The sequence below is a fragment of the Tenacibaculum sp. IMCC1 genome (assembly GCF_054906355.1).
In genome coordinates, this window is record NZ_CM142818.1 from 317,844 (window position 1) to 779,216 (window position 461,373).

The following is a 461,373-nucleotide window of genomic DNA, read 5'->3' on the forward strand; positions in this document are numbered from 1 at the left end:
AACGATATTTTTGTTGAGAAAGGAGCTAAACTAACTTTTGCAACGTTAAACGCTTCAACTGGACCAATTTATATTGGTAAAAAAGCTGAAATAATGGAAGGAGTAGTTGTACGAGGTGCTTTAGCTATGTGTGAAAACTCAGTATTAAAATTGGGAGCTAAAATATACGGAGCTACTACTTTAGGACCTTATTGTAAAGTAGGAGGAGAGGTGAACAACTCAGTATTATTTGGGTATTCAAATAAAGGACACGATGGGTTTTTAGGAAATTCAGTATTAGGCGAATGGTGTAATATTGGAGCTGATAGTAATAATTCTAACCTTAAAAATAATTATGCAGAAGTTAAGTTGTGGAATTATGAAACAGGACGTTTCGCTAAAACTGGATTACAATTCTGTGGTTTGATGATGGGAGATCATTCAAAATGTGGAATTAACACAATGTTTAATACAGGAACAGTTGTTGGTGTTTCTGCGAATATTTTTGGAAGTGGATTTCCAAGAAATTTTGTTCCTTCATTTAGTTGGGGAGGAGCATCAGGGTTTACAGAATACAAAACAAATAAAGTTTTTGAAGTAGTTGATGTAGTAATGAAAAGACGAGGTATTGAATTTGATGAAAGAGAAAAACAAATTCTAGATCACGTTTTTGAAGAAACAAAACAATACAGAAATTATTAAACCAAAAGGAAGGACTTTACAAAATGTAAAGTCTTTTTTTATTAAAAATTAACTCTAAAAACAAAGTTAGGTGTAATTCCTAGAGATATTTTGTTAACCTCTTTTAACTTATATTCAATTTCATTATCAGAATTTCTAATTGGAATAGCATTATAAGTTCTACTTAAAATATTTTTGTTATTAAAAAGATTAAGTAAAGAGAAGCCCAATTTACCTTTCCAGTTTTTAGAAAAATTAAAAGAATACGTCATAGATGCATCCAATCTACTATAATTAGGAAGTCGAAGCCCATTTATATTGTCTGAATCTATAATAATACGAGGAATTCCTTCATCATCTGTATAAAATCTTTTAACGGCAGTATAGGGATTTCCTGTTCTAAATATCCACCCAAGAGAGAACTCATAGCTGTTTAATTTGTAAGCATGAGACCAAGAAAGATAATTAGTTATATCATGATTTGCAGGAAAAAACTTATTTTCTAAGTCTAAAAATTTAAATTTATTTTTTGTGTATGAATAATTAACCCAAGTTCTATAATTATTAAATTTTTTATTTATAAGTATATCAATACCATGTATTTTACCTTTACCATTAGAAAAGTCATTGGTTTGGTCGTTATAACCACTTGTTTGAGACGTCATACCACTAACTTTTTTATAGTAAGGTTCAATATCAATTTTCCAATTATTTTTATTAAAAAGTATTCCCGCTGAAACCTGTAAGCTTTTTTGTAGAGGAATATTATCATCATTTACTTGAGCCCATATCTGATTTTCTAAATCAAAACCTAATCTGGAAGTTTGAAACTCTATAATTTGACTCAATGTTTGGTGTTTTTGTTCAAAAGAAGCTTTAAAACTTAAGCTTGATGTAAGTTTTTTCTCCAAATATAATCTAGGTTCAAAAACAAATTTATCGATTTTTGAAAAGTAATTCAATCGTATGCCAGAATTTATATTCCAGTTATTGTTATCATATATATATTCCGTAAAAATTGAATGTGTATTGTTTGTAACTTTATCTTTTTGTATCGAAGAGTTCCTATTTCCTTCTAAGTCTATGAGATATTTTAATTCGTAAGCAGCTTTCGTAGATGTAAAATCATAACCCCAAAATAAATCTGTTTTATCGTTAAAAGAATAATTCATATTGTAGGAAAGCCCAAAATCGGTTAAAGAATTATTTTTAGTTGATAATAAAATTAAATAATCATCTATATAGTTATAGTTTCCTTTATATTTTAATTTAAAGTTAGAAAAATAACTTTTTATATTATGAGTCTTTTTTTCCGAAGATTGTTTATTCCAATTTACACTTACACCGGTATTATGGATTTCTAACTCATCATTATATTTGTCTTTATACCTAGGAATTACAAAATTGTTAAGCATTTGATTATTTGTGTATAAGAAACTAATGTTTAAAGATTCGTCTTTACTAGGGGTGTATATAAATTTTGTGGTATAATCTGAAAAATTAAATTTATTATCTCTACTAAATTTAATGTTTTTATCTATTATTTGACTTTCTTGATTATCATCAAATGTTTGAAAAACACGCATAGACAATTTATCAAAGGTGAAAGTTTTTAAAACATCAGAAAAAGACCTTCTTGCAGAAATAGAAAAAGCAGTTTTTTTTGAAAAAGGAATAGTAAGAAGTGCATCAGCATGCGTCATGTTCAATCCGAAACTTCCAGTTATTTTCTTCGGTATTTTATTTGTAGTTTTAATATCTATTACACCAGATACTCTATTACCATACCTAGCTCCTGTACCGCTTTTAGAAAGGTTAATCTCTTTAGTGGTATAAGGGTTAAATGCTGAAATCATTCCAAAGAAATGACCAGAATAGTACATTTTTATACCGTCCCATAAAACTAAGTTTTGATTGGGAGTTCCACCCCTTATATATATTCCTGCAGCTGTTTCATTAGGACTTTGAACACCAGGAATAATTTTTAAACTTTCTAGTATATCTGGTTCAGTTAAACCAGGTAAAACACCTAATTGTTTTGGAATAATAGATATAGTTCCATTTCTTTTTTTATTAATACCAGAAGTAATATAATTAGTTACAAGAACTTCTTTTAAAAGATTATATTCATTTGATTTAAATGTTGAATTTATTGTTATATAATAATACCGCTCATTAATTTTATTAAAAATTAATGATGTTTGACGTTGAATTTCATTGATAAGATAAACAAGTTCACATTTCTTTTTTTTAAAAGAAATATTTTTATCATTAATGACTTCTGTACTAAAAGAAAATTTTACTTTAAAAAGAGCTTCTGTTTCTTTTAAAACGTTTAATAAAGGAGCATCAATAAAAGAAATGTCTACCTTTTCCTGAGAAAAAATAGACATAGTTAAGCATAAAAAAAGTATACTTAATTTTATCTTCATTTATTAATACGTCAATATAACTGAACTATTTTCTGCTAATTTATAAGAAATTTTCATAGGAGCAAAAACAGTTTGTAACGCTACATCAACATTTTTATGTGTAAAAGTACCTGTAAAACGTTTAGAAGTGTCAACGTTAGAAGTATCGAACTTTAACTTAAATTGATTTTCTAAAGCTTTTATAACTTGATGTAAAGGAGTATTATTAAAAGAGCTTTCTCCTTCTATCCAAGAGGGAACAGAGCCTACAAATTCCCAATTTTCACCAGAGTTATTATAATTCCTATAAGCTTTCCCTTTAGTTAGTATAATTTCTTCTTTACTTTTTGACGTAACTTTAACTTTACCTTCGTAACATTCAATTTCAAAATAATTTTTTGATGTATTTACTGTAAACTTTGTTCCTAGTACAGTTACATTACCTTCATTAGATTTTACAGTAAAAGACTTTCCTTTTTCGACTTCAAAATAAGCTTTTCCTGTCAAAAAAAGCTCTCTTTTATTATTCCAGTTTTGTTTATCATAGCTAATTTCAGACTTAGGTGATAAATATACTATAGAATTATCAGGTAATGTAATAGTTAATTGCTCTCCGTATTTTGTAGAAAAATCAACAGTATTATTATTAAAGTACAAGAAGCTAATTAATAATATAACAGAAGCAACCGCCCCATACATCCATTTAGGAACTAATTGCACTACTTTTTTATTAGCTTTAGATTGTTTGATGTCTGTTTTGAGTTTATTAAAAGCCTCTTCCTTATCATAAAAAGGTGTTTTTAAATTTAGAGAAGCATCATCAATAGCTTTAAATTGATGATAAACATCTGTTTTTTGAAACTCTTTTAATTCTTCCGCTGTTAGCTCATTGGCTATCCATCTTGCTAAAAAGGTTTCTTCTTTATAATTTATATTCATTTTCTAATCTATTCGTGCTATTTGTATTAAAAACAAGTAAAAGATTAATTACCCTACCTAATTAACACAAATATTACTTTTGTTATACTTTACCTATCTGTTCTTTTAAAGTAAGTAATGCTTTACTCATTCTTTTTTCTACAGCTTTTACAGAAACTCCAACAATATCTGCAATTTCAATATACTTTTTCTTATCTATTCTACTAAGCAAAAAAACTTCTCGTTGTTTTTCAGGCAAGTTGGCTATTGCTTTTTTAAGCTTAGTATGAAATTCTTCTTCTTCTAAAATAAAATGAGGAGTTTCATTAGTTTTACCAGAAGAAACATTTTTCTTTTGATGTTCCAAAACAACTTTTTTGTGAGCAACATCGTTTAAAAAATGATTGTTGGCTACTGTATATAGATAAGATTTAGCTTTTTCGAAAACAACTTTAGCACAATTATTCCATAGTTTTATATACGCTTCTTGTACGATATCTTCAGCTTGCTGGAGATCGCCGCATTTGTAATATATATAATTTCTCAATGTTTGTGAATGTTGGTTAAAAACTTCTTCAAAATTTTTTTGCTCACAAACAGATTTTAATGGGTCTTTATTCATTTAAATCAAGTTCCTAATCGGTGACAAATGTATGAAAATGTAACTAAGAGGTTAAAAAATTATCAATATAACTTATAAATTGGTAATTTCTTATGAGCTTTTTCATAATGAGGTGTTTTTTTATAAACCCAATATAATTGTGTTTGCGCATTTTTTGCAAAATCTTCTTCTGTTTTTACTTTTTGAAGAAACTCTTGTTTTAATGAGGGATTGTTATTTAAAAACTCTTCAGCAATATCTTCAAAAACGTAAGAAGAGTATCCCTCTTTTTGTTGCAAAATAGTATCAAAGAAATTCCAGTTGAAGAAAGAATCAATAGCTTCAGCTTCCAAGGTCTCTATTATATAACGTATTCCTGTTTGGTTTGTAGGAATATAAATATCTCCATTATTAAATTTAACTTGCAGACCTCTTGTTTGGGTAACTTCAGTATTGTAGTGTAAATAATGACCTTCGTATGCCGTTTTTCGAGTTTCAAATTCTTTGATGTGCTGAACTTCTACAGTTAATAAGGTGTCTTTTTCAAAACGAGTAAATTCAATTTTATTATTTTCTAATCGTTCTACAACGTCATGCCAACCTTGTTCTAATATATAGGCCTTGGGTATGGCGATTTCTTTGGTAGGAACAAAGTAGTTATAATAAGAAACTTTTTTATTGTAAGGTTTTGTTCTATCATAAAACAAACGTTTTCCATTGGTAACTTTACTGTCTATAAAAGTTCCTTCGTATCCTTTAAAATGAAGAGCAGTAGGATTATTCTTATCAACTGTAAATAGAATAGGATATGTTTTTTTGTTTATTATTTCTTCAACAGCATTTTTTCGTAAATCTTTTATTTTGTTACTGTTTTCTTTGGAAAAGTCTAAAGCAGAAAACAACAATTCATAGGTTTGTTCTACTCTAATTTTATACGGTTTCAACATATGAGTTTCAACCATTAATCCTAAGGTATTGAAGAGGGTAGTGTACCCAGTAGAATATCTAGGTGAATCGAAAAACTGTGACCAACCACTTTCTGGAGTTGTTCCCCAAACATTTACATAAGGAGTAATAATAATTCCTTTCTCAGCCAAAGAATGTTCTATTTCAGGACGCATTTTTGTTTCAATAAACTCACCTAAATTTCCTCCCAATTTATTGTGTTGTGTAAATAGATGTGTAATTGCGTACTGATAATCTGCTCCATTGCTTACATGATTATCTATAAAAACATCTGGATTTACAGTGTGAAAAATCTCAGCAAATGTAGCGGCATTTTTAGTATCTTGTTTAATAAAATCACGATTTAAGTCGTAGTTACGAGCATTTCCTCTAAAACCGTATTCTTTTGGACCATTTTGATTGGCTCTTGTGTGTGAGTTTCTGTTTAGGGAGCCACCAATATTGTATAAGGGAATAACACAAATTAAAGAATTTTTGTACTTGTTTTTTAAAGAATCATTTTGAACGATGTCTCGTAATAATAGCATCGAAGCATCTATTCCGTCAGATTCCCCCGGATGAATACCGTTATTGATTAAAATTCTATTTTTTGAAGAATTTTTAAGTTCTTCAATATTGGTTTTTCCATCAGTATTAAAAACAACTAAATGTAAAGGTTTTCCAATATCTGTAGTGCCTATTTCAAACAATGAAATTTCAGGGTAAGTGTTAGCCAACTCTTCATAAAAAGAAATAACCTCTTTATAAGTAGGAGTCTCCGTTCCGTTTGATGTTTCAAACAGGGTGGTGAATTCGATGTTTTTTTTTGTAGGTTTTTGTTTACAAGCAGTAACTAATATTAGGAGTAATACAAATAGTTTTTTCAAAAGAATAGTTTTAAAAAGTTTAAATTCTAACTGCATCTGGAACCAAGCCTGTGTAGTCTCCATCGTTTCTGATAACATCTCTTACAATAGATGAAGAAATATAGCTTTTACCTGAAGAGGTTAGTAAAAACACAGTTTCAATTTCAGAAAGTTTTCTATTAGTATGTGCGATGGCTTTTTCAAACTCAAAATCGGCAGGATTACGTAAACCTCTTAAAATAAATTGAGCGTCTTGTTCTTTACAAAAGTTTACAGTAAGTCCACTATAAGTAAGTACTTTTATTTTTGGCTCATGCTTAAAAGTTTCTTCAATAAAACGTTGACGCTCCTCTAGAGAAAACATATATTTTTTATCGGCATTCACCCCAATTGCAATAATTAATTCATCAAAAAGGGTAACACCACGTTCAATAATATCTAAGTGTCCTAAAGTAATTGGATCGAAAGATCCAGGAAAAATTGCTCTTTTCATTATATCTTGTCATTTAAAGCCATTTCAATAGCGTTTCCAAATAATTCAGTTAAAGAAATACCCGCATGATTGGCTTGCTGTGGTAAAATACTTGCTTCTGTTAATCCAGGAACAGTATTCATTTCTATAAAATGTGGTTCATCGTTAACTAAAATATATTCAGAGCGAGAAAAACCACGCATATTTAAAATTTCATATACACGTTTGGCTACTTCTTTAACTCTCTTTCTTTGAGAATCAATTAAACGTGCAGGAGTGATTTCTTGAGATTGACCTTCATATTTAGCTTTATAATCGAAGAAATCATTTTCAGAAACAATTTCTGTTATTGGAAGTACTTTTGTTTCTCCTTTGTATTGAATTACTCCAACAGAAACCTCAGTTCCATCTAAAAAGCTTTCAATTAATATTTCAGTATCTTCTTCGTATGCTTTTTCTATAGCAGGTATTAACTCTTCTTTAGTATATACTTTAGATATACCAAAACTAGAACCTGCTCCGTTTGGTTTTACAAAGCAAGGAAGTCCTACTTTTTTAATAAAAGCATCACAATCAATCTCATCACCTTTGTTTAGATATATAGAAACAGCTGTTGCTATTCCGTATTGTTTCACTACACTTAAGGTATCACGCTTATTAAAGGTTAAAGCCATTTGGTAGAATGGGGCAGAGGTGTGTTTTAAACCAATAAGATCAAAGTAAGCTAAGATAATACCGTTTTCGCCTGGTGTACCATGAATAGCATTAAAAACACAATCGAATGTAATTTTTTGCCCACCTATTACAATTGAAAAATCTTCTTTGTTTATTGGATATTCTTCTTCGTTGTCATCAACATGCACCCATTTATTTTCTAAAATATGAACTTTATACGCGTTATATTTTTCTGTATCAATATGTTTGTAAACTACATTACCACTTTTTAGAGAAATTCCTACTTCAGAGGAATAACCTCCCATAATAATAGCGATGTTTTTTTTCACTTCAAATGTATTTCAATTACTGTTTTTATCATTGTTTGTCTAAAATCCAATCGTTGGATTATACAAACTTACCAAAAAAACTCGTTTAAGACTTGTTGAATTTAAAATAGTAATATTTTTACTGTAAATTTGTGCGATCTTACAAAAAAATGATATGAGTAATTTTACAGAAAGTTTTAAAGGTTTATTTCAGTTTATTAAAAGTAAATCTTTTTTAAAAAACGTAATTATAGCAGTTGTTTCAATACTAGTTTTTGTATTTGTTTTACAATGGTGGTTAGGAGTTACAACAAATCACAATCAAAAAATACAAGTACCTGACTTACATAAAATGTCGTTAGCTGATGTTGAGCAAAAATTAAGTGAATTAAATTTAGATTTTGTGGTAATTGACAGTGCAAGTTATAATCCAGATTATCCTAAGAAGTCAATTATTGAGCAAGATCCGGAAGCAGGTGATTTTGTAAAAGAAAAGCGTAAAATATACTTAACCTTAAATCCGTCAAAGTATAGAGATGTAGAAGTGCCTAATTTAAATGGACGTACCAGACGTCAGGCAACAACACACCTACGTTCAATAGGGTTTAAAGTAGGAACTAAGGTTACTTGGGTACACGATATAGGAAAAGATGTGGTTCGTGGATTAAAGTATAACGGACAAAAAATTGAACCGGGAACTAAATTACCAAAACAAACAACCATCGACTTGATTTTAGGGGATGGTAACGGATACTAATTTTTATAAATTGATTGATGCAGGAAGATAATACTCCAGAGATAGAAAATGATGATTTATACGAGCACCATAGGTTTGTAGCAACAGATGGTCAAGTACCATTGCGAGTAGATAAGTTTTTAATGAATTTTATTGAAAATGCTACTCGAAATAAAATACAGCAAGCAGCTAAAGCAGGTAATGTTTTAGTTAATGATGTGGTAGTAAAGTCTAACTATAAGGTAAAACCAAAAGATGTAGTTAGAGTGGTGTTAACATATCCTCCTCACGAAAACTTATTAGTAGCAGAAGATATTCCTATTGATATAGTGTATGAAGATGATGAAGTGATAGTGGTAAACAAGCCAGCAGGAATGGTAGTTCACCCAGGTCATGGAAATTACTCTGGAACATTAGTGAACGGACTAATTCATCACATAGAAAACCTGCCCAAAAATTCAAATGAACGTCCTGGTTTAGTACATCGTATTGATAAAGATACAAGTGGATTATTGGTAGTTGCAAAAACAGAATACGCAATGGCACATTTGTCAAAGCAGTTTTTTGATCGTACTACTGAACGGTTGTATTATGCTTTAGTTTGGGGAAATATTGAAGAGGATGAAGGAACTATTGAAGGAAATATAGGACGTAGTTTTAAAAATCGCTTACAAATGGATGTCTTTCCTGATGGTGAGCATGGTAAGCATGCTGTTACTCATTATAAAGTACTTGAAAGACTTACGTATGTAACCTTGGTACAATGTAAGTTAGAAACGGGTAGAACGCATCAAATTAGAGCTCACTTTAAACATATTGGACATACACTTTTTAACGATGAACGTTATGGTGGGAATGCTATTTTAAAGGGAACTACGTTTACTAAATACAAACAATTTGTAGATAATTGCTTTAAAGTGTTGCCAAGACAAGCTTTGCATGCAAAAACTCTAGGTTTTACACATCCAACAACAGGAGAGTTTTTACAATTTAACTCTGAAGTACCAGAAGATATTACCGCTTGTTTAGAAAAATGGCGAACTTATTCAGAAAATTCAAAATTAGAAGAATAAAGAGGAGTGTAGTTAAAAACTTTATAATCAACTCTATTATAATTTGTTTCTTTTGAAAACTTAAAAGCCTATTTAAATTACTAAAACAAGTTCATACAAAAAGGAAGTAACCTTACATTACCAAGTATAAATAAATGTATTGGTTTATAAAGAGTATAAAACTTACTTGTTTTTTACCTCAGAACTTCTTTAAACAAGAAATACCACACCTAAAGTTAAACGGTGTGGTTCTATTTTTTACTAAAAAAATTAACTGTAGTATAATTAATTACTCTTAGCCTTAATAAAATCAGAAATTAAGTAGCTAATGTATTTTCCTACTTGCCCGTTAGCTATTTTATCTTTAACAACTGCAGGGGCTCCCTCACAAATATGTAAATAAGAAGCATTTTGTAGCGTTCCAAAATAATGTATAAATCTACGAGCTTGTTGTGGAGTAAATCCGCTAGGTGTCATAGCACTACTTGGAAAATGCTGCACACAATCCAAATCAATTTCAATTCCGAAAGGAGCATTTTTTATAAAACTTTCAGCACGTTGTAATTCGCCTTTAAAAGAAGTAGTGTGATACACTTCTAACTCTTCAAACGTATTATACTCTAAGTTTAAACTATCATGAATCATTTCAAACACATATTGAGGCGTGTAGTTTTCATGCAACCCAAACATAAAATAATTTTGAATAAAGCCTTCTTGTAAGGCGTACGAAAATCCGTTACCACTATGACGCTCTTCCAAACGACGTAAATCGGTATGCGCATCTAAGTTAATCACATTTACAGGTTGATTTTTCCCTTCAGAAAGCCCTTTAATATTTCCGTAAGCATTGTTGTGTCCACCACCAATGATAATAGGAGTTTTACCACTCTCAACAATTATTTTAATAAGCTTAGAAAGCTCTTTATCTATTGCTTTTACTAATAAATCACCTTTTTCTCTGTCAGAAACATCAAAACTATATACATCGTCCAAACAATCTAAATATCCTAACACTAGGATGTCGTTTCCATTAATAAATTGATTTTGCTGGGTGTTTAAAAACGACTTTAAAGCAGGAATAAAAGCAGTGTGTGCACCACCATTTCCACCATTCATACGAACACCAATATCTTCTGGAACTCCTAAAATAACAAAAGAAGCAGAGGAATTTTTAAGTTCTGATTGTAGTTCTTTTTTGGAGTCGATAACCGCAACGCACTCACCTAATTTTGTTTCGCCTTCACGTGGGGCAACAAACTCTTGTATGTCTTTTTCGTTGAATATTGTTAGCATATTGTATTGTCTTTTTAGAAAACGTCATTTCGAACTAAAGTGTAACGAAAGGAGAAATCTAACGGCTTCTTATTACTATTCGGAATGACAGTTTACACATAGTTTAGCTTACTGAACCTCTTTTCCGTTGATAAACACTGAATCAATTAAGTTACTTCCGAAGGAATACGGTAAAAATCCGTACGAAGGAATTTCTTTTGTAAGGATTAAATTCGCCTTTTTTCCCTTGGTAATACTTCCAACCTCGTTTGATAAATTCATCGCATACGCTCCGTTAATAGTTGCTGCATTAATAGCCTCTTCTGGTGTCATTTTCATTTTAATACAAGCTGTTGCTACCACAAAATTCATATTTCCTGATGGTGTAGACCCTGGGTTGTAATCGGTAGCTAAGGCTAACGGCAATCCTGCATTTATAATATCATGAGCAGGGGTGTATGGAATACTTAAAAAGTACGAACAAGAAGGTAAGGCAACAGGCATGGTTTGCGTTCCTTTCAAGGCTTCAATGTCTTCTGTGTTCATTACTTCTAAATGATCTACTGACAAGGCATTGTGTTTTATGCTCACTTGAACCCCGCCAATAGTTGTAAACTGGTTTACGTGTACTTTGGGTGTTAATCCGTATTGTTGCGCAGCAGTTAAAATTCTGTCGGTATCTTCTACTGAGAAGTATCCCGTTTCGCAGAAAGCATCTACAAAATCCGCTAGATTTTCCTCAGCAACTTTAGGTAACATTTCTTCAATAATTACATTGATATATCCTTCTCTGTTGTTTTTGTATTCAGTAGGGAAGGCGTGTGCCCCTAAAAAAGTAGCTTTTACAGGAATGTTATAATTCTCTCGTAGCTTTTTTATAACACGTAGCATTTTTAACTCAGCATCTACGGTTAAACCATAACCAGATTTTATTTCAACAGCACCAGTACCTAAAGCAATTACTTCTTCTAAGCGTTTTGCTGATTGTTGGTATAGCTCTTCTTCTGAAGTTTCTTGTAATTTCTTAGCCGAATTTACAATACCACCACCACGATTGGCAATTTCTTCATAACTCAAACCATTAATTCTATCTACAAACTCTTGTTCACGATTGCCTGCATATACAATGTGTGTATGAGAATCGCACCAAGTAGGCAACATCATTTTACCAGTACAATCCACCGTTTTATCAGCAGAAATAGGAGCTTTTTTCATACTACCATAGTCGGTAATAATACCATTTTCAACCAATAAAAAAGCATTTTTTATGGTAGGTAAAATGTTCATCGCAGCTCCTGATACTTTTTTAGTACTTGTTTCTCTAATTTGTATTAATTCTTTAATGTTTATGAATAAAGTTGTCATGTTGAATACTTAAATTTGTTAGACAAACTTACGGTAAAAACTACAATGTATGGTATGTTTTTAGGGCTGATATGTGTTTTACTTCTTTTTTTAAGTTGTTAATTTGTATTTATGAGTAAATGATAAGTAAGTGCTTCGTTTAGAGTGTTCTTTAAAAAGTATTTTTAGTAAACGCATTAGTTTTTACCTTAATTCTTTGTTGTACGTTCGTATTTTTTCTTCATTCTGTTTTTTCCACTTTCGAACTCTGCTTCTTGCGTTTTTGTATGGTGATGAAGTGTTTAATTGTATCATTTTTCCTTTAGTCCACTTTTCGTACCAAGGTTTTTCATACAAATCTGCGTTGTCATTCGTTTTAATTAACTCTAATATTTTTCCTACATTTCTGTCCAATTCGGTTAGAAGTGTTTTGTAATCAAAATTTTCGTAATCAGAATAAAATTTTTGAGCAAGTTTCCCTAATTCATTCCACTTAAATCCTGTTTCTGGAAATTCCACAATTTGTCCTTTATCTTGTCGGTGATTCCATTTCAGGACGAGTTCAGACCAACCAACAAGATAAGCAACCAAATCTGACACACTCATTTTAGTTTCTTTTGCATGTCCTTCGAGTTCTTTTTCTTTGGTCAGTTCCGTTGGAATACTTTCTAAGTCCTTTTTCAGTTTGGAATAGTTATTCTCAATTTCAAAAATCAATTCTTCTTTATTTTTTGGAACTGCCATTTCTTTGTTTTTTGTTCATATGAAGCATAACGAACTCTGATATGAATAACATGGTTTAATACTTAACTTTTCAGTTTTTGCATCCACCTTTTTTTATACGTTTTCAAATGTATTAAAACTAATACGTTATTTAAAGTAAAGTTATTAATGAGTAATCGGTATTTGTTAATTAATTATGTAACTCCAATAAACTTACTACAATATGTATATAAAATATTACGGAGTTTTATAAATCTATCAATTTTATTATTTATGACACACCTTATTGGATAGTCACCATAAGTGAGCTTCGCTGAGTTTTCCTCAACGCAACGAAACCATAAGCGAGCTTCGCTGAGCTTTTCTCAACACAACGGAACAATCAGCGACCCATGCCGTGGAGTTAACGGAGCATGCCGTAGTATCAGCGACCCGTGCCGTGGAGTTAACGGAGCATGCCGTGATATCAGCGACCCATGCCGTGGTGTCAACGGAGCACGCCGTAGTATCAGCGACCCGTGCCGTGGTGTTAACGGAGGATGCCGTGATATCAGCGACCCATGCCGTGATGTTAACGGAGCATGCCGTGATATCAGCGACCCGTGCCGTGGTGTTAACGGAGCATGCCGTGATATCAGCGACCCATGCCGTGTTGTTAACGGAGCATGCCTTAGTATCAGCGACCCATGCCGTGATGTTAACGGAGCATGCCGTGATATCAGCGACCCGTGCCGTAGTATTAGCGACCCATGCCGTGATGTTAACGGAGCATGCCGTAGTATCAGCGACCCATGCCGTGGTGTCAACGGAGCGTGCCGTAGTATCAGCGACCCGTGCCGTGGTGTTAACGGAGCGTGCCGTGATATCAGCGACCCATGCCGTGGTGTTAACGGAGCGTGCCGTAGTATCAGCGACCCGTGCCGTGGTGTTAACGGAGCATGCTGTAGTATCAGCGACCCATGCCGTGGTATCAACGGAGCATGCTGTAGTATCAGCGACCCGTGCCGTAATATCAATAAGATTCGCTGGGAGAGTATTTAGGAAGTATTTAATAAGACGTGGTTTGTCGTATGATATGAACGATAAAAGTATTTTGAGATAAATTTTTGTAAAATTTTCTTGTTTTACCTTAGTTCTTTATTTGCTACAGTAATTTACCCAGTTAATGCAATCCAATCTCCGATATTGTCAAGAACAAACTTTATTCCTCTTTTAAAAACTTCTTTACGACCTAATTCTAAAACTTCTTTCAATAGAGGCAGGCTTTTCTTTCTAACATTTGCAAAAAACTTACTAATCTTTTTGACAGTAGCCTTTTTGGTCATTTTGGGAATGTTGTCTTTAATTTCTTCCGCTTCTTTTATTAATTCAGCGTTATCTTCTTCATTGTCTTTTAATACTTTTATAACTTTTACAAAGTAATTGTGTATAATTATTTGCTTCTCTAATTTGTAAGGATTTTTGTCAGCGTCTTCATCCAAAATTTCAAAATTCTCATAAAATTCACGTTCATATTCATTAAGAATATTTTCTTCAGGTGTCCAACTGGCTTTATTGTAAGAACGAATTATGTTAGTCCATTGTTCTAAAATAACCAGAATCGATTTTTCTTCGGCAACTGTTTTTTTAGTACCGATTGCTATATTATTTGCTGGATTGTAATCCGCTTTGAAAAGTATTTTGTTCCTGTTATCTTGATTTGGACTATGAATGAGAAATTGAAAGTCAGATATTTTGGATTTATCTTTTATTAAAAGTTCCATTGGGTCGTCAGTTGTCAACTCTAAAATGTCACTATTTTTTTCCACAAATTGTCTTACCCTATTATTTAGTCGTTCGACAGTTTGTACAAAAAGTAAAGAATATTGTTTTTTGTTTGTCATTTTCTCTTATTGTAGCCAACGTCTCCGGCTATGAGTAGTTGCTCGGTTTAGCACTTAAATTTGCAAGTACACACCATACTGAAAATCCGCGAGAATTTTCAGAAGTAGGCGAGACCATTGTTATAACCAGTTATTTTTTGAGTTTATGTGTTTCTAATAAATATATTGCTAAAGTCGATGCAGCACCAACAGCTAGTTTAGCGTGCCTTGGCTGTAAACCTTTAAACTTTCCATCTTTGCCGTGTCCACTTCCATATTCGTTTCTCACTTCTCCAATTCCTTGAACTACTGATGATAAACTACCTAAAATTTGCTTAATCGAACTTGCAGCTCTTGCTTCATTCGGAATATCATCAGGGGTTAATTTTAACAGTTTGGTAGTTTCTTTCATTAACTTGGGCAAATCCCAATTCTTGTCATAAACCTCGTTTCTTTCATCAAATATTGATTTACATGATGTTTCTATTAACTCTTTAGCTAGTCCAATTGAAATATGAGGTGAATTCTCAATTGAAGACTCCATCAGATTAATCTGTTGAGATACATAATCAGCTGTCAGGATTTTTTTGATGTTTTGTCCTTTTTTTTGAATAGAATCTTTACCTGTTATTTTAAGTCTACCAACAAATATTGGTTTGTTTGAAATTCTTGTTTTTTCTACGAGCTCAAAATTGTCATCTTTTAGACTATCATTAAATATTTGAAGCATTTTATTTACATCTGAAGATTCATTCCTAACCAAAGGATGAATCATCTCACACAGAAAGTCTAAAAAGATAGAATCGTCACAGTTTAGTAAATTGAACCTATCATCATAAAATATCCAATTATCCTCCCAATCATCTGGATTATTTACTCTATGTTGCCAAATATCTCCAGATGCATTTTCAAATCTTCCGTCATATGATGGCATATTCTCTAAATCGAACATTCTGGATAAAAAGTCCACTTCTTCTAATCGACCAGACCACCAAAATCCTTCAACTTGTATAAAGTCAAAAATATTTCTTCTAGTTATTGTTGAGATTTTCTTCAAATTTTTGAGATATGTTTTAATTGGTTACAACTTGTTTATACGCTATCAAATATAGTATAATCAATACATTACCTAAAATAAAGTTATGAACGAGTTATTGGTATTTATTAACTAATTATACAATCCCAGCGAACTTACGACAAGGGGTGTACAAATTCTTACGGAATCCCATAAACCTATTAATTTTTATGGTTAGTAACACATTTTATCAAATGGTCTCTTTAGGCAAGCTTTAACGATATACCTTTCGTTTGCTAATTTTTAGGTCTCCCTTTTTTTCTAAAGATTTTATGACCCGAATAACCGTTTCTACGCGTAAACCTAAAATATCGGCTATTTGTTGTCGAGTATAGGCTACTTTAAATGAATATTTTCCTTCAACTTTATATACATCGTCTTTTAAATAATCAATAAAGCGGAGAACTCTATGGGCAGGTTCTTGGCTAGATATTTCGGAAGCGATAATAGCTTTGTAGTACAAACGTTTTGCTAAACTCTGGGTGATTTTTAAATGAATTTCAGGATTATCTTGCAGTAATTTAAACAGGTTGCTTTTAGACAAGGCTAGAATAGTACTATCAGAAATTGCCACCGCATTAGCAGGGTATTTTACATCGATAAATAAAGGTGGTTCACCAAAACTTTGGTTTTTATAAAACACTCCCTGAATAAACTCTTTACCATCATCATTAAAATTATTCATTTTAACCACTCCGCTTATTATTTGATAGTAATAATGTGCAGTTTGTTTTTCAGAAAAAATAATTTCGTCTTTTTGAAAACGTTTCGTTTCAGCGGTATATTTTAATAAGAGTTCTTCTGGAATCATTATGATTTAAGTCATAAATTGCAATTGCATAAAGATATACTTTTGTAGCGTATTTCAACAACGATTTGTAAATGGATAAAAGAGACATAGAAAATAGGGAAGATGTGTATAAGTTAGTATCAACCTTTTATAATGATAAAATTAGAAAGGATGATTTTATAGGGCCTATATTTTTGAAAACAATTCCAGAAGAAACTTGGGAACCTCATTTACAAAAGCTCACCGATTTTTGGGAAACGAATTTGTTTTTTGTTAGAAAGTTTAAAGGAAATCCGATGAAAGCACACAAAGATGTAGATAGAGATTTTGAGTATGCTATCTATCAGGAACACTTTGGACGCTGGTTGCAATTGTGGTTTGAAACGGTTGATGAACTTTTTGACGGAACCAAAGCACATGAAGCTAAAGAAAGAGCAAGAAACATAGCTTCTATGCTCTTTTTTAGAATGTTTGAAGCTAAGCCGAAGCCTACAACTACGTAGCAAGTAGGTAAAAAATCAACGAAATATTACCAAGTATATTAATAATAAATGCCCATGCAATTATTTTAAAAGGTTGTTGGCTTATGGCGGTAGCATTAGCGCCCATAGCCGTTACACAAGCAAAAATTAGGGCAAATAAATTAACCTCGCCATTTACGGCTAAAGCAGCTGTAATGGAAGAAATCATAGAGCCTACAGTAATTAATATAATAGATACACCAATGCTATTTCGTTCTCCTTCAGCAATTTTTTTATTGATGTAAGCCGTAATTCCCATACTATTTGTTTTTTGAAGTGTTTTTTGAAGTGTTTTTTCAGTGGTTACGTTTTCAGTAGTTACCATACATATTAGTTTATGATAAAAATATATAACTGATAACTAGTTTTTTATGATTCAGATCATAAATGAAAAAGAAGAAAAGGTCTTTTTATTTGTTAGATATTTTTATCTTCACATACTAAAATAAGCTGAGTGGAGTCAATAACTATAATTTACATTGTATTAGCCGTATTAATAAGCGTAGCCATTGCTTTTTTTCAATATTTCTATAAGGTAAATAGAACTCCGAAAGTACATATCTTACTTTTTAGCTTAAAAGCACTAAGTCTTTTTTTAATTGGGTTACTACTCATTAATCCGAAGATAACAACTCTTGAAACAGAGAACATAAAACCTGTGTTATCTGTATTGGTAGATAATTCACTATCTACTCAGTTTTTTAAAGAAGAAAAAAAGGTTCAAGAAGTAATATCAAAAGTAGAAAGTAACGAAGAACTTCAAGATAAATTTGACGTACAGTATTTTTCGTTCGGGAATGATATTAAGGTGTTGGATAGTTTATCGTTTGCTGAAACACAAACCAATATTTCAAAAGCAATTGATGCTGTTAATGAGTTGAATAAAGATAAAAATGCAGCTACCATTTTAATAACTGATGGAAATCAAACCCAAGGGAATGATTACGAGTTTTCATCAACAAAGCATAAAGTATTTCCTGTAGTTATAGGGGATACTATTCAATATCAAGACATTCAAATTTCACAGTTAAATGTGAATAAGTACAGCTATGTAAAGAACAAGTTTCCTGTAGAGGCGTTGTTGTATTATGAAGGAAAAGAAACGGTAAACACTACTTTTTCAATCGTAAAAAACGGGAGCAGGGTTTTCTCTAAAAGAGTACGTTTTTCACCAGAAAATCCTGTACAAACTGTTACAGCCAACTTAGTGTCTGCTACCAAAGGAGTACACTATTATACAGCATCGATAAGTAGTATAGCGAATGAAAAAAACACGAAAAACAATTATAAAAGCTTTTCAGTAGAAGTTTTAGATGAGCAAACCAAGGTTTTACTATTAAGTTCTTTTTTACACCCAGATTTAGGAGCGCTTAAAAAAGCGATTGAGAGCAATAAACAACGCAAAGTAGACATTGCTTTGATACAAGATAGAAATATAGATTTAGATGCATATCAGTTTTTTGTTTTGTATCAGCCTAACAGTTATTTTAAAGCAACTTTAGAAAAAATACAATCTAATTTTTTACTGGTATCAGGAACTAAAACAGATTGGAACTTTTTGAATAGTCAAGGTTTGGGAGTTCAAAAAAGAGCCATTAATCAAAAAGAAGAATACACTGCTATTTACAATCCAGACTTTTTAACTTTTTATCAAGAGGATATAGGTTTTGGTCAATTTCCACCACTAAAAGACAAGTTTGGAGAGGTACAGCTTAAAAAAGAATCTCAAAGCTTGTTGTATCAGAAGTATGCAGGCGTAGAAACCACTCAACCGTTATTGTCAACCTTTGAAGAGAATGATAAAAAGTATGCAGTACTATTTGGTGAGGGTATTTGGAAATGGAGAGCAGCCAGTTATTTAAAAGAGAAAAACTTTGAAAGCTTTGATACGTTTGTAGGAAATTTAGTTCAGTATTTAGCATCCACCAAAAAGAGAAAACGTTTAGATGTAAAAGCGCAACGTTTGTATGCAGCTAATGAACCTATAACTATAAGTGCATTTTATGTTGATAAAAACTACCAATTTGATAGCAGAGCATCTTTAGAGCTGACAGTAACTAACTTAGAAACAAAAGCTAGAAAGAGCATTCCGTTTTCGTTATTTAATAACTCATATCAAGTTGCTGTTGAAGGATTAGCCTCAGGAGAATATTCATATACTGTAACTGTAAAGAATCAAAATATAAGAAGTTCAGGGAGGTTTAAGATTGAAGATTATCAGATAGAAGAGCAATTTACCAATGCTAATTTTAAAAAATTGGAACAATTGGCATCAAAAACAGATGGAGCAATTGCTTATGTAGATAAAGTTGACGAATTATTAAAAAAGATACAAGAAGATGCATCTTTTTATACCACTCAAAAGTCTATTACCAAAAAACAAAGTTTAGTTGATTGGAAATGGTTGTTATTGCTGATTATAGTTTTACTATCTATAGAGTGGTTTGTTAGAAAATATTATGGTAAAATATGATGTATGAGCACTTTTTTCAATGTCCGCATTGTTGGGAAGAAATTTCCATGTTGTTGGATGCTAGTACATCTGAAACCTATGTAGAAGATTGTGAGGTTTGTTGCAATCCTATACAAATAACGTTTACCTTTGTAAATAACGATTTAGTAGCTTTTGAAGCTAAAAATATAGAACAATAAATACGATGAGATTTCACACACGTAAATGGGTAAAACCAGAAGATTTAAATCCTAACGGAACACTTTTCGGAGGACGATTATTACAATGGATTGATGAAGAAGTAGCGTTATATGCTATTATTCAGCTAGAAATTCCTAAAACAGTAACCAAGTTTATGTCTGAAATAAATTTTGTTAGTTCAGCAAAACAAGGAGATATTGTTGAAATAGGAATTGATGTAGTAAAGTTTGGAACAACATCTATTACCTTAAGCTGTGAGGTTCGTAACAAAATAACTCGAAAAACAATTATCGCAATTGATAAAATTGTTATGGTAAGTTTAGATGAAGAAGGAAGCCCTTTTGCGCATGGTAAAACAAAAATTGAATACGTTAAAGACAGATTGGACAAAGAAGGTTCATAAAATTTTATAATTTTGTAACTCTAAACTAGATTAGTGAAAAAAAGCATCATCATATTATTAACTTTACTGTTAATTGTGCCTCCTTTAGAAGCACATGTAGATGCTATTGTTTTTGAAAGCGAAACTGAGGTTCATGTTGAAAGTTTTAATACTTTGCATCAAGATGAACATCATGAAAATGATACAGAAGAAGAAAAAAACAAAGAACACCACCATCATTGTAACGTAATTACAATTACAGCAGATTTTATTCCGACTGACTATAGTTATAATATTCCTATTTTCTTAGAAGTAAGAAACCGTATTAACTTCTATAGAAACACCTATTATAATTCATACTTATCGGCTATTTTCCAGCCACCAAAGTTTTAATTCTATTTTCCTATTACTAACAGCAGTAGCTCTTGTGTAAACAAGAACTACAAACTGTTGTGCCGATTATTTAATAATAACCGGTAGAAATTATGTTACACTAGAATTAAATCAATACAAAATGTTAGATAACATTATCAAATTTTCAATTAAAAATAAATTGATTATTGGAGCATTGGTTGTGGCATTAATAGGCTGGGGAATTTACTCTCTAAAACAATTACCTATTGATGCTGTACCAGATATTACCAATAATCAGGTGCAAATAATAACATCAGCACCTTCACAATCAGCCCAAGATATAGAACGTTTAGTGACGTTTCCTATAGAAATTACCATGTCAAACATTCCAGATATCGAAGAAATTCGTTCTTTCTCTCGATTTGGATTAAGTGTCGTTACAATCGTTTTTAAAGAAAGTACCGATATTTATTGGGCGCGTCAACAAATTAGTGAACGGTTGATAGAAGCCAAAAATCAAATTCCTGATGGAGTAGGAACACCAGAAATGGCACCAGTGACCACAGGATTGGGTGAAATTTATCAATATACGTTATATACCAAAGAAGGATACGAAAAACAATACGATGCAATGGAGTTACGCTCTATTCAAGATTGGATTGTTCGTCGCCAACTCTTAGGAATTGAAGGAGTAGCTGATGTAAGTAGCTTTGGAGGCTTTTTAAAGCAATATGAAGTAGCTATTGAACCAGAACGCTTGCAATCGTTAAATGTTAGTATAAACGAGGTTTTTGAGGCATTATCTAAGAACAATCAAAATACAGGAGGAGCATATATTGATAAAAACCCGAAAGCGTACTTTATTCGAAGTGAAGGGTTGATAAAAACTCCAGAAGACATTCAGAATATTGTCATAAAAAACAATATAAACGGAACACCTATACTGATGAAAGATATAGGGAAAGTTCAGTTAGGGCATGCGGTACGATATGGCGCAATGACAAGAAATACTGACGGAGAAGTGGTAGGTGCTATTGTTATGATGTTAAAAGGAGCCAATTCTTCAAAAGTGATTGAGAATGTAAAAGAAAGAATAGCACAAATAGAAAAAAGTTTGCCAGAAGGAGTTGCCATAAAACCCTTTTTAGATAGAACTAAATTGGTAGACAAAGCCATAAAAACGGTATCAACCAACCTTATTGAAGGGGCTTTAATTGTCATTTTTATTTTGGTGTTGCTGTTAGGAAACTTACGAGCGGGGTTAATTGTAGCGTCGGTTATCCCGTTAGCAATGCTGTTTGCTATTAGTTTAATGAACGTGTTTGGCGTTTCTGGAAACTTAATGAGTTTAGGAGCAATTGACTTTGGTATTATTGTAGACGGTTCTGTAATTATTGTAGAAGCAACACTACATCACTTAGGGTTAAAAAAATCAGGAACGCAATTAACCCAAAATCAAATGGATGATGAAGTGTATGAGTCGGCTTCAAAAATAAGAACAAGTGCGGCTTTTGGAGAAATCATTATCCTTATTGTGTACTTACCAATTCTTGCCTTGGTAGGTATTGAAGGAAAAATGTTTAAACCAATGGCATTAACCGTAAGTTTTGCAATTTTAGGAGCCTTTTTACTATCGCTTACTTATGTACCTATGATGAGTTCGTTGTTTTTAAAGAAAACAATCAATAACAAGAAGAATATTTCAGATAAAATCATCACAGCATTACAAAATGTATACACTCCAATACTCAACTTTGTGTTAACTCATAAAATAAAAGTAGTGATAGGTTCAGTAGCTATTTTTATACTCAGTTTAGTCACTTTTTCTAAAATGGGATCAGAGTTTATTCCTTCTTTAGATGAAGGAGATTTGGCAGTACAAACTACTGTATCAACAGGAAGTTCGCTGTCGTATACTATTGATGTTTCCAACCAAGCATCAGCGCTGTTAATAAAGGAGTTTCCAGACGAAATAGAGCAAATAGTTAGTAGAATAGGTTCTTCTGAAATTCCTACAGACCCTATGCCAATAGAGGCTTCAGACATCATTATTATTTTAAAAGAAAAAGATGATTGGACAAAAGCTAGCACAAAGAATGAACTGACAGAAAAAATGCAGCAATTGTTAGATGAAAACATGTTAGGTGTTTCTTTCGGCTTTCAACAACCTATTCAAATGCGATTTAATGAGTTGATGACAGGTGCTAGGCAAGATGTAGTACTTAAGATTTATGGAGAAGATTTAGACAGATTGGTAAAATATGCCAATCAGTTAAGTAGAATTATTCCAGATGTAGCAGGAGCAGAAGATGTGTATGTTGAAAAAATGACGGGACTACAACAAATTGTAATTGAGTATAACAGAAGTCAGTTAGCCTATTATGGACTCAACATTGAAGACGTAAACACTACCGTAAATGCAGCTTTTGCAGGTCAAAGTGCAGGATCAGTATATGAAGGTGAAAAACGTTACGATTTGGTAGTACGTTTAGCAAAAAATAGAAGAGCTAGTATTGAAGATATTCGTAAACTATACATTACAACTGCAACCGGGGCACAAATTCCGTTAACTGCAGTAGCTTCTGTAGATTTTAAAACAGGGCCTAACCAAATTCAAAGAGATGATGCTAAGCGTAGAATAACAGTTGGTTTTAATGTAAGAGGACGTGATGTAGCTAGTATTGTAAACGAATTAAAAAGCAAAGTTTCAGATAAAATAACATTCGATCCGGGATATTATATTACGTATGGAGGAACTTTTAAAAATTTAGAAGAGGCTCGTGCCAGATTAGGCGTTGCAGTACCAGTAGCGTTATTACTCATCTTTTTGTTACTATATTTTACATTTAAATCTATTAAACAAAGTGTATTAATATTTACAGCAATACCTATGTCTGCTATTGGTGGAATTTTCGCGTTGTGGTTACGAGGGATGCCTTTCTCAATTTCAGCAGGAGTAGGTTTTATAGCCTTATTTGGTGTAGCGGTGTTAAATGGAATCGTTTTAATTGCTGAGTTTAATCGTTTAAAGACCATTGGAATATCAGACCTTACAGAAATTGTGAAAAGAGGAACTTCGGTGCGTTTGCGTCCTGTTATTATGACCGCAGCTGTAGCTTCATTAGGGTTTTTACCTATGGCATTATCATCCTCAGCAGGAGCAGAGGTACAAAAGCCTTTAGCTACCGTAGTAATTGGAGGATTGGTGTCTGCAACTTTATTAACCTTACTTATTTTACCTGTGTTGTATATGCTTTTTGAAAAGAAAGTAAACTTAAAAGCGAAAAAGAGTATAGTAACTGTAGTAGTATTTGCAATTGGAGTTTTTGGAGTTCAAGCACAAGAAGTGCCTCAAAAGTTAACAGAACAACAAGTTATTGATTTGGCGTTGCAAAAATCGGTATTGATGAAAAAATCAACCTTAGCTATTGAAAAATCCAAAGCAGGAATTGGTAAAGCAATAGAATTGAATCCGACAACAGTTCAATACCAAGATGTTGGTGTAGCCAATGGCATAGCGGAAAAAGAATGGTCTGTAAATCAGAATTTCGGTTCTATTTTAACGCATATTCAAAAAAAGAAGTTGGCTAAAGAGAAAAATACTTTAGCAACGATTAATAATAATATAACAAAGAAAGAAACAGTAAGAAAGGCTAGAAGTTTATACCAACAGTGGAATTACTTATATGGATTGTTATCGATAATGGAAGAGCAACAGCTTAGTACCAATCAAATAAAAGAAATAGCTGATAAGTTGCATGCATCTGGAGAAATAGGAGGCTTAGAAAACGATTTAACCTCTTTACAATCGTTAGGAGTACAGTCACAAAAGAATAAAGTATACAAAGATTTCATTCAAGTAGAAAATGAATTAAAGCAATTATTACAAATTGATTATTTGATACAACCGCTTGAAAAACTACCTCAAAAAAAGGACTTTTTAATTCAAAAAGATTCGTTGTCAAAAGACTTTATCAAAAGTTTAGAGCAACAAAATAAGGTAGCGGCTAAAGGTGTGTCTGTAGCAAAATCAACTTATTTTCCAGCATTAACAGCTGGTGTAATTAATAGAAAAACAGGAAATGAGAACAGTTATACAGGTTTTAATGTAGGAGTAAATATTCCACTTTCTTTTTGGTCTAATAATGCAAAAATTAAAGAGCAAAAAATTATACAAGAAGAAATAGCTTATGAGAATAATAACAAAGCTATGGTAATTCAGAATAATTATAAAAGCTTACAAGAACAGCTTACGTATTTAAATGAAGAGTTAGTAAGTATTCATTCAACAGTTACACAAGCACAAAAGTTTATAAAAAAACTAGCATTAGCTTATAAGGTAGGAGAGATTGACGCCTACCAATATAATCAGAGCTTTACCGCTTATTTTCAGGTAATGCAAAACTATTTATCACTGGTTAATAGTTTTAACCAAACAGTAATAGCCTACGAGTTTTATATAAAAGAATAAAAATATACACATGAAAAAAATAGTAATAATATTAGTAACTATCATTATCGTTGTTAGTTGTAACTCAACAAAAGAAGACCATTCAGACCACGATCATGCAACAGCAGAAAAAACAACACAAAATGTAACGAACGATGAAGATCATAATGAAAATGGAATTCATTTAACCCAACAACAAATTGTAACAGCTAAAATAGAGACAGCTACAATCGAAAAGAGAAAGATTAGAGAAAAAGTAGCAGTAACCGGAACAATAGAGGTGCCACCACAAAGTAAAGCCACTATATATGCCCCTTTGGAAGCGTTTGTTTATAAAACAGATTTGTTACCTGGTGATAAGGTGAAAAAAGGACAAACAGTAGCGGTATTACAGCATCCTAACTTTATAGAGTTACAATATGCTTACCTTGAAGCAGTGAATAAATTAAAAGTAACTAAGGCAGATTATGAAAGAAAGAAAATGTTGTTAGAAAACGATATTACCTCCAAAAAATCATTTCAAATAGCTGAAGGAAGTTATCAATCGGCAAAAAGTTTAGCGAATAGCTATGCAGCACAGTTAAAAATGGCAGGATTATCACCTACTACAGTTGCAGCTAATGGGATTCAACAATATGTGTATGTAAAGGCTCCGATTTCTGGTTATGTTGTGGAGAATAATTTAAACAAAGGAATGTTTTTAGCAGCTAATTCAGAGATGATGGAAATAATAGATAATGATCATATGCATGCGGAGTTAAATGTTTTTGGAACAGACATAACTAAAATAAAGAAGGGAGATGAGTTCGAATTTCAACCTTCCGGAATAAATCTTACTTATGAAGGATATATAAAATTAATAAGCCAAAAAGTAGATGAACAAACGAAGACGGTAAATGTGCATGGGCATTTTGAAGATGAGCAAAATCGATTAAAAGCAGGAATGTTTATCAATGCTCAGATTTTGTTAGGAGGAGATGAAGTATACGCTGTTCCTGAAGAAGCAGTCATAGAAAATGAAGGAGAACATTTTGTTTTTGTTAAAAAGTCAGCAGGTGAATTTATACCTGTTGAGGTAACTGTTGGAGGTTCGGATAATGGATTTGTAGCAATAAAAACAATTCAAGAAGATAATTATAATGTAACTATTGTAACTAAAGGAGCACACTTTTTAAAAGGAAAGTTATTACAAATGGCAGGCGGAATGGAAGGTCATGCCCATTAACAAAACAACAAGCGATTATTTAATCCATAATCGCTTGTTTAGTTGTAATGCATCTTTTTTATACATTTAAAGTCAATTTATAAAAACATGGGACACAACCATAATCATTCACATGGAAACTCTACAGGGAATATAGCTGTAGCTTTTTTTCTTAATCTCGCTTTTACAATTATTGAATTTATTGGAGGCTTTTATACCAATAGTTTGGCTATTATGTCTGATGCACTGCATGATTTAGGCGATAGCTTAAGTTTAGGACTATCCTGGTATTTTCAAAAAAAATCGACAAAAAAGGCAACCAAGAAGTATTCTTACGGGTATAAACGATTTTCTCTTTTAGGTGCTATTATTAATTCGATAGTATTAGTGATAGGTTCAGTATTTATTATTAAAGAAGCAATTCCTCGAATTATCAATCCAGAAAACGCAGATGCCAAAGGTATGATGTGGTTAGCTGTTTTAGGAATTATAGTTAATGGAGCAGCTGTATTAAAATTAAAAAAAGGAACTTCAATTAACGAACGAGTAGTTTCATTACATTTATTAGAAGATGTGTTAGGCTGGGGAGTAGTATTGATTGCAAGTATTGTAATGCAGTTTTGGGATGTACCAGTATTAGATCCTGTTTTATCTATCGCTATTGCTGGTTTTGTACTGTATAATGTGTATAAAAACATAAAAGAGAGTCTTAGAGTTATATTACAAGGAACTCCTGAAAATATTTCTGTAGAAGAAATTCAACAAAGAATAGTTTCTATGAAAGGTGTAAAGAGCATTCATGATTGTCATTTATGGACTATGGATGGGGAATACAACGTGTTTACAGCCCATTTAGTACTAGAAGAAAAAGAAATGTCTTGGGAAAAAAGCCATGAAATAAAACAAGAAATTAAACAGGTTTTGCATGATGATTTTCATTTGGAACATATTACTCTTGAACTTGAATTTACATCACAAGAATGCGATTATGAAAACTGTGGTTCATAAATTTAATTGTACATTTGAGTAAAACATATAAAAAATGACAAGAAATCAAGTAGAGTTAAAGTTTCCGAAATTTGGATTGTTAATTCCTGTAGCCATAGTTTTAATAGTTTTCATAGCAAAATCTACGGTAACAATCAATTCAGGAGAAGCAGGAGTGTTGTATAAAACGTTTGGAGGAGGAGTTGTAACAGATGAGCCACCATTAGGAGAAGGTTTTCATGTAGTTGCTCCTTGGAATAAAGTACATGTATATGAAGTAAGACAGCAAGAGCTTTTTGAAAAAATGAAAGTGTTGTCATCTAACGGATTAGAAATTCAAATAGATGCCTCAGCTTGGTATCAACCAGTTTATAAAGATTTAGGAAACTTACATCAAACGCTAGGTGAAAATTATTTACAACGTGTAATTCAGCCAGCAATTCGTTCAGCAGCGCGTAGTGTAGTTGGTCGTTATACACCAGAACAGTTATATTCTAGTAAAAGAGATGCTATTCAAGATGAAATATTTATAGAGACAAAAAAAATATTAGAAAAACAGTATGTTCAGTTAAATGAAATCTTAGTTAGAGATGTAACCTTGCCATCAACTATTAAAGAAGCAATTGAACGAAAATTAAAACAAGAGCAAGAGTCTTTAGAATATGAGTTTAGATTAGTAACAGCTCAAAAAGAAGCAGAAAAGCAAATTATTGAAGCAAAAGGTAAAGCTGACGCCAATAGAATTTTAAGTGCATCGTTAACTGATAAAATTTTACAAGATAAAGGTATTGAAGCTACAAACAGGTTAGCTAATTCTACTAACAGCAAAGTTGTTATTATTGGTTCTGGTAAAAGTGGAATGCCAATTATTTTAGGGAATCAATAAATTTTATTTTGAATCTCATAATAAAAAAAGCAACTCATTTGAGTTGCTTTTTTATTTGATTGCTTTTAAATTAATCTCTTCTACGTTTTCTACCAAATCCTGCAGCAGGCTTGTTATCACTTCTTCTTGAAGAACTGTTTTCGTTACGTCTTCTACCAAAATTTTTTCTGCTATCAGTAGGCTTATCACTTCTACGTTTTTTACCATTGAATCCGCCACCACTTCTACGTGATTTTCTTCCACCACCACTACGGTCGTTTTTAGTAATTTCGATATTCACTGATCGTCCATTAAAATCTGGATCATTTGCTGCAAAGGCATCTAAAGTTTCTTTTTCGAAGTTTTTATCGATTTCAAAGAAAGAAAAAGTATCTAATATATCTATAGCTCCAATTTCAATTTTATCACCAATGTTCTGATCGTTGATTAAACCAATTAACTTGGCTGGGTTTAAACGATCTTTTCTTCCTAAATTGATGAAGAAACGGGTCATGTTTTCACTAGAAGAGCGTCCCCTTGAATTTTCTCTTGAAGATAAGTTGTTTAAATCAGGAGCATTTTCGTAGTAAGATAAGAAGGTGTTAAACTCTAAAGAAACAAACTTTTGAATTAACTCTTCACGACTTAAATCTTCTAATTTTTCGTAAATACTTGGTAAAAAACCTTCAATTTGTTCTGTGTTTACCTCAGTATTATGAACTTTATCAATTAAATGAAATAATTGGTTTTGACATATTTCCTTGCCAGATGGAATAGGAGTGTGAACGAATTGTTTTTTTATAATACGTTCAATAGGACGTAACCTGCCTTGTTCTTTTTTGCTTACTAAAGCAATAGAAACTCCCTTGTTACCGGCTCTACCAGTTCTACCACTACGGTGATTGTAGTTTTCAATTTGATCTGGTAATTTATGATTAATAACGTGTGTTAAGTTGTTAACATCCAATCCACGAGCAGCAACATCAGTAGCTACTAATATTTGAATGTTCTTTTTACGAAACTTCTCCATTACAGAGTCACGTTGAGCTTGTGATAAATCACCATGTAAAGAATCAGCATTATAACCATCTCTAATAAGATTATTAGCTACTTCTTGTGTTTCTCTACGTGTTCTACAGAAAACAATTCCGTAAATATCAGGGTTTAAATCAGCTACTCTTTTTAAAGCAGGATAACGAGTTTTTTCGTTTACTAAGTAATACTCATGACTTACATTATCTGAGCCTTGGTTTTTTTGTCCAGATGTAACTTCTACAGGGTTAGTCATGTAGTTTTTTGCAATATCTTCTACTTCTCTAGGAAAAGTTGCAGAAAACAATAATGTTTGTTTGGTGTTTGGTGTAGCTTCTAAAACTTGGTCTAGTTCATCTTTAAAGCCCATGTTAAGCATTTCATCAGCTTCGTCAAGTACTAACCATTGTACATTACCAAGCTTTAAAGCTCTTCTTTTAATTAAGTCTACAGTTCTACCAGGAGTACCTACAACTATTTGAACACCTTTTTTAAGTTTTCTTATTTGCTCTTCAATATTAGCTCCACCATAAACAGTAGCTACTTTTAAGTTAGGTAAATACTTTGAAAAGTCTTCAATGTTTTTTCCTATTTGTACTGCTAGTTCACGAGTAGGAGATAAGATGATTGCTTGTGTGTGTGTGCTTGTTTGATCAGCAAGTTCAATAATAGGTAAACTAAAGGCAGCAGTTTTACCTGTACCTGTTTGTGCAAATGCTTTTAAATCTTCTGTAGAAGAAATTATTTGTGGAATTGCTTTTTCTTGAATTACTGTTGGCTTTTCATAACCTAAATCGGTTAATGCCTTATTGATAGGTTCTTGCAAACCTAAATCTAAAAATGTTGACATACTGTGTTTTTAGAGAACCCACAGATGCCCCTCCGCGAATTCTATAATTAATATTAATTAAATCGTTTTAGCACGATTTTTTTTGGACGGTGCAAAAGTACACTAAATAAAATGAATAGAGGTTAACTATTTTGTTTTTTGTAAGTTGCTTATTTCTAGATTTATATCTTTAGCAGATAAGCTAGTATAACCATTTTGAATAATTCCGTTTTTATCAACTAAAATCATACGAGGAAATTTACTGGTGGTAAAATCACATACGGCACTTTCGCTAGGTATGGTGTATTGATATTTTACATCTACGTTTTTTGTAAATCTTTTAGAAGAGTCGCACAAATTAACAAGAACAAAATTAATATCAGGATTTTTTTTAACTAAATAATTGAAACGAGAAGAAACCCAATCATCTGATGCATACTCGTAGTTTTTTAATAAAACAACAGTGTTTTTATTTTTAGAAATGTTAGAAAACTCTTTTAACTCTCCGTCTGCTGCAATTAGTTTGAAAGGAGGTAATTTCTCTCCTTTATTTAGAACTTTTAAATCATTAATCAAACGCTGAACATTTTTTTTATGCTCGTTGTTGGTGTTTAACTTAAAAAAAGTAAAAAATGCTTCACTTTTAACTTCGCTACTAGGCTCTTCGTAAAAATTACGAATAACAGCATTGTACAACATTTTATTTTTAACAGTCTCGAGAGTTACATTTTCGTTAATGGCATGCAAAAGATTTTGTGTGAATTTATCAGTTTTCACTCCATTACTTTTCTGATAAGCATCATTATTAATTTTTTCCATCACGAATCTGTAGTAAGGTCCATAAAACATCAAAGAGTCTTTATTAGGAGCCTTTTCGCGGTAACTGTAATAAGAACTACTAAAATTTTGAATGTTATTATTTAAATTTTTAATAGCATATTGTTCTAATCTAGTATATAAAGGGAAGTTTAAAGATATATCAAAAACATCTAAAAAACCAGAAACATCATTACTGTTAGTTTTATAGTTTTCAAGAATAATCTTTTTATCTGATTTCATTGAATCTATCTTAGCCAAAAATTCATTTTTAGGTAAAGAAAGATATGCGAAGGTATTTTTAAAATCTTGCTCATATTGTAAAAAGGACTCTAACAAGAGATTATTACGTTCAGCATTTATACCGCTAAAAACTAATGATTCATCAAAGTCCCATGTATTCAGTCTAATTAACAAACTATCAGAAGGTTGCATGTATACATATTGAAGCTCATTACCATGATGAAAGATGTATAAACCTTCTTTAAATTTCTTATAGCTACCTAGGAACGTATTGTTTTTGCTAAGAGGTATAGTGTCGTTAAAATCGTAATTGTCTGATAATACAACAAAATCACATTTAGGATTGATGATTTTACCTCCAAAATAGGTAGGCTTATCCTTATCAGACTTATTACATCCAATAAACACAATTAATATGAGAGGTATAAAATACTTAATCATAATTCAAATTATCCTAAATATTAAAGTTCAAAAATAGATAACTCTTTAATATTAGGCTGTTAATTCGTTGTTAAAAACGAATTAAAACGAGCCAAAAGTAAGATGTTAAAAACTTTAATGCAAATTCTTTTATAGTCTTTAGTTTTTATATTTTTGCACGGAATTTAAAAAAATATACATGTTATCAGTTTCTAATTTATCAGTTCAGTTTGGAAAACGTGTTTTGTTTGATGAAGTAAACACAAAGTTTACTCAAGGAAATTGCTACGGAATTATCGGAGCAAATGGAGCGGGAAAATCTACATTTTTAAAGATTTTATCAGGAAAACAAGAACCAACTTCAGGGCAAGTTCATTTAGAACCAGGAAAGAGAATGTCTGTATTAACACAAGATCATTATGCTTTTGATGAGTATACTGCCTTAGAAGCTGTGTTAATGGGAAACAAAGAACTGCACAAAATAAAATCAGAAATAGATGCATTATATGCTGATTATTCTGACGAAAATGCAGAAAAAATTGGTGAGTTGCAAGTTCGTTTTGAAGAAATGGACGGTTGGAATGCCGATGCTTCTGCTGCAAGTTTACTGTCAAATTTGGGTATTAAAGAAGAAGATCATTACACATTATTATCAGAATTAGACTCTAAGAAAAAAGTACGTGTATTATTGGCACAAGCGTTATTTGGGAATCCTGATGTATTAATCATGGATGAGCCTACAAACGATTTGGATTTTGAAACTATTTCTTGGTTAGAAAATTTCTTAGCAAATTATGATAACACAGTAATTGTAGTATCTCATGACCGTCACTTTTTAGATGCTGTTTGTACGCATATTTCTGATATAGACTTTGGAAAAATTAATCATTATTCAGGAAATTATACTTTCTGGTATGAGTCTTCTCAATTAGCAGCTAAACAAAGAGCTCAACAAAATAAAAAGGCAGAAGATAAAAAGAAAGAATTAGAAGAGTTTATTCGTCGTTTTTCTGCAAACGTGGCTAAATCTAAACAAGCAACTTCACGTAAGAAAATGATTGAGAAACTAAATGTTGATGAAATTAAACCTTCTTCACGTCGTTATCCTGCAATTATTTTTGAAAGAGATAGAGAAGCGGGAGACCAGATTTTAAATATTGAAGGTTTATCAAAAAAGGATGCAGAAGGAGAGTTATTGTTTTCAAATGTTGATATTAATTTGAATAGAGGAGATAAAGTTGCTGTTATTTCTAAAAACTCTAAAGCAACTACAGCTTTTTATCAAGTAATTTCAGGTAATGAAGAAGCAGATTCAGGTAAATATAGTTGGGGTGTAACAACTACTCAATCGTATTTACCAGCAGATAACTCTGCTTATTTTCAAAATGGAGAGTTAAATTTAGTAGATTGGCTACGTCAATACGCACAAACTGAAGAGGAGAGAGAGGAAGTATTTTTAAGAGGTTTCTTAGGAAAAATGATTTTCTCAGGAGAAGAGGCTTTAAAGAAAAGTAATGTATTATCTGGAGGAGAGAAAGTACGTTGTATGCTATCTCGTATGATGATGACAAGAGCTAATATTTTAATGCTAGATGAACCAACAAATCACCTAGATTTAGAGTCTATTCAAGCGTTGAATAATTCATTAATAAACTTCAAGGGAACTGTATTGTTTACTACACATGACCATGAGTTTGCACAAACAGTAGCTAATAGAATAATAGAGATTACACCTAAAGGGATTATTGATAAGTATGCTACTTTCGATGAATATTTAGAGGACTCTAAAGTAAAAGAATTAAGAGAGAAAATGTATTCTTAAATTATTAATTAAAAAAACAGCCATAATATCATATAAAATTATGGCTGTTTTTTTATGCCACATTTCTGTAATATAATTCATCCATAATATCTTTTGAGCCTTTGCCACAAAAAAGCAAATTCTTTTTATTTTTTAAAGAAAACTGATAAGCTTCTACAATTGAGTTAACCCCTAGAGTATCAATATTAGTAACATTACTAATATCTATGCTAATGTCTTTATATTTTTTTATAAAAGAATAAATCATTACTTCAAAAAGCTGAACGTTGGTAAGAGTTAAGTCACCTGATATCTTTAAATAATTTTTAGAGCTTTTAATTTTAAATTCCATAATACATAGTTTTAAATTTATATTATAAAATTATAACTTGCTTTTAAAATAAATAGCTTATTTCGTTGGAATTCAGTTTTCTATAGTTGATTAGGTTGTTTTAATAGATAAATTAGTTATAAGTATTACTCTTGGTTATCATTAACTATTTCAAAGAAGCTAAAAACGTTACCACCATAGCGTTTTTCATAGTTATAATAGGGATGTTGAGATAAATCTGTATGTTTTGAGTGCTCAATTATCAAAAGCCCATCATTATTTAACAAGTTGCGATCAAAAACTATGTCAGCTATTTTTAAAAATTGTTTTTCTTCAAAGTCATATGGAGGGTCAGCAAAAATTACATCTACTTTAAGGGGCGTTTTTTCTAAAAACTTATATACATCACTTTTATAGCTGTTAATAGACATGTTTAAATCCTTAGCTGTCTGATTAATGAATCTTATACAAGCATAATGAGCGTCAACAGCATTAATGGTTTCAGTACCTCGAGAAGCAAATTCGTAACTTATGTTTCCTGTTCCAGCAAATAAATCTAGTACAGAAATGTTTTCAAAATAATAGAAGTTATTTAAAATATTAAATAAAGACTCTTTTGCCATATCTGTTGTGGGTCTTACAGGCAGGTTTTTAGGAGCTGTAATTCTTTTACTTTTATATTTTCCAGAAATAATTCGCATTAGGCTATAAGTATAAAATTAGAATGATTCGAAAAGTCTTCACTATCAGTAAAAAAACTATTTATAGGGTTCATAAAGTGAATATTTCGAATGTACGTGTAAGTAATAGAGTATATATCAGATTCTTTCTCAATATCACCGATAAATGTCAATTGGAAAGAATTTGGATCCATTTGCAATTGTTCAGCAGTGAAAAGAATATAATATATAAAATCTTCTTTTGTATTATATGAAAATGAGTTATAAAATAATAGTTTTCCTTCCTTACAAACAACAATATCTAAATGAGAAGGAGAAACATGTGCAAAAAATTGCTCCTCAGAGTCATTTTCAGAGTAATTGAGTAGTTTATCAATTAAAACCGTTGAATGATGCTTGTATTCAAATTCTCCAAAGTTTTGAAAAAGATAGTTGTTAATGTTTACATAAGGTATGTAAACTGTATTAGCAGTTATTATAGTATGTAAATCGTAAGTTATAAAGTCTGTTTTTAATGTTTTTACATCATACTTTAAATAAGGAGCTAAGTTGTTTCTATCAAAAAGCTTGTTAGGAACTAACGTAGCCAAATTGTTTTGGTGGATAGCAAAAACGGATGTAAAATCTTGTTGTAAGTCTTTGTCAGTATCAAAAACACGGATGATTTTATCTAGTAATAGTTCTGGAGAAGCGATAGAACTAGAGAATGTATACTCAGTAAAAAGAAGAATTTCTTTTGTTTCTGAGTTTGATATACAAAAAGAAAATCCATCCAAACTAAATTGGATGGATAGACTTTTATGCTGCGCAAAAGCGCTATTTTTTTTACTCTTTTTTTGCAATTGCTTCACCTTTATCGTAATAAGGAGGCCAGTTACCACCTACAGTTACTTCAGTTAAAGAACCAACAGAAACAAATTCACCTTTAATTTGATCTGTTTCAATAGCTTCTAATTCTTGTTTTATTAAAGAAGGGTTCATTCCTTTTAAGATAGGCTTCTTAGAAACTTTAGCTTCAAAAACAGGAACTTCTAAACCAGCAACTTTTTCAACTCTACCTGTAGCTAATTCAAATTTTTCTTCTGTACCAGGAACATCAAACATAGTAGCATACTCTTTACCTTCAAAATATTTTAAAACAGGCTCGTACCCTACAGTATCAATAACTTTAACAGATATATCTTTAGTAATACCACCACCTAATTCAACAGTTTTTTCAACGTTTTTAGTTTCTGTAATAGCTAATTTACCATTTTTAATAAAGGCAAGCAAAGTATCTTTATTGTTAGTATATGTTCCGTAAACTTCTTTATATTTTACTTCAGCGTCTCGAATCAACTTTAAATTCTTAATAACCTTAGCATAACGTACTCTCTTGTCTTTGTTAAAATTAATAGGTTCCATAACACCATTATAAATTTTATATACTAAAAAGACAGTTGCTCCTAATAATAATATAGAGACTAACCATCTCATTTTTAGAGGAACAAACTTAACAACAAGTAATGCTAAAAGAACTGCAACTACAACAGCTGCTAAAATCATTAATAATAAATTCATTTTTTTAATTTTTAATGTATGATATTCGCAAATCTACAATTTTTTTTCAATGATGAAAATAATTATTTAGAAATAGACTTATCTTTGAATATTATTTGATATATGATGCAAACTGCTCCGAAATTTTATAAAGAAATACTACAAAAATTCCCGTATTCGCCTACAGAAAAACAAAATGAGTTACTAGATGTCTTAACAGATTTTATTTTTTCAGATGATAATCGCGCTTTATTTTTATTAAAAGGGTATGCAGGAACAGGTAAAACAACAATAATAAGTACCGTTGTACATAATTTATGGAAAATAGGACAAAAAGCAGTTTTACTAGCGCCAACAGGTCGTGCAGCGAAAGTAATTTCAGGATATTCTAACCGACAGGCATTTACGATTCATAAAAAAATTTACTTTCCTAAAAAGCAAAGTAGTGGAGCTGTAAATTTTGTAATGCAACCTAATAAGCATACTGATACTCTTTTCATTGTAGATGAAGCTTCTATGATTTCTGATGAAAAGCAGAACGCGAAATTATTTGAAAATGGTTCTTTATTGGATGATTTAATCTCATATGTATACTCAGGAAAAAATTGTAAAATTATTTTTATTGGAGATACGGCACAGTTACCACCTGTAAAGTTAACTATGAGTCCAGCTTTAGAAGCTGACAAACTTTCGTTTGAGTTTAATAAAGAAGTTACAGAAATTGAGTTAGACGAAGTGGTTAGACAAGAAGAAGGCTCAGGGATTTTGGCTAATGCAACCGATTTACGTTTGTTAATTCAGAATGATTCAATACATTTTCAATTTGATTTAAATTATCCCGACATTATTCGTCTACAAGATGGTTATGATATTCAAGATGCTATAACAATGGCTTATGATGGAGATATAGGAGTGGAAGATACTGCTATTATTGTACGTTCAAATAAGAGAGCTAATCAATACAATCAACAGATTAGAACTAAAATTCGTGGACAAGAAAATGAAATTTCTACAGGAGATTACGTGATGGTAGTGAAAAATAATTACTACTGGTTAAAAGACTCTTCTTCGGCAGGATTTATAGCAAATGGAGATATTTGTGAAGTTATGCGTATCAATTCAATTAAAGAATTATACGGCTTTAAGTTTGCAGAAGTTGAAGTTCGCATGATTGATTATCCTGATATGAAACCTTTTGAAACAGTGTTGTTGTTAGATACTCTTACAAGTGAAAGTCCGTCATTAACGTATGAAGAATCTAACCGATTATATGAAGCTGTAAAAGAAGATTTTGTACATGAAAAATCAAAGTACAAGCAATTTATGGGTGTTAAGAAAAATAAGTATTTCAATGCGCTTCAGGTAAAGTTCTCTTACGCAATGACCTGTCATAAATCTCAAGGAGGTCAATGGAAAACAGTTTTTATAGAACAACCATACTTGCCAGATGGAGCTTCGGTTGAATATTTACGTTGGTTATATACGGCTGTTACCCGTGCACAAGAAAAATTGTATTTAATAGGTTTTAAAGATGAGTATTTTTTAGATTAAAAAACTATATTCGCGTCAAATTAAAATTTAAAACTATGAAAATGTATTTTACAAAAACAAAAATTGCATTAATTTTTTCCTTAGTACTACTATCGTCATTTTCTTCATGCAGTAATAGTGATGATTTAGCGTCTAGTAATCCGTTTATAGAAATAAACTGGAGTAATGTAGGAAGCTCGTTAAGTATTCGGTCAGATGAGTTTGAAGAAGGAGGGAAATTAACTTTTGAGTTATACATGAATGGGCAATTAAAAGACTCAGAGACAATAACTACGGGATATGAAGGAGGAAATAACTATAATGGAAGTTTATACTTAGATAATACTGTGAGTTTTCCTGTTACTATATATCTAGTTGTTAAAGGTGGAGGAAGCAAAACTAAAAGTAATGAAGTTGTTATTGAGGATCCTATTTTAGGAAAAAGATTTTTAAGAGAAGCAGAAGTATTTGATAAGTTAGAGGAGACAGATATTCCGATGACTCTTACAAGTTGCGAAAAATTAAGTACTATTGAATTTTTCAGTAATAACAAGGTTAAAAGAGACTGGTTTAGTTCTAATAGTTCAACAGGCGAATGTATAGAAGAGTTAGAAGAATTTCAATGGGAAAGAGTAGGGGTTAATAAGTATAAGTTTATTTTTGATAAAAATTTTTACTTAGTAGATATGAATTTTGGGTATAAGGGTGAATCCATAGAATTTGAAGTTATCGGAAATAGATATGACAGAAAATATTACTATATACAATAAAACATATTTTTAAAAGGCAAAAAAAAACTCAAACTTCAAGTGAAGTTTGAGTTTTTTTATTGCTTAACATATAGATGTTACTTTCCAATATGTTAGCATTTTGTTAATGTACTTCATACTTTAGTTAAAAAAGTTACATTTGTGTAGTATTCAAACTATTAAAAATGCACAAAAAAGTACTTTTATTACTATCTTTTTTATTGATTTCACTAACAATAAGCGCACAAAAACCACAAAAACTTACTTCAAATCAGATTTACGAGAAAGTTCAAAAATTAAACTTTTTAGGCTCTGCATTATACATCGCTGCGCATCCTGATGATGAAAATACTCGTTTGATCGCATATTTATCTAATCATGAAAAGGCAAGAACAGGATATTTGTCGTTAACCCGTGGAGATGGAGGGCAAAATTTAATAGGTCCTGAAATGCGTGAACTTTTGGGAGTTATTCGTACTCAAGAGCTGTTAGCTGCAAGAAATGTAGATGGAGGAGAACAACGTTTTTCTAGAGCTAATGATTTTGGATATTCAAAACACCCTGATGAAACGTTAAAAATTTGGGATAAAGATAAAGTTTTAGCCGATGTAGTTTGGGCAATTCGTACTTTCAAACCCGATGTGATTATCAATCGTTTTAATCATAGAACACCAGGAACAACGCATGGTCACCATACTTCATCAGCGATGTTAAGTGTTGAAGCTTTTGATTTAGCTAATGATAAATCAAAATACCCTGAGCAATTAAAGTATACAGATACATGGAGGCCTAATAGGTTGTTTTTTAATACTTCTTGGTGGTTTTACGGAAGTGAAGAAGCTTTTGAAAAAGCAGACAAAAGTAATATGTTAAGCTTTGATATGGGAACGTACTACCCTTTAAAAGGATTGTCTAATAATGAAGTAGCAGCAATAGCAAGCAGTCAACATTTATGCCAAGGGTTTGGAAGGTTAACCACTAGAGGAAGTCAAACAGAATATGTAGAGTTTTTAAAAGGAGAATTTCCTAAAGACAAAAAAGATATTTTTTCAGGAATAAATACAACATGGAATAGAGTAGATGGTGGAGGAGAAATAGGAGATATTTTATATGATGTTGAACAAAATTTTGATTTTGTAAATCCATCAAAGCACCTGCCAGACTTGTTAAAGGCATACAAAAAAGTTAGGCAATTAAAAAATACTCATTGGAGAACTATTAAGACAAAAGAATTGAATGAAATTATCAAAGCTTGTGCAGGTTTATATTTAGAAGCATCGGCAGAAAGTTCTAGTTCAATTCCAAGTAGTACAATTAATGTAAATTTTGAAGCACTAAATAGAAGCTTTATTTCTATGGAGTTGTCGTCAATTACCATTCTTCCTGAAGGGAAAAACATCAAAAAAGAATTGGATTTAGCACCCAATAGAAAACAAAACTTTAAAAGTAAAATCAATATCGCTAAAGATGTTTCTTACTCTTCGCCATATTGGTTAGCTACTCAGTGGGATTTGGGAATGTACAAAGTAAACGATCAAAAATTAATAGGTAATCCAGAGTCTTTAAGGCCAATTCAAATTCAATACAATATTATAATTGAAGACCAACCAATTGCATTTACAATTCCAGTGGTACATAGATACGCTAAAAGAGATAAAGGAGAAATTTATGAACCTTTTGAGGTGTTACCGAAAGTAACAACAAAGCTATTGAATAAGGTACTTGTTTTTTCTTCAGAAAAATCTCAAAAAGTAACTGTAGAAGTTCGTTCTGGAGCGAAAAATACAAATGGAATAGTTACTCTAAAAGCACCAAAAGGGTGGAAAGTTACTCCAAACGAAGCAAAATTTTCTATAGACCAAAAGGGAGATATTCAGTTGATTGACTTTATGGTTACTCCAACACAAAATGAATCAGAAGGAGTTTTAAAAGCTATAGCAAAAGTTGAAGGTAAAAGTTATGATAAAGAATTGATAGAAATTAATTATAGTCATATTCCTAAACAGTCAGTATTATTACCATCACAAGCAAAAGTTGTACGTATGGATATAAAAAAGAACGGTACAAGAATAGGGTATATACAAGGTTCAGGAGATGCTATTCCAGAAAGTTTACAACAAATTGGCTACGAGGTAACAGAATTGAATGTAAATGAGATTAATGGAAATTTAGAGCAATTTGACGCAATTGTTGTTGGTATTAGGGCATATAACACTATAAAAGAATTGCAGTTTAAGCAAAAATACTTGTTAGAATATGTAAAAAATGGTGGAAATTTAATAGTGCAATACAACACGAATAGAGGGGTAGATGTACAAGCGCCGTATGAATTACAATTATCACGTGATAGAGTAACAGACGAACATTCTAAAGTAACCTTGTTAGCTAAAGAACATTCTATTTTAAATTACCCAAACAAAATTACTGAAGCTGATTTTGATGGTTGGGTACAAGAACGAGGCTTATATTTTCCTAACAAATGGAGTAAAGAATACACTTCGATATTATCTATGCATGATAAAGGAGAGTCAGCAAAAGATGGAAGTTTGTTAGTTGCTAAATATGGTAAAGGAAACTATATCTATACAGGGTTAAGCTTCTTTAGAGAGCTTCCAGCAGGAGTTTCAGGTGCTTATAAGTTATTTGCAAACTTATTATCGGTAAAAGAAAATACCGTGGAGAAATAGAATATTGAAAAGAGTCATATAAATTATAGAAAAGCGAGGTTTAAACCCCGCTTTTCTATTTAAAAAGATTTATAGAAACCGTTGCTAATTCCGAGTTTGGAAATTTTCTAAACGTGTTTTTATCATAAGTCAACCCAATAGCTTCCATAGTATTCATGTATTCATCAAGCTCAATAATGTATTGATCAGAATAACCATGTGTAGCATCGTAGGCAGTAGCCGCTGTTTTTCCTAAGTTTTTAGCAACCAATTCAGGTTTTGATGTGTGTAATTCAATTAGCAATAAGCCAAATTTACTAATAAACGGTTTCCACTTGGTAAAATGCTGTTTTAAAGATTCTACTACCAAGTTGTTATTCAAACGTTTTCCTCTGTAAGCATAAGCTCCAGTTGAATTGGTAATAGTTGAATTATCATTAGGAGCAGGCTCTTGCCAAATTCTGTTGTGATCTAAAAAGGTACGAACGTTTAATAAATCAGAAAGGTTAATTCCGTATTTATCTTGTAAATCTTCTGATAACGCTTTCGGATTTCCAATATCTCCCCAAATCACTTTAGCCCAAATATCTGCTTGTACTAGGTTTTTTCGAGTGATTTTTAATGCAGCTTCGTTATAATCGACATCAATAAGTAATAGAGGATAATCCTCTAACATAGTACCTCTTTTAGTCTGATGTTCAATTACATTAAATAAATGTTTTAAAAATGCACCATTACCACAGCCAACATCTAAAATACCTTTAGGTTGTTCGTTGATAGGTTTATTAAATAGGTTAATAATAATCTCATCGATTACTTTAAAGTAGGTAGAATGCGCGCCACCACTTCCCCAAACATTCATTTCTCTATCTACATGAATTTCGTCATTTCCAATTTCTGAAGTTCTAAAAATGTCTGGGTCTCCAAATATAAGTTTGTCTAATTTTCTAAGAGTAGGGATGTAGGAAACTGTAACTCCGTAAGCACTTGCTCTTCGAGCAAAAAACAAGCCTTCATCAGTAAACTCATAAGAGTCTTTAGTCTTGAAAAACCAACCTAGATTGGTTAATAAATCAAGTAGCCGACTAAAATTATCAGCGTCTTTATGAAACTCATCAGCACTGAATTTTGTTTGCATAAAGTATTTATGAAACATACCGCTCATACCTAATAAAACTGTTGTTGGACCAACAATAATACCTTCGATATGTGTAAGGATCTGAGCTAGAGCTTCTTTTTCTTCAGAAGTTGATGGAGTTTTAATTCCGAAGTTGTTTGTAAAGTTTTTATAAAGCTTTTCAAGCTTCTCATAAGGTTCAATTTCAAATTTTCGAGCGCTATAATTTTCTGAAAATTTCAACAATAAAAAAGCTTCTTTATATAAGTGAAAATAAGAAAAAGCTATAGCTGAAGCTTCATTGATTTCGAACTGAACAGTGTTATGTGTATTATCTACATGTTGTGTTAACCAGCCTTGAGAACACAATGTTCTTAAAGCCACATTTAAATAACCGTCATTAGCGTTAAATTCGGAAGTAATTTCATTTAAACTAACAGATTTCTTCTTTAATAAGTAGTTAGTAATTCCTTTTTCATGTAAAGTGTAAGCTGCTGGACAAGTAACAATTCCGTCTAAGTGACGAAACAACCTACTCCTTAACGCAGACTTTTCTTGTTTTGATAGCATAGTTTGATAGTTTTCATTCTAAATATAACTAATTGATTTTAAAATTAAAACTAAATTATTAAAGCTAAAAAATTAAGTTAAAATATTTAAAATATGTTTATGAACAAAAGAATAATAGTCTTGATATTGAGGAAGTAATAAGTTTTCGTAGTTTTTTGTATGCAGTATTGTTTCTAAGCTAAATAGCTTTAAGTCTGCTACTTCCTCTTCTTGAAGTTTTAATTCTTGGACAGAAACTGTTAATTCAGCAATAAATACATGATGAAACTCATTATCGATAATTCCATTCGGGTGATTTACCATGTGTTTTCGAGTACCTATTTTATGTAAGTTTTCAGGAAGAATATCAAAACCTATTTCTTCTTTAACCTCTCTAACAGCAGCAATTTTAATGTTTTCACCGGCAGCTATGTGACCAGCAACTGAAATATCCCATAAACCAGGAAAAACTTTTTTAGTTAGTGCTCTTTTTTGAAGTAGTATTTGTTTATTAGAAGTGTACAACCAAACATGGATAGTAGGGTGAAAGTAGCCATGTTTATGAGCCTCAGATTTTAAACAAGTTTTTCCTGTATAGTTTCCATTTTCATCGACAATATCTATAAGTTCATCCATAAAAAGCTGGTAAAAAAAACGTCATTACAAATAAGTAATGACGTTTGATTATTTATATTATTTAAAGTAAGAGAAATCTTCTCCGTCTTCAATTTTTAATAAACTTTCGTAAATCATTTTAATTACATTTTCAACATCTTCACGGTGTACCATTTCAACGGTAGTGTGCATGTAACGTAATGGTAAAGAGATTAAAGCAGAAGCAACTCCACCATTGCTGTATGCAAATGCATCAGTGTCAGTTCCTGTAGCTCTTGATAGGGCAGAGCGTTGGAAAGGAATTTTGTTAGCTTCGGCAGTATCAATAATTAAATCTCGTAATTTTTGTTGTACCGCAGGAGCATAAGCTACTACAGGACCTTTACCTAACTCTAAATGACCTTCTTTTTTCTTATCAATCATTGGTGTGGTAGTGTCATGTGTTACATCAGTAACAATAGCTACGTTAGGCTTAATGGTTTCGGTAATCATTTCCGCACCACGCAAACCAATTTCTTCTTGAACAGAGTTTGTAATATATAAACCGAAAGGTAATTTTTTCTTGTTTTCGTGTAGTAAACGTGCTACTTCAGCAATCATAAAACCTCCCATACGGTTATCTAAAGCACGACATACAAACTTGTTCTCGTTTAGAATGTGAAACTCATCTGGGTAGGTAATAACACAACCAACATGCACACCTAATTTTTCAACTTCTTCTTTAGTGCTGCAACCACAATCAATAAAAATATTGTCTGGTTTTGGAGCTTCTTCTTTCGCTTTATTACGTGTATGAATTGCTGGCCATCCGAAAACACCTTTTACAATTCCGTTTTTAGTGTGAATGTTTACAATTTTACTAGGAGCAATTTGGTGGTCGCTACCTCCGTTACGGATTACATAAATTAATCCGTCATCAGAAATATAGTTTACATACCAAGAAATTTCATCAGCATGTCCTTCAATAACTACTTTATATTTAGCATCAGGGTTTATAATTCCTACAGCAGAACCATAAGTGTCGGTAATAAACTCGTCAACATAAGGTTTTAAATAGTCCATCCATATTTTTTGCCCTTCCCACTCGTATCCTGTAGGAGCAGCATTATTCAAGTATTTTTCTAAAAAGTCAATAGACTTTTCATTTAAAATAGATTTATCAGCCATAACTTAAACGTTAATTTTAATGTTATTAATCTTTCTTTTCTTTTTCTTTAGGTTTATCAGCTCCCCAAAAACGTCTCTTTTCAATAAACTCTTCTTGTTCCTGAAGTTGTTTTGGTGTTAACACCTTTAAAAAAGATGGGTGTTGCTCTATTGCATACTCAATTTTTTCAACAATGCTAGCCACATCTTCATTTTCGTAATCAATTTCTAAAGGTTCTTTAATAACCATAGATTGTAGTACGTTACGTTTTTTTATCATCAACCCTTTTTTGTCAAAAGAACGTCTAAACCCGTCAATTACTATAGGAACTACAATAGGCTTGTAGGTTTTAATGATATGGGCTGTACCACGACGAATAGGCTTAAAAGGGGTAGTTGTACCTTGTGGAAAGGTAATTACCCAGCCATCGTCTAAAGCTTTTCCTATATTAGAAATGTCAGACATTTTTACTTGTCTGTTTACATCTTTTCCTGCGCTTCTCCAAGTTCTTTCAACAGAGACAGAACCTACATAAGCAAAAATTTTAGGAAGCAAACCAGAACGCATGGTTTCACCTGCAGCAACATAATAAATATTTAGTTTAGGTTTCCATAAATACCCTACGTTTCTAATATTGTCATCTCTACCTTTTAAAGCGGCATTAAATACGTGAAACATGGCTGCTACATCGGCAAAATAGGTTTGGTGATTGGAGATAAATAGTACTTTTTGGTCGGGGAGACTTCTTAAAACATCCATTCCCTCTATTTGCAGGTCATTAAACTTACGGTAACGTCCGTGAGAAATAACTCCGAGAACTTGTATTAAAAATCTTTTAACGAACAATATATGTCCAAAAGGATTCCTTTTAAATAAAGGCATTTTTATAATCTGGTTTTATTAGTGTAAATGCTAAATTACAAAAGAAAACCATAAAAAAACTATTTAAATAAATCTTTAATTTCTGAAAGCATCATGGCAGTTGCACCCCATACAATGTAATCGTTTAATTTAAAGCATGGTACCTCAATATTTTTCATGTATGAGGTTTCCATTTCTACTGAAGTCAAGTTTGAATCGTCTAATAAATCAGCTAATAAAACTTCAATAATTTCTGCAACTTCTTCGTTTGGAGTGAAATGAGGTGTTTTTTCTGAAACACCTATAAATGGAGCTACTAAAAAGTTACTAGGAGGAATATAGGCGTCTGAAGTTTGTCGTATTATTTCAATAGATTTATAGTGTATACCAACTTCTTCAAAAGTTTCACGTAAAGCAGTTGTTTTTAAGTTATTATCCTCTTTATCGAATTTACCTCCAGGAAAACTTATTTGTGATGAATGTGCTCCGTTATAACTGGCTCTTTCAGTAAGTAAAAAACGTGTTTGGTTATTATTGTCAGGGTAAAATAATGCTAAGACAGCTGCTTTTCTAGGATTTTTACTTTGTATTAATTCTTCTGAAAAACGTGTTCTTAACTTTGGAGCTAATTTAAATTGAGATGTTAAACCACCCAGTTGCTTTTGCTGCAATCTTTCTATTTGATTGATGAAATCAGAAAAAGTCATTCGTTTTTAATCTTTTTTATTTTTTTATTTACATAATAAGCTGCTATCCAGCCCGCAATAAAAAATATGTATCCGAGAACGGCATAAATAACCTGTCTTATATATTTGTCTTTTGGGAACTCATGTTCATCGTCATATCTATAATCTGTGAAGTTATTATCTCCTGGTACATTCCATATTTTTATTGAATCTTTTATTCCTTTTATTCTTTCTTTACCTTCAGGTAGAACTAAATCTTTTGATATGTTCTTATTCGTTTTGAAATATACACATACTAACTGTCCCCCATGTGCAGTTTGAATTGATTCCATAGAGTCAATTACCACAATCTCTTTTTTGAACAAATGTGACTTTTTGATCATTCCATATCCTCCTCTGAATACTAGAGCTAATAGAAAAAAGCCTGCTATAGAGCCAAACTGTATAAAAATTAATGTTGCTTTTGCCCATACTAATCTTTTCATTTTTTGATTCATTGGCGATTTTAGCGTGTTTACTTAGTTTTTAGTATTTTAGGACAAACTTATCAATTTACAAGATAAAAGTTATAAATTTTGGCTTGAATTTTGATTTGTTGAGTGTAGAATTAATTTAATACTAAATGAATAAAGAAAAAAAGTACCAAAAACTAGCATTAAGTTTGTTGTTTGACGCGATAGGATATGTATCGTATTTAATTCCTGGAGTGGGAGAGTTGTCTGATATTGTTTGGGCACCAGCATCAGCGTACATAATGACAAAAATGTATAAAGGAAATAAAGGTAAAGTAGCAGGAGCGATTGCTTTTATTGAAGAAGCGATGCCTGGGTTAGATGTTGTGCCAACATTTACTCTTATGTGGTTATATACTTATGTTTTTTCTTCAAAGGAAACAAAAACTACGATTGAAGTTTAGCCTTTTAAGTCGAATAAAAGAATAAAGAGCTTCCAATTTAGGAAGCTCTTTTTAGTATTCTATAACTTATAAACTATTTCTTGATGATTTTTTTTGTAAATGATTTCTGACCATCGTTTACTTCAAGAATATATATGCCGTTATGTAGGTTTGAAACATCAAGATTATTATGAGTAACTTTTCCTGTTAAAACTTGTTGTCCTGTTAAGGTTGTAACTTTAAAAGTAGCATTTCTGTCATCAGCTAATTTAATTCTTACGAAGTCTATACTAGGGTTTGGTGAAACACTAGCATCAAAAATGGAAGTTTCATTGCCCAACTTTCCATCAATAGTGATGTTGTTGTACCCTAAACCTTTAGAGCTACTACCTATGTTAACAGTATAATCTTCAACTTCACCATAAGAAAAAGTCTCACAAGCAGATGGAGCTGCATTCCATTTCATTGATACACGCATTCTTGTAGTACCTGCTAAAGCAGAGGTAGGAACAGAAAAATTATAGGATAAATTACCAGAGCTAGATGAAGAACCACTAACAACTTCTTCAGAAGATTCAAAAGTTCCATTTTTATTAAAATCAATCCAAACTTTCCAGTATTCTGTGTATGAAGAACTAGCAAATCCAGCGCTTACTACAATAGTATTACTTCCAAAAGCTAAGTTTCCAGTTAAAGAAGTAAAGTCTGCATATCCATCGTTAGCACCAGTAGCATTGGAAATCCCTCCAATAACAACATTATCAATCCATTCATAATTAGCATTATTACCCTTAGTGTTACAGTAAGAAATTGTGTTTGCTAAAGTTGTTACATTTACGGTATTACTTGAAGAAGAAACATTATTGGCAGCATCTTTAGCTTTTACTGAAAAAGTATAGTTTGTAGAAGCCGTTAATCCACTTACAGAATAGCTTGTAGTAGTAACAGTAGCTATTTTAGAACTACCTTGATAAACATCGTATCCTGTAACACCAATATTGTCAGTTGAAGTAGTCCAGCTTAAATTAACAGAAGTTTGTGTAATATTTGAAGCAACAACATTAGTTGGCGTAGATGGAGCAGTTGTGTCTGGGGTAGAAGTTCCTCCATCAATATTGTGGTTTCCCAAGCCGCTAAATGTATCTTTTGCTAATATATTCCATTCAGAAGTTGTATATGTACTGTTAGGAGATGTAACAGAAGATTTTCTTTGCATTGTTTTGTCTTGTGCAAAAGTTGAAGAGCTATTAGGATTTCCAATCAAATCGATAAGAGTACTTCCTTTGAATAAACCAACAGCATCGTTTCCATTAAAAGAAATTACACCAGTATCTGTCCTGTCAGCTTTATTTAATATTGTGCTAGAAGCACTGCTATTAGCTATGACATACACATCACCATTTGTTAATTGACCACTTAAAGTTAACGTATTGGTCCACCCACCACCGTTGGCAGCTTTCTTTAATGAATACCCTGATAAGTTTACACTGGCTCCAGTGAAATTAGCAATTTCAATAGCTTTATTATTTGAAGAACCCTCTACATACTCAGAAATTAATAAATCCGCAGCTGTTCCATTTCCTCCACCTGAACTTGTGTTAGTTGTAATAGAAACAGAATTACTAGAAGTAGATTGATTACCTGCAGCATCTTTAGCTTTTACAGAAAAAGTATAATTAGTTGCTGCTGTTAAACCTGTAACGTTATACGAAGTTGTTGTAACGGTAGCAATTTTCGTAGTTCCATTGTATACATCATATCCTGAAACACCAACATTATCAGTAGAAGCTGACCAAGTTAAATCAACTGTAGTTTCTGTAATATTTGAAGCAGCTAAATTAGATGGAGTAGTAGGAGCTTGTGTGTCTGATACACTACCACCTCCAAATAAATCTTCAGCTTGAGGTCCTCCCCAAATTTTAGTAGCAAATGCAGGGTTGTCAATAAACGGATTACGATTTCCTTGAATTCCTTCTAAAATAGGATTACGTTGCTTTTCAAAGTCTGATACTGGATCGTCTACATTCCATTGAATAAATAAAGCAAGCATGTTAGAGTCAGAAGCCATCGTAGCTCCTGTACCAACACCCGTAGGTAAACATTGGTTACCGTAACGTAAATACATATACATCATCATACGAGCAACATCACCTTTCCATTCGTCTCCAGGATACCAACCTCCAGAAACACTACCAGCATTACCAGAACCATTTACAAATTTTTTACTACCTCTTTGAGAGTTGAAAGAAATATCAGAAGGTCTTAAATGATGTGCATCTGCACCAGGACCAGAAGTTCCTAAATTAGGACTTCCTAATGATTTAGGGTATACATGTTCTCTGTTCCATTGTGTACCAGCACTACCACCATTAGCATCTTTACTTCTAGTTCTATCGGTTACATAATTACCGTCAGTATCACTATACCCATAAATTAATAAAACCTTACTAGCGTCGTTAGGATCTAAATCAGTTTGTTTAAGTGCATTCCACACACCAGGTGTGTATGACAGGTTTGTTGTATGTGTATTAATAATTTTAGTAGCGAGCTCATTTTTTAATGCTGAACCAGATAAATTCAAATTAACATCGTTGTAATATGAAGGAATTTGTGAAAAAACAGCTAATGAAGCTATTAAAAAGAAGAAGAGTAGTTTGTGTTTCATAATATTTTATTGAAAAAGTTAAATTTTTGTTAACCTCCTGCAAATCAATAAAAAATATAATTTTTTGATGTTATCAAAAGGTTAATAATCAATAGTATATCTTTTGTAGATAACTAGTTTATAGTTTTTCCTTTATTTTGCGTAAATTTGCACGCTAAAATTAGAGATTGATTATGAAGATATCATACAATTGGTTACAACAATTTTTACAGACAGACTGGGAGGCAGAGAAAACAGGTGAGTTATTAACTGATTTAGGTCTTGAAGTTGAAGGAATAGAAACTGTAGAGAGTATTAAAGGAAGCCTAAAAGGGGTAGTTGTAGGAGAAGTTTTAACTTGTGAAAAGCACGCTAATGCAGATAAGTTAAAGGTTACTACTGTTGATTTAGGAAATGGTACCCCTGTACAAATTGTATGTGGAGCACCAAATGTCGCGGCAGGACAAAAAGTTCCTGTGGCTACTGTTGGTACCATGTTGTATGATGAAAAAGGAGAAGGTTTTAAAATTAAAAAAGGAAAGATAAGAGGAGAAGAGAGTCATGGAATGATTTGTGCCGAAGACGAATTAGGTTTAGGACAAAGTCATGATGGTATTATGATCTTAGATGAGAATTTAGTTCCAGGTACTCCTTGTTCAGAAGTTTTTAATATTGAAACAGACTATGTTTTTGAAATTGGGTTAACACCAAACCGAGCAGATGCCATGAGTCATTACGGTGTTGCACGCGATTTAAGAGCTGGATTAATTCAGCAAGGAACTAATATTGAGTTAATATCTCCTTCTGTTTCTGATTTTCATGTTGATGAGCGTACTCATAAAATTGATATTGAAATTGAAGATAAAGATTTAGCACCTCGCTATTGTGGTATAACCATTACTGATGTTGAAGTAAAAGAATCACCAGAATGGATTCAAAACAGATTAAAAGCAATTGGGTTAACTCCAAAAAATAATATTGTAGATATTACTAACTATGTATTGCATGAGTTAGGACAACCACTACACGCTTTTGATGCTTCTAAAATTAGAGGAGGCAAAGTAGTAGTGAAAACTTTAGAAGAAGGTACTAAGTTTACTACGTTAGATGATGTAGAAAGAGAGTTATCATCTGAGGATATTATGATTTGTGATGCAGATGATAATCCATTATGTATTGGAGGTGTATTTGGAGGAGCACAATCAGGAGTTACAGAGCATACAACATCTATTTTCTTAGAGAGTGCTTATTTTAATCCTGTATCTGTTCGAAAAACAGCAAAACGTCATGGGTTAAATACAGATGCTTCTTTCCGTTTTGAGAGAGGTATTGACATCAACACAACAAAATATGCTTTAAAACGTGCTGCTTTATTAATTGAAGAATATGCAGGAGGAAAAATGTCTTCTGATATTTTAGATTTTTATCCTGTAAAGGTGGAAGATTTTGAAGTGTTTTTATCGTTTGAAAATGCGTATAAATTAATAGGTCAAGAAATACCTAAGGAAACGATTAAAAAGATTTTAGCTTCATTAGATATTAAAATTAATAGTGTTACTGAAGCTGGTTTAGGATTGGTAGTACCATCGTATCGTGTAGATGTACAACGTGAAGCAGATATTATAGAGGAAATCTTACGTGTTTACGGATATAATAATGTAGAGTTTTCTCATAAATTAAATACGTCTATTTCTTTTGATAGTGATAAAGAAGTTAAAATAGAGAATATTGTTGCTGACCAGTTAACATCGTTAGGGTTTAATGAAACCATGGCAAATTCGTTAACAAAGGCAGACTATATTGAGTTATCTGAGAACTTAAACGCTGATTTTAACGTTGAAATGTTGAATCCGTTAAGTAACGACTTAAAAGTAATGCGTCAATCGTTACTATTTAGTGGTTTAGAATCTGTAGCGTACAATATTAACAGAAAGAACAATTCATTAAAGTTTTACGAGTTTGGTAAGACGTATCATAAATATGAAAGCGGATACCAAGAAGACAAGCATTTAACATTATTTGTTACTGGTAATAGAACACAAGATAGCTGGAAGGTAGCTACACAGACATCAGATTTCTTTTATGTTAAAGGGATTGTAACAGCTTTATTAAGTCGTTTAGGAATTGATAAATTAAAAACCACTCCAACAAAATCAGATGTGTTTTCTGAAGGAATTACGTTAAGTTTAGGAAAAACTAAGTTAGTAGAGTTAGGAGTTGTTAAAAGAGCGATTTTAAAAGAGTTTTCAATAAAACAAGAGGTTTTATTTGCAGACTTTAACTGGCAGAATATTTTAGATTTAGTAGGCAAGAAAAAAATAAAAGTAGCCGATTTACCTAAGTTTCCAGCTGTAAAGCGTGATTTAGCCTTGTTATTGGATAATAAAGTTGAATTCAAAGAAATTTATAACTTAGCATTCCAATCAGAAAGAAAGCTTTTAAAAGAAGTAGATTTGTTTGATGTGTATGAAGGAGACAAATTACCAGAAGGTAAAAAGTCGTATGCAGTAAGTTTTGTATTACAAGATGAAAACAAAACGTTGGCAGATAGACAAATAGATAAAATAATGCAGAAACTACAGCAAACATTCGAAAAGAATTTAGATGCTGTATTACGATAATTCAGAAGCTCCATTTTTGGAGCTTTTTTTATATTTAACAAAGAACAATACTTAAAATAAACTAATGTATAAATTACTGATTCGCCCAATTTTTTTCCTTTTTGATCCTGAAAAGATTCACCACTTTACATTTTCACTCGTAAAGTTTCTATCTAAAATACCAGGAATGTCTTCTATTTTTAGAGGAATGTATCAAGTAAACGATAAAAAGTTAGAACGTAATTTATTCGGATTAACGTTTAAAAATCCTGTAGGGTTAGCAGCAGGATTTGATAAAAATGCAGTACTGTATAATGAGTTGGCTAATTTTGGTTTTGGTTTTGTTGAAATTGGTACGGTTACACCAAAAGGTCAAGAAGGAAACCCGAAAAAACGTTTATTCCGTTTAAAAGATGATAAAGGAATTATCAACCGAATGGGTTTTAATAATGAAGGTTTAGAAGCAGCGATTGAGCAATTAAAAAAGAACAAAGGAAAAATAATTATTGGAGGAAACATTGGTAAGAACACGAATACAGCCCCTGAAAATTATACGGAAGACTATGTAGCGTGTTTTAAAGGGTTACACCCGTATGTAGATTATTTTGTATTGAATGTAAGCTGCCCGAATGTATCTAGCCATGCAAAATTAGAAGATGCTGATTATTTAAAAGAACTCATTACTGAAGTTCAAAAATTGAATAATGCAGAAGCACAACAAAAACCAATCTTATTAAAAATAGCTCCAGACTTAAACAATCAACAATTAGATGAAATTATTGAGTTAGTTGCTGAAACTAAAATTGATGGAGTTATAGCATCAAATACATCGGTAAATAGAGATAATTTAAAAGCTTCTAAAGAACGTTTACAAGAAATAGGTAATGGAGGTGTAAGCGGACAACCAGTTAAAGATAGAAGTACCAAAGTAATTCAATACTTAACGGATAACTCTAATAGAGCGTTTCCAATTATAGGAGTAGGAGGTATCCATTCTGAAAAAGATGCTTTAGAAAAGCTAAAAGCAGGAGCAGACTTAGTGCAGATTTATACAGGTTTTATTTACGAAGGACCAAGCTTGGTAAAAAGAATCAATAAGGCTATTTTAGCTGAAAGTTAATAGAAATAAATAAAGCTGAATGGGGTTTCTAAACAAAATATTTGGTTCAAATAAAAAAGAAAATATAAATAGAGTACAAGAAATTGAGCATGCTGTGATAATTCATTTTGACTATGGAATTCAAGGAATGGACGAATTATATAAATTAAAAAATAAACTGGAGTTAGTTATAAATAAAAACCAATTAGGTGAATATGATGGACATGAAATGGCAACTGATTTTAGTGATGGTTTTCTTTATATGTACGGTTCTAATGCTGAATCTCTTTTTAAAGGAATCAAAGAAACATTAGAGGAAACTCATTTTATGAAAGGAGCAAAAGCAAAGTTGAGATTTGGTCCTCCTGAAGATGGAGTTAAGGAGATAATAGTAGAGATAGGCTCGTGAATTCTATTAAAAATATAAGTACATATCTTTCTTTAAAATAATTTATGCTAGAAACCCTCATATCTTTTGTATTTGCTACGGCTACTTTAGCTATTTCACCAGGTCCTGATAATATTTTTGTCTTAACACAAAGTATTGTTAATGGTAAAAAATATGGATTAGCTACGGTTACTGGTTTAATGACAGGATGTATAATTCATACAACTTTGGTGGCTTTTGGCGTATCGGAAATCATCAAACAGAATCCGAATTTTTTTTTTATCATCAAGCTGTTTGGAGCAGGATATTTACTGTATTTAGCCTATCAGGTGTATAAAAGTGATGCTGAAATTGCCTTTTCTACAGAGAATGTTCAGAAAAAATCAACAATGCAGTTATTCAAAACAGGTTTTTGGATGAATGTATTAAACCCGAAGGTTACAATCTTCTTTTTGGCATTCTTCCCGCAGTTTTTGTTTTCTGACAGCTTGTCAAACGTACTCCAGTTTTATGTATTAGGAGGATTATTCATTTTAACATCTTTTTTAATATTTTCTTCCATTGCTATTTTGGCAGGAAAAATTTCTAATTACATTAAACGGCACAAAAAGTTGGGAATATATTTAAAATGGGCGCAAATTGTAGTTTTTATAGGTATAGCGATGTTAATTTTACTTTAAAAAACTTTCAAGATTATTTATTCCTCTTTCTTTAAAGTAAGTTTTTCTAAAGCACGTTTAGAACTTCTATTTTCAGGATTAATGGTTAAAGCTTTTTTATAGTATTCAATAGCCTTCGCTGTATCTTTCATTCTGGTATAAGCATCAGCGGTACTATCATAAGTATTTGAGCTGTTAGGATACAATTCAATATTAATTTTAAAAACATTAAGGGCATTTTCAAACTCATCTTTTCTAAGATATTGATATCCTAACCTATTTATATTTCGTTCTCTGATTACAGGATTTAAACTGTCTTTTTCTTTTATAGCTTTGTAACCTTTTAAAGCAGCTTCAAAGTTACCTTCTGCTAAATGTTCGCTGGGAGTTTTTTCTCCTTTTTTTAGTTTTTTAAAGACATACTTTTCACCTTCATGCTCACGCTTTTCAGCTAACCCTATCATATTCTTAGAAGTATTAAAAATTAGTTTTTCATTTAACTCTCTAACGTAAAAAGAAGAATCATTCACTTTTAAAGGTTCTAAGTTTTGATTACGCCATTTTATAAGTAATTTATTGTCATTATTAAAAGTAACTTCTATAATTTCATCAGCATTAAAATAATAGCGTCCTGCTGCTTTTTCAATAAACTCAGAAGAGTTTGTTTTTGAGGTACAGTTAATTAGTAATAAAAGTAATGATAGAGTTAAAATGTTAAATTTCATTTTTGGTTAGTTTTATGTTGAAATAAGATGTTAGTAAGACGATTTAGAACCAAATAAGTTACAAATTAAATTATTTATAGCTTTCGTTGGCATAAGAATTGAAATATAGATAACGAGATAGATAAGAGTTTTAGTTTATTCTTTTGTTTATCAGTAGATTAAGGTTTTTAAAAAGTGGTTTTTTTTCAATAAAAGAGTGATAAGTGCCACTATGACAGAATAAATAAGATATGAGTAAATCAAAAATATTACATTTAGACAATTTGTCGCTTCAAGATGTTTTTAATGAGGATTCAGAGTTAATTCCATTATTAACACCAGAAGATGAAGAGTTAATAAATCAAGAAAGTATTCCTGAAGAATTACCAATTCTTCCTCTACGTAATACAGTGTTATTTCCAGGAGTTGTAATTCCAATTACGGCAGGTAGAGATAAGTCTATTCAGTTAATTAAAGATGCCAACAAGGGAGATAAAGTTGTAGGTGTTGTAGCACAAAAAGATAGTGAAGTTGAAGATCCAGGAATTGATGATATTTATCAAACAGGTGTAGTGGCACAAATTTTACGTGTATTAAAAATGCCTGATGGTAATACAACTGTAATTATCCAAGGTAAAAAGCGTTTTGAAATAGAGGAAATTACGCAAGAAGTTCCTTATTTAAAAGCAAAAGTAAAAGAAGCTGTAGATGAGCGAGAAATTGATGATCAAAAAGAGTTTGATGCAATTATCGATTCGATTAAAGACTTAGCATTAGAGGTAATTAAAGAAAATCCTATGCTACCTTCTGAAGCATCTTTTGCGATAAAAAATATTCAATCCAATTCATTTTTGGTGAATTTTATTTCGTCAAACATGGAATTAAGTGTATCACAAAAGCAGGTATTACTTGAGAAAGACAATTTAAAAGAACGTGCATTATTAACGTTAAAGAATTTAGATAAAGAGCTTCAAAAGTTACAATTACGTAACGATATTCAATCTAAAACACGTTCTGACTTAGATAAACAACAACGTGAATACTATTTAAATCAACAATTAAAAACCATTCAAGATGAATTAGGAGGTGTTTCTCACGAGCAAGAGCTAGATGAAATGCGTACTAAGGCTAAGTCTAAAAAATGGAATAAAGAGGTTGGAGAAACTTTTGAGAAAGAGTTAGGGCGTTTAAGACGTATGAACCCTCAAATGGCAGAATATGGTGTACAGCGTAACTACTTAGAGTTAATGTTAGAGTTACCTTGGGGAGAGTATTCAAAAGATAAATTTGATTTAAAAAGAGCTCAAAAAATTTTAGATAGAGATCATTTTGGGTTAGAGAAAGTTAAAGAGCGTATTTTAGAGCATTTAGCGGTTTTAAAATTACGTGGTGATATGAAATCGCCAATTATTTGTTTATACGGACCTCCAGGAGTAGGTAAAACATCGTTAGGTAAATCGGTAGCTGAAGCATTAGGACGCAAGTACGTACGTATGTCTTTAGGAGGTTTACGTGATGAAGCTGAAATTAGAGGACACCGTAAAACCTATATTGGAGCAATGCCTGGTCGTTTAATCCAAAATATTAAAAAGGCAGGAACTTCAAATCCTGTATTTGTGTTAGATGAAATAGATAAGTTAAGTCAAAGTCATCAAGGAGATCCTTCTTCAGCAATGTTAGAAGTATTAGACCCAGAACAAAACACAGCTTTTTATGATAATTATTTAGAAGTAGGATATGATCTTTCTAAAGTATTATTTATAGCAACAGCTAATAACATTAATCAAATTCCATGGGCATTACGTGATCGTATGGAAATTATTAACGTAACAGGGTATACTATTGAAGAGAAGGTAGAAATAGCTAAAAAATACTTGTTCCCAAAGCAATTAAAAGAGCACGGATTATCAAAAGAACATTTAACAGTAGGTAAAAAGCAGATAGAGAAAATAGTTGAAGGATATACTAGAGAGTCTGGAGTCCGTGGTTTAGAAAAACAAGTAGCAAAAGTAGTTCGCTTTGCCGCTAAGTCTATTGCGATGGAAGAGGAGTATAATGTTGTTTTGACAAATGAAGATATAGAAACTATTTTAGGACCTGCACGTTTAGAACGTGATAAGTACGAGAATAACGATGTTGCAGGTGTTGTTACTGGGTTAGCTTGGACAAGCGTTGGAGGAGATATTTTATTTATAGAATCTATTATTTCTAAAGGAAAAGGAAATCTTTCAATAACAGGTAACTTAGGTACTGTAATGAAAGAGTCTTCAACAATAGCAATGAAATATATAAAATCTAATGCTGAGGAATTTGGAATTAATCCTGAAGTATTAGATAAGTATGATGTACACATTCACGTGCCTGAAGGAGCTACCCCTAAAGACGGTCCAAGTGCAGGTATCACGATGTTAACTTCTTTAGTTTCTGTATTTACACAGCGTAAGGTGAAAAATAAATTAGCCATGACTGGAGAGATTACGCTACGCGGAAAGGTACTTCCAGTTGGTGGAATTAAAGAAAAAATATTAGCAGCAAAACGAGCAAATATTAAAGAAATTATTTTGTGTGCTGATAATAAAAAGGATATAGAAGAAATAAAAGAGAGCTACTTAAAAGGGTTAACATTTCATTATGTAACCGACATGAGTGAGGTAATTGATATAGCACTTACCAAGCAAAAAGTAAAAAAAGCTAAGAAACTTTTATAATATTAGAAAAACTAAACAAACAGCCAATATAGTTCTATTGGCTGTTTTTTAAGTAGAGTTTTACTTAAGAAACTTCATGAATATACATTGCTTTGTTACTTAAAAGTTAGGTTCACGGTCATAGTGTTTATCATATACACACCAACATATAATATAAGGCTCTTTTCCTCTACATGTCCATACTCCATCTCCAGGACATTTTATAGGTGTACCTCCTAAAATTTGTTTTTGCGCTGTTTTATTGATAACAGTACCTAAGTTTGAAATTTTTGTTTTCATAATTATATTTTTAATTAATTACTAATAGTTAGGTTCAAGAAAATTCTTCTTATCATATTCACACCAACACATAATATAAGGCTCTTTTCCTCTACATTTCAATACTCCATCTCCAGGACATTTTGCAGGTGTACCTCCTAAAATTTGTTTTTGCGCTGCTTTATTAATAACAGTACCTAAATTTAAAATTTTTGTTTTCATAATTATTAATTTGTTATTGAGTTAAGTACTTGTTTTAAATTGTAAAACATAAGTAATTGTTGTAAAGTTTTTAACTTTATTAAATTGTTTACAACGGTTATATTATCTCCATCAGCTCTTTTGAATTATCTACAAATTCTAGCTTACAATAACAATGAGTTTTTCTTGGAGTACAATAATAAAAATAACCTATAGGACACCTCATAGGAGATTCACCTCCTAAAATTTGTTTTTGCGCTGTTTTATTAATAACAGTACCTAAATTTAAAATTTTTGTTTTCATAATTATTAATTTGTTACTCAGGTCTAAGTACTTCGTGTGCTTTATAATAACACTTACAATCAATATAAGGCTCTTTTCCTCTACATCCCCATACTCCATCTCCAGGGCATTTTTTAGGTGTACCTCCTAAAATTTGTTTTTGTGCTGTTTTATTAATAACAGTACCTAAGTTTAAAACTTTTGTTTTCATAATTAATTAGTTTTGGTTATTGATAATTTTTAGTGGTCAAAGTCTACAGGTAATTCTTCAACATATTCTGGTTCACACCAACATCTTATCCAATTACATTTTAAATAAGTTCCTCTAGGGCAAACAATTTGTCCACCATTAATAGTTCTTTGTTCTGATTTATTCAGAACGTTTCCTAATTTAGAAATTGATTTTAACATGATTAATTAATTCGAGTTATCCCTACTCTATTAAATGCTTTTCGGGGGACGCATTAAAACAAGCTTGATTTTTAACAAATATTAAACATTGTTAGCTACAAAAGAAGTGAAAACAGGTACTATTTATGAAAACAGGAGGTACTATTTAAAAATAATGACATTGTTATTGTTGATTTAAGTTGTTGTTTTGTAGTGTTTTGTGTGTTTTGTTTTTTGGTGAGTTTGATAAAAACAAAAACAATAGATTAAAAAATTAACTTTACATATAACTTAAAAATTAAAACTTATGAAATGTTTATCTATTGAGATGTTAGCAAAGTATAAATTAACACTAGAGGAAAAAACAAAGATTTTAGCAGGAGATCCAGTTAAGGCGAATTATGAAAAAATAGATTTTGGCGGACCAGATACAGATGGAGAAGAAGACTGTTTTGTTTTACCACCAAGTGCAGAAAAAGATAAATGCTACGATCGTAAAAATAATTTTAAGGTTTAAAATAATTACAAAAAACATTATAACTCCTTATTAATTTTCTCTATAAATTGATAAGGAGTTATACCTATATATTTTTTAAAAATTCGAGTAAAAGACTTCGCATTTTTATATCCAGCAATTTCTCCAATAGCTTGTGTTGTATAAGACCTCACTTTCTTATCATTACTCAATATTCCAATAATGTAATTAATACGTAACTCATTCGTATAATCATTAAAGCTCATTTTTTTATAATCTTTAATGATTTTTGATAGGTAAGTAGTATTGGTTCCTATTTTTTTAGCTGCATTATATAAATTATACTCTTCTTTTAAAAAGTACTTTTTTTCCTCTATTTTTAATAAGCCACTAATAATTTGTTGATGTTGTTCGTCTTTTATTTTTAATGGATTAGGTAAAGAAAAGGGTTTTTCAGTTAGGTCTTCTTTTTTTGAAATTTTATTTAATAGTTCACTTAACTTTTTCTTTGCTTTCTTTTTTTCTTTAGCGTTTTTAAATACTAAAAAAGAGATAACTATTACTGTAGATATTAATCCTATAACTATAATTTCATAATAAAAATTCTTTTTGTTACTATCCTCTTTTAACTTTTTAATTTTTTTATCAAAATCAACTTTAATTGCTTCTTTAAACTGTTTTTTATCTCTTAATGAAACTTTTGAATGATTATTTACATATGTGTTTAAATAATAATTGGCAGAGTCTACTTTATTTTGATAAGTATAAATTTGTGAAAGGTATCCATTCATTTTTATATAATTATCATCTAAAATGGTGTCTTTTTTTATTTTAAGAGCAGTTAAAAAGTTATGTTTAGCCTTTTCGAATTTATTTAAATTATAATAGTTTAGACCATTGTTGTAGTATCCTTTGTATAAATAAGACTGTGACTTGCTTTTTTCGAATAACGCTAAACTTTTTTCAAGAAAAGAACTAGCTTTAGAGTATTCTTCTTTTAAAGTATAAATAGTCCCTTTTCCATAATAAACTTTGCCGGTATAATAGCTATTAAGATTAAACTCTTTTGTTTTTAGTATCAAATTATAGTAATGTAAAGAAGAGTCTGCATACTGCTGTTTTTCTCTATTTTTTTTATATAAAGTAGCGTAAATAGCAGCAACATTAAACATTCTTTTATATTTGCTACTATAATACTTGTTTGAAAGGGATTCTTTATTAGCTTCTATAAGGTCAAGAGTTTCTTTTGCTTTATTAAGAGCTTTATCAAGCTCTCCCATGTCTTGATAAATAAGTGCGATGTTCCCTTTTATTTTAATAATTCGCTCAATATCTTTGGCTAACAAAGCGTAATTTTCGGCTGTAATATAATTTTGTAAAGCTGGTTTAATTAACTTTCTTCTTTTATTAGAGTTGCCTAAGAGAATATGAATATCAAACAGTAAAGGAAAATTTTTATTTACTCTTACTATTTTAGGAAGATATTTATTAATACTATCTTTAAAAGAAGTGTTTATAGATTGTTTTTCTCTTACTTTTAAATATTCTATAGCAGCATATCCAAAAGTTTTATAAGCAGTATTATTACTTAGTAGAAGCTTGTTCATATAGTATAAAGAACTATCAACACCAATTTCTTTATTTAAATAGAACTTTTTTTTAATTTTTATCAAGTCACTTTCGTTATACTTCTCTATTTCTTGAGAAAAAGAAAGAGTACAATTAAAAATTACTAAGAAGAGAAATAAAATTTGCTTTAACATAATTTTTTTGAAGGGTTAGAGGAAAATTAATAGTAGTTGCAAAATAAAAATAATTTAACAAGAAAGCTATTTCTTCTATTCTATTTTTGATTTACAGTAAGTTAGTTTATTTCTAAAAAAATGTTATGAGAACATAATAAGATAATATGTAAATAAAAAGAGAAAATACTTTTTATAAATAAAAAGCGTTGTTGTTTTAGTTATATTTAAAAAATTTTTAAAAAGTAATATAAAACTTAAACCCTTAAATTTCATGAAAAAACTTTTTTTATTAGCAGGTCTTTTATTTTCTGTAGCCTCGTATTCTCAGATTGAATTTATTGAAACTACTAAAACAGAAATAGTAGGAAAAATAGAGTACGTTTATTTAGAGAAAATAGGAGATAAAGCTTACAACTTTTACTATAAGAATATAAATGATCCTATTCATGAATATGTTCATTTTTCATTTAAAAACTTAGATAATGATGTAGAAAAATTACATCAAATAATTGTAAAAGGCTTTGAAGAAAACCCTAGAGATCCTTATAAAATTAAAGCAAATGGAGATGTAATCTGGTTAAAATATACTAAAGTTGATGGAGTAGTAATGTTACAAATTCAACAGTATGTAAGTAGAGATCCAGATATTATGACAGTTTCTAAGTTACTTACATATGAAGAAGTAAATAAGTTATTTAGCAAATAGTTAAAATAACAGCAATAAAAAAGCAGCCCATAGGCTGCTTTTTTGTTAGGTTTAAATAAAACTATATTAGTTTTTAGCTTTCTTTTTAAAAGCATCAAACTTATTTGTTGTTTGTTTAGGCCAACTGTTATTTGAAGTATCAATATCGGCAGTTTCTAAATCAGGATCTACAACAATACTTTTAATTTCTTGAGTAGATGTAAATACTCTTTTTACTTTATGCTCATTTTTTTTCCAAATTTGAGCAGGGAAAGTTTGGCGTTTTTTAGAACCATCTGCATACGTTAATTCCACAATAATAGGCATTACTAAACCACCTGGTTTTTCAAACTCAACTTGATAAATATAATTAGGTATACTTTTTAAATTAGCTTTCTTGTCTGAAGGTAAGCTATTAATATATGCTTCTATTTCAGATTTATCAGCATCTTCTTTTTTAGTAGTTAAGTAAACTAACTTACCTAATTGCGCAAAATAAGAAGGATATTGCTGTTGTAACTTCTTACTTTCTTCATTTGGCTTATTGGTTAAATATAAAGGCTTAACCTCTTTAATTCCAATATCAGTATAATCAGTGGTGTAGAACCAACCTCTCCAAAACCAGTCTAAGTCCATACCAGAAGCATCTTCCATTGTTCTAAAGAAATCGGCAGGGGTAGGGTGCTTAAACATCCATCTTTTAGAGTATGTTCTAAAAGCATAGTCAAATAACTCAGGTCCCATAATTGTTTGACGCAACATGTATAAACCAGCAGCTGGTTTTGTGTAAGCATTAGGTCCGAAATTATGTACATAATCACCTTGAGACATGATAGGGCTTAACCTATCTTGATCTAAACTCATGTAACGAACAATATCTTTAGGTAAGTTACCAGTGTTAAAGTTTGGATCGTAGTCTAATTCAGCTAAAATTTCAACAAATGAATTTAAGCCTTCATCCATCCAAGTCCACTGACGTTCGTCAGAGTTCACAATCATAGGGAAGAAGTTATGACCAACTTCATGAGTAATTACTCCAATCATTCCGTTTTTAACTCTATCAGAATAGGTTCCATCAGGATTTGGGCGTCCGTAGTTAAAACAAATCATAGGATACTCCATTCCTTGACGCTTAGCGTGTACTGATACAGCTTTAGAATATGGATAGTCAAAAGTCATTTTAGAATACTCTTCTAATGTATTAGCAACAACACGAGTAGAGTGCTCTTCCCATAGCGGGTTTCCTTCTTTTGGGTATAAAGATAATGCCATAACGGTTTTACCATTAATATCTACAGCCATAGCATCCCAAATATATTTTCTTGATGAAGCAAAAGCAAAATCACGTACTTTATTTGCCTTAAAGTGCCAAGTTTTAGTTTTAGTAGTTCCTTGCTTTTCGTTTTCTTCAGCTTCTTTTTGAGTAACAATAAACACTGGGTCTTTAAAAGACTTTCTAGCTTTTTCAAGACGTTTACGTTGTTCTCTACTTAATACCTCTTTTTCGTTTTGTAGTTCACCTGTAGCCTCTAAAATATGATCGGCAGGAACAGTAATTTTTACATCGTAATCACCAAATTCTAAAGCCCATTCACTACGCCCCCAAAATTGCATGTTTTGCCATCCTTCAACATTGTTGTACACACATAATCTTGGGAAAAATTGAGCAATAGTATAGTTTTTATTTCCGTCAGGAAAAGATTCAAAACCAGAACGACCACCGTCTTCAACAGAGTTGTTAATTAAGTAGTTCCACTTAATTTTGAATTTAAAAATCTCACCAGGAGCCAATGGCTTAGGCAAGTTAATACGCATCATTGTGCGATTAATAGTATGAGATAAATCTCTACCATCAGCATATTTTACGGCTTCAATATTAAAACCAAATGCTTTTGGTTTATCCATATTGTCACTCACAAATTTATCAGGAGTTTGAAAACTTCTTGCTGCATTAGATTCTGCCAAGGGAGATTTAGAATCTGGAGCTCGCATATTTTGATCTAACTGTAACCATAAATACTCTAAATGATCTTTAGAGTTGTTGTGGTAAGTAATATCTTCATCTCCGTACAATCTATCTGTAACTTCATCTAAGCGTAAGTTCATTACATAATCAACTTTTTGTTGTGTGTATGCATGACCAGGTGCTCCTGATGCTGTACGTTGATCGTTAGGAGTAGCTAATACATCTTTTAATTGTCGAAATTTGTTTTGGTCGGTATGACCTTGTTGACGTTCTTTTTTAGGTGCTTCTTGGGCAAATAAAGAAGCTGATACAAAGAGCGCTGAAAATAATAGCGTAGAATATTTTCTCATTATATGCTTGTTAGTTTTTGAATAAATAAGCGGAAAGTTAATGAAATCTTATTACTAAAAAAGAAGCTTTATTAAAAATTTAACAAACCTTTATCATTATTGCTTGATAAAAACAAACTTTTGCGCTCCTTTTTAACAGTTGCTTTAATAAGGTTTTGTTGATCAGGGAAATGCTCAACTAAAACATTGTTTTCTATTTTTATTGATTTTGGCAATGAAACATTTTCTATCTCTAAATAAAAGTAAACAATATTACCATCGTATTCCTTACCTATAAACTTGTAGTTTTTTTCTTCATTGTTAATAATAACTTTAAAATGAGTTTTTAAGTATTTGTAATAGTATTCATTAATAGATGTTAATTCGTTTTTAGTGGCAATTTGTAGGTTGGTATTGTAATCTTTATTTATGGCGAGCTCAATATCATCCATAAAAACATTCATAATCATTTGTACGCTTTGAGTATCTTCTCTGTATTCAATTTCAGTTAACGCAACATAGTATTTATGCAGAGTGAATGATAGTAAGGGAAGGACTAATAAGAGAACAAAAAGTTTTTTCATGGTTAATAAAGGTCAATTATTGCGCCAAATTAATCTTTTCCAATAAGTTTGAGGTATCCTGTATGTTCTTTTCTAAATATTTTAATAACTTTTAACACTTCACGGTTTTGATATAGTTTTTCTATTCCTAACGGATTACAATATTCTAAAAAGTGATAATATTTATCAACCGGAATTTTAAGTTCAACAAAAAAGAAGTCTTCTCCTAATTCATTAAGTAATTTAGCAGGCATATTTTCTTTAAAAGCTAATTCTTTACGAAGTTTTATTAGTTTTTCTGAGTTTTTTACAGGAAACGTGTTGGTAGTACCCATTCCTTCAAAAGCTTTTGTAGGGTCAATATTTACCACATTAGGTTTTACGTGTTTACTTATATAATCGTCTGAATGGTAATTACTGTAATTAACATTTGAAAAGTCGGTAGCTTTACTTGCTATTTCTAAGTTTTTATCACGCTTTACCTTTCTAAGGTCTTTGGCAAGTTCACCTGATAATTCGTTGTTTCTTAGTAAAACTTCATCTAGTTCATAATCTTGTTTTTCAAGAGTAGTTCTTTTTCTGTAGGTATTAAAGTCGGCTTTAGTTAGTTTTTCATAAATGGTTTTATAACCTATACTACTATATCTAATAGAATCTGTAGGTCTAGCAAAAAGTCTGTATTCTCCATTTTCGTTAGAAAACGTGGCTTGGTTTGTTGAAAAGTTAACAATATGAGCATTTTCTAGCACACCATTTTCATCATAAACAATTCCAAAAAGTGTTTTTCGTTCTTCTTGAGAGAATACGAATTGTGATAAAAATAATAAGGCTATTAGAACTTTCTTCATGGTACTTTATTAGGTTAGATTAGTATACACCTAAAGGTACGAAATATTTTAAGAAAGCGTAACCAATAACAACGAAATAGGGAAGAGGTTTTAATTGTATTTTTTAGGGTTAAGTTTTTTAAATTCGTCTGATTTCTTTTGCAAAAATGTAATCATTGCTACTTCATTATTTAAATAAAGAGTATTGAAGTCATCGGAAGATTCAGTAAAATAAATAAACCTGTCAATATCTTCTTTTAGTATGTTTAGTTCGTGTTGAATGAGTATGTAGTAATTACTACGTATGTTTTCTATTCTTTTTTCTTTGTCTTCAATAGCCTTAAGTTTTTTTAATTTTTTTAATCTTCCAGACATCCAATTTAACAATAGGTCTACAGGTATTATTCCTCCATAACTTGTTGTAGCAGTATGTAGCCTTCTTTCAGCAGGGGTAAGTATTCTAGAACCGGCAAAGGGTAGGTTTAATGTTTCAGCATTTATTACTTTTTCAGATTTTATATGTTTTGAATCAGAAGAAATATGCCCGAGTAAATTATGTTTTTTTATCGCTACTTCATCCAGTTCAATAGGTACTTTTTTTAGTAGGATATTATTTTCTTGCATTCCGAAGTGATTAACATCTACCACAATTTTTTTAGTTTCATAACCTACGAACGTAATTTGTATAGTATCATTTGCTTTGGCAAAAATTCTAAACTCACCATTATCGTTAGTAAAAGTTCCTTGTTTAGTGTTAAGGTTTATAACATGTGCGTTAGGAACAGTACTTACTTCATCTTGTATGATAGCGTAAAAGAATTTTCTACTTTCTTGTGCTGTAGCTTTTATTATAAAAAACAGACAAATAATTGAAGGGAGTATATTTTTCATGTGTTTAGTTATTAATTACTTTTAAATAGCTCTTACTTTCTTGTTGTAAGATAGCAATGACTTTTAAAAGCTGTTGTTCTTTATATAGTTTTTCTATATCTAGTGGATTGCAATACTCTAAAAAATGAAGATACTTGTCTTTAGGTATGTTAAGCTCTTTAAAAAAGAAAGACTCTCCAAATGCTGAGAGGAGCATTTTAGGAAAACTTTCCTTAAACTGTATTGTTTTTCGGGTTCTTTTTAGTTGTTCAGAATAATTATCTTTCCCTAAACTAATTGCGCCTCCAACACCAGCAAATTTAGCAGTAGGGTCAGTTACTTTTCTCATATTAGGAACCCCCATTTTATCAATCTCATCAATAGGCATAATAATAGGATCTTGAAAATTAATCATAGAAAAATCAATAGCTTTTTTAGCTTTTTCCATACCAATATCTTTAGGTGTTTGTTTAGTATCTATAGCAAGTGAACCTATTAAGTTGTGTTTTTTTACTTCCACTTCATCCAATTCAAAAGGAACTTTAACTAGGGTAATTTTATTTTCTTGTATTCCAAAATGAATATGGGTAAGCTTAATTTTTTGGGTTTCGTATCCTACAAAAGATATTTGTAAAGTATCGTTAGGTTTTGCTAAAATTCTAAATTTACCAAAGTCGGTACTAAATGTACCTTGTTGGGTATTTAGGTTGATAATATGAGCGTTGGGTATAGCACCAAGTTCATCATTTAAAGTTCCGTAAACGAATTTTCGTTTTTGTTGAGCCGTAGCTCCTAAAGTAATTAGTAGTAAAAGTGTTATGGGTAGTTGTTTAATCATGCAATTATTTTTTGGTAACTCTTATATTTTCATTTTCTAGTAGGTAAGGGGATGATTTACTATTTTCAATTAAAACAGCCGTAAGTTCTAAAACCTTGTCTTTATTATATAGGTTTATAATTCCTTTAGAAATACAGGCTTGTAAAAACTGATTGATGTTTTCTTTCTTTATTTTTAGTTGACGTATAAAAAAGCCATCTGTAAAGTGTTTTCTAATTTTTTCAATATTTCTATCTTCAACAGTAATCTTTTTTAATTGTTTTTTTCGTTTGTTTGTTCCGTTAAGTGCATTTATAAGTCCCGTTACACTAATAGCTAAGCCCGATTCTACCTTTACTGTTTTTTCATCTTTTGGTTGTATAACATTGGCATAAGGTAGTTTTAAGGTTTTAGCATTTACAACAGGGGCGTTGTTAAGAATGTCGGGATCAATTTCTAAAATACTTCTTTGCTTTTCAAGCACAACCTCATCTAACATGTGCGTTTTACTATCAACAAAAATTACAATGTTTTTAGCTTTAATATGCTCTTTGGTAAGGGTAACCTCTTTATACTCTAAGTTAAGATGAGAAATAAGTAAAACGTTGTTTTCAGAAGCTAAAATTTCAAAACGTCCGTTTTCATTAGAAACAGCACCAAGCGTTAGTTTTTTATTAATAATATGTACATCTTGGGTAGCAATACTATCTATAAACACAGTACCCGTAATAATTTTAGGAGTGTTTTGAGCAGTTATAGCACAGGTAGTTATGGTAAAAAGAACAAGTAACAATTTTCTCATATCACAAATAAACTACCTACTTGTCTTAAAAATGTTTTAAGGACATGGTAAATTTTTGTTAATTTGAAGTATATAAAGCATAATTAAAGATTGATTTTGAGGAGTTAAAACTCATACTAATTAAACTTAAATAGATAGTAAACAAATGAAAAAACTACTTATAGCAAGCACATCTACCGTTCATGGTAGTGGATACCTAGCATATATTTTACCAACCTTAACTAACTTTTTTAAAGAAGCCTCTACCATATTATTTATACCGTATGCACGTGCAAGCGGAAAAACCTACGATGAATATACCTCTGTAGCTCGTAAGGCTTTTGCTACTATTGATAAAAAAGTTGTAGGTATCCATGAGTTTGATAATCCGAAGGAAGCTGTTCAGCAAGCGGAGGCTATTTTTACAGGAGGAGGTAATACGTTTGAATTGGTAAATCAACTATATAAAAACGATATACTTTCTGATTTAACTACAGCGGTTGAAAACGGAACTCCGTATTTAGGTACCAGTGCAGGAAGTAATATTTGTGGAGTAACGATGATGAATACGAACGATATGCCTATTGTGTATCCACCAAGTTTTAAAACCTTAGGGTTTATTCCGTTTAATATCAACGCACATTATTTAGACCCAAATCCAGATTCTACGCACATGGGTGAAACGCGTGAAACACGCATTAAAGAATATCATGTATTTAATGAAACACCAGTGCTAGGGTTACGTGAAGGTAGCTGGCTAGAGGTTAACGGAGATTCAATTATATTAAGAGGAACTTACACCGCACGTTTATTTAAACAAGGAAAGGAAGCTGAGGAGTTAGCCACAAATACAGAGGTTAGCCAGTATTTTTAACCTCTTAAAAGAAATACTTTATAGTTAAAAAGATTTTTTATAAGCTATTTTTATTGTTACTGTGGCATACTATAAGAAAACAACCATTTAAAGCCTGATAAGTTAAGAAACGAACTTGTTGGGCTTATTTATTATCAAGACTTTTCCATTAGGCACCAAATGTCACTTCTACTAAGCACTAAATGTCTTTCGTATTAGGTACGAAAAGACATTTCCATTATACATATCAAGCTTAATAGTACTTTATAAATTGAAATTTAAATAAACAGTGTCTCCTTATAATTCAGGTTTAATAGGTAACAAATGTTGTTTTAAGCTATAAAAAATGAAAGAACAACGTATGCTAAAAAAAACTACTTTCTATAAAAACTATATAAGCTATCTTTGAAAAAATCCTATTTTTACGATATGGACATAAAATTGACAGAACAAGAGAAGATAAAAATCTTAAATTCCGATGATATCTACGGAATAATGCAAAAAATATTACTTCGTGAAAGTAAGATAGACCAAAACCGTGAACACTTTTGGGTAATTGGTTTAGCTAACAACAACCGTATTCTTTTTATTGAGTTAATAAGCTTAGGTACTATTAATGCTACTTTGGTAGAACCCATGGAAGTTTTTAGTCTTGCATTGCAAAAAAGAGCTGTAAAAATAATATTATGTCATAATCACCCAAGTGGTGAGTTAACTCCGTCAGAAAATGACAAAAACCTAACAGATAGGTTAATACAAGTAGGTATTATAGTAAATACACATGTAATAGATCATTTAATTATTTCTGATAAAAGTTATTTGAGTTTTGCTGATGTTGGGCTTTTACAAGAGTTAGCAAAAAGCACCAAATATGTTCCTAAATATGTACTGGAACAGCGTCTTAAAAAAGAGGCTTCAGAAATTGCTGAAAAGAATAAAGCAATTGAAATTGCCAAGTCCTTAAAGAGAAAAGGTGTTGATACTGATACCATAGCAGACTCCACAGGTCTTACCATTGAAGAGGTAAAGAAGTTGCGTGTTAGGAGGGGGAAGTAGTGTGAAGTGTGTTGTATAAGAATAGTAGCAGATTTAAAGTACTAACTTTTCGGTTTTTATTATAATTAACCTTTACCTCATTATTCTTTTTTAAGTACTTAAACTGCTATTTTCTGTATACGTTATTACAGTTGTATGTAGTTTTTATTCTATTTTATTTAAAAAGTCAACTACACTTAATCCTAATGCATAAGCAAGATTTACAGGAACAGCATTTCCAATCTGTTTATATTGTTGTCCTTTTGCTCCTTGAAATTTCCAATTATCTGGGAAGGTTTGGATTCTTGCACTTTCTCTAATGGTTAAAGGTCTTGTTTCTATTGGATGACATCTTTCAGTTTGTTTCATTGCTGGTGAACAAACTAATGTTAAGGATGGTTTTTTCATTGATAACCTTCTTGCTAAACCAGTTTTACCACCACCTAAAAAATAGCTTCCTCCCATATATTCCCTTTGAAGTTCATCAGATAAATCTCTCCAATAACCGCCTTCAGGAACCTCTTCCATAATTTCACGTTTTCTTTGAGGATAAACAACACCTTCACTTTTTGGAACTTTTCTATTGTATAGTTCACCTTTTTTAAAAGCGTCTGCAACTGTCAAAACTTTAGGGTATTTCTCGGGGAATTTAAACTTTTCAAGATTATGAGCTAAATCATTTCTAACTCCAACAAGTATTAATCTTTCTCTTTTTTGAGGTACTTTATAATACATTGCTTTTAATATTCTTGGTTCAATTAAAGTGTAACCAATATCTTTGATTGATTGTTTTATTACTTCAATCGTTTTTCCTTTGTCATGTTTTAAAAGCCCTTTAACATTTTCTCCTATAAAAATTTTAGGTTGTACTTCATTAATACACCTTGCAAAGTCAAAGAATAAAGTTCCTCTTGTATCTTCAAACCCAAGTTTTTTCCCCGCACTTGAAAATGCTTGACAAGGGAAACCACCTGTAACGATGTCAATTTTACCTTTATATTCTGAAAAATTTAAATTTTGGATATCATCCTCAATTACATTCCATTTTGGACGATTATATCGTAAAGTTTTACAAGCATTTTTTTCAAACTCATTAAGTAAAACATGTTCGATTCCCGCTTTTTCCATTCCTAATGCCATACCGCCAGCACCTGCAAATAATTCAATTGAAGTATAGCTTTTATTAGGTTTTATTTTAATGAAATTATCCCAGTCCGAATTAAAAATCTCATTGGCTATTTCAAATTTATAAAGATTTTTTTTATCGTAATATTTGACACCGTTTAGTTTGGAAGGATATAATTTACCATTATTTGCCCAAGAGTTAAGACGGCTTAATGGAACGTCTAATAAATTACTTACTTCATATTCATCCAATAATTCCATAGTTTAAAATTTAAATTTATTGAACCCTTCATACTTTTTGAATGATAGAAGATAGATACTAGTTAATAAATCAGATGATAAATTCTTTAATTCTTTAAAAACAGTATTTTTCTTATTCCTTGATTTTAAATCATCAACAACATCTTTGATTACTGTTGGTAGAATGTAACAAAGTTTTTGAAAAGCAAATTTATCTTTTGTAACAATCTCATAAAATTTATCAATAGAAACTCTTCTAATACTTTCATTTGTCGGTTGTTTTACCTTGTCTAATGTTACTACCCAAGGAATATTTTGACTGTTTTTAGCAATTATCTCCACTAAAAAACATTTAGCATCTCTGTCTTGTAGTATGGTATTTTGAAAACGCATATAAGTTTTTGCACTTGAGGAAGAATTCATAGTGTTGTGTTTATTCTTCATTTCTACAAAAATTTTTTCTTTTTTGTTTTCTATATCATAACCTTGACTAGGGACATCCCAATCATCTGAAAAATATTCAAATATATTTTGATGAAAATACCCAATAAGATTTGAATTTGTCTTATCTAATTGTCTTAAAACTTCATTTTCAATTGTATCCTCATAACTTTGTTCATAAACAATAGAGTCAAATGTTAGCTTAATTGGGTCTATTAAATTTTTATTGAATTTTTTTAAATCCATTTCAAAACTATATGCTTGGACTGTTTTTGAAACGTGTTTGTATAAATCTTTATCAGATATGAATTGTAAGTTATATTCGCTCATTTCTATTTTCTTCTTGAATACAAATCTACTTATAAAACTCATTAGTTTTTAATACAAATTTGTTTTTTCAAAGGGATGTTACTTATTTATATATATACTTTTAATATTCTAAAACAACCTAAAAGAAGTATGAGTATACTTTTTACATTTTTTGGTGTTTTAGTGTTGGCTAATATAGTAAGAAAGATAATTAACGATGAAGAGTTTGTGTATTAAAATGTTGACCTAAAATAAGAGGTAATTTGGTTATTACTAGTAGTTACATAAGTACACTACCGCGTTTGTGTTCGTATAAGCTTCGTGCAAAACTAATTGATAGTTCTTAGTATACAACAATTTATAGTAAATAACCTAAAAATCACTTCCATTATGTAAATAAATAACATATCTAACAAACATTTATACTATCAAATTTAGGAGTTTTAATATGTATTAAGTACTTGTTATTTTGTAAATCATTTGTCCAATAGATTCTCCAAAGTTATACATAAGTGCAACACCTATTAAAACTATATAAATCCAAATAAAAAGTTTTTTTCTGTTTGTTTTCTTTTCTCCTTTAATAGATAAAAAAGCTGCTATAACTAATAGTAATATGTAATAATAATCCATGTTTAAAATAATTTAGTTTTAATAATTAGTATGGAATAAATTGTTATTATTACAATTATTACTGTTTTTGTTGTTTAACACGAGTTTATATAACAAAAAAGACCGCCCTCAGGCAGTCTTTTCAATTATATATAAAGTTGTTTTATTAAGCTTTTTCTTGTCTACGTTCGCAAGCTAATAAAGTGTTTTTTAATAGCATTGCAATCGTCATAGGACCTACACCACCCGGTACGGGTGTAATGTGCGATGCTTTTTCTGCTACTTCGTTGAAAGCAACATCACCTACTAATCTAAATCCTCTTTTCTTAGAAGGATCAGCAACACGAGTAATTCCTACATCAATAATTACTACATCGTCTTTTACCATGTCACCTTTTAAAAACTCAGGAATACCAATAGCAGCTATAATAATATCTGCTCTTTTAGTAACCTCTTTTAAGTTTTTTGTTCTACTATGTGTTAAAGTAACCGTTGCATTTCCTACTTTTCTTTTTTGAGATAGTAAAATACTCATTGGGCTTCCTACAATATGACTACGACCAATAACTACTACATCTTTACCCGAGGTTTCAATATTATAACGGTCTAACAATTCTAAAATTCCGAAAGGAGTTGCAGAAATATACGTAGGTAAGTTTAGAGCTAACTTACCAACATTCATAGGGTGGAAACCGTCTACATCTTTATCAGGGTTTATAGCCATTAATACCTTTTGTTCGTCAATATGATCGGGTAGGGGTAGTTGTACTATAAAACCATCAATATCATTATCTATATTTAAAATAGCAATTTCGTTTAATAGTTCTTCTTCAGTAGTATCTTCAGGAAGACGAAGTAAAGTAGATTCAAAACCTACACGTTCGCATGCCTTTACTTTTGCATTTACATAGGTTAAACTTGCTCCGTCATTACCTACGATAATCGCTGCTAAATGCGGTGTTTTTTTATCGTTTGCTTTTAATGCTGCTACTTCTAAAGCAATTTCTTCTTTAATGTCTGCTGATGTCTTTTTACCGTCTAGTAAAATCATTTGTGTGTGTTGTTGTGTGTTATTCAGTGTGTTGTTGTTAATCAAAAAAGAAAAAAGAGAAGTCGACAAAACTTCTCTTTTTTTTATATTATCTCATGCCTTTCATCATTTGCATCATTTTTCTTCCGCCACCACCTTGCATCATCTTCATCATTTTGCTCATTTGGTCGAATTGCTTCATCAACTGGTTAACTTCTTGTACCGAAGTTCCGGAACCTTTGGCAATTCGTTTTTTACGACTCGCATTTATAACAGAAGGCGTACTTCTTTCTTCAGGAGTCATAGAGTGTATAATAGCTTCAATTCCTTTAAAAGCATCGTCGTCAATATCAACATCTTTTAAAGCCTTACCAGCACCAGGAATCATACCTACTAAATCTTTCATGCTACCCATCTTTTTGATTTGATTGATTTGATTTAAGAAATCATCAAAACCAAACTGATTTTTAGCAATCTTCTTTTGTAATTTTCTAGCTTCTTCTTCATCGTATTGTTCTTGGGCACGCTCTACTAACGAAACAACGTCTCCCATTCCTAAAATACGATCAGCCATACGACTAGGGTGGAATACATCAATTGCATCCATTTTTTCACCCGTACCTATAAATTTAATAGGCTTGTCTACTACCGATTTAATAGATAAAGCAGCTCCACCACGAGTATCACCATCTAACTTAGTTAAAACAACTCCGTCAAAATTTAATACATCATTAAAGGCTTTGGCAGTATTTACAGCATCTTGCCCTGTCATAGAGTCTACCACAAATAAAGTTTCTTGTGGGCTTACAGCTTTGTGAATGTTAGAAATTTCTGTCATCATTTCTTCATCAACAGCTAAACGACCCGCGGTATCAATAATCACCACGTTTTTACCGTTTGCTTTTGCATGCTTAATAGCATTTTGAGAAATTTCTACAGGATTTTGATTTCCTTCCTCAGCGTATACTTCAACACCTATCTGCTCTCCAACAACACGTAACTGGTTAATTGCGGCAGGACGATATACGTCACATCCTACTAATAAAACTTGTTTAGTTTTCTTAGTTTTAAGATAGTTAGCTAGCTTACCTGAAAAGGTTGTTTTACCCGAACCTTGTAAACCAGACATTAAAATTACAGTAGGTGAACCACCTAAGTTAATACCAACGGTATCACCACCCATTAATTCGGTTAATTCATCCTTAACTAATTTTACCATTAGTTGCCCAGGGTTTAACGTTGTTAATACGTCTTGACCTAAGGCTTTTTCTTTTACTGTTTTGGTAAAATTCTTAGCTATTTTAAAGTTAACATCGGCATCTAATAAAGCTCTACGAACTTCTTTTAAAGTTTCTGCAACGTTAACTTCGGTAATTTTTCCGTGTCCTTTCAGCGTATGTAACGCCTTATCTAACTTTTCGCTTAAATTATTAAACATGTATCGGCTTCATTTTTTAGAGGCACAAATTTAGTTATTAGTTGTTAGTTTTTAGCAATTTGTTAGTAGATTTTTTCTGCATTATTGTATAAAAGTGTCCGATTTTTAATAATTAGTAAGAGTAGTAGTCACTTTTTTTAGTTTTTGTATTGGTAACAAGAGGAGTAAATACTATAAATCATCCGTAAAATGTTTGCGACTTTTCTCTTGACTGAATTTTTCTTGATTGAAGTTTTTAGAGGCATTTTTAGGAATGGATAGCGATACCCATTTTTCGTTTTGTAGCATTTTGCCTAAAAATACAATTTGCCCAATGTGATACGGATAATGGCAAATTTGACGGTTTATTGCTTCGGTTACTGTATGCCCTTGGTTTCTTATGTAGATGATTTTTTCTAAATCAGTTTCTTCTAAAGAGTTAATAGTGTTTAAAAAACAATCCCAACCTTTTTCCCAATAGGCAATCATTTCTTCTTTGGTTGTAAAAGTATTTATAAACTCATCATCTCTATTTCTCCACGATTTTTCTCCATCTTCAGTAAAAAAGTTAGTCCAACGAGATAACATATTACCCGCAATATGCTTTGCAATTACCGCAATAGAGTTGCTTTCTTGATTGTATTGGTAAAATAGCGCTTCTTGGGTAAGTTGATTAAAAGTTTTATCGCCTAAACTTTTATAGTAGGTTATTTGTTTTTTTACACTTTCTAAATAAGAGTTTTGCATGGTATAATTTTTTAGTAAACTACCTCGGGGCAAGCTCACGAGGCATTTACGGGAAAAAAGTTCTTGATTTTTGAGGCAAGCCTCTGGTATTAAATTCTTTGATGGTGCTAATAAAAAAGACTGGTTAAAACCAGCCTTAATTTACAATTTTATTTATTAGGAATGAACTCTAAAGCAACTCCATTAATGCAGTGACGTTTACCAGTAGTTTTTTTAGGTCCATCATTAAAAGAGTGTCCTAAATGTCCGCCACAAGTATTACATTTTAATTCTGTTCGAGCATATCCTAGTTTATAATCTGTATCAAGCTCTACATTTCCTTTAATGGCTCTATCAAAAGAAGGCCATCCACTACCTGAATCGTATTTGTTTTCAGATTTATATAATGGGGTTTTACAGGCTGCACATACATAAGTTCCTTCTTTTTTGTTAAAGTTTAAAGGACTTGAGTTAGGTCGTTCTGTACCCGCTTCTCTAAGTACATAGTACTGTTTTGGAGTTAATAACTTTTTCCACTCACTGTTGGTTTTGTTTACCGCGTACTTTTTCTTGTTTTGAGCATTTACAGTAGTACTAACTGTTATTGCTAAAAGGAATAAAACAACTAATTTTCTCATGGTTCTTTACTTATAAAATCAACAATTTTGGAAGCAACTTTTGAGTTACGAAGAATTCTGGTGTGTCCTAAGCCTTTCGTAATTAAAAGTTTTCCATTCTGTAAGTTTTGACGTATTGCTATTGCACAACTTACATCAACATCGCCATCAAATGAATCATGAACAACTAAAGTAGGTATTTTTACATCTTTAGCTTTTACGCTAGAGGAGTGTATATCAATATCTCGTTGCCATTTTTTATCAAATAAGCGTTTCATTTTATGAGCTATAACTGGTTTTACTTGTAAGTTTTTAGTAAAGTTTAAAATAACATCTGATATTTTATCAGCAGCACCAACAGTAACCAATTTGTTTACAGCAAAATTTTCTGAAAGAGCGTTATACAAGCATACACCGCCAAACGAGTGTCCTATAGCAGCATCAAAAGGTCCAAATTGTTTGTTGAGTTCAGTAATGGTTTCTAAGAACTCTGGCATTTCGGTAGTTTTTCCTGTAGACTTTCCATGCGCAGGTCCGTCAAAAGAAATAACCATGTAGCCTTTTTCCAAGAGTTTGTCAGCAATCATATATAATTGAGTACTTCTTCCTGCCCAACCATGTACCCATAATACTTTTTTAGTTGAATAACCATATGATAATACTTGAATGTCTTTTGAGATGGATGGCACATTTATTGTTTTCTTTTGAGCACTCTCTAACATTACTTTTTCTCTCTTAGGAATAGGAAAGTTAACAGGAGTTGTAAAAAGCCTTGTACCAAACTTAGCTGCTTTGTTAGTAGATATAAACTGTAAAGTCTTAGCTGAAAGGATGACAGGTTTAGGTATTTTAATACTTGGTAAAGCTGTTTTTGAATGCGTAAAATTCATGAATTAGTTTTTAAGATAAAGATAGAATTTGTAGCTTTAAAGACATAATATATTATCAAGTTTGTGACAAATAAGTTAATTTCGTGTCATAAAAGATACAACCAAGAACATAGAATTTTAAACTATTAAACAATGAAAAAAATTATAGCCCTAACATTTTTAGCTGCTTTTTTAGTAGCGTGTAGTACTGTGCCAATTACGGGAAGAAAAAGATTAAACTTTGTAAACGATGCTCAAATCTTACCTGCAAGTTTTGCACAATACAAAGGGTTTTTAGAAGAGAATAAACTATCTACTAATACTGCTAAAACAAATCAAATAAAACGAGTAGGAAAAAATATTTCAGCAGCAGTAGATCGTTTTATGCGTGCTAATGGAATGACTGCCGAAGCAAATGCTTATGAATGGGAGTTTAATTTAGTAGAAGATAAAACAGTTAACGCTTGGTGTTTACCTGGTGGAAAAGTGGTGTTTTATACAGGAATTATGCCTATTTGTGCTAACGAAGATGGAGTAGCTGCAGTAATGGGGCACGAGGTTGCTCATGCATTTGCAAAACACGGACAAGAACGTATGTCTACAGGTCAATTACAACAATTAGGAGGAGTTGCTCTAGCCTTAGGTACTCAAAATAGCAAAAATGCTGAAATGTGGAATATGGCGTATGGTTTAGGAACTCAAGTAGGAGTAATGTTACCATTTAGTAGGGAACATGAAACCGAAGCAGATAAGTTAGGGTTAGTTTTTATGATTATGGCAGGATATGAAGGAGAAGAAGCTGCTGAAGTATGGGTACGAATGAGTGAACGCTCAGGCGGAGGAGCTCCTCCAGAGTTTATGAGTACACACCCATCTAATCAAACTCGTATTCAGACGTTAAGAAACTTTTTACCAGAAGCTAAAAAGTTAGCAGCAAAATACAACGTGCCTACGAGTAAATAAGATTGATAAATTATAGTATATTGCAAACCGTTCATGTTATATGAGCGGTTTTTTTTATTAGAATTTATATGTATAAAATAGGAGATAAGAAGCTAATTAACGGATGGGCATTTTACGATTGGGCCAACTCAGTATATTCATTGGTAATTAGCACAGCTGTTTTTCCGTTGTATTACAGCGGAGTAACAGAAGGTAAAATTGTAAGCTTTTTAGGAATGGACTGGGAGCATCCAGATAGTTTATATAGTTATGCATTGTCTTTTTCGTTTTTAGTAGTGGCTTTTATTTCTCCAATATTATCGGGTATTGCAGATTATACAGGAAGTAAGAAAAAGTTTATGAAGTTTTTCTGTACCCTAGGAGCATTATCGGTAATGAGTTTGTACTTTTTTGATGGAATTGATACTGTATGGATAGGTATTTTATTTACTGTTTTAGCAAGTATTGGCTTTTGGGCAAGTTTGGTGTTTTATAATGCTTATTTACCCGAAGTAGCCCATCCTGAACAACAAGATAGAGCCAGTGCCAAAGGTTTTGTATATGGTTATGTAGGTTCTGTAATTTTATTACTCATCAATTTGGCGATGATTATGTTCCCAGAAACTCTAGAAATTAGTGCAGGAATGGCATCTAGAATTTCTTTTGTCATGGTAGGTTTATGGTGGTTAGGCTTTGCTCAAATAACCTTTAAACGATTACCTGGTAATGTGTATAATAAAAAGCCTGAAAAAGATTATATATGGAAAGGGTACAAAGAGTTACAAATAGTGATAAAAGAAGTATTAAACTATCCAACTTTAAAACGTTTTTTAATTTCTTTCTTTTTGTTAAGTATTAGTGTACAAACTATTATTTTAATGGCTGCTATTTTTGGTTCTTCAGAATTAGGTTTGTCGTCTACAAGTTTAATAATTACCATTTTATTAGTACAAATAGTAGCAATTTTAGGAGCGATTTTATTTTCAAGGTTTTCAGAAAAATGGGGGAATATAACAGCTTTAAAAGTAACTATTGTAGTATGGATGTTAGTTTGTTTTTGTGCTTTCATGTTAGATAAATCTCAAGAAAATGTAGCTATTTACTTTTATGGACTAGGTGGTTTACTGGGGTTGGTACAAGGGGCTATTCAAACCTTAACACGTTCTACCTATTCTAAATTATTGCCAGAAACAGAAGATCATGCTACGTATTTTAGTTTTTATGATGTTACTGAAAAAATAGCCATTGTTTTAGGAACTGCTGTATATGGAACACTAAATTGGATTACAGGTTCTATGCAATGGAGTGTGTTGTGTTTAGCTATTTTCTTTTTAGCCTCGTTTGTTATTTTAAGTACACTTAAAAAGACAAAATATGTAGTATAAAATTGAGTACAATATTAACTACACAAATACTACTTCAAAACTATTTTAATAAGTTTAAGGAATTTTTTGGCATCACCCTGCGATTAAAAAGGTGCGGGAGCAGTAAAGCTTACTTGTTTTTTTGAAGTAGGATGTACAAATGTGATTTTTTCAGCATGTAAATACAATCTATCTGCTTTGTTTCCGTATAAATCATCACCTACAATAGGAGTGTTTAGTCCCAAATTATGTGCAGCATGCACACGTAATTGATGCGTGCGTCCAGTTATAGGATAAAAGTATACTTTTGTTTTGTTGTTTAGAACTTCAACTTTTTCCCAAGTAGTTAATGCTTCTTTTCCGTGTTGGTAACACACAAGTTGTTTAGGGCGATCGTTTAAGTCTACTCTAAGTGGTAAATCGATTTTTCCTTTATCTTCTTTTAAAACACTATCTAATAAAGCCACATAGCGTTTTTGTATAGTTTTATGAACAAATTGTGCTTGCAAAGCTTTATAAGTTTCTTCATTTTTAGCAACTAAGAGAATTCCAGAAGTTGACATGTCTAACCTATGTACTACTAACGGACCTGTTGCTTTTGGATATAATTTTTGAATACGACTAAATACAGAGTCTTTTATTTCTTTTCCAGCTACTGATAATAATTCATGTGGTTTGTTGATGACTAACAAATCTGAATCTTCATAAATAATTGTAATTTCTTTTTCTTCCTTTAATAGAGTAACTAACGGATTTTCTTCTACAGTCATTCCTCGTAACATATGCGTTAGAATAGGCTTGCATTTACCAGTACACGCAGGATAAAAATATTGATGTTTTCTTATGGAAGTTTTTAAAGGTTTTCCCCACCAAAATTCAGCCATACAAATAGGTTTTAATTGATGATTGTATGCATATTGAAGTAATTTAGGAGCGCAACAATCACCAGCACCAGCAGGAATGTTTTGAGTGGAGTCTGTAAAAATATCTAATAAGTTTTTAGTTTCTCCTTGATAGTTAAGAAACGCATACTTTTTAAATATTTCTTGTTGTGTCCAAGCTGAAAGGTTTGTGCGCTGTTGTTTTAACTCCTGAGCTTGATGTTGCTTTTCTTGATACGTTTTTTTTGATGCCGCTATTTTATCGTTTAAATACACTTCATATTCACGCAAGTAAAACTCTTCATTTATATTTAACTGATTGTTTTGTTGCCCTAGTTTTTTTCTAAGTTTTCTTCGTTGTTTAATTTTTGATTGCTCATCAGCTAAAAGCTTTTTGTGCAGTTGTTGTGTTTTTTGATATGCTTTTTTTGCATCAATAAAACCAGAGGAACTTTCTAGACTTGCTATTTTATGGGTTAACTCATTAAGTCGTTCTTCTGTTGTAAGATAGAATTCGTTTTTATTTAAAACATCAAATACAGGGGGCACAAAATGTTTGTGTTGTGTGCTTTCAGCTAGTTTACCAGAAAATGCAGCTAAATAACCTAAGGTTCCATTTTGATCTTGCACAACTAAGACTCCAAACATTTTTCCTAGTGAGTTAGTATCCTTAGGGTTTTTAATTCCAAAGTTGTGCGAAAAATCAGTTTGATTTGTTAAATATTCTTGTAGTTCTTTAGCAGCTATTTTTGCTAGAGTATGAGGTGAATAATTATAAGGATAATCGAATTTTTTAGGTATTTCAATAGTAGAAACATCCGAAGAAAAAGAAATAATTTTGGTCATAATAAAAAGAAAAAGTGTTGCTTTCACAACACTTTAAACGATTAATCTCTATAAATTTTATCGTATAAGTCTTTATACATTTCTTTAATAATGTTTCGTTTCATTTTCATGGTAGGAGTAAGCTGTCCTCCGTCAATAGACCATTCTTCTTCGGTTAACTCAAACTTTTTAATAGTTTCCCATTTACCAAACTTAGTATTGGCGTAATCTACTTCTTCTTGAATACGCTCTATTACTTTAGGGTTATTTACCAAGTCTTTATTATCTCCAACAGTTATATTGTGCCTAATTGCCCATTCACGAACAAATTCAAAATTTGGTTGAATAAATGCAGCAGCCATTTTTTCACCTTCACCAATAACCATTACTTGCTCAATAAAGCGAGATTGTTTTAATTGACCTTCTAGTAATGGTGGAATAATGTATTTACCACCTGAGGTTTTAAACATTTCTTTGGTACGTCCAGTTATTTTTAAGAAACCATCTTCACATAATTCACCTTTATCACCTGTATGGAAGTATCCGTTTTGTAAAGCTTCAGCAGTTTTTTCAGGATCTTTATAATATCCTTGCATTACATTTGGTCCTTTTACTAAAATTTCTCCATTATCGGCTATTTTAACCTCAACACCATCAATTAATCGACCTACAGTTCCTAATTTAAAACCTCCATTACGCATATCGTTTACAGCAATTACAGGTGAAGTTTCGGTAAGACCATAACCTTCCATTACCGGCATTCCAGCAGCTGTAAATACTCTAGTTAAACGTGGTTGTAACGCGGCAGAACCCGAAACCATTATTTTTAATTCTCCACCTAAAGCAGCTTGCCATTTAGAGAAAATAAGTTTTCTAGCAATATTTAGTTTCTTTTCATACCACCATCCGTTAGCTCCATAAGGTTCGTATTGTAAACCTAACTCAATAGCCCAAAAGAACAATTTCTTTTTAATTCCTGTTAAGTCGGCTCCTTTGGCATAAATTTTATCATAAATTTTTTCATACAATCTAGGAACCGCGGTCATTACATGCGGTTTAACCTCTTGAGCATTTTCACTCAATTTATCAATAGCTTCAGCAAAATAAATAGAGATACCACAGTATTGATATAGGTATAGAAGCATACGTTCAAAAATATGGCACACAGGTAAGAAACTCAATGCACGACCTTGTCCATATACTAATGGTACTCTTTTCTCACTACTTAAAACATTTGACACAATGTTCTTATGACTAAGCATAACGCCTTTAGGGCGTCCAGTAGTACCAGAAGTATAAATTAGGGTTGCTAAATTGTTAGTTGTAATAACATTTTTACGTTCTTCAACTTCATTTTGATTACTTTCGTCTTCTCCTAATTTTAAAACCTCTTTCCAGCTTTTTTCGTCAGTTATATCGTCAAAAGTAAATATTTCTTTAAGTTGAGTATTTGCTTTTATTTGGTTTAGTTTTTCTAGAATAGTTTCATCAGAAACGAAGCAATAAGTAGCTTCTGAGTGATTTAAAATATATTCGTAGTCTTCTTTAGAGATAGTTGGATAGATAGGAACGTTTTGAGCTCCTGTTTGTAATATTCCAATATCACAAACATTCCATTCAGTTCTATTATTTGTTGAAATTACAGCAATTTTATCATTAGGTTGTACTCCTAATCGTAACAAACCTCTACTTATAGCATTGGCTTGTTTAATATATTCATTGGTTGAAATAGATTGCCATTTACCGTTGTATTTTGTGGTAAATGTGTTATCTAAATTATAGTTTTCTTGTTGATAATAAGGAAAATCAAAAAGACGTGTAATTTCAATCGACATATGTTCAAATTTTTGGGCTCTGCAAAGTATGAAAAATACCCCGATTGCACAAGTTGTAGTTTACTGGTTGATTTATTGAGGATTATATATTTTTTGATACAAACTATTGTATTTTTCTAAGATTATTTTTCGTCTCATTTTTAATGTCGGAGTTAAATGACCCGAATTGATAGACCATTCATCAGGAGTAATTTCAAAGCGTTTTATTTGTTCCCACTTCCCAAATTTTTCATTGCAAATATCAATCTCTTTTTGAATTCGTTTGAGTAGTTTCTCATCTGTAGTAATATTTGTAATTGTATGGTGGTGTCTTTTTGACCATTCTTGAACAAATTCAGTAGCAATTTGAATTAATGCAGCCGGCATTTTTTCACCTTCACCAATTACCATAACTTGCTCTATAAAACGTGACTTCTTCAACTCACTTTCTAAGATAGCAGGAGCGATGTATTTACCACCTGAAGTTTTGAAGATTTCTTTTTTTCGATCTGTAATTTTTAAAAATCCGTCATTGTCTAGTTCTCCAATGTCTCCTGTATGGAAATAGCCATTTATAATTGATTCGTTAGTTTTTTCTGAATCTTTATAGTAGCCCATCATCACATTAGGTCCCTTCACTAAGATTTCCCCATCCTCAGCTATTTTTACAGTTACATTTTCAATTACCTTCCCAACAGTTCCTATTTTAAACCCGTTGTTTCGCATATCGGTAACAGAAATTGCAGGAGAGGTTTCGGTAAGTCCGTAGCCTTCAAAAACAGGAATGCCTGCCGCAGTAAAGATTCTTACAAGCCTAGCTTGGGTTGGAGCGCTACCTGCTAGCATAAATTCTAACTGTCCTCCTAAAGCTTCTTTCCATTTAGAAAAAATAAGTTTTCGTGCTATAGAAAGCTTGAATTCGTACCACCAACCGTTTGCTTTATAGGGTTGATATTGTTCACCTAATTGTAATGCCCAAAAGAACAATCTTTTTTTTAGACCAGATAAGTTACTGCCTTTATCTACAATTTTATCGAAAACTTTTTCTAATAAACGAGGTACTACAGCCATAAAATGAGGTTGAATTTCCCGTAAATTATCTCCAACTTTATCAATACTCTCAGCAAAATGAATTTCAAAGCCCATATATTGACAGTAATAAGAGGCTGCACGCTCAAAAATGTGACAAATGGGAAGGTAACTTATCACTTTTTTTTGATTGTCTTGTAGATTAAGTCTTTTTCCAACAGCAAAAACGTTGCTAAGAATGTTATTATGTGAGAGCATAACCCCTTTTGGAGTTCCAGTAGTACCTGAAGTATAGATAATAGTAGCTAAATCAGATGGGTTTATAGACTCTTTTAATTCGTTTACTTTTGTTTGAAGAGCTGTTTCGTTACCAAGACTTAAGAAAGAACTCCACCCATAATCTACATCTAATTCTTCAAAAGTGAATACTTTTTTGAGCTGTGTTTGTTCTTGAATTTTGATTACTTTTTGATAGAGTTCATCATCAGAAACAAAACAGTAAACACTATCAGAATGGTTTAAGATATAAGCGTAATCTTTTTCTGAAAAAGTAGGATATAAGGGAACATTTACTGCACCAATTTGCATAACTCCAATATCTAACAAATGCCATTTTGGTTGATTTACAGAAGTAATTACAGCAATTTTATCTCCTGGTTTCACTCCAAGATTTAATAAAGCTTTACTTATGATGTTAGTATCTTCAATATATTTTTTAGTAGAAATACTTTTCCATTCATTATTCTCTTTAGAAACTAAGCAATCTTGTTGTGGGTAGTTTTCTAGTTGGTGATATGGGAAATCAAAAAGACGTGTAACTTTTGAAGATATATGCATGTAAATGATTTTGTTGATGCATAAATCTATGAAAATAAAAGAGATAAAAGAAAAATAAAATAGATGTTAGTTGTAAAGTTTACTAACTAGGCTTTTATAGGTTTGACCAATAGGAACCTTATGCTCATGAATTATAATACGATTCCCTTCTATAAACTTTATTTTATCTACAGCAACAATAAATGATTTATGTACTCTTAGGAAATTGTTTTCATCTAAGATAGTTTCATAATGAGAAATCTTTTCGTGGCTTACAATCATTTCATCTATTAAAAATAGTTTAGTATAATTTCCGTAAGCCTCTATAAATAACAAATCATTTAAATCAACTTGATGGTGTTTTTTATCTCCTTTGATAAAAATACGAGTATTGATTTGACTTGTCTGTATACTTTCTTTGTTGATTGTTTTGATAGGTAAAGTGTCTGATACTTTATTAACAGCTTTTACCAAACGATCAAAACTAAAAGGTTTTAAAAGATAGTCTACAACATTGAGTTCAAATCCCTCAAGAGCATATTCTTTGTAGGCAGTAGTGATAATGGTTTTAGGTGGATTAGACAGCGTCTTTAAAAAATCCAAGCCTTTTAACTTGGGCATGTTTATATCTAAAAACATAAAATCAACAGTATGCTCATTTAAAAATTGCATAGCCTCCATAGCATTATAGCAGCTTTTTACTAATTGAACATGAGGTAGCATGCTACAAAATTCTGTTATAATTTCATGAGCTAAAGGCTCATCATCAATAATTATATAGTTAAGCATGCTTTGGTGTTTTTAACTGTGTTTTATAGATATTATTTGTGGAACTAATACTTAGTTCATGTTGTTGTTTGTATAGCAAAGATAATCTTCGTTTTAGGTTTTGTAATCCAATACCTTTAGAATTATTGAGTTCACTAGGATCAAAATTGTTTTCTATGTCAAAGTAAATAAAATGAGCCTCTTCGTATAAATTTATATGAATAAAAGCTTTTTCTGCTAGTGTTTCTATACCGTGTTTAAAGGCATTTTCAAGTAAAATAATATATAATAAGGGAGGAATGTTTAAAGAGGTATCGATGTCGTGATTAAAAGTAATTTCTACAGACTTTTTATATCGGATTTTATGTAGTTCGATGTAATTATTTAGGTATTCTATTTCTTCTGAAATTTTTACTGTTTCTTTTTCTCCATCGTAAATGGTATAGCGCATCATGTCAGATAATTTTAAAATAACTTCTGGTGCTTGAGGAGAATTTTTTACTGTAAGTGCGTACAAGTTATTTAATGTGTTGAAGAAAAAATGCGGGTTTATTTGGGTTTTTAATAGTGATAATTCAGTTTTAGATTTTTCTTTTTTTAACTCTTGTACCCATTTCCATTGTTCAAAAATCCAAAGAAAAAAGAAAATAGGAATAGGCAAAAAGAATATATAAAAAGGGGTTTCTTGTTTTACCTTTAAATAAGCTTCTAAATCACCAGAAAACAATCTGAGATAAAAAAAGTATAAGAGCAATGGAGTGTATAGAAGGGCTATGAATTTCCAATATTTTTTAATGAAGTTAGGTACTAAAAAATAAGCTAATCCGCACCAAAATATTATTAATAAAATGAATGTGATTGGATTATCTGGGAGCTTCATAAAAGAATCAATAACTATTGTAATAAAAAATAGGATAAAAAGAACAGTAATACCAATTACGGCTTTCTTTTTCCTTTTTAAATATTGATAATTATGTATGGGTAATCCTACAACTAACGCCCAAAAAATAATGATTACAATAACCTCAACTGGCTGGTCATTGGGGATATTTAGAACATTTATGTAATCCAATAAAATGAACAACGGAATTATAATTAAAAAGCCAATAAGAAAAGCTTTGTATTTCTTTAAAAAATCAATCATACTTCAAAATTACTCATGTAAAACTGTTTTCACAATTATATTGACAAACACTATTGTTTTTTATACGAACAAGTAGCTTTTTTAGTTGAGTTTTAGTTAGTACTTAAATAAATATTATGTGTGTTAAAAATAAGCTGATATATCATTTTTAATTTATCAGAAAGGTAAGGTATTGGAGATTTGTAGAAAACAAATACCTAACCACATATGAATACATTAACAATTAGAAATCTTACAAAAACATATCCTAACGGAGTTAAAGCATTAAACGGAATTAACTTAAAAATTTCGAATGGAATGTTTGGCTTGTTAGGTGCCAATGGAGCTGGTAAATCTTCTTTAATGCGTACGATCGCTTCTTTACAAGAGCCTTCTTCTGGAGAGCTTGTGTTTAACGACTGTAATATTATTAATAAGCCAGAAGAAATACGAAAATACTTAGGGTATTTACCTCAGGAATTTGGAGTATATCCTAAAATATCAGCCGAAAGATTGTTAGATCATTTAGCCATTCTGAAAGGTATTACTAATAACTCAGCGCGAAAAGAGCAAGTAACTTCTTTATTACAGCAAGTAAACCTCTATCAACACAGAAAAAAAGCGGTACATACATTTTCAGGAGGAATGCGGCAACGTTTTGGAATTGCGCAAGCTTTGTTGGCAAACCCTCAAATAATTATTGTAGATGAGCCTACGGCAGGTTTAGATCCAGAAGAAAGCAATCGTTTTTTAAATCTTTTAAGTGAAATAGGAGAGAATGTGATAGTCATCTTATCTACTCACATAGTAGAAGATGTTAGAAACCTATGCACTAAAATGGCAATATTATCTGAAGGACAAATTATATCTCAAGGAAACCCAAAAGAGCTGGTAGAGAGTATTCAAAACAATATTTGGACAAAAATTATAGCTAAAAGTGATATTGAACACTATAGAAAGACATATGATATAATTTCAACCAAATTAGTATCAGGCGAAACACAAATAAGGGTTTTCTCTGAAGCTACTTTATCAAATGGATTTGAAAGAATTACTCCAAACTTAGAGGATTACTATTTCACTACGTTGTTTCACCATAAAAAAGCCTAGTCTATGTTTAAGAAATTATTACAATTTGAAACGTATTATCAATTAAAACAACGAGCCTTTCCAATATTTTCAATATTATTTTTAGGATTAGGCTATTTTACAGGAAGTCAAGGTTATGCGCCTACTGGAGTAAACTTTAATGCTGTTTATCAAGTTTATTTTCATACAGGTCTTTTTACTTTAGGAAGTGTTTTTATTATTATGTTTTTTACGGTAACTGCTACCATAAGAGACAAACAGCATCATATGGAGGGCTTAATTTATAGCTCTTCAATAACAAAACAGCATTATTTTTGGAGTCGATTTTTAGGAGCATTTATATTTAGTGTTTTGGCTTTTTCTCCTTTTATAGTCGGCTATATATTAGGAAACTACTTTTCTGGTTTAGATGTAGAAAGGTTAGGAACTTTTAGTTTACTTAATTATATACAGCCTTGGTTTTATATAGTACTACCTAATATTTTTATATGTACTTCTTTAATATTCTCTGTGAGTATATTTACTAAAAATAGCATTGCAACTTACGCAAGTGCAGTATGCATTTATATGTTATATTTTGTAAGTTCTATTTTTTTAAATTCACCCTTATTAGCCCAATCTGTTCCTGCATCACCAGAAATGATGTCGGTAGCCGCAATAGCAGATTCTTTTGGAATAGCAGCTTTTTTTGAGCAAACTCAGTATTGGACAGCTCATCAGAAAAATACGCAGTTACTTTCTTTTTCAGGATTGTTTTTCTGGAATAGAATACTTTGGATAGCTTTTTCTCTTGGAATTTTGTTCCTTACCTATAAAAGGTTTTCTTTTAGAAAAATTACGAAGAAAGTAAAGAAACAAAAAACATTAAAAAACAATATAAAACAGCTAACTCCCTATAAAGCAATAGAAGGAACATATAATTTTACAGCACAAATAAAAGGGCTTTTGTCATTAGTCCGTTTAGAGTTAAATAGTGTGTTTAAAAGCTTACCTTTTTTAGTAATTGTAGCTATGTGGTTACTAATTGTTTTTTCTGAGTTGTATGCAAATTTTGTTGAAGGGCGTGAATACGGAGTAAGTGTATATCCATTTACAAATCAACTAATAGAACTTATTACAAATCCGTTAACCCTTTTCGGTCTTTTATTACTAATTTTTTATGGTTCAGAAATAGTATGGAGAGAACATAGCGTAAATTTTAATTTAATTATTGGGGCAACTCCAACTAAAAATTGGGTGTTTTTTGCGGCTAAGTTTATCAGTTTATCATTATTACCCATATTATTAATTGCTTTAGGAATATTTATGTGTATTACTTTTCAAGTTAGTTTAGGTTTTGAAAGTATAAACATTGGTATGTATGCTTCTGTATTTTATTATTATGGTTTACAGCTTATCATATACGCTATGCTAGCCGTGTTTATAAATAGTATAGCTAAAAGTAAGTATGTAGGAATGGGAGCTTTTGGTTTGTTAGTTATAATAAGTATGAAAGCTAACCTTTTAGGTTTAGAACACCCTTTAACAAGTATTGGTTTTATGCCTAGAGTAGCCTTGGGAGATATGGCTATGTATAATAGCAATACTACACAGTTTAATCATTTAGGGTTGTATTGGCTAGGAATAGGAGTCTTATTTGTTTTAATAGCTTTTAAAGTTTGGAATAGAGGAATGGTAAAAGGGTTTTCGTATAAAATAAAGCAACTAAAGCAAGGTTATAACTTAACAGAGAGGATATTACTTTTAAGCTTTTCTTTGTTAGTTATTGGAGCAGGAAGCTTAGTGTTTTACAATACCAATTTTCTTTCAGATTACCATACGAATGATGATAACTTAAATCTTAGTGAAGATTACGAACGTAAGTATAAACATTATCAAACGTTAGAAAAGCTATATCCAGTTTCTCAAAAAACAGAAGTAGCTATTTTTCCGAAGAAAAGAAAGTATACTGTCAAGGCAAATTATGTGTTAAAAAACAAGAGTAATGAAGCAGTATCCAAATTATTAATAACTGAACGAATACCTATAAAACAAATTCATTTAGAAAGAGCTCGTTTATCAACAAAAGATACTACACATGGAGCCTATGTGTTTGAATTTAAAGAGAAACTACAACCCAACGATTCTGTAGCTTATACTTTTGTTATAGAAAAAGAACTAAAAGGATATGAAGAAGACAAAAGTATTGTTAACAATGGTACCTATATAACTTTTAGAAACTTTGAGCCTATTATAGGGTATGCTTCTGGATTTGAAATTTTGGATAAAACAGAACGTAAAAAAAGAGGATTACCAGAAAGAGATGAGGATGATAACTCAGATGTGCATATAGCCTTAGAAGATATTAAAATTGAAAAAGTACGTTTTGAAACAGTTGTTTCTACAAATAAAGACCAAATAGCCATAAGCTCAGGAGATTTAATTAAAACTTGGTCAGAAAACGATAGAAACTATTACCACTACAAATCAAAAGGAAAAATATTACCTATGGTAGCCTATTTTTCTGCAAATTATACAACTAAAAAAGCAATATATAATAGAATCTCTATAGAACAATATTACAACGCTAGTCACGATTTTAATATTGATGAAATAGAGAAAAGTACAAAAGAAACCTTAGCATATTGTCAAGAAAATTTTGGAACGTATAATTTTAAACATGTTCGAATCGCAGAAGTTCCTTCACATTGGGGATTTGGTGGATTTGCACATCCAGGGGTTATTAGTATGACAGAAGATCGTTTATACTTGTCAGATGTTCGTGATGAAAACACCTTTAATTTAGTCGCTAAAAGAACAATTCATGAAGTAGCACATCAATGGTGGGGGCATACGTTAATAGCTAAGCCAGTAGCGGGTGGTTCTTTATTAGTAGAAGGATTAGCGAAATATACAGAAGCAGTAGTGTTAGAAAAGATGTACGGAAAAGGTGTTTTATATGAGTTAGCTGAAGATGCACGCAGGAGATATTTTTTAGGAAGAGCGTTTGGTGAAAACATTGAACCTCCAATTTATAAAGTACAAGAAGAAGGTTATATTTCTTATGGTAAAGCTTATACCGTATTAATGGCATTAAGAGATTTGATAGGAGAGAAGCAAGTTAATGACATAGTAAAAACCATTACACACCGACATCGATTTGAAAGTTCTCCTAAAGCACATACTATAGAATTACTTGAAGAAATATATAAGATTACTCCCAAAGAATATCACCTATTGGTAAAAGATTGGTTTAAAAAGGTAATAACTTACGATATAGCTGTAGAAAAAAGTTCGTATGAGGAGTTGCCGGATGGAGCCTATGAAGTTAAAGCAACAATAAAAGCGAAACGATTTGAAACACTATCAAACGGAGATATTAAAGAAATAGGGATTAACGAGCCTATTAAAATAGGAATCTTTACAACCCATCCTTTACAAGTAAAAGATAATAGTACTGTGTTGTATTATGAGTCTAAACAAATCAACCGAGAACTCATAGAAGTTTCGTTCATAGTAAATGAAAAGCCTAATTATATTGTGATAGACCCTTATGGAACTAGAAATGATGAAAATTTAGTAGATAATATAGTTAGATTGTAAGAATTAAAAATGCCTCACTTTTGAGGCATTTTTTGTGTTAAGCATTTAAAAAATCTTTCAATTCTTGATAGGAACTAATTTGTATAGCTTCTTTTTGTTTGTCTATTACAGATGCTATTTGTGGTGGAATTTCAACAGTTACATTTAAAACTTCTTCCACAACATCTAAAAATTTTACGGGATGTGCTGTTTCTAAGAAAATTCCATACTCGTTTTGTAATCCGTATTTTTTCAAACCTAAATACCCAACAGCTCCGTGTGGATCTGTAATATAGGTTGAGGTTTTATAGATGTTCTTCATAGTGTCACGAGTTTCGTCATCAGAAAAAGAAAAAGAAGAAAATGCAGCTTTTAAAAGCGCTAAATCGTTATTGAATAATTCTTGAATTCTGATAAAATTACTTGGATTTCCAACATCCATGGCATTAGAAATGGTCGCTTTAGATGGTTTAGGGTGATATTCACCACTAGCCAAATAATTAGGAACCGTATCATTTACATTGGTCGAAGCCACAAAATGTTTGATAGGTAACCCTAGTTTTTGCGCCATAATCCCTGCGCAAATATTCCCGAAATTTCCACTAGGCACTGAAAAAACTACTTCTTTATGTTGCTTATAAACTTGTTTATAGGCAAAGAAAAAGTAAAACATTTGGGGTAACCAACGAGCAATATTAATAGAGTTTGCTGAGGTTAACGTACGGTTGATTTCAGCATCTAAAAAAGCAGTTTTAACCATATCTTGACAATCGTCAAAAACACCATCAACCTCTAAAGCAGTAATGTTTTGTCCTAAAGTAGTCAATTGCTTCTCTTGAATATCACTTACTTTTCCGCTAGGGTAGAGGATGACCACATCTACACCTTTCACTCCTAAAAATCCATTAGCAACAGCACCTCCAGTATCGCCTGAAGTAGCTACCAATACGGTTACTTGTTGATTTTTATCGCGATTAAAGTACCCCAAGCAACGAGCCATAAAACGAGCTCCCACATCCTTAAAAGCCATGGTAGGTCCGTGAAATAATTCTAGTGTACCGATATTTTCTTCAATAGATACCACAGGAAACTCAAAATTGATGGTTTCTTTGATGATTTCTTGTAAAACGTCTTTCGGAATTTCATCACCCACAAATTGCTTGATGGCTTCATACGCAATTTCTTCATTAGAATATTCACCAATGTTATCAATGAACTCTTTTGGTAATGGAGTAACGTTTTCAGGAAAATATAATCCTCTATCTGGAGCTAATCCGTTTACAACAGCTTCTTCAAAGCTAACATTAGGTGATGTATGATTGAGACTATAATAGTTCATAATTTCGTGTTTAGTGTTGTTCTAAAATTTTAATTCCTTCTGTATTTATTTTAGAAAGAATCATGTTAAAATCAATTTGTTTGTCTTGATACGTGTTTTGAATGGTTTTATAAACGTTTTCGGCAGTTGCATCCCCTTTACATAAAGTGAAAATTGTAGGGCCTGAACCTGAAATTCCTGCTCCTAAAGCTCCTGCTTTAATTGCTTGTTGCTTCACTTCATCAAAATGAGGAATCAGATGTTTACGAGCAGGTTCAACAATAATATCGGTTAAGGAATCGGCGATTAATTGATAATCGTTGGTATGCAATCCACTAATCAATCCGCCAACATTCGCCCATTGTGTAACCGCATCTTTTAAAGGAACTTCTTTCGGTAATACCTCTCTAGCGTCTTTGGTTTTTACTTCAACTTGAGGATGGATAGCCACCACTCTTAAATCAGCAGGTACAGGAATTTTTACAATGCTCAAAGGTTTGTAACTACGTACCAATGTAAAACCACCATAAATAGCGGCAGAAACATTATCAGCTATCGGAGTTCCGCAAGTAGCTTCTTCTCCTAGCATAGCAAACTGAGTCAATTCAAGAGGAGAGAAGCTATTTCCTAATAACTGATTTACACCAAATGCAGCTCCCGCAGCACTGGCAGCACTACTTCCTAAACCACTTCCAGGAGTATATCCTTTGTGAATGGTAATATCGATACCAAAATCAACTGGATGCTTTTCTAACATCGCTAGCGCAACCACTCCCGCAGCATTTATTTGTGGGTTAGATGGTAAATCAGCTCCAGTTATTTTTGTGATTTTAACACCTTTTGTAATTGTTTTGGTAAAAGTCATCGTATCACCAACCGTTTCGAGCGCTAAGCCTAAAGCATCAAATCCGCAGGAAACATTGGCAACGGTTGCTGGTGAAAATATTTTTAAATAGTTCATTTTTATATATTATTTCCAATTCGTATCACATCAGCAAAAATTCCAGAAGCAGTTACTTCAGCACCTGCACCGGCTCCTTTTATTTGTAAGGGATTTACAGGATATCTATCTGTAAAAAACAATACGATATTGTCGCTACCTTCTAAATTGTAAAAAGGATGATCAAACGGAATGTGTTGTAAGCCAACACTTGCTTTTCCATCATTGAATTCAGCAACATATTTTAAACGACAATTTTTATCGGCAGCTTCTTTATATACTTGTTGAAAATGGCTTTCAAACTCGGTTAAAGAAGCATAAAAATCATCATTATTAGTAGTTTTTAAACTCTTTTCAGGTAAAAAAGCATTGTTTTCAATATCTGAAAGTTCTAGTTCATAACCACTTTCACGTGCAAGAATTAATATTTTTCGAGCTACATCAACACCACTCAAATCAATTTTAGGATCTGGTTCCGTGTATCCTTGTTCTTGTGCTTGTTGTACCACATCGTGAAAAGAAACATTCTCATTAAAATTATTGAAAACAAAGTTTAAAGAACCCGATAAGACCGCTTGTATTTTATGCACTCGATCACCAGAAGCAATTAAGTTTTTAAGCGTATCAATAATAGGTAAACCAGCACCCACATTGGTTTCAAATAAAAATGGTGCACTGTATTTTCGTGAAATGTGTTTTAACTTTTTGTAATTGTTGAGTTCAGAAGCACAGGCTATTTTATTGCACGTAACTACCCCTATATTGTTGGCTAAATAGTGTTCATATACTTCAGAAACTTTTTGATTAGCCGTATTGTCAATAAAAACTGAATTACGAAGGTTTAACGCTTTTGTTCTTTCAAAAAAACGTTCTAAAGAACTCGCTTCTCCGTTTTGTAATTGCTCTTTCCATGATTTTAAGCTGATACCACCTTCATCAAAAACCATTTGTTTAGAATTGGAAATCCCTACAACACGTACATTCAGTTTTAACTGTTCTTTTAAGTATTTTTTCTGCTGGTGGATTTGTGCTAAAAAGCGTTCCCCAACATTTCCTACACCCGTAACAAACAAGTTTAATTGCTTTATATTCTCTTCAAAGAACTGTTCGTGTAGCGTATTTAATGCTTTTTTGGCATCAGAACTATTGATAACAGCAGAAATGTTTTTTTCTGAAGCACCTTGGGCAATAGCACGAATATTCACGTTGTTTTTGCCTAAAGAACTGAACATTTGTCCGCTTAACCCTTGGTGATTTCTCATTTTATCACCTACCAAAGCGATAATTACCAGTCCTTGTTCTACAATAATCGGATCTATTTTATGACGCTCTATTTCAAAGGCAAAAGCTTCGTTAATTTTTAAGGCTGCTTTTTCAGCATCTTCATCATAAACCCCTACACAAATAGAGTGTTCAGAAGAAGCTTGCGTAATTAATACCACATTGATATTATGTGTCGATAATGTTTCGAATAAGCGTTTAGAAATGCCAGAAACACCTACCATGCCACTTCCTTCTAAGGTTAATAGCGTAATATTTTCGATATGAGAAATTCCTTTTACAGGTTTTCCGTTTTCGGTAATTTTAGAAATGAGTGTTCCTACATTTTCAGGTTCAAAAGTGTTTTTTATACGGATAGGAATTTCCTTTTCCAACACCGGTTGAATGGTAGGAGGGTAGATAACCTTTGCCCCGAAATGTGACAATTCCATGGCTTCTTGATACGAAATATGTGGAATAGGAAATGCCTGCTTTACCATATGCGGGTTTGCAGTGTACATTCCACTAACATCTGTCCATATTTGCAATTCATTAGCATTTACAGCAGCCGCATAAATAGCTGCAGAATAATCGGAACCTCCACGTCCTAAAGTAGTCGATTTCCCTTCTTTTGTACGAGCTATAAATCCAGGTAACAAAGTTACTCGGTGCTTATTATTGCCAAAATACTCCTTACAATTCACGTTAGTCACTTGAAAATCAACTTGTGCTTTATCAAAGGCGTTGGAAGTGATGATTAACTCTCTACTGTCTTTATATACCACATCTAGTTGCTTACTAGCTATGCTTGCAATAATGTATGAAGATAATAACTCACCAAAACCACTAATGGTAGCTAAAGTCTTGGGTGTAATTTCGTTTAGTAACAAACAACCTTCTAACAAGGTTTTTAACTGCTTAAAAAGCGATGTTATGTATGTTTTGACTTCTTCTTGTTGATTTTTAGGTACTAATTTTTCAATTACGTCAAAATGCAATTGCTCAACTTCTTGGTAGTTGTCAAGATAATTAGCATTGTTTTGAGCAGCTTGTTCTGCCGATGCAATGAGTTTATTTGTTGTTTTACCAAAGGCAGAAACCACCACAATAAGTTGGTTGTTTACAGAAGCATTGGCAATGACTTGTACTACTTTTTCTATATTTTGAGGGTTGGCTACTGAAGAACCACCAAATTTTAAAATGTTCATTTTAAAATGAATAATAAATTAAAAATAAGATTTTTTAAGCTATTTATCTGTTTTCAAGTCTTTTGAAAAAATAAATATATACGGAAATGATATGTATAGAAAATAACCCCTAAAGGGTTGTAGTGATAATTGTAGTTGTAGTGCCAACAAAAGAAGCCGTAATACTTACAGCTGGAATAGAGATAATATGTCTTTTGTTGCTTAACATTGAGTCAAATGTATAAATTATGTTCTAAAAAACAAGAAAAGTTGTTCTTTTTTGTAAAAAAATATTTGGATAGTACATATAACATAATCTTTTTGCTAAAAAAATAAGAAGAATAATATCAGCGACCCGTGCCGTGGTGTCTTCGGAGCGTGCCGTAATATCAGCGACTCGTGCCGTGATGTTAACGGAGCATGCCGTGATATCAGCGACCCAATAACGGGGAGTATTCAATAAAGTGTGTCAACTTATTTAAAGTTCCTCCTATTACTGAAGAGACAAGACAACCCTATTAGACTTCGTTTGCAATCCCGATAAAAAAGGGCAACTTTTTTATCTTATTTCTTTATATTTGAAGGTGTTAATAAAATTGCTAAAAGTTCCGCATACCCTACCGTAAAAGGAATATATAAGTAATTTTATTACGTATATAAACTAGTTGGCAAACATTAAAAGACCGATAAGACATTAAAAATTTCCAGATGAATTTTGAAGAGTTTAAGAAAGTAGTAAATAAAGACATAGAAGCTGACAAAACAGAACTGAACGAATTCCTCACTGAATGGCTCAAGAAACTACCGATTCCGACAGTGACTGTAAATCAGAATACATTTATTGAAAGAGCGGTAATTATATCTAAAAACGGTGAAGAATTCAATCTTGATAGATTATCATACATTCCTGAAAAATTAAAACATATAGCAAAGGAAGGTCGGTTTAACAATGCTAAAGAACCAATGTTTTACGCAGCATTTACCGATTTGGAGAAACCTGAAACCACAAGATATTTTTTAGCCACGGAATTAGACCACTCTCTGAAAGAAAAGCAAGACAAAGAATTCAACATTACAGTTACCAAATGGCTATCGATTGAAAGTTTTGAAGCAATATTTCTATTATTTAAAAATGACTATTGCACAAACACCTTAACGTCTAAGGCTCTAGAACAGATTAGAAACTCAAACGAATTCAAAAAACTAAAAAGTGAAGAAATAGAGTTTTTTGAATTAATCACTGACGAAATTGCAAAACCACATTCCGCGAATAATTACTCAATTACGAATATCGTTTTCGAATTTTATAAAAAGAAAGGATATAAAGCGATAGTTTATCCAGGAGTTAGAAGCAAGTACAGGGGAAATAACATTGCCATGTTACCTGAAATAACTGACAACAATTGGATTTGTTGTTTTGGCGCAGAATTCAAGCTAACTCAGACAGGAGATGATATAAAGATGCAAGCTGTCTACAAAATAAATTTGAAGCAAGACAAATTAGTTTACAGCAAATTCGGGAAAAGCGAATTTGGAAATGAAACCAGAATTGATAAATAAAAAACGTTTGCCAACACAGCATATAGCTTATGGCGGGTGAACGACTGCCATCAAGGTTTCTGCTCCTTAGCCAGCTTTGGTTACGGGGGGACGGGAAAGTGCTTCGAAACCGCCACAAGCCATATGCAAACCGTTGTGTATCATTAAAAAAATGAAATAGTTGACAAAGAATTAATCTAACTTGAATAAAAAAACATGAAATTAGCAATTGTAATAGAAGGACATCAAAACTCAGGAAAAACTTCAACCATTAAAGAATTGATTAACTCCTATGGAAATAAATCTATTTCACAAATGAAAAGAGGATGGCAAAAACTGTTTTTAAACTCAATATTTAAGTATTTAAAATTAGACATTTACTGTGTTCCTGCATCACCTTCTGAAACAAATATTGAATTAATTAAAAGGTTTCCTAATTGGGTACCTGAAGTTTTAATTGTTGCCGTACAACCTAATGGACAACACTATTCCAGTAGTATGTCATTTTTGACTAATAATAATTACCAAATTTTGAAATATAGTTTAACCAATAATAACGGAAATTTAGATTGGGATAGATTTGATTCATCTACTAAACAAAATAAACTGAGCAATAGAGCGGATGAAATTATTTTCGATATTAGAAGTTTCATAAACAACAACAATCTAATATAAAAAATGCTACACAACAATGCCTCCTATGAAAAGCACTAGTTTAGTTATATCTATTTTAGGGTGTTGAATTATTGATAAACTACAATTTGTCTAACTCACTTATAATAAGATTACACCCTTTTTCTATTTCCTCATCAGAAATAGTTAGTGGAGGGGTGATACGAATGGCTCTTCCTTCAAAAAGTAACCAGAATAAAATTAGCTCTTTATCTAAACAGTTTAAAATAACTTGTGAGGCTTCTTCAGGAGTATCTACTAATAAAGCAAGCATTAATCCTTTTCCTCTAATTTCTTTAACCGCAGGGTGATTCTTAAAGGCATCGCGAATAATTTTTTCTTTTCGTAAGGCTTCTTCCATTAAGTTAGAGGAAGTGATTTCTTGTACCGTAGCTAAACCAGCACTCGCAATTAAAGGATGTCCGCCAAACGTAGTAATATGTCCTAATTTCGGGTGTTCTTTTAAACAGTTCATTATCTCAAAAGAAGTAATAAAAGCGCCAATTGGCATTCCGCCACCTAAACCTTTACCCGTAATAATAATATCTGGAGTAACATTGTAATTTTCAAATCCCCAAAATTTTCCTGTACGTCCAACTCCAGATTGGATTTCATCCAAAATTAACAAGGCGCCAACTTCATCACAACGTTGTTTTACTTTTACTAAGTAATCATTTTTAGGTTCGATAAATCCTGCACCTCCTTGGATGGTTTCTAGGATAACACCAGCTGTTTTAGATGTTATTTTTTCTAAATCTACTTCGTTGTTGTATTCAATAAACTTACTTCCTGGAATTAACGGACGAAATGCTCGGTTTTGTTGTTCAGCACCGCAAACACTCATAGCACCTTGTGTATTTCCATGATACGCATTTTTAGCGGCAACAATTTCACTTCTACCCGTAAAACGTTTGGCTAACTTTAAAGCACCTTCGGTAGCTTCGGTACCAGAATTTACCAAATAAACAGACGAAAGACTAGGAGGTAAGGTAGCAGCCAAAGCTTTGCACAATTCTAATTGTGGTTTTTGAATAAATTCTCCATACACCATTACATGCGTATACTGCTCTAATTGATTTTTTATAGCTTCATTTACTTTAGGGTGGTTATGTCCTAAACTATTTGCAGAAACTCCTGCAACAAAATCTAACATCGCTTTTCCGTTGCTATCATAAATATAACTTCCTTTGGCATGTGAAATTTCAATAGCTAAAGGATGTGGGGTTGTTTGTCCTTGGTATTTAAAAAAATCGTCTTTCACAGAAATTATTTTAATTTTTTAAGATTAAGCTTTTTTTGTTCTTTCTTATTTTTTGAAGTTTCTTCGATAAACATTTCCTTAGCTTCTTTTACAACATCAGGTTGTTTTTTTCTTTTTGATGGAACGGTAGAAGTAGCGTCTTTTATAAAAATATCTTCCACAGTTAAGGGTTGTTCATCTCCTCGCCATAAAAAGCCTTTGAATTTTTTTTCGTCAGAAGGGAATTCAGAAGGAGGAAAAGTTTTTCCTTCAGATTTTTTAAAGTATTTAGTTTGTATTATTTCTCCTTCTTCTAAAATAAATTCAATATCACTAGCTATTTCTTTGGTAATTGTTTCTAATTCTTGTGTTTTTTCGTTGTTACTGTAGTATAAAGATTCTGCATTACCCTTAACTAACATTGTTCTTAATTCTTCTTTTTCAAACTTTCCATAAATATTTCTTCCTTTAATTTGATTAAAGTTTTCTGTATGAACGGAGTCTTGTTGAATCATAAAACCATTTTGTAATACTTTTAAAGAGTCAAGTTTATTTGTTTCTTTATTAGATACTAACTGAATGCTGTCTCCTGTAATTTGACTTTTATTAGACCATAATATGGGATTTTTAAACATTCTGGTTAATCCCGTTTCTTGACTGCTGTGAATAGAGTCGCATTTTCCTTGTAAATCGGACTTGAATATTTTTACATTGTTAAAAATTCTAGCAATACGTTTTTCTGGTTTACCAGTAAGTAAAATTTTATCGCCCGCAACATGCATAGAGTCTTTTTCAAATACAGAAATAGCAACAGCTCTATCAATTATAAATAAAGAATCTTTGAGTTCGTATAATTCAGCATAATTTCCTTTTGCTACCATATTTTGAACGGTATCAACTACTTTTATATTGTTGGTTGCAGAAGCAAAACCGTTACGTTTATCATAGTACAAACTATCGGCAGAAACGGTTCGTTCTTTTAAAAATAATTTTGCACGTTTTACAAAGTATGAAACATCGGTATTTGTATCGTAAAAACCTCTTTCAGAATATACTTTAGTGCTATCTTTTAAATTAGTAATGGTACTTGGCCCGTATAAATAAGCTAAGTTAGTATTGGTATAATAATCTAAATGGTTAGACTCTAAATGATTTTCAGAGTTTACAACTGTTACTTTTGTTTTAGCAGTAAACTTTTTTTCTCTTAATAGATAAGTTCCTTTTACACTTTTTAGAGTGTTTTTTGTATCACGGATAGTTCCTCCGTTTGGGTAGTATAATACTTGGTTGATTCTGTCAAAATGAAGCGTATCAGTTTTTAGCGTCATTTCTTTATCATTAATTTCTACGTTCCCCCAAGATTTTGCCTTTTTTGTATTTCCATTATAAGTAGCAAAATCACTGTATTGAATAATACTATCTCCTTGTTCAATAATTACTTCACCAATGGCCTTAAATAAGTTTTTGTCTTTGTAAAGTAGAGCTCTTTTACAATCTAAAGTAGCACCTTCGTGTGACATTTTAACTTTTCCTATAAGTATAGTAGCTCCAGGGTACTTGCTTTCATCGGCAGTACTTAGTTCGGTAGAAAGGATTTTGATTTTTTTTGTTTGAGAAAAACTTACAACAGAAAATAATATAAAAGTTAGTAGAAATAGTTTTTTCAAAATAATACGATTTAATGCACAAAAATAATGAAAAGAATATGCCAAAATCTTAATAAAGAAATAAAATTATCAAGATAAATAAAAGGCTGTCATTTAGTAAATGGTTAATTTTGTAGCAAATTAAAAAATTATAAAGATATGAGCGCTCATTTTGATTTATCAAAAGAAGAGATGAAGTCTTACGGATATAAAATTGTAGATATAATTGCAGAACATTGGGCTACTTTAGAGCAAAAAAAGCCTGTTGCTAGTGCTTCTAGAAAAGAAATGGATAGTATTTTCTTACAAGAAGCACCAAACGAAGGAATGTCTGCTGAAAAGGTACTAGATTTTGTGATGGATAATGTAATACCAAACAGTACAGTTATTTCTCACCCTAAAGCATATTCATTTGTACCTGGACCTAGTAACTTTATTAGTACTATGGCTGATAGTTTAGCTACTGGATTCAATATTTTTTCTGGTGGATGGATGGTTTCTCCAGCAGCAGCTGAGTTAGAAATTGTAACAATGAACTGGTTACTAAAAATGTATAATTTCCCTGTTGAAAAAGGAGGAGGAATTTTTACCAGTGGTGGTTCTATGGCAAACTTAACAGCTTTGGTTACCGCGAGACGTTTGAAATGTGGAGATGATTTTTCTAAAGCGGTGATTTATTTGTCTGATCAGGCACACTCTTCAAATATTAAAGCAATTCGTGTTTTAGGGTTCAAAAAGGAACAAATTCGAATTTTACCAACAGATTTAGAGTTTAGAATTAGTATTAACAAATTAAAAAATGCTATAGCAAAAGACCGACTAGAAGGGTTGCAACCATTTTGTTACATCGCTTCTGCGGGAACCACCAACACAGGTACTGTAGATCCTTTAAATGAAATAGCTGACATTTGTGAAGAGGAAGATTTATGGTTCCATATTGATGGAGCTTATGGTGGAGCCGCTATTTTAGCTGAAAAAGGAGCCAAAGCTTTACGAGGAATTGAAAGAGCTGACTCTCTTACTGTAGATCCGCATAAATGGTTTTACCAACCTTATGAAATTGGTTGCTTATTAGTAAAAGATGCTTCTTGGTTAAGTGGTACTTTTAGTGAAAAACCAGAATATTTACGCGATATTGAAGGAAATGAATCTGAGATTAACTTTTACGATTACGGAATTCAGTTAACAAGACGTTTTAGAGCTTTAAAATTTTATATGTCTATTAAAACATATGGATTAGATGCTTTTAAAGAAGCTGTTACTTACAACATCCAATTAGCTGATGATGTAGAAAAGATGCTGCGTAAAAGTAGAAATTGGGAAATTATTTCACCAGCTACCTTGGCAGTAATTAATTTTAGATATAATCCTATTGGATTAAACTTATCAGAAAAAGAAATTGATGAATTAAATCAGAAAATTTCTCAAAAGATAATGGAATCAAGAGAAGCGTTTTTAGTAACTACAATATTAAATAAGCAAGTAGTGCTTAGAATGTGTCTGATAAACCCAAAAACAACTATGGATGATGTGAAAGAAACCTTGGAGTTGTGTCATCAATTTGGTAAAGAAATTTTAAAAGAAAAATAGATTAAAAGGAGCTCTAAGCTCCTTTTTTTGTTTTTATGATAAAAATCATATTTCAAAAGCTTTTCTCTTAGTAGCTTTGTTTGTATAAAAGATAAAAAAGTCTTTTATAAGATTATTAATAACTACATCAATAGAAGAGATGAAACAAGTGAAAACAATTTCAATGGTTTTAGCAGCTATGTTTTTAATGGCAAGTTGTAAAAATGAAAAATCTGAAAGTATTGTAATGCAAAGTGCTTCAGATATAGCAGTTAAAGGAACGATAGAAGCAGAATTAACAGCTCCGCCTTATGTTCCGGCACCTGTTGGTAATAGATCAGCTAAAAAGTTACTGGTAAATATGGAAATTCTTGAAAAAGAAGGAACTATGACAGATGGTGTAGAATATGTGTACTGGACGTTTGGTGGTTCTGTTCCAGGTAGCTTTATAAGAACTAGAGTAGGAGATGAAGTAGAATTTACCTTATCTAATCACCCAGATAATAGATTACCTCATAATATCGATTTGCATGCCGTAACTGGACCTGGAGGAGGTGCTACTTCTTCATTTGTAGCGCCTGGTCATGAAAAAACATTCTCATTTAAAACATTAAATCCTGGATTATATGTATATCACTGTGCTACTGCACCTGTAGGAATGCATATTGCAAACGGAATGTATGGATTAATTTTAGTAGAGCCTGAAGGAGGTTTACCAAAAGTAGATAAGGAATACTACATTATGCAAGGAGATTTCTATACAAAAGGGGAAAACGGAGAACCTGGTTTACAACCTTTTGATATGAGAAAAGCAGTAGACGAAGATGCAGATTATGTAGTGTTTAACGGAAGTGTAGGAGCTTTAACAGGAGATAATGCAATTACCGCTAATGTTGGTGAAACAGTACGTTTATTCGTAGGTAACGGAGGTCCTAACTTAACATCATCTTTCCATGTTATTGGTGAAATTTTTGACAATGTTCATGTTGAAGGCGGTTCTGTGATTAATAAAGATGTACAAACAACTTCTATTCCGGCAGGAGGAGCAGCAATAGTTGACTTCAAAGTAGATGTTCCGGGTACTTTTATTTTAGTAGATCATGCTATTTTTAGAGCGTTTAACAAAGGTGCTTTAGGAATGTTAAAGGTAAAGGGAGAAGAAAGCAAAAAGATTTATTCAGGAGTAAAACAAGAAGGTATTTATAACCCTGAAGGAGGTACTATTCAAGAAATGCCAAATGGTAAAGAAGATAAAGCTGTAGCTTCCAAGCAAGAAAAATCATTAGCACAAAAAATAGCAGATGGTAAACAGATTTATACGAAAACGTGTTTTGCTTGTCACCAAGCTAATGGTGAAGGAATTCCAAATGCATTTCCTCCTTTAGCCAAATCAGATTATTTAAATGCTGATGTAAAGAGAGCTATAGATATTATTTTACATGGTAAAACAGGAGAAATTACAGTAAACGGTCAAAAATATAATAGTGTAATGACCAAGCAAGCGTTGAACGATCAAGAAGTAGCAGATGTACTAACCTATGTTTACAATTCTTGGGGAAATAATAAAACCAACGTTAGTGTAAATACTGTAATGGAAGTAAAAAGTACTCACTAAAATTGTAGTTAAACTCTAAATTATAAGAAATGAAAACTATTTTAAGATTGACAATTTGTATATTTTTCTTAGGCATTTCCAATATGAATTGTCAATCTAAAATGGTTCCTATTAAAGGTGGTAGTTATATTCCTTTGTATGGAAGAGATTCAGCAAGAGTAACGATTCAAGATTTTTTAATGGATGTATATCCTGTAACTAATGAAGATTTTTTACAATTTGTGAAAGAAAATCCAAAGTGGAGAAAATCTAAAGTAATTAAACTTTTTACAGATAAAAGTTACCTGATTAATTGGAAAAATGATACAGAAATAGGGGAGAAGGTTAACTTAAAATCACCAGTAACCAATGTTTCATGGTTTGCAGCAAAATGTTACTGTGAACAGCAAGGAAAACGATTACCAACAGTAGATGAATGGGAATATGTAGGAATGGCAAATCAAAAACTAGCAGATGCAAGAACCTTAGAAACGTATAATGAATACATTTTAAGTTGGTATGAAAAGCCAAGAACATTTAATAATATTATAGGGTCAACATTTAAAAACTATTGGGGAGTGTATGATATGCACGGATTGGTTTGGGAATGGACCTCTGATTTTAATTCAGTATTAGTATCAGGAGAATCTAGAAAAGACGTTGACAATGATAGTAATTTGTTTTGTGGTAGTGCAGCAGTAGGATCAACAGATTTAATGAATTATGCAGCTTTTATGCGTTATGCTACCCGTGGAAGTTTAAAAGCTAAACACACAATGAGAAACTTAGGTTTTAGATGTGTAAAAGATAAAAATATAGCACAATGAAAGTAGTAAAATATATAATGATACTTCTTTTTTCAATTACGTTAGTAAGTTCTTGTAAAAGAGAAAAAAGCAACACAAATTTAGCAACTGTATATGAATGTCCGATGTTTTGTGAGGGAGATAAAACATATACAGAAGAAGGAAGTTGTCCGGTTTGTAAAATGGATTTAACACAGAAAGATAAAAAAGAAACTAAAGAGTTAGCTTTAGCTACTGATATTTCTGAAAGTTCTATATTTAATTTAACATCAGAATGGAAAACCGAAGAGAATAAAACGATTCATTTAGAAGATTTAAGAGGAAAAACTTTGGTAATGGTCATGATTTATACTACGTGTAAAGCTGCTTGCCCCAGATTGGTTGCTGATATGCGTAATATTGAGGCTAAAATACCTAAAGAATATAACGAAGACTTACAATACGTTTTAATTAGTATTGACCCTAAAAATGATACTCCAGAACGATTAAAGGCTTTTGCGAAAGAGAACTTTATGGATGATGAACATTGGACTTTTTTACAAGGTACAGAAGAATCTGTTAGAGAATTTGCCAATGTACTAGCTGTGAAATACAAACAAATTTCTCCATTAGATTTTTCACACTCAAATATCATCAGTGTATTTAATCCGGAAGGGGAGTTAGTGCACCAACAAGAAGGTTTAGGTGTAGATAATAAAGAAACTATAGCGAGTATTTTGGAAACAGTAAAAAATTAGTTGCCATAAACATGTTTCCTATTAAAAACGTCTTTTAAAAATTTAAAAGACGTTTTTTTATGAGTTGTTTTTTTCAAACTGAGCTTGTATAAACTCTTTAGATTTTCCTTTGGCAATAGAAGCTGTTTGCCATTTATCATTTAAAATCATTTTACCTACATAAGCTATTTGACCAATGTGATATGGAAAATGAGCTATTTGCCTCGTAATACTTTCAATTAACTTAACTTGTTTATTTCTGATAAGAATAGGTTGATTGAAGTTTTCCTCATTTAATGAATCTAAAGCAGCAAAAAGACAGTTCCAACCCTTTTCCCATTGAGAAATCAATTCTTTTTTTGATAAATCATGAGTTTCAAACTCAGCATCTCTATCTCTCCATTCTTTTTCTCCATCAGAAGTAAAAAAGTCTGTCCAACGCGACAACATGTTTTCAGATACATGAACAATAATAGCAGCTATACTGTTACTTTCTTCATTGTATTTCCAGTGTAAGCCTTTTTCTTCTAATTGAGCAATCGTTTTATCAGCTACTTCTTTGTACGATTTAAACTGGGTAGTGATATTCTCTAAGTACTCTTTTACCATCATAAAAAAGGAGCTCAATTGAGCTCCTCTAAATTTTTATCTATTAATTGTTTGTTTCCTATCAGGTCCTACTGAAACTATTTTTACAGGTACACCCGTTTCTTTTTCAATAAACGCGATGTAGTCTAATAAGTTTTGAGGTAAATCATCGGCAGAAGTCATTTTTGTTAAATCATCTTCCCAACCTTTGAATTCTGTATAGTTAACACTTACATTTTCTGGTTCAATATTATAAGGTAAGTGAGAAATTTCTTCTCCTTTATAGTTGTATGAAGTACAAACTTTTAAGGTATCGAAACCAGATAATACATCACCTTTCATCATCATTAATTGCGTAACACCGTTTACATCAACAGCATACTTTAAAGCAACTAGATCTAACCATCCACAACGACGAGCACGTCCAGTTGTAGCTCCAAATTCATGACCAACTTTCGCCATAGTAGCTCCGTCTTCATCAAATAATTCAGTAGGGAAAGGTCCAGAGCCTACACGAGTAGTGTATGCTTTAAAAATCCCGAAAACCTCACCAATTCTATTAGGAGCAACCCCTAAACCAGTACAAGCCCCAGCAGCGGTAGTATTGGATGAAGTTACAAAAGGGTATGTTCCAAAATCAATATCTAATAATGATCCTTGAGCTCCTTCAGCTAAAATAGTTTTACCTTCTTTAATAGCATTGTTTAAAAACTCTTCAGAATCAATAAACTGTAATGTTTTTAATTTTTCAATTCCTCTAGAAAATTCAGCTTCTAACTCGTCTAAATCATAATCGATTTGAACATCAAAGTATGCTAACATACTTAAATGCTTTTCAGTTAAAGCTCTATATTTCTCTTTCCAGTTATCTAATTCTAAATCACCAACACGCATTCCGTTTCTACCAGTTTTGTCCATATAAGTAGGGCCAATTCCTTTTAAAGTAGAACCGATTTTTGCTTTTCCTTTTGAAGTTTCAGAAGCTGCGTCTAATAATCGGTGAGTAGGTAAAATTAAATGTGCTTTACGAGAAATTAATAATTTAGAAGTATAATCAATATTATGCTTATCTAAGTTTTCTAATTCTTTTTTAAAGATAACAGGGTCAATAACCACTCCGTTACCTACTACATTTAAAGCTGTTTTATGAAAAATTCCTGAAGGAATGGTGTGTAATACATGTTTGTTTCCATCAAAAATTAGTGTGTGACCAGCATTTGGACCTCCTTGAAAACGCGCGATTATATCGTAGTTTTTTGTTAAAACGTCTACAATCTTACCTTTTCCTTCATCTCCCCATTGTAGTCCGAGTAATAAATCTACTGCCATTTAGTGTGTTGTTAAGTGTTGTGTTTTATTTGTTGTTTCTTTTTGTTCCGTAGAAATAAAGTGAATGGTTGTGAATGTCTATATCGAAAACATCTTCAATTGTTTTTTTAATGATTTGAATTCTTGGGTCACAAAACTCTTTTACTTCACCACTATCTGTAAGTATTACGTGGTCGTGATTTTTATCGAAGTAACTTTTTTCGTAACGAGCCATTGATTGACCTTCAAACTGATGTTTACGAACCAAACCACAGTCTAGCAACAAATCCATCGTATTATAAAGAGTAGCTCTACTAACACGATAGTTTTTGTTTTTCATTTTAATGTATAGAGATTCAATATCAAAATGTTCTTCAGCGTCATAAATTTCTTGCAAAATAGCATAGCGTTCTGGTGTTTTACGATGCTTGTTCTCTTCTAAAAAAGAAGTGAATACTTTTTTTACAATTTCTTGATTTTCGGCTGAATTACTCATTTATTTTTTAAATTTTACGAAAGGACAAATTTACGTTTATTTCTTGATAAAAAACAAGGATGTTAAAAACGAAATTTACAAAGTATTAACACGTTCAACTTTTTGAACGCCTTCTACTTGTTTCATGTTGTTAATTAATTTATCGAGTTGTGTCTTATTTTTTACACTTAATGATAGTTTTCCGTCAAATACACCATTATCTCCAGATATATTAATACTATGTATAAATACATCCATGCTATTGGAAATAATTTTAGTAATATTATTTACTATTCCTTTATTGTCAATTCCAGAAAGGTGTAAAATGGCTGTAAATTCTTGCTTGGTGGAATCAATCCACTTTGCAGGCATAATTCTGTAAGCATAGTTTGATTGTAATGAAATAGCATTTGGGCAATCGTTTTTGTGCACTTTAATACCTTCATTAATAGTTACAAAACCAAAAACTTTATCACCAGGAATTGGAGAGCAGCATTTAGCCAAAGTATAATCTAATGTTTGTTCTTCTTTACCAAAAACAAGTGCATCGTATTTGTTTGTAACTTCTTCTTTTTCGGATATTTCTTTTGATGGAGAACGCCTAAATGTACTTTTAATAAAGCCCATGAAGCGATTACTTCTCTGAGCAACAAAGTCTTTAAGTTGTGTGTTATCTATGGCTCCATTACCAACTCGATAGAATAAATCGAAGCTAGTTTTTAGCCCAAAATAACTTGCTAATTCATGAATAACCTTTTCACTGGAGTTGATTTTTAAATGACGCAGTTTTCGTTGTAAAATAGCTTTTCCTTCTTCTGCTATTTTCTTTTCTTCTGCTTTTAAAGCTGATTTAATTTTAGCTCGTGCTCTTGCAGTAATAACAAAATCTAACCAGCGTACATTGGGTTTATTGTTAGAAGCGGTGAGTACTTCTACTTGATCTCCACTTTTTAATTCGTGACTTAACGGAACTAATTTTCCATTTACTTTAGCTCCACGACATTTTAATCCAACATCGGTATGTACAGAAAAGGCAAAATCTAATGCTGAGGCTCCTTTTGGAAGTGATTTTAAATCTCCTTTAGGAGTAAATACATAAATTTCTTTAGCATAAAGATTAAGTTTAAAATCTTCGACAAAATCTACAGCATCTAAACTTTGATTTTCTAAACTTTCTTTTAAACGATTTAACCATCCTTCTAAACCATTTTCTTTAACAGCTCCTTGTTTATATTTAAAGTGGGCTGCATAACCTTTTTCGGCTATTTCATCCATTCTTTCAGAACGGATTTGAACTTCTACCCATTTAGCTTGGGGACCAATTACAGTTATATGTAATGCTTCGTATCCAGTTGATTTTGGCTGAGAAATCCAATCTCTTAATCTGGCAGGATTTGGTTTAAAAAAGTCTGTAACGATAGAGTATATTTTCCAAGCATCAAACTTTTCATCGTCAGAAGTTGGTTTGTATATAATACGAATAGCAAATTTGTCGTACACTTCATCAAAAGTTACGTTTTGTTTACGCATTTTTCTACGGATAGAAAAAATAGATTTAAAACGTCCCTTTATTTCATAAGTAAATCCTTCTTTGTTTAAAGCTTCTTTTAAAACACTAGTAAAACTATCAATATATCTCTGTTGATCTTCTTTACTTTCTTTTATCTTGTTAGCAATATCTCTATATACATCAGGCTCTGTGTACTTTAAGCCAAGGTCTTCAAGTTCAGTTTTAATATTATAAAGTCCTAAACGATGTGCAAGAGGAGCATAAATATACAAGGTTTCAGAGGCTATCTTTACCTGTTTATGAGGCGGCATAGAATCCATAGTTTGCATATTATGTAACCTATCAGCAATTTTAATAAGTATTACCCTAACGTCATCATGTAATGTGAGTAACATTTTTCTAAAATTCTCTGCTTGGATAGAGTAGTCTTGCTCTTGTTTTAAGTTTGATATTTTAGTTAATCCGCTTACAATACGAGCAATGTTTTCTCCAAATAAGCGCTCCATATCATCCAAAGTATAATGCGTGTCCTCAACAACATCATGTAGTAGAGCAGCAGCAATAGATGTTGCACCTAAACCAATTTCATCTGCAACTATTTTTGCTACAGCTATAGGGTGATAAATATAAGGTTCTCCTGATTTTCTACGTTGTTCAGAATGTGCTTCTACAGCAATATCAAAAGCTTTGCGTATCAGTTTTTTATCGTCTTCTGATAATGTTTGATATGTACCTTTTAACAAATTTTTATATCTACTGGCTATTTCTTTATTTTCTTCTTCTATCGTCACATTATAACTCATACAATAAAACTCTTTTACTTAACTGGATTAAAATAAAAATAATATAAAGAATTATATTGAGCAAGTTTTATATACAAATGTTTTATATAAGCTCGTTACTTTTATATAAATTATAAAAACGAAAGAAATAGTGATAATTCACTGGTTAAAAAAATAACGACTAACCAAGTAGTCATAGAGGTGTCTGATGGTTTTTCTAATAGCTTTCTTTTTCAAACCCTTATGATAATAATCTGGAAAGAGACGGAGCAGATGTTAACATATAATAGACAGACATGACCTAAAAATATTTAGGGTTTTTCCTGTAAAAACATATAGATTTATAACATAACTTTATACTTTATTTAAAATTAAGTAACTACATAACAAGTCCCCCCGAAATATCATTATAAGATGATATTTGACCTCCGGTTAATAAAGTTCGGAGGTTTTTTTATTCTTCGGGCAACCTTTTTTCAAATCAGGTAGTCTTTATATTTGTAAGGCTACAAAAAAGTAACTATTGATTTGAAAATTATTTCATTACATAACAAAGAAGCTTCGCTTATAAAACAAGCAAAAAAACAAAGCAGAGAAGCTCAACAACAAATATTTGAGCAGTATTCTCCAAAAATGTTAGGAGTTTGTAGACAGTATGTTAAAGATTTACATCATGCGGAAGATTTAATGCTACAAGGTTTTTTTAAAGTTTTTACAAATATTGAAAAATTTAAAGGAGAGGGAAGTTTTGAAGGTTGGATTCGTAGAATTATGGTAAATACTAGTATTAGTTATTTACGAAAAAAGAATCCAGTTCAAGTATCAGATGAAGACTTTGTTTTTAATGATGCTGCAACAGAAAGCCTTGAAAACACATCGGCAGAAGATATACAAAAGTTAATAGATGAGTTACCTGAAGGGTATAAGTTAGTTTTTAACTTATATGCTATTGAAGGATATAAGCATTCAGAAATAGCAGAAAAATTACAAATTTCTGAAAGTACCTCTAAGTCACAATTATTTAAAGCTCGTAAATATTTACAAGCTAGTTACGAGAAAATTAATCAAGTAAGAAATGTCAAGCAATAATATTGATAAACATATAGCAGAAAAGCTAAAGAACAGAGAGCTTAAGCCATCCAACTCAGCATGGGAAAGGTTAGAGACTCGTTTAGATAATCAGGAGGCAACAAAGAAAAGAAACTGGTTTTTATATATAGGTTATGCAGCTGGTTTAGCTTTATTAATAAGCTTTGTAGCTCTCTACTTTACAGGTTCAGATTCAAAAACGCTAATAGAAGAAGTTATAGTTAATACTTCAATAGATACACTAAAAATTAATAATAAAGGTATAGAGAAATTTATTAAGAACACAGATGAAGCTGTGGTGGAGTTAGAAGAAAAGAAGCAAGAGAAACAGATAAGAAAGAAGAAAAAGATTACAGTAATTAGGAGTTCTACCTTAAGAGAAGAAGAAAAAGTCTTTAAAAACATCCAAAATCAAGAATTACCAAGAGAAGAGGAGGTAGTAGCAAAGATGGATAAACCAATAGTAACAAAAAAGAAAGAATTTAATTCAAGAGTTAAAGTAAATAGTGATGATTTATTATTTTCAGTAACACATACTCCAAATGAAGTTAAAGAATATTATGCAAAGCATAAGTTGAAAAGAGAAGATGTGTTAAAAGCTATTGAAGATGAATTAAAAGAATCAAACTTAAAAATAGATCCTAGCATCATTTTAGCAGAAGTTGAAAGAACGATTGATGATGAAGAGTTTAAGGGAGACTTTATGCAAAAACTAAAATCAAGAATATCCGACATTGCGGTAGCGATTGTTGATAGAAATAAATAAAGCGCTTATTAATTATCGATAATTAACCATTCAAAATTATTATCAGTTTAATTTAAAATTACAGAAATGAAAAGAATACTATTATTAGTGTTGTTTGTAACGACTATTGCCCAATCTCAAGAAAAAGTATTTGAAAAAGAAGTAAAGAAAATATCAATGAGCATTGATAGTATTACTAAGCAGCAAAAAGACTCTTTAAAGATGAGAGTAAAAGAGATTAACACAAAATTAGAAAAGAATACAATATCGTTTGATGAAGCAACAGCATTAAAAAAAGAAGCAGCGGCTTATCACGCAGCTCAAATAGAGAAAAAAGTTAGTTTTGAAGAACAAAAACTACAACAACTTGTCCAAGACAAAATTGATGGTAAAATATTTAGTAGTGAAGAAAATTCAACCGAAAGTACTTTTAGTATAGCAGGAACTAAGTTTAAATTAGATTTTTCTAAAGAAGACATAGAAAAAGAAAAGAAAAGAAGAAAAAAAAGAACTACAACACAGTTTGTTTTTGCCTTAGGTGTAAATAATGCATTAACAAATAACAAGTTAAGTTCCTTAGACGATTCAGACTATAAATTTTGGCAATCACATTTTTACGAGTTAGGTTTTACTTGGAAAACACGTTTGTCAAAAGAACCTTCAAAAGCATATTTTAAATATGGTTTCTCTTTTCTATGGAATAATTTAAGAGCTAAAAACAATCAATATCATATTGTAAATGGAAATGAAACAAACTTAAGTATTCATCCAGAGCAACTTTCAGAAAGTAGGTTACGACATGTACAAATGACATTTCCAATGCACTTAGAGTTTGATTTTTCAAAAAACAAAAAATATTCTGATGGAGAAATTGTAGATAGAACACATCAAAGCTTTCAGATAGGAGTAGGTGGTTTCTTGGGTTTTAAACTAGGAACTCGTCAATATTTAGAGTATAAAAATGCACAAGGAGTTACAGTTGAAGAAGTTCAGAAGAATAATTTTAATATGAATAAATATAACTATGGGTTAAGTGCTTATGTTGCTTACCAAGGAATTGGATTATATGCTAAATATGACTTAAATCCACTATTTAAAAATACTGACACTAGGAATATCTCATTAGGTCTTCGATTTGATATTAATTAATTTGATTAATAAAAAAGGAGAAGTTTAAACTTCTCTTTTTTTATTTTCTTCCCATTCTTTACGTAAATCCATTGAAAGTTTTCCAGTACCATCATGTTTCCAACCAGGAGGTTTAAAAAGATATAGAAACCTTTTACCAAATGTAGTTTTACTGGTAAAAACATCGGTAAACATATTATACCATTCAATAAAAGCTACTTTAATAGGATTGTAAGTGTTTATATTGCTAACCAAACCATATACTGGTTTTTCAACTTCAGGTTCAAAAGTGCCAAAAAGCTTATCCCAAATAATAAAAATCCCAGCATGGTTTCTATCTAGATATTGAGGGTTGGTTGCATGATGAACTCTATGATGACTTGGAGTGTTAAAAACAGCTTCAAACCACTTAGGCATTTTGTTAATAAGTTCGGTATGAATCCAGTATTGATACAACAAACTAATACTCATTTGGGTCACGATCATTAGTGGATGAAAACCTATAATTGCTAACGGTGCCCAAAATATAAACGTATAAAAGCTTCCTGACCAAGTTTGACGTAAAGCAGTACTTAAATTGTATTTTGTAGAAGAATGATGCACCACATGGCTAGCCCAAAATAATCTACTTTCGTGTGCAATCCTATGATTCCAGTAATAGGCAAAATCTTCAGCAAATAACAAAATCAACCAGGCCCACCAAGTAAAAGGAATAGTAAACAGGCGATATTGATATAGAAATAAAAAAACTCCGAATATTAACCCTTTTGTAAACAGCCCTATAAAAACATTACCTAATCCCATAGTAATAGATGTAGCTGCGTCTTTAAATTCATAGTCTTCTAATTTTACTTTAACAGTTAATATTACCTCTATAAAAACTGTTAAAACAAAAAAAGGAATAGCGTAATGGACTAGATTAGGTATTTCAGGGGTTTGCATAAAAAAGAGTGTTTAGTTACAAACTTACACAAAATCATTAAATTATTTAAGTAGTAAAATTTGTTTATGGCTTAAAAAGCAGTATATTTGCAGGCTTAAAAATAAATTTTAAACAATTTAATTATGAATCATTACGAAACTGTTTTCATTTTGAATCCCGTTTTATCTGAAACTCAGATAAAGGAAACAGTAAAGAAGTTTGAGGACTATTTACTTTCTAAAGGTGCAGAAATGATTTCTAAAGAAGATTGGGGCTTAAAAAAATTAGCGTATCCAATCGAAAAGAAAAAAAGTGGATTTTACCACTTATTTGAGTACAAGGTAGCAGGTGAAGCAATTGCTCCGTTTGAATTAGAGTTTAGACGTGACGATAGCGTTATGCGTTATTTAACTGTAAAGTTAGACAAGCATGCTGCAGCTTGGGCTGAAAAGAGAAGAAACCGTGTTAAATCTGCAAAAAAGTAAGAAATGGCATCTATAGAACAACAAGCAAAAGGAAATAAGCAAGGGGAAGTACGTTATTTAACTCCGCTTGATATTGAAACTAAAAAAGAAGCTAAATACTGTCGTTTCAAGAAAAACGGTATCAAGTACATCGATTACAAAGATGCAGACTTCTTAATGTATTTAGTAAACGAGCAAGGTAAAATCTTACCAAGACGTTTAACAGGAACATCATTAAAATATCAACGTAAAGTGGCTCAAGCTATTAAAAGAGCTCGTCACTTAGCTTTAATGCCTTACGTTGGAGATATGTTAAAATAATAAAGAAGTAGAAACATGGAATTGATATTAAAACAAGACGTAGAAAACTTAGGTTTTAAAGACGATGTTGTAACCGTTAAGAATGGTTACGGACGTAACTACCTAATACCTCAAGGATATGCAATTTTAGCTACTTCTTCAGCTAAAAAAGTATTAGCAGAAAACTTAAAGCAACGTGCTTTTAAAGAAGCTAAATTAATAGAAGATGCTAACAAAGTAGCAGAAACTATTAAAGGTTATGAAATTAAAATAGCTTCTAAAGTAGGTTCGGGAGATAAATTATTTGGTTCGGTAAATAACATTGATGTTGCTGCAGCTTTAGCTAAGGCTGGTACTGAAGTAGATAAGAAATTTATCAAAGTTACTGGAGGTAACGTAAAAAGATTAGGAAAATACAACGCTGCTGTACGTTTACACAGAACTGTTGTAGCTGACATCGTATTTGAAGTAGTTGCTGAATAGTAACTAAATTGTTAAATACATGTTAATAAAGTATAAATCCGCTCTGTCGAGCGGATTTTTTTTATGCTTAAATTTGGGTTATAACATAAACAAAATCAGAACTATTATGAAGAAATTAATAATTTTTTCTTTTGTTTTTTTGAGTTTATCCATCTATTCCCAGGTAACCACATCAAAAATAAAAGGAACTGTAACAGACAATCAGGGTGAACCTTTGTTTGGTGCTAATATTGTTGTTTTACACGAGCCAACAGGTACCATATCTGGAGCCGTAGCTCAAGACAACGGAAGATATACCATACCTAACTTAAGAGTAGGAGGACCTTATAAAGTAACATTTAGTTATATTGGGTTTCAATCACAAGAAGTAACCAATATCTACTTAACTTTAGGAAAGACAACCAATATTGATGGTGTTTTGTCTGAGGATGGTGAACAATTAGAAGAAGTAGTTATATCAACAACCAGAAGTAAAGTTTTTAATAATGACAGAACAGGAGCACAAACTAGTGTAAGTGCTGTTCAGCTAAAAACCTTACCAACCATTTCACGCTCCGCTGCAGATTTTACTCGTTTAGAACCAACTGCAAGTGGAAACTCTTTTGGAGGGAGAAATGACCAGTTCAACAACTTTTCTTTAGACGGATCTATTTTCAATAACCCTTTCGGTTTAGATTCACCAACACCAGGAGGTCAAACAGGTTCACAACCAATTTCGTTAGATGCAATTGAACAAATTTCGGTTTCTACTGCACCATACGATGTTACTTTGTCTGGGTTTACAGGAGCTTCGGTAGATGCCGTAACCAAAAGTGGTACAAATGAATTTACAGGTACAGTTTATGGGTTTTACAGAAACCAAGATATGACTGGAGGCAAAATTAAAGGTCAAGAAGTTGTAAAACCTAAGTTAAGTCAAAGCCAATACGGAGCGAGCTTAGGAGGTCCAATTATTAAGGATAAATTATTCTTTTTTGCAAATTTTGAAAAAGATGATAGAGAAGATTTAGGAACAGCGGGTTGGATACCAAATACTGGTAGTGGAGCTGTTAATGAATCAAGAGTACTAGAATCGGATATGATAGCTGTTCGTGATGCTTTAGCAGCCTTAGGATATGATACAGGAGCTTATAAGGGGTTCACTTATGGTTCGGAATCTACTAAAGGAATTTTTAAATTAGATTGGAATATTAATGATAAAAATAGATTAGCATTAATTTATAATTTCCTAAGAGCTTCAAAAGAAACACCAGCACATCCAACAGCTCTAGGTATTAGAGGACCAAGTTTTTCTACATTACAATTTGAAAATTCTGGGTATGAAATTAATAATAACTTAAATTCATTTCAGTTAGAATTAAACTCTAATTTATCAGAAACAACTACTAACAAGTTACAAATAGGTTATACACATTTTGATGACTTTAGAAATCCGTTATCTGCACCAGCACCGGTAATTACAATTCAAGATGGTAATGGTAGTAATTATATTATAGCAGGTCATGAGCCGTTTTCTATCAATAACAAGTTAGACCAACGAGTTTTTCAGTTAACAAATAATATGAACTTTTATAAGGGAGATCATACGTATACCGTTGGTTTTTCATTTGAACAATTTGAGTTTGAAAACTCATTTAATTTAACAAATTATGAATCTTTCAATTTTGGAATTTTCCCATATTATGGATTATTTAACCCATACCCAGATGTAGCAACTTTTTTATCAGCTGCACAACCAGGTGGAGTAGTGGAGCAGTATTTAGCAGCTACTCAAAATGCTTACAATTCATTTAATGCTAATGGAGATGGTAATGATGGTGGTTGGAAACTATCTGAGTTAAATGTAGGTCAGCTGGCTTTTTATGTCCAAGATGAGTGGGAAATGAATGACAATTTTAAGTTAACTTATGGAGTTCGTTTTGATAAGCCGCTGTATTTCAATACATCCAGTTTAATTCAGAAGTTTATAGATACTGATAATGGAGCAACCAGAGATAACTCAGTACTGTACTACAACCCAAATACAGGAGAAGAACAACAGTTACTTTCAACTAAAATGCCTACAAACCAATGGTTAATTTCACCAAGAGTAGGTTTTAACTGGGATGTAAAAGGAAATAATACAATGCAACTTCGTGGAGGTTCAGGGGTTTTTACTGGACGTTTACCTTTTGTATGGATTGGAAACCAAGTAAGTGGAGCTGATGATGGTTTCTTCCAATTAGTTGATCCAGATTTTAAATTTCCTCAAGTATGGAGAACAAACTTAGGTTTAGACTGGAAATTTGAAAATGGAATTATAGCAACTACAGATATCTCTTATACAAAAGACATTAATGGTGCCCATGTACAAAACTGGGGGCTTAGAGAACCTAGTGCTACTTTAAATACACCATTTGATAATAGAGATATATATAATGGAAGTAATAAAGGAAATAATGCTTATGTGTTTACGAATTCAGACAAGGGTCGTGTATGGAATGCTTCTTTAAAACTTCAAAAAACTTTTGATAACGGATTATATACAAGTGTTGCCTATAACTATTTAAATGCTAAAGATGTAAACTCTATTGAGGCAGAAATTACTGGAGATGCTTTTGCTTTTAATCCAGTGGTAGGAAATGCTAATAATGATGTTTTATCATATTCAAAATATGGAGATACACATAGAATTATTGGTGTAGCGTCTAAGAAGTTTACTTATGGAGGAGATAAGTTTGCTACTACTATTTCTACATTTTTTGAGTATGCCCAAGGAGGAAGGTTTAATTATACTTATGGAGGAGACATTAATAATGATGGGTCTGCTGTAAATGATTTATTATATGTTCCGACTAGTTCAGAGCTTAATCAAATGCAATTTAGTGATCCAGCTCATGCAACAGCCTTTGAAAGTTATATACAACAAGATGATTATTTAAATGAAAGAAGAGGGCAGTATGTAGAGCGTTATGGAGCTTTAGCACCATGGAGAGGCAAATGGGATTTAAAAATATTACAAGATTTTAATTTTAACGTTTCTGAAGAAAAACAAAATACAATACAATTAAGTCTTGATATCTTAAATGTAGGAAATTTACTAAATTCTGACTGGGGAGTAGTGCAACAACCAAATAACGTACAACCTTTAGGTGTAAGGTTTCCTGATGTAAATCCAGCTAACACCAATCCTTCTAATTATGTGCCAGATTATTCTAAAGAACCTACTTATACATTTAGTACCAATCAGGAACAGACATTTGGATTCGATTCTAGTTTACTTTCTCGTTGGCAAATGCAAATAGGTTTACGTTATATATTTTAATAAAAAAATAACATAAAAAAATAATAATACCACTCATTTTTTGAGTGGTATTTGTTTTTGAGTTAAAATTATTTGTAATAAAGGGTGCTTTTCCTGTGAAAAATTTGAAATAAATAAGTGATATTTGTAGATGTAAATAAAGATAGGGGACTTTAATTACAACGTTTTAAAATATAGTCTTTGAGGGGTTGATTATATTTTAAAAAAACTCTGGCCTTATTAAGACCAGAGTTTTTAAGTGTTTATTATAATGTAATGTTTTCTTGATTTTTAATAATATCTTCCATAGTTTCCCGCTTCCTAATCAAATAATCTTTTCCTTTATAAATCATAACTTCTGCAGGTCTAAATCTTGAATTATAATTAGAAGCCATAGAGAAACAATAAGCACCTGCATTATGGAAACATAATATATCGTCTTCAGATATTTCATTGATTCTTCTATTAGATCCAAAGGTGTCATTTTCACAAATATATCCAACAATACTATAAAAACGCTCTCTTCCTTTAGGATTAGATAAGTTTTCTATATAGTGATAAGAGTTGTAAAACATAGGACGAATTAAGTGATTTAAACCACTATCAATACCTGCAAAAACAGTTGAAGTTGTTTGTTTAATAACATTTACTTTTGCTAAAAAATATCCAGCTTCACTAACTAAAAACTTTCCAGGCTCAAACATTAAGGTAACTTCCTTTCCGTAGTTTTTACAAAATTCATTAAATCGGTTAGATAGCTTTTTACCTAGTTCATTTATATCAGTTGAAATATCGTCTTTTTTGTAAGGAACCTTAAATCCACTACCAAAATCAATAAAATCAATATCTTTAAATTGTTTTGCCGTATCAAATAAAATTTCGGTAGCTCTTAAAAAAGTATCAATATCTAAAATATCAGAACCAGTATGCATATGTATTCCATTAATGTGCATTCCAGTATTTTCAACAACTCTTTTTATATGAGGTACTTGATGAATTGAAATTCCAAACTTAGAATCAATATGTCCTACTGATATTTTGCTATTACCACCAGCCATTACATGCGGATTGATACGAATACAAACGGGGATTTTAGGATGCTTTTGCCCAAATAATTCTAAAATTGATAAGTTATCAATATTAATTTGAACACCTAATTTAGCAACTTCTTCTATTTCTTGTAGAGAAACTCCGTTAGGCGTATATATAATTTCATGAGGCTCAAACCCTGCTAATAAACCAAGTTTAACCTCTTGAATAGAAACCGTATCTAAACCACTGTTAAGCTTATTAAAAACCTTTAAAATATTAATGTTTGATAATGCTTTAACAGCGTAATTAATTTTTACATTTTTAACTTTAGAAAAAGCAGATGTTATTTTTTTATACTGAGATATAATTTTTTCAGTGTCGTAAACATACAAAGGTGACTGATATTTGTCAGCCAGCTTTAAAAGGTCTTGTCTATTCATTTACTTTAATATTTGCAGGCAAAAGTATAGAGGTGAATGATTACAAAAAATAAAATGAAAGAAATTCACAAATTTGTGTTTTTTTGTGAAATTAGGGGTTTTACGTCTAGGCAAAAGGGTGTTTTCCTATAATATAATCTTTTAAAAAGAATCATATTTGCCATGAAATAAAATTAAGGGGATTTATTTCAAACAGAATGATATTTTTTAAGGGGTAAAAATATCATAAAAAAACTCTAGCGAAAGCTAGAGTTTTTGATTTTATAAAAGGTAGTATAAGATTACTTAAATTTTACCGCAACTTTTTGTGCAATTCCAACAATTACTTCACTAGCCTTTATTATACTTTCAGCAGGAACATATTCATAACGTCCATGGAAGTTATGTCCGCCAGCAAAAATGTTAGGACAAGGTAAACCTTTATATGATAATTGAGAACCATCAGTACCACCACGAATAGGCTTAATTAATGGAGTAATTCCCATATCTTTCATCACCTCTTCAGCAATATCAACAATGTGCATTACAGGAGTAACTTTTTCTTTCATGTTAAAATATTGATCTTTAATTTCAACAGAAACTAATTTTTGTCCACGCTTAGCGTTTAAAACTTCAGCTAAATCAAGCATTGCTTTTTTACGGTTGTTGAATTGATCCATATCATGATCTCTAATAATATAGCTCAATGTTGTTTGCTCAACTTTACCCTCCATATGATGTAAGTGGAAGAAACCTTCATAACCTGTTGTTTTTTCAGGAACTTCATCTTCAGGCAATGCATTGATAAATTCACTAGCAATAAGCATTGAGTTAATCATTTTACCTTTTGCATACCCAGGATGTACAATTTTACCTTGAATAGTAACTGTAGCGCTAGCAGCATTAAAGTTTTCGTATTCTAACTCACCAATTTGACTTCCATCCATGGTGTAAGCCCACTCAGCTCCAAATTTCTCAACATCAAACATATGAGCACCTTTACCAACCTCTTCATCAGGAGTAAAGCAAATACGAATTTTACCATGTTTAATTTCTGGGTGTTGAATTAAGTATTCCATTGCAGAAACAATTTCAGTAACCCCAGCTTTATCATCAGCACCTAATAATGTAGTACCGTCAGTAGTAATAATAGTTTGACCTTTATATTGTAATAAATCTTCAAAATAATCAGGAGATAAAACGATATTCTCTTCTTTGTTTAATAAGATATCTTTTCCGTCGTAATTCTCATGAATTTGAGGTTTTACATTAGCTCCAGTAAAATCTGGACTTGTATCAATATGAGCAACAAAACCAATAGTAGGTACTTCATAATCTAAATTACTAGGTAAAGTTGCCATTAAATAACAGTTCTCATCTAATTCAACATCTACCATTCCTATTTCCTTTAGTTCTTTTTCAAGAACTTTAGCTAAATTCCATTGTTTTTCAGTACTAGGAAATGCTGGGTTATTAGGATCGCTTTCAGTATCAATAGTTACATATTTTACAAATCGGTCGATTATATGTTGTTTGTTCATCGTAGTATTTTTAAAGCATCAAAAATAGCCATTTCAAATGTATTTTGTCAATTGAAATACGATGAAATTTTTAAGAACTTTTCTTTTTAAAATAGGCAATCAATAAATCGACAACATAACTATATGATTGAATCCCTTTTGATTGATTATTAGCTTTGAGGTAAGAGTTGTATCCCTTCTTTAAATAAGGTTCAATAGGGTTTTTAAACTGTTTCCAATGTAAATAAGTAGCCTTGTAGTCTTTATAAACACCTTTGTTTACTGTCTTAGCAATTTCTTTACCTAATGCTTTATCTCTTTTGTAAACTTGACCAATACAATAGTTATAAGCCATACGGTATCCAGAGTACTTAAAATACAAGTCTTTATTAGCTATGGAGGCTAAAAAACTCACAAAATTGGCATCATTTTCAGCTGCCCAACCAATTTGATGTGCCATTTCATGACAGGTAGTTGCTGGATAACCCGTTTTAGGAATCATATTATTTACTTGTGCTTCTCCTGTTATTGGATTTAAGTACCCTGATGTTCCATTGTATGATTGAAATAAACTAACTAATGAGCTTTTAATTGAGGAAGTTTGATAAGTAAGTTGGGGATATGTTTTCGAAAGTTCCTGAAACCCGTTAGGAGCTAACTTATAAATTTCTCTTTGAGAATATGGAACTATTACAGGGACTGAATCATTTTTTGTTATTTGTAAATGGACTTTGTTTAGTTCTACTACAATCTGTTTAGTTGTTGAAATTAGTTCTTCAGTAGTGTAGGAGGATTGTTTTAGCTCAAGATTTTTAGCTAACGGCTCTCTAAAATAATTTAATCCCCAAAAAGCATAAAAACAAAAATAAATAATAGATAAAATTGCAATAAATTTTACTAACTTAGGAAGGAAGTTTTGAAACCTTTTTTTAATTAAAAAATAGATAGATTTTAATAAAAGATACAATAAAACAAAACCAATTATATCCCCAACAGAAAAAGGAATCCAACCTAGAATAATTCGAAAGAATTGTGAAATATACGGGTAAATTCCATTACTATAATAAAATTCAATCCATTGTGGTTTTTGGCTTATAAAAAGCACAAAAATTACTTGAATAGGCAGAAATAAAGCAACAAAAAAATATTTTTTTAGGTTATGCATGCCACCAAAAATAAGAAAGTTGTAACGTTATCAACAAGTTAATAACAGTTTATTTACAAAAAATGTGCATAAAGAAAATTGAATAATGTCTCTACTAATATCATCTTAAAAATTTACTTTTGCTATTATGGAAAGAACCCAATCTCTCAAAGGAACAAAAATAGATAAAGCTAGAATTATAAGCTTAGAAAAAGGAAAGTTACCACCGCAGGCTTTAGAGTTAGAAGAGGCTGTTTTGGGGGCTATGATGATTGATAAAAAAGGGATTGATGAAGTAATTGATATTTTACATCCTGATGCTTTTTATGATAAAAGGCACCAAGAAATTTATGCTGCTATTTACGAGCTTTTCCAAAATTCAGAACCAATTGATTTACTTTCTGTATCAAATCAATTAAAGAAAAATGGAAAGTTAGATTTAGCAGGGGGAGATTTTTACTTAATTGGGTTAACTCAAAAAGTAGCCTCATCTGCACATATTGAATTTCACTCTAGAATTATTCTAGAAAAATTCATTCAACGTAAACTAATTACCATTTCTTCTGAAATTATTGAAAACGCATACGATGAAACTGTTGATGTTTTTGATTTACTAGATGATGCCGAAGGAAAATTATTTGAAGTAACACAAGGAAACCTTAAAAAGGGAGCGGAAAGAGCTGACTCTTTAGTTCAGCAATCGATTAATAAGATTCAAGAAATTTCAACCAAAGAAGGGATGAGTGGTTTGGCAACCGGATTTACCAAACTAGATGCATTAACCTCAGGTTGGCAACCTACCGATTTAATCATTATTGCAGCACGTCCTGGTATGGGTAAAACGGCTTTCGTAATATCGATGGCGAAAAATATGGCAATCGATTTCGGACACCCAGTAGCATTATTTTCACTAGAGATGTCCTCGGTACAGTTAATTACTCGTATGATTTCTTCAGAAACAGGGTTGACTTCTGAAAAATTACGTAAAGGAAACTTAGAACCTCATGAATGGGAGCAATTGAATGTAAAAGTAAAAAAGCTTTCGGATGCCCCTATTTTTATAGATGATACACCAGCACTATCTATTTTCGATTTACGTGCAAAAGCACGTCGTTTAGTGTCACAACACGGAGTTAAAATCTTAATTATTGATTACTTACAGCTAATGACAGCAGGAGGAGCAGGAGGTAACCGTGAACAAGAAATTTCGACGATTTCGCGTAACTTAAAAGCACTAGGTAAAGAATTAAATGTACCTGTAATTGCCCTTTCTCAGTTATCACGTGCGGTTGAAACCCGTGGAGGAAGTAAACGTCCGTTACTATCCGATCTTCGTGAATCTGGAGCGATTGAGCAGGATGCCGATATTGTATCATTTATTTATCGTCCTGAATATTATGGTATGACAGAATGGGATGACGACGATCATTCGCCATGTGAAGGACAAGGAGAGTTTATTGTAGCAAAACACCGTAATGGTGGATTAGATAATATTCGTTTGAAGTTTACAGGACACTTAGCAAAGTTCTCGGATTTAGAAGAAGGGTTTAGTAGTGAATTCCAATCGAGTATGAATTCAGGATTTAACGATGAAGTAGCATCAAGTAATTTTGCTTCACCAGAAGATGCTTTTGGACCGAGTGATGATGATGTTCCGTTTTAATCTTTAAATAAAACTTAAAATATTATAGAATACACAATTGCTAAAAAGTAATTGTGTATTTTAGTTTAAAATATAGTTTATGAGAAGATTTTTGTTTTTAGGAATATTATTATACTCAAGTTATTTATACCCCTGTGATTGTGGAATCGAAACAATAGTGAACAAATTTGCCCACTCCAGTTTTGTTGCAAAAGGAAAAATAATTAAGAATTATAAAAACTTGAAGGGAGAAAATGTCTATAGAGCAGATATTAAAATAGACAAACTGTATAAAGGGGAGAAGGTTGAGTCAATTTTTGTTTATGGTAGAAGTGATGAGAAGATGGGAACCTCATGCGATATTTTTATACCTGAGGAAACAGAGTTAATTTTTTATGCTCATAAAGATAAATCTGGTAGACTTATAATTGGAATGTGTTCTGGGCTACTTTATTTAAATAAGGAATCTTCAAGAGAAAAAGAAAAGGAAATAAGAGAATTAAAAATACTTAAGTCTTTATCCAAGCTAAATGATAGAGATATAAATAAAGTAAAATTATATTCTTCCGAAATAGGTGATTTATTGGATGATTTAAAAGGTTATGATTCAAAAAAGAAATATGGAATTTATAAGTTGATTTTTTCCAAAAAATTAAGGTTAAAAAGAATAAAAGTTGTTGATGGTTTCACAGATAAGAATGTAGATAAAAAAATAAAAAGAATTTTAAAAAATGTTAAATGGGAACCTCTTAGATATAGGGATTCAATAAAACTAAAAAACAATTACATTTATTTTTTAGATATTTATCATTATTCTAGAGAAAAAAATAATAAAAGTTTTTATACTATATTTAATTTATAAATGAAACAATTTCTCTACATACTAACATTTTTCCTTTTTTCAAACTCACTATGGGCATCCTTTATTTATGTACCTATGAGTAACGAAAATCAAAAGAATCATTTAAAAGCATATGGTATTGTGTATTATGCTTTGCAAAATGGTTTGAAAGCTAAATGGTTATTAAATTATGATGGAGGTGCTTTTTTAATTGAAAATAATGAAGCGGTAGAAAAAGAATGTAAAATACGAGGTGTTTCCTATCAAATAATTTCAGATGCTAAATCAGCATTAATCTTAAAAGAAATTTCTTCGCCTTCTAAAAATCAAGAAGCAGTTACGTTGGAAAAAGCACCTAAAATAGCAGTATATTCTCCAAAAGATAAAATGCCTTGGGATGATGCAGTAACCATGGTACTGACATATGCTGAAATTCCGTTTGATGTAGTATATGATGAAGAAGTATTAAATGATAAACTATTGTTGTACGAATGGTTACACTTGCATCATGAGGATTTTACAGGTCAGTACGGACGTTTTTATGGAGCTTTTAGAACAGCGCCTTGGTACATTCAACAAAAAAAAGATGCGGAAGCCTTAGCCAAGAAACTAGGATACAATAAAGTGTCAGAAGAAAAAGGAGCTGTAGCGAAAAAAATTCGTGATTATGTAGTAGGTGGTGGATTTATGTTTGCGATGTGTTCTGCAACCGATAGTTTTGATATTGCTTTAGCAGCTGATGGTGTAGACATTTGTGAAGGAATGTTTGATGGAGATGCCTCAGAACCTAATTATCAATCAAAAATAAACTTCAATAAAACTTTTGCCTTTAAAGATTTCGAATTGATTCGTAATCCTACTACATATGAGTTTTCTTCAATAGATATGACTCGTAAACGAAGAATAAGAAAAGAAGTAGATTACTTTGTGCTAAAAGAGTTTTCTGCAAAATGGGATCAGGTACCGACTATGTTAACCCAAAATCACACCATGTTAGTGAAAGGTTTTATGGGACAAACAACATCGTTTGATCCTAATACTATAAAATCTACAGTTATTGTTTTAGGAGGAAATAAAACCAATGGAGAAGGACGCTATATTCACGGAACTAAAGGAAAAGGAATGTTTACCTTTTACGGAGGCCACGATCCTGAAGATTATCAGCATAGAGTAGGAGATCCTAAAACAGAATTAGATTTACACCCAACCTCACCAGGATATCGTTTAATATTAAACAATGTATTATTTCCTGCCGCTAAAAAGAAAAAACAGAAAACATAACCGATATATGTAATTACTTGTTTTTTTAGTGTGTTATGTTGTTTTTTTTAGTTAAGCCTTGTACCTGTTTAATACTACTTAATGTATTGATAAACAACGTTTAAGGTTTTTTTTAAAGTGATTCGTTTGTTATTTATATAATTTAGTAAGAGTAAAATCAAAACTCGTTTTGTAATGTATTGAATGGTTTGTGATTAGCGCGCAACTTCATGTTTCATTCTTTAGTTTAATAGTTTGATCACCTGTTAAATAGTTTTGGTTTTTAGGCGTATACTGAAAAGCCTAAATAGAGTAGGTAAAAACTAAACTTAAAACTAAATTATCATGGCAACAAAACTTACAGAACCATCTAATGGTGTCGTAAAAGAACAAGTTGGAGCAAATATGGAAACTCCAACTAATGGAATGTATAATACCCTTTGTCAATCATTAAACTTAAGTGACAAAAGCTTTCAAATGATACAAGGTGTATTACCAGTTCAAAGTTCAGCGTCAGAACTATATAATTATTTTGATGGTGTTCCCCCAAAATCTGTAGGAGTATTGTATGAAGGTAACCCTTTAAATACTTTAAGCGGTAATTACGCTACAATGCTAAGTAAAACAGAAGATACAGGTACATTCTTGTATAAAATAGCAATGAGTAATTATACAAACTCTAACAATTGGATTGGAGGCAACATGGGAACTAACCCTATATACATTCCAGCCTTTGAAGAGTTAAAATTACAAGTTGAAAAAGGTTCTTCAGCAACAATTCATTTTGATTCTCAAACGTCTAATGATGATATTCAAAACTCATGGGCACAAAGCAACGGTTCTTCAGGAGTTGGTTTCTGGGGAAAGAAGTCTAATAGTGTTTCAAAGTCATTAAATGAAAAAGCTTCTGCAAGTAGAATTACTGTAGATATGGATTTTAATAAGTATGCTTTTCTAGCTGTTAGAGCAGGAGGATGGTTTTTCTCTGGTTATTTTACAGATATGTACCAAAATCCTGATCAATTTCAAAATCAAGATGATTGGAATAATTTATTTGGTCCATCTGGTTCTTTACAAAGAGTAACCAACCAAGCTTTACTTGTTTCTGGTTACACAATTACTGTAAAATCTTGGGCAACTTATAGTCAATCTGATTTTGAAGAAATTCAAAAAAGTACAGAGACCAATGTATGGCCATTCTATACATCAGGATCATCATCAAAAGCTACATCTAGCTATAAATTTAATGATGATAAAACGATTTCTGTAACAATCACATCTGCACCAGGAGATTTACAAATTTTTGGTATGGGAGTAATTCCAACAGATAGAGCTGTAACAGGTGGTAGTACAAACCATGTTTTAAAAGCACCTTCAAGATTAATTTAATCTTATAGTTAAGAGAGCACATGAAAACCATGTGCTCTACTTAACTTTTTATATAAATTTATTATGGTTAATTTAAAATGATGAATAATGAAGTCCCCCGAGAGTTTTAATTATTTAGTGCTAAATGAATTGGCAGAATTATTTAATGCACAATTAAGTAATTTTACATTCTATGCATTTTTACCAAATTTACCCACAAACGAAGCTGATTTTTCAGTTTTAATAGATACTATTCCAGTAGGAACAGAGTTTTTTGATAGCACCCTTCCACTAAATTATTTTAGTAAGGTGTATGGGAGAATTTTAAATGCTCAAATAAACCAACCTTTAGCGATTCAAATAGGATTGAATGATTATAATAACGCAACAAACTGGATAGTCCCATATACAATACCAAAGTATACACCTAGTTTAAATACTTTTAAAGGAGCAATAGGAAACTCTTCACAGTCAAAAATTATTGTAAAATCAAACGAACAAGTTATACGCATTCCTGTTTACCCAGAATTTCCTGTTTTAGTTGTAAATACCTCGTTAGATAATTTTACCAATGAAGTGGCAAAATCAGTTGTAACTGTAACCATAGCTTTTAGTGAATCTACTACACAGAAAATTAACTTTGGAAATTGGTTTTCATCTGCTGCTTTTTTATACGCATATCAGACTCCAAGCAATTGGGATGACTCTGTAATATCTTGGGATGAAGTTTTTAATCCCAAAACAGGAATATTAAAAAACATTAACTCATATATATCTGCTGTTTCAGATATGACAATAAAAATTCATATTTCTGGAACATATACAGAAGAAACAGTAAGCTTATTAACATCTATTCCAGAACAAGTAATATTCCCTTTTTATCAGCAAATAAATGGAGCTATAATAGAGTACACTTTAGAAACTGACAAAAGCTTAACAATAACGTTAAAAGTTCCTAAAAATAACCAATATTATCTTTTTGGAGTTCAGTATCAAAATGTAGAAGAATTGTTAACCTAATACTTAAAGATTAAGAAGGACTTATGGTCTTTTACCGTTACTAGAATCTAAAAGTATCAAAAAAACATGGTTTTCTTGTTTTTTTGTAATTGTTAGTTTATCAAATAAATAAGTTTTTTAAATCACGTAAATAAAGAGTTCAATAACGATTCATTTAGAACGGGAAAATTAAACGAAAAAGAAAACTTAATTTAGATGAACCCTTTTTCTTTTTACTTAAATAAAAAAGTAATTGCTCATTTTTACATAATCAATTACATTTGTGGGTATAAAACAAAACAATAATGCCAACAACACAACAATTACAAGATTTTACACAACAAGTTCGTAGAGATATTGTACGAATGGTACATGCTGTAAATTCAGGTCATCCAGGAGGTTCTTTAGGGTGTGCTGAATTTTTAACCTGTTTGTATCAGGAAATTATGGATTATTCTACCGATTTTTCTATGGACGGTAAAAATGAAGATTTATTTTTCTTGTCAAACGGACATATTTCACCAGTATATTACAGTGTACTAGCTCACAGTGGGTTTTTCCCTGTAGCTGAGTTGGCAACCTTTAGAAAGTTAGACTCTCGTTTGCAAGGTCACCCAACTACGCACGAAAATTTACCAGGTATTCGTATTGCTTCAGGTTCTTTAGGACAAGGTATGAGTGTTGCTATTGGTACTGCTGAAGCAAAAAAGTTAAATGGAGATGATAAAATTGTATATTCATTACATGGTGATGGAGAGTTACAAGAAGGTCAGATTTGGGAAGCAGCTATGTATGCTTCTGCTAAAAAGGTTGATAACTTAATTTCTACCGTAGATGTAAATGAAAAGCAAATTGATGGATCTACTGATGAAGTTTTAGCCATGGGAAGCTTAAAAGCTAAATTTGAAGCTTTTGGTTGGGATGTTGTAGAAATTGCAGAAGGAAATAATGTAGAAGCTATTTTAGCAGGAATGGCAGAAGCAAAATCACGTACAGGAAACGGAAAGCCAGTTTGTGTATTATTACGTACTGAAATGGGGAATGGAGTTGATTTTATGATGCATACCCACGCGTGGCATGGTAAAGCACCTAATGATGAACAGTTAGAGGTTGCTTTAGCTCAAAACCCAGAAACTTTAGGAGATTACTAAAATAAAGAGTAGTTAAATATTTTAAGCGCCATTACAACTTTGTAATGGCGTTTTTATTTTATGAAAAACTTTACAAAAAGAAGTAAGTAAAACCGTAAATTTACGTCTGTAATCATATAAAATAACCAAATAGATACAGATGAAAATAGGAATTGTATGTTATCCTACCTTTGGAGGAAGTGGAGTAGTAGCAACCGAATTAGGAATGGCATTAGCAGATAAGGGTCACGAGGTACATTTTATAACGTACAATCAGCCTGTTCGATTAGATTTCTTTTCTCATCGTTTGCATTTCCACGAAGTTGTTTTAGAAGAGTACCCTTTATTTCAATATCAACCTTATGAATTAGCTTTATCAAGTAAAATGGTGGAAGTAGTTCAAAAATATGAACTTGAAGTGTTACACGTACATTATGCTATTCCGCATGCCTATGCTGCTTACATGGCAAAAAAAATGCTTGAAGATAAAGGAATTGACATAAAAGTAGTAACAACATTGCATGGTACAGATATTACTTTGGTAGGAAGCCATCCAACCTACAAAACCGCAGTAGAATTTAGTATAAATAAATCAGATGAAGTTACCGCAGTGTCTAAAAGTTTAAAGGAAGATACTCTTAGGTTATTTAATATTGATAAAGATATTAAAGTGGTGTACAATTTTATTGATGGAGAAAAATATGATAGAGCTCATGAGGGAGAGTGTAAAAGAGAAGCGCTAGCTAAACCGGAGGAAAAAATCCTAACACATATAAGTAACTTTAGGCCTGTAAAGCGTACTGATGATGTAATTCGAATTTTTAATAGGGTTCAAGAAGAAGTTCCATCAAAATTATTAATGGTTGGTGATGGCCCTGAGCGTTTAAAAGCTGAGAACTTAGCTAAAGAGTTAGAAATCGAAGACAAAGTGCTTTTTATGGGGAATAGTACAGAAGTAGCAAAAATATTATGTTATACCGATGTGTTTTTATTACCATCTGAAACAGAAAGCTTCGGGTTAGCAGCTTTAGAAGCCATGGCTGCAAGCACAGTAGTCATATCCACAAATACAGGAGGTTTGCCAGAAGTTAATATTCATGGTGTAACAGGCTTTTTAAGTAAATTAGGTGATATTGAAGGTATGGCTAATAATGCTATTAATATTTTAAAAGATGATAAAGTTTTGAATGAGTTTAAGGAAAATGCAAAAGAACATATTAAGCTATTTTCACTAAATAATATTCTCCCAGCTTATGAGAGACTTTATAAAAAATGTTCAGTAGAAGCATAAAAAAAGGAGAGTTATCAACTCTCCTTTTTTTAATTAAAAACTATCACTATTTAATTTTTTCTAGTTCTTTTACTAATATAGCATCATTTAATATAATGTCTCTTTGAGATTTTAATAAATTAGTTGTAGAGTTTGGTAAATGTTCTTCAGAGTTAATTACTTCATTATATTCTTCAAGTGAAGCTTTTTCACCTCTTAAAGCCTCTTCTAATATAGCTTCTTCACTTTCATTTGAGAAAAAAGCTTTGGTATTCATCCAAGCCCTGTGTGCTGTTCCCTTTAAACTACCTCCTTTTTCAGGAGATTGACCAAAAGATTTTATTTCTGATTTTAACTGTTTACCAAACATTTCACGTTCATTGGCTTTACGAACAAAAAGATTTGTTAATGTTTCACTATTTACATTTTCTGCAGCTGTTTTATACCCTTTTGCAGCATCATAATTTTTTTCTAATAATCCGTTTAACTTATTTGATACTTCTTCTGTGTAACTATACATATATTTTAAGTTTTTAAATTAATGAGTAATTTTTTATTGATGTTTACCCAAATACCATCAAGTTAGAACACCGCCCTCTTTTTTGAGAAAAAGAACCAATTAAAATAATGGTACTAATTCCTAAGCTTACATAAGTATTGTTATTATTTTGAGAGTTAAACTCAAAAATGTTAAATAATATGTAATCTAAAATGTTATGATTTTTATAAAAATCCTAGTTTATTAATATGATATCAGTAAGAATAAACAGTGTTTATCATTATTCTATTCATAATATTTTAAGTCATAAATGTGTAAATAAAAACGCTTAATATTTTTATGACTAATTAATTACATTACAAAATTAATATTTACTTGAAATGCTGTTTAGCTCATATCTTTTCTTTTTTTGCTCATATACAAAACTCTTGTTAAAATCAAATGTTTGTAGAAAAGATAGAATACATTAAGCAAAAAAATGTAATTTTATATCATTAAAAGAATGTGTTATTGGTATAGCGTCTTAAACATATTAGAAATAGTTTAGCAAGAACAAAAAGATTATAGATATTATGATTAACTCGATGAAAAGAAGTAAAAAATAAGTTTTAAGTATTGATAGCAGTTTTGTAGAAAAAATTAAAATTATCTAAAATAAAATTTTAAAAAAATAGATAAGTAAAACTAAAAAAGAGCTAAAAAAATGATTAAAGAAAAATATAAATGTTCTTTTGAAAAAATAAAGAACCTGGACACAAAAGTGCCTATAAATTTAGTATTAAGTGGAGGAGCCGAAAAAGGTGTAGCTCATATTGCTTTATTAGAAAAGTTAGAAGAGTTAAATATTAAAATTAATTCAATTTCAGCTTGTAGCGCTGGTTCATTGGTAGGAGCAATGTATGCTTCTGGAATGAAACCAAAAGAAATATTAAACTTTTTTAAAAATACTGAAATATTTCAGTTTTCTTGGATAACAATTGCTAAACCAGGAATTTTTAATTCATCCAATTATGCAAGATTGATTGACGATAAAATAAAACCAACCTTTGAAGATCTAGAAATACCTTTAATAGTTTCTACAACTAATTTAAATAAAGGAACTACAGAGTACTTTAATGAAGGAAGTTTACTAAAACCTGTTTTAGCATCATGTGCATTACCAGGTTTATTCAATCCTGTAAAAATTGGAGATGCACTTTATTCTGATGGTGGAATTATAGATAACTTTCCTACAACTCCCTTTAAACAGTCAGAATATCCAATAGTGGGAAGTTATGTAGTATATCCTTCTGAAAAAACAAGTGAGGAACTAAATACCACTTTGAAAGTTTTAGCACATACATCTAAACTTTTAATGCTATCATCTGAAGAATATAAGTTTTTTGAAACATATGCTACTATTTGTTTTCCTTTAGGTGAGTTTAGCGGTTTTAGCACTAAAGAAGTAGATTCAATATATGAAACAGCAAAAAAGTACATAGATAAAAAACTAGAAGAAAGAATAAATTAATTTCAAACATTTTCTTTTTTAGAAGCTATTCTCTGTACCTTTAAATTTGTAATGTAAGGTGTACTCATAAGGTAATTTATATCTATAATTTCTGATTTTTTATTTAACCACATATTTTTAAAAATTTCAGGAATTTGTATGGGCATTACCTGATAAAGATTATTAAAGTCATTAAGTTTTCCAATTAGTTTGGTGTTAATAACTGAACATGTATAAAAGCCATCGTTGGTAATGTTATATAAACCCGCTAAATAAAAGGGTTTTTGATTGTCTTTTTCTACTAAATAATTCTCTACAACTCCATTAATAACTTTATGAATATAAAAACCAGTTACGATAAATAAACACCTTCGTAAATAAAGAGCTTCTTTAAAAAGTATATTATTTTTAATCTCTTCCTTATTTATATGTAGTGTTTGTTTTATATGTTGAAACTTATTCCAATTATCTCCATAATTTTGAGGAAGTAGCCCCCAAATGGCTTGCATAATTTGATTAGGATTTTCCATATTAATTATACAAACTGTTTGTTCTTTTAAACCATTAATTTTTCTTTTAGGTTTATGTAAATAAGGATACTTAAAAGGGAGTTTTGTAAAGGTTTCAATACGTTCTATACTTGCTATGTTTGATAGCTTATAAATCATAAAGCTACTGTTGATTATTAAAAATAAAAATGAGAGTAATACCTATTAATAAACAAGAAAGTATAATATAAAAGGCTATTCTAGTTATTTTATTGTTTTGAAAAATATAATTTTTATGCTTAGAGTCAGGATTCTCTTTAATTATTTTAAAATCTTCATTACTTTTTTTCATACTTATTAATTATTTATATTTTGTTTGTTGCAAAACTATATTGTTAAAAGAGTCAATCTTTGTTCTTTAGAAATAGATATTGACTCATTTCATATTAAGTTAAGTGTAACAATTAACAAGAGATTATATTTTAGTTTGTTAACTAATAAAGTTAGTTTGAAGTCTGTTAAATTTAATGAGTATATTTTTATATGAGTTAAGAACAAAACTAAATGAGTAAATATAAAACAAGCTATCTAGTTAATTTTGTAACTGTACAAAAGATGTACTTTATAAACACTAATTTAAAATTTTAATAATATGTTACGTTGGACAGTCACTTTTATAATAATAGCAATCATAGCCGGTATTTTAGGATTTGGAGGAATAGCAGGAGCAGCCGCAGGGTTTGCTAAAATAGCATTCTTTATTTTTATAATTTTATTTATTATATCCTTATTTACAGGTAAAAGAAAAGTTTAAAAAAATAAAGAATAGAGTATTAAAAAGCGTGAGTTTTCACGCTTTTTTTTATTTATGAATAAGTTTTATTTATTAAGTGAGCAAAAAACAAAATTAAATGAGCAAAACACATAAATAAACCTGCGTTAATTTTGTAACAGACATTACAAATCGTTGTTTCATAGCGAAAATGTATAGGAATATATAAAATATATTTCAGGTGTTAAAAAGTACACATCTCAAATAAAGTTACTTGTAATTTTAAAATAGATTAAAATGAAAAAAATAATAATGGGATTATTACTTACAGGAAGTATTACCTCTTTAAACGCGCAAACGGAAGTAATAAAAACGACTGAAGTAAAAAAAGCAAAAAAGATTAATGAAAAAGGTTTAATTTATGATACAAAAGTAAAAGTAGTAACAAAAAAAGAAAAACAAACTAAGTTTAATCCCAATCAAAAGAATAAACTTAATCAAGATGTAGTAGAGTCTCCAATCACAGTAGATAAAACCATTATGGTAGATAATGATTCTGATATTTTTTATGACTCAAAAGCAAAAGTAAAATATTTTAAGTATAAAGGTAATAAGTATGACTTTTTAATTGATCAAAATAATTTACTAATCACATATAAGCTTAATAATGAAGATATAACATCAGCAAGAGCTATAAAATCTATTAATAATAACTTTTATGTAGTAGAAGGTAAGGATTTTAATGGCGTAGGTTATTTTAATAAATATGGTGATTTTATTATTGAATATAAAAATCAAGAATCTAATAACTTGGAACAAGCCATTTTTGAAACCTTTAAAATGTAATTTATAAAACTAATAAGTTATAATTTCATCCTTTTTTTATCACTAAAAGGTTAAAATGAAATGAGCAAAGATTCGTATTAAATAAGCAAACTTAGGCTTAAGTTCTTAAGTAGTTTTGTAACATAATTAATTATTAACAAAAAACACACACAGTAAAATGAATTATTTAAACATACAAACAGAAAAAGTATTACCAGTAGCAAAAGAATTAAACCAATTATTGGCTGAATATCACATATACTATCAAAAGTTAAGAAATTTTCATTGGAATATTGTGGGGAAAAACTTTTTTGAACTACATGAAAAATTTGAAGAAATGTATAGTGATGCTAGAGTTAAAATAGATGAGATCGCAGAACGTATTTTAACTTTACAATATCATCCAATTAGTAGATATAGTAAGTATTTAAAAATAGCAAATATATCAGAAGAAAGTCCTTTTCAAACAGATAGTGATATGATTTATATTTTATTAGATGATCATAAAACATTATTAAAGCAAATGGCAAATGTGATAAAAAAAGCGGAAGAAGCAGAAGATGAGGGAACGATAGATTTAATGGGAGGATATATTGCTTCTTTAGAAAAAACAAGTTGGATGTTGAACGCTTGGAGCAAAAGTACCGTAGAGCAATTAAATGAGGATATTGTATTGTCATAAAATTATTGTTGAATTTATCTAATAACTAAAAACAAAAACTACTTTCTCCTACATGAATTTTAGCAGCACCATAGCCAAATTAAAAGAATCTGTTCAATTATACTGGAATGAGTTTATAAACCAAATTCCAAAAATAATTATAGCTATTTTTATAGTGGCTGTAGGTATTATTATTGCTAATCTTATATCAAATTTTTTTAGAAAAACAATTTCTAAGAAAACAAATGATCCTTTAATGACTAATTTTTTAGCCAAAACAATAAAAATTAGTTTTAGTATTTTGGTAATCATGCTTGCTTTAAAGATAGCAGGTTTAGGAGGCATTGCTGCTGGATTGTTAACTGCAGCTGGAGCCTCAGCTATAATTTTTGGATTTGCTTTTAAAGATGTAGGAGAGAATTTTATCTCAGGAGTAATACTATCCTTTAATCGCCCTTTCGATGTTAATGATACAGTAATGATTGGAGATATTTTTGGTAAAGTAAAAATGATGGAATTTAGATTTACCAAATTAAAAACATTCGATGGAAGAGATGTATACATTCCCAATAGTGACATTGTAAAGAAAGCTGTATATAACTATACTGAAGATGGTTTTTACCGTTCAGACTTTGTGGTTGGGATTGATTATGATGATGACATAGATACAGCAAAAAAAGTAATCATAAATGCGGTAGTTAATACTTTAGGAGTTATTGATACAGATGAACATCAATGTTTTGTTACGGTAGACGGTTTAGGAGTAAGTACTGTAAATTTAAAAGTTATTTTTTGGACCAAAACTAAAGAATACAAACGAGGCGCACTCGAAGTTAAAAGCGATGTAATTAAAAACGTAAAAAACGTGATAATAAAAAACGGGCTAAACATGCCTGCAGATATTACAGAGATAAAACTATACGGTTCACAAGACAGTATTCCAATTACAGTAACAAAATAAAAAAAGCAACCCCGTGGGTTGCTTTTTTTTTATGAATTATAATAACTAAGACTCTCCCTAATTAAATCATCAGAAGCTTTACTGTTTATTTTAAAATCTTCATAATCGTTAAGAAGCACAAAGTTAATTTCTCCTCCTATATTCTTTTTATCATGTTTCATCAATTCAAGAATAGGCTGAAAATCTTCTTTTACCAATGCTACTTTACCATAAATTTTAATAATAGCATCTTTTATTTCAGAGACTTTATCTTCAGGAAAATCTAATACTTTTGATGATAAGTAAGCTTCACAAACCATTCCAATGGCAATAGCTTCACCATGTGTTAGAGCTTCCTTTTTCGGGTTCTCTAAAAAATAAGACTCTACACCATGCCCAATAGTATGTCCCCAGTTTAAAACCTTACGAATATCTTGTTCTTTAGGATCTTCCAAAACAACTTCATTCTTAATTTCTATAGAACGATGAATCAAATCAACAATATTAAGTTTATCGTTATCTTTAATTTCGTTAAATAACTTGATATCGTGGGTCATTCCATACTTAATAATTTCCGCAGTACCAGAACGAATTTCTCTGGGAGTTACGGTGTGTAAGTATTCAGGATCAATAATAATTAACTCTGGATTAGCAAATACACCAATCTGGTTTTTTAATACACCTAAATCAACACCTGTTTTTCCGCCAACAGAAGCATCTACCATGCTTAATAAGGTTGTAGGAATATTCACAAAATCAATTCCACGTTTAAATGTAGATGCAACAAAACCACCTAAATCAGTAATCACACCACCACCTAAGGTAATTAATAAGCTTTTTCTATCAGCTCCTAATTCAGTCATTACATTCCAAACTCCCATACAAGTTTCTATGTTTTTATGAACTTCACCAGCATCAATTTGAATGACTTCAATAGGTTTATCTGTAGCAAATAACTGAATGAATCGAGGATAGCAACAATCTAAAGTGTTGTCATCCACTAAAATAAAAACTGAAGAATAGTTTCTTTCAGAAACTAAATAGGTTAATTCATTATAGCCTTTTTCTTCAAAATGAATAGGGTATGTTGCTGCATTAATTGTGGTCATAATAACAAAAAAATATAAGGCGAAATTAAATAGAAAAAATTAAAATATATCAGTCTACTCAATTATATTTGTCTCAATAAATAAAGAAATAATATTACCTCGATAATGAGACTTTTTGATAATACAGAAACTGCTTTTAAATTAAAATCTGACTCAGAGTTAGAACGTGCATATTTTTTGTTTAAAATGATTCAGAGCCAACCAATGGTTCGAATAGGTACAGCGGTAACAAACTTTGCTTTAAAAGCACACTTACCAGTTGAAGGATTAATCCGTTCAACAGTTTTTGATCATTTTTGTGGAGGAGTAAGTGAAGATGATTGCTTACCTAATATCGAAAAAATGTACGAACAAGGTAATGTACACAGTGTTTTAGATTATTCAGTAGAAGGGAAGGAAGATGAAGCCCAGTTTGATGATGCTTTAAAAATGACGTTGAAAACAATCAATTTTGCTGAAGAAAAGCAATCTATTCCTTATGCAGTTTTTAAACCTACAGGTTTCGGACGTTTCGCTTTATATCAAAAATTAACTGAAGGAAAAGAGTTTACTTCAGAAGAAAAAGTAGAGTGGGATAGAGTTGTAGAGCGTTTTCATACCGTGTGTAAGGCTGCAAAAGAAAAAGATGTTCCATTACTAATTGATGCAGAAGAAAGCTGGATGCAAGATGCTGCAGATGATTTAATTGAGGAGTTAATGGAAATTTACAATAAAGAAAAAGCCATTGTTTTCAATACACTACAAATGTATCGTCATGATCGTATGGAATATCTACGAAAGCTACACCAAAGAGCTCACCAAAAGGGATATCATATTGGAATGAAAGTTGTTCGTGGAGCTTATATGGAAAAAGAGCGTGAAAGAGCTAAAGAAAATGGTTACGAGTCTCCTATCTGTGTGGACAAACAAGCAACAGATGACAATTATAATGAAGCAGTTCGTTATATGATGGACCATAAAAATATGGCAATTTTTGCAGGAACTCACAATGAAGAAAGTTCATATTTATTAATGGATTTAGCTAAAGAACATAATATTGCTAAAGATGATAAACGCATGTGGTTTGGTCAATTATATGGTATGAGTGATCATATTAGTTTCAATTTAGCCAAAGAAGGATATAATGTAGCGAAGTATGTTCCATTCGGACCTGTTCGTGATGTGATGCCATACCTAATTCGAAGAGCAGAAGAAAACACTTCAGTAGCTGGGCAAACTTCCAGAGAATTGAATTTACTTAAAACTGAAAAAGCACGTAGAAAGCTTTAATGAATACAGTTGATGAAATAAAAGAAGCTATCTATAAAAATAAAAAAAGATTAGCAAAAGAGCTTCAAGAAAGCAGAGAGCTTATATTTCTTGTTAGAAAATCACTAACAACTTCATTAACAGACGAAGAAAAGGCAAAAGTAAAAGAACAAACACTTGATATTTGTAAAGCAATTCCTGCCTTTACAGTGTTTATGCTACCAGGAGGAGCATTACTTTTGCCTTTACTTATAAAATTAATTCCTGATATTTTACCTAGTGCTTTTAGAGAAGATGATGAAGAGCTAGAAAATAGAAAGTTAAAATAGCACAAAAATTATCTATTACTCCCTTTTTAGGCATTAATTAAAGCTACAAAATTCCTTTAAATGAAAGTAGAAATAGTAGTATATTGTTATAAAAAAGTACTTTTTGTAAAGCTTTAAATAAAATATTACGAATTCATAAATAAAATTTCGTTAATCGTAAACAATAAAACACTACTTTTGCAGCTTCAAAATAAGCACGAATGCAATCAATAAGAAACATTGCTATTATAGCACACGTTGACCACGGTAAGACAACCTTGGTAGACAAAATTATAGATCAAGCCAAAATTTTAGATGAACGTAAAGAGCGTACTGATTTATTATTAGATAATAACGACTTAGAACGTGAACGTGGTATTACCATTTTATCTAAAAATGTATCCGTAAACTACAAAGGGGTGAAGATTAATGTAATTGATACTCCTGGTCACGCCGATTTTGGTGGAGAAGTAGAACGTGTACTAAAAATGGCAGATGGAGTTTTATTATTGGTTGATGCTTTTGAAGGACCAATGCCTCAAACACGTTTCGTATTAGGAAAAGCTATTGAATTAGGGTTAACTCCTATTGTAGTAGTAAACAAAGTAGATAAAGAAAACTGTACACCAGACTTAGTACATGAAAAAGTATTTGATTTAATGTTTGCTTTAGAAGCAAATGAAGATCAATTAGACTTTACAACTATTTACGGTTCAGCCAAAAATGGATGGATGAGTACAGATTGGCAAAAACCAACAGAAGATATTGTTCCTTTGTTAGATGCTGTTTTAGAAACAATTCCAGAAGCACCATATCGTGAAGGATCTCCTCAAATGCAAATTACATCGTTAGATTATTCTTCATTTAAAGGAAGAATAGCTATTGGACGTGTTTACCGTGGAGATTTAGAAAAGAACAAAGACTACATGCTTTGTAAAGCAGATGGAAGTACGAAAAAAGTCCGTATTAAAGAATTACACGTTTTTGAAGGAATGGGTAAGGCTGAAGCAGAAAAAGTTCGTAGTGGAGATATTTGTGCAGTAACAGGTTTAGATGATTTTGAAATTGGTGATACGATTGCCGATGTAGATAATCCAGAAGCTTTACCAAGAATTGAAGTAGATCAACCTACTATGAGTATGTTATTTACTATTAACAACTCTCCATTCTTTGGTAAAGAAGGTAAGTTTGTAACGTCTCGTCACTTACGTGATCGCTTATTTAAAGAGATGGAGAAAAACTTAGCGTTACGTGTTGATGAAACAGATACAGAGGATAAGTTTAACGTTTTCGGACGTGGAGTATTACACTTATCAGTATTAATTGAAACGATGCGTCGTGAAGGATACGAATTACAAGTAGGTCGTCCTCAAGTAATTTTAAAAGAGATTGACGGAGTTAAGTGTGAACCATACGAAACATTATCAATTGATGTTCCTGAAGATGTAGCTTCTAAAGCAATTAACTTAGTTTCTTTACGTAAAGGAGACTTATTAGTAATGGAGCCAAAAGGAGATTTACAACATTTAGAATTTACCATTCCATCAAGAGGATTAATTGGTTTACGTAATAAAATATTAACAGCAACAGCTGGTCAAGCAATTATAAACCACCGATTCAGCGAATATGGACCTTATAAAGGAGAGTTTGCAGAAGAGTTAAAAGGTGCTATTGTTTCTTCTGAAACAGGAAAAGCAACTGCTTATGCAATTGACCGTTTACAAGATAGAGGACGTTTCTTTATTGATCCAAACCAAGAGATTTACAAAGGTCAGGTGGTAGGTGAAAATGCCAAGGCAGATGATATGGCAGTTAACTTAATTAAAGGAAAGAAGTTAACTAACGTACGTGCTTCAGGTTCAGATGACGGCGTGAAAATTGCTCCAAAAATTGATTTCTCATTAGAAGAATGTATGGAGTATATTAGACCAGATGAGTATTTAGAAGTTACCCCAGAAAGTTTACGTATGCGTAAAATTAACTTTGTTAAATAATACAACCTACTTTAGGTAAAAACATAAAAACCACCTGAAATTCAGGTGGTTTTGTTTTTTTTGAAAAAAAACTTGCACAATTCAATTTTTATTTCAAATCTTTGTAACAACAAAACACAAGACATGAGTTTTATTCAATTACATCATCATCATTTTCATACTTGCACTCAGGCGAGCTGAAAATGTATTGAATAAAATCAAGATATATTTTAAACCCGTTTGAGTAAATCAAACGGGTTTTTATTTTCAACAAGGCGCCACGAAAATACTTCCCAAAAGATTTGCTCAAACCCATTCAAAACTAAAATGAGTAAATTAAAAATAGCCATACAAAAATCAGGAAGACTCAACCAAGATTCCTTACAAATTTTAAAAGATTGTGGAGTTTCTATTGATAACGGTAAAGATCAATTAAAAGCTTCTGCAAACAATTTTCCTTTAGAGGTTTTTTATCTAAGAAATGGTGATATTCCGCAATATTTAAAAGATGGAGTTGTAGATATAGCCATCATTGGCGAGAATTTATTAATAGAAAAAGGAGAGGAGATTCAATTTATAGAAAAATTAGGTTTTTCAAAATGTAAAGTATCCTTAGCAATTCCTAAAAATGAGAAATATACAGGAATAAACTATTTTCAGAATAAAAAAATAGCAACCTCATACCCAAATACAGTTTTAAAATTTCTAGAAAAAGAGAACATAAAAGCACAATTACATATTATTAATGGTTCAGTAGAAATAGCTCCAAATATTGGATTAGCCGATGGTATTTGTGATATTGTTTCTAGTGGTTCAACTTTATTTAAAAACAATTTAAAGGAGGTAGAAGTTTTATTAAAATCAGAAGCAGTATTAGCGGTTTCTCCTCAAATAAAAGAGCAACAACAAGTAATACTTAACAAGTTACAGTTTAGAATTCAATCAGTATTAAAAGCAAGACAATCAAGGTATGTGCTATTAAACGCTCCGAATGAAAAATTAGAAACAATTATTAATATTTTACCAGGAATGCGTAGTCCAACGGTACTTCCTTTAGCTGAAGAAGGGTGGAGTTCTGTGCATTCTGTATTGAATAAAAATCAATTTTGGGAAATTATAGACGAATTAAAAAGTAATGGAGCAGAAGGTATTTTGGTGTGTCCAATAGAAAAAATGGTTGTTTAATAACAGAAAAGTAGCCAATAATTATAGCTAAAAACAATAAAAATAAACAGATGAAAATTATAAAAAATCCAGGGGAAAAAACTTGGGAGTTACTGTGTAAAAGAGTTACTTTAAGTGAAAACAGTTTACAGGAAACAGTACAAACAATATTAAATGATGTAAAGCTTAATAAAGATAGAGCTTTAAAAAAATATACACAGTTATTTGATGGAGTGTTATTAACCGAGTTAGAAGTTTCTAAAAAAGAGTTAGAAGAAGCACAAAACTTAGTTTCAGAAGAATTAAAATTAGCTATACAATTAGCAAAAAATAATATTGAAGCTTTTCACAACAGCCAAAAAGAAACACCTAAAAAAATAACAACAACAAAAGGAGTAACTTGTTGGAGAAAAAGTGTAGCAGTAGAAAAAGTAGGCTTGTATATTCCTGGAGGTTCTGCTCCATTATTTTCTACTATTTTAATGTTAGGAGTTCCAGCAAAAATAGCGGGTTGTAAAGAAATAGTATTGTGTACTCCAACGAATAAAGAAGGTAAGATTAACCCAGCTATTCTATATACTGCTTCTATGGTAGGAGTAACTAAAATTTTTAAAGTTGGAGGAGCTCAGGCTATTGGAGCGATGGCGTACGGAACAGAAACCGTTCCTCAAGTATATAAAATATTAGGGCCAGGGAATCAGTTTGTGACTAAAGCCAAAGAATTGGTACAACAACAAGGGGTAGCTATTGATATGCCTGCAGGCCCTAGTGAAGTACTTGTAATTGCAGATGAAACATCAAACCCTGTTTTTGTAGCTTCCGATTTATTATCACAAGCAGAACATGGAGCAGATAGTCAAGCTATTTTAGCCACTACTTCTGAAAAAATTGCTCAAAATGTTATAACAGAACTAAACAAACAAGTAGAAGAATTACCTAGAAAAGAATTAGCTAAAAAAGCAATAGGGAATAGTTTTGCAGTTGTTTTAAATTCTTCTGAAGAATGTATCCAGTTTAGTAATGAATATGCTCCAGAGCACTTAATTATAGCATCAGAAAAAGCTTCTGAATATATCGAAGGAATTGTAAATGCTGGTTCAGTATTCTTAGGAAATTACAGTTGTGAAAGTGCAGGTGATTATGCTAGTGGCACCAATCACACCTTGCCAACTAACGGTTATGCAAAAAACTATAGCGGAGTTTCGTTAGACAGTTTTGTAAAGAAAATTACTTTTCAAGAAGTAACTAAAGAAGGAATTGAAAATATAGGTGAAGCCATAGAATTAATGGCAGAAGCAGAAGGCTTACAAGCGCACAAAAATGCCATTACAGTTAGATTAAAAGAGTTAAATGGCTAAGCGTCATTTCGAATGAATATGAGAAATCTTAACCTTATTGAGTAACACCTCAAAATAGTTAACAATGAAAAAAATAAACTTAAACAAGATAGTACGCACAAACATTCAGCAATTAAAAGCTTATTCTTCTGCTAGAGATGAATTTAAAGGTGTTGCTGAAGTGTATTTAGACGCTAATGAGAATCCGTTTGGTGTTTTGAATCGCTATCCAGATCCGCAACAAATAGCAATTAAAAAACGATTGTCTGAGATTAAAGATGTAAATGAGAATCAAATTTTTATAGGAAATGGAAGTGATGAAGTAATCGATTTAGCATTTAGAATATTTTGTAATCCGGGGAAAGACAAAGCCTTAACTTTTACACCCTCTTATGGAATGTATAATGTTTCCGCAGCTATTAATGATGTTGAATTGATTGAATTAGCTTTAAATCAAGAATTTCAGATAAATACAGATGTTTTAGAATGTTATTTAGAAGATGAAAATTTAAAAATAATATTCATTTGTTCACCAAATAACCCAACAGGTAACTGTTTTGAAGATGAAACAATTGAGTTTATTCTTAGTAAATTTAAAGGAATTGTAATTATTGATGAAGCTTATATTGATTTTAGTTCTAAAGAATCTTTTATAAATCAATTAAAAAATTACCCTAATTTAATTATAAGTCAAACCTTTAGTAAAGCATGGGGATTGGCAGGTGTTAGAGTAGGAGCAGCCTATGCTAGTAAAGAAATCATTGATATATACAACAAGGTGAAGCCTCCTTATAATATCAGTGCTTTAAATCAAGAAGCTGTACTTAATAAGTTAGATAACTTAGCACAGTTTGAAATTGAGAAAAATATCATTCTCAATGAAAAGGAAAAACTAGAAAAACAGCTACAAGAAATTGAATTGGTAAAAAAGATATATCCTTCTGAAGCTAATTTTATACTAATTGAAGTTACAAACGCTAATGAATTGTATAACTCATTAGTAGCTCAAAAAATTATAACTAGAAACAGGAATAGTTTAGTAAATAATTGCATACGAATTACGGTAGGAAGCGAGAAAGAAAACAAGAAATTAATGACTGCATTAAAGGAATTGAGTGTTACACCTGATGAAGTTGAAAATTCATTTTAAATTTTAAAAAAACGATGAAAAAAATATTATTTATAGATAGAGATGGTACCTTAATTAAAGAACCAGCAGATGAACAAACAGATTCGTTTGAGAAATTACAATTCTATCCAAAGGTTTTTCAAGGATTGAGTAAAATAGCCAAAGAGCTTGACTTTGAATTAGTGTTAGTTACTAATCAAGACGGATTAGGAACAGAAGCATATCCAGAAAATACGTTTTGGCCAGTACATAACTTTGTGATGAACACCTTAAAAGAAGAAGGTATTGAGTTCGTAGAAGAAATCATTGACAGAACCTTTGCTAAAGACAACCAACCTACAAGAAAACCAAACACAGGCTTATTAACAAAATATTTCTCTAAAGAATATGATTTGAAAAACTCTTTTGTGATTGGTGACCGTTTAACCGATATAGAACTTGCTAAAAACTTGGGAGCTCAAGGAATTTACATAAATGATGAAACAAATTTAGGAACTGATGAAATTACTGTAAAAAGAGAGGAACTAGATGATTTTATAGCTTTAGAGAGTAACGATTGGAACACTATTTATGAGTTTTTAAAATTAGAAGAACGTTCAGCAACTATTGAACGTAATACAAATGAAACTCAAATTAAAATTGATTTGAATTTAGATGGAACGGGAAAAAGTACAATAAATACTGGTATTGCTTTTTTCGATCATATGTTAGATCAAATAGCGCGTCACGGTCAAATGGATTTAAACATCCAAGTAACAGGTGATTTAGACGTAGATGAACACCACACCATTGAAGATACTGCAATTGCTTTAGGAGAAGTATTTTATAAAGCATTGGGAAATAAACTAGGGATTGAACGTTACGGATTTTGTTTACCAATGGATGATTGCTTAGCTCAAGTAGCCATTGACTTTGGTGGAAGAAACTGGTTGGTTTGGGAAGCAGACTTTAAACGAGAAATGATAGGAAAAATGCCTACGGAAATGTTTTATCACTTCTTTAAGTCGTTTACCGATGGTGCTAAGTGTAATTTGAATATCAAAGCAAAAGGAACAAACGAACATCATAAAATAGAAGCCATTTTTAAAGCTTTTGCTAAGGCTATAAAAGTAGCAGTAAAAAGAGATGTAGATAAGATGATTTTACCATCAACAAAAGGAGTTTTATAACAATGAACAATAATCAATTATCGGTAGACAATGGTTAAAGAGAATAATAGGTAACTGATGATTGATAAATGATAATTGAAAAATATGATAGCTATTATAAAATATAATGCTGGAAATATACGATCGGTACAAAATGCACTAACTCGCTTGGGGTACGAAAGTATTATAACTGATAATCCAGAAGAAATACAATTGGCAGATAAAGTAATATTTCCTGGGGTTGGAGAAGCAAGTTCAGCAATGCAATACTTAAAAGAAAGAAATCTTGATGAGTTAATTGTTTCCCTAAAACAACCTGTACTAGGAATTTGTCTAGGATTACAGTTAATGTGCACATACTCAGAAGAAGGAGATACCGAATGTTTGGGCATTTTTGATGCGTGCACAAAACAATTTCCACCAAAAGAAAAAGTCCCACATATGGGATGGAATAACTTTTTTGAATTAAAATCATCTAAACTGTTTACAAACATAGCTTTAGAAGACGATGTATACTATGTTCACGGATATTATGCAGAAGTATCTAAAAACACACTGGCAATCTGCGATTATATTCTTCCGTTTAGTACCGTTATGCAGCAAGATAATTTTTATGCGATGCAATTTCATCCAGAAAAATCAGCTGATGTTGGAGAGCAGTTATTGAAGAATTTTTTAGAGTTATAAAAAGAAATTAAAATGAGAATTATACCCGCAATAGATATTATAGAAGGAAAATGCGTCCGCTTGACTAAGGGCGATTATGATACCAAAAAAATATATAATGAAAGTCCGTTAGAAGTAGCAAAAGAATTTGAGGCAAACGGAATAGAATACTTACATGTTGTTGATTTAGATGGCGCAAAATCTAGTCGAATTATAAACCACAAAGTATTAGAGCAAATAGCAACGAAAACGAATTTAAAAATTGATTTTGGAGGAGGTCTAAAGTCAGATGAAGATGCTCGAACTGCATTTGAAAGTGGTGCAAACCAAATAACAGGAGGAAGCATAGCGGTAAAAAATCCAGATACATTTATTGGATGGCTTACTAAATACGGAAAGGATAAAATAATTTTGGGAGCTGATTGTAAAGATAGAAAAATAGCGACTAATGGTTGGTTACAAACCTCAGAAGTTGATGTTGTTGAATTTATAAGTGAATATCAAGAAATAGGTATTTTAAACACAATTTGTACCGATGTAGCTAAAGACGGGATGTTACAAGGAGCTTCTTTAGATTTATATTTAGAAATTTTGAGTAAAACTTCAGTCAACTTAATAGCGAGTGGAGGAGTAGCCTGTATCAATGACTTACATCGATTAAAAGAAATTGGTTGTGAAGGAGCCATTGTAGGAAAAGCCATTTATGAAGGAAATATAAGTTTGAAAGAATTACAAGAATTTATAAGTTAAAACATGTTAAAGAAAAGAATTATTCCATGTTTGGATATAAAAAATGGAAGAACGGTTAAAGGGGTCAATTTTATAGATATTAAAGATGCTGGAGATCCAGTAGAATTAGCAAAACAATATGTAAAACAAGGAGCGGATGAATTAGTATTTTTAGATATTACAGCTACTTTAGAAAATAGAAAAACCTTAGTTACATTAGTAAAAACAATTGCACGAGAGATTAATATTCCTTTTACTGTTGGTGGAGGTATTAGTACTGTTGAAGATGCAGTGGCGTTAATACAAGCTGGAGCAGATAAAGTAAGCATCAATTCTTCCGCAGTAAAAAACCCACAATTAATTACGGATTTAAAAAATCGGTTTGGGAGTCAGTTTGTAGTTGTAGCTATTGATACGAAAAATGTAAATGGGGAATGGAAAGTGTTCACCAAAGGAGGTACTTTTGAAACCGAATTAGAAACTTTGAGTTGGGCTACAAGGGTTGAAAAATTAGGCGCTGGTGAAATTCTATTAACTTCTATGAATAGTGATGGTACTAAAAACGGATTTGACATTGAAGTAACCAATGCAGTGAGTAAAGCTGTTAATATTCCTGTGATTGCTTCTGGTGGTGCTGGAAAAGTAGAGCACTTTACTGAAGTCTTTACCAAAACCCAAGCTAGTGCAGGATTAGCTGCTAGTATCTTTCACTTTGGTGAAATACCAGTACCCGTACTAAAAAACGAATTAAAAACACAAAATATTCCTATACGATGAATATAGATTTTACAAAAGGAAACGGGTTAGTTCCTGTCGTTATTCAAAATAATACCACTTTACAGGTGTTAATGCTAGGTTATATGAATAAGGAAGCATTCACTAAAACGCAAGAGGAAGGAAAAGTAACTTTCTATAGCCGTACTAAAAAGAGGTTATGGACAAAAGGAGAAGAGTCAGGGAATTTTTTATGGGTTAATGACATTCAAATAGATTGTGATAATGATACCTTATTGATTAAGGCAACTCCTGAAGGACCAACTTGTCATAAAGGAACCACTTCTTGTTTTGCTGAAGAGACATCTAAAGGTTTTTTGTATTCATTGGAAAGTATTATTTCTGACAGAATAGATAATGATGTAGAAACCTCTTACACTAATAAACTTTTTAAAAGAGGTATTAATAAAGTAGCTCAAAAAGTAGGAGAGGAGGCTGTAGAAGTAGTCATCGAAGCAAAAGATAATAACGATGAACTATTTAAAAATGAGGCTGCTGATTTACTATACCACTATTTAATTTTATTAAAGGCTAAAGGTTTTAAGCTAACAGATATTGAAAGTGTTTTGAAAAATAGAAATTAATAAAGTTAGTTAACATGTTACAACCTCCTTTATAGAAAGTTTATAAAGTCAACTATTAGGGAAGGCTATGTGCTAATATTAATTATAAAACTATAATTATTCTTTTTAAAGTTAAGTAAGAAGAAAGATGTAGATAATAAATTATTAACTTTTAGATATTTAATACAGTTTAGTTTTTTTAAAGACGATTTTGAATAAAAAATGTTAAGGATGATAAGAAATATGAGAAATATTAATAATCGATTGTCTATTTTTACGGTATGAAAGAAGATTTACACCAACTATTTACTGAGTTCCAAAATAGCATACAAAAAAACGATTTTGTAAAATTGACTTTAAGTAAACCAATTCGTAAAAGTGATGACTTGTCGAATGTATACGTTCGTCAAATAACGCTAAAAGGAGACGTGTGTTTTCAGTTTTTATATCGATATAAAACAAACGACCAAGCAAAAAATTATTCATTTGAAGAGAGTATAGAAGAATTAACTCTTTTACTTTCAGAAAAGTTTAGAGCGGCGACATTATTTACGTTGGAAAATGATTTATTAGTGTTTCTTTCTAAGAAGAAGAAAGTAAGCTATAAAACCACACAACCTAGTTTTAAAAATAAGTTACCAGAAACCCATGACAAACCCAAAGAGAAAAGAGCCAAAAACAGCGAGTATTTATATCATTTGGGAATAACTGATAAAGAGGGAAAGGTAATCCCCAAAATGGCGGATAAATACCGTCAAATTAATAAGTATTTAGAAATTATAGAAGCGCAAATACAATCGGTTAAGTTACCTAATCATATCAATATTGTTGACATGGGGTCAGGAAAGGGGTATTTAACCTTTGCTTTATATGATTATTTGGTAAATCAAAAAGGGTATACAGCTAGTGTTACAGGTATTGAATTGCGTGAAAGTTTGGTAAATTATTGTAATAATATTGCTAAAAAATGTGGGTTCAAAGGTTTATTATTTGTAGCACAACCTATTCAGGAGTATGACAATGATAAAATAGATATTTTAATAGCTTTACATGCTTGTGATACAGCTACAGATGATGCTATATACAAAGGGTTGATTTCTAAAGCAGAGTTAATCATTTGTGCACCGTGTTGTCATAAACAAATCCGTCAGCAAGTAAAAGGAAAAGAGCAGGAGAGTCCTTTGTTAAAATATGGTATTTTTAAAGAACGTCAGTTTGAAATGGTTACTGACACCATACGCGCTTTAATTTTAGAGAAGAATAATTATACTACGAAAGTTTTTGAATTTATAAGCAACGAACATACACGTAAAAATGTAATGCTGATAGGTGCTAAATCATCTAAAAAGGTAGATGAAAAACGTATTGAAGCTAAAATTTCAGAATTAAAAGGAGCTTATCAAATAGAACAACACTATTTAGAGGGCTTACTATAACTTTTTATAATGAGTACATCTGTTAGTAATGTGTTTAAAGATCTTCAGTTAGAAAGTGAAGAATTAAAGGTAGTTGAGGATATTTTTTCAGAAGTAACTTATAAAAAAGGTGATACGATATTACATGCTAACGAGAAAGTATACTATCAATATTATGTAATAAAAGGTTGTTTACGAACTTTTTTCATGGATGCTAAAGGAAAAGAGCATACCATACAATTTGCAATTCACGATTGGTGGATTAGTGATTATATAGGTTACTTTTCTGAATCAGAATCGATACTTGCCATTGAATGTATTACTGATGCTATTGTATTAAAAGTAGCCAAGAATGATTTAGATAATATTTATGAAAAAGTTCCTAAAATAGAACATTTTTTTAGAAAAAAGTTAGAGCGTTCAACAGTGCGATTTCAAAAAAGAATCTTAAATAATTTGGTGTTATCTGCTAAAGAGAGGTATCATTTGTTTTTACAAACCTATCCAAACATAGAGCAACAAATTAAAAACTATCATTTAGCATCTTATTTAGGAATAACAACCGAAAGTTTAAGTAGAATACGAAAAGATACATTATAAGCCTCTTTATTACCATACATCAATTTTTTTTTAACTTTCATGTTCTAATTTTGGAGTAACTTAAAAATATAAATAACATGAAAAAAGTAGTATTTGTACTAACTAGTCATGAAGAGCTAGGAAATACAGGAGAAAAAACAGGTTTTTGGATTGAAGAATTTGCAGCACCTTATTATCTATTAAAAGACAAAGGAGTAGAAGTAACTCTAGCATCTCCAAAAGGAGGACAACCACCAATTGACCCTAAAAGTAATGAACCAGATTTTCAAACACCAGCAACACTTCGTTTTAATAAAGATGAAGAACTTCAAAATGTCATGGCGAACACTGCAAAGTTAAGTGATATTAGTGAGGCTGATTATGATGCTATTTTTTATCCAGGAGGACATGGACCTTTATGGGATTTAGCTGAAGATAAACATTCTATAGCTTTAATAGAAGCTTTTTATACAAACGATAAGCCAGTTGGTGCTGTTTGTCATGCGCCTATAGTATTAAAAGATGCACAAGTAAATGGAGAGCCTTTAGTTAAAAATAAAAAAGTAACTGGTTTTTCTAATACAGAAGAAGAGATAATGCAATTAACTTCAATTGTGCCATTTTTAGTGGAAGATGAGCTAAAAAACAAAGGCGGAATTTATAGTAAAGCAGGAGATTGGCAAGAATATGTTATTGAAGACGGAAATTTAATTACAGGACAAAACCCAGCTTCATCAGAGTTAGTAGCTGAAAAATTACTGGCAAAATTATAGTTATTCTAAGGGAGAATATTAAAATAAAAATCGGTTAAAAATATTTTTAGCCGATTTTTATTTTTTAGGTATAAGTAAAAAGGTTTTATTGTACATTTAACGCCTAAGAATAAAAAAATGAAAGAATCTAAACCACTAATTATAGCGGCTTTTATTGCTATTTATGTTATTTGGGGATCCACTTATTTATTGAATAAAATTGTTGTTACAGAAGTATCTCCGTTATTATTAGCGGCCATTCGTTTTTCTATATCGGGAGCATTAATTATGTTAATAGCTAAGTTTTTAAAAGTACCTATTACAGTAACCAAAAAGCAACTTTTAAACTCTGCGATAGCAGGCTTCCTTTTTTTAGTATATGGAAATGGAATGTTTGTTTGGGCATTAAAGTTTGTTGATAGCGGTTTTGGAGCTTTATTAGCGGCAACACAGCCATTATTTGTATTATTACTACTACGTTTAATTGATGGAAAAAAGATGCAACGACAATCAATTATAGGAGTAGTTTTAGGGATTATAGGAATGTATTTATTGGTTAGTCAAAATGAAATAACAACTTCAAAAGATATGCTAATAGGAATTTTTATGATTTTTTCTTGTGTTTTAAGTTGGAGTTATGGTAGTGTATTTGTTTCTAAAGCCAAACTTCCTAAAAACTTTTTTGTAAGTACAGGTTACCAAATGCTTTTTGCAGGTGGCTTACTTTTTACTGCATCTTTATTATTAGGTGAAAACTGGTCTTCTCCCTTGGATTGGTCTTTTAAAGCGCAAGGAGCTATGTTTTTATTAATAGTTTTTGGAAGTATTGTAGCTTTTACATCTTTTAACTACTTGTTAAAAATTGTTCCTACAGAAAAAGTATCAACATCAGCGTATGTAAATCCTGTCGTAGCCTTGTTTTTAGGATGGTATTTTTTAGATGAAACCTTAACAACACAATCGGTAATAGCGTCTATTGTATTATTATCAGGAGTTTATTTTATTACATCAAGAAAACGAATATCAAAACTTAAAGTAACTTCTAAACCACAAAAAGTATAAACTTCCATTAACAGGAGTATTTTAGTAGTGTTTTAAGCATAGTAATTATATTCCTTTACCTGATAAATACATAACTAGTTCTCCTGTATCATGTCTTATTATTACGATAGTTTTTCTTGTGCCAACTTTAGTTGGTGTAAATACTAGATTGAAATAAGTACCTTTTCTGCTAATACTTGTTCCTATGGACAATCCTTCAACCCTAAAATCTTTAGGATTATCTCCTTTAAGAAGTATTTCAGTTATCCTTGTATCTACATCACATACATTTGAAAGTTTAAATTCTGACTTTTTACTTGTGTGTATTTTAGATTCTAGTTGAAAATAGTCGAGAGAAACTTCATTAGCTTCAACACAAGTAATGGGCTCATCACCCTTAAAACAAGAAGAAAAAAAAGTTATGATGAAAAGTAGTAAGAGAAATATATTTGAATTTTTCATGATTTTTTAGCAGCAAATTTAATAAGTAATTTGAAATACACTAATTATTCCACCAAACTATAAAAAACTTAAAAAGTTCGCCGTTTGGTTTCTTTAGCCAACAAAGAGGAGTATTTTCTTCATTTAAAAATTGTTGAAGTTTATTTTGAAAGGTTTCAAAAGTTAACCAGTCAATATTTGAATGTGGATTTACTAACCAGTTATGTTTATTAGGAATATAGAATTTACAATCTGAGAATTGTGGTAATTCTTTCGGGTAAATATAAAAACCATAGATACACTCATTATTTAGCTGTTTGATTTTTTTTCCGAAATCCTTTAGAGGAACAAACAATTGTGCTTTAAAATATACTTGTTGTATTATTTCATCTATAACCAACTTTAATTTATCTAAATAAGTTTTAGTATGATTAGAATAGAGTAGTGGTAATTGTTTTTCTTGAAGTTTTGTTAGCTTTTGAATAAGAGAATCGCGTCGATTTGGGCCAATCCAATGTTCAATTTCAGAGTTTCCAACAGAAACATCATATAAGTAGAACTTATATATAATTTCTAAATGAATTGATTCTTTACCCTTTAACAATAAACAATCTAACTCTCCTACAGTAATTTTTTTATTTTGAATTTGAATGTTCTCAGCAAGGATTGATACAGAACTATTTTGATTTAATTCAAATGAAACAAAACGTTCAACCAATTTACCCAAACGTAGTTTTTGTTTGATTTCTTCATTAAACGAGATTGTTTTAATTTTTAATATGGAGAATTGTTCTAAATTAAAAACACCTTTTCCATGCCATAGAAAAGGTGTTTTTAAAAATCCTTCATATTGTAATTGTAAGTCTTTTTGTTTTAGGGACATAAAAGATTTACTCTTTAATTCCTAGTTTATCTAATACCAATTTAGTGATATCAAAACGTTCATCGATATAACCAAATTCGTTTCCAGTAGTAGTTAAAATTTGTGTATAACCATTAGCTTTTGCTACTTCAGCTATTACTTCGCTTAGTTTTTTATATAGTGGTCTTAAACTCTGCTCTCTTTGCACTTGCATCATAGCTGATCCATTCTGACGAAATTTACCCATTTCTTGTTCAAGAGTTCTTAATTCTTGAATTCTAGTTTTCTTATCATCATCGGTCATTAGTTTTTCTTCTGCTTTAAAAGAATCAACTTTTGTCTTATATTCTGTAGCTTTTATTTGAAAACTAGAATCTAGTTTTTTACCATAATTTTCTACTCGTTGTAAGACCCCTTTCATTTGAGGCATTTTACTAATGACTAATTCGCTATCTACCGTTCCTACTTTGGTTTGCGCATTTGAAAATCCTATAAAAAATAAAGTTAGTATAAAAGTGATTTTTAGTTTCATGTATTTCTGTTTTTTGACAAATATAAAAAAGTGATTTTTTTAGTGCTCTTAAAAAGCGTTAAAGTTTATTTTCAATAGTTTTTATGATATTTTGAAGATCTTCTTGGAAATCAAACCATAAAATGTTTGAATCTTTACGAAACCATGTTCCTTGTCGTTTGGCAAACCTTCTTGAGTTCTTCTTAATTTCCTCAATAGCAAATTCTTTAGTAAAGTTACCTTCAAAATATTCGAATAACTCTCTGTACCCTACTGTTTGCAATGCGTTTAGGTTTTTATAAGGATGTAGTTTTTTAGCTTCTTCTATCAAACCTTTTTCAATCATAATAGCTACACGACGATTAATACGATCATACATAATTTCTCTATCGGCTGTCAATCCAATTTTTATAGATTGAAAATTACGAGGTGCTTTAGGTTTATTTTTAAAAGAACTGTATGTTTCTCCAGTTCCTATACAAATCTCTAAAGAACGGATTAATCGATGTGGATTGTCAATAGCAATCGTATTGTAAGCTTCAATATCAAGTTTTTTTAATCTTTTTTGAAGATGTTCTATACCTTTGTTTTCTAACTCAGTAGTTAAATCTATTCTTATTTGTGAGTCTACATCAGGAAAATAATCTAATCCTTTTAAAACAGCATCTACATACAAACCACTTCCACCTACCATTATTTGAATAGGGTTTTTAGTAAATAGTTCGTTTAGAGTTTTTAATGCATCTTTTTCAAACTGTCCTACTGAATAATTTTCAAAAACACTTCTGTTTTGAATAAAATGATGTGGAGCAGCATCCAGTTCTTCGGGGTCAGGAACCGCTGTTCCTATAGTCATTTCTTTATAAAACTGACGAGAGTCACACGAAATAATTTCACAATTAAAGTGCTGAGCTAGTTTAATGCTTAGTGCTGTTTTACCAATAGCAGTTGCACCAACAATCGTAATTAATGTGTTTTTTTGAGACATTTAGTTCAGTTTTGTTCCGCAATGATAACAAAATTCTGCATCATCTTTATGTCCTTCATAGGAGCAATTTGGGCAAGATTGAGTGTTTAGGTGTACCTTTTTTTTAGTCATTTCGGAACTTACAATTCCTGTAGGTATCGCAATAATAGCATAACCAATAATTACTGTAATACTTGCAATAAATTGTCCTAAAGCGGTTTGCGGAGCAATATCTCCATAACCAACGGTTGTAAGTGTTACTATTGACCAATAAATGCTTCTAGGAATACTTGTAAAGCCGTTTTCAGCCCCTTCAATAAAATACATTACGGAACCTAAAATGATACAGATAATCAACACAAAATAAAGAAAGACTCCAATTTTAGCTTTACTAGCATTTAAAGCTTTTATTAATTGATTTGACTCTCCAATATACCTAGAGACTTTTAAAATCCTAAAAACTCTTAATAGGCGTAATGCTCTCAAGGCTATTAAACTACTATGTGTACCTACAAAAAAGAACGTTAGGTACATAGGAATAGTAGAAAGTAAATCTATAATACCATAAAAGCTAAAAATGTATTTTGTTGGCTTGTTTATTGAAATAATTCTTAGGATATACTCAATGGAAAAAAAAATAGTAATAATCCATTCTGAAATATATAGGAAATTATGATGTTTGTTATCAAAACTTTCAATACTTTCAAGCATAACCAGTACAATACTTGCTAAGATTGCAAATAACAAGATGATGTCAAATAATCGTCCTGCAGGAGTATCTGCTTCGTAGATTACTTCATGTAATTTTTCTCTCCAATTAAGTTTTTTACTATCCAAAAGATTAGGTTTTTGAATGCTTTATAGCATATTATAAATTATTTTCAACTTGTAATCGTACTATTTTAGAGACTTTATTTTTTAGTAAGTAGTTTTTAATGATAGTTTTTGCTAACTCTTTGTATTCAATAGGAGTAAGCATTGATTTTAGAATAGATAACTGGTTTTCCTGAAAAGCAAGATTGGTATACGTATATCCTATAACTTCGTTTTTTTCGATTAAAATTACGGCGTGTTCTTCAGGAATTCTACCTTTATCAACAATAAGCATATTATCGTGATTAAAGTTTTTATCTGTAATTTTTCTTTTTCTAATGATATTGTACTTAGGTTTTAGCTTTTCAAGTTCTAAATGATATTTTAAACGGGTAAAAAGCATATTCCCAGTTTCTTCATAAGAAACTTTACTAACTCTTTTTATTACTTTTAATGCTTTTCTAGTTTCTTTTAAAAAGAGTTTATTAGTTTCTTGCTTTATATTTTTACCTCTCCCTACAAAAATGATTGTTCCTTCGTGGTTATGAACATAAAAAAGACCTTCTTTTTCAGGTAAACTATCTAATATTCTTTGAATACGAAACTTTTCATGTCTGTTGTCAAAATACTTTATAGATTGTTGAATAATACCTTTCTCAACATCTTTATCTATTAATAGTTTAAATAATTGTACCGTAGCTAATGCGTCACCTGTTGCTCTGTGACGATCAGACATAGGAATTCCTAAAAACTTACAGAGTTTTCCTAGACTATGAGATGGTGACTCTGGAATTAGTTTTTTGCTTAAACTAACTGTACATAGTGTATTTCGTTTGTATTTATAACCTAATCTGTCAAATTCGGTACGAAGAATACGATAATCAAAATTAGCATTATGAGCCACAATAAAACAATCTTGAGTTATTTCAACAATTCTTTTCGCTATTTCATAAAACTTGGGCGCATTTCGTAGCATTTTATTATTAATACCAGTAAGTTTTACAACAAATTCCTGAATTTCCCTTTCTGGATTAACTAAACTAATGAATTGATCTACAATTTGATGTCCATCATATTTATAGATGGCAATTTCTGTAATCCCTTCTTCGTTATATTTCCCTCCAGTAGTTTCAATGTCTAAAATAGCGTACAAATCTCTCCCTTTTTTAAGCTAGTTTATGTAAATCTAAGCAATATAATTTCTAACTCCAAAAATTGAGCTTCCTATTCGTACCATTGTACTACCATTTTTTATGGCTAATTCATAATCTCCACTCATTCCCATAGATAATGTTTGTAAATTAGGATAGTTTTCTTTATTTCCATTAAAGAAATTAGCTAATGAAGAAAATTCTTCTTGTAATTGTTTTTGGTTATCTGTAAACGTAGCCATTCCCATTAAACCAACAATTTTTATATTTTCAAGTTCTTCTAACTCATCTGACGCTAAAATAGCTTCAATATCTTCAAAAGGTAACCCAAATTTAGTATCTTCTTTAGCAATTCGTGCTTGTAACAAACAATTAATAACTCTATTATGTTTTTTAGCCTGTTTGTTTATTTCTTTCAGTGTTTTAAAACTATCTACACCATGAATTAAATCAACAAAATGAGCCATATACTTTACCTTATTACGTTGTAAATGACCAATCATATGCCATTTTATGTCCTTAGGCAATTCATCATACTTAGCTACCATTTCTTGTATTTTATTCTCACCAAATATTCGCTGACCAGCATCGTAAGCTTCTTTTAAATCTGCAATAGGTTTGGTTTTAGAAACAGCAACTAACGTTACATTTTCTGGTAGTGTTGATTTTATTTTTTGAAGATTTTCTTTAATTCCTGTAATCATAATAATTGTTTATCAGACTTTATACTAAAACTCGTAAATAGTTAAAGCACTTCTTAACTTAGGTTCTATGTAGGTTGTTTTCGGCGGCATCATTAAGCCAGCATCAACAATAGTTTTTAGTTCTTGAATATTGGTAGGTAGCATTCCAAAAGAAACTTTAAACTCACCACTGTCAACCTTTGTTTTTAATTCTAACCCGTCAGATTTGTCTTGAGAATATACAATTTTAGAAGCGTTTCTAATATCCTCAATTCCTAAAATAGGTTCTAATACGGTTGTATATAAAATATAAGCATCTAATTCACTTAAACAGTCAGTAAATTCATAAGCTGATTTACGTAAATACAAAGCATAAAATTCACCATTTAAATACATGCTAAAATGGTGTTTTTCTTTAGGTTTATATAATTCCTGTCCACGATTCTCAATTCTAAAATGAGTATCTAATTCTATTAAAAGCTCCTCTGGAGTTAACCCGTTTAAATCTCTTATAAATCTATTGAATTCATAAATTTTTACCTGACTTTCAGGTAATAGGTAACTCATGAAAAAATTATAGTCTTCTTTACCTGTATGTTTTGGATTATTCTCTGCTAAATTTTGTGCCAATAAACATGAAGATGTTGAACGATGATGTCCATCAGCAATATATAGGGTGTTAACTTCTTTAAAAGCTTTGGCTATTTGCTCTACATCTTTCTCTTCGTTTATTACCCATAAAAAATGTAAATCCCTATCAGATGTAGAAAACTCGTATTCGGCTCTTTCTTCCTGATATTTTTTTATAATAACATTAATTACATCATTGTCAGGGTAGGTGAGTAGTACTGGTTCTGCATTAAAACCTGTATTTTTTAAGTAGTTTTCAAATAGTAACTCACGTTCTTTTAAAGTGTCTTCGTGCTTTTTTATTACTTCATTATGATAATCTTCTACAGAGGTTGCTGCGATTATTCCACAGAAATTATCATTTGGAGTTATTTTTTGATATATGTAATAAGCAGGAGTTTCATCTTGCTTAAAAACTTCATTTTCTTTGAATTCTAAGTAACGATTGTGTACCAATTTAAAGCGTTGTTCTCCAGTTACATCTTGTTTATGGTATTTATATCCAGGATTAATTACATGCAAAAAAGTGTATGGATTAAAATCGAGTTTTGCTCCAATTTCCGCAGGAGTATAAATTTCATACGATTTAGAAGATACTAAAGCAACTTTATCTCTGGTAGCTCTAACAGCTTTAAAAGGTTTTACAATTGCCATAGATTATTCGCTTAGTAATTCGATGATTTTGTTAGCAAGTTCAATTCCAGCTCTATCTTGTGCTTCAACAGTTGAAGCACCAATATGAGGTGTCATCGATATTTCAGGGTTCATTAATAGTTGAATTTCAGGTCTTGGTTGGCTTTCAAAAACGTCTAATCCTGCATATTTAACCTTTCCACTATCAATAGCATTAACTAAATCAACTTCATTTAGAATACCTCCATGAGAAGTGTTTATAATTCCTACACCATTTTTCATCTTGTCAAACAAAGATGTTTCTATAACATATCCCTCTTGAGCAGGAAGATGTAGTGTAATAAAGTCTGATTTTGATAATAGGTTATCTATACTTTCCGTTTCAATAAAGAAGTCTACTGATTGACCATCGAAAAAAGGAATTGTGATAGTTGCATTATCTATTTCTACATCAGTTGCTATCACTTCCATACCTAAAGCTAGTGCAGTTTTAGCCACTTCTTGTCCTACAGTATCAAACCCAATAATACCTAATGTTTTACCTCTTAACTCAGTTCCTTGCGAGTATTGCTTTTTTAAAGCATTAAAACGCATGTCTCCTTCTAAAGGCATTTCACGGTTCGACTGGTGTAAAAAACGAACCATTCCAAATAAATGCGCAAATACTAGTTCTGCAATTGAAGTGGCAGAAGCATCTTCGCTATTCACAATATGAACTCCATTATCAATAGCATAATCAACATCAATGTTGTCCATTTCGATTCCTAAACAAGCAATAAGTTTAATGCTTGGGCAAGCATCAATTAACTCTTGTCGCACTTGTGTAGTATTACTTACTGTAATAGCATCAATAGCATGATCGTTTATGTAATTTTCTAATTGCTCTTGTGCAACTTTCGTATTTATAACTTCAAAGCCTTTGTCTTCTAAAGCTTGTATTCCGCTAGTGGAAATTCCATCGGTCACTAATATCTTCATCGTTCTTTATATTAAAATGTCATTGTAAAAAATGACGTTGTGTCTAACTTATTCTTTCTAATTCTTGCATTACATCTACTAAAGCCTGTACACTGTATAAAGGCAAAGCGTTGTACATACTTGCACGATAACCTCCAACACTTCTATGACCACTTAATCCATTGATGTTGGCTTCTTGCCACATTTTATCAAACTTAGCTTGTAAATTTTGATCAACTAGGTTAAAAGTTGCATTCATATGGCTACGATCTTCTATGGCAGCGACTCCTTTAAATAAAGGATTTCTATCTATTTCATTATATAGCAGTGTTGATTTTTTCTCATTCACTTTTTCAATGAATTCAATTCCTCCTAAATCTTTTAACCATTCCAAAGTTAACATGGAAGTATATACTGCAAATACAGGAGGTGTATTAAACATACTTTCTTTATCAATAATTATTTGATAATTTAACATTGAAGGAATTTGACGTTCAACTTTACCTAATATATCTTCTTTTACAACCACTAAAGTTGTACCTGCTGGTCCCATATTTTTTTGAGCTCCTGCGTAAATCAAATCAAATTTTGAAAAATCCAGTTGACGAGAAAAAATATCAGAACTCATGTCACATATCATTGGAACAGAAGTCTTAGGAAAACTCTTCATTTGTGTTCCATAAATGGTATTATTACTTGTGCAATGAAAATAGTCTACATCTGTAGGAATTTCATATGTTTTGGGAATATAACTGAAGTTCTTATCTTTTGAGGAAGCTACTTCTACTAATTCGCCAAATAATTTAGCTTCTTTAATTGCTTTATCACTCCAAGTCCCTGTATTTAAGTAAGCTGCTTTTTTATTTAGTAAGTTATAAGCAACCATTAAAAACTGCATACTGGCTCCACCTTGCAAAAACAATGCTTTGTAGCCTTTATTTTCAAGACCTAATAATTCTAGTGCTAAGCTTCTTGCTTTTTCAATTACATCTACAAAGGGTTGACTTCTGTGTGAAATTTCGATTAAAGATAAATTGTCATTATTAAAGTCAATGACTGCTTCTGATGCTTTTTTTAGCACTTCTTCAGGTAAAATACAAGGCCCTGCACTAAAGTTATGTTTTTTCATTTGTGTTGTTGTGTTTTGCTACACAAAGGTGCAAATTTATATAGAGACTCTTTTAAATTTTAGCTAAAAATTCTAGTGTGTTTACACCGTCAGCATAGTCCCATAACTTTGGGTGTTGTGTCTGTCCGAATGCTATTTCATTTTCAATAAAATTATTAGCTACAACACATTGAATTTGCTCTCTGTCTTCCCACAGTTTAATCTTTAAATCATCAGTATTGTTATAATATTCATAAAAAACAGAAGCGATAGGTGAGGCGTAGCTTTCATCTTCTTTAATCATTAAAAAACCATTTTCTAAAATATCAAACTCACTCATTAAATACACTGCCTTATTGTAATCGTAATTATTAGCGTATTTAACATTGTTAATGATTTCATGTTGTTGATACATTCCATTGAAAAAAGCGTCGAAATTATAGTCTTTAGGAACAAATACTTTTGAAACAGAACGACAACCTAATCCGAAATAACGAAAAACATCTTCGCTTAAATTTTGCAGTTGTTCTTCCGATTCATTTCCTGTTAAAACCGCAACAGAGTTTCTGTTTTTTCTTATAATGCTAGGTTTATCTTTAAAGTAATATTCAAAATAACGTGCTGTATTATTACTACCAGTAGCTATTACCGCATCAAACCCTGTTAGTTTTTCTTCAGTAAACGTGATTTTTCCTTTTAATTCAGGATCAATATATTCTAAATATTTTGCTAAAAAAGGCAATAAATGTTTATCGTTAGAAGATTGTTTAACTAATACCGAGTGCCCAGAAATTAGAACTGATAAAAAGTCATGAAAGCCTACTAACGGAATGTTTCCAGCCATGATAACAGCGACTAATTTAGGTTCGTTGTTACCTAAGTTTTCGTTAGCAATCCACTGAGTTAAGTTTTCTGAAGTAAGTGCTTTTGCCCAATTTTCTATAGAGAATAATATGTTTTCTCTGGTAAACCAGGTGTTATTTTCTCCTGCTATTTTTAATTGATGCTTAAATCCATCAAAAAACAATTCGTTATGTTCTATATGTTCTTTTTTCTCTATTTTTTCTTGAGAAAATTGACTTAAAAATTCTCCTAGTTTATGAAAAGCGTTAATTCTACTTTTTATACTATCCATTTATTTTGGTTCTAAATTAAATTGGAACTATTTTTGCAAATGCAAAGTTACAAAACTGAAAGAGATTAATTATGGCAATTATAATAACTGATGAATGTATAAACTGTGGGGCTTGCGAACCTGAATGTCCTAATACAGCAATTTACGAAGGTGCAGATGACTGGAAATATGCTGACGGTACTGATTTAACAGGAAATATTGTTTTACCAAACGGTAAATCTGCCAATGCGGATGAAGATCAAGAGCCAATTTCGGATGAAATTTATTACATCGTTGTAGATAAATGTACAGAATGTAAAGGTTTTCATGAAGAGCCACAATGTGCTGCTGTTTGCCCTGTTGATTGTTGTGTTCCTGATGAAGATAATGTAGAAACAGAAGAAGAGTTATTAGCTAAACAACGTTTTATGCATAACGATTAATAAACTCCAAATTTTTGGAGATATGAAATAAAAAAATCCTGAGAATATTCTCAGGATTTTTTGTTTTTATGAAAACTTATTAAAGTTTAAATCCTAGTCTAGTAAAAAAGTAAGCACCGTCTGATCCCATTTGTACAGAATCGGCTAATCCTCCTTGATCAGTCCATCCATCAAATTGTGGAGTAGGGTACACGTTAAAAATGTTATTCCCTCCAATTGTGAACGTTATTTTATCGGTAAAAGCATAGCTTAGACTTAAATCAGTTGTAATAGCTGATTTATACACATCATTTCCTGCTTTATATAAATTAGTATCTCCAATACCATCCTCATCAGTATCAAAATTTAAAGCTTCACTTTCATTGGCAGGAGAGTACTGTACCCATTGAAAATCAAACAACTCAACATCACTGAATTTAGTTAGATTTAGAGACACATCAAACTTCTTATATCCATACCTTAGGTTTAAACCGAATTTGTGATCTGGAGCTGCTGCTTTTAAATAAGCTTCAGAAAAAGGACTAAAGAAAGTAAATCTGTTTAAGTTTCCGTTCTTTATCTTTTCAATTTTAGTATCGTTAAAGTTTCCTACCAATCCTACATCTATTCTATGATCTTCAAAAGACTTTTTATAGTTTAAAACAATATCTAATCCTTGCGTTTTTGTATCAACACCGTTAGCAAAGAACTGTGCTGCATCAACGCCTAAATTCAATCCAGAAGCATCAAAGTTATCTGTTAAAATAATGCGATCATCAACAGTAATAGAATATGCATCAATGGTAGCTGTAAATCCACCAATTTTATAAGTAAACCCTAAACTAGCATTGAATGCTGTCTCTTCTTTTAATTGTTCTATTCCGAAAGCTCTAGTTACAGTACTGTTATTTGCAGATAATAATGATGGTAAAGATTCCCCATTAACAATATTGGTAAATTTTAAATTATAATATAATTGAGCTAAAGATGGTGCTCTGAAACCTGAGGAAATAGAGCCTCTCAAGGTTAAGTTATCACTTGCTTTAAATCTTGAAGCTAACTTAAAGTTAAATGTACTACCAAAATCACTGTAATCTTCATAACGAACAGCTGCGCCTACTAAGAATTTTTCTGTAAAGTTAAATTCAGAATCAAAATAGATACCTACATTACTTCTTGAACGATTTACTTCATTATCAGGTCCATAGCCTGGAAAACCTTGAGAACCACCAGGTAGTTCATCTCCATTACTGTCAACAGCTACTGGTTGAACAGCAGGATTTGTCATTAATACTCCGTTATCATCATATAATCCATAAGAAGCTTCTTCACCAGCAAAAATGATAAAGTTTTCTGTTCTATATTCTAAACCGAAAGCAAGGTTAACTCCACTCATTAAATCTTCTAAGTACTTACTAAAATTTAATCCAGTAGTATTTTGTGATAAACTATGACCTCCTGCATTAAAATCGGTAGGTGAAGCATCTTTTAAAGAAGCGTTGTTTGAGTCTTTGATGAAATAATGGAATTTATTTTCTCCATACGTATTATTGAAGTCAATCTCCCAACCATTATCTAATTTATGTTTAATTCCTGCCGATACAGATATATCAGTGATGTTTGAAGTAATTCTAGGAGTAAAGCCATTCGGATGTATGCTAGGAACACTTCTATTGTCGCCTTCATCAAAACTATCTCTTGAAAAAGCATACGCATCAGTATCTCTATAATTTCTGCCTCCAAAAGCATATACTTCGGTATTGTCATTTACAGGCAAACTAGCATTTACCATAAAATTGAATCCATCTATAGCAGCGCTACCATATCCTTTTCGCCAAGAAAAACCAGGTCTCAACGTTCTTTCTTTTGACAACAATTCGGTAGTAAAGTTTACAAAACCTCCTTTATCATTCAATTTAGCTCCGTAGTTTAAATCTAGTTTAAAAGTTCCACCATCAAAACTTTTGTCTTCTCCATCTAATCTGTTTTTTCCTTCAACATTGTATAAAGTTTCTCCTGTAGCTTCAGCCCATCCACTTCCTATTGCTGTGCTATAAACTCCATAACCAATACTTCCTGAAACACCGTCGGTATTATCTTTTAAAACAATATTAATAACTCCTGCAATAGCGTCAGAACCATACTGAGCAGACGCTCCATCTCTTAGAACTTCAATTCTTTTAATAGCAGCAGCAGGAATTGCATTTAAATCGGTTCCTGAATTTCCGCGTCCACGTGTTCCAAAAATATTAACTAATGATGATTGATGGCGTCTTTTACCGTTGATAAGTACCAAAGTTTGGTCTGGACCTAAACCTCTTAAGGAAGCAGGTACGATATGGTCGGCACCATCTGATCCTGATTGCTTAGTAGCATTAAATGACGGAGCTGCATACTGTAATATATCATTTACTTCTACTTTACCATTTTTAGTTGCTAAATCTCCTACATCAATTATATCAACAGGTACAGGTGTGTCAATAGCAGTTCTTTTAGGGTTTCTAGACCCTACGATAACAACTTCATCTAATTCTAAACCTTCTTTTAAAACAATATTAAAATTAGTTTTTCCATTAATAGGAACTTCTTGTGTTTCAAAACCTGAAAAACTAACTATTAAAGTTCCATCTATATTAACATTAAGTGAAAACTCGCCGTTAAAATCTGTAGATGTGCCATTAGAGGTTCCTTTTTCTACAATGTTAGCTCCTGGCAAAGGTTCGTTATTTATATCTTTTACTGTTCCTCTAATTAATGTTTGAGCATTTAACAAGTAAAGTCCACCAAAAAATAGGTAAATAATAAGAAGGGTACGTTTTTTCATGTGAAAGTATTTTTTAAGTTAATTTCTTAAAAATAGTAAAAAATCAACCTAAGTCTTAAAAAAATGTTAAAACCATAAATTAAAGAGCTATAAACTAACTTAAATGAATCATAAATAATTAGAAAATTTAGAAAGCAAAGCACTATATTTGCACTCGCAAAATTTCAATAAAACAATAGAATGAAAGCTGGAATTGTAGGATTACCAAACGTAGGGAAATCAACCTTATTTAACTGTTTATCTAACGCAAAAGCGCAGAGTGCAAACTTTCCGTTTTGTACCATTGAACCTAATTTAGGAGTAGTAAACGTGCCAGATACTCGTTTAGAAAAGCTAGAAGAGCTAGTAAATCCTGAAAGAGTTTTACCTGCAACTGTAGAAATTGTAGATATTGCTGGTTTGGTAAAAGGAGCTAGTAAAGGAGAAGGTTTAGGTAACCAGTTCTTAGCTAATATTCGTGAAACAGATGCTATTTTACATGTATTGCGTTGTTTTGATAACGATAATATAGTACACGTAGATGGTTCTGTTGACCCTATAAGAGATAAGGAAACTATCGATATTGAACTTCAGTTAAAAGATTTAGAGACCGTTCAAAAACGTTTGGAGCGTGTAAAAAGAACAGCTAAAACAGGTAATAAGGAGGCACAAGTAGAATTAGAAATTCTATTAAAGGTTGAAGAAACATTATTAGAAGGAAAATCTGTTCGCTCTATTGAATTTACAGAAAAAGAAGAGGAATTTGTAAAACCATTACAGTTCATTACTGCAAAACCAGTTTTATATGTGTGTAATGTTGATGAAGGTTCTGCTGTTTCAGGAAATGCTTATGTTGATAAGGTAAAAGAAGCTGTAGCACACGAAAATGCTGAAGTTATTGTATTGGCTGTAGGTACGGAAGCAGATATTACAGAGTTGGATGATTACGAAGAGCGTCAGATGTTCTTAGCTGATATAGGATTAGAAGAAGCAGGAGTTTCTCGCTTAGTTCGTTCGGCTTATAAGTTATTAAACTTACAAACTTATTTCACTGCAGGTGTAAAAGAGGTAAGAGCTTGGACAATTCCTGTAGGTGCTACTGCACCTCAAGCGGCAGGAGTTATTCACACTGATTTTGAAAAGGGGTTTATCCGCGCTGAGACTATTAGTTATGATGATTATGTATCATTTGGTAGTGAAGCTAAAGTGAAAGAAGCAGGTAAAATGAGAGTAGAAGGAAAGGAGTATATCGTTAAAGATGGTGATATTATGCACTTTAGATTTAACGTATAATCTTTTTGAAGAATAAAGTCTAAACTCCACTAAAATCTAGTGGAGTTTTTTTGTACCTTAGAAATTCTAAATCGCTTATTTACTATGCAAATAGAAAAACAAACATTTCAATTTTTAAAAGACTTAAAAGAAAACAACAATCGCGAATGGTTTACAGAACACAAACCTCGATTCACAGAAGCTCAAAATAACGCAAAAGCTGTATACAAAACCATTCAAGATAATTTAAACAAGCATGATGAGATAGATAAGTTTAAGTTATTTAGAATTTACAGAGATGTGCGTTTTTCAAAAGATAAAACACCGTATAAAACACATTTTGGAGGTTCTTTTCATAGAAAGAAACCAGCATTAAGGGGAGGGTATTATTTACATATTTCCCCAGGCGATAGTTTTGTTGCTGGCGGATTCTGGGAGCCTAATAAAGAAGATCTTTTACGTATTCGAAAGGAATTTGAAGTAGATGCTTCTGAAATTAGAGAAATTTTAAAAGAAAAGAATTACGTACAACATTTTGGAGGTAAATTAGAAGGAGATGAGCTTAAAACAGCTCCTAAAGGATTTGATAAGCAACATCCAGATATCGATTTGATTCGCAAAAAAGGATATATAGCTATTCAACGTTTTACAGACAAAGAAGTATTAGCTCCCGATTTTCTAACAAAAGTAGATGACTCTTTTAAAGCACTTCGTCCTTTTTTTAATTATATGAGTGATGTGCTAACTACAAATTTAAACGGAGAGAGTATTTTAGATTAATTTAGGTGTAATCTCACTTCTCTTTTCAAATAAGCATAAGTAAGCACAGTGGATAAAACATCTGCAATAGGAAAAGACATCCATACACCATTTACGCCATAAAATTTAGGAAGTAAATACACTAAAGGAATTAAAAAGAACCCTTGTTTTAAAAGTGTTAATAATAGTGCAGGCAACGCTTTACCTGCTGCTTGAAAGTATGCTGATCCAATTAGTTGAGTGGTTATTACAGGTGTTGCCAAAAAAGCTACTATTAATGCATCTGGAGTAAGTTTTAATAGTTTTTCGTCTTCTGTAAAAACACCAACTAATTCAGTTGGAAATAGCATTATCAGAATAAAAATTAAAACAGCTATTCCCGTACCAAAAAGGATAGATTTATTTATAGTTTCCTTTACTCTTTCTGTATTATTGGCTCCATAATTATATCCTGCAATAGGTAAAAAACCTTGCGTAACTCCTAAAACAGGAAATAAAGCAAATAACATAACTCTATTAATAATACCATAGACTGCAATTGAAATTTCACCTCCATACTTAAAAAGAGAATAGTTTAAGACTATAGTTAATATACTTATTGTTCCTTGCCTTACTATAGTTACTCCTCCTAAAGACACAATCTCTTTTACAATAGAAAAATTCAATTTAAAATACTTCGGAATAATTTTTAAATCAGTCTTTTTTGAAATAAAAAACCAAAGAATAAATACTCCACTAACAGCATACGAAATAGAGGTAGCCAAACCTGCGCCGTACATTCCTAAATTCATAAACTTAATGAAAATAATATCTAAAAAAATATTAGCAATTGCAGGGAAGAGCATGGTAAGCATCGCATAATTAGGTTTCCCTACAGCTCTAACAACGGGGTTTCCCATCATAGCAAAAGCCAAAAACGGAACACCCCAAACAATTACATCGAAATATTCAGTAGCAGGAGTTATAATATCTCCATTAGCCCCAAAAAGTTGTAAAATAGGAATACTAAAAAATGTTCCTAAAAGCACAAATAAAACAGATAATACAATAGTTAATGAAATTTGATTTCCAAAAACTTCAAAGGCTTTATTTTCTTTATTAGCTCCTAAGGCTCTAGAAATTATAGAACTTCCTCCAATTCCAACTCCCATACCAATAGAAGAAATTAAAAAAGCAATAGGTAATACCACGGTAATTGCAGCAATAGCGAGTACGCCAATCCATCTTCCTACAAAAATGGTATCAACAATCATATTAATCGACATTACTAAAATTCCAATAGAAGCAGGGATAGCTTGTTTTAAAATGAGTTGACTAATACTTTTTGTACCTAGGTCGTTGGCGATTGTATTCATGCTGACTAAATTAACGCGAATTATCCATCAAAAATAAAAACAAGGTTAGATTTAAGTAATAATTAACATCAATCCTGTAAGTTTGTCTTATGAATTTATTTGAACAAAAGCATATCGTAACTTCAGAAGAAATAGACGAATACAACCATGTAAACAATGTAGTGTATGTACAATGGATGCAAAACATTTCAGATGCTCATTGGAAAGAACTTTCTAAAAACGTTCAAAACATCGATTATGTGTGGTTTGTTATTAGACATGAAGTTGATTATAAAAATCAAGCCGTATTAGGAGATGAAGTTACGCTTAGAACATGGGTTGGAAAAACAGAAGGGATAAGATCCATACGTCATTTTGAAATGTATAAGGGAGAAACTTTATTAGTAAAATCTCAAACTACATTTTGTTTGTTAGACGCTAAGACAAAAAAGCCTAAAAGAATTACGAAAGAAGTAACAAATTTATTGTTACCGTAAAAGAAACAATATCTTTGCACTTATAAATTTATAGAATGACAACATTTACCGCATTAGGAGTACGAAAAGAATATGTTAAGGGATTGAAAGAGTTAGGAATAACAACTCCTACTGAAGTACAACAAGAAACTATACCTTATTTACTTGAAAATAATTCAGATTTTATAGGATTAGCACAAACAGGTACAGGGAAAACTGCTGCTTATGGTCTACCTATTTTACATAAAATAGATGCTTCAAAAGACAATGTACAAGCATTAATTTTATCGCCAACAAGAGAATTGGTACAACAGATAAAGAAACAACTATTTAAGTTTACAAAATATGTTGATGATAAAATTTTTGTAGAAGCAGTGTATGGTGGAGAAAAAATAGAGCGCCAAATCAACAATTTAAAAAGAACCACGCATATTATTGTAGCAACTCCAGGACGTTTGATTGATTTAATAGAAAGGGGTGATGTAGATTTAAAAAATATCAAAACCTTAGTACTTGATGAGGCAGATGAAATGCTTAGTATGGGGTTTAAATTAGAGTTAAATCGTATTTTAAAATATACTTCTGGTACTCGTAAAACATGGTTGTTTTCGGCAACAATGCCAGATGAAATTAGAAGTATTATAAAAAAATACATGAATGCTTCAGCAAAACAAGTTGAAGTAAACAAAAATGTATTGGTGAATTCCAACATTACGCATCAGTTTGTAACAACTACGATCCCTGAAAAAACCGATGTTATTGTTAAGTTTTTAGAAAAAAGACATACTGAAAGAGGAATCATTTTCTCAAGAACCAAAGCAGGAGCTCAAAAACTAACGAAAGAATTACAAGAAGATGGGTTTTCGGTAGAAGCTCTTGAAGGGGACATGCAACAAAAAGAACGTGATAAGGTAATGCGTGCTTTTAAAAATGGAAACCTACAAGTATTGGTGTCAACAGATGTTTCAGCCAGAGGAATTGATGTTCAAAACTTAGCTTTTGTTATTCATCACCAATTACCAGAACAACTAGAGTATTATACACACCGAAGTGGTAGAACTGCTAGAGCAGGGAAAAGAGGAATTTCTTTAGCATTGATTCTTCAAAATGAAAGAAGTCGTTTAGCTGAAGTAGAAAGAACATTACAAATACAATTTTCTGAAATATCAATATAAATGGATGTAATTTACGCCATAGACATTGCTGGAACTTTTGCCTTTGCTATTAGTGGAGCATTAGTTGCTATTAGAAAAAAGTTTGATGTTTTTGGAGTCATTATCATAGCTTTTGTGACTGCCGTTGGAGGTGGAATGACTAGAGATGTACTTATTAATGCACATCCTATAAACTGGATTGGAGATATTAACTATATCTGGACAATATTAATAGCTGTTGCAGCAACTTTTTTATTTCGAAGTAAAATAGCACCGTTAAGAAGAACAATGTTTTTGTTTGATACTATTGGTATAAGTGTGTTTACGTTATTAGGTGTTCAAAAAGGAATAAATTTTAATTTACATCCATTTGTAGCCTTAGTTATGGGAATGTCTTCCGCAGTAATGGGAGGTGTAATTAGGGATGTGCTAACAAATGAAATTCCGTTAATTTTTCATAGAGAAATATATGCGTCAGCCTGTTTAGCAGGAGGAATTGTATACCTACTTTTATATCCTTTAAACATCAATGAAGATGTACTTTTTGTTATTTCTGCAGGAATAATTATTCTTGTAAGAACAATTGCTGTACAGTATAAATTGGAGCTTCCTCGAATAAAAAAAGATGTATTTGGTAAATAAAGGATATGAAAAAATTAGTTTTTGAAAATTTAAAAGAACTTTCTAATATAGAAGGAAAACAGTTACCGGTAGGAGAGTGGTATACTGTAACTCAACAAATGATTAATGATTTTGCCAATGCTACATTAGATAAACAGTGGATTCACATCGATGAAGAAAAAGCTGCTAAATATTCTCCAACAAAAACAACGATAGCGCACGGATTCATGTCTGTTTCTATGTTGTCGGAACTAATTTCTAAACAATTTGAAGTAAAAAGTGTAATTATGGGGTTAAACTACGGATTAAATAAAGTTCGTTTTCCAAACCCTGTGCCTGTAAATAGTGAATTACGTTTAATTAGTTCCGTTAAACTAATAGAAGACTTTCAAAACGGTAAAAAGTTAACTTTTGATTGTACGATAGAAATAAAGGGACAGGAAAAACCAGCCTGTGTTGCCGAATTTATTTTTGTTCTATTTGAATAAAAAAAGCTGCCTTAAGAAAGACAGCATTTAAAGTTTTATATTTCTTAGTATTATGACAACCAGCCTTTCGCGATTGTCTTTTTTGAATACATTAATAAAAACACACCTATAACAATTACCATTATAGGCATTATAATACTTCCAGGTCCGTATACTTCAGATGCTCTACTCATAAATAAGTTATACGACATTTGAACTATAATAGCTATTAGCGAAATTAAAAACATAGGTCTTGCTAACTTTTTTCTCATTAATAAAAAAGCACTACCAAGTAATCCTCCAAAAACGGCTATAGCAAAAGCAGCGGTAACCCAAGTAGGAACATTTTCATATAAAGCCCTTTCTGCTTCAGGTAAAGCAGCTCTGACTTCATCTGTCATGTAAGCTTGACCAATATAAGACATAACACCTAGTCCATTCCAAACTAAGGCTGCAATACCAATAATCCAAAAAAGTGTGGCGGGTTTGTTTGAATCTGTCATAAAACATAGTTTTTTAGTTAGTTATTGTTAAATGTAGTTATAAATAACTCAAAATCCAAAACAGACTGTAAATCAAAAAGTAGTGCACAAGTAAAAAAAGAAAGTGATTAGCTTGTAAATAGAAGGCTTTCATAAAATAATGTTAAAGACTAGTAATTAGTGTAACAACACTAGAAAATAGTCGTCACATAAACATATAATTACTTAACAAGTAATGTTTAGTGATTAGTTAGTTTTTAATAGTTGATTGAAAGGAAAGGCTCGAGATATTATCCCGAGCCTTTTTTAATATATTTATATTTTTACAGTTTACTTTCTTTCTAGTAAGGCCATATAAAATCCGTCGTAACCAGATTTATGCGATAGTACTTTTTCGTCTTTTATAAATTTAAAATCTTTTCCTGCATCAGAAGCTAAAAAGAACTCAACTTGTTGTTGATTTTCTGAAGGTAATACTGAGCAAGTGGCATATACCATTTTCCCACCTGGCTTTACCATTTTAGAGTATTGTTGTAATACTTCTTGTTGTGTACCACGAATTTTATCTAAAAACTCAGGTTGTAATTTCCACTTACTATCAGGGTTTCTTCTAATTACTCCCAAACCAGAACATGGAGCATCAATTAATACCCTATCAGCTTTTCCTTGTAATTTTTTAATTACTTTGGTTGAATCAATAACACGAGTATCAATATTGTGAACCCCGTTTCTTCTAGCACGTACTTTTAGTTTTTTCAATTTACTCTCGTAAATATCCATTGCTATAACTTGTCCTTTATTTTTCATTAAAGAAGCTAAGTGTAACGTTTTACCACCAGCACCAGCACAAGTATCTACGACCTTCATGCCAGGTTCTACATCTAAATAAGCAGCTACTAATTGTGACGAAGCATCTTGAACTTCAAAAAAACCTTTTTTAAAGGCCTCTGTTTTAAAAACATTAGCTCTTTCTACTAATTTTAAAGCATCATCATATCCTTTGATAAATTCAGTGTCAATTCCTTCAGAAGCTAACTGTTTTTGTAAATGAGCTTTGGTTGTATTTAAAGTGTTTGTACGTAAGATAACTTCTGCTTGTTTGTTTAATGCAGCTATTTCTTTGGTCCAAACCTCTTCACCTAATTCTTGTACACCTACTTCATCAATCCAGTCAGGAATAGACTCTCTAAATTTTCTTGTTTTTAATAGCTCATCAAACTTACCTTTAATTCTTCTAGTAGGGGTAGGTTCAATTTGATTCCAATCAGGTAACTGAATTCCTTTTAGTACACACCAAACAGCAAATAATCGCCATAAATCAGGACGAGAATACGGAGCTTTTACATTTGCTATTTCTGCATATAATCGTTTCCAACGAACCACATCATAAATAGTTTCTGCAACAAACTTTCTATCACGTGCTCCCCAGCGTTTATCTCTCTTCAATGCTTTCTCTACAGCTTTATCTGCATATACATCTTCATTAAAAATATCGCGTAAGCTATCAATAACCGCGAAAACTAAATTTCTATGTAATCTCATTTGATGAATTTAAGAGTGCAAAGATAGTTGATTTTAATGGCTTTTTGTATTTTCGTTCTTAATGAATTTAAACCACCCCGTAACATATATAAAAGGAATTAGTGTTGCCAGAGCAGAGTTACTATTTACCGAGTTAGGTATTAAAACTTGTAATGATTTATTACATCTTTTTCCGTTTAGATATATTGATAAAACACAGTTTTATACGATTAATCAGTTGCAACAAAACTCTGCTGAAGTACAAATAGTAGGTAAGATTACGGGCGTAAAAACCGTAAAGCAAAAAAGAGGAAGTAGGTTAGTGGCTACTTTTTCAGATGCTACAGGTACTATGGAGTTAGTTTGGTTTAAAGGGGCTAAATGGATTAAAGACAGTTTAAAAGTAAATGTTCCATACGTTATTTATGGAAAACTAAATTGGTATAATGGAACTCCTAATATGCCACATCCAGAAATGGAAACAGTAAAAGAATACAAAAGCAAGCTACAAATGGCTATGCAACCGGTATATCCTTCTACTGAAAAATTAAGTACGAAAGGAATAAGTAATAAGGTCATGCGTACGATGATTCAAAACTTGTTTCAGCAAGCTTATAATGATATTGAAGAAACTTTTCCTGCTTATTTTATTGAAGAACATCAATTTTTAGGTAAAAAAGAATCACTTTTGAATATTCACTTTCCTAAGAATCAAGAACTACTAGCAAAGGCTCAATATCGATTAAAGTTTGAAGAGTTATTCTTTATTCAATTACAATTATTACAGAAAAAACTTATCCGCAAATCAAAATTAAAAGGATTCGTTTTTGAACAGGTAGGAGAGGAGTTTACCAATTTTTATAATAATCATTTGCCTTTTGACTTAACAGGAGCTCAAAAACGAGTATTAAAAGAGATTCGTAAAGATGTTGGTTCTGGAGCGCACATGAATCGATTATTACAAGGTGATGTGGGCTCTGGAAAAACGATTGTAGCGTTATTAACTATGTTGTTAGCCATTGATAATGGCTACCAAGCCACAATTATGGCACCGACAGAGATACTTGCAACACAGCACTATAATGGGATTATAGAGTTATTAGAGAAAACCGATATTAAAGTTGAATTATTAACAGGATCTACCAAAACAAAAAAACGTAGAGAAATTCATGAAAGCTTACTAGATGGTTCTTTGCATATTTTGATTGGCACTCACGCTATTTTAGAAGAAAAAGTACAGTTTACAAATCTAGGGATTGCTATTATTGATGAGCAACATCGTTTTGGAGTAGCACAGAGAAGAAAGTTGTGGGAAAAAAGTTCATCTGATGGAAGAGCTATTCCTCCTCATATTTTGGTGATGACTGCGACACCTATACCAAGAACATTAGCAATGTCGGTTTATGGTGATTTGGATATTTCTGTGATTGATGAATTGCCTCCTGGTCGTAAAGAAATTAAAACTGTACATCGCTATGATAGTAATCGTTTAGGTGTTTTTAAGTTTTTGAAAGATGAAATTGCTAAAGGGAGACAAGCTTATGTGGTATATCCTTTAATCCAAGAATCTGAAGCGATGGATTACAAAGACTTAATGGATGGATATGAAAGTATTTCTAGAGAATTTCCTTCTCCTAAATATCAAATTAGTATTGTTCATGGTCAAATGAAACCTGCTGATAAAGACTATGAAATGGAACGTTTCGCAAAAGGAGATACGCAAATTATGGTAGCAACTACGGTTATTGAAGTAGGAGTGAACGTACCAAATGCTTCAGTAATGGTTATAGAGAGTGCTGAACGTTTTGGATTAAGTCAGTTACATCAATTGCGAGGTAGAGTAGGACGTGGAGCTGAACAGAGTTACTGTATTTTATTATCGAGTTACAAATTATCTTCTGATGGAAAAACTCGATTACAAACTATGGTAGAAACTACAGATGGGTTTAAAATTGCTGAAGTAGATTTAAAACTTCGTGGTCCGGGAAATATTATGGGAACACAACAAAGTGGAGTGTTAAATCTTAAAATAGCAGATGTTGTTAAAGATAGTCCAATATTACATGTAGCACGTAAAGCTGCCATAAATTTACTTCATGAAGATCCTAATTTATCAGAAATAAAAAATTCCAGCTTGCTGAAAGCTTATGAAAAGCTTAGAAAAACAAGTGGAATTTGGAGTAATATAAGTTAGAATTAAGCACTATTAACTAGTACTTAATTCTTCTTTTTTGTTTTGATCGTTTTTATCAACATCACTTTCACTTTTATTGTATCTTAATATTAGGTATCCTATTATAGCAGATACAAGAGAACCTAGTAATACACCAATTTTAGCAGACCCTAGGAACTCTGGACTTTTAGCAAAAGCCAAACTAGCAATAAATATAGCCATAGTGAACCCAATTCCTGCTAAAAACGATACACCTATAATATGTCTATTATTTATATCTTTAGGAACCTCTATTATTTTAAGTTTTTTAACGGTAGTAATTATTGTAGTAATTCCAATACTATTTCCAAGAACTAAACATAGAGCGATGTTTATTATTAAGGAGGTGTCTAAGTTAGCGTCACCATCTATTAAAACTCCTGCATTAGCTAAAGCAAAAATAGGGATAATTGCATATGCAACGATATCATGTAGTTTATGCTCTAACAATTGTAAAGGTGACTGATAATCTTCTATCCAATGATCTAAACTATCTATTTCTGCAACTTGTTCTTTCGATAATATAGGTTTAGAAGAAACTTTAGCCCCTTTGATATTATCCATTATTTGTGATAAGTGTGCTATAAACTCAGGAGTATGTACTTTTTGTCTAATAGGCACAGCAAAAGCCATTAATATACCTGCAACTGTTGGGTGTATACCTGCTTTAAGGAATAAAACCCAAATTACAGTACCAAACAAGAAAGTTATATATTTTGAGTAAAAACCTCTGTAAGCTATAAAATATAAAAAGGCTAACAAAGCTAACGCTATAGATATTAAAGTTATATTTATACTAGCACTATAAAATAAGGCAATAACTAAAACAGCTCCTATATCATCTACAATGGCAAAAGCTGTTAGGAATACTTTTAAACTAAGAGGTACTCTTTTACCTAGAGTATTTAATACCGCTAAAGAAAAAGCTATGTCTGTTGCCATAGGTACCCCCCAACCATGTGCTGTATCAGCACTTTTATTTAAGAAAACAAAAAATAAAATAGGAAACAACATTCCACCAAGAGCACCGAAGAGAGGAAAAGCTAATTTTTTGGTAGAATTTAACTCTCCAATTAAAAATTCTCGTTTAATTTCTAACCCTATTAAAAAGAAAAATACAGCCATTAATCCGTCATTAATCCAAAGAATTAAAGGTTTATACAATTCAAAATGTTCTGATTTAAAACCAATTTTGTATTCCCATAAAGCATTGTAACTATCTTTAAAAGGAGAATTTGCTAAAATAAGAGCAAGTAAAGTAGCTCCTAAGAGTAAAATACCACTTGCACTTTCAGTTTTCATGAAATTTTGGAGTGGAGATATAATTCTTTTTTTTATCATGTTTATGTATATAGATTGTTACTTACTTTTTTAGTAAAAAGTAAGGTTATTAATTTTTTTGTTTCAGAAAGCGAAGATAATTCATCAAACTTTAACGAAAAGTTAAATTTTAAAACTTTTTAACACTTAAGAAGGAGAAATTATATGAAATACCTAAATTTAGTTGGGTGCTACTTAAACTTCCACCTTTAGCTTTTACATAACCTGCTCCTAATCTTAAATTTAACTTATTGGTAAGTTTTTGATTAACTCCAATACTAGGTTTAATAATTAACCCTTGTCCTGTGCTTATACCACCACCACCAGCTGCACCTCCTAGAATCTGTGCAAAAAATGTTGTTCTTTCTTTAAAAAAGCTATTAGTTTGCACTCCTAACCCTACTATACCTTCTGCATAAGCGCCAGCATTACCAAAATTAGCAAAAGAAGTTTGACCAGCAGCATATAAATATTTATTTAAGAAAAAATTTAACTGTAATGATATTTGATGCATATTTTCATTATGTCCTTCATCTCTTGCTGCATTAACATATAAGTCTTGTTTAATAATAGCATCAAAACCTTTAAATTTTCCTCTTGAAAATTCTCTTTCGTCTGATAAAATTCCATCTCTATCTACATAGTATTTTAATCCTAGACCAAAAGTAGAAGAAACAAAATGAGAGTCGGGACTCATCATATATCCTTTATTGATTGAGGCATATACATTATCGAATAGTTTTTGTTCTAAAGAGATATCTGGATAAATTAAAAAACCGCCTTTAGTATCTACTCCACCACCACCACCGGCTCCTAATCCTAATTTAGCTAAAATATTTGTACGGTTTCTATTCATTGATAAATGATATCCGCCACCCAAAAATACATCCATATACCCAGCTTTTATTCCATGATATGCGCCATCAGCTTTAACAAAAAAGAAAAAATTATCTGTAAAATAAGAGTTTAATTCAAATCCTGCTAAACGTATTGTATTTCCTTCATAAGAACCTTTGGTTACCTTAGCGTTATTTAGGTGAACTAATAATGAAATTCGATTACTAAAGATATTCCAAGAACTTTGTCTTAAATTTTCTATAGAAAAATTACTTTCTCTATTTTTAAAACTTGTTGTTTCAAAAGAAAGAGGTACTTGTATTGCTACATTAAACTGGCTACTATTTATGGTGCCACCATCAAAAAAGTCAACATAACTGTATCCTGCAGCTGCAGAAAAGTGTTTAAAATCATATCCTAAATTAAGATGAGGAAGTATAAAAGCTCCTCCACCATCAGGGGCAGATGCACCACCACCACCACCAAAATGAATTCCAGCATCAATAAAAAAGTTATCGGTTATTTTTTGTTGGATTCCAGCATTTACACCTAAAGTAAAAAAGCCTCCTCTAATACCTCCAATAGCACCATATAAACCAACTCCAGCATAACTCCAATCATTTAGTTTTAGATTGTAGTGAAGCCCTGTATAGTCCATATTTTGTTCTCCTTCAGGCATTTTAATTGATAAGAAATCAATTTGACCAAAACCAAACTGTGTTTTTCTTTCAGGAATGGTATTTGTTTGCGCGTAAAAAAAATGAACACTCATTAGTAAACTTACTACGAGTGCTCTTTTAAAAATAATGTTAAGCATTAAATTTTATTTAATTATGTATTTTTTGACGTTCACCGTTTATGTATGAAGCTACAAAAGCATCATTAAATCCTATTTTAATTAATTCTTTTTGTAAATCTTTAGCTTCATCTAAGGTAGTATATAAACCTAAAGAGTATTTAAAATAGCCATCATTAGTTGTAACTGTTGAAGGAATAACTTCTGAAGACAATAAAGGGTATTTGTTTTTAGAAAGTACTCCTATTTGTACAGAATAAATAGTTTTTCCATTTATGTTTTCTGTCACTTCGTTTGTAATAGTTTCAGTGTTTATATTTGATGATATGTCATTAATGTTATCTGAAGACTCTTCATTATTTCTAGCAGCTCTAGCTTGCGCTCTATTTATGCTGTCTAAAACTCTGTAAGCTTCTTTCTTTTTTATAGACTCAACGTCTAAGTTGTTAATAGCGCTATCACCACCATTTACATAAAAATAATATGCTGCCCCTAAAGCAAGACCTAAAAGCAAACCTAAAAAAATAGGCAGAGTTTTAGAACTCTTTTTTAAAGCAGCCAATTCTTCTTGTGTACTGCTTAATTCACTTTCTGCTTCTTCTCTTTTTAATTTAGCATTATCTAAGTCTTCTTGTATTAACTTAAACTTTTCTTCTTCTATAAAAGGCATAATATGGGTTGATTAATAATTATTAAAAGCACTAAAATACAAATCTTTTTTCATTCATAAGTTTTAAAGAGTATAATAGAGCTTCTAATTGATAATTTCTATAACTCGTGAGGGGTAGAATAAACAGTCATTTTATTATTTCTACTAAAACCAATAAGGAAAATTCCAAATTCTTTTGCAAAATCTACAGCTAAAGAAGAACAAGCAGAAACTGCTATTATTATTGGTATTTTAGCTAAAAAAGCTTTAGAAACTATTTCATAAGAAACTCTTCCGCTAACTAACATATAATTAGCTTCTTTTAGCTTGTTTTTATTGATTAAATCACCAACACATTTATCTACGGTATTATGGCGACCAATATCTTCTTTTATAGTTAATAATTTTTTATTGGTGTTAAAAATAGCACAAGCATGACTACCTCCTGTAGACCTGAATAAAAATTGCTTCTTGTTCATTTCCAGAAACATAAAATTCATTTCTTCAATTAAATCTTTAACATTATTGGTAGAGTTTCTTTTTAAAGACTTTCCTTTAATTTTTAAATCTTTTAATTCCTTTTTTCCACAAATTCCGCATGAAGAAACTGATAAAAGAGTACGTTTATTTAAATATCCTTTTCCTAATTTATTTTTTAAAATTTCCAAGTTTATAACTGTAGAAAAGTCCTTCTCTGTTTTTATTATGTTTATTTTAACTCCATCTTTATTTTTGTAGATGTCTTCAGCATATAATAAGCCTCTTACTAATTCTTCATCGTTTCCAGGAGTTCTCATCACTACTGTGTATGGCTCTTTGTTAATGTTTATTTGTAATGGAGCTTCTATTACAAGAGTGTCATCAAATTTTTCTAAAGAATCAATAGAAAGTTTAATAGATTGGTAGCTTTGTGTCTGTTTCATGATGATAGCAAATGTATGTAAAAAAGTAAGTAAAAAGAAAAGCCCTGACATTTAAGAATCAAGGCTTTTGGTATGTTTTATCGCCCCTAAACAATAAAACATACCTTTTGATAGGGGCTTTCTATCAATTAAATAAACGATAAATTACGAATAATAGTATTGGATACTAACCATTTTTCGTGCAGTCAATAACTATAAGTTCATTGTTTAGGTTTGTGGTAAAAAATAAATAAGTATTTCCACCGTCTTTTAATTTTGTTTCTTTTCTAATTTGAGCTACAGTTTTTGGGAAATTACGTGTTGTAATGTTTGCCTTAGATTCTGTTATTTGTTTCTTTATTCTTTTTTTATTGTAAGTAAATACATTGTTGATGTTAAAGATTCTTCCGGGGAAATCTTCAACTAAATTTTCTGAAGTATAAAGATGAGAATGTTGATGTAGTTTACCTATTTTTTGTTGATTTGCTACTTCGTTAAATCCTCCTGATTTTAAAATAGCGGCATTAGGTTCATAAAGATATTTTAACGGTAGAGAATATTCAGGTTTTATTTTGTTTTTTAAACTGAAATTAAAAAATTGATAATTGTTTTTCAGTATGTTACATGTTTTTATTTCAATAGGTACTTTAATGTCTTTTTTTAATAAAAAAAGTAACTCTTTTACCTCATTATTAACTGCTATAACATGAATTTCTTTTACAAATTTCAATTCATTTATAGTTGATGTAATGTCTAAAATTGGTGAGTTTTTAATAAGAATTGTGTTCGACTTTTCAAATAAAAAATCTAAATTTTCAGGTATATTTGGTATACAATCACTCAATAAAAAAACTTTTCCTTTTTTTTCGTTTCTTCGAGAAGGATCAATGTAAATACAATCGAATTTTTCAGAAGTATTTTCTAGATATTTTAATCCGTTTGTAGCTATAGTTTCAATGTTAGACACTTTCATTTGCTTATAATTGTATGAAACAATTTTTGAAAGTTTTTCATTTAGCTCACAATGCATAACATTTTTAAATTGTTTTGAAAAAGCATAACAATCAACACCAAAGCCTCCAGTAATATCTATTATTGACTCTCCGTTAATTAATTTAGACTTGTACTCAGCTGTTATTTCAGAAGAAGTTTGTTCAATACTTAGTTTAGGAGGATAATAGATGTTTTTTGTTTGAAACCAAGTAGGTAGTTTTTTTTCAGATTTTTGTTTCGCAATGATTTGGTTGGCTAATTCTTGAATAGAGATTTTTTCAAAAGGGCTTCCTTTAAAAATTAATTGCTCTATATTGGATGTTAGGTTATGGTTAATATAATCCTGAACCTCAGTGTTTAAAATGTTTTTATTCAAAAAAGAAGTGTTTTTTTAAATGCTTTTTACTACAATAATACTAATAATTTAACAGTTATAAAGTTTTGTTAATCCTATATTTTCATTAGGTTTGTTTACTTAATTATCAATTTAAAGTTAACAAATAATTTATTATGAAAAAAAGTATTTTAATGCTTGCTATGATTTTAGCAACAATGAGTGTAAGTGCTCAGTTTTATGTTTCTGCAGCAGGAGGGTATTCAATTTCTAGTGCTGGTGTACGTTTTGGTACTGAAACTACTGCAGCTGGAGTAGAGAACACTTACGGTAGTTATGGTGAAGGACTACATACTCAATTAAGAGGAGGGTATTTTTTTAACGACACTTTTGGTGTTGAAGTTGGTGTTGGATACTTAAATGGAGCAGATCAAACTTCTCTTTTAGTTGATTTACCTACACAAGCTCAATATATAAACATTGAAGCTAGAGGTAAAGCTTATGGGGCATCTGCTTCGTTAGTTTATAAATTTACTAATAATATCTATGGACGTTTTGGAGCCTTGATTAAGGTAGGAGGAAAAACTGAATCTGATGGGAAAATAAGAATGGCATTGTCTCAAACAGAAATGCTTAATGTAGATTATACTCAAGATTACAAGGGCCGTTTGCCATTAGGTTTTATAGGTGCTGTTGGATATAAGTATGACTTAAGTGATAAAGTATCTCTTTTTGCAGAATTAGAATACATGGGAATTAGTGTTACTAGAGATACTTCAGAAATTACTGAATTTTCAGCAAATGTTAATGGAGAAGCAAGATCTATAGAGCAAGTAAAAGCTATTTTTGCTAATCACCCTAATGCTCAATATAATCCTTTAGCTGCTGTATTTAACAAAAATATAGAGTATGTTGATGAGTTACCTTTTGGTGCAAATCCAGCTGGAGAAAAGCAATTATCTCAAAAAGTTCCTTATTCTTCTTTTGGGATTAATATTGGTGCTACTTTCTATTTCGGAAAATAATTCCTGTATTATATAAAATAAAAAGAGCAGCAATTTTGCTGCTCTTTTTATTGTTTGTAAGTTTCAATAATGTTAATTATATGCTTTTACATCTCCCATATCTAGAGTACCAACTGGCATTTCATGTTTTGTTGGTAGTATTGCTCCAGATTCAGTTGTGACCCAATCACTCCATGTGGCTTCCATTCCGCCTGTTGGGATTATAGAAACCCACATTTTATAACTGGTAGGCCTGCCGTTTTCGTCTAAAATCCATAGATAAGAATCTCCCGGAGTTGATCCTCCCGTGGTATAAGTAATCAATAAAGCGTCTTTACCTTCATATTGTACAATTCTTCGCTCAATTCCGTTTTCAAATACTTTATAAGGAGCTACTAACCAAAAACTATCATTGTTAAAGTAGTCTATTGCTTTTTGAAGTATTTCATTGTTCTTAACTTCTTTTTCATTTACTAAAACAACACTTTTTTCGGGGCTTTTTGTATGCAAGATTACTTTATTGGTATCCCACGATACTTCGACAATATTTTTTTGTTTGTCCCATTTATAAAAATGCTTTCCTCTAAAACTCCATTCAATAAAACGAGTATCTTTATAAGCTTCATAATTCAATGCTTCAAGCATTTTAGTGGCTAAAGCATTTGCTTTAGGTCCTTGTTTGCCTGTAGGAAGGCTTTCGTTGTTTTTAAAGTAAAAAACAGCTAATATAATAGCTCCAATTGGCAATAATATACCTAATGTTTTAAATAACTTCTTCATTTCTGTTTGTTAATGTTAATTGTTTAATTCCTTTGGCTAATTCATCTGCTGCTGCAGGGTTATTTCTAAACCAAAGTTCAGGCTCAATTAGCTCTAATTCAGCAATAGCTAATTTACCATTATTATCAGTAAAAACATCAACACGTGCATAAATAGGAGGTTCTATACAAGCTTTAACAGCATTTTCAGCAAATATAATTTCTTCTTTAGTAGGAGTGTAGTTATGAACTGAACCTCCGAAATCGTCTTGTACCCTGAAATCTCCTGGTTTTGCTATTTTTAAAATAGCATGTGTAAATTTACCGTTCATGACCATTAATGAAATTTCTCCTTTTTCAATTATGTTATACTGAAAAGGCTGAATAATCATAGCTTCTTCTGTAATTAATGAAGAAAAAGTCTCTTCATATTCGTTTATATTTTCTGAATTGATTTTGTAAGTGTGTCTCGCAGCACCAGAAATACAAGGTTTTAAAACAAAATCTTTTAAATCATACTTTAGAGAAAGTTTTTTTAATGTAGATTGTGTTCCTTTTTCAATGAAATAGGACTCACAAATATGAACTCCGTTTTGTTGTAAGTCTTGTAAATAATGTTTATCAATATTCCAACGAATAATTTTCTCTGAGTTTAACAATGTTGTTTGTTTACTTACAGTATTTAACCATTTTGAAAATTCAGAAAATCTATCAAAGTAATCCCAAGTGGTTCTAAATAAAACATATTTTGTTGTAGACCAATCAAAAGTAGTGTCATCCCATGAGAGACGAGCTACTTTTAAACCTTGATTTTCAAGGGCTATTTTGACATAATTGTCTTCGTCTAATACATTTTGTGTATAGCTGTCAATATTTTGGGGGTTTACATATCTCTTATCAGTGAGAATAATAACATCGTATTTTTTCATAGATGCAATGTAGTGGTATTTTTAAAGTTGTAAAATGCTTATTTATACATTTTATAATATTTTATTACGTTATTTGGTGCTTTTACATCTTAATTCATAAGATAAAAAAGTTGTTTTTTTGTAGAGATACTTATAGAGAGTAGCCTTAGAAGAGAGGGGATGTAGTATTTACTATACTTATTAAATCTAGGTACCTGGTGAGTATATTAACAGAGGTAAATAGTTTAGAAGTTATAATAATAGAGATAATCTTGTTATTATTAATGTTTAAAAACAAAAAAAGCGCTTTAAGCGCTTTTTAAAACATATCTTTTACTAAATCGTTCATACTATCATATTCTTTGAATAAAAATCCAAAAAAGTCACTGCCTTTTTTCTTGTCAGATTTTAACTCTCCTTCAGAAAACCTATATTTTCTAAATTCTTTTATTTTTTTGTTAAGCTGTTTTTTTAAAGACTTATCAATAAGTAAATGATTTACGTTTTTCATAACTTTTTATAAAGCGTTATTTAGGTCTACTTTGTATTTATTTAATAAAGCTTTAGTTATTCCTAAGTTAGCGTCTTTAGAATCTACAGCCAAATAAACAAAATAAGCACCACTAGGAGCAATGTTAATAATATGTATTTGACTAGATAAGGTTATGGTAATATCTTGAATTTCTTCATTTAAACCTAAAGCTTCAATAGCTTTTAATTTAGCTTTTACTACTTCTAAATTATAAGCTGAAGCTAAATTTGGGTCAAAGCTCTCATCTTTTGTAAATGAATCATAAGCTTCACCAGAACTAACATCGGTAACAGATACAGCAACAAACCCAGGAACATTACTTTTTAGGTTTTCGATAAAATCATTTAAAATTTCTTTCATTGTAAAAATGGTTGTTATAATAATTAATTAAAAAGTATTTATTGAAGGGCTATTTTTTTTAAGGTCAATTTAATCATAGCTAGTTTAGAAACATCATTAGTCAAAAGGCAAATAGTATGATTATCATATTTATTGATAATAATAAGTCCGTCGTTTGATGTTAAAACTAATTGATTGAGACTTTTAGAGTTAAGAGTGTCTTGGAAAAATTCATCAGCCATGGTAAGAATAACATTAGCCATAGCTGCAATATTGTTTTCTTTAGAGATATTATAAAAATCAACCACGTGTCCTTCAGAGTCAAAAACAATTCCTTTATCTGCCTCTGATTCTTTTATTAACGTTTGTAAGTTTGCTTTCCCCATTTAAGTTTTTATAACTATTTTTTTGTTTTCCGTGTCTCTTCACTATACCTAAGACACTAATATTTTAAAAGGGTCACAAAAATAACATGTTATTTTCTTTTTTTTTTTTATAAATTTTTTTTATGATTTTTTTAACAATTTTATAAGCGTAGAAAACAATTAGTTAACCCAAAACAAGTGTTAAGAGATGAATTGCTTTTTTTTAATAAAAAAATAATAAAATAATAACACTATAAAATAATAACACTTTTTAAAGTATGATATTTATCATATTTATAAAAAAAGATGCTTTTTATGTTTGTATCAAGCTGTGTTAAGGTTATCTGTGAAATTATTAAGATTACTTCTTTTCATAGTTGTGTATTTTTTTGATGCTCCCCCGCAATCTGTATAGTATTAAAACTTAAAAACAACGATTTATACCTTACAAACTCAAAAATCAATTAATAATATGACAACTAATAATTATCAAAAAAAATGGGATTCTCAAACAGGGGAGGGTCAAAAAAGAAAACCAAAATTACCAAAACCAGTACCTATTGATACTGAAATTAAATTAAATGATAATGCTATACTTTTAAGTATAACTGATACTAGAGGTGTTATTGAATATTGTAATGAAGATTTTGTAAATTCATGCGGATACGAAGTTCATGAGTTAGCAGGATCGGGACATAACATTGTTAGACACCCAGATATGCCAAAAATTATATTTAAGCTAATGTGGCAAAGGCTAAAAGAAAAAAAGAATATGGTAGCCTTTGTTAAGAATTTAGCTAAATCAGGAAGGTATTATTGGGTTATGACAGACTTTATTGTTAAAGAAAATGAAAAAGGAGAAGTAACTCATTATAAAGGTATAAGAAAGGCTGCACCTAAAAAGGCTATAAATGAAATAACCCCCTTATACAAAAAGCTTTTAGAAATAGAAGGATTGAAAGATGTTGAGGCTTCTGAAAAGTTCTTAACTGGTTTTTTGGATGCAAAAAATACAGATTATGATACGTATGTAGAATATTTAATATCTGATTATAACGATTTAAATATGTTTATAAAAGATAATACAAAAAAAGGTTCGTTTTTTAAAAGATTTTTTGGTGTAAGTTAAACTCAATGAATAAGGGAAGTTATAAACTAGCTTTAATCATTCTATTATTACCAAATAAATCTTTTCTAAGTTCAACTTTAGTAAAACCTTTATCTTTTAACATTTCAACAGTCTCTTTACTTAGATATTGATTAATTTCAAAAAAAAGTAGTCCGGTTTTAGTTAAATTATTTTTAGCTAAATCGGCTATTTTTTTATAGAAAAGCAATGGATTGTCATTTTCTACAAACAAGGCTAAGTGTGGTTCGTTTTCTAGTACATTTTTTTTTATTTCATTTTTTTCTAATTCACGTACATAAGGAGGATTAGAAATAATAATATCAAACTTATTACTCAATTTCTTAGTTTTTAGAATATCTTGATGTATGAATGATACTTCAACTTTATTTAAGATTGCATTTTTCTCTGCTACTTTTAAAGCTTCTTCAGAAATATCAATAGCGCTTACACTTGTTTTAGACACGTGCTTTTTTAAACTGATAGGAATACAGCCTGTTCCTGTTCCAATATCAAGAATAGACAAGAGTTCTTGTTTTTTATTTATTTCTTGAATAACCCATTCAACTAACTCTTCGGTTTCAGGACGTGGAATTAACGTGTTTTCATTTACCATAAAAGGAAATCCATAAAACTCTGTTTTACCTAATATATATTGAATAGGTTCTTCTTTTTTTAGTCGAAGTAGGGCTTCATTTAATAATGTTTTCTTGTTTGAAGGAATTTCAAAATTAGGTCGTAACGTGAGATCTATACGTTGTAAGTTTAAATATTCATCTATTAAAAAAAAGAAAAAAGTATCAATCTCCGTTTGTGGATAAACTGAAATCAATTGCTCAGAAAAGTATGTTTTATATTGTTTTAGTAGCATTTTATAAATCTTTTAGCATCCAAATATTACAAGAATAATGGCCTGTTTTTCCTAGTGGTTCTTCTAAATCTATAAAGCCATTTTTTCTATATAGTAATGTTGCAGTTTTCATATATGGCAAAGTTTCTAAATAACACTGTTTAAAACCTGCTTTTTTAGCTTTATTCAAACAGAAACCTATTAATTTTCTACCAATACCTTTTCCTCTCGCTATTGGTAAGAAATACATTTTTTGAAACTCACAAATACTCCCCTCAAAATTATCTAATTGAGCAAAACCAGCTCCTCCTACAACAACACCATTATGTTCTACAACAAAATATCCAGCCTTTTCTTTTTGGTAGGTCTCATACATTTCATCAGTAGCCTTATCTTCATAAGCGGTTCCTGCTTTTGGAGCTCCAAGCTCGATTAATACATCTCTGATAACCTTAGCTATTTGGGCATTATCTTGTGGTTTAATTTCTCTAATAATAAAATCAGATGGTGTCATAGGAATATAGTACTTTTGCAAGAGCAAAGTACCCAAAAAAACACGAGTTTTCATGAAGAAATTCATTTATTTTTTACCTTTTTTATTGCTAATTATTAGTTGTTCGGTAAAACAAAAACCGATTTTTTTAAAAGTTGATGATATAAAACTTTTATCCGTTTCTACAGACACGATTAGAGTTGGTGCCAATGCTTATTTTGAAAACCCTAACGATATAGGTGGTAAAATAGCTACTGATGAAATTAAAGTATTAATTGATGAAGTAGAAGTAGCACAGGTTTCTTCTGAAGAGTTTAAAGTTCCAGCTCGTAAAGAATTTTATATTCCATTAAAAGTGGTAATTCCTTCAAAACGAGTGTTTGAAAATAATAAAAACGGAATTTTAGGAGGTGTTTTAAACTCTTTAATAAACCAGCGTTTGAAAATTCATTTTAAAGGAGATTTAAAATATAAAGTTTTAGGTTTTTCACATGTATACCCTATTGATAAAGTAGAAAATATAGAAATTAAGTTCTAGTATTATGAATCATGAAGTCTACATATTACGCTGCTTAGAATTAGCTAAAAAAGGGATAGGAACTACAAGACCAAATCCATCCGTTGGAGCTGTAATCGTGCATAATAACAAAATAATAGGAGAGGGGTTTACATCTCCTTATGGAGGTCCTCATGCAGAAGTAAATGCTATAAACGCTGTTCAAAATCAAGAGTTACTCAAAGAAGCCACCATTTATGTTACGTTAGAACCATGTTCTCATCATGGAAAAACACCTCCTTGTGCAGATTTAATAATAGAGAAAGGAATACCTGACATTGTTATAGGGTGTGTAGATACAAATAGTTTAGTAGCGGGTAAAGGCATAGAAAGACTTAAAAAAGCTGGTAGAAATGTAATTGTAGGTGTTTGTCAGAAAGATTGCATAGAGCATCACAGACGTTTTTTTACCGTTCAAAATAAAAAACGTCCTTACATTATTTTAAAATGGGCTGAAACGAAAGACGGATTCATAGCTCCTTTGACCAAAGATGAGCAAAAACCAGTATGGATTTCTAACCAATATTCTCAACAGTTAGTCCATAAATGGCGTAGTGAAGAGCATGCTATTTTAGTTGGAACGAATACGGTAGTTGCAGACAATCCGTCACTGACAGCTCGTAATTGGAAAGGAAATAACCCTATAAGAATTGTTATTGATAAAAACTTACGAATTCCGTCAGAAGTAACTGTTTTTGATGGAAATGTAAAAACAATAATTGTAACAGAAGAAAAGAAAGAGGAAAATCAACATGTCATTTACGAACAAATCGATTTTTCTTTTCAAGTGGCGGAACAAATTTGTGAAGTATTGTATAAACACCAAATACAGTCAGTGATAATTGAAGGTGGTGCTAAAACATTACAAACATTTATCGATGCAAATTTATGGGATGAAGCTAGAGTTTTTATTGGAGATGTAGTTTTTGGAGAAGGAGTAAAGCATCCAATTTTTAACGCTAAGCTATCTTCTGAAGAAAAAATAGATAACGATACTTTAAGAATATATAGGAATGATTAAAAACATCATTTTTGATTTTGGTGATGTATTCATCAATTTAGACAAAGAAGCAACATATAAAGAATTAGCAAAATTAGGAGTTACTGAAATTTCTGACGAAATGATGCAACAATATTATCAGTATGAAATGGGATTGATATCCACTGATGAATTTGTGTCCTTTTTTCATGATAAATTCAATATTTCAAAAGAAGACTTAATTCGCTCGTGGAATGCTATTTTACTAGACTTCCCCAAACATCGATTGAGCTTTTTGAAAAAATTAGCAGCTAGTAATCAATATCGACTGTTTTTACTAAGCAACACCAACGATTTACATATTTCTTGGATTCAAAAAGATTGGGGCGAAGAGTTGTATAACGAGTTTAAAAGTTGTTTTGAACAGTTTTATTTATCACACGAAGTTAATTTCAGAAAACCAAATATTGATATTTTTGAGTTTGTGTTACAAGAGAATAGTCTACAAGCTTCTGAAACCTTTTTTATAGATGATACCAAAGAGAACACTAACACTGCGCAACAATTAGGGATTCATGTATGGAATAATTGTCCAAAAACAGAAGATGTGATTGATTTATTAAAAAGAAAAGAATTTATAGCGTGATATACTTAATTTTTAGCATTCTTATCTCTAGTTTATTATTTGTAATTTTTAAACTCTTTGATGTTTATAAAATAAATACATTACAAGCTATTGTTTTAAATTATGCTGTAGCACTATCTTTTGGTTTTATACATACAAAAGTTTCCATACCTATTATGGATATACCAAATCAACCCTGGTTTTTTGGTGCTTTTATTTTAGGTTTTTTATTTATAGCTGTATTTAATGTAATGGGAGTTACGGCACAGAAAAATGGACTCTCAGTAGCTTCAGTTGCAGGTAAAATGTCGGTAGTAATCCCTGTAATAATTGGAATCTTTTTATACAATGAGAGTATCGGATTAGTTAAAGCTATAGGGATAGTTTTGGCATTGATAGCAGTATATTTATCTTCGGCAAAAAGTGATACTTCTTCAGTAAAATTTAAAAACTTGTTATTTCCTTTATTACTTTTTTTAGGGTCAGGGAGTATTGATACATTATTAAAGTATACTGAAACTACTTACGTACCTAAAGAAGCATTACCAATGTTCTTATCAACTATTTTTGGATGCGCTTTATTTTTTGGTTTTTTTATTTTAACAGCTCAGTTACTAAATAAAAAAGGAGTATTTGAATGGAAAACGTTCCTTGGAGGGATTGCTTTAGGAGTCCCCAACTATTATTCTATGGAATTTTTATTAAAAGCATTACAAACAAAGGGGCTTGAAAGTTCTACAGTTTTTACCATAAATAATGTGTCTATAGTTATATTAACCACCGTATTTGCTCTTACATTTTTTAAAGAAAAATTGATTAAAAAAAATTGGCTTGGTATTGGGCTTGCCATAATTAGTATTTTATTAGTAGTTTCGGCATAATGAATGAAGAAATAAAAGACACTTACAAAACAATTACAAAACCCTCTGAGGAAACCTTATTTAAAGACCGAAACAGTAAGTTTTTTGGGTATGCTTTTCCTGTTTTTACTGAGGAAGATATTAAAGAACGTTTAGAAGAACTCCGTAAACAACATCATACTGCACGTCATCATTGTTATGCGTGGCAATTGGGAACAGAAAAGATTCGTTTTCGTGCTAATGATGATGGGGAGCCGAGTAATTCAGCAGGGCAACCAATTTATGGACAAATACAATCTTTTGATGTAACCAATATTTTAATTGTTTCTGTACGTTATTTTGGAGGAACCAAACTTGGAGTAGGAGGATTAATTAACGCCTATCGAACTTCAGCGCAATTAGCTTTAGAAGCCTCTGAAATTATTGAGAAAACCATAGATATTCATTATAAGTTAAAGTTCGGGTACGATATGATGAATAAAGTACAACGTATTATCAAAGAACGAAACCTAGATATTATTAATCAAAAATTAGAATTAGACTGCGAGTATACCATTTCAGTACGTAAAAAAGAAGCTGAAAGTATTTTTGAAGTTTTTAATAATTTATTTAAGGTGGAGATTAAATTAGTAGATTAAACACTAATAGAGGCTTTGAAAAAAATGAAGTTAATGAGAAAAAATATTATCATCCTCTTTTTAATGGTTTTACCCATTAAGAGCATAAAAGCTCAAAACTTTTTGTATAATACTGAACAGTTTGGTATACGAGGATCTATGTTAGGAGGTGCTATAGCTGCTGGAGCAGATGATGAAAGTATGACTTTTTATAACCCTGCAGGAATACACAAAGTTCCTTCTCAAGTAAGTATATCTCTATTTCAGCCTGTAATTCGTAGCTTTGGTTTTAATAGCTTTTGGGGAGCAAGGGAAAGCAGCGAAATAAATACTAATTATGGGCTAAAACCTTCTCTTATATCTTTTAAATTTAATTTAAAAAATATTGAATTAGCATTTATTAAAATAAGTAAAAGCGAGTTAACAGATTTTTTTAATGCAAAAAGAGAAACCACAAACAGTAACCTTTTAAATACACAGTACTTTGAATATGAATATAAAGGCGAAGATGATTGGTTTGGAGTTGGAACAAGTTTTAAATTAACATCAAATATTTACCTAGGTATTAGTCAGTTTCTAAGTATTTCTAACTTTGAATATAGAAATAAAGTATTTTTAGAAGAACTAAATACAGCTAATAACACTTCTAATAGCTACTTTAACTCTGAACAAACTAGCAGTTATGATAACACAGGTTTTATAACTAAAATAGGTTTTTTATACGATACTAATAAACACGACTTTGGTTTTACAATAACTACTCCAAAGTATTTGAGAATTTTAAAAGATGGATATTATACAGGAGAATTAACCAGAATAGATAGTGACCATAGTTTAGGCAGGCAAATTGTAGATAATGATATATCTCCAGAGATACGAACTCCTTGGGAGTTTTCTATCGGATATAGTTTTCTAGTAAATAAAAATAGTAAATTATGGTTAAGTACCAGTTATCACACTGGAATATCTGATTATAAAGTCGCAAATATAAAATCCGGAAACTCTGCTTTTTCCTGGGTCAATGGTAATAAATCAGTTATTAACTTTGGAGTAGGGTATTCACATCAAATAAGTCCAACATTAGAATTATCAGGAGGTTTTAGAACAAATAATTTAGCCTACGAAAACAAAAAGGTTTCATTAACAAAATTGAGAAACACTATTTTAGATGGAAATCAGATACACTTTGTAATTGGAACTAAATTTAAATTCAAAAGACACGACGTGCTTTTAGGGTTAGACTGGGGAACTATTTATGATACTCCAAACAAAACTAGCTTTGAATATTTACAAGATATTGCTGAATTATCTCCAAACTTGAATGGGCTGACCAAACAAAATATAACTATTCTATTAACATATAGGTTTATTATAGATGAACTAATAAAGCTATAATATATCTTAACTTACTTAAGCTCAAAACATTTTAGGTTACTTCAATAATTATTCGTAAATTTGCAGGCCTTTTTACGAGTACAGATTTAAAAAGGATAGAAAATAACATTTATTAAGTTTAATTTCTCTTGGCGTTAGTATCGTTAAAAATCTGGTTAACAAAAAGATACAAATATTTATTTCAGACATGTCTGAAGAAACAAAAAACACAGCAGAAGCTGTAAATCCAGCAGAATTTTTAGCAACCTTTAACTGGCACAAATACGAAGAAGGTATTGATGAAGTTGATGAGTCTAAATTAAAAGAATTTGAAAAAGCCTTAGAAGGTACTGTAGGGTTCGTAAACGAGCGCGATGTTATCGAAGGTGAAGTAGTACGTATTACTGATCGTGATGCTATTATCGACATTAACTCTAAATCTGAAGGTGTAATTTCGTTAAACGAATTCCGTTACAACCCAAATTTAGCTGTTGGAGACAAAGTAGAAGTATTAGTTGACAAAAGAGAAGACTCTTCAGGTCAATTAGTATTATCTCACAAAAAAGCACGTGTAATCAAAGCTTGGGATCGTGTTAACAATGCACACGAAACTGGTGAAATCGTTAATGGTTTTGTTAAGTGTAGAACTCGTGGAGGTATGATCGTTGATGTATTTGGTATTGAAGCATTCTTACCAGGTTCTCAAATAGATGTGAAGCCTATCCGTGACTACGATCAATATGTAGAAAAAACTATGGAATTCAAAGTTGTGAAAATCAACCACGAATTTAAAAACGTAGTAGTATCTCATAAAGCATTAATCGAAGCTGATTTAGAAGATCAAAAACGTGAAATTATCGGTCAATTAGAAAAAGGACAAGTACTAGAAGGTGTTGTTAAAAACATTACTTCTTATGGTGTATTTGTTGACTTAGGAGGTGTTGACGGATTAATTCATATTACTGATTTATCTTGGTCTCGTATCAACCACCCGAACGAAGTTGTTGAGTTAGATCAAAAATTAAACGTTGTAATCTTAGACTTTGATGATAACAAGTCAAGAATCCAATTAGGATTAAAACAATTATCTGCTCACCCATGGGAAGCTTTAAATGCTGACTTAAAAGTTGGTGATAAAGTAAAAGGTAAAGTAGTTGTTTTAGCTGATTATGGTGCATTTGTAGAGGTTGAAGAAGGAGTAGAAGGATTAATCCACGTATCTGAAATGTCATGGTCAACTCACTTACGTTCTGCACAAGATTTCGTAAAAGTTGGTGATGAAGTAGAAGCTCAAATCTTAACATTAGACCGCGAAGAGCGTAAAATGTCTTTAGGTATGAAGCAATTACACCCAGATCCATGGACAGATATTACTACTAAATACCCAGTAGGTTCTAAACACACTGGTACTGTACGTAACTACACTAACTTTGGTGTATTCGTAGAGTTAGAAGAAGGTATTGATGGATTAGTATATATCTCTGATTTATCTTGGACTAAGAAAATTAAGCACCCATCAGATTTCGTAACTGTAGGTGATCAATTAGAAGTTCAAGTATTAGAATTAGACGTAGAGAACCGTAAATTAAACTTAGGTCACAAGCAAACTCAAGATAACCCTTGGGATGCTCATGAATCTACTTATACAATCGGATCTATCCACGAAGGTACTATCAAAGAGAAAAATGATAAAGGTGCAACTGTAGTATTTGCTGATGGTGTTGAAGCTTTCGCTCCAACTCGTTTCTTAGAAAAAGAAGACGGAGGTAAATTAGCTAAAGGTGATGAAACTAAGTTCCAAGTAACTGAGTTTAGTAAAGAATACCGTAGAATTGTTGTTTCTCATACTTCTATCTTTAGAGAAGAAGAACAAAAGAACATCAAAGCTGCTGCTGCAAAAGCTCAAGAAGTAGAAAAAACTACTTTAGGAGATATCGGTGGATTAGCTGAATTAAAGAAGAAAATGGAAGGAAAATAATCCGAACAATTTCTTAAAATGTATAAACCGTTAAGCTTGTAAAGCTTAGCGGTTTTTTTAATTCCTTATGTAACAAATGTTACAGTTAAAGCTCTCCCTTTTTAAAGGATACTTTCTTAAATAGCTTTATATTTGCTCACCAATTAAAAATTAATATGACACTTATTAAATCTATATCAGGTATTAGAGGTACCATAGGCGGAAATACAGGTGACAATTTAACACCTATAGATGCTGTAAAATTTGCAGCAGCTTACGGTACGTTTATAAAAAAGAAAAACTCCGAAAAAGAAAAAATTACCATTGTAATAGGTAGAGATGCCCGTATTTCGGGTAAAATGATAAGTAACTTAGTCGCAAATACCTTAGTAGGTTTAGGTATTAATGTAATCGATTTAGGTTTATCTACAACACCAACGGTTGAAGTTGCTGTCCCTTTAGAAAAAGCGGATGGAGGTATTATTTTAACTGCTTCACACAATCCAAAACAGTGGAATGCTTTAAAATTATTGAATGAAAAAGGAGAGTTTTTAAATGGTGAAGATGGAGCAGACATTTTAAAGATTGCTGAAAATGATGCCACAATTGAGTTTGCTGAAGTTGACGATTTAGGAGCGTATAGAAAAAAGAAGAACTATATAAAGAAGCATATCAAAGAAGTTTTAAAACTAGATTTAGTAGATAAGAAAGCCATCAAAAAAGCGAAATTTAAAGTAGTTGTTGATGGTGTAAACTCTACTGGAGGTATTGCTATTCCTGCTTTACTAAAAGAATTAGGAGTAAAATGTGTAGAATTATATTGTGAACCAAACGGACACTTTCCACACAATCCAGAACCTTTGAAAGAACACTTAACGGATATTTCTGAATTAGTAGTGAAGGAAAAAGCAGATTTAGGTATTGTAGTAGATCCTGATGTAGACCGTTTAGCGCTAATTTCTGAAGATGGTTCTATGTTTGGAGAAGAATACACTTTAGTAGCTTGTGCCGATTATGTTTTAGGTCAATTAGGAGGTGGTAACACTGTTTCTAACCTATCATCCTCAAGAGCTTTACGAGATGTTACTGAAAAACATGGAGGAACATACACAGCAAGCGCAGTAGGAGAGGTGAACGTAGTACAAATGATGAAGGATACCAATACTGTAATTGGAGGAGAAGGTAACGGAGGAATTATCTATCCAGAATCTCATTATGGACGTGATTCGTTGGTAGGAGTTGCGTTATTCTTATCACATTTGGCTCATAAAAAAATATCTTGTAAAGCCTTAAGAGATTCATATCCTAGCTACTTTATGAGCAAAAATAAAATCCAGTTAACACCACAAATTGATGTTGATAAGATTTTAGAAACAATGGCTAATAACTATAAAAATGAAGATGTAAACACTATTGATGGTGTAAAAATTGATTTTGCTAACGAGTGGGTACATCTACGTAAATCGAATACTGAGCCAATCATCAGAATTTATACAGAAAGTACTAGCCAAGACAATGCAGATGCTTTAGCTAAAAGATTTATAACTGAAATACAACAAATAATACAATAGTTCTTTGAAATTAAAAATAGTAAGTTTATTAATGCTGATGGTTTCAGCATCAATAATAGCGCAGAAGAAAAACGAAGAAATCATTCAAAAGAAAAAAGTAACTAACAAAGGAAAATTCTTTGTTTATTGGGGATGGAACTGGGCTAGTTATTCTAATTCAGATATTCGTTTTAAAGGAGCAAATTACGATTTTACGTTACAAAATGTAAAAGCTCAAGACAGACAAACAAAATTTTCTTTTAATGATTATTTTAATCCAGGGAGAGTAACTATCCCTCAAACAAATTATAGAATAGGATATTTCTTTAAAGAAAACTATACTATTTCTATTGGAGTAGATCATATGAAATATGTAATGATAGCTGATCAAGATGTAAAAATTAATGGAAATATTAATATAGGAAACGCGAAGTATGATGGAACATATAATAACGAAACTATCAATTTAGCAGCAGATTTTTTACGTTTTGAACACACTGACGGTTTAAATTATGTAAATGTAGAAGTAAAACGTTTTGATGATGTGAGTCACTGGTTTGGTTTAAACTTAGAAAACTTACAAATTAATTTAACAGAAGGAGTGGGGCTTGGTATTTTATACCCAAGAACCAACACAACCCTTTTAGGCATGGAGCGTCACGATGATTTTCATTTATCAGGATACGGAGCTTCTATTGGAGGTGGTTTAAATATAACATTCTTAAAACACTTTTTTGTACAAGCGGATTTAAAAGGAGGTTATATTTATATGCCAGATGTTAGAACAACTAAAAGCCCTATAGATACAGCATCACAAAGTTTTTACTTTTTTGAAAATACCATTTTAATAGGAGGTAAATTTAGACTTTAATAACAAAGTATTATAAATACGTTAATATTATAACTATTTTAGGCAAACAAATAATATACTGCTAATTTTACGCTACCTAACAAACAACTAGAGATTTCAACTATGGATTTAGAACAGTATTTTGATAAGTTTAGAAAAAATATTGTAGGTATAGATCAGACTTTTCAAACACCTTACGGTGAAAAGAAAATGATTTATACAGATTGGACTGCAAGTGGAAGATTATATCGACCTATAGAAGAACAACTTTTAAATAAATTTGGACCTTTTGTAGCCAATACTCATACAGAAACTTCTACATCAGGAGCTGCTATGACTTTAGCCTATCACGAAGCACGAAATATTATTAAATGCCACGTAAACGCTTCTTCCAATGATGTTTTAATTACGGAAGGTTCTGGTATGACGGGAGTAGTGAATAAATTTCAACGTATTTTAGGACTAAAAATAAATGAAAATTTAAAAGAAAACACACAGGTTCCAGATGAAAAAAGACCTATTGTCTTTGTAAGTCATATGGAGCATCACTCGAACCAAACATCTTGGATTGAAACTATAGCAGATGTAGAGGTTGTTCCTTGTAATGATGAAGGTTTAGTGTGTTTAGATAAGTTTGAAGAAACTATAAAAAAATACTTAGATAGACCTATTAAAATAGCTTCTATAGTAGCAGGATCAAATGTAACAGGAATAAAGACAGACTACCATAAAGTAGCCTCTTTAATTCATCGTTACGGTGGTTTATGCTTTGTCGATTTTGCCTGTTCTGCACCTTATGTAGATATAAATATGCATCCAGAAAAAGAAGATGAATATTTAGATGCTATTTTCTTTTCTCCACATAAGTTTTTAGGAGGTCCAGGAAGTTCTGGGGTGTTGATTTTTAATAAAAAACTGTATAAAAATATGGTTCCTGATAATCCTGGAGGAGGAACGGTTAGTTATACAAATCCTTGGGGACAACATGATTATTTTGATGATGTAGAAACGCGTGAAGATGGAGGGACACCAGCTTTTTTACAAACTATAAAAATAGCTTTATGTATTCAAGTAAAAGATCAAATGGGTACTGATAAAATAAAGGAACGTGAAGATGAAATCAACCCAATTATCTTTAACTGTTTAGAAAATTTGGAAGGAGTTAAAATATTAGCTCCAGATCATAAAGATCGTTTGAGTATTTTTTCTTTCTACTTTGAAAAATATCACTTTAACCTTGTTGTAAAATTATTAAACGACCGATTTGGAATTCAAACTAGAGGTGGATGTTCATGTGCAGGAACTTATGGACACTTCTTATTAAATGTAGATCAAATAAGATCAAATGAAATAAAAGGTCAAATATTAGAAGGTTGTAATACAGAAAAACCAGGTTGGGTACGTTTATCAGTACATCCAACAATTACAAATGAAGAAGTACAATTTATTTGTGAATCGTTACAAACATTAGCTGAAAATATTGGAGAATGGTCTAAGGACTATGAATACGACATTGCTAAAAATGATTATGTACATAAAACCATTGAACCAATTGAAAAACAACTGGTAACTGATTGGTTTTCGTTATAATTATGATATGACACACTTAAAAAGCTCTTTTTTAGAAGATAATTATTCAAAAATTAAAGAAGACTCTATATCTGGAAGGTGGATAACACTAACAGATATAGAGCCTTTATATTTAGGCTTACAAAACTCAGAAATTCAAACAAAAATTATTGGAGAGTCTGAAGAAGGAAGGGCCATTTATAAATTAAAATTGGGAAAAGGCAAAAAAAGAATTCTTATTTGGAGTCAAATGCACGGTAACGAAAGTACTGGAACCAAAGCTGTATTCGATTTTTTAAACTTCTTACAACGCTTTCCTACTCACCAAATAACAAAATCTATTATAGATAATTGTAGTATTACCATTGTTCCTATGCTAAATCCAGATGGAGCACAAGCATATACACGTGTTAATGCTAACAATGTAGACTTAAACAGAGATGCTGTTGAGTTAGAAGCCAAAGAAAGTAAACTTTTACGTAGTGTTTTAGAAGAGGTAAATCCTCAATTTTGCTTCAATTTACATGATCAAAGAACTATTTTTGGTGTTGAAGGAACTAAAAACCCAGCAACAATATCGTTTTTGGCCCCTTCAGAAGAAGAAAAAAGAACAATTACAGAAGGGAGAAAAGAAACAATGAATGTAATTGTTGCTATGAATGATTTGTTACAAGAAATCATACCCAATCATGTTGGTCGTTATACGGATGAATTTTACCCTACAGCAACAGGAGACAATTTTCAAAAGTTAGGACATAATACAATACTAATTGAAGCAGGACATTTTGCAGGTGATTACGAAAGGGAAGAGGTTAGAAAATTCAATTTTTATGCGCTTTTACAGGGGATTTATCATATTTCTTTAACAAATAATTTTAAAGAGTTTAAAAAATATTTAGCTATCCCTAACAATATCAAGAACTTCTACGATGTGATTTATCGATCAAAAAATAATGAAAAAGATGTTGCATATCAGTATGTAGAAACTATAGAAAATGATAAATTTGCACTCGTTTTAACAAAGGAAAAAGAAGGTAACTTATCTATGTGTTTAGCTCACAAAGAATTCATAAAAAACAGTTAAAAATTCTACTTTCTTTAAATAAAACTTATTTTTTTTAGAAAAAAACCATATTTTAGCAATATTACTTGAAGAAAACAAAAAAATGAAGAAGTTCATACTAGATGAAATCGATCATCAAATTTTAGACATTTTAATTGAAAATGCTCGTACACCATTTACAGACATTGCAAAAAAACTGTTAGTATCTGCAGGTACTATACATGTACGCGTAAAAAAAATGGAAGACGAAGGAATTATTCAAGGATCTACTTTAACCTTGAATTATGAAAAAATGGGGTATTCATTTATTGCTCACGTTGGAATTTTTTTAGAGAAGACATCTATGACGCAACATGTTTTAGATAATTTAAGGTTGATTCCTAATGTAACTGTAGCCTATGTAACTGCAGGAAAATATAATATTTTCTGTAAAGTACGTGCTAAAAACACTAACGATGCAAAAGACATTATTTACAGAATAGATGATATTCATGGAGTTAATAGAACAGAAACAATGATTGCTCTTGAAGAAAGCATCAATGATAAAAAGCGTTTAATGCACGCAATTTTTAAAGATATTTAAAAAACTATTTTTAAAAAAGTTAAAAGGGTAGCATAATTATGCTACCCTTTTTTATTGTTTTCAATAAATTAACTGTTTCTATTCAAATAAAAACAGTATTTAATTTATAAAAAAGTGTAGAGTATAAGGAGACTGTTATTATAAACTCCAATTAAACTTTTCATAAACTACATACCAATCCTTAGGAAAATCAGCTTTAATTAATAATTTTTTATTCGAATATGGATGAATGAACTCTAAAGAATAAGCGTGTAAAAAAAGGTTTTCACAATCAAAATTATCAATAAACATTGTATTGTGATTTTTATCACCGTATTTAGGATCTCCAATTAAAGGATGACTAATTTTGTTCATATGGATTCGTAACTGGTGTAATCTACCTGTTTTAGGGGCTAACTTTACCAAACTATACCTAGATGTGTCATAAGGTTTTACAGGAATATTTACTGTAACCGTTTTTATAGTACTTAAATGTGTTTCTGCATCTTTATGCACGTTGGCGTCTCTTCCTTTTACTGGAGAATCTATAATTTTAGTTTCAGGAGCATGACCTCTAACAACTCCATAATACGTTTTTTGTATTTCATTATTAGTAAACAGTTCTTGAAACTTAGCTACAAACTTTGTTTCCTTAGAAAGTAATATAATTCCAGACGTTTTTCTATCAAGACGATGAATTGGATACATTTTTTGATTGAATTGCTGTTGAATTATTTGTAACAAAGAATCTTCATCAGCAACATTTCTAGAATGATGCGCGTGATGTACAACAACATTATTAGGTTTTGATACGCACAACACATATTCATCTTCATAAATAACATCTAGCTTCATTATACTATTCGTTTACTGGTTTTAATTTGGAGAAGTTTAAAAGGAGTAAAGATAACGCACCACATATAAAAAAACCTATAAAAAGTGGGAGAGTAGTGGTTTCAACATATTTTCCTATAAATGTAGCAATTGGTACTGCCATAATGGTAGATACAAATCCGTTAATTGCAGCTCCAATTCCAGCAATATGTCCAACAGGTTGCATTGCTAATGCTCGAAGATTTCCAAATAAAAATCCGATAGAGAAAAACTGTAGTGCAAAGAAGATTAATAATACTACAATACTTGGATTTTCCTTTTGATAAAATAATGTTATATAAATAATGGGAACAATTGAAAACATAATTAAAAAGAATGAAACGAGTTTATGCATTCCAAACTTCATAACAAATGAACCATTTAAAAAGGTAGCAAAACCAACAGAAATGGCTAAACCAGCAAAAATATATGGAAATTCGTCTACCAATAAATATTGCTCTTGAAAAATTTGCTGTGAAGCACTTAAATATACCATAAATGACCCTGTAATAAAACCAGATATAAGTGTAAAAATTACAGCTTGTTTATATTTTATAAATTCTTTAGAACCATCTAAAAATAAACGAAATGCAAACTTAATTCTGTTTTCTTCTTGAAGAGTTTCTGGTTGGCGCTTCCATAACCAAAACATTACTAAAACACCAAATATTAGTTGACTATAAAATATAGATTTCCATCCGTAAGCATCCAACATTAACTTACCAATAGCAGGAGCTACAACAGGAACTAAAATAAAAATCACCACAATAAACGACATAATTTTAGCCATGTAGTTTCCACTAAAACTATCTCTAACCATGGCAATACTAATTGTTCTAGGAGCAGAGAGTCCTATTCCTTGTAAGACTCTTCCTAAAACCATCATTTCTATGTTTGTAGCACTAACACAAATAAAGCTTGCAATAACAAAAAGTATAAAACCACCATAAATAACAGGCTTTCTTCCTAAACTATCAGAAATTGGCCCAGAAATTAATTGCCCAAAGCCTAGTCCTAAAAAAATCATTGTTACTAATAATTGACTATCGTGTGATCCTTGTTGAACTCGAATACTAATACCTATTTGTTCTAAAGCTGGGAGTAATGCATCTATTGATAAAGCTACTAATGACATTAGAGAAGCCATTAAAGCAATGAATTCTAATTTCGATTGATTATTTTTTTGCATTATGCAAAAATACTGCCTTTATTTTAGTTAGAAGTATGGATAAAAGTTAAAAAAAGGCTGCTTTTTTAACAGCCTTAAACAAACAATACTATAAACTATATATGTCTAATAAAAAAGACGCTGCCAAGAATAAAATGTAGTGAAACAAAAAAATGTAATAAAGTGAAGGGGCTTTTTATTCAGAACAGCGTCATATACTATATACATCTTACAATTTATGAAACAGTTATAATTAAAATAACCCTACTTTTTTGTTAAAAAATATTTTAGATATTATTAATAATTAAATAAAAAAATAAAGAGTAAACTAGGGTGAATTATATTTACCCTTGTTTATAAAAAAACTAAGCCATAACATCGAAAGATGCTTATACAGCTTCAGACTTATAATAAAAATCTACATGACTAAATTCATCAAATGCTAATGTTATGTTATTATTGGTAAATTTTGCTATAAATTGGGTAGAGCAAAGGGTAGTAGATGCATTTGTACTATATATTACTAAACTTGGTTGTACAATTTTATCTGCATAAGCCTTTCCAATAATTAAAATCTAATTCAAAGAAGAATACTTTTTTATATATTCTTTTGGGCTCATTCCTACCTTTTTTTTAAAAACTCTAGTGAAATATTGAGGATATTCAAACCCCAGTTTATATGCCGTTTCAGATATTGAAAAATTTGGATTCAACAATAAACTTTTAGCTTCATCAACTAAAAATAAATTGATTTGGTCTACAGCTGTCTTTCCTGTCTCAGCTTTTATAGTGTCACTCATATAACGATGACTTACATTTAATTGTGTAGCCATCCAATCTAAAGTAGGGATTCCCTCTTCAGCAAATAAGTTTTGTTCAAAATAGGTGTTTAATATATCTTTAAATTTGGTAATTAAAATCTTGTTATTATCAGTTCTATTTAAAAACTGTCTTTTGTAAAATCTATCAGCATACTTTAATAAAGTTTCTAATTGAGAAATAATGATTTCTTTGCTAAACTCATCATGATTATTATAATATTCGGCTTTAATACTCTTGAAAATATTTTTTACTATCTCTTCTTCTTTAGGTGATAGATGAAGTGCTTCGTTTACATTGTAATTAAAGAAATTATAGGTCTTGATTTTTTCATAAATATCAAGGCTTTGTATATAATTTTTATGAAATGCTATATGATAACTCTCTGAACTAAACACCAAATCTTTAAATATTAAAGTTTGGTTTGGCGCTGTAAACAACATTGTTCCTTTAGTACAATCATATTTAGTACGTCCATAAGAGAGTTCCCCTGAAATAATGTTCTTTAGGCTGATACCATAAAACTGGCAATTTATTTCTACAGGTTCATCAAAAGCATAAGCTTCACAGCTCTCATATTCATCTTCTTCTAATTCGGTATGGATAATACTAAATAAAGGATTTTCAGGAACTTTTAAACTAAAATGGTCGTGGAATTCTGTTATGGAATTGAAGTTAAGACTTGACATTTTCATGATTTCTGTACTTTGTAAATCTACGATTTATTATCAATATTCATTCCACCAGCTGGAATCACTGTTTTCGATATTATTTATGGTAAATGTTTGGCCAATTCTTGGTGCTACCAAAGGTATGTTTAGTTCATTTGCTTTTTTAGTAACACGTTCAATTGGGTCTGTCCAAGAGTGTAATGCCAGTTTAAAACCGGCCCAATGAATTGGCATTATTTTTTTTGCTTGTAAATCTACGCCTGCTTGCGCAGTTTGCTCTGGAAGCATATGTATGTCTTGCCATTGCTCATCGTACTGTCCGCATTCTAGCATTGCAAAATCGAATGGTCCATATTTGTTGCCGATTTCTGTAAAGTGTTCACCATAACCACTATCTCCACTAAAAAAGATGTTATCAGTTGGTGTTTTGATTATCCATGAACTCCATAAAGTACTCTGATGATTATTCATTTTTCTACCAGAGAAATGTTGAGATGGTGTACAGATAAACTGCAAACCTTTATATGTTGTTTCTCCCCACCAATCAAGTTCCGTAATTTTTTCTTCGGAAATTCCCCAAGCTTTTAAATGCACTCCAACGGCTAGTGGAACAAAATAGTGTTCTACTTTTGATTTTAGCTTTTCAATACTTTCATAATCTAAATGATCGTAATGGTCGTGGGAAATGACTACAGCATCTATTTTAGGTAATTTCTCAATTTCTAGAGGTATCTCTTTATTAAAACGATTTTCACCTAAAAAGTTCATTGGTGCAGCTACTTTACCAAACATTGGGTCAATTAGAATGTTTTTTCCTTGTGTTTGCATTAAGAAAGCCGAATGCCCATACCAAATGAAGCCTGTGTCACCTTTATAATCAGCAACATTTATCGAATCTATTTTTTGAACGTGTAAGTCTTGCTTTGGTCTTCCGTTTTTAACTTTGGTAGTAAAGAATTTCCAGGATAATTTTACCATATCATTAAACCCTAAATTTTGCGGAACGTTTGCATCCTTATTACGGAATTTGCCATTTTCGTATTGTTTAGAACTAGTATAAGATTGGTAATCTTTTTTTGTGACGTCGCCACCGAAAGAAGGATAAAATTTGACAATCAAAACGTAAGCAACTATCAAAATACCAATAAGTGATAAGAGGGTAATCAACATTTTTTTTATAATTTTTTGTATACTATTTTTCATAGACTTTTGGGAATAAGCTCTAAAGTAGACGCTTCATGTTTTTTTGTGTCAAATGTCAATCGCATTACTGGATAAATCAATCCTAATAATTTTAGATATGCTTTATTTACTTTAGGGTTTATTTCTTCTAAATCCGTAGGAATAACACCATCAATATCTACAACTGTGTTACCAGTTTTCATAGTACCTTCAGGATGCTTTAAAAAAGCATGATACCAGCTTCGTTTTCCGAACTTATATTGACGTACAAAAAAACGTCCTTCAATTGCGACGATAGTGATATCAATAAAACGATGATTACCACATTTAATTTGATGTACTTTCTGTCCTTTCACTAGTGTTTCTAGTTCTTGTATTTTCATATTGAAAAGCTTAAGACGTTATTAATCGATTAGGAGTTTAATACTTGTAAAAATTCTATCTAAATTATTTATTAAAAAATTCTGCTACAGCATCTGTTGATGCTTTTACAGCTTCAGGCTTATAATAAAAATCTACATGAGTAAACTCATCAAATGCTAATGTTGTGTTATCATTAGTAAGTTTTGCTATAAATTGGGTAGAGCAGGGGGCAGTAGATGCATTGGTACTATATATTACTAAACTTGGTTGTACAATTTTATCTGCATAAGCCTCTCCAATAGAAATTAAAGACTGCATGGCTTGGTCTGCAATATGTATGTTTGAAGCATTTTTAACAGTTCCAGGGCCTTTTTCACCGTTTTTTCCATAGTAATTATACGTTTCTTCTGCCATTACTGGGTAAGCGGCAGTAGTAACAAACTCTTCTTTAGTCATTTCATCATCTAATCCAAATGGAGCATAATAATCAGGTTCTCCAGTTTCGTACTGTTTTTGCATAGAGTCATTAGCAGCTGCAATCATAGGGTCTGTAACTTCTCTACCTAACCATTGAAAACCATCTGCTGCCATCATACCAGAAACCATTGCTATTTTCTTAATTCTATGGTCTGTAACTGCTGCTGATGCAATGATAGAACCACCCTGACAAACACCTAGTCCTTCAATCTCTTCTATAAAAGGATGTGTACCGAGATAAGATACTGCATCCCAAGTATTTTCTATTAATCTAAACATGTATCTAGATTTTTTATGTTCTCCTGGTAATGCTGGAGAATCTCCCATTCCTAAATAATCAAATCCCAAAAAAACAAACCCTCTTTTTGCCATTTCTGGTCCATAGGTTGCCATAATCTGTCCTTTAACTTGTGGAAACGGACTAGCACTTACTATGGCTTTGTACTTCTTGTTTGAATCAAATCCTTTAGGTAGGTAAAGATCTCCTGCTAATTCTACTCCAAATGACGTGAATGTCACACTATTTTTTCCTGCTTTTAAATTGTTCATCATTTTTCTTTTTTAGTCGATATTGTGTTATCTGTTATACTTTTTTGCTCTTGATTCTGTTTATAGCAACTGTACAGCTATAGAATTAATTACAATGCAAATTTATAGCCGTATTATCCTACAATACTTATACATTTTGGTATCAGACTTACACATTTTGGTTAAAACAATTTATTGCAAGAAGAAATTTCTCAAGGTATTAATGGTTAAATAATTTAGTTTCTATTTTACATAATATTAATTATAGTACATTTTAAATTGTGTAAATAGAATGACGAAGTGTTTTTTATTTAATTGTAGATATGTTTTATGGTATCTACAAATTTGTTACAGTCATTTTACAACACTGTAATTTTATTCATATCCACATGTAGATAACCTGTAACAATCTTTTTTATAAGTGTTTAATATTCGTTGAAGTTTCTGAATTATATTTTTAAATATTATGTTAAATATAATTCTTATATCTCCGTCTGAAAACTATTTAAAAGTAAAAGAATTTAGAAGTTAGGTTTTAGATATAAACAAATTATATATTTTTTATACCTAACTTCTAAACTTCTAAAATTCTAATTTTGCCAATGTAATTATTTATTAGCTACAAATATTTCTTTTAACTGTTTAATTACATTTCCGTTTCCAGTAACTGTAATTTCTCCAATCTTATCAGCAATTTTTTCTACATACTCCATTTCTTTTAACTTAAACAACATTTCGTTGTCTTCCATTAATTTAGCAGTATTTAATAAGCTTCTTGTTGAGGCTGTTTCTTCTCTTCTGGTAATAATATTAGCTTGGGCTTGCTTTTGTGCTACTAATACCTGATTCATGATTTCTTTCATTTCTCCTGGTAAAATAACATCTCTAATTCCGCAACCTTGAATTACTACACCTAATTTTTCAGCATTCGATTTGGTTTCTTCAAAAACAGCTGTAGAAACATCTTCTTTATTTGCTAATAATTCATCTAATGTGTAGTGCCCTACATATTTTCTTAATGCCAATTGCATGTTTACATACAATTGTTTTTCATAGTCTTTGTTAGCCAATAACGCTTTTTCAATAGCAATTACTTTGTATTGCGTATAAAAGTTAACTCTAACATTTGCTTTGTCTTTAGTTAACAATTCCTGACCTGCAATTTCTAATTGTAATTGTCTGGTGTCTACTTTCGCTATTTTAATAGTTGTTTCATTTTTCCAAAACCTATACGTCCCTCCTACCAATGTTTTTTGATAGGTATCATTCACTAACAACACCGCTTTTTCGTAGGCAGCAACTTCAAAAGTTCTAACATATTTGCTTACTTCATAATTACTGAATAAAGAAGCATCAACTTTTTCAGTAATCTCAATCTTGCTTATATCTATTCTTTGAAAGGTTCTAGTAATAAATCCTTTCCAGAAAACGTGTCTTCCTGCATTTAAAACTCTTTTAAAGTTGTTGTTTTCATACATAAAAACTAACTCGTTGTCTTGTACTTCAACAACTTCTAACATTGCTGCTAAAGTTGCGTCTTGCAACAACACCTCTAAAGCTACTGATGCATAAAAATCTTTTGTTAAATCATATACTGCCACTGTTTGATTAAATCCTAACCAATGTGTACCCCCTTTAATTACCTTTATGTAATCTCCTTTTTTAAATACTAATCCTACTTTTCCTTGATTAATTGTTATTCTTTTCATAATCTTTTTGTTTTTAATTGTTTATACGTTGTTTTCTCACCATGGAGAAATTTGTTTGTTTTTGTAAAAAGTACTGAATGTTAATGCTTATAAGCCCACGGAAATAATAAGATTGCATAGCTTTTGTATTGTTGTTTACTACATGGGTTATACTAATTGATACTATAACTGACATACTAAAAATCAATACATTGTTTATGTAATGGTTATTATTTCAAAGTACGTTTATAAGTGTTTATTTAAAAACTCATTAAACATTCAACACTTTTAGTTCATCAGTTTTACAAGGTGATGAGCTTCCTGATGACTTTTCTCAAGTCGTGAAGTCGGACTCGAACCGACATGCCGTTAGGCTTACCATAATTACTAGAACCGAAATCTAGCGCGTCTACCATTCCGCCATATCCTTTCGGATAGTGGGATTCGAACCCACACGAATTTTCTCTATTGCTTTAACCGGACTTAGCTACATAACTTTCGTTATGGCAGGATTCGAACCTGCGTACATAGAGTGCGATTATTTTTTGGTGAATAATCAAAACCTTCAAGACTAGTTGCATATACAATTCTAATACAAATACTGTAAGAGTGTATACAATGGTGCTATACAGAAACACGCAACAAGACTTGCTTGATATTTTTATTTATAATATGTAAATGAACTTTTATAACTACCTCATTATACCCTTTGTTATAATGAGGCTTTTCATAGCAATTTTTATCTCACAGCAAACATCTTTGCAATTTTTATCTCACAGCAAACATCTTTTTCATAATTACACTGCAAATATTACACTATATTGCGCAATGTTTTTGCGTACTAAAAATTATTTTTGATTTTTCTTACTTTTTTTCTTCTTTTTCTTAGGAAGTTTATCCTCTACACGTTCTATATGTTCTCTTACAGTCCGCATATAGTCTCTATTATACGTGTACTTTTTAGCAAGCTTTAAAGTTTGTAATGATTTTTTATACGCTTCTTTCTGTTCATATAATTGGGCTTTACCGGTATATAAAATAGCTTTATCGGAACCTTTTACGGTTAATGCGAAATCAATGAATCGTTCAGCTTCTTCATAGTCTTCATTCCATAATAACACATTAATATAATGCGGATATACGTTAAAAGCATACATGTTTTCTGCTAAAGCCTCTGTATAATACAGTTTTGCTTTTTCAAAATCACCTAAGTGTTCTGCGTAAATGCGTCCCATTAAACACAACGCTACTATATTTTTTTCTTCATACGCCAAAGCATATGTTAATGCCTCCATTGTTTCTTCTAATTCATAAGGAAAAGCATCTAATGCTTTAAATATGTAATTGTTTGCTAATGTTTTCATCTTAATATAATTGTTTACGCAAATCGCTTTTTAATTGATTACGTGTTGTTTTAAATCTTTTTTTGTTGTTTTTTACTTTAAAATCAGTTCCTACAAATACTTTTACTGGATTTCCTCTTTCTAAGTCTAAATGGTTTTCCCACTCTTGTTTTATGGTGTTTTGTAATTGATTTATATTATGATTTGCTATCAAGGTTTTTAAACGTTGTACAGCTATTTTTTTATTCTGATGCTGTGAACGACTTTCCGAAACCAATACTTGAATTTCTGTTGTGCTATGTTTTGCTCGTACAGCAGAACTTACTTTATTTACATGTTGTCCACCAGGTCCAGAGCTTCTAATTGCCTGAAACTCGATGTCTTTTTCTTGTATGGTTAACTCATTATTATATTCCAATTCAAAACAACCAATAAACCAATTTTTACGTTTATGGTATTTTCTAAAGGTTGATTTTCCTATCCATTGAATAGTTCCCAACCAATCTTTTAAAAATAAAGACAGGTTATTTCCTTTTAATTGAACACTTACTGATTGTATGGTTCCATTCTCTATCCCACTTTCTTTATGAAGAATGTCATACGTTATCTTATGTTCTACTACAGCTTTTATAAATGCTTTTAGCACTTTTGCTACTACCCAGCAGCATTCTGAAGGTCCACGACCTGCTGTAAATTGTATTATTTTTATGTCCATTTAATTTTCTATTCATGTCATTACGAGTGAAACGAAGTAATCTGTTAATCAATAAGCAGATTACTTCATTTTGTTTCCTCCATCGTAATGACAATTGTTGTTTTACTTATCCATTCGTACAATTTTAGGTGTAAAGGTTCCTAATACTTCTACTAATTCTTGCTGATTTACCATTACTTTTTTGATATTTTTATACGCCATAGGAGCTTCATCTACTCCACCTCCAATGAGCATAACTTCGTTCATTTTTAATTGATGCTTAATATCACTTTTGGTAAATTTCTCTTTACACTTTCTTCTTGAATGTTTTCTTCCTGCTCCGTGTGATGCCGATTGCAAACTCTCTTGGTTTCCTAGACCTCTAACAATGTATCCTGGTGCAGTCATAGATCCCGGAATTATACCTAATGCTCCTTTATTAGCGGGTGTTGCTCCTTTTCTATGTACAATACGCTCAATTCCGTTTACTTGTTCTTTCCACGCAAAATTGTGATGGTTTTCAATCATAGTTAATGGTTTTACACCTAATAATTTTGCTATTCGTTTATGAATGTTATCATGGCATGCTTTTGCATAATCACCCGCTAAATTCATAGCTAACCAATATTCTTGTCCATCGTGCGTATTTAAATCTAACCATGCTAAATGTTGTACGTTTTTAGGTAACGGACATTGTTTACTCGCTAAATAGGTATAGTGTTTTGCAATGTTTGCTCCCAATCCACGTGATCCACTATGCGTTAATAAGCCCACATATTCCCCTATAGGTACATTAAATTCATTATCTTCATCTGTTATGGTTACCTCTCCGAACTCTACAAAGTGATTTCCACCCCCTGAGGTTCCTAATTGATTATATGCTTTTACTTTTAACCGTTTTAGTAAAGGGATATCTTGAAATTCACTACGTTCAAAAATTTCATGATCTTGCTTTTTATCATGTGTTTCATACATTCCAAACTTGGTATGTTCTTTCAATATATTTTCTAATTGATGTTGCTTACCTTTTAAATAAGAAGCTTTCATCGGAAAAATACTCAATGCCATTCTACAGCCAATATCTACTCCTACACCATACGGAATTACTGCATTTTCTGTAGCAACCACGCCACCTATGGGTAATCCGTACCCTGAATGTGCATCTGGCATTAAAGCTCCTTGTACTGCTATAGGTAATTTTAAAGCATCGTATAACTGAAACTTAGCTTGTTCATCAATTTCATTTTCTCCATAAATAGAAAACGGTGCTCTTGTATTTCTTAACTGATGCATTTTAATTTCAACAGGCTTGGTTAAACCTTCAGCAACTTTACCCCAAATAGCATTTCCTTGATATTTTTCTGGATAAAGCAGTACTTGTTTCGCTTCTTCTAAAATGCGTTCTTTTTTTTCTTTTTTTCTATATCGGTTAATTTGCCCTAAGGCAATATTTATACTATTGTTTTTTGGAAAGCCTAATTTGATTAGATCTTTTCCTTTTAGTTTATTTCCCATGTTGAGACATTATAAGGTTGGGCACCAATTTTCTAATTAGTGCTTTGTATCAATATTTTCTCTTAGCTTCGGAAATTGAAAACTATACGGAAATGTGTAGCATAAAAAATCCGAAACGTTATTGAGGCTTCGGATTTTTCATATATAAGTTGTTGTTATCTCTATGTATGAAGAAAATCGCGAAGCATGTGTACAAAAGAACCTGGTTCTTTTATTGTACTTATGTTTAATTGATATTTGAACATGGTTACTTCGTTTTTAAAAATTATTGTTTTGTTGTTTAGTATGTTTATACTTGAACTGCGCTCTGTATAAAAATTACTGGTGCAAAGATGTGAGCCTTTTTTGAATTACACAAGTTTAAAATGATTTTATTTTACTGAAAATCAATCTCTTATACTAGTTTAGATACATAAGTGTCCTGTCCGAATTTCTTCAGATTAGTAACCTCTTGGTTGTAAGCTATGTAGCATTTTACATGTTGATTTCAAAGACTTGAAATTTTATATAAAAAAAGCGTCCAAATTTTATAATTTGGACGCTTTTAGTGATTTTATACTACCATAACCTTATTGATAACTCCATAAAAATCGCTTTTGAGCGTCCGATATGTGTATAAATTGCATTGGCATAGGTTAAATTTCGTTTTATTAATTTATAAAATATGGAGAACCTTCATTCTCTTTTTTTCTTTCTTAAAATGCCTATGGCATTGGTAATATCTCTACTACTATTCCATATACATTCTTAGTCCATCCGTTTATTCTTCCATGATTATTTCCTATTAACAAACCTCTTTTATTGTTTTTTCCTTTTACAAGGTGCGTAAAACAGTTTCCACGAACTTTGCAATAAACAATATCGCCAACCTTACAATCTTCCCAGTTTATTGGTTTTAGTTTTACAGGTTGTTTAGACTTTAAAATAGGTAACATAGAATTACCTGGCTCTTTTGAAATAATGGTTTCTCCATTATTTAATTTTTGAATTTTCCAATTCATTAGTATTGTATTTTATAAATTATGTAAAACACTATTGCCTTACATATCTCATAAAATTTCTAAGCCATTTCAATGAACTGCTGCAAATATGATATTTTTAGTTGATTTTACCTATTAGATTGATTTTAAATTAATCTAATCATTTTTTATAAAACTTATTTCTTAATTCTACTAATAACTTGTTAACGTCTCTTTTATCTGGTTTGTCAGGTAAATCTGAATTCTCATAAATAACTTCTAATTCTGACTTCTTAAACTCTGCCTTTTCTACCAATTCGTCATACTCGAATTCTGCATTTTTTATAGATAGTAAATAATCTCGATCATTTCTTCTAACATTAATACTTCCTTTTTCTCCTATTTCTTTTGCCATATGTAATAAGCGAAACGTATGCATTAGGTTTTTTGCATCATAGTTTTTATTGTGAGATAGATTACCTTTATAACGTTTTTCATTTCTCTTGGACACCCAATCCCAATACTCTTTGTATTTTCTACAGTACGATGAATATCCTTCTTTATTAAAATATAATAGTGCTATTGGTTGTTCTTCTTTCGGAATTGAACTCAAGCAAACTTCGTTAGCATTATGGTTAGTAATTCCCTTGTAATTTAATTTCTCATTGTAAAAAAGGTTGAAGCAATTCTTAATATTTGGAATTTTTGCTAATCCGCAATGATTCTTTTTAAAATTGAATTTTTCTAAAAAGGTTTTAAGAGGTATAGATTCTTTTTCTTTCCGAACTAAACAAAAATCCTCAACACTTTTTCGTTCTTTTTCCATTGGGTTTACAATCTTTTTATTTAAACCCCTAGCCTTTTTAATCTGAGTGAAAGCATAATTAGCAAATGTATTTTTACATAATTTTGATAGAAATAAACCTGACTTTACTTCATCAAAAATTGGGTGCTTTTTTAGAATACAATGCTCTGGAATATTTAATAATTCTAAAATATTAGGGTTGTTTTTTAAACAAAGCTCTATAAATTTCCTTAACTCATAGTATACAATATCATTCGTCTCATTGTTTACTTGTCCAATATAATCTAATGAATAGAACTTTTCTTTAGGTAACACAAATACTCCTCTGATATCGGTATCTGAAGTTGCTGTGTTTAAACCATAAGCTCTACTTCCTCCAATACATTCAAATATGATATTATCTGATTTTTTTAATTCTTCTAGTGTCATTTTATTTTGAATTTAATAATGAGCTCATATAGAGAATAAATCTTCTCGTTCTCTCTATCGCATTTTTACGAATCTTACTTTACAAAGTCACCTAAGGGAATACTTTACTTACAAGTTTTCCAGAAAGAATTCATTGAACTTTTGATGATTTGCTTTCTTATTAACTAATTGATTTCTCAATATGTTATTTTCCTCTATAATATTCTTAACCAGTTGAATTAACTGATTTGGAACTCTTTCTTCAAATTCCTCTATTCGTTCACTTTTTAACTGAATTAAATCATTAATCATTGTATGATATTTCATTTCAATTAACTCATATAAATCCTTAAAAAGTACTGGTGGAATTGTCCCTTTTTTTATAATCCAATTAGCACAAAATGCCGTACGAATTGTATAAAAGAAACTTTTCAAGGTCATTTTATCAGTAGCTAAAGCTTCTTCAAAACTTTTACTCATAGAATGATAGTGATGAAAACCTGCAATAGGGTTAAAATTATTTTTGGCTAACTTTTTTATTTCTTCTAGAAATATTGAATCAGCTTTGTATACTATTGGTGAAAATAACCACTCTGTTAATGAAGCATTTGATTTAGCTAACAAAAGAAGTGCTTTTTTAATATCCCATCCAGATCCGTCTAAATTGTCTTCAGTAATAAACTCAATAGAATCTCTATGCTCCCACAGACTTAAATACCAATTCTTTTGGTGCTTATACACAAACCGAATATCATAATCTGAATCTGGGGAGGCAAATCCCCAAGCTCTACTACCTGATTCTACTGCAAAAAGTATTTTAATATCCTTTTCGTTTTCTATTTCTTTTAATTTTGCTAATATTTTTCTTTCCATTATTTTTTAATTAATTGTTCTTGATTTTTTAAAAATCACCATAAAACACTTGTAAACAAGGAAGTTTTAATTCCTTTCTCCATAAATCAACCACTTGATTTCTATCATCTAAAACAAACTCAATAAAATACTTATGCTCTATTTTTCTTTTAAATACCTCTTCTTTAATAATCGCATCTTTCCTATTATCTTTTGATTTACGCATCCATAGTGTGTCATAAGCTATTTCATGTTTTTTTAACCAAGACTCTGTTTCTGGTTGATATTTAGCTTCTCTACCTGATAAAAGAAGTATTTTATATCCTAATTGTTGGTAATTCTTTACTAAATTAACGATAGGCACATTAGGTAAATCTTGTTCACACCTACTTCCATCAAAAGGACTTCTGTTATGTATCAAAGATAAAGTTCCGTCTAAATCACAAATAATAGCTTTTGGTAAAGCTTCATCTTGATTTCTATATTCATTTTTTAGTTTTTTCATTTTTCTGCGGTTTAAATATTTTTATGTTCATAGCAATTTTCCCACTTAAACGACTTCTTTTTCTTAATCACACTGCAAATATTTTATTGTATTACGCAATCTTTTTGCGTACCAAAAAAGAATTTATCATTTTTACTAAAAAATTATAAAATGGCTTCTAATAAAAATGCCCTAATTCGATACAAAACAATTGATCAATGCCTTCGAAACACAATGCGTACTTGGACTTTGAATGATTTAATTGATGCTTGTTCTGATGCCTTATACGAATACGAAGGAAAAGATATTTATGTGAGTAAGAGAACGGTTCAGTTAGATATTCAATTGATGCGTAGTGATAAATTAGGGTATAATGCTCCGATTGAAGTCTATCAACGAAAATATTACCGTTATGCTGAAGAAGGGTATTCCATTATGAATATTCCTGTGACTGAAAACGATGTGAAAGTGATGAATGATGCTATTCAAGTATTACGCCAGTTCAAAGACTTTTCTTTATTCAAAGAAATGGATGGAGTGCTACAACGTTTAGAAGATTCGGTATATTCTTCTCAAAAAAACAATAGGGCTATTATTCATTTAGATAAAAACGAACAGCTAAAAGGCTTGTCTTTTATAGATCCTTTATACAATGCTATACAGCAAAAAAAAGTACTAAAGGTAAATTATCAGTCTTTTAAAGCAGAAAAAGCTAGTATAATAACCTTGCATCCACAATTATTAAAAGAGTTTAATAATAGGTGGTTTTTATTGGCACTGGTAAAGGGTAAAGAAACAACTTTAGCTTTAGATCGTATAAATTCTGTAATGGAAGTTGAAAACACAACATATATAGATAAAGCAATTAATGGTGATGTTTATTATAAAGATGTTGTAGGTGTCACAGTTTCAAATACGAGACCACAACGTATTGCTTTTTGGGTAGATAAAGCAAATACTCCTTATGTACTCACGAAACCTTTTCATAAATCTCAACGATTGATAAAATATACAGATGACGGGGCTATCTTTAATATTTTAGTTATTCCTAATTATGAATTGGAACGTTTAATTTTGGGCTTTGGTGATAGTATAGAAGTGTTAAAACCTGAAAAAATTAGAAAAAGAATGATTCAGAAACTAGAAAACTCTCTAAACAGATACGCTATTAAAAAACAGACACAACTGTAGCTTTATTCTTTTGTACAAAAAAGCGAACTTTTAATCCGAATATATTATTTAGTTTTTTAATTGTCAGAAGGACAACCATTTGGCAAATGGAAGTACCAATCGGTAATAGGGTCTGTATTAAATTTAGATTTGGTAAATACATATATTGCCGCAGAGAAAAACTTAACAATTTTATTCCCTTTTCCTGAGGAATTATTACCAACTAAAAAAGTCTAAGTAATACTACGGTTAATTAATAAAAAACTTAAGTGTTAGACCCTATTAAATTAAAGATAAGAACTTATATTTGTGAAAAACAAAATTAATTGCTTATCTATTTTATTCAAATACTTGTTTTTTCTTCATTAATACTACTTTCTTTTATCATGCTTTCAAACCCATTGAGAGTAAATAAAAAAGCTAATATTTGGTTTGGGATAACTTTATTTTTATGGTCTAGTTTTTGGTTAGAAGAAATTGTTTTACTAACAAAGGCAGAACCTTTTGGTCATTTTTTTAACTTAGTAATTTCATTTATACAATTTTTCACCCCTATACTACTATATATCAGTGTTTTGTTTTTTTCTAATCCTAATTATAGTTTTACGTTTAAAGACAGCACTGTATTTATTATACCAATAGTTTATTTAATTGCAATTATTTATGATTACATCTCGATTATTAATTATCAGTTTTTATTAGTAACATTAATACTTGTTAATGCGATTATATTTACTACAAAATCGTTTTTAAGACTTCGTATTCATCAGCGAAAAATAACTTTGTTTTCATCTAATACTGATGAAATTAATTTGAAATGGTTAGAAAATATTATTCTTGTAATTATGGTTCTAGTTTTAATTATAAGTGTTTTTAACCTTGTTTATATTGGACTACCCTTAAACCTATACCTAAACATTATTACGTTAGGTGTTGTCTTGTTTATGACTTACAACTCCTTAAAACAAAAAGAAATTTTTCCGACTAACCAAAAACACCGTGAAGATATTATTGCTATTGAGAATGATGATGATGATGAAATTGATACTAATAAACGAAAAATTATTAAAGACAAAGAGCTTGTTATATTAAAAGCTAAATTAAATGCTTTGATGAAAACTAAACATTTGTATTTAGATAACAACATTAATTTGGCTTCTTTAGCGGAAGAAATGCAAATAACATCGCACCAATTATCATATGTTATTAATAATGGATTTAATCAAAATTTCTATCAGTTTATCAATAGTTATCGTATAGAAAAAGCTAAAAAATTATTAATGGATAAATCTTCTGAAAAACTATCTATATTAGGTATTGCATTTGAGTCTGGTTTTAGTTCTAAAACTGCTTTTAATACTACATTTAAAAAGCTTACAAATCAAACACCTTCGGAATTTAAAAAACAAAGTTCTAGTTTATAATACAGAACAATACGAGTGTTTAAATAATTGATTGACAATAGTTTGAATTCTTGTCCTCATTTATAAACAAGGGCATTTTAAATCATCTCTTGTTCTAATTTTGTTTACATATTTTAAAAAAGACAAATGAAAGAATATACAGATAATACGTTTGCAGTTATTACAGGAGCAAGTCAAGGGTTAGGAAAAGCTTTTGCATTAGAATTGGCCAAAAGAAAACACAATCTCATTTTAATTAGTCTTCCTAAACAAAATTTAAATAAACTGGCTAACCTAATTGAAACATACTACAATGTTAAAGTAGCCTATTATGAAACTGATTTTTCTTCAGATGCTAACCTTAAATCATTAACTAGTTATTTAAAGGAAAAATACGCTATTAATATTCTAATTAATAATGCTGGTACTGGTGGAACAAAAAAAATAGAAGACGTTTCTCTTAATTATATTAATAATATAATTCAAGTCAATATAAAAGCAATAACAATACTTACACATCAATTACTTCCTAATTTAAAAGAGCAAAAAAAATCATATATTTTAAATGTATCAAGCATTGCTGCTTTTTCCCCTCTAGGTTATAAAACAGTTTATCCTGCTTCAAAAGCTTTTGTTCACTCATTTTCATTAGGTCTTTCAGAAGAGCTAAAAAACACTAATATTTCTGTTAGTGTTATAAACCCTGGAGCTATGAAAACAAATCCAGAAATTACTGCAAGAATAAAAAAACAAGGCTTTTTAGGTAAATTAACCTTGTTAGATCCAAAAAAGGTTGCTAAGTATTCAATAAAAAAAATGTTTAAACGAAAAGCTTTTATAGTTATAAACCCAATGAGTTGGTTTATTTCTATTCTTTTACCTAATTGGATAAAAATACCTATGATGACAAGTATAATAAAAAGAGAAGCTTAAAAATGAAACGAATTTTTATTACTGGAGTTAATGGTTTATTAGGTACTAATTTATGTCATGAACTTTTACAACAAGGTTATTTTGTTATTGGTCTTACCAGAAAAAAACAAAACTATAAAGGAAAAGAACATAAACACTTAAAATTAATTGAAGGTGATTTATTTATAGACTTTACTTCTTTATTAAATAAAGTTGACGTAGTAATACATGTTGCTGCAACAACTAGTCAAAATTTATTGAGGTATTCTGATTATAAGAAAATAAACTGTAATACTACTATACAACTATACAATGCTGCTATAATATGTAATGTTAAACGTTTTATTTTTGTTAGTACTGCCAATACTTTAGGGTATGGTTCTTTGCAAAAACCGGGGGCTGAAAATAATAAAATGAGTAAACTTTTTAAACAATCATATTATGCGAAAAGTAAACTTGAAGCTGAGAGGTACTTGTTAAAAAATAACCATAAGATAAAAACAGCTATCGTAAATCCTACTTTTATGTTAGGAGCTTACGATACTAAACCTAGTTCGGGGAAAATAATATACATGGGATGGAAAAAGAAAGTAATATTTTATCCTCCAGGAGGAAAAAACTTTGTACATGTAAAAGATGTTGCTAATGGCATTATAAAAGTACTAACTACAAATTCTTTTGGAGAGAAGTATTTACTAGCAAACGAGAACCTTAGTTATAAAGATTTTTTTAATAAACTTAACAAAGTAACTAATCAATTACCTTTGATGGTTCAAATCCCTAAGTTTATACTTATTATGATAGGTTATTTTAGAGATGTTCTCCGAAGTATGGGTATAAAAACTTCTTTAAGTTTAACGAATATGCGTACTTTATGTATAAACAACTTTTTTTCTAATACTAAGTCAGTAAGAGATTTAAAGATTGAATATCTACCCATTAATAAGGCTATAGATGATGCTATTCTCTATTTTTCCAAAATCAAAAACAATTAAGAAAAAAGGCTTTAGTTTATAAACTAAAGCCTTTTTCTTATATCCTATATTAAACAATTTTTAACAAATATAGTCCATAGTGGTAGGTCTGTAACAACATACCTTTACTCCATCTTGATAAATAAAAGAACCATCTCCTCCACATTCTTTAGGAAAAGGAAAAGGTACTGCATTTCCTCCTTTAATGTTCTTTAAGGTTGTTTTTATTAACTCTTGTGATCCTTTTACGTTTAAAATTACTTTTTTCATTATAAAGTATTTTGGGGGTTATAAATATTATTTTGTTTTCCGAAAATAACCTTTAAAAAAGAGTTTACTATAAAAAAAACCATATTTTTAGTAAGGAAAAACCATATTTTTTTTGAATTACTTTTCCATAAGAACTTCTAACTTATATAAATACGGGAGCTAATAGTCCTTTAAATGTAGTATCTTCTGAGAGCTTTAATTTCTACTGCCATAATGGTAATTAGAATAGCTAAAACACCATCGTTAAATGCTTCTTAATCTGCCTGTTTTCATATGTTTTTTGTTTATTACACTATTAACTCCTCCCAAAACGTCTTTGTTCTGGTAAGAGGATTCGCTCTGTCTCATTTGGTACAGAAGGAAATTTATTATTCTTCCAGTTTTCTTTAGCTTGCTCTATCAATTCTTTATTAGAAGCCACAAAATTCCACTCTATAAAGCGTTCTTCTGGAAATGGCTCTCCTCCAAAAATATAAACAGTAGAATTTGCTGTAATTTCAAAAGAACACAAGGTACTGTCTTTTGCTACTAATAATTTTTTGGACTCATAAGTATGTCCATCACTAATAATATTTCCTTCTAAAATATATAAGGCACTTTCACCAAACAAATGTTCTCCTATAGTAATTGTTTTCTTCTCACTCGATTTAATTTCTATAAAAAACAGTGGACTATATACTGGAACAGGAGATTGCTTTCCAAACGCTTTTCCTGCGATGAGCTTAAACTGAACTCCTTCATCTTCCCAATTAGGAATTTCATTTTCGGAAACATGTGTAAAAGAAGGTTCACATCGCTCTTCACTTAAAGGTAAAGCTACCCATATTTGTAACCCATGAAGCTTCTTAGTTGAATTCCTTAATCTTTTAGGAGTTCTTTCTGTATGTACTACTCCTTTTCCTGCTGTCATCCAATTTACAGCTCCTGGAGTTATTTCTATTTCAGTTCCGATACTATCACGGTGTACTATAGCTCCTTCAAACAAAAAAGTAAGAGTTGATATACCTATGTGAGGATGCATATCAACATCTAAATTATCATTTTCGGTAAGTTTTACTGGTCCCATATGGTCGATAAAAATAAAAGGACCTACCATTCGTTTTTGCCTAAATGGCAACAAGCGACCTACTAGAAAATTACCAATATTTGCTGCTCGCTCTTCAATTATTAGTTTCGTGTTAGACATTTTTATACCTATTAAGGATTTAATCAAAAAAGCAACTCTAAACCGAAGAGTTGCCTTTTAAAGTTATTGTTAATCTTCTAAATAACCAAACTTTCCAGTATTGAAGTCTTGAAATGCTTCTATTAACTCTTGTTTAGTATTCATTACAAACGGACCGTGTGCCGCAATAGGTTCGTTTAAAGGCTCTCCGCTTAATACTAAAATTATAGCATCTTCTAAAGCCTCTAAAGTAAAAGTATCTCCGTCATTTTTGAATAATACAAAGTAATCCTCTAAAATATTGTTTGATTCATTCACTTTAACACTACCTTCAACTGATAAAATAGCAGTAGTGTAGTTTTTAGGAAAGGTTAACTGTGTTTTTACTCCTTTCTTCAACTTTACATTAAACATATTAACTGGCGAAAATGTAAATGCAGGTCCTTTATTTCCTTTATACTCTCCTGCAATTACCTCTATTTCTCCTCCTCCATCTGCTAAAGGTATTTTAGCCATTTCTGCATTAGCAATTGCTTGATATTTTGGCGAACTCATTTTATCCTTAGCCGGTAAATTTACCCATAATTGTACCATTTGAAACTCTCCTCCTGTTTTACTCCATTCGGTTTCATGAAACTCTTTGTGTAAAACTCCTGAAGCCGCTGTCATCCATTGTACGTCTCCTTCACCTATAATTCCACCTCCACCTGCACTATCACCATGCTCAACACGTCCTTTATAGGCAATCGTTACGGTTTCAAAACCTCTGTGCGGATGTACTCCCACTCCTTTTGGTTTATCTGTTGGAGGAAAATTATATTTTGAATTATAATCTAACATAATAAATGGATCCATACGTTGCATCGTTGAGCTTCCTGGAATAAAATTATGAACTCTAAATCCATCTCCAACAAAATGTGGAGTTCCAGGTTTTACTATCTTTTCTATACTTCTTGTTTTCATTTTAACTTCCTTTCTTTAATTAATTTAAACTAGCGGCTAATTCCATTTCAAATGAATTATCCAAATAATTACGTTGTATTTCTGGTTTATTTTTAGACCAATACCCTTGTTTAACGCTTTCTGAAAGCGCTGTTTCATCTTTGTATTCAACAATAATTGCTTCAGGAAATAATACTGTAATAATCTTTTGCAGTTTGGTTTTTTCTATCTCTTTAGTGTCTTTAGAAATAGCTAAAACCTTATATGTTTGTTGGTGTAGTTTTTCAATGGCTGTTTCGACATCAGGAACAGTTGAAACTTGCCAATTCAAAATTTTGGGTTTTGTTGTATTTTTTGTTACAACTAATGTTTTTAAATGTCTCATGATAAATCCTTTTTTACCCATTAAATGGGATTAATTATTCGATGCTTAACATCGAAATTAATTGAGTTTACTTTTTTGAAATATTAAGTGAGTTAATCTCCACTTTTTATTTCACTGTAAAATTACGGCAACAAAAAAAGGTATGCATTGACCTATGGTAAGAACGAATTACGATTATCTAACAACCGTAAATCAACAATCATAACTCGTATCTTAATTATTTGGTTTGAAGTTTTCTTCAGCAAGTGATTTACGAACACGACTCAAGCTTTCTGGAGTTATTCCTAAGTAAGAAGCAATCATCCATTGCGGAACTCGTAACATAATATCTGGATACATCTTTACAAAATCTAAATAACGTCTTTTTGCTGAAGCTCCAAGTAGTTGACTAATACGTTTGTATAATTGACGAATATGTTTTTGTAACAAATGCTCATTTTTTCTTCTAAAATCAGTATTTATTTTTGACACTTTATTAATAAAGTCCTCGTCTAACATTATAACTAATGTATCTTCTACAGCGTCAATATAATATGTTGATGGTTCTTGAAAATATACACTACCTCTATCACTTACAATCCAATTTTCAGTAGCAAACTGTAAAATATTTTCTTTTCCCTCTTCATTTAGGGCATATAAACGTAACAAACCTTTTTCTACAAAAAAGAAATGTGAACACACATCTCCTTCTTTTAATAAAAAATCACTTTTAGAAACGTTTTTTAAAGAAATAAACGATTGTATTTGAAGGTAATCATCTTCTGATAATCCTCCTTTTTCAATAAGATACTTTTTAAAGTTTGGTAGCTCCATACATTGATGTAATGAGCTACTAAAAATACAGTATTATATACAATATTTTACTTTTCTTCTGAAGTTTTAAGTACCTTACCTCTATATCTAATTGAATTTTTCTGCGTACTATTTACATAAATGGTACTCGATAAGCTAGGATATACTCTAACTATAACATTATAGTTTTCAGTTGTTGTATTTTTATCCTTTATTTTAAAACTAATTTTGTAACTATTCTCTTTATCTTCTGATACAACTAAATCTTCAGGAGTTCCTTCAAATTCAATTCCAATATCTGTACTTCCATAAGAACCTCCCATTTGTCGCTCTCCAAAATATGGTAAATAGGCTGCAACAGTATCTTTTTTCATTTTGAAAAAATTACTATTTCCTACTAAATTAATGTTTCCAGCGTTACTTCCTATAGGTAACAAACCTGCATTAGCTATTTGTGCCATTGCATTTGTAACCATTGGTTCAGCCCACTCTGATTCTATTTCAAAAGTTTTACTTTCTATAAGAGCGTTTAAGTTATCTATTTCTGACTGAGTTATGTTTTTAGAAGATGCACAACTAAGTAGTAAAAAAATCATACTAATAAAAAAAACAAATCTTTTCATACTTTACTGTTTTTAAACCTTTTACAAGATACTTAAATATCGTAAAACTTTCAAGAAAACAAGACTATTTAACGTTTGTTTTACTCTTTATTAGGTACAGAGAACAGATCCGGTTTTGCTCCTTTAATATCTCTATAAAAATCATAAAAATGATTCATATCAGCGTTCATATCATCTGTTAAGTAATAAGGAGGAGCTATAATAATTTGCTTATTTTCAAAATCGAAAGCAAACATTACCACAGGAATATTAGCACCTTTAGCAATATAATAAAATCCCGTTTTCCATGAGGTTACTTTAGCACGAGTTCCTTCTGGAGATAACGCTAGACGAAATTCATCATGCTGATTAAATACAGACACAATTGCATCTACTTTATTAGTGCTTTTGCTCCTATCAACAGGAGCCCCTCCTAATGCTCTAAAAATAAAACCAAAAGGGGGTTTAAATAACGAAGCCTTACCTATAAAGTTAATTTTTACGCCAATAGTGTTTCTAGCCAAAATAGCAATCGGAAAGTCTTTCCAACTGGTATGTGGAGCTCCAATAACAACGTATTTTTTTAAATTTCTTGGAAAATCTCCAACTACCTTCCAGCCTAAAACTTTGTGAAATATAAATTTAGATATCATTTACTAGGTATAAAGGTCAATGATACGGTTTTCCCTACAAAAATCAAATAATTTTAACCTATCTTGTCCTATATTTGTTCACTTAATAACCTTTTATTTATTCTAATGAATACCACTCTCTTACTTATTTTAACTACTACTAGCACCTTACTAATTGGGTTTGTTATTGGAAACTTACTCTCTAAATTGAAGTTTAAACAACAAACTTCTGACTTAGAAAAAGAGATTGTAACCCTACAAAATCATCAAGCTAATTTTGATATTCAGAAAAAAGAAAAGGAAGAGTCATTTTCTCAGCAAAAGGAAGACTTTTTAAATAGATTAGACGAAAAAACTAAAGAAAATAGTGAATTACGTCGTGAAAAAGAGTTTACTGCTCTTGAATTGGCTAGAAAAAATGAAGAGTTGAAAAATTTACAATTAAAACTTCAAGAGAATAAAGAAGAAGTAGAAAAGTTACAGGATAAGTTTACCAAAGAGTTTGAAAATTTAGCGAACAAAATTCTAGATGAGAAATCGAATAAATTTACTGAGCAGAATAAGAAAAATATTAAGGATATTTTAAATCCACTTCAAGAAAAAATCCAAACTTTTGAAAAGAAGGTTGAAGACACTCAAAAAGAAAGTATTTCGATGCATTCTGCTTTAAAAGAGCAATTATTAGGGTTAAAAGAGTTAAATGCTCAAATGAGCAAGGAAACATTAAACTTAACTAAAGCTTTAAAAGGTGATAGCAAAACCCAAGGAAATTGGGGAGAATTAGTATTAGAACGTGTTTTAGAAAAATCTGGCTTAGAAAAAGACAGAGAATACTTTGTGCAACAATCTTTTACCAATGATGAGGGTAAACGTATCATGCCCGATGTCGTAATTCACTTACCTGATAACAAAAAAATGGTGGTTGATTCTAAAGTATCTTTAACTGCTTATGAACAGTATGTAAATAGTGAAGACGATATTGTAAAAGAGCGTTTTGCAAAAGAACATGTTAACTCATTAAAGCGACATGTTGAGCAGCTTTCAGAAAAAAAGTATGAGGATATTTATAAAATAGAGTCTCCTGATTTTGTACTACTGTTTGTACCAATAGAACCAGCTTTTGCTGTAGCTTTAAATGAAGACAATACTTTATATAATAAAGCTTTTGAAAGAAATATTGTTATTGTTACTCCAACTACTTTATTAGCTACCTTACGTACTATTGATACCATGTGGAATAATGAAAAGCAACAACGTAATGCTTTAGAGATTGCACGACAAGCAGGTGCTTTATACGATAAATTTCATGGGCTGTTAGCTGATTTGGTTAATATTGGAAAGAAAATAGACGGTACTAAAGCCGATTATGCCGCAGCTATGAATAAGTTGGTAGAAGGTCGTGGAAACTTAATTACAAGTGTAGAAAAATTAAAGAAAATGGGAGCGAAAGCTAAAAAAGCACTTCCTGAAAAAATTCTCGAACGAGCTCAAGATAATGACGAATAAAAAAAATAGGTACTCTGGTAAGAGTACCTATTTTTTTTTACCTTTAATTTTCTACTGTTTTTATTGATTTTTCAAAACACTTATTTCTTGAGGTGTAAGAGCTTTCTTTAATAAGATTAATTCGTCTATTGAGCCTATAAAGTTGTTAAGACCAGAAATAACACATGGTGAGTGTCCTACTTTAAACTTAGCAGTATTATCTATGCTCACAATTCCATCAGGAAGACTCCATGGAGTACTTACTTTTTCTTTTCCATTTATATAAATAGTCGTTTTTCTAGTAGAATTATCTTTCACGATAACTACATGAGTCCATTTAGTTGGGCTCACATTTTCTAAATCAGTTGTTGCAGAACCATTTAAATCTGTCATAACATTGTCTGATCTCATTTCAACAGTTAATTCATTCGAACCTTTTTTATATGCTACTTGAATAAAGTCTCCTTTTCTACAGGCTTCTCTTTTAGATAAAATAGTAAAAGTAGCATCATGTAAGTTTGTAGGAACCTTGAACCAAAAACTCATAGAAAAGGATTCATTTTTAAAAGGAATAGCAGCAGGAAAACTAATTTCAGCTGAAGTTGTTGTGCTTTTATAAGCACTAGAGTTGTTTCCTTTTCTGTCTTGAGTAGCATCAAAGTCTTTTACAATACCATCATACGAGTTTTTGTTATCATTTGCTGAACCATTGAAAGGGTAATAAGCTATTAGATTGTTGTCTTTTAATAAATTTTCAAAAGGAGTAACTTCTTTTACAGGTAAATTTTCTTCATCTTTTGAACAAGCCCCAATAAGTAAGCTTACACACACTAAAACTGTGTAAATTTTTTTCATTTTTTTATTGTTTAAAATTAACTATATCGAATATAGTTTTACGACCTATAAAAAAACGAAATGGCTTTATGAGCAGTATAAAAAACTTTATAAAGAGTAAAAACAAAACCTGGGTTAGGTATATAAAAAAAGGTTGTCTTTCAAGACAACCTTCTTTTTATAAGGATATTGTTATATTACATAATAAACAAGCGTCTGTTATGCATTAAATCATATACCTTCTCTCCTACTGTTTCTAGTACTTCTTCGTTCTCAGCATTCATTAATGCTTCGTCTATTAAATCAACAATTACCTGCATATCTTCTTCTTTCAAACCACGTGTAGTAACTGCAGCAGTACCAACACGAATACCAGAAGTAACAAATGGTGATTCTGTATCAAAAGGAACCATATTTTTGTTTACAGTTATTTCTGCTTTTCCTAAAGCTTCTTCAGCAGCTTTACCTGTAATCTTTTTGTTACGTAAATCAATTAACATACAATGGTTGTCTGTACCTCCAGAAATAATTTCATATCCTTTCTCTACAAAAGCTTTGGCCATTGCTTGTGCGTTTTCTTTTACTTGAATTTGATATTCCAAGAACTCATCTGTTAAAGCTTCACCAAAAGCAACTGCTTTTGCTGCAATAACATGTTCTAATGGTCCACCTTGGTTTCCTGGGAATACCGCAGAGTTAATCAATGTAGACATTTTCTTTAATTTTCCTGATTTTAATTTTAATCCGAACGGATTTTCAAAATCTTTTCCAATCATAATCATTCCTCCACGAGGTCCACGTAATGTTTTATGAGTTGTTGTAGTAACTATATGACAGTGTGGTAGTGGATCAGATAAAATACCCTTTGCTATTAATCCTGCTGGATGTGAAATATCAGCCATTAAAATAGCTCCAACACTATCAGCAACTTCTCTAAACTTTTTAAAATCAATATCACGAGAATACGCTGAAGCTCCAGCAATGATTAACTTAGGTTTGTGCTCTTTTGCTTGTTGTTCTAAATGATCATAATCGATATATCCAGTTTCTTTTACCACTCCGTAGAACACAGGATTGTATAATTTTCCTGAAAAATTAACTGGTGAACCGTGTGTTAAATGACCTCCATGAGATAAGTCAAAACCTAAAATAGTATCTCCTGGTTGTAAACAAGCTGCAAAGACCGCAGTATTTGCCTGACTTCCAGAGTGTGGCTGTACATTTACATACTCAGCTCCAAATAATTCTTTAGCTCTATCAATCGCAATTTGCTCAACGATATCTACTACTTCACACCCTCCGTAATAACGTTTACCTGGGTATCCTTCAGCATATTTATTTGTTAAAACTGATCCTTGAGCTTCCATTACTTGGTCACTCACAAAATTTTCAGAAGCAATCAATTCTAAACCATTTAATTGTCGTTCTTTTTCCTCTTGAATTAAATCAAATATTTGATGATCTTTTTGCATGTTGTTTGTTTTGTTGCGTAAAGTAGCCAAATGTACTAAAATTTATGTATCCTTTTTTAAGGATTTTTAAAGAAGTTTACGCTAAAATACTTTCACATTTTTTTTACTCATCTTTTTGGGGTAAATTGAAAAAAATATGTAGGTTTGATGAAAATATAACAAAAACGATAAATGGAAATAACTGCTAATAACCCGAATAGAAAATCTTGGTTAACTGTAGCTGAAAACTCAGATTTTCCTATTCAAAATATACCTTTTGGGGTTTTTTTAACTAAAGATGATATCATAACAATTGGTACAAGAATTGGTGATTATGCGATTGATTTAGGTGCTTTACATCAATTAGGATATTTTGATGGAATTCCTTTAACAGATGATATCTTCTTACAAGACACCTTAAATGATTTTATTGCAGACGGACGTAAAACATGGCGTTTAGTTCGTAATAGGATTGCTGATATTTTTGATGTAAAAAACAGTAAGCTAAGAGATAATGCTGAGCACAAAGACAAAATAATCTTTAGAATGGATGAAGTAGAAATGCAACTTCCTGTCGCTGTAGGAGATTATACCGATTTTTATGCTAGTAAAGAACATGCAACGAATGTAGGGAGCTTATTTAGAGATCCTGAAAATGCCTTACTTCCAAACTGGTTACAAATTCCTATTGGCTATCACGGAAGAAGTTCTTCTATCGTGCCATCTGGTACTCCAATTCGTCGTCCTATAGGGCAACAGCGTCCTAATGAAGGAGAAACTACACCTAATTTTGGACCTTCGAAATTATTAGATTTTGAATTAGAAATGGCTTTTATTACTACAGTTGCTAACGACTTAGGAGATAGAATACCTATTGAAGAAGCAGAAGATTATATCTTCGGACTGGTATTGTTTAACGACTGGTCTGCTCGTGACATTCAAGCTTGGGAATATGTTCCATTAGGACCTTTCTTAGGAAAGAATTTTGCTTCAACAATTTCTCCTTGGATTGTAACCTTAGATGCACTAGAGCCTTTTAGAGTAGATAATCCTAAACAAGTATATGAACCTTTACCTTATTTAAAGAAAGAAGGAAAAGATAGTTACGATATTAATTTACAAATGGCTATTCAACCAGAAGGTAAAGAAGAAACTGTAGTGTGTAATTCTAACTTTAAATACATGTATTGGACTATGGTACAACAATTAACACATCATACAGTAAATGGGTGTCCTGTAAATGCAGGTGATATGATGGGTAGTGGTACTATTTCTGGTCCTACTCAAGATAGCTTTGGTTCAATGTTAGAATTAACTTGGAGAGGTAAGAACCCTGTTAAATTAAACGACGGTAGCGAACGTAAATTTATAAATGATAACGATACTGTTATTATGCGTGGTTATTGTAAAAATGAAAAAATTCGCATTGGTTTTGGTGAATGCTCAGGTAAAATTTTACCAGCTAAGTAAATACTTATCATTACTGATAATATAAGCATAAAAAAATCCAGTTCAAAAGAACTGGATTTTTTATTTTTATTCATCTTCAGGTGGTGGATGTCCATGAATTTGCTCATATACTTCATCAAAATTATTTCGTAAATAACTATTTAATTTTTTACGATAGTCATCTTGTAACCAATCAATGAAATTATGAGTACTCTTTGAGATACATTTTGAGTATCTAAAAATTCTATCATCAATATCTCCTCCCAACATTTTTGCTAATATCAATGCATCAAAAACATCTTCACTATTTTCAACACACATTTTTGCATGATGTTCTATTGATTTTTCCAGTACTCTTTTTGAAGACTCTCCTCCTTGAATAGTGTCTCTGTATACTTTTTTAACATCAAAATAAAGGTCTTCAGAATTAGCAAACTCTGCTTTAACATCTGCTGGTAACTCATATTTAAAGTCACTTTCTATTTCTTCATCAGATAATAAATTGTCTAGATAGAAATTAGGTGCCCTAAACATTTTTTGCCAATCTAAATCGGCACCCCAAGGTCCAAAACGATGGAAGTTGTTTCCTAAATCAATTACATTAAATTCTGATTTTCCAGGTAAAATACGAGAACCACGACCAATCATTTGGTAATATAATGTTAACGATTTCGTTGCTCTATTAAGAATAATTGATTGTACAGAAGGTTCATCAAACCCTGTTGTTAAGATACTTACCGAAGTAATTATAGCATTAGGTGTTTTATGAAACCATTTTAAGATAAAATCACGTTCCTTCTTAGTGTTAGTGTTGTCTAAATGTGCAATTGGGTACCCAGCTCTTTTAAACGTATCATATACATGCAACGATGTATTAATACCATTGTTAAAAATTAAGGTTTTTGTTCCTTTAGCCCGTTCTTCATAAGCTTGTAAAAGCTTTGAAAGCATATCTGTATTTGTATATAAATCTTCAGATGATTTTACAGTATAATCACCATTAGCCCCTACTTCTAACGAAGTTAAACCTACATTATAAGAATAAATATTGGCTTTTGCCAAATATTCATTTTGAATTAAAGCCCCAATACTCTCCCCATCAATAAGCTCATCATAATTATCCTTCATAGGAAGCTTAATATTTGAACTTAAAGGAGTTGCAGTTACACCCAGTATAAAAGACTTATCAAAGAACTTAAATAGTTTAGTAAAAGAATTGTAATGTGCCTCATCAATAATTACTAAACCTACATCTGAAATATCTAACATATCGTCATTCAAACGATTGTTTAACGTTTCAACCATAGCTACAAAGCAATCAAACTCATTTTGATCGTCTAAACTTGCTTTACTATCTATAATTTTATTTACAACACCAAACTCTTTAAGCATTTTTGCTGTCTGTTTACACAGCTCTATTCGGTGTGTCATAATCAATACTTTCTTTTGATAATGTTTTAAGTATTGACGTGTAATTTCAGAGAAAATAACGGTCTTTCCTCCTCCTGTAGGTAGTTGATAAAGTAAATGGTAATTTTCGGGGGCATTCTCAAAACTTTTGAAAATTTTGTGCAATGCTTCTTTTTGATAATCGTATAGATTTTTTCCTTTCTTTGGTTGTGAAGTTGCTGTTTCGTTACTCAAATCTCTATTAATTTTGAAATACGCAAAAATACGAGGTATTTAAGGAAATCCCATTAAAAATGGCATCTTTTTTAGATTTTTTTCAAATCAATACGAGCAATATCGTAATGAGAAGCATGCGAAATTACTTCTCCATTTTTAACTACCAACAACTGAGGAGATTGATGTAAAACCTGAAATGTATACCCTATTTCATTAGAAACATCTCTATAACTGAGTAAGTCAAGATAATACACTTTAAAATCTTTTAATTCCTCATCAAAACTATTTACAAAACGTTTAATTACCATGCTACTAATTCCACACCTTGTTGAATGTTTAAAAATAGCAATTGGTTGTTTATTCGATAATTCTTTTATTTCCTTTATTTGCTCTACCGATGTTAATGGAGTCCAGTTTATAAATGACTCTTTTCCTTCTTCATTTTTGTCTTTTCTTCCAAAAATAGTGTTTAATACTCCCATTAAGTTCTTATTTTAATAACATTATTGTTCTTAATTATCATACTACCAGTCAAAAAGTCATAAAAAACTTATTTTTAAAGACAAAATGTCTCTTGTTTTTAAAAAAAATCAATTGGTATTGAATTTGACTTTTATAGAGAAAAATAAAAACGATATGAATTTTAACAATTATACAATAAAATCACAAGAAACCATACAACAAGCGCAACAATTAGCGCAAAGTTATGGTAACAACCTTATAGAAAATGAACACATCTTCAAAGCTTTATTTTTAGTCGACGAAAATGTACTTCCTTTCATTTTAAAGAAACTCAATATAAATGTAACTGTTATACAACAAATATTAGATAAGCAATTAGAAAGTTTTTCTAAAGTTACTGGTGCTGACTTAATGCTTTCTCGTGAAGCTAATAAAACATTAAATGAAGCATCTATTATTGCTAAGAAAATGAACGATGAATATGTTTCTATTGAGCATTTAATTTTAGCTATTTTTAAATCTAAAAGTCAAATAGCACAAGTTTTAAAAGATCAAGGTGTTTCAGAAAAAAGTTTAAAAGCAGCAATTGAAGAATTACGTAAAGGAAATCGTGTGACCTCACAAAGTGCCGAAGAAACTTATAATTCTTTGAATAAATATGCTAAAAACTTAAATCAGTTAGCACAAGACGGAAAATTAGATCCTGTAATTGGTCGTGATGAAGAAATTAGACGTTTATTACAAATTTTATCACGTAGAACTAAAAACAACCCGATTCTAGTTGGGGAGCCTGGTACAGGTAAAACTGCAATAGCTGAAGGTTTAGCACACAGAATCATTCGTGGTGACGTTCCTGAAAACCTTAAAGAAAAACAAATTTTTTCTTTAGACATGGGAGCACTAATTGCTGGAGCTAAATATAAAGGTGAATTTGAAGAACGTTTAAAATCTGTAGTAAAAGAAGTAACAAAGTCTGAAGGAGACATCGTATTATTTATTGATGAAATTCACACTTTAGTAGGTGCTGGTGGTGGTCAAGGTGCAATGGATGCTGCTAATATTTTAAAACCTGCTTTAGCACGTGGAGAATTAAGAGCTATTGGAGCTACTACTCTAGATGAATATCAAAAATACTTTGAAAAAGACAAAGCTTTAGAACGTCGTTTTCAAAAAGTGATGGTAGATGAACCAGATACAGAAAGTGCTATTTCTATTTTACGTGGTATTAAAGATAAATATGAAACACACCATAAGGTTCGAATAAAAGACGAAGCCATTATTGGAGCCGTAGAATTATCCCAACGTTATATTACCAATCGTTTTTTACCAGATAAAGCGATTGACTTAATGGATGAAGCTGCTTCTAAATTACGTATGGAAATCAATTCTAAACCAGAAGAATTAGATGTACTAGATCGTAAAATAATGCAGTTAGAAATTGAAATTGAAGCCATTAAACGTGAAAACGATGAAACTAAGTTAAAATCTTTAAATGCCGATTTAGCTAATTTAAAGGAAGAGCGTAATGAAATCAATGCCAAGTGGCAATCTGAAAAAAGTGTTGTAGATACTATTCAGAACTTAAAAACTGATATAGAAAACTATAAACACGAAGCTGAAAAAGCTGAGCGCAATGGTGATTATGGTAAAGTAGCTGAATTACGTTATGGTAAAATTAAAGAAGCACAAGAAGAGCTAGATAAACAACAAGATATTTTAGCAAATCAACAAGGAAACTCTTTAATTAAAGAAGAAGTAACCTATGATGATATTGCTGAAGTTGTAGCTAAATGGACCGGAGTTCCTGTTACTAAAATGTTACAATCTGAGCGTGAGAAGTTGTTAAAACTAGAAGATGAACTACATAAACGTGTTGTTGGTCAAGAAGAAGCTATTGAAGCAGTTTCTGATGCTGTACGCCGTTCTAGGTCAGGATTACAGAACCCTGACAAACCTATTGGTTCTTTCTTGTTCCTGGGAACAACTGGAGTCGGTAAAACTGAGTTAGCCAAAGCTCTTGCTGAATATTTATTTGATGATGAAAATGCCATGACACGTATTGATATGAGTGAATATCAAGAACGACATTCAGTAAGCAGATTGGTTGGTGCACCTCCTGGGTATGTTGGATATGATGAAGGCGGACAACTAACTGAAGCTGTTAGAAGAAAACCGTATTCAGTTGTATTATTAGATGAGATTGAAAAAGCACATCCTGATACTTTTAATATTTTATTACAAGTACTAGATGAAGGTAGGTTAACGGATAATAAAGGACGTATTGCTGATTTTAAAAATACCATAATTATTATGACCTCCAATATGGGCAGCCACATTATTCAAGAGAAATTTGATAATATGAAGGGAGACATTGATACTACTATAGATTTAGCTAAAACAGAAGTTTTAGGTTTATTAAAACAATCTGTAAGACCTGAATTTTTGAATAGAATTGACGATATTATCATGTTCACTCCATTATCAGAGAATAATATTAAAGAAATTGTAAAACTACAATTGAATAATGTTAAAAAGATGATTGCGCAACAAAACATTATTTTTGACGCTACAGATGAGGCTATCAATTACTTAGCTATAAAGGGATACCAACCAGAGTTTGGCGCGCGTCCTGTAAAACGTGTTATTCAAAAAGAAGTTTTAAATAAGTTATCTAAAGAAATTTTATCTGGACAAGTAACTACTGATAGTATTATTTTACTAGATGCTTTTGATGATGAGCTGGTATTTAGAAATCAATCGGATTTAGTTAATAACTAATTTTGAATAAAAAAGGGAGTTAAAAACTCCCTTTTTTTAATTTACTACAATATTATTTAGTACGATTTCAGAAACTTTTTTTAGTTTACCTTCTTCATAAAGTTTATCAATGATATAAAAGTCAATACCATCTTTTAAAGGTTTATAGTTATTATAATCAACAAAACGAATTCCGTTTATTATTTTTTCCTCTTTTATATCTCTAAAACGTACTCCTCCTCCATTTGTATGATATTTATACGCTAAATAATCTAGTTGAAAGTTATCTTTAGCAAACCAATATATAAATACATCATCAAAATCATCTCCTCCACCTTCTTCTAAAAATGTTATTCTAATTTTATAATACTCTTTTCCTTTAACTTTAACTGATTCTAATAGCTTTTTTTGAACAGCTTTATCATTCAATCCAAAAGGTAAAACTGAAAAATAGTGAACTGAGTTTACAGAGTTTCTATAACGATTTTCATCTTTTTCCGTTAGCTCAACTAAGCTATCATTTACAAAACGCTCAAAATTGTCATTTGACAACACATCTTTTATTCTTACCGAGTCATTTTTTATAGTTCTAACTAATTTAAAAGCACCGTTGTTTCTGACTGCTTTATAATTATTTTTTCTGAAATCAAAGGAAATTGTAGCATCTCCAATTTCGTTCAACCTAGAGTATGCTATTGACTTATCAATTATTTCTTGGGCAGTAAATTTTGGTTTACAAGAAACTATTGATAAAAATAATAAAATGTATAAATATCTCATAAAATGTTGTTTATTTTAGTCATTATAATCATAAACAAATTTACAAGTATTCATTAATTTTACTTGTTAAGTTTAACATAAAAAAAGAGCTACAATTAAGTAGCTCTATAAAAGGAATTAAAATTTATTGGTTTAAAACCTCATACCTACTCCAAAACCAATAAGTAACGGGTTTATGTCTACTTCTGCTGGTACTGTCGCTACACCTGCATTTACAGAAACATCTGTACTTAGTCCTATATATTTTGCATCTACGTTTAAAAACCAAGTATCGTCTAAATCGTAATCAAAACCTAACTGAAGTGCATACCCAAAACTATTTTCATAATCTACATCAACCACAGCTCCTGGATTAGCGTCGTAAAAAATAGTATAGTTAACACCTGCCCCAACATAAGGTTTAAAATCACTTATATTAAAATGGTATTGTAGCGTTAATGTTGGAGGTAATAACCAAACATCACCTAAATTAACATTTCCCAAGGCTGTGTTTACTGCTTTTACATCGTGATTAGTTGTTCCTAAAATTAATTCAGCTGCTATATTTTGAGTAAAATAGTAAGTAAAGTCTAATTCTGGAATAAAATTTTTACCTATTTCAACATCTCCTCCAATAGTACCAATTGTTGCAGATTCATTTGGTAAAACACTTACCCATCTAAAACGAGCTTGCCATTTTTTAAAATCATTTGTCTTAGCATTTTCTTGAGCATTTACATTACTAAAAAACAATGTTCCTAATACAATACTTAATATAATTTTTTTCATGATTATAAGTTTTAATTTTGAGCAAAATTACACTCCACACTTCCCTAAAAACATGACTTAAATCATAGCTTAATAATTTTATTTAACAACTTAAAATTATAGTTATATTTGTGTTTTATTTTATGCAAAAAAAAATTAACATACAGAATAAAAAGGCTCGTTTTGAATACGAGATACTTGATAAATACACAGCAGGAATTCAGCTCACAGGTACTGAAATAAAATCAATACGACAAAGCAAAGCTCGAATTACTGAGAGCTTTTGCGAGTTTAACGATAAAGGAGAGCTTTTTGTTGTAAATATGTACATCGAAGAGTATGCCTTTGGGCATCATTACAACCATAATCCCAAAAGTGAGCGCCGTTTACTACTTAATAAACGTGAATTAAAAAAACTTGAAAAGGAAGTTGAAGCTAAAGGTAATACAATTGTTCCTTTGCGTTTATTCATTAACGAAAGTGGTTGGGCTAAATTAGATATTGCTCTAGCTAAAGGAAAGAAAACCCATGATAAAAGACAAAATATTAAAGATCGTGATAATAAACGTGATTTAGCCAGAATAAAAAAGGCTTTTAACTAAATGAATGATACTTTCTTAAATATCATACAATGGAAAAAAATTATATATTTTATTTTTATTTTATTTCTATTTAAGTATTCTTTTTTATATGGTTATGGTTTTGAAACAACTCTCTCTTTTTTTGATCTTGGTTTACTATCTATTTCAAGTGCTTTCTTATTAGCTTCTGGTTACTTAACTAGCTTTTTTTTTAGAAACAAACAAAAAAAAACCAGACTCCCTTTAAATAAGATAAAAAAAGTATCTATTTTATTAATGATATTTGGAATTTTAGTAGGCTTAATTGTATCACTAAAGGTAAATAAAATATGGTATGGTCTTATTTTTATAATTTGTCCAATAGTTGTACACCTATATTCAAAAAACAATATCCAGAAAACCTTTTTTAGTAACATTGTTACTTCTTTTTTAAAACCTTTTGCCTTACTTATGCTTTGGTGGTTTGATTTCCCATTAAACTTATCTATAGAACAATGGGAATTATTTTATAACCTTCAGTTGATAACCATAGGTTACGTAATTATTTCTTTTCTTAGCAATATGGTCATAGAAATAATTATTGATATTATTAACGTAAACCATGACAATATAAATAAACAAAATACCCTACCTGTTTTACTTGGTAGAAAAAGGGCTAAAGATATTGCCTTGATGCTTTCGTTTATAGCTTGTTTATTTGTGTTTTCTGTTGCTGTTGCCTTTTTAAAAAATAAATTTATTTTTTCAACTATTATACTGCTAGGAATACTCCCTGAACTATATTTTATATATAAACTAATGTTAGCTTCAGAAAGCAAAGACTATAATAATTTATTAAAAATAAGCTATATAAGTTTTTTTCTTGCTCTTTTAAGTGTTCCTACTATATCTTATTATATTAAATATGTTATCAACTAAATTATCACAGTATTCTATTATTCTTGCCTCAAGCTCTCCGAGAAGACAAGAACTTATTAAAAGCTTAAATATTCCTTTTACTGTTAAAATCAAAGATATAGAAGAAATTTATCCTGAGGAATTGCAGCAAACAGAAATAACTGACTTTTTGGCTGATTTAAAAGCTATTCCTTTTAAAAAAGATTTAAAAGAAAATGAGTTATTAATAACATCAGACACCATTGTATGGATAAATAATGAAGCCTTAGGAAAACCTAAAAATTACAATGAGGCGTTCCAAATGCTTAAAAAACTATCTAACACTACACATAAAGTTATTACCTCTATATGTATTACTAACAAATCATTTCAAAAAACTGTGAATGACACCACTATAGTCAGTTTTAAAGAACTTTTAGACGATGAAATTGATTACTATATAAAAACGTACCAACCGTTTGATAAAGCGGGAGCCTATGGTATTCAAGAATGGATTGGTAAAATAGGAATAACAAAAATTGAAGGAAGCTATTTTAATGTTATGGGGTTTCCTGTTCATAAACTTTACAAAGAATTATCAAAATTGTAGCTTTACATCTATATAAAAGATTATTTTTGATGCGTATTTACACAACACAAACTGATGAAAAAATATACTTATACTGAAAAAAAAGATACCCGTTCTGGGTTTGGTGATGGTTTAACAGAATTAGGACAGAAAAACCCTAATGTTGTAGCTTTATGTGCTGATTTAACAGGTTCATTAAAAATGAATGAGTTTGCTAAAAATCACCCTGAGCGTTTTTATCAAGTAGGAATTGCCGAGGCTAATATGATTGGAATTGCTGCTGGATTAACTATTGGAGGAAAAATTCCTTTTACAGGTACATTCGCAAACTTTTCAACTGGTAGAGTTTATGATCAAATTCGTCAATCAGTTGCTTATTCTGATAAAAATGTAAAAATTTGTGCTTCTCACGCTGGGTTAACTTTAGGTGAAGACGGAGCGACACACCAAATTTTAGAAGACATTGGATTAATGAAAATGTTACCAGGTATGACTGTTATAAATACTTGTGATTACAGCCAAACTAAAGCTGCGACTTTAGCTATTGCAGAACATGAGGGACCTGTGTATTTACGTTTTGGGCGTCCAAAAGTACCAGTATTTATGACCGATCAACCTTTTGAAATAGGAAAAGCAATTCAACTTACTGAAGGTAATGATGTTACTATTGTTGCTACAGGTCACTTAGTATGGGAAGCTTTACAAGCTGCTGAACAATTAGAAGTTAAAGGTATTTCTGCTGAAGTAATAAACATTCATACTATTAAGCCATTAGATGAAGAAGCTATCTTAAAATCTGTTGCTAAAACAGGCTGTATAGTTACTGCTGAAGAGCATAACAAATATGGAGGCTTAGGAGAAAGTGTAGCACGTTGTTTAGCTACCAACGCCCCTACTCCACAAGTGTTTGTTGCTGTAAACGATAGTTTTGGTGAATCTGCTACTCCAGATCAGTTAATGAAAAAATATGGTTTAAATGACGAAGCTATAGTAAAAGCAGTTGAAAAAGTTATTTCTAGAAAATAAAAAACATAAACAACTAAACAATAAATACATCACTTTTAAGGTTTAAAGTGATGTATTTTTTTATATAAAAGTAAATATTTAACTCAATTATAATAGTGTAAATTAAAAACAAATGAAAAAAGCAATTTTTATCTTATGTCTTCTAATTGGAGGCTCACAGTTAGCACAAAGCCAAATACAAGGAGGTATTAAAGGAGGTATTAACTACAATTCTGACTCTTTTTCTGATGTAAAAAATGATGTCTTTGATGGGGCCAAAAGTAAAACAGGTTTTCATGCTGGTGCTTGGTTACGTATAAAATTACCAGCTACTGGTTTATATATTAGACCTGAATTGGTATATACACAATTGAATAATAATGTTGTTTATTATCCAGAAGGAAAATCAAACAACTCAACAAATAACCAGAATGTCTCTTATGAAATTCAAAAAATAGATATTCCTGTTTTATTAGGTTTAAACTTTTTAAAAGTAGGACATGTTTTTGCTGGACCATCTTTTCAATATATTTTAGACTCTGATTTTAACTTTAAAGATCTTAAACAAGTAAATTCTGACGGTTTTTCAGTTGGTTTACAGTTAGGAGCTGGTGTTGAACTTGGTAAGTTGGGATTAGATGTACGTTGGGAAAGAGCTTTGTCTGATACTGAGTCTAAATTTGTAGATAATAATATTAGTGAAAATGTAAATTTTGATACTCGTATAAACCAAATTATTATAGGTTTATCATATAGGTTCTAACTTTTAAATTTTAAACATAAAAAAAACCGAAGTCTTAGACTTCGGTTTTTTTTATTTTACTTTTTTACCTTAAAAAATATCCCTGTTTAGATAATCTGGTATCGTAGGCTTATTTGGATCACTAAAATCGTTAGCTGGGTTTCCATCTCCATTTTTATCCTCGTCTTTTGATAAAACTCCATCTCCATCATCATCTGTATCTAAGTAATTAGGAATATTATCTCCATCAGTATCATCATTTCTAGGGTTTCCATCTCCATCTAAATCTTCTAATATAGAAGGTACTCCATCTCTATCATGATCTGTATCTTCTACAAAGTCGAATAAATCAATATAAAAGATTAACTGAGAATTGGCAGGTATTCCTCCATTTACCGAATTTCTATAAGCTAAGCCTGAAGGAACAATCAAAATTCCTTTTCCAAATTTATCATAAGAAATAGGCTCTCCTTGGCTAGATGTATTAATACCTGCTTTAAAGTTTGGAATTCCTAAAGTCCACCCTCTAATAGGCGTAGGAGCATCGAACTGACTTCCTGATAATGTCAAATTCCACCAAATTGGAGTAGTTCCTGTTTGACTTAACTCTAGTTGATCTACTTTAGTTGTATACCATACTTGATAGTTAGTTAGAACAGAATCTAACTCTGTAGGGTTACCTTTCGGAGATTGTCCTTCTTCTATGACTAAATGATATAAATCATATTCAATATCGTTTTCTGTATGTGTCTTTTTTATTAACCTACTATCTTCTGACAATGGTGTTTTACCAGCAATTATAGGTTTTATAGAATCTATTGTATCATCAAAATAATAATTCTTTAAAAATTTTGCTATCGAATCTTTATCTTTCAAAGCTTGAGCTTCATGGTCAAAATTGTCAACTAAAGAGTTGCTATCACTTCCACAAGCATACAAAAGAGTACCTATAATGGCTGTATAAAATACATGTTTAAATTTTATCATTTAATTCTGAAATTTTAACGCGCAATTTACCATTTTTATACCTTTGTAAAAAATGAAACGATAAAAATTAACTTTTTATATGAGAATTGACAAATATTTGTGGTGTATTCGCTTGTTTAAAACCCGTAGTATTGCCACAGATGCTTGTAAAAAAGGGCATGTTAAAATAGAAGGCACTAACCTAAAGCCATCAAAAGAAATATTTGGTAACGAAGAAATAACTATTCGAAAAAATCAAATTAATTACAAAATAAAGGTGTTAGATATTCCACCCAATCGAGTTGGAGCTAAATTGGTTGATTTATATAGAAAAGACATAACCCCTAAAGAAGAGTTTGAAAAAACTGAGTTATTAAAATACGCTAAAGATTATTATCGTAAAAAAGGAACAGGGCGCCCTACCAAAAAAGATCGTCGTGATATTGATGATTATTATGAAGATTCTAATAAAAATGATGTTAATTTGTAAACCAAAACTAAGTTAAAGTTAACTAACTATGACAGCCGTAAATAATATCATTTTAAATAATACTCAAGTTGAACAAAAAATTCGTCGAATTGCTTTTCAAATTTACGAAAGCAATAGCGACGAAAAAGAAATTATTATAGCTGGTATTGCTGATAATGGATATTTTTTAGCAGAAAAAATTTCGACTATTTTAAGTGACATCTCTCCTTTATCAATAACTTTATGCAAAGTTTCTATCGATAAAAAAAATCCTATCAGTCCAATTACTACTTCTATTAAGAGTGAAAAATATCAAAATAAAGCATTAGTTTTAGTAGATGATGTTTTAAATTCAGGAACAACTTTAATATATGGTGTAAAGCATTTTTTAGAAGTTCCTTTAAAAAGATTTAAAACAGCTGTATTAGTTAATAGAAATCATAAAAAGTATCCTGTAAAAGCTGATTTTAAAGGAATTTCTTTATCAACTTCTATTAAAGAACATGTAGTTGTAGAGTTTAAGGTTAATGAAACAATTGCTTACTTAACTTAGTAATTTTTCTAACTCCTCTACTGTTTCATGTATGCTTTTATTATCAACTATTAATTTATATGTTGCTTTATTATAAAAGTAGCTTCTTTCAAACAAGTGCTTAGCAACAAACTCTGACAACTCGTCTTTGTTTAGGCGAGCTACCAGTGGGCGTTTACTTTTTTCGTTCGTTAGCCTATCTACAATGGTAGTGATATTTGTTTTTAAATATACAGATTTCACATCATTAACACTTAATAATACATCCATATTCCCTGCATAACAAGGAGTACCGCCTCCTAAAGACAAAATAAATTTGTTTTGTTTCTCTAAAAGTTCTTTTAGGTATACGTGTTCTTGTTTCCTAAAATAGATTTCTCCATTATTTTCAAAAATCTCAGAAACTGTTTTACCTTCCTTTTCCTCTATATATTCATCTAAATCTATAAACGGAATTTGCATTTTTTCGGCTAAAACTCGTCCAACAGTCGATTTTCCGCTCGCCATATACCCTAATAATACAATTTTCATAATCTAGTAATTAAGCAGTTACAAATATGAGTAAAAAATATTACAAAAAAGCTTTTTTGATTCAAAGAACAGTTGTATATTTGCAACCGCTTTCACAAAGAAGCAATGACCGGGTAGCTCAGTTGGTAGAGCATCTCCCTTTTAAGGAGAGGGTCCTGGGTTCGAGCCCCAGCCCGGTCACAAAAAGTTAAGCACATGCTTAACTTTTTTAGTTTATGCACGTATGGCGGAATTGGTAGACGCGCAGGCTTGAGGGGCTTGTTTCCAACGGAAGTGCAGGTTCGACTCCTGTTACGTGCACAATAAAAAAAGCACTATACATTTTGTATAGTGCTTTTTTTATTTTTTCTGTAGAATTTAAAACATCATAAAAACCGAATACAAATTAAAACAAGGAGACTAATCAGCCTCCTTGCACTTAAATCATAGATAAATTATTTAATTTAATATATATGTGTTATAGTCTAAATAACAAGTATCATCTTGAACTATGGTTCTTACACCGTTCCATGTTTGATTATGAAAACCATCTCCTACTGTATAATTATCTACATACGGATTGTATCTTGTATAATCCTCCCATTTCTTTGAACTAAGATTATATTCATACTCATTATAAGCCTTTACTCCATCTCTATAAACATAACATCCAGAGTCACATTCACCTACTACAGAAACTATTCTAAAGCGCTCACCTGCTTTAGCTTTTACCATAAAGTCAATTACTTTTCCATCGGCTACACTTCTTTTTTGTCCAAATTTATAATAGTCTAAACCTACATGTTCTTCAATTCCGTATCCCCAGTAAATTTTCTTTCCTGCTAAATACCAAGATCCTAATTCTTGATCATATTTTTCTACATAAAACCTACCAAAAAGCTCAGCTCCACTAGTTCCATGATCACTTCCATATAATGCTACATTAGTTGGATCTACTCTTATTTTATCATAATACACTAAATCACATTCTTTGATAGTATACTCTAAATTTGAACTTACTTTGAAAGGTCTATTATCATATGTATAATTCACTTTATATGAGATAGGATATCCTGGATTATCAACTGACACCTCTGCTCCTTCTTTTAGAAAATCAACAACTCTATCTAAATTATTAGCCATAGCAGCTAAAGATGATGCTATTCCTGAAGTTGCATTTCCTCCTAACTGCTTTACTTTAACAGTCGATTCACTGAAAATAGATTTATATCTTGCTTCTATTTCTGCATTCACTTTTGTTCCTACTGCTTTATATGCAAAGTTCAATGCTGCTTCTACTTCCTTAGCACTACTACTAGATTCATAAATTAACGTATATAGTTTACCATAAGTTACTGACTCTATATACGAAGACGGATTTTGTTGATCTTCACTTACCTCTAAATAATCAGTAACATAAGGTTTTAACCTATCTGGAGAAACATTACTGTTAAACCAACCATTCTTTCCAATAATTCCTTCTTTAGGAGACACTGAAGCCGTAAAAAAACGTTGCTTTAAAGTAACTGCATATCTTGTTTTTTGGCTAGAAAAGTCAAGCCCAAAACTACCAGATACTTTTACGCTTGGTCCAGAGTACCCTGCATTTAAAGAAAGTTGAAATTGTTTTTCATCATGAATTCTTTGAATACTAATATCAAAGCTAGCAGGAAAATTAGCTTCACTTTTATAGTATGCATTTAAAATAGAATTCAAATTGTCTTGTACTTTTCCTGGTGTTGGCGCTTCAATTATTCTTGAAGTAGAAGCAGATGTTCCCGATAACACGTTAACTCTTACCTCTACTGGATTCCTGTCTTCTCCTGAAATAGGTATAGATACTGGAGCTCCTTCTTGTATAGATCTTGCTGCTACTAAATTACCTGGCCATAATAAAGAACTATTAGCATCTAAAATAAAGAAGTCTGAATCTGTTTGAGTAAACGATATTTCTTTATCAACACAGTTTTCTTCCATAGCCACTCTTTCGGCTTTGGATGACTTATTATCATGTAGTTCTTTAATATTTAAATTATGAATACCATCAGGAATATCTGACGTTATAAATTGAGCTATTTGCTCTGTGCTAGAGTTTATTTCTGAGTTATGTAATAAATCTTCTTTTTGACATGAAATAATTGAAAAAAGGGTTAATCCAAGTATTTTTAGATTTTTCATTTATTTATTTTTTAAATTTAACATTGTACTAATTAAGACCTCGAGGAGTTATTAAACATCTTTAAATATGTTTTCCCTACTTTTTTATCTATTTTTTTTAGTTTTAACTACCAAACAACATCATATACTTATATATTTAACAAACAAACCCCCTGTATTTAAGTAATAATTAATTTCACATATTATTAACGAGTGTAAAGCCTATTATTCTTATTTTCGCCTTATGCAAAAACAATTATTCTTCCTAATAGCAATAGTATTTAGTATATCATCTATTCAGGCACAAGACAAATTAAAAGGGCAAATAATAGATTCAGAATCTAAAAAACCTTTAAGTGCAGCTCATATTTTAAACCTTAATAGCGTAGTAGGTACCATTACTAATGAAAATGGACTCTTTGATCTTGTTGCTCAAGCAAATGATACTGTGTTGGTTTCTTATTTAGGCTATGCTTCTATTAAGCTAAAAGTTACTAATGATCTTTTAAAAGGAAATGAAGTTGTTATATCTTTAGAGGAAAAGCCTGAAGAGGTAAAAGAAGTTGTAATTAAGTCAACTGAACTAATTGGTGTTTTAGAGGTAGATATAAAACAAGTTCCAAAAGATCGTTTTACTAGAATACATATCAATGGATTGCCACAAACGTATGAAGTTGGAAGGCCTCAAAAAATTTCCTCTCCTATTGCTAAACTCTTAAATCCGGTTGATTTGGTATATAACCTATTCGGAAGCAAACCTAAACAGCTTAAAAAATTAAAGAAGCTTAAAAAAGAAGACGATTTGCGTAAAATGTTAGCTGGTAAATTTGATCGTGAAGTTATGATGGAGTATCTTGAAATGGATAGGACTGAGTTAAATAAGCTATTATCTGACTGTAACTATTCTGAATACTTTATAAAAAAAGCCAGTGACCTACAATTAATTGAAGCTGTTTTAAATTGTTACGAAAACTATAAAACAGTAAAAAAAGGTAAAATAGAAAGAAACAGAATACCTGATAAAAATTAATTTTTTTGTAAAAAAAATAGGGTAAGTGATATTTTATATGTTATATTGTTTATAAATTAATATATAATTACTTTAAATAATGAAAAAAATCATATTACTATCCTTTATGTTTACAATTCTTTTAAGTTGTAGTAAAGATGATAAACTAGCTGAACCAGTAGATGAAGTTAAACTAAACAATAAAGTAAATAATTTTGTATGGAAAGCCATGAACTCATGGTACAATTGGCAAGAAGATATTTCTAATTTAGCAGATAGTAAAGATGATAATATAAATGAGTATTATACTTACTTAAACTCATACGGTACTCCAAACGATTTATTTAAAAGCTTACTGTATAAATATCAAAAAGTAGATAAGTTTTCTTGGTTTATTGAAGACTATATTGAACAAGAAAAGGCTTTTCAAGGTACCAGTACTAGTTTTGGCTTTAGACCTACGTCCATAAAAATTAATGATACCAATATTATCTTATTAGTAACTAAAGTATCTGATAATTCACCAGCTTCAGAAAAAGGATTAAAAAGAGGTGATATTATAATTGGTATAGATGGTCAAAAATTTACTACAACCAACTTCGAGGCACTTATAAAAAATTACTATAATGAAACTGCCGAATTTATTTTAGGTGAAAATGATGGAGTTACTGAAAAATCAAAAATAACTTTAACTAAAAGAGAAGTTAATGATAATGCTATACAGCTAGCTAAAGTTTTTAATAATATAAATGGTAAAAAAGTAGGTTACTTAGTTTACAATGGGTTTAGGTCTTCTTACGATAAAGAACTTAATAATGCTTTTGCTAATTTTAAAGCAGAAGGAATACAAGAATTAATATTAGATTTTAGATACAATGGAGGTGGCTCTGTATTAACTTGTGGATACTTAGCCAGTATGATTTACGGTGAAGGAGCTGCTGAGCAAGATGTTTTTGCTAAAACTATTTATAACAAAAAACATACTGACAGAAGCTTTATATTACCTTTTTTAAATGGTATTTTTCAGTATGACTCTGATGGAAGTTATTTAGAAGGTCAAGATATTCCTTTAAATAGACTCACAGGGCTTTCTAAAATTTATGTTATAACTTCAAGTAATACAGCTTCTGCTAGTGAAATGATAATAAATGGCTTAAGACCTTATATTGATGTGGTTACTGTTGGTAAAACTACCTATGGTAAAAATGTTGGATCTATTACGTTATACGATTCTCCAACTACAGATTACACCGATAAAAGCAAAGCTAATACTACTCACAAAATGGCTATGCAGCCTATTACTTTCCAAATATTTAACAAGTTAAATCAAAGTGATTATGTTAACGGTTTTGCTGCAGATATAGATATTAATGAATTTGCCAGTTGGGATAATTTTTTACCATTTGGAAATGAAAACGAAATTTTATTAAAAACTGTTTTAGATAACATAAAAGGTATAGCTTCAAAAGCTCAAAAACCTTCCAATATACAGGTGATAGATAATTTACAAAAAAATCGTTTTGAACAAGAAATGTATTATGAAAGTGATTTTTTAAAAAATATTAATCATCTTAATCTTTAAACGAAAAAAGCAGCAAAATTTTGCTGCTTTTTTTATGCTTTTATTTCATCCAAAAGAATTAAATTTACGCCTTTCAAAAACACACACAAACACAACTAACAATGATTCATTTCTTTGGAAACGTAAACAGCAAGGTTTTTGCTGTTCAAACAACAGAAGAATTAACATCTGAAACAATTTCGAAGTTAACTTGGTTATTTGGCAACCAACCGAAAATAAACGCGGCGTCTCTTGACGCCTTTTTTGTTGGCCCTAGAGCAGCTATGATTACTCCTTGGAGTACCAACGCTGTTGAAATTACTCAAAATATGGGAATTTCTGGAATTATCAGAATTGAAGAATTTGATGCAGTAGCTAATGATTTTTCTGACTTCGACCCAATGATTTCTCAAAAGTTTAACAGCTTAAACCAAGAAACTTTTACCATCAATATTCAACCTGAACCAATTTTAGAAATTGATGATATTGCTACTTATAACGAGCAAGAAGGATTGGCGTTAAGCGATGAAGAAATTGGGTATTTAGAAGAAGTAGCAACTAAAATTGGAAGAAAGTTAACAGATTCTGAAGTATTTGGATTCTCTCAAGTAAACTCAGAGCACTGTCGCCATAAAATTTTCAACGGTACTTTTGTTATTGATGGTGAAGAAATGCCTACTTCCTTATTCAAGTTAATTAAAGAAACGTCTAAACAAAATCCTAACGATATTGTATCTGCTTATAAAGACAATGTTGCTTTTGTTAAAGGTCCAAAAGTAGAGCAATTTGCTCCTAAAAGCGCAGATAAACCAGATTTTTACGAAACAAAAGAATTTGAATCTGTTATTTCATTAAAAGCTGAAACACACAACTTCCCTACTACTGTTGAGCCTTTCAATGGTGCTGCAACAGGTTCAGGAGGTGAAATTCGTGATAGATTAGCTGGAGGAAAAGGATCGTTGCCATTAGCAGGAACAGCTGTTTATATGACTTCTTACTCTCGTTTAGAAGAAAATCGTCCTTGGGAAAAAGGAATGGACGAACGTAAGTGGTTATACCAAACTCCTATGGATATTTTAATCAAAGCTTCTAACGGAGCTTCTGATTTCGGTAATAAATTTGGTCAGCCATTAATCTGTGGTTCTGTTCTTACTTTTGAACATGAAGAAGATGCTCGCAAACTTGGTTTCGATAAAGTAATTATGCAAGCAGGTGGTATCGGATATGGTAAAAAAGAACAAGCATTAAAAGATACGCCACAAGAAGGAGATAAAATAGTAATTTTAGGTGGTGAAAATTACCGTATCGGTATGGGAGGAGCTGCAGTTTCTTCTGCTGATACTGGAGAGTTTTCAACAGGAATTGAGTTAAACGCAATTCAGCGTTCAAATCCTGAAATGCAAAAACGTGCTGCCAATGCGGTTCGTGGTATGGTAGAAAGTGATGAAAATTTTATCGTTTCTATTCACGATCACGGAGCTGGTGGACACTTAAACTGTTTATCAGAATTAGTAGAAGATACTGGAGGAAAAATCGACTTAGATAAACTACCTGTTGGAGACCCTACCCTATCTGATAAAGAGATTATCGGTAACGAATCTCAAGAACGTATGGGGTTAGTAATTGCTAAAAAGCATATCGACACCCTTAATAAGATAGCTGAACGTGAGCGTTCACCAATGTACACTGTTGGTGATGTTACTTGTGACCACCGTTTTACTTTTGAATCTAAAACCAATGGAAACAAACCAATGGATTTAGCTTTAGAAGATATGTTTGGTAGTTCTCCTAAAACGATTATGACTGATAATACAGTTGATCGTAATTATGCTGATGTTGACTATTCTAAAGAAAACTTCGCTAACTACTTAGAACAAGTTTTACAATTAGAAGCTGTTGCCTGTAAAGATTGGTTGACGAATAAGGTTGACCGTTGTGTTGGAGGAAAAGTAGCGAAGCAACAATGTGTTGGTTCTTTACAAATTCCATTGAACAATGTCGGTGTAATGGCGCTAGATTATAAAGGTAAAGAAGGTATTGCTACTACGATTGGGCACTCTCCTATTTCTGGATTGATTGATCCTGTAGCTGGAAGTAAAAACTCAATTGCTGAAGCATTAACGAATATTGTTTGGGCACCTTTAAAAGATGGTTTACAATCGGTTTCATTATCAGCAAACTGGATGTGGCCTTGTAAAAATGAAGGTGAAGATGCTCGCTTATACAAAGCTGTGAAGGCTATTTCGGATTTTTCAATCGATTTAGGAATCAATGTTCCAACAGGAAAAGATTCTTTATCAATGAAACAAAAATATCCTAATGAAGAAGTAATTTCTCCAGGAACTGTTGTTATTTCAGCTGCGGCTAACTGTAATGATATTACTAAAGTAGTAGAACCTGTTTTACAACCAAACAAAGGAGATATCTATTACATCAATTTATCGCAAGATGATTTTAAATTAGGAGGAAGTTCATTTGCACAGATAGTAAATAAGTTAGGAAACTCTGCTCCTACAATTACTAATAATGAGTTCTTTAAATCAGCATTTAATGTTTTACAGAATTTAATTAAAGAAGGAAAAATCGTTGCTGGTCACGATGTTGCATCTGGAGGATTGATTACTACCTTATTAGAATTGTGTTTTGCAGATGTAAATGTAGGTGCAAACTTAGATTTATCTACTTTAAAAGAAGCTGATAGTATCAAGTTGTTATTTGCCGAAAACTCAGGAATTGTTTTGCAAGCAACCGACGCTTCTATAGAACAAACTTTAGCTGATAATAACATTGAATTTTTTAAAATTGGTTCGGTAACTGAGTCTGATCGTTTAAATATTAAGAATGGTTCTGATATTTTTGCTTTATCAATTGCTGAATTAAGAGATACTTGGTATAAGACTTCTTATTTATTAGATCAAAAACAAACAGCTAATGATTTAGCTAAAGATCGTTTTGATAATTATAAGAACCAACCATTAAAATATACATTCCCAACGCATTTTACTGGAAAACTTACTGATACTGTGGGTACTGTAACTAACAGACCTAAAGCTGCTATTATTCGTGAAAAGGGTTCAAACTCGGAACGTGAAATGGCAAATGCTATGTATTTAGCTGGTTTTGATGTGAAGGATGTTCACATGACTGATTTAATTTCTGGTCGTGAAACTTTAGAAGATATTCAATTTATTGGAGCTGTTGGAGGTTTTTCTAATTCAGATGTTTTGGGTTCTGCTAAAGGATGGGCTGGAGCATTTTTATATAATGAAAAAGCGAACACTGCTTTGAAAAACTTCTTTAACAGAGAAGATACACTTTCTGTTGGTATTTGTAACGGGTGTCAATTGTTTATGGAGTTAGAATTAATCAATCCAGAACATAACGAACACGGTAAGATGTTACACAACGATTCTAAAAAGCACGAAAGTTCATTTACATCTGTAAAAGTTCAGGAAAATAATTCAGTAATGTTATCTAGTTTGGCTGGAACAGAATTAGGAGTTTGGATTTCTCACGGAGAAGGAAAATTCAATTTACCTGAAACTGAAGATAATTATAATATTGTTGCTAAGTATGGATATGAAGGATATCCTAACAATCCAAACGGTTCAGATTATAACACAGCAATGCTATGTGATAAGACTGGTCGTCATTTAGTAACTATGCCACATATTGAACGTTCTACTTTCCAATGGAACTGGGCTAACTATCCACAAGACAGAAAAGATGAAGTTTCACCTTGGTTAGAAGCTTTTGTTAATGCAAGAAAATGGATAGAGAATAAAAAATAAGTAGAATACTACATTCTCAACTACAAAAAGCACTCTGTAAACAGGGTGCTTTCTTTTTTTTCACAAAAGTAAACATAAAAACATATGATTTACATTTGTTAATTATTGATTTATGGTAACATTTGTAATATTCTTCTTATTTAACTTCTATTCTAAGTACATAATAAATTTATATAAGCACTTTGAAAGGATATGATTAAACTCATAAGTAATTTAAAGTAATTATTGAAGTATTATAAAGGTTATAGCCTTATTTATATTTATTTAAACTATTACTTCTGAAGAGTCATTATTATTAACCTTAAAGTTGCTTATTTGATGTTTAAGTCAGTTAAATAAGGATAAATGTTTATTTAAGCACATTATATTTATTAAAAAAGAGAGGTTTTTACATTTATAAACTCAATAAAACAAACAATTAGCTTGATTACAAATGTAAATAAAGATATTTAGCAAAAGAATAAATTCTCTCTATACAAAAAACTTAAATACTTGTTTATTAGTGAATTATGTATTATCTATTAAAGTATTTAATCACATTGTTTTGAATTATTTCGAAGAAATTTTAAATTTTTATTGTTTACGGTTATGAAATATTATATATTTACAATCGTAAACAACTCCTAGTGTTTACATTAGTAAACAAATGATTGAAAGATTAAAACAGATATTAGACTATTACAATTTATCAGCGTCAAGCTTTGCTGATAAAATTGATGTTCCAAGATCTAGCATTTCTCACCTATTATCAGGAAGAAATAAACCGAGCTTAGATTTTATTATAAAAGTTGAAACGGCTTTTGATGAAGTTAACCTAAATTGGTTAGTATACGGTAAAGGTAGTTTTCCTCCAAATGTAAAAAATCAAGAGAAAGAGATAAATATAGAGAAAAATGAAGCTCCTTCTCTGTTTACTGAAAATATAGTATTTGACCAAGAATCCGAAAAAAAATCAAATACGCAATTCTCAGAGAGTACTATGAAACCAAAAGAATCAGCCGCTTTTAGAGAAATCAAAAATATTTTAGTTCTATACGATGATGGAACCTTTGAAGATTACAAAAAAAAATGATCGCATAAATGATTCCCTTATAATCCCAAAAGAATTTAATGAGTTGTAAAATTCAAACACTCTTAGTACTTGTTTTCGCTACATACTGTTTCAATTTTATAAATCATTAATAACTAAACTCTCTCTTAAAACTTATTTCTCCTTAAGTTGAGTTTGTTAATTTGTCCCCCAAATGCAATCCCTCTTAAATAAAAAAAGCCTGTATTATTTTTAATACAGGCTTTTTTGAATTTTATAAGTAAGTCAAATTTTATGTTAACATTCCTCCGTCAACTGATAATGTTTGACCAGTAATATATGAACTCATATCTGATGCTAAAAACACACAGGCATTTGCAATATCTTCTGGAGTTCCTCCTCTTTTTAAAGGAATTTCGTTTCTCCAACCTTCAACTACTTTTTCATCTAATTTTGCAGTCATTTCAGTTTCAATAAAACCTGGAGCAACAACATTACTACGAATATTACGAGAACCTAACTCTAAAGCTACTGATTTTGAAAATCCTAAAATTCCTGCTTTTGAAGCTGCATAATTTGCTTGACCTGCATTTCCTTTTAATCCAACTACAGAACTCATATTGATAATTGAGCCTGCACGTTGCTTCATCATCGGACGAATCACTGCTTTGGTTAAATTGAAAACTGATTTTAAATTTACTTCGATTACTTTATCAAAATCTTCTTCAGAAATACGCATTAATAAATTATCTTTTGTAATACCTGCGTTGTTTACTAATACATCAATAGTTCCGAATTCTGCTAAAACATTTTTTGCCAACTCTTGAGCTGCATCAAACTCTGCCGCATTAGATTGATATCCTTTAGCGTTTACCCCTAATTCTTTTAATTCATTTTCTAAAGCAGTTGCTGCTTCCACAGAAGAACTATAAGTAAATGCAACATTACACCCTTGGTTTGCAAACTCTAATGCAATTCCTCTACCAATTCCTCTAGTAGCTCCTGTAATAATTGCTGTTTTATTTTCTAAAAGTTTCATTTATTAGTTGTTTTAATAGGGTCAAATATAAAAATAAATTCCCGTTATAAACGGGAATCTATTCTAATATGTATATGTTTATTAAGCTAAAACCTTAGCTACCATTTCTCCAATTTTAGCAGGAGACTCTACAACGTGTACTCCATTTTCAGCTAAAATCTTCATTTTAGCTTGTGCTGTATCATCTGCACCACCAACAATAGCACCTGCATGTCCCATTGTTCTACCAGCTGGAGCAGTTTGACCTGCGATGAAACCAACAACTGGTTTACGATTTCCATCAGCCTTAATCCATCTAGCAGCTTCCGCTTCTAAATTACCTCCAATCTCACCAATCATTACGATTGCTTCAGTTTCATCATCATTCATTAATAACTCAACAGCTTCTTTAGTAGTAGTTCCAATAATTGGATCTCCACCAATACCAATAGCTGTAGTAATTCCGTAACCTTGTTTTACAACTTGATCAGCAGCTTCATACGTTAAAGTTCCTGATTTAGAAACAATACCTACTTTACCTTTTTTGAAGATAAATCCTGGCATAATTCCTACTTTAGCTTCTTCTGGAGTAATTACTCCTGGACAGTTAGGTCCTACTAAAGTACAATCTAATTGATCAATGTAAGCTTTTACTTTTACCATGTCTGCAGTAGGAATTCCTTCAGTAATACAAATAATTACTTTAATTCCTGCTTCAGCAGCTTCCATAATAGCATCAGCAGCAAATGCTGGTGGTACAAAAATAATAGAGGTATCAGCTCCTGCTTTTTGTACAGCCTCATCAACTGTATTAAAAACTGGCTTTCCTAAATGCTCTTGACCTCCTTTACCTGGTGTTACACCTCCAACTACGTTTGTTCCGTAATCGATCATTTGGCCAGCGTGGAAAGTTCCTTCGCTACCTGTAAAACCTTGAACTATAATTTTTGAATCTTTATTTACTAAAACACTCATTGGTTTGCTTTTTATTATTTTTTTAAGACAGACAAAAATAACTTTTTAATTGTGTTTTCACAATTAATTTTACGTTACTTTTTTTGTTTATTAGTTTCGTTTTTTAAATAAATTACTTCACGCATTTTTTGACGGTATTCTTTTTGAGGTGTACCAAAATAGACTCCCTTTTTTAAAGATTTCATCACACCTGTTTGTGCCATTAAAATGGTTCCTTTTTCTATAGTTAAGCCACTAACAATTCCTACTTGTCCCCAAATAGTTACTTCATCTTCAATAACAGTACATCCTGCAATACCTGTTTGAGCTGCTATTAAACACTTTTTACCTATTACTGTATCATGACCTATATGAACTTGATTATCTATTTTTGATCCAGCACCTATTAAAGTATCTCCGGTTACACCTCTATCAATTGTACAAGAAGCTCCTAAATCTACATTATCTTCAAGTACTACTCTACCTCCAGAAATTAGTTTATCAAAACCTTCTGGTCTGTTTTTATAATAGAATGCATCTGCTCCTAAAACTGTATTGGCATGGATTGTTACATTATCTCCTATTATACAGTTATTGTTAATTGACACATTTGCATGTATTAAACAATTTTTTCCAATTTTTACGTTTTCTCCTATGAAAACGTTTGGTTGTATAACAGTTTTTTCTCCTATAATAGCAGATTCAGCAATACTACTTTTTGAAGCTATAAAAGGGTTGAAATATTTTGTTATTTTATTAAAATCTCTAAAAGGATCTTCAGAGATTAATAATGATTTACCTTCAGGGCAATCTACTTTTTTATTTATTAGTATTGTTGTAGCAGCTGAATTTAATGCTTTATCGTAGTATTTTGGATGATCTACAAAGACTATATCTCCTTTTTCTACTACATGAATTTCATTAATTCCTGTTATAGGAAAACTATTTTTTCCTACAAACTTTACATTTAGTAAAGTAGCAATCTGCTCTAAGGTTTGAGGCTGTTTAAATTTCATCTTTAAAAAGAAATTCCCGCCAAAGCGGGAATAATAATAGTATATTTATTCTTTGATACGCTCTGTGTAAGCTCCTTTTTCTGTATCTATTTTTATTTTGTCTCCTTCATTAATAAATAAAGGAACATTAATTCTTGCTCCCGTTTCAACGGTTGCTGGTTTAGTTGCATTTGTTGCAGTATTACCTTTTACACCTGGTTCAGTATGAGTTACCTCTAAAATAACATGAGAAGGCATTTCTACTGATAACGGCATTCCATCTTCAGTATTAATCAAAACAGTAACAACTTCTCCTTCTTTCATTAAATCTGGAGCATCTAATACTGATTTTTGAAGTGTAATTTGGTTATAATCTTCCGTATTCATGAAGTGATATAAATCTCCTTCAGGGTATAAATACTGAAACTTATGTGTTTCTACACGAACGTCATCAATTTTATGTCCTGCAGAAAAGGTATTATCAATTACTTTTCCGGAGGTAACGCTTTTAAGTTTCGTACGAACAAAAGCAGGTCCTTTTCCTGGCTTTACATGTAAAAACTCAATAATTTTGAATATGTCGTGATTATACTTTATACATAAACCTTTTTTAATATCTGATGTTGATGCCATTTATTTTGATCTTTATAGTATTGCTCTTTTAAGTGCAATTTTAATAATTAATTTGCTTTAAAATATCCTTTCATGATTCCACGATGCGAATCTTTGATAAACTGAATAATCTCATCTCTTTCTGAAGTTGCTTCCATTTCAGCCTCTATAATATCTATAGCCTGAGTATTATTATAATTTTTTTGAAACAATATACGGTAAACGTCTTGAATTTCTCTTATTTTTTCAGTGCTAAATCCTCTTCTTCTTAATCCTACAGAATTGATCCCCACGTATGATAAAGGTTCTCTTGCTGCTTTTACATAAGGAGGAACATCTTTACGTACCAAGGATCCACCTGTTACAAAGGCATGATTACCTACAGAAGCAAATTGATGTACTGCCACCATACCTGCTAACACTACATTATCACCAACAGTTACGTGTCCTGCTAATGTTGAATTATTTGAAAAGATACAATTATCTCCCACTTTACAATCGTGCGCAATATGACAGTAAGCCATTATTAAACAGTTATCACCAATAACTGTTCTCATTCTATCAAGTGTTCCTCTATTAATTGTTACACACTCTCTTATGGTTACATTATCTCCTATTTCTACAGTCGTATCCTCATCATTATACTTTAAATCTTGAGGGATTGCTGAAATTACAGCTCCTGGAAAAATTCGACAATTTTTACCGATGCGTGCACCTTCCATGATAGTTACATTAGAACCTATCCATGTTCCTGATCCAATTTCTACATTTGCATGAATAGTTGTAAAAGGTTCAATAACTACATTCCTAGCTATTTTTGCTTGAGGGTGAACGTACGCAAGTGGTTGATTCATATTATTTTACTTTTGAAATTTGTGCCATAAGCTCTGCTTCACACACCAATTTTCCATTAGCGTATGCATAAGCTTGCATATGAGCAATACCTCTTCTTATTGGAGTTATTAATTCACTTTTAAATATTAATGTATCTCCTGGTAATACTTTTTGCTTGAATTTAACATTATCCATTTTCATGAAGTATGTTAAATAGTTTTCTGGGTCAGGAACTGTATTTAATACTAAAACTCCTCCACATTGTGCCATAGCCTCCACTTGAAGAACTCCTGGCATAACTGGTGCTCCAGGGAAATGTCCAACAAAGAAATTTTCATTCATTGTTACATTTTTCATACCTACCACATGTTTGTCTGATAATTCAATAATTCTATCAATCAATAAAAATGGTGGTCTGTGAGGTAAAATATCCATTATTTTATGGATATCCATTAATGGTGGTTGGTTTAAATCATAGGAAGGAACATTGTTTCTTTTTTCCTTTTTTATGATTTTAGCTAATTTCTTAGCAAAAGCAGTGTTTACAGAATGCCCTGGCTTGTTGGCTATTACTTTTCCTTTAATTCTAACGCCTGCTAAAGCTAAATCACCAATAACGTCTAACAATTTATGACGTGCAGCTTCATTAGCCCAATGTAATGTTAAGTTGTCTAAAACTCCGTTAGGCTTTACTGTTATGTTGTCTTTATTAAAGGCTTTTTTTAACTTTTCCATTGTACTGTCAGACAACTCTTTGTCAACATAGACAATAGCGTTATTCAAATCTCCACCTTTAATTAAATCATTTTCTAACAACATTTCAATTTCGTGTAAGAAACTAAATGTTCTTGCTGCTGAAATTTCTTCTTTAAAGTCTGAAATCGTATTTAATGTTGCATTTTGAGTTCCTAATATTTTAGTCCCAAAATCTACCATAGTAGTTACTTGGTACTCATCTGATGGCATTAAAATAATTTCACTTCCAGTTACTTCATCTTTGTATGAAATAATTTCTTTTACTACATACTCCTCTATTTCAGCTTCTTGTTCAACAATTCCTGCTTTTTCTAGAGCTTCAATAAAGAACTTAGAAGATCCATCCATAATTGGAGGTTCAGAAGCATTAATCTCTATCAATAAATTATCGATATCTAAACCAACAGCAGCAGCTAAAACGTGTTCAGATGTTTGTATTTGAACGCCATTTTTTTCAAGGTTTGTTCCTCTTTGCGTATTTGTTACATAATCAGCTTTTGCTTCTATCACGGGTTCCCCTTCTAAATCTACTCGCTTAAAAGCAAATCCATGATTTTCTGGAGCTGGTTTAAAAACCATTGTAACTTCATTACCAGTGTGCAATCCAACACCTGATAACGTAACTTCGTTTTGTATTGTTTTTTGTTTCTTACTCATTTTTTATTTTTTGAGCATTCAACTCTTTTTCTATTTTATGTATTGTAGTTGCTAATTTTGGTAAGTTTTTAAAGTGTACATATGACTTACTGTAGTCTGAATATCCAAATGCTGGAGAACCTTGTACTACTTCTTCATCTTTTAAACTTTTTCCTATCCCTGATTGGGCTTGGATCTTCACATTGTTTCCAATAGTGATATGACCAACAATACCTACTTGACCTCCAATCATACAGTTTTCTCCTATTTTAGTTGATCCTGCAATCCCTGTTTGAGAAGCTATCACGGTATTTTTACCAATCTCTACATTATGAGCTATCTGAATTTGGTTATCTAATTTTACTCCTTTTCTAATTATTGTAGATCCAAGAGTAGCTCTATCAATAGTTGAATTGGACCCCACGTCTACATTATCTTCTATAATAACGTTTCCTATTTGTGGAATTGCTTTATATTCTCCATTTTCATCTGGTACAAATCCAAAACCATCTGCTCCAATAACTGTTCCTGAATGTATCTTACAATTATCACCTACAACGGTTTCAGAGTAAATTTTTACTCCTGCAAAAACAACTGTATTATCGCCAATAGTAACATTATCGCCTATATAAGAATTAGGATAAATTTTAACATTATTACCTAAAACCACATTTTCTCCAACATAAGCATAAGCTCCAATGTACTCGTTATCTCCAATAGTAGCTGATTCAGCAATAAAATGAGGATTTTCTCTTCCTTGCTTATTATTCTTTACCTCATTGTAAAACTCCAAAAGTTTTGAAAATGCTTTATACGCATCTTCTACTTTAATCAAAGTAGTTTCTATTTCCTTTTCAGGAATAAAACTTTTATTTACAATAGCTACCGATGCTTTGGTTGTATATATGTATGAGTTATATTTTGGGTTTGATAAAAAGGTCAAAGAACCTTGTTTGCCTTCTTCTATCTTAGAAAGTGTGGATACTTCAGCTCCTGGATTTCCATCAATCTCTCCTTCTAAAATATCGGCTATTTGTTTTGCTGTAAATTTCATTATCTGCAAAAGTAATTATTTTTGTTCAAATACTTCTTGATTAGAGTTTGTTTCTAAGTATTCACCTACTTTATTTTCTTAGGATAGCACAGGTAATATTTTACTACAGGTTTTGTTAATGCTTTAAGATTTAGCTGATCAGAAGCTTTTGCTATGTCTTTTAACTTCCCTTTTTTTGTATAAATTTTAATTGGTTTCTTTGTATTGTATGCTTGATGTTTTATTTCATTTGAAAAAACAAAATATTCGAGCTCTTGTTCACTTAAGTCTACAAGTTTTCTGAGCTTTCTACGCCTCTTTTCAATATACTCCTCAGTAAATGGTTTTTCCTGAATTTCAATCTTTAACAAACTTCTGTCTATAATTTTTGTTGCTAATGTAGATAATATAAAGTCTTCATGATTCTTCCATTCTTTTATTGCTGATAAAACATCATAATCGTCTAACTCTGAAAATATTTCTAATGTTGCATTTGAGAAATTTTCTTTATTTATCGGATTATACAAGAAGTACTTGAGTGCTCTACTAGAAGGTAACTCTACTCCTTTTGTTGCTAACTCCTTTGCTCTCTTTAATATGCTTACCAAAAGGTTTTCAGCTACTAAACCTGTTTTATGTAAATAAACTTGCCAATACATTAGGCGTCGCGCAATAACAAATTTTTCTACCGAATAAATTCCTTTTTGCTCAATAACCAATTCGTTATCTACCACATTCATCATTGCTATTAAACGATCTGATGAAATGTTTCCTTCTGCTACTCCGGTAAAAAAACTATCTCTTTTTAAATAATCCAATCTGTCAATATCTAATTGACTTGATATTAATTGGTATAAAAACTTACGTGGGTGTTTCCCTTCAAATACTTGAATAGCTAAACTTAACTTCCCATCAAACTCATCATTCAAGACTTTCATAAATTTTAATGAAATTTCTTCGTGAGTTATTCCATTCACAATGCTATGCTCTAAGGCATGTGAGTATGCTCCATGACCTATATCATGTAACAAAATAGCTATATATAAAGCATTTGCTTCTTCTTCTGAAATTTCAACGTTCTTCATTCGCAATACATGTACCGCTTTTTGCATTAAATGCATGCAGCCTATTGCGTGATGAAAACGTGTGTGGTTAGCTCCAGGATAAACCAAGTTTGACAAGCCCATTTGTGTAACTCTACGTAGCCTTTGAAAATATTTGTGCTCGATAATATCAAATATTAGAGAATTTGGTATGGAGATAAATCCATAAATAGGATCGTTAATTATCTTTAGTTTGTTGGTTTTTGATTTCTTCAAAATGTATAAATCCTTGAATTTTAAACAAAAAAATCATAATTTATCTACAAAACCAAATTAACCAGCGTTTAATTAACGTATTTTTAGCTTTTAAAAACACAACAAAACAGCTTTTAGGCGTTATTTAGGTAGTAAATAAATTGAAAATTATGATGAGAAACATACATATTCTTTGGGTAGATGATGAAATAGATTTATTAAAACCACATATACTTTTTTTAGAAAAAAAAGATTACAAAGTTACAACCTGCACCAATGGTACAGACGCTATTGACTTGGTTAGTGAAAATAATTTTGATATTGTTTTTTTAGATGAAAACATGCCAGGTATTACTGGATTAGAAGCACTTTCAGAGATCAAACAGAAGAATACAAACCTTCCTATTGTTATGATTACTAAAAGTGAAGAAGAGTATCTTATGGAAGAAGCTATTGGTTCAAAAATTGCTGATTATTTAATCAAGCCAGTAAACCCAAATCAAATACTATTGAGTTTAAAAAAGAATTTAGACCACTCTCGCTTAGTTTCAGAAAAAACAACATCTAGTTACCAACAAGAGTTTAGAAAAATTTCGATGGATTTAGCTATGGTTAATTCTTATGAGGAATGGGCTGAACTTTATAAAAAATTAGTTCATTGGGAACTTGAGCTGGAAAACATCAACGACACGGGGATGTTAGAAATTTTAGAATCTCAGAAATCTGAAGCTAACTCACAATTTTTTAAGTTCATTAAAAAGCATTACCAACATTGGTTAACAGGAGATGATAAACCCACATTTTCGCACACTTTATTTAAAGATTATATAGTTCCTAATTTATCCAAAAGCCAGGGAGTTTTATGGGTAGTGATTGATAACCTCCGTTATGACCAATACAGAGTTTTAGAACCTTTTATTAATAATTATTTCAAGAAAGAAGAAGAATACTCTTATTATAGTATATTACCTACTGCCACACAGTATGCTCGTAATGCGATATTTTCTGGGCTCATGCCTTCTGAAATGGAAAAAAGACATCCAAATTATTGGAAAAATGATACTGATGAAGGAGGGAAAAACTTATTTGAAGCTGATTTTTTAAATGAACAGATAAAACGTTTGGGGCTAAATATTACTCACGAATATTACAAGATAGTTTCTTTAAAAAGTGGAAAAGATTTAGCTGATAACTACAACGGAACACGACAAAATGACCTTACTGCTGTAGTTTACAACTTTGTTGATATGCTTTCGCATGCCAAAACTGAAATGGAAGTTATTAAAGAACTTGCTGGTGACGATAAAGCCTATCGTTCTTTAACAGTAAGTTGGTTTAAAAACTCACCTCTTTACGAGATTATTCAAAAAGCACAAAAATTAGGGCAAAAACTAATAATTACAACCGATCACGGTACCATAAACTGTAAGCACCCTACTAAAGTTATTGGTGATAAAAACATTAGTTCCAACTTACGATATAAAACTGGTAGAAGTTTGAGCTACGAAGATAAAGATGTATACGCAGTTAAAAATCCAAAAGATATTTTCTTACCCGCAGTAGCTATTAATAGCCCTTTTATATTTACAAAAGAAGATTTGTTTTTTGCTTATCCAAACAATTATAATCACTTTGTAAAGTATTATAAAAATACTTATCAACATGGAGGAGTTTCACTCGAAGAAATGATTATTCCTTGTGCTGTTTATAATCCAAAATAGTGAAAAAGTAAATTTTATTAACAAACATTACTTCATTATTTTTGCTACTTATGAACAGAAATTATTCACTTAGCGAGTTGACAGCTGTAGCTAAAGAAATCATTGCTACTTCCCAACATAAAATATTACTTTTTTATGGAGAAATGGGAGTTGGTAAAACGACATTAATTAAAGAAATATGTAAAGTTTTGGGTGTAGAAGACATTGCCCATTCTCCTACTTTTTCTTTGGTAAACGAGTATAAAACAAACTCAAACGAAACAGTATATCATTTTGATTTTTACCGTATTGAATACGAAGAAGAAGCTTATGATATGGGGGTTGAAGACTATTTATACAGCAATAACTGGTGTTTAGTTGAATGGCCTGAAAATGTTAAAAATTTACTACCTTTAGATACTGTTTCAATATCAATTAGCTTGCTAGAAAACGGGCAACGAAACATTCAATTAAAAACTAACTAAATTTAGATGGGTTCTATTTCACCTTTTACCAAAGAGCAGTTAATGCCACAAACCGAAATGCTTGAAATTAAAAAGCAGAAAGGAGATTTATTTATAGGGTTACCAAAAGAAACTCATTTTGAAGAAAAAAGAATTAGTTTATCTCCTGATGCTGTTGCTGCATTAGTAGCTCACGGACATAGAATTGTAATTGAAACTGGTGCTGGTGAAGGAGCTAATTATAGTGACCAAGAATATTCTGATGCTGGTGCAAAAATATCGTACGATGTAAAAGAAGCTTTTGCTTGTAATATTGTACTAAAAGTAGAACCACCGTCTTTAGAAGAAATTCAGATGTTAAACCCTCAAACGGTTTTAATTTCTGCTCTACAATTAAAAACACAAAACAAAAAATACTTTGAAGCTCTTGCTAAAAAAAGAGTAACAGCAATTGCTTTTGACTATATTAAAGATGAACACGGTGTATTTCCTATAGTAAAATCACTAAGTGAAATTGCCGGAATTGCCTCTATGCACATTGCAGCTGAGCTTATGACTGCTTCTAATGGAGGAAATGGTTTATTACTAGGAAATATAGGAGGAGTTCCTCCAACTGATGTAGTTATTTTAGGTGCAGGAACTGTTGGAGAATTTGCAGCCAAAACAGCAATTGGACTGGGTGCAAGAGTTAAAGTTTTTGACAACTCAATAACAAAACTTCGCAATTTACAATCATGTGTACAAGCACCTATTTATACGTCAACAATTCAGCCTAAAACCCTACAAAAAGCTTTAATGCGCTGTGATGTAGCTATAGGAGCTATTAGAGGAAAAGACCGCTCTCCTGTGGTTGTTACTGAAGAAATGATTGAACAAATGAAAGATGGTGCTGTTATTGTTGATGTTAGCATTGATAGAGGTGGCTGTTTTGAAACTTCTCAAGTTACCACACATAGTAAACCTACTTTTTCTAACCATGGGGTAATACATTATTGTGTGCCTAATATTCCTTCTAGATATTCTAGAACAGCTTCTGTATCTATTAGTAATATTTTCACTCCTTACCTCCTAGAAATAGCTGAAGAAGGAGGTTTTGAAAATGCGGCTCGCTTTGATAAAAGTTTACGTAATGGCATGTATTTTTACCATGGAATCTTAACTAATAAAACTGTAGCGGACTGGTTTGACCTTCCTTATAGAGATATTAATTTATTGATTTTATAGTTCAATTTTACTTACTTTTGCACTTCAATTTTTAAATTATGCAGTGGTTAAAACGTGTTGGTTATTATTTAATAGGGATTGCCTTAGGTAGTTTAGTCGTTCTTTTTATTTGGAAAGGTAAAGATGTTTCTTTCGATTATGGAATGGATGCTCGTACTTTAAAGACTATTAGAATAAAAAAGCGTTTGTTTTCTGATAACGCTCAGCAAATATTAGCTACTTCAAAGATTGATACTACTACCATTTCTACTATTTTAAATAATGGAGATGTAGATTTTGGAAAAAGCAAACCTCGTTTAAAACCTTGTGCAGAGTACTTTATAACTGGAAAAGATAGCTTAAGTCACATTGACTTATATGTTATACGTTGTGACTCAACTGCTACAATTGATAAGATTACAATTAACTAACAATTTTTATACTTATCATACAGTCCTATACCGTTTAGTATCATCGGAATTATTTTTTCAAGTCGTTTTTCTTTGGTCGCTACTCTTTTTGCTTCAGAAATATAATTGATAAACTCTCTTTGCTTACTCAAAGTAAACTCGTTAAAAGTTTCCTTTAACCTATCGTTTTTATCCAATTCTAACTGTAATTCTTTAGGGATAATTATGGGTTTAGTATTCTTTTTAGCTTTTAATTCTCTTCCTTCTTCAGAGTTTTTAATAGCTTCTAATACATATTGTTTAATAAGTATGGTATCAATCTCACCCAATTCATTAAATCGCCATTGACGCATTGCTTGTGTTTTTCCTTCTTGAGCATTTACCAATACTTTTTCTTTATCAACTAAAAAACTCCCCTGAAAAAACCATAAACCACAATAGTTTTTAAAAGCAGATAATCCTACTATATTTTTTCCTTTATGTACATAAACAGGTGCTCCCCATTTAATAGTTTCTTCAACAGGAAGATCCATAAAAACAGAACGCAAGAGATTTAACTCTTGCGTCCAATTATTTTTATCTAATATATATTGTGTTACTTTAGGGTTCATTACGCTATTTGTTCTTCTAAAGACACCATCCAATTTACACCATACTTATCTTTTAACATTCCAAACTTACCTCCCCAAAAAGCTTCTTCAAAAGGCATCATAACAAAAGCCCCGTCAGAAGAAAGTCCATTAAAAATAGCAACTGCTTCATCTTCGTCTTCAGTATTTATACTTACTGCAAAGTTATTTCCTTTTGTAAACGCTTCTTTTTCATTTAAAAAATCAGACCCCATAATAGAGAAACCTCCTGCTTCTACAGTACAATGCATTGTTAATTCCATTACTTCTTCAGGAATGTTTTTACAAACTTCTTCTGGAGCATCTTTAAATTGCATCAACATTGTCATTTCACCACCTAAAACATCCGCATAAAAAGTCATTGCTTCTTTGCAGTTTCCGTTAAAATGTAAGTAAGTACTTGCTTGCATATTGTTAAGTTTTTTAGTTAGCTATTTCACTGGTAAATTTAATACGCATTAATCGTAATTCATCATCATCATAATCTCCATCAAACTCATCCAAGGCTTCTTGAATTTTATCTGTCTCAGCTTCCATAAAATAATCATGAATTTCTTCCTGCTGATCCTCATCAAGTAAGTCATCTACTGCATAATCAATATTAAGTTTAGTTCCCGAAAACACAATAGCTTCCATCTCCTTTATTAATTCAGACATTTCTAAACCTTTAGACTTAGCAATATCTTCTAAAGGCAATTTTCTATCTGTATTTTGAATGATGTATAACTTTAATCCAGAATTAACTCCAGTACTTTTAACTATTAAATCATCAGGACGCATAATATCGTTGTCTTCCACATATTTTGAAATAAGCGCAACGAAATCTTTACCATATTTTTTAGCTTTCCCCTCACCAACACCATGAACCTTTGCAAGTTCATCTAATGTTACAGGGTATTTTAATGCCATATCATCTAAAGATGGGTCTTGAAAAACCGCAAAAGGAGGAACTCCTAAACGTTTTCCTACTTTCTTTCTTAAATCTTTTAGCATTACTACCAATTTATCATCTACTCCTCCTGCTGATTTTTCATTGGTAATAATAGTACCATCATCTGCTGTTTTATAAACGTGATTTTCTGTCATCATAAATGATGATGGATTTTTTATAAACTCTTTACCTTCTTTTGTTAATTTTAGAACTCCATACTGTTCTATTTCTTTCTTGATTAAATCTGCAACTAGAACTTGACGAATTAAAGCCATCCAGTAATGATTATCTTTAGCTTTACCAATACCAAAAAAAGATTGATCGTTTGTTTTATGAGATTTTAACAATGCATTTTCTTTACCAATAATTGTGTTTACAATTTCTTTTGGTTTATACATTTCACTAGTATCTCTAATAACAGATAATAAAGTTACTACTTCATCTTTAGCTTCGTGCTTCTTCTTAGGATTTCGCATATTATCATCCATATCAGCGCCTTCTCCATTTACTTCATCAAATTCTTCTCCAAAATAATGTAGTAAATACTTACGTCTGTTCATTGATGTTTCAGCGTACCCTACAACTTCTTGTAATAGAGCATGTCCAACTTCTTGTTCGGCAACAGGCTTGTTCGCCATAAACTTCTCAAGCTTTTCGATATCCTTGTACGAATAAAAAGTTAAACAATAACCTTCTCCTCCATCACGTCCTGCTCTACCAGTTTCTTGATAATAACTCTCTAAACTTTTAGGAATGTCGTGGTGTATTACAAAACGAACATCTGGCTTATCAATTCCCATACCAAAAGCAATCGTAGCTACTACAACATCACAATCTTCCATTAAGAACATGTCTTGATGTTTTACACGTGTTTTTGCGTCTAAACCTGCATGGTAAGGAACAGCATTAATTCCGTTAACTTGTAAAATTTGCGCTATTTCTTCCACTTTTTTACGACTCAAACAGTAAATAATTCCTGATTTTCCTAGTCGTTGTTTTATAAAGCGAATAATGTCCTTTTCTACATCTTTAGTCTTAGGTCTAACTTCGTAGAATAAATTTGATCTGTTGAAAGATGCTTTAAACACATTTGCATCTGACATTCCAAGAGTTTTAAGAATGTCTTCTTGTACTTTCTCTGTTGCAGTTGCAGTTAAACCAATAATTGGTACATTATCAATCTGTTTAATAATATTTCTCAGATTTCTATACTCAGGTCTAAAGTCATGTCCCCATTCAGATATACAGTGTGCTTCATCAATAGCTACAAATGATATTTTTTGTCTTCTTAAAAACTCAGCGTACTCTTCTTTAATTAAAGATTCAGGAGCTACGTACAATAACTTGGTAATTCCCGATTCAATATCTGATTTTACTTGTGCAATCTCCGATTTGTTCAACGAAGAATTTAACACATGGGCTATTCCATGATTTTCAGAAATACCCCTAATGGCATCTACTTGGTTTTTCATTAAAGCAATTAATGGCGATACCACAATTGCTGTACCTTCCTTCATTAAGGCAGGTAATTGATAACATAGCGACTTACCACCCCCAGTTGGCATAATGACAAATGTGTTTTTATTCTCTAACACACTGTTAACTACATCTTCTTGTAGCCCTTTAAACTGGTTAAATCCGAAGATTTTTTTTAATGATCCATATAAATCCGTCTGCTCTTTATTCATCTTCTAATATCAAAAATTAAAAACGAGAACTAATTTACAAAAATTCCCAACAATACATAACGTAAACTTTCTTTTTATTAAAAAAGATTTTCTTCTCAAATTATTCCTATTTTTACACTTTAAAATATATTTAAAACTTTTTTAACTTGAAAGACGCAAACGCTATTCTCTCAACCGCAAAAGAAACTATCCTTTTAGAAAGTAATGCTATTGCTAATTTAGCAAATTTATTAAATAGCTCGTTTACGGACGCTGTTAATTTTATATTTAATTCAAAAGGTCGTGTTATTGTAACTGGTATTGGAAAAAGTGCCAATATTGCAACTAAAATGGTCGCTACTTTTAACTCAACAGGTACACCTGCTGTTTTTATGCACGCTGCTGATGCTATACATGGTGATTTAGGTAACGTACAGGATAACGATGTAGTTATTTGTATTTCTAAAAGTGGAAATACTCCTGAGATAAAAGTCTTAGTACCTTTAATTAAAAACTATAACAACAAAATTATCGCTATAACAGGGAATCCTGACTCTTTCTTAGGAAAAAATGCTGACTTCCTTTTAAATTCTTTTGTTGAAAAAGAAGCTTGTCCTAATAACTTAGCTCCAACAACTAGCACAACAGCTCAGTTAGTTTTAGGAGATGCTTTAGCTGTATGCTTATTAGAATTAAGAGGTTTTTCAAGTAGTGATTTTGCAAAATATCATCCTGGAGGTGCTTTAGGCAAGCGGTTATACTTAAGAGTTTCTGACCTTATTAAAAATAACGAATTACCTAAGGTGAAAAGTGTCGATAAAGTTACTCAGGTAATTGTTGAAATCTCAGAAAAACGCTTAGGTGTAACTGCTGTTGTTGATGATAATGATATAATTACGGGAATTATTACCGATGGGGATATTCGTAGAATGCTAAGTAAAACAACTAAAATAGATGAGCTTACTGCTGCTGATATTATGAGTACATCACCAAAAACAATTGATGCAAATGCTATGGCTGTTGAAGCTCTAGACACGTTAGAAAACAATAATATCACTCAAATTTTAGTTACTGACATTAATAACAATTATGTAGGTGTAGTTCACTTACACGATTTAATTAAAGAAGGAATATTTTAAGATGGCAGAAAAAGAAATGTCTTTTTTAGACCATCTTGAAGAGCTAAGATGGCATTTAGTAAGAAGTTTTGTAGCTATTTTTATTGTTGCAATTGTAATTTTTGCAAACATTAATTTTGTTTTTAACGAGATACTTTTAGCTCATCTAAAACCCGATTTTGCAACCTATCAATTCTTTTGTAAAGTATTTTCTTCTATTGGAATTGACAGTAGCTTTTGTACAATAAAATTCAAACAAACACTACAAGCTTTAAACCCTACTCAACAATTAATGACAGGGATTTGGTCTTCTCTAATTTTAGGCTTTGTAGTTGCTTTTCCTTATATTTTATGGGAATTTTGGCGATTTATAGCTCCTGGTTTACACGAAAGTGAAAAGAAAAAATCAAAAGGATTTATTTTTACTTCTTCTTTTCTATTCTTTCTAGGTATTTTGTTTAGCTATTATGTTATTTTACCTATGTCTGTATACTTCTTTTATAATTTTGAAATATCAGACGCCATACAAAATAATTTTAAATTAGAAGCCTATATTGGTCTTATTACTAACACATTATTAGGCGTAGCTATATTTTTTGAACTTCCTGTAGTTATTTTCTTTCTTTCTAAGATAGGATTGATTACACCAGATTTTTTAAAAAAATATCGTAAGCACGCCTTAGTAGTGGTGTTGGTATTATCTGCAATTATTACACCTCCAGATGTGGCTAGCCAAATAATAGTATCAGTTCCTATTATGATCTTATATGAGATGAGTATATATGTATCAAAATTTGTCATAAAAAAACAACAAAAAAATGTCACAAAAAATCCAAGAGTTTAACGACTATCGTGCTAAAATGAACGAAAAGATTTTAGCTTCAGACAATAAAGTAATCAAACGTATTTTTAATTTAGATACTAACGCATACACAGAAGGACATCTTCCCGTAAAAACAAAAGAACTTTTAGGCTTAGTAGCTTCTGCTGTATTACGTTGTGATGACTGTATTGCTTACCATTTAGAAACAGCATATAAAAATGGTGTAACAAAAGAGGAAATGATGGAAACCATGAGCATTGCTACATTAGTAGGCGGTACTATTGTTATTCCTCATTTAAGAAGAGCTGTAGAGTTTTGGGAAGCTTTAGAAAACGAAGCTTAATTTATGTATAAATTGATTTAAGAAGTTTTTTAGAAACAGTTTTGTTACTTTTATTCTTTAATCAATTCTATTTTCAACAAAAATAAATGAAGTTAAGAGCAGACAACATACAAAAGGTATACGGTAGTAGAAAAGTAGTTAAAGGAATTTCTTTAGAGGTTGAGCAAGGTGAAATTATTGGATTATTAGGTCCTAACGGAGCTGGTAAAACAACCTCTTTTTATATGATAGTAGGAATGATTAAACCTAATGATGGTCATATTTTTTTAGATGATGAAGAAATTACTACCGATGCTATGTACAAACGTTCTCAAAAAGGAATTGGTTATTTAGCACAAGAAGCTTCTGTTTTTAGAAAACTTTCAGTAGAAGATAATATTATGTCAGTTCTTGAATTTACTGACAGAACTAAAGCTGAAAGAAAACAACGCTTAGAAGAGCTAATTGATGAATTTAGTTTAGGACATGTACGTAAAAACCGTGGTGATTTGTTATCTGGTGGCGAGCGTCGTAGAACAGAAATAGCACGTTGTTTAGCTTCTGACCCTAAATTCATTTTATTAGATGAGCCTTTTGCTGGTGTAGATCCTATTGCGGTGGAAGATATTCAAGGAATTGTAGCACAGCTGAAAAATAAAAATATTGGTATTTTAATTACCGATCATGATGTACAAGCAACATTGGCAATCACAGATAGAACTTACTTAATGTATAATGGAGGTATTTTAAAAGAAGGAACTCCTGAAGAACTGGCTGAAGACGAAACTGTTCGTAGAGTATATCTTGGAAAGGATTTTGAGCTTAAAAAGAAGAAGTTTGATAATCAAGCTGTAACACAAAATCATTTTATAATTAAAAACGCAAAAGAAGAAGATATCTTCTCTTCTTTCTCAGAAGCATACCGCACTCATAATTTAAAAGAAGGTTTTAAACTATATAGAAAAAAAGGAAATGTTAATTCATTTCTTGTAGTACTTGCCGATAACATGAGCTTTGTTGATTTCTGTAATCTTTCTATTGATATAAAAGGCTTAGAGATGAAAGGAAACATTAAAGTTTCTGATCATGGCTATAAAAAAATAGCTAATTATAATGATTGGTGCAACTTTGAAATAAACGCTGATAAAATTATATTAACCAATAGAAATAACGAAAGTTGGGATGTGTATAAAAAAGGAGAGTTTTCAAAAAACAAACTTATAAGTAAAGTCTTTGTTGAAGATAAAATATCTTTAGACAATTACCATTTTATAAGTAATATTTTTAAAACTTAAAAAGACACCTAAAACAACTTTCAAAAACAAAAAAGCACGTTGATTTATAACGTGCTTTTTGTTTTATTTAAAAGGGTAACTAATTCTATTTTAAAGAAAGCTTTTTGTCTGAATTATTTACTATAGATAGTATTACATAAGAAAGAATAATCATTGGAATTGCTACTATTTTTAGCGTTACAATTAATATAACTGACAAAGCTAAAAACACATACTTAATCACATTATCTTTAAAATAAAAGTTCTTAAATTTCAGAGAAAATAAAGGAATTTCAGCATTCATTAGATACGTAAATAATATTGTAATTAACATCAAAAAATATTGATTTTCAATAAAACCTATTAAAAACGATTCTTTATCAAATTGAGCTATTAATGGCAATGAAATCACAAATAAACTCATTGCTGGTGTCGGCACACCTATAAAACTATCAGATTGACGCTCATCAATATTAAACTTCGCTAAACGATATCCAGCTCCCAGTGTTAACAATAATCCTAAATATGGTAAGTTACTACCTGTTGCTCCGTATTCATCAACTCCAAAATATCCAACAGCATCTATGTCTAAAGCATTCACCAACATTTGCATCATTACAATTCCCGGTACTACCCCACTCGTTACCATATCTGCTAAACTATCTAACTGCTTTCCTAATTCACCCTGTACCTTTAACATACGAGCAGCAAATCCATCAAAAAAATCAAAAAGTATCCCTAGCATAACTAAAATTGCTGTAGCAAAAAAATCACCTTTTATAGCAAAAATAGTAGCAATAGTACCACATAACAGGTTTCCTAAAGTTAATAAATTAGGGATATATTTTTTAATATTCATAGTATTCATAATTTACAGCTAAAATAAGAAATCATTCAATGGTTTTTACATTTTAGCTATTTTTTGTCATCTTTGTTTAAAAAGCTATAAAATAGTATTATGCCAATCATTTCAGATACATTTTCTCCTAGTTTACCTTTTAAAAGTGCTCATTTCAACACTGTTTACCGACCTTTATTCATGAAAGACACTATTGAATATAACCGAAAAAGAGTCACAACCTGGGATGCTGATTTTATTGATTTAGATTTTTCCATAGTAGAATCTAAATCACTTGTGTTATTAATTCACGGACTAGAAGGAAGTTCTCAATCAAACTATATGATCAGAACATCTAATCATTTAAACAATATTGGTTTCGATACAGTTTGCATGAACTTAAGAGGTTGCAGCGGAGAAGATAATTTACTTTTAGAAACTTACCATAGTGGAAAAACTGATGATGTTGAGTTTATTATTAAACATTTAAACAGCAATTATAATTACGAAAATATTATAATTATTGGTTTTAGCTTAGGAGGTAACCTAACACTGAAGTTTTTAGGAGAGTATAACAATATTCCTTCCGAAATAAAAGGAGGAATAGCTGTATCTGTCCCTGTGGATTTAACATCATCTCAAGCCGAATTAAACAAACTAAAAAACAAAATTTACCTAAATGAGTTTTTACGTACCATGAAGTTGAAACTGTTACAAAAAGCCGAAAAGTTTCCTGATTTTCTACTAGACAAAGAACTTTTATTCAAAGCAAATAAATTTAGACATTTAGAAAAACAATATACAGTTCCTGTTTTTGGATTTAAAAGTTCAGAGGATTATTGGGAAAAAGCAAGCGCAAAACCTTTCATACCAGAAATAAAAGTACCTACATTACTCATAAATGCTTTAGATGATAGTTTTTTATCAAAAGAATGTTATCCAATAAAAGAAGCTAAAAACATGAAAAACTTTTATTTATCCACTCCAAATTATGGAGGTCATGTTGGTTTTATATCTTCTTTTTCTAATACAGAAAACAGGTGGTTAGAACAACGGATTTCAAAATTTATTCATGAAACTCTTGGAATTAAACCTTAAACAATAACCTAAAAAATCCCAGTTATATTAATCAGATTTATGATATTTGTATAAACACCAACAATAACCCTCTCAGGTCCTTATGATGATAAAAAAACATGTATTTCTTTTACTTTGTTTAGTAGTTATTAATCTAGGTTTTTCTCAAAGAGTTAATACTTTAGGTTTATCTAAGTTTTCTCAAATCAGTATCATTACTTCTGGTCCTGGAGAAGCTTTATACGAGAAATTTGGACACACAGCTATTCGTGTAAAAGATCCTGTTTTACAGTTAGATTTACTCTACAACTATGGTATTTTTGATTTTGACGACCCTAACTTTTATGTAAACTTTACTAAAGGTTATATGAAGTATAAATTAGCTCGTTATCCGTTTCATTTATCTTTAAAAAGTGCTCAACAAGACAATCGTTGGGTTAAAGAGCAAATTTTAAATTTAACACAGCAACAAAGAAATGAGTTCTTTCATTTATTAGAAACAAATGTTCTACCTGAAAATGCAAGCTATTTTTACGATCCTTTTTTCGATAACTGTGCTACAAGACCGCGTGATATAATTCAAAAAGTTACAGGGAATAACTTAGTTATTAATGATGATTTTGTTACTAAAAAACAATCTCTAAGACAATTAATGAACAAAGAAATCAATCCGAACACTTGGGGTAGTTTAGGAATTAATATTGCACTGGGAAGTAAATTAGATAAAATTGCAACATCTTTAGAATATTTATATCTGCCCGATTATGTTTTTGAAGCTTTAAAAGCATCTAGGGTAATTAAAGGTGAAAAAGAAGAAAACTTAGTACAAAAAACTAATATTTTGCTCGATTTTAAAGAGAAAGAATCAAAAAGTGATGCTCTTAGTCCGTTTTTAATTATTTTATTATTCTCTCTACTGGGATTATTTATTACTTATAAAGACATTAAAAACTCTAAAAGAAGTAAATGGCTTGATTTTGTTTTATTTTTCACCACAGGAACTTTAGGATTGTTAATTGTGTTCTTATGGTTCTTTACCAATCACTCCACAGCTCCAAATAACTTTAACTTTTTATGGGCGTTTGCTCCAAATCTTATCATAGCTTTTTTCTTGTTAAAAAAAGAACCTCCTATTTGGGTTTATAAATACTGTCTAGTTCTATTATTTTTTTTAATAATTATACCATTTGTATGGTTAACTAAAGTACAGTTATATACCTACCCTATGATTCCTTTATTTGTATTTTTAGGAATACGTTATTGGTATTTACAAAAAACTTTGAAGCGCTAATTCATACCCTTTCAAGCCAAAACCAAAAATAACTCCTTTTGCATTTGGAGCTATATAACTTACATGACGAAACTCTTCACGAGCATGTATATTAGATATATGTACTTCAACCACAGGAGTTTCTATACCTTTTACAGCGTCGCCAATACCAACAGAAGTATGGGTATAAGCTGCTGCATTTAGAATAATACCATTATAATCAAAACCAACTTCATGCAGTTTATCTATTATTTCTCCTTCAATATTCGACTGAAAATATTCTAACTGAATATCTACATATTTATTTTTTAATTCTTTCAAATAGTCCTCAAAAGTGCTTGCTCCATAAATAGTTGGTTCACGCTTCCCTAATAAATTCAAATTAGGCCCATTAATTATGATTACTTTTTTCATTCTTAATATTTTCTAAAGTAAAAATACTCTTTTTAACTTTTAAGCATAAAAAAAGGAAGCAAATTTGCTTCCTTTTTTCTTATTGTAAAGTTTATTACTATAAAGAGAAAGAATAAGTTCCTCCAATACCTACAGTAGAAGCAGTACCTCCATCTAAAGAAACACCAGTGTAATCTACATGTAAATTAATTTTTTCAGTTACTTGGTAACCTACCATTGGTCTGTAGTAAAAACCACTTTCCGTATTTCCTGAAGGTCTTACACCAATACCATACCCTAAATCAGCTCCTACTGAAAATTTATCAGCAAAGCTATAACGAGCTGCAGCAGCTACTGGTAAAAAAGCATAATCAGCTCCTTCTTGTTGAAAATGTAAATAAGACACAGATGGACCTACCTTAAATTTCTCATCAACTTTAAATAGATAATTAGCTTCAATTGCTCCAGTAACGTTAGCATTTTCAGAGTCACCTACAGGTAAACCGATAGTACCACCAACGTTTAATTCTGTTTCTTGTGCATTAACAGCTAAACCGAAAGCCATCATAGCAACTACTAAAAATTTTTTCATAATTTTTGTTTTATAAGTTTTGTTTTGAGCCGGCAAATATACATTTAATTAAGAATCTAGTTGCTCTTTTTTTTAATAAAAAAGAGGCTAAAATAGCCCCTCTTACTTAAAGCACTAAAAACAAAAAAGTTAACTAAAAAAAATATTCTTTTAGCATAAAAAAAGGGAGTACAATTACCCCCTTTTCATTAATATATTCTATAAGTTTTATTTAGAAATGTAAAGCAAACCCTACATTAAATTGGAATGTGTTAATATCTTCTGTATCACCTAAACCTAAGTTATATCTTAAACCTGGTTCTATACTTACCATATCTCCTAAGAAAATAGCATAACCTGCTTGAAATCCTAAATATGATGCATCATAAGTATCATAAGAAGCTCCTGAATAATCAATTTGTACTGGAATCATACTAGAAATGTAATATTTTGCTCCGATTTTGTAAGAAAAAGCATCGTCATTACCTCTATCATTGTACCCTAATCCTAATTTAATTGCTAAATCATCCATAATGAAATAACCTGCTTCAGCTCCAATTCCCCAAGTTGTAGTTGATCCAGATGGTGTATCTCTATTAGATAATTGGAATCCTGTAGCAGCTTCATGAGCAGCTCCAAATCCTGTGTTACCTTCTACTAACCACTTCCCTTTTGCTGTTTGTCCATTAGCTTCTTGTGCATTAGCTGTAAAACTAGCAGCTACCATAGCAATTACTACTAATAATTTTTTCATAATTTTTAAATTTATAATTTTAAGTTTGTGCTGCAAAAATAATTTTATTTTTATTTTTAACAATGTCTTTTTCTAAAAAAAAAAACCTCTTTTTATAATGAACTGGAAACAAGCTATATCTGATTATACTAACTTTTTAAAAATCGAAAGAGGGCTTTCAAAAAACTCTATAGATAGTTATAAAAGAGATGTAAATAAGCTTTTTTTATTTGTTGATAATCTAGAAAACTCCCCTTCTCCAATTCATATAACTGCAGAAACTATTCAGCAATTCATCTATGAAACTAGCAAAAGTATCAATGCTCGTAGTCAAGCTAGATTAATTTCAGGTTTACGTAGCTTTTTTGATTTTTTGATATTTGAAGATTATCGAGAAGACAACCCTACTGATTTAGTAGAAAGCCCTAACATTATTAAAAAATTACCTGATACTTTAGAAAAAGAAGATATAGATAAATTAATAGCTGCTATCGATTTAAGTCATCCACAAGGAGAACGCAACAAGACTATTATTGAAACTATTTATAGTTGTGGTCTTCGTGTGAGTGAATTGATTAATTTACAATTATCCGATTTATTCTTCGACGAAGGATATATACGCATACTAGGAAAAGGAAATAAATATCGTTTTGTTCCAATTCACATTACAACAATTCATAGACTTAGCTTTTATATTAATGAAATCAGGTCTCAAATTACTCCAAAAAAAGAAGATGAAGACACTGTTTTCTTAAATAGAAGAGGAAAACGTTTAACTAGACAAATGATTTTTATAATTCTAAAAGAGTTAGCCCAAAAAATCAATCTTCAAAAAAGTATTGGTCCACATACATTAAGGCATTCTTTTGCCACCTATTTACTTAAGAATGGAGCTGATTTACGTGTTATTCAACAATTATTAGGACATGAAAGCATTACAACTACAGAGATTTATGTGCATTTAGACACTAGTTTTCTCAAAAAAGTAGTAGAAGATCATCACCCTAGAAGTGATAAGAAAATGAAAAACGAAGAAGAGGAGGAATAAACGAAACTATTGGATACAAAAAAAGGCAAGCTACCTACATCACACCGCTACGACCTAATACCCTTGCTGCGTTCCCGCCCTGGGGGATTCAAAGGGAGCTGGTTGTGTAGGACTTGCCGATGCAAATTTACAACCATTTTTTCGTAAAAAACAACAAAATTTCAATAAAAAAACTGTAACATTTCTAAGTTTTTGAATACTAATAGTTTGTTGTTTTTATTTTTTGCTTTTACCAGTATTAAATAAACGTAATATTAAAAAAGAATATATTTGTATCACTAACTAAATTCACACAATGGAAAATCAAACAAACAGCAAAAACATTATTTTAAACTATGGTTTATATTTAGGAATTATCGGAGTTTTTATTCATTTAGTATTTTATGCTACTGGAACCTTAATTAAATTTGGATGGTTAAATGGAATAATCAGTTTTTTAGCAATGATTGCTCTTATCATTTTAGGCATCAAAAAGTTTAAAACTGATAACAATGGTTTTTTAACTTTTGGTCAAGCTTTAAAAGTTGGTGTTGGTATAGCAGTAATTAGTGCTGTAATTTCAACTATCTATACATTAATATTCACCAATATTATAGAACCTGACTTTCAAGCACAAATGATGGAAATCCAAAAACAAGGTTGGATAGATGCTGGTATGACAGACGAACAAGTAGAAGCCTCTGAAGCCATGGCTGAAAAGTTTAATAGCCCTGTAATCACAGCACCTTTAGCTTTAGTTATTTCAGCTTTTTTTGGATTTATTATTTCTGCCATCGGAGGAGCTATCATGAAAAAAACAGAAGAAAATCAATATTAAAATAGTTTAAAGTAGTAAAAGTTTTACATAAAAGTAATACTTCGTAACTTTACCTTTTTTTTAACATCGAATAAAATATATGGATATATCGGTAGTAATACCACTTCTTAACGAAGAAGAATCTTTACCAGAATTATATGATTGGATTGCAAAAGTTATGCAATCCAATCAATTTTTATATGAACTTATCTTTATTGACGATGGTAGTACTGATAATTCATGGAAAATAATACATGAGTTATCGCAACAACACCAAGAAGTAAAAGGCTTACGATTCCAGAAAAATTATGGAAAATCCCAAGCCTTAGACGCTGGTTTTGGCTTAGTACAAGGGCGCGTTGTAATTACCATGGATGCCGATTTACAAGACAGTCCGGATGAAATTCCTGAACTATACCGTTTAATCACTGAAGATAATTTTGATTTAATTTCTGGATGGAAGAGAAAACGCTATGACAATGTAGTCACTAAAAATATTCCATCTAAGCTATTCAATTGGGCAGCACGTAAAACATCAGGGTTAAAATTACATGATTTTAACTGCGGACTAAAAGCTTATAAAAATGAAGTAGTGAAAGCTGTAAAAGTAAGTGGTGAAATGCACAGATACATTCCTGTGCTAGCTAAAAATGAAGGATTCAACCGTATTGATGAAAAGATAGTACAGCATCAAGCTAGAAAATATGGAGAGACAAAATTTGGTATGGATCGCTTTGTAAATGGATTTTTAGACTTAATTACCATTTCATTTTTATCTAAATTTGGAAAACGTCCTATGCACTTTTTTGGCTTGTGGGGAACGTTAATGTTCATCTTTGGTTTCCTTTCAGCCTTTTATATTGGAGCGATGAAAATTTACCATCTCTCTACAGGTACCAAAACAATACTTGTTACCAGTAACCCTTGGTTTTACATTGCCTTAACCTCTATGGTTTTAGGTACACTTTTATTTTTAGCAGGCTTTTTAGGTGAGCTGATTATTAAGAGTAATCCGCAACAAAAACATTATACAATCAAAGAAAAACTGAACTTTTAAACCCGTATCTTTGTATGTTTTTAAATTTTACACATGAAAGAGATTTTAAACAACGCTAAACAATGGCTTTCTGACACTTTCGATTCAGAAACACAACAAGAAATTCAGCAATTAATCAGCTCTAGTGCTGAGGATTTAGTTGATCGTTTTTATAAAAACCTAGAATTCGGAACGGGTGGAATGCGTGGAGTTGTAGGTGCAGGTACTAACCGAATTAATAAATATACCTTAGGAAAGGCTACCCAAGGGTTAAGTAATTACTTACATAAAACATACCCTAATAAAGCGTTAAAAGTAGCTATCGGTTATGATTGCCGTCATGATAGTGAATGGTTAGCAAAGGTGGTTACCGATGTATTATCAGCAAATAACATTCAAGTATTTTTATTTGAAGATATGCGTCCAACTCCAGAATTGTCTTTCGCTGTAAATTACTTAGGGTGTGATGCTGGAATTGTTTTAACAGCTTCTCATAACCCACCAGAATATAACGGATATAAAGTATATTGGAATGATGGCGGACAAATAGTACCTCCACAAGATACAGAAATCATTAATGAAGTAAATTCGTTAGCTTTTTCTGAAATCAATTTCAATACGAAAGAAGAATTAATTACTTCTATAGGAAGTGAAATAGATGAAGCTTTTTGGAAAGCTTCCTTAGCCAATGGTACTTTTGATATAAAAGGACGTGAAGATTTAAAAATTGTATTTACTTCATTACACGGAACTTCAATCAAATTAATTCCTGAAGTTTTAAAACGTGCGGGATATACACAGGTTCATATTGTTGAAGAACAAGCCATTCCTGATGGTGATTTTTCTACGGTTGAATCTCCAAATCCTGAAGAACCAGCAGCTCTTAAAATGGCCGTAGATTTGGCTAATAAAATTGACGCCGATATTGTTTTAGGAACTGATCCAGATTCAGATAGAATTGGAATAGCAGTAAGAGATATAGATGGAAACATGACCTTGTTAAACGGAAATCAAACCATGAGTATGATGACCGATTTCTTAATCAACGATTGGAAAAAACGAGGAAAACTAAACGGAAAGCAATTCGTAGGTTCTACGATAGTTTCTACTAATTTGGTCAATGAAATCGCCGATTCTTATGGAGTTGAAACTAAAGTTGGTTTAACAGGTTTCAAATGGATTGCTAAAATGATCAAAGATCACCCAGATCTTAATTTTATTGGTGGTGGCGAAGAGAGTTTTGGCTATATGGTAGGTGACTTTGTTCGCGATAAAGATGCAGTTACCTCTGCCCTACTTGCTTGTGAAATTGCAGCTAATGCAAAAGCTAATAATAGTTCTTTTTATAAAGAATTATTAAACTTATACACACGTCATCATTTATACAAAGAACATTTGATTTCTTTAGTAAAAAAGGGAATGGATGGTGCGCAACAAATCAAACAAATGATGATTGATTTACGCAACAATCCATTAATTGAAATAGATGGTACTAAAGTTGAATATTTGTATGATTATCAATCTTCAATAAGAAAAAACTTACTAACTGGTGAAGAAACTGTAATTGATATTCCTAAATCAAATGTATTAATCTATCAAACCCAAGACGGAACAAAAATTGCCGCTCGCCCAAGTGGTACTGAACCAAAGATTAAATTCTACTTTAGCGTTAACAGTAAATTAAATGATATTTCCAATGCTAAGGCAGTAGAAGAAGAGCTAAACACCAAAATACAACGAATTATTAAACAACTAAATTTCTAGTGAGTAGTTTTAAAAAAATAGTAAACTTTGCCAAACCGTATAAAAAATATGCTTTTTTAAACATATTTTTTAATGTACTATATGCTATATTTAATGTCCTATCAGTATTAGCTTTTATTCCTGTTTTAGGAATTTTATTTGGTAAAGAAGAAATCGTAACAAGCCAACCTAGTTATAGTGGAATAACCTCTATATATGATTATGTGCAAGGTAGCCTTAATTATAAAATATCTCAAATGATTGAGAGTGGCGGTTCAGAAAAGGCATTGCTTTTTGTTAGTTTAACAACTTTATTCTTGTTTTTCTTTAAAAACCTTTTTAGATATCTTGCTTCTTATACGTTGGTTTTTTTACAAACAAATACGATAAAAGATATTCAATCTTCTATGTTTGCTAAGTATATTTCACTACCAATTTCATTTTTTTCAGAAAAAAGAAAAGGAGATGCTATAGCAAGAATTACATCAGATGTTCACACAATACAATTTACCTATCTTTCTTCTTTTGAAACTATTGTTAGAGAGCCATTAACTATTGTTTTTACTTTAATTTCCATGTTTGCTATTAGTGTTAAGCTTACACTTTTTGTATTTCTACTATTACCAATTTCTGGTTTTATTATTTCTACAGCTAGTAAAAAACTAAAAGCATCATCTTCTAATTTTCAGAAGGAAAACGGGTATTTTTTATCCATTGTTGACGAAGCCTTAGGAGGATTAAAAATAATAAAAAGTTTTACTGCTGAAAGAGCTATTAATTCTAAAGTAGGAAAATCTATTAATAATCTTTTTGGCTTAATGACAAGCCTGAAACACCGACAAATGATAGCTTCACCTTTAAGTGAATTTCTAGGTACAGTAACTATTGTTGCTATTCTTTGGTTTGGAGGAAAACTTGTTCTTGCAAACAATAGCACTTTACAGCCTCAAGAATTTTTTGGTTATATAGGTTTATTTTATTTAATTCTAAACCCTGCTAAAGCTATTTCAACAGCTATGTATGGAATTCAGCAAGGAAGTGCTTCTGCTGATAGAATTTTTGAGATTTTAGAAACCAAAAACCCTATTGAGGATACAGTTAATGCTATTGATAAAACATCTTTTGATACTGAAATAGAGTTTAAAAATATTTCTTTTAAATATCAAGATGATTACGTTTTACAAAACTTCTCCTTGAAAATTCCTAAGGGAAAAACCGTTGCACTTGTTGGCCAATCAGGAAGTGGAAAATCGACATTAGCTAATTTAATCACTCGCTTTTACGACGTTGATTCTGGAGAAATTCTTATTGACGGAATTAACATAAAAAATATAAAAAAAGAATCTCTACGTGATTTAATGGGAATGGTAACACAAGACTCAATCCTTTTTAATGACTCCGTTAAAAATAATATTCTTTTAGGCAAAGAAAACACTACTGAAGAGGAAGTGATTAAAGCTTCAAACGTAGCGAATGCTCATGAGTTTATAAAAAATTTACCGAGCAAGTATGATACTAATATTGGTGATGGAGGAAACATGCTTTCTGGTGGACAAAAACAACGTTTAAGTATTGCTAGAGCTGTATTAAAAAACCCTCCAATTATGATTTTAGATGAAGCCACCTCTGCTTTAGATACTGAAAGCGAACAGTTAGTTCAACAAGCCTTGGATAAAATGATGGAACACCGTACCTCTTTAGTTATTGCTCATAGACTATCAACCATTCAAAAGGCTGACAATATCGTTGTTCTTAGAAAAGGAAAAATAGTAGAGCAAGGAAAACACGAAGAATTACTCGATAGAAATGGAGAATATTTCAAACTCGTATCCATGCAATCGTTAGGATAATAAAAAAAAGAGAAGCAAAATTGCTTCTCTTTTTTTTATTATTGATTTGTTTTTAATCCTAACTGTACTCCTTTTTCCAACATAAACTGGTAAGAAGCCTCGTGTTCATTAGGTATTTTGCCATCTAAAATGGCTTCTTTAATCGCTTCTTTTATCTGACCTATTTCTCTACAAGGCTGCAAATTGAAAGCTTCCATTATTTCTTCTCCTGTAATTGGAGGTTGAAAATTACGCACTCTATCACGTTCTTCTACTTCTTTAATTTTTTGACGAACAATCTCAAAATTCTTGTGATAACGCTTAAACTTCTTTGGGTTTTTCGTTGTAATATCTGCTTCGCATAATGTCATTAAAGACTCTACATCATCTCCTGCATCGAAAATTAAACGACGTACAGCAGAGTCTGTCACTTCACTCGCTAAAACAATCGGACGAGAGCTCAACATCACCATTTTTTGAACAAATTTCATCTTATTGTTCAATGGCATTTTTAAACGTTTAAATAACTTATATACCATCTTCGATCCCACAAATTCATGAGAATGGAACGTCCAACCTATTTTTTTGTGATAACGTTTCGTTGGCGCTTTACCTATGTCGTGCAACAATGCTGCCCAACGAAGCCAAACATCCTCCGTATTCTCAGCAATATTATCAACCACTTCTAAGGTATGGTAAAAATTATCTTTGTGCTTTTGTCCCTCTACCTCTTCTACCCCTTTTAAAGCAGTTAATTCAGGAATAATTCGATCTAATAAGCCTGTTTTTTCAAGTAACAAGAATCCAGTTGATGGCACCGGAGCTTCCAAAATTTTATTCAGTTCAACCACAATGCGCTCACGAGTAATAATTTCAATTCTCGAAGCATTTTTTGTTATTGCATTTAATGATTGTTCTTCTATTTCAAAATTTAATTGGGTAGCAAAACGAATGGCACGCATCATTCGTAGCGGATCGTCAGAATAGGTAATATCTGGATCTAAGGGAGTTCTAATTATTTTAGCTTCCAGATCAGCCATTCCTCCGAAAGGATCAAGTAACAATCCGAAATCATCTTCATTTAAACTTAATGCTAAAGCATTAATTGTAAAATCTCTCCTATTTTGATCGTCTTCTAAGGTTCCTTCAGAAACTTTAGGGTTTCTACTTTCTTCCGAATATGATTCTTTTCTAGCCCCAACAAATTCTATTTCAATATCTTGAAAACGCAACATAGCTGTTCCGTAAGTCTTAAATACCTGGACTTTTGGCTTATTGGGTAGTAATTCAGCTACTTTTTGTGCTAAATCTATTCCACTTCCAACTGCAACCACATCAACATCTTTGGCTGTACCACGTTGTAAGATAAAGTCACGTACAAAGCCACCGATTACATAACTCTCTAGTTGTAATTCTTTAGCGGCTTGGGATATATATTGAAATATTTCTGCAGAAATTGCTTCCTTAAAATATTGTTTTTGCATACAAACTATTCTCTAATCACAATAACATCGTCACCTTCAATTTTTAAAATAGTTGAAGACTTCTCTGCTACTTTCTCTTGATGCAAATCTACCACATAATCTACATTCTTTAAAATTGCTTCGCTTATTTCTGAAAATGATTTTGGCGTAGGCTCTCCACTTACATTTGCAGAAGTAGAAACAATAGGTTTTCCAAACTCTTTAATTAGCTGAATACAGAACTCATCCTTTGGAATACGAATAGCAACTGTATTGTCTACGGCAATGGTGTTAGCTGCTAATCCTTTTGGGTTATTGTAAATAATAGTAGTAGGTTTTACTGATGTCTTTAAAATTTCCAAAGCTTTTTCAGGAATATTACCTACATGGTTTTGCAACATTTCAATAGAGTCTACCAAAATAATTAGACTCTTCGATTCTTCTCTATTTTTTAATTGATAGATTTTCTTAACAGCTTCTTGGTTAGTTGCATCACAACCCAATCCCCAAACTGTATCAGTTGGATAAAGAATCGTTTTTCCATTAAGTAAGTGGTTCTTTATTTCTATAATCATCATACAAATTTATACTTTAAACTATTACACTACATCAATAAAAAAAGATATTTTTGCTTTATGAGTAAAAATGCACTTTTAGATTATAAAGCCACAGGAGGTTATTTTAATATTGGAGATTATGTTCAAAGTATCGCTGCCAAGCAATACTTTTCGAATATTGACTTACTTCTGAATAGAGAATATTTGAACGATAAAAATATTGAACCTTGTAAATTAATTATGAATGGCTGGTTTATGTATAAAACCAAAAATTGGCCTATATCTCCTAATATTGATCCCTTATTTGTTTCTTTTCATTTAAATGCACATATAGCAGATACTTTATTAAGTAGACAAGAAAACATCACTTATTTAAAACAGTATGAACCTATTGGATGTAGAGACTTTTATACTGTAAATATTTTAAAAAAATATGGTGTTGACTCGTATTATTCTTCTTGTTTAACTACGACTCTTCCTAAGATTGAGGCTCCTAAAACAGATGATATTGTATTTTTCGATGTCCTTTTTAACTTAGATAAAAAATCTTATTATGAGAGAATTCCTAGACACTATTACCGTGATTTAATTAAGTTTAAATTACCTAAGCTTCAAGATCATAAAGAGTATTTAAAATCTATATTTCCTGAAGAAATAGTTAACAATGCTAAGTTTGAAACTGCATTTTATAAAGAAAAAGGAACTACTTCTGAAGATAGGTTTAAAGAAGCGGAGCGCTTGTTAAAAACATTTGCCTCAGCAAAGCTGGTAATAACCTCTAGAATTCACTGTGCGCTGCCTTGTTTAGCAATGGGAACTCCTGTTATTTTTATCATGGGAGGGTTAAATAATTCTTCTGACTTGTCAAGATTGGATGGAATTGTACAGCACTTTAACATGGTTAATCTAGACTCTGAGCTTGATTTAAGTTCGTTAAAAAACTTAAACTTAATTAAACTTGATGAAATAAATTGGGAAAATCCAATTCCTAACCCTACAAATCATCTACAATACACTCAGCACCTAATTGATCGTTGTACTGATTTTACAAAGAATTAATATGATAAAAATTATTCTTATTGATTAAGAATTTAATTCTATTCTTAATTAATAAGGGTAATTTAACTGCTTTTCTTTTAAGGCTATCAACTAAATATGAAAAGCCTTTTTGTTTATTTCCCCAAGAATCTTCCCACCAGTGAATACATACTGTTTCTGGTTTAATACATTCTTGTGTAAACTTTTCATTCCAAGCAAAAGGGAAAAAATACTCCGTTGGCAGCAATAAAACGTCATTTAAATGCTGCTTTTTATACTCTTTCAATCCATAATTCAACAATACTTTCGATACTATTGGTGGACCGCCCATTGCATTAAAATATAAGCGTTGTTTTTCTTCTGTTGCTTTAATACAATCTAAAATGAAACCATTGCCTTTTTCTCCTCCAATAACGGCAGAATTTAATGGATACTTTTCAGACTCTATTGTTCCTTGAAAACCAACAAACGCTTTTTCATTTAATAAATGGTCAAAAGTAGTAACCATTTCTATATCTGTGTCTACATAAATCCCTCCTTCTTTATATATAGAATACAACCGAACATAATCCGTAATAAACGACCATTTTTTTTGTTTATACAATAGTTTTAAAAAAGGTAACTTATCAAAAGGTGTATTGGTTTCATCCCACTTCTTTATGGTATAATCAGGTAGTTTTTCCTCCCAAGAAGCAATACATTTTTTTATTGTTTCATTATACTCACCTTTACCGTACCAACAGAAATGTATAATTTTTGGAATCATTTAATAATTGTATTTTTGACCACACAAATCTACAATAATATTTACACATGAATATAAGTGGTCTCGTAATTACTTTTAATGAAGAAGCAAACATTAAAGATTGTATTATATCTTTAAATAGCGTATGTGACGAAGTAATTATAATTGATTCTTTTAGTTCTGACAAGACTGTTGAAATAGCAGAATCTATGGGAGCTAAAGTTTATTTACAAAAATTCTTAGGAGATGGTCCTCAAAGAGTACATGGGCTTCAATTTTGTAAGAATGATTGGATTCTAAACTTAGATGCTGATGAACGCCTAGATAAAGATAGTTTTGAATTTATTAAGAGTGGAGAGTATTTAAATGAACCTTACGATGCTTATAATTTTAGACGTAAAAACTTTTTAAAAGATCAACCTATTGATTTTGCAGGATGGTATCCATCGTATACTTGTAGGTTTTTTAACAAGCAAACCGCTAAACCTGCAACCACCAAAGTTCATCAAAGCATACAAGCCACCAATTTAAAAACAACCAAACTTCATTTATTACACTATGGTTGGAAGGATTTTCATCAAATTATAGGAAAATATAACTTATATACTACTTGGCAATCGGAAGAATATTTTGAACAAAACAAAAAAGTAAACTTCTTTACCCCTATAGGGCATGGACTGTGGTCTTTTTTACGTTGTTATATTCTTAAGAAAGGTATTTTTCATGGATTAGACGGAATTACATTTTCTATGATGCAAGCCTTTTTTTCTTATATGAAATATGCAAAACTTAGAAAATTATATGAAAACAATAAAAAAGGGAAAATTTAAAATCTTCCCTTTTTTATACTATTTATACGTTCTTAAACCGCTACATCATACTCTCTAAGAGCATCATTTAACGAAGTTTTCTTGTTTGTACTCTCTTTACGTTTACCAATGATTAAAGCACAAGGAACTTGATATTCACCGGCAGCAAACTTCTTCGTGTAACTTCCAGGAATTACTACAGAACGTGCAGGTACTACTCCTTTCATTTCAACTGGCTCATCACCTGTTACATCAATAATTTTAGTACTCATTGTTAATACTACATTCGCACCTAAAACAGCCTCCTTCTCTACTCTAACCCCCTCAACAACAATACAACGAGAACCGATAAAAGCTCCATCTTCAATAATTACTGGTGCTGCTTGTAAAGGCTCTAAAACCCCTCCAATTCCTACTCCACCAGATAAGTGTACGTTTTTACCAATTTGTGCACAAGAACCTACAGTCGCCCAAGTATCGACCATCGTACCTTCATCAACATACGCTCCTATATTCACATAACTAGGCATTAAAATAGTTCCTGCTGAAATATAGGCTCCGTGACGAGCTACAGCATTTGGTACTACACGAATTCCTTTTGCTTCATAACCTCTTTTTAATGGAATTTTATCGTGATACTCAAAAATACCTGCCTCAAACGTTTCCATTTTTTGAATTGGGAAGTATAATACTACTGCTTTCTTTACCCATTCATTTACCTGCCATCCATTGTCCGTTGGTTCCGCAACGCGTAAATCTCCTGCATCTAATAAATCTACTACTTTTCTAATAGCATTAATCGTAGTTTCTTCTTGTAATAACTCGCGGTTATCCCACGCTTTTTCTATAATTGATTGTAATTCTGTCATTTTTCTAAAATATTTTCAGCAAAAATAAAATTGCTTTCCATAATATACTGCGAAGATACATTTTTTAAACAGATATTTCTTCCTTGTTTAATTTAGCTACCTTTGCAAAAACTTATAGAATGGGCAGAATAGTAGCCATAGATTTTGGAAAAAAAAGAACAGGAATTGCGGTAACCGATGAGCTTCAAATTATTGCTTCGGGTTTAACAACTGTAAACACCTCTGAACTTATCACATTTTTAAAAGAGTATACTCAAAAAGAAAATGTTGAACTTTTTTTAGTAGGAAAACCAAAGCAAATGGATAATTCTGATAGTGAAAGTGAAGTTCTTATTCTTCCTTTTCTCGAAAAACTTGAAAAAGCTATTCCTTCTATACCTATAAAACGTGTAGACGAGCGTTTTACCTCTAAAATGGCTTTTCAAACTATGATTGATAGCGGTTTGAAGAAAAAACAACGTCAAAACAAAGCTTTGGTAGACGAAATAAGTGCGACAATCATCTTACAATCGTATTTATATAACAAATAATTTTCTACCCAAAGCATTCTTTGTATTTTTGCGTTCCTAAAAATTAAAAAGTAAATGATTTTACCCATTGTAGCATACGGAGATCCCGTTTTACGTAAAGTAGGAAAAGAAATCGATAAAGACTATCCGCAGTTAGACAAATTAATTGCCGATATGAGAGAAACTATGTACAATGCTAACGGACTTGGTTTAGCAGCTCCTCAAATAGGAAAAGACATCCGTTTGTTTGTTATTGATGCCTCTCCTTTTGCAGAAGATGACGATTTAAGTGAAGAGGAAAAAGAAGTTTTCAAAAACTTTAATCGCGTATTTATCAATGCTAAAATCATTAAAGAAGAAGGTGAGGAATGGGCTTTTAACGAAGGATGTTTAAGTATACCTACTGTTAATGAAGATGTTTTTCGCCAAGAAAAAGTTACTATTGAATACCAAGATGAAAATTTTGAAAAACACACAGAAACGTTAAGCGGATTACCTGCACGTGTTTTTCAACATGAATACGATCATATTGAAGGAGTTTTGTTTACCGACAAACTTTCTTCACTAAAGAAACGATTAATTAAAAAGAAATTAGACAATATTTCTAAGGGGAAAGTAAACGCTGGATATCGCATGCGTTTTCCTAATGCTAAGAGATAATAGTTATACACTAAAAACATTAAGACATGGAATTTAACAAAATTATAGCTGTAACAGGTAAGCCAGGTTTGTATGAGATTTTATCACAAACTAAAACAGGAGTTATCGTAAAATCTATTGTTGACGGTAAACGTTTTCCTATTACTGCAACTCATAACGTAAGCTTATTAGAAAACATTGCTATTTATACGTACGAAGAAGAAGTGCCTTTAGCGCAAGTATTTAAAAATATTGCTGATAAAGAAGATGGTAAAGATGCAATTTCTCACAAAGAAAGTGCTAATAAATTAACGGAGTACTTCGGAGAAGTTTTACCTGGGTTTGATGAAGAACGTGTATACGCTTCAAACATTAAAAAAGTAATTCAGTGGTACAACATTTTAGCGAAAGCTGAATTTGATTTTAGTACGTTAACTGAAGCTGAAGAAACAACTACAGAAGAAGCTTAAATCGTGAATACTCGTAAGCAACAGTTAGCAGCCTTTAATCGATTGTTAGACATCATGGACGATCTTCGTGAGAAGTGCCCATGGGATAAAAAACAAACCTTACAAAGTCTGCGTCATTTAACTATTGAAGAAACTTACGAATTAGCAGATGCTATTTTAGACAACGATTTACAAGAAATAAAAAAAGAATTAGGCGATGTGCTTTTGCACATCGTCTTTTATGCTAAAATAGGTAGCGAAAAACAAGCTTTCGATATTGCTGATGTTGCCAACGCCATCTCAGACAAACTTATCGACCGTCATCCACATATTTATGGTGATGTAGTTGTTGAAAACGAAGAAGACGTTAAGAAAAACTGGGAAAAGCTCAAACTAAAAGAAGGTAATAAATCGGTTTTAGAAGGTGTTCCTAAAAGTTTACCTGCAGTAGTAAAAGCCAATCGTATTCAAGATAAAGTTGCAGGTGTTGGTTTTGATTGGGAAGAACCACATCAAGTGTGGGAAAAGGTTCAAGAAGAGCTTTCTGAATTGAACGACGAAATTAAAAACAACAATCAAGAGAAAATAGAAAAAGAGTTTGGAGACGTGTTGTTCTCCATGATTAACTACGCGCGTTTTATTGGGGTAAACCCCGAAAATGCACTGGAAAAAACCAATAAAAAATTCATCAATCGCTTTCAGTTTTTAGAAGAAGCTGCCAAAAAAGAAGGCAAGCAACTTTCTGACATGACCCTCGCTGAAATGGATGTGCATTGGGAGAATTCGAAAGAATTATTCAAATAGTCATAATTGAAAAAATTCGAAAGAATTCTTCAAATAGTCATAATTAGGAATAAAAACATTTTTAGTAGGCACTAAATACCACTTCTATTAGGCACTAAATATCTTTTCCACTATGCACGAAAAGGCTTTTCCACTATACATATCAAGTTTAATAGTACTTTAGCTCGTTTCGAGTTAAGTTTAGGTTCAATGACCTCCCTACTATGATATTTCCTGTCATTCCGACCGAAGAGAGGAATCTCACACAATGAAGTTCCAAGTACTCTTTAGAGTCACAAACACTCTATTATAAAATTTATCAGTCGTACCTCCTTCGAAATGACAACTAAGAACCCAACCGTCATTGCGAGTGAGAACGAAGCAATCTTTGTATCCTCTAAAAGATAGCCACGTCGTTATCACTCCTCGCTATGACGTTACTCGTCATTCCGAACGCGAGAGAGGAATCTCATCCAATAAAATCCCAAATACTCTTTAGAGTCACAAACAATCAACTATAAGACTTCTCAGTTGTACCTCCTTCGAAAGGACAACTAACAACCCAACCGTCATTGCGAGTGAGAACGAAGCAATCTTTGTATCCACTAAAAGATAGCCACGTCGTTATCACTCCTCGCTATAACGTTACTCGTCATTGCGACCGAAGGGAGAAATCTCAGCCAATAAAGTCACAGATACATTTAGAGTTACAAATATTCGATTATAAGATTTCTCACACTTCGCTATCGCTTGGTTCGAAATGACAACTCTCGAACGTCATTATAAGTACCATAACACACGACACTGTTGTCCGTTGGCACCAGACAGTACTATCCTATGACTTTAGACACTACTGTCTGAAGGTTAAGACAACATCTACATAATATAAAAAGAATAGTAACATCCGCTACCAATTCCTTTAATTGTTACTACTCTCTGCTATGATGTTCCCTGTCATTCCGAACGCGAGAGAGGAATCTCAGCCAATGAAGTTCCAAGTACTCTTTGGAGTCACAAACAATCAACTATAAGATTTCGCAGTTGTACCTCCTTCGAAATGACAACTAACAACCCAACCGTCATTGCGAGTGAGAACGAAGCAATCTTTGTATCCACTAAAAGATAGCCACGTCGTTATTACTCCTCGCTATGACGTTACTCGTCATTGCGACCGAAGGGAGAAATCTCACAATTTAGAGTACAACTACTAATATTTCCTTATTTTTACTCTATGAACATTATCATCATCACCGGAGGAAGTAAAGGAATCGGTAAAGCCTTAGCCGAAAAATACGCACAAGAAAATTACAGAGTATACTCACTATCCAGAAGCATTGTCGATTTGGAAAATGTGGTACAGCTTTCTGTGGATTTATCTGATACCAAAGCCACGCATAACACATTTAAAATGTTATTAGATGAAATTCAGAAATTGGAGGTTTCATCGATTACCTTAGTGAATAATGCAGGAAGACTCGGTACCATAGCGAACTTAGAAAATATTCCTTCGGAAGATATTGCTCAAAGTATTCAACTCAACACCACTACTCCACTTATTTTATCGAGTTTGTTTATCAAAGCTACACAACAGTTAACCTGTAAAAAACAAATAATTAGTATCTCATCTGGAGCAGCCGTAAAACCGTATGAAGGTTGGAGTATTTACTGTACGTCTAAAGCTGCGATTGATATGATGACCAAAACCATTGCTGCAGAACAAAACGAGCTTGAAAATGGCGTAAAATGCAATGCGATTTACCCTGGTGTGGTAGATACCAATATGCAAACTGATATTAGAAGTACCAATGAAAAAGATTTTAAAAACGTACAACGTTTTATCGATTTAAAAGAAAACGACCAGTTGTACACTCCTGAGTACGTTGCTGAAACCATTTTTACCATAGACACCCAAAACAAACTACAAAATGGGGATATTGTGGATATTAGAGAGTTTTAAAAAATAACTTGACTTGATTTTTAACCTAAATTCTACTACTATTCTCTAAAATTTAATGTAAATCACTAAAATGGACTCATATTCTCATAACGAGTTAGCCAAAATATAAACTGTATATGAAAGAATCAATAAAATTATGTTTAGTTTTTTTAGCTTTCATTTCCCTATTTTTTATTCCTTTGGGATATCAAAAAGCTTTATCAGACTATAAATCTTATAAAAACATTGAAGAATATCATAAAATTAAGGTTAAATTAGATTCTTTCCATTTTGGCAGATATAATATTAGAGACAAAGGTTATTATAATTTATTCTATTCAAATGGAAATAAGTTAAAACTACAAAATATAGAAAACCACCTATTGGTTATATCTGAAAACCAACAAAGATTTACTGAATTTGAAAAAATACAAAGAGACTCAATTTACTTATGGGTAAATAAAAAAGCAAAAACAATCTATGCATTAAACAACGAAAAAGCATTAAATAAAAATCTTTTGAAAAAACAATTTCACATTAGTTTATCAGCATTCGTTTTTTCATTATTACTTATTTCTCCTGTAATAATTATGTATATAAAAAATCGTAAAAAAAAATATAAAAACGAATAATATCTAATAGATAAGTATTGAATTAAAACAAACATATTAGCGAAACTTCTAATAAGCATCCACATCCACAATAAAACGGATGGGTCTAAAATCTTTGACGGCTTCAAAGGTATTTTTAATTTTTTGTAGTTGTTCTTTGGTTTTTCCTAAGGATTGCTTTGGTGGAATTTTAATCACCAAATTTTTAATATACTGGTTTCTGATACGAGAAACCGCAGGCGCTGTGGGGCCTAATACATTTTCATGAAACACATTCTGTAAAGCTTTGGCTAACCAGTTAATACCGTTATCAACACGTGTGTAATCTTTGTGTTTTAAGGTAATTTTTATCAAACGATAGTACGGCGGATAATGAAACTGCCAACGATCTTGCAACTGCTCTTTATACATTTCTGTATAATTGTTGGTAGATACCTGCTGTAAAATTTGATGATACGGATTGTAGGTTTGTATCGCTACATTTCCTTGTTTTTTGGTACGTCCTGCCCTACCCGATACTTGCACCATCAACTGAAAAGCACGTTCATGCGCTCTAAAATCAGGAAAGTTGAGCATAGCATCTGCATTTAAGATTCCTACCAACGATACGTTTTCAAAATCTAATCCTTTAGAAAGCATTTGCGTTCCTACCAAAATATCAATTTCTTGCGCTTCAAAAGCCCCAATAATCTTTTGATACCCATATTTACCGCGCGTGGTATCCAAGTCCATTCGTCCAATGTTATGATTCGGAAATAGCTCTTTTAACTCGAGTTCTATTTGCTCCGTTCCAAAACCTTTGGTGTCTAAGGTAGCACTTCCACAAGCGCCACAACTATTCGGCATTGCGCGTTGGTAATGACAATAATGACATTTTAACTCCTTACGGAATTTATGATAGGTTAAACTCACATCACAATTCGGACATTGAGGAGACACCCCACAAGTAGTACACTCAACCACAGGCGAAAATCCACGTCGGTTTTGAAATAAAATAACCTGCTCTTTTTCGTCTAAGGCTTCGGTAATCATTTTTAGTAAACGATCCGAAAAATGACCATTCATTTCCTTTTTTCGATGCTTTTCTTTAATATCTATCAGCTCAATTTTAGGCAATTGAATGTTTCCAAAACGACGGGTTAATTCTATAAATCCGTATTTATTTTGCTCAGCATTAAAATAACTCTCTATTGATGGTGTTGCAGAACCTAACAATACTTTAGCTTGGTGTAAATGACCTAATACTACCGAAGCATCACGAGCATTGTAACGGGGTGACGGTTCAAATTGTTTGTACGACGTTTCGTGCTCTTCATCCACAACAATCAACCCTAAATTTGAAAACGGTAAAAACAACGAAGAACGCGCTCCTAAAATAACCTGCGCTTTCGGTTTGTTTTCTAACACGTTATTCCACACCTCTACCCGTTCGTTCATCGAGTATTTTGAATGGAATACCGAAATAAAGTTTCCAAAATAATTTTGTAAACGGGTAATGATTTGGGTTGTTAAGGCGATTTCTGGTAGTAAAAACAATACCTGTTTTCCTTCAGCAATCACTTCTTTAATTAGTTTTACATAAATTTCTGTCTTACCTGAGCCTGTAACCCCGTGTAATAAACTTACCTGTTGTGTTTCAAAAGAAGTTTTTATTTGATTGAAGGCTTCTTGTTGAAACTTATTCAATTCTTTTATCTGATTCGTTTCTCCTTGATAGTTAATTCGATCGGTTTGAATATGATAAAATTCAAAAATATCTTTCTCTACCAAGGCTTTTAAAACTGCGGAAGAAGCTCCCGACTGTTCTTCTAAATCTTTTGCTTTTATTGGCTTTTTAGCCGCCGCTAATTGAAAATACGTCAATACAGCTTCTCGTTGCCTTTTCGCTCTTGAAAGTTCCTCTAAAAGCGTTTGTAAGCCTTCATTTGAGTTGTAGTTGTTATGTAACCGAACATACTTAACCAGTTTAGGTTTGTATGTTTCGTAAATTTCTTCTTTAATGTAAATTGCGCTCTTCTCTATTAATCCATTAATGATAGGAAGCACGGTTTTCTTTCCTAAAATATCAGCAACTTGATGAATGGTTAACTGTGAATGATGTTGTAAAGCTTCAAAAATTAAAAACTCCTCATCGGTTAGTATTGCTTCCTCTTCAAAGTTTTCATTTTTATAGATGATGGTTTCACTTTCTAACAGAAAAGCGGATGGTAAAGCTGCTCTATACACATCTCCTAACGAACACATATAATAGCTCGAAATCCACTGCCAATGTTTTAACTGTTGTTCCGTTATAATAGGCGTATCATCTAATATTTGATGAATGTCTTTGGCTTCGTATACTTCGGGTGCATTTTGGTGAATGTTAAACACCAATGCGGTATATATCTTACTTTTTCCGAAAGAAACCGCTACACGCATTCCTTTTTTTAAAAAAGAAGCTTCTGCTTCGGTTACCGTATAGGTAAACGTTTTTTGCAACGGAATGGGTAATATGACGTCGATGAAATATGGCATTATTCTACTATTTCTAATGGAGCTGGTGGTGGGGGTGGCGGAAACTCTATTAAATTACCCTTCTTATCAAACAATCTGAAGTCTTTTTCCAATAATATTTGAAGAGGATATACTCTCTTTAAAGAATCTATATTTTTCTTTTGAAAACTATTAATAAAATTAAAATATGATACTGATATAGTATTCAATGCTTTATATACTCTTTCTTTAGATTTTTTAGTTAAATCGCGATACCTAAATAGTATTATACTTCTATCTGGACTATCAGAATATCCATAATCTTTTCCCCAATTTAACAACTGTTTATTTAAATACTCTTCAAAATTTTTAACACTAAGAACTTTTTCATCTTCATGAAAAAAAAGTGTTTTTTCTTCTTTAAAGTCGCCTTCCAATACAATTATATTTTTTTCTTTAATACAAAAAGTTGGCAAATGACACTTTATAAAAAAATTAATATTTAGGGGTATATCATTATTTTGTGTTCTTACATACTGTTTCTTGTGAGTAATCTCCTCATAATACTCGCATTTTTCTATATAGTTTTTGAAACTAATAATTGTATCTAAATCAAAAACAAAAGTTGAGTCTGTATTTTTCTGTGTAGGAAAAACATCTTTCATAGTTAAGGCTTGTTCCTTTACTGTTTTGGAACAAGAAATAATTAGCAGAAATAAAACAGGAAGTATGTAAAAAGTGGGTTTCTTCATCTAACATCAAAACTACACAAAAATGAGTAGACTATAAATACTAAGTTTGTGTATTTAACCTTTAGCTTGTACGGTATTTTATACTAAACTCTAAAGGGTTGTTTGATTTAATTACTTATCATTTCTAAGTACAACCTTTCTACTTTAGCTCTCGCCCAAGGTGTTGTTCTTAAAAATTTTAAACTAGAGGTATAGGTTGGATTCTTTTTAAAGGCATTTATATTCAACATCTCTCCCATTTCTTCCCAACCATATTCCAAGTATAATTCTTCTAACATGGTGGCTAGTTTTATTCCGTGAAGCGGATTGTTTGGTTGTTCTTGACTCATGCTACAAAGGTAAATATTCTATTGTAGTAATTCGTCTAACAAAATTCTAAATTTATCACTATTCCAATCGGCAGGTCCTTTTTTATCTACGACAATAGTTCCGTTTTTATCAATTATAAACGTCGCAGGAATTGAATTGCTTACTAGTTGATCTGGTACTTTTGATAAAATGTTATACGTTGGTAAATCATACCCTTTGTCTTTATAAAAAGCCTCAATAGTCGTCCAGTCTTCGTTACTCACAAATACAAATTCAACCTTGTCTTTATAATCGTCATATAACTTTTGAATACTTGGCATTTCGGCAATACAAGGTGGACACCAAGTTGCCCAAAAATTTACAAAAACTACTTTATTCTTAGTTTCATTAAAATCTATATTCGAAGTATTTAAGCCTTTAAGATTCCAATTGTAGTCGTTTAACATTTCTCTTTTTTCTTCAGTAATAGTTGAAGGAGAAAACGAAACTAACCTAATAAAATAAATTTTAGTTGGTGGGTATAATAATAGGCCAATTATTATAACAAATGCAATGTTTAAGATTGTTTTTTTGTTCAGCTTCATTAAGTTTATCCTTTGATTCAGGTTGTCGTTTCAAACGTTAAGAAATTACAACAACTTTTTCTTTTAATTTTTCATCAAATCTACTATTCTTAGCTAAAACAAAGAAAATATTAACAAACATTTGGGTAATATACTCTTACATATTACTCAGATTCAACTGTATTGTTTGCTAATTTTTCAATACTTTAGCATCACTTTTTTAAACAAACAATACACAATAATAAAACCAACATGAATAAAATAATGTTTACTTATTATTTTATTCGTTAAAAGGTTACAAAAACAATAAAAAACAAACACATGAAAAATACAGCTTTATCACATGTACATGAGGCTTTGGGAGCAAAAATGGTTCCTTTTGCAGGTTATAATATGCCTGTACAATACGAAGGAGTAACTGCTGAACACGAAACTGTTAGAAAAGGAGTTGGTGTTTTTGATGTAAGCCATATGGGAGAGTTCTTTTTAAAAGGAGAAAACGCTTTGGCTTTAATTCAAAAAATATCTTCTAACGACGCTTCTAAATTAGTTCCTGGAAAAGCACAGTACAGCTGTATGCCGAATGCTGATGGAGGAATTGTAGATGATTTAATTATTTACATGATTGCTGAAAATGAGTATATGTTGGTAGTAAACGCTTCTAATATTGAAAAAGATTGGAACTGGATTTCTCAACACAACGATTTGAATGTTGAAATGGAAAATCGTTCTGAAGATTGGTCGTTATTGGCTATTCAAGGTCCTAAAGCTGCAGAAGCAATGCAATCGTTAACTTCAGTTGATTTATCGAATATTAAATTCTATACTTTTGAAATCACTGATTTTGCTGGAATTCCGAATGTAGTAGTTTCTGCTACTGGATATACTGGTTCTGGTGGATTTGAAGTATATGTAAAAAATGAAGATGTTGAACAACTTTGGAACAAGGTTTTTGAAGCTGGTAAAGATTGGGGAATTAAGCCTATTGGTTTGGCTGCTCGTGATACTTTACGTTTAGAAATGGGATATTGCTTATATGGTAACGATATTGACGATACGACCTCTCCTTTAGAAGCTGGCTTAGGATGGATTACTAAGTTTACGAAAGACTTTGTAAATGCTGAAGCTTTAAAAGCTCAAAAAGAAGCGGGTGTTACTCGTAAATTAGTTGCATTTGAATTAACTGAGCGTGGTGTTCCTCGTCATGATTACGAAATTGTTGATACCGATGGAAACAATATTGGTCGTGTTACTTCAGGAACGATGAGTCCATCATTAGGAAAAGGAATTGGATTAGGATATGTTACTATTGAAAACTCTAAAGTTGATAGTGATATTTTTATCCAAGTTCGTAAAAAACAAATTCCTGCTAAAGTAGTGAAGTTACCTTTTTATAAAGGTTAATAATATTTCTTAAAAAAAAGCAGCTTTTAAAAGCTGCTTTTACCCCTTAAAGAATAATTTAATTTTCCCCAAAAAATTAAATTAAATGCTCATTTTTACTTTGAGCACTTCAAATATCTAGAACAAAAAAGCCTTTTTAGTTTTAACTTCCTTAAATGACACCTTTTTAGATATGAGTGTGTTATTTTATTCCTTAAAAGTAAAAAAGCAGCTCCTAAAAGAACTGCTTTAATACTGTAAATCAATAATTTAAATATGATTAATCTTTTTTCTCATCGTCTTTTGATGCTTTGTTCCAGATTTTAATTTCATCAGAAGCAGTAACTCCTTCTAAAACTTCAATATTTACTCCGTCTGAAACTCCTAGTTTTAACTCACGCTTTTCAAACTCCTCATCTCCCTTTTTTATTTCTACATAAGGCTCTTCTGTTTTCTTATCAAAACGTAATAACGATTCTTTAATAGATAAAACACTATCTTTTTTCTCTAATACTATATCTGCATTCGCACTGTATCCTGCTCTTACAAAATAATTATCATCAAGTTTTACATCTGCTTTAATTTTAAACTGTACAGCACCATTTTCTTCTGTTCCTTTTGGTGCTATAAAGTTTAATATTGCTGGGAATTTTTTATTTTCAATGGCTCCTAATGAAACTTCAATGTTTGATCCTTTTACTAATTTTCCTACTTCTGATTCATCTACTTTACCTTCAAAAATCATTTTCTCCATATCAGCTATTGTTGCTATGGTTGTACCTTCATTAAAGTTATTTGATTGAATAACTTGATATCCTTTTTTTACAGGAATTTCTACAACCATACCAGAGGTTGTCGCTCTAATATTTGTATTAGCTCCGGCAGAACCTACAGATCCTTTCTTAATTATTTGATAATCGTTTTGAGCATTTCTTAAGTCATTTTTTGCTTGATTGTATGATAATTGCGATGCTTCAAAATCTTGACTAGAAATTACGCCTTTGTCGAATAAGTTTTTATTTCTATCATATTGCGTTTTTGCATTGTTTAGTCTAATTTGTATAGAGTTAATCATTCCTCTGGCACTTTGTAACGATTGTTCGTTAGGTACTACTCTTACCGTTGCTAACAAATCACCTGCTTTCACTATTGCTCCTTCTTCAACAACTATTTTATCTATAATTCCTGCTATTTGAGGTTTTATTTCAACTTCTTCTAAAGGAACAACTTTTCCTGTAGCTACTGCTTTTTTAACAATTGTAGTTCTGAATGGTTTCTCTGTTTCATAGGTTACCACACTTTTTTGATTTTTCTTTCCTAACCAAATTAGGATGACTACAAATAATAGTGCTACTATTCCTAAGATAATTTTTGCTCTTTTGCTCATGATTAATTGATTATTTCTTTTTTTATTCTTCTCTTAATGCTTCGATTGGTTTTACTACTGTTGCCATATATGCTGGTATTAATCCTATTAAAGTTCCTAAAATTACTAGGATTGAAAAGGCTAGCATTACTATGGGTATATTTACGGTTGGATTTACTAATGTTGGATCGTCTCCTCCTCCTACTAAAAGATCTAATAGGAATAGAACAAGTCCTCCAAAAATAATTCCTAGCATTCCTGCCACAGTGGTTAAAAACACTGACTCTAATACTATTTGTCTTTTAATACTTATTGGAGTTGCTCCTAAAGCTCGTCTAATTCCAATTTCTTTCGTACGCTCTTTTACGGTAATTAATAAAATGTTACCAATGGCAAAAACTCCTGCTATTAAGGTTGCAATCCCAACAAACCATGTTAAAAACTGCATTCCTGTTAAAAAGCCCATTAATTTATCTATTTGGTCTCCTAAATTTACACTTCCAAAAGCTCTTTTATCTTCTGGGTGTACTTTATGCAAGTTTTTTAAGGTTAACAAAATATCTTTTTCCATCTGCTTGATATCTACTCCTTCATTAGCTGTAATCATCATCCAATCTACTTTATTAGATGTGTTGTATACTTTTTGAAAGGTTGTAAATGGAATGTAAGCTGTATCTCCATCAATATCTATAGTATTTGAAGGTTTATATACACCTACAACTTTGTAATTAACGTTACTAATTTTTACATACTGCCCAATAGGTACTTCTTTTTTATCAAAGAGTTGTTTGTACATATCTTCCGAAATAACACAAACTTTAGAGTTGTTCTTTATATCATTCTGATTGAGAAATCTTCCATAGATCAAATCTTTCTTTTGTACACGATCTAAAACGGGATAATCTCCACTAACCTGAAAATCACCTGATTTAAAATCTTTAACAACAGTACCATTAGTTTGATTTCTAGGCGCCAATAACTTTATTTCATTACTATATTCTTTTTCAAGAACTTCAATATCTTTAAATGTTAAATCAAATCTTCTTCCTTTTTGAAACCCTTTAAAAGGCATGTCTGTTCTCTGTGTCCATAAAAAAACACTGTTGGTAGCAAAATCTCCAAAAATTCTTTTAAAGTTATTTTCCATACCACGAGCAGCTCCTAATAAGACTACTAATATGAAAATTCCCCATAGTACCCCTACAATGGTAATACCTGTTCTTAATTTATTTTTACGAATACTTCCGTAAATTTCTTGCCAAGTGTCTGAATCAAATAAAAACTTCATAATTAGTCTGCTCTTAGTGCTACAATTGGTTTAATTTGTGCTGCCTTTTTTGCTGGTAAATACCCTGCTATTAATCCTGATAAGATTAAAATAATAGTAGCTCCTATTACAATTCCCGGACTTACACTTGGGTCTTTTATAAAGTATTTTTCTAAACTATCTCCAATAGCACTTAAAATATAGGTTCCTAAACTTAAACCTAAGTACCCTGCTATGGTTGTTATTAAAATAGACTCTTGAATTACCATACCAATAATTGATGCAGGTTTTGCTCCTAAAGCCTTACGAATTCCGAATTCTTTTGTACGCTCTTTAATAACAAAAATCATAATATTACTAATACCAATAATTCCTGCTATTAAAGTTCCAGAGCCTACAAATATGACAATAAAGTACAACGCAAACATAAATTGGTTGATTCCTTTGTTTGCTTCTGCCATATTTCTTACGGATAAAGCACTTTGGTCATCAGGGTGAATGTCTAACTTTTTACGTAAATCTCTTTCTAGTCGATTACCAAACGTAATAGCCTGATCTAAATTTAAATCTGGATTATACCCTATATTAATTTGACTGATATAATCGTTATTTCCGTATAGTTTTTGTGCTGTTGTTACAGGCATGTAGGTTAATCGTTCTTCATTATCTCCTCCTTTATCTGAAAATATTCCGACTACTTTATATGAAATACCATCAACATTTACTCTTTTTCCTAAAGCTGGTTTTTCTCCAAATAAATCTTGTTTAACAAGACGACCAATAATAATAACCTTTGCATTATTTTTTAAATCTAACTCGTTAATATACCTTCCTTCATCAATAATTGTTTTTTCTAAAAATTGATGATCTGGGTGTACAGCTCGTAATTGATAATTATTTTGATTGTTCTTATAAGTTATATTTACACTCTTGTATATTCTTGCTGTTAAATGTTGAATCTTGTTTTCATATTCATCTTTAACATAATCAAAATCCTTATTTTTTAACTGAATTCTTCTTCCTGTTTGTAACCCTTTGTAAGGCTTAGAGGTTTTCCACACTCTTACAAACATAGCATTGGTTGCATCGTCTACAAAAGCTGTTTTAAACTGATTTTGTAATCCAGATACAATTCCAAATAATAGTGTAAACAATAAAATTGCAAAAGCTACCGTAAATCCTGATAAAACCGAACGCAGCTTATTTTTACCAATACTTTGAAATATTTCTCTCCAGCGATCTAAATCAAACATAATTAAATTGCTTTTGCTTTATTCGTTGCTGTTTTTGTTAACTCATCGCTAATAATAACACCATCTTTTAACCGAACAACTCTATTAGTTTGTTCTGCTACTTCTTCTTCGTGTGTAATTACAAAAACAGTCATACCTTCATCGTTAATTTCTTTTAATAAATCCATTACCGAATCGGTTGTTGTAGAATCTAACGCTCCTGTTGGTTCATCTGCTAATACAACTTTTGGCTTGGTAGCTAAAGCTCTTGCAATTGCTACACGTTGCTTTTGACCTCCAGAAAGTTCATTTGGTAAGTGATTAGCCCATTCTTTTAACCCTACTTTTTCAAGATATTCTAAGGCTATTTCTAATCGTTCTTTTCTGCCAACTCCTTTATAGTATAATGGTAATGCTACATTTTCTAAAGCTGTTTTATAAGAAATCAAATTGAATGACTGAAAAACGAATCCTAAAAACTTATTACGTAATACTGCAGCTTTCTTTTCATTTAAGTTTTCTATCAACTGTCCGTTTAAGTAATAGTTTCCTTCATCATGTGTATCTAATAAACCTACAATATTTAATAAGGTAGATTTTCCTGATCCTGAAGACCCCATAATTGATACAAATTCGCCTTCTTTTATATGTAAATCTAATCCTTTTAAAACATGAAGTGAGTCTTTTCCTATAGGATAAGATTTGTGAAGATTTTCTATTCGAATCATAGTGTTAGTTAATTTTTAAGTAAAAAATAAATACTAATTCTTCTAATCTACTAATAAATTATTGTTAAATCATTATTTACTTTCTTACAAGACGCTTAATTTTGATTTATGTTACAAGTTAACACTTAATTTTTTGAAAAAAATTAAATATGAACAATTTACCTAGTAATAAAAAAGTGATTTTATTTGATGGTGTCTGTAATTTTTGCAACGATAGTGTGCTAAAAGTTATAAAATATGATGTTAAAAATCAGTTTGTTTTTACTTCTCTTCAATCGGATATAGGAAAAAAAATAACACAATATTTAGGGATAGACACTTCCAAGGTTGATTCTATTATTTTATACGAGCCAAATGTTGCTTATGATATTAAATCTACAGCTGCGCTAAAAATTATGAATGCTTTTGGTGGAGTTTGGAAATTAACGCAATTTTTTTTGATATTTCCAGAGAGTTTTAGAAACTTAGTATACGATTACATTGCTAAAAATCGCTATAAATGGTTTGGTAAAAAAGATGCCTGTATGGTTCCTTCTAAAGAAATACAAGAAAAGTTTTTATAAAAAACAAGCTCACCAAATTGGTGAGCTTATTCATAGCAATATTTCCCTTTTCTAGGGGACGACTTAATTAAAATAAATTTTTGAAGCTCCTACTCCTACTTTAGTTTTGTATACTTTAGCTTCTGTGTTTAAATCATAAACAGTTAAGTTAGATAGCTCAGAATTTGGAAATTCATAGCTAACAGTGTAAAGGTTATTATCCTTAACGTTCATTCCATATATTCCTCCTACTTCAACTCCTTCTGTTGCTAAAGCTGTATCTTCTTCATTTATTGAGTATACTTTTTCATCTTTTCCTTTATAATAATGTATTTTTCCATTTTCATATGCCATTAAACTTGCATTCTCTTTTGCTGGAAAATCAATACTCTTTATAACCTCATTGTTAGATAAATTAATAAAGGAAATAGAAGACGTAGTTCTGTCAATAACCTCCCAGCTTGAGTTATAAACTGGTTTACCTTCAGATAAAACAATTAAATTTCCTGCAGTATCAAAAGCCATTTCATCAGGATGATCATCCACTGTTATGGTTGAAATAGTATTGTTATTATTTAAATCTATTACAGAAACAATATTATTTGAACCATAGGCTCCTTTATGTGAAATATACAGCTTATTGTCTTTATTTAGTATTTGTTCTGGACCTATTTCAACATCAATTTTAGAATCAACCTCTAACGTATTTAAGTTAATAACTGTTACATAATCATCATCAATATCATTTCCCCACTGTGTTTCACCCCAATTTGTTACATATCCTTTTCCATTTACAATAGTCATATATCTTGGGTTTTTTAAATCTGTAGTAATTTGCCCCTTTTTTTCAAAAGTATATCGATCAACAACTACAATTGTATTCACATCATTTAAAATAATATAAGCTTCTGTCTCAGAAAAAGCTATTGATTGAATTAACCCTCCTAACAAAGCTCCATTCTTACCTGCGTAGATAAAGTTTTGAGATTCAGTCAACTCTTTATTCACATAAGAAATAGATCCATCTTTGTTTTTAAATACACCTTCCGCACTTACAATAACACCATTATCGTACTTGTCTCTAATTACTTCAACTATTTTGTCCTCACTAGAACAAGAAGTAAGAACTATACTTACTAAAAAAAGCTGTAAAAGTAGTTTTGTTATTTTCATTGGTTTAAAATTTATAATTTAAATTGATATTAAAATTTGTTCCTGGCATAGGACGTAAATTTGAGAAATAATACACTTTATTAAATATATTATTTAGCGTAAACCCTATGGTTGGAAGCTTTGTTTGTTTTGTGGATAAGTTAAAATTTACTCCTGCATTTTGAACATTCACAGGATCTAATGAGTAAAAATCTAAGTTTGTTTCATTAGTATATACCTTACTTTGATGTAAGCTCTGTATAAAAAAGTTAAACCTTTTATAATTATAATTGATGTTAAAATTTAACAAATGCCCAGGTGCATAAGGAAGTGTTTTTTTTGTTTCTGTGTTTTCTGCCAAAGTAAATGTATAGTTAGAAGAAAAATCAATAATATGCTCCCCTATCTCTTTCTTATAACTTACAAAAGTTTCTACACCCTTATTTATTACATCGTTTACGTTTCTTGGTCTCCATAAATTACTACCTCCTGTTGGCAACCAAAGAATTTTATCATTAATATAGATATAAAATAATGTAGATGTTATGTTTAAGTTTTTCTTTTTAAAAGAAACTCCTAACTCCCCTTGTTTTGAGCTTTCAGGTATTAAATTTAGGTTTCCTACTATAGGCCAATACATTTCATTATAAGTAGGAACTCGATAATTTGTTGAAAAATTGGCTAGAATGTTTAATTGATTAGCTAATCTATATTCTCCTCCTACGAATAAAGACAGAGGCACATTAAAATCTGAATTAATTTCTTTTCTAACTTGTAAATTCGTTATTAATTTTTCAATAGGCTGATATTTAACACTACCTACAAACGCTACAGAATTTCTTTTTTTGGTATTAATATCTGTATTCTCACCATTAATGTTTTCATACATAGTTTTGTAATTAAACGATAAAACATTAGATGGTTTATAAGTTAAAGAGTGATTTAATAAAGCAGTTTTAGATTTACCAAATCTATAATTTTCAGCGTCTTTATTTCCGTAATACCTATATTCCTGCGTTAGGTAAGCTAAGTTTAGTTCTTGTTTAAACTGAGAAGAAAATGCATATTTCCACTGTAGTAAGTTTCTTTGATTAAAATCTTCATTTCGTTCACTTCCAGCAGACGGGTTCGGCAATCCATCAGAAAACAAACGATTTCCGTAGTAAGCAGTCGAATAAAATGTTAAAGAGTTTACAGGACTAAACTTATAACCTATGACAAAATTAATTCCGTAGTTTTTGTAATTACCATTTTCATTAGTTAGTAGGTTTCCATAATCATCTTTATACCGCTCATCAATATATGTGTAATCATTATCGGAATAATTAAACGTAGAAGCTAATTTTATACTCCACTTATCTGTTCCTACTGAGCTTTTAAAAAAATTAGACGTTGTATTGTAACTTCCGTAAGAAGTAAATAATTGAAATTTTTGATGCTCTTTAAACAACAATTCATCTTTCAAGTGTACCGTACCACCAATGGCACCAGAACCATATTCAGCACTATTTCCTCCACTTTGAACAATGATATTATCATTCAAGCTTGCAGATAATGAATTAAAATCTGTTTGTCCGCTTCCTACAGCATTAATGGGAATACCATTCCATAAAACCAACGTATTTGAAGCCGATGTTCCTCTAAAACGAGCGGTACTCACACCTCCATTTCCATAATCTCTAAAAGCTATTGGACTATTATATCGTAGAAGGTTTGTTAAGTTGATAGGGTTTTTTGTTTGTTCTTTAACTCCAATCTTTAATTCTTTTGTAGCAATGCGTTTTTTTTCTACATTTCTCTTCCCGTTAACTATTACCTCTTTTAATTTATTTACAGTTATAGTATCTTTTTGAGAAAAAAGATTAGTTGTAAAAAACAGTATAAATATTATTGTTATTTTCTTCATTATACATTAAACTTTTATCCCGAAAGTTTTAATTAAATTATAATAATTGGCAGGTCTCCTGGCTTGCGTCTTGTAACATACCTTCCCATTAAAAAAACAGTGGTTTGAGTATTTGTTACAAGCTTAATAGCTTACAGTTGCGGGAACAGCTTCGGTTTTGCACCGAATTCCCTTTTAATTCTCTTTAACAGATGATTAAAGAAAAACCAAAAATCACGGCAAATGTATAGTATTCTTATAAATTAGCAACCATCAAATCATGATAATTTGCGAATTTTGTTTGTAAGTTTTCTGGAAGGGTATAATAAGCTGGATGAATCATTTTTGCCAAACATTCAATTCCTTCCACCAAAGTACCAGCAGAAGATTGTGTAAACATGGCAAAGTCGGCAATATATACTTGTTTATTTTTTACCGCTCTTAAAGACGTCCATTCTTCTCTCTCTTCTAAAAACTTCATGTCTTCAAGTGTTCTATCAATTCCGTATCCGCAAGGAGCAATAATCAATACCTCTGGATCGTATTTTACTATTTTATCCCAAGAAATTACAATACTATCTCCTGATGGATGCGATAACAAATCAATTCCTCCAGCAAAACCTATTTGATGAGGAATCCAGTGCCCACAGTTAAACAACGGATCAACCCACTCTAACAACATCACACTTTTCGACTGGATTCTGTGTTCACGTTGTACATCCACAATATCATAAATACGTTTTTTCAATCCACTCACATACGCCTCTCCTACCGCTTCCTGCTTCATAGCTTTTGCAATAGTTAACGCATTCTCAAAAACGTCTTCTAAGGAATTGGGAGTAATAGATATTAATTCTGGAACCTTAGGCAATTTATACGCCGATTTTGCCACAGATTCTGTATCTATCTGGCAAACATCACATACATCTTGTGTAAAAACAATGTCGGGTGCGATACTTTCCAAAACAGGTTCATCCACATAATACAAGGTCTTTCCTTCTGCCTTGGTTTTAGAAAAAATAGCCGTTATTTCTTTACTCGTTAACACTTTTCCTTCCAACTTATATCGAACAGCTACTTCTTTTTCTTGTAAAGCTACTTCTGGACACTCAAAAGTAATTCCGTTTAAATAGTTCTGTAAGCCCATGTCATAAATCATTTGGGTTACTGCTGGCATAAAAGAAGATACTGTCATAATTCGTGGTTTTAGTTCAGCAAAAATAAACAGTTCTCTATTTTAATTTGTTTTTTATTAAAAATCTTTCCAATCTTTGTGTCAATATAAAATACGATTTCATGATATATTATATCTCAGGAGGTGAACGCTCAGGTAAAAGTAGCTATGCTCAAAAGCTAGCCGAATCTTTATCTGACACCCCTATTTACCTAGCCACTTCTCGTATTTGGGATGACAATTTTCAGCAACGAGTTGACAGACATGTTGCTGATAGAGATGAACGCTGGACCACTGTTGAAGAGGAAAAATGGTTAAGCAACGTGATTGCTGAAAAACAAACGGTGGTTATCGATTGTGTAACGCTGTGGCTAACGAACTTCTTTGTAGACACAAAATATGATATTGAAAAAGCATTAGAAATCGCCAAAGAAGAAATCAATAAACTGGTAGAAATTGATGCCAATATTATCATCATTTCCAATGAAATTGGTATGGGATTACATGCCAACTCCGAATCTGGTAGAAAATTTACACAACTACAAGGCTGGACGAACCAACACATAGCTAAACTAGCTGATAAAGCTACTTTTATGGTATCTGGACTTCCTTTAACTTTAAAATAACACATGACAACAACAATAACTCCCCTATCAAAAGATTTACAGAACGAACTTCAAGAAGAAATCAACTTCAAAACCAAGCCAATTGGTGCTTTAGGGAGTTTAGAAAAAATCGCCATGCAAATTGGTTTAATTCAAAATACCACTACACCTGTACTCTCAAAACCTACTATTATGGTTTTTGCAGGAGATCATGGAATTGCTACCACAGGAAAAGTGAGTCCGTACCCACAAGAGGTTACGCAACAAATGGTGTTTAACTTTTTGCAAGGAGGTGCTGCTATTAATGTGTTTTGTAAACAGAATAACATTCATTTAAACATTATAGATGCTGGTGTAAATGCTGATTTTGAAGAGCATCCACAACTTACCAATGCCAAAATAGCAAAAGGGACACAAGATTATAGCACTACCAAAGCCATGACGCTAGAACAATGCCAAGAAGCTTTAGAAAAAGGAAGACAATTGGTAAGAAAGGTGTATAGCGAAGGTTGCAATGTTATTGGTTTTGGTGAAATGGGGATTAGCAACACATCATCTGCGGCTTTGTTAATGAGTTATTTTACCAATACACCTATTGAAAACTGTGTGGGTAGAGGTACTGGAGTGGATGACAAAGGACTACAAACAAAAGTCGACACATTATGTGAAGTTTATAAGTTACACGCCGATTCTATTTCAACTCCTATAGAAGCCTTAACTGCTTTTGGCGGATTTGAAATTGTAATGATGTGTGGAGCCATGTTAGAAGCTGCTTCTTTAAAAATGACTTTACTTATTGATGGTTTTATTGTGACTGCTGCCCTATTAGCGGGGCATGCCATGGAATCTGATATTCTGGACTATTGTATTTTTTGTCATAATTCAGGAGAACAAGGGCATCAAAAAATGTTAGCCTTCTTAAATGCTGAACCGCTTTTAAATTTAGGCTTACGTTTAGGGGAAGGAACAGGTTGTGCAGTTGCCTTTCCTATTATTCAATCGAGTGTAAACTTTTTAAACGAAATGGCGACTTTTAAAAGTGCCAATGTTAGCGAAGCTTAGTTATGATAAAAAGACAAATCCATTATTTTTTAACTGCTGTATTGTTTTTCACACGCATTCCGTGTCCTAAATGGGTAAATCATTCTCCTGAAATACTCAACAAAAGCAGTCGTTATTTTTCTTTAGTAGGTATTGTAGTGGGAAGCATTTCGGCACTAACCTATTTTGCTTCTTCTTATATTTTTCCTACGGATATTGCGATTGTAATTAGTATGATTAGTTCTATTTGGATTACAGGAGCTTTTCATGAAGATGGATTTGCCGATGTTTGTGATGGTTTTGGCGGCGGATGGACCAAAGAAAAGATTTTAACCATTATGAAAGATTCCAGACTCGGAACTTTCGGAGTAAGCGGTTTGGTCTTTATCCTAGCTATAAAGTTTTTAGCTCTATATCATTTACAAAACCTATCCATTGATTTAATTTTAGTAATTATCTCAGGACATAGTATTAGCCGATTTATCGCTACGGTTTTATTATATACACATGACTATGTAAGAGATATTGACAGTTCTAAAATAAAACCAACCACCAAACAAATGAGTAGTAAATCGCTACTCATATCAGCTATTTTCGGAGTAGTTCCCTTATTTTTCTTTCAAAAACCAACGGTATTTTTAGTATTACTTCCATTATTGCTCACCTATTTTTATATGGGGCACTTTTTTAAAAAATGGATTGGTGGTCAAACAGGAGATTGCGCTGGTGCTTTGCAACAAGTATCTGAAATTGTTTTTTATCTAAGCCTGCTCGCCTTATGGAAGTTATTTTAGTACGACACACAACGCCTGATATTTCCAAAGGTATATGTTATGGTCAGGCAGATATTAACGTTACCACAACTTTTGAAGAAGAAGTGAGCAGTATTCTAAAAAAAGTTCCTGTTAACGATGCTGATGTAACGTATTACAGCAGTCCCCTAAAACGCTGTAAACTTTTAGCTAAAAAACTTTCAGCTAACGTAATTTTTGACAACCGATTGAAAGAACTCAATTTTGGTGATTGGGAGCTACAAAAATGGAACGATATTGATAAAAAAGAACTCGATATTTGGATGAATGATTTTGTAAAAACTCCTGCTAAAAACGGAGAATCTTATATCGATTTACACAAGAGAACTACCAATTTTTTAACCGAATTAACAACCAAAAATCATCAAAAAGTTGTGCTTGTTACCCATGCTGGTGTAATGAGAAGCCTTTGGGCGTATATGAATGAAATTCCGTTGGAAAAATCATTTGAATTAAAACTAAATTACGGAGATACTCTAACCTTCCACTTATAAAAACATCTTACTATGAAACGTTATTTACTTATTTTTTCTTTATTCCTTCTGTTGGCACAGTGCAAGCAAGAAACTAAAAAAACTACCGAAAAGAAACCTGCTAAAAGCACTGTAAAATATGCCAAAGGGTTTGATATTATCTTAGAAAACGAAGTGAAAAAATTAGTGATTAAAAAAGCTTTTCAAAGCTCTCACGACCTATATTCTTATACGCTTACCGATAAAACCGACCTTTCTAAAAATGAAATTAAAGTTCCTATCGAAAAAATGGTGGTTACCAGTACTACACATATTCCGATGTTAGAACTTTTGAATGCTGAAAATACTATTGTTGGTTTTCCGCATACCAAATATGTTTCTTCAAAAAGAACAAGAAATAGAATTGACGAAGGTAAGATTGTTGAATTAGGCTTGGAACAAGATATGAATACAGAAAAGTTGATTGATATTGAGCCTGAATTGGTTGTTGGTTTTGCACTTCATCCAAATACGAAACTATACCAAAACATCAAAAAAACAGGGATTCCTGTGATTTTTAATGGAGATTGGCTGGAAGAAACTCCGTTAGGAAGAGCAGAATGGATTAAGTTTTTTGGGGCTTTATACGGAAAAGAAAAGGAAGCAAACAGTATTTTCAACAACATAGAAAAGGAATACCTTAAAGCGAAAGAAATTGCTAAAAACAGCGATAAACAGCCAACCATTTTATCTGGAAGTATGTTTAAAGATGTTTGGAATGTTCCTGCGGGTGAAAGCTTTATTGCCACGTTTTACAACGATGCAAACTTAAATTACTTATGGAAAGACACGAAAGGAACAGGTAGCTTACCTCTAAGTTTTGAAAGTGTATTGGAAAAAGCACAACACGCTGATTTTTGGTTTAACTGTGGCTTGTATGCTACCAAAGAACAGTTAACTACCGCAAACATTCATTACAAAGAATTTGATGCCTTTACCAATAACAAGATTTTTTCTATTGGACACAACAAAGGAGAAACAGGTGGTTTAATTTACTTTGAACTCTCTCCTGTACGACCAGATTTGGTATTAAAAGATTTGATAAAAATTACGCACCCTAATTTGTTACCAGAATACGAATTGACTTTTTATAAGGAAGTGGAGTAGTTTTTCGAATTATGATTAATGAATTACAAAAACAGACTTATACACTTGAACAAGTTAATTATTATTAATATTGAAGTAAAAATTACTCTATGAATATTTTAAAAACAAAAGATAAGATATTAGCCGCTCTTGGTAATATGAGAGCTATGCGAAGGTTGCATGTTGATACCTACACTGAAGAAAAGATTAAAAACATTTCTGGTGTTAAAATTGCTGAGTCAAAAGAAGGGCAATTTTGGATAAGTTTTCAGGAGTTAAATGGTTATTTATTCATGAATTCAACTTTATTAAGTAGAATAGACTTAAAAACTTCTAAAGGAGCAAAAATAATTCTATTAACAGAAAACTATGAAATTGAAATTGAATCAGATGAAAAAATGATTGAATCTGATTTTTCTAATATTTCTAATACTTGGATAACCAAGGTGAGTTTTGAAATAGAAGAAAAAGAAAAACAACTAATAGAAAATATAAACTTTGAAGAATTAATATATGAATTTAAAAATGGTGTTTTAAAATTACATGGAATAACAACAACTAAAAACACTTAATTTAATTATTCTTTTTATTTTATATTCTACCAATATTTGAATTAGTTTTCAATATAAAACTTTCGAACTTAAATTATCTAAATGAAAAAATTAACAGTAAGTGCTTGGAATGATGGTAAACATAACCAACAAGGAAACGGATATGGAATTAGAGTTGGTGTAAAAGGACGTGATTTTTTTGAAGAAAACATCTCTGAAATTAATTTATCTATCGAAAACTCCAGCTTCTTTAAGGTAAAAATAACAAGTGGTTTTTGGAAAGATTGTCCGGAATTTAGAGATAAATGAATCGGAAAGTGGCTTATTGAAAATAATTTTGCTTTTTGGAAAAAGGGAATGCCTCCTAAGTTCTACTTAACCGTTTTAGGTAATAATCAATTCCTTTTGGAAAAAATTGACTAAATATTAAAGAAAATAAAAGTAAACTATTTACTATTATATACCCCTACCTCACAATCGTTCTAAACGTTAAGTTTACTCGTGGTCGGTGGACTTTTTTTGTAGGTGGTAACCGGTGTAACCAATGGGTTTGGGTTTCGTCCTTCATGACCAATAACGAACCATGTTCTAATACTTTGTACACCGTTTCTTTCGTCTGTTTGTGTTTAAAACCAAAACGTCTTTCTGCTCCAAAACTCAACGACGCAATCGCTCCGTTCTTTTTTAAATCTTTTTCTCCGTCACTATGCCATGCCATTCCTTCAGAACCATCGTGGTATAAATTCAATAAGCAAGAGTTATAGGTTTCTCCAGTTTCCTTTTCCACTAATTCTTTTAACGCTAATAGTTTTTTCGTAAACGGTAAGGCTGTTTTGGTAATGTTTGAGTAGGAATATTCAAAAGGCTGTTCGGCATACCAAGCTACTTTTCGTTTGGTTACCATGCGTTTTCCAAAAATAATAGCTTCGTCGTTACGCCATTCAATGGAATTTAATAAAGCTTCGTAATAATGATCTGCTTCCTCTTTTGGTAGAACAATACCGTAGTAATTTACTGTTCCATCTTTTGGAAGTAAGTTTTTAGGAGCATCGTCAAATTGTGAGAATAAGTCCATCGTTGTAAAAATACGACTAAATAATGAACGTCATAGCGAGGAGGTTATTGAGTCTTTCGACTTCGCTCAAGATAAACTGAAAGATCGAAATAAGCGACGTGGCTATCTCATCATTTCAAAAAGATTCCTTCATCCCGTTCCGAAGTTTCGGAAACGGGATTTGGAATGACGATGTCTTAATTTCTAAACTTATTTCGTGTGATAATATGTTTGAGTTTCTGTTTTAAGTCGGTTCCTGTATCGTATACCATTTGTTCGTTAGAAGGAAACGCTACCGAAGTTTCATCGAGTAAATCTATAAACGATTTATCCAAAGCTCTTCTGTCTCCATCATAATCAGCATAAATATGTTCAAAAATAAACTCACTTTGTATAGGAAAACGATGTAATAACTGATTTGTTCTATTGTCAATATATTTTACAACACCTGTAACTTTACTACTCTTAAATTGTGTAAACTTATAAAAGTTACAACGTATTCTTTTAAACTTATCTACTTTTATTTTGTTTCCTAAACTGTCTTTTACATAGTTTCCGTTATTATCTCTTAAATACTTAAAACCATCTTTTATACGTCGTTCTTTAATAACTTCTTTTTCGTGTACTTGTTCAGGAGAAATTAAAATATCTGTAAAATCTAACTCTAAATCAAAATCATAACGAATATTTCTATCCTTTTTAGCGTGATATTGTGTCCATAAATCATTCAATCCATACGTATCAATCGCTAATAAATCTCTTTCTAATCTTTTTGGAATTATTTGATCTGTTCTATTTCTAACAGAAACATGTACATAATCAATTCCTTTAGCATGTGCTTCTTCTATTAAGTTTCTTGTATCTCTATAATTAGGACTAATATTGTCCAAGTGTCTTAATTCATCAAAAGCTCTTCTATAGTTAATTTTATTTCTATATCCTTCATTTAGCAAGGCTACACCATTTTCGTACAAGTAACCAGCATAGTTTTCTTTTGCCGCAAGAATTTCATCAGTATAATTAACAAGTTTAAACTTGGCATTTCTACCAGAAGATAAAATTCGTAATGGCAATAATGGTTTTATTCGCTCTTGTCTGTTGTTAAGACGTTGATACAATGTATAAATTGTTTCAAAGTTTTCAGGGTTTTGCTCTTTTTCTAAAAAAGAAATTCTATCTAAATCTCTATCTGTTGCTTTTCTAAAAGCTTCCTGAAGCATTAGCACATGAGGTTGATTCTTTTCTTTGGTTTTATTCTTAGCTAATTTTTCAATAGATAATGAAATTGCCTTCTCATAGTTACCAGAATTAAGTGCCTTTTCAGTAGTTTTTACACTACTACAAGATGCTAGTACTAGCACTGATAAAACAAGTAGTAAAGTAGTTTTTCTCATAAAGTTTAAGTTTCGCAAGAAAATTCAATTATTGTGCCAAAACTAAGTATTCTTTTTAACTTAAACTTTATGAAACTATACTATTTATTCAAGTAGCTTCGCCATAGCTATTTGAATAACTTTAAGATGCTTTTCTTTATTTGATGGCTTGTTAGTTTTTTGCATTTGAGCCATTTGACGTAACAAGTTAACTCCTACCTGATCAAAGTTATATTGTTTGTATTGAAGTCCTTTTGCTACAATATCGTCTGATAGGTTTTGAATAGCCTCTGTATTATTACTTTTTCCAATCTTATCAAATGCTTTTTTATACAATGATTGAATTTTCTTGTTTGGACTTAAAAACATTCCAGACATTACATTACTTGCTATGAAACTTAACTCTTCATCATCGTTTTCTTCTAAATAAATACGCGTTAATGGTGTTGCAATAATCTTTTTAACTGCTAAAGGCAAGGTTTTTGATTTTTGAATGGCTAACTGCTTATCGATATAATACATTCCTACCAACGACTTTCCTAACACAGAATATGATTTACTTTCTAAACCTTTTTCAAATACCGGTTTTAATGCTGGATCTGTTAACTTTCCTAACGTTTCAATTGCCGCAGCTTGTACCAACGTTTTTGGATCGTTTTGAGCTATTTTCATAATTTGATCAATCACATTCTTTTTTGAATATTTATTGATTAAATTAATGTTCTCCAAGGCTAAAATTCTGATCTTATAAAAGTCATTATTCAGAGCATCTGCAACAGCATTAAACGCTTTTTTATCATCTTGGAGTTTTACTACTTCTAACAAAGCTTCTCTTTTATGTACGTAGTTTTGAGCATATTTTAATTGATGTATATAATCACTCAATACTTTATTTTCGTTAATATCGCACAACAATACCCCGTCTGCATTTACCTGAATTAAATCTGGATGCTTGGTAAAAGGAAAAGTAAAAGAGGCATCTCTACCCTCAACAAATACATTATGTCGTGTCCTTTTACTTCCTTCGAAAACATCAATTGTAAACGGGAACTTAAATTCATTCATTTGAGATTGAATAATATTTACGGTTACTGTTTTTCTTAGTTTATTAAAGTCATAAGAAATAGATAACTTCGGGTGTCCGCTGTTAAAATACCACTGATTGAAAAACCAGTTTAAGTCTTTTCCACTTACTTTTTCAAATGCTAAACGTAATTGATGTGCTTCTCCTGTTCCGTACTTATTATCTGTTAAATACGTATTCAATCCTTCGTAAAAAGCTTCGTCTCCTAAATAATTACGCAACATATGTAAAATAGCGCCTCCTTTGTTATAACTAACCGCATCAAACATATCTTCTTTATCATCGTAATAAAAACGAACTAAATGCTTATCAAAGTTTTGTCCGTTTTTATAACCTTCAATATCTTCAAACAAATGCGCGTCAGCTTCATCTTTTCCATATTTATGCTCTAACCATAAATACTCGCTGTAATTAGCAAAACTCTCGTTTACAGTTAAGTTACTCCAACTTTCGGTAGTTACTAAATCACCAAACCAATGATGAAAAACTTCATGTGCAATTGTGTTTTCTTGTACGTTTTCATCAATTAATTGTCCTGGTGTTTGATACGCTCTTTCCCCATGAATTACAGCCGTAGTATTCTCCATTGCTCCACTTACATAATCACGTCCTACAATTTGTGCATATTTATTCCATGGATATTCTATTCCTGTAATTTTTGAGAAGAAAGCCAACATTTCTGGTGTATTTCCAAAAATATCTTTTGCATACGGAGCATATTCCTTCTCTACATAATAATCTACAGGAATTTCTTTGTATTTATCTTTAATAATCTCATACTCTCCTACTCCCATAAAAAACAGATATGGTGCATGTTTTTGAGTAAAATTCCAATAATCGGTACGAGTTCCATCAGCATTGGTAGTTTGCTTTTCTAATTTCCCGTTAGAAAGCGTTACATACTTTTTCGGAACAGTCATATAAATTTCTTGTGATGTCTTTTGGTTTGGAGCATCAATTGTTGGAAACCAACAACTACTTGCTTCGGTTTCACCTTGCGTCCAAATTTGAGTTGGTTTGTTTTTATCAAAGCCTGTTGGATTGATAAAGTACAATCCTTTTGCAGATGTAATAGCAGCACTTCCTTTTTGTTTTACCCTTTCTGGTCGTGCCGTATATTTAATATATAGTGTAAACTCTTCGTTTCGCTTATAGGTACGAGGTAAGTTGATAATTAACTCATAGTCGTCATAATTATACTCTAGTGGTTGATTATTCATTGTTACTTTATGAATAACCATTGCTTTAGCATCTAACGTAACTTTATCTGTTTCATAAAAATGAGGTGTTAAGGTTACCCATTCTTCCCCATTCATTTCTTTTTCTTGAAAGTTAAAATCTACTTTTAACTTCGTATGAACTAAATTATGAACTTTATCCCTTTCAGCTCTATATACTTTAGTTGATTGGGAAAATAAGCTTACTGTAAAGAAAACAGCGATAAAAACAAGGAGTTTGTTAAATTTCATATGTTTTTGTTTAGAGTTCAAAAATATGAAATTCTATTGGGAGGCTTGTTAATGAGCCGTTAAAAAGAAAAAGCCACCAGATGATCTGATGGCTTCTCTATATTTTCAATACTAATTTTTATTCTGTTTCTTCAGATGAACGATGTTTATCATCGAAAATCATTTTAAATTGCTTTAAATCTAAATTCCCTGCATCCATCTTAGCTTTTTGCATCATTTCCATAATCTTTCCAACATTCATGTTTTCTCCTAAAATTCGTGCAACTCCCACTCCCATTTCTTTTCCGTAACCAAAAGCTACGATTTCGTCAATAGCATCAGCATCTCCTGTGTAGTAAATTGCTGCATTCGCTCCATCTTTTTTAAACTTCATTAACTGTTTATAGCTAGATTTTTTTAAGATTGATTTTAACTTCTCTTTCTCTGCTTCATAACTAGCTTCGTCTAAGTTCTTATAAGGAACTCCTGTTATGTTTATTTTTTTAATACTTTCATAAGCTTGCTTATCTTCTTCTGATGCCTTATCCATACTTAACTGTAATACACTAGCGGGTACATCAAACGTAATAAAGCCTTCCTTTTCTTGGCTTTCTACCAAATAGCTTTGTAAAGATTCTGTTTTACAAGAAACTGTTACAAACGCTACTAGTAACATTGAGTATATAAATAGTTTTTTCATTGTTGTTAGTTTTTGATTAAAAGCAGCGTTAATTTGTTAACGCTGCCTTATTTGTTTTTATTTGTTCTTCTTTCCGTCTTTAGAAAACGTCTCTGCTAATTTTGACATTTTGTTGATGTCGATATTACCAGTTAACGAAACTATTACAGATTCTGGTGAGTTACCATTAGAGTTTTTGTCTTTTACAAACATTAATACTTCGCTTACAAAGTCTTTGTTTTTTGTAGACTTTACATAGATTTTAACACGAGAATCTTTGTCTTTTACACGCATTAACTCTATTAAATTACTTTTTTTAATGGCAGACTTTACCATGCTTTCCATTTCAGCAGACACTTTTGCGCTTTCAGTTGAAAATACTTTTAATTCTTGTAAGTCTTGAATCATTTTAAAAACCTCCATTGCTTCGTTATCTTCTGACTCTACTTTGAATTTAGATAAAATCTCAAAAGCATCTTTATTTACTACCACTGATGATACCTCATCTAGGTCTTCTAATTTATCGAACATTGATTGCCCGAAACTAACATTAGCTATAAATACGAATGCGAATAATAATATTACTTTTTTCATGATTTTCTTGGTTTATAAGTACTTGGTTTTACTTTCTTAATTAATTTACTGTGTTTATTACTTTGTTTACTGTTTCTTCATAGGCTCCTAATTGTTCAATAGCATCATTTCCTTTTTTTAGGTTGTTTGAAACTGCATATAATGCATCGTTTCCTTTGTTTAAATTGACTGAAACTAGCTGCAACGCTTCTTTAATTTGTGCAAACTGTTTACGTTGTTGATACTTTTTGTACTCTTCATTGCCCATGAATACACTAAATAGTAAGACTACTGACGCTGCTACTGATAACCATTTCCAGTTCTTCTTAGTTTTCTCAGGTTTTAACTGAATGGTTTTCGTAAAGGTTTCGTCTTTACTTTGTTTAAAATAGCCAAACATCATACTATATTCTTGCAAATGCGGTGCCACGTTGTTTGAGGTAAAATACTCTTGTAACGTTTGCTCTTCTTGCAATGTTGTTTCTGCGTCTAGGTATTTATCTAATAACTTTTCTATGTTAGCTAACTCCATAGTTGTGTTGTTTTATTAATTCTTGTCTTATTGCTTTTCTAGCTCTTGATAATGCTACTCTTACAGCTGTCGGTTTCATATCAACCATTTTACATATTTCATCAAAATCATATTGTTCAATATCTCTTAATTGTATGATTATTTTTTGCTGCTCTGGTAACTTCTCTATAAGCTCATGTACTCGGTTTACACTGTCGTTATGTTCTACTCTCTTTTCTAAAGGAGTATCTTTCTCTTTATAATTACTATGAACCAATGTTAAATTACTTGCTTGTTTAGACTTTAATCTGTCATAACAGTAGTTCTTTGTCATTGTCATTGCAAATGCCTCTACATTTTTATAATTAGAGAGCTTCTCTTTATTTCTCCACAATTTAAAGTACAGCTCTTGTGTAGCGTCCTCAGCTTCTTCAGTAGAAACCAATAATCTCTTCGCTAAACGAAAGACTTTGTCTTTAAATGGTAATACAACTTTTAAAAAGTCCGATTGGTTCATGGTTTGGTTAATTAGTTTTGTAAGCCTATTAAAACAATTGCGTCTTATTTAACAGGTTTACATATCTACGACGACGCAGTTTCAAGTTTGTTACATCAATAATAAAAAAAATAATATTATTCAGTAAATTGCGTTGTTGTTACAACTAATATACTCTTATGAAATTACTTAAAGCATCCCTTATCGTCTTATTTTCAATACTACTTGTTTCATGTAGTGAAAAAGACGATGCACCTAAAAATATAGAGGTTCAAAATTTTGTTTGGAAAGGCTTAAACGCTTACTACTTATGGCAAGACTTAGTCCCTGATTTAGCTGACAGACGTTTTAATAACGATAATGAACTGTATAGTTATTTATCAGGATATGACGATCCTACTAATTTATTTTACAGTTTATTGTACATGCCTAATGAATACCCTAAAGATCCTAACAGAACCTATTCATGGATTGTAGACGATTATATTGCATTAGAAGAATCTTTTGCGGGAATACGTCTTACAAGTGGGATGAAATTAGAAGGAGCTGACTATGCTGATGGTTCAGGAGGCTATTATATATATGTATACGATGTTGTTACTGGTTCTAATGCCGATGCACAAGGAGTTACTCGTGGTATGATTATTACTGAGATTAACGGAACAACTATAACCAGAAGCAACGTAAATGATTTATTAGATAATGATACATTCACTATTCATTTAGCTGATTATAACGGAGGAAAGCCTGTTAGTAACGGAACAACTATTACAGTTACCAAATCTCAAGTAACAGAAAACCCTGTAAAAGTTACCAATGTAATTACTAATGGTAGCCATACCATTGGGTATTTAATGTACAATCAATTCTCTAGAAACTTTGATGGAGAGTTAAATGCTGAATTTGCTAAGTTTCAATCAGCAGGTCTTACCGACTTAATCATCGACTTACGTTATAACGGTGGTGGTTCTGTACAAACAGCTACTTATTTAGGAAGTATGATTACCGGACAGTTTAACAATGAGTTATTTGCGAAACAAGTATGGAATCATAAAGTAATGGAGGTAACAAACCTAGATTTATTAATCAATAACTTTACTAATCAGATTTTAAATAAGGACCAACAAGGTAATGTGGTGTTAGATGAAGCTATTAATAGCTTAAACCTAAATACTATTTACTTTATAGTTTCTGATGATTCTGCCTCTGCATCCGAATTAGTTATCAATGCACTAAAGCCTTATATTGATGTAAAGTTAGTAGGAACTCAAACTTACGGAAAGCATGTTGGTTCTATTACCTTATACGATTCTGACGATTATACTCGTAATGGCGATAACTTAAAGAGTCATACTTGGGCAATGCAACCTATTGTATTAGAAATTCAAAATAAAGATGGTGAAAATGCTCCTGAAGGGTTTATTCCTGAGGTTATCATTGATGAAGATCCAGGTAACTTAGGTATTTTAGGAGACCCTAACGAACCTTTATTACAAAGAACCATTCAATACATTACTACAGGAGCAAAAGGAGTACCTACCATGAAAAAAGGAGTTCAATTTTCTCCATCATGGAATTCAAATATGATGCGCCCTGATTATAACAATATGTATGTGGAGTTGAAATAAAGAACAAAACGATATAAAATAAAATCCAGCTTACTCAGCTGGATTTTTTAATACTATTTATTCAATAACCTACCATCTTATTACACACGACACTAGCATACGGTACCATTAGACACCATTGTCTTGTGATTAAAGACAGTACTGTCTGAAGTTTAAGACAAATTACAACAAACTCATTTGTTGGTTATTCTCTTCATTAGGAATCTTTAAGTCTACTCCTAACTCCTTATTTAGCTTTTTTATAAAGTAGGCTGCCAACAATGGTGATTCTACTTCTAAGTTTTGATGGATAAAAAAGTGAATATTCTCTAATCCTAAATCATTCCATTCTTTTAAACGAACCACCCAATCATCCAAACGTGTATAATCTGACGGATGATTTGCGCCAACATAACGAACAAAAGCTTCGTTATTCGTTAAGCGCATATGCATCATATCTCTTCTACCTGCTGTATCAACTAACACATTAGCTATGTTATGTTCTTCAAACAGCTTTGTAAACTCTTCAAACACCGTTGTGTCTTCAAACCAATCCGGATGTCGAACCTCTATAGCTAATGGTATACCTTTAGGCCAACTTACTACAAAGTTTTGTAGTCTTTCAAAGTTTTTATTTCCAAAATTAGCATGTAACTGTAAAAAGATGGTACCTAACTTTTCTTGTAAATGCGAGGCATTATCTAAATAAACATTCACCGCATCTTGTACGCCCTGTAAACGCTTCCAATGGCTTATCTCCTGCCCTAGCTTGGGAAAGAATTTAAAGTTTTTAGGAGTTTTAGCCTTCCACTTTTCAAACTGTTCTGCAGGAAACTGTCGGTAAAAAGTAGCATTAAGTTCTATAGAGTTAAATTGTTTCGAATAATACTCCAATTCATCTTTAGTTCCTCTCGGATAAAATCCTTTCAAATCTGCTTTATTCCATTTTGCACAGCCCACATACACATTAGGTTTACCACTCTTTTCATAAGAGTTTAATAGCTCTATTGTTTTAGGGTGTGTTTCAGGTAATGTAAAATCTATTAACTCTGGTTGTGCTACTTTTCCAAACTTCATACTTCACTATTTTCTATTCCTTCCTCTATTTCTTGATTATCTACCATCTCTGGTCTAAACTCTGTCATTCTATCATCATTCAGCTTTTTCGCATACTTATAGCCTGACTTCCACCATTTCTTCATTTTCTCTTTATCAAAAACTAACGAATTGGTTGTTAATACCGTTGGCGTATAGTATAAATTCAGCTTTACATTATGTTGTTTCGCAGAAAGCTTTCCTATCGTAATATTATGTCGCTCAACATTCTCCAACATAAAATCAAACGTATCCATCATCAGCGAAAAAGGGTTCTTAGCAGGCAATCTATTCATTTGTGTTACCTCCGTTGCTAAAATAATAGCATCCACCTCCGTCGCACCTCTTGCTATAGCTTCTCTTATAGGTATTAAACTTCCAAAACCACCATCAGCATACTGACAATGATCTTTTTCCAGTAAACTCATAAAAGGCACATAATTGCACGAACCCCAAATCCAATCGCAAAAATCTTCATATTCACATTCTAAGATAGATTTGTACTCAATTTGATTCGCGGTTAAATTGGATACTGTTACTACAACCTCTTTATTCAGCCTTCTAATTTCGTCGTACATTTCTTTAGTAACACTTTTACTTATAAGCTTTCGTAAGTTTTTACTCTCACCAAAAGTTTTACGACCATTTAAAAAGTTCCAAATCGTGTTTCTATGTCGTATAGAAACCACTTTTTCTCCATGTACCGATTTTACTCTGAACGGGCTGTTACTAAAAATAGCTTTTTGATCTACCGATGTATATATTTCTTTTAATTCATCAATCATACCCAAAGCCAAATGCGAAACCATCAAACTACCTGTTGATGTTCCTAAAAGCATGTCGTAATCTTTATTTTTATTTTTCATCAGGTATTGTGCAACACCGCCTGCAAAGGCTCCTTTACTTCCTCCTCCTGAAATTACTAAGGCTTTTTTCATTGATTTAAGTTTGGTTTTCCTATTTTTAGTTCTGTAAAAATATCAAAAATATGGAACCAACATAGGTAAAGTAAACTTTCTCTACATATTTACTAATTAATTTAAATTTCTAAGGTTACTTGCTCCATTTAAAACAACTAAAACAAACACATGAAACGATTATCATTCCTTTTCTTATTCTCTTTAACAATACTATCTTGTAAGCAAGAAAAGAAAACCCCAAGAACTTTTGAAACTATTAAAATTACCGAGTTTAAACAAGATAGTACCAGTATTAGAGCTATACTAGCTATTAGTAACGATGAGTTAATTTTTGCAGGCTCTAAAGGAGATATTACAACAACAAAAAATGGTGGTAGAACATGGCAAACACAAAGTTTAAAGTATAACGATACTATTATACCGCACTTTAGAAGCATTGCTAAAAATGGTGAAAATATATTTGCCTTATCGGTAGCAAACCCAGCCTTACTATATAAAGGATATGAAAACAAATATGAATTGGTATATAAGGAAGAACACGAAAAGGTTTTTTACGACTGTATACAATTCTTTGCCGATGGAAAACATGGTATTGCCGTTGGTGATCCTACAGAAGATTGTCCGTCTATTATTCTTACCTCAGACGGAGGAAATACGTGGACAAAACTACCTTGCTCACAGCTGCCTACTTTTGAAGAAGGAGAAGCCTTCTTTGCTGCTAGTAACACCAATATTGCTATTGTAAACAATACTGTTTGGATAGGTTCTGGAGGAACCAAAACACGTATTTTAAAATCTACCGATTTTGGAAACACTTGGGAGATTTTTGACACCCCAATTGTACAAGGTAACGGACCACAAGGAATTTACTCTATTGATTTTTATGATGAAAACCATGGAATTGCTATTGGAGGAAACTACTCAAAACCGGAAGACAATAACGCTAATAAAGCAATTACTACCGATGGTGGTAAAACATGGACACTCGTAGCTAATAATACCAATCCTAATTACAAAAGCTGCGTACAGTATGTACCTAACACGAACGGAGAAGAAGTTTTTGCTGTTGGAAAAACCGGAATATCATTTTCTAACGATGGCGGGCACACTTGGAAACAAATAAGTAAGGAAAGCTACTATGCTATTCAGTTTATTGACAGTAATACAGCCTGGTTATCTGGTCATGAAAAGATTGGAAAACTAGTTCTTAACTAAACTATCTTAGGGCAAGTAAACAAAGAACTATAAGAAAACCCATTTTAAGTCTATTAGGTAAGCCTTGGTGGATTAAATTCTTGGCTATCACCCTGTGATTAATTCTTAATGTTTTGTTAAAAGGAATTGTTTTCCTCTTTAACTATCTATTTTTATGAGCTAATCAACTCAATTTTAAATGAAAAAAATACTATTCTTACTCTTATCCCTGTGTATTAGTACCTCTTTTGCACAAGAGTACTTTCCTACCAACACAGGAGTAAAGTCATCCAAAAACAACGTGTATGCATTTACCAATGCTACTATTTATGTTACCCCTACCCAAGTAGTAAAAAAAGGAACACTACTTATTAAAGACGGTAAAGTTGTTGCTGTAGGTAAATCCGTTAACATACCTAACGAAGCACAAGTAATTAATCTAGATGGGAAATCTATGTATCCTTCTTTTGTTGATGCTTATTCAACCTTTGGCATTGCAAAACCTAAACGTGAGAGTGGTCGTGGTAAAAGACCACAATACGATGCTGGTAGAAAAGGATATTACTGGAACGACCATATTCGTCCTGATGTAGACGCTGCTGCTGAGTTTAACTTTGATGCTAAAAAAGCTAAAGAATTATTGTCTTTAGGTTTCGGTGCTGTTAATACACACCTAGAAGACGGTATTATGCAAGGTAACGGAGTTTTAGTTGCTTTAAACCCTAATAGTTCTGATGCTTACAGAATATTAGACAAACAATCAGGAAACTACTTATCGTTTTCTAAAAGTGCTAAATCACGTCAAAGCTACCCTACTTCACGTATGGGAGCCATGGCACTATTACGTCAAACATATTTAGACGCTGATTGGTATGCTAAAGGAAATGCAAAAAATACCGATTTAGCTTTAGAAGCTCTAAACAATAAAAAAGAGTTACCTCAAATATTTAATGCAGGTGGATATTTAGATAATATTCGTGCTGATAAAATTGGTGACGAATTTGGAATTCAATATACCATTGTAGGTGGAGGTAACGAATATGAAAGAATCAATGATATTAAAGCAACTAATGCTACTTACATTCTTCCTATTAACTTTAGAAATGCTTACGATGTATCAAATCCATTTTTAGCAAATAAAATTGCGCTAAGCGATATGCGCTCTTGGAATCAAGAACCAGCAAACCCTTCAATTTTAGCAAAAAACAAGGTTCCTTTTGCGTTAACTACCTATAAATTAAAGAAAGTAAAAGAGTTTAATAGCAATCTTCAAAAAGCTATTACTTACGGATTAGATAAAACTACAGCTTTAGAAGCGTTAACTACAGTACCTGCCAAGATTTTAAAGAATGATAAAATAGGAAATTTGAAAGCTGGTAGTTATGCTAACTTCTTAATTACTTCTGGTGATATTTTTGACAAACAAACTACTTTATATGAGAACTGGGTACAGGGTGATAAAAACACCATTAACTCAATGGATATTAAAGATATTACAGGTAAGTACACGTTAACAGTTAACGGAAAATCGTATGATATGACCATTACTGGTAAAGGAGCTAAACAAACAGCTGCTTTAAAAAGTGGAGATAAAAAAGTAAACAGTAAATCGTCTTTTAGCAACGACTGGTTACATATAACTCTTAAAGATGGTGACAACTACACTCGCTTAACAGCATTAGTACAAAACAAGCAACAAATTACGGGTACAGCTACCGACAACGATGGAAATGAAAGTACTTGGAATGCTACTTATACTGGAAAAGCTGACGCTAAAAAGAAAGGCGACAAGAAAAAAGAGACTACTCCTGAAATAGTAGCTGTTACCTATCCAAACATCGGATTAGGAAACCCTACAGCTCCGCAAAAAGAGACTATTTTAATTAAAAATGCTACGGTTTGGACTTCTGAAAACAACGAAGTACTAAACAATACCGATGTATTAATTAAAGATGGTAAAATAGCTAAAATAGGTACTAACTTATCTTCAATAGGTGCAAAAGTTATTGACGGAACTGGTAAGTATGTAACCGCAGGTATTATTGATGAGCATTCACATATTGCTACTTCCGCAGTAAACGAATCGGGACATAACTCAACAGCTGAGGTTACTATTGAAGACGTTATCAACCCTAACGATGTAAATATTTACAGAAACATTGCGGGTGGGGTTACTTCTATTCAAGTATTACACGGTTCTGCCAATCCAATTGGTGGACGTTCAGCAATTATCAAACTAAAATGGGGAGAGAATGCTGACGGAATGTTATACAACAACACACCTAAATTTATCAAGTTCGCTTTAGGTGAAAACGTAAAACAATCTAACTGGGGAGATTTAAATACCATTCGTTTCCCTCAAACACGTATGGGAGTTGAACAAGTATATATTGACTACTTCCAAAGAGCCAAAGAATACGATGCTAAAAAGAAAAGCGGACAGCCATATCGTAAGGATATTGAGTTAGAAACCTTAGCAGAAATTATTAATAAAGAACGTTTTATTTCTTGCCACTCTTACGTACAATCAGAAATTAATATGTTGATGAAAGTTGCAGAACAATTCAACTTTAACATTAATACGTTTACCCACATTTTAGAAGGATACAAACTAGCAGATAAAATGAAAGAACACGGAGTTGGTGGTTCTACTTTTGCTGACTGGTGGGCATATAAATATGAGGTTAACGACGCTATACCATACAACGCAGCTATTATGCACAATCAAGGAGTTACCGTTGCTATTAATTCTGATGATGCAGAAATGTCTCGTAGATTGAATCAAGAAGCCGCTAAACTAATTAAATATGGAGGTTTAAGCGAACAAGAAGCTTGGGCTACAGTTACTATCAATCCTGCTAAATTATTACACTTAAACGACCGTACAGGTAGTATCAAAGAAGGTAAAGATGCAGATGTTGTAGTATGGAGCGGAAATCCACTTTCAGTATATTCTAAAGCAGAGAAAACAATTATTGACGGAGCTGTTTATTTTGATATTGAAAAAGACTTAGAAAAGCGTAAAGCTATTAAAGCAGAGCGTGCTAAGTTAATTAACATGATGTTACAAGAGAAGATTAAAGGAGGTAAAACACAAGCTCCTAAAAAGAAAACTCAGAAATTATTTCACTGTGATACAGAATAAGAACTTAAAAACACACAACATGAAAATTAAATTAATATATAGTTTATTATGTTTCTTATTCTTAGGAAATATAATAGCGCAACAAACACCAGCACCCAAGCAAACTGAAGCTTATAGTATTGAAGGTGCTACAGCACATTTAGGAAACGGAGAAGTAATTGAAAACTCTTTAATTATGTTTTCTAACGGTAAAATAGCCCATGTAGGAAATGCTAATAGCAGAATTGCCCGTATGGGAACTGTTATTAATGCCAAAGGAAAACACATATATCCAGGATTCATTGCAGCAAACACCTCTTTAGGTTTAGCTGAAATTGATGCTGTACGTGCAACGAGAGACTTTGATGAGGTAGGTTCAATGTTACCACATATTCGTAGTATTATTGCCTATAATGCAGAAAGTAAAGTAGTAGAAACTATGCGTCCTAACGGCGTATTAATGGCACAAATTGCCCCACGTGGTGGTGTTATTTCAGGAACCTCTTCTGTAGTACAATTAGATGCTTGGAACTGGGAAGATGCTACTATTAAAACCGATGACGGTGTTCACATGAACTGGCCTCAGGTATTCTCGAGAGGTCGTTGGTGGATGGGTGAAGATCCAGGATTAAAGCCTAACAAAAACTATCAAAAAAGTATTGATAAGCTTACAAAATTTTTCGCCAATGCCAAAAGCTACCTAGCAGGTAACAAAACACCTAAAAACTTACCTTATGAAGCTTTACAGGGCGTTTTAAACGGTACACAAAAAATGTTTGTACACGTATCAGGAGAAAAAGGAATTACTGATGCTGTAAATATATGTAAAGAGTTAGGAGTTAAAAACATCGTGATTGTTCGCGGGCAAGAAGCTGAAAAAGTTGCTGACTTATTAAAAGCAAACAATGTACCTGTTATTTTAGAACGTGCTCACCGTTTGCCTAATGGTGAAGATGCAGATTATGACAGACCTTTTAGAGCAGCTAAGATATTAACCGATGCTGGTATTTTAGTAGGTTTAGGTATGGAAGGAGATATGGAACGTATGAGCACACGTAACTTACCTTTTTATGCAGGAACTTATGCTGCTTACGGATTAGGTAAAGAAAAAGCCTTACAATTAATTACTCAAAACAATGCTAAAATTTTAGGTATTGACAACAACGTAGGAACCTTAGAAGTTGGTAAAGACGCTACCCTATTTATTTCTGAAGGTGATGCTTTAGATATGCGTACCAATATTTTAACAGCTGCTTTTATACAAGGTAGAAAAATCAGCCTAGAATCGCATCAAACAAAATTATGGAAGCGTTATGCTAATAAATATAAAAATCAATAAACATCATCCTTAACGAATGAGATAGCAAAATCTCATTACTAGAACTTAAAAACATCATTCCGTAAAAGAATGATGTTTTTTTATGCACGAATAATAGGAATGCGCTACTGTATGATAACTTCATACACCACTGTATTATAACACCATACAGTAGTGTCGGGTGACTTCATACACTACTGTATGAAGCTTAATACAAACTAGTACGTCCCATATTTTGGTTTTGTTTGAAGGTTCAAACAGTAGCATCTAGTGTTAAACAACAGTGGTGTTTGGTGTTGAGCAACAGTACTGTTGTTTGCCTAACAACAGCTATAGCTAGTAATTATTCTTTTAGTAAGATGGTATTTTATTATAAAACAGAATAGTACTTTTGTATTCAGATATAATAGCAGATGAAACAGATTAGTAGTACACAAAACGCCTATATAAAAGAACTTTTAAAGCTTCAAGAGAAACCTAGAGAACGTAAGAAGAAAGGATTGTTTTTAGTAGAAGGACAACGTGAAATTTCGTTAGTTATTAAAGGAGGTTATGAAATAGACACCCTGCTGTTTGTTACTGATATGTTTACCGAAGAAAGTGTAAACAAAATTCTAAATAAGGCTGCTAACTGTATAGAAATAACAAAAGAAGTATACCAAAAGCTTGCCTATCGTGATACTACCGAGGGTATTATTGCTGTAGTAAAAGCTAAAAACTTCGATTTAGACGCTATTGAATTCAACACCACTACCCCACTCGTATTGGTTATGGAAGGTATTGAAAAACCAGGAAATATTGGTGCTATGTTACGTACTGCTGATGCTGCTAATGTGGATGCTGTTTTTATCGCCAACCCTAAAACGGATTTATTCAATCCTAATATCATACGTTCTAGTGTAGGTTGTGTATTTACCAATCAGATAGCTACAGGTACATCTGAAGACATTATAGCGTACTTACAGGAGCATAACATTCATATTTACAGTGCTACCCTACAAAATTCAAACGAGTACCATAAAAACGACTATACTAAGGCTACTGCTTTGGTAGTGGGTACAGAAGCTACAGGATTAACGCAAGTTTGGCGAGACAAAGCTACTCAGAATATCAACATCCCAATGCAAGGAGAAATAGATTCTATGAATGTATCGGTTGCCGCAGCTATCTTAACTTTTGAAGCGAAACGACAACGTAATTTTGTATAATAAGCTATTGAAAACATCATTTTAACCGTACATTTTTGTACGGTTTTTTATTTTGTTTTATCTTGGCTAGCGCTAATAAAAAAGAATAAAATTGCTATAGACTTCCGTTTATCACCTTTAATACTCCGGATAAAAGTAGTTTTAGTTCTTTTATAACGAGTTGTAAATAATACCCAAATGAAAATTAAAGAAATAATTAAAATAAGTCTAACAAAAAGTTTGTTTTTTGTTTTTTTGACCACGTTTCTTAAAAAGCTTTTTTATCTGATTTCTAATGTACAGAGACAAGAAGACACAATAATCATAGATGCAATATTCAATCAAATATATTGCGTGATAATATTCGGATTATTTTTACTGTTAGCTTATAAAAGTTACGAAAAAGACAGAAAAACTTCTTTCAATGATATTCTGACTATAACTTTGTTTTATGTTTTAATATCCTACCTTATCAGTTGGGTAATTGATTTTTCTTTTTATCATTTTCATGAATTTATAAATAACTCAGAAGAGAAAAGTAAAACTGGACTTCTGGGTTTAATGGATTTTAGTCCCTATCACGTGAATAATTTTGATTTGATACAATATTTTTTTATCACACCTTATATTTCAATTTTGGAATTCTTAAAAAGTGGTAATTTCTCATGGCTATTTAATATTTTTTATCCACCTAGCTTTTTGATTGCTACCATTATAATTTACTTCAAAAGTTTATATATTCTCTTTGAAAAAGAAAATAAAACAAAGTTTTACGCTTTGATTCCAATTTTAAATAATATTACACTGTTAAGAATAACGAACAAACCTATTTGGTGGATTGTACCACTACTTATACCTTTTATTCGTTTTATTCCTAAATTTTTCATTAATCAAATTCTTGCAAAAACATATAAAAAAAACAAATCATTTGCTTTTGGAATGACTTTTTTTCCTTGGTTTTTTTATGGAAAACTGACATTAGAAAACAAATCTTATTAAAAAAATACGAACGCACAACAATAGCTATAAGTGATTGCTTGTTCTCGCCTACTTGTGAAAATCCTCGCAGATTTTCAGTTTGGTGTGTGTGTGTGTACTTACTGAGTTAAAAGTAACCCAACACAACTACTTATAGTCAAGATTGTTGTGTACAATTAGAGAAAGTGAAAAATAGGAAACCAGAGATATTATTTAAACTATTATGGATTGGATTGACTTTATTTACAATCTATATTTTTGGTTGGTTAACCTTTATTTATTTGACTTTCGGAAATATTGGAACCGATCAATACAGCTCTTGGAATTTACTTATACCGAATATTTTGACAATTGGGCTGCTTATATTCTACGCAAAAGAAATATTAATTGGATATAAACCAACATCAATAGCTCGGAATCTGAAATCATTACTAATATTCTCAACTCTCATAATAATTCTGGCTATAATTCAAATCCCACAATTCGAATTATTATTTGATTTTCCTAAATCAGAGTCTTGGCAAATAATTTTATCATTGATTATAGTTTTGACCTCTTACGTTGGAATTATAACAAATAGAACATTAAAGATTAAAGAACTAAAAAACAACCACATATAACAAAACACACACAATCACTGAGAGGTTCATCATTACTTATCTTTCAAAGTCAAAAACATCATTTCAACCGTACATTTTTGTATGGTTTTTTATTTTGTTTTATCTTGGCTAACGCTTAATAAAGAGAATAAAAATTGCTACAGACTTCCTTTTTTCATTTACTAAACAAGAAAGCTTAGCAACAAAAATAAAGAACAGTAAAGTACTCTTATATCTCCTTTTTAGTTGTATAACGATGTATTTTATGCTTATATAAACAAGTTGTAAATAATTTAAAACAATGAGTACAAGAAAGAAATTAATTATATTATTATCGTTAACTTTAACATTAACAAGTTGTTCATCTATTAAAAAGACAAGTAGTTCTACCGATAAAGAAAAAATTTCTATAATCATAGAAAAGCCAAATGAAAATTATATTTGGAGGAAAGGACTATTAACATTAAATGTTAAAATTATAAATAACAGCAATTCTAAAATTACCATTGTTAAACCTTCTTCTGACCCTAATTTTCGACCAGGGAAATATTATGCTTCTATTGAGAATGAGTTTGAAGGAACATCTTGTATTTCAGATGTAAGTTTTTATGATGAAGACCCACCGAAACATTATGCCTCTATTTCTGACTTTATAACCATTGAAGCAAACAGTGAAAAGTCTTTTGATTTTTCTAATGAACACTTAAATTATTGTGGTGAAAATTCTCAAAATTCAGATACTGCCTGTGTAAAAATTAAAATGTACGGAAACAAAACTAAATATGATGCGAACAGTGATTTTATATTAAATAATTATGCTGGTTATAGCATAGAAGAGAAGAACAAAATTATTGAGTTATACAACACACTACATACAGTAGATATTGAAAGTAATATTATATGTGTGAAAGTTAAGTAAAACTATTTACAACGATATATAACTGTAATTACGGCGGATTCATAACTTACTTATAAGGACTAAAAAAACAAACTACTTTAAACCGTACATTTTTGTACGGTTTTTTATTTTGTTTTATCTTGGTTGCATTAATAAAAAAAGAATAAAAATTGCTAAAAACTTCCTTTTTTTATTTACTAAACAAGAAAGCTTAGCAACAAAAATAAAGAATAGTAAAGTAGTATTCTTACACCTCCTTTTAAGTTGTATAACGATGTATTTTACATCTATATAAACAAGTTGTAGGTAATGTAAAAAATCAGCCGCACATTAGGCACATTTAGTTTTGCCAACACAAAGCCAACGCTGAAAAAACCAAAAGAGCCTAATTTTTGCCACCGAACGGATAGCAATACAATAAATGAAAGCAGAACTCGAAATAAAAGACAAAACCAGACAAACCGAAGGATTAAAAATTGCTCCGTTCAGACGGCACATTAGAAAAACATCTCCACACAAACACAACAGTTATTTTGAAATTATCTATCTGACTAAAGGAAAAGGTTCCCACACTATTGACACCAAAGAATATGAAATAAAACCACCTGTTATTTTCACAATCCGTAAAAAGCAGGTACATTTTTGGGACATCAAAACAGAACCCAAAGGCTTTGTACTCATCATCAAAAAATCCTTTATCGACAACTGTTTGGACAAAGATATCAAACGCCTGATTTCAGAATTGAGTGCACAAACTTGTCTTTTTCCCAAAGACAATATTGCAATTGACATTTTCAACATTTTACTAAACGAACATCAAGAAAATAAAAAGCTAAATCAACCAATAATAGACGGACTGTTAAAAGCACTTTTGGCAAAATTTCTTGAATCGGCAACACCAAAAACTTTTAAAAACGGTAACAGTACAATCTTTCAAAAATTCACTGCCCTTTTGAGCAAAGAAGATGGACTCAAAAATAAGGTAAACCATTATGCCAAATTGTTAAACACCACTGCGCAAAACCTAAATGCAACTTGCAGAAAAGAAACAGGACAATCTTCTGCTGAGATACTTTCAGAACACATTATCAATGAAGCAAAAAGGCTTTTGCTTTACACAGACATTACCGTAAGCGAGATTGCCCACAGACTTGATTTCAAGGACAATTCCCATTTTTCAAAATACTTCAAACGACACGTTGACCAAACTCCAGTGGGCTTTAGAAACAACAACAGATAAATACCATTCTTTTTTCAAATAGACCACATTATTGGTTATGTGTTGTATAATTTTACAGCATTAAAATCACAAAATATGAAATGGTCAATATCAATTATCGCTTTGCTTTTGCTTAGTTCTTGTGGAAACAATCAAGAGCAAAATGCCCAAGGCAAATGGATAAAAGGAACGGGACAGAAAAAATTAGAAACCATTGAAAACCAATTCAGGGGTTTTGATATGGCAATGGTGGAAACAGGCTACCGCTATCAGGAACTCTATTGGGCAGGACAAGATGAGAATTGGGAATATGCCAACTATCAAATAGAAAAAATCCGTAAAGCGATTGAGCGTGGTTTGGAAAGAAGACCCAAACGTGCAAAATCCGCAGAGCATTTCTTAACCGTAACACTTACAGAAATGCAAAAAGCACTTGAAAAAAGAGATACGGTGGTATTCAACAATAACTTCCAAATGCTGACTAACAGTTGTATCAGTTGCCACGCAATGGAAAAAGCACCTCATTTTACAGTAAAGAAACCTCTTTACAGACAATCACCTATTAGGAAGCAATGATAGAACTTATCAAACAGTTCGATATTGATATTCTGTTATGGTTAAATGGTAATCACAATAAATTTTGGGATGATATAATGTGGTTTGCTACCAGTAAATTTACTTGGTTACCGTTTTATTTTCTACTGATATTACTGCTTATATGGAAGTATAAAAAGAACTCTACCCTAATGATTTTGTTAATTGTCTTGCTCATAACTATTAGCGACCAGTTAGCTTCAGGACTTTTTAAACCACTTTTCGAAAGATTGAGACCAAGTCATAATCCTGATTTAGCAGGACAACTTCATTTTGTAAATGACTATAAAGGAGGAAAGTTTGGCTTTATTTCATCTCACGCAGCTAATGTATTTTCATTAGCGTTCTACTTGACTTTAGTAGCCCAGAACAAGCTAAAATGGTTACCATTTATACTTATTCCTTGGGCAATTTTTGTAAGTGTCAGTAGAGTTTACCTTGGTGTTCATTATCCAATGGATATAATAGTACCAGCTATTTTAAGCCTACCTATCGCTTGGACAGTAGCTCGAATTTACAAAGCATATAATCCTATTTTGATTGAAAAAATAACTTGAAATGTTTCAAAAAATAATTAGTTCAGACCATTCTAAAACCACCATCATCATACGCTTAATGGTCGGTGCAGTTTTCCTTTCAGAAGGCATTCAAAAATTTATGTATCCCGCTACTCGTGGTGCAGGAAGGTTTGTTAAAATGGGTTTTCCAAACCCGGAGTTTTTCGGAAATTTTGTTGGTGTATTTGAAATAGCTTGTGGCATTCTTTTACTGATGGGGCTATTGACACGGGGAGCTTCTTTAGCAATGCTTATCAATATGACGGTTGCCATTGTCGTAACTAAAATTCCCATTGCCTTTGGAGAGAGTTTTGGGCCATTCAACCTTCGGGAACTGAACAGTTATGGATTTTGGAGTATGACTCACGAAATGCGTACCGATTTTGCTATGTGGTTTGGAAGTTTGTTTTTGCTTATCAAAGGGGCAGGAAAATGGTCGTTTGATAATTATTTTCAAAGTAAGAAATGGGCAAACAGATAGAAGCGGATATTTTTTTACTGCGCTTGATTCATAATAATCGAATTGAACTATTCGACTCAACATTACTTTGGATTTCAAAAACGGCCTATCTCATAGCAATCGGTATTATTTTTTGTTTAGGATGGTTTGTCTTTTTCAAGAAATCGGAAAATGCAAAAGACATTTTTTTGAAATTACTCCTTATGCTTTCAACTGCAACGCTAATTGTTATTTCATTAAAATATGCTATACACAGAACAAGACCTTTTGATTTGTATGGTGACATAGTAAATTTATCAATAGCAAATAGTCCATCTTTCCCCTCAGGACATACTGTTATAGCATTTATATTATCTTTCGGCTTGCTATTTTCAAACCTAAAAAGACTTTACTATTTACCTGTTTTAGTTTGGGCGTTATTAGTAGCTTATTCCAGATTGGCTTTAGGAGTTCATTTCCCAACAGATGTTATAATATCAATAATTATAGCATTTGTTGTTACTATAATATTTAAAAATTTTACTATAACAAAATGGAAACAAAAGGTACTTTAATAGAAGTCGCAAAACTCTTTTTCAAATTAGGTAGCATTGCTTTTGGCGGTCCTGCGGCTCATATCGCAATGATGGAAGATGAAGTCGTGAAAAAAAGAAAATGGATGAGCCAACAGCATTTTCTTGATTTGGTGGGTGCGACCAATATTATTCCCGGCCCCAACTCAACCGAAATGACAATGCACTGCGGACACGAAAGAGCAGGTTGGAAAGGATTGATAGTTGCAGGTGTTTGTTTTGTTTTTCCTGCGGTTGTCATCACAATGTTTTTTGCTTGGCTTTATCAACAATACGGACAATTCCCAAAAGTTGAACCTTTCATTTATGGAATAAAGCCAGCAGTAATTGCCATTATTCTCGGGGCAGTTTACCGCCTTGGAAAAAAAGCACTCAAAAATGTGGAACTCGGAATTTTAGGAACATTGACGTTGATTGCCTGTTTGCTTGGAGTACACGAAATTTTGGCGTTGTTTGCTTGCGGATTTCTCGGTTTAGTTTGGCATTTCATCCGCAACTCTAAAAACAATCTGAACAGTTTCACTCCACTTATTTTATTACAGGTAACAGCATCAACGAGTACCTTAAAAATTCTTTGGACTTTTTTTAAAGTCGGTGCACTACTCTATGGAAGCGGATATGTTCTATTTGCTTATTTAGATGCAGAATTGGTCAGTACAGGATTGCTGACACGACAAGAATTAATTGATGCCGTTGCAGTTGGACAATTTACGCCAGGACCTGTTTTATCAACGGCAACATTTATCGGTTGGCAATTAGGTGGATTTTGGGGAGCAATAGCAGCGACTGTTGGGATTTTCCTTCCTTCTTTCATTTTTGTTGCTATTCTGAATCCACTCATTCCAAAAATGCGGAAATCGAAAATTATTGCAGCATTTTTAGACGCTGTTAACATTGCGGCAGTTGCCGTAATTGTAGCCGTTTGTGTAGAAATGGGAAAAGACACTTTGACCGATTGGCGAACAATTTTAATTGCAGTATTGAGCATAATTGCTGTTTTTGTCTTTAAGAAAATGAACAGTGCATTTATTGTTATTGGTGGAGCATTGGTAGGTTACCTATTGACATTGGTATAGAAAAGCCAACTCTAGACAGCCACACACATTTCCAAGCCTCTCATTATCAATCGCACAATCCCAAGCTTGTCAATAAGTGTGTCTGCCCCCAAAACACGGACGAAAAAGAAAGCACTACCTACAACATTGTATAAGCGTAATGCGGGCTGAATGGCTAAAATTGCGTATTTTGGCACCTATCAAAGCCTGGTACAGGCGGACAATAAATCGCTCCAAAGTCCCGCACTATGCTTATACGAAACCGTTTTGCACAATTAAAACCAAATTATGGCAATCACTGACAAATTTAATAACTATGCAATTGCCGAAGTAATAAAAGCTTACTTAATAGATGGACAAAGCCATAGAAATATCCAAAGAGAGATTCTAAGTTTACCTACACCAGCCAGAGGTGGTGGATTTGTAATTATGGAATTATTACATCATTATAATATTCGTGAAGATAAGAAAGATCTTTTGACTAAAAAATCGATTTCCGAATTAAATACAACTAACGGATTTAGAGTTTAAAAAAGCATTACAAATAATTGAGGAACTGAATCTTGTAGAGGATAGAGGAATATTTTATAAAAAACCAGGAAATAAATAAGAAAAATAATCCGACTGAAACGAAGAATAAAGTAAAAGTCAGATTTTATCAAAATAAACTAAGGGAAATTGTTTTGGACAATTACAATTCAACTTGTGCTGTTTGCTAAATAAATACGATTTTCTTTTGTGTTTTGCAAGATAAGATGTTTGACAAAGGTTATTTCTCTTTAGACTCTGAATATAGAATAATATTTGGGCCAAAATCCGACAAACAAATAAAGAAATTTTTGACTGATTTAGAATTTAAAAAACCGAAAATTAATGAACCTGATATATCATTTTTAGAATATCACTATAATGAAATATGTAAATAACTGTGCACAATAATATATAACCACAATTACGGCGAATTCGACTACATCCGAATCCTCTCGCTATTACGAGCGTCAGTTCTAAACCAAAATTTAACGCATATTAACCCGTAACTGACTGTTATACGAAACCGTTGTAGCACATTTAACCAAACTAATGAAAATAGGAATTTTAATCATAATTGTAATCTTAATTTTGGTTATTGGATTTTTAATTTTGAGAAATAAAACAAATAATTCTGAAAATACTATGACTAAATTTGTTCGACTTGATTCTGAATCTGAATCTACTCAACATCTTCCTTTATTGCCTGAAAATTGGATTTCTGAAATTGAGCAAAAATGGAATGATAAAAAATGGGGAGTTTATGACAATGAACATTATGACATTTGTGAGAAAATTTGCAATGACATTTACGCAACAAATAAATATTGGGAAAAGAATCAAACTCACGCTAATTTTCTAAAAGAGCTGACTAAAGAACAGAGAATTTATTTCACTCTAATAAACTTTGAATCTCAAGTCAACAACGGAGGAGTTTACCAATTTCTGTTTAATTACCCAGAATTGTCAACACTCGCATTAGAAGGAATGCAAGCAACTGGAATGGAAAAATTGTCTACGGATTATGAAATAGTTTTGAATGAATACTTTGGCAAGTTCGATACAATCCAAGATTTATATTCAAAGTTTCAGAATAATAAAAGTGATTGGAATAAACGATTTACAGCATTCGAAAAAGGATACAAAGAACTTCCTTCTGCCGAAAAAATTGAAGATTATTTTTACGAGGAAAGTTTTATCAAAACATATCAGCAAGACTTGACGAAATACGTAAAAGCGAATAGAAATAAATTTTATAGAACAAAATAAAAAAACGTATTACAACAATGACTATAAATGATTACTTTTTCTCCCCTATTTCTGAAAATCCATGTGGATTTTTAGTTTTATACGTACTTACAAATTTATCACTATATAAAACTATTAATTATGATAAAAACCTTTATTACTAACTAAAAACATGATTAATTCAAAAGATAACATTTACATTATTAGTTATAAGTACTTCAAAATTAAAAACAAGCTAATGAATATATACTTTCGCCTTACTTTTTTGACATGTTTAATAGTAAATTTAAGTTCATGTGGACATGAGAAAATAGAGGATGATAAATACCCTAACCTTCCTTATTTTCCAAAAACTAATGATACTAAAATTAAATTTCAAAAAATAAATTTTAATCCTACCGGCTTTTATAGACTTGATGACACTTATTTTAAAATAGCTAATAGTGAAAGTTATCCAAAAGACCTTCATATCTTCTATTATAAAAAGGATTTAATAACTAAAACAGATTCTATTTTGTTAAAAGAAGGTTTTAATTTTATTGATGAAAGTGGTTTCTTATATAATTCTGTTTACGAAACAAACATTGATAAATATGATATAAATCATGAAGTTACTAAAATTAATATTAAGACTGGAGAAAGAAAAAAAATTGAGTATCATAAATACAACTACGGTAAAGAATATCAAAATATATTTGATTTAAACAAGGAATATGAAAAACAACTTACACACCTTCCAGATAGTTTAATAAAGCATGTAAGATTTAATAGAATAGACTCTGTAGAAAGTGAAATTAGAAAAAAGTTTAAAACCAATATTATAAAAGGTTTGCAAAAAACAACAAAGATAGGCTTAAACTCAAGAGATAATTCTTATTTGTTACAATATAAAAACAAAGAAGTTATCGTTAAGGAGGTTCCTTATATGAATAATGATACTAAAGATGATGAGGGACTTATCGGTTTATTAGAAAGTTATACTCAATACAATAACTTAAAACCTATTATACTAGAAAAAAACAACAGACTTAAATATTTTTGACCATGCGGTTAGAGGTAATCATTTAGGAGGTGGTAAATTCAACTTTTCTCTTTATCAAAGTGGTATTCAATATTATGAACTTAACTTTAAAAATGAAAAAGCATTATTTAAACTACAAACTAAATATTTACCCAACCATAATCTTTTACAAACCTTTTTAATGCCAGATAAAAAAACTATTATACTCTATTCTTATACCGAACAGTTTAAACTTTCATTATAACAATTATGATATTTTAAACTTGAAATACACGCCTATTATTAATACTTATATATTTGTAGCATAGATAGCTAGTATTCATAACGTAAATAATTAATACAACGGTAAGCTCCTTTAACAACTCAGTATACTCTTTATTTATAAATAAAACTGCTTTCTTATGTCTACTAAAATTCCTTTAATTAAACTCTAAAAAAAGGGAAGTATTTTCTATTTTTGTGCCTTTCAACACAACAACAAAACATGAACTTAACAGAATTAAACGCCATCTCTCCTATTGATGGTAGATACCGTAACAAAGTAGCAAGCCTAGCGAACTATTTTTCAGAAGAAGCTTTAATAAAATATCGTGTAAAAGTAGAAATTGAATATTTCATTGCTTTATGTGAAATTCCATTACCTCAGTTAGCCGATTTCAACAAAAATTTATACGCTGATTTACGTAAAATTTATGAAGACTTTTCTGCTGAAGATGCGCTAAAAATCAAAGAAATTGAAAGCGTTACTAATCACGATGTAAAAGCTGTTGAGTACTTTATTAAAGAAAAGTTTGACAAGCTAAGCTTGAATAAGTATAAGGAGTTTATCCACTTCGGATTAACGTCTCAAGATATTAACAATACCGCTATTCCATTATCTATTAAAGATGCAATGGATGAAGTATACTACCCTACTTTAGATACCTTAGTTTGCAAATTAGCTGATTTATCTCAAGAATGGGAAAACGTACCAATGTTAGCAAGAACTCACGGGCAACCAGCCTCTCCTACCCGTTTAGGAAAAGAGTTTTTTGTGTTTGTAGAGCGTATTAACAATCAGGTTATTCACATACAACATACACCACATGCTGCGAAGTTTGGTGGAGCTACAGGTAATTACAATGCACACAAAGTAGCCTATCCAGATATCGACTGGAAAAACTTCGGAACTCATTTCGTTGAGGAGGTTTTAGGATTGCACCACTCCTTCCCTACTACGCAAATTGAGCACTACGACCACATGGCAGCTTTATACGACGGATTGAAACGTGTAAATACGATTTTAATTGATTTAGATCGTGATGTTTGGACCTACGTTTCTAACGACTACTTCAAACAAAAGATTAAAAAAGGTGAAGTTGGTTCATCGGCAATGCCACATAAAGTAAATCCGATTGATTTTGAAAACTCTGAAGGAAACTTAGGGATTGCAAACGCTATTTTTGAGCATTTATCTGCTAAGTTACCAGTTTCAAGATTACAACGTGATTTAACTGACAGTACGGTATTACGTAACGTTGGAGTTCCTTTTGGGCATACGTTAATCGGTTTTGCTTCTACGTTAAAAGGATTGAACAAGTTATTATTAAACGAGGCTAAGTTTGCAGAAGATTTAGAAAATAACTGGGCAGTAGTTGCTGAGGCTATTCAAACTATTTTACGTCGTGAAGCCTATCCTAATCCATACGAAGCTTTAAAAGGATTAACTCGTACGAACGAAAAAATAAACAAAGATTCTATCGCTAACTTCATTGATACTTTAGAGGTTTCTGATGCGATTAAGAATGAATTAAAACAAATTACACCATCTAATTACACAGGTATATAATGAGATATTTACTTACTTTTTTAGTTTTAGTCTTAGCTATTTCGTGTTCTCCAAAGAAAAAAGGAGATCCAACACGTTTTGTTCATGGAACCTTTGAAATTCCTGCTGGTGACAATTATGGAAAAACAACTATTGTAAGAAAAGATAGTTTGCAAATTGAAGAGTACACCAAAAAAGTAAGTATTTCTACAGATAGTTTGGTTACCGACAAGGAGATAAAACACATAGATACACTCTACATCAAATGGAAAAATAATTTTGCATACACTTTGCGAATGAAAAATCCTAAAACTGATTTAGATAAAGATCCTATATTTGTTCAAATAACTAGAGTAACCGATAGCTCTTATAATTTTACAGCTCGTATTGGCTACTCTAACTTTAAACAAAAAGGAACTGTATATAAAGTGCAATAAACTATGGAAATTTTCTTACAAGCAGATACTTGGATAGCTTTACTAACTCTTACTTTTTTAGAAGTAGTACTAGGAATTGATAACATTATATTTATCTCTATCGCCTCCAACAAACTCCCTGAAAATCAACAAAAAAAAGCTGCTAGAATAGGCCTCCTTTTAGCGATGATTTTTAGAATTCTTCTTTTATTAGGAGTTTCTTATTTAATAAGTATGAAAGACTCTATTTGGAATATTGACTTATCTTGGTTAAAGGTAGGTGTTACAGGGCAAAGTTTAATTTTATTTGCAGGAGGTGTATTTCTCTTATACAAAAGTACTAGCGAGATTCACCATAAAGTGGAAGGAAAAGGAGATGAAGATGCTACAAACACCTCTAAAAAGAAGAAAACATTACTAAATGTTATTACTCAAATAGTGCTAATTGATATTGTTTTTTCTTTTGACTCAGTTTTAACTGCTGTGGGTATGACCAACGGTATTCAAGGAGCGCTAATAATTATGATTATTGCCGTAATTGTCTCAATATTAATCATGCTAATATTCGCTACTCCTATAAGTAATTTTGTAAACAAGCACCCTACTATTCAAATGCTAGCCTTGTCTTTTTTAATTTTAATTGGGTTTATGTTAATCACTGAAGGAGCACACTTATCTAACATGATTGTTTTTGGGCAATCTGTAGGTGCAATTCCAAAAGGATATTTATATTTTGCAATAACATTTTCTTTATTAGTTGAAATGCTTAATATGAAAATGCGAGGTAACTCAAAAAAATAAAAAAAGTTAAAAACCCTGTTTGTACAAAAACAAACAGGGTTTTTTATACATTTGCACTAATGTTAATATTTAAAAAACATATAGTTTCCCTAAGTATAATTGTATTACTTATACCTTCAGTTATACAATTAGTTCATGCTTTTGAAAAACACGAACATACTATATGTATATCTAAAAATGATAAACATTTTCATAAAGGAGAAATAGATTGTTCTACTCTTCATTATCAGTTTCAAGTATTTTCTGAAGAAATACTTCCTATTTTTGATGTAATTCCTAGAACTTTTTTTAAGTTAACATCTTTTCTAGGTGAAATTACATCTTCTTTCTATATTATAAAAAAACTCTCTAGAGCACCTCCTTTTTAAGTTTTATAAAAATTAAAACTTAAATAATAATATAAAATCTTTACATGAAATCAAATTGTATCATTTTGATGCTTATGCTTGTATTTTTTTCAACAGCATATGGTCAAAAATGTGAATATACATTTTCTGGTTTAGTTGAAGACTTTCACGATAAATCTCCTATTGTAGGAGCTACGGTATACATTAAAAATCAAAATAAATATGCTGTTACTAATATTGAAGGAAAGTTTACAATTAAAAATGTATGTTCTGGTAAAATTATAGTTGAAGTATCACATGTAGCTTGTGAGTCACAAACTATTGAACGTAACATTTCTAAAAACACTTATTTAGTTATTGATTTAGAACATCATGAAGAAGAACTAAATGAAGTAAATATAAAAGGTGTTACGGGCTTAAAAACTAAAACAGCACAAGAAACAGTGTTAAAATCAAATGTTTTAGAAAAAAATAGTGACGCTACTTTAGGAGATGCCCTTAAAAATATTTCTGGTGTCTCATCTATTAATACAGGGAATAGCATAGTTAAACCTGTAATTAATGGATTACATGGTAGTAGAGTTTTGGTGTCTTTTAACGATGTTAGATTACAAGATCAAGAATGGGGTGTAGAGCATGCTCCGAATATTGATATTAATGCTGCTAACTCAATTTCTGTAATTAAAGGAGCAAATGCTTTACAATACGGAGGTGACGCTATTGGTGGTGTAGTTATACTTAATCCAAAAAATAATATTCTTAAAGATACTTTATTTGGAAAAACAATTGTGTCACAACAAACCAATGGTCGTTTGTTTTCGGTAGCAACCAATGTAAATAAAAACTACGAAACGGGTTGGTATGTAAACGGACAAGCATCATATAAAAGATCGGGTGATTTTGATGCTGCAAACTATAAACTTACTAATACAGGTATTAACTCAAAAGCATTAACTGTTAATACTGGTTTTCATAAATTTGAAAAAGGTTTTGATTTATTTTATAGTTACTTAGATAATCAAGTTGGTATCTTAAGTGCTTCTCATTTTGGTAATATTACCGATTTAGTAAATGCAATAAACAGTAGACAACCACTTATTATTGATGATTTTAGCTATACTATTAATAATCCAAGACAAGAAGTAACTCATCAAATTTTTAAAACTAAATTTTATAAACGTTTTAAAGCTTTTGGTAAGCTATCGTTGCAATATGATTATCAAGTGAATCATAGATTAGAATTTGATAAACGAATTGGTGATAGAAAAAACTTACAAGCAGTAGACTTAAAACTTAAAACTCATAGTTTTAAATCTGATTTGTATTTAGATTCAAATACAAACCAAATTTATAAATTTGGTATAAGTGGTTTGTATCAATCAAATTTTTCAGATCCAATAACTAAAGTTAGACGATTAATACCCGATTATGATAAATATGCTTTTGGAGCCTATGTTATTTCTAATTTAACGTTTGACAAACTGTATATAACAACAGGTGTTAGATATGATTTTAACCATATTGATGCTAAAAAATTCTATCAACAATCTAGATGGGATAATTTAAATTATCAAAATGATTTTGGTTATATAGTAATCAACCCAAATGTATCTGGTTCTCAACTACTAACAAATCCAACATTTACTTATCATAATATATCAGCTTCTGCAGGTATTACCTATAATGCAAATGATCGTAATTCTTTTATATTTAACTATGGTTTAGCAAACAGAGCTCCAAATCCATCAGAACTATTTAGCGATGGATTACACCACTCTGCTGCTAGAATAGAATTAGGAGATTTACGCATTAAAACAGAAACTTCTAATAGGTTATCTGCCTCTTACAAGTACACTAATAAAAAGGTTAACCTAAATTTAGAAGCTTTTTACAATCATATTAAAGATTTTATTTACATAGAACCAAGTGGGCAAGAAACTACTAATAGAGGTACTTTTCCTGTTTGGTCTTATAAACAAGTTAACGCACAGTTATTTGGTATTGATGCCAGCACTCAATACAACATTAATAATAATTTTGTGTTAACAAACAAAAGTTCATTTTTAAGAGGTACTGATGTATCTAACGACAGACCGTTAATAGATATTCCTCCTTTTAAAACAGTAACTTCGCTAGCTTTTAAAAAAGAAAACTGGCAAAATTTTTATGCTTCTATCGAAAGCGAATACAACGCAAAACAAAACAAGTATCCTAATAATAACTTTAATGCCTTTATTCCTACATTAAATCAAAATGTACTTGTTGATATTAGCACACCTCCAGCAGCATATCATTTATTAAACTTTTCTTCAGGATTTGATTTTAAATTAAATAAAACAAAAGTTAACATTAATTTATATGTAGACAATATTTTAAACAAATCTTATCGAAATTATTTAAATAGATTACGATATTTTGCTGATGACTTAGGAAGAAATTTTAAAGTTCAACTAAAAATTAATTATTAAAAAACATTTAAAAATGAAAAATATTAAATTATTAGCCATATTATTTACTTCTGCATTAGCAATTACTTCTTGTTCTAGTGACGATGAACCTGTGCCAGTTAATGAAGAAGAAGTTATTACTACAGTAACTGTTAAATTAACCCCACAAGGAGGTGGTGATACCGTTACATTACAAAGTAGAGATTTAGATGGTGATGGTCCTAACGATCCAGTAGTTACACGAGGTACTTTAGCTGCTAACACAACATATAATGGAGAAATTACCTTATTAAATGAATTAGAAGACCCAGCTGAAAATATTACTGAAGAAGTTGCTGAAGAAGCAGATGAACACCAGTTCTTTTATAATGTAACAGGTGGTATTGCTAGTACTTTCTCTTATGCTGGTGATAATGATGCCAATGGAAATCCTGTAGGTATTAATTTTACGGTTGCAACTGGTGCAGCTGGAAGTGGAAATTATGTTTTTATCTTAAGACACGAGCCAAATAAAGGAGCTTCTGGAGTAAAAGAAGGAGATATTACCAACGCTGGTGGAGAAACAGATGTACAAGTTTCTTTTAAAGTAGAAATACAATAATTATAACAATCCATATTATAAAAGCCTCTTAGTAACTATGCTGCTAAGAGGCTTTATATTTAAACCAACTTTTACTTGATAAAGTTTTTAATACTTTTCTTTTTTAGCAAACTTGGATATTTGCAATTGAACTAGTTTAGTTGAGAAATTGAAAACTACTTTTTCTGTATTGGAATATACTACTACCTATTCTATATGTTCTACACAACCCAGTTACATTTACCAGAAAATTTACTCCTAAAAATATTTTTAGAGAAATAAACAAACTTTACTTTATAAAAAAATAACTCCCCAGCATTACTAGGGAGTCTTTATATAAACAAACTTTAACTTAATAAAGTTTTTAATGCTTTTCTTTTTTAAGCAATTCCGGAAACTTACGTTTAAATCGGTTTAGTCGAGGAATTGATACTTTTTGCACATACGGATTCTCTGGGTGCAAACGCTCATAGTTTTGATGATACTCTTCCGCAGGATAAAACTTCTCCATCTTTTTAACCTCAGTAACTATTTTCCCATGATACACATTTTCATTTAACTTTTTAATAGTATTTTCTATGAGCTGCCTCTCTTCTTGTGTTTTATAAAACGCTATTGAACGATACTGTGAACCATAATCAGGATGTTGCCCGTTTTTAGTGGTTGGATCGTGTGAACCAAAAAACACCGTTACTAATGTTTGAAAACTAACTTTTTTCGGATTATAATATACAGCTACAGATTCAGCATGTCCTGTTCTACCTGTTCCTATTGTTTTATAGGTTGGATTTTTAGTATGTCCTCCTGCATATCCTGATACAGCTTCCTCTACTCCATTTACACTTTCAAAAATTGCTTCTACACACCAAAAACAACCACTTGCAAAGTAAGCTACTTGTGTTTCTGAGCTTGTTTCTACTGACACCTCTTTTAGTTTTTCTTCTTTTTTTTGTGAGAAACTTAATAACGTTACCGCTAAAACAACAACAGTAAATACTGTTACTCCCTTGAATATCTTCATATAATTCTTATTATTTATATGTTAGTTGGTCGTACAAAGAATACAATTTTTACAATTGTTTACAACTTTAATATTTCCTTAAGAATTTTGTTTGCGTGTTGCCACTGTGTTTTCTATTTTTGTTCAAGTAAACAGTATATTTTAATGGAACATTTTATAGTATCGGCACGTAAATATCGTCCTCAAAATTTTGAAGATGTGGTAGGGCAACAAGCTATTACCAATACGTTAGAAAATGCTATACAAAACAACCATTTAGCTCAAGCTTTATTGTTTACAGGACCTCGTGGAGTTGGTAAAACATCGTGTGCTCGTATCTTGGCTAAACGTATTAACCAAGAAGATGCAACTACAGATGATGAAGATTTTGCTTTTAATATTTTTGAATTAGATGCAGCTTCTAACAACTCGGTTGATGATATTCGTAATTTAACAGATCAAGTTCGTATTCCGCCTCAAACAGGAAAGTACAAGGTTTATATTATTGATGAGGTTCACATGCTTTCTCAAGCCGCTTTTAATGCTTTTTTAAAAACGTTAGAAGAACCGCCTGCACATGCTATTTTTATTTTAGCAACTACTGAAAAACATAAAATTATACCAACGATATTATCTCGTTGTCAAATTTTTGATTTTAAACGCATTGGTGTTTTAGATGCTAAAGAGTATTTAAAAACGATTTGTGCTAAAGAAAACATTACTGCGGAAGATGATGCGTTACATGTAATTGCTCAAAAAGCTGACGGTGCAATGCGTGACGCCCTTTCTATTTTTGATAGAGTTGTAAGCTTCTCTGGAAACAATTTAACTCGCGAAGCTGTTACTAAAAACTTAAATGTGTTAGACTACGATGTGTATTTTAACATTACCGATTTATTACTTCAGAATAAAATTCCAGAAGTCTTAATGGCATTTAACGATGTATTGGGAAAAGGTTTTGAGGGACATCATTTTATAAACGGTTTGGCTTCTCACTTTAGAGATTTGTTAGTTGCAAAAGACCAAGCTACCATAGCTTTATTAGAGGTTGGTGATAATACTAAGAAAAAATATTTAGAGCAAGCTTCTAAAGCCAGTATGCAATTTTTACTCCCTGCTATAGACAAGGCTAATGATTGCGACTTGAAATATCGAGGAAGTAAAAACCAACGCTTATTGGTAGAACTTACTTTAATGCAAATTGCCTCTATCACTTTTGATGGAGCAAAAAAAAAATCTAGCAACTACATAATTCCTGCTACTTTTTTTACCGCTTTATCTCCTTCTGTCAAAAAAACTGAGGTAAAACCTATTGTTACAAAAACTCCTAAAAAAATGGAATCAGTACAAGTAACTAGTACTGAAACAAAAGAAAAAACTCCCACTAAACCAGTTTTAAAGAACATTAAACGACGTACTTCTGCTTTATCTTTAAAAAGCTTACAGCAAAAGAAAGAAGTAAAAAGTACTATTGATACAGAGGAAAACTTCGATAATCATCCAAGAACTCCTTTTACTCAAGATGAGTTAAAAGATGCTTGGAAAAAATATTATTTCCAATTACAAGGTTTTGGAGAACGAAGTATCGCTGCTATTTTAGCTTCTGGTGAGCCCAAGTTACAAGAAGATTTAACGATTATTTTTTCGTTACCTAATGACTTAATGAAGTCGCAACTTGAAAAAGGAAAACCTAAATTATTACGTTTTTTACGAGAAAAATTAAATAACTACGGTATCCAAATTAATGTTATTGTTAATGAAACTGTAGAAAAAAAGTTTGCCTATACTCCTCAAGAGAAGTACGACAAACTAAAAGAAAAAAATCCATTAATTGAAAAATTAAAGAGTACTTTTGGCTTAGATGTTTAAATTCTTACCTACGTAAACTAACTTCCAATCTTCTATTTTCTTTACTTTTTTCTCAAATTCTGAGATTAATAGAATTTCATTCTTTTGACTCTTAACGAAAATTGGAATCGATTTTTGATCTCTATTAATTTCTTCAATTTTCTTCTTATAATCATCAATAGAATTAACTACTGTTTCGTGAATTTCAGGGAATTCTCTTACAGCTTCCATTAAATTAATATAATCATCTTCTATTGTAAATAAATGATCTTCGTCTTCGTAATCTTTTGTAATAACTTCCTGTGAAGTTGCTAAACGATAAGCTCCTTGCTCTCCAAAAATAGAGGAGAAATTAGAAATTACAAATTTGTTAATTGAATCACTTCCTGTCATTGCTATTAAATATCCTACATCATTAAGTTCAATATTGTCTGTAAGTTGATCATCATAAATATTTACTTCAATTGATTCTAATCCTTCTTCTTTGGCCTTTTCAACATTTTCAATATTAGAATCAATCAACACCACTCTTCTTTGGTTTTGTTTTAAATACTTAGCAATCATTCTAGCTAAATCTGAAGCTCCAACAATCATTATTGCATTTGAACGTTTTAAAAATACACCAACTAATTTAGCAAATAACCTTGCTGTAGTAGCGTTTAACAAAACAGTTCCTAACACCACCATAAATACTAAAGGTGTAATATATTCTGCTCCTTCAATTCCTTGCTTTAACAGCTTGCTTCCAAATAACGAAGCAATACCTGCTGCAACAATACCTCTTGGCCCTACCCAACTAATAAATAGTTTTTCGTTAGTTTTTAAATTAGATTTTGAGGTACTTAAAAATACTGCTAACGGACGTATCACAAACACAATTAAAGCAAATAGAAGCAATGTTTTCCACTCATATAATAGTGTTAGCTCTTTATAATCAATATTTGCTGATAATAAAATAAATAGAATAGAGATTAACAAGACACTTAATGATTCTTTAAAGTACAGTATCTCTTTTAAGTTCTTTAATTTACTATTACCAAGTACCATTCCCATAACCACAACAGCTAATAATCCTGATTCATGAGCAAATAATTCAGATTCTACAAATACTAATAAAACAGTGGATAAGGAAACTACATTTAATAAATAATGTGGCACCCATTTTTTATTAATTACAAAGATTAAAGCATGGGCAAAAGTGAAACCGAAAGTGGTTCCAAAAAGGATAATCTTTAAGAATTCTAATAAGGCTGTTCCAGTAAATCCAGCACCTCCACCTACACTTATAAATTCAAAAACAAGTACAGCTACTAATGCTCCAATAGGGTCTATTAGTATTCCTTCCCATTTTAAAACTGCTGAGACATCTTTTTTAAGCGGTATGTTTCTAAGAATTGGTGTTATTACTGTAGGTCCAGTAACAATTATTAATCCAGAAAATAAGAATGACAACTCCCAACTTAATCCAAATACATAATGAGCAATTATAGCTCCTCCAAAAAAGGTAACTGCAGATCCTAATGTGATTAATTTGGTGATAACAGGACCTATATTTTTTATTTCTCCGCGTCGTAAGGTTAAACCTCCTTCAAAAAGAATAATACTAATTGATAATGACACAAAGTAGTACAGTCCTTCGCCGGGGAATAACCCTTTTTCACCATCCCAAATAGGTTCTATCCATTTACTTCCATCATCATTAAAAAATTCTGCTGCAATAGGTCCAACAAGCAATCCTATTAAAATTAAAGGTAAAATTGCTGGAATTTTAAACCTCCAAGCTACCCATTGAGCTAAAATTCCAAGTATAATTATCCCTGCTAGTTCTAACATATTTTATATTTAAAAAAACTAAAAATACAGCTTTTAATTAAACCGTATTTATATTTATTTAATTTTTTAGTTCAATAATCCTTTTCAGCTCATTCCCAAAATCATCTATAACTGTTATTGTATGAACTCCTTTTTTTGGCATAACAGCTTGTTCATGATACTGTTCTGTTATTCCAATAAATTGTTTATTTAAATACCAATATACTTTTGCCTCTGCATTGGCGTGTGTGAGCTTTAAAATTATAGGATTTAACTTATTATTCTCTCCTCGTGTTAACGATATTTTTGATGTGAGCTTAGCAGGAAAAACAAAATCCATTGTATTACTTTCCAACTGGTTACAATCTGATCTATATTTTGGAAGTGATCTGTAATCTGCGTTATTCTGCTGATAATAATAAGCCATTAGTGGTGGTAATACAAACCATGGTTTTGTTATCATGTTAGAAATTGATTCGCAATTTGAGTTCACTCTATATTTTTCAGATATATCTACCGTTATTTCTTGGTGATACGGGCATGACTTGGCTTTCATAGCACTTTTTTGAACTCTTTTGGTTATTACTGAAGGACAAATTGTCTTAGCTAAGAACCCGCTTTTCTCACAAATAGCAGCTTCTATTAAATCTTCATAGGGTTCTAAAAACCAGTTAGATTTCGGTAACACATCAAAAACATTAAACATTAATGGAGCTGCACTTCCAACTCCTGTTAAGTCTGGACGTCCTTCTCCATCAGAATTTCCTATCCACACCCCTACTACATAATTTGGGGTTACTCCAACTGCCCAAGCATCTTTATTTCCAAAACTGGTTCCTGTTTTCCACGCTATTTTTTGAGACGAATCATAATACTTCCAAGCTTGATCTGTATAAGGTCTATTTACCTCTATTAAAGTGTTTAGTGTTAAAAATGTAGCTCCAGCATCTAAAGTTATATAGTCTTCTTGAACTTTACCAAAATCTGGAGTTCCTTCTGACAAAAAACTAGGTTCTATGAACTCATTTTGGTAATACTTATGTTTTAGTTCTTCATAGTGATTTACAATTCCTGCGTATCCTGCAAAGGTTTTACATAAATCCCATAAGCTAGCTTCTGCACCTCCTAAAATCAAGGATAGTCCATAATAATCTGCTGATTTATTAATATCGCTAATGTGATATGCTTTTAAATCTTCTCTAAATTTTTCCAATCCGTATCGCTGTAACATGCGTACTGAAGGAATGTTCAGTGAACGTGTTAATGCTTCGTTCGCAGGAACTGCTCCATCAAAAGTTAGATTGAAGTTTTTTGGTGAATATCCTGCTATTTCTGTTGGTACATCTGCGACTAATTGACTAGGTAGTAAATCTCCCGATTGTAGCATTTGCGCATATAAAAAAGGCTTTAAAGTACTTCCTGTACTTCTTGGAGCGATGATATTGTTCACATCTTTTTGATGTGCTTTATCGGTTGGAGAATTCCCTACATAAGACAGTACTTTTCTTGTTTTAACATCTAACACCAATACTGCCATATTGTAGACTTCATTTTGTTTTTGACGGAAATAATGCTGCTTTACTAAATTATTTACTTGCCTTTGCAAATGAATATCAATAGAACTTTTTACACGTTGTCCTCTATACTGTTTAGTTACTTCTTGTACAAAATGTGGTGCTACTGTAGGTAACGGATATGGTTTTTGTGGTAACTCTTCTTCAATTGCTAAATCATATGTTATTTGATCTATTATTCCTTCTTCATGTAATTTTTGTAATAACCTATTTCTTTTATTTTTTAGCTTTTGTTGATTTTTTCCCGGATAAATCAATGAAGGAGCATTGGGTAATACAGCTAAAGTTGCTGTTTCAGCCCATGACAATTGATGTGGTTTTAAACCAAAATAACGCCACGAAGCCATTTCTAATCCAACAACATTTCCTCCATAAGGAGCATGAGATGCATAGAGGTTTAGAATTTCTTTTTTTGAGTGACGAAATTCTAATCGAGTGGCTAGTATTAATTCTTGTAGCTTTTCAAAATATGAGCGTTCTTTATTCTTTCTTGATAAGCGAATTACTTGCTGTGTCAATGTGCTTCCTCCTCGTACAACTCTTTTCGCTTTGATGTTTTCTACCATTGCTTTTCCTATTGAAATAGGATTAAACCCGAAATGCTTATAGAAGTAAGCATCTTCAAATTGTAAAATACAATGTTCAAATTTTCTAGGCACAGAGTCTAACTCAGGAAATCTCCACTGACCATCGCTGGCTATTACAGCTCCTAATAATTCGTTGTTTTTTGCAGTAACAACTGTTGATGTAGGTGTCTCAAATAATTTTTTAGGTAAACAAAAATAATAAACAATCACCACGAACGCTGTGATGATTGTTTTGATTTTATTTTGTTGTATCCATTTGAAAATTGTTTGCATAAATTATTTTATGTGTCAAATTTCTCCTAAAAAATATCCCTCGTACCCTCTTTTAAAATTTAACAAATAACAAACAATCACTACAAAAACCGTAATGATTGTTTAGAAACTATTTACTTAATTACCTTAATCCACTGTCCCTTAGTACGAGCTATATAATCGTTGTCATACATTGCTTCTACTTGTACTCCTGGTAAATAATATTCACCTAAATACGAAGCATTCACTAATACTCTAAATGTTTTGGTTTCGTACTTCTTCAAGGTAAAGTAGTTACTGATACTTGCATCTCGTATATCGGTATAATCTACTTTTGAAGATGTTGTATTGTTTCCAAAATCAGTAAAACGTGTATTTACAATTTCCCATCCTGAAGGAATGTATTGCGTTAATGCTACATTTTCAATGGTTTCACTTGTTGGATTTTTCACTGTAACTTCTGCTACAAAATTGGTTCCTTGTGACAAGTTATCTGGAGTAATACGAGCTCCATCTTTTGTTTTGTATGTAATAGTGGTTTCTAAATTCTTTTGGAATACTTTTTCTTCACCTACTGGTAAAATTCCTTTGTTTAGTATACGTACATATAAAACTCCGTCATTTTTATTTGTTATTTTTAATGAATTCTCCTTTTGAATAGCTATTAAATCTTTTGCTAACAGCGATTTTGAAGTACTTGCTTCTCCTGAAGCCTTATTTAAAATATAACTTGTATTAATTCCGTCACTACCGCCATTTTTTAGAGCATATTGGCTCATTGCCAACAAACTATAGGCTGTAGTTTGTGTGCTCATCCAACGCTCGCTTGATAGATTTTCAGCAATTTCTTTTGCTAATTTTATTGATTTAGTTTCGTCGTCTAACAACATATAGGTTTCTAACGACATTGCTTTGTTTCTAGTTTCAGAACCATAGTTTGAATAATATCGTTTTGTATAGGTATAACCGGTTATTCCTTTTAAAATAGATTTTGCAATAGCCTTTTTACCTATTAAAGCATACGCACTTGCTAATCTCATTTTTGCTTCATCTGAAACTCCCATTGATTCTCGTAAACGGTTCATTGATGCTAAATCAGGACTATTTGCTAAACTCAACGTATATAATCTATATGCTTGTGATAATGAGTTGTTATAGTAACGTGAGTTATTTCTCCAATTACGTGCTTGTTGCTTTTGATATCCTATCCATTTTGATTTGAAACCAATAGGTAGTACATACCCTTTCTTCTCAGCCGCTATCATAAAATGACCTGCATAAGACGTTCCCCAACTATCTGCGGTACTATTTCCTTGCCAGTATGACAATCCTCCATTAGATAATTGGAAATCTGATAAACGTTGAATTGCTGCTTTTATATTTCTTTCTGTTGAAGCTATCTTTTCTTTTGATAACTCAAATAATTCTGGTAAAAACAACTGTGGAAAAGCACCTGAAGTTGTTTGTTCTACACATCCATGCGGATAACGAATTAAGTATCCCAAACGCTTGGTAAAGTTCATTGGTGGTAAGGTTGATAACTCTAACGTAGCTCCGTTCGTTCCTTTAGTACCAAAACTTGTAAAGTTAATCTCCCCTACTTCATTAGATTTCAATACGACATCTTTTACTTCAGTAGTTACTGGATTTGGGTTTAACACATCTATTTCTACTTCGTAAGATGCTTTTTCTCTTCCTGAACTTGCGTCTATTTTTACTTTACCAATTCCTTTAAAATCATTTACTTTTAGGGTAAAATACGCCATTTTTTCATCTGGCTGACTAAATGAAACGGTTTGTGTTTTATCTCCTACAATAGTATATGCTTCGTTTGGTTGTACTGTAACTTTTACATTTTTAATGTTTGGTTTCATTGCAAAAACAGTAACTGGTAAGGTAACGGTTTCTTGTGGTGTTATTTTACGAGGCAATGATGCTAAAATCATTACTGGTTTTCGTACAAAAGCTGTTTTTTCATCGCTACCGTACGCATCTTTTTTAGTATCAGTAGCCACCACCATAGCTCGAACAGATCCTACATATTTAGGTATTTTTATTTTATGTTCCTTACTGTCTCCTTTTTCTAAATCGAAAGGGCCTAAATACGTAACCATTGGTTTGAATCGATTCGCTTTTCGGTTTTTACTTCCTGCCTCTGCTTCATCTCCTCCAATACTTAATATTTGATTTACTTTTCCACCGTAAGCACCAATAACGTCATCAAAAATATCCCAAGTTTTTACACCAAGAGATTGGCGTGCATAGAACACTCCCCATGGATTTGGTGTTTTAAAACGTGTTAAATCCAACAAACCTTCATCTACCAATGCAATGGTATAAGTCATCGCCCTACCTTTTTCTTCTTTTACTTGAATAGTAGCCGTAGACTCTGGTCTTAACTCGTCCGCTAACTGGATTTTTGGTTCTAATTTCGTTGCAGGATTATGTACCAACATTGGTATTGAACCGTACATACGAATTGGTAAATCGTTTACTGTTTGACTATGTTTTTGTAACAATGAAATGTTTACAAATACATTTGGTGTATAACTCGCTTTTACTGGGAAACTAAACGATGTTTGTTGTGCTTGTGTTGGTACCCAGAAATGATCTAATACTTCTGTTCCATTCTCAATAGTAATAAATGCTTTTCCTCCTTCTGAAGACGGAAACTTCACTGTTGCTTTTTCATCTACTTCATACGATTCTTTATCGGTTGTAAATACCAACATCGTAGCGTTACTTTTATCTTGATTTCCTTTTTTCTTAGCATACCAAGAAGGCCAATCAAAATAAACCACATTTGAGGTAACATGCTTACTTTTTGAGTCTTTTACTTTTATTAAATAACGTCCCCAATCATTTTCGTCAACCTTTAATTTAAAAGTCCCTTTACCGCTTGCATTTGTTGTTACTTTTAATTTCTTATAAGGTTCATGATAACGTGTACCATCATAACTAGACAATCCATTATCAGAAGTACTCCACCACCAACGCCATGATAATTTATATACATTTACTTCTAAAGTATTTGCTATTCCTACTCCTTCTTCGTTTACTGAAGCTACATTAAATGTATAGTTTTCATCTGTAAATAAATAGTTTTTAGATTGTGGTTCTTCAGCATCTTGTAATCCAGCATACGAAGTATACGGTGACACTTTATTAGAAAATACATCGGTACTAAAGTCTCCTCCATTTTCATATACTTTTGTAATAAAACTCGCTCTTAACATTCCTGGAGCTTTACTATCTAATTTAGGTTTTACCGAGAATTTAGTAGTTCCATCATTACTCAAACTTCCTTTTAGCACTTTAAACTCTTCTGTTCCAAATCGACGAGTTACATCATCAAAATTATAGTTTTTGAATTTTGAAAATTCCGTATTAGTTTGTGAGAATTTCCCGTTGATATCTAACTTTAATCCTCTTGCTATTGCTCCATGTAACCATTTTACTTCTACATTTCCTGTAATAGTTGAATTTGCTTTGATGAACTCTGCATCTGTAGCTAGTTTTATCTTTAATCGATTCGGTTTTATGGTTTCAATCTTTAATGTTTTATTGAAAACAGCTCCGCCAACACTTACACGTAACTTCCAATTACCAGTAATAGCTTCTGGGTTTGTTATAGGAGCGTATGTGTATACATTGTTTGATTTTTTTGAAAGTACTTTTCTATCGATTATTTTTCCTTGCGGATTTATTAATTCAAATTTTATTGGGTGTTCCTCTGGAATTGGATTCGCATTATCGTTTAAAACAAAAGTTAAAAACAATTGATCTCCTGGTCTCCAAACTCCTCGTTCTCCATAAATATACCCTTTGATTCCTTCTTGTAATTTCACTCCAGAAACATCAAACTTACTCATTGAAAGTGCATCACCGTCTTTCAACTTCACATAAGTTGTATTGTTGTTTTTAGTAACTACTGCAAAAAAGGCATTAGTAACATCAGAAAAAGAAACTACTCCTTCTTTATTAGTTGTTGCTGAAGTTACTTCTTGCTTTTGTAAATTATATAAAGTTACTTTTGCTCCTTCTATAGCACCTGTAGTAAGTATATCTGTTACTGCTACTAACGTTTTATTATTATTTCCTTTTTTAATTATAACTCCAATATTGGTAGCTAAAATATTTGTACTAATATCTTTGTTATAATAGTATGACGTTGTGCAAGGATCCTCTCTATCTCTCCAATTATAATCGTAGTAATAATCGTCATAGTAATTAGGGTTGTCATAGCTTTTGGTATCTATCTCCTTTTTTCCGAAAACGATGGTTTTCGTTGAAACACCTTCTGCACATTTATAATTTGAATAGTCTTTATTAAATGAAAACTCGACTCTATACATCGCTCCGTTTTCCACTTTTATTATTTCTGCTAAATCAATAGCAAAAGCATTTTCTTTACTTAGATCTAATCCTTGATTACCAAGGTTTACTGTGTATTTAGCTACAGGACGCCCTACATAACGTAAATTTCCTTGATTACTTAAACTATTATTTTGTAAAAACTGTAATACATTTTCCTTATATACTTTGTAAATTGTAGCATCAACCGCTTTTAAGTTAACTGCACTAAAATTTATTTTTAGGTTATTAGAGTTTGGAAGTATTGATCCACTCTTTATAAACTTTACCGCAGGCTTTAATTCTTCAAAATAAACCGTTTTAATTGTGTTTTCTTTTAAAGTATAACCATCAACACTCTTAATTCCTTTGAAAATCTCTAAATCAACTTTTTGTGTAAATGATGATTTTGGATATACTGTTACTTTGTTACTATTTATCTTGTATGTAAAAGCTCTTTTTTGAGTATTTAAAAACTGAATAAGTCCTTTTAAATTTTGTGATTTTTGTAATGGGTCTGAGAAGCTTATTTCAATATGTTGTTTATCTATATCAATAACTTCAACATTTAATATCTTAAAGTTGTTTTTTCCTGTTATGGTAACTTCTCTACTTCCTTTGGACTCTGACTGAATTGGTGTTCCAGTCCACTCTACCTTTAATTGTTTGTCTTCCTCATAGCGCTCTATACTGTCTATCTTAAAGTAAACTTTAGAACTTACTTTACCTACAGTACTAAACTTTATAGCTTTTTCTTTCCCATTATATGTAGCTCTAATTAAAGAAGGAATTTTTTCCGTTTCTATAATATCACTAGCAATTAACTCTCCTTCTACTGCATATAGTTTTTTATTATGAACACTTGGAGCTTGTAAAGAAACGTTGAATAATAATTCTTTAGTTTTTACTTTAACAGTAAAGTTCTCTAAATCTTCCTCTATATCTTCATATAATTTAGATAAATGAAGTGTTATTAAATATTCTTGATTGCTTTTTAGTTTTTCAGCTGGAACAAAAACTAACTCATTATCATTTAAAACTACTTCTCCTTTTATAGCTGGTTTTGTAGTAATAACTTCAGTGGCATCAAAGTTTGTCGTGACTTTATTTTTTAATACAAATTTTAAGTTAGGGTTTACCGATATTAGCTTATCTGGAAAAACACTAATATATTCACCAAATTCATTTACATTACTTTCTGTAGTAACTGTTTTTTTACACGAATTAGCTGTAATCATTAAAAAGACTAATGCTAAAGCGCCAATAATTTTTCCCATTTTTTTTTGTAACTGTAATTTCATTTCCTTAGAAGTTTTCTGTCTTTCTCTATTTTATCTAAAACTACTGAAAAATATTTTTAAAATATTACCCTATTTAGAATTTGTAGCAATCTATTTAGTATTCGTAATTCGGATCAATATTTTTTAAAGCAATTTTCTTAAGAGATTTTTTCAGCAACAAATTTACCATTTTTAGAGTATTTATAATACAATTAGCACTTATATTTTTTACTTTTACAACCTCAATTACACATTATGCTTGGATTACAATTTGACACAGAAACTTCATGGGTTGAAGTTGCTAAAAACGGATTAGAACAACTATTAACAGATCATGCTTTTGCTGAACAAAAAGCTGCTTCAAATGCTGTGTCAATTATTATCAATTACTCTGAAGAAACTGAACTTGTTAAAGATATGAGTGATATTGCTATTGAAGAAATGGAACATTTTAGGATGGTACATAACATAATGATAGAGCGAGATATGGTTTTAGGACAGGCTACTAAAAACGATTATGCTTTAAAATTGCAAAAATTTTTCCCTCATACAGGTAATAGAACTGAAGCGCTAATTCACAGACTTTTAGTTGCTGCTCTAATAGAAGCACGTAGCTGTGAACGTTTTAAGGTTTTTGCTGATAATATGGAAGATGAACAATTATCTAAATTTTATTTGGATTTAATGGTTTCTGAAGCAAATCATTACACCTTATTTTTAGGGTATGCTCGTAAGTATATGGATCGTGAAATCGTTGATAAAAAATGGGAAGATTTATTGGCTTTCGAAGCCGAAATGATGCGAGAAAGAGGTAAAACTGCAAAAGTTCACGGATAGTGTTTAGTAAAGAAGAATCTGCCCGATTGCGTAAAGAATTTTGGACTAGTTTTGGAAAATCTTTTCCAAGAAAATGGTTGTTATACAATACCAAAATAAAGGGATTTGCTTTTAAATTTCAAGCGGATAGAAAAAACGCTTCAGTTTGTTTAGATTTCGAACATCCAGAAGATGTAGCCAATGAATTACTTTACGATCAACTTCTTTCTTTGAAGAAAATATTGGAAACAGAATATTTACCTGAAGTTATATTTGATGATAATTTTGAGTTAAACAATCACAAAATTATTCGTAGAATTTATATCCCTTTTGATAAAAAATTTAGTGTTCACAATAAAGATACTTGGAGAGATTGTTATGAGTTTTTTGTAGAGACTATGACACAGTTTGAACTGTTTTTTTATGAATATGAAGACTTTATAAAACAGGCTATCTAATCATACAAAAATACGTTTAAGCATAAAAAGAAACTTGTTTTAAATTGTATTTTGTACTATTTTTGGACTTTTAAAATAATTTAACCCCTAACCCCTATTAAAAATGAATAACTTCCCCTTTAAGTTATTGGTACTATGTTGTGCCTTAGTTTTCTTTTCTTGTTCTTCAAATGAAAATGAATTAATTGACTCTCCTTCTGATTCTACCGTTAGCATAGAAGAAAAATCAATAGAAAATGAAATTCTTGATCTTATTAATGATTATAGGTTAAGCAAAGGCTTGTCTACTTTAAAAAAACTTGAAGCTATAAAATCTCAAACATATAATCATACTATGTATATGATAAAGAAAAAAGAGCTTTCTCACGATTTTTTTCATGATCGTAAAGATTATTTAGTTGAAAATACAAATGCTATTAAGGTTGCTGAAAATGTAGCTTATGGATATTCTACTGCTGAATCTGTTGTTAATGGATGGATTAAAAGCGAGGGACATCGAAAAAATATTGAAGGTGATTTTACCCATTTTGAAGTGACTGCCGAAAAAAACACTGGTGGTACATGGTACTATACCAATATTTTTGTAAAAAAATAACAACAATACTTGATAAGACCTCTATTTTTAAAATAAATAGAGGTCTTAGATATTATTATTTTTTATAATCATTAACAATTATAAATTTTGAGCGTCTGTTTTCTTGATGCTCTTCATCTGAACAAGGTACACCATTAGAACATTTGTTCACCAACTGCTTTTCTCCATAACCAATAGCACTTTCTATCCTGTTGGTAGCTATACCTCTTGAAAAAATATAATCTCTGGTAGATTTAGCTCTTCTATCTGATAAAATCTCATTGTATTTATCACTACCCCTACTATCTGTATGAGCTTCAATTTTAATAATCATTTTTGGATGATTCTTCATTACTCGTACAATATGCTCTAGTTCATAAGCTGCATCTGGTCGTATATTCCATTTATCAAAATCGAAAAATATAGGATCTATCACTATTTCGTTTCCTATAATTAATGGTGTTAAATATAAATCACGCTCTATTTCTATACCTCTTACATCTGTCGTTTCAATATTATTAATGAAGTCATCTTTATAATCTAGTTTTGTTCCTCTTAAAGAAAATTTCTTCTCACATTCAACTTCAAAAACGTAAGTGGCATCTTCTTGAGTTACGAACCTTTTTACAACTTTTCCTTTAAAGTCTATAAGCTCTACTAAAGTGTTAGGTAAAATTTCTTTTGTTCTTTTATCAAAAGTTCTCCCTTTAATATATTGTTTACACTTTAAGGTTCTAAACTTATATAAATCATCCTGTCCTTTTCCTCCTGGTCGGTTAGAAGAAAAGTACCCTGTTTTTGCATCTTCATTATAAAAGAAAGCAAAATCATCATATCCACTATTAAATGGAGCTCCTATATTTATAACTTCTGACGAGTTATTTTTTAGTAAATCAGATTTAAAAATATCTAATAATCCTAAATTTGCATAACCATCCGAAGAGAAATATAAGGTATAATCTTTAGCTACAAAAGGAAACATTTCTCTTCCTTTTGTATTTATTTTATCTCCTAAGTTTATTGGTGCTCCATACTCTCCATTAGCTAAAATAGCTACTTTATAAATATCCGTTAACCCATAACTATCTGGTCTATCAGATACAAAATATAATGTTTTATCATCCGGACTCAATGCTGGATGTCCACTAGAATACATTTTATCATTAAACGGTAACTCTTCAATATTATCCCATTGCCCATTAACCAACGTAGCTTTGAATATTTTTAAATGTGATGTACCTTTTTTACTATACTCTAGTTTTTTCTTTTCGTTTAAATTATTTCTTGTAAAATATAACGTTTTCCCGTCTTTAGTTATTGCTACACTCGATTCATGAAAACCCGTATTAATTTTAGAAGATACAATAGGAATAACACTTGCTATACTATTTTCATCTTTTTTATTTTTAATAATTTTGGCTTGATATAAGTCTAAATACGGTTGGTTATTCCATTCATAAATTTCACCATCTTTTTTTCTTGTCGAAGCAAAATATAGTTTTTGTCCATGTACATACGTTCCAAACTCTGAGTTTTTAGTATTAATTTCTAAGTTTGCTACTACTACAGAGTCTTTATTAAGTGTTTTTAATTTATTATAGTCAACATTTTTTACTTTTAACGCTTTGTCAGATAGCTTTTGAAGCCATTTATCTGCTTTGTCATACTCTCCTATACTTCTAAGTGACTGTACATACTTATATATAGCATCATCAGTTAAGTTTTCTTTTCTATTTGAAGCAACTCCATACCAATAAGCAGCTTGTTTAGAGTTTGAGTTATTATAATAACAATCTGCCAACCTTGTTATCATATCCACCCCATCATCTCCTTCGTTTATGGCTTTTTTATAAAATTCAGCTGCTTTTACATACGCATATTCTTTATAAAATTTATTTGCTATTTTTCTTTGAGAAAATGCAAAGCTTGATAAAAAAAGTAGTATCAGTGTAATTTTTGTCTTCATAACTATCCTTTTTAAAAATATCTAGGAGATTTCGTTCTATATGACTTAGGAAATAACTCAAACATTAATAATATTTCATGTGTACCATTTGAGTATTGATTAATGTCTGATAATGGATGCTCGTACGCGTAACCTATTCGGAACTGACGAGAAACTTGAAAATCTACTAAAGCCCCTAAAGCTCCTGTGTTTTCATTGATTCTATAAGAACCTCCTAACCAAAATTTTTCATTGAATAAGAAGTTTGCTGTTATGTCATATGATACTGGTGCTCCATTCGTTGCTTTAATTAACGTCGCTGGCTTAAACTTTACATTATCACTCAAATCAAAAACATATCCTCCTGTTAAATAATAACTTACTCTGTCTATAATTCCGTAATTAATTCCATTAACAACCAAATCATTATGATCTATATTTAATAATCTTGGAGCTGAAAACCCCACATACCATTTATTTGTATGTAATAATAAACCGCTCCCAAAATTAGGTTCCCATCTATTTTGAATCCCTGAAATTCCTGGGTCTGATCCTTCAGTTGCTATTAAGGCATCATCTATATTGTATTGAGTAAATCCTGCTTTAAGTCCAAAGGCTAATTTTATATCCTCATTAAGCTGAATCGTATATGAGAAATCTCCATATAAATAGGTGAAATTTTCATAACCTAATTGATCATTTATAAATGATAATCCTAATCCTATTTTATCATTTCTAAGAGGTGTGTGAATAGATAGGGTTTGTGTTTCTGGTGCTCTATCTAATCCTGCCCACTGACTTCTATGCAGTCCAACAATACTCAGTACTTCTCTACTTCCTGCATATGCAGGGTTGATAGAAATTGTATTATACATATATTGAGTAAACTGTGGTAGCTGTTGTGATTGAACTGTTAAAACTGTTGCAAAAAACAGTACAATAGTTGCTTTTAATAGCTTGTAATTTTGGTTCATAGCTATAATATTATTTAGTTCCTAAGTAAATTGCTCCTGTAAATGGTTTTAACCCACTATTTTCTAATATTACAATGTAGTAATATGTACCAGCCGGTAATCTTTCTGCTGATCCAAACGTTGCTCCATCTGAAGTTCCGTTCCAATTATTTGCATAATTTTTAGATTCAAAAACTCTAGCCCCCCAACGGTTAAATATTTTTACATTGGCTATAAATCCACAGGATTCAGCTCCTGTAACTTCGAAAAACTCATTCCATGAATCTCCATTAGGAGTTACTACTTTTGAAATTACCACATCTTCTTGCCCACATGGTAATACTAAACAGTCATCGTTTATATTAATCGTAACTTCTGTTACTGTTAAACAACTACTATTTGATGATGTATATGTAAACACATAATCTCCTAAATTTACTCCTGACGGATCAAAACTTCCATCATTAGATATTGTAACGCTTCCTTGAGTCACTTCCCAAGTTCCGTTTTCACTTTGATTTGCCAAATAATCATTTAAGTTAATTTCGCCATCGTCAATACACCTTGAATCCGCTATTTCTGTTACAGATGTTTTTACAGTTACTGTAATATACTGTATAAAGTCTGCTACATTTCCACAGTCATCTGTAACTGTCCATTTTCTTGTAATTGTATAATCGCTATCACTTCCATCAAACGTACTTGTTTCCTCAAAGTTAGTTTGTGTTACATTTGAAGAACAATTGTCTGTAAATTCTAAAGTTGGAACATCAGGAACAGTATCACATTCTACTATAATGTCTTCTAATGTTGATACCAATTGTGGTGCTTCATTATCTTCAATAGTTATTACTTGAGTATGAGAAGCTTCATTACCCGCACAATCTTCTACTGCCCATGTTCTTGTAACTGTATACTCTGATGCACATATATTGTCTTGTCCTGAAAATTCTTCTGAGTAATTCACAGTTACAGAAGTGTCACAATTATCGGTTGCTGTTAAAATTACTGCAGTTGGAATTGTATCACAACTTACTGTTACATCTGCTGGTAATTCCTCTACAAATTCGGGTGCTTGTGTATCTTCAACAGTTACTACTTGAGTATGCGAAGTTTCATTACCCGCACAATCTTCTACTGTCCATGTTCTTGTAACTGTATATTCTGATGCACATGCATCATCTTGTCCTGAAAATTCTTCTGAGTAATTCACAGTTACAGAAGCATCACAATTATCGGTTGCTGTTAAAATTACTGCAGTTGGAATTGTATCACAACTTACTATTGCATCTGCTGGTAATTCCTCTACAAACTCTGGAGCCGTAGTATCTTCAACTGTTACTACTTGAGTGTGTGATGTACTATTACCTGCACAATCTTGAACTGCCCAAGTTCTTGTAATCGTATATTCTGATGCACATATATAGTCTTGTCCTGAAAATTCTTCTGAGTAATTCACAGTTACAGAAGTATCACAGTTATCTGTTGCGGTTAATACCGCTGCTGCTGGAATTGTATCACAACTTACTGTTGCATCTGCTGGTAATTCCTCTACAAATTCGGGTGCTACTGTGTCTTCTACTGCGATTACTTGGATATGAGTAGTCGTGTTTCCTGAACAATCTGATACTGTCCATTTTCTTGTAATCAAGTATTCTGATCCACAAGCATCGTCATCTCCACTGGTTACTTCACTTGGAATTACCATTACTGATGCATCACAATTATCTGTCGCTGTTAAAGTTTCCATCACTGGAATGTTATCACAACTTACAGTGATTTCCGCTGCTGGTAAAGTCTCTACAAACTCTGGCGCTGTAGTATCTTCTACTGTAATTACCTGAATGTGGGTAGTCGTGTTTCCTGAACAATCTGATACTGTCCATTTTCTTGTAATCAAGTATTCTGATCCACAAGCATCGTCATCTCCACTGGTTACTTCACTTGGAATTACCGTTACTGATGCATCACAATTATCTGTCGCTGCTAAAGTTTCCATCACTGGAATGTTATCACAACTTACCGTAATTTCTGCCGCTGGTAAAGTCTCTACAAATTCTGGTGCTACTGTATCTTCTACAGTAATTACCTGAATATGTGTTGTTGTATTTCCTGAACAATCTGATACTGTCCATTTTCTTGTAATCAAGTATTCTGATCCACAAGCATCGTCATCTCCACTGGTTACTTCACTTGGAATTACTGCCACAGAAGCATCACAATTATCGGTTGCTGTTAAGGTTTCCATTACTGGAATGTTATCACAACTTACAGTAATTTCTGCCGCTGGTAAAGTCTCTACAAACTCTGGTGCTACTGTGTCTTCTACTGTGATTACTTGGATATGTGTTGTTGTGTTTCCTGAACAATCTGATACTGTCCATTTTCTTGTAATCAAGTATTCTGATCCACAAGCATCGTCATCTCCACTGGTTACTTCACTTGGAATTACCGTTACTGATGCATCACAATTATCTGTCGCTGTTAAAGTTTCCATCACTGGAATGTTATCACAACTTACCGTAATTTCTGCCGCTGGTAAAGTCTCTACAAATTCTGGTGCTACTGTATCTTCTACAGTAATTACCTGAATGTGGGTAGTCGTGTTTCCTGAACAATCTGATACGGTCCATTTTCTTGTAATCAAATATTCTGATCCACAAGCATCATCATCACCACTGGTTACTTCGCTTGGAATTACCGTTACTGATGCATCACAATTATCGGTTGCTGTTAAGGTTTCCATTACTGGAATGTTATCGCAACTTACCGTAATTTCTGCCGCTGGTAAAGTCTCTACAAATTCTGATGCTACTGTGTCTTCTATGGTGAACTTAGCACTAGTTGTATTTACAGTGTTTCCACAAGCATCTTTTGCTGTAAAAACCACCTCTACTTCTCCTGTAAAACTACAGGTATATGTTAAAGCTGTATAATTATTACTCCATGTTACAATACTACAATTATCCGTCGCTGTCGCTCCTCCATTAGTTGCTAACCAATTATTTAACTCTGCTATGTTTCCTGCTCCATCACATTCTACAATTTTATCTGATGGTTGCTGAGTTATTGTGGGTGCTGTTTCATCTTTAATTAAATATCCTGCTGTTGTAGTACTAAAGTTTCCACAAGCATCTGTTGCTGTAAAAGTTACTGTGATATAACTTCCATCACATTTTACAGAGGTATCATTCCCATAATTATTGGTCCATGTTACAGTACTACAGTTATCGGTTGCTGTAGCTCCTGCATTACTATTCAACCAATCTTGTAACGTAGTTTCTGTATCTCCTACTCCGCATTCTATATCTATATTATTTTTGTTTGTTTCGTCTATAATTGGTGCTGTATTATCTTTTACTGTTATTGTTTGAACTTTTTCAGTTGTGTTGCCACAGTTATCAGTAAGACTCCATGTACGAGTAACTATTACTTCTCCTTCACAGGTTCCTGCCGATTCTACATCATTATAACTAGCATCTAAAGTTGTATCACAATTATCAGATTCATTGGTAACATCACCAGTAATTCCAATACTAGCATCATAAGTACAATTATCATCTTTATAAATTGTAATATCTACTGGTACTGTAAAATCTGGGTTAGTAATATCCGTTACCGTAATGGTTTGGGTATGACTTACCGTGTTACCACAGTTGTCGGTTGATTCCCATTGACGTACGATTTCTCCACAGCCGTCTACTACCGTATTGCTTACTTCGGTAAAGATTACATCTACTACACTATCACAATTATCGGTTGCAGTGATGGTTGGTACTGCTGGTATAGCTTCACAGTCGACACTTACATCGGCTGGTGTTGCTGATAATACGGGTGCTGTAGTATCGGTTACTGTAATGGTTTGTGTATGACTTACCGTGTTGCCACAGTTGTCGGTTGATTCCCATTGACGTACAATCTCTCCACAGCCGTCTACTACCGTATTGCTTACTTCAGTGAATACTACATCTACTACGCTATCACAGTTATCGGTTGCGGTAATAGTTGGTACTGCTGGTATGGCTTCACAGTCGACACTTACATCAGCTGGTTCTGCTGATAATACAGGCGCAGTGGTATCGGTTACTGTAATGGTTTGGGTATGACTTACCGTGTTACCACAGTTGTCGGTTGATTCCCATTGGCGTACAATCTCTCCACAGCCGTCTACTACGGTATTGCTTACTTCAGTAAAGACTACATCTACTACGCTATCGCAATTATCGGTTGCTGTGATGGTTGGTACTGATGGGATGGCTTCACAGTCGACACTTACATCAGCTGGTTCTGCTGATAATACAGGCGCAGTGGTATCGGTTACTGTAATGGTTTGGGTATGACTTACCGTGTTACCACAGTTGTCGGTTGATTCCCATTGGCGTACAATCTCTCCACAACCGTCTACTACTGTATTGCTTACTTCAGTGAATACTACATCTACTACGCTATCACAATTATCGGTTGCTGTGATGGTTGGTACTGCTGGGATGGCTTCACAGTCGACACTTACATCGGCTGGTGTTGCTGATAATACGGGTGAAGTGGTATCGGTTACTGTGATGGTTTGGATATGACTTACGGTGTTACCACAGTTGTCGGTTGATTCCCATTGGCGTACAATCTCTCCACAACCGTCTACTACTGTATTGCTTACTTCAGTGAATACTACATCTACTACGCTATCACAATTATCGGTTGCTGTGATGGTTGGTACTGCTGGGATGGCTTCACAGTCGACACTTACATCAGCTGGTGTTGCTGATAATACGGGCGCAGTGGTATCGGTTACTGTAATGGTTTGGGTGTGGCTTACCGTGTTACCACAGTTATCGGTTGATTCCCATTGGCGTACAATTTCTCCACAGCCGTCTACTACCGTATTGCTTACTTCAGTGAATACTACGTCAACTACGCTATCACAGTTATCGGTTGCTGTGATGGTTGGTACTGATGGGATAGCTTCACAGTCGACACTTACATCGGCTGGTGTTGCTGATAATACGGGTTCAGTGGTATCGGTTACTGTAATGGTTTGGGTATGACTTACGGTGTTACCACAGTTGTCGGTTGATTCCCATTGACGTACAATCTCTCCACAGCCGTCTACTACTGTATTGTTTACTTCGGTAAAGACTACGTCTACTACGCTATCGCAATTATCGGTTGCTGTGATGGTTGGTACTGATGGGATGGCTTCACAGTCGACACTTACATCGGCTGGTGTTGCTGATAAAACGGGTGCAGTGGTATCGGTTACTGTAATGGTTTGGGTATGACTTACGGTGTTGCCACAGTTATCGGTTGATTCCCATTGACGTACAATTTCTCCACAGCCGTCTACTACCGTATTGCTTACTTCAGTGAATACTACGTCAACTACGCTATCACAGTTATCGGTTGCTGTGATGGTTGGTACTGATGGGATGGCTTCACAGTCGACACTTACATCGGCTGGTGTTGCTGATAATACGGGTGCTGTAGTATCGGTTACCGTGATGGTTTGTGTATGACTTACCGTGTTGCCACAATTGTCGGTTGATTCCCATTGACGTACGATTTCTCCACAGCCGTCTACTACTGTATTGCTTACTTCGGTAAAGATTACATCTACTACACTATCACAATTATCGGTTGCGGTAATGGTTGGTACTGCTGGTATAGCTTCACAATCGACACTTACATCGGCTGGTGTTGCTGATAATACGGGTGCTGAAGTATCAGTTACCGTAATGGTTTGGGTATGACTTACGGTGTTACCACAGTTGTCGGTTGATTCCCATTGACGTACAATCTCTCCACAACCGTCTACTACTGTATTGCTTACTTCGGTAAAGACTACGTCTACTACGCTATCGCAATTATCGGTTGCTGTGATGGTTGGTACTGATGGGATGGCTTCACAGTCGACACTTACATCGGCTGGTGTTGCTGATAAAACGGGTGCTGAAGTATCAGTTACCGTAATGGTTTGGGTAAATTGTCCACTTGTTCTTCCACAACTATCTGTAAATGTCCAAATATTAGTATATGTTCCTATAACAGGACAATTAGTTGTTGAAGCCTCAAAACTTCCAGGTATTTTGGTTATTGTTAAATCACAACTTGCTTCTGGGGTAAGTAATTGCGCCGTAGCTAGGGCAGCACTATCTTCACAAGACACTGTTCTATCTAATAAATCGACTGTAGTTGTCCAATTAGCCTCGTCAGGTTGGTTAATACTTATCTCATTAGGTAAATTATCTCCTATACCACAAGAATCAACTGATTTAGAACTTAAAGTTGTTTGTGTACTATTATTTTCTTCTCCTGCATAAGTTGCTATTAATTGCATTTGAAATTTATCGGAACACATTTCTTCTAGAAAATAACACTGTTCTTTTACTTTCACCTGAAAACTTAAACTATATGGTGTACCTCCAACATCTGTAATTCCATCAATAGCATCAAAGGTTAATAATCTAGTTGTTGTATTATAGCTATAAGTAACCCCAAAAGGTAACCCTATTATTGGTTCTATTAAATCTACTTCTTGAGGTATTGTTGTTTCTATTGTTAAGTCTTTTACATTGTCATTACCATTGTTTTCTATATTGACTGAAAAACTAACAGTGTCTTCTACACTACTAGTATTTGTTGAGCTTGATAATATTAATGGCGCTAAATCTGGTTTCCAAACATCTACAGACAATCCTATTAAAAAGAGTCCGTATGTTTCTTGGTTTGATGTTAATCTTATTGTCGCAGAAGTTTGATTGTTAGCTATTATACTATTTCCTGGATTACTAAGAGCAAATACATCTGCATCAAATCCTAAAGTATTAGTACTAGCTGGATTTCTATCTATAAAGTTACTTCCATTTTTAGCTATTCTACTATTAAAAAAATTACTTGAACTCCTTAAACTATATGATAAATCTACCCAATTGTTACTAGTATTTTTTATTTGCAACCTGTCTCCTGATAAATCTCTATCTCCTTCTAAGGCACCTATTACTACATCTACATCTACATCTCCTGTTGGTACTGTTTGAAAACCACTAAATCCAATTTCAAAATTATTAACACTACTTGTAACATGTGCGTAACCATCAAAAAGCGATATATTTTTTGCTGGTAAAGTAGGGCTTTCATATACAAATACTATTTGCCAACCTCCAGAAGTTCCTGTATTTCCTCCACCATGTGAAGTCAAACTTCCTTCCTTTGCCCTAACATTAGCTACTTGATAAGTTCCATAGGGTGTTGCCAAAGCTTTTACTTCACTTGTGATATCCTTAAAACAAATGTATGGATCATTAACAAAGTGACCTATCTCGTCTCTTCCTCTATAAATAACATCATCAGCAGTTATAGTTGTATAACCTAAACTTCCTGGTAATTGCAATTTTACTTTATTATAATCCCAATTGGGTTCATCTGAAGAATTGTCTTCCTCTTTATCAGCTGCTGCCCAGTATAAATATGCTTTCTTTATACTTAAACAACTAACTGTTGGCTCTGGGTTAGATAAGTTTGCGCTACTTGAATTGAATGTACTTGCATCACTATCTATATCAACAAAAACGTTATTACTAAAGTCATGGTTTCCGTCGCTTCCTATATAGCTCGTTGTTTTATTTCTTGATAAAACATTATTTGCTATTAATGTTACATTTCCTTTAACTGCTTCTGAAAATCTAGGTTGGAATCCTTTTTTTATTTGGGCTTCTAATTTTCCGCCAGCAACGAGAAAAACCACTATAAAAAATAAAGTAAAACTAGTAATTTTTTTCATGTCCTCTAAGTTTTTCTAATAACAACAATCTTATGCTAATCGTCTAATTGTCATTACTCTGATTTGGTATATCTGTTTTTATATTAATCTTGCTAGAGGGAGCTTTTTTCTGTAATGACACTTGCTCTTGAAGGTCATTTACCAGGAGTTCTATACAATTCCAACTTCCTAATTTGATATTGTATGGTTTAGTTATTTTTAAATAAAGTATTTTACTTCTTTTAGATAGTACTTTTAATGCTTTTATAAGAGGTTTCTTTTTTTCATCTAATAATGAATACTCTAATATCGTTTCTATTTTTTCTTGATTTTTGCACGGTACATTGTTTATGGAAAAACGATATTCTTTTTCTACTATGCTATTATTGCTAATCTTTAGTTTATGCACATGCACTCTTTCATAATCTGGTTTATCACTATAGGAAACTACCGATAACTCTGTTAAATTTTGTGAACAAAGACTTAAACCGCTACCTAAAAAGAATAAATACAGTAGTTTTTGAATAATATTTTTTCTCATATTATTTGTTTTTATAATTATTATACTACATATACAAGCAATAAAAGTTGTATATCTAACTTTAAAAGTGGGGGTAACTGTAATTTTGGGGGCAGGGTAATTAAGAGGTACGCATTTCAGAGTATTATATAAGTATAACACATAAAGAATGTACAATAAGATTTTTCGAGGAAGCCAATACTAAATGGAATAGTATTATTTTTGAGGGATTAACGTTTTTTAAGTTCTAAAAAACAGTTATACCAAAAGTAGCATTTATTTTCAGGTTTAAAAAATGAAAAGTTAAAAAAGGGGTTTTTCCCCATACTTGTTTAGTAAAAATATGTTGTTGATATTTTATAATACTTCTTACTAAATTAGGTAATTTTGCGATATGATACAAAACGATACAATTATTGCTTTAGCAACACCAGCAGGGGTTGGTGCTATTGCTATTATTAGACTTTCTGGAGAAAATTCTATAAAAATTGTGGATTCATTTTTCTCTTCTGTAAAGAAAAATAAATCATTATTAAATCAAAAATCTCATACCTTACATTTAGGTCATATTGTGAATAATGGAGTTGTTATTGATCATGTTTTAGTATCTATTTTTAAAAATCCGCACTCATATACAGGTGAAGATGTAGTAGAAATTTCGTGTCATGGTTCTAGTTTTATTCAACAAGAAATCATTCAACTTTTCTTACAAAATGGTTGTAGAATGGCTGATAACGGTGAGTTTACAATGCGTGCCTTTTTAAATGGTAAAATGGATTTATCGCAAGCGGAAGCTGTGGCTGATGTGATTGCTTCAAACTCTGCTGCTTCTCATCAAATGGCAATTCAGCAAATGCGTGGAGGAATTACCAATGAACTAAAAGAATTAAGAGGACAACTACTTGATTTTGCAGCTTTAATTGAGTTAGAACTCGATTTTTCTGGTGAAGACGTAGAGTTTGCTGATAGAACCAAGTTTAAAGAATTAGTAGCTAAAATATCGGCAGTTTTAAAACGTTTAATAGATTCTTTTGCCTTTGGGAATGCTATGAAAAATGGAATACCTGTAGCTATTATTGGTGAACCAAATGTTGGAAAGTCTACTCTATTAAATGCTTTGCTTAATGAAGAAAAGGCTATCGTATCTGATATTGCTGGTACAACTCGTGATGCTATTGAAGATGAATTAATTATTGATGGTGTTGTTTTTCGTTTTATCGATACCGCTGGAATTAGAGAAACTGAAGATGTTGTTGAAAACATCGGTATCAAAAAAGCATATGAAAAAGCAGAAAACGCACAATTAATTATATTTTTAATTGACTCCAATAAGTATATACATTCTAAAGACTTATTCTTAGAGGAAATTGAGACTATAAAGCAACGTTTTCCTAACAAACGTTTATTGGTAATCGCCAATAAAATAGACACCTTGTCATGCCACGATTCATCTATTTTACAATCAGAAATTGAAAATTTAATTTTACTTTCTGCAAAACAAAATATTGGAGTTGACGAGTTAAAACAAGAACTTATTTCATTAGTCAATACTGGAGCTTTGAGTAATAATGAAACAATTGTTACTAACTCTCGTCATTTTGAAGCGTTGACTTTAGCTTTGGAAAGTATCAATTCTGTTAAAAATGGTATTGAGTTAGATATTTCTTCTGATTTATTTGCCATAGATATTCGTGAGTGCTTACGTCATTTAGGAAATATTACTGGTGAATATGATGTAGATAAGGATATTTTAGGTCACATTTTCGGAAACTTCTGTATTGGGAAGTAAGAAACGAAACTCTTCAACAAAATATTGAATTTAAATATATTCGCTCGGATTTTTACCCGTGTACTTTTTAAATGTTTTATTAAAATGACTTGAGTCTGTAAAACCTGTTTTCTCAGCAATTTCACCTATGCTTAAACTACTTTGTTTTAACAAGCTTTCTGCCATTTTTATTTTGGTTTCCATTATATAACGCTGTAAGGATATACCTGTATGTTTCTTTACAAAAATACCAACATAGTTTGGTGACAAATGAAACGTTTCTGCAATAACATCAACCTTTATAAGTTCTTTATTTTGTACATTTTGTCGTATATACGTCAATATTAAATCTGCCTTATTCTTATCGTAAACATGTCCACTATTTTTTAATGTAGACTTTAAGTTTCTCGACAATATAATTAACAAAGCTCCAAACAATTCAGATAATACATTACGACTGTAAGTTAACGGACTATGCAATTCACTTTTTATCAAATGATAAAGTCTAAAAAGTTGCTCTTTATCTGTTTCGCAACTAATTACACTTTTAGCTACAATGTTTCGATGAAAAATTACTGCCTCTAAATTCTTTCTCCAATAAGTACTTGTAGAAAATGTAGCCTTTTCTAAAAACATCTGTTCTGTAAATTTTAGCACTCCAAATTTTGTTGGCTCACCAATAATAAACTCATGTTCATCCTTTGGAGTTAAAAAAAATAAATCTCCCTCTTTATAATCAATAACACTTTCGTTTAAAACATGTTTTCCGCTTCCTTTTAAAACAAAAGTCAACTCAAAAAAATGGTGCTTATGTCTTGGGTAGCCCCACTCCTTCTCTGCATCAAACTCAAATACATCTAAGTTCTTGGTAATATAAAAACGTTGTGTCATTAGAATGTTTTTATACAAATATACAATGTATTCATACAACAGCATAACTTAAAATAGCTGCTAATTTTGCAGTCACAACAGTTAATTAAACAATATAAAATGAAAAATAATAGCATTATAGCATTGGTTATCATAGCGGTAAGCTTAACATTAAATGCTTGTAAAAAAGAGCAAAAGAATACACGTAAAATAAGTTCTACTTCAACAAAAACTGTAGCAAAAAAAAGCTATTGGCCTAACGGAGCACAATTAGTCATTTCTTTTTCAATGCAGTTTGAAACAGGAGGACAACCTGAAGGAGCTGAAAGTCCTTTTTCAGGAAACTCATTACCTAAAGAAAATCCTGATTTGCCTGCTGAAAGCTGGTTTCGCTATGGAGCAAGAGAAGGAATGTGGCGAATGATGGATTTATGGGATAAACACAATATAAAAGTAACCTCTCATGTTGTAGGCGAAGCTGCAATAAAATACCCTGAAATAGCTAAGGCTATGGCTAGTAAAGGACATGAAATAGCTGCTCACGGAATTGCTTGGGACGATCAGTGGAATTTAAGTTACGAAGAAGAACTTGCCTTTGTTAAAAAAGGAATTGACACAGTAGAAGCAATTACAGGAAAAAGAGGTCGTGGATACAATGCTAACTGGTTACGCCGAAGCCCCAACACTCTTAAGATTTTACAAGAACTTGACTTTTTATATCATATTGATGATATAAGTCGTGATGAGCCTTTCATTACTAAAGTAAGAGGTAAAAACTTTGTTGTAATGCCTTATACGTTGCGTAACAACGACATTGTAAATATTGCTGGTAAAAACTGGTCGCCAGATCAATTCTTATTCCAACTAAAAACAGAATTCAATCAACTTTATAAAGAAGGAGTCTCTAAAAGAAGAATGATGAGTGTGAGTTTACACGATAGAATTGGAGGTGCTCCAGCAGTAGTTAATGTTGTAAATCAATTCATTGAATATGCAAAACAACATGAAGGTGTAGTGTTTATGCGTAAAGATGATATTGCTAAAATGGTAATAAACGATCCTAATACACCAATTGATAACGCCGAATTAAAATTTAACAAATAAGAATACCAACATGAAACATGCAATCTATTTATACCTTCTACTTAGTACACTAACAATTATTAATGCGCAAAACAAATTACCTTTCCAGTTAGAAAAAGATTGGGAATTAAAAGGCTTCAAGAATACTGAAAGTGCAGTTTTTGATAAAACAAACCAAGTAACATTCCGTAAATAATCAAAATAAATGAGTTCACAATATCAAACTGAGAGGTTAATCATACGACCGACAAATACTGAAGATACCGACTTTATTTTCAACTTATTTAATACTCCAAAATGGATTGAAAACATTGGAGATAGAAACATAACTTCTACTACTCATGCAAAGCAATATATTGAAACAGTTATGCTTAAACAACTCAAGCAATTAGGATACTCTAGCTATACTGTAATTAGACAATCTGATAATGAAAAAATAGGAACTGTGGGACTTTATGATCGTGAAGGAGTTGATGGAATTGATTTTGGCTTTGCTTTTTTACCCCAATTTGAAGGTAAAGGATATGCCTTTGAAAGTGCTTCAAAAATAAAAGAAGTAGCTATAAATGAATTCAGAATTCAAAACCTAGTGGCTATTACACGTCCTAGTAATACTGGCTCTCAAAAGTTACTCAATAAATTAGGTTTCATCTTTAAAAAAGACATCATTCTTCCTAAGCATGAGTTTAAAGAATGGTTATTATATGCTATAAACTAATACCTTCCTTATGAAAGTAGAAACAATAAACACAGCTGGTAATTGATCTGTACATTGGACAGAATCCTTAAAAAAGTCTATTCAATTAGGAGCTAATAGTCATAAAATTGGACAACAATTATTATTAGAAAATAAACATGTTAAAATATGGCATATTGAATTGGAACCCGGAAAAAGTCTTCCGTTTCATAAACATGATAAACCTTATTTTTATGTTTGTCATACAAGGGGTAACTCTCGTTCTTATTTTTCTAATGGTTCTATAATTGAAACATCCTATAAACCTAATGATATTAAGTACTTTAATAACTTAAGCACTAAAAACTACTTTATACATAATCTAGAAAACATAGGTACTACCACCCTACATTTTACAACTGTAGATTTTGTGGAATAAGACAATGTATTTTCACAAGTAAAACATGAAATTATACAACAAAAACATCTTCAAACCGTAGTAAATTTATACTATTAAACAATTAAAAACTTTGTAAATCATGGCTTTTAAAAAGTTATATCAACCCTATAATAAAAATGGCTTGACATTAAAAAATAGATTTTTAATGGCTCCCATGACACGTTCTAGAAGCTCACAGCCTGGTGATATTCCTAATGAACTAATGGCTGAATATTACGGACAGAGAACTTCAGCAGGAATAATTATATCTGAAGCTACTCAAGTTTCATTGCAAGGAAAAGGCTACGCTAAAACACCCGGAATTTACACACAAGAACAAGTTGAAGGTTGGAAATTAATTACTGATGAAGTCCATAAAAAAGGAAGTAAAATATTTTTACAATTATGGCATGTTGGTCGCGTATCTAGTTCTAAAGTAAACGGATTACAACCTATTGCTCCTTCTAAAAAAATTGCCAAAGACACCAATGTTTATATTTTTGATGGAGCTCCCAATGGTGATGCTACTTTTGTACCTGTAGAAGAACCTAGAGCAATGACAAAAGCAGACATTAATCAAGTAATTGAAGAATTTAAAACGGGGGCAAAAAATGCTATTGAAGCAGGTTTTGATGGTGTTGAAATTCACGGAGCCAATGGATATTTGATAGATCAGTTTTTGAGAAGTAATTCTAACCAACGAACTGACGAATATGGGGGTACTAAAAATAATAGAGTTCGATTACTAACCGAAATCACTCAAGCAGTTGCTCTGGAAATTGGTCATGAAAAAACTGGGGTTCGCCTATCCCCATTCATTAGTTTTAAAGACATGAACGATCCTGAAATATTAGACACTATAATGATTGCAACCAAAGAGCTTGAAAAAATCGGAGTTACTTACTTGCATCTATGCGAAGCAGATTGGGATGATGCCCCTGAAATTCCTAATAAATTTAGAGAGAACCTACGTAAAACATTTAGTAAAACTATTATTGCTACAGGGAACAAAACACCAGAGCAAGGAGAAGATTTACTAGAAAAAGAGCTGGTTGATTTAATTGGGTTTGGACGCAATTTTTTAACGAACCCCGATTATCCGATAAGAGTAAAACTAAATGCTCCATTAAACAAAATTACTAATGCTCATACGTTATTTGGTGGTGGGGATGCTAGAGGATATACAGATTATCCTTTTTTGAAACAAGGAAGCATGGATACTATTGAAGAAAAATAAAGCCTGAAGCTACCGACTCCCTAGCCTGGAGTTGGGGCTTACCCAAAACTTTATAAGTAGTAATTATACACAATACTTTGTTTTCTATTTGTTCGAAACTATTGTATAAAATTATTCAAAAACAATTTCTATATCTTGTGTTAAGGGAAGACTTTGACAACTTAAAATATATCCTTCTTTAACATCTTCTTCAGATAAAGTAAGATTCTTTTTCATAAAAACTTCTCCTTTATTCAATTTACACATACAGCTAGAACATACTCCTCCTTCACATGAATATGGAGGATTATAATTATTATCTAACATAGCGCGTAATATAGTTTTACCCTTTGGAATATGTATGTTTATTTCTTCTCCATCTAAACTAGCAGTTAAATGAGCATTATCGATGACTTCTGTAGTTTCTTCTAATCTTCCTCCTCCAAAGCTTTCAATAAGAATTCGAGTATCTGGAACATCCATACTCTGTAATACTTTTTGAGTATTTTCTATCATAGTACCAGATCCACAGATAAAATATTCTGCATTCTGCGCATAGGGAGAAATTATATTACTTTCTGTATCTGGAAGTAGATTCATTTTTTTTCAAATTTACAACGGTTAACTACGCTTATAAAACAGATTACTTTCTACTTACACTTGTTTATACTTTTACAAGCAATTAAATTAAAAAACAAAAGATGGGATTATACATTACTAGCGGAGCACTTGCTAGCTTTAAAGAAATGGATGAAGAAGCTTTTAAACATTATTCTTCAGTATTTAAAGATGTTAACAAACTACTAGAATTAAATGGGCTTACACCTTACGAAGAACCAGCTGAATTAGAAGGTGGTTCTTTAGAACTTGGTGGGTTTTCTTACGATTTTATTCATCACTTAAGGCGTTTTTATGCTTATTGTGCCGAATATGAAGATTGGACTCCTATTCCATTTAGCCCTAACAGTAAGCCTAGTGAAGATTCTATTATAGATGATCATGCATCAGACCTTACTTGTCATCTTATATGTCATTCAGATTGTACAGGTTTTTATGTTCCTGTAGATTTTATCGATATTGTTTTTGATAATGATGAAATTCCTATTGATGGTGCAATGATTGGTTCGTCATACGCTCTATTTAAGGAATTAAAATTTATAGCAAATAAGCTTAATATTCAACTAGATGAAGACGATACTATTGTAAATATTGAAGCTGTAAATAAATCAATAAACGCAGAAGAAGATTTTTGGAAAGAAAAACTAGTTTGGTGTGAGTTGTTCAAAGCTGCAAAACATAGTATTCACAACAAAGCAGCTATAGTTTTTCATTAAAAACATCAACAATTAATAAAACACATCTCATAAATGGAAAGAGAGATAATAATACAGTTACAAGAAAAAAAATATCAATCTTTAGGTAAACTTACCACAAGTAAAATTATTGATCTTTTTATTGAAAGCGAAAACGAAGCTTTACTCCATAAATTTCAAGGTCAATTTTACCCATATCGTCATTATGATATCAATGCAACACTAACAAAAGCTTTAAAAGGAATAGACAAGCAAAAAATTATTGATGCTTATTTTCACGCCTCTAGATTAGGTATTATTACAAAAGTAAAAGAAAACAATTACCCTCTTTTCTTAAAAGGAATTGAAAAAACACTATCGTCTCTTGGTGAGGGATATAATATTAATGTTTTAAGACCTAGTACGGTATATGTACTCTTTGGAGTGAACTCACTAAATGATATAGAAAACCTATACAATACAAAGTATAGCGAGTTTTTAGAAAACTTAAAATTTGTTATCAAGGTGAACTCATATACTAGCTATCCTAGTTTACGAAAAAAACTAAAAGCATCTCTTTTTTTAGAGAATGAAATACTCTTAAAAAGAGCTCAAAAAATAACGCCTTTCTTTAATGAGTTCAATTTTGAAACAGCGGGAGCTTTAGTATTACTATTAACAGACTCTTCAATAAAATCGAAGCAAGTTCTTTTAGAGTGTCATAAAAGAGAGTTATCTAGAGAAACTGTTTGGGTTCTTGGTAGTTTTTATAAAGATTTTAAAACTTCCGAAGCAAACAAGTTACTTCTTAACGATTTATATAATAAATATCCTACAAAATGGATTAACGAATACTATAACACTATTTACTAACCGTTTTATAAGTATTTTTGCCTAATGGATTCACTCACACAAATTGTTCTTGGGGCAGCTGTTGGAGAAGCTGTATTAGGTAAAAAAGAAGGAAACAAAGCAATGCTTTATGGTGCCATCGCTGGTACTATTCCAGACTTAGATGTTTATGTTGGTAAGCTTTTTGACACTGTTACTGCTCTAGAAATACACAGAGGTTTTACACATTCTGTATTTTTTGCAATTGTTTTCGGGTGGATTTTTGGTTGGCTTATCTCTTTATATGAAAAAAATGCCTCCACTAAAGAATGGGCTCTACTTATGTTTTGGGGATTTATAACACATCCAATTCTAGACGCACATACCACTTGGGGAACTCAACTTTTTTGGCCACTCGATTTGCGGTTAGCTTTTAAAAATATATTTGTTATTGACCCTTTATACACATTACCTTTCTTAGTATTTCTACTAATGGCAATGTTCCAACGTAAAGGGACAGCTAAAAGAACAAAGTATAACAATTTAGGACTAATTATTAGTAGTTCTTACATGGCAATTACCCTTGTTATTAAAGGAATCACTTACTCTAAATTTTCACATGCTTTAAAAGAACAAGGGATTTCTTATAAAGAAATAGAAACCAAACCTACGCCTTTTAACACCATTTTATGGTCTGCAAATGTTGAAACAAATGATGCTTATCTAATAGGTTATTATTCTTTTTTTGATACTAAACCAATTGAATTTTATTCCTACCCTAAAAATCATCATTTATTAGACGATTATAAAAATAATGTTTCAATAAAACGACTTATTAAAATTACCAAAGGTTGGTATACAATTTCAGAAAAGAATAATTTAATTTATTTAAATGATTTACGCTTTGGGTTATTAAGCGTAGCTCCTAATTTTCAGCAGTTTGCTTTTAGTTTTCAAATAACAAAAAAGCAAAATAAAATAGTTATAAACGAAGTGCCTAGAAATCGTGAAAAAGCTAAACAATTATTAACAGATCTTTGGGTTAGAATTCAAGGAAATTAATTGATAAATCATAGTTTATACCGTAAATTTGCCATTATATTATAATTGCAGAATAACTCTGGTTTGAGACAAAAATATTTTCACTTTTTTTCTATCATTTTTTTAGTTCTTACTCAATTTGCATTTATTACTGCATTATTGTTTGAGCATAAAAATACTTTTACAATACTATCGTTAACAACACTTATTACTACACTTATAATTTATAGTTACATAAAGTTTTTTAAAATTAAAAGAGTAGATTTTGAGCCATTCTATGTAATAATTTTTGTTATAATTGGAGCTATACTTACAAGTTACTTACATCTTTTTACTAAATTAAATTCTGTTTTTGCAGCAACACTTATTGGTACAGTTGCTTCTTTTTTACCTGATTTAAATAAAAAGTCGAAGGTTTTACAAAATATTCCCAATGCTATGTATTGTGGTTGTTTTGTAGGAATGTCACAAAAAAACGTTGCTATTGATTATAGCCTTATAATTATTGCAGGTATCATAGCGGGTATTTTTTTTATACTCTCTAAAAACCTTTTTAATGGAGTTGGTGGTAAACTGGGTACTCTTGCCTTTGGTAGTGTAGTTATTTCATCGTTATTTCTTTTAATTCTTTCATAGTGCTTACCACCATATCAATATATTTAACAAGCATACTTGGGGCTTTTTTAACGTTTTTAGTAAGTACAAAATACAAACAGGGTCCTGTAAGAGCTTCTGCTCTACTCACTCTTTTTGTTGCTAGTACATGTTCTCTTTTTTCTGAGTTATTTTCTGAAGATATAGCCAATCAAATTCCTTGGGTATTTTTTGGTGCTTCTTTTGTTGGTATGACCTCTAGTAAACTTACTCGTAACTATACTTCAATTATTTTTGCAGGAATTGTTTTTGGATTTATCTATACGGTTAGTCCTACTTTTTTTAATGGTTATGGAGGCGCATTAGGTACAGCCGCTTGTATTTCCATCTTAGTTGTTATTGGAATAAACAACCTTATCCGACTTTTAAAAGCTTTAAAAAAGAAAAAGAATCTACTTAAAAAACTCTGAAGAGTAGTTAATTAGCTCTTTTTATTCACTTAATGTGTGAAACATTTTGGCAAAAGCTATTTCAATGAAAATAGAAACTTCCATTTTAGTCCTACCTTCTTCTAACATGTTTAAGATAGTATTTAGGTGTCTATGCTTGAAATTATAAAACTCACCGCCTTTTTCATATAAATCACTCTTCTTTAAGTTTTCTAACTGCTCTAACATATTTTTATTTGCCTTGTAGGCAGATGTTCTTTTCTTTAAAAACAATTGCATCTTTTTACTCTCTTTTCTACTTGAACTATTATACATAGATACCGCTGTCTTATATTTTTGCTCTACTGACCATTCCGCCCTTTTAGCGTCTCTAAATAATTTCTTAAGCCCATTAAACACTAAATCATCATATATATTTACATAATCTTGATTCTTATACAAATGGTTTAAATACTCAATTGCCTTTTTCTTATACTTATTTTTAGATTTTAGTTCAGCATCTTTTAACTCTTGCTCTAAAACTAAAAGTTTATCTGCTATTTTATTTATTTTTTTTATCTCTTCAAATCTCTTTGCTTTCCCAACTATTAATACCTCTGGAGTTATTTCATTGGGCTCTCCTGTAAATGTATGCTCCTTATAAGAAAAACTAAACTCCCCTCGAACTCTCTCTACTTTTGCTTTCTTTTTTGCAGATAAGTCAAAGGCATAATTGTAGCCGAAAGTAACTGTTAAGTCTTGGGTATTCTTTAAAGAAGTATTTCTAAATAATTGAATAGCACTTAAATTAAAATTATGCTTTTCTCTATATACATAATTTGCATTCAATCTAAAGTTTGTTGCACTTGCCTTATTTGTTTTGTTATTATTTTGATTATAAGAAGTACTCAGTGTTGTGTTTAATTTATCTTTTAGAAATTTTTTGTTAACTGCTACTGTTGGTCCCCATGTATAGGATTCATCTCTTCCTATAGTATTATACGTAGTGTTTAAAGCAGAGGTTATATTCATTTTTCTTTGTGGTAACCCTATGGTATAAGAAGTATTAAAATTATGAAATGTAGAACCGTTTCCTAAACGCACAATTCCATTTTCAGCATTTGCAACCGTTGCTAATGAATAATTTGTATTTAGGTTTTGTCTTCTTGTTTTACTATTTTCTAAAATATAACTTATATTAACGTTAGCATTTTGAGATAACTGCTTATAATTTAAGCGTTCTTCTTGATTATCTAACAAATTATCATCATTTATAATCTCAAACTGATCTAGTTTATTATTAGTGTAAGTAGAAAAGTTAGAATAGCTTCCTGTTATATTTACTTTTTTACTCATTGCGTAAGTAGCATTTACACTTCCTACAGTTCTATTAGTATTGGTTTCTTTTTGGTTTGCTAAATCATCTCGTTGGTACCCTATATTAAATCCTAAACTTATTTTATTATTAAATAAAGAAGTATTTCCGTTTAAGGTAATGTTTTCAAAATCATTGTTAAAATAATAAGCTCCTAATGTTTGATAGCCAGGATCTATACGTTCATACCCAACTCCAAATCTATATTTATCAAAGCTATATTCCATTTCTGTTTTAAATGCTTTGTAATGTTCTGTTGAAGCTCTATTGTTGAATAATAAACCTGCTACCCCGTTACTATGACTTACTTTTTCTGCTCTAAGATCTTGTGTTATAGCCGTTGAAGCGTATTCTCCTTTAAATCTAAGTCCATCAGTTACAGTTACAGCTCCTGACATACTTAGCACCAAATTTTCTTTGGGTAACACCTTTTTTTCTTCTGGTACTGCACTTATTGAGTTTATCTTGTCTTTTGCATAAAAACCAATTAATTCTAAACTATATTTTTCTTTTTTAAACCCTACTTTAGCTCCATATCCCATTCGTTTAAAAGCTGGTTGTGTTCTATTGTCTTCTGAATCTTCTGTAGCTTTTAATAATCGACCATACATTGCTGAAAAAGTAAAACTTCCTTTAGGAGTTAAATCAACTCCACCACCAGTAAATTGGTGTCCTGCTAATGTATATGGAGAAAAACTCATACTCACATCTCCAATATGGGCTTGTATCCATCTATATTTAGGGTGCAGGCTCAAACGATTAAAACTAAATGGTAATTGATATTCTAAATCGCCTCCTTGATTAGAAAAGCTATAGCTTACAGGAATTGAAAATTCATAAATATTAAAGTTTAAGCTTCCTTGTAGAAAATAGGTAAATGGTGCTCTTGCACTATTTTGATTGGATGAATAAAACACAGAGTTAGCAGCGATGTTTCCGCTAACTTTAAAAGGTTTTCCTCTTCCTATATTCTCAAAATCTAATTGTTGTCCTACTATACTTTCAGCAAAAAATATGCTTAAAATAAACACTACTACTTTTAGTGTTTGCCCCCTCATTGTAATCATTAAAATATTCTTTTCTTTTTTATAACTGTTTTGCTAAACACTTTTTTGAGGCTCTAACTTTTACGCTGTATGCCCCTTTATTTAACTTATTTATTCTTGTTGTCTGTGCGTTGGTAAACGGAAACCATGTTTCATTATCAATATCCCCTCCTTCATATTTTACCCAACTAGTACCATAAAAAAACTGTATGACCCCATCCTTTGTTAATTGATATAAAAATGTTCTACCACCTTCTCCTATAGCACTAATATCTATATACCCATCATTTATCTTAAAACAATTTTGATCTGCTGAACCTATTACTTCGAAATCAACTTTTGCTGTTTCTTCAATGGTAAGCTCTACAGGAACTAAACTAGACCATGAGATATCGCTAGGATTAATTGCAACTCCTTTTTCACCTGTTTGATATTTAAGTTTGTATGTTCCGTGAGGCAAATTGTTTGCCCATTGATACCTATAGGTAGTTTCGTTTATTTTCTCTAGAGATCCTATTTTAAGTTCTTGATCTAAAATAATATCGTACTCTCCAGATTCTGTGTTCTGTTGATATATAATAACTGCCAACTTTTCTGTTGTGTATAAATCTCTTTTAAAGTCCAATGTTAGGCTTCCGTCTGCTTTATAATTACAACTTGTTATTTGGGTTACTATGGGATCTTGTAATTGAGGAGATTCAGAAATAAATACATAAGTATAAGGTTCTTTTGGGCTCCACCCATTACACAACTCTAACTTATATTGAATACTTTTACTCGTATACAAATGAGCTTCACTACCAAATAAGTCTTTAGCCGTAAACGTAATTGAACTTTTTCCCAAGTACTCTTGAGGAAGCTTCTCCCAACCATTGGTTATTGGATCATAATACATCCAATTATATACTAATTCATGATAACCTGAAGAAGCCTCTAAGGTTATTGATGTAGTTGTATTATTTACTCCTGGGTCAGGTGTCAGAATTTTAAAATCATTATCTGGTATTATTCTAAAACTCCCTAGTTCTTTTGTACAACAACCTTTTAAAGAGTAATTGAACACATTACAAAGGGCATCTTCTGGAGTTAATGAAGTATCATATTGATTACTTACCTGACAAAGTGTTGTTCCTGGATCTCTTCCTTCAATATAACCATCTTCATAAAGTCTATACCCTATTGGTATATTACCATTTGTAAGTACTCTTGCCCAAAAAGCATCTCCGTCATTCTCACAACTGCGATAATTACTTTGACTTTTAGTAACATAATCGACAATATAACCTTGCCCAAACCCCAAAAAACTATAAAATAATAGTAGTATAAATAATCTCTTTTTCATTTTTCTCTCCTTACTGTTTTGCTAAACACTTTTGTGAGTCTCTAACTTTTACACTATACGCTCCTTTATTTAACTTACTTATTCTTGTACTATTTGCATTAGTATACGGGAACCAAGTATCATTATCAATATTACTCCCGATATAGTTTACCCAATTGGTGCCATTAAAAACTTGTATTGTTCCATTTTTAGTCAATTGGTATAAAAATGTTCTATTCCCTTCTCCTGTTGCACTGATGTCTATATACCCATCATTCACCTCAAAACAATTTTGATTTGCTGAACCTATTACTTGGAAATCAACCGCTGTTGCTGGAGCAATAGTGAATGGATCAGAAAACTCAAGGCTTTTCCATGTATCATCTGCTTCATCTATTCCTCCTGAACCTGTGTGTGTTTGAAACTTTATTCTATAACTTCCTGCATCTAAAGGTTCTGCCCAGGTATAACTATAAACTCCAGAATTATTGGTTAAGGTTGATGTATATTCTTGTCCAAACAATACACTGTCATCTGTACCATCATATAAAGTCATTACCAACTCTTCTTCTGAGTTTAAATTTCTATTAAAATTTAAAGTAAAACCTCCATCATTTTTATAGCTACAGCTTGTTTTTTGAGTTACTACTGGTTTTTGTAGTTGTGGAGAACACCCTACTACTTTATAACTTAAAGTGCCTGAGTATGCATTGGTGTTTGTTTCGCCTTTTAATGAAGTGTATCGAACTCTTATTTGAAGGTTTTCTCCTACTTTTAACCCCGCAAAGTCTGATTGCAATATTTCAACTATACTTGGATTATTTCCATAGGGTAATAATTCTTCCCAATTTGGATTACTTGGTATTTTATACTCTAAAGCATAATACGAGCAATGTGTAGAAATATTTAAGCTTTTGGGTTCGCAAGATTTTAATTCATTTCCTGTAGCTCCGTAATCATTTATCTTCTTAAAATCTTCTATTTTAATTAATTTAAACTCCTCAATACTTTTATTCAAACAACCTATTGGTGAAAATGTTGCTGTAATTAGTTGTGCTCCCAGCATACAACCATCAAAACTCATTGAATCTGAATTATTAGTTACATTATTACAACCAACTACATAACCAGGAGAAAACCTTCCTTTTGAAGTTATCGTAGTTATTTCTTCTGTAAACGTTACTATCTTAAACTCATCGATGTTTACAACTGATGGCCTTGTTAAGTTTACACTAAACAACTCTCCTGCATTAGTAGTTATGGTATTTTCAAAATATAAGGCATTACTAGTTACGGCAGATGAAAAAGAAGCCTTATACTTAAACAAATAAGTATGTTGACCATAACTATAAAAGCTATATAAAATTAAAATTATATGTGGTAGTTTCTTTTTCATTACACCTCTTCTTTACTAAACACCTTTCGGAGTCTTTAACGTTTATACTCTATGTTCCTTTGCTTAAATTATTTACTTGTATTCTTAGTTTTTATCAACGAAAACCACCTTACCTAACTTTATAATTTTGTTGACATATTTTTTATTATTTTCTTAATTTATACTCGTACGACAGATTAACAAATCTATGCTATTGGGTTTAAGACCATAATTTTTTTAGTTTAGACCAAATGCTATTAGTGTTACTATTTTGTGTTTTAGCAATATTCCAACCATTATTTTTATAGGTTGTTTGCATCTTTTTTAAAGCTTCTTGTGATTCTAAAGAATACTCTATATACTCTTGCTCTTTACCCAAAGGGATAACTAATTCAGGAGCGGTTACAATAATCTTATTCCATGGCTTCCAATATTCTTTTAACTCGCCATGTGTTAGTGCATAATGTGTTAAGATTGCTTCAATAAAATACTCTTGTAGCTCTAATGGAAGAATACGTTTTTCTCCTTGTAATGATAGCTCTATTTTATAATATACTTCTTTGGCTTCTATATTTATTATAAAAGTAAACAAACCACTATCCCAAGATTTTTCATGGTCACAAACCGCTCCTTCTTCATCATATATAGGTGTACGTAAATTATTGGCTATTTCATAATCATAAATCTGCGTACGTATATCCTCATAAACATAATTTGAAAAAATTAGGGCGCTTTCTTGTTTACTCTTTTTTATCCTTTCTTCATTCATGCTATATTCAACAGAAAAATCATCTTTAACAATGCGAATAAGAACTTCGTTAAAATCTCTTTCTTTTTTTCCTTGCAAATAATCATCGAAAACTTCATCTAAAACAGGTCCAATCTCAAAAACGTCTGTAACAAATACAAACTCTTGTTGATCAAAATAGTATCTAACAGAATCACCACATCCCCCATCATCAAATAAAACTATTTTCCAAACTATAACATCCCATAGTCTATCTTTCAATTGATTTTTAATATAGTCTATTAAAATCGTGTAATCATCTTTCTTTAAATTCATATTAATATGGATTTGGTATTTTTCTAAATTTTTCCGGTATTTCAACAGGTGTTCCATTTTGAGATATTTTAACACGAAATATCGTTGGTCTACTGGGTCTGTTAGCGTCTCCGAAAACGGGGAGTACTTCAAATTTAAATGTATCTCCTGGATTCGCATCTTTTAAACTTTTTAAATATATCTCCATTTTTCTCCAAGTTCCAGGGTCTAAGTTTTGGTTATAATTTTTATTTTGTGGAAAATAATTTATCTGCTCTACAGGTCCTCCACTTTCAGCACTTGCCATATGCCCTCCATCATCTGGTGGTGAACCAATATTCCCGTCTTTTATGTTTTTGGCCTTTTGTTGAGAATTTTCATAACGTCTGGTTGGAACATCATATCTAACATTATTATCGGTTATTTTACGAACTCTTCCTAAGGCATCTGTTTCAAAAATAAAACGACCATTATCTACCTCATATCTAAAATCTTTCATTAAAGGAGGATCTACATCTAGTAAATAATTAATTTTTCTTGTATTTGCAACATCTCCAGGACCACCAGTGGCTTTCATAAATAATTTACCATCTTGTTTTTTTGCAAATTCTGCCCATACTTTAGGGTTTCCATCAATATCTTCTACAAACATAATGGTCTCTCCTACTTTTTTAATCTTCCAATTAGCTGGCACTCTACTTTTCTCTAACATTATAATAAACTCATCAAATCTAGATTGCCCCAATACAGCTAATAAATCTGCTTTAGTTGCTTTAGACAGCGCTTTTACATAGTTTTTAAATAGTGTTACAGACTCACCTGAACCTGTTGCTGTAGCTATGTTTAAATCATCTACTACACCATCTGTTTTTGCTACTTTCCAGTTATTTGTCTCTATCACTCCATTTTCATAAATTTTAACATCGCCTGTAGAGTGTATAATTTCTCTACCTAAAGATTGGCTAATTTCAATTGCAGAATTACTATCATTACATGACAATAAACGAATTGTTTTCGTTGGATCTGCGTCTTTTAATTTGTCTGCTAATTGAACCGCATCAATAGTTTCCTCTACACCATTTAAAATTATTGTAAATTTTCCTGGTTCTTTAACAGAAGCGTGTATAACTATATCTAAATATTTACCTGACTTGTTAGTTATAAGTGATTTATTTAAAATTTTAATTTCTGACTCTACTAAGTTTACAACATCATCAGATATTCTATTAAAATCTAATATTTCTCCGTTAGAAGAAACACTAAACAGCATTCTTCTTAAGCTTGAGTATATCTTTTTTACCTTATCTGAAGGTACACCGCTTTCAACAAGGTTATCATATTTAATAGCGATATCTGCTATTTTATTTCTTAATGTCTTTATATATGCTACTCTATCGGTCTCCTTTAGTGCTTTAAAAGCTGCAGCTATTTTGGTAAGGTCGAACTCTACCTTAACGTTATCTAAGTTTTTTGCATTTTTAACAAAAGATCTAAAAGCATCTGTCCCAGATTCTAAAGTCTTAGTTGCACTTATTCTTAATTTTGCTAGTCCTTTTGGTATAGTTGCTACGGCAGCCGGTAGATTTGCTAATCCCCAAGCCATGTTAGCTATCTCGAGACCATCTACAAAGTCATCCCCAAAAATTTTCTTCATTTCATCTCCTTGAATGGCGATTAATGCATCTGTTGATGCGAAGAAAATTTCGGCTCCAAGAACCGCTAAAGAAGCTCCTCCCGTTCCTACCGCTGCTGCAGCTGATGTTACCACTACTACTACATCTCCTCCTACACGTAGTACAGTACTTAACTGCTGTGAATCGATATAACCATCCATCCATGCTAAATAGAATGCTGGAATAGCTAATATATCTCCTTTATTATATGTTAGTGTTTCACTTACTTTTACATCTTCTAAAAGCTCAATAAAAACATAATCAAAAGGTTTGAAAGTCCTTGCTAAAATATCCTTATTCTTACCGTCTGAATCCTTTATATTAATAGTAACACTAATTAATTTGTTGTCTATTATCGCTTCAGCTTCTAATTTGTAATCATTTAATCCATCAGTTCCATTAAAAAATGAAGCTCTTGTCATTGGCACATAATTCCCCTTTATTATATCAATACCATCTACTTTAGAACTCAGATACTTCTGCTTTTCGTCTTTATAGTCAATTAAATCATCAGGGAACACACTTTCTGCCAATTCTCCTGCGATAATAAAGTTTTTTCCTAATGAAGTAACAAAATTCTCAAATCGTTCATTATCTCCATCGATTGCTGCCCACCAATCACGACTTTTAAGTACATTCCAAATTTTGAAAAATAACTCATATTCATCCTTCTTAAATTCTTCAACAAATTCTCTCGCTTGACTACTAGACATATCACTAAACATAGCCGAAATTATATCTTCTTTATCTGAAGAGAACCAGAACCAGTTCCATGTTTTACCTTTAGAAATAGCATGATTAATTATGTCTATTCTATCTTGAACTGTACCTTCAGTCGCTTCTGAAATTAATTTTGAATATGTTTCTGATAATTTAAATAGATAATTTATTGAACCACTAAGTGCTTCAGCACATTTAATAAATAATTCATGCTTATTATTGGATAACTTACCATAAATAAAGTCTTTATCCTCTTGAGTACTTATACCATTTAAAATCCCCACTAAAAGTTCTTCAAATGAGTTTTCTTCACTTGAAAAAGCATCTGGATTATCAAGTAGCCAGTTAACTAGAACTATTTTATCTGTTATATTACCCTCTTCATCAATAAGTTTAGAAAAGCCTTCAATAGTTCTTTTTAAAAGTTCTTCTGCCTTACTATGGGGAGGATGTTCTCCTATAGATTTTACAAATTGTAAAAATTTCTCAAAATTATTCTCTGATAAATAGGTGTAAAATTTCTGTTTGTCACTTGGAAATTTAGTGAACAAGAATGATTTAAAAATCTTATTCCAATATCCATTACCTACAAATTCAGTATTACTTAAGTTAATGTCTTCAAATAAGTATATAAGATCCTGTGAGGCTCCTTTTTCTGCTATTAACGTTATTAAAGTTTGATAAGTGTCATTCCAAATTTTACTACTATACCTTTGCTTACGTAGACTATTATGGTAATCTTTAAATAGCTTGAAGTTATTCTCTTGAAGAGATTTAAAATAATACTCTCTTTCTACTACTTTAATATCCTTATTAAAAATTTGGTTGATGTTATCTTCTGATACTAAATGAGCTGATTTAGGATCATTCATTATAGGGTCATCACCTTGAAATTGGATTAATAACTTTATTAAATCAACTCTTACATCTACTGTACTACTATTATTATGCATGAATAGTAGAACTTCTAAGAAGTTTTTAAGACTATCTTTTCCAAACCAATAGAAAGAAGAATCTTCTATTCTATATAGTAAATTTATATAAATTTTATTATCATTTTCTTTAAGTACATCAAAGAATTCTTCATAATTAGATGACTCAATTACAGTCATTAATCTTAAAATAGCTATTTCTTTTTCCTCTTTTATCTCCTCTGAAACAGCTAATTTTTTGAATATTTTGATAATTTCATCATCTTCAAATAATCTTAAAGAACTTAAACAATTATTATTTATAATATCAACTATTTCATTTTCAGTTGCTGAATCGTTTGAAAAAAAAATTTTTATCTTATCAAATCCTTCCTGCACTGTTTTTGAATTGGCACAAGGAGAGCTTGAATCTTTTTCTAATATGTCAGCTAATAAATTCGCCGAATTACATGAAGAATCAGGTTTATTATAAGAATATAGTTTCCATTTAGGGTTTTGTTTCTTAACTTCTTCTTTTACTTTATCTACAACATCTGCAATAGAATTAAATGACTCTTTTTCCCATTGAATTTCAGTTACATTATATGTACAATTATCACGAGAAACTTTGATTCTTGCTAAACCTTTATTTGTTGTTTTTATATTATAAGGGATTGTTTTTCCTTCATTAGTAACATAACTGACTTTATTACCTTCAATTTTTGCGTAATAAGTATCAAATATTTCATCATTATCTTTATTAAGATATACTTTATACCCATACCTTAAATAAGGATACTTCTTATCAATTATTCCTACTACTTTTATTTTACTCTCATCATATTCCACAAGAGTGATAATATTCCCCATTAAATCTATACCGTCATTAGCTCTGTTTTCCCCTGCTTCATCTCCTTGGAACCAATATAACTGAATACCCGGAGCATGTAGTTTTTGCCAATCCATATGGCTAAAGGCAGTACCTGTACCATAACTCATTAAGTAATGGTTTTCATTACGAGTTTCTTCAGCATCGTACTGATCAAACGGGTGCTTTAACCCAAAAATACCATGTCCTAATTCGTGTGCCGCGATACGCCCTGCATCTTGTTGAGTAAATACAAAACCAAACTGACGCTTTAATGGCATAAAGCCATCTAAATCTTTAGATAAAGTTATTTTCTCTTTATCTAAAAAGAACATATAGTATTGGTTCTTGGCTATGGTTCTTCCATTTTTAAAAGTGCTTATAATATTTTTTTCTCCTTCAGTATAGTTAGATAACATATCGCTATCACCAACATCCAAATTAACTAGACCAAGATTGATACTTTCTGTTTTAATATTGAAATGTATACCTGCTTTATTGTATATTTCGTTAATTCTATCTCCTACATTACTAACTGAAGCGCCATCTACAGAAACTAAGGTTAAATTAATTGTTTGTTGTTGGGCATGCCATACATTTAGTTTTCCTGCAACCGTAAATTTCCCTGTAGAGTCTTTAGGTTTTACCGTAGCTAAAATTTCTTCTTTCGCAAACTCAAACTTTCTTTGTAATTCTAAAGTAGCTTCACTATTAGATGACCATTTGGCTTCTATTTTAGAGCCTTCTTTAGTTTTAAAAACAATATCATCTTTAGTCTTTCCATTACTAAAGTTTACAGTAGCTTTTATAATATCTGTTTTATGCTCTGGTAAGTCGCTCAACAACTTATATAAAACTGAATAGTCTTCATTATCATGTGTCTTAATAAATTTATATTCACTCTTATATTTATCTGACTTAATATGGTCTTGATAAGTATCCGTTCCGTAATATCCTGATGGAGTAAATGTTACTCGAACATCTTTAGAAGAAATTTGCTTTACATTTCCAGCATTTGAAATTCCTTCTGTATTATCAGCTGATGGAGCGCCTCCTTCAGCAGCTTTACCCTCGGTTACTTTACCATCTTCGTGTACTGTCCATTGATCTCCATTTTTATCTGTGATTGTAACAGGTTTTCCTGTTTCAATTGGTATTGCATCTCCTACTTCAGGTATAATTACTACGTTTCCCTTTTCATCAACTTTTACATCCTTTATATCTGTATTGGTTGCATCAAAATTTTCTATATTTCCTCTATCTCCACCAATGTCATCTATAATTTCATCAGTATCTATAATCCCTCCCCATTCAGGATCATAATCAGTTTCTACAACCCCTTCTATAAGCTCATAACTACTATTTACTTGAACGTTGTCAAATACGACCTTTATACGTGTATACTTACCGATATTAACTTCACCTCCTGTGGCTATGTTTGCCGCATCAATCATTTCTTTCAGGTTCTCCAAAAAAGGTAGCGTAATATACCCCCAACCGCTAAACGTTCCATTACTTCCACTTACCTCACGAGTGGTTACTGGAAAATCTCCTGCTGTAAAGGTTTCATTAAGTCCTAGTTTTGGTAACGGTTCTTTGTTTGTTATATTAATTTGAGGCATTAAACCACAGTTGTAATAAGCAGCTTCATCATTACTTGGTGTCGTAAACTCTTGAATGTTAGAATAGGCAAACCCTGATAACTGGGTACATTCTCCTCCTACACGAAACTCATATACGGTAGCGGGTTCTAAATTGCGTATTTTACCTTCATTAGTATAGCTATTTACTTCAAACCAATCATCATCTCCAAACCCCTTTTTACGATATTGAATTCTATAACGTAAATGTTCAGAACTTTGCCAGTTTATTTGCACTGACTCTGCTGTTAACGCTTGTGAAATAACAAAGCTTGGTGGTTGACAATCTTCTAAGTATTTAAACCAAAAAATTTCACTTTTTCCGTCATTTTTAAACACTGAGGTTTCATTAATTCCGTCACTTACAAAAGCACGAACTTGCCATCCGTAAATTTTCCCCGATAGTAATTGAGGAGCTTCGGACCCTACCAGTAATGTTGTACTATAGGTAGTTGTTTGATAAAAAGGAACTGATGCTAAAAAGTTAGCTTGTGGATTTTGTACATCCCACAATTCTTTTAATGTAAATTCATATTGTACGTTACTAGCATTACTATGGCGAGGAGTCCAAGTAAATAATACATTTTGAGGATTCGTTGCATTTACAATATTATCTTTAAACGGTAAGTTTAAGATTGGTGGATCGTTTTGTAATAAGTATACGGTAGTACAACTTTTTGATGATAGTTTTCTGTTCGTAAAATAGTCGTACACTTCAAAACAAAAATCATATCCTCCATTTGGCAACGGTGCATTATACTGCCCTGGTGTGATTCCTACTAAATTATTTAATTGAAAATAGGCTTGTAAGTCTAAATTCGATAACCTTAAATTTATTCCTCCATCTAAATATATAGGAGTTTCTCCTGCAATTACATCTTGTGTAGTTATAGAAAGCCCCTGTCCTTCTATATACATTTTTAAACGTATCCTACGCCCTACTTCATTTACATCGGTTAATAAAATGTTTGTGTATAATTTTTCACTCGTTGTTGTAGCATAGTCTGACATTTTTAAACTATACGGAGGTATCAACTGTGGAGTAACTTGTACTGGATAGGTTTGAGAATATAGTACTGTACTTATTAATACAGTAAACAACAACATTACCTTTTTGAATATATTACTATCGTTTAAATTGATTTTCATCTACTTTTTCTTATTTAGCTTCTTTCTGAACTTTTATATCAACTATTATGTATGAGTTTGTACCGTCTTTTACAAACTGCTTTATTTTTATCGCTCCTTTTCGGTTATCTGAAGTTTTAAAAGGAATGATTCTTGGCACTATCGTATTATCAAACTCTTTTAGTCCTTCATCTGTTTCATCTACTGTTAAGGTTACTAATAGTTGATCATTTACCATAGAGTCAAATTCAGATACAGATAAATGAGTGCTACAATTACACGATTCTTGCTTGTTTATTAATTGAGTATTTTGAGCATTAGGTATTAATGAAAAAGCAACCGTTGATGCTTGATCTGGACTCACAAATTTGTTATATGAAAAGGTTTCGCTTAAACCGAAGAAAACAAGATCTATATCCTTTCCTGTCTCATTAGTAACTTCACTCTTCGTATATACTTTTCTTGTTTTGGTTGAAAAAAAAGCTCCAATAGCATTCTCTTTATGAGCTGTGTTAATTCCTAATTTTACATTTTCTAAACTTCTTAAATTGGTGTTTTCATATACAGTTATTGTTTTTGAAAACACTTTCTCTTGTTTTCCATTACTTGCTTTTAGCTGTAATGTATGAGTTCCTGGTGTTTGAATTTCTATTTCTGGATTTTCTTCTAAGCTACTTGTTATATTGGCGCCTTCAAACGTCCAATTGTAATTAGTTGCACTGATACTTTTATTAGTTAATGTAACTTTTACTGGAACTTGATAATCATCGTCTTCAAAAGCAACTGAATATTCAAAATTGGCTGTTAGATAAGGTGCAACTTCTATTGTTTTTTCTTGAGTATAACTTTCCTCTCCATTACTTACTTTTAAAATTATCGTATGCTCTCCCGGAGTTGTAAAAGTTATGTTTTCTGGGTATTCTTTTGATGATGTCTCAGGTGTTCCTCCTTGAAAAAACCAGTCAAAAGAAGTAGCTCCTTTTGTTTTATTGGTTAGTTTTACTTCAACTGGTGAGTAATTATTTTCTAACACTTCTACATCAAAATCAATAAGAACTGTTGGTTTTACTGTTACTTTTTGAGTTTTCACATCTATACTACTATCTCTATTAGAAGCTTCTAAGGTGATAAGATATTCTCCTTCTGTATTGTAGGTTATAATACCAGGATTTTTACTTGACGAACTACTAGGATCACCTCCTTCAAATGTCCATTTATAGGTATCAGCTCCTTCTGTATCATTGAGGATTTTTACTTTTACAGGCACAGTATAATCTTGATTAACTATTTCTGTATTAAAGTCAACAATTACAGGTAAGGCTACTTCATTTACACAAGCACATATACCTAATAGCGTTATTATAAAAAATAAACTCTTTCTCATTACTCAACAATTACTTTTTGTATTCTTTTTGCTTTTGGAGTTTCTAATAGTAATACATATACCCCTGCTGATACATTCATATCATACAATACTTCATATTTTTTTTGTCCTTTTAGCAATTTGTCGGCTACTACAGAGTTTGCTCCTAAACTAAAAAGACGTAAAGAAATTTCTGATTCCTTTTCTAGTTCTACATCAACAGTAAACTTTCCTTTATTAGGGTTTGAATAGACTACAAACTCTTTTACAAATGGATTCTTCGTTTCTTCAATATCTGTAAGATCTATTGCCTTTAAAACATTCACTGTTTTGGTTGCTACTTTTTTACAATTTCCTTCATTTGAAATTAGAGATATATCGTAATTTCCTGGAGCAGGAAAACGTAAAACTAGACCTTCATCCGTTTTTTGGACTATTGTTACATTTGAAGGTATATTCCACTCTACCTTTTCACTTATTGGATTAGACACGTTAATTAGTACTATATCTTCTCCTACAAATGCTTGAGAGGTTAAAATTAATTGTGCATCTATCTCTACATTTGACTTATGTATTATAATTTCTTTTGAGACTTTACAACCATCTTTAGTAGTAATTGTTAATGTATAAATCCCTTCTTCTGACAATAACACTACACTTTCATTGCTTGTAAAACCATTTGTTGAAGTCCATTCATATTTAGATGTTCCAACCATAGTTACATCATACTCTATAGTTTCACCATAACAAAGGGTTACTTCACTTGGAACAACATCAAGCATTAACTCTTCTGCATTTTTAACTAAAATTTCTTTTGTTGCTTGACAACCCTTTTGGTCAGTAACTGTAACTATGTACGTTCCTGCGCATAATCCAGTTACATTACTTCCTTTTTGTCCAGTATTCCATGTCACACTATATGGAGCAATACCTCCTTCAATATTTAAGTCTATTTCTCCTGTACAACTGTTATAACAAATAACATCTTTTACAGTTTCTGTAATTGTTAATGAGCTTGCTTTTTCTACTGTAAAACTGCCTGTAGTTTGACAATCATTTGCATCTGTAACTAAAACGAAATAACTTCCTGCTGCTACATCAGTAATTTCTGCTGTTGTTTGTCCAGAACTCCATGAATAAGAATATGGTGATGTTCCTCCTTCAACATTTAAACTTATTACTCCGTCATTATTACCAAAACAAGTTACGTTTGACACATCACCTGCAACTTCTAGTACCTCAGGCTGTACTACTGTGAAAACTTCACTAGTATCTTCAATTCCTTTTAAATCGGTTACTTTTACAAAATATCTTCCTGTAGGTAAATTATAAATAACTTGAGAGTTTCCGACACTATTTCCTGTTACAGCATTAAACCATACATAACTATTTCCTCCAACACCACCTGTTGCTACCGCTTTTAATACTGCCGATATGTCTCCATTACATTTTATCGTTTCTACTTGTTCAATTGCAACTATTAATGGATCTGGTTCATCTAAATTATAAACTTCATTTAACTCACAGCCCTTGGCATCTACTACTGTTAAATAATACTTTCCTGTAGGTACATTATTTATTGATGTAGTATTACTTATACTATTAGTTGCTTGATCTTTCCATTCATATGTAAACGGTGCTACCCCACCTTCAATATCTACTGATATACTCCCATCTGATAACCCTGCTCCTCTAGGTTCTTCAAAAGTTGTTACTAATACTCTGTATACACTCGGTTGCGTTATGGTAATTACTTCTTGTAATTCACATCCATTTTCATCTTTTACAGTTACAGTATAAACCCCTGCTGATAAAGTAGTAACATCTTCAATTATTTCACCATTACTCCATTCATAATTATACACTCCTGTACCTCCAGTAACAGAAATATCAATGCTTCCATCATTACCATTGTAACAGGTTACTTCTGTTTTTGTGAAAGTGATTGCAAGAGGTGGATTTTCTGTTAACTCTTGCTCTTTGTAAGTTGTATTTCCATTAGAGTCGGTAACTACCAATCTATATGTTCCCACTAAAGCTGTTAAAGAAGCTTCTGTAGCTATAACTTTGGTTAAATCACTACTATTATACCATTGATAATTATAGTCTTCACCTGATAATACATATCCTCCAATTACTGTTGAACCAATCGTTCCTGTTTCTCCATTACAAGCTATTGGTTTTGTAACTGCTAAGTTTAGTTCTAATTTGTCAGGTTGAATAAGTGTAAATTCTTTTTCTACTGAACAGTTGTTAGCATCAAGAATGGTCATGACATAAATAGCTGCGTCCAATCCTGTTGGATTGCTTAGATTACTGATAACTGTTGTATTTCCTTTTACTCTTAATTCATAGATATAAGGAGCAGTTCCTCCTGATACTTCTTCAATATTAATTTCTCCGTTTGCCGTTTCAAAACCAGTTAAGTTTTTTTGAGAATCTGTAACTATCGTTAAAGGTGCAGCTGGTTGATTTATTGTAATTGTTCTTTCTATTGGTGGATTTGGACAGTTATTGGTATCTGTAATTACCACTTTATACTCTCCGGTACTAAGATTTAATATGTTTTTTTCTGTTCCTATTACAGTACTATTTCCAACTTTATACCATTTATAAATGTAAGTATCTGTACCTCCAATTACATCTACATCTATACTTCCTGTTGAATCTCCATAACAAGCAACATGATTTACAGTAACATTACTAATTTCAACTTTAGTTGGATTTACTACCGTTCCTTCACTATACGACTTTATACCATTACTATCTGTTATTTCTACACCATAATCTCCTGCAGGTAAACTTCCAATAGTATTATTAGTAGCCCCGGAAATAAATACTTTTTCTCCACTACTACCTACTTCATACCAATGATATGTATAAGGAGAAACTCCTCCCGTAGCAGCAACTTCCAATTTACCATCAGTATCTCCATTACAATACAACTCTCCATCATCTGGAATGAATATAGTTCCTACAATTTTATCAGGCTGAGTGAGTGTTTGATATAACTCATCCGTACATCCTTTGGCATCTTTTACCAATACTCTGTATGTACCATCTCCAATATTTGAAATGTTTAGAGAAGTTCCTACAACGCTTCCTGCTTCATTAAACCATTGATAAGAGTATGGCAAAGTTCCTCCAGATGTAGAAATATTGATACTTCCATCCTCACTTCTAAAAGCTAATGGCTCTTGGTGACTTACATAAGAAACACTTAAACTTTCCGAAGGTTCAGTTACAGCATATGTTTTTTCTAAAGTACAGTCATTTGCATCCGTTATAGTTACCGTATATGAACCAATTGATAATCCTGATAAATCTCTTGTTGTTTCTCCGTTTGACCATTGATATCTGTAAGGTGAAGTTCCTCCTTCAACTGCTAAAGTTATTACCCCATCGTTACCTCCTTTACAAGATACGTCTTGTATTGTTTCTGTAACTGATAAAGCTGCCATAGGCTGTGAAATGATTATGCTTTTTGAATACCCATCTTCCACAACATTACCATTATAAACTACTGTTACATATACTCTGTATTCTCCTGCTGGTAAATTATCTATTATAGAAGCTGCTCCTGATATTGAACCCCATGAAGTGCCGGCTTTTTTTTCCCATTCATACGTATAAGTTGAACTAGCTCCTCCCGAAACATTAGCGTCAACGCTTCCTGTAGTATCTCCAAAACATTTTACATGTGTTATAATAGGATCAATTTTTAATTGGTCAGGTTCTGTTAGTGTGATATCAAGATCATTTGAACATCCATTAGAATCAGTTACAATTACATTATAAGTTCCTGCTCTTAATTTTGAAATATTTTGAGAAGTTCCTACCTTAACTCCCCCTTCATTATACCATTCGTAAGATGTGTATGGTAAAGTTCCTCCTGAAACTAAAACATTGATAAAACCATTGCTTGCTCCATAAGAGGTCGGATTACCATCACTTTCTTTTTGTATGTTAATTCCTGTTGCTGGTTGTATAACTTTTTGGGTAGTTACTGGCGTTTTACATCCATTTTTATCTTCTATTTGAATTGTATACGTTTTTGCTGATAAGTTGGCTATTGTTTTAGTTACATTAAACTCACTTGTTAATAAATTACCATCTAAGCGTACCTTGTATGGTGGTGTACCTCCAACTGGAATAACGCTGATTGTACCTTCGTTTTTACCAAAACATTTTACAGGTGTTGATGAAATATTAGCTGAAGGTAATTGTAACGTTTCTGGTTGGTTTAATGTTACTTCAGACTTTTTACTGATATAAGCATCGCTAACTTTTACAATATATTTTTGAGATAGTGTACTAATCCTTAAGCCTGAAAATGTTACCGTTTGGTTTGTTGTACTTGAATATGTTATCTTTTTGGATGCTAAAACTGTGTTACTTCCCTTTTTAAATAACTCAACAGTATACATCCCATTCGTAGGAGATACTCCTCCTTTTATAAAAGCAGAAACCATTCCTTCTTCCCCATTACATTTTATATGGTTAGCCGATGTATTTATAGTTAAAGCTTTAGGGTTTCTTAGTGTAACCGTTTTTATAACCCTATTACAATCATTACCTGTATCCTTATATTTATCGTCTCTTAATTCAACTTTATAAACACCGAAACTCAATTTATCTACAAGTTCCTGACCTTCTGATATAGTTATTATTCCATCTGCTGATTTTGAAGTTAAATCTATTAACGTCCCATTTTTATACACTAAATAAGTATAATTTTTATTAGACCACCCTCCAGAAGGTATAATTTGAATTTCTCCTATACTAGTATTGTGTTCCTTGATTTCTTGTACTATTTTTAAGGTTAAATTTAAACCTGCTTCAGGACCTTCGATAGTTATTGGAATAACTTTATCTTCAGGTTCTTCCTGTGCCCATAAATTAATACCTAATAACAAAAAAAGAACTAGAAGCACTTTTTTTTCCAACTTAGTTACATTTAATAAACTATTTTTTTTCATACAACTTTATTTTGCTAAACAATCTTCACTGTCTTTTACTTTTATTTTATACTTTCCTTTTCCTAACCCACTTATTATTGTAGTGGTTCCTGATAAACTTGTCCAACCTCTTTCTACAATCTCTGTGGTTCCTTCTATTTTATATAGTATGTAGAAATATAATCTTCCTGTTTCTCCACTAGTAACTTCTACTTGGATTTTACCATCACCTGCCTCAAAACAACTTTCATCATTTACCCTTTTAGCTGTAAAATCAACATTTGTTGCTTTTTCAATCGTAAAGTTTGGTGTTTTTACCAACGTATACCAAAATGGATCTGTTGCTTTTGGCTTAGGTGGTGTAGTTGCTTTACTCAATACTTGATACCTAAAATAATAACTACCTGCATCAATATCTTTTGGCCAGTTAAATCCAAAAAAGCCTCCTCCTAAATCTTTTAATACTAAAACTGTTGTATCTGTTAAACTAAGTTGCTTTGTACTATATTGGTCTATTAATATATCTCCATTAACGGTACCTTTCTTAAATAAGGCTACTGCTAGTTGTTCTGTAGAGTTTATATTGTTGCTTAGTTTCACACTTACTTTTCCATCTGATTTATAAGAACATGTGGTATTACTTAAGTTATAATATGACTCAAAGTCTGGAGAGCATTCTGTTAATGTTATTGTGTATTTTTGAATAGAATAAACAACATCACTGGTAAAAGGTGCCGTAAATTTAAATTGTAACTGTAAGTTTCCTGTGAATTTGTCTCTCCAATTAGTTCCAAAAATATCTAATAAGCTTACATTTAACGGGTATCTACTTTTATAGTTTGGTAACTCTTTCCAATTACCATTTTTATCTACATATTCCCATACCAAACCTGTTACATTATGATTTTGTTCGTCAGAATATTGCTCAAATAAAACATCTCGTTCACATCTTACATCTCCTTTAACTTCATCCAATGTACTTATTTTTGGTAATAAAATAGCATGATAATTAATAGGTAAACAAGTTCTCGCTATACATTCAATGGGATCAGGTCCTGTATAATTCACATCCACTCTGTCGAAATGGTTTAGTGTTTTTTCAACTTCCTTTCCATCACAATAGGTTTGATATTGACCACAAGGCCCACTACAATGATCTCCTGGATCATCGTTATAAGCTTCTCCATAATCAACAACAACATTTAATATATCTCCACCAATATTATGGTTACCTGTATTATGAGAAATTATATACCAAGGTCTATAATCTCCAATTCTACATGTTGAAATACCGTATTTACTACTTGGAGTGTTATTAACAGGCTTTTTTAACAACACATATAACTCAGATTGAGAAAAGCCCCAATTACTCATTAATGAAAAAGCTAATAATATTATTATTCTTTTGCTAAGCATTTTTTACTATCTCTTATTTTTATTTTATATATTCCTTTTCCTAGTCCTCCTATAACTACTTCTTTTACATTTTTATTAGAAGGATTAAAAGGAATCCAATCAGTACTTTCATTCAATTCATATTCATACCCTTCTCCTGTTCCTCCACTTACATTATAAACTCTTATTTTACCATCTCCTGAGTTAAAACAGTTTTCATCGTTAAGTTTTTTAGCATCGAACTGTACATTGGTTGCTGTTGGAATTAGAAATAAACTTTCATTCTCTTCTGCTCTATTCCAACTGGGATCTTTATCATCTAATTCACTATCTATACTTAAGGTTTGATACTTAATTTTATATTCATTACCTGGCTCTAAATATAGATATGTACCTTTCCATGTATAACTATAAGTTCCGTTTAAATTATCTTGTAATGTAGTTGTATCTTCTTGACTGTATAAGTGGTATGTAGTTGTACCTATTTCTCTAAAACGAACTGATAAAAATAGTTTTTCGTTATTCAATTGCCTATTAAAAGTAACCTTAACTCTACCATCTTTACTATAACTACAAGTAGTTTTTATAGGAGTAGGTTCTTGCGTTAGTTTTGGTGAACAACCAAATATTGTAAAATTCACTAAATCAGAATACAAATAAGGGTTACTCGAATAATCACCTGAATTGTAGTATTTAATCCTCAAACTTACTCCACCCCCTATTTCAACTCCTTCTAATTTACTATAGTCTAAATCAAAATAACTCTCTCTCCTTGCATAAGGTAAATAAGTTTTAAAATTACCTCCTTTTGAATATTCAACAGCATAACTAGATTCTTCATTACAATCGTTTACATAAACTCTAAAAGGTTCGCAGTCTTTCAATTCTGGGCTCTTCCCATCTGAACCAAAGTTTGGTTTGTTAAGTTCTATATCTCCCAACTTAGCATAAATTCTATAAAAGTTAAAATAATTTATCTTTGTTGTACCGCACCAAGGGAACAAATATTTATGACTCAAACACCCATTTTCTCTATTTATGGTTGTGTTTTGCTCTGTATCTATACTATAGAAATCTCCAAATTCATTCACTTGACCTTCACACATTAGCATTGAACTAGTCCTGAAATATATATTCATCTTACCATTTAATGTAGTTAAAGGTTCCATGAAACGAACAATACTGTCATACTTTGTATTTGTTAAGGGGTCAGGAGTAAACTCCATAACTCTTCCTGTATAAACTCTCTTACTCTCTTTATCTCCCTTTAAATAAAGAGAATATGTACCAGAATAATTATCGTACTCCATATGAGTATTCAAAGACTCATTATACAAATCTATATCATACTCAATTTTGTAGTTGTAGTTTTTTTCTACTTTTAAAACTTCGTAATTAAATTTAACTCTTGTCTTTGCATCACCTCCATTATGAGTCCCTTCAATTAAATCTGAATTTTTATAACTTAGAGATGTTAAGTTAAGTTTAGATGTATCACCATTACACCCTACATCTCCCCATTTTTTTTCATGAATAAATGTATAAAAGTGAATGTTTTTAATTTTTTTTACAAAAAAATGCTCTAATAGAACATCTGCTTTAAATGATTTTGGATAAGCCGTATATATTTTTCTTTTTGTACCATCCTCAAATATAACTTCTATATACAATTCGTTTGTTCCACATCTACTATCACTCGACCAAGCATAAAAATCATAGTTGGTGATTCTCAATTGATAATTATACTGTTGAGAATAACTAAAAAGACTAATTAGTAAGCATGTAACACTTAATAGTAATTTTCTTTTCATAGGCAATTAATACTTTACTTCTATTTTTTTTATTTGTCCCATGCTACCATCTATAAATACTGGACGCAATATATAAGTGTATATATTATTGGGCTTTACATTTTCATCTACTATTCTATTTGTGCTAGGTAAAACATTTTTTAGTAAAGAAACTTTTTCATCTTTTTTCCCTTTGTAAATCATTATTTCAACAATAGCTTCTTTATTTACAGTTTTCCAAAATAATTCAATAAAATTGTTACCTCTATCTACATAACTTCCTAAGTTTTTCAATCCTTTTAGTAAAGTAAACCTTGGTACCTCAATAGTGGTATGTTTTGTATTAATAGACTGTAAATCACTTTCATCAACAGCTTTAATTAAATACTGGTAAGCTGTATTTCCTTCTACATTAGTATCCTTCCAATCTGTATATTCTATATGTAAGGTATCCTTGGGTAGTGTAGCTATTAAATTCCATTTTATACTATCTCTAACTCGTCTATACACCTCATGCTTTGCTATATCATTACTCTGACTATTGGCCCAAGTTAAATTTACCGTCTCTTTTTCAACATTGTATGATGTTATTACTGGTGGTGCTGGCGGAATAAAGTCTGGTTTTTTTAATATTAAAACATCTGAATATTCAGACATATTATATCTCTTATCTACCGCTACAATTTTATAATATACTTTATTGTTCAAACTTTTTACTGAAACACTATCGTAAAAAGTTGTAGCATGATGCGGACTAACTGTAATCTGTGAAAACTCTTCTTTAACATTATTTCCTTTGAAAACTCGATACCCCAACATATCTGGTTCTATATTTTTTTTCCATTTTAGGGTAACCACTCCTAAACTATCTACCTCTCCCTCTAAACCTACTGGTTTTACTGGAGGAATAGAATCTACTGGTTGTACTAGCACAGGATACGATGTCCTACTATTTCCTTGCTTACCTATAGCGGTAATCGTAAAGTAATTTGTTGCATCTAGCTTATCATATTTAACTTTTCTTATTTTTCTGGAAATATTTCTTACGACAGTTTCGTATTGTCCATTCGCTTTATTACTTTTATTTAATTCAAAGCCTTTTATAAAATCAACACCTTCTTCTAAAAACTTCCATTCTAAAACAACACTTTTATTGTTATTTACAATTTTTTTACTTGAAATTTTTGGTACATAAGGCAATACCTTTACTCCTTTACCTGAAATAACTTCTGAAGGAGGGCTTAGTTCTCCAAACGGAGTTCTTCCCTTTACTCTGTAATAATATGTTTTATTATTTTGAATAGAATCTGTATAGTAAATTCTCTTAGTATCTACTCTACCACCACTATTTAATGTTGTGTAGGGTAGCTTATTAAGTTCATTAAAGTTTATACCATCTTCTGAACGTTCTATAAAATAACTGTTAAACTCATTTTTATGAATTGCATAATTCCAATTTAGCATTACTTTTTGATCATCAAAAATAGCTGCTAAATCTAGCGGTTTTGGCAGATTTTGGTAATCTTGAAGTCCAACGAATACACCTCCATCTTTAATCTTCATTTCTTCTTTCGGTACTAAAGAAAAAACTTTATAAACATATTTTTCTGTAGATTTTACCTTTAAATCTTCAAATCCTAGTCCTGCTAATTTTGCCACTTCAAAATCCTGATCAGCCACATACAATGCCCAAGTAAATCGTTGTTCTTGTTCTTGAGACATGTTTATAATTCCTTGTAAAGAACCAACTCCTTCTACATCAAAACTTTCTCCAAATAATGATTGAGCCATAATAGCTGCGTTGTTATTCTTCTCTATAATGTCAATCCATTTCTGTAGTTCTGCAGGTTTAAAAACTCCTAAATCTTTCTCTATAGGTTTAGATAATGTCTGTCCACTAATACTAATAGTATACCTTTTTAACCTATAACCATACTTTGCCAACTTTCTAAAGGATATTGGGGTTGTAGCTCCCCAACGCAACATAATTTTATGACTACTATGTGGTCTTGCTAATACTTTTATTACATTCTTATTTGTTTTTATTTCTTGTGAAAAAACAACTAATGTTGAGAGTATAAAAATTAGCGAGAATATTATATTTATTTTCTTGTTAAATAGCATTAAAAAGGGTTTTTATATTTAAATACTGTACTTGTTCCTAATACTCCTCCAGGCATAACATATTGCATTTTAACTTTATATTTTCCTGACCATATTGCAGGGAACACTCCATTAATTATATAATTGTACTTCTGTATTTGTGATGCATATTCAGTAGGATCGTTTAAATACTTATTAACCACTTTATACTGTATATCCATAAAGTCTCTCTTATAGTGGTAAGGTAAATTATATCGATAAGGAATTCGTTTGCTTAATAATGAGAATGTTGGGTTATTTCTTAAATATGGTACATACCAAGTTAAGATATCAATTCCTTTTTTAGGGGGTATCCCTAAATCTTTTACATCTCTATTAACAGTAAATTCAGGTTCTAGAGGATATTTTTCATAAATTAACTGATAAATTCTGTCTTCATAATAATTATCATCTAAAATTGCTTCTGCTTCAATTAAAGGTTGCTTTCCTGAATACTTACCTCCTTCTAACTCAATCCTATCAAATCTTTCTGATTCTCTTACATCTGTTTGAATAGCATGTACATCTGAATAAATAGGCTCTAGATAATGTTTCACTACTCTCTTATCATCTACTTTCTTAGCAAACGTATTATATTCACTTGTAGTAAACTCATAGGTCAATAATTCAGTTACTGCTTCGTTATTAACAACACTTTGTACCTCTTTGTTTTTAATCTCTACCATATTACCTTCATAACCGGTATCTTGTTTCATATAAGAAGTCTCGTTTACAGAACCTTCTCCTGCATCTGGTGAACTAATCAATTTCAACGTATATTTCTTTTGATTATTAAACTCTCCGAGCTTAAAACTCACCTGTCTATCTCCTTTACTATAAGAAACTGAATTCACAAAATTATGCCCCTCTTCGTTACTATATACCACTTTTTGTTTCCAATTAGTTTCTGGAGTAAATAGGTAAGGTTGACCTCTTTTTAATTTTACATAACCCATTGTACTTTCATTTTGATAAAAGTACTTCTGATCTATTACGGGATATGTATATACTATATTTTCAACTGGAATATAGTCTGGTGCTACTCCAGTAGTAAAAGTTCTTTCTTCTATTTCTTGGGCTTTTTTGCCATTATGCATCAATGTAATCCAACTTCCAGATTTAAATTCCTGAAAACTAACTGCTACTTTTACTTGTATAGTTTTTTGTGGTGGTAAAACATTAAAAGAAACAAAATTCACTACATCGTGTGACTCATTCCATTCTAATTCACCTTCAATTATTTTTCCATTACTTTTTACAATAAACTCATCTAGTAAAATTCTATAAGTCTTTACTCCTTTATCATCTTCGAGTTCAAAAGGTTTATTTATCTTCATATTAAATGCAGATTGTGGTGCCGTAAAGACATCTACCTCTGTAGCATCATTATCAGGTGTTACTCCTGAAATTATTTTCATCCCTCCTAATGGAGCTCCTCCAATTATTTCACATTCATCTCCAATTTCAATTTTAAATCTAAATCGACCTCTTATCAGCCCACCTAACACATTAAAATGACCTCCAACATATCCTCTAAACCAACTAGGATTTGGTAATTTTGCCTGTAGTAATACTGCTGCTCCAGCTTTTATTATTGGTATTCTTGCCTTGTAAAACCATAAATTAACTCGTATTCCTAACTCTCCTTCTAAATAGGCGTAAGCCTGTCCGTTTGCGTACCAACCATCTATACCAATCTGTCCACTTCCTTTACAAGCAGTTTCTCCATAATCTTTAATCATGATATCAAATCCTAATCCTGCTCTAAATCGGGCATAAAACATTAAGAAATTCATGTTTCCTGTATCTAGACTAAAGTCCATACCAATTGCAAAACCTCTACCATCTCCTAACGCATTCAAATCTCTCATATAGTCCAGACTATTTAAGTCTACTCCTAAAATATCAGCTACGGCTTGTGGTGGTGGTGGACTCCCTGGTATTTTATCTCCAATCATTAAATAGGTTGTTGCACTTACACTAAAACCTCCTACCCCTACTCTAAGTCCTATACGATCTTTTGGGGTTCCCATGTGTAAATACCAACCATCTGGACCTGTATGAAAAACTGCCCAACCAGCCCTACCTCTATCTCCAACACCACTAAAAAAGTTACCTGGAGTATTTACATATACTTCCATTTCGCTATGAAAAGAATTATTCACAAAATCCATTTCCATAGAAAAATGAGCATCAATCCCTACATCAAAAGTTAATCCGTCCTGAGGAAACGAGACTTTACTATACTCTACTAAGTTTGTTTCTTTTAAACCTTTTACTATCTTATTATCTGCTAAATCATTTATTTTATTTTCAAGGTTGTTTAGTTTTTCTTTGAATTTATCTGCAAACTCCAATTTATAACCTTTCATGATATGTGCTTCTCCAAAGAAAAATATCCTATTTAAACCTCCATGAATATTGAATGCCATTTCAAAACCTACTTTTCCATTAAAGGCTCCTTCATTAGCCAATGCGAATCCTAACATTGCTCTAAATCCTAAACCTGAGTTAGCATCTGGAGCATAATCCATCCCCGAAGGAGGTTTTGGAGTCTTAACTGGTACAGGGTTTCCTTTATGATCCAGTTCTCCTTGGTATACTAATTTAGGCGGGTTAGATGTCTTTTTCATATGGTAATAAGCTCCACCACCAAAGCCATTAATTTCAACAGGTCCAATCATAGGTTTAGTCTTCAACGAAGATAAATCAGCATAAGCATCAACATACCAATACCTTACATCTGTTTTCCCAAACCAAGCTGTCGCTTTTACATTGATGCTGTTAAAATCAGCCTCTAACTCCCCGTAAAAACCATTACCGTAAATTGGGTCATTATCTTTAATATCAACTAACCCTTTAAACTTAACACTTCCTAAATCGGCTTCAACATTTATTCTTTGAATATCTATTCCATCGTACTTCCATCTATGCGTATTACTCCTATCTTCAAATTTTCCTTTAATTTTTAGTTTTGTACTTCCAGCAAACCCTTTATTCATTAAGTTTACATCCAACGCAAAACCTAATCCTATTCTATTATCATTGGCTGTTAGTCCTATTTCTGATATTGTTACTGGAAAGTTTCCAAATTTCACATCATCTTTATACCCCATGTAATCAACAGAAAAATATGGAGACTCCGTTTGCAATTGGAGATTTTCAAATGTGATACCTTTAAAATCAACCAACTTGCTTCCATTACTGTTTTTCCCTCCAATAGTTAAACTACCATATAAATTAGCCTTGGGTCTAAATTTACCATCTTTAACTTTGAGTGTTAAACTAGAATTTGACTTTAAATGTGCTTCTGCCATCAAAACAGGAAAATGCAACCCTTCTTTTGCGATAGGCTCTAAAGCCAAACTATAATCATCATTTCCAACATCTATTATAGCGGTATATTTAATAGCTTTTCTTATTCCTTTTACATGTTCTGTTTCATTAATTATATCTTCTTTTGTAACTTTTCCTGAAGTAGGCAATGCTACATGCCCTCCAAAACCACCTCCTGTTATCTTGTTTGCTATAAAAGATGCATGCAAATCAGATACGGAAATTTGCCAACCTGAGGCTATTCCCTCTTCGATAGAAAAAAGATTTTTTACTGAGAATTGCCCTGTTATTCCTTCGCCATCAATTAGAAATTCTTTTGCTGAAAAGCTAAGCCTATTTTGTTCATTTCTTTTCATAAACTCCTTAGGCGCAATAATTTTTATTTCTTCTATAGATACTCCTCTCCACAATTCTTCATTCCCAGGAACTAGGTACTTTTCTTTATATCCTTTTGGAAAATTAACATTATCAGAATTTCTAAGATCACTAAAGTCAAAAACAGCATTTTTAACTTCAAAGATTAAGCCTCCTTTACCTCTACCTGTTGTAGAATTTTTATCCTTAATTTGAAATGGATGACTGAAGTTTATCTCAGCAATGATATCGTTCCAGTCTGACACTACTGTTTTAAAAGAGCCTTTTACTCGTGTTCTTGTATCTTGAATAACAGTATTATTAGAATCTAAAGGTTCTAATAAATCCCTAGAAAATAAAACATCAGCTGCTACTCCTATCTCTTTAATTCCAGAACAATCTATGGTAACATAGGTCTTGTTTTCTACAATACCTGTCTTCATATTAAAGCCTCCCTTTAACTCTAATAATCCTTTGTTACCTTGTATTGGAATTGCTACATCTCCAAATAACGATATGTTAGTATCGCCATAAATTCCCCCATTATGAGATATTTTTATGTTATCAGCCCCAAAGAAAAGTTCTTGCTGCTTCCCATTAACTCCTAGTTGCCCAATTGTTAGTTTTGCAAAAAGTGTTACTTCTGTATAATCCGGAAAAAATTTAGCTTTGCTAACTCCTAATATCGCTGTGTTTTTCCCTATTCTCTTTTTAACACCAACAGGCAAGCTAATCATATCATCAGAACCTAAAACATCTACATAGCTTCCAGTCTTATGTATAGCTTCAAAAACAGAAGCAGCTCTTGCTATAAGCGTATCCACCTTAGGGTCTGAGTAATTATTTTTAACATAATCGAAATCAAACTCTCCTTTTACTTTAGAAGAAAACTCAATCAATTTAGGAAGTGCTTTTTCTGACCTAGAAATACTATCTAAGGGATTATCGGTTGAAGAAAAAACTAATTGAGAAAATACAACAAAAAAGAAAAAAGTAATTTTTTTCATAAGCAATAAGGAGTTAACAATTTCATTTTAGCCGTGCAAACATATGCAGTAATTTGCTGTTTTCCAAAGTTGAAGAATAAAAAAATTCACATTTTTTTAACATCTTGACTCTTACTACAATTTCTCTTAACTTTTTATTGTTACTTAATTTTAAAAAATTAACTCACCTAACCTGTAAAAATAGTTACAAGCTAAATGAGTATTATTTGTGTATTATTAACTTTATGACTTAAAATTAACAATCAACTTTTAAATATTAAACTAATTTTAATAAGGTACTTTTGCCTTGTAAATTGTTGCTTTCTTTTTAGAAGTTATTTTATAAATACTTCCTGCTTTTAAGAGGGCTGATTGTCCCTTTTTTAAATTTAAAACAGATTTTGTTTCTACTATTTCTATCTCTCCATCAATGACTATTAAAATTTCTACTGATCTAGATTTTGCCTTGTATACTTGACTTTCTGCAATATTAATTTTACTCAATTCAAAATCTTTTGCTTCTGTCTCATACACTCTTTCTAAATTATCTTTTTTCAAACAACCATACAAAACTTCTGGATTTGTTTCTTCAAAAACAATATTCTTTAATAGCTCAGCAACATCTACATGTTTTTTTGTTAAACCTCCTCTTAAAACATTATCTGAATTAGCCATTAATTCTATATTTTGACCTTCTAAATAAGCATGGGGTACTCCCTCTTTTTGGAAAACAGCTTCTCCTTTATTTAATTTCATTATGTTAAAAAAGTATATAGAAAAAATTCCTCTATCTAGTTTTTTATTATTTGTAGATTCATCAACAACTTTTGCTGCCCAAAAGTCAGGACTATTTTTATCTAATTTTTTGTTCTTATATAATGGAGTAATTCTATCTATTAAAGGTTTTAATATTTCATATACTTCTTCATTTGATTTTTCCATCACATTTTTATATAATCCAAAATATCCTTCTTCTTTAAATATATTAACTAACTTTTTAAATTCTGGTGTTTCTTCTAATCTTGCTATTAATTTACTTTTGGGTAAGAAACCGTGTAATAACCAAAATTCACTCAAAGCAACCATAATTTCCGGCTTGTGATTATCATCTTTATAGTTTCTGTAAGGTGCTGTTAATGGGATTCCTAAAATATTTTCTTCCTTAAATCCTTTTTCTGCATTTTTTTTTGAAGGATGAACCTGAACTGACAATGTCTTTTTTACATCTAACACTTTAAATAAAAAAGGTAATCTTCCGTATTTTCTTGCTACTCTTTTACCTAAACATTTTTTTAAGTTTCTTTTTAAAAAATTATCTAAAGTTTGATTTCCAACAGATGTTTTTATTATAGATGGGGCTTTTCTGTGTGCTCCTAACCAGTACTCTGCTATTTTTTTTCCGTCGTTTTTTCTTTTTAACAACTTTGTGATATAATTATCACCTCCCCAATCATAATTTTGAATCTGCCCTGTAAGCGCTAATAAATTAAATGTTTGTGTAGCTTCATTAATCATATCTTAATATTTTAATAGTTACTTGCTAAATCTTTTTATTTATACTTGCTTAGTTATTCAAGGTTATTGAAAATTCTTCCATTTTCATTTTACCAATTAGCGTTGAGTCTTTCTTTTTTTTTACTCTGTAATTCCATGCTATTTGACCTAATTGACCTATTATTTTTATAGAATCTTTCATAGAAAGCTTAGACCCGTCTGCATGTATCCATCTTTTTAAAGGTTTTTCACACATCATTTCTCTTGCTTTTTCAATTTTAAAATGCTTTTTAATTCTTAAAAAAATCTCTACATCAAATAACCATTTTGTAATAAACTTTTCTTTAAATGCGATATCAATTACATCTCTATGAAAAATTTTAGCTCCACATTGTGTATCTTTAAAATCCATTGATAATATTTTTCTTATAATAAAATTAATGGTAAGACTAATTATTTTTCTAGCAGATTCTTTTGTTATATTAGCCCCCATTCTAGTAATTCTTGATCCGCTAACTATTTTAAAGTTAGATTTTTCAATTGTAGAAACTAAGTCATCAAAATCTAACAAGTCTGTAGATAAGTCTGCATCTAAAAAACCTATATAATCTAAATCTTTAAAGTTTGCCATGTGTAGCATTCCTTGTCTAACAGCCTCTGCTTTACCTCCATTTTTTTCGCAATTGTATATTGTTATAAAATCTTCTCTTCCATTTCTCAAATTATTTAGCACGTCTAAAGTTTTATCTGTACTTCCATCATTTACAAAACATAAGTGATACCCTGAATTCTCGTCAATAAAACTGGTAAACTCTTTACTTAGTAATCTTTTCTCCTCATTATAACAAGGTATTACTACCCCAACACATCTTTCTTTAATGATAAGATTATTTTGTTTTTCTATACTTACTATATTTTCAGGAGCCCCTATTAGCCTTTTCACTCTAACACAAATTTCATTTAAGCTTAATGGCTTTTTCATGTAATCATCAATTCCTAAATCAAAACCTTTAGTTATCATTTTATCATCTGTATTTCCTGATAATACAATTACTGATGTAGACGGTTTTTTAGAGTTTCTTATATAATCTATAACCTCCATACCCGATATTGTTGGCATATTCATGTCTACTATAACTAAGTCTGGTTGAAATGAATCATACAATTTCATACCTTCAAAAGCATTCGTTTCAGTTTTTACATCATAACCTAACTCTAACAATCTCTTCTTTAGGGGGATTAATATTAGCTTTTGATCATCTATAGCTAGTATTTTCATAATTAAATTTTTAACAGTTATTTGATCCAAAAATAGCTATGTATCTTTTTTTTAATGACTTACAACACTTAAAGGGATGTTTTCTTTAGACGAATGGTAGTTTACTTTAGTTAAACAAAAAATATTATATCTTTAAATCGTTTATATTTACAATAACAAAAGCTAACTATATAAATTTCAATGAGAAAGGAATCAAACAAACTTTTAATATTAGCGCTTCTTTTGGGTATAGCTTTTCATGGTTCTTTTATCTTTTTTACCTTAGAAAACACATATGATGCTCTAATACATTTGTTTTTTGCAGAGCATTATGCAAGTAATTGGTTTGAGCCTTGGAACTACAAATGGTATACTGGATTTACTGTAATGAGCTACCCACCTCTGGTACATCAATCAATTGCTGCTTTGTCGTATATAGGAGGGTTAAAATTTGGGCTTTTTACTGTAGCTATAATAGGCGTTATACTTTTTATTTCTGGTGCATATCGTTTTTCTCTACTTATAACTGCTAATAAAAAAATAGCTGGTTATGCAGCAATTACAGCTGCTCTTTCTTCTTCTTTTTTAGAAACACTACATATTTTTGGACAATTACCCAGTATTATTGGTGTTTCTGTTTTAATGCATGCTTTACCCGAGATTTATTTGTGGTTAAAAACAAAAAAATATAAATATTTACTTACATCTCTTTCTTTAATTTCAGTTACTGTAACCTCGCATCATGTTACTCCTATTTTTGGAATGGTATTTTTTATTTTACCTTTAATAGGAATGGTTATTATGGATGTTTGTTTTGATGAAGTTAAATCGTATAAGAAAATTACATTTAAATTATTCTTAGTTAAATTTAAATCTCAGTTTAAGTATAATATCCTTTTTATAATTTTAGCTCTAGTAATCATAGTAGGGTGCTTACTACCTTACTGGATTAACTCTAAAAAAAATCCTATTACACAAATTCCAATACCACATGGTTCTAGAGATAATTTTCTAGAAGTTACATCTTCTGGTTTGGTTTTTTTTATGATTCCTTGGGGAATACTTTTAGTTTTTCTTCCTTATTTTTTTTATAGATATTTTAGTAAGCGTTTTTTATTTATTGGTATTTCTTTTACTATGCTTTTTATTTTAGGAACAGGAGGTACTACCCCAGTTCCTTTAAAACTTTTGGGCGAAAATGCTTTTAATATTTTAACCTTAGATAGGTTTACCCTATGGGCTTCTATTATGGCAATACCACTTTTTGGAGAAATAACCTATCACTTTATACATGGTGATTTAAAAAACGTTATTCATAAAAAATTAGGAAGAATTTACCACCGTTTACTTGCAGGATTAATAGCCTCTTTATTTTTATTTACCATTATTTTCACAATGAGTCTTGGCTATTTTAGACCATCACAGCCTCAAAAAATAAAAATGTTGCCTATTATTAACTTTCTAAACCAAGATCAACACGACCAATGGCGTTATCTTACACTTGGTTTTGGAGATCAAATGGCATGGTTATCTGCTCAAACAAACGCTATGACTGTAGATGGAAATTATCATTCTGCAAGACGTTTACCAGAACTTACAACAAGGCCTATAGAACGACTTGAAAATTCAAAATTCAAAGGTATTGCCGGTATTGGATCGCTTCAACAATTTTTAACAACTCCAGAAAAGTATAATTTAAAATATATTTTTTCTAATGATAAATTTTATGATCCCATCTTATATTTCTGTGGTTGGCAAAGATTATCTCCTTTAGAAAACGGTATAATAGTTTGGGAAAAATTAAACATTCCACCTCTCTCTTCTATTTTACCAAAAGAAGATGTAGCTATATGGCAAAAATTACTTTGGGGAACAGTTCCTTTTCTAACTGTTATTTTCGCTTTACTTTTAAATGTCAAGAGTTTATTTAACAAGCACATAAAAATGAGAAAGAATACTTACGTGCTATGTATTGAAGCCTATAAAAATTACTCTGGATTTACAAAAAAAGTATTACCCTTTGCTCATATATGGTTACTGTTTTTAACTGTTATTTCTTTTTTTGGTATGTATAAATTTTATCTTGAAAACAATACACAGCAATCGCCCGAAAACCTTGTAATATCTTATTATGATGCTTTAGATTTTAAACAATTTGAAAAAGCTTACAACCTTATTAATCCAAAAAGTAATATTTCAATAGCACAATATATGTTAGAAGTCTCTGTTACTGATGGTTTATTAAGCTCTTATGCTAAACTAGACGCTTTAAATACTGTTGTTACTAAAAAAACAGATAGCTTAGCTACTATAACTGTGCATACAAAATGGATTACACCTTTAGAAAAAATTAATAAAACAGATTATAAAACGGCTATTAAACTAAACGGTAAATGGTTTTTACAACCTGATGTAATTGATTTTGATTTACCTCCTGATCAACTTTACTCAAATAATAAAACAGGATATTTTAATCAAGGAAGAAAAAGAATTACAACTGAACAAACTCACCATGAAGATGTTTTAAAACAACCTGTTTTAGAAATCGTTACAGCTAAGCTCGTGAAATTTGATAATCATTATGCTATTATTGGTGAAATACAAAACATAGATAATGTACCTGCAGATGTTGTTATTAAAGGTACTTTATATAATGATTCGAATAAAAAATTAGCTACTTATAATGCAAAGTATCATATAAAACATAAACTAATGCCTAAAGAGATTAGTTCTTTTAGGATTAATTTTGAAGGTATAGCCTGGTCCAAAACACTTGATTCCATACCAAAAACATTTAATCCTGATGAGTTTACACCTATTGAGTTTGAAGAGCAACCTACTAAATTCAATTTACAAGCAGCTGGAAATGTTTCTAATTCTGATTTATATAAAGACCTTGCCTTAAGTGAGCTTATTATAGAAGAAAAAAACATAAAAGGAACATTGTTTAACAGTGGAATTCAAGAGATTACCGTACCTCAATTAATCATTACATACTATAATAAAGATAAAAAAATAGCTTGGGTAGATCATTTATTTATTAAAAGTGGCATTAGACAACAACGCAAAAAACATTTTAATTATAAATTGTTAGAAGATAAAAAAATCATATTTATTAATGATGATATGCAAAATTGTTTTGTTAATGGACTTCCCAACGAAGAAATCTCTAACAAATTGATTCCAAATAGGGTTAAAAATCACGCTTTTTCAGAATTGCAAAAAATTTCACACCCTAAATATAAATATGTAAAAATTGAAATGAATAACTTTATAGGAAATCCAAAGTAACGATGTTTAAAAAGAAGTTTTTTTTTAGTATCACATGCTTATTTATTAGTTGTGTAAACGCACAATACAATGAAAGTAATAATACAACTTTAAAGTTATTATCCACAAAAAAAGAGTTTTTAGCAGGAACTTTAATTCAACTAAAGTTTAATACTCATAAATCTACAAAATACAAACTATATTGCGCTAATAGTTATGGTAGCACTATAATTACCCCCTCTAAAAAAGATTCTTTAATCTTTGATATTCCAATGTTTTTAAGCAAAAAAAAAGGTATCATTAACTGGTCACTCATTAATACTGAAAAAGTACTTTCTGGTAAGATTACTATAATTGCACAAAATAAACCTACATTTATAGAAACCTACTTAGGTCCCCCTAGTATAGAAGCAGGTGGAAAAGATTATGCAATGATTGTTACCATACCAACAGATATATTGGACAATCCTCTAAAAAAAAACACCCCTATTACAATAAATCAACAATTTTTAACAGATACCCAAAAAGAAAAAGTATTTACTAAAAACTTAATCGCATACAAAAACATATACTCTCCTACAAAAAGCGGTAGAGTTTTAATTTCTTCAAACTGTTTTAAATTACACTCTAAGGAATATGATATTAATATAATGCCTGCAATTCCTGTTAATTTTAACGTTTTTGCTAAAAGACATCACAAGTATGCAGATGGAAATCAAATTACAACCTTATATACATCACAATTAAAAGACACTAATGATAATATTATAAGTGATGGTAGTTTTGTAGATTTTTTTATTACTAATAGTAAAGGAAATGTATTGAAAACATCAGGTACTACTATCAACGGTATTGCTACTGCAAAAATAGTTCATCCAGATTATGAAGATCAATGGTCTGTAAAAGCTTATGTTATTGGAATTGCTGAAAGTGATAGGATAATATTAGATTATAAAAAGGCTATTAAAAATTATATAGTTTCTTTTACTGAAAAGAATCGAACTATTAGTATAGGACCATTACAAAGTTTTATGGGGCAAATGATACCTGATGGATTAAAGGTTAAAGTTTCACTATACCAAAACAACATCTTGATACAAGAATTCATCAAAGAAACACAAAATGGTTATGTATATTTTAACTTAAACCCTAATATTTTACCAAAAGGGATATATAAAATAACTACTGACGCTGCTGGTATTTACAAAGAATTTAAAAACATAGAACTATGGTAGGTATAGATAAAAACATAATGCGTTCATCTTTAATAATATTTTACATTATTATTATTTCTATGCTCCTTTTTTTAATTAGCTCTTTATACAGTTACCTTAACACAGGTGCTGATAGAAGTAAAATATTACACACCGAATTAAAAGATATTCGTAATTACATACCTAAAATAACCTGGGTAAAAGATGGAAATGAAGGTAGAATTATGGATACACAAACCTTAACTGAAATTGAAAAAGATTATTTAGATGGTTGGTATGTTAAACATATTGCTTATAAATCTAATCTTACTACAGGTATAAACGATTATTACACTAAAAATGCTCGTAAAAATATACAGAATATCATTAAATATAACGATTCCCTAAACATTACAATAGACGCTACAACTCTAAAACATAATCCTGATATTGTTTTTTTTAGTGAAGACGGACAATTAGCTGTTTTAGAAGATAAAAATGTTTTAGAGTATAAAAGAATAATTAAAAATAAATATAATATTCATGAAACTACAGAGTTTTCAAACTATAAAGCCATTTTGTTACTTGAAGATGGTTTTTGGCGTATAAGACATTTTGTTAAAGAAGGTTCATCTTCTTTTCAAGAAGATTTAAAGAAAACAAATCTAGAATATACTAATATTAAAGGTATTAATTATTACCCTCAAGCTACTCCATGGAGCATGTTTGGTGATAATTTTGAATTAAAAATTATTGAAGAAGACTTTAATATTATAAAAAGAGCAAATTTAAATACTATTAGGATATTTGTTCCTTATGACGATTTCGGGAAGGAAAATGTGGATGAAAACAAATTAAAAAAACTCAATTTACTATTAAATTTAGCTGATAAAAAAGGAATAAAGGTAATTGTTACTCTGTTTGATTTTTATGGAAATTACGATGTGCTAGATTGGACTTTTACCTTCAAACATGCTGAGAAAATTGTTTCAAAATTTAAAAACCATAATGCCGTTTTAGCATGGGATTTAAAAAATGAACCTAATTTAGATTTTAAATCCAGAGGGAAAGAAAACGTTATTCCTTGGTTAGAACATTTATTATACTTGGTTAAATCCATTGATACAAAACACCCTGTAACTATTGGCTGGTCAAACACTGAAAGTGCTCACCTTTTAAGTGATAAATTAGATTTTATTTCTTTCCATTATTATGATAATTTAGAAATGTTTGAGAAAAAGTATAAAAAGTTAAAATCTAATTTGCCTAACAAACCCATTGTTTTAGGAGAGTTTGGTATGTCTTCATATAGTGGTATATGGAATTTTTTTGAGGGGTCTGAAAAAAAACAAGCTGAATATTTTAAAAACATGCAGCATATTTTAACAACAAACAATATTCCTTTTCTTTCTTGGACTTTATACGATTTTAGTAAAATACCAAAGGGCGTTGTAGGTAAACGCCCTTGGAGAGTAAACCCACAAAAAAAATTCGGGTTTATTAAAAATAATGGGGAAAAGAAACCTTCTTTTAAATATATTTCTAAACAGTAGAATTGGTTACTAAGTTTTTTGATGTTATTTTTTTTGTTTCTATAATTTTAGAAAACTCTTCAAGATATAAACTTGCTATTCTTTCCATAGGATATTTTGTTGCCGCCTTATAATTTGTTTTACCTAATTCTACCCTATAATTTTCATCTATTACGATTGCTTCTATTGCTTTAGCTAAACTTGTTACACTTTCTGGTTCGAAGAATTCACCTTTATAACCTTCATCTTTTACAAGCAATGCTAAATCTCCTAAATTAGGCATTACAACTGCTTTTCCATAACTTCCAGCTTGATGTAAAACTCCAGAACTGCCTGTTGTAGAGGTATAAGGAAAAACTACTACAGCACTTTCTTTAAATAAATTTTCTACTTCATTTTCTTCTACATATCCTGTGAAAACAATCTGAGATACATTTTTATATTTTTCCTTTACTCCTTCTAAATACCCTTTTACATTCGGATTATCAGTACCAGCTATAACTATTTCTAAATTCAATCCTGTTGTACTTCTCACTACTTCAACTGCTTCAATCATAGCCTCTACTTTTTTGTAAGTTCCAAATTTTCCAAAAGTCATTATTTTCATGGGACCTTTTGGCAACTCGTAACATGGTTTTTTTGGAATTTCAAATGTACCATGAGGTATTAACTTTACATTCTTAACTTTATATTTTTCTTTTAAAATCACTGCATATTTTTCAATAGTTACAGCTACAGTATCTGATTGTAAAATTAACCTTGTTAAACAAGTACCAATAAAGTTATAAGTTTTTTGTAAAAGCTTATTAGAAGTAAAACCTGCGCTCTTTAAATCTACCTGCTCTAAAATATTATGTAACAAAGTTATTGTTGGTATTTTTTTTAGTTTACAAACCAGTGGTAAAGTTAAGCCTAAAGCTGCAGGAATTTTCTTGTCTCCAAACTTCATAAATTGTAGGTTAAATAATATAGCATCTGGCTTTACTTGATTAATAGCTTTAGTTACTGTTATAATATTAAATAAACTATTAAATTTCCAACATTCTTTTACTGTTACTTTGCAGCCATTTTCAATAAAACTAACATCTTTTATTTCTTTGGTTGTATCTGTTAACAATATAAGCTCCGTTACTTCTTGTTTTTGTCTAAAGTTTTTAACTAAATGATATGCATATTCATTTAACGTTACTTTACTTGGTGGATATGCTGTTACAATTGCTAGTCTCATGGTTAGTATTGTTTAATTTACATTTCAAAGATCCTACAAAACAACAAGTTAAGCCCTTTTTTTAGTTGAAATACAGATATCTGTAGTTTAATGGTATTAATGTTTAGATGTTGTTGGTTTTTTTAGTATCTCTTAAAAGAAAATAACTTAATTGTAAACTTAATAATAGTGTCATTGCTAAAATTTGCATATTTACCACTTGACCTAATGTGTTATGATACAAGACTATAAAGATAATTTGTAGTAACCCAAAAATACCAGATGCTACGACTGGTATGTATTTATCTAAAGATAGATAATAGTATGCAAAAACGTTAGATATTGCAAAAACTCCCGTAGCAAGTGCGTACTTCCATAATAAAGGAGCTATAGCTATATAATCTTTCCCAAATAATATTAATACAACTTCTTTAGGAAAAAGAGAGCATACAGCAACTAATACCACAATTAGCAATGAAATATAACCTACATTTTTTAATAAAATTGAACGTGTGGGTTTGCCTTCCTTTTTTAATTGTACTACTTTTGGTAACAATAACATTACAAACATCCACGTTACAAAATAAACCACCCTACCTATTAAAGCTAGTGAAGCATATAAACCTGCATCATAAGTCTCAAAATAATGTTTTACCAATAAAATATCACTATTGTTAATAATTATTTGAGTAAGCTCATAAAAAACAGTAATTAAAAAAAAGCTACGTATCATTTTTCTTTGAGATACACTTAATTTAATTTCTTTTATTGGTTTTATCTTTTGAATCTTGAAAGGTATTAACCCAAATAAAAAAGAGCAAAAAATACCTATTGCAATAAGTATTGATGAATCTATTTCTAAAAAATATAATAATATTAGTGTAAACACCAGTCTACTTATCATTTCTAATTGATAAGTAACTGCTAAAGCTCCAAATTTTTTTTTACCCTGAAAAAAACCTCTATTAATACTCATTAAAAAGTATAATGGAACCCCTACTCCAAAAATAACGAACATATTAGATGTTGTTGTTTTAAAAAAAAGTTGTAAGTCTTTAGAATAATAAACTATTACTATACCTAAAACAACTCCAGATATGACAGCTATTCTATTCATCTTATAAATAAACGACTTAAGAATTTTTTGCTCAAATATCACAGAAAATTTTGCTGTAACTAATTGAAAAGTCATAGCGACAAAAGAAAACACTAATAAAAAAGTTATCATAATTGCTGCATCAGCAAACTTTTCTGGCCCAAGAATTCTACCTAGTAATAGGTTATAAATATAATTTCCTCCATTTACTAAAAGAGCACTTATCATAAATAAATGCTCTGAGTTAATTCTATAATTATTTTTTGTTATTGCTATCATACTGATTGCTATTTTGTTGTTAAGCTACTTGTGAAGAATAAAAATGATCATAAACTTCTTTGCATCCATACCCTACTACAGAGAACATTTTATGCTGTTTTAATGCAATTGCCATTAATGTTTTAATAGCATTCAAGCCTGTTACTCCAATCTCATTTACGTTATCAATGTTAATTACAACATTTTTACACTTTTCTATACAGTACTCAAAATGAATTATGAAAGATCTAACTGTTGTACTGTTAATTTTTCCGTTTAAATAAAAAGTTCCGTTGTTTTCTGAAATTTGTAAAGCCATGATTTAAAGTTTTTATAGGTTATTAACACTACAAATATCTCCTTAATATCCTCAAAAAAAACAGTTTATCGACGAAAAACAATTTACTTTCGATGAAAGATTAAATACTAATGCTTAACTTGCATTAACAAAAAAATAATATGAAACTTAAATATATTGCCCCTCTAATATTTTTTTTTATTAGTCTACATAGCCTTGCTCAAGACATGCAACAAGGTTACACATATTTAGAGACAGGTAAATACGATAAAGCTCTTGCATTTTTTAAAGAAATTCTTAAAACATACCCAAACAATAAAACTGCAAACTTATGTTATGGAAGAGCCGTTGGATTAAACGGAAATCCAACAAAAGCTGTTTTATTATTTGAAAATTTATTAAAAAAATTTCCTAATGATTTTGAAATTAAGATAAATTATGCAGAATCATTATTATGGGATAACAATTATACCTTTGCTAAAAAATATTATGAACAATTATTAAGAGAAGCTCCAAAAAACTTTACAGTACTTTTAGGTTATGCCAACACCTTATCAAACTTAAAAAAATACAAAGAAGCATTAATATACATTAACAAAGCATTAATCATTTCCCCAAAAAATAATAATGCTTTATTATCTAAAAAATACATTCATTTAGGTTATGCTAATTTCTTAAAAAATAACCATAAATACACTATTGCTGAAAACTACTTGAAGAAAAACTTACATTTTTTTCCTAATGATAAAGAAACATTACTCAATTTAGCAGAACTATATCTTATTTCCAAACAATTAAAAAAAGCTGAAGAAACATACCTCGCTATTGGTAATAATCCCCAAAATTATTTAATTTCTTTAAATGGTTTATCACTCACAAATCATTTAAATTTTAAAGAAAAGGAGTCCTTAAAAATTAGTGAAAAAGCTATTAAAAATATACATATAACTACCGATGCTAAAACTATAAATCAAACAAAAGAAAGATATATACAAGCTTTGATTTGGAATCAAAAGTATAGTTTGGCTGAAAAAGAAATAAATAAACTGTTAGCTACAAAAGAAACTCCAGAAAACTGGATGCTTTCTTTAAGGGCTACCTTAAATATTTATAAGAGTGATTTTAAAAAAAGTCTTACTGACTATAATACTATTTTAAAAAAAGACACTGCTTCTTTTGACGGTAACCTTGGTAAGGCTAACACATTAAAAGCTCTTGGTTATTATAAAAAAGCTTACAATAGTGCATACAGAACTCTACAGATATATAACAACCAAAAAGATGCCTTAAATTTTATAAATAATTTAAATAAAACCTTTACTCCTTTTACAGAAACTAAAGTATTATACTCTTTTGATAATGGTAATAATAACGCTTATTCTTTTTTAACCAACGTTGAGTTTCCAGTAAATACTAAACTTAAATTTTCAGCTAATTATACCTACAGAACAACTAATAATTCTGATACCGAAGATGAGGCTACTTCCAATAACCTTTTACTAGGAGCTTCTTATCAACTTAAAAACAACATTACTCTCAATGGTAGTATTGGAATAACTTCTTCTACCACAAAGGTAAATTCTTACAAACAGTTACTTACAGATGTAAGCTTACACATAAAACCTTTTAAACTTCAAAATTTAAGTTTTGCTTATAAAAGAGAGGTTCAAAATTTTAATGCTGCTTTGATAGCAAGAGAAATTGTTCAAAATAATTTTGTTGTTAATTATAACTTAAATACTAACTTTAATTTGGGATGGTTTACACAATATTATTACACTTCACAAAATGATAATAATAAAAGAGATTTACTTTTTACATCTTTATACTACAATGTATTAAAGAGACCTTCTTTAAAGATAGGTCTTAATTATCAATATATTTCTTTTAAAAATCAAGTTCCAATACTGTATTTTAGTCCAGAAGAGTTTAACGCTTCTGAGCTCTTCTTAAATATAATTAAAAATGAAAATGATACTAAAACACATAAATGGTTTTATGAATTAACAGCAGCTGTAGGTTATCAATTTATTGAAAATAACGAAAAACAAAGTACTTACCGTCTTCAAGGTAAAATAGGTTATAAGTTAAATAGAAGAAGTTTTTTGAACGTTTTTGGAAATCAAAGTAATATTGCATCTACTACAGCTGCTGGTTTTGTTTTTTCTGAGATTGGAATTCGTTTTAAATGGTATTTATTCAAAAAACCTCTTTTTAACAGTCAATTATTTTAATTTTTTATTCTACTAATAATTTAACTGTTTTATACTTTTGTTTTGTTCCTATTATTTTACATAAATATATTCCTGTTTTAAGATCTCCTTTTATAAAAGAAACTATATTCTCTCCTGTTTTTGCCTCAAAAGTTATAGTTTTTACTATCCTACCCATTGAGTTATATATATTAATATTAACCAATTCTTCATACTTTGAGTTAAAATAAATTTTAGATACTGTTTTTACAGGATTAGGTACTACTTTAACTTGATTAGTTTGTAAGTTAAAGTTTGACACCTCTAATTTACTATTTTTAGAAAAATAAACATCTTGTAAATTCATTTCTTTAACTACCATACTGCCATCATCTGAAGTCATTGTAAATGTTATTGTAGTTATATCGTTTAATAATAGTTCTTCTCCATTTTTTGACTTAAATTCTGAAAAAGGAATTTTAAACTCATTTAACTCATCAGTCAATAATATTGTTGTTTTAAATTGATTTTCCCATGATGTTATACTTTTTTTCAATAAAACTATTTCTACATTACCATTACCTCTTGCTTTAAAGTTAAAACTATTGTATTCAGATAAATCTACAGCGCTAAAACGTGGAGTTAATGCTCTATATGCAGCAAAATAACTTTCTGTTGTTGCCTTTAAGTATATATTCCTCTCTATAGGGAAATCATCTTCACTAAATTTATTTTTATTTTGAAATACGTTATAATCTACTATGGTTGTGTTTTCTTGTGAGTCATCAACCCCCCAAGGACCATCAGACATAAATAAATCATCTGGAGTAGCAATACCATCACCTATTCTAAAACCTATATCAAATAAATTTCCTGTTGGTACTTTTATATTTGTAATATAATTTTCTTCTAAATTTAATGGTTGACTTGCTTTATTAAAAACATCTGTTTCCGTTCTTCTAAACCCTGAGTCAAAAGTTACTTTATCACTCTTATTTGTATTAATTATTTCTAGATCAAGTATTCCATTAACATATTTACCTTTTCTAACAAAAACTGTTGGTGCAGACGATAAATAATAAGCTGAAATTGGTTTTACTACTTCTAATAAATTAATTACTTCATCAGCAAGAAGATATAAATCATCTAACGAGTTTGACCATATTTGAAAATTATAAAAAGTAATATCTTTTTCATATTTATCTAAATTCCAATGGCTTTCTATAGAAAAATGGGTTTCATTATTTGTTGCTTTAGCTGATAAGCTTAACACAAACTCAACTGTATTATCAGCATTTCTTATTAGTGATTTTATAAACTGTTTTCCTTTAATTTCAATTGTTGATACTGAAACTAACTCTGCCCCTAGTAAACGATCACAGATATATTTTGAATGTTCATAAACTCCATTTTCGGTTTTCATTGCTAATATAGAAGCTACAGGAACATCGTTTTTCATATAATCTACTGAATAAATTTCTGTAGCATTTGTAATAGCCAACAGGTCTATTGGTGTTGATTCTATTACATTATCTTCCTTTATTACTTCTAAAGGGATGAAACTTTCTAACATAATTTCTCCTTTTGACCTCTTGCTATACTTTGCTGACTTTTTTAATTTTCTTGCACTTGCTCTATTAAATTTATAATTTACCTTGGTTCTATTGTAGTTCCTCTTATTAATTAATTCAGATAATCTTCCATTACTTTCCAATCCTCCTTCATTACCTCCAGATGTAGGAGCTAACATTACTCCACATACTCCAAAACCTGAACATGACGGATCTTGACAATCTACTAATCCATCTCCATCATCATCAATCCCATTATCACATATTTCTTGTGGCACTGGTGCAGTTGGGCATCTAGCACCATCGTTACTAGCACTTGATGGTCCAAAAGCAAATAAATTTGACTCAATATCGGTAGGCAGCTTTATATCTTGTACATTTTGAATTACGTAAATTGTTCCTGTTTGATTTGCTGATACGTAAAAACGCCCTGATAAATCAAAATATACTGCTCCATAAGTGTAATTTAGCCCTGAAAGAATTGGTACTACTCCTAGTGCTTCAACTTCATAAGTTCTTGGATTTATTCTGTATAAAATATTTGTTTTCTTTTCTACTGCGTATAAATTTCCATCTACCGCATTGAAGGCCCAATCGTGAATGTTGATATTTTGAGATAATGTTTCGGTTTCTAGGTGTTTTTCATATGTTGGCGAGTTAGGGTTTAAATCTATTTTGTAAAAAGTAGTCCCTCCTCCTTTTAAAAAATATACTCCCTCTGAGCTAATATCACCCACATACCTATTATTTGTTGGTAATTCATTTATATATAAAGTTGTTGTTGAAAAATCTTTTCCAATACGAACAATAGTTTTTTCTGGACTAGTTAAAGACCCCCAAATATATCCATCAGTTGGATTATAGGCTGCTGCATTTATGTTTCCTTGGGTAATATCTTCTTTAACTAAATAAGAATTTCCTGATGCTAAATCAATAGAATAAACATCGTTATACTGAAATAAATATGCATCGTACACACAATTAAAAGGCTCCTGTGCTATGCTTGAAAAAGAAAGTAATATTATTTTAATGTATAATATTTTTTTTAATAGTATAGTTTTGTTTTTCATAATATTTTGTGTTTGATATATCACAAAACTATGACTATTAACACTTTAAAAAGTTTACAACACGTTGTATTAGTTATTAGTATAGACGAAATGCATTTTTATTTAGATGGAATGCTACAGTAAATCTAAACGCTTCATTAACTCAGGTCTTTTTGATCTACTTACAGGAACAACATCTTTTTTTATTAAAACACTATTATCTTCTATATCTATAATTTTTTTTAAGTTAATTATATAAGAACGATGTACTTTTAAAAACAATGTATCAGGCAACTTTTCTTCTATTTTTTTTAGTGTGGAGTGTACTATATAATTTTTTTCTTCTGTTTTTATATTTATATAATCTCCTTTAGCCTCTACTAAATATATTGAAGGTAAATCTATTTTAATAAGGCGCCTATCTATATTTATATAAAAATCATTTTTTACTTCAGTAGGTGAAGCTATTTTTTCTAATGGTTTTTCTATATTTTTCTTATGAGCTTTTTCTACTGATTTTTTCAAACGGTTAACATCCAATGGTTTCAATAGATAATCAATTATACATTCATACTCAAAAGCTTCAATTGCAAACTTAGGGTCAGATGTTGTAAGAATAACTAGGGGTGGTGATTTTAGGGTTTTTACAAAATCTAAACCAGTAAAATCAGGCATGTGAATATCTAAAAAAACAAGATCTACCTTGTGCCCTTCATTTAGAAATTTAATTGCTTGTAAAGCATTAGAAAACTCTCCTAATACATTTATAGTACTTATATCATCACACAAAGTTTTGATAATAGTTCTTGCTAACTTTTCATCATCAATAATAATACAATTCATAAAATTTAAATGGTTTTCAAATAATTTGTTATTATAACTAATATTTTTTCGAACTCATCAACTTTATCAATCTTATTGTCTCTTAAATTATGTTCAAATTCATTAGCTAATTCATAACTTTTTTCAAGACCTAAAATACTAATTTTATGTTTAATTCTATGAACATTATCTTCTAATTTTTTACAATCTCTCTCCTCTAAGCTCTCGTAATAATCATTTTTTTCTTCTGGAAATTCAGTCTTTATTATATCTATCAATGTATTTTTTATTGACTCATCTCCTCTTGCTAACTCATTAACATAGTTTAAATTCGGGGTTTCCATACTTATTATTTTGGGGGCTTCTACTTTTTATAAAATCTAAAATAATAATTTTATATGAAAACTCATATTAATTTTCGTTTTATCGCAATACAAAAACCTGATTTAAAAACATATACATATATTTAAGTTAGCTACATCAGAGCAAGCTTATGAAGTATTTATAAAAAAAGTTCTTAATTTTCGACGCAAACATCGTAGTATTTATCCTAGTTGCGCTTAATGTAATATTTTATTTTTTTATGGTAAAGTAAAACGTTGTACCGATACCTAATTCACTTTCTAACCACATTGTTCCTCCATACAACTGTACTATTTTCTTTACAATAGAAAGTCCGATACCTGTTGACTCTTTACTTTCTTTTAAAGAATGAAATATTTTAAAAATACGATCATGGTATTTTTTTTCAATTCCAATTCCGTTATCTTGTACTGAAAACTGATAAAATGAAGGTTTTTCTGTAAAGCTTATGTTTATTATTCCTTTTTCTTTATCTGAAAATTTAATTGCATTACTTATTAAATTTTGAAAAAGTTGCTGGTATTTAATAGAGTCTCCTTTTACAGTAGGTAACTCTTCTAGGACATTTATAAAAATATTTTCAGGTATATATAGTGTTTGAATTAAGTTATTTATGATTATATTTAAATTTACTTCTTCTTTTTCTCTTACCTCTGAGCCTGCGCTAGAATACTCTAGAATACTAGAAATTAAATTCTCCATTGTTTCTAAAGTGTCTCCTATCAAATTAAAGTTTTGAAGGGTAGTATCATCTAATTTACCCTCATTATCTGTTTTTATCCAAGAAACTAAAGCATCAATACTTCTTAATGGAGATTTTAAATCATGAGAAACAACATGTGCGTATTCATTTAGCTCATTATTACTTTTCTCTAATTGTTTTAAAAGTTGTAAATTTTCTTTTTCAGCTTTTTCTCTCTCTCTTAAGTTTATAGCACTCTTTAATTGCATAGATACAAGACTTGCTATATTTTCTAATGTATGTAAGTTTTCTTCTCTGTAATAATTTTTTTCTTCGTGTTCAGAATCAATAATACCTATCACCTTACCTTCACTAATTATAGGAACTGCTATCTCAGAATATCTAACCTTTTCACCAACAACGTATCTATCATCTAAAGAAGTATCGTTTATAATTTCGCCTTTTCCTGTTTTTGCAACACTTCCAATAATACCTTCTCCAATTGATAAAACATCCTTAATTATCTCTCCTCTATCTAGTCCAAAACTATATGAAGCAATCTGTTCTAATGTGTTATTATCATTGTTTAACAAATATATTACACAGTCTTGAGAGTCTAAATATTCAGCTATTTTTTCAGTTACTTCCCAGGCTATTTCATAAATATCATCTTTTCCTAAAATAGATTTAGCCAATTCATTAATCATATCAATAATTAATGCTCTTTCTCTTTGTAATGTTATATCCTCTATGATAGCAACTTGAAATTTTGTTTGTCCTAGAGCATCATTTACAGAGTTTACATTAACTCTAGCCCATAAAATAGAACCATCTTTTCTTTTATATCGTTTATCTATCACATAATTATCTATTTCGTTTCTTTCCATCTTACCTAAATGGTTCATAGACAACGAAACATCATCTTTAAAAGATACTTCTTTAATAGTTAATCCTGCAAACTCCTCTTTAGAATACCCTAAAAGTTCTTCTATAACTTTATTTGTTCTTATAACTTTACCGTCTTTGGCTAATGCTATTCCTAAAGATGAATTTTCAACAATTATATCTAACTCTCTCTTCTGCTCTTCAATTAACTCTGTTGCTCTCTTACTTTCTGAAATGTTTCTAATAATTCCTTGTGCAGCTATTTTTTCATTCTTTTTATTATAAATTATACTGGCATTAATTTGAACCCATTTTACCTTTTTATCCTTACTAATAATTCTGGAAGTGTAGTTTGAAAAAGTACCTGTTTCGTACAGTTTACCAAACGACTCAAAAGCATATACTGTGTCTTCAGGATGTAGTAAAGATTTTACATTTAAATCTTCTTTTGATATATCATAGCCAAAAAGTTCTTTAGCAGCATCGTTCATTGTTAAGACATTCCCCTCTAGATCCATAACTAGGTAAGAGTCGTTAATATTTTCAAAAACTCCTTTTAGTTGTGAAGACTTCTCATTTAATAATTCCTCTAACTTTTCGTTTGTTTTTTTTAGTTTTTCAGAAATTAAAAATAATTCTCTAGATTTATCTTCTAATATTTTTTCAGCTATTTTTCTTGCTGCCTTTTCTCTTTTTAAAGCTCTTTTTAATATCTCTATTTCATTTTGACTCATTAATTTTTATTGATAATAAATTTAACTTCTGTTCCGTCTTCTTTAATCTTTTCTAATATTATTGTTGCACTACTATTAAAATGTTCAAATGTTTTATTCATTAAACCTAATCCGAAATGATGCATTGCTCTATTGGACTTATAAATCATTACTAATGATGTGTCTGTTCTACTTTCAACTATAAAAGTGGGTAATTCTGCATCTGGATAAATTTTTCTCACCTCTACATGAATATGATTTTCTATTGAAGAAAGCATTTCTATGGGGTCATTAAAAGACTCTAAAAGTCCAGAATAACTTTCTTTCAAAACACTAAAAAAATGTTCCGCATAAATAAGTAACAAATCATCTATAGAAACACCTGTATTCGAGCTTAGGTTTTCAAGTAATTGTAACATTTCAGAAAAACTATAAGTTCCTATAGAAGTATATATCCCATCAGATTCTAACTCTGATTGGGATATAATTTTATCTACCATTTCTAAACCAAATTTTTCTTCTACTAAATCTAAAAACTCTGTAAAAACAATTCCTTTCATTAATTATTTTTTAATTCATTAATAGCCCAATACGACAATGTTATATCTATTTTTGTAATATAATCTTCATACTTTAAAGGCTTTAAAATGTACCCTGAAATACCTATTTTATAACACTCTACAATGTCTTTTTTATTATTAGACGTTGTTAATACAATAACTGGTATGTGCCTAAAATCTTCATTTTTTTTAATTATTGATAAGAACTCAATACCACTTATTTTCGGCATATTCAAATCAAGCAAAATTATATCAGGATCAAATCCTTCATTTAACTTTTCCAGTGCTACATCGGCTGTCTTAGCCTCTATTATTTTATGCTTTAGCTTAAGTAATGAAACTGTCCTATCCATTTTCATTACTTCAATAGTATTATCTTCTATTAAAAGGACATTAAGATTTTTCTTCATTTTGTTTTCTGATATATTTATTAACTATACCAATATTAATGCAAATTCTTAACACTCCATCTAAAAATAGACTACTTATACCTAACTATCGATGAATGAACAAAAAGTATCGATGAACATTTTGAACAATTTTCATACAATATATAAAAAAAATAATACTGTTACAAATTAAGCATTTCTCTTTAGTCTTTTTTTGTTAGTTTTATAAAGACTTATAATGAAACGCTTTTTATTCATAACAACAGTCTATTTATAATTATGGAAAATCAAAATAAAAAAGACAAAAGCAAACAACCTTCTGCAGAACCTCCTTATAAACTATTAAGTTTAAGAACTGGTGCTCCGAAAGATTGGGCTGCGGGTATTCCTGGAGTTACTAACGCTATAAAAAGTTTAATTAAAGATAAAACTCTAACGCGAGGAGGAAAAGCTTTATTTAAAATGAATCAGTTTAATGGTTTTGACTGTCCTAGTTGTGGCTGGCCTGATCCAGATGATGAACGATCACCTATTGCTGAATATTGCGAAAACGGAGTTAAAGCTTTAGCAGAAGAAGCTACTAATAAAAAAATTACTGCTTCCTTCTTTAAACAAAACTCTATTGAAGAATTAACCAACTTGAGTGACTATGAAATAGGTGGTTTAGGGCGACTTTCTGAACCAATGTACTTGCCTAAAAATGGTACACATTATGAACCTATTAGCTGGGACAATGCTTTTGCTAAAATTGCTGAGCACTTAAATAAATTAGAATCTCCAAATAATGCTGCTTTTTATACTTCTGGAAGAACAAGTAACGAAGCTTCTTTTGTATATCAACTTTTTGTACGTGAATTTGGAACAAATAACTTTCCTGATTGTTCCAATATGTGTCACGAAACCTCTGGTTTCACCCTTGCCTCAGTTACAGGGATAGGAAAAGGAACAGCCACTTTAAAAGACTTCTACGATACTGATATCATTATTATTATTGGTCAAAATCCAGGAACGAATTCTCCACGAATGTTAAGCGCTTTAGAAAAAGGGAAAAAGAATGGAGCTAAAATTATTGCTGTTAATCCTCTTCCCGAAGCTGGTTTAATGGGCTTCCGAGATCCTCAAAAAATAAGTGGTATTTTAGGAAAAGGTATCCAACTTGCCGATTTACACCTTCCCGTTAAAATTAATGGAGATTTAGCACTGCTAAAAGCTATCGAACGCTTACTATTTCATTTTGAAAAAGAAACCCCAGGTAAAGTTTTCGATCAAGAATTTATCAAAAATAAAACAGTTGGTTATAACGATTTAATTAAGCAAATTGAAAATTATGACGTAGATGAATTAGCAAGTATATCTGGTGTTCTAAAAAAAGATATTCAAAAAGCTGCTGAAATGTTAGCTTATAAAAACCGAATTATCATTTGTTGGGGAATGGGGCTTACGCAACAACCTAACGGGGTTGATATTTTAAAAGAAGTTCTGAATCTCTTATTTTTAAAAGGAAGTATTGGTAAACCCGGAGCGGGTTCTTGTCCTGTAAGAGGTCATAGTAATGTACAAGGAAACAGAACAATGTTGATTAATAATCATCCTTCCCAAAAACAATTAGATAAACTTAACGAAGTTTTTGGTTTTAACCCGCCAAGAGAGAACGGTTACGATGTAGTTGATACTATAAAAGCAATGAATGAAGGAAAAGTTAAAGTACACTTTAGTATGGGAGGTAATTTCTTGTCTGCTACTCCTGACACCACCTATACTGCAAACGGATTAAGACAACTAGACTTATCTGTTTCTGTTTCTACTAAACTTAATAGAACGCATTTAATTCATGGAAAAGAAGCTTTAATTTTGCCTACTATTTCTAAAAGTGAAATTGATATGATTAATGGTGAGCATCAGTATACAAGTGCTGAAAATGCCATGGGAATCGTAGAGTGGTCTAAAGGAGTATTAAAACCAATATCTGACAAACTTATCAACGAAACTCATATTGTTTGCCGTATTGCAAAAGCTACTTTAGGAAGTAAAAGTGTGGTTGATTGGAATCGTTATATGAATAGTTATGATGCTGTGAGAGATGATATTGAGAAATGTATTCCAGGTTTTGACAATTATAATGTTCGTGTAAAACAAAAAGGCGGATTTTACTTACCTAATGCGGCTCGTGAAGGACGGTTTAAAACTAAAGAGTTTGGAGATCGTGTTCCATTTTCTATAACCACATTGCCTAAAAACACATTGGCTGATGATGAGTATTTAATGGCTACGGTAAGAACTCATGATCAGTTCAATACTACTATTTATGGATTAGATGATCGTTATCGCGGAGTTTATAATGAGCGTCGTGTAATTTTTATGAATAAAAAAGATATTGAAAAAGCAGGATTTAATGCAGGTGATAAAGTAGACTTGTACAATTATGATGACAATACAGAGCGTATTGCTCCACTATTTATTATAGTTGAATATCCTATTCCTGAAAAAAACACGGTTACTTATTTTCCGGAAACTAATGTTTTAGTGTCAATTCACAATACTGTTAAAGGTAGTAATATGCCTGCCTCAAAGCATGTAAAAATTAAAATAAAAAAACACAATACTGCTCTTATTAACCAAGAAAAGTAGTTACTTATAATAAACTATCTTAATTTTGCTTAATTATTGAACATTAAATGACTGTAGAAGATTTAGTAGGAACTTATGATATTATAGGCAGTAATCAAGACGAAAGCGATAACACCTACAAAGGCACACTCTCTTTAACTCTTGATAAAGACAACAGAATTATTGCCAAATGGCTTATTAACAAGCAACAAGAACAATTTGGTACTGGTTTCTTTAAAAAAAACATTTTAGTTATTAACTTTAATTACAGAGGCGATGATAACACTATATATAAAGGAGTCGCTGTGTACTCTTGCCTTTCTAAAAATATCTTAGATGGATTTTGGTCTGAAAAACACGGAAATCCCTTATTTCTAGGAGAAGAACGCTGTTTTAGAATACAAGAACAGCCCGAGTTAATCAATTAAATAAATATGCAGTGTCCATGTAACCCTAATAAAAAATACAGTGATTGCTGTCAAAAAGCACATCAAAATATTCATTCAGCTACCTCAGCTGAAGCTCTAATGCGTTCAAGATATAGTGCTTTTGTTTTAGCAGATATTAATTACCTACAAAAAAGTCACCACAGCAGCACCAGACCTTCTAAGCGAGAAAAGAAAGATATTTTAGCTTGGACAAAAGCTGTTAATTGGATAAAACTAGAAGTGCTACGTACAACAGAAACTACAGTTGAATTCAAAGCTTTTTTTATGGAAAATAGTAGTATCGATGTGATTCACGAAAACTCTATTTTTTGTAAAGAAAATGACCATTGGGTATATCTTGGTCAAAAATAAGACTGTCAAAAACGTCATTTCAACCAAAGGGAGAAATCTTTTGTTTGTTACTCGTTTTTGAGAGATTCCTCCTCTTCCCTTGTTCGAAATGACACCTTAGACAGTTTTATCTATTTTACACCAAGAACTCAAATAAATTAGGTTTATCATTTAGGTATTCACCATAAAAATTTCGCTGTTTCATCCGATGAATTAACGGTTGTAAATCTTCTTTTTTCTCTAGTTCTATACCAACAACAGCAGGACCGTTTTCTCTGTTCGTTTTTTTAGAATATTCAAAAAAAGTAATATCGTCATTCTCTCCCAATACCTCTGCTACAAATTCTTTTAAAGCTCCTGCACGCTGAGGAAAACGAACAATAAAATAATGCTTCAATTTACCGTACAACAATGCGCGTTCTTTTATTTCGGCAGTACGAGTGATATCATTATTACTTCCACTAATAACACATACTACATTTTTACCTTTCAATTCTTCTTTATAAAAATCAAGTGCACTTATCGTCAAAGCTCCAGCAGGCTCAACTACTATTGCCTCTTTATTATACATTTCTAAGATAGTCTTACATACTTTTCCTTCAGGAACAGTAATCATATTCGATAAGTTGTCTCTACAAATTTTATAGGTCAACGCTCCTACTTGTTGTACTGCTGCACCATCAACAAACTTATCGATGTTTTCTAACACAACATTTTTGTTTGCTTCTAACGATTTTTTCATAGAAGGTGCTCCTGCTGGCTCTACTCCTATAATTTTTGTTTTTGGAGATAATAACTTAAAAACACTTGATAAACCAGAAGCCAATCCACCTCCTCCAACAGGTACAAAAACATAGTCTATTGGTTGTTCAAATTGTTCTAAAACTTCTAAACCAACTGTGGCTTGCCCTTCAATAATTTTTTCATCATCAAATGGATGTACAAATGTCTTTTGCAAACTATCACATAAAAGTTTTGCAGCCTTGTAAGCATCATCAAATGTATCTCCTATCAATCGAATATCCACAAAATCACTACCGAACATTTTTACCTGCTCTACCTTTTGTTTAGGTGTTGGTGCAGGCATATAAATAGTTCCATAGATTTCTTTTTTTCTACATGCTAAGGCTACTCCCTGTGCATGATTTCCTGCACTAGCACACACAATTCCATTAGTTAGTTCCTCTTCTGTTAATGAACTTATCTTATTATAAGCTCCTCTAATTTTATAGGAACGGACCTGTTGTAAATCTTCTCTTTTTAATAAAATAGTAGCATTGAATTGCTGGGATAAATTAAAATTTTCTTGCAAAGGTGTAACTGCTACGACTTCTTGTAAAGTCGTAGCAGCTTGTTGTATTGCAGATAATTTAGGAAAATAGGTTTCTTTTTGAACTTCCATACGATTATGCTAAAACGGGTTCTTCTTTGCTTACATTGGTTTTTATTACCTTCATAGCCGTCATTGCTTCACGCAATTCTGCTCCTACTTTTTCAATAGGATGATTACGAATTGCTCTATTCACTTTAATTAATTCTAGATTATCTACTTCGTTGGTAGCACTGTACTCTTTTCCAATAACATCAGTATTTATCGATTTCATAAAATCAATCAATATTGGTTTTGCTGCATGGTCGAATAAGTAGCATCCGTATTCAGCAGTATCAGAAATAATACGGTTCATTTCAAACAACTTCTTACGTGCTACCGTATTGGCTATTAATGGTAATTCGTGTAACGATTCATAGTATGCTGATGCCGAAATAATTCCTGATTTCACCATCGTTTCAAAAGCTAACTCAACTCCAGCTTTAACAAAAGCAACTAATAAAGTTCCTTTATCAAAATAGGCTTGTTCTGAGATTTCTTCAGAAGTAGCTGCTGTTTTCTCAAATTGCGTTTCTCCTGTAGCTGCTCTCCATGTTAATAGATTTACATCATCTTTTGCCCAATCTTCCATCATGGTTTTTGAAAAATGTCCTGACATGATATCATCCATGTGTTTATTAAACAACGGAGCTAACACTTCTTTCAATTCTTCAGAAAGTTGGTAAGCTTTAATTTTTGCAGGATTTGATAAACGATCCATCATATTGGTAATCCCTCCGTGCTTTAATGCTTCTGTAATCGTTTCCCATCCGTATTGAATTAACTTAGAAGCGTACGCTGGCTCTACTCCTTCTTCAACCATTTTATTAAAAGACAAAATTGATCCTGTTTGTAACACTCCACACAAGATGGTTTGTTCACCCATTAAGTCTGATTTTACCTCAGCAACAAACGACGATTCCAATACTCCTGCTCTGTGTCCGCCTGTAGCATACGCATAAGCTTTTGCTTGGGCCAATCCTTTGTTTTCTGGGTCGTTTTCAGGGTGTACCGCAATTAAAGTTGGTACTCCAAAACCTCTTAAATATTCTTCTCTTACTTCTGTTCCGGGGCACTTTGGCGCCACCATAATTACGGTTAAATCTTTACGCACTTGCATGCCTTCTTCAACAATATTAAATCCGTGAGAATATGATAACGTCGCTCCTGATTTCATCAATGGCATTACCGCATTTACCACTTGTGTATGTTGTTTATCGGGTGTTAAATTACATACTAAATCAGCAATAGGAATTAATTCTTCGTATGTTCCTACTTCAAAACCGTGTTCGGTTGCGTTTTTGAATGACTGACGTTGCTCTTTAATGGCTGCTTCACGTAAAGCATACGAAATATCTAACCCTGAATCACGCATGTTTAATCCTTGATTCAATCCTTGTGCTCCACATCCTACAATTACCACTTTTTTTCCTTCTAATGCTGTGATTCCTTCTGAAAACTCTTCAGCATTCATAAATCTACATTTTCCTAATTGTTCTAACTGCTCTCTTAATGATAATTGGTTGAAATAATTTTTCATTTCTATTGTATTTGTGTTGTTTGTTTATTGCTGTATTAATTGTAATAGTTGCGATACTGGCATTTCTTCTTTAGTAACCGCAATTCTTCCTGAACGAACAAATTGCTTTATACCATGTTTATCTAATATGTGATAGAGTTCTTCTACTTCTTCTTTACGTCCTGATTTTTCCAAAACAAAAAAGCTTTTATTTACATTAATGACTCTTGATTTACTTTGGTTGATAATAGTTTGAATTTCATCATTATCCGTTAACAAATCGGTACTTAGTTTGAATAAACACGATTCTTGATAAATCGTTTCTTCATCGGTATGATAAAAAGCTTTGATTACCTCTACTTGCTTTTCTATTTGACCAATTATTTTTTTCATTTGTTCCTCAGTAATCTTAACCAAAAGTGTAATTCTCGACACACTTTTAATTTCTGAAGAAGAGCTGTTGATACTCTCAATATTGATATGTCTTCGTTGAAATATTGCTGATATTCTATTTAACAACCCTACGTTATTTTCAGTATATATTGAAATTGTATAAGTGTTTTTTGTACTCATATTTTCTTATTTTAATCGAACATCAGATACTGACGCTCCTGTTGGAATCATTGGAAATACATTATCTTCCTTTTCTACACAAACCTCTAAGAAATAAGCCTCTTTACTTGCCATCATTTCTACTACAGCACTTGCTAATTCTTCTCTTTTAATTACTCTGTTAGCTGCTAGATGATAACCTTTTGCAATTGCTACAAAATCTGGATTTGTCATTATGGTAGAAGCGTATCGTTTATCAAAAAACAGCTGTTGCCACTGGCGTACCATACCTAAAAATTCATTATTTAATACTACTATTTTAACAGCTGCTTTAGTTTGTAAAATCGTTCCAAGTTCTTGTATGGTCATCTGGTAACCACCATCGCCAATTACAGCAACTACCTCACGCTCTGGGGTTCCCATTTTAGCTCCAATTGCTGCAGGTAAAGCAAAACCCATAGTTCCTAATCCACCTGATGTAATATTACTTTTCGTTTGATTGAATTCTGCATAACGACTTGCTATCATTTGGTGTTGTCCAACATCAGTAACTACAATGGCTTTTCCTTCTGAGGCTTCATTTATTTGCTTAATAACCTCTCCCATTGTTAACCCTTCTTTCGTTGGAAACAAATCATTTTTTATCACGTTATCAAACTCTATAGCATCAAGGTTTCTAAATTCTTGTAACCATTCTTTGTGTGAATTCTGTTCTAAAAGAGGAAGTGCTTCCGTTAAGGTTTCTTTTACATTTCCTAAAACAGCTACATCTGTCTTTACATTTTTGTCAACTTCCGCAGGATCTATTTCAAAATGCACTACTTTAGCTTGTTTCGCATAACGGCTTAAATCCCCAGTAACGCGATCGTCAAAACGCATTCCAACAGCTATTAATACATCACACTCGTTGGTGAGTTTATTCGGACTATAATTACCATGCATTCCTACCATTCCAACATGTAAAGGGTGTTTGGTTGGTAAAGCCGATAAGCCTAACAACGTACTTGCCGATGGAATTCCTGCTTTCTCTATAAAAGCTTTAAATTCTTCTTCTGCTTCTCCTAGTATTACTCCTTGTCCCCAAACTACAAATGGTCTTTCAGCGTTATTAATCAACTCAACAGCTGATTCAACACTTTGGATGTTCGTATTCGGAACAGGTTGATAACTTCGTACCGATGTGCATTTTTTATATTCAAAATCAAACTCTTCAAACTGTGCATTTTTGGTTATATCAACTAAAACTGGTCCTGGTCTTCCTGAGCGAGCGATGTAAAATGCTTTTGCCATTACTTCGGGGATCTCACTTGCTTTGGTTATCTGATAATTCCACTTCGTTACTGGAGTTGAAATACCTACGATATCTGTTTCTTGAAAAGCATCAGACCCTAATAAGTGTGCTCCTACTTGTCCTGTAATACATACCATTGGCGTAGAATCTATCTGTGCATCGGCAATACCAGTAATTAGGTTAGTTGCTCCTGGACCCGAAGTTGCCATGGCAACTCCTACTTTACCTGTAGCTCGCGCATAGCCTTGTGCTGCATGAGTTGCTCCTTGCTCGTGACGTGTTAATACATGATGTAATTTATCTTGATATTTATACAGCTCATCATATACAGGCATAATAGCTCCTCCTGGATACCCATACAATAAATCGACTCCTTCTGCTAATAAACATCTTACTACAGCTTCTGCACCTGTAATGGTTACTTTTTGTGTGATTTCTTGTTCTGTTTGTTGTTTCGTTTTTGTTTCCATAAACTTAGCTTTATGCTTTTAGCTTTTAGCTATATGCTTAGTTATTTTTATTAAATTTTTAGTGCTACTATATGTAGTCTTGAATCTTAATTCTCTCGTCTTTATCTAAAAATCAAACACCTTTAGGCAAGCCTCAAGAAATTTATCTTCTGGCTATCGCCCTGCGATTAAAATTCGTCGGTTACACATCCGTTAGATGCTGATGCTACTGTTCTTGCATATTTATATAGCACTCCCCTTTTCACTTTTAAAGGTGGAGCTATCCATTCTTGTTTTCTTTTAGTTAACTCTTCTTCTGAAACTTCTAGATTAATCGTATTCGTTTCTGCATTGATAGTTATGGTATCTCCATCTTTTACCAAAGCTATTACACCTCCTTCTTGTGCTTCTGGTGTGATATGCCCTACTACAAATCCGTGCGTTCCTCCCGAGAAACGACCATCTGTAATTAGAGCAACATCTTTACCTAACCCTGCTCCCATAATAGCAGCTGTTGGCTTTAGCATTTCTGGCATTCCTGGTCCTCCTTTAGGTCCTTCATAACGAATTACTACAACATCTCCTTTTTCAACCTTTCCGTCTCGTATTCCATCATTAGCCTCATATTCACCTTCAAAAACTTTTGCTTTTCCTGAAAAATACAACCCTTCCTTTCCTGTTATTTTCGCTACAGAGCCTTCTTTAGCTAAATTTCCATAGAGCATTCGTAAATGTCCCGTAGCTTTGATAGGTTGTTCTGTTGGTTTAATTACTTCTTGCCCTTCCGTTAAACTTGGAACTGTTGCTAAATTTTCTTCTAGTGTTTTTCCTGTTACGGTTAAACAATCTCCATGTAATAACCCTTTTTCTAGTAAATACTTTAAAACTGCCGGTGTACCACCTACTTTATGCACATCCTCCATTAAATATTTTCCGCTAGGTTTTAAATCGGCTAGGAATGGCGTTTCATCAGAAATACGTTGAAAATCTTCCAAAGTAAATTGCACATCTGCTGCTTTTGCTATGGCTAAAAAGTGTAATACTGCATTGGTAGAACCTCCCATAACCGTTACCAACCGCACTGCATTTTCTAACGATTTTTTAGTAACGATGTCTGATGGTTTGATGTCTTTTTCTAGTAATACGCGTAGTGCTTCTCCTGCCTTAATACTTTCTTGCTCTTTGTTATTACTAATGGCAGGATTGGATGAATTGTAAGGCAAACTCATACCCAAGGCTTCAATTGCTGACGCCATCGTATTTGCGGTGTACATTCCTCCACAAGCTCCTGCTCCTGGACATGCTTTTTCTATCACATTTTGATATTCTTTTTGAGTGATTGTTCCAGCAACTTTCTCTCCCCATGCTTCAAAAGCGGATACCACATCTAACTTTTTTCCTTCGTGACACCCTGAGGCAATGGTTCCTCCATATACTAAAACTGATGGACGATTTAAACGCAACATTGCCATTAAGGCTCCTGGCATGTTCTTATCACAACCCACTACGGTTACCAATCCGTCATACGACATCGCTTGCACTACCGTTTCCATAGAGTCAGCAATTACATCACGAGATGGTAGAGAATAGCGCATCCCTGGGGTTCCCATAGAAATTCCATCAGAAACACCTATGGTATTAAATATCAATCCTACTAAATCGGCATTTTCGGTTCCTTCTTTCACCAATTTTGCTAAATCGTTTAGATGCATATTACACGGATTTCCTTCATATCCTGTACTTGCAATTCCTACCAAGGGTTTTTCTAAGTCTGATTTCGACAAACCTATAGCATGCAACATAGCTTGTGCTGCTGGTTGCGTATCGTCTTGCGTTACTTGTTTACTAAATTTGTTTAGTTCCATCTTAGCTTGCTTTGCGTTTTTGACGTAAGCCTAATACTTCGTCTTTATATAATTTCATTAGTTTGTGCCCGTGTGATTTTTCCCACGCTAGTGGAAATTGATAGTCGTCTAGCGATTGTAAGCCAACTACCTCGGCTGCAGTTCCTGTAAAAAAACAAGCATCAGCATTTTTTAATTCTTCTAAAGTGAAATGCTTTTCTTCAACAGAGATTCCTTCTTCTTTACATAAATCGATAACCGTAGCACGAGTAATTCCTGCCATGATATGACCTCTAGGTGGCGTGTATAACTTCCCTTCTTTCTGCATAAAAACATTTGCTCCAGAACATTCAGCTACATTGCCGTTCATATCTAATAACAATGCTTCATCATACCCATTATTCTTTGCTTCGTTAGTTGATAATATTGAGTTTGTATAGTGCCCTGTTACTTTTGCTTCTACAAAACATGACTTCGGATTCGGACGCTGGAACGATGATGTTTTTACTCTAAGTAATTTATCTCCCATGTACTTGCCCCACTCCCAACATTGTATTACTAAATTCGTCTCTTTAGAAGTTAACAAACTCATATCTGATCCTGTAGTGACTAACGGACGGATGTAAGCATCTTTTAGACCATTACGTTCTAACAATTCGTAAGTAATTTGAGTTAGTTGTTCTTCAGAATAATTCAATTGAATATTCATGACTTCTGCTCCATACTTAAGCCTTTTGTAATGCTCATATGGCTTAAAAATTTTAGTTCCTTCGTTGGTATTGTATGCTCTTATACCTTCGAAAACCCCATTTCCATAGTGTAAACTTTGACTATACAAGTTAGCGCTTGCATCTGTGGCTTTGATAAACTCTCCGTTGTAATAGATTACTGTTTCTTCGTTGTAATACATTTTTTCAGTTGTTTTGCTGTTCAAAATTATTTTTCGCTTTTTAATTTACTTTCTTGTTTTGTAAGGCTTTGATGATTTTCACTGACTCCAAAAAACAAGCAAAAAACTCAAAACCAAGTACTTAAAACCAAATCATTATGATATTCACGGAATAAAAAAAGCCTGTATCTAGAGTTAGATACAGGCTTCCTTATAGGCAATAACTATCTGTATCAACTCGGTGGAGAGCTAATAATGACAATAATAATTACCACGATGTTAAAAATTTGATTCATGTTTTTTGCAACTAAAAAAGGCTTCCTAAATTTAGGAAGCCTTCTTGATTAATTTATATGTTAAATATTAAATACCGCTTCCCTATCCTTGTGAAATAATCACAATGACAATAATAATAGAAATGATATTTAATATTTGTTTTTTCATCTGATATCACAAATATTTGAAATTATTTTTTAGTTATCCTAATATTTTTTTGATTTTTTTATTTCTCCCCTTAAAAACACACCTCCTAACCCACTGTTTTACTTAACATTATAAAAGTTTTTATTTTTTATTTAGCATTTATCAAAATTTATTTTATAGATTTGTGCCGTTATGCAAACAAATAAAATATACAACTATATACCCAGTTTTTTAGTGCGGTCTTTCAACCGACGCTAGTCTTCCTTTTGTCCTAAACTGAGTATTGTATAATTTTATTTTCATTCTTTTGATTTCTATAATCTACATTTTTATATCGTTATTAACTCTTGTTATTGTTTTCAATAACATTACTGTTGTACGACCTATTTTTATCCGACGTCGCCCGTAAGGGTGCTACTTCTTTTGGGAACCTAGGTGCGTCCGGTTCTTCTTTTCAAACCACCGATTTTTAACAAAATGTTTATCTAAAATCAATTTCAATGAGAGTTGTTATTGCTGATCAATCGCATAGTAAGTATGCTGAAATTATTTGTCAAACTATTGACGAAGCTGCTCTGGTTAGAGGCACAGGAATTGCCAAAAGAAAACCAGAATACATCATTACAAAGCTAGAAAATGGTAACGCTGTTATTGCCTTAGATGGCGATCAATTTGCTGGCTTTTGTTATATCGAAGCCTGGAGTCATGGCAAATTTGTAGCCAATTCTGGGTTGATTGTTCACCCAAACTATAGAGGTATTGGCTTAGCCAAACAAATTAAGAAAGTAGTTTTTGAGCATTCTAAAGCTAAATTTCCTAATGCTAAGATATTTAGTATTACTACTGGTTTGGCGGTTATGAAACTCAACAGCGAATTAGGCTATCAACCTGTTACTTTTTCTGAACTTACAGAAGATCAGTCTTTTTGGAATGGTTGTCAGACTTGTAAAAATTACGATGTCTTGCAACGTACACAGCAAAAAATGTGTTTGTGTACCGGTATGTTATTCGATCCTAACAAAAAACCTCAAAACATAAAAGTAAAAGCCAAAGTCTTTCAAAGACTCAAAAGAATTAAGGAAACCATCTTCCTAAAAAAGACAAAAAATGAAAAAATTAGTAATTGCTTATAGTGGCGGATTAGATACTTCGTACTGTGCGGTAAGCTTATCAAAACAAGGATATGAAGTTCATGCAATTAGCGTGAATACTGGCGGATTTTCTTCCGAAGAAATTAAAAAGATTGAACACAACGCTTACACAATGGGTGTGACTACCTATAAAAATATCAATGCCGTAACTGATTATTACGATAAAGTAATTAAGTACTTAATTTTTGGTAACGTGTTAAAAAACAATACGTATCCACTTTCGGTAAGTGCTGAAAGAATTATACAAGCTATAGAAATAGTAAACTATGCTAAGAGTATTGGTGCTAGTTATATTGCTCATGGTAGTACAGGTGCTGGAAACGATCAGGTGAGGTTTGATATGATTTTTCAAACTATTGCTCCTGAAATTGAAATCATCACACCTATAAGAGATTTACAACTTTCAAGACAGGAAGAAATTGAGTATTTAAAAAGTAACGGAATCGATTTGTCATGGGAAAAAGCTAAATATTCGGTTAACAAAGGTTTATGGGGAACCAGTGTGGGAGGTGAAGAAACTTTAACTTCAGAACATCCGTTACCAGAACACGCCTACCCTTCTCAAGTAACAAAAATAGTACCTGAACAAGTAAAGCTTTCTTTTGTAAAGGGTGAGTTAGTGGCCATTAATGATGACGAAAAAGCTCCTGTGCAAAATATTGAACAATTGAATGCCTTAGCTTCTAAATTCGGAATTGGTAGAGATATTCACGTGGGCGATACTATTGTAGGAATTAAAGGAAGAGTTGGTTTTGAAGCTGCTGCAGCGTTAATTACTATTAAAGCACATCACTTACTAGAGAAACACACCTTAACCAAGTGGCAATTACAACACAAAGAGTATTTAGCTAGCTTTTACGGGATGCACTTACATGAAGGTCAGTATTTAGATCCTGTAATGAGAGATATGGAAGCTTTTTTTGAGAACAGTCAGTCAAAAGTTACGGGTGATGTTTTTGTGACGCTAAAACCATATCATTTTACCTTAGATGGAATTGATTCTCCACATGATTTAATGAATGCCAAATTTGGTAGTTACGGTGAACTAAACAAAGGATGGACTGCTGAAGATGCGAAAGGTTTTATCAAAATCTTAGGAAATCAGAATAAAATATACCAACAAGTTAATCAGTAGACAGTAAACAGTGAGTGATTAACAATAAACAGATTGCCACGCTTCGCTCGAAATGACAAAAACGTCATCATGAGGAGTGATAACGACGTGATGATCTCATGAATGAAAACTCATTCTACTATTTAAAACAACAAACAATATGATACAAGTAGGAATCATCGGAGGTGCTGGTTATACAGCAGGAGAGTTAATTAGACTTTTATTACAACATCCAAAAGCTGCTATTAATTTTGTATATAGTACATCTAATGCCGGTAATAAAATAGCGAATGTCCATCAGGATTTAGTGGGGAGTACTGATTTAACATTCACCAATAAAATCAATGCTTCAGTAAATGTGCTGTTTTTATGCTTAGGGCATGGAAATTCTAAACAGTTTTTAGAAACACATCCCTTTTCAGAACACACAAAAATTATTGATTTAGGAAATGATTTTAGATTGGAAGCAGATAGTAATTTTCAAGAAAAAGAGTTTGTGTATGGTTTACCTGAGTTTCAAAAAGAAGCAATACAAAACGCTTCTTATATTGCAAATCCAGGGTGTTTTGCTACGGCTATTCAATTAGGATTGCTTCCACTGGCAGATGCAGGTTTATTACAAAATGATGTACATGTCAATGCGGTTACTGGTGCTACTGGAGCAGGTACTTCATTATCAGCAACCACGCATTTTACATGGAGAGATAATAATTTTTCCTATTACAAACCTTTTACCCATCAGCATTTAGGAGAAATCAGTCAGACCTTGCATACGCTTCAATCTAGTTTTGATTCAGAAGTATTATTTCTCCCTAACAGAGGAGATTTTTCCAGAGGTATTTATGCAACATTATACACAGATTTTGAAGGAAGTTTAGAAGAAGCACAACAACTGTATTCAGGCTACTATAAAGAGGCTCTTTTTACACACGTAGCTGATAATGAATTACACTTAAAACAGGTAGTAAACACCAACAAGTGTTTAATTCATTTGCATAAACACGGAGATAAGCTCCTCATAACAAGCATTATTGATAATTTATTAAAAGGAGCTTCTGGGCAAGCAGTCCAGAATATGAACCTAATGTTTCGTTTTCAAGAGAATACAGGATTACAACTAAAAGCAACATATTTTTAAAATAAAAGACATGAAAATAGCAATTATAGGTACAGGTAACTTAGGAAAATCGATCGCTAAAGGATTGATACAAAACAATTCGTTTTCTCAACTTTTCTTAACCAAGAGAAACATTGAAGAACTTGATGAGTTTAAAGAAGTACCCAACGTTTTTATTAGTTCTAATAACGAGGAAGCAATCACTGCATCTGATGTATTAATTTTTGCAGTACAACCAACACATTTAGAAACTATTTTAAAAGAAACTACTCCTCTATTATCAGACAACCATATTGTAATTTCTACAGTTGCTGGTTTTTCTATTGAAAAAATGGAAACTCTCATTGGTTCAGATACTACTATTATCAGAGCCATGCCTAATACTGCTATTGCCGTTGGAAAATCGATGACTTGTCTTAGTGGTAATACTCAAAAGAAGGAAGATTTAAAAATAGCTACAGACATTTTCAATCAGCTAGGAACTTCTATGATTATTCCTGAAGATCAAATGCAAGCAGCCACCGTAATATGTGCTAGTGGAATTGCTTTTTGGATGCGCTTAATACGGGCAACTACACAAGCCGCTATTCAGTTAGGTTTCGATGCAAAAGAAGCACAAGAACTCGCTATGCATACCAGTGAAGGTGCTGCCAACCTACTCATAGCCACAGGAAATCATCCTGAAGAAGAAATCGATAAAGTTACCACTCCAAAAGGCTGTACCATTGAAGGTTTAAATGAAATGGAACACAAAGGATTAAGTGCAGCTTTAATACAAGGAATGGTAGCCTCTTTTAATAAAATTAATATCATAAAAAAACACCATAATGAGTTTATTTAACGTATATCCTCTATTTGATATCACCCCAGTAACCGCCAACGATGTATATGTATACGACGATAAAGGCACAGAGTATCTAGATTTATATGGCGGTCATGCCGTAATCTCTATCGGGCACTCACACCCTACCTATGTAAAAAACATTAGCCAGCAGGTAGCTAAACTAGGTTTTTATAGCAACGCTATTCAGAATCCGTTACAAGTGGAGTTAGCCTCACAACTAGAAGACATATCGGGTTGTAAAGACTATCAACTATTCTTATGTAATTCTGGAGCTGAAGCCAATGAAAATGCTTTAAAACTAGCTTCTTTTCACACTGGTAAGCAGAAAATAATTGCTTTTAAGAATTCATTTCACGGACGTACTTCAGCTGCAGTAGCAGCAACTGACAATCCTAAGATTGTAGCGCCTATCAATGCGCAGCAAGAGGTTATTTTTTTAGAGTTTGAAGACTTGGAAGGTGTTGAAAAAGCTTTACAAGGCAACGATGTTTGTGCTATTATAATAGAAACCATTCAAGGTATTGGAGGATTAGAAGAAGCTTCTACAACTTTTTACCAAGGATTAGAAAACCTATGTAAACAATACAACACCTTACTTATTGCTGATGAAATTCAGTGCGGATTTGGTAGAACGGGTGATTTCTTTGCTTTTCAAAAACACGGCATTACTCCGCATATCATTTCCATGGCAAAGGGAATGGGAAACGGATTTCCTGTTGGCGGAATTTTAATTCATCCAAGTATTGAGGCTTCTTATGGTTTGTTAGGAACTACCTTTGGTGGTAATCACTTAGCCTGTGCTGCTTCCTTAGCAGTTATTGAAACCGTTAAAAAAGAGCAGTTGATGGAAAATGCACAGCAAATTGCTGCGTATTTTATGGAACAAGCAACTTTAATTCCGCAGATAACAACTGTAAAAGGAAGAGGCTTAATGTTAGGGTTAGAATTCGATTTTCCTATTGCTGACCTAAGAAAAAACCTAATATTCAAACATCACATTTTCACTGGAAGCGCTAAGAATCCTAACTTATTAAGAATCCTTCCACCATTAACCATTCAAAAGCAACATATCGATATGTTTTTTGAGTCTTTAAAAAAGGAACTGTCATGAAGAAATACACCAGCCTAAACGATATTGAAAACCTTTCAGGAACCATTCAAAAGGCAATTCAATTAAAAGAAAGTCCCTATCAGTTTGCTGATTTAGGACAACATAAAACCTTAGTCATGCTGTTCTTTAATGCTAGTTTACGTACAAGATTAAGTACCGAAAAAGCAGCTAAAAACTTAGGGATGCAAGTAAGTGTGTTAAACATTACCAACGCTTGGAATATGGAGTTTGAAGACGGTACTGTGATGAATTTAAGTACTTCAGAACATATTAAAGAGGCTGCCATGGTAATTTCTCAGTATGCTGATATCATTGCGGTAAGAGCTTTTCCTACGTTGAAAGATAAAGAAAAAGATACCTCTGAAATTATACTCAACAGTTTTGTAAAATATGCTACGGTGCCTGTTATCAATATGGAAAGTGCTACTGATCATCCGTTACAAGCTTTGGCAGATGCGATTACTATTATGGAAACTAAGAAAGTTGACAAACCTAAAGTTGTGTTGTCTTGGGCTCCACACCCCAAAGCATTACCACACTCAGTTGCCAATGCTTTTATACACCTCATGCACAACATGGATGTAGAGTTTGTTATAACGCATCCCGAAGGGTACGAGCTAGATTCTGAAATTACAAAAGAGTTTCCTATCGAATACAATCAAGAGAAAGCTTTTGAAAATGCCGACTTTATCTATGCCAAAAACTGGAGTTCATTTAATGAATATGGTAAAACACTAAATGAAGACCCTAAGTGGATGATTACTCAGGAAAAACTAGGCGCTGCTAAATTTATGCACTGCTTACCTATTAGAAGAAATGTGGTAGCGGAAGACGCTGTTTTAGATGGTGAAAATTCTCTTGTGATTGAACAAGCCAACAACAGAACCTTTGCTGCACAGATAGTACTAAAAGAGATTTTAATTCATTTAAGCTGAATTTAAATTTTGACTTGTCAGTTCGAGTGTCGACCGCAGGGAAATGTATCGAGAACTACTTGAAAACGTCTCGATACAATTTTTCTTCCTTTCAGTACGAAAAATCACTCGACGTGACATTAAATTAAAAGATAATTGAAATATGAAAACTGTCTGTATAAAGAAATAACGAGTGAAAAAGCGAAAATGCTAAGCGTAACTTTAAGCATGAAGCTTTGAAAATGAGTGGTGCGTAGCAATTTCCTCTTTACTGACTTGATTTTTTGGTTCGTTTTTTATCAAGAAAAAATGAACAATAAATTAAACTTAAAACTAAAAATGAAAACTATAAAGATTGTAAAAATAGGTGGAAACATCATTAATAATGAAAAAACTTTGAACAACTTCTTAGCTAATTTCGCTCAGTTAAAAGAACCTAAAGTATTGGTACATGGTGGAGGTAAACTAGCTTCTGAATTGGCTAAACAGTTGAATATTCCTGTGACGATGATTGATGGCAGACGTGTAACCGATACGCAAACTTTAGATTTGATTACTATGGTATATGCAGGTAAAATCAACAAGCAAATTGTTGCGCAGTTACAAGCGCATAACGCCAACGCTATAGGTTTTACAGGAGCGGATGGAAATACTATTGTATCAACCAAACGTCCTGCTGAACCTATAGATTACGGATTTGCAGGCGACGTTGTTACCGTAAATCCGCAAGTACTAACCGTATTAATTAATAACGAAGTAACGCCTGTGTTTTGTGCCATTACGCACGATGCTAACGGACAGTTATTGAACACAAATGCAGACACCATAGCCTCAGAAATTGCTATAGGTCTCTCTGCTCATTTTAGTACAGAACTATATTACTGTTTTGAAAAATCAGGAGTGCTAAGTGATGTAACCGATGACAACTCTATTATCGAACAAATCACTTCAGAATCCTACACGCAATTAAAAGCTGACGGAGTCATATTTGAAGGAATGCTTCCTAAGTTAGACAATTGCTTTCATGCCCTAAAAAACAATGTTCAAAAAGTACACATAGGCAATACAGCTATGGTATTTAACTCAAAAAACAAACACACCTCATTACAACTATCATGATACAAAGACTTACCACAAAAGCCATCAATCTGTTAAAAAACCTAATAGAAACACCATCTTTTTCTTCGGAAGAAGATGCTACTGCCCTACTGCTAGAAAACTGGTTTAAAGAGTATGATATTCCATACACTAGAACTCAGAACAATGTGTGGTCGGTAAACAAACATTTTGATGCTAACAAACCTACGTTATTACTCAACTCGCACCACGATACCGTAAAACCTAATAACGGCTATACCAAAGATCCTTTTAAAGCGATTGTGGAAGAAGGAAAACTCTATGGTTTGGGAAGTAACGATGCGGGAGGCTGTTTGGTATCATTACTAGCAACCTATACCTATTTCTATCAAAAAGAAAACTTAGCGTATAATTTGGTATTTGCAGGAACTGCCGAAGAAGAAAGCAGCGGTCCTAACGGTTTAAACGGATTACTAAAAACCTTACCAAAGATTGATGTAGCCATCGTAGGAGAGCCTACTTTAATGAATTTAGCTATTGCTGAAAAAGGCTTGGTCGTTTTTGATGCTGAGGTAAAAGGAACCCCAAGTCATGCCGCACATCCGAATCACGACAATGCTATTTACAACACCATTAAAGTATTGCAGTGGTTTAAAGAAGTATCGTTTGAAAAAACTTCGGAAACCTTAGGTAAGGTTAAGTTAACAGTAACACAAATTAATGCAGGGAAACAACACAATGCTGTTCCTTCTGAAGTAAAATTAGTGGTCGATGTTCGTGTAAACGATCAATATACCAATCAGGAAATCAGTGACTTTTTACAAGAACACGCACCTTGTAAGATACAACCACGCAGCTTGAATTTGAACTCGTCATCAATACCAAAAGAACATCCATTAGTACAAGCAGGTATTGCTTTAGGAAGAAAAACCTATGGTTCTCCTACCCTATCTGACCAAGCAGTGTTGAGTTGTCCGTCGTTAAAATTAGGACCTGGTGATAGTACCCGCTCACACACCGCTGATGAGTTTATTTACCTTCAAGAAATTGAGGAAGGGATTGAGTTGTATATAGAATTATTAGAGAAAGTATTAAAAGGAGTTAAGAATTAGCTACTGTACACATGTCAGTTCGAGTGATTTTTATTGAGTATTAGCGAAGTAAAAATTGTATCGAGAACTATTCGAAAACTTCTCGATACAAAATTATTTTTATTTCATTTCAATAATTTTACTCGAAGTGACACTGGATGATAAAAAGAATATAGAAAAAGAGAATAGAACAAAGACCTATAAACAAGTCTCAGCTCTAACAGCAAAGCGGTCTATTCTCTTGGCTCTAAAAACAATCGTCATTCCGAACGATAGAGAGAAACTGTAAGGTTCAGCGTAGCTAAATCTCATTAAAAAGAGTAACTCATAAGTTTGAGACCTCTCACATACGTTCGAGGTGACAAACAAACAATGAGAATTTTGTTAGTTATAGTGTTTAACACTCAATACTAACTTCTCAATACTCAGTACTAATTAAAAAACATAAAAACATGAAACTTTGGGACAAAGGGTTATCCATAGATAAAAAAATAGAACATTTCACTGTTGGAAACGATAGAGAAATAGACATACACATTGCACCGTACGACTTGCAAGCATCATTAGCACATGCAAAAATGCTGGCTTCCATCTATATTATTACTTCGGAAGAATTAGCGCAAGTAACTGCTGGAATTACTACGCTACAACAACAAGTGGCAGAAGGTACTTTTATAATTGATGCTCAATTTGAAGATGTACATTCTAAAATTGAGTTCGAATTAACCAACATGTGCGGTGAAGTTGGTAAGAAAATTCATACCGCACGTTCAAGAAACGATCAGGTTTTAGTAGCGTTACAATTGTATTATAAAGACAATTTACAGTTGATTTCTGATAAAACGAAAACGTTATTCAATACATTATTACAGTTAGCAGAAGAACATAAAACCAAGTTATTACCAGGCTACACCCACTTACAAGTGGCAATGCCTTCTTCTTTCGGATTATGGTTTTCTGCGTATGCTGAATTACTAATTGACGATTTGTACATGGTTAATGCAGCGCTAAAAACGGTAGATCAAAATCCGTTAGGTTCTGCTGCAGGATATGGAAGTTCTTTCCCAATCGATAGAGAATTCACCACTAAAGAACTAGGTTTTGAAACCTTAAAATACAATGTGGTGGCAGCACAAATGAGTAGAGGAAAAAGTGAGCGTACCCTTACCATGGCGTTGGGTAGTGTGAGTAATACACTAGCTCGTTTTGCCATGGATATCTGCCTGTATATGAGTCAGAATTTTGATTTTATCTCTTTTCCTGATGAATTAACTACAGGTAGTAGTATTATGCCGCATAAAAAGAATCCTGATGTATTTGAATTGATTAGAGGAAAGTGTAATAAGATTCAAGCGTTGTATACCGAAACCTTATTAATCACCAACAATTTACCAAGTGGATATCATAGAGATTATCAGTTATTAAAAGAAAATATCATCAATGCCTTTGAAGAGTTAAAAGATGTTCTAGATATTTTTGATTACGCTATTCAGCAAGTTATTGTAAAAGATATTGACTTACAGGATGAGAAATACAAATATCTATTTACAGTAGACAATATGAATACCTTGGTAGAAAATGGTATGAGTTTTAGAGAAGCTTATCAAAAAATTGGTGGCGAAGTTGTTAACGGTACATATACACCCGATACTTCTAAAAAACATACGCATGTGGGTAGTATTGATAATTTGTGTTTGGATAAAATACGTGAGAAGCTTGGTTAGTGGTAAATACTAAAAAAAGTCGTCATTACGAGGAGGATACGACGAAGTAATCTGTAAGTAGTTAACTCAAAACTTAGAGATTGCTTCGTTTTAGCCTGTCTTGAGCAACAGTCGAAAGGCTCGCAATGACGATACTTAATTATAACAATTACACCTCTAATCAGTCTATACTCTAACAGCGAAGCGGTCTTTTATCTTGGTTCTAAGTTATCTGTCATTCCGAACGAGGCACGAGGAGAAACCTTGTTAAAAGGAGTAACTTATAACCTTAAGACCTCTCACATAGGTTCGAGGTGACACCATGAAATTAGAATTTTGTTAGATTTTAATAGAACTCATAAAACTGTTATATAAAAAGAGGTTATTCTTAACAAATAACCTCTTTTTACTTTATTTCTTTACTGTTCTAGAGCCTATGGAGAACTTATATCCAAATTGAAATTGGTAAAAAGCCTCATCACTTTCGTTTCCTTTGTAATTATAGGTTACTAACCTTGCAAAAATAGCTTGATTTGGGTTTTTGTTAGGGTGATAAAACACTTCTGCTTGATTCTTTACTACAGGTACTTTAAAGTCCAAATCTATTGTGCTAGACCCGTTATAGCTTTTATAATCAAACCAGTGAAGTCCTAATTTATAATTGAAACCGAAGTTGTTAAATCGTTTTGATGATAAGCTTATTCCTCCTCCATAACTCAATGCTTTTAGGTTTTCTACTCCTTGGGTGTCGTTTTGAACTCTTGTTAGATTATAGTCTATCGTACCAAAAAAGTTCATTTTCATAGGGTAGTTTTTTTGATATATTTCTAAAAGGTTTACTTCTCCACCTACGGTTAAAAAGCGTTTTTCTACCAAGTCTAACGTATTTCCTATTACACCACCTGTTGCGGTAACTAAACCTTTGTCTTCTTCAAACTTAGCATAGTGTACATAAGGTGTAATTGATTTTAAAAACTCAAACTGCATTGAAGAACTAAAGATTTGCCTTGAAAAAGGAAATACATAAAACTTTGCGCTTCCTTCTAACTGCACCAATCCGTTGTCAGACTCTCCAAAGAGTGCTAAAAAGTCGGTATAAGCACGTAGTTCTACTATTTTATCTAAGTAAGTATCTTGTTTTATTTGATAAGTTGCTGGGGCTGTTAAGTTGGTTTTGTTTCCATCAATATCTTCTTTAGGCAGTTCTAACGTTAAGTCATGAGGGATGTAGTTGTTTCCTATTTTATACTTATACATTAGTACATCACTTAAACGAATACGAAGGTTTTCAAACTCTTTTTCATCAACGTTGGTTGTTGGTTGTTTTTGTGAGTAAAAAAGATAGTTTTTAGATGCCCAATATCCATATCGTAAAAAGCTTACCCCTACATAGTTTTCAAACAATAGTAAACTTCCCTTATATTCTACCAATACCTGAATATCAGCTAAGCTACCATCGCGAATTTCAATATCTATCTTTTTAAACCTATACTTTAATGTATCTTGACGATCTTCATCATTATTATAAAAACAAAATTCTTGTCCTTCTTTAGGTATGGTAATATCTCCAAAATAAGTTTCTTGGTTTACTTGTTTTAATACCTGATTGAATACCTTTTTCTCTCTAGAAGTCTTCTCAGCTCCGTTAATATCTTCACTAATAATTATATTTTCATTAAAATAACTATAGGTTACAGGTTCTTCTACCGTTTCTTCTTGTTCAGCTTCTTTGGCTATGGTTTCTCGTGTAGGTGGTTCTTTATAAGGAAACCAACTAGCTATTGAATCTGCAGGAATGTTGGTACACACGTTTTTATAGCTAGTAAACTTAGCATAGGTAAGGTTTAGTGAATCTATATACGCTTTTCTATCCTTAATTAAAGTACTAAGCTTGTCTAAGCTTTCTTGGGTAATCGACTTTTTGGTTTCTGCTATTTCTTGCTTCTTTTCTTCTAGTGTTTTGTTGTAGTTTTCGTAGGCACTACGCAACTTTTTTATTTCAAGTTCACAGTTAATAGTTTGTGTTTGTCCGTTAATGCATAGCACATAAAAAAAGAGTGCTAAGCAAGTGCTTAGGGTTTTCATAATATTTATAAAGTTTAGTTTGTTGGTTGTTGTTATACGCAACTATACTCGTTTTTATGTTGGTAGTACAACATGTATTAAAACACTATATAACTGCGTGTTAACATTTTAAAAGTAGTAAAATATCATTAGTAATAACAACTATTATGTTATTAAATGGTAATTATATGTGTAATAATGTATGTTTTGCGGATAACCGCAATTTGGGTTGCGGAAAACCGTAGAAATGAGTGAGATAGTTATAATATTTTTACTAATCAACCAAAATAAATTAACAATGAATTATAAATCTCTTTCAAAAAGATACAAAGACCAAAACCCAAGAGAAATCTTTGCCCATTTCCCTTACAATGGACAAGCTGGTGAATCTTGGGAAGAACCTTATAAAAAGTTAGCTAACATAGCTAAAAAAGAAGACTGGTCATATCATAGACCTGAATTTGTCAATCAATACCAGTATCAATCCTATCCTATTCTTACTAATTACTTAAATTATACCTTTCTAAGACTCCAAGAGGAAAGTAAAATAATGTTATCTGGTGATGGTGATAAAGCTTGCTTTAACACAGGTCTACAAACACCAAGAGGGAAAGATATTTTTGCAACTTTTTTTAAAAATAAAGAAGCTGAACAAAGAAATCAACCTGATTGGACATTATACTCATTTGTAGATTCTTACTCAACAAAATTAGAACCTTTTACTCCTCTACCAGATTTAGCTAACTACATCTTTAATGTAAATGACTTAGTCTTTAATACCTCCTATGATATTGAACCTAATTTAGATCATTTTTTAAAACATAATGAGTCTAGACTTCCTGAGGTTTTACAGGGAAATATAAAAATGGCTGAGAATGTAATTAATGGAGAATTGCAAACTTTAAAAGATAAAATAAGAAGAAATTATAAAATAGCTATACCTCACTGGTATGAAGAAAAAATTCAACTATTACTACCTCTAGTTCTTACTAATGATGAAGGCGCAGCTGACTTAGCTTTAGTAGTAGATAGAGATGATAAAAGAAAAATTTATAGAGGCAAGACAATTTTAACAATGGATATGGCTTATGTAGATGCAAGATTAATAACAAAGCCTGCTGATGATTGGTTAAATCCTTAAAAAACCTCAACTAATATAAACACATCTATTTTATATCAACCTATTAATCAGACTTCAACACTGGTTAAAAGTTCGTATCTTTTACACAACTCATAAAATACAAGTATTACTTACAGATTAAAAAGAAAAAGATAATACAATTAATTAAATGAAAAACACATTATCAAAAACACATCTACTAAATCATTCCGAGGCTAAGGTTAAATTATTTGGAAGTTATATTCAAAAGTATTTGAATATTATTTGTAATGATGGTTATACTCAGACCATTCATTTATTTGATTTATTTAGCGGACCAGGAATATATAAAGATGGAGGCGAAGGAAGTCCCATAATTGCTCTACGAAAAGTTAAGAGTACCCATTTCAATTTTATAGCCAATAAACATGAAAAAACTCCAAAGATTAACTGTCATTTCAACGATATCGATAAAGCTAAAATCTCTGACTTACAAAATAATATTTCAAACAAGAAATTATACTACAAAAGTTATGGTAACTTAAAATTGACTTCTAAAGACTATCTTCATTTAGTCGAAGAACTTCCTAAAGAATTAAAGGAGTTTAAAGATGAAAAAGCTTTTATTTTTATTGACCCTTATGGTTACAAAGAAATCAAAGCCAAACATATTTTAAGTCTTTTGGATTGTAATAGAAAATCAGAAGTGCTTTTATGGCTCCCAATACAATTCATGTATAGGTTTTCAAAAAATGGTACTCCTAGTGTTCTTGATTCATTCAACAAACAACTTAAGATTGATAAAAGTAAGTTAAGCAATGAATGGGAATATATAAGAGCTCTTAAAATGGGGTTTCAATCTTTTTTAGGTAAGAATTTTTTTGTTGATAGTTTTTCTCTTAAAAAAGAGGAAAACACGGTCTTTTGTTTATTTTTCTTTAGCTCACATATAAGAGGCTATGAAAAAATGTTGGAAACTAAATGGGAAATAGATACTGAACAGGGTAAAGGATGGGTTTATAATGGAAATCAACCAACATTATTTTCCTCAATGAAAACAAACGATCTTGAAGACTATATTAAATCATACTTAAAAGCTAAGTCTAGAAAAAATGGAGAAATATATGAATATACCCTCCGAAATGGTTTTTTACCCACTCATGCAACACAAATTTTAAAAGAACTTCAAAGGAAAGGTATGATAGAAGTACAAAAAAAAGATAATAAAAAAGCCAGAAAAGGTAGTTTTTATGTTAATTATAAAGATTATAAGAATAACTTTGATAAAATAAAAATTAGCATAAAGTAATGGCTCAATCAACTATAGAATGGACAGAAATGACTTGGAACCCAACAACTGGTTGTACCAAGGTTTCTCAAGGATGTAAATTTTGTTATGCAGAAATTATGTCCAAAAGACTTCAAGCTATGGGAGTTGATAAGTATAAAGATAACTTTGAAGTTAGAACTCATGAAGACTCTTTAAAGACACCATACACTTGGAAAAAATCTAAAGTAGTATTTGTTAACTCTATGAGTGATTTATTTCACGAAAAAATCCCCCTTGAATTCATAAAAAAAGTGTTTAAGGTAATGAATGAAAACCCTCAACACATATTTCAAGTATTAACCAAGAGAGCAGAAAGACTTTTAGAAGTACATAATGAATTAAAATGGTCTCATAATATCTGGATGGGAGTTTCTGTAGAAAACCAAAAAGTAGAAAGTAGAATCGATTATTTAAGAAAAACTAATGCTAGAGTAAAGTTTTTATCTCTTGAACCATTAATTGGAGCCCTGCCTAATATTAACTTAGATAAAATTGATTGGGTTATTGTAGGAGGTGAAAGTGGACATAATCCAAGACCTATGGATGCAGACTGGGTTATTGATATACAAGAACAATGTGAAAAAAAGGATGTTGCTTTCTTCTTCAAACAATGGGGAGGGAAAAATAAAAAGAAAAATGGAAGAGTTCTAAACGGTAGAACTTATGATCAAATGCCCGAATTAGAACTTCAACTCAGCGTTTAAGCACTTTCTTTAATAATTAAAAGAAATAGTATTAATAATATTGATATACGCGGATTCCACATCCGCGTTTTCTTTTTCCATACCTCCCCTACACTTCCTAAAACGTTAAAAAACTCATAAAGTCAGAGAGTTAAAACGAAAAAAAACTATTTTAGTGTCAGCTATAAAAATTGTTTGTAAAAGTAAATTGCTATCTCTTATTACTATTCAATCACATTCAATTTTACAACATCTTTACGAAGTTAATGCTATTAAGGTACACTTGTACCTGACTATTTGGTGATGAATAACACCAAGGTTAGTAATTGTTTTGGCATATATTGGTTATTGCTCCAATATGCTAGCTGTTACTACCCAAAAAAGGATTCAAATGAAAAAGTAAATAATTTAAAAATCAATATGATGAAGTACTATTTAATTGAAAACAAGTTAACCGATGAAACCAACTACTCAGCACGCATATTAACAGAGCGTACTATTAATCAAGACGAGTTGATTGATAAAATGTTGAGCAAACGTAACCTAGTAAGTAAAACCGATATTGTGGCGGTGCTTAATTCTTACTATGAAGAGATTATCGAGTCGATAGAAGACGGCGATAATATTAACCTCCCCTTACTAAATATTGGGTATTCTATTTCTGGGGTTTTTGATACTGAGGAAGATGGTTTTAATCCTGATACTCATAAACTACACGTAAACCTCAACAGCGGAAAGTTAATCAACGAAATTAAGGACGATATTCCGCTACAAAAAGTAACTGCTCCTATTACCAACACAGTTATTAATAATTTAAAAGATATTACCACAGCAACTACGAATACTACCTTATCTGCCAACGGATTGTTTGAGCTGAATGGTTTGCGTTTAAAAGTTGCTGGTGACTTACCTGAGGTTGGCTTGTATTTTGTTGCCGAAGATGGTACCGAAACTAAGGTATCTTATTTAGCTCAAAACAGCTATAAGAAGATTATTGGTCAAGCTCCTGCTCTTGCTGCGGGTAATTACCGTGTTAGAATTAAAACGCAGGCTACTTCTAAATTAGATCGCTTCTTAAAAGAACTTAAGGTATCTGAATCTACATTTAGCCTTACTGTATCGTAACACACGACACTACTGTCCGTTGACATCAGACAGTACTATCCTGTGACTTCAGACACTACTGTCTGAAGGTTAAGACAAAAACTATATTTTATAATCTGTACGAGCTATATGCTCGTACTTTTTTATGTTATATACTCTTTTTGTTATGGTTTTTAATGGGTATGAGGTGTTTACTAGTATAACTAACAAAATTCTCAATGTTTTATAGGGTGTTTTATCGTTCTTCGTTATGATGGTTCTTTTAGAGCCAAGAGAATAGACCGCTTCGCTGTTAGAGTGAAGACTTGTTTATAGGTCTTTGTTCGATATTCTTTTTATCATCTAGTGTCACTTCGAGTAAAATTATTGAAATGAAATAAAAATAATTTTGTATCGAGAAGTTTTCTAATAGTTCTCGATACAATTTTTATTTCGTTATCACTCAATAAAAATCACTCGAACTGACAGTGATTACAATAAAAGAATAAGGGTAACTCTTTTGAGTGAGATTTAGCTACGCTGAACCTTACGGTTTCTCACTACCGTTCGGAATGACGGTTTGCTGTTTGTTAACGTCATTGCGAGCCTTTCGATTTAAGTTTATCTTGAGCGAAGTCGAAAGGCTCAAGACAGGCTAAAACGAAGCAATCTCTAAGTTTTGAGTTCTAAATAAACAGATTACTTCGTCGTATCCTCCTCGTAATGACGAATATAAAAAGAAACTTATTTTAGCTTATTTAAATACACCTTTGTACTTGGCATTTCAGCTACATTTATGGTGTCTGGAATATAGCCTTCTGCCTGAAGTACTACCAAGCCTTCTCTAAACTCATATA

402 protein-coding genes, 2 tRNA genes, 1 other RNA gene, 2 pseudogenes and 1 riboswitch (2 of these 408 running past the window's edge) are annotated in these 461,373 nt (G+C 31.4%); of the genes and pseudogenes, 202 read left to right on the forward strand and 205 right to left on the reverse strand.

Annotated elements, in window-relative coordinates:
- On the forward strand, window positions 1-681 hold the 3' portion of the coding sequence (locus tag ACXIHB_RS01530) for a putative sugar nucleotidyl transferase (RefSeq protein WP_173360772.1). 495 nt of this gene lie to the left of the window's left edge; 681 of the gene's 1,176 nt are visible here — the last part of the coding sequence; its start codon lies off the left edge, out of view; its stop codon occupies window positions 679-681.
- Between the two features lie 41 nt (window positions 682-722).
- On the opposite strand, the gene ACXIHB_RS01535 is transcribed toward ACXIHB_RS01530, so the two are convergent.
- From ACXIHB_RS01535 to ACXIHB_RS01560, 6 genes are all read right to left on the reverse strand, one after another.
- The gene (locus ACXIHB_RS01535) at window positions 723-3,053 is read right to left on the reverse strand and encodes a TonB-dependent receptor plug domain-containing protein (protein WP_462098732.1); all 2,331 of its coding nucleotides are present in this window, start codon (window positions 3,051-3,053) and stop codon (window positions 723-725) included.
- A 42-nt stretch (window positions 3,054-3,095) separates the two neighbouring features.
- Entirely contained in the window at window positions 3,096-4,010 is a 915-nt protein-coding gene (locus ACXIHB_RS01540; RefSeq protein ID WP_047788997.1) for a FecR family protein, read from the reverse strand.
- Between the two features lie 82 nt (window positions 4,011-4,092).
- Window positions 4,093-4,611 (reverse strand): RNA polymerase sigma factor, encoded by a 519-nt coding sequence (locus ACXIHB_RS01545; RefSeq protein WP_462098733.1) that lies wholly within the window; start codon window positions 4,609-4,611, stop codon window positions 4,093-4,095.
- Between the two features lie 62 nt (window positions 4,612-4,673).
- A complete protein-coding gene (locus ACXIHB_RS01550; protein WP_462099326.1) occupies window positions 4,674-6,458 on the reverse strand; it encodes a M14 family metallopeptidase in 1,785 nt (594 codons plus the stop codon).
- Window positions 6,442-6,894, reverse strand: coding sequence for a pantetheine-phosphate adenylyltransferase (gene coaD, locus ACXIHB_RS01555; protein ID WP_047788995.1), 453 nt, complete (start codon window positions 6,892-6,894; stop codon window positions 6,442-6,444). The genes ACXIHB_RS01550 and coaD overlap by 17 nt, the downstream gene beginning before the upstream one ends.
- Window positions 6,894-7,877: a D-alanine--D-alanine ligase gene (locus ACXIHB_RS01560; protein WP_462098734.1), complete on the reverse strand. Its 984-nt coding sequence runs from the start codon at window positions 7,875-7,877 to the stop codon at window positions 6,894-6,896. Before ACXIHB_RS01560 ends, coaD begins: the two co-directional genes overlap by 1 nt.
- Window positions 7,878-8,031: 154 nt before the next feature.
- On the opposite strand from ACXIHB_RS01560, the gene ACXIHB_RS01565 reads away from it, so the two are divergent.
- Window positions 8,032-8,613: a PASTA domain-containing protein gene (locus ACXIHB_RS01565; protein ID WP_462098735.1), complete on the forward strand. Its 582-nt coding sequence runs from the start codon at window positions 8,032-8,034 to the stop codon at window positions 8,611-8,613.
- 17 nt (window positions 8,614-8,630) lie between these two features.
- Window positions 8,631-9,665 carry an RluA family pseudouridine synthase gene (locus ACXIHB_RS01570; RefSeq protein WP_462098736.1) on the forward strand — a complete coding sequence of 345 codons (1,035 nt, stop codon included), beginning with the start codon at window positions 8,631-8,633 and terminating at the stop codon, window positions 9,663-9,665.
- 264 nt (window positions 9,666-9,929) lie between these two features.
- Here the strand turns inward: ACXIHB_RS01570 and ACXIHB_RS01575 are convergent, their stop codons facing one another.
- The 3 genes from ACXIHB_RS01575 to ACXIHB_RS01585 all read right to left on the reverse strand — a co-directional run bounded on the left by ACXIHB_RS01575 (window position 9,930) and on the right by ACXIHB_RS01585 (window position 13,004).
- Window positions 9,930-10,937, reverse strand: a complete 1,008-nt coding sequence (locus ACXIHB_RS01575; RefSeq protein ID WP_159615972.1) for a formimidoylglutamase — start codon at window positions 10,935-10,937, stop codon at window positions 9,930-9,932.
- Window positions 10,938-11,045: 108 nt separating this feature from the next.
- Window positions 11,046-12,281 (reverse strand): imidazolonepropionase, encoded by a 1,236-nt coding sequence (gene hutI / locus ACXIHB_RS01580; protein ID WP_462098737.1) that lies wholly within the window; start codon window positions 12,279-12,281, stop codon window positions 11,046-11,048.
- 183 nt (window positions 12,282-12,464) lie between these two features.
- Window positions 12,465-13,004, reverse strand: coding sequence for a ClbS/DfsB family four-helix bundle protein (locus tag ACXIHB_RS01585; RefSeq protein ID WP_159615968.1), 540 nt, complete (start codon window positions 13,002-13,004; stop codon window positions 12,465-12,467).
- A 376-nt stretch (window positions 13,005-13,380) separates the two neighbouring features.
- Between ACXIHB_RS01585 and ACXIHB_RS01590 the strand changes: the two genes are divergently transcribed.
- Window positions 13,381-14,085, forward strand: a complete 705-nt coding sequence (locus ACXIHB_RS01590; RefSeq protein ID WP_462098738.1) for a hypothetical protein — start codon at window positions 13,381-13,383, stop codon at window positions 14,083-14,085.
- 52 nt (window positions 14,086-14,137) lie between these two features.
- Here ACXIHB_RS01590 and ACXIHB_RS01595 read toward each other — a convergent pair whose 3' ends face one another.
- From ACXIHB_RS01595 to ACXIHB_RS01605, 3 genes are all read right to left on the reverse strand, one after another.
- A complete protein-coding gene (locus ACXIHB_RS01595; protein WP_462098739.1) occupies window positions 14,138-14,866 on the reverse strand; it encodes a hypothetical protein in 729 nt (242 codons plus the stop codon).
- Window positions 14,867-14,996: 130 nt separating this feature from the next.
- Complete coding sequence (locus tag ACXIHB_RS01600) at window positions 14,997-15,902, reverse strand: abortive infection family protein (protein ID WP_462098740.1); 906 nt, start codon at window positions 15,900-15,902, stop codon at window positions 14,997-14,999.
- 232 nt (window positions 15,903-16,134) lie between these two features.
- Window positions 16,135-16,731, reverse strand: a complete 597-nt coding sequence (locus ACXIHB_RS01605) for a Crp/Fnr family transcriptional regulator (RefSeq protein WP_462098741.1) — start codon at window positions 16,729-16,731, stop codon at window positions 16,135-16,137.
- 71 nt (window positions 16,732-16,802) lie between these two features.
- Here ACXIHB_RS01605 and ACXIHB_RS01610 point away from each other — a divergent pair, with 71 nt between their 5' ends.
- Window positions 16,803-17,213: a group III truncated hemoglobin gene (locus ACXIHB_RS01610; RefSeq protein WP_115901518.1), complete on the forward strand. Its 411-nt coding sequence runs from the start codon at window positions 16,803-16,805 to the stop codon at window positions 17,211-17,213.
- Here the strand turns inward: ACXIHB_RS01610 and ACXIHB_RS01615 are convergent.
- Window positions 17,206-17,556 (reverse strand): hypothetical protein, encoded by a 351-nt coding sequence (locus ACXIHB_RS01615; RefSeq protein ID WP_159616762.1) that lies wholly within the window; start codon window positions 17,554-17,556, stop codon window positions 17,206-17,208. The two genes, ACXIHB_RS01610 and ACXIHB_RS01615, sit on opposite strands and share 8 nt — an antisense overlap.
- Before the next feature lie 129 nt (window positions 17,557-17,685).
- Between ACXIHB_RS01615 and ACXIHB_RS01620 the strand changes: the two genes are divergently transcribed.
- The 8 genes from ACXIHB_RS01620 to ACXIHB_RS01655 all read left to right on the forward strand — a co-directional run bounded on the left by ACXIHB_RS01620 (window position 17,686) and on the right by ACXIHB_RS01655 (window position 28,147).
- The gene (locus ACXIHB_RS01620) at window positions 17,686-19,704 is read left to right on the forward strand and encodes a VWA domain-containing protein (protein WP_462098742.1); all 2,019 of its coding nucleotides are present in this window, start codon (window positions 17,686-17,688) and stop codon (window positions 19,702-19,704) included.
- The gene (locus ACXIHB_RS01625) at window positions 19,704-19,883 is read left to right on the forward strand and encodes a CPXCG motif-containing cysteine-rich protein (RefSeq protein ID WP_047790511.1); all 180 of its coding nucleotides are present in this window, start codon (window positions 19,704-19,706) and stop codon (window positions 19,881-19,883) included. The genes ACXIHB_RS01620 and ACXIHB_RS01625 overlap by 1 nt, the downstream gene beginning before the upstream one ends.
- A 5-nt stretch (window positions 19,884-19,888) precedes the next feature.
- Window positions 19,889-20,287, forward strand: coding sequence for an acyl-CoA thioesterase (locus ACXIHB_RS01630; RefSeq protein WP_047790498.1), 399 nt, complete (start codon window positions 19,889-19,891; stop codon window positions 20,285-20,287).
- Window positions 20,288-20,320: 33 nt separating this feature from the next.
- Window positions 20,321-20,659, forward strand: a complete 339-nt coding sequence (locus tag ACXIHB_RS01635) for a hypothetical protein (protein WP_047790497.1) — start codon at window positions 20,321-20,323, stop codon at window positions 20,657-20,659.
- 121 nt (window positions 20,660-20,780) lie between these two features.
- Entirely contained in the window at window positions 20,781-25,091 is a 4,311-nt protein-coding gene (locus ACXIHB_RS01640) for a CusA/CzcA family heavy metal efflux RND transporter (RefSeq protein WP_462098743.1), read from the forward strand.
- Between the two features lie 10 nt (window positions 25,092-25,101).
- Complete coding sequence (locus tag ACXIHB_RS01645; protein ID WP_462098744.1) at window positions 25,102-26,295, forward strand: efflux RND transporter periplasmic adaptor subunit; 1,194 nt, start codon at window positions 25,102-25,104, stop codon at window positions 26,293-26,295.
- Window positions 26,296-26,382: 87 nt separating this feature from the next.
- The gene (locus ACXIHB_RS01650; protein WP_253680686.1) at window positions 26,383-27,282 is read left to right on the forward strand and encodes a cation diffusion facilitator family transporter; all 900 of its coding nucleotides are present in this window, start codon (window positions 26,383-26,385) and stop codon (window positions 27,280-27,282) included.
- Between the two features lie 34 nt (window positions 27,283-27,316).
- Window positions 27,317-28,147: a prohibitin family protein gene (locus tag ACXIHB_RS01655; protein ID WP_462098745.1), complete on the forward strand. Its 831-nt coding sequence runs from the start codon at window positions 27,317-27,319 to the stop codon at window positions 28,145-28,147.
- 70 nt (window positions 28,148-28,217) lie between these two features.
- Here the strand turns inward: ACXIHB_RS01655 and ACXIHB_RS01660 are convergent, their stop codons facing one another.
- Both ACXIHB_RS01660 and ACXIHB_RS01665 read right to left on the reverse strand, forming a co-directional pair.
- A complete protein-coding gene (locus ACXIHB_RS01660; RefSeq protein WP_462098746.1) occupies window positions 28,218-30,008 on the reverse strand; it encodes a DEAD/DEAH box helicase in 1,791 nt (596 codons plus the stop codon).
- Between the two features lie 126 nt (window positions 30,009-30,134).
- Window positions 30,135-31,487 (reverse strand): hypothetical protein, encoded by a 1,353-nt coding sequence (locus ACXIHB_RS01665; protein WP_073182900.1) that lies wholly within the window; start codon window positions 31,485-31,487, stop codon window positions 30,135-30,137.
- A gap of 178 nt (window positions 31,488-31,665) precedes the next feature.
- On the opposite strand from ACXIHB_RS01665, the gene ACXIHB_RS01670 reads away from it, so the two are divergent.
- Window positions 31,666-33,288, forward strand: coding sequence for an ABC-F family ATP-binding cassette domain-containing protein (locus ACXIHB_RS01670; RefSeq protein WP_047789534.1), 1,623 nt, complete (start codon window positions 31,666-31,668; stop codon window positions 33,286-33,288).
- A gap of 52 nt (window positions 33,289-33,340) precedes the next feature.
- On the opposite strand, the gene ACXIHB_RS01675 is transcribed toward ACXIHB_RS01670, so the two are convergent.
- The 4 genes from ACXIHB_RS01675 to ACXIHB_RS01690 all read right to left on the reverse strand — a co-directional run bounded on the left by ACXIHB_RS01675 (window position 33,341) and on the right by ACXIHB_RS01690 (window position 35,838).
- A complete protein-coding gene (locus tag ACXIHB_RS01675) occupies window positions 33,341-33,619 on the reverse strand; it encodes an STAS domain-containing protein (RefSeq protein ID WP_047789535.1) in 279 nt (92 codons plus the stop codon).
- Window positions 33,620-33,744: 125 nt separating this feature from the next.
- Complete coding sequence (locus ACXIHB_RS01680; protein ID WP_159495263.1) at window positions 33,745-34,299, reverse strand: RsmD family RNA methyltransferase; 555 nt, start codon at window positions 34,297-34,299, stop codon at window positions 33,745-33,747.
- On the reverse strand, window positions 34,299-35,129 hold the full coding sequence (locus ACXIHB_RS01685; RefSeq protein WP_462098747.1) for a DUF3822 family protein: 831 nt from the start codon (window positions 35,127-35,129) through the stop codon (window positions 34,299-34,301). The genes ACXIHB_RS01680 and ACXIHB_RS01685 overlap by 1 nt, the downstream gene beginning before the upstream one ends.
- A complete protein-coding gene (locus ACXIHB_RS01690) occupies window positions 35,104-35,838 on the reverse strand; it encodes a hypothetical protein (protein WP_462098748.1) in 735 nt (244 codons plus the stop codon). The genes ACXIHB_RS01685 and ACXIHB_RS01690 overlap by 26 nt, the downstream gene beginning before the upstream one ends.
- A 102-nt stretch (window positions 35,839-35,940) precedes the next feature.
- Here ACXIHB_RS01690 and ACXIHB_RS01695 point away from each other — a divergent pair, with 102 nt between their 5' ends.
- The 3 genes from ACXIHB_RS01695 to ACXIHB_RS01705 all read left to right on the forward strand — a co-directional run bounded on the left by ACXIHB_RS01695 (window position 35,941) and on the right by ACXIHB_RS01705 (window position 40,783).
- A complete protein-coding gene (locus ACXIHB_RS01695; protein ID WP_462098749.1) occupies window positions 35,941-37,368 on the forward strand; it encodes an ATP-dependent DNA helicase in 1,428 nt (475 codons plus the stop codon).
- Between the two features lie 41 nt (window positions 37,369-37,409).
- Window positions 37,410-38,117, forward strand: a complete 708-nt coding sequence (locus ACXIHB_RS01700) for a hypothetical protein (RefSeq protein ID WP_462098750.1) — start codon at window positions 37,410-37,412, stop codon at window positions 38,115-38,117.
- A gap of 164 nt (window positions 38,118-38,281) precedes the next feature.
- The gene (locus tag ACXIHB_RS01705) at window positions 38,282-40,783 is read left to right on the forward strand and encodes a PIG-L family deacetylase (RefSeq protein ID WP_462098751.1); all 2,502 of its coding nucleotides are present in this window, start codon (window positions 38,282-38,284) and stop codon (window positions 40,781-40,783) included.
- Between the two features lie 55 nt (window positions 40,784-40,838).
- On the opposite strand, the gene ACXIHB_RS01710 is transcribed toward ACXIHB_RS01705, so the two are convergent.
- The 6 genes from ACXIHB_RS01710 to ACXIHB_RS01735 form a co-directional block, all read right to left on the reverse strand.
- Window positions 40,839-42,449: a class I SAM-dependent methyltransferase gene (locus ACXIHB_RS01710; RefSeq protein ID WP_462098752.1), complete on the reverse strand. Its 1,611-nt coding sequence runs from the start codon at window positions 42,447-42,449 to the stop codon at window positions 40,839-40,841.
- A gap of 72 nt (window positions 42,450-42,521) precedes the next feature.
- Window positions 42,522-43,064, reverse strand: coding sequence for an NUDIX hydrolase (locus tag ACXIHB_RS01715; protein ID WP_239179522.1), 543 nt, complete (start codon window positions 43,062-43,064; stop codon window positions 42,522-42,524).
- Between the two features lie 57 nt (window positions 43,065-43,121).
- On the reverse strand, window positions 43,122-44,210 hold the full coding sequence (locus tag ACXIHB_RS01720) for a M42 family metallopeptidase (protein ID WP_047789544.1): 1,089 nt from the start codon (window positions 44,208-44,210) through the stop codon (window positions 43,122-43,124).
- A 25-nt stretch (window positions 44,211-44,235) separates the two neighbouring features.
- Entirely contained in the window at window positions 44,236-45,072 is an 837-nt protein-coding gene (locus ACXIHB_RS01725; RefSeq protein ID WP_462098753.1) for a lysophospholipid acyltransferase family protein, read from the reverse strand.
- Between the two features lie 59 nt (window positions 45,073-45,131).
- Window positions 45,132-45,758 carry an NUDIX hydrolase gene (locus ACXIHB_RS01730; protein WP_462098754.1) on the reverse strand — a complete coding sequence of 209 codons (627 nt, stop codon included), beginning with the start codon at window positions 45,756-45,758 and terminating at the stop codon, window positions 45,132-45,134.
- On the reverse strand, window positions 45,755-46,222 hold the full coding sequence (locus ACXIHB_RS01735) for a hypothetical protein (RefSeq protein ID WP_462098755.1): 468 nt from the start codon (window positions 46,220-46,222) through the stop codon (window positions 45,755-45,757). Before ACXIHB_RS01735 ends, ACXIHB_RS01730 begins: the two co-directional genes overlap by 4 nt.
- A gap of 137 nt (window positions 46,223-46,359) precedes the next feature.
- Here ACXIHB_RS01735 and ACXIHB_RS01740 point away from each other — a divergent pair, with 137 nt between their 5' ends.
- Window positions 46,360-46,653 (forward strand): hypothetical protein, encoded by a 294-nt coding sequence (locus ACXIHB_RS01740; RefSeq protein WP_462098756.1) that lies wholly within the window; start codon window positions 46,360-46,362, stop codon window positions 46,651-46,653.
- 73 nt (window positions 46,654-46,726) lie between these two features.
- On the opposite strand, the gene ACXIHB_RS01745 is transcribed toward ACXIHB_RS01740, so the two are convergent.
- On the reverse strand, window positions 46,727-49,297 hold the full coding sequence (locus ACXIHB_RS01745) for an endonuclease (RefSeq protein ID WP_462098757.1): 2,571 nt from the start codon (window positions 49,295-49,297) through the stop codon (window positions 46,727-46,729).
- Window positions 49,298-49,470: 173 nt separating this feature from the next.
- Between ACXIHB_RS01745 and pheT the strand changes: the two genes are divergently transcribed.
- From pheT to ACXIHB_RS01765, 4 genes are all read left to right on the forward strand, one after another.
- A complete protein-coding gene (gene pheT / locus ACXIHB_RS01750) occupies window positions 49,471-51,897 on the forward strand; it encodes a phenylalanine--tRNA ligase subunit beta (RefSeq protein WP_462098758.1) in 2,427 nt (808 codons plus the stop codon).
- A 64-nt stretch (window positions 51,898-51,961) separates the two neighbouring features.
- Window positions 51,962-52,996: a quinone-dependent dihydroorotate dehydrogenase gene (locus tag ACXIHB_RS01755; protein ID WP_167713919.1), complete on the forward strand. Its 1,035-nt coding sequence runs from the start codon at window positions 51,962-51,964 to the stop codon at window positions 52,994-52,996.
- Between the two features lie 19 nt (window positions 52,997-53,015).
- Window positions 53,016-53,384: a hypothetical protein gene (locus ACXIHB_RS01760; protein ID WP_159495255.1), complete on the forward strand. Its 369-nt coding sequence runs from the start codon at window positions 53,016-53,018 to the stop codon at window positions 53,382-53,384.
- A gap of 44 nt (window positions 53,385-53,428) precedes the next feature.
- Window positions 53,429-54,043, forward strand: a complete 615-nt coding sequence (locus ACXIHB_RS01765; RefSeq protein ID WP_462098759.1) for a LysE family translocator — start codon at window positions 53,429-53,431, stop codon at window positions 54,041-54,043.
- Window positions 54,044-54,060: 17 nt separating this feature from the next.
- Here ACXIHB_RS01765 and ACXIHB_RS01770 read toward each other — a convergent pair whose 3' ends face one another.
- Entirely contained in the window at window positions 54,061-54,747 is a 687-nt protein-coding gene (locus ACXIHB_RS01770; RefSeq protein ID WP_462098760.1) for a tetratricopeptide repeat protein, read from the reverse strand.
- Between the two features lie 230 nt (window positions 54,748-54,977).
- On the opposite strand from ACXIHB_RS01770, the gene lon reads away from it, so the two are divergent.
- On the forward strand, window positions 54,978-57,434 hold the full coding sequence (lon, locus tag ACXIHB_RS01775) for an endopeptidase La (RefSeq protein ID WP_462098761.1): 2,457 nt from the start codon (window positions 54,978-54,980) through the stop codon (window positions 57,432-57,434).
- A gap of 99 nt (window positions 57,435-57,533) precedes the next feature.
- On the opposite strand, the gene ACXIHB_RS01780 is transcribed toward lon, so the two are convergent.
- The 4 genes from ACXIHB_RS01780 to ACXIHB_RS01795 all read right to left on the reverse strand — a co-directional run bounded on the left by ACXIHB_RS01780 (window position 57,534) and on the right by ACXIHB_RS01795 (window position 58,387).
- A complete protein-coding gene (locus tag ACXIHB_RS01780) occupies window positions 57,534-57,713 on the reverse strand; it encodes a hypothetical protein (protein WP_047789555.1) in 180 nt (59 codons plus the stop codon).
- Between the two features lie 21 nt (window positions 57,714-57,734).
- Window positions 57,735-57,914 carry a hypothetical protein gene (locus tag ACXIHB_RS01785; RefSeq protein WP_281979351.1) on the reverse strand — a complete coding sequence of 60 codons (180 nt, stop codon included), beginning with the start codon at window positions 57,912-57,914 and terminating at the stop codon, window positions 57,735-57,737.
- A gap of 97 nt (window positions 57,915-58,011) precedes the next feature.
- The gene (locus ACXIHB_RS01790) at window positions 58,012-58,197 is read right to left on the reverse strand and encodes a hypothetical protein (protein ID WP_253680330.1); all 186 of its coding nucleotides are present in this window, start codon (window positions 58,195-58,197) and stop codon (window positions 58,012-58,014) included.
- Between the two features lie 13 nt (window positions 58,198-58,210).
- Window positions 58,211-58,387: a hypothetical protein gene (locus ACXIHB_RS01795; RefSeq protein ID WP_159495252.1), complete on the reverse strand. Its 177-nt coding sequence runs from the start codon at window positions 58,385-58,387 to the stop codon at window positions 58,211-58,213.
- A gap of 486 nt (window positions 58,388-58,873) precedes the next feature.
- Here ACXIHB_RS01795 and ACXIHB_RS01800 point away from each other — a divergent pair, with 486 nt between their 5' ends.
- Entirely contained in the window at window positions 58,874-59,083 is a 210-nt protein-coding gene (locus tag ACXIHB_RS01800) for a hypothetical protein (RefSeq protein WP_073182855.1), read from the forward strand.
- A 17-nt stretch (window positions 59,084-59,100) separates the two neighbouring features.
- Here ACXIHB_RS01800 and ACXIHB_RS01805 read toward each other — a convergent pair whose 3' ends face one another.
- Window positions 59,101-60,804, reverse strand: coding sequence for a helix-turn-helix domain-containing protein (locus ACXIHB_RS01805; protein WP_462098762.1), 1,704 nt, complete (start codon window positions 60,802-60,804; stop codon window positions 59,101-59,103).
- Window positions 60,805-61,057: 253 nt separating this feature from the next.
- Between ACXIHB_RS01805 and ACXIHB_RS01810 the strand changes: the two genes are divergently transcribed.
- The gene (locus ACXIHB_RS01810) at window positions 61,058-61,492 is read left to right on the forward strand and encodes a hypothetical protein (RefSeq protein WP_047789560.1); all 435 of its coding nucleotides are present in this window, start codon (window positions 61,058-61,060) and stop codon (window positions 61,490-61,492) included.
- 66 nt (window positions 61,493-61,558) lie between these two features.
- On the opposite strand, the gene ACXIHB_RS01815 is transcribed toward ACXIHB_RS01810, so the two are convergent.
- The 6 genes from ACXIHB_RS01815 to ACXIHB_RS01840 form a co-directional block, all read right to left on the reverse strand.
- The gene (locus ACXIHB_RS01815) at window positions 61,559-63,787 is read right to left on the reverse strand and encodes a M1 family metallopeptidase (RefSeq protein WP_462098763.1); all 2,229 of its coding nucleotides are present in this window, start codon (window positions 63,785-63,787) and stop codon (window positions 61,559-61,561) included.
- 71 nt (window positions 63,788-63,858) lie between these two features.
- Window positions 63,859-64,350: a DUF6702 family protein gene (locus tag ACXIHB_RS01820; RefSeq protein WP_073182848.1), complete on the reverse strand. Its 492-nt coding sequence runs from the start codon at window positions 64,348-64,350 to the stop codon at window positions 63,859-63,861.
- A 29-nt stretch (window positions 64,351-64,379) separates the two neighbouring features.
- On the reverse strand, window positions 64,380-65,177 hold the full coding sequence (locus ACXIHB_RS01825; RefSeq protein ID WP_239179551.1) for a carboxypeptidase-like regulatory domain-containing protein: 798 nt from the start codon (window positions 65,175-65,177) through the stop codon (window positions 64,380-64,382).
- Window positions 65,178-65,267: 90 nt separating this feature from the next.
- Window positions 65,268-66,047: a carboxypeptidase-like regulatory domain-containing protein gene (locus ACXIHB_RS01830; protein ID WP_462098764.1), complete on the reverse strand. Its 780-nt coding sequence runs from the start codon at window positions 66,045-66,047 to the stop codon at window positions 65,268-65,270.
- 4 nt (window positions 66,048-66,051) lie between these two features.
- Window positions 66,052-66,864: a carboxypeptidase-like regulatory domain-containing protein gene (locus ACXIHB_RS01835; RefSeq protein WP_462098765.1), complete on the reverse strand. Its 813-nt coding sequence runs from the start codon at window positions 66,862-66,864 to the stop codon at window positions 66,052-66,054.
- A gap of 4 nt (window positions 66,865-66,868) precedes the next feature.
- Window positions 66,869-67,645: a carboxypeptidase-like regulatory domain-containing protein gene (locus tag ACXIHB_RS01840; RefSeq protein WP_239179557.1), complete on the reverse strand. Its 777-nt coding sequence runs from the start codon at window positions 67,643-67,645 to the stop codon at window positions 66,869-66,871.
- Window positions 67,646-67,790: 145 nt separating this feature from the next.
- On the opposite strand from ACXIHB_RS01840, the gene pepE reads away from it, so the two are divergent.
- Entirely contained in the window at window positions 67,791-68,498 is a 708-nt protein-coding gene (pepE, locus tag ACXIHB_RS01845) for a dipeptidase PepE (protein WP_047789567.1), read from the forward strand.
- 408 nt (window positions 68,499-68,906) lie between these two features.
- Window positions 68,907-69,533: a JAB domain-containing protein gene (locus ACXIHB_RS01850; protein ID WP_462098766.1), complete on the forward strand. Its 627-nt coding sequence runs from the start codon at window positions 68,907-68,909 to the stop codon at window positions 69,531-69,533.
- 144 nt (window positions 69,534-69,677) lie between these two features.
- Here the strand turns inward: ACXIHB_RS01850 and ACXIHB_RS01855 are convergent, their stop codons facing one another.
- From ACXIHB_RS01855 to ACXIHB_RS01890, 8 genes are all read right to left on the reverse strand, one after another.
- The gene (locus ACXIHB_RS01855) at window positions 69,678-70,898 is read right to left on the reverse strand and encodes a DNA cytosine methyltransferase (protein WP_239179563.1); all 1,221 of its coding nucleotides are present in this window, start codon (window positions 70,896-70,898) and stop codon (window positions 69,678-69,680) included.
- Between the two features lie 3 nt (window positions 70,899-70,901).
- On the reverse strand, window positions 70,902-71,690 hold the full coding sequence (locus tag ACXIHB_RS01860) for an Eco47II family restriction endonuclease (protein WP_239179564.1): 789 nt from the start codon (window positions 71,688-71,690) through the stop codon (window positions 70,902-70,904).
- A 390-nt stretch (window positions 71,691-72,080) separates the two neighbouring features.
- Window positions 72,081-72,260 carry a hypothetical protein gene (locus ACXIHB_RS01865; RefSeq protein WP_047787850.1) on the reverse strand — a complete coding sequence of 60 codons (180 nt, stop codon included), beginning with the start codon at window positions 72,258-72,260 and terminating at the stop codon, window positions 72,081-72,083.
- Between the two features lie 145 nt (window positions 72,261-72,405).
- Window positions 72,406-73,290, reverse strand: coding sequence for a bifunctional methylenetetrahydrofolate dehydrogenase/methenyltetrahydrofolate cyclohydrolase FolD (gene folD, locus ACXIHB_RS01870; RefSeq protein WP_239179565.1), 885 nt, complete (start codon window positions 73,288-73,290; stop codon window positions 72,406-72,408).
- 88 nt (window positions 73,291-73,378) lie between these two features.
- The gene (gene ffh, locus ACXIHB_RS01875) at window positions 73,379-74,707 is read right to left on the reverse strand and encodes a signal recognition particle protein (RefSeq protein ID WP_073182820.1); all 1,329 of its coding nucleotides are present in this window, start codon (window positions 74,705-74,707) and stop codon (window positions 73,379-73,381) included.
- A gap of 171 nt (window positions 74,708-74,878) precedes the next feature.
- Window positions 74,879-75,433, reverse strand: coding sequence for a DUF1572 family protein (locus tag ACXIHB_RS01880; protein WP_159616684.1), 555 nt, complete (start codon window positions 75,431-75,433; stop codon window positions 74,879-74,881).
- Between the two features lie 149 nt (window positions 75,434-75,582).
- Window positions 75,583-76,050 carry a peptide-methionine (R)-S-oxide reductase MsrB gene (msrB, locus tag ACXIHB_RS01885; RefSeq protein WP_349264847.1) on the reverse strand — a complete coding sequence of 156 codons (468 nt, stop codon included), beginning with the start codon at window positions 76,048-76,050 and terminating at the stop codon, window positions 75,583-75,585.
- The gene (locus ACXIHB_RS01890) at window positions 76,047-76,919 is read right to left on the reverse strand and encodes an alpha/beta hydrolase (RefSeq protein WP_462098767.1); all 873 of its coding nucleotides are present in this window, start codon (window positions 76,917-76,919) and stop codon (window positions 76,047-76,049) included. Before ACXIHB_RS01890 ends, msrB begins: the two co-directional genes overlap by 4 nt.
- A gap of 132 nt (window positions 76,920-77,051) precedes the next feature.
- On the opposite strand from ACXIHB_RS01890, the gene ACXIHB_RS01895 reads away from it, so the two are divergent.
- Both ACXIHB_RS01895 and ACXIHB_RS01900 read left to right on the forward strand, forming a co-directional pair.
- The gene (locus tag ACXIHB_RS01895; protein WP_437824540.1) at window positions 77,052-77,861 is read left to right on the forward strand and encodes a M48 family metallopeptidase; all 810 of its coding nucleotides are present in this window, start codon (window positions 77,052-77,054) and stop codon (window positions 77,859-77,861) included.
- Window positions 77,862-77,929: 68 nt separating this feature from the next.
- Window positions 77,930-79,225, forward strand: coding sequence for an MFS transporter (locus ACXIHB_RS01900; protein ID WP_253680307.1), 1,296 nt, complete (start codon window positions 77,930-77,932; stop codon window positions 79,223-79,225).
- An 83-nt stretch (window positions 79,226-79,308) separates the two neighbouring features.
- Here the strand turns inward: ACXIHB_RS01900 and ACXIHB_RS01905 are convergent, their stop codons facing one another.
- The 5 genes from ACXIHB_RS01905 to ACXIHB_RS01925 all read right to left on the reverse strand — a co-directional run bounded on the left by ACXIHB_RS01905 (window position 79,309) and on the right by ACXIHB_RS01925 (window position 86,481).
- Complete coding sequence (locus ACXIHB_RS01905) at window positions 79,309-80,931, reverse strand: RluA family pseudouridine synthase (RefSeq protein WP_462098768.1); 1,623 nt, start codon at window positions 80,929-80,931, stop codon at window positions 79,309-79,311.
- A gap of 41 nt (window positions 80,932-80,972) precedes the next feature.
- Entirely contained in the window at window positions 80,973-82,745 is a 1,773-nt protein-coding gene (locus ACXIHB_RS01910; RefSeq protein ID WP_462098769.1) for an AMP-dependent synthetase/ligase, read from the reverse strand.
- Window positions 82,746-82,817: 72 nt separating this feature from the next.
- Window positions 82,818-84,590: an AMP-dependent synthetase/ligase gene (locus tag ACXIHB_RS01915; RefSeq protein ID WP_462098770.1), complete on the reverse strand. Its 1,773-nt coding sequence runs from the start codon at window positions 84,588-84,590 to the stop codon at window positions 82,818-82,820.
- Between the two features lie 66 nt (window positions 84,591-84,656).
- On the reverse strand, window positions 84,657-85,358 hold the full coding sequence (locus ACXIHB_RS01920; protein ID WP_239179577.1) for a LytR/AlgR family response regulator transcription factor: 702 nt from the start codon (window positions 85,356-85,358) through the stop codon (window positions 84,657-84,659).
- Window positions 85,351-86,481: a sensor histidine kinase gene (locus tag ACXIHB_RS01925; RefSeq protein ID WP_462098771.1), complete on the reverse strand. Its 1,131-nt coding sequence runs from the start codon at window positions 86,479-86,481 to the stop codon at window positions 85,351-85,353. The genes ACXIHB_RS01920 and ACXIHB_RS01925 overlap by 8 nt, the downstream gene beginning before the upstream one ends.
- Before the next feature lie 207 nt (window positions 86,482-86,688).
- Between ACXIHB_RS01925 and ACXIHB_RS01930 the strand changes: the two genes are divergently transcribed.
- The gene (locus ACXIHB_RS01930) at window positions 86,689-87,570 is read left to right on the forward strand and encodes an ABC transporter ATP-binding protein (protein WP_462098772.1); all 882 of its coding nucleotides are present in this window, start codon (window positions 86,689-86,691) and stop codon (window positions 87,568-87,570) included.
- Window positions 87,571-87,573: 3 nt separating this feature from the next.
- Window positions 87,574-91,131, forward strand: a complete 3,558-nt coding sequence (locus ACXIHB_RS01935; RefSeq protein WP_462098773.1) for an ABC transporter permease/M1 family aminopeptidase — start codon at window positions 87,574-87,576, stop codon at window positions 91,129-91,131.
- A gap of 37 nt (window positions 91,132-91,168) precedes the next feature.
- Here ACXIHB_RS01935 and thrC read toward each other — a convergent pair whose 3' ends face one another.
- The 3 genes from thrC to thrA are packed head-to-tail and all read right to left on the reverse strand — an operon-like array spanning window position 91,169 to window position 95,836.
- Window positions 91,169-92,449: a threonine synthase gene (gene thrC / locus ACXIHB_RS01940; RefSeq protein WP_462098774.1), complete on the reverse strand. Its 1,281-nt coding sequence runs from the start codon at window positions 92,447-92,449 to the stop codon at window positions 91,169-91,171.
- A gap of 10 nt (window positions 92,450-92,459) precedes the next feature.
- Window positions 92,460-93,389 carry a homoserine kinase gene (locus ACXIHB_RS01945; protein ID WP_462098775.1) on the reverse strand — a complete coding sequence of 310 codons (930 nt, stop codon included), beginning with the start codon at window positions 93,387-93,389 and terminating at the stop codon, window positions 92,460-92,462.
- 2 nt (window positions 93,390-93,391) lie between these two features.
- Window positions 93,392-95,836 carry a bifunctional aspartate kinase/homoserine dehydrogenase I gene (thrA, locus tag ACXIHB_RS01950; protein ID WP_462098776.1) on the reverse strand — a complete coding sequence of 815 codons (2,445 nt, stop codon included), beginning with the start codon at window positions 95,834-95,836 and terminating at the stop codon, window positions 93,392-93,394.
- A 687-nt stretch (window positions 95,837-96,523) separates the two neighbouring features.
- Here thrA and ACXIHB_RS01955 point away from each other — a divergent pair.
- Both ACXIHB_RS01955 and ACXIHB_RS01960 read left to right on the forward strand, forming a co-directional pair.
- Entirely contained in the window at window positions 96,524-97,375 is an 852-nt protein-coding gene (locus tag ACXIHB_RS01955; RefSeq protein WP_462098777.1) for a hypothetical protein, read from the forward strand.
- A 195-nt stretch (window positions 97,376-97,570) separates the two neighbouring features.
- A complete protein-coding gene (locus ACXIHB_RS01960; RefSeq protein ID WP_462098778.1) occupies window positions 97,571-98,029 on the forward strand; it encodes a hypothetical protein in 459 nt (152 codons plus the stop codon).
- Between the two features lie 79 nt (window positions 98,030-98,108).
- On the opposite strand, the gene ACXIHB_RS01965 is transcribed toward ACXIHB_RS01960, so the two are convergent.
- A complete protein-coding gene (locus ACXIHB_RS01965) occupies window positions 98,109-99,287 on the reverse strand; it encodes an aspartate aminotransferase family protein (protein ID WP_462098779.1) in 1,179 nt (392 codons plus the stop codon).
- Window positions 99,288-99,292: 5 nt separating this feature from the next.
- Entirely contained in the window at window positions 99,293-100,933 is a 1,641-nt protein-coding gene (locus ACXIHB_RS01970) for an OstA-like protein (protein WP_462098780.1), read from the reverse strand.
- A 138-nt stretch (window positions 100,934-101,071) separates the two neighbouring features.
- Between ACXIHB_RS01970 and ACXIHB_RS01975 the strand changes: the two genes are divergently transcribed.
- The 4 genes from ACXIHB_RS01975 to ACXIHB_RS01990 all read left to right on the forward strand — a co-directional run bounded on the left by ACXIHB_RS01975 (window position 101,072) and on the right by ACXIHB_RS01990 (window position 105,618).
- On the forward strand, window positions 101,072-102,502 hold the full coding sequence (locus ACXIHB_RS01975; RefSeq protein WP_159491212.1) for a pyridoxal phosphate-dependent decarboxylase family protein: 1,431 nt from the start codon (window positions 101,072-101,074) through the stop codon (window positions 102,500-102,502).
- Between the two features lie 187 nt (window positions 102,503-102,689).
- Window positions 102,690-104,096, forward strand: a complete 1,407-nt coding sequence (gene nirK, locus ACXIHB_RS01980; RefSeq protein WP_462099327.1) for a copper-containing nitrite reductase — start codon at window positions 102,690-102,692, stop codon at window positions 104,094-104,096.
- A 29-nt stretch (window positions 104,097-104,125) separates the two neighbouring features.
- Window positions 104,126-104,902 (forward strand): formylglycine-generating enzyme family protein, encoded by a 777-nt coding sequence (locus ACXIHB_RS01985; protein ID WP_462098781.1) that lies wholly within the window; start codon window positions 104,126-104,128, stop codon window positions 104,900-104,902.
- The gene (locus tag ACXIHB_RS01990) at window positions 104,899-105,618 is read left to right on the forward strand and encodes an SCO family protein (protein ID WP_462098782.1); all 720 of its coding nucleotides are present in this window, start codon (window positions 104,899-104,901) and stop codon (window positions 105,616-105,618) included. Before ACXIHB_RS01985 ends, ACXIHB_RS01990 begins: the two co-directional genes overlap by 4 nt.
- A 57-nt stretch (window positions 105,619-105,675) precedes the next feature.
- On the opposite strand, the gene ACXIHB_RS01995 is transcribed toward ACXIHB_RS01990, so the two are convergent.
- From ACXIHB_RS01995 to ACXIHB_RS02010, 4 genes are all read right to left on the reverse strand, one after another.
- Window positions 105,676-106,209 carry a DUF1572 family protein gene (locus ACXIHB_RS01995; protein ID WP_462098783.1) on the reverse strand — a complete coding sequence of 178 codons (534 nt, stop codon included), beginning with the start codon at window positions 106,207-106,209 and terminating at the stop codon, window positions 105,676-105,678.
- Window positions 106,210-106,242: 33 nt separating this feature from the next.
- Window positions 106,243-107,514 (reverse strand): adenylosuccinate synthase, encoded by a 1,272-nt coding sequence (locus ACXIHB_RS02000; RefSeq protein WP_047788907.1) that lies wholly within the window; start codon window positions 107,512-107,514, stop codon window positions 106,243-106,245.
- A 25-nt stretch (window positions 107,515-107,539) separates the two neighbouring features.
- A complete protein-coding gene (locus tag ACXIHB_RS02005; RefSeq protein WP_047788906.1) occupies window positions 107,540-107,989 on the reverse strand; it encodes a Fur family transcriptional regulator in 450 nt (149 codons plus the stop codon).
- Window positions 107,990-108,064: 75 nt separating this feature from the next.
- A complete protein-coding gene (locus ACXIHB_RS02010; RefSeq protein ID WP_047788905.1) occupies window positions 108,065-110,281 on the reverse strand; it encodes a RelA/SpoT family protein in 2,217 nt (738 codons plus the stop codon).
- Between the two features lie 507 nt (window positions 110,282-110,788).
- Here ACXIHB_RS02010 and ACXIHB_RS02015 point away from each other — a divergent pair.
- From ACXIHB_RS02015 to ACXIHB_RS02025, 3 genes are all read left to right on the forward strand, one after another.
- Complete coding sequence (locus tag ACXIHB_RS02015) at window positions 110,789-111,349, forward strand: RNA polymerase sigma factor (protein ID WP_047788904.1); 561 nt, start codon at window positions 110,789-110,791, stop codon at window positions 111,347-111,349.
- The gene (locus tag ACXIHB_RS02020; protein WP_173360875.1) at window positions 111,336-112,115 is read left to right on the forward strand and encodes a hypothetical protein; all 780 of its coding nucleotides are present in this window, start codon (window positions 111,336-111,338) and stop codon (window positions 112,113-112,115) included. The genes ACXIHB_RS02015 and ACXIHB_RS02020 overlap by 14 nt, the downstream gene beginning before the upstream one ends.
- Before the next feature lie 66 nt (window positions 112,116-112,181).
- Complete coding sequence (locus ACXIHB_RS02025) at window positions 112,182-113,243, forward strand: hypothetical protein (protein WP_253056680.1); 1,062 nt, start codon at window positions 112,182-112,184, stop codon at window positions 113,241-113,243.
- Window positions 113,244-113,267: 24 nt separating this feature from the next.
- Here the strand turns inward: ACXIHB_RS02025 and ACXIHB_RS02030 are convergent, their stop codons facing one another.
- Complete coding sequence (locus ACXIHB_RS02030; protein ID WP_173360873.1) at window positions 113,268-114,164, reverse strand: sterol desaturase family protein; 897 nt, start codon at window positions 114,162-114,164, stop codon at window positions 113,268-113,270.
- A gap of 123 nt (window positions 114,165-114,287) precedes the next feature.
- Between ACXIHB_RS02030 and rpsF the strand changes: the two genes are divergently transcribed.
- The 4 genes from rpsF to ACXIHB_RS02050 all read left to right on the forward strand — a co-directional run bounded on the left by rpsF (window position 114,288) and on the right by ACXIHB_RS02050 (window position 118,695).
- Window positions 114,288-114,629, forward strand: a complete 342-nt coding sequence (rpsF, locus tag ACXIHB_RS02035; RefSeq protein WP_047788888.1) for a 30S ribosomal protein S6 — start codon at window positions 114,288-114,290, stop codon at window positions 114,627-114,629.
- Window positions 114,630-114,632: 3 nt separating this feature from the next.
- A complete protein-coding gene (gene rpsR, locus ACXIHB_RS02040; RefSeq protein ID WP_028892048.1) occupies window positions 114,633-114,929 on the forward strand; it encodes a 30S ribosomal protein S18 in 297 nt (98 codons plus the stop codon).
- 15 nt (window positions 114,930-114,944) lie between these two features.
- Window positions 114,945-115,391: a 50S ribosomal protein L9 gene (rplI, locus tag ACXIHB_RS02045; RefSeq protein WP_047788887.1), complete on the forward strand. Its 447-nt coding sequence runs from the start codon at window positions 114,945-114,947 to the stop codon at window positions 115,389-115,391.
- A gap of 106 nt (window positions 115,392-115,497) precedes the next feature.
- A complete protein-coding gene (locus tag ACXIHB_RS02050; protein WP_462098784.1) occupies window positions 115,498-118,695 on the forward strand; it encodes a TonB-dependent receptor in 3,198 nt (1,065 codons plus the stop codon).
- A 245-nt stretch (window positions 118,696-118,940) separates the two neighbouring features.
- On the opposite strand, the gene lysA is transcribed toward ACXIHB_RS02050, so the two are convergent.
- From lysA to ACXIHB_RS02065, 3 genes are all read right to left on the reverse strand, one after another.
- Window positions 118,941-120,146: a diaminopimelate decarboxylase gene (gene lysA / locus ACXIHB_RS02055; RefSeq protein WP_047788886.1), complete on the reverse strand. Its 1,206-nt coding sequence runs from the start codon at window positions 120,144-120,146 to the stop codon at window positions 118,941-118,943.
- 281 nt (window positions 120,147-120,427) lie between these two features.
- A complete protein-coding gene (gene pepT, locus ACXIHB_RS02060) occupies window positions 120,428-121,666 on the reverse strand; it encodes a peptidase T (RefSeq protein ID WP_462098785.1) in 1,239 nt (412 codons plus the stop codon).
- 70 nt (window positions 121,667-121,736) lie between these two features.
- Window positions 121,737-122,810 carry a DUF3810 domain-containing protein gene (locus tag ACXIHB_RS02065; protein ID WP_462098786.1) on the reverse strand — a complete coding sequence of 358 codons (1,074 nt, stop codon included), beginning with the start codon at window positions 122,808-122,810 and terminating at the stop codon, window positions 121,737-121,739.
- Between the two features lie 127 nt (window positions 122,811-122,937).
- Between ACXIHB_RS02065 and dnaB the strand changes: the two genes are divergently transcribed.
- From dnaB to bshA, 7 genes are all read left to right on the forward strand, one after another.
- Complete coding sequence (gene dnaB / locus ACXIHB_RS02070) at window positions 122,938-124,452, forward strand: replicative DNA helicase (protein WP_047788883.1); 1,515 nt, start codon at window positions 122,938-122,940, stop codon at window positions 124,450-124,452.
- Window positions 124,453-124,531: 79 nt separating this feature from the next.
- Window positions 124,532-125,293 carry a hypothetical protein gene (locus ACXIHB_RS02075; protein WP_462098787.1) on the forward strand — a complete coding sequence of 254 codons (762 nt, stop codon included), beginning with the start codon at window positions 124,532-124,534 and terminating at the stop codon, window positions 125,291-125,293.
- A 75-nt stretch (window positions 125,294-125,368) separates the two neighbouring features.
- Window positions 125,369-126,553 carry an asparagine synthetase B gene (locus tag ACXIHB_RS02080; RefSeq protein WP_462098788.1) on the forward strand — a complete coding sequence of 395 codons (1,185 nt, stop codon included), beginning with the start codon at window positions 125,369-125,371 and terminating at the stop codon, window positions 126,551-126,553.
- Between the two features lie 324 nt (window positions 126,554-126,877).
- A complete protein-coding gene (locus ACXIHB_RS02085) occupies window positions 126,878-127,921 on the forward strand; it encodes a hypothetical protein (RefSeq protein ID WP_073184125.1) in 1,044 nt (347 codons plus the stop codon).
- A gap of 87 nt (window positions 127,922-128,008) precedes the next feature.
- Window positions 128,009-128,920, forward strand: a complete 912-nt coding sequence (locus ACXIHB_RS02090; protein ID WP_462098789.1) for a hypothetical protein — start codon at window positions 128,009-128,011, stop codon at window positions 128,918-128,920.
- A gap of 284 nt (window positions 128,921-129,204) precedes the next feature.
- A complete protein-coding gene (locus tag ACXIHB_RS02095) occupies window positions 129,205-130,050 on the forward strand; it encodes a transketolase (RefSeq protein ID WP_253056668.1) in 846 nt (281 codons plus the stop codon).
- 139 nt (window positions 130,051-130,189) lie between these two features.
- Entirely contained in the window at window positions 130,190-131,320 is a 1,131-nt protein-coding gene (gene bshA, locus ACXIHB_RS02100) for an N-acetyl-alpha-D-glucosaminyl L-malate synthase BshA (RefSeq protein ID WP_167713864.1), read from the forward strand.
- Between the two features lie 46 nt (window positions 131,321-131,366).
- Here the strand turns inward: bshA and ACXIHB_RS02105 are convergent, their stop codons facing one another.
- A complete protein-coding gene (locus tag ACXIHB_RS02105; protein ID WP_073184115.1) occupies window positions 131,367-131,819 on the reverse strand; it encodes a ferritin-like domain-containing protein in 453 nt (150 codons plus the stop codon).
- 682 nt (window positions 131,820-132,501) lie between these two features.
- Between ACXIHB_RS02105 and ACXIHB_RS02110 the strand changes: the two genes are divergently transcribed.
- On the forward strand, window positions 132,502-133,308 hold the full coding sequence (locus tag ACXIHB_RS02110; protein WP_053056662.1) for a patatin-like phospholipase family protein: 807 nt from the start codon (window positions 132,502-132,504) through the stop codon (window positions 133,306-133,308).
- Window positions 133,309-133,310: 2 nt separating this feature from the next.
- On the opposite strand, the gene ACXIHB_RS02115 is transcribed toward ACXIHB_RS02110, so the two are convergent.
- Window positions 133,311-133,955 (reverse strand): SOS response-associated peptidase family protein, encoded by a 645-nt coding sequence (locus ACXIHB_RS02115; RefSeq protein WP_462098790.1) that lies wholly within the window; start codon window positions 133,953-133,955, stop codon window positions 133,311-133,313.
- 472 nt (window positions 133,956-134,427) lie between these two features.
- On the opposite strand from ACXIHB_RS02115, the gene ACXIHB_RS02120 reads away from it, so the two are divergent.
- The 4 genes from ACXIHB_RS02120 (at window position 134,428) to ACXIHB_RS02135 (ending at window position 136,994) form a co-directional block, all read left to right on the forward strand.
- Window positions 134,428-134,589: a DUF1328 family protein gene (locus tag ACXIHB_RS02120; RefSeq protein ID WP_047788875.1), complete on the forward strand. Its 162-nt coding sequence runs from the start codon at window positions 134,428-134,430 to the stop codon at window positions 134,587-134,589.
- Window positions 134,590-134,844: 255 nt separating this feature from the next.
- The gene (locus ACXIHB_RS02125) at window positions 134,845-135,393 is read left to right on the forward strand and encodes a hypothetical protein (protein WP_125064368.1); all 549 of its coding nucleotides are present in this window, start codon (window positions 134,845-134,847) and stop codon (window positions 135,391-135,393) included.
- Window positions 135,394-135,550: 157 nt separating this feature from the next.
- Window positions 135,551-136,054, forward strand: coding sequence for a Dps family protein (locus tag ACXIHB_RS02130; RefSeq protein ID WP_047788873.1), 504 nt, complete (start codon window positions 135,551-135,553; stop codon window positions 136,052-136,054).
- Between the two features lie 52 nt (window positions 136,055-136,106).
- The gene (locus tag ACXIHB_RS02135; protein ID WP_462098791.1) at window positions 136,107-136,994 is read left to right on the forward strand and encodes a mechanosensitive ion channel family protein; all 888 of its coding nucleotides are present in this window, start codon (window positions 136,107-136,109) and stop codon (window positions 136,992-136,994) included.
- A gap of 29 nt (window positions 136,995-137,023) precedes the next feature.
- Here the strand turns inward: ACXIHB_RS02135 and aroB are convergent, their stop codons facing one another.
- Window positions 137,024-138,082 carry a 3-dehydroquinate synthase gene (gene aroB / locus ACXIHB_RS02140; RefSeq protein WP_462098792.1) on the reverse strand — a complete coding sequence of 353 codons (1,059 nt, stop codon included), beginning with the start codon at window positions 138,080-138,082 and terminating at the stop codon, window positions 137,024-137,026.
- Window positions 138,083-138,184: 102 nt separating this feature from the next.
- Here aroB and ACXIHB_RS02145 point away from each other — a divergent pair, with 102 nt between their 5' ends.
- From ACXIHB_RS02145 to ACXIHB_RS02215, 15 genes are all read left to right on the forward strand, one after another.
- Window positions 138,185-139,351, forward strand: a complete 1,167-nt coding sequence (locus ACXIHB_RS02145; RefSeq protein ID WP_047788870.1) for a proline dehydrogenase family protein — start codon at window positions 138,185-138,187, stop codon at window positions 139,349-139,351.
- Entirely contained in the window at window positions 139,351-139,659 is a 309-nt protein-coding gene (locus ACXIHB_RS02150; RefSeq protein ID WP_047788869.1) for an LETM1 domain-containing protein, read from the forward strand. Before ACXIHB_RS02145 ends, ACXIHB_RS02150 begins: the two co-directional genes overlap by 1 nt.
- Window positions 139,660-139,859: 200 nt before the next feature.
- Window positions 139,860-141,632, forward strand: a complete 1,773-nt coding sequence (typA, locus tag ACXIHB_RS02155; protein ID WP_073184109.1) for a translational GTPase TypA — start codon at window positions 139,860-139,862, stop codon at window positions 141,630-141,632.
- A 306-nt stretch (window positions 141,633-141,938) separates the two neighbouring features.
- A complete protein-coding gene (gene hisG, locus ACXIHB_RS02160) occupies window positions 141,939-142,796 on the forward strand; it encodes an ATP phosphoribosyltransferase (RefSeq protein WP_073184144.1) in 858 nt (285 codons plus the stop codon).
- Window positions 142,797-142,846: 50 nt separating this feature from the next.
- On the forward strand, window positions 142,847-144,133 hold the full coding sequence (hisD, locus tag ACXIHB_RS02165; RefSeq protein WP_462098793.1) for a histidinol dehydrogenase: 1,287 nt from the start codon (window positions 142,847-142,849) through the stop codon (window positions 144,131-144,133).
- A 64-nt stretch (window positions 144,134-144,197) separates the two neighbouring features.
- On the forward strand, window positions 144,198-145,262 hold the full coding sequence (hisC, locus tag ACXIHB_RS02170; RefSeq protein ID WP_462098794.1) for a histidinol-phosphate transaminase: 1,065 nt from the start codon (window positions 144,198-144,200) through the stop codon (window positions 145,260-145,262).
- A gap of 14 nt (window positions 145,263-145,276) precedes the next feature.
- On the forward strand, window positions 145,277-146,410 hold the full coding sequence (gene hisB / locus ACXIHB_RS02175; protein WP_462098795.1) for a bifunctional histidinol-phosphatase/imidazoleglycerol-phosphate dehydratase HisB: 1,134 nt from the start codon (window positions 145,277-145,279) through the stop codon (window positions 146,408-146,410).
- Between the two features lie 84 nt (window positions 146,411-146,494).
- Entirely contained in the window at window positions 146,495-147,076 is a 582-nt protein-coding gene (gene hisH, locus ACXIHB_RS02180) for an imidazole glycerol phosphate synthase subunit HisH (protein ID WP_173360947.1), read from the forward strand.
- Between the two features lie 12 nt (window positions 147,077-147,088).
- Entirely contained in the window at window positions 147,089-147,805 is a 717-nt protein-coding gene (gene hisA, locus ACXIHB_RS02185; RefSeq protein WP_047788896.1) for a 1-(5-phosphoribosyl)-5-[(5-phosphoribosylamino)methylideneamino]imidazole-4-carboxamide isomerase, read from the forward strand.
- A gap of 3 nt (window positions 147,806-147,808) precedes the next feature.
- Window positions 147,809-148,561 carry an imidazole glycerol phosphate synthase subunit HisF gene (gene hisF / locus ACXIHB_RS02190; RefSeq protein ID WP_462098796.1) on the forward strand — a complete coding sequence of 251 codons (753 nt, stop codon included), beginning with the start codon at window positions 147,809-147,811 and terminating at the stop codon, window positions 148,559-148,561.
- Complete coding sequence (gene hisIE, locus ACXIHB_RS02195; RefSeq protein WP_462098797.1) at window positions 148,558-149,142, forward strand: bifunctional phosphoribosyl-AMP cyclohydrolase/phosphoribosyl-ATP diphosphatase HisIE; 585 nt, start codon at window positions 148,558-148,560, stop codon at window positions 149,140-149,142. Before hisF ends, hisIE begins: the two co-directional genes overlap by 4 nt.
- A 260-nt stretch (window positions 149,143-149,402) precedes the next feature.
- Entirely contained in the window at window positions 149,403-150,557 is a 1,155-nt protein-coding gene (locus ACXIHB_RS02200) for a class I SAM-dependent methyltransferase (protein WP_253680246.1), read from the forward strand.
- Window positions 150,558-150,566: 9 nt separating this feature from the next.
- On the forward strand, window positions 150,567-151,136 hold the full coding sequence (locus ACXIHB_RS02205) for a Crp/Fnr family transcriptional regulator (RefSeq protein WP_462098798.1): 570 nt from the start codon (window positions 150,567-150,569) through the stop codon (window positions 151,134-151,136).
- 77 nt (window positions 151,137-151,213) lie between these two features.
- Window positions 151,214-151,888, forward strand: coding sequence for a type 1 glutamine amidotransferase domain-containing protein (locus tag ACXIHB_RS02210; protein WP_047788891.1), 675 nt, complete (start codon window positions 151,214-151,216; stop codon window positions 151,886-151,888).
- A 117-nt stretch (window positions 151,889-152,005) separates the two neighbouring features.
- Entirely contained in the window at window positions 152,006-152,929 is a 924-nt protein-coding gene (locus ACXIHB_RS02215; protein ID WP_047788890.1) for an EamA family transporter, read from the forward strand.
- 45 nt (window positions 152,930-152,974) lie between these two features.
- Here the strand turns inward: ACXIHB_RS02215 and ACXIHB_RS02220 are convergent, their stop codons facing one another.
- Genes ACXIHB_RS02220 through ACXIHB_RS02270 form a run of 11 tightly spaced genes read right to left on the reverse strand, consistent with a single transcriptional unit; the run spans window position 152,975 to window position 162,799 of the window.
- The gene (locus ACXIHB_RS02220) at window positions 152,975-153,370 is read right to left on the reverse strand and encodes a hypothetical protein (RefSeq protein ID WP_159615584.1); all 396 of its coding nucleotides are present in this window, start codon (window positions 153,368-153,370) and stop codon (window positions 152,975-152,977) included.
- Window positions 153,371-153,410: 40 nt separating this feature from the next.
- Complete coding sequence (locus tag ACXIHB_RS02225) at window positions 153,411-154,232, reverse strand: DUF1853 family protein (RefSeq protein WP_394421157.1); 822 nt, start codon at window positions 154,230-154,232, stop codon at window positions 153,411-153,413.
- A gap of 7 nt (window positions 154,233-154,239) precedes the next feature.
- A complete protein-coding gene (locus tag ACXIHB_RS02230; protein WP_047788866.1) occupies window positions 154,240-154,743 on the reverse strand; it encodes an OmpH/Skp family outer membrane protein in 504 nt (167 codons plus the stop codon).
- A 58-nt stretch (window positions 154,744-154,801) separates the two neighbouring features.
- On the reverse strand, window positions 154,802-155,710 hold the full coding sequence (gene miaA / locus ACXIHB_RS02235) for a tRNA (adenosine(37)-N6)-dimethylallyltransferase MiaA (RefSeq protein WP_462098799.1): 909 nt from the start codon (window positions 155,708-155,710) through the stop codon (window positions 154,802-154,804).
- On the reverse strand, window positions 155,711-156,526 hold the full coding sequence (locus ACXIHB_RS02240) for an ion transporter (RefSeq protein WP_082118625.1): 816 nt from the start codon (window positions 156,524-156,526) through the stop codon (window positions 155,711-155,713). It lies immediately after the preceding gene.
- 31 nt (window positions 156,527-156,557) lie between these two features.
- Window positions 156,558-157,655 (reverse strand): exonuclease domain-containing protein, encoded by a 1,098-nt coding sequence (locus ACXIHB_RS02245; protein WP_047788863.1) that lies wholly within the window; start codon window positions 157,653-157,655, stop codon window positions 156,558-156,560.
- 33 nt (window positions 157,656-157,688) lie between these two features.
- A complete protein-coding gene (locus tag ACXIHB_RS02250; RefSeq protein ID WP_159491155.1) occupies window positions 157,689-158,357 on the reverse strand; it encodes a YggS family pyridoxal phosphate-dependent enzyme in 669 nt (222 codons plus the stop codon).
- A 24-nt stretch (window positions 158,358-158,381) separates the two neighbouring features.
- Window positions 158,382-159,620 (reverse strand): DUF1015 domain-containing protein, encoded by a 1,239-nt coding sequence (locus tag ACXIHB_RS02255; RefSeq protein WP_047788861.1) that lies wholly within the window; start codon window positions 159,618-159,620, stop codon window positions 158,382-158,384.
- Between the two features lie 3 nt (window positions 159,621-159,623).
- Window positions 159,624-160,577: a D-2-hydroxyacid dehydrogenase gene (locus ACXIHB_RS02260; protein ID WP_462098800.1), complete on the reverse strand. Its 954-nt coding sequence runs from the start codon at window positions 160,575-160,577 to the stop codon at window positions 159,624-159,626.
- Window positions 160,578-160,620: 43 nt separating this feature from the next.
- On the reverse strand, window positions 160,621-161,685 hold the full coding sequence (gene serC / locus ACXIHB_RS02265; RefSeq protein WP_462098801.1) for a 3-phosphoserine/phosphohydroxythreonine transaminase: 1,065 nt from the start codon (window positions 161,683-161,685) through the stop codon (window positions 160,621-160,623).
- 52 nt (window positions 161,686-161,737) lie between these two features.
- Window positions 161,738-162,799: an acyl-CoA reductase gene (locus ACXIHB_RS02270; RefSeq protein ID WP_047788858.1), complete on the reverse strand. Its 1,062-nt coding sequence runs from the start codon at window positions 162,797-162,799 to the stop codon at window positions 161,738-161,740.
- Between the two features lie 71 nt (window positions 162,800-162,870).
- Between ACXIHB_RS02270 and ACXIHB_RS02275 the strand changes: the two genes are divergently transcribed.
- Entirely contained in the window at window positions 162,871-163,221 is a 351-nt protein-coding gene (locus tag ACXIHB_RS02275; RefSeq protein ID WP_047788857.1) for a 4Fe-4S dicluster domain-containing protein, read from the forward strand.
- A gap of 79 nt (window positions 163,222-163,300) precedes the next feature.
- On the opposite strand, the gene ACXIHB_RS02280 is transcribed toward ACXIHB_RS02275, so the two are convergent.
- A complete protein-coding gene (locus tag ACXIHB_RS02280) occupies window positions 163,301-166,024 on the reverse strand; it encodes a TonB-dependent receptor (protein ID WP_462098802.1) in 2,724 nt (907 codons plus the stop codon).
- Window positions 166,025-166,204: 180 nt separating this feature from the next.
- Here ACXIHB_RS02280 and ychF point away from each other — a divergent pair, with 180 nt between their 5' ends.
- Together ychF and ACXIHB_RS02290 are read left to right on the forward strand one after the other, a co-directional pair.
- Window positions 166,205-167,296 carry a redox-regulated ATPase YchF gene (gene ychF / locus ACXIHB_RS02285; RefSeq protein WP_073184091.1) on the forward strand — a complete coding sequence of 364 codons (1,092 nt, stop codon included), beginning with the start codon at window positions 166,205-166,207 and terminating at the stop codon, window positions 167,294-167,296.
- 84 nt (window positions 167,297-167,380) lie between these two features.
- Window positions 167,381-168,055, forward strand: coding sequence for a DUF2461 domain-containing protein (locus ACXIHB_RS02290; protein ID WP_047788854.1), 675 nt, complete (start codon window positions 167,381-167,383; stop codon window positions 168,053-168,055).
- On the opposite strand, the gene ACXIHB_RS02295 is transcribed toward ACXIHB_RS02290, so the two are convergent.
- Entirely contained in the window at window positions 168,052-169,389 is a 1,338-nt protein-coding gene (locus ACXIHB_RS02295) for an MATE family efflux transporter (RefSeq protein ID WP_462098803.1), read from the reverse strand. The two genes, ACXIHB_RS02290 and ACXIHB_RS02295, sit on opposite strands and share 4 nt — an antisense overlap.
- 89 nt (window positions 169,390-169,478) lie before the next feature.
- On the opposite strand from ACXIHB_RS02295, the gene ACXIHB_RS02300 reads away from it, so the two are divergent.
- From ACXIHB_RS02300 to ACXIHB_RS02315, 4 genes are read left to right on the forward strand one after another with little or no spacing between them, the layout of a single operon-like run.
- Window positions 169,479-169,865: an acyl-CoA thioesterase gene (locus ACXIHB_RS02300; RefSeq protein ID WP_159615568.1), complete on the forward strand. Its 387-nt coding sequence runs from the start codon at window positions 169,479-169,481 to the stop codon at window positions 169,863-169,865.
- Between the two features lie 35 nt (window positions 169,866-169,900).
- Window positions 169,901-171,019 (forward strand): DEAD/DEAH box helicase, encoded by a 1,119-nt coding sequence (locus tag ACXIHB_RS02305; RefSeq protein WP_462098804.1) that lies wholly within the window; start codon window positions 169,901-169,903, stop codon window positions 171,017-171,019.
- Window positions 171,020-171,640: a trimeric intracellular cation channel family protein gene (locus ACXIHB_RS02310; protein WP_047788850.1), complete on the forward strand. Its 621-nt coding sequence runs from the start codon at window positions 171,020-171,022 to the stop codon at window positions 171,638-171,640.
- Between the two features lie 5 nt (window positions 171,641-171,645).
- Complete coding sequence (locus tag ACXIHB_RS02315; RefSeq protein ID WP_253056638.1) at window positions 171,646-172,107, forward strand: MaoC family dehydratase; 462 nt, start codon at window positions 171,646-171,648, stop codon at window positions 172,105-172,107.
- 50 nt (window positions 172,108-172,157) lie between these two features.
- Here ACXIHB_RS02315 and ACXIHB_RS02320 read toward each other — a convergent pair whose 3' ends face one another.
- Window positions 172,158-172,589, reverse strand: coding sequence for a hypothetical protein (locus ACXIHB_RS02320; protein ID WP_159491132.1), 432 nt, complete (start codon window positions 172,587-172,589; stop codon window positions 172,158-172,160).
- Window positions 172,590-172,898: 309 nt separating this feature from the next.
- Entirely contained in the window at window positions 172,899-174,110 is a 1,212-nt protein-coding gene (locus ACXIHB_RS02325; protein ID WP_462098805.1) for an RsmB/NOP family class I SAM-dependent RNA methyltransferase, read from the reverse strand.
- A 61-nt stretch (window positions 174,111-174,171) separates the two neighbouring features.
- Between ACXIHB_RS02325 and recG the strand changes: the two genes are divergently transcribed.
- A complete protein-coding gene (recG, locus tag ACXIHB_RS02330) occupies window positions 174,172-176,283 on the forward strand; it encodes an ATP-dependent DNA helicase RecG (protein ID WP_159615560.1) in 2,112 nt (703 codons plus the stop codon).
- Between the two features lie 12 nt (window positions 176,284-176,295).
- Here the strand turns inward: recG and nhaA are convergent, their stop codons facing one another.
- The 5 genes from nhaA to ACXIHB_RS02355 form a co-directional block, all read right to left on the reverse strand.
- Window positions 176,296-177,603: a Na+/H+ antiporter NhaA gene (gene nhaA, locus ACXIHB_RS02335; protein WP_231128414.1), complete on the reverse strand. Its 1,308-nt coding sequence runs from the start codon at window positions 177,601-177,603 to the stop codon at window positions 176,296-176,298.
- Window positions 177,604-177,751: 148 nt separating this feature from the next.
- The gene (locus ACXIHB_RS02340; RefSeq protein WP_462098806.1) at window positions 177,752-179,275 is read right to left on the reverse strand and encodes a hypothetical protein; all 1,524 of its coding nucleotides are present in this window, start codon (window positions 179,273-179,275) and stop codon (window positions 177,752-177,754) included.
- A gap of 10 nt (window positions 179,276-179,285) precedes the next feature.
- Window positions 179,286-179,924, reverse strand: coding sequence for an SPOR domain-containing protein (locus ACXIHB_RS02345; RefSeq protein ID WP_159615558.1), 639 nt, complete (start codon window positions 179,922-179,924; stop codon window positions 179,286-179,288).
- Between the two features lie 98 nt (window positions 179,925-180,022).
- Window positions 180,023-180,826: a formate dehydrogenase accessory sulfurtransferase FdhD gene (gene fdhD / locus ACXIHB_RS02350; RefSeq protein WP_462098807.1), complete on the reverse strand. Its 804-nt coding sequence runs from the start codon at window positions 180,824-180,826 to the stop codon at window positions 180,023-180,025.
- A gap of 166 nt (window positions 180,827-180,992) precedes the next feature.
- The gene (locus tag ACXIHB_RS02355; protein WP_073184074.1) at window positions 180,993-182,174 is read right to left on the reverse strand and encodes a THUMP-like domain-containing protein; all 1,182 of its coding nucleotides are present in this window, start codon (window positions 182,172-182,174) and stop codon (window positions 180,993-180,995) included.
- Window positions 182,175-182,308: 134 nt separating this feature from the next.
- Here ACXIHB_RS02355 and ACXIHB_RS02360 point away from each other — a divergent pair, with 134 nt between their 5' ends.
- Window positions 182,309-183,157, forward strand: a complete 849-nt coding sequence (locus ACXIHB_RS02360) for an outer membrane beta-barrel protein (RefSeq protein WP_047788841.1) — start codon at window positions 182,309-182,311, stop codon at window positions 183,155-183,157.
- A gap of 72 nt (window positions 183,158-183,229) precedes the next feature.
- Here the strand turns inward: ACXIHB_RS02360 and ACXIHB_RS02365 are convergent, their stop codons facing one another.
- The 5 genes from ACXIHB_RS02365 to ACXIHB_RS02385 all read right to left on the reverse strand — a co-directional run bounded on the left by ACXIHB_RS02365 (window position 183,230) and on the right by ACXIHB_RS02385 (window position 186,059).
- Window positions 183,230-183,916, reverse strand: a complete 687-nt coding sequence (locus tag ACXIHB_RS02365) for a hypothetical protein (protein ID WP_173360924.1) — start codon at window positions 183,914-183,916, stop codon at window positions 183,230-183,232.
- A complete protein-coding gene (locus ACXIHB_RS02370; RefSeq protein WP_173360923.1) occupies window positions 183,900-184,823 on the reverse strand; it encodes an ATP-grasp domain-containing protein in 924 nt (307 codons plus the stop codon). The genes ACXIHB_RS02365 and ACXIHB_RS02370 overlap by 17 nt, the downstream gene beginning before the upstream one ends.
- A 298-nt stretch (window positions 184,824-185,121) precedes the next feature.
- Window positions 185,122-185,313, reverse strand: a complete 192-nt coding sequence (locus ACXIHB_RS02375) for a hypothetical protein (protein WP_047788838.1) — start codon at window positions 185,311-185,313, stop codon at window positions 185,122-185,124.
- A gap of 6 nt (window positions 185,314-185,319) precedes the next feature.
- Window positions 185,320-185,694, reverse strand: a complete 375-nt coding sequence (locus ACXIHB_RS02380) for a hypothetical protein (RefSeq protein WP_047788837.1) — start codon at window positions 185,692-185,694, stop codon at window positions 185,320-185,322.
- 38 nt (window positions 185,695-185,732) lie between these two features.
- Window positions 185,733-186,059, reverse strand: a complete 327-nt coding sequence (locus ACXIHB_RS02385) for a roadblock/LC7 domain-containing protein (RefSeq protein WP_047788836.1) — start codon at window positions 186,057-186,059, stop codon at window positions 185,733-185,735.
- A gap of 451 nt (window positions 186,060-186,510) precedes the next feature.
- Here ACXIHB_RS02385 and ACXIHB_RS02390 point away from each other — a divergent pair, with 451 nt between their 5' ends.
- Window positions 186,511-187,167: a PAS domain-containing protein gene (locus tag ACXIHB_RS02390; RefSeq protein WP_073184064.1), complete on the forward strand. Its 657-nt coding sequence runs from the start codon at window positions 186,511-186,513 to the stop codon at window positions 187,165-187,167.
- A gap of 19 nt (window positions 187,168-187,186) precedes the next feature.
- Here ACXIHB_RS02390 and prmC read toward each other — a convergent pair whose 3' ends face one another.
- Together prmC and ACXIHB_RS02400 are read right to left on the reverse strand one after the other, a co-directional pair.
- Window positions 187,187-188,035: a peptide chain release factor N(5)-glutamine methyltransferase gene (gene prmC / locus ACXIHB_RS02395; RefSeq protein WP_073184062.1), complete on the reverse strand. Its 849-nt coding sequence runs from the start codon at window positions 188,033-188,035 to the stop codon at window positions 187,187-187,189.
- A gap of 1 nt (window position 188,036) precedes the next feature.
- Entirely contained in the window at window positions 188,037-188,528 is a 492-nt protein-coding gene (locus ACXIHB_RS02400; RefSeq protein WP_462099328.1) for a GNAT family N-acetyltransferase, read from the reverse strand.
- A gap of 52 nt (window positions 188,529-188,580) precedes the next feature.
- Between ACXIHB_RS02400 and ACXIHB_RS02405 the strand changes: the two genes are divergently transcribed.
- From ACXIHB_RS02405 to ACXIHB_RS02460, 12 genes are all read left to right on the forward strand, one after another.
- The gene (locus ACXIHB_RS02405; protein WP_159615544.1) at window positions 188,581-189,045 is read left to right on the forward strand and encodes an LEA type 2 family protein; all 465 of its coding nucleotides are present in this window, start codon (window positions 188,581-188,583) and stop codon (window positions 189,043-189,045) included.
- A 1-nt stretch (window position 189,046) separates the two neighbouring features.
- Window positions 189,047-190,084, forward strand: a complete 1,038-nt coding sequence (gene ribD / locus ACXIHB_RS02410) for a bifunctional diaminohydroxyphosphoribosylaminopyrimidine deaminase/5-amino-6-(5-phosphoribosylamino)uracil reductase RibD (RefSeq protein ID WP_462099329.1) — start codon at window positions 189,047-189,049, stop codon at window positions 190,082-190,084.
- Window positions 190,077-190,688, forward strand: a complete 612-nt coding sequence (locus tag ACXIHB_RS02415) for an HAD-IA family hydrolase (RefSeq protein ID WP_462098808.1) — start codon at window positions 190,077-190,079, stop codon at window positions 190,686-190,688. Before ribD ends, ACXIHB_RS02415 begins: the two co-directional genes overlap by 8 nt.
- On the forward strand, window positions 190,685-191,548 hold the full coding sequence (locus ACXIHB_RS02420; protein WP_462098809.1) for an EamA/RhaT family transporter: 864 nt from the start codon (window positions 190,685-190,687) through the stop codon (window positions 191,546-191,548). The genes ACXIHB_RS02415 and ACXIHB_RS02420 overlap by 4 nt, the downstream gene beginning before the upstream one ends.
- Window positions 191,548-192,165, forward strand: coding sequence for an IMPACT family protein (locus tag ACXIHB_RS02425; RefSeq protein ID WP_206337267.1), 618 nt, complete (start codon window positions 191,548-191,550; stop codon window positions 192,163-192,165). The genes ACXIHB_RS02420 and ACXIHB_RS02425 overlap by 1 nt, the downstream gene beginning before the upstream one ends.
- Before the next feature lie 33 nt (window positions 192,166-192,198).
- Window positions 192,199-193,539, forward strand: coding sequence for a hypothetical protein (locus tag ACXIHB_RS02430; protein WP_156167003.1), 1,341 nt, complete (start codon window positions 192,199-192,201; stop codon window positions 193,537-193,539).
- 187 nt (window positions 193,540-193,726) lie between these two features.
- Window positions 193,727-195,496 carry a 30S ribosomal protein S1 gene (gene rpsA, locus ACXIHB_RS02435; protein ID WP_047788829.1) on the forward strand — a complete coding sequence of 590 codons (1,770 nt, stop codon included), beginning with the start codon at window positions 193,727-193,729 and terminating at the stop codon, window positions 195,494-195,496.
- A 155-nt stretch (window positions 195,497-195,651) separates the two neighbouring features.
- Window positions 195,652-197,046: a phosphoglucosamine mutase gene (gene glmM / locus ACXIHB_RS02440; protein WP_462098810.1), complete on the forward strand. Its 1,395-nt coding sequence runs from the start codon at window positions 195,652-195,654 to the stop codon at window positions 197,044-197,046.
- A gap of 31 nt (window positions 197,047-197,077) precedes the next feature.
- Window positions 197,078-197,896, forward strand: a complete 819-nt coding sequence (locus ACXIHB_RS02445; protein WP_389863594.1) for a hypothetical protein — start codon at window positions 197,078-197,080, stop codon at window positions 197,894-197,896.
- Window positions 197,897-197,998: 102 nt separating this feature from the next.
- Complete coding sequence (locus ACXIHB_RS02450) at window positions 197,999-199,465, forward strand: aminotransferase class V-fold PLP-dependent enzyme (protein ID WP_462098811.1); 1,467 nt, start codon at window positions 197,999-198,001, stop codon at window positions 199,463-199,465.
- A gap of 7 nt (window positions 199,466-199,472) precedes the next feature.
- The gene (locus ACXIHB_RS02455) at window positions 199,473-200,528 is read left to right on the forward strand and encodes a M14 family zinc carboxypeptidase (protein ID WP_047788825.1); all 1,056 of its coding nucleotides are present in this window, start codon (window positions 199,473-199,475) and stop codon (window positions 200,526-200,528) included.
- Between the two features lie 82 nt (window positions 200,529-200,610).
- Entirely contained in the window at window positions 200,611-201,090 is a 480-nt protein-coding gene (locus ACXIHB_RS02460; protein ID WP_047788824.1) for an Lrp/AsnC family transcriptional regulator, read from the forward strand.
- A 138-nt stretch (window positions 201,091-201,228) separates the two neighbouring features.
- On the opposite strand, the gene ACXIHB_RS02465 is transcribed toward ACXIHB_RS02460, so the two are convergent.
- From ACXIHB_RS02465 to ACXIHB_RS02530, 14 genes are all read right to left on the reverse strand, one after another.
- Window positions 201,229-201,924, reverse strand: a complete 696-nt coding sequence (locus ACXIHB_RS02465; RefSeq protein WP_173360915.1) for a pseudouridine synthase — start codon at window positions 201,922-201,924, stop codon at window positions 201,229-201,231.
- Between the two features lie 4 nt (window positions 201,925-201,928).
- Window positions 201,929-203,131 (reverse strand): multidrug effflux MFS transporter, encoded by a 1,203-nt coding sequence (locus tag ACXIHB_RS02470; RefSeq protein ID WP_462098812.1) that lies wholly within the window; start codon window positions 203,129-203,131, stop codon window positions 201,929-201,931.
- 554 nt (window positions 203,132-203,685) lie between these two features.
- Window positions 203,686-204,618 (reverse strand): helix-turn-helix domain-containing protein, encoded by a 933-nt coding sequence (locus tag ACXIHB_RS02475; RefSeq protein WP_462098813.1) that lies wholly within the window; start codon window positions 204,616-204,618, stop codon window positions 203,686-203,688.
- A gap of 39 nt (window positions 204,619-204,657) precedes the next feature.
- Complete coding sequence (locus tag ACXIHB_RS02480) at window positions 204,658-205,770, reverse strand: MBL fold metallo-hydrolase (protein WP_462098814.1); 1,113 nt, start codon at window positions 205,768-205,770, stop codon at window positions 204,658-204,660.
- A 29-nt stretch (window positions 205,771-205,799) separates the two neighbouring features.
- Window positions 205,800-206,165 carry a hypothetical protein gene (locus ACXIHB_RS02485; protein ID WP_462098815.1) on the reverse strand — a complete coding sequence of 122 codons (366 nt, stop codon included), beginning with the start codon at window positions 206,163-206,165 and terminating at the stop codon, window positions 205,800-205,802.
- Window positions 206,166-206,229: 64 nt separating this feature from the next.
- Entirely contained in the window at window positions 206,230-207,174 is a 945-nt protein-coding gene (locus tag ACXIHB_RS02490; RefSeq protein ID WP_462098816.1) for an alpha/beta hydrolase, read from the reverse strand.
- 584 nt (window positions 207,175-207,758) lie between these two features.
- Window positions 207,759-208,859 (reverse strand): slipin family protein, encoded by a 1,101-nt coding sequence (locus tag ACXIHB_RS02495; RefSeq protein ID WP_047788784.1) that lies wholly within the window; start codon window positions 208,857-208,859, stop codon window positions 207,759-207,761.
- An 827-nt stretch (window positions 208,860-209,686) separates the two neighbouring features.
- On the reverse strand, window positions 209,687-210,202 hold the full coding sequence (locus ACXIHB_RS02500) for a tetratricopeptide repeat protein (RefSeq protein ID WP_462098817.1): 516 nt from the start codon (window positions 210,200-210,202) through the stop codon (window positions 209,687-209,689).
- A gap of 1 nt (window position 210,203) precedes the next feature.
- Window positions 210,204-210,896: a peptide chain release factor H gene (gene prfH / locus ACXIHB_RS02505; protein ID WP_462098818.1), complete on the reverse strand. Its 693-nt coding sequence runs from the start codon at window positions 210,894-210,896 to the stop codon at window positions 210,204-210,206.
- 102 nt (window positions 210,897-210,998) lie between these two features.
- Window positions 210,999-212,390, reverse strand: a complete 1,392-nt coding sequence (locus ACXIHB_RS02510; protein ID WP_462098819.1) for an RtcB family protein — start codon at window positions 212,388-212,390, stop codon at window positions 210,999-211,001.
- A 704-nt stretch (window positions 212,391-213,094) separates the two neighbouring features.
- Window positions 213,095-213,391 (reverse strand): phage repressor protein, encoded by a 297-nt coding sequence (locus ACXIHB_RS02515; protein ID WP_099214383.1) that lies wholly within the window; start codon window positions 213,389-213,391, stop codon window positions 213,095-213,097.
- Between the two features lie 139 nt (window positions 213,392-213,530).
- Window positions 213,531-214,583, reverse strand: coding sequence for a nucleotidyltransferase domain-containing protein (locus ACXIHB_RS02520; protein ID WP_462098820.1), 1,053 nt, complete (start codon window positions 214,581-214,583; stop codon window positions 213,531-213,533).
- Window positions 214,584-214,691: 108 nt separating this feature from the next.
- Window positions 214,692-215,435 (reverse strand): nucleotidyltransferase domain-containing protein, encoded by a 744-nt coding sequence (locus ACXIHB_RS02525; RefSeq protein WP_159491067.1) that lies wholly within the window; start codon window positions 215,433-215,435, stop codon window positions 214,692-214,694.
- 28 nt (window positions 215,436-215,463) lie between these two features.
- Window positions 215,464-215,919: a phosphatase domain-containing protein gene (locus ACXIHB_RS02530; RefSeq protein ID WP_125064364.1), complete on the reverse strand. Its 456-nt coding sequence runs from the start codon at window positions 215,917-215,919 to the stop codon at window positions 215,464-215,466.
- A gap of 150 nt (window positions 215,920-216,069) precedes the next feature.
- Here ACXIHB_RS02530 and ACXIHB_RS02535 point away from each other — a divergent pair, with 150 nt between their 5' ends.
- The 5 genes from ACXIHB_RS02535 to ACXIHB_RS02555 all read left to right on the forward strand — a co-directional run bounded on the left by ACXIHB_RS02535 (window position 216,070) and on the right by ACXIHB_RS02555 (window position 220,378).
- Complete coding sequence (locus tag ACXIHB_RS02535) at window positions 216,070-217,089, forward strand: helix-turn-helix transcriptional regulator (RefSeq protein WP_462098821.1); 1,020 nt, start codon at window positions 216,070-216,072, stop codon at window positions 217,087-217,089.
- Window positions 217,090-217,149: 60 nt separating this feature from the next.
- The gene (locus tag ACXIHB_RS02540) at window positions 217,150-217,305 is read left to right on the forward strand and encodes a hypothetical protein (protein WP_253680167.1); all 156 of its coding nucleotides are present in this window, start codon (window positions 217,150-217,152) and stop codon (window positions 217,303-217,305) included.
- A gap of 164 nt (window positions 217,306-217,469) precedes the next feature.
- Window positions 217,470-218,492: a helix-turn-helix domain-containing protein gene (locus tag ACXIHB_RS02545; protein WP_349264792.1), complete on the forward strand. Its 1,023-nt coding sequence runs from the start codon at window positions 217,470-217,472 to the stop codon at window positions 218,490-218,492.
- 126 nt (window positions 218,493-218,618) lie between these two features.
- Window positions 218,619-219,404 carry an SDR family NAD(P)-dependent oxidoreductase gene (locus ACXIHB_RS02550; RefSeq protein WP_159617113.1) on the forward strand — a complete coding sequence of 262 codons (786 nt, stop codon included), beginning with the start codon at window positions 218,619-218,621 and terminating at the stop codon, window positions 219,402-219,404.
- Between the two features lie 2 nt (window positions 219,405-219,406).
- Window positions 219,407-220,378 (forward strand): NAD-dependent epimerase/dehydratase family protein, encoded by a 972-nt coding sequence (locus ACXIHB_RS02555; protein WP_462098822.1) that lies wholly within the window; start codon window positions 219,407-219,409, stop codon window positions 220,376-220,378.
- 60 nt (window positions 220,379-220,438) lie between these two features.
- Here the strand turns inward: ACXIHB_RS02555 and ACXIHB_RS02560 are convergent, their stop codons facing one another.
- The 8 genes and pseudogenes from ACXIHB_RS02560 to ACXIHB_RS02595 all read right to left on the reverse strand — a co-directional run bounded on the left by ACXIHB_RS02560 (window position 220,439) and on the right by ACXIHB_RS02595 (window position 225,166).
- Window positions 220,439-220,627 (reverse strand): hypothetical protein, encoded by a 189-nt coding sequence (locus ACXIHB_RS02560; RefSeq protein ID WP_462098823.1) that lies wholly within the window; start codon window positions 220,625-220,627, stop codon window positions 220,439-220,441.
- A gap of 170 nt (window positions 220,628-220,797) precedes the next feature.
- Window positions 220,798-220,878 (reverse strand): annotated as a pseudogene (locus ACXIHB_RS02565) (hypothetical protein); the annotation flags it as partial.
- Window positions 220,879-220,922: 44 nt separating this feature from the next.
- The gene (locus tag ACXIHB_RS02570) at window positions 220,923-221,813 is read right to left on the reverse strand and encodes a pirin family protein (RefSeq protein ID WP_462098824.1); all 891 of its coding nucleotides are present in this window, start codon (window positions 221,811-221,813) and stop codon (window positions 220,923-220,925) included.
- Window positions 221,814-221,882: 69 nt separating this feature from the next.
- Window positions 221,883-222,755: a pirin family protein gene (locus ACXIHB_RS02575; protein ID WP_462098825.1), complete on the reverse strand. Its 873-nt coding sequence runs from the start codon at window positions 222,753-222,755 to the stop codon at window positions 221,883-221,885.
- A gap of 19 nt (window positions 222,756-222,774) precedes the next feature.
- Window positions 222,775-223,119 carry a hypothetical protein gene (locus ACXIHB_RS02580; RefSeq protein ID WP_159491081.1) on the reverse strand — a complete coding sequence of 115 codons (345 nt, stop codon included), beginning with the start codon at window positions 223,117-223,119 and terminating at the stop codon, window positions 222,775-222,777.
- Window positions 223,120-223,332: 213 nt separating this feature from the next.
- Window positions 223,333-223,932: a Crp/Fnr family transcriptional regulator gene (locus ACXIHB_RS02585; RefSeq protein ID WP_462098826.1), complete on the reverse strand. Its 600-nt coding sequence runs from the start codon at window positions 223,930-223,932 to the stop codon at window positions 223,333-223,335.
- Window positions 223,933-223,979: 47 nt separating this feature from the next.
- On the reverse strand, window positions 223,980-224,534 hold the full coding sequence (locus tag ACXIHB_RS02590) for a DUF4251 domain-containing protein (protein ID WP_167713825.1): 555 nt from the start codon (window positions 224,532-224,534) through the stop codon (window positions 223,980-223,982).
- A gap of 80 nt (window positions 224,535-224,614) precedes the next feature.
- A complete protein-coding gene (locus ACXIHB_RS02595) occupies window positions 224,615-225,166 on the reverse strand; it encodes a 1-acyl-sn-glycerol-3-phosphate acyltransferase (protein WP_073184021.1) in 552 nt (183 codons plus the stop codon).
- Window positions 225,167-225,271: 105 nt separating this feature from the next.
- On the opposite strand from ACXIHB_RS02595, the gene ACXIHB_RS02600 reads away from it, so the two are divergent.
- Entirely contained in the window at window positions 225,272-226,651 is a 1,380-nt protein-coding gene (locus ACXIHB_RS02600) for a DNA recombination protein RmuC (RefSeq protein ID WP_462098827.1), read from the forward strand.
- Between the two features lie 60 nt (window positions 226,652-226,711).
- Here the strand turns inward: ACXIHB_RS02600 and ACXIHB_RS02605 are convergent, their stop codons facing one another.
- Window positions 226,712-227,485, reverse strand: coding sequence for a LamG domain-containing protein (locus tag ACXIHB_RS02605; protein ID WP_389863464.1), 774 nt, complete (start codon window positions 227,483-227,485; stop codon window positions 226,712-226,714).
- Window positions 227,486-227,661: 176 nt separating this feature from the next.
- Window positions 227,662-228,936 (reverse strand): serine hydroxymethyltransferase, encoded by a 1,275-nt coding sequence (glyA, locus tag ACXIHB_RS02610; protein WP_047788803.1) that lies wholly within the window; start codon window positions 228,934-228,936, stop codon window positions 227,662-227,664.
- Window positions 228,937-229,107: 171 nt separating this feature from the next.
- Between glyA and fahA the strand changes: the two genes are divergently transcribed.
- Entirely contained in the window at window positions 229,108-230,385 is a 1,278-nt protein-coding gene (fahA, locus tag ACXIHB_RS02615; protein WP_047788804.1) for a fumarylacetoacetase, read from the forward strand.
- Between the two features lie 66 nt (window positions 230,386-230,451).
- On the opposite strand, the gene ACXIHB_RS02620 is transcribed toward fahA, so the two are convergent.
- Window positions 230,452-232,008: a DEAD/DEAH box helicase gene (locus ACXIHB_RS02620; RefSeq protein ID WP_047788805.1), complete on the reverse strand. Its 1,557-nt coding sequence runs from the start codon at window positions 232,006-232,008 to the stop codon at window positions 230,452-230,454.
- Between the two features lie 71 nt (window positions 232,009-232,079).
- Window positions 232,080-232,472, reverse strand: a complete 393-nt coding sequence (gene ytxJ, locus ACXIHB_RS02625) for a bacillithiol system redox-active protein YtxJ (protein ID WP_047788806.1) — start codon at window positions 232,470-232,472, stop codon at window positions 232,080-232,082.
- A 154-nt stretch (window positions 232,473-232,626) separates the two neighbouring features.
- Here ytxJ and clpB point away from each other — a divergent pair, with 154 nt between their 5' ends.
- The gene (gene clpB / locus ACXIHB_RS02630; RefSeq protein WP_462098828.1) at window positions 232,627-235,230 is read left to right on the forward strand and encodes an ATP-dependent chaperone ClpB; all 2,604 of its coding nucleotides are present in this window, start codon (window positions 232,627-232,629) and stop codon (window positions 235,228-235,230) included.
- A 36-nt stretch (window positions 235,231-235,266) separates the two neighbouring features.
- Here clpB and ACXIHB_RS02635 read toward each other — a convergent pair whose 3' ends face one another.
- Window positions 235,267-235,989: a DUF6503 family protein gene (locus ACXIHB_RS02635; protein ID WP_462098829.1), complete on the reverse strand. Its 723-nt coding sequence runs from the start codon at window positions 235,987-235,989 to the stop codon at window positions 235,267-235,269.
- Window positions 235,990-236,121: 132 nt separating this feature from the next.
- Window positions 236,122-236,757 carry an OmpW/AlkL family protein gene (locus ACXIHB_RS02640; RefSeq protein ID WP_073184027.1) on the reverse strand — a complete coding sequence of 212 codons (636 nt, stop codon included), beginning with the start codon at window positions 236,755-236,757 and terminating at the stop codon, window positions 236,122-236,124.
- Window positions 236,758-236,879: 122 nt separating this feature from the next.
- Between ACXIHB_RS02640 and smpB the strand changes: the two genes are divergently transcribed.
- From smpB to ACXIHB_RS02665, 5 genes are all read left to right on the forward strand, one after another.
- Entirely contained in the window at window positions 236,880-237,338 is a 459-nt protein-coding gene (gene smpB, locus ACXIHB_RS02645; RefSeq protein ID WP_047788809.1) for an SsrA-binding protein SmpB, read from the forward strand.
- Window positions 237,339-238,235, forward strand: a complete 897-nt coding sequence (locus ACXIHB_RS02650; protein WP_394421082.1) for a UbiA prenyltransferase family protein — start codon at window positions 237,339-237,341, stop codon at window positions 238,233-238,235. It abuts the gene before it with no gap.
- Entirely contained in the window at window positions 238,222-238,803 is a 582-nt protein-coding gene (locus ACXIHB_RS02655) for a Maf-like protein (RefSeq protein ID WP_159614969.1), read from the forward strand. The genes ACXIHB_RS02650 and ACXIHB_RS02655 overlap by 14 nt, the downstream gene beginning before the upstream one ends.
- 54 nt (window positions 238,804-238,857) lie before the next feature.
- Window positions 238,858-239,808: a transketolase family protein gene (locus tag ACXIHB_RS02660; RefSeq protein WP_462098830.1), complete on the forward strand. Its 951-nt coding sequence runs from the start codon at window positions 238,858-238,860 to the stop codon at window positions 239,806-239,808.
- 112 nt (window positions 239,809-239,920) lie between these two features.
- Window positions 239,921-240,550: a porin family protein gene (locus tag ACXIHB_RS02665; RefSeq protein WP_159614970.1), complete on the forward strand. Its 630-nt coding sequence runs from the start codon at window positions 239,921-239,923 to the stop codon at window positions 240,548-240,550.
- Between the two features lie 69 nt (window positions 240,551-240,619).
- Here ACXIHB_RS02665 and ACXIHB_RS02670 read toward each other — a convergent pair whose 3' ends face one another.
- Window positions 240,620-241,516 (reverse strand): FKBP-type peptidyl-prolyl cis-trans isomerase, encoded by an 897-nt coding sequence (locus tag ACXIHB_RS02670; RefSeq protein WP_047788814.1) that lies wholly within the window; start codon window positions 241,514-241,516, stop codon window positions 240,620-240,622.
- Between the two features lie 79 nt (window positions 241,517-241,595).
- Here ACXIHB_RS02670 and ACXIHB_RS02675 point away from each other — a divergent pair, with 79 nt between their 5' ends.
- Together ACXIHB_RS02675 and ACXIHB_RS02680 are read left to right on the forward strand one after the other, a co-directional pair.
- Window positions 241,596-241,985, forward strand: coding sequence for an RNA-binding S4 domain-containing protein (locus ACXIHB_RS02675; RefSeq protein ID WP_047788815.1), 390 nt, complete (start codon window positions 241,596-241,598; stop codon window positions 241,983-241,985).
- A gap of 28 nt (window positions 241,986-242,013) precedes the next feature.
- Window positions 242,014-242,517, forward strand: coding sequence for a phosphoribosyltransferase family protein (locus ACXIHB_RS02680; RefSeq protein ID WP_462098831.1), 504 nt, complete (start codon window positions 242,014-242,016; stop codon window positions 242,515-242,517).
- On the opposite strand, the gene ACXIHB_RS02685 is transcribed toward ACXIHB_RS02680, so the two are convergent.
- The gene (locus tag ACXIHB_RS02685) at window positions 242,509-243,027 is read right to left on the reverse strand and encodes a shikimate kinase (protein WP_047788817.1); all 519 of its coding nucleotides are present in this window, start codon (window positions 243,025-243,027) and stop codon (window positions 242,509-242,511) included. The genes ACXIHB_RS02680 and ACXIHB_RS02685 overlap by 9 nt on opposite strands.
- Window positions 243,028-243,134: 107 nt before the next feature.
- On the opposite strand from ACXIHB_RS02685, the gene ACXIHB_RS02690 reads away from it, so the two are divergent.
- Window positions 243,135-243,207 (forward strand) — tRNA-Lys (locus tag ACXIHB_RS02690).
- Between the two features lie 37 nt (window positions 243,208-243,244).
- Window positions 243,245-243,327: transfer RNA gene (locus tag ACXIHB_RS02695), tRNA-Leu, on the forward strand.
- 138 nt (window positions 243,328-243,465) lie between these two features.
- On the opposite strand, the gene ACXIHB_RS02700 is transcribed toward ACXIHB_RS02695, so the two are convergent.
- The gene (locus tag ACXIHB_RS02700; protein ID WP_462098832.1) at window positions 243,466-245,184 is read right to left on the reverse strand and encodes a thiol-activated cytolysin family protein; all 1,719 of its coding nucleotides are present in this window, start codon (window positions 245,182-245,184) and stop codon (window positions 243,466-243,468) included.
- A gap of 223 nt (window positions 245,185-245,407) precedes the next feature.
- Between ACXIHB_RS02700 and ACXIHB_RS02705 the strand changes: the two genes are divergently transcribed.
- From ACXIHB_RS02705 to ACXIHB_RS02720, 4 genes are all read left to right on the forward strand, one after another.
- The gene (locus ACXIHB_RS02705; RefSeq protein ID WP_462098833.1) at window positions 245,408-246,193 is read left to right on the forward strand and encodes a carboxypeptidase-like regulatory domain-containing protein; all 786 of its coding nucleotides are present in this window, start codon (window positions 245,408-245,410) and stop codon (window positions 246,191-246,193) included.
- A 79-nt stretch (window positions 246,194-246,272) separates the two neighbouring features.
- Entirely contained in the window at window positions 246,273-247,754 is a 1,482-nt protein-coding gene (locus ACXIHB_RS02710; RefSeq protein WP_462098834.1) for a S41 family peptidase, read from the forward strand.
- A 101-nt stretch (window positions 247,755-247,855) separates the two neighbouring features.
- Window positions 247,856-251,524 (forward strand): phosphoribosylformylglycinamidine synthase, encoded by a 3,669-nt coding sequence (purL, locus tag ACXIHB_RS02715; RefSeq protein ID WP_462098835.1) that lies wholly within the window; start codon window positions 247,856-247,858, stop codon window positions 251,522-251,524.
- Between the two features lie 646 nt (window positions 251,525-252,170).
- The gene (locus tag ACXIHB_RS02720; RefSeq protein ID WP_159614977.1) at window positions 252,171-252,596 is read left to right on the forward strand and encodes a helix-turn-helix domain-containing protein; all 426 of its coding nucleotides are present in this window, start codon (window positions 252,171-252,173) and stop codon (window positions 252,594-252,596) included.
- Window positions 252,597-252,846: 250 nt separating this feature from the next.
- On the opposite strand, the gene fabG is transcribed toward ACXIHB_RS02720, so the two are convergent.
- From fabG to ACXIHB_RS02760, 8 genes are all read right to left on the reverse strand, one after another.
- On the reverse strand, window positions 252,847-253,593 hold the full coding sequence (gene fabG, locus ACXIHB_RS02725) for a 3-oxoacyl-[acyl-carrier-protein] reductase (protein WP_073183981.1): 747 nt from the start codon (window positions 253,591-253,593) through the stop codon (window positions 252,847-252,849).
- A gap of 81 nt (window positions 253,594-253,674) precedes the next feature.
- A complete protein-coding gene (sucD, locus tag ACXIHB_RS02730; RefSeq protein WP_099214339.1) occupies window positions 253,675-254,547 on the reverse strand; it encodes a succinate--CoA ligase subunit alpha in 873 nt (290 codons plus the stop codon).
- Between the two features lie 74 nt (window positions 254,548-254,621).
- Window positions 254,622-255,542 carry a UDP-3-O-(3-hydroxymyristoyl)glucosamine N-acyltransferase gene (locus ACXIHB_RS02735; RefSeq protein WP_462098836.1) on the reverse strand — a complete coding sequence of 307 codons (921 nt, stop codon included), beginning with the start codon at window positions 255,540-255,542 and terminating at the stop codon, window positions 254,622-254,624.
- A 45-nt stretch (window positions 255,543-255,587) separates the two neighbouring features.
- A complete protein-coding gene (efp, locus tag ACXIHB_RS02740) occupies window positions 255,588-256,154 on the reverse strand; it encodes an elongation factor P (RefSeq protein ID WP_047788759.1) in 567 nt (188 codons plus the stop codon).
- A gap of 47 nt (window positions 256,155-256,201) precedes the next feature.
- On the reverse strand, window positions 256,202-256,987 hold the full coding sequence (gene lpxA, locus ACXIHB_RS02745; RefSeq protein WP_047788758.1) for an acyl-ACP--UDP-N-acetylglucosamine O-acyltransferase: 786 nt from the start codon (window positions 256,985-256,987) through the stop codon (window positions 256,202-256,204).
- A 1-nt stretch (window position 256,988) separates the two neighbouring features.
- On the reverse strand, window positions 256,989-258,380 hold the full coding sequence (locus ACXIHB_RS02750; protein WP_047788757.1) for a bifunctional UDP-3-O-[3-hydroxymyristoyl] N-acetylglucosamine deacetylase/3-hydroxyacyl-ACP dehydratase: 1,392 nt from the start codon (window positions 258,378-258,380) through the stop codon (window positions 256,989-256,991).
- Window positions 258,373-259,413, reverse strand: a complete 1,041-nt coding sequence (gene lpxD / locus ACXIHB_RS02755; protein WP_047788756.1) for a UDP-3-O-(3-hydroxymyristoyl)glucosamine N-acyltransferase — start codon at window positions 259,411-259,413, stop codon at window positions 258,373-258,375. The genes ACXIHB_RS02750 and lpxD overlap by 8 nt, the downstream gene beginning before the upstream one ends.
- A gap of 65 nt (window positions 259,414-259,478) precedes the next feature.
- A complete protein-coding gene (locus ACXIHB_RS02760; protein WP_281979251.1) occupies window positions 259,479-260,711 on the reverse strand; it encodes an HD domain-containing protein in 1,233 nt (410 codons plus the stop codon).
- A gap of 152 nt (window positions 260,712-260,863) precedes the next feature.
- Between ACXIHB_RS02760 and porX the strand changes: the two genes are divergently transcribed.
- The 4 genes from porX to ACXIHB_RS02780 are packed head-to-tail and all read left to right on the forward strand — an operon-like array spanning window position 260,864 to window position 264,488.
- Window positions 260,864-262,411 carry a T9SS response regulator signal transducer PorX gene (porX, locus tag ACXIHB_RS02765; protein ID WP_173360276.1) on the forward strand — a complete coding sequence of 516 codons (1,548 nt, stop codon included), beginning with the start codon at window positions 260,864-260,866 and terminating at the stop codon, window positions 262,409-262,411.
- A 50-nt stretch (window positions 262,412-262,461) separates the two neighbouring features.
- Window positions 262,462-262,875 carry a tRNA (adenosine(37)-N6)-threonylcarbamoyltransferase complex ATPase subunit type 1 TsaE gene (tsaE, locus tag ACXIHB_RS02770; protein WP_047788754.1) on the forward strand — a complete coding sequence of 138 codons (414 nt, stop codon included), beginning with the start codon at window positions 262,462-262,464 and terminating at the stop codon, window positions 262,873-262,875.
- Window positions 262,876-262,881: 6 nt separating this feature from the next.
- Window positions 262,882-264,078, forward strand: coding sequence for an alanine dehydrogenase (locus tag ACXIHB_RS02775; protein WP_462098837.1), 1,197 nt, complete (start codon window positions 262,882-262,884; stop codon window positions 264,076-264,078).
- Window positions 264,079-264,116: 38 nt separating this feature from the next.
- Window positions 264,117-264,488, forward strand: coding sequence for a DUF4258 domain-containing protein (locus tag ACXIHB_RS02780; RefSeq protein ID WP_047788752.1), 372 nt, complete (start codon window positions 264,117-264,119; stop codon window positions 264,486-264,488).
- Here ACXIHB_RS02780 and ACXIHB_RS02785 read toward each other — a convergent pair.
- From ACXIHB_RS02785 to ACXIHB_RS02795, 3 genes are read right to left on the reverse strand one after another with little or no spacing between them, the layout of a single operon-like run.
- Complete coding sequence (locus tag ACXIHB_RS02785) at window positions 264,485-265,078, reverse strand: YdeI/OmpD-associated family protein (protein WP_159614983.1); 594 nt, start codon at window positions 265,076-265,078, stop codon at window positions 264,485-264,487. The two genes, ACXIHB_RS02780 and ACXIHB_RS02785, sit on opposite strands and share 4 nt — an antisense overlap.
- On the reverse strand, window positions 265,078-265,506 hold the full coding sequence (locus ACXIHB_RS02790) for a VOC family protein (RefSeq protein ID WP_349264779.1): 429 nt from the start codon (window positions 265,504-265,506) through the stop codon (window positions 265,078-265,080). Before ACXIHB_RS02790 ends, ACXIHB_RS02785 begins: the two co-directional genes overlap by 1 nt.
- A gap of 13 nt (window positions 265,507-265,519) precedes the next feature.
- Window positions 265,520-267,715, reverse strand: a complete 2,196-nt coding sequence (locus ACXIHB_RS02795; protein WP_159491039.1) for a RecQ family ATP-dependent DNA helicase — start codon at window positions 267,713-267,715, stop codon at window positions 265,520-265,522.
- Window positions 267,716-267,861: 146 nt separating this feature from the next.
- Between ACXIHB_RS02795 and ACXIHB_RS02800 the strand changes: the two genes are divergently transcribed.
- The 4 genes and pseudogenes from ACXIHB_RS02800 to lptB form a co-directional block, all read left to right on the forward strand.
- Complete coding sequence (locus ACXIHB_RS02800; RefSeq protein ID WP_462098838.1) at window positions 267,862-268,833, forward strand: KpsF/GutQ family sugar-phosphate isomerase; 972 nt, start codon at window positions 267,862-267,864, stop codon at window positions 268,831-268,833.
- A 1-nt stretch (window position 268,834) separates the two neighbouring features.
- Window positions 268,835-269,656, forward strand: a complete 822-nt coding sequence (gene tatC / locus ACXIHB_RS02805) for a twin-arginine translocase subunit TatC (RefSeq protein WP_462098839.1) — start codon at window positions 268,835-268,837, stop codon at window positions 269,654-269,656.
- Window positions 269,631-269,978 (forward strand): carboxymuconolactone decarboxylase family protein, encoded by a 348-nt coding sequence (locus ACXIHB_RS02810; RefSeq protein WP_239179827.1) that lies wholly within the window; start codon window positions 269,631-269,633, stop codon window positions 269,976-269,978. Before tatC ends, ACXIHB_RS02810 begins: the two co-directional genes overlap by 26 nt.
- 86 nt (window positions 269,979-270,064) lie before the next feature.
- Window positions 270,065-270,799 (forward strand): annotated as a pseudogene (gene lptB, locus ACXIHB_RS02815) (LPS export ABC transporter ATP-binding protein); the annotation flags it as partial.
- 538 nt (window positions 270,800-271,337) lie between these two features.
- On the opposite strand, the gene ACXIHB_RS02820 reads toward lptB, so the two are convergent.
- Complete coding sequence (locus tag ACXIHB_RS02820; RefSeq protein WP_159614989.1) at window positions 271,338-272,084, reverse strand: CDP-alcohol phosphatidyltransferase family protein; 747 nt, start codon at window positions 272,082-272,084, stop codon at window positions 271,338-271,340.
- Between the two features lie 105 nt (window positions 272,085-272,189).
- Between ACXIHB_RS02820 and ACXIHB_RS02825 the strand changes: the two genes are divergently transcribed.
- Window positions 272,190-273,167 carry a YheT family hydrolase gene (locus ACXIHB_RS02825; RefSeq protein WP_173360247.1) on the forward strand — a complete coding sequence of 326 codons (978 nt, stop codon included), beginning with the start codon at window positions 272,190-272,192 and terminating at the stop codon, window positions 273,165-273,167.
- An 82-nt stretch (window positions 273,168-273,249) separates the two neighbouring features.
- Window positions 273,250-274,437 carry a lipoprotein N-acyltransferase Lnb domain-containing protein gene (locus ACXIHB_RS02830; RefSeq protein WP_462098840.1) on the forward strand — a complete coding sequence of 396 codons (1,188 nt, stop codon included), beginning with the start codon at window positions 273,250-273,252 and terminating at the stop codon, window positions 274,435-274,437.
- Here ACXIHB_RS02830 and aroQ read toward each other — a convergent pair.
- The 3 genes from aroQ to ACXIHB_RS02845 all read right to left on the reverse strand — a co-directional run bounded on the left by aroQ (window position 274,414) and on the right by ACXIHB_RS02845 (window position 276,134).
- Complete coding sequence (aroQ, locus tag ACXIHB_RS02835; RefSeq protein WP_349264776.1) at window positions 274,414-274,830, reverse strand: type II 3-dehydroquinate dehydratase; 417 nt, start codon at window positions 274,828-274,830, stop codon at window positions 274,414-274,416. The two genes, ACXIHB_RS02830 and aroQ, sit on opposite strands and share 24 nt — an antisense overlap.
- A 97-nt stretch (window positions 274,831-274,927) precedes the next feature.
- Window positions 274,928-275,401 (reverse strand): outer membrane beta-barrel protein, encoded by a 474-nt coding sequence (locus ACXIHB_RS02840; protein WP_159614986.1) that lies wholly within the window; start codon window positions 275,399-275,401, stop codon window positions 274,928-274,930.
- A gap of 211 nt (window positions 275,402-275,612) precedes the next feature.
- Window positions 275,613-276,134 (reverse strand): hypothetical protein, encoded by a 522-nt coding sequence (locus ACXIHB_RS02845; protein WP_462098841.1) that lies wholly within the window; start codon window positions 276,132-276,134, stop codon window positions 275,613-275,615.
- A 97-nt stretch (window positions 276,135-276,231) separates the two neighbouring features.
- Here ACXIHB_RS02845 and ACXIHB_RS02850 point away from each other — a divergent pair, with 97 nt between their 5' ends.
- Complete coding sequence (locus ACXIHB_RS02850) at window positions 276,232-277,161, forward strand: site-specific tyrosine recombinase (protein ID WP_462098842.1); 930 nt, start codon at window positions 276,232-276,234, stop codon at window positions 277,159-277,161.
- Window positions 277,162-277,181: 20 nt separating this feature from the next.
- Here the strand turns inward: ACXIHB_RS02850 and ffs are convergent.
- Window positions 277,182-277,280, reverse strand: an RNA gene (ffs, locus tag ACXIHB_RS02855) — signal recognition particle sRNA small type.
- A gap of 176 nt (window positions 277,281-277,456) precedes the next feature.
- On the opposite strand from ffs, the gene ACXIHB_RS02860 reads away from it, so the two are divergent.
- From ACXIHB_RS02860 to ACXIHB_RS02875, 4 genes are all read left to right on the forward strand, one after another.
- The gene (locus tag ACXIHB_RS02860; RefSeq protein WP_159491031.1) at window positions 277,457-277,978 is read left to right on the forward strand and encodes a DUF4199 domain-containing protein; all 522 of its coding nucleotides are present in this window, start codon (window positions 277,457-277,459) and stop codon (window positions 277,976-277,978) included.
- 79 nt (window positions 277,979-278,057) lie between these two features.
- Window positions 278,058-279,014 carry a glycosyltransferase family 2 protein gene (locus tag ACXIHB_RS02865; RefSeq protein WP_462098843.1) on the forward strand — a complete coding sequence of 319 codons (957 nt, stop codon included), beginning with the start codon at window positions 278,058-278,060 and terminating at the stop codon, window positions 279,012-279,014.
- A gap of 33 nt (window positions 279,015-279,047) precedes the next feature.
- Window positions 279,048-280,757, forward strand: coding sequence for a phospho-sugar mutase (locus ACXIHB_RS02870; RefSeq protein ID WP_462098844.1), 1,710 nt, complete (start codon window positions 279,048-279,050; stop codon window positions 280,755-280,757).
- A complete protein-coding gene (locus ACXIHB_RS02875; RefSeq protein WP_462098845.1) occupies window positions 280,757-282,586 on the forward strand; it encodes an ABC transporter ATP-binding protein in 1,830 nt (609 codons plus the stop codon). The genes ACXIHB_RS02870 and ACXIHB_RS02875 overlap by 1 nt, the downstream gene beginning before the upstream one ends.
- A 38-nt stretch (window positions 282,587-282,624) precedes the next feature.
- On the opposite strand, the gene ACXIHB_RS02880 is transcribed toward ACXIHB_RS02875, so the two are convergent.
- Window positions 282,625-284,049, reverse strand: a complete 1,425-nt coding sequence (locus ACXIHB_RS02880) for a CCA tRNA nucleotidyltransferase (protein WP_462098846.1) — start codon at window positions 284,047-284,049, stop codon at window positions 282,625-282,627.
- Between the two features lie 5 nt (window positions 284,050-284,054).
- A complete protein-coding gene (locus tag ACXIHB_RS02885) occupies window positions 284,055-284,606 on the reverse strand; it encodes an L-threonylcarbamoyladenylate synthase (protein ID WP_462098847.1) in 552 nt (183 codons plus the stop codon).
- Window positions 284,607-284,663: 57 nt separating this feature from the next.
- Between ACXIHB_RS02885 and ACXIHB_RS02890 the strand changes: the two genes are divergently transcribed.
- Entirely contained in the window at window positions 284,664-285,644 is a 981-nt protein-coding gene (locus tag ACXIHB_RS02890; RefSeq protein WP_159614996.1) for a polysaccharide pyruvyl transferase family protein, read from the forward strand.
- Here ACXIHB_RS02890 and ACXIHB_RS02895 read toward each other — a convergent pair.
- On the reverse strand, window positions 285,631-286,389 hold the full coding sequence (locus ACXIHB_RS02895) for a glycosyltransferase family 32 protein (RefSeq protein WP_462098848.1): 759 nt from the start codon (window positions 286,387-286,389) through the stop codon (window positions 285,631-285,633). The two genes, ACXIHB_RS02890 and ACXIHB_RS02895, sit on opposite strands and share 14 nt — an antisense overlap.
- 47 nt (window positions 286,390-286,436) lie before the next feature.
- On the opposite strand from ACXIHB_RS02895, the gene ACXIHB_RS02900 reads away from it, so the two are divergent.
- Window positions 286,437-287,198 (forward strand): glycosyltransferase family 2 protein, encoded by a 762-nt coding sequence (locus ACXIHB_RS02900; protein WP_462098849.1) that lies wholly within the window; start codon window positions 286,437-286,439, stop codon window positions 287,196-287,198.
- Between the two features lie 32 nt (window positions 287,199-287,230).
- On the opposite strand, the gene ACXIHB_RS02905 is transcribed toward ACXIHB_RS02900, so the two are convergent.
- Window positions 287,231-288,046 (reverse strand): 2,3,4,5-tetrahydropyridine-2,6-dicarboxylate N-succinyltransferase, encoded by an 816-nt coding sequence (locus tag ACXIHB_RS02905; RefSeq protein WP_349264769.1) that lies wholly within the window; start codon window positions 288,044-288,046, stop codon window positions 287,231-287,233.
- 119 nt (window positions 288,047-288,165) lie between these two features.
- Here ACXIHB_RS02905 and ruvX point away from each other — a divergent pair, with 119 nt between their 5' ends.
- The 6 genes from ruvX to ACXIHB_RS02935 all read left to right on the forward strand — a co-directional run bounded on the left by ruvX (window position 288,166) and on the right by ACXIHB_RS02935 (window position 292,994).
- Complete coding sequence (ruvX, locus tag ACXIHB_RS02910) at window positions 288,166-288,576, forward strand: Holliday junction resolvase RuvX (RefSeq protein ID WP_462098850.1); 411 nt, start codon at window positions 288,166-288,168, stop codon at window positions 288,574-288,576.
- Window positions 288,577-288,630: 54 nt separating this feature from the next.
- Window positions 288,631-289,215 (forward strand): peptide deformylase, encoded by a 585-nt coding sequence (gene def / locus ACXIHB_RS02915; RefSeq protein ID WP_073183938.1) that lies wholly within the window; start codon window positions 288,631-288,633, stop codon window positions 289,213-289,215.
- Between the two features lie 26 nt (window positions 289,216-289,241).
- Window positions 289,242-289,664: a DUF5606 family protein gene (locus tag ACXIHB_RS02920; protein ID WP_047788730.1), complete on the forward strand. Its 423-nt coding sequence runs from the start codon at window positions 289,242-289,244 to the stop codon at window positions 289,662-289,664.
- A 3-nt stretch (window positions 289,665-289,667) separates the two neighbouring features.
- Window positions 289,668-290,447, forward strand: coding sequence for a nucleoside triphosphate pyrophosphohydrolase (mazG, locus tag ACXIHB_RS02925; protein WP_047788729.1), 780 nt, complete (start codon window positions 289,668-289,670; stop codon window positions 290,445-290,447).
- A 1,210-nt stretch (window positions 290,448-291,657) separates the two neighbouring features.
- Complete coding sequence (locus tag ACXIHB_RS02930) at window positions 291,658-292,383, forward strand: (S)-benzoin forming benzil reductase (RefSeq protein ID WP_462098851.1); 726 nt, start codon at window positions 291,658-291,660, stop codon at window positions 292,381-292,383.
- A 116-nt stretch (window positions 292,384-292,499) separates the two neighbouring features.
- The gene (locus ACXIHB_RS02935; protein ID WP_281979241.1) at window positions 292,500-292,994 is read left to right on the forward strand and encodes a hypothetical protein; all 495 of its coding nucleotides are present in this window, start codon (window positions 292,500-292,502) and stop codon (window positions 292,992-292,994) included.
- A 48-nt stretch (window positions 292,995-293,042) separates the two neighbouring features.
- Here ACXIHB_RS02935 and priA read toward each other — a convergent pair whose 3' ends face one another.
- The 4 genes from priA to ACXIHB_RS02955 form a co-directional block, all read right to left on the reverse strand.
- The gene (gene priA / locus ACXIHB_RS02940) at window positions 293,043-295,487 is read right to left on the reverse strand and encodes a replication restart helicase PriA (protein WP_462098852.1); all 2,445 of its coding nucleotides are present in this window, start codon (window positions 295,485-295,487) and stop codon (window positions 293,043-293,045) included.
- On the reverse strand, window positions 295,487-296,197 hold the full coding sequence (locus tag ACXIHB_RS02945) for a hypothetical protein (RefSeq protein WP_437824730.1): 711 nt from the start codon (window positions 296,195-296,197) through the stop codon (window positions 295,487-295,489). Before ACXIHB_RS02945 ends, priA begins: the two co-directional genes overlap by 1 nt.
- 107 nt (window positions 296,198-296,304) lie before the next feature.
- Entirely contained in the window at window positions 296,305-296,526 is a 222-nt protein-coding gene (locus tag ACXIHB_RS02950; protein ID WP_173360259.1) for a VF530 family protein, read from the reverse strand.
- Between the two features lie 18 nt (window positions 296,527-296,544).
- Window positions 296,545-297,090 carry a TlpA family protein disulfide reductase gene (locus tag ACXIHB_RS02955; RefSeq protein WP_073183919.1) on the reverse strand — a complete coding sequence of 182 codons (546 nt, stop codon included), beginning with the start codon at window positions 297,088-297,090 and terminating at the stop codon, window positions 296,545-296,547.
- 300 nt (window positions 297,091-297,390) lie between these two features.
- Between ACXIHB_RS02955 and gcvT the strand changes: the two genes are divergently transcribed.
- Complete coding sequence (gene gcvT / locus ACXIHB_RS02960) at window positions 297,391-298,473, forward strand: glycine cleavage system aminomethyltransferase GcvT (RefSeq protein ID WP_073183917.1); 1,083 nt, start codon at window positions 297,391-297,393, stop codon at window positions 298,471-298,473.
- Window positions 298,474-298,732: 259 nt separating this feature from the next.
- Here gcvT and ACXIHB_RS02965 read toward each other — a convergent pair whose 3' ends face one another.
- From ACXIHB_RS02965 to ACXIHB_RS02980, 4 genes are read right to left on the reverse strand one after another with little or no spacing between them, the layout of a single operon-like run.
- Complete coding sequence (locus tag ACXIHB_RS02965) at window positions 298,733-299,839, reverse strand: efflux RND transporter periplasmic adaptor subunit (RefSeq protein ID WP_047788721.1); 1,107 nt, start codon at window positions 299,837-299,839, stop codon at window positions 298,733-298,735.
- A gap of 22 nt (window positions 299,840-299,861) precedes the next feature.
- Window positions 299,862-301,106, reverse strand: a complete 1,245-nt coding sequence (locus tag ACXIHB_RS02970; protein WP_159491010.1) for an ABC transporter permease — start codon at window positions 301,104-301,106, stop codon at window positions 299,862-299,864.
- 2 nt (window positions 301,107-301,108) lie between these two features.
- Window positions 301,109-302,338 (reverse strand): ABC transporter permease, encoded by a 1,230-nt coding sequence (locus ACXIHB_RS02975; RefSeq protein ID WP_167713780.1) that lies wholly within the window; start codon window positions 302,336-302,338, stop codon window positions 301,109-301,111.
- Window positions 302,339-302,340: 2 nt separating this feature from the next.
- Window positions 302,341-303,045 carry an ABC transporter ATP-binding protein gene (locus tag ACXIHB_RS02980; protein WP_073183911.1) on the reverse strand — a complete coding sequence of 235 codons (705 nt, stop codon included), beginning with the start codon at window positions 303,043-303,045 and terminating at the stop codon, window positions 302,341-302,343.
- A 149-nt stretch (window positions 303,046-303,194) separates the two neighbouring features.
- Here ACXIHB_RS02980 and ACXIHB_RS02985 point away from each other — a divergent pair, with 149 nt between their 5' ends.
- On the forward strand, window positions 303,195-303,608 hold the full coding sequence (locus tag ACXIHB_RS02985) for a thiol-disulfide oxidoreductase DCC family protein (protein ID WP_394420973.1): 414 nt from the start codon (window positions 303,195-303,197) through the stop codon (window positions 303,606-303,608).
- Window positions 303,609-303,671: 63 nt separating this feature from the next.
- Here ACXIHB_RS02985 and ACXIHB_RS02990 read toward each other — a convergent pair whose 3' ends face one another.
- The 3 genes from ACXIHB_RS02990 to ACXIHB_RS03000 form a co-directional block, all read right to left on the reverse strand.
- The gene (locus ACXIHB_RS02990) at window positions 303,672-304,760 is read right to left on the reverse strand and encodes a YncE family protein (RefSeq protein WP_462098853.1); all 1,089 of its coding nucleotides are present in this window, start codon (window positions 304,758-304,760) and stop codon (window positions 303,672-303,674) included.
- Between the two features lie 4 nt (window positions 304,761-304,764).
- Complete coding sequence (locus tag ACXIHB_RS02995; protein ID WP_462098854.1) at window positions 304,765-306,645, reverse strand: TonB-dependent receptor plug domain-containing protein; 1,881 nt, start codon at window positions 306,643-306,645, stop codon at window positions 304,765-304,767.
- Between the two features lie 31 nt (window positions 306,646-306,676).
- Window positions 306,677-306,871, reverse strand: a riboswitch (cobalamin riboswitch).
- A gap of 9 nt (window positions 306,872-306,880) precedes the next feature.
- Window positions 306,881-307,819: an ABC transporter substrate-binding protein gene (locus ACXIHB_RS03000; protein ID WP_462098855.1), complete on the reverse strand. Its 939-nt coding sequence runs from the start codon at window positions 307,817-307,819 to the stop codon at window positions 306,881-306,883.
- Window positions 307,820-307,920: 101 nt separating this feature from the next.
- Here ACXIHB_RS03000 and ACXIHB_RS03005 point away from each other — a divergent pair, with 101 nt between their 5' ends.
- The 7 genes from ACXIHB_RS03005 to ACXIHB_RS03035 all read left to right on the forward strand — a co-directional run bounded on the left by ACXIHB_RS03005 (window position 307,921) and on the right by ACXIHB_RS03035 (window position 312,714).
- Window positions 307,921-308,424 (forward strand): bifunctional adenosylcobinamide kinase/adenosylcobinamide-phosphate guanylyltransferase, encoded by a 504-nt coding sequence (locus tag ACXIHB_RS03005; RefSeq protein ID WP_462098856.1) that lies wholly within the window; start codon window positions 307,921-307,923, stop codon window positions 308,422-308,424.
- A 3-nt stretch (window positions 308,425-308,427) separates the two neighbouring features.
- The gene (cobT, locus tag ACXIHB_RS03010) at window positions 308,428-309,465 is read left to right on the forward strand and encodes a nicotinate-nucleotide--dimethylbenzimidazole phosphoribosyltransferase (RefSeq protein WP_462098857.1); all 1,038 of its coding nucleotides are present in this window, start codon (window positions 308,428-308,430) and stop codon (window positions 309,463-309,465) included.
- A gap of 2 nt (window positions 309,466-309,467) precedes the next feature.
- Window positions 309,468-310,238 carry an adenosylcobinamide-GDP ribazoletransferase gene (locus ACXIHB_RS03015; protein ID WP_462098858.1) on the forward strand — a complete coding sequence of 257 codons (771 nt, stop codon included), beginning with the start codon at window positions 309,468-309,470 and terminating at the stop codon, window positions 310,236-310,238.
- Window positions 310,223-310,750, forward strand: coding sequence for an alpha-ribazole phosphatase (cobC, locus tag ACXIHB_RS03020; RefSeq protein WP_047788712.1), 528 nt, complete (start codon window positions 310,223-310,225; stop codon window positions 310,748-310,750). Before ACXIHB_RS03015 ends, cobC begins: the two co-directional genes overlap by 16 nt.
- 12 nt (window positions 310,751-310,762) lie before the next feature.
- The gene (locus ACXIHB_RS03025) at window positions 310,763-311,875 is read left to right on the forward strand and encodes an ABC transporter substrate-binding protein (protein WP_462098859.1); all 1,113 of its coding nucleotides are present in this window, start codon (window positions 310,763-310,765) and stop codon (window positions 311,873-311,875) included.
- A gap of 89 nt (window positions 311,876-311,964) precedes the next feature.
- Window positions 311,965-312,426, forward strand: a complete 462-nt coding sequence (locus tag ACXIHB_RS03030) for a hypothetical protein (protein ID WP_047788710.1) — start codon at window positions 311,965-311,967, stop codon at window positions 312,424-312,426.
- Between the two features lie 81 nt (window positions 312,427-312,507).
- Window positions 312,508-312,714, forward strand: coding sequence for a hypothetical protein (locus ACXIHB_RS03035; RefSeq protein ID WP_462098860.1), 207 nt, complete (start codon window positions 312,508-312,510; stop codon window positions 312,712-312,714).
- A 157-nt stretch (window positions 312,715-312,871) separates the two neighbouring features.
- On the opposite strand, the gene ACXIHB_RS03040 is transcribed toward ACXIHB_RS03035, so the two are convergent.
- The 7 genes from ACXIHB_RS03040 to ACXIHB_RS03070 form a co-directional block, all read right to left on the reverse strand.
- Window positions 312,872-313,480, reverse strand: a complete 609-nt coding sequence (locus ACXIHB_RS03040) for an alpha-ketoglutarate-dependent dioxygenase AlkB family protein (protein ID WP_462098861.1) — start codon at window positions 313,478-313,480, stop codon at window positions 312,872-312,874.
- A 176-nt stretch (window positions 313,481-313,656) separates the two neighbouring features.
- The gene (locus ACXIHB_RS03045) at window positions 313,657-314,853 is read right to left on the reverse strand and encodes a hypothetical protein (protein ID WP_073183889.1); all 1,197 of its coding nucleotides are present in this window, start codon (window positions 314,851-314,853) and stop codon (window positions 313,657-313,659) included.
- Window positions 314,854-314,937: 84 nt separating this feature from the next.
- Window positions 314,938-317,385: a M1 family aminopeptidase gene (locus ACXIHB_RS03050; RefSeq protein ID WP_462098862.1), complete on the reverse strand. Its 2,448-nt coding sequence runs from the start codon at window positions 317,383-317,385 to the stop codon at window positions 314,938-314,940.
- 118 nt (window positions 317,386-317,503) lie between these two features.
- Window positions 317,504-318,064, reverse strand: coding sequence for a DUF4252 domain-containing protein (locus ACXIHB_RS03055; protein ID WP_125344897.1), 561 nt, complete (start codon window positions 318,062-318,064; stop codon window positions 317,504-317,506).
- 57 nt (window positions 318,065-318,121) lie between these two features.
- Complete coding sequence (locus ACXIHB_RS03060; protein WP_047788704.1) at window positions 318,122-318,637, reverse strand: DUF4252 domain-containing protein; 516 nt, start codon at window positions 318,635-318,637, stop codon at window positions 318,122-318,124.
- A gap of 40 nt (window positions 318,638-318,677) precedes the next feature.
- On the reverse strand, window positions 318,678-319,148 hold the full coding sequence (locus ACXIHB_RS03065; RefSeq protein ID WP_047788703.1) for a hypothetical protein: 471 nt from the start codon (window positions 319,146-319,148) through the stop codon (window positions 318,678-318,680).
- On the reverse strand, window positions 319,135-319,644 hold the full coding sequence (locus tag ACXIHB_RS03070; protein WP_462098863.1) for an RNA polymerase sigma factor: 510 nt from the start codon (window positions 319,642-319,644) through the stop codon (window positions 319,135-319,137). Before ACXIHB_RS03070 ends, ACXIHB_RS03065 begins: the two co-directional genes overlap by 14 nt.
- Before the next feature lie 158 nt (window positions 319,645-319,802).
- On the opposite strand from ACXIHB_RS03070, the gene ACXIHB_RS03075 reads away from it, so the two are divergent.
- Entirely contained in the window at window positions 319,803-321,251 is a 1,449-nt protein-coding gene (locus ACXIHB_RS03075) for a S41 family peptidase (RefSeq protein ID WP_462098864.1), read from the forward strand.
- Between the two features lie 162 nt (window positions 321,252-321,413).
- Here ACXIHB_RS03075 and ACXIHB_RS03080 read toward each other — a convergent pair whose 3' ends face one another.
- Both ACXIHB_RS03080 and ACXIHB_RS03085 read right to left on the reverse strand, forming a co-directional pair.
- Window positions 321,414-322,307 carry a DUF72 domain-containing protein gene (locus ACXIHB_RS03080; protein ID WP_462098865.1) on the reverse strand — a complete coding sequence of 298 codons (894 nt, stop codon included), beginning with the start codon at window positions 322,305-322,307 and terminating at the stop codon, window positions 321,414-321,416.
- The gene (locus ACXIHB_RS03085) at window positions 322,304-323,263 is read right to left on the reverse strand and encodes a patatin-like phospholipase family protein (RefSeq protein WP_125344893.1); all 960 of its coding nucleotides are present in this window, start codon (window positions 323,261-323,263) and stop codon (window positions 322,304-322,306) included. The genes ACXIHB_RS03080 and ACXIHB_RS03085 overlap by 4 nt, the downstream gene beginning before the upstream one ends.
- A gap of 150 nt (window positions 323,264-323,413) precedes the next feature.
- Here ACXIHB_RS03085 and ACXIHB_RS03090 point away from each other — a divergent pair, with 150 nt between their 5' ends.
- The 21 genes from ACXIHB_RS03090 to ACXIHB_RS03190 all read left to right on the forward strand — a co-directional run bounded on the left by ACXIHB_RS03090 (window position 323,414) and on the right by ACXIHB_RS03190 (window position 346,216).
- On the forward strand, window positions 323,414-324,460 hold the full coding sequence (locus ACXIHB_RS03090) for a WD40/YVTN/BNR-like repeat-containing protein (protein ID WP_462098866.1): 1,047 nt from the start codon (window positions 323,414-323,416) through the stop codon (window positions 324,458-324,460).
- A 178-nt stretch (window positions 324,461-324,638) separates the two neighbouring features.
- Window positions 324,639-327,584 carry an amidohydrolase family protein gene (locus ACXIHB_RS03095; protein WP_462098867.1) on the forward strand — a complete coding sequence of 982 codons (2,946 nt, stop codon included), beginning with the start codon at window positions 324,639-324,641 and terminating at the stop codon, window positions 327,582-327,584.
- 19 nt (window positions 327,585-327,603) lie between these two features.
- Window positions 327,604-328,902: an amidohydrolase family protein gene (locus ACXIHB_RS03100; protein WP_462098868.1), complete on the forward strand. Its 1,299-nt coding sequence runs from the start codon at window positions 327,604-327,606 to the stop codon at window positions 328,900-328,902.
- Window positions 328,903-329,294: 392 nt separating this feature from the next.
- Window positions 329,295-330,089 (forward strand): TrmH family RNA methyltransferase, encoded by a 795-nt coding sequence (locus ACXIHB_RS03105; RefSeq protein WP_462098869.1) that lies wholly within the window; start codon window positions 329,295-329,297, stop codon window positions 330,087-330,089.
- Between the two features lie 177 nt (window positions 330,090-330,266).
- The gene (locus tag ACXIHB_RS03110) at window positions 330,267-331,067 is read left to right on the forward strand and encodes a DUF5684 domain-containing protein (RefSeq protein WP_462098870.1); all 801 of its coding nucleotides are present in this window, start codon (window positions 330,267-330,269) and stop codon (window positions 331,065-331,067) included.
- Window positions 331,068-331,946: 879 nt separating this feature from the next.
- On the forward strand, window positions 331,947-332,564 hold the full coding sequence (locus tag ACXIHB_RS03115; protein WP_462098871.1) for a hypothetical protein: 618 nt from the start codon (window positions 331,947-331,949) through the stop codon (window positions 332,562-332,564).
- Between the two features lie 400 nt (window positions 332,565-332,964).
- On the forward strand, window positions 332,965-333,783 hold the full coding sequence (locus ACXIHB_RS03120; RefSeq protein WP_462098872.1) for a helix-turn-helix domain-containing protein: 819 nt from the start codon (window positions 332,965-332,967) through the stop codon (window positions 333,781-333,783).
- 75 nt (window positions 333,784-333,858) lie between these two features.
- Window positions 333,859-334,338 carry a hypothetical protein gene (locus ACXIHB_RS03125; RefSeq protein ID WP_047790815.1) on the forward strand — a complete coding sequence of 160 codons (480 nt, stop codon included), beginning with the start codon at window positions 333,859-333,861 and terminating at the stop codon, window positions 334,336-334,338.
- Window positions 334,335-334,913, forward strand: coding sequence for a phosphatase PAP2 family protein (locus tag ACXIHB_RS03130; protein WP_047790816.1), 579 nt, complete (start codon window positions 334,335-334,337; stop codon window positions 334,911-334,913). The genes ACXIHB_RS03125 and ACXIHB_RS03130 overlap by 4 nt, the downstream gene beginning before the upstream one ends.
- Before the next feature lies 1 nt (window position 334,914).
- Entirely contained in the window at window positions 334,915-335,394 is a 480-nt protein-coding gene (locus ACXIHB_RS03135) for a DoxX family protein (RefSeq protein ID WP_167713759.1), read from the forward strand.
- Window positions 335,379-335,927 carry a phosphatase PAP2 family protein gene (locus ACXIHB_RS03140; RefSeq protein ID WP_462098873.1) on the forward strand — a complete coding sequence of 183 codons (549 nt, stop codon included), beginning with the start codon at window positions 335,379-335,381 and terminating at the stop codon, window positions 335,925-335,927. Before ACXIHB_RS03135 ends, ACXIHB_RS03140 begins: the two co-directional genes overlap by 16 nt.
- Window positions 335,906-337,021 carry a chromate efflux transporter gene (chrA, locus tag ACXIHB_RS03145; protein WP_462098874.1) on the forward strand — a complete coding sequence of 372 codons (1,116 nt, stop codon included), beginning with the start codon at window positions 335,906-335,908 and terminating at the stop codon, window positions 337,019-337,021. The genes ACXIHB_RS03140 and chrA overlap by 22 nt, the downstream gene beginning before the upstream one ends.
- Before the next feature lie 267 nt (window positions 337,022-337,288).
- Window positions 337,289-337,531, forward strand: a complete 243-nt coding sequence (locus ACXIHB_RS03150) for a hypothetical protein (RefSeq protein WP_462098875.1) — start codon at window positions 337,289-337,291, stop codon at window positions 337,529-337,531.
- A 549-nt stretch (window positions 337,532-338,080) separates the two neighbouring features.
- Window positions 338,081-338,797, forward strand: a complete 717-nt coding sequence (locus tag ACXIHB_RS03155) for a DMP19 family protein (RefSeq protein WP_462098876.1) — start codon at window positions 338,081-338,083, stop codon at window positions 338,795-338,797.
- 217 nt (window positions 338,798-339,014) lie between these two features.
- Window positions 339,015-339,818 (forward strand): hypothetical protein, encoded by an 804-nt coding sequence (locus ACXIHB_RS03160; RefSeq protein WP_462098877.1) that lies wholly within the window; start codon window positions 339,015-339,017, stop codon window positions 339,816-339,818.
- Window positions 339,819-340,281: 463 nt separating this feature from the next.
- Window positions 340,282-341,625, forward strand: coding sequence for an adenylosuccinate lyase (gene purB, locus ACXIHB_RS03165; protein ID WP_462098878.1), 1,344 nt, complete (start codon window positions 340,282-340,284; stop codon window positions 341,623-341,625).
- On the forward strand, window positions 341,625-342,041 hold the full coding sequence (locus ACXIHB_RS03170; protein ID WP_462098879.1) for a hypothetical protein: 417 nt from the start codon (window positions 341,625-341,627) through the stop codon (window positions 342,039-342,041). The genes purB and ACXIHB_RS03170 overlap by 1 nt, the downstream gene beginning before the upstream one ends.
- A gap of 3 nt (window positions 342,042-342,044) precedes the next feature.
- Complete coding sequence (locus tag ACXIHB_RS03175) at window positions 342,045-342,821, forward strand: TerC family protein (RefSeq protein WP_462098880.1); 777 nt, start codon at window positions 342,045-342,047, stop codon at window positions 342,819-342,821.
- Window positions 342,822-342,880: 59 nt separating this feature from the next.
- Complete coding sequence (locus tag ACXIHB_RS03180) at window positions 342,881-343,189, forward strand: hypothetical protein (RefSeq protein WP_073183522.1); 309 nt, start codon at window positions 342,881-342,883, stop codon at window positions 343,187-343,189.
- A gap of 44 nt (window positions 343,190-343,233) precedes the next feature.
- Window positions 343,234-345,636, forward strand: coding sequence for a TonB-dependent receptor (locus tag ACXIHB_RS03185; RefSeq protein ID WP_462098881.1), 2,403 nt, complete (start codon window positions 343,234-343,236; stop codon window positions 345,634-345,636).
- A gap of 13 nt (window positions 345,637-345,649) precedes the next feature.
- Window positions 345,650-346,216 (forward strand): type 1 periplasmic binding fold superfamily protein, encoded by a 567-nt coding sequence (locus ACXIHB_RS03190; protein WP_462098882.1) that lies wholly within the window; start codon window positions 345,650-345,652, stop codon window positions 346,214-346,216.
- A gap of 343 nt (window positions 346,217-346,559) precedes the next feature.
- On the opposite strand, the gene msrA is transcribed toward ACXIHB_RS03190, so the two are convergent.
- A complete protein-coding gene (msrA, locus tag ACXIHB_RS03195) occupies window positions 346,560-347,216 on the reverse strand; it encodes a peptide-methionine (S)-S-oxide reductase MsrA (protein ID WP_159494880.1) in 657 nt (218 codons plus the stop codon).
- A gap of 144 nt (window positions 347,217-347,360) precedes the next feature.
- Between msrA and dnaX the strand changes: the two genes are divergently transcribed.
- Window positions 347,361-349,064, forward strand: coding sequence for a DNA polymerase III subunit gamma/tau (dnaX, locus tag ACXIHB_RS03200; protein ID WP_462098883.1), 1,704 nt, complete (start codon window positions 347,361-347,363; stop codon window positions 349,062-349,064).
- On the opposite strand, the gene ACXIHB_RS03205 is transcribed toward dnaX, so the two are convergent.
- The 3 genes from ACXIHB_RS03205 to ACXIHB_RS03215 form a co-directional block, all read right to left on the reverse strand.
- Window positions 349,053-350,876 carry a cation:proton antiporter gene (locus tag ACXIHB_RS03205; RefSeq protein ID WP_047790574.1) on the reverse strand — a complete coding sequence of 608 codons (1,824 nt, stop codon included), beginning with the start codon at window positions 350,874-350,876 and terminating at the stop codon, window positions 349,053-349,055. The genes dnaX and ACXIHB_RS03205 overlap by 12 nt on opposite strands.
- A 58-nt stretch (window positions 350,877-350,934) precedes the next feature.
- Window positions 350,935-353,289 (reverse strand): penicillin-binding protein 1C, encoded by a 2,355-nt coding sequence (gene pbpC / locus ACXIHB_RS03210; RefSeq protein WP_462098884.1) that lies wholly within the window; start codon window positions 353,287-353,289, stop codon window positions 350,935-350,937.
- 113 nt (window positions 353,290-353,402) lie between these two features.
- Window positions 353,403-358,898 (reverse strand): alpha-2-macroglobulin family protein, encoded by a 5,496-nt coding sequence (locus tag ACXIHB_RS03215; protein WP_462098885.1) that lies wholly within the window; start codon window positions 358,896-358,898, stop codon window positions 353,403-353,405.
- A 258-nt stretch (window positions 358,899-359,156) separates the two neighbouring features.
- Here ACXIHB_RS03215 and ACXIHB_RS03220 point away from each other — a divergent pair, with 258 nt between their 5' ends.
- The 3 genes from ACXIHB_RS03220 to ACXIHB_RS03230 all read left to right on the forward strand — a co-directional run bounded on the left by ACXIHB_RS03220 (window position 359,157) and on the right by ACXIHB_RS03230 (window position 360,770).
- Window positions 359,157-359,738: a MiaE family protein gene (locus tag ACXIHB_RS03220; RefSeq protein WP_073183535.1), complete on the forward strand. Its 582-nt coding sequence runs from the start codon at window positions 359,157-359,159 to the stop codon at window positions 359,736-359,738.
- Window positions 359,738-360,175, forward strand: coding sequence for a DUF4268 domain-containing protein (locus tag ACXIHB_RS03225; protein WP_159616744.1), 438 nt, complete (start codon window positions 359,738-359,740; stop codon window positions 360,173-360,175). The genes ACXIHB_RS03220 and ACXIHB_RS03225 overlap by 1 nt, the downstream gene beginning before the upstream one ends.
- 103 nt (window positions 360,176-360,278) lie before the next feature.
- Window positions 360,279-360,770 (forward strand): CAP domain-containing protein, encoded by a 492-nt coding sequence (locus ACXIHB_RS03230; RefSeq protein WP_047790570.1) that lies wholly within the window; start codon window positions 360,279-360,281, stop codon window positions 360,768-360,770.
- A gap of 55 nt (window positions 360,771-360,825) precedes the next feature.
- Here the strand turns inward: ACXIHB_RS03230 and ACXIHB_RS03235 are convergent, their stop codons facing one another.
- The 4 genes from ACXIHB_RS03235 to ACXIHB_RS03250 are packed head-to-tail and all read right to left on the reverse strand — an operon-like array spanning window position 360,826 to window position 371,941.
- On the reverse strand, window positions 360,826-362,715 hold the full coding sequence (locus tag ACXIHB_RS03235) for an OmpA family protein (protein WP_462098886.1): 1,890 nt from the start codon (window positions 362,713-362,715) through the stop codon (window positions 360,826-360,828).
- Window positions 362,716-362,726: 11 nt separating this feature from the next.
- Window positions 362,727-363,668, reverse strand: a complete 942-nt coding sequence (locus tag ACXIHB_RS03240) for a PorP/SprF family type IX secretion system membrane protein (RefSeq protein ID WP_159616748.1) — start codon at window positions 363,666-363,668, stop codon at window positions 362,727-362,729.
- Between the two features lie 10 nt (window positions 363,669-363,678).
- Entirely contained in the window at window positions 363,679-371,421 is a 7,743-nt protein-coding gene (locus ACXIHB_RS03245; RefSeq protein ID WP_462098887.1) for a gliding motility-associated C-terminal domain-containing protein, read from the reverse strand.
- A gap of 43 nt (window positions 371,422-371,464) precedes the next feature.
- Complete coding sequence (locus ACXIHB_RS03250) at window positions 371,465-371,941, reverse strand: hypothetical protein (RefSeq protein WP_462098888.1); 477 nt, start codon at window positions 371,939-371,941, stop codon at window positions 371,465-371,467.
- Between the two features lie 373 nt (window positions 371,942-372,314).
- Between ACXIHB_RS03250 and mnmE the strand changes: the two genes are divergently transcribed.
- On the forward strand, window positions 372,315-373,709 hold the full coding sequence (mnmE, locus tag ACXIHB_RS03255; RefSeq protein ID WP_462098889.1) for a tRNA uridine-5-carboxymethylaminomethyl(34) synthesis GTPase MnmE: 1,395 nt from the start codon (window positions 372,315-372,317) through the stop codon (window positions 373,707-373,709).
- 30 nt (window positions 373,710-373,739) lie between these two features.
- Here mnmE and ACXIHB_RS03260 read toward each other — a convergent pair whose 3' ends face one another.
- Window positions 373,740-374,579 (reverse strand): AraC family transcriptional regulator, encoded by an 840-nt coding sequence (locus tag ACXIHB_RS03260; RefSeq protein WP_159491276.1) that lies wholly within the window; start codon window positions 374,577-374,579, stop codon window positions 373,740-373,742.
- A gap of 99 nt (window positions 374,580-374,678) precedes the next feature.
- Here ACXIHB_RS03260 and ACXIHB_RS03265 point away from each other — a divergent pair, with 99 nt between their 5' ends.
- From ACXIHB_RS03265 to ACXIHB_RS03280, 4 genes are all read left to right on the forward strand, one after another.
- Entirely contained in the window at window positions 374,679-375,662 is a 984-nt protein-coding gene (locus tag ACXIHB_RS03265; RefSeq protein WP_462098890.1) for a polysaccharide deacetylase family protein, read from the forward strand.
- Window positions 375,663-375,672: 10 nt separating this feature from the next.
- Window positions 375,673-375,837, forward strand: coding sequence for a hypothetical protein (locus ACXIHB_RS03270; RefSeq protein ID WP_167713718.1), 165 nt, complete (start codon window positions 375,673-375,675; stop codon window positions 375,835-375,837).
- Between the two features lie 9 nt (window positions 375,838-375,846).
- The gene (locus tag ACXIHB_RS03275) at window positions 375,847-376,359 is read left to right on the forward strand and encodes a GNAT family N-acetyltransferase (protein WP_167713717.1); all 513 of its coding nucleotides are present in this window, start codon (window positions 375,847-375,849) and stop codon (window positions 376,357-376,359) included.
- A gap of 497 nt (window positions 376,360-376,856) precedes the next feature.
- On the forward strand, window positions 376,857-377,993 hold the full coding sequence (locus ACXIHB_RS03280; RefSeq protein WP_462098891.1) for an alkene reductase: 1,137 nt from the start codon (window positions 376,857-376,859) through the stop codon (window positions 377,991-377,993).
- A gap of 111 nt (window positions 377,994-378,104) precedes the next feature.
- On the opposite strand, the gene ACXIHB_RS03285 is transcribed toward ACXIHB_RS03280, so the two are convergent.
- Window positions 378,105-378,572 carry a 2Fe-2S iron-sulfur cluster-binding protein gene (locus ACXIHB_RS03285; protein WP_159616550.1) on the reverse strand — a complete coding sequence of 156 codons (468 nt, stop codon included), beginning with the start codon at window positions 378,570-378,572 and terminating at the stop codon, window positions 378,105-378,107.
- Window positions 378,573-378,673: 101 nt separating this feature from the next.
- Here ACXIHB_RS03285 and ACXIHB_RS03290 point away from each other — a divergent pair, with 101 nt between their 5' ends.
- The 5 genes from ACXIHB_RS03290 (at window position 378,674) to ACXIHB_RS03310 (ending at window position 382,200) form a co-directional block, all read left to right on the forward strand.
- A complete protein-coding gene (locus ACXIHB_RS03290; protein WP_253680042.1) occupies window positions 378,674-379,306 on the forward strand; it encodes a hypothetical protein in 633 nt (210 codons plus the stop codon).
- 33 nt (window positions 379,307-379,339) lie between these two features.
- Window positions 379,340-380,137 carry a hypothetical protein gene (locus ACXIHB_RS03295; protein ID WP_047788952.1) on the forward strand — a complete coding sequence of 266 codons (798 nt, stop codon included), beginning with the start codon at window positions 379,340-379,342 and terminating at the stop codon, window positions 380,135-380,137.
- 24 nt (window positions 380,138-380,161) lie between these two features.
- Window positions 380,162-381,157 (forward strand): metal-dependent hydrolase, encoded by a 996-nt coding sequence (locus ACXIHB_RS03300; RefSeq protein WP_462098892.1) that lies wholly within the window; start codon window positions 380,162-380,164, stop codon window positions 381,155-381,157.
- A 63-nt stretch (window positions 381,158-381,220) separates the two neighbouring features.
- Window positions 381,221-381,772, forward strand: coding sequence for a hypothetical protein (locus tag ACXIHB_RS03305; protein ID WP_047789155.1), 552 nt, complete (start codon window positions 381,221-381,223; stop codon window positions 381,770-381,772).
- Window positions 381,772-382,200 carry a hypothetical protein gene (locus ACXIHB_RS03310; RefSeq protein ID WP_173360312.1) on the forward strand — a complete coding sequence of 143 codons (429 nt, stop codon included), beginning with the start codon at window positions 381,772-381,774 and terminating at the stop codon, window positions 382,198-382,200. Before ACXIHB_RS03305 ends, ACXIHB_RS03310 begins: the two co-directional genes overlap by 1 nt.
- Window positions 382,201-382,221: 21 nt before the next feature.
- Here ACXIHB_RS03310 and ACXIHB_RS03315 read toward each other — a convergent pair whose 3' ends face one another.
- The 13 genes from ACXIHB_RS03315 to ACXIHB_RS03375 all read right to left on the reverse strand — a co-directional run bounded on the left by ACXIHB_RS03315 (window position 382,222) and on the right by ACXIHB_RS03375 (window position 414,354).
- A complete protein-coding gene (locus ACXIHB_RS03315) occupies window positions 382,222-384,600 on the reverse strand; it encodes a hypothetical protein (protein ID WP_462098893.1) in 2,379 nt (792 codons plus the stop codon).
- Window positions 384,601-384,619: 19 nt separating this feature from the next.
- Window positions 384,620-385,921, reverse strand: coding sequence for a hypothetical protein (locus tag ACXIHB_RS03320; protein ID WP_462098894.1), 1,302 nt, complete (start codon window positions 385,919-385,921; stop codon window positions 384,620-384,622).
- A 10-nt stretch (window positions 385,922-385,931) separates the two neighbouring features.
- Window positions 385,932-387,296, reverse strand: coding sequence for a hypothetical protein (locus tag ACXIHB_RS03325; RefSeq protein WP_462098895.1), 1,365 nt, complete (start codon window positions 387,294-387,296; stop codon window positions 385,932-385,934).
- Between the two features lie 199 nt (window positions 387,297-387,495).
- On the reverse strand, window positions 387,496-388,338 hold the full coding sequence (locus ACXIHB_RS03330) for a hypothetical protein (RefSeq protein ID WP_462098896.1): 843 nt from the start codon (window positions 388,336-388,338) through the stop codon (window positions 387,496-387,498).
- Window position 388,339: 1 nt separating this feature from the next.
- Window positions 388,340-395,278 carry a DNA/RNA non-specific endonuclease gene (locus tag ACXIHB_RS03335; RefSeq protein WP_462098897.1) on the reverse strand — a complete coding sequence of 2,313 codons (6,939 nt, stop codon included), beginning with the start codon at window positions 395,276-395,278 and terminating at the stop codon, window positions 388,340-388,342.
- A gap of 10 nt (window positions 395,279-395,288) precedes the next feature.
- Window positions 395,289-396,641, reverse strand: a complete 1,353-nt coding sequence (locus ACXIHB_RS03340) for a PKD domain-containing protein (protein ID WP_462098898.1) — start codon at window positions 396,639-396,641, stop codon at window positions 395,289-395,291.
- Window positions 396,641-401,599 carry a hypothetical protein gene (locus tag ACXIHB_RS03345; protein WP_462098899.1) on the reverse strand — a complete coding sequence of 1,653 codons (4,959 nt, stop codon included), beginning with the start codon at window positions 401,597-401,599 and terminating at the stop codon, window positions 396,641-396,643. The genes ACXIHB_RS03340 and ACXIHB_RS03345 overlap by 1 nt, the downstream gene beginning before the upstream one ends.
- A 6-nt stretch (window positions 401,600-401,605) precedes the next feature.
- A complete protein-coding gene (locus ACXIHB_RS03350; protein ID WP_462098900.1) occupies window positions 401,606-402,994 on the reverse strand; it encodes a hypothetical protein in 1,389 nt (462 codons plus the stop codon).
- Window positions 402,976-404,784 (reverse strand): hypothetical protein, encoded by a 1,809-nt coding sequence (locus tag ACXIHB_RS03355; protein WP_462098901.1) that lies wholly within the window; start codon window positions 404,782-404,784, stop codon window positions 402,976-402,978. The genes ACXIHB_RS03350 and ACXIHB_RS03355 overlap by 19 nt, the downstream gene beginning before the upstream one ends.
- Before the next feature lie 6 nt (window positions 404,785-404,790).
- Window positions 404,791-406,887: a fibronectin type III domain-containing protein gene (locus ACXIHB_RS03360; RefSeq protein ID WP_462098902.1), complete on the reverse strand. Its 2,097-nt coding sequence runs from the start codon at window positions 406,885-406,887 to the stop codon at window positions 404,791-404,793.
- The gene (locus ACXIHB_RS03365) at window positions 406,887-411,602 is read right to left on the reverse strand and encodes a hypothetical protein (RefSeq protein WP_462098903.1); all 4,716 of its coding nucleotides are present in this window, start codon (window positions 411,600-411,602) and stop codon (window positions 406,887-406,889) included. Before ACXIHB_RS03365 ends, ACXIHB_RS03360 begins: the two co-directional genes overlap by 1 nt.
- Before the next feature lie 267 nt (window positions 411,603-411,869).
- A complete protein-coding gene (gene manA / locus ACXIHB_RS03370) occupies window positions 411,870-413,096 on the reverse strand; it encodes a mannose-6-phosphate isomerase, class I (RefSeq protein WP_462098904.1) in 1,227 nt (408 codons plus the stop codon).
- A 49-nt stretch (window positions 413,097-413,145) separates the two neighbouring features.
- Window positions 413,146-414,354 (reverse strand): response regulator, encoded by a 1,209-nt coding sequence (locus ACXIHB_RS03375; RefSeq protein WP_073183557.1) that lies wholly within the window; start codon window positions 414,352-414,354, stop codon window positions 413,146-413,148.
- A gap of 180 nt (window positions 414,355-414,534) precedes the next feature.
- On the opposite strand from ACXIHB_RS03375, the gene ACXIHB_RS03380 reads away from it, so the two are divergent.
- Genes ACXIHB_RS03380 through ACXIHB_RS03390 form a run of 3 tightly spaced genes read left to right on the forward strand, consistent with a single transcriptional unit; the run spans window position 414,535 to window position 420,349 of the window.
- Window positions 414,535-417,624, forward strand: a complete 3,090-nt coding sequence (locus ACXIHB_RS03380) for a membrane protein (protein ID WP_047788957.1) — start codon at window positions 414,535-414,537, stop codon at window positions 417,622-417,624.
- A 2-nt stretch (window positions 417,625-417,626) separates the two neighbouring features.
- Window positions 417,627-418,838, forward strand: coding sequence for an Ig-like domain-containing protein (locus ACXIHB_RS03385; protein WP_047788958.1), 1,212 nt, complete (start codon window positions 417,627-417,629; stop codon window positions 418,836-418,838).
- Window positions 418,832-420,349 carry a cellulase family glycosylhydrolase gene (locus tag ACXIHB_RS03390; protein ID WP_462098905.1) on the forward strand — a complete coding sequence of 506 codons (1,518 nt, stop codon included), beginning with the start codon at window positions 418,832-418,834 and terminating at the stop codon, window positions 420,347-420,349. Before ACXIHB_RS03385 ends, ACXIHB_RS03390 begins: the two co-directional genes overlap by 7 nt.
- Here ACXIHB_RS03390 and ACXIHB_RS03395 read toward each other — a convergent pair.
- The 3 genes from ACXIHB_RS03395 to ACXIHB_RS03405 form a co-directional block, all read right to left on the reverse strand.
- Window positions 420,339-421,556, reverse strand: coding sequence for a glycosyltransferase (locus tag ACXIHB_RS03395; protein WP_047788960.1), 1,218 nt, complete (start codon window positions 421,554-421,556; stop codon window positions 420,339-420,341). The genes ACXIHB_RS03390 and ACXIHB_RS03395 overlap by 11 nt on opposite strands.
- Before the next feature lie 103 nt (window positions 421,557-421,659).
- Window positions 421,660-422,910, reverse strand: coding sequence for an MATE family efflux transporter (locus ACXIHB_RS03400; protein ID WP_462098906.1), 1,251 nt, complete (start codon window positions 422,908-422,910; stop codon window positions 421,660-421,662).
- Between the two features lie 19 nt (window positions 422,911-422,929).
- Entirely contained in the window at window positions 422,930-423,208 is a 279-nt protein-coding gene (locus ACXIHB_RS03405; protein ID WP_159491304.1) for an STAS domain-containing protein, read from the reverse strand.
- A gap of 140 nt (window positions 423,209-423,348) precedes the next feature.
- Between ACXIHB_RS03405 and ACXIHB_RS03410 the strand changes: the two genes are divergently transcribed.
- Window positions 423,349-425,421: a tetratricopeptide repeat protein gene (locus ACXIHB_RS03410; RefSeq protein WP_173360329.1), complete on the forward strand. Its 2,073-nt coding sequence runs from the start codon at window positions 423,349-423,351 to the stop codon at window positions 425,419-425,421.
- A gap of 4 nt (window positions 425,422-425,425) precedes the next feature.
- Here the strand turns inward: ACXIHB_RS03410 and ACXIHB_RS03415 are convergent, their stop codons facing one another.
- From ACXIHB_RS03415 to ACXIHB_RS03440, 6 genes are all read right to left on the reverse strand, one after another.
- The gene (locus ACXIHB_RS03415) at window positions 425,426-428,020 is read right to left on the reverse strand and encodes a DUF6923 family protein (protein ID WP_462098907.1); all 2,595 of its coding nucleotides are present in this window, start codon (window positions 428,018-428,020) and stop codon (window positions 425,426-425,428) included.
- 114 nt (window positions 428,021-428,134) lie between these two features.
- Window positions 428,135-428,842, reverse strand: a complete 708-nt coding sequence (locus ACXIHB_RS03420) for a LytR/AlgR family response regulator transcription factor (protein WP_073183565.1) — start codon at window positions 428,840-428,842, stop codon at window positions 428,135-428,137.
- A gap of 5 nt (window positions 428,843-428,847) precedes the next feature.
- Window positions 428,848-429,165, reverse strand: a complete 318-nt coding sequence (locus ACXIHB_RS03425; protein WP_047788966.1) for an Hpt domain-containing protein — start codon at window positions 429,163-429,165, stop codon at window positions 428,848-428,850.
- A gap of 229 nt (window positions 429,166-429,394) precedes the next feature.
- Complete coding sequence (locus ACXIHB_RS03430; protein WP_462098908.1) at window positions 429,395-431,485, reverse strand: PAS domain-containing sensor histidine kinase; 2,091 nt, start codon at window positions 431,483-431,485, stop codon at window positions 429,395-429,397.
- A complete protein-coding gene (locus tag ACXIHB_RS03435) occupies window positions 431,485-432,024 on the reverse strand; it encodes a heme NO-binding domain-containing protein (RefSeq protein WP_047788968.1) in 540 nt (179 codons plus the stop codon). The genes ACXIHB_RS03430 and ACXIHB_RS03435 overlap by 1 nt, the downstream gene beginning before the upstream one ends.
- On the reverse strand, window positions 432,024-432,434 hold the full coding sequence (locus ACXIHB_RS03440; protein WP_047788969.1) for a response regulator: 411 nt from the start codon (window positions 432,432-432,434) through the stop codon (window positions 432,024-432,026). The genes ACXIHB_RS03435 and ACXIHB_RS03440 overlap by 1 nt, the downstream gene beginning before the upstream one ends.
- A 258-nt stretch (window positions 432,435-432,692) precedes the next feature.
- Between ACXIHB_RS03440 and ACXIHB_RS03445 the strand changes: the two genes are divergently transcribed.
- Genes ACXIHB_RS03445 through ACXIHB_RS03455 form a run of 3 tightly spaced genes read left to right on the forward strand, consistent with a single transcriptional unit; the run spans window position 432,693 to window position 435,820 of the window.
- Window positions 432,693-435,041: an FdhF/YdeP family oxidoreductase gene (locus ACXIHB_RS03445; protein WP_073183570.1), complete on the forward strand. Its 2,349-nt coding sequence runs from the start codon at window positions 432,693-432,695 to the stop codon at window positions 435,039-435,041.
- Between the two features lie 47 nt (window positions 435,042-435,088).
- Entirely contained in the window at window positions 435,089-435,448 is a 360-nt protein-coding gene (locus tag ACXIHB_RS03450) for a hypothetical protein (protein WP_047788971.1), read from the forward strand.
- 6 nt (window positions 435,449-435,454) lie between these two features.
- Window positions 435,455-435,820 carry a YchJ family protein gene (locus ACXIHB_RS03455; RefSeq protein WP_159491314.1) on the forward strand — a complete coding sequence of 122 codons (366 nt, stop codon included), beginning with the start codon at window positions 435,455-435,457 and terminating at the stop codon, window positions 435,818-435,820.
- Window positions 435,821-435,935: 115 nt separating this feature from the next.
- Here ACXIHB_RS03455 and ilvA read toward each other — a convergent pair whose 3' ends face one another.
- The 6 genes from ilvA to ACXIHB_RS03485 form a co-directional block, all read right to left on the reverse strand.
- Window positions 435,936-437,201 carry a threonine ammonia-lyase IlvA gene (ilvA, locus tag ACXIHB_RS03460; RefSeq protein WP_462098909.1) on the reverse strand — a complete coding sequence of 422 codons (1,266 nt, stop codon included), beginning with the start codon at window positions 437,199-437,201 and terminating at the stop codon, window positions 435,936-435,938.
- Window positions 437,202-437,205: 4 nt separating this feature from the next.
- Complete coding sequence (gene ilvC / locus ACXIHB_RS03465) at window positions 437,206-438,708, reverse strand: ketol-acid reductoisomerase (RefSeq protein WP_173360336.1); 1,503 nt, start codon at window positions 438,706-438,708, stop codon at window positions 437,206-437,208.
- Window positions 438,709-438,732: 24 nt separating this feature from the next.
- Window positions 438,733-439,260, reverse strand: coding sequence for an acetolactate synthase small subunit (gene ilvN, locus ACXIHB_RS03470; protein WP_047788975.1), 528 nt, complete (start codon window positions 439,258-439,260; stop codon window positions 438,733-438,735).
- A 6-nt stretch (window positions 439,261-439,266) separates the two neighbouring features.
- Window positions 439,267-441,000, reverse strand: a complete 1,734-nt coding sequence (gene ilvB, locus ACXIHB_RS03475; protein WP_462098910.1) for a biosynthetic-type acetolactate synthase large subunit — start codon at window positions 440,998-441,000, stop codon at window positions 439,267-439,269.
- Between the two features lie 167 nt (window positions 441,001-441,167).
- On the reverse strand, window positions 441,168-442,844 hold the full coding sequence (gene ilvD / locus ACXIHB_RS03480; protein ID WP_462098911.1) for a dihydroxy-acid dehydratase: 1,677 nt from the start codon (window positions 442,842-442,844) through the stop codon (window positions 441,168-441,170).
- A 1-nt stretch (window position 442,845) separates the two neighbouring features.
- The gene (locus tag ACXIHB_RS03485) at window positions 442,846-443,733 is read right to left on the reverse strand and encodes a branched-chain amino acid transaminase (protein WP_462098912.1); all 888 of its coding nucleotides are present in this window, start codon (window positions 443,731-443,733) and stop codon (window positions 442,846-442,848) included.
- Window positions 443,734-444,635: 902 nt separating this feature from the next.
- On the opposite strand from ACXIHB_RS03485, the gene ACXIHB_RS03490 reads away from it, so the two are divergent.
- From ACXIHB_RS03490 to argH, 9 genes are all read left to right on the forward strand, one after another.
- Window positions 444,636-445,268 carry a GNAT family N-acetyltransferase gene (locus ACXIHB_RS03490; RefSeq protein WP_462098913.1) on the forward strand — a complete coding sequence of 211 codons (633 nt, stop codon included), beginning with the start codon at window positions 444,636-444,638 and terminating at the stop codon, window positions 445,266-445,268.
- Complete coding sequence (gene argG, locus ACXIHB_RS03495; RefSeq protein WP_462098914.1) at window positions 445,243-446,421, forward strand: argininosuccinate synthase; 1,179 nt, start codon at window positions 445,243-445,245, stop codon at window positions 446,419-446,421. Before ACXIHB_RS03490 ends, argG begins: the two co-directional genes overlap by 26 nt.
- A 139-nt stretch (window positions 446,422-446,560) precedes the next feature.
- On the forward strand, window positions 446,561-447,538 hold the full coding sequence (argC, locus tag ACXIHB_RS03500) for an N-acetyl-gamma-glutamyl-phosphate reductase (RefSeq protein ID WP_462098915.1): 978 nt from the start codon (window positions 446,561-446,563) through the stop codon (window positions 447,536-447,538).
- A 10-nt stretch (window positions 447,539-447,548) separates the two neighbouring features.
- Entirely contained in the window at window positions 447,549-448,358 is an 810-nt protein-coding gene (proC, locus tag ACXIHB_RS03505) for a pyrroline-5-carboxylate reductase (protein ID WP_462098916.1), read from the forward strand.
- Window positions 448,345-449,472, forward strand: a complete 1,128-nt coding sequence (locus tag ACXIHB_RS03510) for an aspartate aminotransferase family protein (protein WP_462098917.1) — start codon at window positions 448,345-448,347, stop codon at window positions 449,470-449,472. Before proC ends, ACXIHB_RS03510 begins: the two co-directional genes overlap by 14 nt.
- Window positions 449,469-450,407: a Rossmann-fold NAD(P)-binding domain-containing protein gene (locus tag ACXIHB_RS03515; protein WP_462098918.1), complete on the forward strand. Its 939-nt coding sequence runs from the start codon at window positions 449,469-449,471 to the stop codon at window positions 450,405-450,407. The genes ACXIHB_RS03510 and ACXIHB_RS03515 overlap by 4 nt, the downstream gene beginning before the upstream one ends.
- Window positions 450,408-450,725: 318 nt before the next feature.
- Entirely contained in the window at window positions 450,726-451,505 is a 780-nt protein-coding gene (argB, locus tag ACXIHB_RS03520; protein WP_462098919.1) for an acetylglutamate kinase, read from the forward strand.
- Entirely contained in the window at window positions 451,502-452,575 is a 1,074-nt protein-coding gene (locus ACXIHB_RS03525; protein ID WP_462098920.1) for a M20 family metallo-hydrolase, read from the forward strand. Before argB ends, ACXIHB_RS03525 begins: the two co-directional genes overlap by 4 nt.
- Before the next feature lie 431 nt (window positions 452,576-453,006).
- The gene (argH, locus tag ACXIHB_RS03530) at window positions 453,007-454,278 is read left to right on the forward strand and encodes an argininosuccinate lyase (protein WP_462098921.1); all 1,272 of its coding nucleotides are present in this window, start codon (window positions 453,007-453,009) and stop codon (window positions 454,276-454,278) included.
- A gap of 390 nt (window positions 454,279-454,668) precedes the next feature.
- Here the strand turns inward: argH and ACXIHB_RS03535 are convergent, their stop codons facing one another.
- Complete coding sequence (locus ACXIHB_RS03535; protein WP_462098922.1) at window positions 454,669-456,342, reverse strand: hypothetical protein; 1,674 nt, start codon at window positions 456,340-456,342, stop codon at window positions 454,669-454,671.
- Window positions 456,343-456,619: 277 nt separating this feature from the next.
- Here ACXIHB_RS03535 and ACXIHB_RS03540 point away from each other — a divergent pair, with 277 nt between their 5' ends.
- From ACXIHB_RS03540 to ACXIHB_RS03555, 4 genes are all read left to right on the forward strand, one after another.
- On the forward strand, window positions 456,620-457,462 hold the full coding sequence (locus tag ACXIHB_RS03540; protein WP_462098923.1) for a DUF3825 domain-containing protein: 843 nt from the start codon (window positions 456,620-456,622) through the stop codon (window positions 457,460-457,462).
- A gap of 148 nt (window positions 457,463-457,610) precedes the next feature.
- On the forward strand, window positions 457,611-458,729 hold the full coding sequence (gene tcmP / locus ACXIHB_RS03545) for a three-Cys-motif partner protein TcmP (protein WP_462098924.1): 1,119 nt from the start codon (window positions 457,611-457,613) through the stop codon (window positions 458,727-458,729).
- On the forward strand, window positions 458,729-459,454 hold the full coding sequence (locus ACXIHB_RS03550) for a DUF5131 family protein (RefSeq protein ID WP_462098925.1): 726 nt from the start codon (window positions 458,729-458,731) through the stop codon (window positions 459,452-459,454). Before tcmP ends, ACXIHB_RS03550 begins: the two co-directional genes overlap by 1 nt.
- A gap of 402 nt (window positions 459,455-459,856) precedes the next feature.
- On the forward strand, window positions 459,857-460,558 hold the full coding sequence (locus ACXIHB_RS03555; RefSeq protein ID WP_462098926.1) for an HU family DNA-binding protein: 702 nt from the start codon (window positions 459,857-459,859) through the stop codon (window positions 460,556-460,558).
- 702 nt (window positions 460,559-461,260) lie between these two features.
- Here the strand turns inward: ACXIHB_RS03555 and ACXIHB_RS03560 are convergent.
- Window positions 461,261-461,373 carry the 3' portion of a hypothetical protein gene (locus tag ACXIHB_RS03560; RefSeq protein ID WP_159491420.1) on the reverse strand. The gene runs 316 nt beyond the window's last position, so the window shows 113 of its 429 coding nt (coding positions 317-429); the start codon falls outside the window, past its right edge; its stop codon occupies window positions 461,261-461,263.

What these genes read in the sequence shown, in the direction of transcription:
- sucD (WP_099214339.1), bottom strand. Translation starts at nt 254,547, where the DNA reads ATGAGTGTTTTAGTAAATAAAGATTCAAAAATTATAGTTCAAGGTTTT.
- ACXIHB_RS02225 (WP_394421157.1), bottom strand. Translation starts at nt 154,232, where the DNA reads ATGTCCCTAAAACAAAAAGACTTACAATTACAATATGAAGGATTTTTA.
- ACXIHB_RS01785 (WP_281979351.1), bottom strand. Translation starts at nt 57,914, where the DNA reads ATGAAAACAAAAATTTTAAATTTAGGTACTGTTATTAATAAAGCAGCG.
- ACXIHB_RS02735 (WP_462098836.1), bottom strand. Translation starts at nt 255,542, where the DNA reads ATGAAATTTAAACAGCCTCAAACCTTAGAGCAGATTGCTACTTTACTA.
- def (WP_073183938.1), top strand. Translation starts at nt 288,631, where the DNA reads ATGATTTTACCCATTGTAGCATACGGAGATCCCGTTTTACGTAAAGTA.
- ACXIHB_RS02110 (WP_053056662.1), top strand. Translation starts at nt 132,502, where the DNA reads ATGATTAAAGAAAAATATAAATGTTCTTTTGAAAAAATAAAGAACCTG.
- dnaB (WP_047788883.1), top strand. Translation starts at nt 122,938, where the DNA reads ATGGAAAGAACCCAATCTCTCAAAGGAACAAAAATAGATAAAGCTAGA.
- ACXIHB_RS03320 (WP_462098894.1), bottom strand. Translation starts at nt 385,921, where the DNA reads ATGAAAAAGAGATTATTTATACTACTATTATTTTATAGTTTTTTGGGG.
- ACXIHB_RS03155 (WP_462098876.1), top strand. Translation starts at nt 338,081, where the DNA reads ATGAAAATAGGAATTTTAATCATAATTGTAATCTTAATTTTGGTTATT.
- ACXIHB_RS01695 (WP_462098749.1), top strand. Translation starts at nt 35,941, where the DNA reads ATGATGCAAACTGCTCCGAAATTTTATAAAGAAATACTACAAAAATTC.
- ACXIHB_RS02750 (WP_047788757.1), bottom strand. Translation starts at nt 258,380, where the DNA reads ATGAGTAAGAAACAAAAAACAATACAAAACGAAGTTACGTTATCAGGT.
- chrA (WP_462098874.1), top strand. Translation starts at nt 335,906, where the DNA reads ATGGAAACAAAAGGTACTTTAATAGAAGTCGCAAAACTCTTTTTCAAA.
- fahA (WP_047788804.1), top strand. Translation starts at nt 229,108, where the DNA reads ATGGAAATAACTGCTAATAACCCGAATAGAAAATCTTGGTTAACTGTA.
- ACXIHB_RS03485 (WP_462098912.1), bottom strand. Translation starts at nt 443,733, where the DNA reads ATGTATTACAACGAAGAAACAGTAATCTATTACAACGGAGAGTTTATC.
- ACXIHB_RS01630 (WP_047790498.1), top strand. Translation starts at nt 19,889, where the DNA reads ATGAGATTTCACACACGTAAATGGGTAAAACCAGAAGATTTAAATCCT.
- ACXIHB_RS02380 (WP_047788837.1), bottom strand. Translation starts at nt 185,694, where the DNA reads ATGAAAGAAATTTTAAATGATTTTATCGAAAACCTAAAAAGTAATGTT.
- ACXIHB_RS01710 (WP_462098752.1), bottom strand. Translation starts at nt 42,449, where the DNA reads ATGCTATCAAAACAAGAAAAGTCTGCGTTAAGGAGTAGGTTGTTTCGT.
- ACXIHB_RS01535 (WP_462098732.1), bottom strand. Translation starts at nt 3,053, where the DNA reads ATGTCTATTTTTTCTCAGGAAAAGGTAGACATTTCTTTTATTGATGCT.
- ACXIHB_RS01575 (WP_159615972.1), bottom strand. Translation starts at nt 10,937, where the DNA reads ATGCTAACAATATTCAACGAAAAAGACATACAAGAGTTTGTTGCCCCA.
- ilvD (WP_462098911.1), bottom strand. Translation starts at nt 442,844, where the DNA reads ATGGAACTAAACAAATTTAGTAAACAAGTAACGCAAGACGATACGCAA.
- lpxA (WP_047788758.1), bottom strand. Translation starts at nt 256,987, where the DNA reads ATGAATCAACCACTTGCGTACGTTCACCCTCAAGCAAAAATAGCTAGG.
- folD (WP_239179565.1), bottom strand. Translation starts at nt 73,290, where the DNA reads ATGATTTTACTAGACGGTAAAAAGACATCAGCAGACATTAAAGAAGAA.
- ACXIHB_RS01745 (WP_462098757.1), bottom strand. Translation starts at nt 49,297, where the DNA reads ATGAAACACAAACTACTCTTCTTCTTTTTAATAGCTTCATTAGCTGTT.
- gcvT (WP_073183917.1), top strand. Translation starts at nt 297,391, where the DNA reads ATGAAAAATACAGCTTTATCACATGTACATGAGGCTTTGGGAGCAAAA.
- ACXIHB_RS02950 (WP_173360259.1), bottom strand. Translation starts at nt 296,526, where the DNA reads ATGAGTCAAGAACAACCAAACAATCCGCTTCACGGAATAAAACTAGCC.
- ACXIHB_RS03075 (WP_462098864.1), top strand. Translation starts at nt 319,803, where the DNA reads ATGAAATTACTTAAAGCATCCCTTATCGTCTTATTTTCAATACTACTT.
- ACXIHB_RS02970 (WP_159491010.1), bottom strand. Translation starts at nt 301,106, where the DNA reads ATGAAGTTTTTATTTGATTCAGACACTTGGCAAGAAATTTACGGAAGT.
- ACXIHB_RS02085 (WP_073184125.1), top strand. Translation starts at nt 126,878, where the DNA reads ATGGCAACAAAACTTACAGAACCATCTAATGGTGTCGTAAAAGAACAA.
- ACXIHB_RS02095 (WP_253056668.1), top strand. Translation starts at nt 129,205, where the DNA reads ATGCCAACAACACAACAATTACAAGATTTTACACAACAAGTTCGTAGA.
- pheT (WP_462098758.1), top strand. Translation starts at nt 49,471, where the DNA reads ATGAAGATATCATACAATTGGTTACAACAATTTTTACAGACAGACTGG.
- ACXIHB_RS02890 (WP_159614996.1), top strand. Translation starts at nt 284,664, where the DNA reads ATGAGTAAAAATGCACTTTTAGATTATAAAGCCACAGGAGGTTATTTT.
- ACXIHB_RS02555 (WP_462098822.1), top strand. Translation starts at nt 219,407, where the DNA reads ATGAAACGAATTTTTATTACTGGAGTTAATGGTTTATTAGGTACTAAT.
- ACXIHB_RS01960 (WP_462098778.1), top strand. Translation starts at nt 97,571, where the DNA reads ATGAAATTAGCAATTGTAATAGAAGGACATCAAAACTCAGGAAAAACT.
- ACXIHB_RS03375 (WP_073183557.1), bottom strand. Translation starts at nt 414,354, where the DNA reads ATGAAAATACTAGCTATAGATGATCAAAAGCTAATATTAATCCCCCTA.
- ACXIHB_RS02905 (WP_349264769.1), bottom strand. Translation starts at nt 288,046, where the DNA reads ATGACAGAATTACAATCAATTATAGAAAAAGCGTGGGATAACCGCGAG.
- ACXIHB_RS03115 (WP_462098871.1), top strand. Translation starts at nt 331,947, where the DNA reads ATGAGTACAAGAAAGAAATTAATTATATTATTATCGTTAACTTTAACA.
- ACXIHB_RS02375 (WP_047788838.1), bottom strand. Translation starts at nt 185,313, where the DNA reads ATGAAAAACGTAAATCATTTACTTATTGATAAGTCTTTAAAAAAACAG.
- ACXIHB_RS02340 (WP_462098806.1), bottom strand. Translation starts at nt 179,275, where the DNA reads ATGCTTAACATTATTTTTAAAAGAGCACTCGTAGTAAGTTTACTAATG.
- serC (WP_462098801.1), bottom strand. Translation starts at nt 161,685, where the DNA reads ATGAAAAAACATAACTTTAGTGCAGGGCCTTGTATTTTACCTGAAGAA.
- ACXIHB_RS03025 (WP_462098859.1), top strand. Translation starts at nt 310,763, where the DNA reads ATGAAACGTTATTTACTTATTTTTTCTTTATTCCTTCTGTTGGCACAG.
- ACXIHB_RS02585 (WP_462098826.1), bottom strand. Translation starts at nt 223,932, where the DNA reads ATGGAGCTACCAAACTTTAAAAAGTATCTTATTGAAAAAGGAGGATTA.
- ACXIHB_RS03450 (WP_047788971.1), top strand. Translation starts at nt 435,089, where the DNA reads ATGACTGTAGAAGATTTAGTAGGAACTTATGATATTATAGGCAGTAAT.
- ACXIHB_RS03150 (WP_462098875.1), top strand. Translation starts at nt 337,289, where the DNA reads ATGGCAATCACTGACAAATTTAATAACTATGCAATTGCCGAAGTAATA.
- ACXIHB_RS03315 (WP_462098893.1), bottom strand. Translation starts at nt 384,600, where the DNA reads ATGATTACAATGAGGGGGCAAACACTAAAAGTAGTAGTGTTTATTTTA.
- ACXIHB_RS01730 (WP_462098754.1), bottom strand. Translation starts at nt 45,758, where the DNA reads ATGACTTTTTCTGATTTCATCAATCAAATAGAAAGATTGCAGCAAAAG.
- ACXIHB_RS03190 (WP_462098882.1), top strand. Translation starts at nt 345,650, where the DNA reads ATGAAAAATATTAAATTATTAGCCATATTATTTACTTCTGCATTAGCA.
- pbpC (WP_462098884.1), bottom strand. Translation starts at nt 353,289, where the DNA reads ATGCAAACAATTTTCAAATGGATACAACAAAATAAAATCAAAACAATC.
- purL (WP_462098835.1), top strand. Translation starts at nt 247,856, where the DNA reads ATGATTCATTTCTTTGGAAACGTAAACAGCAAGGTTTTTGCTGTTCAA.
- ACXIHB_RS03280 (WP_462098891.1), top strand. Translation starts at nt 376,857, where the DNA reads ATGGCTTTTAAAAAGTTATATCAACCCTATAATAAAAATGGCTTGACA.
- ACXIHB_RS03120 (WP_462098872.1), top strand. Translation starts at nt 332,965, where the DNA reads ATGAAAGCAGAACTCGAAATAAAAGACAAAACCAGACAAACCGAAGGA.
- ACXIHB_RS01795 (WP_159495252.1), bottom strand. Translation starts at nt 58,387, where the DNA reads ATGAAAACAAAAGTTTTAAACTTAGGTACTGTTATTAATAAAACAGCA.
- ACXIHB_RS02485 (WP_462098815.1), bottom strand. Translation starts at nt 206,165, where the DNA reads ATGAAAATACAAGAACTAGAAACACTAGTGAAAGGACAGAAAGTACAT.
- ACXIHB_RS01820 (WP_073182848.1), bottom strand. Translation starts at nt 64,350, where the DNA reads ATGAAAAAACTTTTTGTTCTCTTATTAGTCCTTCCCTTACTATCATTC.
- ACXIHB_RS02870 (WP_462098844.1), top strand. Translation starts at nt 279,048, where the DNA reads ATGAAAGAGATTTTAAACAACGCTAAACAATGGCTTTCTGACACTTTC.
- ACXIHB_RS01765 (WP_462098759.1), top strand. Translation starts at nt 53,429, where the DNA reads ATGCTAGAAACCCTCATATCTTTTGTATTTGCTACGGCTACTTTAGCT.
- ACXIHB_RS01910 (WP_462098769.1), bottom strand. Translation starts at nt 82,745, where the DNA reads ATGTCGATTGAAATTACACGTCTTTTTGATTTTCCTTATTATCAACAA.
- ACXIHB_RS03235 (WP_462098886.1), bottom strand. Translation starts at nt 362,715, where the DNA reads ATGAAGACAAAAATTACACTGATACTACTTTTTTTATCAAGCTTTGCA.
- ACXIHB_RS03275 (WP_167713717.1), top strand. Translation starts at nt 375,847, where the DNA reads ATGAGTTCACAATATCAAACTGAGAGGTTAATCATACGACCGACAAAT.
- mnmE (WP_462098889.1), top strand. Translation starts at nt 372,315, where the DNA reads ATGATACAAAACGATACAATTATTGCTTTAGCAACACCAGCAGGGGTT.
- ilvB (WP_462098910.1), bottom strand. Translation starts at nt 441,000, where the DNA reads ATGGAAACAAAAACGAAACAACAAACAGAACAAGAAATCACACAAAAA.
- manA (WP_462098904.1), bottom strand. Translation starts at nt 413,096, where the DNA reads ATGATTAATGAAGCTACACAAACATTTAATTTATTAGCGCTTACAGGG.
- hisD (WP_462098793.1), top strand. Translation starts at nt 142,847, where the DNA reads ATGAAAATTATAAAAAATCCAGGGGAAAAAACTTGGGAGTTACTGTGT.
- ACXIHB_RS02780 (WP_047788752.1), top strand. Translation starts at nt 264,117, where the DNA reads ATGCAGTGGTTAAAACGTGTTGGTTATTATTTAATAGGGATTGCCTTA.
- ACXIHB_RS03140 (WP_462098873.1), top strand. Translation starts at nt 335,379, where the DNA reads ATGGGCAAACAGATAGAAGCGGATATTTTTTTACTGCGCTTGATTCAT.
- ACXIHB_RS02315 (WP_253056638.1), top strand. Translation starts at nt 171,646, where the DNA reads ATGAAAAAATTAGTTTTTGAAAATTTAAAAGAACTTTCTAATATAGAA.
- ACXIHB_RS02405 (WP_159615544.1), top strand. Translation starts at nt 188,581, where the DNA reads ATGAAGAAATTCATTTATTTTTTACCTTTTTTATTGCTAATTATTAGT.
- ACXIHB_RS01610 (WP_115901518.1), top strand. Translation starts at nt 16,803, where the DNA reads ATGGATAAAAGAGACATAGAAAATAGGGAAGATGTGTATAAGTTAGTA.
- ACXIHB_RS03215 (WP_462098885.1), bottom strand. Translation starts at nt 358,898, where the DNA reads ATGGGAAAAATTATTGGCGCTTTAGCATTAGTCTTTTTAATGATTACA.
- cobC (WP_047788712.1), top strand. Translation starts at nt 310,223, where the DNA reads ATGGAAGTTATTTTAGTACGACACACAACGCCTGATATTTCCAAAGGT.
- ACXIHB_RS02080 (WP_462098788.1), top strand. Translation starts at nt 125,369, where the DNA reads ATGAGTAACGAAAATCAAAAGAATCATTTAAAAGCATATGGTATTGTG.
- ACXIHB_RS03035 (WP_462098860.1), top strand. Translation starts at nt 312,508, where the DNA reads ATGAAAAAATTAACAGTAAGTGCTTGGAATGATGGTAAACATAACCAA.
- ACXIHB_RS02990 (WP_462098853.1), bottom strand. Translation starts at nt 304,760, where the DNA reads ATGAAAATAACAAAACTACTTTTACAGCTTTTTTTAGTAAGTATAGTT.
- ACXIHB_RS01815 (WP_462098763.1), bottom strand. Translation starts at nt 63,787, where the DNA reads ATGAGAAAATATTCTACGCTATTATTTTCAGCGCTCTTTGTATCAGCT.
- ACXIHB_RS01540 (WP_047788997.1), bottom strand. Translation starts at nt 4,010, where the DNA reads ATGAATATAAATTATAAAGAAGAAACCTTTTTAGCAAGATGGATAGCC.
- ACXIHB_RS02130 (WP_047788873.1), top strand. Translation starts at nt 135,551, where the DNA reads ATGAATTATTTAAACATACAAACAGAAAAAGTATTACCAGTAGCAAAA.
- ACXIHB_RS02450 (WP_462098811.1), top strand. Translation starts at nt 197,999, where the DNA reads ATGGATTTAGAACAGTATTTTGATAAGTTTAGAAAAAATATTGTAGGT.
- glmM (WP_462098810.1), top strand. Translation starts at nt 195,652, where the DNA reads ATGACACTTATTAAATCTATATCAGGTATTAGAGGTACCATAGGCGGA.
- ACXIHB_RS03170 (WP_462098879.1), top strand. Translation starts at nt 341,625, where the DNA reads ATGAGATATTTACTTACTTTTTTAGTTTTAGTCTTAGCTATTTCGTGT.
- ACXIHB_RS03455 (WP_159491314.1), top strand. Translation starts at nt 435,455, where the DNA reads ATGCAGTGTCCATGTAACCCTAATAAAAAATACAGTGATTGCTGTCAA.
- ACXIHB_RS02230 (WP_047788866.1), bottom strand. Translation starts at nt 154,743, where the DNA reads ATGAAACTAAAAATCACTTTTATACTAACTTTATTTTTTATAGGATTT.
- ACXIHB_RS03230 (WP_047790570.1), top strand. Translation starts at nt 360,279, where the DNA reads ATGAATAACTTCCCCTTTAAGTTATTGGTACTATGTTGTGCCTTAGTT.
- ACXIHB_RS03095 (WP_462098867.1), top strand. Translation starts at nt 324,639, where the DNA reads ATGAAAAAAATACTATTCTTACTCTTATCCCTGTGTATTAGTACCTCT.
- ACXIHB_RS03135 (WP_167713759.1), top strand. Translation starts at nt 334,915, where the DNA reads ATGTTTCAAAAAATAATTAGTTCAGACCATTCTAAAACCACCATCATC.
- ACXIHB_RS02860 (WP_159491031.1), top strand. Translation starts at nt 277,457, where the DNA reads ATGGAAAATCAAACAAACAGCAAAAACATTATTTTAAACTATGGTTTA.
- ACXIHB_RS03415 (WP_462098907.1), bottom strand. Translation starts at nt 428,020, where the DNA reads ATGAAAAACAAAACTATACTATTAAAAAAAATATTATACATTAAAATA.
- ACXIHB_RS01860 (WP_239179564.1), bottom strand. Translation starts at nt 71,690, where the DNA reads ATGAGTTTTATAAGTAGATTTGTATTCAAGAAGAAAATAGAAATGAGC.
- ACXIHB_RS02260 (WP_462098800.1), bottom strand. Translation starts at nt 160,577, where the DNA reads ATGAAGATATTAGTGACCGATGGAATTTCCACTAGCGGAATACAAGCT.
- hisG (WP_073184144.1), top strand. Translation starts at nt 141,939, where the DNA reads ATGAGTAAATTAAAAATAGCCATACAAAAATCAGGAAGACTCAACCAA.
- ACXIHB_RS02510 (WP_462098819.1), bottom strand. Translation starts at nt 212,390, where the DNA reads ATGGGAAATAAACTAAAAGGAAAAGATCTAATCAAATTAGGCTTTCCA.
- ACXIHB_RS02500 (WP_462098817.1), bottom strand. Translation starts at nt 210,202, where the DNA reads ATGAAAACATTAGCAAACAATTACATATTTAAAGCATTAGATGCTTTT.
- ACXIHB_RS03435 (WP_047788968.1), bottom strand. Translation starts at nt 432,024, where the DNA reads ATGAAAGGAATTGTTTTTACAGAGTTTTTAGATTTAGTAGAAGAAAAA.
- ACXIHB_RS03065 (WP_047788703.1), bottom strand. Translation starts at nt 319,148, where the DNA reads ATGGAGTTAGCTAACATAGAAAAGTTATTAGATAAATACCTAGACGCA.
- ACXIHB_RS02550 (WP_159617113.1), top strand. Translation starts at nt 218,619, where the DNA reads ATGAAAGAATATACAGATAATACGTTTGCAGTTATTACAGGAGCAAGT.
- ACXIHB_RS01800 (WP_073182855.1), top strand. Translation starts at nt 58,874, where the DNA reads ATGAAATGTTTATCTATTGAGATGTTAGCAAAGTATAAATTAACACTA.
- ACXIHB_RS03290 (WP_253680042.1), top strand. Translation starts at nt 378,674, where the DNA reads ATGGGATTATACATTACTAGCGGAGCACTTGCTAGCTTTAAAGAAATG.
- ACXIHB_RS02270 (WP_047788858.1), bottom strand. Translation starts at nt 162,799, where the DNA reads ATGGATAGTATAAAAAGTAGAATTAACGCTTTTCATAAACTAGGAGAA.
- ACXIHB_RS02575 (WP_462098825.1), bottom strand. Translation starts at nt 222,755, where the DNA reads ATGAAAACAAGAAGTATAGAAAAGATAGTAAAACCTGGAACTCCACAT.
- ACXIHB_RS01755 (WP_167713919.1), top strand. Translation starts at nt 51,962, where the DNA reads ATGTATAAATTACTGATTCGCCCAATTTTTTTCCTTTTTGATCCTGAA.
- tcmP (WP_462098924.1), top strand. Translation starts at nt 457,611, where the DNA reads ATGAAAAACACATTATCAAAAACACATCTACTAAATCATTCCGAGGCT.
- ACXIHB_RS03260 (WP_159491276.1), bottom strand. Translation starts at nt 374,579, where the DNA reads ATGACACAACGTTTTTATATTACCAAGAACTTAGATGTATTTGAGTTT.
- ACXIHB_RS02900 (WP_462098849.1), top strand. Translation starts at nt 286,437, where the DNA reads ATGAATATAAGTGGTCTCGTAATTACTTTTAATGAAGAAGCAAACATT.
- ytxJ (WP_047788806.1), bottom strand. Translation starts at nt 232,472, where the DNA reads ATGGGAGTATTAAACACTATTTTTGGAAGAAAAGACAAAAATGAAGAA.
- ACXIHB_RS02785 (WP_159614983.1), bottom strand. Translation starts at nt 265,078, where the DNA reads ATGAACCCTAAAGTAACACAATATATATTAGATAAAAATAATTGGACG.
- ACXIHB_RS01925 (WP_462098771.1), bottom strand. Translation starts at nt 86,481, where the DNA reads ATGATTGATTTTTTAAAGAAATACAAAGCTTTTCTTATTGGCTTTTTA.
- ACXIHB_RS02580 (WP_159491081.1), bottom strand. Translation starts at nt 223,119, where the DNA reads ATGAGACATTTAAAAACATTAGTTGTAACAAAAAATACAACAAAACCC.
- ACXIHB_RS03285 (WP_159616550.1), bottom strand. Translation starts at nt 378,572, where the DNA reads ATGAATCTACTTCCAGATACAGAAAGTAATATAATTTCTCCCTATGCG.
- ACXIHB_RS02700 (WP_462098832.1), bottom strand. Translation starts at nt 245,184, where the DNA reads ATGAAAAATCTAAAAATACTTGGATTAACCCTTTTTTCAATTATTTCA.
- ACXIHB_RS01675 (WP_047789535.1), bottom strand. Translation starts at nt 33,619, where the DNA reads ATGGAATTTAAAATTAAAAGCTCTAAAAATTATTTAAAGATATCAGGT.
- ACXIHB_RS01915 (WP_462098770.1), bottom strand. Translation starts at nt 84,590, where the DNA reads ATGCATATATCTTCAAAAGTTACACGTCTTTTTGATTTCCCATATCAC.
- pepE (WP_047789567.1), top strand. Translation starts at nt 67,791, where the DNA reads ATGAAAAAACTACTTATAGCAAGCACATCTACCGTTCATGGTAGTGGA.
- ACXIHB_RS03130 (WP_047790816.1), top strand. Translation starts at nt 334,335, where the DNA reads ATGATAGAACTTATCAAACAGTTCGATATTGATATTCTGTTATGGTTA.
- prfH (WP_462098818.1), bottom strand. Translation starts at nt 210,896, where the DNA reads ATGGACATAAAAATAATACAATTTACAGCAGGTCGTGGACCTTCAGAA.
- ACXIHB_RS01650 (WP_253680686.1), top strand. Translation starts at nt 26,383, where the DNA reads ATGGGACACAACCATAATCATTCACATGGAAACTCTACAGGGAATATA.
- ACXIHB_RS02215 (WP_047788890.1), top strand. Translation starts at nt 152,006, where the DNA reads ATGAAAGAATCTAAACCACTAATTATAGCGGCTTTTATTGCTATTTAT.
- ACXIHB_RS02985 (WP_394420973.1), top strand. Translation starts at nt 303,195, where the DNA reads ATGAACAATTTACCTAGTAATAAAAAAGTGATTTTATTTGATGGTGTC.
- ACXIHB_RS03400 (WP_462098906.1), bottom strand. Translation starts at nt 422,910, where the DNA reads ATGATAGCAATAACAAAAAATAATTATAGAATTAACTCAGAGCATTTA.
- ACXIHB_RS02655 (WP_159614969.1), top strand. Translation starts at nt 238,222, where the DNA reads ATGTTATCAACTAAATTATCACAGTATTCTATTATTCTTGCCTCAAGC.
- ACXIHB_RS01830 (WP_462098764.1), bottom strand. Translation starts at nt 66,047, where the DNA reads ATGAAAAATATACTCCCTTCAATTATTTGTCTGTTTTTTATAATAAAA.
- ACXIHB_RS03040 (WP_462098861.1), bottom strand. Translation starts at nt 313,480, where the DNA reads ATGGACTTATTCTCACAATTTGACGATGCTCCTAAAAACTTACTTCCA.
- ACXIHB_RS02200 (WP_253680246.1), top strand. Translation starts at nt 149,403, where the DNA reads ATGAAAGAAGATTTACACCAACTATTTACTGAGTTCCAAAATAGCATA.
- ACXIHB_RS02930 (WP_462098851.1), top strand. Translation starts at nt 291,658, where the DNA reads ATGAACATTATCATCATCACCGGAGGAAGTAAAGGAATCGGTAAAGCC.
- fabG (WP_073183981.1), bottom strand. Translation starts at nt 253,593, where the DNA reads ATGAAACTTTTAGAAAATAAAACAGCAATTATTACAGGAGCTACTAGA.
- ACXIHB_RS01780 (WP_047789555.1), bottom strand. Translation starts at nt 57,713, where the DNA reads ATGAAAACAAAAATTTCAAACTTAGGTACTGTTATCAATAAAACAGCG.
- ACXIHB_RS02025 (WP_253056680.1), top strand. Translation starts at nt 112,182, where the DNA reads ATGAAAAGAATACTATTATTAGTGTTGTTTGTAACGACTATTGCCCAA.
- ACXIHB_RS03525 (WP_462098920.1), top strand. Translation starts at nt 451,502, where the DNA reads ATGATACAAAGACTTACCACAAAAGCCATCAATCTGTTAAAAAACCTA.
- recG (WP_159615560.1), top strand. Translation starts at nt 174,172, where the DNA reads ATGAATTTAAACCACCCCGTAACATATATAAAAGGAATTAGTGTTGCC.
- ACXIHB_RS01595 (WP_462098739.1), bottom strand. Translation starts at nt 14,866, where the DNA reads ATGACAAACAAAAAACAATATTCTTTACTTTTTGTACAAACTGTCGAA.
- fdhD (WP_462098807.1), bottom strand. Translation starts at nt 180,826, where the DNA reads ATGAAACAGACACAAAGCTACCAATCTATTAAACTTTCTATTGATTCT.
- ychF (WP_073184091.1), top strand. Translation starts at nt 166,205, where the DNA reads ATGAAAGCTGGAATTGTAGGATTACCAAACGTAGGGAAATCAACCTTA.
- ACXIHB_RS02530 (WP_125064364.1), bottom strand. Translation starts at nt 215,919, where the DNA reads ATGAAAAAACTAAAAAATGAATATAGAAATCAAGATGAAGCTTTACCA.
- argG (WP_462098914.1), top strand. Translation starts at nt 445,243, where the DNA reads ATGAAAAAATTAGTAATTGCTTATAGTGGCGGATTAGATACTTCGTAC.
- ACXIHB_RS01930 (WP_462098772.1), top strand. Translation starts at nt 86,689, where the DNA reads ATGAATACATTAACAATTAGAAATCTTACAAAAACATATCCTAACGGA.
- thrC (WP_462098774.1), bottom strand. Translation starts at nt 92,449, where the DNA reads ATGAACTATTATAGTCTCAATCATACATCACCTAATGTTAGCTTTGAA.
- ACXIHB_RS01770 (WP_462098760.1), bottom strand. Translation starts at nt 54,747, where the DNA reads ATGAAATTTAACATTTTAACTCTATCATTACTTTTATTACTAATTAAC.
- ACXIHB_RS02460 (WP_047788824.1), top strand. Translation starts at nt 200,611, where the DNA reads ATGAAGAAGTTCATACTAGATGAAATCGATCATCAAATTTTAGACATT.
- rpsA (WP_047788829.1), top strand. Translation starts at nt 193,727, where the DNA reads ATGTCTGAAGAAACAAAAAACACAGCAGAAGCTGTAAATCCAGCAGAA.
- ACXIHB_RS02305 (WP_462098804.1), top strand. Translation starts at nt 169,901, where the DNA reads ATGACAACATTTACCGCATTAGGAGTACGAAAAGAATATGTTAAGGGA.
- ACXIHB_RS01720 (WP_047789544.1), bottom strand. Translation starts at nt 44,210, where the DNA reads ATGGCTGATAAATCTATTTTAAATGAAAAGTCTATTGACTTTTTAGAA.
- ACXIHB_RS03425 (WP_047788966.1), bottom strand. Translation starts at nt 429,165, where the DNA reads ATGGAAACCCCGAATTTAAACTATGTTAATGAGTTAGCAAGAGGAGAT.
- ACXIHB_RS03385 (WP_047788958.1), top strand. Translation starts at nt 417,627, where the DNA reads ATGTTTAAAAAGAAGTTTTTTTTTAGTATCACATGCTTATTTATTAGT.
- ACXIHB_RS03550 (WP_462098925.1), top strand. Translation starts at nt 458,729, where the DNA reads ATGGCTCAATCAACTATAGAATGGACAGAAATGACTTGGAACCCAACA.
- ACXIHB_RS01615 (WP_159616762.1), bottom strand. Translation starts at nt 17,556, where the DNA reads ATGGTAACTACTGAAAACGTAACCACTGAAAAAACACTTCAAAAAACA.
- ACXIHB_RS01680 (WP_159495263.1), bottom strand. Translation starts at nt 34,299, where the DNA reads ATGCGAATTATTTCTGGAAAATATAAAAGTAAAAGAATTACAGCTCCT.
- ACXIHB_RS01880 (WP_159616684.1), bottom strand. Translation starts at nt 75,433, where the DNA reads ATGCAAAACTCTTATTTAGAAAGTGTAAAAAAACAAATAACCTACTAT.
- ACXIHB_RS01905 (WP_462098768.1), bottom strand. Translation starts at nt 80,931, where the DNA reads ATGACCAAAATTATTTCTTTTTCTTCGGATGTTTCTACTATTGAAATA.
- ACXIHB_RS03535 (WP_462098922.1), bottom strand. Translation starts at nt 456,342, where the DNA reads ATGAAAACCCTAAGCACTTGCTTAGCACTCTTTTTTTATGTGCTATGC.
- ACXIHB_RS03180 (WP_073183522.1), top strand. Translation starts at nt 342,881, where the DNA reads ATGTTAATATTTAAAAAACATATAGTTTCCCTAAGTATAATTGTATTA.
- ACXIHB_RS02220 (WP_159615584.1), bottom strand. Translation starts at nt 153,370, where the DNA reads ATGAAAAATTCAAATATATTTCTCTTACTACTTTTCATCATAACTTTT.
- lon (WP_462098761.1), top strand. Translation starts at nt 54,978, where the DNA reads ATGAGTAAATCAAAAATATTACATTTAGACAATTTGTCGCTTCAAGAT.
- ACXIHB_RS03350 (WP_462098900.1), bottom strand. Translation starts at nt 402,994, where the DNA reads ATGCTTAGCAAAAGAATAATAATATTATTAGCTTTTTCATTAATGAGT.
- clpB (WP_462098828.1), top strand. Translation starts at nt 232,627, where the DNA reads ATGAATTTTAACAATTATACAATAAAATCACAAGAAACCATACAACAA.
- ACXIHB_RS02660 (WP_462098830.1), top strand. Translation starts at nt 238,858, where the DNA reads ATGAAAAAATATACTTATACTGAAAAAAAAGATACCCGTTCTGGGTTT.
- ACXIHB_RS02495 (WP_047788784.1), bottom strand. Translation starts at nt 208,859, where the DNA reads ATGAAAAGAATAACAATTAATCAAGGAAAAGTAGGATTAGTATTTAAA.
- hisB (WP_462098795.1), top strand. Translation starts at nt 145,277, where the DNA reads ATGAAAAAAATATTATTTATAGATAGAGATGGTACCTTAATTAAAGAA.
- ACXIHB_RS02075 (WP_462098787.1), top strand. Translation starts at nt 124,532, where the DNA reads ATGAGAAGATTTTTGTTTTTAGGAATATTATTATACTCAAGTTATTTA.
- ACXIHB_RS02010 (WP_047788905.1), bottom strand. Translation starts at nt 110,281, where the DNA reads ATGAGTTATAATGTGACGATAGAAGAAGAAAATAAAGAAATAGCCAGT.
- ACXIHB_RS03380 (WP_047788957.1), top strand. Translation starts at nt 414,535, where the DNA reads ATGAGAAAGGAATCAAACAAACTTTTAATATTAGCGCTTCTTTTGGGT.
- lysA (WP_047788886.1), bottom strand. Translation starts at nt 120,146, where the DNA reads ATGAATAGACAAGACCTTTTAAAGCTGGCTGACAAATATCAGTCACCT.
- ACXIHB_RS03030 (WP_047788710.1), top strand. Translation starts at nt 311,965, where the DNA reads ATGAATATTTTAAAAACAAAAGATAAGATATTAGCCGCTCTTGGTAAT.
- ACXIHB_RS01955 (WP_462098777.1), top strand. Translation starts at nt 96,524, where the DNA reads ATGAATTTTGAAGAGTTTAAGAAAGTAGTAAATAAAGACATAGAAGCT.
- ACXIHB_RS02945 (WP_437824730.1), bottom strand. Translation starts at nt 296,197, where the DNA reads ATGAAGAAACCCACTTTTTACATACTTCCTGTTTTATTTCTGCTAATT.
- ACXIHB_RS02455 (WP_047788825.1), top strand. Translation starts at nt 199,473, where the DNA reads ATGACACACTTAAAAAGCTCTTTTTTAGAAGATAATTATTCAAAAATT.
- ACXIHB_RS02490 (WP_462098816.1), bottom strand. Translation starts at nt 207,174, where the DNA reads ATGATGAACAATTTAAAAGCAGGAAAAAATAGTGTGACATTCACGTCA.
- nhaA (WP_231128414.1), bottom strand. Translation starts at nt 177,603, where the DNA reads ATGAAAACTGAAAGTGCAAGTGGTATTTTACTCTTAGGAGCTACTTTA.
- ACXIHB_RS01665 (WP_073182900.1), bottom strand. Translation starts at nt 31,487, where the DNA reads ATGATTAAGTATTTTATACCTCTCATATTAATTGTGTTTATTGGATGT.
- ACXIHB_RS02105 (WP_073184115.1), bottom strand. Translation starts at nt 131,819, where the DNA reads ATGTATAGTTACACAGAAGAAGTATCAAATAAGTTAAACGGATTATTA.
- ACXIHB_RS02840 (WP_159614986.1), bottom strand. Translation starts at nt 275,401, where the DNA reads ATGAAAAAATTTTTAGTAGTTGCTATGATGGCTTTCGGTTTAGCTGTT.
- ACXIHB_RS02845 (WP_462098841.1), bottom strand. Translation starts at nt 276,134, where the DNA reads ATGAAAAAATTATTAGTAGTAATTGCTATGGTAGCTGCTAGTTTTACA.
- aroQ (WP_349264776.1), bottom strand. Translation starts at nt 274,830, where the DNA reads ATGAAAAAAGTAATCATAATTAATGGGCCTAATTTGAATTTATTAGGG.
- ACXIHB_RS02560 (WP_462098823.1), bottom strand. Translation starts at nt 220,627, where the DNA reads ATGAAAAAAGTAATTTTAAACGTAAAAGGATCACAAGAGTTAATAAAA.
- ACXIHB_RS03005 (WP_462098856.1), top strand. Translation starts at nt 307,921, where the DNA reads ATGATATATTATATCTCAGGAGGTGAACGCTCAGGTAAAAGTAGCTAT.
- ACXIHB_RS03345 (WP_462098899.1), bottom strand. Translation starts at nt 401,599, where the DNA reads ATGAAAAAAAATAGTTTATTAAATGTAACTAAGTTGGAAAAAAAAGTG.
- ACXIHB_RS01840 (WP_239179557.1), bottom strand. Translation starts at nt 67,645, where the DNA reads ATGAGAAAATTGTTACTTGTTCTTTTTACCATAACTACCTGTGCTATA.
- ACXIHB_RS02675 (WP_047788815.1), top strand. Translation starts at nt 241,596, where the DNA reads ATGAGAATTGACAAATATTTGTGGTGTATTCGCTTGTTTAAAACCCGT.
- ACXIHB_RS03390 (WP_462098905.1), top strand. Translation starts at nt 418,832, where the DNA reads ATGGTAGGTATAGATAAAAACATAATGCGTTCATCTTTAATAATATTT.
- ACXIHB_RS02425 (WP_206337267.1), top strand. Translation starts at nt 191,548, where the DNA reads ATGAATGAAGAAATAAAAGACACTTACAAAACAATTACAAAACCCTCT.
- ACXIHB_RS01810 (WP_047789560.1), top strand. Translation starts at nt 61,058, where the DNA reads ATGAAAAAACTTTTTTTATTAGCAGGTCTTTTATTTTCTGTAGCCTCG.
- ACXIHB_RS03430 (WP_462098908.1), bottom strand. Translation starts at nt 431,485, where the DNA reads ATGAGTCAAAATGAAATAGAGATATTAAAAAGAGCTTTAAAAAGAGAA.
- ACXIHB_RS03105 (WP_462098869.1), top strand. Translation starts at nt 329,295, where the DNA reads ATGAAACAGATTAGTAGTACACAAAACGCCTATATAAAAGAACTTTTA.
- ACXIHB_RS02475 (WP_462098813.1), bottom strand. Translation starts at nt 204,618, where the DNA reads ATGTCAAGTCTTAACTTCAATTCCATAACAGAATTCCACGACCATTTT.
- ACXIHB_RS01570 (WP_462098736.1), top strand. Translation starts at nt 8,631, where the DNA reads ATGCAGGAAGATAATACTCCAGAGATAGAAAATGATGATTTATACGAG.
- ACXIHB_RS02430 (WP_156167003.1), top strand. Translation starts at nt 192,199, where the DNA reads ATGAGAAAAAATATTATCATCCTCTTTTTAATGGTTTTACCCATTAAG.
- ACXIHB_RS03330 (WP_462098896.1), bottom strand. Translation starts at nt 388,338, where the DNA reads ATGAATTTAAAGAAAGATGATTACACGATTTTAATAGACTATATTAAA.
- efp (WP_047788759.1), bottom strand. Translation starts at nt 256,154, where the DNA reads ATGGCATCAACATCAGATATTAAAAAAGGTTTATGTATAAAGTATAAT.
- bshA (WP_167713864.1), top strand. Translation starts at nt 130,190, where the DNA reads ATGAAAATAGGAATTGTATGTTATCCTACCTTTGGAGGAAGTGGAGTA.
- ilvN (WP_047788975.1), bottom strand. Translation starts at nt 439,260, where the DNA reads ATGAGTACAAAAAACACTTATACAATTTCAATATATACTGAAAATAAC.
- ACXIHB_RS02825 (WP_173360247.1), top strand. Translation starts at nt 272,190, where the DNA reads ATGCCAATCATTTCAGATACATTTTCTCCTAGTTTACCTTTTAAAAGT.
- ACXIHB_RS01855 (WP_239179563.1), bottom strand. Translation starts at nt 70,898, where the DNA reads ATGGAATTATTGGATGAATATGAAGTAAGTAATTTATTAGACGTTCCA.
- ACXIHB_RS01865 (WP_047787850.1), bottom strand. Translation starts at nt 72,260, where the DNA reads ATGGATTATTATTACATATTACTATTAGTTATAGCAGCTTTTTTATCT.
- ACXIHB_RS03295 (WP_047788952.1), top strand. Translation starts at nt 379,340, where the DNA reads ATGGAAAGAGAGATAATAATACAGTTACAAGAAAAAAAATATCAATCT.
- ACXIHB_RS01565 (WP_462098735.1), top strand. Translation starts at nt 8,032, where the DNA reads ATGAGTAATTTTACAGAAAGTTTTAAAGGTTTATTTCAGTTTATTAAA.
- ACXIHB_RS01825 (WP_239179551.1), bottom strand. Translation starts at nt 65,177, where the DNA reads ATGAAGAAAGTTCTAATAGCCTTATTATTTTTATCACAATTCGTATTC.
- ACXIHB_RS02135 (WP_462098791.1), top strand. Translation starts at nt 136,107, where the DNA reads ATGAATTTTAGCAGCACCATAGCCAAATTAAAAGAATCTGTTCAATTA.
- ACXIHB_RS03205 (WP_047790574.1), bottom strand. Translation starts at nt 350,876, where the DNA reads ATGTTAGAACTAGCAGGGATAATTATACTTGGAATTTTAGCTCAATGG.
- ACXIHB_RS02850 (WP_462098842.1), top strand. Translation starts at nt 276,232, where the DNA reads ATGAACTGGAAACAAGCTATATCTGATTATACTAACTTTTTAAAAATC.
- ACXIHB_RS02470 (WP_462098812.1), bottom strand. Translation starts at nt 203,131, where the DNA reads ATGCAAAAAAATAATCAATCGAAATTAGAATTCATTGCTTTAATGGCT.
- ACXIHB_RS02520 (WP_462098820.1), bottom strand. Translation starts at nt 214,583, where the DNA reads ATGACACTAGAAGAATTAAAAAAATCAGATAATATCATATTTGAATGT.
- ACXIHB_RS02955 (WP_073183919.1), bottom strand. Translation starts at nt 297,090, where the DNA reads ATGAAGCTGAACAAAAAAACAATCTTAAACATTGCATTTGTTATAATA.
- ACXIHB_RS02050 (WP_462098784.1), top strand. Translation starts at nt 115,498, where the DNA reads ATGAAGAAATTAATAATTTTTTCTTTTGTTTTTTTGAGTTTATCCATC.
- ACXIHB_RS02345 (WP_159615558.1), bottom strand. Translation starts at nt 179,924, where the DNA reads ATGCCTTTTATAGAAGAAGAAAAGTTTAAGTTAATACAAGAAGACTTA.
- ACXIHB_RS02535 (WP_462098821.1), top strand. Translation starts at nt 216,070, where the DNA reads ATGGCTTCTAATAAAAATGCCCTAATTCGATACAAAACAATTGATCAA.
- hisF (WP_462098796.1), top strand. Translation starts at nt 147,809, where the DNA reads ATGTTAAAGAAAAGAATTATTCCATGTTTGGATATAAAAAATGGAAGA.
- ACXIHB_RS01645 (WP_462098744.1), top strand. Translation starts at nt 25,102, where the DNA reads ATGAAAAAAATAGTAATAATATTAGTAACTATCATTATCGTTGTTAGT.
- ACXIHB_RS02360 (WP_047788841.1), top strand. Translation starts at nt 182,309, where the DNA reads ATGAAAAAAAGTATTTTAATGCTTGCTATGATTTTAGCAACAATGAGT.
- ACXIHB_RS03045 (WP_073183889.1), bottom strand. Translation starts at nt 314,853, where the DNA reads ATGAGAAAAACTACTTTACTACTTGTTTTATCAGTGCTAGTACTAGCA.
- ACXIHB_RS01660 (WP_462098746.1), bottom strand. Translation starts at nt 30,008, where the DNA reads ATGTCAACATTTTTAGATTTAGGTTTGCAAGAACCTATCAATAAGGCA.
- ilvC (WP_173360336.1), bottom strand. Translation starts at nt 438,708, where the DNA reads ATGAAAAATTATTTCAACCAATTATCATTAAGAGAGCAGTTAGAACAA.
- dnaX (WP_462098883.1), top strand. Translation starts at nt 347,361, where the DNA reads ATGGAACATTTTATAGTATCGGCACGTAAATATCGTCCTCAAAATTTT.
- ACXIHB_RS01990 (WP_462098782.1), top strand. Translation starts at nt 104,899, where the DNA reads ATGAAAGTAGTAAAATATATAATGATACTTCTTTTTTCAATTACGTTA.
- ACXIHB_RS02515 (WP_099214383.1), bottom strand. Translation starts at nt 213,391, where the DNA reads ATGAATTGGAAAATTCAAAAATTAAATAATGGAGAAACCATTATTTCA.
- ACXIHB_RS02710 (WP_462098834.1), top strand. Translation starts at nt 246,273, where the DNA reads ATGAAAAAAATCATATTACTATCCTTTATGTTTACAATTCTTTTAAGT.
- ACXIHB_RS03250 (WP_462098888.1), bottom strand. Translation starts at nt 371,941, where the DNA reads ATGAGAAAAAATATTATTCAAAAACTACTGTATTTATTCTTTTTAGGT.
- miaA (WP_462098799.1), bottom strand. Translation starts at nt 155,710, where the DNA reads ATGTCTCAAAAAAACACATTAATTACGATTGTTGGTGCAACTGCTATT.
- ACXIHB_RS01605 (WP_462098741.1), bottom strand. Translation starts at nt 16,731, where the DNA reads ATGATTCCAGAAGAACTCTTATTAAAATATACCGCTGAAACGAAACGT.
- ACXIHB_RS02385 (WP_047788836.1), bottom strand. Translation starts at nt 186,059, where the DNA reads ATGGGGAAAGCAAACTTACAAACGTTAATAAAAGAATCAGAGGCAGAT.
- ACXIHB_RS02390 (WP_073184064.1), top strand. Translation starts at nt 186,511, where the DNA reads ATGACAACTAATAATTATCAAAAAAAATGGGATTCTCAAACAGGGGAG.
- ACXIHB_RS03355 (WP_462098901.1), bottom strand. Translation starts at nt 404,784, where the DNA reads ATGAAAAGAAAATTACTATTAAGTGTTACATGCTTACTAATTAGTCTT.
- tatC (WP_462098839.1), top strand. Translation starts at nt 268,835, where the DNA reads ATGGCAGAAAAAGAAATGTCTTTTTTAGACCATCTTGAAGAGCTAAGA.
- argH (WP_462098921.1), top strand. Translation starts at nt 453,007, where the DNA reads ATGAAACTTTGGGACAAAGGGTTATCCATAGATAAAAAAATAGAACAT.
- ACXIHB_RS02290 (WP_047788854.1), top strand. Translation starts at nt 167,381, where the DNA reads ATGCAAATAGAAAAACAAACATTTCAATTTTTAAAAGACTTAAAAGAA.
- ACXIHB_RS03555 (WP_462098926.1), top strand. Translation starts at nt 459,857, where the DNA reads ATGAAGTACTATTTAATTGAAAACAAGTTAACCGATGAAACCAACTAC.
- ACXIHB_RS03015 (WP_462098858.1), top strand. Translation starts at nt 309,468, where the DNA reads ATGATAAAAAGACAAATCCATTATTTTTTAACTGCTGTATTGTTTTTC.
- ACXIHB_RS03125 (WP_047790815.1), top strand. Translation starts at nt 333,859, where the DNA reads ATGAAATGGTCAATATCAATTATCGCTTTGCTTTTGCTTAGTTCTTGT.
- ACXIHB_RS02865 (WP_462098843.1), top strand. Translation starts at nt 278,058, where the DNA reads ATGGATATATCGGTAGTAATACCACTTCTTAACGAAGAAGAATCTTTA.
- ACXIHB_RS01790 (WP_253680330.1), bottom strand. Translation starts at nt 58,197, where the DNA reads ATGAAAACAAAAATTTTAAATTTAGGTACTGTTATTAATAAAACAGCG.
- ACXIHB_RS03365 (WP_462098903.1), bottom strand. Translation starts at nt 411,602, where the DNA reads ATGAAAAAAATTACTTTTTTCTTTTTTGTTGTATTTTCTCAATTAGTT.
- ACXIHB_RS02605 (WP_389863464.1), bottom strand. Translation starts at nt 227,485, where the DNA reads ATGAAAAAAATTTACACAGTTTTAGTGTGTGTAAGCTTACTTATTGGG.
- ACXIHB_RS01945 (WP_462098775.1), bottom strand. Translation starts at nt 93,389, where the DNA reads ATGAACTATTTAAAAATATTTTCACCAGCAACCGTTGCCAATGTTTCC.
- ACXIHB_RS01690 (WP_462098748.1), bottom strand. Translation starts at nt 35,838, where the DNA reads ATGAATTTATTATTAATGATTTTAGCAGCTGTTGTAGTTGCAGTTCTT.
- ACXIHB_RS02830 (WP_462098840.1), top strand. Translation starts at nt 273,250, where the DNA reads ATGATGATAAAAAAACATGTATTTCTTTTACTTTGTTTAGTAGTTATT.
- ACXIHB_RS03360 (WP_462098902.1), bottom strand. Translation starts at nt 406,887, where the DNA reads ATGCTATTTAACAAGAAAATAAATATAATATTCTCGCTAATTTTTATA.
- ACXIHB_RS02295 (WP_462098803.1), bottom strand. Translation starts at nt 169,389, where the DNA reads ATGAATACAATCGCCAACGACCTAGGTACAAAAAGTATTAGTCAACTC.
- hisA (WP_047788896.1), top strand. Translation starts at nt 147,089, where the DNA reads ATGAGAATTATACCCGCAATAGATATTATAGAAGGAAAATGCGTCCGC.
- ACXIHB_RS01890 (WP_462098767.1), bottom strand. Translation starts at nt 76,919, where the DNA reads ATGAATTTTACGCATTCAAAAACAGCTTTACCAAGTATTAAAATACCT.
- ACXIHB_RS03175 (WP_462098880.1), top strand. Translation starts at nt 342,045, where the DNA reads ATGGAAATTTTCTTACAAGCAGATACTTGGATAGCTTTACTAACTCTT.
- ACXIHB_RS02465 (WP_173360915.1), bottom strand. Translation starts at nt 201,924, where the DNA reads ATGAAGCTAGATGTTATTTATGAAGATGAATATGTGTTGTGCGTATCA.
- priA (WP_462098852.1), bottom strand. Translation starts at nt 295,487, where the DNA reads ATGCCATATTTCATCGACGTCATATTACCCATTCCGTTGCAAAAAACG.
- rpsF (WP_047788888.1), top strand. Translation starts at nt 114,288, where the DNA reads ATGAATCATTACGAAACTGTTTTCATTTTGAATCCCGTTTTATCTGAA.
- ACXIHB_RS02255 (WP_047788861.1), bottom strand. Translation starts at nt 159,620, where the DNA reads ATGGCAATTGTAAAACCTTTTAAAGCTGTTAGAGCTACCAGAGATAAA.
- ACXIHB_RS02370 (WP_173360923.1), bottom strand. Translation starts at nt 184,823, where the DNA reads ATGAAAAAATACGATGTTATTATTCTCACTGATAAGAGATATGTAAAC.
- ACXIHB_RS03000 (WP_462098855.1), bottom strand. Translation starts at nt 307,819, where the DNA reads ATGACAGTATCTTCTTTTATGCCAGCAGTAACCCAAATGATTTATGAC.
- ACXIHB_RS02600 (WP_462098827.1), top strand. Translation starts at nt 225,272, where the DNA reads ATGAATACCACTCTCTTACTTATTTTAACTACTACTAGCACCTTACTA.
- ACXIHB_RS02935 (WP_281979241.1), top strand. Translation starts at nt 292,500, where the DNA reads ATGAAAGAATCAATAAAATTATGTTTAGTTTTTTTAGCTTTCATTTCC.
- ACXIHB_RS03110 (WP_462098870.1), top strand. Translation starts at nt 330,267, where the DNA reads ATGAAAATTAAAGAAATAATTAAAATAAGTCTAACAAAAAGTTTGTTT.
- ACXIHB_RS02205 (WP_462098798.1), top strand. Translation starts at nt 150,567, where the DNA reads ATGAGTACATCTGTTAGTAATGTGTTTAAAGATCTTCAGTTAGAAAGT.
- proC (WP_462098916.1), top strand. Translation starts at nt 447,549, where the DNA reads ATGAAAATAGCAATTATAGGTACAGGTAACTTAGGAAAATCGATCGCT.
- ACXIHB_RS01715 (WP_239179522.1), bottom strand. Translation starts at nt 43,064, where the DNA reads ATGGATGAACTTATAGATATTGTCGATGAAAATGGAAACTATACAGGA.
- ACXIHB_RS01760 (WP_159495255.1), top strand. Translation starts at nt 53,016, where the DNA reads ATGGGGTTTCTAAACAAAATATTTGGTTCAAATAAAAAAGAAAATATA.
- ACXIHB_RS03540 (WP_462098923.1), top strand. Translation starts at nt 456,620, where the DNA reads ATGAATTATAAATCTCTTTCAAAAAGATACAAAGACCAAAACCCAAGA.
- ACXIHB_RS01935 (WP_462098773.1), top strand. Translation starts at nt 87,574, where the DNA reads ATGTTTAAGAAATTATTACAATTTGAAACGTATTATCAATTAAAACAA.
- ACXIHB_RS01550 (WP_462099326.1), bottom strand. Translation starts at nt 6,458, where the DNA reads ATGCAGTTAGAATTTAAACTTTTTAAAACTATTCTTTTGAAAAAACTA.
- rpsR (WP_028892048.1), top strand. Translation starts at nt 114,633, where the DNA reads ATGGCATCTATAGAACAACAAGCAAAAGGAAATAAGCAAGGGGAAGTA.
- ACXIHB_RS02810 (WP_239179827.1), top strand. Translation starts at nt 269,631, where the DNA reads ATGTCACAAAAAATCCAAGAGTTTAACGACTATCGTGCTAAAATGAAC.
- typA (WP_073184109.1), top strand. Translation starts at nt 139,860, where the DNA reads ATGCAATCAATAAGAAACATTGCTATTATAGCACACGTTGACCACGGT.
- msrA (WP_159494880.1), bottom strand. Translation starts at nt 347,216, where the DNA reads ATGAAGATATTCAAGGGAGTAACAGTATTTACTGTTGTTGTTTTAGCG.
- ACXIHB_RS01835 (WP_462098765.1), bottom strand. Translation starts at nt 66,864, where the DNA reads ATGATTAAACAACTACCCATAACACTTTTACTACTAATTACTTTAGGA.
- argC (WP_462098915.1), top strand. Translation starts at nt 446,561, where the DNA reads ATGATACAAGTAGGAATCATCGGAGGTGCTGGTTATACAGCAGGAGAG.
- ACXIHB_RS03100 (WP_462098868.1), top strand. Translation starts at nt 327,604, where the DNA reads ATGAAAATTAAATTAATATATAGTTTATTATGTTTCTTATTCTTAGGA.
- ilvA (WP_462098909.1), bottom strand. Translation starts at nt 437,201, where the DNA reads ATGGAAGTTCAAAAAGAAACCTATTTTCCTAAATTATCTGCAATACAA.
- ACXIHB_RS01895 (WP_437824540.1), top strand. Translation starts at nt 77,052, where the DNA reads ATGAAAAAAATTATAGCCCTAACATTTTTAGCTGCTTTTTTAGTAGCG.
- ACXIHB_RS02640 (WP_073184027.1), bottom strand. Translation starts at nt 236,757, where the DNA reads ATGAAAAAAATTATATTAAGTATTGTATTAGGAACATTGTTTTTTAGT.
- ACXIHB_RS01670 (WP_047789534.1), top strand. Translation starts at nt 31,666, where the DNA reads ATGTTATCAGTTTCTAATTTATCAGTTCAGTTTGGAAAACGTGTTTTG.
- ACXIHB_RS03300 (WP_462098892.1), top strand. Translation starts at nt 380,162, where the DNA reads ATGGATTCACTCACACAAATTGTTCTTGGGGCAGCTGTTGGAGAAGCT.
- tsaE (WP_047788754.1), top strand. Translation starts at nt 262,462, where the DNA reads ATGAACAGAAATTATTCACTTAGCGAGTTGACAGCTGTAGCTAAAGAA.
- msrB (WP_349264847.1), bottom strand. Translation starts at nt 76,050, where the DNA reads ATGAGAAAATTAGTTGTTTTATTCCTTTTAGCAATAACAGTTAGTACT.
- ACXIHB_RS01705 (WP_462098751.1), top strand. Translation starts at nt 38,282, where the DNA reads ATGCACAAAAAAGTACTTTTATTACTATCTTTTTTATTGATTTCACTA.
- pepT (WP_462098785.1), bottom strand. Translation starts at nt 121,666, where the DNA reads ATGAACAAACAACATATAATCGACCGATTTGTAAAATATGTAACTATT.
- ACXIHB_RS02685 (WP_047788817.1), bottom strand. Translation starts at nt 243,027, where the DNA reads ATGAAAATTGTATTATTAGGGTATATGGCGAGCGGAAAATCGACTGTT.
- ACXIHB_RS02415 (WP_462098808.1), top strand. Translation starts at nt 190,077, where the DNA reads ATGATTAAAAACATCATTTTTGATTTTGGTGATGTATTCATCAATTTA.
- ACXIHB_RS02965 (WP_047788721.1), bottom strand. Translation starts at nt 299,839, where the DNA reads ATGAGCAAAAGAGCAAAAATTATCTTAGGAATAGTAGCACTATTATTT.
- ACXIHB_RS03240 (WP_159616748.1), bottom strand. Translation starts at nt 363,668, where the DNA reads ATGAACCAAAATTACAAGCTATTAAAAGCAACTATTGTACTGTTTTTT.
- ACXIHB_RS02680 (WP_462098831.1), top strand. Translation starts at nt 242,014, where the DNA reads ATGACAGCCGTAAATAATATCATTTTAAATAATACTCAAGTTGAACAA.
- ACXIHB_RS02885 (WP_462098847.1), bottom strand. Translation starts at nt 284,606, where the DNA reads ATGATGATTATAGAAATAAAGAACCACTTACTTAATGGAAAAACGATT.
- ACXIHB_RS02005 (WP_047788906.1), bottom strand. Translation starts at nt 107,989, where the DNA reads ATGAGTAATTCAGCCGAAAATCAAGAAATTGTAAAAAAAGTATTCACT.
- ACXIHB_RS03510 (WP_462098917.1), top strand. Translation starts at nt 448,345, where the DNA reads ATGAGTTTATTTAACGTATATCCTCTATTTGATATCACCCCAGTAACC.
- ACXIHB_RS02090 (WP_462098789.1), top strand. Translation starts at nt 128,009, where the DNA reads ATGAAGTCCCCCGAGAGTTTTAATTATTTAGTGCTAAATGAATTGGCA.
- nirK (WP_462099327.1), top strand. Translation starts at nt 102,690, where the DNA reads ATGGCAAGTTGTAAAAATGAAAAATCTGAAAGTATTGTAATGCAAAGT.
- hisC (WP_462098794.1), top strand. Translation starts at nt 144,198, where the DNA reads ATGAAAAAAATAAACTTAAACAAGATAGTACGCACAAACATTCAGCAA.
- ACXIHB_RS02775 (WP_462098837.1), top strand. Translation starts at nt 262,882, where the DNA reads ATGGGTTCTATTTCACCTTTTACCAAAGAGCAGTTAATGCCACAAACC.
- aroB (WP_462098792.1), bottom strand. Translation starts at nt 138,082, where the DNA reads ATGACCACAATTAATGCAGCAACATACCCTATTCATTTTGAAGAAAAA.
- ACXIHB_RS01850 (WP_462098766.1), top strand. Translation starts at nt 68,907, where the DNA reads ATGGACATAAAATTGACAGAACAAGAGAAGATAAAAATCTTAAATTCC.
- ACXIHB_RS02300 (WP_159615568.1), top strand. Translation starts at nt 169,479, where the DNA reads ATGAATTTATTTGAACAAAAGCATATCGTAACTTCAGAAGAAATAGAC.
- ACXIHB_RS03445 (WP_073183570.1), top strand. Translation starts at nt 432,693, where the DNA reads ATGGAAAATCAAAATAAAAAAGACAAAAGCAAACAACCTTCTGCAGAA.
- ACXIHB_RS03085 (WP_125344893.1), bottom strand. Translation starts at nt 323,263, where the DNA reads ATGAAAAAAGCCTTAGTAATTTCAGGAGGAGGAAGTAAAGGAGCCTTT.
- smpB (WP_047788809.1), top strand. Translation starts at nt 236,880, where the DNA reads ATGCAAAAAAAAATTAACATACAGAATAAAAAGGCTCGTTTTGAATAC.
- ACXIHB_RS02895 (WP_462098848.1), bottom strand. Translation starts at nt 286,389, where the DNA reads ATGATTCCAAAAATTATACATTTCTGTTGGTACGGTAAAGGTGAGTAT.
- thrA (WP_462098776.1), bottom strand. Translation starts at nt 95,836, where the DNA reads ATGAACATTTTAAAATTTGGTGGTTCTTCAGTAGCCAACCCTCAAAAT.
- ACXIHB_RS02705 (WP_462098833.1), top strand. Translation starts at nt 245,408, where the DNA reads ATGCAAAAACAATTATTCTTCCTAATAGCAATAGTATTTAGTATATCA.
- ACXIHB_RS03325 (WP_462098895.1), bottom strand. Translation starts at nt 387,296, where the DNA reads ATGAAAAAGAAACTACCACATATAATTTTAATTTTATATAGCTTTTAT.
- ACXIHB_RS02320 (WP_159491132.1), bottom strand. Translation starts at nt 172,589, where the DNA reads ATGACAGATTCAAACAAACCCGCCACACTTTTTTGGATTATTGGTATT.
- ACXIHB_RS03440 (WP_047788969.1), bottom strand. Translation starts at nt 432,434, where the DNA reads ATGAAGAAAAATCTTAATGTCCTTTTAATAGAAGATAATACTATTGAA.
- ACXIHB_RS01545 (WP_462098733.1), bottom strand. Translation starts at nt 4,611, where the DNA reads ATGAATAAAGACCCATTAAAATCTGTTTGTGAGCAAAAAAATTTTGAA.
- ACXIHB_RS02020 (WP_173360875.1), top strand. Translation starts at nt 111,336, where the DNA reads ATGTCAAGCAATAATATTGATAAACATATAGCAGAAAAGCTAAAGAAC.
- ACXIHB_RS02065 (WP_462098786.1), bottom strand. Translation starts at nt 122,810, where the DNA reads ATGCATAACCTAAAAAAATATTTTTTTGTTGCTTTATTTCTGCCTATT.
- ACXIHB_RS01725 (WP_462098753.1), bottom strand. Translation starts at nt 45,072, where the DNA reads ATGCCTTTATTTAAAAGGAATCCTTTTGGACATATATTGTTCGTTAAA.
- ACXIHB_RS02325 (WP_462098805.1), bottom strand. Translation starts at nt 174,110, where the DNA reads ATGAGATTACATAGAAATTTAGTTTTCGCGGTTATTGATAGCTTACGC.
- ACXIHB_RS02365 (WP_173360924.1), bottom strand. Translation starts at nt 183,916, where the DNA reads ATGAAGAAGTTATTTAAAACATTAGGTATATTATTGCCAATTGGAGCT.
- ACXIHB_RS02880 (WP_462098846.1), bottom strand. Translation starts at nt 284,049, where the DNA reads ATGCAAAAACAATATTTTAAGGAAGCAATTTCTGCAGAAATATTTCAA.
- ACXIHB_RS02280 (WP_462098802.1), bottom strand. Translation starts at nt 166,024, where the DNA reads ATGAAAAAACGTACCCTTCTTATTATTTACCTATTTTTTGGTGGACTT.
- ACXIHB_RS03055 (WP_125344897.1), bottom strand. Translation starts at nt 318,064, where the DNA reads ATGAAAAAACTATTTATATACTCAATGTTACTAGTAGCGTTTGTAACA.
- ACXIHB_RS02665 (WP_159614970.1), top strand. Translation starts at nt 239,921, where the DNA reads ATGAAAAAAGCAATTTTTATCTTATGTCTTCTAATTGGAGGCTCACAG.
- ACXIHB_RS01740 (WP_462098756.1), top strand. Translation starts at nt 46,360, where the DNA reads ATGAATAAAGAAAAAAAGTACCAAAAACTAGCATTAAGTTTGTTGTTT.
- ACXIHB_RS02525 (WP_159491067.1), bottom strand. Translation starts at nt 215,435, where the DNA reads ATGGAAAGAAAAATATTAGCAAAATTAAAAGAAATAGAAAACGAAAAG.
- ACXIHB_RS02310 (WP_047788850.1), top strand. Translation starts at nt 171,020, where the DNA reads ATGGATGTAATTTACGCCATAGACATTGCTGGAACTTTTGCCTTTGCT.
- ACXIHB_RS03160 (WP_462098877.1), top strand. Translation starts at nt 339,015, where the DNA reads ATGAATATATACTTTCGCCTTACTTTTTTGACATGTTTAATAGTAAAT.
- hutI (WP_462098737.1), bottom strand. Translation starts at nt 12,281, where the DNA reads ATGACAACTTTATTCATAAACATTAAAGAATTAATACAAATTAGAGAA.
- ACXIHB_RS02210 (WP_047788891.1), top strand. Translation starts at nt 151,214, where the DNA reads ATGAAAAAAGTAGTATTTGTACTAACTAGTCATGAAGAGCTAGGAAAT.
- hisIE (WP_462098797.1), top strand. Translation starts at nt 148,558, where the DNA reads ATGAATATAGATTTTACAAAAGGAAACGGGTTAGTTCCTGTCGTTATT.
- ACXIHB_RS02635 (WP_462098829.1), bottom strand. Translation starts at nt 235,989, where the DNA reads ATGAGATATTTATACATTTTATTATTTTTATCAATAGTTTCTTGTAAA.
- ACXIHB_RS02590 (WP_167713825.1), bottom strand. Translation starts at nt 224,534, where the DNA reads ATGAAAAGATTTGTTTTTTTTATTAGTATGATTTTTTTACTACTTAGT.
- ACXIHB_RS02920 (WP_047788730.1), top strand. Translation starts at nt 289,242, where the DNA reads ATGGAATTTAACAAAATTATAGCTGTAACAGGTAAGCCAGGTTTGTAT.
- ACXIHB_RS03395 (WP_047788960.1), bottom strand. Translation starts at nt 421,556, where the DNA reads ATGAGACTAGCAATTGTAACAGCATATCCACCAAGTAAAGTAACGTTA.
- ACXIHB_RS01640 (WP_462098743.1), top strand. Translation starts at nt 20,781, where the DNA reads ATGTTAGATAACATTATCAAATTTTCAATTAAAAATAAATTGATTATT.
- cobT (WP_462098857.1), top strand. Translation starts at nt 308,428, where the DNA reads ATGACAACAACAATAACTCCCCTATCAAAAGATTTACAGAACGAACTT.
- ACXIHB_RS01700 (WP_462098750.1), top strand. Translation starts at nt 37,410, where the DNA reads ATGTATTTTACAAAAACAAAAATTGCATTAATTTTTTCCTTAGTACTA.
- ACXIHB_RS02480 (WP_462098814.1), bottom strand. Translation starts at nt 205,770, where the DNA reads ATGTTGATTACCCTCTTATCACTTATTGGTATTTTGATAGTTGCTTAC.
- ACXIHB_RS03335 (WP_462098897.1), bottom strand. Translation starts at nt 395,278, where the DNA reads ATGAAAATCAATTTAAACGATAGTAATATATTCAAAAAGGTAATGTTG.
- ACXIHB_RS03405 (WP_159491304.1), bottom strand. Translation starts at nt 423,208, where the DNA reads ATGGCTTTACAAATTTCAGAAAACAACGGAACTTTTTATTTAAACGGA.
- ACXIHB_RS03090 (WP_462098866.1), top strand. Translation starts at nt 323,414, where the DNA reads ATGAAACGATTATCATTCCTTTTCTTATTCTCTTTAACAATACTATCT.
- ACXIHB_RS01900 (WP_253680307.1), top strand. Translation starts at nt 77,930, where the DNA reads ATGTATAAAATAGGAGATAAGAAGCTAATTAACGGATGGGCATTTTAC.
- ACXIHB_RS03265 (WP_462098890.1), top strand. Translation starts at nt 374,679, where the DNA reads ATGAAAAATAATAGCATTATAGCATTGGTTATCATAGCGGTAAGCTTA.
- ACXIHB_RS01920 (WP_239179577.1), bottom strand. Translation starts at nt 85,358, where the DNA reads ATGCTTAACTATATAATTATTGATGATGAGCCTTTAGCTCATGAAATT.
- ACXIHB_RS03270 (WP_167713718.1), top strand. Translation starts at nt 375,673, where the DNA reads ATGAAACATGCAATCTATTTATACCTTCTACTTAGTACACTAACAATT.
- ACXIHB_RS03245 (WP_462098887.1), bottom strand. Translation starts at nt 371,421, where the DNA reads ATGAAAAAAATTACTAGTTTTACTTTATTTTTTATAGTGGTTTTTCTC.
- rplI (WP_047788887.1), top strand. Translation starts at nt 114,945, where the DNA reads ATGGAATTGATATTAAAACAAGACGTAGAAAACTTAGGTTTTAAAGAC.
- ACXIHB_RS02445 (WP_389863594.1), top strand. Translation starts at nt 197,078, where the DNA reads ATGCTGATGGTTTCAGCATCAATAATAGCGCAGAAGAAAAACGAAGAA.
- ACXIHB_RS03420 (WP_073183565.1), bottom strand. Translation starts at nt 428,842, where the DNA reads ATGAATTGTATTATTATTGATGATGAAAAGTTAGCAAGAACTATTATC.
- ACXIHB_RS01805 (WP_462098762.1), bottom strand. Translation starts at nt 60,804, where the DNA reads ATGTTAAAGCAAATTTTATTTCTCTTCTTAGTAATTTTTAATTGTACT.
- ACXIHB_RS01655 (WP_462098745.1), top strand. Translation starts at nt 27,317, where the DNA reads ATGACAAGAAATCAAGTAGAGTTAAAGTTTCCGAAATTTGGATTGTTA.
- ACXIHB_RS02975 (WP_167713780.1), bottom strand. Translation starts at nt 302,338, where the DNA reads ATGTTTGATTTAGATCGCTGGAGAGAAATATTTCAAAGTATTGGTAAA.
- ACXIHB_RS01585 (WP_159615968.1), bottom strand. Translation starts at nt 13,004, where the DNA reads ATGGCAGTTCCAAAAAATAAAGAAGAATTGATTTTTGAAATTGAGAAT.
- purB (WP_462098878.1), top strand. Translation starts at nt 340,282, where the DNA reads ATGAACTTAACAGAATTAAACGCCATCTCTCCTATTGATGGTAGATAC.
- ACXIHB_RS02275 (WP_047788857.1), top strand. Translation starts at nt 162,871, where the DNA reads ATGGCAATTATAATAACTGATGAATGTATAAACTGTGGGGCTTGCGAA.
- ACXIHB_RS03340 (WP_462098898.1), bottom strand. Translation starts at nt 396,641, where the DNA reads ATGAGAAAGAGTTTATTTTTTATAATAACGCTATTAGGTATATGTGCT.
- ACXIHB_RS02120 (WP_047788875.1), top strand. Translation starts at nt 134,428, where the DNA reads ATGTTACGTTGGACAGTCACTTTTATAATAATAGCAATCATAGCCGGT.
- ACXIHB_RS02650 (WP_394421082.1), top strand. Translation starts at nt 237,339, where the DNA reads ATGAATGATACTTTCTTAAATATCATACAATGGAAAAAAATTATATAT.
- ACXIHB_RS02995 (WP_462098854.1), bottom strand. Translation starts at nt 306,645, where the DNA reads ATGAAGAAAATAACAATAATATTTATACTGTTTTTTACAACTAATCTT.
- ACXIHB_RS02400 (WP_462099328.1), bottom strand. Translation starts at nt 188,528, where the DNA reads ATGACACCATCTGATTTTATTATTAGAGAAATTAAACCACAAGATAAT.
- ACXIHB_RS02720 (WP_159614977.1), top strand. Translation starts at nt 252,171, where the DNA reads ATGATTGAAAGATTAAAACAGATATTAGACTATTACAATTTATCAGCG.
- ACXIHB_RS03070 (WP_462098863.1), bottom strand. Translation starts at nt 319,644, where the DNA reads ATGAACCAATCGGACTTTTTAAAAGTTGTATTACCATTTAAAGACAAA.
- ACXIHB_RS02980 (WP_073183911.1), bottom strand. Translation starts at nt 303,045, where the DNA reads ATGATTCGAATAGAAAATCTTCACAAATCTTATCCTATAGGAAAAGAC.
- ACXIHB_RS02000 (WP_047788907.1), bottom strand. Translation starts at nt 107,514, where the DNA reads ATGGCAGTAGATTTATTACTCGGACTACAATGGGGAGATGAAGGAAAA.
- coaD (WP_047788995.1), bottom strand. Translation starts at nt 6,894, where the DNA reads ATGAAAAGAGCAATTTTTCCTGGATCTTTCGATCCAATTACTTTAGGA.
- hisH (WP_173360947.1), top strand. Translation starts at nt 146,495, where the DNA reads ATGATAGCTATTATAAAATATAATGCTGGAAATATACGATCGGTACAA.
- ACXIHB_RS02125 (WP_125064368.1), top strand. Translation starts at nt 134,845, where the DNA reads ATGAAAAAAATAATAATGGGATTATTACTTACAGGAAGTATTACCTCT.
- ACXIHB_RS02250 (WP_159491155.1), bottom strand. Translation starts at nt 158,357, where the DNA reads ATGATTACAGGAATTAAAGAAAATCTTCAAAAAATAAAATCAACACTA.
- prmC (WP_073184062.1), bottom strand. Translation starts at nt 188,035, where the DNA reads ATGCTACTAAAACAATATAAAACATACTTTTCTGAGCAATTGATTTCA.
- ACXIHB_RS03050 (WP_462098862.1), bottom strand. Translation starts at nt 317,385, where the DNA reads ATGAAATTTAACAAACTCCTTGTTTTTATCGCTGTTTTCTTTACAGTA.
- ACXIHB_RS02570 (WP_462098824.1), bottom strand. Translation starts at nt 221,813, where the DNA reads ATGTCTAACACGAAACTAATAATTGAAGAGCGAGCAGCAAATATTGGT.
- ACXIHB_RS03220 (WP_073183535.1), top strand. Translation starts at nt 359,157, where the DNA reads ATGCTTGGATTACAATTTGACACAGAAACTTCATGGGTTGAAGTTGCT.
- ACXIHB_RS03080 (WP_462098865.1), bottom strand. Translation starts at nt 322,307, where the DNA reads ATGAAGTTTGGAAAAGTAGCACAACCAGAGTTAATAGATTTTACATTA.
- ACXIHB_RS02030 (WP_173360873.1), bottom strand. Translation starts at nt 114,164, where the DNA reads ATGCAAACCCCTGAAATACCTAATCTAGTCCATTACGCTATTCCTTTT.
- ACXIHB_RS03060 (WP_047788704.1), bottom strand. Translation starts at nt 318,637, where the DNA reads ATGAAAAAAGTAATATTATTATTCGCATTCGTATTTATAGCTAATGTT.
- ACXIHB_RS03410 (WP_173360329.1), top strand. Translation starts at nt 423,349, where the DNA reads ATGAAACTTAAATATATTGCCCCTCTAATATTTTTTTTTATTAGTCTA.
- porX (WP_173360276.1), top strand. Translation starts at nt 260,864, where the DNA reads ATGAGAAACATACATATTCTTTGGGTAGATGATGAAATAGATTTATTA.
- ACXIHB_RS01995 (WP_462098783.1), bottom strand. Translation starts at nt 106,209, where the DNA reads ATGATGGTAAAAGAGTACTTAGAGAATATCACTACCCAGTTTAAATCG.
- ACXIHB_RS02150 (WP_047788869.1), top strand. Translation starts at nt 139,351, where the DNA reads ATGAATACAGTTGATGAAATAAAAGAAGCTATCTATAAAAATAAAAAA.
- ruvX (WP_462098850.1), top strand. Translation starts at nt 288,166, where the DNA reads ATGGGCAGAATAGTAGCCATAGATTTTGGAAAAAAAAGAACAGGAATT.
- ACXIHB_RS01985 (WP_462098781.1), top strand. Translation starts at nt 104,126, where the DNA reads ATGAAAACTATTTTAAGATTGACAATTTGTATATTTTTCTTAGGCATT.
- ACXIHB_RS02595 (WP_073184021.1), bottom strand. Translation starts at nt 225,166, where the DNA reads ATGATATCTAAATTTATATTTCACAAAGTTTTAGGCTGGAAGGTAGTT.
- glyA (WP_047788803.1), bottom strand. Translation starts at nt 228,936, where the DNA reads ATGCAAAAAGATCATCAAATATTTGATTTAATTCAAGAGGAAAAAGAA.
- ACXIHB_RS01625 (WP_047790511.1), top strand. Translation starts at nt 19,704, where the DNA reads ATGTATGAGCACTTTTTTCAATGTCCGCATTGTTGGGAAGAAATTTCC.
- ACXIHB_RS02790 (WP_349264779.1), bottom strand. Translation starts at nt 265,506, where the DNA reads ATGCAAGCAAGTACTTACTTACATTTTAACGGAAACTGCAAAGAAGCA.
- ACXIHB_RS03185 (WP_462098881.1), top strand. Translation starts at nt 343,234, where the DNA reads ATGAAATCAAATTGTATCATTTTGATGCTTATGCTTGTATTTTTTTCA.
- ACXIHB_RS01975 (WP_159491212.1), top strand. Translation starts at nt 101,072, where the DNA reads ATGAGCGCTCATTTTGATTTATCAAAAGAAGAGATGAAGTCTTACGGA.
- ACXIHB_RS02670 (WP_047788814.1), bottom strand. Translation starts at nt 241,516, where the DNA reads ATGATAAAATTTAAACATGTATTTTATACAGCCATTATAGGTACTCTT.
- ffh (WP_073182820.1), bottom strand. Translation starts at nt 74,707, where the DNA reads ATGTTTAATAATTTAAGCGAAAAGTTAGATAAGGCGTTACATACGCTG.
- ACXIHB_RS03490 (WP_462098913.1), top strand. Translation starts at nt 444,636, where the DNA reads ATGAGAGTTGTTATTGCTGATCAATCGCATAGTAAGTATGCTGAAATT.
- ACXIHB_RS02115 (WP_462098790.1), bottom strand. Translation starts at nt 133,955, where the DNA reads ATGATTTATAAGCTATCAAACATAGCAAGTATAGAACGTATTGAAACC.
- ACXIHB_RS02795 (WP_159491039.1), bottom strand. Translation starts at nt 267,715, where the DNA reads ATGAATAAAGAGCAGACGGATTTATATGGATCATTAAAAAAAATCTTC.
- argB (WP_462098919.1), top strand. Translation starts at nt 450,726, where the DNA reads ATGAAAACTATAAAGATTGTAAAAATAGGTGGAAACATCATTAATAAT.
- ACXIHB_RS03515 (WP_462098918.1), top strand. Translation starts at nt 449,469, where the DNA reads ATGAAGAAATACACCAGCCTAAACGATATTGAAAACCTTTCAGGAACC.
- ACXIHB_RS01735 (WP_462098755.1), bottom strand. Translation starts at nt 46,222, where the DNA reads ATGAAAAGATTAGTATGGGCAAAAGCAACATTAATTTTTATACAGTTT.
- lpxD (WP_047788756.1), bottom strand. Translation starts at nt 259,413, where the DNA reads ATGAAATTTACAGCAAAACAAATAGCCGATATTTTAGAAGGAGAGATT.